395 protein-coding genes, 4 tRNA genes and 3 pseudogenes (1 of these 402 cut by a window edge) are annotated in these 461,373 nt (G+C 62.1%); 295 read left to right on the forward strand and 107 right to left on the reverse strand.

Annotated features, from left to right (window positions below):
- Window positions 1-968: 968 nt before the first annotated feature.
- Window positions 969-1,406, forward strand: coding sequence for a hypothetical protein (locus tag ADJ70_RS00225; protein WP_050342464.1), 438 nt, complete (start codon window positions 969-971; stop codon window positions 1,404-1,406).
- 154 nt (window positions 1,407-1,560) lie between these two features.
- Here the strand turns inward: ADJ70_RS00225 and ADJ70_RS00230 are convergent, their stop codons facing one another.
- Window positions 1,561-2,037: a flavodoxin gene (locus ADJ70_RS00230; RefSeq protein ID WP_050342466.1), complete on the reverse strand. Its 477-nt coding sequence runs from the start codon at window positions 2,035-2,037 to the stop codon at window positions 1,561-1,563.
- Between the two features lie 896 nt (window positions 2,038-2,933).
- Between ADJ70_RS00230 and ADJ70_RS00235 the strand changes: the two genes are divergently transcribed.
- Window positions 2,934-3,926, forward strand: coding sequence for a helix-turn-helix transcriptional regulator (locus tag ADJ70_RS00235; RefSeq protein ID WP_050342469.1), 993 nt, complete (start codon window positions 2,934-2,936; stop codon window positions 3,924-3,926).
- 118 nt (window positions 3,927-4,044) lie between these two features.
- Here the strand turns inward: ADJ70_RS00235 and ADJ70_RS00240 are convergent, their stop codons facing one another.
- Entirely contained in the window at window positions 4,045-4,644 is a 600-nt protein-coding gene (locus ADJ70_RS00240) for a TetR/AcrR family transcriptional regulator (RefSeq protein ID WP_050342471.1), read from the reverse strand.
- A gap of 177 nt (window positions 4,645-4,821) precedes the next feature.
- On the opposite strand from ADJ70_RS00240, the gene ADJ70_RS00245 reads away from it, so the two are divergent.
- The gene (locus ADJ70_RS00245; protein ID WP_050342472.1) at window positions 4,822-6,066 is read left to right on the forward strand and encodes an alpha-amylase family protein; all 1,245 of its coding nucleotides are present in this window, start codon (window positions 4,822-4,824) and stop codon (window positions 6,064-6,066) included.
- Between the two features lie 31 nt (window positions 6,067-6,097).
- Here the strand turns inward: ADJ70_RS00245 and ADJ70_RS00250 are convergent, their stop codons facing one another.
- The 3 genes from ADJ70_RS00250 to ADJ70_RS00260 all read right to left on the reverse strand — a co-directional run bounded on the left by ADJ70_RS00250 (window position 6,098) and on the right by ADJ70_RS00260 (window position 9,305).
- Window positions 6,098-6,634 (reverse strand): methylated-DNA--[protein]-cysteine S-methyltransferase, encoded by a 537-nt coding sequence (locus tag ADJ70_RS00250; protein ID WP_050342473.1) that lies wholly within the window; start codon window positions 6,632-6,634, stop codon window positions 6,098-6,100.
- A gap of 48 nt (window positions 6,635-6,682) precedes the next feature.
- Complete coding sequence (locus ADJ70_RS00255) at window positions 6,683-8,041, reverse strand: triacylglycerol lipase (protein WP_050342475.1); 1,359 nt, start codon at window positions 8,039-8,041, stop codon at window positions 6,683-6,685.
- Between the two features lie 88 nt (window positions 8,042-8,129).
- Window positions 8,130-9,305: an AAA family ATPase gene (locus ADJ70_RS00260; protein ID WP_050342476.1), complete on the reverse strand. Its 1,176-nt coding sequence runs from the start codon at window positions 9,303-9,305 to the stop codon at window positions 8,130-8,132.
- Between the two features lie 755 nt (window positions 9,306-10,060).
- Between ADJ70_RS00260 and ADJ70_RS00265 the strand changes: the two genes are divergently transcribed.
- Window positions 10,061-10,735, forward strand: a complete 675-nt coding sequence (locus tag ADJ70_RS00265) for a TIGR00266 family protein (protein WP_050342478.1) — start codon at window positions 10,061-10,063, stop codon at window positions 10,733-10,735.
- Between the two features lie 691 nt (window positions 10,736-11,426).
- On the opposite strand, the gene ADJ70_RS00270 is transcribed toward ADJ70_RS00265, so the two are convergent.
- The 3 genes from ADJ70_RS00270 to ADJ70_RS00280 all read right to left on the reverse strand — a co-directional run bounded on the left by ADJ70_RS00270 (window position 11,427) and on the right by ADJ70_RS00280 (window position 13,193).
- Window positions 11,427-11,720 carry a hypothetical protein gene (locus tag ADJ70_RS00270; RefSeq protein ID WP_050342480.1) on the reverse strand — a complete coding sequence of 98 codons (294 nt, stop codon included), beginning with the start codon at window positions 11,718-11,720 and terminating at the stop codon, window positions 11,427-11,429.
- An 85-nt stretch (window positions 11,721-11,805) separates the two neighbouring features.
- Window positions 11,806-11,967: a rubredoxin gene (rd, locus tag ADJ70_RS00275; protein WP_062393035.1), complete on the reverse strand. Its 162-nt coding sequence runs from the start codon at window positions 11,965-11,967 to the stop codon at window positions 11,806-11,808.
- A gap of 38 nt (window positions 11,968-12,005) precedes the next feature.
- Window positions 12,006-13,193: a flavodoxin domain-containing protein gene (locus ADJ70_RS00280; protein ID WP_050342482.1), complete on the reverse strand. Its 1,188-nt coding sequence runs from the start codon at window positions 13,191-13,193 to the stop codon at window positions 12,006-12,008.
- A gap of 265 nt (window positions 13,194-13,458) precedes the next feature.
- On the opposite strand from ADJ70_RS00280, the gene ADJ70_RS00285 reads away from it, so the two are divergent.
- Window positions 13,459-14,133: a Crp/Fnr family transcriptional regulator gene (locus ADJ70_RS00285; RefSeq protein ID WP_050342484.1), complete on the forward strand. Its 675-nt coding sequence runs from the start codon at window positions 13,459-13,461 to the stop codon at window positions 14,131-14,133.
- A 30-nt stretch (window positions 14,134-14,163) separates the two neighbouring features.
- Here the strand turns inward: ADJ70_RS00285 and ADJ70_RS14350 are convergent, their stop codons facing one another.
- Window positions 14,164-14,538 carry a hypothetical protein gene (locus ADJ70_RS14350; protein ID WP_157051313.1) on the reverse strand — a complete coding sequence of 125 codons (375 nt, stop codon included), beginning with the start codon at window positions 14,536-14,538 and terminating at the stop codon, window positions 14,164-14,166.
- A 36-nt stretch (window positions 14,539-14,574) separates the two neighbouring features.
- Between ADJ70_RS14350 and ADJ70_RS00295 the strand changes: the two genes are divergently transcribed.
- The 10 genes from ADJ70_RS00295 to ADJ70_RS00340 all read left to right on the forward strand — a co-directional run bounded on the left by ADJ70_RS00295 (window position 14,575) and on the right by ADJ70_RS00340 (window position 23,122).
- A complete protein-coding gene (locus ADJ70_RS00295; RefSeq protein ID WP_050342488.1) occupies window positions 14,575-14,907 on the forward strand; it encodes a PadR family transcriptional regulator in 333 nt (110 codons plus the stop codon).
- A 50-nt stretch (window positions 14,908-14,957) separates the two neighbouring features.
- A complete protein-coding gene (locus ADJ70_RS00300; RefSeq protein ID WP_050342490.1) occupies window positions 14,958-15,518 on the forward strand; it encodes a DUF2812 domain-containing protein in 561 nt (186 codons plus the stop codon).
- Between the two features lie 188 nt (window positions 15,519-15,706).
- Window positions 15,707-16,006, forward strand: coding sequence for a DUF2089 family protein (locus tag ADJ70_RS00305; protein WP_157051314.1), 300 nt, complete (start codon window positions 15,707-15,709; stop codon window positions 16,004-16,006).
- A 2-nt stretch (window positions 16,007-16,008) separates the two neighbouring features.
- Complete coding sequence (locus ADJ70_RS00310; protein WP_050342492.1) at window positions 16,009-16,305, forward strand: hypothetical protein; 297 nt, start codon at window positions 16,009-16,011, stop codon at window positions 16,303-16,305.
- A gap of 261 nt (window positions 16,306-16,566) precedes the next feature.
- The gene (locus tag ADJ70_RS00315; protein WP_050342493.1) at window positions 16,567-17,526 is read left to right on the forward strand and encodes a 3-hydroxyacyl-CoA dehydrogenase; all 960 of its coding nucleotides are present in this window, start codon (window positions 16,567-16,569) and stop codon (window positions 17,524-17,526) included.
- Window positions 17,527-18,013: 487 nt separating this feature from the next.
- The gene (locus ADJ70_RS00320; protein WP_050344645.1) at window positions 18,014-18,277 is read left to right on the forward strand and encodes a hypothetical protein; all 264 of its coding nucleotides are present in this window, start codon (window positions 18,014-18,016) and stop codon (window positions 18,275-18,277) included.
- Between the two features lie 120 nt (window positions 18,278-18,397).
- A complete protein-coding gene (locus ADJ70_RS00325) occupies window positions 18,398-19,171 on the forward strand; it encodes a hypothetical protein (RefSeq protein WP_050342495.1) in 774 nt (257 codons plus the stop codon).
- Window positions 19,172-19,643: 472 nt separating this feature from the next.
- Window positions 19,644-20,573: an ATP-binding protein gene (locus tag ADJ70_RS00330; RefSeq protein WP_216597280.1), complete on the forward strand. Its 930-nt coding sequence runs from the start codon at window positions 19,644-19,646 to the stop codon at window positions 20,571-20,573.
- Window positions 20,574-21,344: 771 nt separating this feature from the next.
- Window positions 21,345-22,160, forward strand: a complete 816-nt coding sequence (locus tag ADJ70_RS14850) for a tyrosine-protein phosphatase (RefSeq protein ID WP_050342497.1) — start codon at window positions 21,345-21,347, stop codon at window positions 22,158-22,160.
- Between the two features lie 416 nt (window positions 22,161-22,576).
- Complete coding sequence (locus ADJ70_RS00340) at window positions 22,577-23,122, forward strand: hypothetical protein (RefSeq protein WP_050344648.1); 546 nt, start codon at window positions 22,577-22,579, stop codon at window positions 23,120-23,122.
- A gap of 176 nt (window positions 23,123-23,298) precedes the next feature.
- Here ADJ70_RS00340 and ADJ70_RS00345 read toward each other — a convergent pair whose 3' ends face one another.
- From ADJ70_RS00345 to ADJ70_RS00375, 6 genes are all read right to left on the reverse strand, one after another.
- On the reverse strand, window positions 23,299-24,759 hold the full coding sequence (locus ADJ70_RS00345; protein ID WP_050342499.1) for a glycoside hydrolase family 32 protein: 1,461 nt from the start codon (window positions 24,757-24,759) through the stop codon (window positions 23,299-23,301).
- Window positions 24,760-25,072: 313 nt separating this feature from the next.
- The gene (locus ADJ70_RS00350) at window positions 25,073-26,590 is read right to left on the reverse strand and encodes a glycoside hydrolase family 32 protein (RefSeq protein WP_050342500.1); all 1,518 of its coding nucleotides are present in this window, start codon (window positions 26,588-26,590) and stop codon (window positions 25,073-25,075) included.
- Window positions 26,591-26,658: 68 nt separating this feature from the next.
- Window positions 26,659-27,609, reverse strand: coding sequence for a PfkB family carbohydrate kinase (locus ADJ70_RS00355; RefSeq protein WP_050342502.1), 951 nt, complete (start codon window positions 27,607-27,609; stop codon window positions 26,659-26,661).
- A 125-nt stretch (window positions 27,610-27,734) separates the two neighbouring features.
- A complete protein-coding gene (locus tag ADJ70_RS00360) occupies window positions 27,735-29,693 on the reverse strand; it encodes a PTS beta-glucoside transporter subunit IIBCA (protein ID WP_050342504.1) in 1,959 nt (652 codons plus the stop codon).
- A gap of 333 nt (window positions 29,694-30,026) precedes the next feature.
- A complete protein-coding gene (locus ADJ70_RS00370) occupies window positions 30,027-31,010 on the reverse strand; it encodes a LacI family DNA-binding transcriptional regulator (RefSeq protein ID WP_050342508.1) in 984 nt (327 codons plus the stop codon).
- A gap of 76 nt (window positions 31,011-31,086) precedes the next feature.
- On the reverse strand, window positions 31,087-33,006 hold the full coding sequence (locus ADJ70_RS00375) for a glycoside hydrolase family 2 protein (RefSeq protein WP_083443691.1): 1,920 nt from the start codon (window positions 33,004-33,006) through the stop codon (window positions 31,087-31,089).
- A 163-nt stretch (window positions 33,007-33,169) separates the two neighbouring features.
- On the opposite strand from ADJ70_RS00375, the gene ADJ70_RS00380 reads away from it, so the two are divergent.
- A tRNA-Met gene (locus ADJ70_RS00380) sits at window positions 33,170-33,246 on the forward strand.
- 112 nt (window positions 33,247-33,358) lie between these two features.
- Here ADJ70_RS00380 and ADJ70_RS00385 read toward each other — a convergent pair.
- Window positions 33,359-34,315 (reverse strand): Abi family protein, encoded by a 957-nt coding sequence (locus tag ADJ70_RS00385; RefSeq protein ID WP_216597282.1) that lies wholly within the window; start codon window positions 34,313-34,315, stop codon window positions 33,359-33,361.
- Window positions 34,316-34,456: 141 nt separating this feature from the next.
- A complete protein-coding gene (locus ADJ70_RS00390; RefSeq protein ID WP_157051316.1) occupies window positions 34,457-35,116 on the reverse strand; it encodes a site-specific integrase in 660 nt (219 codons plus the stop codon).
- Window positions 35,117-35,311: 195 nt separating this feature from the next.
- Between ADJ70_RS00390 and ADJ70_RS00395 the strand changes: the two genes are divergently transcribed.
- Both ADJ70_RS00395 and ADJ70_RS00400 read left to right on the forward strand, forming a co-directional pair.
- Window positions 35,312-36,733: a phage tail domain-containing protein gene (locus ADJ70_RS00395; RefSeq protein ID WP_157051317.1), complete on the forward strand. Its 1,422-nt coding sequence runs from the start codon at window positions 35,312-35,314 to the stop codon at window positions 36,731-36,733.
- Between the two features lie 8 nt (window positions 36,734-36,741).
- Complete coding sequence (locus tag ADJ70_RS00400) at window positions 36,742-37,140, forward strand: hypothetical protein (RefSeq protein WP_157051318.1); 399 nt, start codon at window positions 36,742-36,744, stop codon at window positions 37,138-37,140.
- On the opposite strand, the gene ADJ70_RS00405 is transcribed toward ADJ70_RS00400, so the two are convergent.
- Together ADJ70_RS00405 and ADJ70_RS00410 are read right to left on the reverse strand one after the other, a co-directional pair.
- Window positions 37,124-37,528, reverse strand: a complete 405-nt coding sequence (locus ADJ70_RS00405; protein ID WP_216597283.1) for a type II toxin-antitoxin system death-on-curing family toxin — start codon at window positions 37,526-37,528, stop codon at window positions 37,124-37,126. The genes ADJ70_RS00400 and ADJ70_RS00405 overlap by 17 nt on opposite strands.
- Window positions 37,525-37,743, reverse strand: coding sequence for a type II toxin-antitoxin system Phd/YefM family antitoxin (locus ADJ70_RS00410; RefSeq protein ID WP_050342518.1), 219 nt, complete (start codon window positions 37,741-37,743; stop codon window positions 37,525-37,527). The genes ADJ70_RS00405 and ADJ70_RS00410 overlap by 4 nt, the downstream gene beginning before the upstream one ends.
- 87 nt (window positions 37,744-37,830) lie before the next feature.
- On the opposite strand from ADJ70_RS00410, the gene ADJ70_RS00415 reads away from it, so the two are divergent.
- Entirely contained in the window at window positions 37,831-38,724 is an 894-nt protein-coding gene (locus tag ADJ70_RS00415; RefSeq protein WP_083443693.1) for an N-acetylmuramoyl-L-alanine amidase, read from the forward strand.
- 428 nt (window positions 38,725-39,152) lie between these two features.
- Here the strand turns inward: ADJ70_RS00415 and ADJ70_RS00420 are convergent, their stop codons facing one another.
- Window positions 39,153-40,139 (reverse strand): ORF6N domain-containing protein, encoded by a 987-nt coding sequence (locus ADJ70_RS00420; protein WP_050342522.1) that lies wholly within the window; start codon window positions 40,137-40,139, stop codon window positions 39,153-39,155.
- 493 nt (window positions 40,140-40,632) lie between these two features.
- Here ADJ70_RS00420 and ADJ70_RS00425 point away from each other — a divergent pair, with 493 nt between their 5' ends.
- The 7 genes from ADJ70_RS00425 (at window position 40,633) to ADJ70_RS00455 (ending at window position 49,935) form a co-directional block, all read left to right on the forward strand.
- Window positions 40,633-42,423 carry an ABC transporter ATP-binding protein gene (locus ADJ70_RS00425; protein ID WP_050342524.1) on the forward strand — a complete coding sequence of 597 codons (1,791 nt, stop codon included), beginning with the start codon at window positions 40,633-40,635 and terminating at the stop codon, window positions 42,421-42,423.
- Window positions 42,399-44,186 (forward strand): ABC transporter ATP-binding protein, encoded by a 1,788-nt coding sequence (locus ADJ70_RS00430; protein ID WP_083443694.1) that lies wholly within the window; start codon window positions 42,399-42,401, stop codon window positions 44,184-44,186. Before ADJ70_RS00425 ends, ADJ70_RS00430 begins: the two co-directional genes overlap by 25 nt.
- A 14-nt stretch (window positions 44,187-44,200) precedes the next feature.
- Entirely contained in the window at window positions 44,201-44,983 is a 783-nt protein-coding gene (locus tag ADJ70_RS00435) for an energy-coupling factor transporter transmembrane component T (protein WP_062393038.1), read from the forward strand.
- Window positions 44,980-46,455, forward strand: a complete 1,476-nt coding sequence (locus ADJ70_RS00440) for an ABC transporter ATP-binding protein (RefSeq protein ID WP_050342528.1) — start codon at window positions 44,980-44,982, stop codon at window positions 46,453-46,455. Before ADJ70_RS00435 ends, ADJ70_RS00440 begins: the two co-directional genes overlap by 4 nt.
- Window positions 46,456-46,515: 60 nt before the next feature.
- On the forward strand, window positions 46,516-47,154 hold the full coding sequence (locus tag ADJ70_RS00445; protein ID WP_050342530.1) for an MptD family putative ECF transporter S component: 639 nt from the start codon (window positions 46,516-46,518) through the stop codon (window positions 47,152-47,154).
- A gap of 155 nt (window positions 47,155-47,309) precedes the next feature.
- Window positions 47,310-47,954 carry a TetR/AcrR family transcriptional regulator gene (locus ADJ70_RS00450; protein WP_050342532.1) on the forward strand — a complete coding sequence of 215 codons (645 nt, stop codon included), beginning with the start codon at window positions 47,310-47,312 and terminating at the stop codon, window positions 47,952-47,954.
- A 364-nt stretch (window positions 47,955-48,318) separates the two neighbouring features.
- Entirely contained in the window at window positions 48,319-49,935 is a 1,617-nt protein-coding gene (locus tag ADJ70_RS00455; RefSeq protein WP_050340583.1) for a transposase, read from the forward strand.
- A gap of 281 nt (window positions 49,936-50,216) precedes the next feature.
- Here the strand turns inward: ADJ70_RS00455 and ADJ70_RS14355 are convergent, their stop codons facing one another.
- Window positions 50,217-50,363, reverse strand: a complete 147-nt coding sequence (locus tag ADJ70_RS14355; protein WP_172674410.1) for a hypothetical protein — start codon at window positions 50,361-50,363, stop codon at window positions 50,217-50,219.
- On the opposite strand from ADJ70_RS14355, the gene ADJ70_RS14855 reads away from it, so the two are divergent.
- Complete coding sequence (locus ADJ70_RS14855; protein WP_050342534.1) at window positions 50,362-50,571, forward strand: hypothetical protein; 210 nt, start codon at window positions 50,362-50,364, stop codon at window positions 50,569-50,571. The two genes, ADJ70_RS14355 and ADJ70_RS14855, sit on opposite strands and share 2 nt — an antisense overlap.
- Before the next feature lie 476 nt (window positions 50,572-51,047).
- On the opposite strand, the gene ADJ70_RS14360 is transcribed toward ADJ70_RS14855, so the two are convergent.
- The 7 genes and pseudogenes from ADJ70_RS14360 to ADJ70_RS15025 form a co-directional block, all read right to left on the reverse strand.
- The gene (locus ADJ70_RS14360; RefSeq protein ID WP_172674411.1) at window positions 51,048-51,557 is read right to left on the reverse strand and encodes a nucleotidyl transferase AbiEii/AbiGii toxin family protein; all 510 of its coding nucleotides are present in this window, start codon (window positions 51,555-51,557) and stop codon (window positions 51,048-51,050) included.
- Complete coding sequence (locus ADJ70_RS00470) at window positions 51,554-51,967, reverse strand: nucleotidyl transferase AbiEii/AbiGii toxin family protein (RefSeq protein WP_253273283.1); 414 nt, start codon at window positions 51,965-51,967, stop codon at window positions 51,554-51,556. Before ADJ70_RS00470 ends, ADJ70_RS14360 begins: the two co-directional genes overlap by 4 nt.
- Entirely contained in the window at window positions 51,964-52,749 is a 786-nt protein-coding gene (locus tag ADJ70_RS15175) for a type IV toxin-antitoxin system AbiEi family antitoxin domain-containing protein (protein ID WP_050342538.1), read from the reverse strand. The genes ADJ70_RS00470 and ADJ70_RS15175 overlap by 4 nt, the downstream gene beginning before the upstream one ends.
- A 363-nt stretch (window positions 52,750-53,112) precedes the next feature.
- Window positions 53,113-53,196 (reverse strand): annotated as a pseudogene (locus ADJ70_RS15590) (hypothetical protein); the annotation flags it as partial.
- A complete protein-coding gene (locus tag ADJ70_RS14860) occupies window positions 53,193-53,381 on the reverse strand; it encodes a hypothetical protein (protein ID WP_172674413.1) in 189 nt (62 codons plus the stop codon). The gene ADJ70_RS14860 and the pseudogene ADJ70_RS15590, both read right to left, overlap by 4 nt.
- Before the next feature lie 92 nt (window positions 53,382-53,473).
- Window positions 53,474-53,749, reverse strand: coding sequence for a hypothetical protein (locus tag ADJ70_RS15020; RefSeq protein ID WP_216597284.1), 276 nt, complete (start codon window positions 53,747-53,749; stop codon window positions 53,474-53,476).
- 187 nt (window positions 53,750-53,936) lie between these two features.
- Window positions 53,937-54,101, reverse strand: coding sequence for a hypothetical protein (locus ADJ70_RS15025; protein WP_216597285.1), 165 nt, complete (start codon window positions 54,099-54,101; stop codon window positions 53,937-53,939).
- 250 nt (window positions 54,102-54,351) lie between these two features.
- Here ADJ70_RS15025 and ADJ70_RS15465 point away from each other — a divergent pair, with 250 nt between their 5' ends.
- From ADJ70_RS15465 to ADJ70_RS15180, 3 genes are all read left to right on the forward strand, one after another.
- Complete coding sequence (locus ADJ70_RS15465) at window positions 54,352-54,483, forward strand: hypothetical protein (RefSeq protein WP_256381296.1); 132 nt, start codon at window positions 54,352-54,354, stop codon at window positions 54,481-54,483.
- A gap of 133 nt (window positions 54,484-54,616) precedes the next feature.
- Window positions 54,617-56,233, forward strand: a complete 1,617-nt coding sequence (locus ADJ70_RS00490; protein ID WP_050340583.1) for a transposase — start codon at window positions 54,617-54,619, stop codon at window positions 56,231-56,233.
- 24 nt (window positions 56,234-56,257) lie between these two features.
- Window positions 56,258-57,589, forward strand: coding sequence for an ATP-binding protein (locus ADJ70_RS15180; protein ID WP_256381309.1), 1,332 nt, complete (start codon window positions 56,258-56,260; stop codon window positions 57,587-57,589).
- A gap of 345 nt (window positions 57,590-57,934) precedes the next feature.
- On the opposite strand, the gene ADJ70_RS00505 is transcribed toward ADJ70_RS15180, so the two are convergent.
- From ADJ70_RS00505 to ADJ70_RS14870, 7 genes are all read right to left on the reverse strand, one after another.
- Entirely contained in the window at window positions 57,935-58,870 is a 936-nt protein-coding gene (locus ADJ70_RS00505) for an ORF6N domain-containing protein (protein ID WP_083443700.1), read from the reverse strand.
- Window positions 58,871-58,974: 104 nt separating this feature from the next.
- Window positions 58,975-59,877: a site-specific integrase gene (locus tag ADJ70_RS00510; protein ID WP_216597286.1), complete on the reverse strand. Its 903-nt coding sequence runs from the start codon at window positions 59,875-59,877 to the stop codon at window positions 58,975-58,977.
- Window positions 59,878-59,980: 103 nt separating this feature from the next.
- On the reverse strand, window positions 59,981-60,292 hold the full coding sequence (locus tag ADJ70_RS00515) for a DUF3784 domain-containing protein (RefSeq protein WP_157051322.1): 312 nt from the start codon (window positions 60,290-60,292) through the stop codon (window positions 59,981-59,983).
- A 508-nt stretch (window positions 60,293-60,800) separates the two neighbouring features.
- Window positions 60,801-62,417: a transposase gene (locus ADJ70_RS00520; RefSeq protein WP_050340583.1), complete on the reverse strand. Its 1,617-nt coding sequence runs from the start codon at window positions 62,415-62,417 to the stop codon at window positions 60,801-60,803.
- 313 nt (window positions 62,418-62,730) lie between these two features.
- Window positions 62,731-64,020, reverse strand: a complete 1,290-nt coding sequence (locus tag ADJ70_RS00525) for a prolyl oligopeptidase family serine peptidase (RefSeq protein WP_050342548.1) — start codon at window positions 64,018-64,020, stop codon at window positions 62,731-62,733.
- A gap of 69 nt (window positions 64,021-64,089) precedes the next feature.
- The gene (locus ADJ70_RS14865) at window positions 64,090-64,635 is read right to left on the reverse strand and encodes an FGGY-family carbohydrate kinase (protein ID WP_050342550.1); all 546 of its coding nucleotides are present in this window, start codon (window positions 64,633-64,635) and stop codon (window positions 64,090-64,092) included.
- Window positions 64,636-64,643: 8 nt separating this feature from the next.
- Entirely contained in the window at window positions 64,644-64,940 is a 297-nt protein-coding gene (locus tag ADJ70_RS14870; RefSeq protein WP_050342554.1) for a hypothetical protein, read from the reverse strand.
- 300 nt (window positions 64,941-65,240) lie between these two features.
- Between ADJ70_RS14870 and ADJ70_RS00540 the strand changes: the two genes are divergently transcribed.
- The 3 genes from ADJ70_RS00540 to ADJ70_RS00550 all read left to right on the forward strand — a co-directional run bounded on the left by ADJ70_RS00540 (window position 65,241) and on the right by ADJ70_RS00550 (window position 66,257).
- A complete protein-coding gene (locus tag ADJ70_RS00540; RefSeq protein WP_050342556.1) occupies window positions 65,241-65,426 on the forward strand; it encodes a hypothetical protein in 186 nt (61 codons plus the stop codon).
- A gap of 33 nt (window positions 65,427-65,459) precedes the next feature.
- Window positions 65,460-65,936, forward strand: a complete 477-nt coding sequence (locus ADJ70_RS00545) for an AAA family ATPase (protein ID WP_050342558.1) — start codon at window positions 65,460-65,462, stop codon at window positions 65,934-65,936.
- A 63-nt stretch (window positions 65,937-65,999) separates the two neighbouring features.
- Complete coding sequence (locus ADJ70_RS00550; protein WP_050342560.1) at window positions 66,000-66,257, forward strand: DUF4143 domain-containing protein; 258 nt, start codon at window positions 66,000-66,002, stop codon at window positions 66,255-66,257.
- Here ADJ70_RS00550 and ADJ70_RS00555 read toward each other — a convergent pair.
- Window positions 66,254-66,670, reverse strand: a complete 417-nt coding sequence (locus tag ADJ70_RS00555; protein ID WP_050342562.1) for a YjdF family protein — start codon at window positions 66,668-66,670, stop codon at window positions 66,254-66,256. The genes ADJ70_RS00550 and ADJ70_RS00555 overlap by 4 nt on opposite strands.
- 859 nt (window positions 66,671-67,529) lie before the next feature.
- Here ADJ70_RS00555 and ADJ70_RS00560 point away from each other — a divergent pair.
- From ADJ70_RS00560 to ADJ70_RS00570, 3 genes are read left to right on the forward strand one after another with little or no spacing between them, the layout of a single operon-like run.
- A complete protein-coding gene (locus ADJ70_RS00560) occupies window positions 67,530-68,090 on the forward strand; it encodes a type IV toxin-antitoxin system AbiEi family antitoxin domain-containing protein (RefSeq protein WP_050344655.1) in 561 nt (186 codons plus the stop codon).
- Window positions 68,091-68,110: 20 nt separating this feature from the next.
- Window positions 68,111-68,506, forward strand: a complete 396-nt coding sequence (locus ADJ70_RS00565) for a nucleotidyl transferase AbiEii/AbiGii toxin family protein (RefSeq protein WP_050342564.1) — start codon at window positions 68,111-68,113, stop codon at window positions 68,504-68,506.
- Complete coding sequence (locus ADJ70_RS00570; protein ID WP_083443704.1) at window positions 68,428-68,994, forward strand: nucleotidyl transferase AbiEii/AbiGii toxin family protein; 567 nt, start codon at window positions 68,428-68,430, stop codon at window positions 68,992-68,994. The genes ADJ70_RS00565 and ADJ70_RS00570 overlap by 79 nt, the downstream gene beginning before the upstream one ends.
- 652 nt (window positions 68,995-69,646) lie before the next feature.
- On the opposite strand, the gene ADJ70_RS00575 is transcribed toward ADJ70_RS00570, so the two are convergent.
- The gene (locus tag ADJ70_RS00575; protein ID WP_157051323.1) at window positions 69,647-70,267 is read right to left on the reverse strand and encodes an ATP-binding protein; all 621 of its coding nucleotides are present in this window, start codon (window positions 70,265-70,267) and stop codon (window positions 69,647-69,649) included.
- Window positions 70,268-71,103: 836 nt separating this feature from the next.
- Entirely contained in the window at window positions 71,104-72,474 is a 1,371-nt protein-coding gene (locus ADJ70_RS00585) for an RNA-binding domain-containing protein (RefSeq protein WP_050342572.1), read from the reverse strand.
- A gap of 855 nt (window positions 72,475-73,329) precedes the next feature.
- On the opposite strand from ADJ70_RS00585, the gene ADJ70_RS00590 reads away from it, so the two are divergent.
- From ADJ70_RS00590 to ADJ70_RS00610, 5 genes are read left to right on the forward strand one after another with little or no spacing between them, the layout of a single operon-like run.
- Complete coding sequence (locus ADJ70_RS00590; RefSeq protein ID WP_050342575.1) at window positions 73,330-73,584, forward strand: hypothetical protein; 255 nt, start codon at window positions 73,330-73,332, stop codon at window positions 73,582-73,584.
- A gap of 35 nt (window positions 73,585-73,619) precedes the next feature.
- Window positions 73,620-73,805 carry a hypothetical protein gene (locus tag ADJ70_RS00595; protein WP_050342577.1) on the forward strand — a complete coding sequence of 62 codons (186 nt, stop codon included), beginning with the start codon at window positions 73,620-73,622 and terminating at the stop codon, window positions 73,803-73,805.
- Window positions 73,798-74,376, forward strand: a complete 579-nt coding sequence (locus ADJ70_RS00600) for a hypothetical protein (RefSeq protein WP_157051324.1) — start codon at window positions 73,798-73,800, stop codon at window positions 74,374-74,376. The genes ADJ70_RS00595 and ADJ70_RS00600 overlap by 8 nt, the downstream gene beginning before the upstream one ends.
- 27 nt (window positions 74,377-74,403) lie before the next feature.
- Window positions 74,404-75,132 carry an MFS transporter gene (locus ADJ70_RS00605; protein WP_050342581.1) on the forward strand — a complete coding sequence of 243 codons (729 nt, stop codon included), beginning with the start codon at window positions 74,404-74,406 and terminating at the stop codon, window positions 75,130-75,132.
- Window positions 75,133-75,135: 3 nt separating this feature from the next.
- A complete protein-coding gene (locus ADJ70_RS00610) occupies window positions 75,136-76,053 on the forward strand; it encodes a ribokinase (protein WP_050342585.1) in 918 nt (305 codons plus the stop codon).
- A 154-nt stretch (window positions 76,054-76,207) separates the two neighbouring features.
- On the opposite strand, the gene ADJ70_RS00615 is transcribed toward ADJ70_RS00610, so the two are convergent.
- A complete protein-coding gene (locus tag ADJ70_RS00615) occupies window positions 76,208-77,281 on the reverse strand; it encodes an IS5 family transposase (RefSeq protein WP_050340811.1) in 1,074 nt (357 codons plus the stop codon).
- A 628-nt stretch (window positions 77,282-77,909) separates the two neighbouring features.
- Here ADJ70_RS00615 and ADJ70_RS00620 point away from each other — a divergent pair.
- The 5 genes from ADJ70_RS00620 (at window position 77,910) to ADJ70_RS00645 (ending at window position 83,230) form a co-directional block, all read left to right on the forward strand.
- On the forward strand, window positions 77,910-78,743 hold the full coding sequence (locus ADJ70_RS00620; protein WP_050342587.1) for an alpha/beta fold hydrolase: 834 nt from the start codon (window positions 77,910-77,912) through the stop codon (window positions 78,741-78,743).
- 583 nt (window positions 78,744-79,326) lie between these two features.
- Window positions 79,327-80,226 carry an IS5 family transposase gene (locus tag ADJ70_RS00625; protein WP_216597288.1) on the forward strand — a complete coding sequence of 300 codons (900 nt, stop codon included), beginning with the start codon at window positions 79,327-79,329 and terminating at the stop codon, window positions 80,224-80,226.
- Window positions 80,227-81,073: 847 nt separating this feature from the next.
- Window positions 81,074-81,946, forward strand: coding sequence for a hypothetical protein (locus ADJ70_RS00635; RefSeq protein ID WP_157051325.1), 873 nt, complete (start codon window positions 81,074-81,076; stop codon window positions 81,944-81,946).
- A gap of 535 nt (window positions 81,947-82,481) precedes the next feature.
- Window positions 82,482-82,775: a hypothetical protein gene (locus ADJ70_RS00640; RefSeq protein ID WP_050342598.1), complete on the forward strand. Its 294-nt coding sequence runs from the start codon at window positions 82,482-82,484 to the stop codon at window positions 82,773-82,775.
- A 137-nt stretch (window positions 82,776-82,912) separates the two neighbouring features.
- Window positions 82,913-83,230: a hypothetical protein gene (locus ADJ70_RS00645; RefSeq protein WP_050342601.1), complete on the forward strand. Its 318-nt coding sequence runs from the start codon at window positions 82,913-82,915 to the stop codon at window positions 83,228-83,230.
- A gap of 250 nt (window positions 83,231-83,480) precedes the next feature.
- On the opposite strand, the gene ADJ70_RS00650 is transcribed toward ADJ70_RS00645, so the two are convergent.
- Window positions 83,481-83,975, reverse strand: a complete 495-nt coding sequence (locus ADJ70_RS00650; protein WP_050342602.1) for a helix-turn-helix domain-containing protein — start codon at window positions 83,973-83,975, stop codon at window positions 83,481-83,483.
- Window positions 83,976-84,386: 411 nt separating this feature from the next.
- Between ADJ70_RS00650 and ADJ70_RS00655 the strand changes: the two genes are divergently transcribed.
- From ADJ70_RS00655 to ADJ70_RS00710, 11 genes are all read left to right on the forward strand, one after another.
- Window positions 84,387-84,629 carry a hypothetical protein gene (locus ADJ70_RS00655; protein ID WP_050342604.1) on the forward strand — a complete coding sequence of 81 codons (243 nt, stop codon included), beginning with the start codon at window positions 84,387-84,389 and terminating at the stop codon, window positions 84,627-84,629.
- 1,123 nt (window positions 84,630-85,752) lie between these two features.
- Entirely contained in the window at window positions 85,753-85,980 is a 228-nt protein-coding gene (locus tag ADJ70_RS00660; protein WP_050342606.1) for a hypothetical protein, read from the forward strand.
- Window positions 85,981-86,361: 381 nt separating this feature from the next.
- The gene (locus ADJ70_RS00665) at window positions 86,362-86,568 is read left to right on the forward strand and encodes a hypothetical protein (RefSeq protein WP_050342608.1); all 207 of its coding nucleotides are present in this window, start codon (window positions 86,362-86,364) and stop codon (window positions 86,566-86,568) included.
- A complete protein-coding gene (locus ADJ70_RS00670; RefSeq protein WP_050342611.1) occupies window positions 86,568-87,476 on the forward strand; it encodes a GIY-YIG nuclease family protein in 909 nt (302 codons plus the stop codon). Before ADJ70_RS00665 ends, ADJ70_RS00670 begins: the two co-directional genes overlap by 1 nt.
- A 7-nt stretch (window positions 87,477-87,483) precedes the next feature.
- A complete protein-coding gene (locus tag ADJ70_RS00675; protein ID WP_050342612.1) occupies window positions 87,484-90,057 on the forward strand; it encodes a type I restriction-modification system subunit M in 2,574 nt (857 codons plus the stop codon).
- Complete coding sequence (locus ADJ70_RS15185; RefSeq protein ID WP_050342613.1) at window positions 90,054-91,262, forward strand: restriction endonuclease subunit S; 1,209 nt, start codon at window positions 90,054-90,056, stop codon at window positions 91,260-91,262. Before ADJ70_RS00675 ends, ADJ70_RS15185 begins: the two co-directional genes overlap by 4 nt.
- Window positions 91,263-91,289: 27 nt before the next feature.
- Window positions 91,290-91,475, forward strand: a complete 186-nt coding sequence (locus tag ADJ70_RS00685; RefSeq protein ID WP_050342615.1) for an antitoxin VbhA family protein — start codon at window positions 91,290-91,292, stop codon at window positions 91,473-91,475.
- Window positions 91,468-92,124: a Fic family protein gene (locus ADJ70_RS00690; RefSeq protein WP_083443706.1), complete on the forward strand. Its 657-nt coding sequence runs from the start codon at window positions 91,468-91,470 to the stop codon at window positions 92,122-92,124. Before ADJ70_RS00685 ends, ADJ70_RS00690 begins: the two co-directional genes overlap by 8 nt.
- 559 nt (window positions 92,125-92,683) lie before the next feature.
- On the forward strand, window positions 92,684-93,310 hold the full coding sequence (locus ADJ70_RS13890; protein ID WP_083444065.1) for a restriction endonuclease subunit S: 627 nt from the start codon (window positions 92,684-92,686) through the stop codon (window positions 93,308-93,310).
- 11 nt (window positions 93,311-93,321) lie between these two features.
- Window positions 93,322-94,803, forward strand: coding sequence for an ATP-binding protein (locus tag ADJ70_RS00705; RefSeq protein ID WP_050342621.1), 1,482 nt, complete (start codon window positions 93,322-93,324; stop codon window positions 94,801-94,803).
- Window positions 94,803-97,958 carry a type I restriction endonuclease subunit R gene (locus tag ADJ70_RS00710; protein WP_050342622.1) on the forward strand — a complete coding sequence of 1,052 codons (3,156 nt, stop codon included), beginning with the start codon at window positions 94,803-94,805 and terminating at the stop codon, window positions 97,956-97,958. Before ADJ70_RS00705 ends, ADJ70_RS00710 begins: the two co-directional genes overlap by 1 nt.
- Window positions 97,959-98,511: 553 nt before the next feature.
- Here the strand turns inward: ADJ70_RS00710 and ADJ70_RS00715 are convergent.
- The 5 genes from ADJ70_RS00715 to ADJ70_RS00735 form a co-directional block, all read right to left on the reverse strand.
- Window positions 98,512-99,444: a site-specific integrase gene (locus ADJ70_RS00715; protein WP_050342624.1), complete on the reverse strand. Its 933-nt coding sequence runs from the start codon at window positions 99,442-99,444 to the stop codon at window positions 98,512-98,514.
- Between the two features lie 798 nt (window positions 99,445-100,242).
- Window positions 100,243-101,700 (reverse strand): ATP-binding protein, encoded by a 1,458-nt coding sequence (locus ADJ70_RS00720; RefSeq protein WP_157051327.1) that lies wholly within the window; start codon window positions 101,698-101,700, stop codon window positions 100,243-100,245.
- Between the two features lie 351 nt (window positions 101,701-102,051).
- Window positions 102,052-102,723 carry a response regulator transcription factor gene (locus ADJ70_RS00725; RefSeq protein ID WP_050342628.1) on the reverse strand — a complete coding sequence of 224 codons (672 nt, stop codon included), beginning with the start codon at window positions 102,721-102,723 and terminating at the stop codon, window positions 102,052-102,054.
- A 199-nt stretch (window positions 102,724-102,922) separates the two neighbouring features.
- The gene (locus tag ADJ70_RS00730; protein WP_050342631.1) at window positions 102,923-104,005 is read right to left on the reverse strand and encodes a hypothetical protein; all 1,083 of its coding nucleotides are present in this window, start codon (window positions 104,003-104,005) and stop codon (window positions 102,923-102,925) included.
- Window positions 103,998-104,729 (reverse strand): ABC transporter ATP-binding protein, encoded by a 732-nt coding sequence (locus tag ADJ70_RS00735; protein ID WP_083443707.1) that lies wholly within the window; start codon window positions 104,727-104,729, stop codon window positions 103,998-104,000. Before ADJ70_RS00735 ends, ADJ70_RS00730 begins: the two co-directional genes overlap by 8 nt.
- Before the next feature lie 477 nt (window positions 104,730-105,206).
- Between ADJ70_RS00735 and ADJ70_RS00745 the strand changes: the two genes are divergently transcribed.
- The 5 genes from ADJ70_RS00745 to ADJ70_RS00765 all read left to right on the forward strand — a co-directional run bounded on the left by ADJ70_RS00745 (window position 105,207) and on the right by ADJ70_RS00765 (window position 109,257).
- Window positions 105,207-105,956: an alpha/beta hydrolase gene (locus tag ADJ70_RS00745; protein ID WP_216597290.1), complete on the forward strand. Its 750-nt coding sequence runs from the start codon at window positions 105,207-105,209 to the stop codon at window positions 105,954-105,956.
- Between the two features lie 173 nt (window positions 105,957-106,129).
- Window positions 106,130-106,606 (forward strand): hypothetical protein, encoded by a 477-nt coding sequence (locus tag ADJ70_RS00750; RefSeq protein ID WP_050342634.1) that lies wholly within the window; start codon window positions 106,130-106,132, stop codon window positions 106,604-106,606.
- Window positions 106,603-107,826: an ABC transporter permease gene (locus ADJ70_RS00755; protein WP_050342635.1), complete on the forward strand. Its 1,224-nt coding sequence runs from the start codon at window positions 106,603-106,605 to the stop codon at window positions 107,824-107,826. The genes ADJ70_RS00750 and ADJ70_RS00755 overlap by 4 nt, the downstream gene beginning before the upstream one ends.
- The gene (locus ADJ70_RS00760) at window positions 107,826-108,491 is read left to right on the forward strand and encodes an ABC transporter ATP-binding protein (protein ID WP_050342636.1); all 666 of its coding nucleotides are present in this window, start codon (window positions 107,826-107,828) and stop codon (window positions 108,489-108,491) included. The genes ADJ70_RS00755 and ADJ70_RS00760 overlap by 1 nt, the downstream gene beginning before the upstream one ends.
- A gap of 151 nt (window positions 108,492-108,642) precedes the next feature.
- Complete coding sequence (locus ADJ70_RS00765) at window positions 108,643-109,257, forward strand: hypothetical protein (protein WP_050342637.1); 615 nt, start codon at window positions 108,643-108,645, stop codon at window positions 109,255-109,257.
- 1,491 nt (window positions 109,258-110,748) lie between these two features.
- Here ADJ70_RS00765 and ADJ70_RS00770 read toward each other — a convergent pair.
- Together ADJ70_RS00770 and ADJ70_RS00775 are read right to left on the reverse strand one after the other, a co-directional pair.
- Window positions 110,749-112,215, reverse strand: coding sequence for a transposase (locus tag ADJ70_RS00770; RefSeq protein WP_050342640.1), 1,467 nt, complete (start codon window positions 112,213-112,215; stop codon window positions 110,749-110,751).
- A 490-nt stretch (window positions 112,216-112,705) separates the two neighbouring features.
- On the reverse strand, window positions 112,706-113,944 hold the full coding sequence (locus ADJ70_RS00775; RefSeq protein WP_050342642.1) for an ATP-binding protein: 1,239 nt from the start codon (window positions 113,942-113,944) through the stop codon (window positions 112,706-112,708).
- A 42-nt stretch (window positions 113,945-113,986) separates the two neighbouring features.
- Here ADJ70_RS00775 and ADJ70_RS00780 point away from each other — a divergent pair, with 42 nt between their 5' ends.
- Window positions 113,987-114,349, forward strand: a complete 363-nt coding sequence (locus tag ADJ70_RS00780) for a hypothetical protein (RefSeq protein ID WP_172674415.1) — start codon at window positions 113,987-113,989, stop codon at window positions 114,347-114,349.
- Here the strand turns inward: ADJ70_RS00780 and ADJ70_RS00785 are convergent.
- The 9 genes from ADJ70_RS00785 to ADJ70_RS00830 form a co-directional block, all read right to left on the reverse strand.
- Window positions 114,327-114,587, reverse strand: coding sequence for a hypothetical protein (locus tag ADJ70_RS00785; protein WP_050342647.1), 261 nt, complete (start codon window positions 114,585-114,587; stop codon window positions 114,327-114,329). The genes ADJ70_RS00780 and ADJ70_RS00785 overlap by 23 nt on opposite strands.
- Window positions 114,588-114,742: 155 nt before the next feature.
- A complete protein-coding gene (locus ADJ70_RS14875) occupies window positions 114,743-115,582 on the reverse strand; it encodes an IS5/IS1182 family transposase (RefSeq protein ID WP_050342652.1) in 840 nt (279 codons plus the stop codon).
- A gap of 543 nt (window positions 115,583-116,125) precedes the next feature.
- On the reverse strand, window positions 116,126-117,250 hold the full coding sequence (locus tag ADJ70_RS00795; protein WP_083443708.1) for a YhcG family protein: 1,125 nt from the start codon (window positions 117,248-117,250) through the stop codon (window positions 116,126-116,128).
- Window positions 117,251-117,406: 156 nt separating this feature from the next.
- Window positions 117,407-117,793: a hypothetical protein gene (locus tag ADJ70_RS00800; protein ID WP_050342654.1), complete on the reverse strand. Its 387-nt coding sequence runs from the start codon at window positions 117,791-117,793 to the stop codon at window positions 117,407-117,409.
- Window positions 117,794-118,961: 1,168 nt separating this feature from the next.
- Entirely contained in the window at window positions 118,962-119,141 is a 180-nt protein-coding gene (locus tag ADJ70_RS14380; protein WP_157051330.1) for a hypothetical protein, read from the reverse strand.
- 1,119 nt (window positions 119,142-120,260) lie between these two features.
- Window positions 120,261-121,262 carry an aspartate--ammonia ligase gene (gene asnA / locus ADJ70_RS00815; protein ID WP_050342659.1) on the reverse strand — a complete coding sequence of 334 codons (1,002 nt, stop codon included), beginning with the start codon at window positions 121,260-121,262 and terminating at the stop codon, window positions 120,261-120,263.
- 447 nt (window positions 121,263-121,709) lie between these two features.
- A complete protein-coding gene (locus tag ADJ70_RS00820; RefSeq protein ID WP_083443709.1) occupies window positions 121,710-122,753 on the reverse strand; it encodes a class I SAM-dependent methyltransferase in 1,044 nt (347 codons plus the stop codon).
- Window positions 122,750-123,271, reverse strand: a complete 522-nt coding sequence (locus ADJ70_RS00825) for an SRPBCC family protein (protein ID WP_050342661.1) — start codon at window positions 123,269-123,271, stop codon at window positions 122,750-122,752. The genes ADJ70_RS00820 and ADJ70_RS00825 overlap by 4 nt, the downstream gene beginning before the upstream one ends.
- Complete coding sequence (locus tag ADJ70_RS00830) at window positions 123,246-123,902, reverse strand: TetR/AcrR family transcriptional regulator (RefSeq protein WP_050342663.1); 657 nt, start codon at window positions 123,900-123,902, stop codon at window positions 123,246-123,248. Before ADJ70_RS00830 ends, ADJ70_RS00825 begins: the two co-directional genes overlap by 26 nt.
- A gap of 353 nt (window positions 123,903-124,255) precedes the next feature.
- Here ADJ70_RS00830 and ADJ70_RS00835 point away from each other — a divergent pair, with 353 nt between their 5' ends.
- From ADJ70_RS00835 to ADJ70_RS00935, 21 genes are all read left to right on the forward strand, one after another.
- The gene (locus ADJ70_RS00835; RefSeq protein ID WP_050342664.1) at window positions 124,256-125,206 is read left to right on the forward strand and encodes a hypothetical protein; all 951 of its coding nucleotides are present in this window, start codon (window positions 124,256-124,258) and stop codon (window positions 125,204-125,206) included.
- Between the two features lie 1,000 nt (window positions 125,207-126,206).
- Complete coding sequence (locus ADJ70_RS00840; protein WP_172674416.1) at window positions 126,207-126,641, forward strand: MarR family winged helix-turn-helix transcriptional regulator; 435 nt, start codon at window positions 126,207-126,209, stop codon at window positions 126,639-126,641.
- Window positions 126,638-127,603: a beta-ketoacyl-ACP synthase III gene (locus ADJ70_RS00845; RefSeq protein WP_050342671.1), complete on the forward strand. Its 966-nt coding sequence runs from the start codon at window positions 126,638-126,640 to the stop codon at window positions 127,601-127,603. Before ADJ70_RS00840 ends, ADJ70_RS00845 begins: the two co-directional genes overlap by 4 nt.
- Before the next feature lie 102 nt (window positions 127,604-127,705).
- Window positions 127,706-127,942, forward strand: a complete 237-nt coding sequence (locus ADJ70_RS00850) for a phosphopantetheine-binding protein (RefSeq protein ID WP_050342672.1) — start codon at window positions 127,706-127,708, stop codon at window positions 127,940-127,942.
- A 3-nt stretch (window positions 127,943-127,945) separates the two neighbouring features.
- Complete coding sequence (fabK, locus tag ADJ70_RS00855) at window positions 127,946-128,890, forward strand: enoyl-[acyl-carrier-protein] reductase FabK (RefSeq protein WP_050342673.1); 945 nt, start codon at window positions 127,946-127,948, stop codon at window positions 128,888-128,890.
- Window positions 128,878-129,801: an ACP S-malonyltransferase gene (locus ADJ70_RS00860; protein WP_050342675.1), complete on the forward strand. Its 924-nt coding sequence runs from the start codon at window positions 128,878-128,880 to the stop codon at window positions 129,799-129,801. Before fabK ends, ADJ70_RS00860 begins: the two co-directional genes overlap by 13 nt.
- Window positions 129,802-129,803: 2 nt before the next feature.
- Window positions 129,804-130,577 carry a 3-oxoacyl-[acyl-carrier-protein] reductase gene (fabG, locus tag ADJ70_RS00865; protein WP_050342677.1) on the forward strand — a complete coding sequence of 258 codons (774 nt, stop codon included), beginning with the start codon at window positions 129,804-129,806 and terminating at the stop codon, window positions 130,575-130,577.
- Window positions 130,578-130,657: 80 nt separating this feature from the next.
- Complete coding sequence (gene fabF / locus ADJ70_RS00870) at window positions 130,658-131,902, forward strand: beta-ketoacyl-ACP synthase II (protein ID WP_050342679.1); 1,245 nt, start codon at window positions 130,658-130,660, stop codon at window positions 131,900-131,902.
- Between the two features lie 15 nt (window positions 131,903-131,917).
- A complete protein-coding gene (accB, locus tag ADJ70_RS00875) occupies window positions 131,918-132,406 on the forward strand; it encodes an acetyl-CoA carboxylase biotin carboxyl carrier protein (RefSeq protein ID WP_050342680.1) in 489 nt (162 codons plus the stop codon).
- A 15-nt stretch (window positions 132,407-132,421) separates the two neighbouring features.
- Window positions 132,422-132,865, forward strand: a complete 444-nt coding sequence (locus ADJ70_RS00880) for a 3-hydroxyacyl-ACP dehydratase FabZ family protein (RefSeq protein WP_050342681.1) — start codon at window positions 132,422-132,424, stop codon at window positions 132,863-132,865.
- Window positions 132,865-134,199, forward strand: a complete 1,335-nt coding sequence (locus ADJ70_RS00885; protein ID WP_050342682.1) for an acetyl/propionyl/methylcrotonyl-CoA carboxylase subunit alpha — start codon at window positions 132,865-132,867, stop codon at window positions 134,197-134,199. Before ADJ70_RS00880 ends, ADJ70_RS00885 begins: the two co-directional genes overlap by 1 nt.
- Window positions 134,192-135,991 (forward strand): acetyl-CoA carboxylase carboxyl transferase subunit, encoded by a 1,800-nt coding sequence (locus ADJ70_RS00890; protein ID WP_050342684.1) that lies wholly within the window; start codon window positions 134,192-134,194, stop codon window positions 135,989-135,991. Before ADJ70_RS00885 ends, ADJ70_RS00890 begins: the two co-directional genes overlap by 8 nt.
- Window positions 135,985-136,851: a DegV family protein gene (locus ADJ70_RS00895; RefSeq protein WP_050342686.1), complete on the forward strand. Its 867-nt coding sequence runs from the start codon at window positions 135,985-135,987 to the stop codon at window positions 136,849-136,851. The genes ADJ70_RS00890 and ADJ70_RS00895 overlap by 7 nt, the downstream gene beginning before the upstream one ends.
- Before the next feature lie 6 nt (window positions 136,852-136,857).
- Window positions 136,858-137,805: a biotin--[acetyl-CoA-carboxylase] ligase gene (locus tag ADJ70_RS00900; protein WP_050342687.1), complete on the forward strand. Its 948-nt coding sequence runs from the start codon at window positions 136,858-136,860 to the stop codon at window positions 137,803-137,805.
- 141 nt (window positions 137,806-137,946) lie between these two features.
- Complete coding sequence (locus ADJ70_RS00905; RefSeq protein ID WP_050342689.1) at window positions 137,947-138,285, forward strand: PadR family transcriptional regulator; 339 nt, start codon at window positions 137,947-137,949, stop codon at window positions 138,283-138,285.
- Window positions 138,285-138,839, forward strand: a complete 555-nt coding sequence (locus tag ADJ70_RS00910; protein ID WP_050342691.1) for a permease prefix domain 1-containing protein — start codon at window positions 138,285-138,287, stop codon at window positions 138,837-138,839. The genes ADJ70_RS00905 and ADJ70_RS00910 overlap by 1 nt, the downstream gene beginning before the upstream one ends.
- Window positions 138,836-139,645: a DUF4097 family beta strand repeat-containing protein gene (locus ADJ70_RS00915; RefSeq protein ID WP_050342693.1), complete on the forward strand. Its 810-nt coding sequence runs from the start codon at window positions 138,836-138,838 to the stop codon at window positions 139,643-139,645. The genes ADJ70_RS00910 and ADJ70_RS00915 overlap by 4 nt, the downstream gene beginning before the upstream one ends.
- Window positions 139,638-140,381: a DNA alkylation repair protein gene (locus tag ADJ70_RS00920; RefSeq protein WP_083443710.1), complete on the forward strand. Its 744-nt coding sequence runs from the start codon at window positions 139,638-139,640 to the stop codon at window positions 140,379-140,381. Before ADJ70_RS00915 ends, ADJ70_RS00920 begins: the two co-directional genes overlap by 8 nt.
- 70 nt (window positions 140,382-140,451) lie before the next feature.
- Window positions 140,452-142,200, forward strand: a complete 1,749-nt coding sequence (locus ADJ70_RS00925) for a TerB N-terminal domain-containing protein (protein ID WP_050342695.1) — start codon at window positions 140,452-140,454, stop codon at window positions 142,198-142,200.
- Window positions 142,201-142,292: 92 nt separating this feature from the next.
- Window positions 142,293-143,645 (forward strand): ATP-binding protein, encoded by a 1,353-nt coding sequence (locus ADJ70_RS00930; protein WP_050344662.1) that lies wholly within the window; start codon window positions 142,293-142,295, stop codon window positions 143,643-143,645.
- 18 nt (window positions 143,646-143,663) lie between these two features.
- The gene (locus ADJ70_RS00935) at window positions 143,664-146,069 is read left to right on the forward strand and encodes a DEAD/DEAH box helicase (protein ID WP_050342697.1); all 2,406 of its coding nucleotides are present in this window, start codon (window positions 143,664-143,666) and stop codon (window positions 146,067-146,069) included.
- Here ADJ70_RS00935 and ADJ70_RS00940 read toward each other — a convergent pair.
- Complete coding sequence (locus tag ADJ70_RS00940) at window positions 146,056-146,889, reverse strand: class I SAM-dependent methyltransferase (RefSeq protein WP_050342699.1); 834 nt, start codon at window positions 146,887-146,889, stop codon at window positions 146,056-146,058. The two genes, ADJ70_RS00935 and ADJ70_RS00940, sit on opposite strands and share 14 nt — an antisense overlap.
- Before the next feature lie 619 nt (window positions 146,890-147,508).
- Here ADJ70_RS00940 and ADJ70_RS00945 point away from each other — a divergent pair.
- The 12 genes from ADJ70_RS00945 to ADJ70_RS01000 all read left to right on the forward strand — a co-directional run bounded on the left by ADJ70_RS00945 (window position 147,509) and on the right by ADJ70_RS01000 (window position 164,259).
- The gene (locus ADJ70_RS00945) at window positions 147,509-149,380 is read left to right on the forward strand and encodes an elongator complex protein 3 (protein WP_371256203.1); all 1,872 of its coding nucleotides are present in this window, start codon (window positions 147,509-147,511) and stop codon (window positions 149,378-149,380) included.
- A gap of 138 nt (window positions 149,381-149,518) precedes the next feature.
- Complete coding sequence (locus ADJ70_RS00950; RefSeq protein WP_050342702.1) at window positions 149,519-150,604, forward strand: Gfo/Idh/MocA family protein; 1,086 nt, start codon at window positions 149,519-149,521, stop codon at window positions 150,602-150,604.
- A 1,241-nt stretch (window positions 150,605-151,845) separates the two neighbouring features.
- Window positions 151,846-152,370, forward strand: coding sequence for a hypothetical protein (locus tag ADJ70_RS00955; protein WP_050342703.1), 525 nt, complete (start codon window positions 151,846-151,848; stop codon window positions 152,368-152,370).
- Between the two features lie 212 nt (window positions 152,371-152,582).
- The gene (locus tag ADJ70_RS00960) at window positions 152,583-152,909 is read left to right on the forward strand and encodes a hypothetical protein (protein ID WP_050342706.1); all 327 of its coding nucleotides are present in this window, start codon (window positions 152,583-152,585) and stop codon (window positions 152,907-152,909) included.
- Window positions 152,906-153,427, forward strand: coding sequence for a hypothetical protein (locus ADJ70_RS00965; RefSeq protein ID WP_157051331.1), 522 nt, complete (start codon window positions 152,906-152,908; stop codon window positions 153,425-153,427). Before ADJ70_RS00960 ends, ADJ70_RS00965 begins: the two co-directional genes overlap by 4 nt.
- Window positions 153,428-153,611: 184 nt before the next feature.
- Entirely contained in the window at window positions 153,612-157,310 is a 3,699-nt protein-coding gene (gene cydC, locus ADJ70_RS00970; protein WP_050342710.1) for a thiol reductant ABC exporter subunit CydC, read from the forward strand.
- A 192-nt stretch (window positions 157,311-157,502) separates the two neighbouring features.
- On the forward strand, window positions 157,503-158,486 hold the full coding sequence (gene efeU, locus ADJ70_RS00975; protein WP_216597291.1) for an iron uptake transporter permease EfeU: 984 nt from the start codon (window positions 157,503-157,505) through the stop codon (window positions 158,484-158,486).
- Between the two features lie 62 nt (window positions 158,487-158,548).
- Window positions 158,549-159,874, forward strand: coding sequence for an iron uptake system protein EfeO (gene efeO / locus ADJ70_RS00980; RefSeq protein WP_050342714.1), 1,326 nt, complete (start codon window positions 158,549-158,551; stop codon window positions 159,872-159,874).
- Between the two features lie 148 nt (window positions 159,875-160,022).
- Entirely contained in the window at window positions 160,023-161,420 is a 1,398-nt protein-coding gene (locus ADJ70_RS00985; protein WP_050342716.1) for a Dyp-type peroxidase, read from the forward strand.
- A 164-nt stretch (window positions 161,421-161,584) separates the two neighbouring features.
- Complete coding sequence (locus tag ADJ70_RS00990) at window positions 161,585-162,217, forward strand: FMN-binding protein (protein ID WP_050342718.1); 633 nt, start codon at window positions 161,585-161,587, stop codon at window positions 162,215-162,217.
- Between the two features lie 11 nt (window positions 162,218-162,228).
- Window positions 162,229-163,335, forward strand: coding sequence for a 4Fe-4S binding protein (locus ADJ70_RS00995; protein ID WP_050342720.1), 1,107 nt, complete (start codon window positions 162,229-162,231; stop codon window positions 163,333-163,335).
- 6 nt (window positions 163,336-163,341) lie between these two features.
- A complete protein-coding gene (locus ADJ70_RS01000; protein ID WP_050342722.1) occupies window positions 163,342-164,259 on the forward strand; it encodes an FAD:protein FMN transferase in 918 nt (305 codons plus the stop codon).
- 31 nt (window positions 164,260-164,290) lie between these two features.
- Here ADJ70_RS01000 and hemH read toward each other — a convergent pair whose 3' ends face one another.
- The 3 genes from hemH to ADJ70_RS01015 all read right to left on the reverse strand — a co-directional run bounded on the left by hemH (window position 164,291) and on the right by ADJ70_RS01015 (window position 168,979).
- Window positions 164,291-165,376 carry a ferrochelatase gene (hemH, locus tag ADJ70_RS01005; RefSeq protein WP_050342724.1) on the reverse strand — a complete coding sequence of 362 codons (1,086 nt, stop codon included), beginning with the start codon at window positions 165,374-165,376 and terminating at the stop codon, window positions 164,291-164,293.
- 1,787 nt (window positions 165,377-167,163) lie between these two features.
- Window positions 167,164-168,009 (reverse strand): LuxR C-terminal-related transcriptional regulator, encoded by an 846-nt coding sequence (locus ADJ70_RS01010; protein WP_172674417.1) that lies wholly within the window; start codon window positions 168,007-168,009, stop codon window positions 167,164-167,166.
- Entirely contained in the window at window positions 167,984-168,979 is a 996-nt protein-coding gene (locus ADJ70_RS01015) for a hypothetical protein (RefSeq protein ID WP_172674418.1), read from the reverse strand. The genes ADJ70_RS01010 and ADJ70_RS01015 overlap by 26 nt, the downstream gene beginning before the upstream one ends.
- Window positions 168,980-169,531: 552 nt before the next feature.
- Between ADJ70_RS01015 and ADJ70_RS01020 the strand changes: the two genes are divergently transcribed.
- The 6 genes from ADJ70_RS01020 to ADJ70_RS01045 all read left to right on the forward strand — a co-directional run bounded on the left by ADJ70_RS01020 (window position 169,532) and on the right by ADJ70_RS01045 (window position 176,055).
- Entirely contained in the window at window positions 169,532-169,819 is a 288-nt protein-coding gene (locus ADJ70_RS01020; RefSeq protein ID WP_050342731.1) for a FeoA family protein, read from the forward strand.
- 168 nt (window positions 169,820-169,987) lie between these two features.
- Complete coding sequence (locus ADJ70_RS01025; RefSeq protein ID WP_050342732.1) at window positions 169,988-170,224, forward strand: FeoA family protein; 237 nt, start codon at window positions 169,988-169,990, stop codon at window positions 170,222-170,224.
- A 23-nt stretch (window positions 170,225-170,247) separates the two neighbouring features.
- Window positions 170,248-172,926: a ferrous iron transporter B gene (locus ADJ70_RS01030; protein ID WP_050342734.1), complete on the forward strand. Its 2,679-nt coding sequence runs from the start codon at window positions 170,248-170,250 to the stop codon at window positions 172,924-172,926.
- 137 nt (window positions 172,927-173,063) lie between these two features.
- The gene (locus tag ADJ70_RS01035) at window positions 173,064-173,369 is read left to right on the forward strand and encodes a hypothetical protein (protein ID WP_050342740.1); all 306 of its coding nucleotides are present in this window, start codon (window positions 173,064-173,066) and stop codon (window positions 173,367-173,369) included.
- A gap of 14 nt (window positions 173,370-173,383) precedes the next feature.
- Window positions 173,384-175,492 carry a heavy metal translocating P-type ATPase gene (locus tag ADJ70_RS01040; RefSeq protein WP_050342742.1) on the forward strand — a complete coding sequence of 703 codons (2,109 nt, stop codon included), beginning with the start codon at window positions 173,384-173,386 and terminating at the stop codon, window positions 175,490-175,492.
- A gap of 233 nt (window positions 175,493-175,725) precedes the next feature.
- Window positions 175,726-176,055, forward strand: a complete 330-nt coding sequence (locus ADJ70_RS01045) for a hypothetical protein (protein WP_050342743.1) — start codon at window positions 175,726-175,728, stop codon at window positions 176,053-176,055.
- A gap of 104 nt (window positions 176,056-176,159) precedes the next feature.
- Here the strand turns inward: ADJ70_RS01045 and ADJ70_RS01050 are convergent, their stop codons facing one another.
- From ADJ70_RS01050 to ADJ70_RS01060, 3 genes are all read right to left on the reverse strand, one after another.
- Complete coding sequence (locus tag ADJ70_RS01050) at window positions 176,160-176,960, reverse strand: ABC transporter ATP-binding protein (protein ID WP_050342745.1); 801 nt, start codon at window positions 176,958-176,960, stop codon at window positions 176,160-176,162.
- Entirely contained in the window at window positions 176,960-177,916 is a 957-nt protein-coding gene (locus ADJ70_RS01055; RefSeq protein ID WP_050342749.1) for an ABC transporter permease, read from the reverse strand. Before ADJ70_RS01055 ends, ADJ70_RS01050 begins: the two co-directional genes overlap by 1 nt.
- Before the next feature lie 127 nt (window positions 177,917-178,043).
- Entirely contained in the window at window positions 178,044-179,036 is a 993-nt protein-coding gene (locus ADJ70_RS01060; RefSeq protein WP_050342751.1) for an ABC transporter substrate-binding protein, read from the reverse strand.
- Between the two features lie 471 nt (window positions 179,037-179,507).
- On the opposite strand from ADJ70_RS01060, the gene nifJ reads away from it, so the two are divergent.
- Window positions 179,508-183,086, forward strand: a complete 3,579-nt coding sequence (gene nifJ / locus ADJ70_RS01065; protein WP_050342753.1) for a pyruvate:ferredoxin (flavodoxin) oxidoreductase — start codon at window positions 179,508-179,510, stop codon at window positions 183,084-183,086.
- Window positions 183,087-183,770: 684 nt separating this feature from the next.
- On the opposite strand, the gene ADJ70_RS01070 is transcribed toward nifJ, so the two are convergent.
- Complete coding sequence (locus ADJ70_RS01070; protein WP_050342755.1) at window positions 183,771-184,748, reverse strand: NAD(P)-dependent oxidoreductase; 978 nt, start codon at window positions 184,746-184,748, stop codon at window positions 183,771-183,773.
- A gap of 172 nt (window positions 184,749-184,920) precedes the next feature.
- On the opposite strand from ADJ70_RS01070, the gene ADJ70_RS01075 reads away from it, so the two are divergent.
- Window positions 184,921-187,545, forward strand: a complete 2,625-nt coding sequence (locus tag ADJ70_RS01075) for an ATP-dependent helicase (protein ID WP_083443715.1) — start codon at window positions 184,921-184,923, stop codon at window positions 187,543-187,545.
- A gap of 8 nt (window positions 187,546-187,553) precedes the next feature.
- Window positions 187,554-188,360: a hypothetical protein gene (locus ADJ70_RS01080; RefSeq protein ID WP_157051334.1), complete on the forward strand. Its 807-nt coding sequence runs from the start codon at window positions 187,554-187,556 to the stop codon at window positions 188,358-188,360.
- A gap of 109 nt (window positions 188,361-188,469) precedes the next feature.
- On the opposite strand, the gene ADJ70_RS01085 is transcribed toward ADJ70_RS01080, so the two are convergent.
- Both ADJ70_RS01085 and ADJ70_RS01090 read right to left on the reverse strand, forming a co-directional pair.
- Window positions 188,470-188,667 (reverse strand): hypothetical protein, encoded by a 198-nt coding sequence (locus tag ADJ70_RS01085; RefSeq protein ID WP_050342757.1) that lies wholly within the window; start codon window positions 188,665-188,667, stop codon window positions 188,470-188,472.
- A gap of 28 nt (window positions 188,668-188,695) precedes the next feature.
- A complete protein-coding gene (locus ADJ70_RS01090) occupies window positions 188,696-189,727 on the reverse strand; it encodes an SPFH domain-containing protein (RefSeq protein ID WP_050342759.1) in 1,032 nt (343 codons plus the stop codon).
- Between the two features lie 168 nt (window positions 189,728-189,895).
- Between ADJ70_RS01090 and ADJ70_RS01095 the strand changes: the two genes are divergently transcribed.
- The 3 genes from ADJ70_RS01095 to ADJ70_RS01105 all read left to right on the forward strand — a co-directional run bounded on the left by ADJ70_RS01095 (window position 189,896) and on the right by ADJ70_RS01105 (window position 192,042).
- Complete coding sequence (locus tag ADJ70_RS01095; RefSeq protein WP_253273207.1) at window positions 189,896-190,699, forward strand: mechanosensitive ion channel family protein; 804 nt, start codon at window positions 189,896-189,898, stop codon at window positions 190,697-190,699.
- Window positions 190,700-190,831: 132 nt separating this feature from the next.
- The gene (locus ADJ70_RS01100) at window positions 190,832-191,320 is read left to right on the forward strand and encodes an S-ribosylhomocysteine lyase (RefSeq protein WP_050342765.1); all 489 of its coding nucleotides are present in this window, start codon (window positions 190,832-190,834) and stop codon (window positions 191,318-191,320) included.
- Window positions 191,317-192,042 (forward strand): 5'-methylthioadenosine/adenosylhomocysteine nucleosidase, encoded by a 726-nt coding sequence (locus ADJ70_RS01105; RefSeq protein WP_050342767.1) that lies wholly within the window; start codon window positions 191,317-191,319, stop codon window positions 192,040-192,042. Before ADJ70_RS01100 ends, ADJ70_RS01105 begins: the two co-directional genes overlap by 4 nt.
- A gap of 60 nt (window positions 192,043-192,102) precedes the next feature.
- Here ADJ70_RS01105 and ADJ70_RS01110 read toward each other — a convergent pair whose 3' ends face one another.
- Window positions 192,103-192,966: a DegV family protein gene (locus tag ADJ70_RS01110; RefSeq protein WP_050342770.1), complete on the reverse strand. Its 864-nt coding sequence runs from the start codon at window positions 192,964-192,966 to the stop codon at window positions 192,103-192,105.
- Between the two features lie 233 nt (window positions 192,967-193,199).
- Here ADJ70_RS01110 and nhaA point away from each other — a divergent pair, with 233 nt between their 5' ends.
- Entirely contained in the window at window positions 193,200-194,918 is a 1,719-nt protein-coding gene (gene nhaA, locus ADJ70_RS01115) for a Na+/H+ antiporter NhaA (RefSeq protein ID WP_253273208.1), read from the forward strand.
- Between the two features lie 489 nt (window positions 194,919-195,407).
- Here nhaA and ADJ70_RS01120 read toward each other — a convergent pair whose 3' ends face one another.
- Complete coding sequence (locus tag ADJ70_RS01120; RefSeq protein WP_216597292.1) at window positions 195,408-195,701, reverse strand: hypothetical protein; 294 nt, start codon at window positions 195,699-195,701, stop codon at window positions 195,408-195,410.
- A gap of 473 nt (window positions 195,702-196,174) precedes the next feature.
- On the opposite strand from ADJ70_RS01120, the gene ADJ70_RS01125 reads away from it, so the two are divergent.
- The 30 genes and pseudogenes from ADJ70_RS01125 to ADJ70_RS01265 all read left to right on the forward strand — a co-directional run bounded on the left by ADJ70_RS01125 (window position 196,175) and on the right by ADJ70_RS01265 (window position 229,661).
- Window positions 196,175-197,476: an aminotransferase class I/II-fold pyridoxal phosphate-dependent enzyme gene (locus ADJ70_RS01125; protein ID WP_083443716.1), complete on the forward strand. Its 1,302-nt coding sequence runs from the start codon at window positions 196,175-196,177 to the stop codon at window positions 197,474-197,476.
- Between the two features lie 192 nt (window positions 197,477-197,668).
- Entirely contained in the window at window positions 197,669-198,700 is a 1,032-nt protein-coding gene (locus ADJ70_RS01130) for a lipopolysaccharide assembly protein LapB (RefSeq protein WP_050342772.1), read from the forward strand.
- 95 nt (window positions 198,701-198,795) lie between these two features.
- Complete coding sequence (locus ADJ70_RS01135; protein WP_050342774.1) at window positions 198,796-199,107, forward strand: STAS domain-containing protein; 312 nt, start codon at window positions 198,796-198,798, stop codon at window positions 199,105-199,107.
- Window positions 199,108-199,228: 121 nt separating this feature from the next.
- Entirely contained in the window at window positions 199,229-200,098 is an 870-nt protein-coding gene (locus ADJ70_RS01140) for a twin-arginine translocase TatA/TatE family subunit (RefSeq protein WP_050342776.1), read from the forward strand.
- A 2-nt stretch (window positions 200,099-200,100) separates the two neighbouring features.
- Window positions 200,101-200,871, forward strand: a pseudogene (gene tatC, locus ADJ70_RS15190) (twin-arginine translocase subunit TatC); the annotation flags it as partial.
- Between the two features lie 414 nt (window positions 200,872-201,285).
- Window positions 201,286-202,932, forward strand: coding sequence for a BspA family leucine-rich repeat surface protein (locus ADJ70_RS15195; protein ID WP_253273285.1), 1,647 nt, complete (start codon window positions 201,286-201,288; stop codon window positions 202,930-202,932).
- Between the two features lie 334 nt (window positions 202,933-203,266).
- Window positions 203,267-205,933 carry a DNA topoisomerase I gene (locus ADJ70_RS01150; RefSeq protein WP_050342778.1) on the forward strand — a complete coding sequence of 889 codons (2,667 nt, stop codon included), beginning with the start codon at window positions 203,267-203,269 and terminating at the stop codon, window positions 205,931-205,933.
- Complete coding sequence (tmk, locus tag ADJ70_RS01155; protein ID WP_050342780.1) at window positions 205,930-206,598, forward strand: dTMP kinase; 669 nt, start codon at window positions 205,930-205,932, stop codon at window positions 206,596-206,598. Before ADJ70_RS01150 ends, tmk begins: the two co-directional genes overlap by 4 nt.
- A gap of 27 nt (window positions 206,599-206,625) precedes the next feature.
- Complete coding sequence (locus ADJ70_RS01160) at window positions 206,626-207,792, forward strand: ATP-binding protein (RefSeq protein ID WP_050344671.1); 1,167 nt, start codon at window positions 206,626-206,628, stop codon at window positions 207,790-207,792.
- Complete coding sequence (locus tag ADJ70_RS01165; RefSeq protein ID WP_050342782.1) at window positions 207,771-209,333, forward strand: regulatory iron-sulfur-containing complex subunit RicT; 1,563 nt, start codon at window positions 207,771-207,773, stop codon at window positions 209,331-209,333. Before ADJ70_RS01160 ends, ADJ70_RS01165 begins: the two co-directional genes overlap by 22 nt.
- A gap of 61 nt (window positions 209,334-209,394) precedes the next feature.
- Complete coding sequence (locus ADJ70_RS01170) at window positions 209,395-209,832, forward strand: 6-carboxytetrahydropterin synthase (RefSeq protein WP_050342783.1); 438 nt, start codon at window positions 209,395-209,397, stop codon at window positions 209,830-209,832.
- Between the two features lie 362 nt (window positions 209,833-210,194).
- Window positions 210,195-211,235, forward strand: coding sequence for a glycoside hydrolase family 5 protein (locus tag ADJ70_RS01175; RefSeq protein ID WP_050342785.1), 1,041 nt, complete (start codon window positions 210,195-210,197; stop codon window positions 211,233-211,235).
- Entirely contained in the window at window positions 211,232-212,179 is a 948-nt protein-coding gene (gene rsmI / locus ADJ70_RS01180) for a 16S rRNA (cytidine(1402)-2'-O)-methyltransferase (protein WP_253273209.1), read from the forward strand. The genes ADJ70_RS01175 and rsmI overlap by 4 nt, the downstream gene beginning before the upstream one ends.
- A 25-nt stretch (window positions 212,180-212,204) precedes the next feature.
- A complete protein-coding gene (locus ADJ70_RS01185; RefSeq protein ID WP_050342787.1) occupies window positions 212,205-212,816 on the forward strand; it encodes a hypothetical protein in 612 nt (203 codons plus the stop codon).
- 153 nt (window positions 212,817-212,969) lie between these two features.
- Entirely contained in the window at window positions 212,970-213,206 is a 237-nt protein-coding gene (locus tag ADJ70_RS01190; RefSeq protein WP_050342789.1) for a hypothetical protein, read from the forward strand.
- A gap of 25 nt (window positions 213,207-213,231) precedes the next feature.
- Window positions 213,232-213,843 carry a hypothetical protein gene (locus ADJ70_RS01195; protein WP_050342791.1) on the forward strand — a complete coding sequence of 204 codons (612 nt, stop codon included), beginning with the start codon at window positions 213,232-213,234 and terminating at the stop codon, window positions 213,841-213,843.
- Between the two features lie 93 nt (window positions 213,844-213,936).
- Complete coding sequence (gene metG / locus ADJ70_RS01200; protein ID WP_050342793.1) at window positions 213,937-215,577, forward strand: methionine--tRNA ligase; 1,641 nt, start codon at window positions 213,937-213,939, stop codon at window positions 215,575-215,577.
- A 6-nt stretch (window positions 215,578-215,583) separates the two neighbouring features.
- Window positions 215,584-216,516 (forward strand): 16S rRNA (adenine(1518)-N(6)/adenine(1519)-N(6))-dimethyltransferase RsmA, encoded by a 933-nt coding sequence (gene rsmA, locus ADJ70_RS01205; RefSeq protein WP_050342795.1) that lies wholly within the window; start codon window positions 215,584-215,586, stop codon window positions 216,514-216,516.
- Between the two features lie 603 nt (window positions 216,517-217,119).
- On the forward strand, window positions 217,120-218,109 hold the full coding sequence (locus ADJ70_RS01210; RefSeq protein WP_050342797.1) for a TatD family hydrolase: 990 nt from the start codon (window positions 217,120-217,122) through the stop codon (window positions 218,107-218,109).
- 436 nt (window positions 218,110-218,545) lie between these two features.
- Window positions 218,546-219,325: a ComF family protein gene (locus ADJ70_RS01215; RefSeq protein WP_083443720.1), complete on the forward strand. Its 780-nt coding sequence runs from the start codon at window positions 218,546-218,548 to the stop codon at window positions 219,323-219,325.
- Between the two features lie 591 nt (window positions 219,326-219,916).
- Window positions 219,917-220,912, forward strand: a complete 996-nt coding sequence (locus ADJ70_RS01220) for an ABC transporter substrate-binding protein (RefSeq protein ID WP_050342799.1) — start codon at window positions 219,917-219,919, stop codon at window positions 220,910-220,912.
- 200 nt (window positions 220,913-221,112) lie between these two features.
- The gene (hpf, locus tag ADJ70_RS01225; protein WP_050342801.1) at window positions 221,113-221,709 is read left to right on the forward strand and encodes a ribosome hibernation-promoting factor, HPF/YfiA family; all 597 of its coding nucleotides are present in this window, start codon (window positions 221,113-221,115) and stop codon (window positions 221,707-221,709) included.
- A gap of 15 nt (window positions 221,710-221,724) precedes the next feature.
- A complete protein-coding gene (locus tag ADJ70_RS01230) occupies window positions 221,725-222,756 on the forward strand; it encodes a DegV family protein (RefSeq protein ID WP_083443722.1) in 1,032 nt (343 codons plus the stop codon).
- An 87-nt stretch (window positions 222,757-222,843) separates the two neighbouring features.
- Window positions 222,844-223,833, forward strand: a complete 990-nt coding sequence (locus ADJ70_RS01235) for an NAD(P)-dependent oxidoreductase (protein WP_050342803.1) — start codon at window positions 222,844-222,846, stop codon at window positions 223,831-223,833.
- A gap of 81 nt (window positions 223,834-223,914) precedes the next feature.
- Window positions 223,915-224,691: an NYN domain-containing protein gene (locus ADJ70_RS01240; RefSeq protein ID WP_050342805.1), complete on the forward strand. Its 777-nt coding sequence runs from the start codon at window positions 223,915-223,917 to the stop codon at window positions 224,689-224,691.
- 8 nt (window positions 224,692-224,699) lie between these two features.
- Window positions 224,700-225,290, forward strand: a complete 591-nt coding sequence (locus ADJ70_RS01245; protein WP_050342807.1) for a hypothetical protein — start codon at window positions 224,700-224,702, stop codon at window positions 225,288-225,290.
- 182 nt (window positions 225,291-225,472) lie between these two features.
- Window positions 225,473-226,597 (forward strand): hypothetical protein, encoded by a 1,125-nt coding sequence (locus tag ADJ70_RS01250; RefSeq protein WP_050342809.1) that lies wholly within the window; start codon window positions 225,473-225,475, stop codon window positions 226,595-226,597.
- Between the two features lie 21 nt (window positions 226,598-226,618).
- On the forward strand, window positions 226,619-227,824 hold the full coding sequence (locus ADJ70_RS01255; RefSeq protein WP_050342810.1) for a purine-nucleoside phosphorylase: 1,206 nt from the start codon (window positions 226,619-226,621) through the stop codon (window positions 227,822-227,824).
- 436 nt (window positions 227,825-228,260) lie between these two features.
- The gene (locus ADJ70_RS01260; protein ID WP_050342812.1) at window positions 228,261-229,385 is read left to right on the forward strand and encodes a hypothetical protein; all 1,125 of its coding nucleotides are present in this window, start codon (window positions 228,261-228,263) and stop codon (window positions 229,383-229,385) included.
- Window positions 229,386-229,585: 200 nt separating this feature from the next.
- Window positions 229,586-229,661 (forward strand) — tRNA-Thr (locus ADJ70_RS01265).
- A gap of 108 nt (window positions 229,662-229,769) precedes the next feature.
- Here the strand turns inward: ADJ70_RS01265 and ADJ70_RS15595 are convergent.
- Window positions 229,770-229,934 carry a DNA-binding protein gene (locus tag ADJ70_RS15595; protein WP_371256204.1) on the reverse strand — a complete coding sequence of 55 codons (165 nt, stop codon included), beginning with the start codon at window positions 229,932-229,934 and terminating at the stop codon, window positions 229,770-229,772.
- A gap of 810 nt (window positions 229,935-230,744) precedes the next feature.
- Between ADJ70_RS15595 and ADJ70_RS01270 the strand changes: the two genes are divergently transcribed.
- Both ADJ70_RS01270 and ADJ70_RS01275 read left to right on the forward strand, forming a co-directional pair.
- Window positions 230,745-233,081, forward strand: coding sequence for a Spy0128 family protein (locus ADJ70_RS01270; protein ID WP_172674419.1), 2,337 nt, complete (start codon window positions 230,745-230,747; stop codon window positions 233,079-233,081).
- A 302-nt stretch (window positions 233,082-233,383) separates the two neighbouring features.
- The gene (locus ADJ70_RS01275; protein ID WP_050342815.1) at window positions 233,384-234,388 is read left to right on the forward strand and encodes a DUF4236 domain-containing protein; all 1,005 of its coding nucleotides are present in this window, start codon (window positions 233,384-233,386) and stop codon (window positions 234,386-234,388) included.
- Between the two features lie 214 nt (window positions 234,389-234,602).
- Here ADJ70_RS01275 and ADJ70_RS01280 read toward each other — a convergent pair.
- Window positions 234,603-234,678: transfer RNA gene (locus tag ADJ70_RS01280), tRNA-Gly, on the reverse strand.
- Between the two features lie 448 nt (window positions 234,679-235,126).
- On the opposite strand from ADJ70_RS01280, the gene ADJ70_RS01285 reads away from it, so the two are divergent.
- From ADJ70_RS01285 to ADJ70_RS01335, 11 genes are all read left to right on the forward strand, one after another.
- Complete coding sequence (locus ADJ70_RS01285) at window positions 235,127-237,469, forward strand: Spy0128 family protein (protein ID WP_083443725.1); 2,343 nt, start codon at window positions 235,127-235,129, stop codon at window positions 237,467-237,469.
- A gap of 155 nt (window positions 237,470-237,624) precedes the next feature.
- Window positions 237,625-239,058 carry an isopeptide-forming domain-containing fimbrial protein gene (locus tag ADJ70_RS01290; RefSeq protein ID WP_050342817.1) on the forward strand — a complete coding sequence of 478 codons (1,434 nt, stop codon included), beginning with the start codon at window positions 237,625-237,627 and terminating at the stop codon, window positions 239,056-239,058.
- Window positions 239,059-239,072: 14 nt separating this feature from the next.
- Complete coding sequence (locus ADJ70_RS01295) at window positions 239,073-240,035, forward strand: class C sortase (protein WP_216597294.1); 963 nt, start codon at window positions 239,073-239,075, stop codon at window positions 240,033-240,035.
- 70 nt (window positions 240,036-240,105) lie between these two features.
- A complete protein-coding gene (locus ADJ70_RS01300) occupies window positions 240,106-241,155 on the forward strand; it encodes a class C sortase (protein ID WP_050342819.1) in 1,050 nt (349 codons plus the stop codon).
- A 974-nt stretch (window positions 241,156-242,129) separates the two neighbouring features.
- Window positions 242,130-242,921 (forward strand): PD-(D/E)XK nuclease family transposase, encoded by a 792-nt coding sequence (locus ADJ70_RS01305; protein ID WP_050342821.1) that lies wholly within the window; start codon window positions 242,130-242,132, stop codon window positions 242,919-242,921.
- A gap of 88 nt (window positions 242,922-243,009) precedes the next feature.
- Entirely contained in the window at window positions 243,010-243,312 is a 303-nt protein-coding gene (locus tag ADJ70_RS01310) for a hypothetical protein (protein WP_157051335.1), read from the forward strand.
- Between the two features lie 191 nt (window positions 243,313-243,503).
- Window positions 243,504-244,169 carry a TetR/AcrR family transcriptional regulator gene (locus tag ADJ70_RS01315; protein WP_050342825.1) on the forward strand — a complete coding sequence of 222 codons (666 nt, stop codon included), beginning with the start codon at window positions 243,504-243,506 and terminating at the stop codon, window positions 244,167-244,169.
- Between the two features lie 214 nt (window positions 244,170-244,383).
- The gene (locus ADJ70_RS01320; RefSeq protein WP_050342827.1) at window positions 244,384-245,136 is read left to right on the forward strand and encodes an ABC transporter ATP-binding protein; all 753 of its coding nucleotides are present in this window, start codon (window positions 244,384-244,386) and stop codon (window positions 245,134-245,136) included.
- Between the two features lie 9 nt (window positions 245,137-245,145).
- Complete coding sequence (locus ADJ70_RS01325) at window positions 245,146-247,662, forward strand: FtsX-like permease family protein (protein WP_157051336.1); 2,517 nt, start codon at window positions 245,146-245,148, stop codon at window positions 247,660-247,662.
- A gap of 241 nt (window positions 247,663-247,903) precedes the next feature.
- Entirely contained in the window at window positions 247,904-249,670 is a 1,767-nt protein-coding gene (gene thrS / locus ADJ70_RS01330) for a threonine--tRNA ligase (protein ID WP_050342831.1), read from the forward strand.
- A 20-nt stretch (window positions 249,671-249,690) separates the two neighbouring features.
- Window positions 249,691-250,404: a PLP-dependent transferase gene (locus tag ADJ70_RS01335; RefSeq protein ID WP_050342833.1), complete on the forward strand. Its 714-nt coding sequence runs from the start codon at window positions 249,691-249,693 to the stop codon at window positions 250,402-250,404.
- Window positions 250,405-251,988: 1,584 nt separating this feature from the next.
- On the opposite strand, the gene ADJ70_RS01340 is transcribed toward ADJ70_RS01335, so the two are convergent.
- Window positions 251,989-253,881 (reverse strand): PTS mannitol transporter subunit IICBA, encoded by a 1,893-nt coding sequence (locus ADJ70_RS01340; RefSeq protein ID WP_050342835.1) that lies wholly within the window; start codon window positions 253,879-253,881, stop codon window positions 251,989-251,991.
- A gap of 323 nt (window positions 253,882-254,204) precedes the next feature.
- Here ADJ70_RS01340 and ADJ70_RS01345 point away from each other — a divergent pair, with 323 nt between their 5' ends.
- From ADJ70_RS01345 to ADJ70_RS01375, 7 genes are all read left to right on the forward strand, one after another.
- Window positions 254,205-255,473: a zinc-binding dehydrogenase gene (locus ADJ70_RS01345; RefSeq protein ID WP_050342837.1), complete on the forward strand. Its 1,269-nt coding sequence runs from the start codon at window positions 254,205-254,207 to the stop codon at window positions 255,471-255,473.
- A gap of 87 nt (window positions 255,474-255,560) precedes the next feature.
- On the forward strand, window positions 255,561-256,319 hold the full coding sequence (locus ADJ70_RS01350) for a DeoR/GlpR family DNA-binding transcription regulator (protein ID WP_050342839.1): 759 nt from the start codon (window positions 255,561-255,563) through the stop codon (window positions 256,317-256,319).
- A 92-nt stretch (window positions 256,320-256,411) separates the two neighbouring features.
- Window positions 256,412-257,083 (forward strand): hypothetical protein, encoded by a 672-nt coding sequence (locus ADJ70_RS01355; RefSeq protein ID WP_050342841.1) that lies wholly within the window; start codon window positions 256,412-256,414, stop codon window positions 257,081-257,083.
- A gap of 193 nt (window positions 257,084-257,276) precedes the next feature.
- Window positions 257,277-258,053: a hypothetical protein gene (locus tag ADJ70_RS01360; protein ID WP_172674420.1), complete on the forward strand. Its 777-nt coding sequence runs from the start codon at window positions 257,277-257,279 to the stop codon at window positions 258,051-258,053.
- A gap of 236 nt (window positions 258,054-258,289) precedes the next feature.
- The gene (locus ADJ70_RS01365) at window positions 258,290-258,922 is read left to right on the forward strand and encodes a hypothetical protein (protein ID WP_157051338.1); all 633 of its coding nucleotides are present in this window, start codon (window positions 258,290-258,292) and stop codon (window positions 258,920-258,922) included.
- A 245-nt stretch (window positions 258,923-259,167) separates the two neighbouring features.
- Entirely contained in the window at window positions 259,168-259,665 is a 498-nt protein-coding gene (locus ADJ70_RS01370) for a hypothetical protein (RefSeq protein WP_050342847.1), read from the forward strand.
- 13 nt (window positions 259,666-259,678) lie between these two features.
- Window positions 259,679-260,272 carry a DUF177 domain-containing protein gene (locus ADJ70_RS01375; RefSeq protein WP_050342848.1) on the forward strand — a complete coding sequence of 198 codons (594 nt, stop codon included), beginning with the start codon at window positions 259,679-259,681 and terminating at the stop codon, window positions 260,270-260,272.
- Window positions 260,273-260,783: 511 nt separating this feature from the next.
- Here the strand turns inward: ADJ70_RS01375 and ADJ70_RS01380 are convergent.
- Window positions 260,784-261,824: an A24 family peptidase gene (locus ADJ70_RS01380; RefSeq protein WP_050342849.1), complete on the reverse strand. Its 1,041-nt coding sequence runs from the start codon at window positions 261,822-261,824 to the stop codon at window positions 260,784-260,786.
- Between the two features lie 1,253 nt (window positions 261,825-263,077).
- On the opposite strand from ADJ70_RS01380, the gene ADJ70_RS14385 reads away from it, so the two are divergent.
- From ADJ70_RS14385 to ADJ70_RS01530, 31 genes are all read left to right on the forward strand, one after another.
- On the forward strand, window positions 263,078-263,230 hold the full coding sequence (locus tag ADJ70_RS14385; protein WP_157051339.1) for a hypothetical protein: 153 nt from the start codon (window positions 263,078-263,080) through the stop codon (window positions 263,228-263,230).
- Between the two features lie 325 nt (window positions 263,231-263,555).
- Window positions 263,556-263,711, forward strand: coding sequence for a Flp family type IVb pilin (locus tag ADJ70_RS14390; protein WP_157051340.1), 156 nt, complete (start codon window positions 263,556-263,558; stop codon window positions 263,709-263,711).
- 78 nt (window positions 263,712-263,789) lie between these two features.
- The gene (locus ADJ70_RS01390) at window positions 263,790-263,954 is read left to right on the forward strand and encodes a Flp family type IVb pilin (RefSeq protein WP_062393048.1); all 165 of its coding nucleotides are present in this window, start codon (window positions 263,790-263,792) and stop codon (window positions 263,952-263,954) included.
- Between the two features lie 61 nt (window positions 263,955-264,015).
- Window positions 264,016-264,180, forward strand: a complete 165-nt coding sequence (locus ADJ70_RS01395) for a Flp family type IVb pilin (protein ID WP_062393048.1) — start codon at window positions 264,016-264,018, stop codon at window positions 264,178-264,180.
- Window positions 264,181-264,241: 61 nt separating this feature from the next.
- A complete protein-coding gene (locus ADJ70_RS01400; protein ID WP_062393048.1) occupies window positions 264,242-264,406 on the forward strand; it encodes a Flp family type IVb pilin in 165 nt (54 codons plus the stop codon).
- Window positions 264,407-264,467: 61 nt separating this feature from the next.
- Complete coding sequence (locus ADJ70_RS01405; protein WP_062393048.1) at window positions 264,468-264,632, forward strand: Flp family type IVb pilin; 165 nt, start codon at window positions 264,468-264,470, stop codon at window positions 264,630-264,632.
- Window positions 264,633-264,693: 61 nt separating this feature from the next.
- On the forward strand, window positions 264,694-264,858 hold the full coding sequence (locus tag ADJ70_RS01410; RefSeq protein WP_062393050.1) for a Flp family type IVb pilin: 165 nt from the start codon (window positions 264,694-264,696) through the stop codon (window positions 264,856-264,858).
- 55 nt (window positions 264,859-264,913) lie between these two features.
- Window positions 264,914-265,078, forward strand: coding sequence for a Flp family type IVb pilin (locus ADJ70_RS01415; protein ID WP_062393048.1), 165 nt, complete (start codon window positions 264,914-264,916; stop codon window positions 265,076-265,078).
- Window positions 265,079-265,139: 61 nt separating this feature from the next.
- Window positions 265,140-265,304: a Flp family type IVb pilin gene (locus ADJ70_RS01420; protein WP_062393048.1), complete on the forward strand. Its 165-nt coding sequence runs from the start codon at window positions 265,140-265,142 to the stop codon at window positions 265,302-265,304.
- Window positions 265,305-265,365: 61 nt separating this feature from the next.
- On the forward strand, window positions 265,366-265,530 hold the full coding sequence (locus tag ADJ70_RS01425; RefSeq protein ID WP_062393048.1) for a Flp family type IVb pilin: 165 nt from the start codon (window positions 265,366-265,368) through the stop codon (window positions 265,528-265,530).
- 61 nt (window positions 265,531-265,591) lie between these two features.
- On the forward strand, window positions 265,592-265,756 hold the full coding sequence (locus tag ADJ70_RS01430; RefSeq protein ID WP_062393048.1) for a Flp family type IVb pilin: 165 nt from the start codon (window positions 265,592-265,594) through the stop codon (window positions 265,754-265,756).
- A 61-nt stretch (window positions 265,757-265,817) separates the two neighbouring features.
- On the forward strand, window positions 265,818-265,982 hold the full coding sequence (locus ADJ70_RS01435) for a Flp family type IVb pilin (protein ID WP_062393048.1): 165 nt from the start codon (window positions 265,818-265,820) through the stop codon (window positions 265,980-265,982).
- Window positions 265,983-266,043: 61 nt separating this feature from the next.
- A complete protein-coding gene (locus ADJ70_RS01440) occupies window positions 266,044-266,208 on the forward strand; it encodes a Flp family type IVb pilin (RefSeq protein WP_062393050.1) in 165 nt (54 codons plus the stop codon).
- 55 nt (window positions 266,209-266,263) lie between these two features.
- Window positions 266,264-266,428, forward strand: coding sequence for a Flp family type IVb pilin (locus ADJ70_RS13910; RefSeq protein ID WP_216597295.1), 165 nt, complete (start codon window positions 266,264-266,266; stop codon window positions 266,426-266,428).
- Between the two features lie 150 nt (window positions 266,429-266,578).
- Complete coding sequence (gene cpaB / locus ADJ70_RS01445; protein ID WP_172674421.1) at window positions 266,579-267,370, forward strand: Flp pilus assembly protein CpaB; 792 nt, start codon at window positions 266,579-266,581, stop codon at window positions 267,368-267,370.
- 22 nt (window positions 267,371-267,392) lie between these two features.
- Entirely contained in the window at window positions 267,393-268,670 is a 1,278-nt protein-coding gene (locus ADJ70_RS01450; RefSeq protein WP_050342853.1) for an AAA family ATPase, read from the forward strand.
- Window positions 268,671-270,110, forward strand: coding sequence for a CpaF family protein (locus ADJ70_RS13915; protein WP_083443728.1), 1,440 nt, complete (start codon window positions 268,671-268,673; stop codon window positions 270,108-270,110).
- Between the two features lie 21 nt (window positions 270,111-270,131).
- A complete protein-coding gene (locus tag ADJ70_RS01465; protein WP_050342857.1) occupies window positions 270,132-271,091 on the forward strand; it encodes a type II secretion system F family protein in 960 nt (319 codons plus the stop codon).
- A 26-nt stretch (window positions 271,092-271,117) separates the two neighbouring features.
- Complete coding sequence (locus ADJ70_RS01470; RefSeq protein WP_050342859.1) at window positions 271,118-272,023, forward strand: type II secretion system F family protein; 906 nt, start codon at window positions 271,118-271,120, stop codon at window positions 272,021-272,023.
- 12 nt (window positions 272,024-272,035) lie between these two features.
- Complete coding sequence (locus ADJ70_RS15600; protein ID WP_371256205.1) at window positions 272,036-272,389, forward strand: DUF192 domain-containing protein; 354 nt, start codon at window positions 272,036-272,038, stop codon at window positions 272,387-272,389.
- Between the two features lie 179 nt (window positions 272,390-272,568).
- Window positions 272,569-275,037 carry a hypothetical protein gene (locus tag ADJ70_RS01480; RefSeq protein WP_050342862.1) on the forward strand — a complete coding sequence of 823 codons (2,469 nt, stop codon included), beginning with the start codon at window positions 272,569-272,571 and terminating at the stop codon, window positions 275,035-275,037.
- A 293-nt stretch (window positions 275,038-275,330) separates the two neighbouring features.
- The gene (locus ADJ70_RS01485; protein ID WP_050342870.1) at window positions 275,331-275,870 is read left to right on the forward strand and encodes a TadE/TadG family type IV pilus assembly protein; all 540 of its coding nucleotides are present in this window, start codon (window positions 275,331-275,333) and stop codon (window positions 275,868-275,870) included.
- Window positions 275,871-275,941: 71 nt separating this feature from the next.
- The gene (locus tag ADJ70_RS01490) at window positions 275,942-276,523 is read left to right on the forward strand and encodes a TadE family protein (RefSeq protein WP_062393059.1); all 582 of its coding nucleotides are present in this window, start codon (window positions 275,942-275,944) and stop codon (window positions 276,521-276,523) included.
- A 26-nt stretch (window positions 276,524-276,549) separates the two neighbouring features.
- Window positions 276,550-277,167, forward strand: coding sequence for a Tad domain-containing protein (locus ADJ70_RS01495; RefSeq protein ID WP_172674423.1), 618 nt, complete (start codon window positions 276,550-276,552; stop codon window positions 277,165-277,167).
- Between the two features lie 21 nt (window positions 277,168-277,188).
- A complete protein-coding gene (locus ADJ70_RS01500; RefSeq protein ID WP_050342875.1) occupies window positions 277,189-278,391 on the forward strand; it encodes a hypothetical protein in 1,203 nt (400 codons plus the stop codon).
- A 169-nt stretch (window positions 278,392-278,560) separates the two neighbouring features.
- Window positions 278,561-280,840, forward strand: a complete 2,280-nt coding sequence (locus ADJ70_RS13925; RefSeq protein ID WP_172674424.1) for a Spy0128 family protein — start codon at window positions 278,561-278,563, stop codon at window positions 280,838-280,840.
- 347 nt (window positions 280,841-281,187) lie between these two features.
- Window positions 281,188-282,099, forward strand: a complete 912-nt coding sequence (locus ADJ70_RS01510; RefSeq protein ID WP_172674425.1) for a hypothetical protein — start codon at window positions 281,188-281,190, stop codon at window positions 282,097-282,099.
- Window positions 282,100-282,769: 670 nt separating this feature from the next.
- Window positions 282,770-283,051 (forward strand): hypothetical protein, encoded by a 282-nt coding sequence (locus tag ADJ70_RS01515; RefSeq protein ID WP_050342880.1) that lies wholly within the window; start codon window positions 282,770-282,772, stop codon window positions 283,049-283,051.
- Window positions 283,051-283,890: a hypothetical protein gene (locus tag ADJ70_RS01520; RefSeq protein WP_050342882.1), complete on the forward strand. Its 840-nt coding sequence runs from the start codon at window positions 283,051-283,053 to the stop codon at window positions 283,888-283,890. Before ADJ70_RS01515 ends, ADJ70_RS01520 begins: the two co-directional genes overlap by 1 nt.
- Before the next feature lie 127 nt (window positions 283,891-284,017).
- On the forward strand, window positions 284,018-284,281 hold the full coding sequence (locus tag ADJ70_RS01525; protein WP_050342884.1) for a hypothetical protein: 264 nt from the start codon (window positions 284,018-284,020) through the stop codon (window positions 284,279-284,281).
- Between the two features lie 208 nt (window positions 284,282-284,489).
- Window positions 284,490-290,021 carry a BspA family leucine-rich repeat surface protein gene (locus ADJ70_RS01530; protein WP_050342886.1) on the forward strand — a complete coding sequence of 1,844 codons (5,532 nt, stop codon included), beginning with the start codon at window positions 284,490-284,492 and terminating at the stop codon, window positions 290,019-290,021.
- 1,042 nt (window positions 290,022-291,063) lie between these two features.
- Here ADJ70_RS01530 and ADJ70_RS01535 read toward each other — a convergent pair.
- Window positions 291,064-291,858 carry a hypothetical protein gene (locus ADJ70_RS01535; protein ID WP_050342888.1) on the reverse strand — a complete coding sequence of 265 codons (795 nt, stop codon included), beginning with the start codon at window positions 291,856-291,858 and terminating at the stop codon, window positions 291,064-291,066.
- A 961-nt stretch (window positions 291,859-292,819) separates the two neighbouring features.
- On the reverse strand, window positions 292,820-293,332 hold the full coding sequence (locus ADJ70_RS01540; protein WP_050342890.1) for a YhfC family glutamic-type intramembrane protease: 513 nt from the start codon (window positions 293,330-293,332) through the stop codon (window positions 292,820-292,822).
- 456 nt (window positions 293,333-293,788) lie between these two features.
- Here ADJ70_RS01540 and ADJ70_RS13930 point away from each other — a divergent pair, with 456 nt between their 5' ends.
- The 5 genes from ADJ70_RS13930 (at window position 293,789) to ADJ70_RS01565 (ending at window position 297,808) form a co-directional block, all read left to right on the forward strand.
- Entirely contained in the window at window positions 293,789-294,121 is a 333-nt protein-coding gene (locus tag ADJ70_RS13930) for an AbrB/MazE/SpoVT family DNA-binding domain-containing protein (RefSeq protein ID WP_216597296.1), read from the forward strand.
- A 2-nt stretch (window positions 294,122-294,123) separates the two neighbouring features.
- Window positions 294,124-295,791, forward strand: a complete 1,668-nt coding sequence (locus ADJ70_RS01550; protein WP_050342894.1) for an AarF/ABC1/UbiB kinase family protein — start codon at window positions 294,124-294,126, stop codon at window positions 295,789-295,791.
- A gap of 200 nt (window positions 295,792-295,991) precedes the next feature.
- On the forward strand, window positions 295,992-296,714 hold the full coding sequence (locus tag ADJ70_RS01555; protein WP_050342896.1) for an ABC transporter ATP-binding protein: 723 nt from the start codon (window positions 295,992-295,994) through the stop codon (window positions 296,712-296,714).
- Window positions 296,707-297,360, forward strand: coding sequence for an ABC-2 transporter permease (locus tag ADJ70_RS01560; RefSeq protein WP_050342898.1), 654 nt, complete (start codon window positions 296,707-296,709; stop codon window positions 297,358-297,360). Before ADJ70_RS01555 ends, ADJ70_RS01560 begins: the two co-directional genes overlap by 8 nt.
- A gap of 10 nt (window positions 297,361-297,370) precedes the next feature.
- Window positions 297,371-297,808 (forward strand): helix-turn-helix domain-containing protein, encoded by a 438-nt coding sequence (locus ADJ70_RS01565; RefSeq protein ID WP_083443732.1) that lies wholly within the window; start codon window positions 297,371-297,373, stop codon window positions 297,806-297,808.
- Between the two features lie 25 nt (window positions 297,809-297,833).
- Here ADJ70_RS01565 and ADJ70_RS01570 read toward each other — a convergent pair whose 3' ends face one another.
- The gene (locus ADJ70_RS01570; protein ID WP_050342900.1) at window positions 297,834-298,175 is read right to left on the reverse strand and encodes a hypothetical protein; all 342 of its coding nucleotides are present in this window, start codon (window positions 298,173-298,175) and stop codon (window positions 297,834-297,836) included.
- A 512-nt stretch (window positions 298,176-298,687) separates the two neighbouring features.
- On the opposite strand from ADJ70_RS01570, the gene ADJ70_RS01585 reads away from it, so the two are divergent.
- From ADJ70_RS01585 to ADJ70_RS14880, 6 genes are all read left to right on the forward strand, one after another.
- Window positions 298,688-299,080 (forward strand): GntR family transcriptional regulator, encoded by a 393-nt coding sequence (locus ADJ70_RS01585; RefSeq protein ID WP_050342905.1) that lies wholly within the window; start codon window positions 298,688-298,690, stop codon window positions 299,078-299,080.
- The gene (locus ADJ70_RS01590) at window positions 299,077-300,447 is read left to right on the forward strand and encodes a hypothetical protein (protein WP_050342906.1); all 1,371 of its coding nucleotides are present in this window, start codon (window positions 299,077-299,079) and stop codon (window positions 300,445-300,447) included. Before ADJ70_RS01585 ends, ADJ70_RS01590 begins: the two co-directional genes overlap by 4 nt.
- 415 nt (window positions 300,448-300,862) lie before the next feature.
- Window positions 300,863-301,030: a hypothetical protein gene (locus ADJ70_RS14395; RefSeq protein ID WP_157051344.1), complete on the forward strand. Its 168-nt coding sequence runs from the start codon at window positions 300,863-300,865 to the stop codon at window positions 301,028-301,030.
- A 96-nt stretch (window positions 301,031-301,126) separates the two neighbouring features.
- The gene (locus tag ADJ70_RS01600; protein ID WP_157051345.1) at window positions 301,127-301,834 is read left to right on the forward strand and encodes a helix-turn-helix domain-containing protein; all 708 of its coding nucleotides are present in this window, start codon (window positions 301,127-301,129) and stop codon (window positions 301,832-301,834) included.
- Window positions 301,821-302,549: a hypothetical protein gene (locus ADJ70_RS01605; RefSeq protein WP_050342909.1), complete on the forward strand. Its 729-nt coding sequence runs from the start codon at window positions 301,821-301,823 to the stop codon at window positions 302,547-302,549. The genes ADJ70_RS01600 and ADJ70_RS01605 overlap by 14 nt, the downstream gene beginning before the upstream one ends.
- A gap of 18 nt (window positions 302,550-302,567) precedes the next feature.
- Window positions 302,568-302,927, forward strand: coding sequence for a hypothetical protein (locus ADJ70_RS14880; protein ID WP_050342912.1), 360 nt, complete (start codon window positions 302,568-302,570; stop codon window positions 302,925-302,927).
- On the opposite strand, the gene ADJ70_RS13935 is transcribed toward ADJ70_RS14880, so the two are convergent.
- Complete coding sequence (locus tag ADJ70_RS13935; protein WP_083443733.1) at window positions 302,811-303,218, reverse strand: type II toxin-antitoxin system VapC family toxin; 408 nt, start codon at window positions 303,216-303,218, stop codon at window positions 302,811-302,813. The two genes, ADJ70_RS14880 and ADJ70_RS13935, sit on opposite strands and share 117 nt — an antisense overlap.
- On the reverse strand, window positions 303,188-303,481 hold the full coding sequence (locus tag ADJ70_RS01615) for an antitoxin (protein WP_216597297.1): 294 nt from the start codon (window positions 303,479-303,481) through the stop codon (window positions 303,188-303,190). The genes ADJ70_RS13935 and ADJ70_RS01615 overlap by 31 nt, the downstream gene beginning before the upstream one ends.
- Window positions 303,482-305,288: 1,807 nt before the next feature.
- Between ADJ70_RS01615 and xylB the strand changes: the two genes are divergently transcribed.
- The 3 genes from xylB (at window position 305,289) to ADJ70_RS01630 (ending at window position 308,558) form a co-directional block, all read left to right on the forward strand.
- Window positions 305,289-306,764 carry a xylulokinase gene (gene xylB, locus ADJ70_RS01620; protein ID WP_050342914.1) on the forward strand — a complete coding sequence of 492 codons (1,476 nt, stop codon included), beginning with the start codon at window positions 305,289-305,291 and terminating at the stop codon, window positions 306,762-306,764.
- A gap of 61 nt (window positions 306,765-306,825) precedes the next feature.
- Window positions 306,826-307,677, forward strand: a complete 852-nt coding sequence (locus ADJ70_RS01625; RefSeq protein ID WP_050342915.1) for an NAD(+) diphosphatase — start codon at window positions 306,826-306,828, stop codon at window positions 307,675-307,677.
- A 215-nt stretch (window positions 307,678-307,892) separates the two neighbouring features.
- Complete coding sequence (locus ADJ70_RS01630; protein ID WP_050342916.1) at window positions 307,893-308,558, forward strand: phosphoribosylanthranilate isomerase; 666 nt, start codon at window positions 307,893-307,895, stop codon at window positions 308,556-308,558.
- 391 nt (window positions 308,559-308,949) lie between these two features.
- On the opposite strand, the gene ADJ70_RS14400 is transcribed toward ADJ70_RS01630, so the two are convergent.
- Window positions 308,950-309,243, reverse strand: a complete 294-nt coding sequence (locus tag ADJ70_RS14400) for a hypothetical protein (RefSeq protein WP_172674426.1) — start codon at window positions 309,241-309,243, stop codon at window positions 308,950-308,952.
- 311 nt (window positions 309,244-309,554) lie between these two features.
- Here ADJ70_RS14400 and ADJ70_RS01640 point away from each other — a divergent pair, with 311 nt between their 5' ends.
- The 13 genes from ADJ70_RS01640 to leuC all read left to right on the forward strand — a co-directional run bounded on the left by ADJ70_RS01640 (window position 309,555) and on the right by leuC (window position 327,842).
- Window positions 309,555-310,445, forward strand: a complete 891-nt coding sequence (locus ADJ70_RS01640; RefSeq protein ID WP_050342920.1) for a hypothetical protein — start codon at window positions 309,555-309,557, stop codon at window positions 310,443-310,445.
- A 191-nt stretch (window positions 310,446-310,636) separates the two neighbouring features.
- The gene (locus ADJ70_RS01645; protein WP_050342922.1) at window positions 310,637-311,494 is read left to right on the forward strand and encodes a hypothetical protein; all 858 of its coding nucleotides are present in this window, start codon (window positions 310,637-310,639) and stop codon (window positions 311,492-311,494) included.
- Between the two features lie 191 nt (window positions 311,495-311,685).
- Window positions 311,686-314,823 carry a S8 family serine peptidase gene (locus ADJ70_RS01650; protein ID WP_050342924.1) on the forward strand — a complete coding sequence of 1,046 codons (3,138 nt, stop codon included), beginning with the start codon at window positions 311,686-311,688 and terminating at the stop codon, window positions 314,821-314,823.
- Window positions 314,824-315,077: 254 nt separating this feature from the next.
- On the forward strand, window positions 315,078-315,212 hold the full coding sequence (locus tag ADJ70_RS15470) for a hypothetical protein (RefSeq protein WP_256381301.1): 135 nt from the start codon (window positions 315,078-315,080) through the stop codon (window positions 315,210-315,212).
- Between the two features lie 171 nt (window positions 315,213-315,383).
- Entirely contained in the window at window positions 315,384-316,919 is a 1,536-nt protein-coding gene (locus ADJ70_RS01655; protein ID WP_050342926.1) for a 2-isopropylmalate synthase, read from the forward strand.
- Window positions 316,920-316,990: 71 nt separating this feature from the next.
- Complete coding sequence (ilvB, locus tag ADJ70_RS01660) at window positions 316,991-318,682, forward strand: biosynthetic-type acetolactate synthase large subunit (RefSeq protein WP_050342928.1); 1,692 nt, start codon at window positions 316,991-316,993, stop codon at window positions 318,680-318,682.
- Between the two features lie 3 nt (window positions 318,683-318,685).
- The gene (gene ilvN, locus ADJ70_RS01665; protein WP_050342930.1) at window positions 318,686-319,192 is read left to right on the forward strand and encodes an acetolactate synthase small subunit; all 507 of its coding nucleotides are present in this window, start codon (window positions 318,686-318,688) and stop codon (window positions 319,190-319,192) included.
- Window positions 319,193-319,270: 78 nt separating this feature from the next.
- Complete coding sequence (gene ilvC / locus ADJ70_RS01670) at window positions 319,271-320,290, forward strand: ketol-acid reductoisomerase (protein ID WP_050342932.1); 1,020 nt, start codon at window positions 319,271-319,273, stop codon at window positions 320,288-320,290.
- A gap of 191 nt (window positions 320,291-320,481) precedes the next feature.
- Window positions 320,482-322,185: a biosynthetic-type acetolactate synthase large subunit gene (gene ilvB / locus ADJ70_RS01675; protein ID WP_050342934.1), complete on the forward strand. Its 1,704-nt coding sequence runs from the start codon at window positions 320,482-320,484 to the stop codon at window positions 322,183-322,185.
- A 65-nt stretch (window positions 322,186-322,250) separates the two neighbouring features.
- Window positions 322,251-323,450: a threonine ammonia-lyase gene (gene ilvA / locus ADJ70_RS01680; protein ID WP_050344681.1), complete on the forward strand. Its 1,200-nt coding sequence runs from the start codon at window positions 322,251-322,253 to the stop codon at window positions 323,448-323,450.
- A gap of 84 nt (window positions 323,451-323,534) precedes the next feature.
- Window positions 323,535-325,190 (forward strand): dihydroxy-acid dehydratase, encoded by a 1,656-nt coding sequence (gene ilvD / locus ADJ70_RS01685; protein ID WP_050342935.1) that lies wholly within the window; start codon window positions 323,535-323,537, stop codon window positions 325,188-325,190.
- Between the two features lie 10 nt (window positions 325,191-325,200).
- Window positions 325,201-326,580 carry an ATP-binding protein gene (locus ADJ70_RS01690; RefSeq protein WP_216597298.1) on the forward strand — a complete coding sequence of 460 codons (1,380 nt, stop codon included), beginning with the start codon at window positions 325,201-325,203 and terminating at the stop codon, window positions 326,578-326,580.
- Entirely contained in the window at window positions 326,577-327,842 is a 1,266-nt protein-coding gene (gene leuC / locus ADJ70_RS01695) for a 3-isopropylmalate dehydratase large subunit (RefSeq protein WP_050342936.1), read from the forward strand. Before ADJ70_RS01690 ends, leuC begins: the two co-directional genes overlap by 4 nt.
- A 420-nt stretch (window positions 327,843-328,262) precedes the next feature.
- Here leuC and ADJ70_RS15535 read toward each other — a convergent pair whose 3' ends face one another.
- Window positions 328,263-329,981, reverse strand: coding sequence for a tetratricopeptide repeat protein (locus tag ADJ70_RS15535; RefSeq protein WP_216597299.1), 1,719 nt, complete (start codon window positions 329,979-329,981; stop codon window positions 328,263-328,265).
- Between the two features lie 422 nt (window positions 329,982-330,403).
- Here ADJ70_RS15535 and ADJ70_RS01705 point away from each other — a divergent pair, with 422 nt between their 5' ends.
- From ADJ70_RS01705 to leuB, 4 genes are all read left to right on the forward strand, one after another.
- Window positions 330,404-331,189 carry a PD-(D/E)XK nuclease family transposase gene (locus ADJ70_RS01705; protein WP_050342937.1) on the forward strand — a complete coding sequence of 262 codons (786 nt, stop codon included), beginning with the start codon at window positions 330,404-330,406 and terminating at the stop codon, window positions 331,187-331,189.
- Window positions 331,190-331,743: 554 nt separating this feature from the next.
- Window positions 331,744-331,998, forward strand: a complete 255-nt coding sequence (locus ADJ70_RS01710; RefSeq protein WP_157051347.1) for a hypothetical protein — start codon at window positions 331,744-331,746, stop codon at window positions 331,996-331,998.
- A gap of 194 nt (window positions 331,999-332,192) precedes the next feature.
- Entirely contained in the window at window positions 332,193-332,705 is a 513-nt protein-coding gene (locus tag ADJ70_RS01715; RefSeq protein ID WP_050342939.1) for a 3-isopropylmalate dehydratase small subunit, read from the forward strand.
- A gap of 68 nt (window positions 332,706-332,773) precedes the next feature.
- A complete protein-coding gene (gene leuB, locus ADJ70_RS01720; protein WP_371256206.1) occupies window positions 332,774-333,907 on the forward strand; it encodes a 3-isopropylmalate dehydrogenase in 1,134 nt (377 codons plus the stop codon).
- A gap of 175 nt (window positions 333,908-334,082) precedes the next feature.
- On the opposite strand, the gene ADJ70_RS01725 is transcribed toward leuB, so the two are convergent.
- Complete coding sequence (locus ADJ70_RS01725) at window positions 334,083-334,880, reverse strand: DUF4013 domain-containing protein (RefSeq protein WP_050342943.1); 798 nt, start codon at window positions 334,878-334,880, stop codon at window positions 334,083-334,085.
- Between the two features lie 282 nt (window positions 334,881-335,162).
- On the opposite strand from ADJ70_RS01725, the gene ADJ70_RS01730 reads away from it, so the two are divergent.
- From ADJ70_RS01730 to ADJ70_RS01780, 11 genes are all read left to right on the forward strand, one after another.
- Window positions 335,163-335,558 (forward strand): hypothetical protein, encoded by a 396-nt coding sequence (locus tag ADJ70_RS01730; protein ID WP_050342945.1) that lies wholly within the window; start codon window positions 335,163-335,165, stop codon window positions 335,556-335,558.
- Window positions 335,559-335,759: 201 nt separating this feature from the next.
- Window positions 335,760-336,521 (forward strand): DUF969 domain-containing protein, encoded by a 762-nt coding sequence (locus tag ADJ70_RS01735; RefSeq protein ID WP_050342947.1) that lies wholly within the window; start codon window positions 335,760-335,762, stop codon window positions 336,519-336,521.
- Window positions 336,522-337,490, forward strand: coding sequence for a DUF979 domain-containing protein (locus ADJ70_RS01740; RefSeq protein WP_050342949.1), 969 nt, complete (start codon window positions 336,522-336,524; stop codon window positions 337,488-337,490).
- A 61-nt stretch (window positions 337,491-337,551) separates the two neighbouring features.
- Complete coding sequence (gene pcp, locus ADJ70_RS01745) at window positions 337,552-338,202, forward strand: pyroglutamyl-peptidase I (protein ID WP_050342952.1); 651 nt, start codon at window positions 337,552-337,554, stop codon at window positions 338,200-338,202.
- 788 nt (window positions 338,203-338,990) lie between these two features.
- On the forward strand, window positions 338,991-339,572 hold the full coding sequence (locus ADJ70_RS01750) for a DJ-1 family glyoxalase III (RefSeq protein ID WP_050342954.1): 582 nt from the start codon (window positions 338,991-338,993) through the stop codon (window positions 339,570-339,572).
- Between the two features lie 27 nt (window positions 339,573-339,599).
- Window positions 339,600-340,982 (forward strand): DNA repair protein, encoded by a 1,383-nt coding sequence (locus ADJ70_RS01755; RefSeq protein ID WP_253273210.1) that lies wholly within the window; start codon window positions 339,600-339,602, stop codon window positions 340,980-340,982.
- The gene (locus tag ADJ70_RS01760; RefSeq protein ID WP_157051348.1) at window positions 340,966-341,469 is read left to right on the forward strand and encodes a hypothetical protein; all 504 of its coding nucleotides are present in this window, start codon (window positions 340,966-340,968) and stop codon (window positions 341,467-341,469) included. Before ADJ70_RS01755 ends, ADJ70_RS01760 begins: the two co-directional genes overlap by 17 nt.
- Before the next feature lie 232 nt (window positions 341,470-341,701).
- On the forward strand, window positions 341,702-341,998 hold the full coding sequence (locus ADJ70_RS01765; RefSeq protein WP_050342957.1) for a hypothetical protein: 297 nt from the start codon (window positions 341,702-341,704) through the stop codon (window positions 341,996-341,998).
- An 80-nt stretch (window positions 341,999-342,078) separates the two neighbouring features.
- Window positions 342,079-342,780, forward strand: coding sequence for an ABC transporter ATP-binding protein (locus ADJ70_RS01770; protein ID WP_050342959.1), 702 nt, complete (start codon window positions 342,079-342,081; stop codon window positions 342,778-342,780).
- Entirely contained in the window at window positions 342,743-346,720 is a 3,978-nt protein-coding gene (locus ADJ70_RS01775; RefSeq protein ID WP_050342961.1) for an FtsX-like permease family protein, read from the forward strand. The genes ADJ70_RS01770 and ADJ70_RS01775 overlap by 38 nt, the downstream gene beginning before the upstream one ends.
- Window positions 346,721-347,750: 1,030 nt before the next feature.
- Complete coding sequence (locus ADJ70_RS01780; RefSeq protein ID WP_050342962.1) at window positions 347,751-349,073, forward strand: ATP-binding protein; 1,323 nt, start codon at window positions 347,751-347,753, stop codon at window positions 349,071-349,073.
- A gap of 111 nt (window positions 349,074-349,184) precedes the next feature.
- Here the strand turns inward: ADJ70_RS01780 and ADJ70_RS01785 are convergent, their stop codons facing one another.
- From ADJ70_RS01785 to glgB, 3 genes are all read right to left on the reverse strand, one after another.
- Window positions 349,185-349,988, reverse strand: coding sequence for an alpha/beta fold hydrolase (locus ADJ70_RS01785; RefSeq protein ID WP_050342964.1), 804 nt, complete (start codon window positions 349,986-349,988; stop codon window positions 349,185-349,187).
- A gap of 110 nt (window positions 349,989-350,098) precedes the next feature.
- Entirely contained in the window at window positions 350,099-352,117 is a 2,019-nt protein-coding gene (locus ADJ70_RS01790; protein WP_050342966.1) for a class I tRNA ligase family protein, read from the reverse strand.
- 94 nt (window positions 352,118-352,211) lie between these two features.
- A complete protein-coding gene (glgB, locus tag ADJ70_RS01795) occupies window positions 352,212-354,035 on the reverse strand; it encodes a 1,4-alpha-glucan branching protein GlgB (RefSeq protein ID WP_050344686.1) in 1,824 nt (607 codons plus the stop codon).
- A 95-nt stretch (window positions 354,036-354,130) separates the two neighbouring features.
- Here glgB and ADJ70_RS01800 point away from each other — a divergent pair, with 95 nt between their 5' ends.
- Window positions 354,131-354,661, forward strand: a complete 531-nt coding sequence (locus ADJ70_RS01800; protein ID WP_050342967.1) for a DUF3267 domain-containing protein — start codon at window positions 354,131-354,133, stop codon at window positions 354,659-354,661.
- A 47-nt stretch (window positions 354,662-354,708) separates the two neighbouring features.
- Here the strand turns inward: ADJ70_RS01800 and ADJ70_RS01805 are convergent, their stop codons facing one another.
- Complete coding sequence (locus ADJ70_RS01805; protein WP_083443737.1) at window positions 354,709-355,227, reverse strand: YbhB/YbcL family Raf kinase inhibitor-like protein; 519 nt, start codon at window positions 355,225-355,227, stop codon at window positions 354,709-354,711.
- A 162-nt stretch (window positions 355,228-355,389) separates the two neighbouring features.
- Here ADJ70_RS01805 and ADJ70_RS01810 point away from each other — a divergent pair, with 162 nt between their 5' ends.
- Both ADJ70_RS01810 and queA read left to right on the forward strand, forming a co-directional pair.
- Window positions 355,390-356,031: an epoxyqueuosine reductase QueH gene (locus ADJ70_RS01810; RefSeq protein WP_050342969.1), complete on the forward strand. Its 642-nt coding sequence runs from the start codon at window positions 355,390-355,392 to the stop codon at window positions 356,029-356,031.
- 44 nt (window positions 356,032-356,075) lie between these two features.
- A complete protein-coding gene (gene queA / locus ADJ70_RS01815; protein ID WP_050342970.1) occupies window positions 356,076-357,239 on the forward strand; it encodes a tRNA preQ1(34) S-adenosylmethionine ribosyltransferase-isomerase QueA in 1,164 nt (387 codons plus the stop codon).
- A gap of 148 nt (window positions 357,240-357,387) precedes the next feature.
- Here queA and ADJ70_RS01820 read toward each other — a convergent pair whose 3' ends face one another.
- Window positions 357,388-358,593, reverse strand: coding sequence for a hypothetical protein (locus ADJ70_RS01820; protein WP_050342972.1), 1,206 nt, complete (start codon window positions 358,591-358,593; stop codon window positions 357,388-357,390).
- A gap of 243 nt (window positions 358,594-358,836) precedes the next feature.
- Between ADJ70_RS01820 and ADJ70_RS01825 the strand changes: the two genes are divergently transcribed.
- The gene (locus tag ADJ70_RS01825; protein ID WP_050342974.1) at window positions 358,837-359,118 is read left to right on the forward strand and encodes an HPr family phosphocarrier protein; all 282 of its coding nucleotides are present in this window, start codon (window positions 358,837-358,839) and stop codon (window positions 359,116-359,118) included.
- Between the two features lie 279 nt (window positions 359,119-359,397).
- The gene (gene tgt, locus ADJ70_RS01830) at window positions 359,398-360,540 is read left to right on the forward strand and encodes a tRNA guanosine(34) transglycosylase Tgt (RefSeq protein ID WP_050342976.1); all 1,143 of its coding nucleotides are present in this window, start codon (window positions 359,398-359,400) and stop codon (window positions 360,538-360,540) included.
- A gap of 103 nt (window positions 360,541-360,643) precedes the next feature.
- Here tgt and ADJ70_RS01835 read toward each other — a convergent pair whose 3' ends face one another.
- Entirely contained in the window at window positions 360,644-361,117 is a 474-nt protein-coding gene (locus ADJ70_RS01835) for a hypothetical protein (RefSeq protein WP_050342977.1), read from the reverse strand.
- A 384-nt stretch (window positions 361,118-361,501) separates the two neighbouring features.
- Between ADJ70_RS01835 and secD the strand changes: the two genes are divergently transcribed.
- From secD to ADJ70_RS01865, 6 genes are all read left to right on the forward strand, one after another.
- A complete protein-coding gene (gene secD, locus ADJ70_RS01840) occupies window positions 361,502-363,055 on the forward strand; it encodes a protein translocase subunit SecD (RefSeq protein ID WP_083443738.1) in 1,554 nt (517 codons plus the stop codon).
- Complete coding sequence (gene secF / locus ADJ70_RS01845) at window positions 363,048-364,019, forward strand: protein translocase subunit SecF (RefSeq protein ID WP_050342979.1); 972 nt, start codon at window positions 363,048-363,050, stop codon at window positions 364,017-364,019. The genes secD and secF overlap by 8 nt, the downstream gene beginning before the upstream one ends.
- Window positions 364,019-367,486 (forward strand): single-stranded-DNA-specific exonuclease RecJ, encoded by a 3,468-nt coding sequence (gene recJ, locus ADJ70_RS01850; protein WP_050342981.1) that lies wholly within the window; start codon window positions 364,019-364,021, stop codon window positions 367,484-367,486. Before secF ends, recJ begins: the two co-directional genes overlap by 1 nt.
- Window positions 367,487-367,488: 2 nt before the next feature.
- Window positions 367,489-369,822 (forward strand): bifunctional (p)ppGpp synthetase/guanosine-3',5'-bis(diphosphate) 3'-pyrophosphohydrolase, encoded by a 2,334-nt coding sequence (locus ADJ70_RS01855; RefSeq protein WP_050344691.1) that lies wholly within the window; start codon window positions 367,489-367,491, stop codon window positions 369,820-369,822.
- Window positions 369,823-369,834: 12 nt separating this feature from the next.
- Window positions 369,835-370,596 carry an MBL fold metallo-hydrolase gene (locus ADJ70_RS01860; RefSeq protein ID WP_050342983.1) on the forward strand — a complete coding sequence of 254 codons (762 nt, stop codon included), beginning with the start codon at window positions 369,835-369,837 and terminating at the stop codon, window positions 370,594-370,596.
- A gap of 321 nt (window positions 370,597-370,917) precedes the next feature.
- Window positions 370,918-371,004: transfer RNA gene (locus ADJ70_RS01865), tRNA-Leu, on the forward strand.
- Between the two features lie 293 nt (window positions 371,005-371,297).
- On the opposite strand, the gene ADJ70_RS01870 is transcribed toward ADJ70_RS01865, so the two are convergent.
- Window positions 371,298-372,854: an NAD(P)/FAD-dependent oxidoreductase gene (locus ADJ70_RS01870; RefSeq protein ID WP_050342985.1), complete on the reverse strand. Its 1,557-nt coding sequence runs from the start codon at window positions 372,852-372,854 to the stop codon at window positions 371,298-371,300.
- 161 nt (window positions 372,855-373,015) lie between these two features.
- On the opposite strand from ADJ70_RS01870, the gene ADJ70_RS01875 reads away from it, so the two are divergent.
- The 7 genes from ADJ70_RS01875 to ADJ70_RS01905 all read left to right on the forward strand — a co-directional run bounded on the left by ADJ70_RS01875 (window position 373,016) and on the right by ADJ70_RS01905 (window position 382,485).
- Window positions 373,016-374,542 carry a glycosyltransferase family 39 protein gene (locus tag ADJ70_RS01875; RefSeq protein ID WP_050342987.1) on the forward strand — a complete coding sequence of 509 codons (1,527 nt, stop codon included), beginning with the start codon at window positions 373,016-373,018 and terminating at the stop codon, window positions 374,540-374,542.
- 59 nt (window positions 374,543-374,601) lie between these two features.
- Window positions 374,602-376,140 carry a glycosyltransferase family 39 protein gene (locus ADJ70_RS01880; protein WP_050342990.1) on the forward strand — a complete coding sequence of 513 codons (1,539 nt, stop codon included), beginning with the start codon at window positions 374,602-374,604 and terminating at the stop codon, window positions 376,138-376,140.
- A 469-nt stretch (window positions 376,141-376,609) separates the two neighbouring features.
- Window positions 376,610-377,179, forward strand: coding sequence for a translation initiation factor IF-3 (gene infC / locus ADJ70_RS01885; RefSeq protein ID WP_157051350.1), 570 nt, complete (start codon window positions 376,610-376,612; stop codon window positions 377,177-377,179).
- Between the two features lie 2 nt (window positions 377,180-377,181).
- Window positions 377,182-377,382, forward strand: a complete 201-nt coding sequence (gene rpmI, locus ADJ70_RS01890) for a 50S ribosomal protein L35 (RefSeq protein ID WP_050342992.1) — start codon at window positions 377,182-377,184, stop codon at window positions 377,380-377,382.
- 56 nt (window positions 377,383-377,438) lie between these two features.
- Window positions 377,439-377,804 carry a 50S ribosomal protein L20 gene (gene rplT / locus ADJ70_RS01895; RefSeq protein ID WP_050342995.1) on the forward strand — a complete coding sequence of 122 codons (366 nt, stop codon included), beginning with the start codon at window positions 377,439-377,441 and terminating at the stop codon, window positions 377,802-377,804.
- A gap of 248 nt (window positions 377,805-378,052) precedes the next feature.
- Window positions 378,053-380,893 (forward strand): vWA domain-containing protein, encoded by a 2,841-nt coding sequence (locus tag ADJ70_RS01900; RefSeq protein ID WP_050342996.1) that lies wholly within the window; start codon window positions 378,053-378,055, stop codon window positions 380,891-380,893.
- Between the two features lie 242 nt (window positions 380,894-381,135).
- Entirely contained in the window at window positions 381,136-382,485 is a 1,350-nt protein-coding gene (locus tag ADJ70_RS01905) for a VWA domain-containing protein (RefSeq protein WP_050342998.1), read from the forward strand.
- Window positions 382,486-383,008: 523 nt separating this feature from the next.
- Here ADJ70_RS01905 and ADJ70_RS01910 read toward each other — a convergent pair.
- Window positions 383,009-384,205 carry an MraY family glycosyltransferase gene (locus ADJ70_RS01910; RefSeq protein WP_050343000.1) on the reverse strand — a complete coding sequence of 399 codons (1,197 nt, stop codon included), beginning with the start codon at window positions 384,203-384,205 and terminating at the stop codon, window positions 383,009-383,011.
- Between the two features lie 538 nt (window positions 384,206-384,743).
- On the opposite strand from ADJ70_RS01910, the gene rho reads away from it, so the two are divergent.
- The 9 genes from rho to ADJ70_RS01955 all read left to right on the forward strand — a co-directional run bounded on the left by rho (window position 384,744) and on the right by ADJ70_RS01955 (window position 394,324).
- Window positions 384,744-386,750, forward strand: coding sequence for a transcription termination factor Rho (gene rho, locus ADJ70_RS13945; RefSeq protein ID WP_083443739.1), 2,007 nt, complete (start codon window positions 384,744-384,746; stop codon window positions 386,748-386,750).
- Window positions 386,751-387,037: 287 nt separating this feature from the next.
- On the forward strand, window positions 387,038-387,610 hold the full coding sequence (locus ADJ70_RS01920; RefSeq protein ID WP_050343001.1) for a hypothetical protein: 573 nt from the start codon (window positions 387,038-387,040) through the stop codon (window positions 387,608-387,610).
- A gap of 333 nt (window positions 387,611-387,943) precedes the next feature.
- Window positions 387,944-388,669: a hypothetical protein gene (locus ADJ70_RS14405; RefSeq protein WP_157051351.1), complete on the forward strand. Its 726-nt coding sequence runs from the start codon at window positions 387,944-387,946 to the stop codon at window positions 388,667-388,669.
- A gap of 64 nt (window positions 388,670-388,733) precedes the next feature.
- Window positions 388,734-389,144 carry a VanZ family protein gene (locus tag ADJ70_RS15605; RefSeq protein ID WP_371256207.1) on the forward strand — a complete coding sequence of 137 codons (411 nt, stop codon included), beginning with the start codon at window positions 388,734-388,736 and terminating at the stop codon, window positions 389,142-389,144.
- Between the two features lie 139 nt (window positions 389,145-389,283).
- Window positions 389,284-390,489 carry an ABC transporter substrate-binding protein gene (locus ADJ70_RS01935; RefSeq protein ID WP_050343008.1) on the forward strand — a complete coding sequence of 402 codons (1,206 nt, stop codon included), beginning with the start codon at window positions 389,284-389,286 and terminating at the stop codon, window positions 390,487-390,489.
- Between the two features lie 125 nt (window positions 390,490-390,614).
- On the forward strand, window positions 390,615-391,490 hold the full coding sequence (locus ADJ70_RS01940; RefSeq protein WP_050343010.1) for a branched-chain amino acid ABC transporter permease: 876 nt from the start codon (window positions 390,615-390,617) through the stop codon (window positions 391,488-391,490).
- A 10-nt stretch (window positions 391,491-391,500) separates the two neighbouring features.
- Entirely contained in the window at window positions 391,501-392,637 is a 1,137-nt protein-coding gene (locus ADJ70_RS01945; protein ID WP_083443742.1) for a branched-chain amino acid ABC transporter permease, read from the forward strand.
- Window positions 392,638-392,800: 163 nt separating this feature from the next.
- Window positions 392,801-393,613: an ABC transporter ATP-binding protein gene (locus ADJ70_RS01950; protein ID WP_050344695.1), complete on the forward strand. Its 813-nt coding sequence runs from the start codon at window positions 392,801-392,803 to the stop codon at window positions 393,611-393,613.
- Window positions 393,614-394,324 carry an ABC transporter ATP-binding protein gene (locus tag ADJ70_RS01955; RefSeq protein ID WP_050343012.1) on the forward strand — a complete coding sequence of 237 codons (711 nt, stop codon included), beginning with the start codon at window positions 393,614-393,616 and terminating at the stop codon, window positions 394,322-394,324.
- A 384-nt stretch (window positions 394,325-394,708) separates the two neighbouring features.
- Here ADJ70_RS01955 and ADJ70_RS14410 read toward each other — a convergent pair whose 3' ends face one another.
- The 6 genes from ADJ70_RS14410 to thrC form a co-directional block, all read right to left on the reverse strand.
- A complete protein-coding gene (locus ADJ70_RS14410) occupies window positions 394,709-395,296 on the reverse strand; it encodes a hypothetical protein (RefSeq protein WP_050343014.1) in 588 nt (195 codons plus the stop codon).
- Window positions 395,283-395,708 (reverse strand): Eco57I restriction-modification methylase domain-containing protein, encoded by a 426-nt coding sequence (locus ADJ70_RS14415; RefSeq protein ID WP_172674427.1) that lies wholly within the window; start codon window positions 395,706-395,708, stop codon window positions 395,283-395,285. The genes ADJ70_RS14410 and ADJ70_RS14415 overlap by 14 nt, the downstream gene beginning before the upstream one ends.
- A complete protein-coding gene (locus tag ADJ70_RS01970) occupies window positions 395,677-396,621 on the reverse strand; it encodes a YhcG family protein (RefSeq protein ID WP_050343017.1) in 945 nt (314 codons plus the stop codon). The genes ADJ70_RS14415 and ADJ70_RS01970 overlap by 32 nt, the downstream gene beginning before the upstream one ends.
- Complete coding sequence (locus ADJ70_RS01975) at window positions 396,621-396,848, reverse strand: hypothetical protein (protein WP_050343019.1); 228 nt, start codon at window positions 396,846-396,848, stop codon at window positions 396,621-396,623. The genes ADJ70_RS01970 and ADJ70_RS01975 overlap by 1 nt, the downstream gene beginning before the upstream one ends.
- Before the next feature lie 717 nt (window positions 396,849-397,565).
- Entirely contained in the window at window positions 397,566-398,513 is a 948-nt protein-coding gene (gene thrB / locus ADJ70_RS01980) for a homoserine kinase (protein WP_050343021.1), read from the reverse strand.
- Window positions 398,510-399,994: a threonine synthase gene (gene thrC, locus ADJ70_RS01985; protein WP_157051353.1), complete on the reverse strand. Its 1,485-nt coding sequence runs from the start codon at window positions 399,992-399,994 to the stop codon at window positions 398,510-398,512. The genes thrB and thrC overlap by 4 nt, the downstream gene beginning before the upstream one ends.
- A 103-nt stretch (window positions 399,995-400,097) precedes the next feature.
- On the opposite strand from thrC, the gene ADJ70_RS01990 reads away from it, so the two are divergent.
- The 12 genes from ADJ70_RS01990 to ADJ70_RS02045 all read left to right on the forward strand — a co-directional run bounded on the left by ADJ70_RS01990 (window position 400,098) and on the right by ADJ70_RS02045 (window position 412,503).
- Complete coding sequence (locus ADJ70_RS01990) at window positions 400,098-401,228, forward strand: homoserine dehydrogenase (RefSeq protein WP_050343025.1); 1,131 nt, start codon at window positions 400,098-400,100, stop codon at window positions 401,226-401,228.
- 4 nt (window positions 401,229-401,232) lie between these two features.
- Window positions 401,233-402,606 carry an aspartate kinase gene (locus ADJ70_RS01995; protein WP_050343027.1) on the forward strand — a complete coding sequence of 458 codons (1,374 nt, stop codon included), beginning with the start codon at window positions 401,233-401,235 and terminating at the stop codon, window positions 402,604-402,606.
- Window positions 402,607-402,632: 26 nt separating this feature from the next.
- The gene (locus ADJ70_RS02000) at window positions 402,633-403,646 is read left to right on the forward strand and encodes an aspartate-semialdehyde dehydrogenase (RefSeq protein WP_050343028.1); all 1,014 of its coding nucleotides are present in this window, start codon (window positions 402,633-402,635) and stop codon (window positions 403,644-403,646) included.
- Window positions 403,647-403,752: 106 nt separating this feature from the next.
- Window positions 403,753-404,577 (forward strand): TIGR02452 family protein, encoded by an 825-nt coding sequence (locus ADJ70_RS02005; protein WP_050343029.1) that lies wholly within the window; start codon window positions 403,753-403,755, stop codon window positions 404,575-404,577.
- A 111-nt stretch (window positions 404,578-404,688) separates the two neighbouring features.
- Complete coding sequence (locus ADJ70_RS02010; RefSeq protein WP_050343031.1) at window positions 404,689-405,588, forward strand: SPFH domain-containing protein; 900 nt, start codon at window positions 404,689-404,691, stop codon at window positions 405,586-405,588.
- A 1,107-nt stretch (window positions 405,589-406,695) separates the two neighbouring features.
- Complete coding sequence (locus tag ADJ70_RS02015; protein WP_050343033.1) at window positions 406,696-407,211, forward strand: hypothetical protein; 516 nt, start codon at window positions 406,696-406,698, stop codon at window positions 407,209-407,211.
- A gap of 108 nt (window positions 407,212-407,319) precedes the next feature.
- Window positions 407,320-407,658, forward strand: a complete 339-nt coding sequence (locus tag ADJ70_RS02020; protein ID WP_050343035.1) for a hypothetical protein — start codon at window positions 407,320-407,322, stop codon at window positions 407,656-407,658.
- Between the two features lie 130 nt (window positions 407,659-407,788).
- Window positions 407,789-408,106 carry an Asp-tRNA(Asn)/Glu-tRNA(Gln) amidotransferase subunit GatC gene (gene gatC / locus ADJ70_RS02025; protein WP_050343036.1) on the forward strand — a complete coding sequence of 106 codons (318 nt, stop codon included), beginning with the start codon at window positions 407,789-407,791 and terminating at the stop codon, window positions 408,104-408,106.
- Window positions 408,106-409,620 (forward strand): Asp-tRNA(Asn)/Glu-tRNA(Gln) amidotransferase subunit GatA, encoded by a 1,515-nt coding sequence (gene gatA / locus ADJ70_RS02030; RefSeq protein WP_050343038.1) that lies wholly within the window; start codon window positions 408,106-408,108, stop codon window positions 409,618-409,620. Before gatC ends, gatA begins: the two co-directional genes overlap by 1 nt.
- Complete coding sequence (gatB, locus tag ADJ70_RS02035) at window positions 409,617-411,161, forward strand: Asp-tRNA(Asn)/Glu-tRNA(Gln) amidotransferase subunit GatB (RefSeq protein ID WP_050343040.1); 1,545 nt, start codon at window positions 409,617-409,619, stop codon at window positions 411,159-411,161. Before gatA ends, gatB begins: the two co-directional genes overlap by 4 nt.
- Before the next feature lie 440 nt (window positions 411,162-411,601).
- The gene (locus ADJ70_RS02040; protein ID WP_050343042.1) at window positions 411,602-411,862 is read left to right on the forward strand and encodes a hypothetical protein; all 261 of its coding nucleotides are present in this window, start codon (window positions 411,602-411,604) and stop codon (window positions 411,860-411,862) included.
- 449 nt (window positions 411,863-412,311) lie between these two features.
- Window positions 412,312-412,503, forward strand: coding sequence for a hypothetical protein (locus ADJ70_RS02045; RefSeq protein ID WP_050343043.1), 192 nt, complete (start codon window positions 412,312-412,314; stop codon window positions 412,501-412,503).
- Here the strand turns inward: ADJ70_RS02045 and ADJ70_RS02050 are convergent.
- From ADJ70_RS02050 to ADJ70_RS02070, 5 genes are all read right to left on the reverse strand, one after another.
- On the reverse strand, window positions 412,482-412,949 hold the full coding sequence (locus tag ADJ70_RS02050; protein WP_050343045.1) for a hypothetical protein: 468 nt from the start codon (window positions 412,947-412,949) through the stop codon (window positions 412,482-412,484). The genes ADJ70_RS02045 and ADJ70_RS02050 overlap by 22 nt on opposite strands.
- 57 nt (window positions 412,950-413,006) lie before the next feature.
- Window positions 413,007-413,207: a helix-turn-helix transcriptional regulator gene (locus ADJ70_RS02055; RefSeq protein ID WP_050343047.1), complete on the reverse strand. Its 201-nt coding sequence runs from the start codon at window positions 413,205-413,207 to the stop codon at window positions 413,007-413,009.
- A 209-nt stretch (window positions 413,208-413,416) separates the two neighbouring features.
- Complete coding sequence (locus ADJ70_RS02060; protein ID WP_157051354.1) at window positions 413,417-414,529, reverse strand: endonuclease/exonuclease/phosphatase family protein; 1,113 nt, start codon at window positions 414,527-414,529, stop codon at window positions 413,417-413,419.
- Between the two features lie 1,154 nt (window positions 414,530-415,683).
- Window positions 415,684-416,004, reverse strand: coding sequence for a type II toxin-antitoxin system PemK/MazF family toxin (locus ADJ70_RS02065; protein WP_050343051.1), 321 nt, complete (start codon window positions 416,002-416,004; stop codon window positions 415,684-415,686).
- Complete coding sequence (locus ADJ70_RS02070) at window positions 415,991-416,248, reverse strand: type II toxin-antitoxin system RelB/DinJ family antitoxin (protein WP_050343053.1); 258 nt, start codon at window positions 416,246-416,248, stop codon at window positions 415,991-415,993. The genes ADJ70_RS02065 and ADJ70_RS02070 overlap by 14 nt, the downstream gene beginning before the upstream one ends.
- Window positions 416,249-416,791: 543 nt before the next feature.
- On the opposite strand from ADJ70_RS02070, the gene ADJ70_RS02075 reads away from it, so the two are divergent.
- Together ADJ70_RS02075 and ADJ70_RS02080 are read left to right on the forward strand one after the other, a co-directional pair.
- Complete coding sequence (locus tag ADJ70_RS02075) at window positions 416,792-417,277, forward strand: AAA family ATPase (RefSeq protein ID WP_050343055.1); 486 nt, start codon at window positions 416,792-416,794, stop codon at window positions 417,275-417,277.
- 21 nt (window positions 417,278-417,298) lie between these two features.
- A complete protein-coding gene (locus ADJ70_RS02080; RefSeq protein ID WP_172674428.1) occupies window positions 417,299-418,783 on the forward strand; it encodes an RNA-binding domain-containing protein in 1,485 nt (494 codons plus the stop codon).
- Window positions 418,784-419,427: 644 nt separating this feature from the next.
- On the opposite strand, the gene ADJ70_RS02085 is transcribed toward ADJ70_RS02080, so the two are convergent.
- The gene (locus ADJ70_RS02085) at window positions 419,428-420,096 is read right to left on the reverse strand and encodes a 2'-5' RNA ligase family protein (protein WP_050343059.1); all 669 of its coding nucleotides are present in this window, start codon (window positions 420,094-420,096) and stop codon (window positions 419,428-419,430) included.
- 154 nt (window positions 420,097-420,250) lie between these two features.
- Here ADJ70_RS02085 and ADJ70_RS02090 point away from each other — a divergent pair, with 154 nt between their 5' ends.
- Window positions 420,251-421,561, forward strand: coding sequence for an Mbeg1-like protein (locus ADJ70_RS02090; RefSeq protein ID WP_062393066.1), 1,311 nt, complete (start codon window positions 420,251-420,253; stop codon window positions 421,559-421,561).
- A gap of 24 nt (window positions 421,562-421,585) precedes the next feature.
- On the opposite strand, the gene ADJ70_RS02095 is transcribed toward ADJ70_RS02090, so the two are convergent.
- A complete protein-coding gene (locus tag ADJ70_RS02095) occupies window positions 421,586-421,948 on the reverse strand; it encodes a phage holin family protein (RefSeq protein WP_050343063.1) in 363 nt (120 codons plus the stop codon).
- A 201-nt stretch (window positions 421,949-422,149) separates the two neighbouring features.
- Here ADJ70_RS02095 and ADJ70_RS02100 point away from each other — a divergent pair, with 201 nt between their 5' ends.
- Complete coding sequence (locus tag ADJ70_RS02100; protein WP_050343064.1) at window positions 422,150-425,518, forward strand: PD-(D/E)XK nuclease family protein; 3,369 nt, start codon at window positions 422,150-422,152, stop codon at window positions 425,516-425,518.
- Entirely contained in the window at window positions 425,506-428,949 is a 3,444-nt protein-coding gene (locus tag ADJ70_RS02105) for an exodeoxyribonuclease V subunit beta (protein ID WP_050343066.1), read from the forward strand. Before ADJ70_RS02100 ends, ADJ70_RS02105 begins: the two co-directional genes overlap by 13 nt.
- Window positions 428,950-429,622: 673 nt before the next feature.
- On the opposite strand, the gene ADJ70_RS02110 is transcribed toward ADJ70_RS02105, so the two are convergent.
- The gene (locus ADJ70_RS02110) at window positions 429,623-430,876 is read right to left on the reverse strand and encodes an ATP-binding protein (protein ID WP_050343069.1); all 1,254 of its coding nucleotides are present in this window, start codon (window positions 430,874-430,876) and stop codon (window positions 429,623-429,625) included.
- Window positions 430,877-431,078: 202 nt separating this feature from the next.
- Between ADJ70_RS02110 and ADJ70_RS02115 the strand changes: the two genes are divergently transcribed.
- Both ADJ70_RS02115 and ADJ70_RS02120 read left to right on the forward strand, forming a co-directional pair.
- Entirely contained in the window at window positions 431,079-431,357 is a 279-nt protein-coding gene (locus ADJ70_RS02115) for a type II toxin-antitoxin system RelB/DinJ family antitoxin (RefSeq protein ID WP_050343071.1), read from the forward strand.
- Complete coding sequence (locus tag ADJ70_RS02120; protein WP_050343073.1) at window positions 431,350-431,688, forward strand: type II toxin-antitoxin system PemK/MazF family toxin; 339 nt, start codon at window positions 431,350-431,352, stop codon at window positions 431,686-431,688. Before ADJ70_RS02115 ends, ADJ70_RS02120 begins: the two co-directional genes overlap by 8 nt.
- Window positions 431,689-431,771: 83 nt before the next feature.
- On the opposite strand, the gene ADJ70_RS02125 is transcribed toward ADJ70_RS02120, so the two are convergent.
- Window positions 431,772-432,521, reverse strand: a complete 750-nt coding sequence (locus tag ADJ70_RS02125; RefSeq protein ID WP_050343075.1) for a DeoR/GlpR family DNA-binding transcription regulator — start codon at window positions 432,519-432,521, stop codon at window positions 431,772-431,774.
- A 395-nt stretch (window positions 432,522-432,916) separates the two neighbouring features.
- Here ADJ70_RS02125 and ADJ70_RS02130 point away from each other — a divergent pair, with 395 nt between their 5' ends.
- From ADJ70_RS02130 to ADJ70_RS02145, 4 genes are all read left to right on the forward strand, one after another.
- The gene (locus ADJ70_RS02130; protein ID WP_050343077.1) at window positions 432,917-433,819 is read left to right on the forward strand and encodes a helix-turn-helix transcriptional regulator; all 903 of its coding nucleotides are present in this window, start codon (window positions 432,917-432,919) and stop codon (window positions 433,817-433,819) included.
- Window positions 433,816-434,604, forward strand: coding sequence for an ABC transporter ATP-binding protein (locus ADJ70_RS02135; protein ID WP_050343079.1), 789 nt, complete (start codon window positions 433,816-433,818; stop codon window positions 434,602-434,604). The genes ADJ70_RS02130 and ADJ70_RS02135 overlap by 4 nt, the downstream gene beginning before the upstream one ends.
- Window positions 434,604-435,338, forward strand: coding sequence for a hypothetical protein (locus ADJ70_RS02140; protein WP_157051356.1), 735 nt, complete (start codon window positions 434,604-434,606; stop codon window positions 435,336-435,338). Before ADJ70_RS02135 ends, ADJ70_RS02140 begins: the two co-directional genes overlap by 1 nt.
- A gap of 933 nt (window positions 435,339-436,271) precedes the next feature.
- A complete protein-coding gene (locus tag ADJ70_RS02145) occupies window positions 436,272-438,053 on the forward strand; it encodes an IS1634 family transposase (RefSeq protein WP_050343084.1) in 1,782 nt (593 codons plus the stop codon).
- A gap of 750 nt (window positions 438,054-438,803) precedes the next feature.
- Here the strand turns inward: ADJ70_RS02145 and ADJ70_RS02155 are convergent.
- On the reverse strand, window positions 438,804-439,187 hold the full coding sequence (locus tag ADJ70_RS02155) for a kinase/pyrophosphorylase (protein WP_050343088.1): 384 nt from the start codon (window positions 439,185-439,187) through the stop codon (window positions 438,804-438,806).
- A 55-nt stretch (window positions 439,188-439,242) separates the two neighbouring features.
- Window positions 439,243-440,151, reverse strand: coding sequence for a glycyl-radical enzyme activating protein (locus ADJ70_RS02160; RefSeq protein ID WP_050343090.1), 909 nt, complete (start codon window positions 440,149-440,151; stop codon window positions 439,243-439,245).
- Window positions 440,152-440,397: 246 nt separating this feature from the next.
- Between ADJ70_RS02160 and ADJ70_RS02165 the strand changes: the two genes are divergently transcribed.
- The 3 genes from ADJ70_RS02165 to ADJ70_RS02175 all read left to right on the forward strand — a co-directional run bounded on the left by ADJ70_RS02165 (window position 440,398) and on the right by ADJ70_RS02175 (window position 445,618).
- Window positions 440,398-442,815 carry a glycyl radical protein gene (locus ADJ70_RS02165; RefSeq protein ID WP_050343092.1) on the forward strand — a complete coding sequence of 806 codons (2,418 nt, stop codon included), beginning with the start codon at window positions 440,398-440,400 and terminating at the stop codon, window positions 442,813-442,815.
- A gap of 71 nt (window positions 442,816-442,886) precedes the next feature.
- The gene (locus ADJ70_RS02170) at window positions 442,887-443,552 is read left to right on the forward strand and encodes a transaldolase family protein (protein ID WP_050343093.1); all 666 of its coding nucleotides are present in this window, start codon (window positions 442,887-442,889) and stop codon (window positions 443,550-443,552) included.
- A gap of 575 nt (window positions 443,553-444,127) precedes the next feature.
- The gene (locus ADJ70_RS02175) at window positions 444,128-445,618 is read left to right on the forward strand and encodes an RNA-binding domain-containing protein (protein ID WP_050343095.1); all 1,491 of its coding nucleotides are present in this window, start codon (window positions 444,128-444,130) and stop codon (window positions 445,616-445,618) included.
- A gap of 900 nt (window positions 445,619-446,518) precedes the next feature.
- On the opposite strand, the gene ADJ70_RS02180 is transcribed toward ADJ70_RS02175, so the two are convergent.
- Window positions 446,519-448,483 (reverse strand): hypothetical protein, encoded by a 1,965-nt coding sequence (locus tag ADJ70_RS02180; RefSeq protein ID WP_050343100.1) that lies wholly within the window; start codon window positions 448,481-448,483, stop codon window positions 446,519-446,521.
- Window positions 448,480-448,647, reverse strand: coding sequence for a hypothetical protein (locus tag ADJ70_RS14430; protein ID WP_157051359.1), 168 nt, complete (start codon window positions 448,645-448,647; stop codon window positions 448,480-448,482). Before ADJ70_RS14430 ends, ADJ70_RS02180 begins: the two co-directional genes overlap by 4 nt.
- 1,179 nt (window positions 448,648-449,826) lie before the next feature.
- Here ADJ70_RS14430 and ADJ70_RS15210 point away from each other — a divergent pair.
- The 10 genes and pseudogenes from ADJ70_RS15210 to ADJ70_RS02225 all read left to right on the forward strand — a co-directional run.
- Window positions 449,827-450,111: pseudogene (locus ADJ70_RS15210) on the forward strand (AAA family ATPase); the annotation flags it as partial.
- Between the two features lie 39 nt (window positions 450,112-450,150).
- Entirely contained in the window at window positions 450,151-451,065 is a 915-nt protein-coding gene (locus ADJ70_RS15215) for a DUF4143 domain-containing protein (RefSeq protein WP_371256208.1), read from the forward strand.
- A gap of 531 nt (window positions 451,066-451,596) precedes the next feature.
- A complete protein-coding gene (gene dnaE / locus ADJ70_RS02190; protein WP_050343102.1) occupies window positions 451,597-455,502 on the forward strand; it encodes a DNA polymerase III subunit alpha in 3,906 nt (1,301 codons plus the stop codon).
- A gap of 140 nt (window positions 455,503-455,642) precedes the next feature.
- Window positions 455,643-457,517 (forward strand): nitrilase-related carbon-nitrogen hydrolase, encoded by a 1,875-nt coding sequence (locus tag ADJ70_RS02195; RefSeq protein WP_050343104.1) that lies wholly within the window; start codon window positions 455,643-455,645, stop codon window positions 457,515-457,517.
- Between the two features lie 69 nt (window positions 457,518-457,586).
- Window positions 457,587-458,240: a crossover junction endodeoxyribonuclease RuvC gene (gene ruvC / locus ADJ70_RS02200; RefSeq protein WP_050343106.1), complete on the forward strand. Its 654-nt coding sequence runs from the start codon at window positions 457,587-457,589 to the stop codon at window positions 458,238-458,240.
- Window positions 458,237-458,869 carry a Holliday junction branch migration protein RuvA gene (ruvA, locus tag ADJ70_RS02205; protein WP_050343108.1) on the forward strand — a complete coding sequence of 211 codons (633 nt, stop codon included), beginning with the start codon at window positions 458,237-458,239 and terminating at the stop codon, window positions 458,867-458,869. The genes ruvC and ruvA overlap by 4 nt, the downstream gene beginning before the upstream one ends.
- Window positions 458,869-459,933 carry a Holliday junction branch migration DNA helicase RuvB gene (gene ruvB / locus ADJ70_RS02210; protein WP_050343110.1) on the forward strand — a complete coding sequence of 355 codons (1,065 nt, stop codon included), beginning with the start codon at window positions 458,869-458,871 and terminating at the stop codon, window positions 459,931-459,933. Before ruvA ends, ruvB begins: the two co-directional genes overlap by 1 nt.
- Before the next feature lie 137 nt (window positions 459,934-460,070).
- Window positions 460,071-460,481: a hypothetical protein gene (locus ADJ70_RS02215; RefSeq protein WP_050344696.1), complete on the forward strand. Its 411-nt coding sequence runs from the start codon at window positions 460,071-460,073 to the stop codon at window positions 460,479-460,481.
- 182 nt (window positions 460,482-460,663) lie between these two features.
- Window positions 460,664-460,867 (forward strand): cold-shock protein, encoded by a 204-nt coding sequence (locus ADJ70_RS02220; RefSeq protein ID WP_050343112.1) that lies wholly within the window; start codon window positions 460,664-460,666, stop codon window positions 460,865-460,867.
- Between the two features lie 194 nt (window positions 460,868-461,061).
- A protein-coding gene (locus ADJ70_RS02225) for a Sapep family Mn(2+)-dependent dipeptidase (protein ID WP_050343114.1) crosses the window boundary here: on the forward strand, window positions 461,062-461,373 show its beginning. It continues 1,116 nt past the right edge of the window; only the first 312 of its 1,428 coding nucleotides appear in the window; its start codon is at window positions 461,062-461,064; its stop codon lies off the right edge, out of view.

Below are 461,373 nucleotides of genomic sequence, written 5' to 3' on the forward strand. Positions count from 1 at the left end.
GCAGCTGCGCTCCTGGTCTGGGGCTGCGGCGGGACGGCTGGGGGCCTGACATGGCGACTAAGCGCAAGGCTCTGGTTGACGGCGAAGGGGATGACGAGGGGAGCGCGTCCGATGCTGAGCCGGGGGCGGATGACTGTGCCTTGCAGCGTGAGGGCGGCTGGCATGCGGGCGGCGAGGTCTTAGGGACGTCAAACCCGGGCGACTGCCCCTATGGCCCTGGCGATTGCCCAAGCATCGAAGTGGTTGGGTCCGAAACGGGCTGGAGGCGGCGACCGTGCGCCCGGCGTAGACCCCCGCACGGCCTGTCCGGGCGCGGTTTCGAGGACGACCGAGTGCGTCCCCAGGGAAGCGTTGCGTTTCCGTGACGCCGCAGTCGCAGAGTGCGCTTTTCCGTCACGTCGCGGCGCCCGGGAGGTGTGGGGCAACCCCCCGCCAGGCTGCGGGGCACTATGGAGAATGCCTCAACTGGGCAGATGCGCTCGAGCAACCCCCCGCCGGGCTGCGGGGCGGGTTGCGCGGGGGTCCGCAGATCTCGGTTCGGCGTCGGACCTCACGGAAAGGCGCATTCTGCGCGTCGGACCTCACGTAAAACCGCACTCTGGGGGTGTCGCCCTCACGGAGAAGTGCACTCTGTACGCCGGACCTCACGTAAAACCGCATTCTGCGCGTCGGACCTCACGGAAAGGCGCAGTGTGCGTGGCTGCCCGCACACAGAGTGCGCTTTTTGGTGAGACGCGCAGACAGAATGCGCTTTTCCGTGAGGCGGCGCCGCGTTTGCCCAGGTGAGGAAAAGCGCACTCTACGGAAAGGCGCATTCTGGCTGCATGCCCTCACGGAAAACCGCATTCTGGGGGGTGTCACCTTCGCGGAAAGGTGCGCCCCGCGCCGGCGACGCCATCGCGACGTGACCAAAGGGCGTATCCTGGATGGACGGGCGACGCTTTGAAAAACGAGGGAAGGGTATCGGGATGTGCGAGGAGTGCTACGTTGACGAGAGCCGGGCGACCCCGCTGCTGAGGCCACGGGACTGCCTGGAGAGCCACACACAGTACGTCTGCGGGACCTGCGGCAGGTGCATCTGTATCGAGCATGACCCCAGGCGCGGGCTGCGGCGGTGGAACTTCCCCTTCAGGTCATTGGAGATCGCGAAGCTGTACCTGCGCGCCGCGGACTACAGCATGAAGAGGCCGTGTGGCATCTACGAGATGGAAGGCGCGGGCGGCAGGCTCTCGTACAAGATCTTCGCGGACGGCGAGGACCTCAGGCTCTATCTGGGGAGGAACAAAGGGAAGGCGTGTAAGGGGATGGCCCCCGCCCTCATCGTCGGCGAGTACAGGGAGTACGCGGGCACGCAGGTGCGGAGGCTGTCCCCCGACGAGGTCGAGAGGTACCTGTCGGAGCGCTAGGCCCGCCTCGGGGAGGCGGGAGGCCCGGCTGCCGGGCGCCGCCGTCCGCCTCCCGGGGGCGAGACGGCCCCCGGCGGCCCCGGCCTGCCTCGCCGTCGAGACCCGACGGTCTCGACGGCGGTCTGCCATGTCGGCTCACAATGTCTATTCGCGGCTACGTCGCAAGGCTGCGGGCGTTCGCCTCCAGCCACCCCTGCAGTTCATCGAAGCTGTATCCGCCCTTCAGGGCAATGCCCTCCCTCACGTCGGAGGTGGCGCATTCCCTCCTGTAGTCTTCGAGCATGTGACCGAATCCTCCGCCACCGTGCGTGCAGAATGGGATGATCGTCTTCCCGCTCAAGTCCACCGATCTCAAAAATGAAAGAACGGGAGGCGCAAAAGTCCTAAGCCAATTAGGGGAACCTATGAAGATCGTCTCCGCGTCGCCGACGCTCTCCACCCCTCGACGTAGCGGTGGGCAGTATCCCTTTTCAATCTGAGCCCTGACTTCCTTCACCGCCGTGTTGTACGAAAAGGAGTACGGCTCTTCGGGTTCGATCTCTCTCAAGTCCCCGTCCGTAATGAGTGCGATGTCCTCGGCCAGTCCCTTCGTTATACCTGAATACGAGTAATACACGATCAGAGGATTCATGCGGGGAGTCTCCTATCGGTCGATTAGCGCTATGTCGTGCCCACCTGCCTCTTGTACCCTAGGCTCCCGAATGGAATGATCACTCGAGTGGAATCCCCACATACGGGGGTGCCTTGAGGCGATAGGGGCTCTCCGACACGGATGATGGCAGGGCAAGACATCCAAGACAAGGCGTTTCGTTGCGTCTGGATGCGAGGTCGCCCCGGAAAGCTGACGTCAGCTCCGGATGGGGTAGACTCGTACGTTGCATGATCCATGAGGCGTTCCCGCCACATGTGCCGGAGATGGAAGCAGCCCTCCTGTTGGGTGCTCGTGGAGTGCGCTTGCACGCTGTGGCGTCAGTAACCTGCCTCCTGGGTTGTTCCTTCTCCTTACGACGCGCATGCAAAGAAGGGGAGGCCATGCAAGGATCCCATGTGTCCGCTACCCTTACCGTCTGCCATGATGGGCAGTTCTGGGTGGGGGCGTCCACCAAGGCCCAGCAAGCACCGTCTTGTCAGCTCGAGGCCACGAAGGAGGACCGCAAGGCATCGGCAAGAGAGAGACGCGAGGAGGACAGGCGGGGATGGCTTGGGCGGCGGACCCAAAAGCGCAAGCGAAGGTATCGCGGACACCGAGCGACTCCGAAGGCTCCCAAGCGAGCGCCCCATCCATGAGGCGGAGTACCCCACCCATGGGGCGCTAACCGAGGCCCCATGCCTCATGCCCTATGGCTGCAACGTTTTCTGTAGCAGTGCCTCTGACCTGCGGGGCGCAACCGTTGGGCGCATTGCAAGTTCCGCAAAATGCAGCCGTGGATTGGTGGGATTTTGCTCCTCGCTACCGTAATGTAGTCATTGCCGGGGTACGCAAGACAGCCCCATTCGCACCAGTCTCTGACGATGAAAGGACACAGGATGAGCTTTCGTGACAACCTCCAACACCTGCGTGCCACGCGTAACATGACCCAAGAACAACTCGCCATGCTCATGGGTGTGAGCCGCCAATCCGTGACAAAGTGGGAGGCCGAAAAGGCCTATCCCGAGATGGACAAGCTACTCAAGCTGCGTGACATCTTTGGGTGCACGCTTGACGAGCTCGTGCAAGGCGACCTTACCACCCGACCGAAGGAGCCCGGCTTGGGTATTGCGGAGGGACCCGCCCAGGACGTGTGCGGCTATGAAGAGCACATGCGCCAGCACGCACGGAACATGGCCGTGGGCATTCCGCTCATCATCCTGGGGATGGCCGGGGCCGCCTTCTTCGGGGAACTGGGTCACAACATGCTCCCTATCGACAACGACGCGCTCTCCGGTCTGGTATTCCTTGCCCTCACCCTCGTCGGGCTCTGTTTCATCATCCCGGCGGGCCTCAGGCACGACGCGTTCGCCAAGGCGCACCCGTACGTAGAGGACTTCTACACCGCAACCCAGAGGGAGGCAGCCAACCGACTCTTTTCCCGCGGCATCGTTGGGGGCATCGTGGCCATCTTCGTGGGCCTCATGCTTGCTGTCGGCCTCGACGACAGCGTCTTCTGGACTGGAAGCGCCTTTCTCGCCTGCGTGGCGGTGGGCGTCGCGTTGCTTGTCTACGCGTCACTCATGCATGACCGCATCAACGTGGACGAGTACAACAATGCCGCTTTGGAGAACCTCTCCGATGACGAGATTCGCGAGCTGGGCGCGGGTGACGCCGACGCGCTCGTGATACAAAAGCATCGTAGCGCCCGACTTGGGGCCACCTGTGGCATCATCATGCTCGTTGTCACGGCGATTGCCCTGTCGCTCCTGTTCCTCTCTCCCTACCTTGGGACGGCCAGCGCCGCAGCGTCGTCGTTCTTCTGGCTCCCATGGCTCATCGGTGGCCTGGCCTGTGGCATTGTCAGCCTCATCTACAACATGAGGGGTTAGGCCTGCGCTGGGCTCCGCAAGCGAACGGTCCTCTCGTTGGACCGTCCGGAGAGCCTCGGGCGGCGTCTCGGCGCACTCGGCCGTCTCGCCGTCCTGAGCCCTCCGCCCCGCCCCCGCCCTACGAGAAGATACCGTGCATGAACTGGCGCACCGTCGCCTTGGCCTGCTCGTCGTCCAACCGTCCCTTGCCTTGGTGCCAGAATGCGACGTCGGCGTTGAGCATCGCGACGAAGTGGGCCGCACAGGAAAGCTCCCGGCCGCGAACGCCCCCGTGGAACGTGGCAATGCCGCGAAATAAGCGGGTGACGATGGCGTACTGTTCGTGCGCGTACGGCTTTGCCATCCTGGCCACCGCAGAGTCGGGCGGCGCAAAGGACAAAGACAGCCTGAGGAGGTAGAACTCGCTGTCCTCCTGCGCGGCGGAGTAGTAGAGGCGTGCCACGCGCAGCAGGGCAGGCCGCACGTCGCGCCCGTACTCATGCGGGTGCGGCTCGTAGGCGCAGGCCGCGCCCAGAGCGCGGTTGAACGCGGCATAGCGCTCCTCAAGCACGGCCGAGAGCAGCCCCTCCTTGCTGTGGAAGAAGTAGTACAGCGTCGGCTTGGTGACGCCTGCCGCCTCAGCGACCTGCGCGACGCCGACGCCGTCATAGCCCCGTCGCGAGAACAGCCCCAGGGCGCAACGTAGGATGGCATCTCTGCTGTTGGTTTCATTTCCCATGGGAGCAGTATATATCGAGAGGGGCGTCGATATATCGAGAGGGGTGTTGCTCGCGTCGTGTCGGCGACCGACCGGTCGGCGAAAGCCTGCGGCGGCACCAATCCCGAATCTTGACTCCCATATACCGTGCGGTATACTATCTACCGAACGGTATAGACCGAAGTCTGGGAGGCTGTTATGGACAATGGCATCGACATGGGTATCGTGTGGTGGCAGGTGTACCCGCTGGGATTCTGCGGAGCTTCCGTGCGTCCCACCTCGGAGGGGGAGCGCACGCTGACACCCCGGCTCGACCGACTGGGTGCATGGCTGGACTACGCCGTCGACATGGGTGTAGGTGGGCTGATGCTCAACCCGCTGTTCGCCTCTGAGACCCATGGGTATGATACGACCGACTACTTTCGCATCGACCCACGCCTCGGCGACGACGCAAGCTTCGACCGCCTCGTCGCCGCCTGCCATGAGCGGGGGCTGCGCGTGATGCTCGACGGCGTGTTCAACCACGTGGGACGCAGCCACCCGCTATTCCAGGACGCCCTCGCCGGACGGGGGAACGAGGACCTGTTCTCCATTACGCGCCGACCCGACGGATCTGCCGACTACGCGACGTTCGAGGGCTTCCGAGAGCTTCCGGCGCTCAACCACGACTCTGGGCGGGTCGCTGGCCTCGTGCGAGACGTCATGCTCCATTGGATGCGACGCGGCGTCTCGGCGTGGCGTCTCGACGCGGCGTACGCCGTGCCGCCCGCCTTCTGGGCGTGCGTCCTGCCCGAGCTGCGGAACACGTTTCCCGATGCCTGGTTCGTGGGGGAGGTGATCCACGGCGACTACGCAAGTATCGTGCGGCAGTCCGGGATGGATGCGGTGACGCAGTACGAGCTGTGGAAGGCCGTCTGGAGCTCGCTCAAGGACGGCAACTTCTTTGAACTCGACTGGTGCCTCAAGCGACACAATGGCCTCATGAGGACCTTCGTGCCGCTCACCTTCATAGGCAACCATGACGTCACGCGCATAGCCAGCATGGTCGGCAGTGAGCTGGCCGCCTTGGGGGCGACCATCCTGCTCACCGTGGGCGGCGTCCCATCCGTCTACTATGGCGACGAGCAGGCGCTGCGCGGCACCAAGAGGAAGGGGTTGGGCGGCGACGATGCGGTGCGTCCCACCTTCCCCGCCTCCCCAGCCTGGATGACGGCGGAGGGGGAGCGGACATACCGCCTATATCATGACCTCATCGACCTGCGCAGGAGGAATCCCTGGCTCGCCCGCGCCACCACACGTCCCACCCGCCTCGCAAATCGCAGCTACTCCTACGATGCGAGTGGCCGTGGGGGAGAGGCCCTGCATGTGGACCTGCGTCTTGACCCGACGCCGCATGCGACGATCAGCTTGCGCGGCAAGGTCATCCTCGAGGTGGGCCACTGAGGCGGGTGGCAGGCAGCTTTCTGGGGATACCCTAAAGCGCCGTGCCCCTCTTCGGGCGCCAGAACCCGTCTCTCATGGCCCCCTCGTGCTCCAGCAGCCTCACCTTCGTGTCGATGCCGCCACCGAAGCCGGTGAGGCTGCCGTTCGACCCTATCACGCGGTGACACGGCACAATGAGGCAGAGCGGGTTGCGGCCGACCGCCCCGCCCACGGCCCGTGCCGACTGTCGCCTGCCGGTCTCGGCCTCAAGGCGCTTGGCGATTGCTCCGTAGGTGGTCGTCTGCCCGTAGGGTATGTCGAGCATGGCCTCGCGTACGCGCAGCTGGAACTCGGTGGCTCGTGCCGTGAGCGTCAGCTCGCGCGGGTCGGGCGTCTCACCCGCAAAGTAGCGATCGAGCCACCTCCGTACCCGGTCGAACACAGCCAGGCTGTCGCTGCGCTCCATGCTCTCGTTTACTCCGTAGCCGAAGTAACGGCCGTTGTTAAACCAGCAGCCCGTGACGCCCGTGCCGTCGCTCGCGAGTGTGAGCGTGCCTATGGTCGGCGTGCGATATTCCGTGAGGTACATCGCGACTTCCTTTCGCTGGTGTCGCAGGTCGCGCCGCCTTTGGCTCGCCTACAGCCCGCGCGTCTTCAGGTCGGCGACGAGCTGCACGTAGAACTCGCGCACGTCGAACCCCGGGATATTCTCTCTGTTGAGGTCGACCACGTCGCCGTGACTGATGCCCCGCCTTCCCTCGACCGTCAGGAAGCGATACGAGTCGCCCCAGGCAAACGATCTTTCGCCCACGAGCCCGTCGTTCGGGCCGTCGAAGCATTTGGCCAAAAGATAGGTGAGGTTGAGCGGGAACGTGCCCGAGGCGGCCCCGTTCAGCCTCGAGCCGACGCTCGCGCACCACACCCCCTCGACCGTCTGAGGCAGTTCTCTGTTCAGGAGGGTCGTGCCTGACGCGGTGAGGTCGCCCACCGCTGCGATGAAGTTGGGAGCCGGATCTCCCAGGGCGTGGGCTGCGGCATTGTAGCTTCGTGCGATCGCTTGCTGCTGCTCGTTTGACATGACGTTAAGCAGGTAGTCCGCGAACTCGCAGCCCCTGTGGGGCGTGTTGATGGTGGTGAGGGACGCTACGTGGGCCTTTACCTGCGGGTCGGCGAGCGCGACGCGGCAGTCTAGGCCTCCCTTGGAGTGCCCTATGAGGTTGACCTTCTCGGTGCCCGTCTGCTCGCAGACCTCGCGAATGCGCAGCGAGAGCTCCCGTGCGCTCTCGTGGACGGGAAGTGCGGAGGAATGCTCGCCGTAGAAGAGACGCGCGCCGTTGCGCTCGAGCTCAGCGGGGATGCGGCCCCAGTAGTTCACGAGCTTAAAGTCGCGGAAGAACACGCCATGCACGAGCAGGATGGGGTATCTCGTGGCGCACACGCGTTGCTGGCGGCGGCCCTCATTGAGACGCTCCCTCTCGTACTCGAAGCGTGCCTCCGCGTCGAGCGTCGAGATGATCTTCAGGAGGAAGTGCAGGTGCACGAGGGGCACCATCCCAAATATGCCACCAAGGACGCGCAGGCGCAGGCCGAGCTGAACGCTTCTTGCATAGGCTCGGACCATGCCGCACCAGAACACGAGCGTCTCGGTCGCAAGGGCGACGCCGAGACACATCACCCAGAAGGCGGGTTCCTGGGGCACGTTCGGCACACCGCCGGGCGCAGGCCAGCACAGGGCGAGACAGCCCGCCACGATGAGGAGCGCGGTGGAGGCGAGAAAGACGATGAGCAGCTCGCAGGCATTGCGGCAGGACCTGATGCGGGGTTGTCGCGTCCTCTCCCCATAGGGCGCGGGGCGTATGCAGATGGCCAGCACCCAGCATCCCAAGATGGCGAGGGCAGGTGCGGGCGCGATCGTCGGTACGCAAACGCAGGCCACCAGCGCGCACACGACGAGTGCGTTGACAACGCGGAATATCCAAGCAACGGTCCTGTTCATGTTCCCTATTATACGACCCTTCGCGCTTTCTGGCTGACGGTACGGGCTCGCAAGATCATGCCGTCAGCCGCATCCTGCACCATTCGTGTTAGACTTCCCGCAGCGGGTTTCGGCGTACGCTCGGCGCGGTGGCCTGCCGGTTGAAGATGGGTTCCGAGAGCCTCTCAAAGATAGCCTTCTCTATCTTGTTCTTCATCGTTCTCATGTTGTCGTAGCGTGAGGCGTGCGCGACGAACCACGAGAGTATGCCGCTGTTCTCGATGAGCGAGCGGTCCTCGCCGTCGAGCCTGTCGACCACCCTCTGGTAGTGACGCGTTGCGATAGTTGCCTTGTTCTCGTCTGACAGATTGGAGAAGGCGACGCAGGCGCTGATGCGCGAGAACATGGCGGAGCCCATCGCACGACGGGCGTCGCGCTCGGACTTGAAGTTGGTGGTGAGCAGGAACAGGCCGCCCCTCATGTCGACGTCGTAGTTGGTGTCTATGTACCTGCCCTCGTCGAACAGCTGATAGAACATGTTGTAGAGGGTTGGGCCGACCTTGTCGAACTCGTCGATGAGCACGACGTTCGACTCCCGGCCGAGCAGGTCACGCGCGAGGCTCGCCTTGGAGTGCTCGGCACCGAAGAGGTACTCGTACGCCTCTTGCGTCTGCATCATGGAGAACTGGATCCTCATGAGCTTTCCGCCGAGCGCCTTGCTAAGACAGCGGGCCGTCTCGGTCTTGCCGACGCCGGAGGGTCCGTACAGCAGGACGACGGATGGTCTTCCGTTGCCCATGACGGACAGCCTGTACAGAGACGCCACGAGGACCCGCTTGCTCTCCTCCTGTCCGAGCACCTCTTCGCAGACATTGTCGTAGATGGCCTCGAGGGCGCCTTTCTCGACCTGCTCGTATCGGTATGAGATCTGCTCGACGCTGTCCTTGCCTTGGGCCGAGACAAGGGACTCCAAGGCCCTCCTCGGCGGGTTCTGGACGAAGAGCGTCCCAACCTCGTATGTCTCCTCGAGTATAGTGGCAAAGTTTGCGATGACGTGGCTCAGGACGGAGCCGAAGTCATCGGCGTGGACGACGCAGTTGTCCACGTAGTCTGGGACACTGATCCTCGGTTCATGGGAGGCCAGGTCACTCGCCCTGATCTTGGCGTTGTAGCTCCTGATGGCGTCGAGATATCCGACCGTGCGGTCTCCCTCCCTGACGCGCGAGCCTACCAGCTCGTCGAAGCCCGTCCGTGGCCCAAAGTAGATGATTGCCCTATCTGCCATGTGCCTCTACCTCCGCGAGCTTGATCCCGGGCATGTCCATCAGCCCTCTTTCCGCCCTGTTCCGCCATGAGGGTGGGGGGAGATGCGTTCAGGCGGACCTTGGCCCGTTTCCCGCCGGACCTCTATCGCCCCTTCGCCGGACCTGTTGTCGGTGCAGACGCCTTCGACGCTATCGGCATCCGAGTCGCGTCTCTCCATTCTTGCCATTGCCTGCATTGTAGCGTGTTGCTAGCTGAGAGGTCCGTCACGCACGTCCCCTGAGGGGGCGGTGCAGGCAGTTCCCCTCTCGAAGTGTCCTCTCGAAGTGTAACGTGCGCACCCTCCGCCGACCCCGCCCGCGCGAAGTGAGTGAATCACTCACTTCATATACCTGAAGTGAGCGGATTACACACTTCGATATTTTATTCAGTAAGTCTTCTACCTGCGTATATGTAAATTCGACTGTATGAGCGTACGCAGGTTTTGGCCCAAAAATCACTCACTTCGCGATGACGATGTGAGTGAATCACTCACATCACGATCCGTGTGAGGGGCGAGACGGGCGCCGGGGCAAGACGGGCGCCGGGGCGAGATGAGCGCTGGCTTCCGCCCGGTCTTCAGCTCCCACCTAGGCTACGGCTCCGAGGGTCGTTGCGCGCGCGGGAATGGGTCACTTTGAGGGTGGAAGAGGGGCCCGTATCCCGTATCATAGGTATCTATGTTTCTCCGCGTCGTCGGTAGGCGCCTTCTTGCTGGCCCACCAAGAAAGGACAGTCATGCAATACAACATCATCGGAGGGTCATTTCCCGTCGTGACCTGTAGTCTCGCTGACGGAGAGTCCATGGTCACCGAGAAGGGATCCATGGTGTGGATGACCCCGAACATGCAGATGGCGACCTCGGGCGGCGGCCTGGGCAAGATGTTCTCCAAGGCGTTTTCCGGGGAGAGCATGTTCCAGAACATCTACACCGCCCGAGGGGCCGGCATGATCGCGTTCGGCTCGAGCTTCCCGGGCAAGATCGTCGCGGTCCAGATTCAACCTGGCCATAGCTGGGTCCTGCAGAAGAGCGCCTTCCTCGCCTCGGAGATGGGTGTCGAGCTGAGCATCTTCTTCAACAAGAAACTGGGTGCCGGCTTCTTTGGGGGCGAGGGCTTCATCATGCAGAGGCTGAGCGGCAGCGGCGTCGCCTTCGCCGAGATAGACGGTGACCTCGTGGAGTACGTGCTCGAGGCAGGTCAGCAGATGATAGTCGATACGGGCTACGTGGCAGGCTTCGAGGAGAGCGTCTCCATCGATATCCAGTCGGTCCGGGGCGTGAAGAACGTGGTCTTCGGCGGTGAGGGACTTTTCAACACCGTGCTCTCGGGTCCTGGGCGCATCTGGCTGCAGACCATGCCCATCTCCGGCGTCGCGGGCGCCATCATCCCGTACCTGCCTGCGAAGAGTTAGGGAAGCGCTGATGCGCGGCTCTTCGGGGAGCCATTGGATGGTAGGGGTTGGTCTACAGTGTTGGCTACCTCGAGACACACGAGATTAGACCTTCCTCTGCCCCAATTGAAATGTGCTAGCTGGGCTATCGGTGAGCCTAGGCTTGGCACTGATAGGAGGTGCATTGTGTCTGTGGGCACAATGGCATCCCTGTTTGTCGGGATAGCAGTTTCCCTGTTAGTAGGCTTGATGGGTGTGTATATATTGGTGACGGGAAACCCGAGTCTGTTACATGGCCATCACCGCGCAAAGACGAGACCTGACGATCTTTTGAGGCTGGCACATTGGTGTGGACTTGGCATGACAGCTGCTGGAGTGGGGTTTGCCCTGCTTACGGTGGGCACGGCGGCCGTCTATGGAGACTCGCTTCCGGCATGGGCGGGGAATGCTGTCATCCTGGCCCCTGCTATCACACTTTGCACGACGGGAATGATAACAATATTTGCCTCAATTATTCACTATAACGGGTCACTCTTTTCATAGGGTACGTCAATGTTGTCGGCAGAGGGGTTCTAGAAGCAAGTATGCGGCGGCACGTCCAGGTAAGTTATCGCATATAAGGGCAGGATATTATGTTCAGAGACGCGCTCAGAAGGATGTTCGCCTGCAGGGACTGGGACTGCGAAAACCAGCCAATCCCAGTCAGTCAGAACTAGTCAGTCAGAATAAACCGCCGTCGACCCCGACGGTACCGAGGGCAGACGATCTCGGACCTCCTGCCGTGGCCGGGGCAATGCTCGACGGCCTTGCGCCTCTGCTCCTCCACGAACCTCGGCTCCCGGTTCGTCTTTGCAACGGAACCCTCGCCGGTAGCCTCATACTCCTCCCGCCAGTTGCCTGGCGTATGCCCACCGGGGTAGCCAGGCTCGCCCATCGTGTCCGAGTAGCCATAATCGAGCCTGACGAGGGTCTCCATGGCGTTCCTTCCCCGCTCGGCGCCGTGCATACGACTTCCTTCCTGGCCCCGTCCCGGTCCAAGATTCCCACTGCAGTCCCGTATATGGTTGTTTTTGCCCGACGTTAACGCACCTTTACGCTTCTTCCTCAAAGTCAGACTTGGCAGCGCCGCAGAGGGGACACACCCAGTCATCAGGGAGCGCCTCAAAGGGCGTGCCTGCCGCGATGCCGCTGTCGGGGTCGCCCACTGCAGGGTCATACACATAGCCGCAGGGGCCGCACACATACTTTTTCATACCTCAATACCTCGTCGTTTTTCTAATTTTGTTGTTTTCTATGACAGCAAAGCCTTTGCTAGGGCGGGCACGGTGGCGAAGTCCGCCTCCTCCGGATTCCATTGGGAGCGCACATGCTCTTCAATGACGGTGAAGCCTGCCTCCCGCAGCTTCTCCTGCAGCAGCTTTACGCTCTCGCCGCTCCAGCCGTAGCAGCCAAAGGCTGCGGCCTTTTTATTCTTGAACTTGAGCTGCTTCAAAAACTCCAACCAGCCCGCCACGGAGGACAAATAGCTGTTGGAGACCGTGGGACTGCCCACGGCGATGGCACGGGACTTAAAAACCTCGGTCATGAGCTCGTTTTTATCCGTTTTGGCGAGGCTGAAGACCTTTACCACTGTCTCCGGGTTCTGTTTGTGGAGCTCTGCGGCGATGGCGTGGGCGAGCTTTGCTGTGCCCTCCCACATGGTGTCATAGACGACAGTGATCTGATCCTCCTGATAGGCCGCTGCCCACTCCTCGTACTTGTTCACGATCTGCAGCGGTTCCTCCCGCCAAATGGCTCCGTGAGAGGGGGCGATCATCTCGATGGGTAGACTGAGCTTACCGATCTCTTCCAGTTTCTTGACGAGGATGGGGGAGAAGGGATTGAGGATGTTGGTGAAATACTTCATAGCTTCTCTGTAAAGGAGGCATTGATCCGCCTTGTCGTTAAATAGCTCTTCCACCGCATAGTGCTGACCGAAGGCATCGTTGGAGAAGAGGATGTTGTCGCCGGTAAGGTACGTCGCCATGGAGTCTGGCCAGTGGAGCATTCGCATCTCCACGAAGACAAGACGCTTCCCGTTGCCGATATCTACGCTGTCGCCGGTTTTTACCACGTTGAAGTTCCAGCCCCGCTTGCCGTACTGTCCCTCGATGCTCTTGACGGCATTGGCAGTGCAGTAGATGGGCGTGTCGGGAATTTTCTCCATCAGCGCGACGAGAGCTCCGGAGTGGTCACACTCACCGTGGTTGGCCACGATAAGGTCGATCTTATGGAGATCGATCTCCTTTTCCAGATTCTCCACGAACTCAAAGCGGTGGGGTAGCCAGACCGTGTCGATGAGGGCGGTCTTTTCCTCCTCGATGAGATAGGCGTTTTGGCTTGAGCCGTTTTTGATGGAGTAATCCTCACCGTGGAACCACTCCAGCTCCCAATCGATATAACCCACCCAACTGACGTTAGCTTTTACATGCTTTCTCATGGTGTCCCCTTAGTTCAGTGTTGGCAGCAGGGCAATTTTGAAGCGGTCGTCCATGTTCACGATCTTGCCTTTCTGGTAGGGCAGCAGATCTTTCAGGGCGAATGCCTCGTCGCCTTATAGTTGGCTCCTCATGTGCAAGATCCCCTTTGTCCTCTCCACCTTTGCCAGTATAGAGATACTCTGCAAGAAGATCTGTATCTCAGGATACAAGGAAGTGATTTTTCGCTGTATACTTAGCGGTCACTACTGAAGGGGGGTGCGTTCCATGGACTTTCACATCCTAGAAAGCAGCTGGCTGTTTCAGGGCTTGTCAGCAGAGCGGATCAAAGAGCTGTTCCAAGGGATCCCCTCTATTATCCAACGTTATGAGAAAGATGAGACCATCTTCCAGCCCCTTGAAACGGCGGATCGAGTGGGCGTAGTTCTGAAAGGGAGCGTACAGTCCTATAAGTTGTTTCCCAATGGCAGCCAGGTCAATGTCACGGTCCGCCAAGCCGGCGATATCATCGGTTCCGCTGCAGCACTCTCGGTTCAAAAAAAGTATCCCTCTGGTGTAGTGGCCTTGGAGCATACGGAGATCCTGATGCTTTCGCGCGACGATTTTCTTCGTCTGCTGAAGCGGGATCCGCATCTGGTGGAAAACGCCCTCTTTGAGATCTCTACCATCACCTACATGTTGCAGCAGCGGTTGGAGCTGCTGTCCTATCATGGGATCGATCAGAAGATCGCATTCTGTCTGCTGACGCAGTCTGCGCAGAGCGGTGAAGCTGTCATTCCGATCCCCGGCTCCATGACCAAATGGGCGCTGATGATGAACGTCTCCCGTCCCTCGCTGCATCGGGAGCTGAAGCGGCTGGAAGAACAGGGACTGCTTTGCCATACGCCGGCACTGATCAAGATTCTGGATCCGCCGGCGCTGGGGAAGCTCTTGAGAAGATGAGCTCCAAGCGAAAACCGCCTGGAGTTTCCCTCAGACGACCTGTATGGTGTAATGGCCTTTTCCCTTCGTGGTACGGTGTAGCCCCTGCGTGGACAACATGCCGTCCATCACATTTTTGGCGTAGCGGGCGAAAAACTCCCGGATGTTGGAAAACAGCTCGCCATGCTCCTCCGAGGCACCCAGCTTTGTCTGCGCTTCTGTGAGCCGGTTGGCCAGGTCTTCGCTTTCCTGCGTCAGGATATGCAGCGGATCGGTGGATGGTCGGGGATGGCCGCAAGCGTCGCTGCACACCTGTGGTTGATGCAGGCCGACGTTAACAGTGTCGCCAAGGCGCCAGAAATTCTCGAAAAAGTAGTTGACAACTACTACGGGTACCGATATATTATTCCTAACGATATAACGCAAGACGATATAGCGGAAGACGTAAGGAAGGAGACATAGATGCCAAAGAGGGAAGACAGCGGGGCACTGACAGAGCCGACGTTTTATATTCTGCTGTCCCTACACAAGCCCACGCATGGATACGCGATCATGCAGGACGTGCGGGAGCTGACTGGCGGAAGGGTGAGCATCGGGGCGGGGACGCTCTACGGTGCCATAAACTCGCTCACCGAGAAGGGTTGGATACGAGCCGCAGGGGACCGTGCGTCTGACCGCAGGAAGGAGTACGTGATTACCGAGGGTGGGAGACAGGCCTTTGCACGCGAGGTCGAGCGCCTAGAGAGCCTCGTCGCCGACGCGAAGCCTGTCATCGAGCGCTCATTGCACGCATAGAGCATCAACTAAAAGTATCACATAGACTAAATTCACAAAGGGAGACTGACATGAGCACGAGCACAACCATCAAGAGGGCATTCACCGACTTCTCGAAGGAGGAGGCCTGGCTTAACGAGATGAGCCATGAGGGTAAGGCTCTCGTCGACTACCGGGGCGGTAGGTACACCTTCGTCGACGATGAGCCGGGCACGTGGCAGTATGCGATCGAGATCCTTGGTCAGGGTGGCAAGGCCGGCAAGGAGTATCTCTCCTTCCTCGAGGAGACAGGCATCGAGACGGTAGCCGTCTACGCGAACCGCGCCTACCTGCGCAAGAGGGATGATGGGACTGACTTCGAGCTCCATAGCGACCTCGAGTCCCGCCTCGAGCAGGCCAGGAGGGGGAGTGTGCCTTGGATAGCCATCCCGGTGTCGCAAGTCGGCCTCGCGTTCATCCTTGTCCTCAACGCCTTCGTGGTGGACTCGGAGGCATCGAACCTCGCCAGGGGCATCGTCCTCGCGTGCGCCACCCTGCTTGCCTTCGCAGCCATAATCGAGTACCTCGTCTTCGGCAAGCCGTATCGCGAGCGCGTCCGCCAGCTCGAGCGGGAGCGCTCGATCAGGGAGTAGCGGGCGTGGCCTCAAAAAGCCATCTTGATCACTGGGCGGATCCTGCGACAGGCGGGGTCCGCCCTCACCCCTTAAGATGGGTGCTCAACGATGCTGACCCTCACCCATATGTAAAATTATATTTAATAGTATTGCATTATATTAAAATCAGAGTTATACTCCAACTAAAGAAAAGGAAGGAGGTGGTGATGATGGATATCGCCCATACGTGGACTGAACGCTTGGGCGACGAGGATCTGGAGTTCGCGCGGCAGTTCATTATGGCCTCGGGCTCTCTGAAGGAGATGGCGTCAAGGTACGGCGTCTCGTACCCCACAATCAGGCTGCGCCTTGACAGGCTGATCCAGAAGATCGAGAGTGTGCGGGAAGACGATGACGCCTTCGTGTCGCTCGTAAAGGGCATGGCCATCGACGACCGCATGGACTTCGAGACCGCACGGCAGATCATAGACGCCCACAGGCAGCTGATGGGCGAAAAGGAGGGATAGGAATGAGTGTGGACGGCGATGTCGCCAGGATGTCCATCGTGTGTATCGGTTTGGCGCTTGGTACGCTCGAGTGGTTCATCGTCAGGAGGACGAGCTTCAACAAGTGGGTCGTGCCGGCGGTGTACTGGGTGGGAGCGCTGATATGGTCATCTGCGACTGGACCTACGCCGGTGCTCTTCCCGAGCCTGGCGATAGGTCTCTCCATGGCGGGCTGTGCCATCGAGGACGAGATAATCAACGGATACCTACAACGGAAAGGTACCTCCGGCGTCGATAAGGCGAGGCTTCGGGACCTGTAGCGAGGATGTGGCTACGCTCGGAAGTGGGGGTCAGTGCCATCGCGCTGGCCCCCATCCTTTTGGACTTGCCACCGCCCTTCTTGCGGTATGCCGCCCGCGACAGGCACCAAGTACGATGGCGCTCCGCAAGCGTGGTCGGGCCTCCGTCGGGCGTCCCTGCGCTCCATGAGGCTGTTAGGGGGTATCATTTCCCACGTTGGGTTTATCGGCCCCACGCCGATCCCACGGAATGACATCGACCCTATGGAAGGGGGAGCGTGCATGAGTTTCAAGAAGATTGCAGTTGCAGGTGGTGGTGTGCTCGGTAGCCAGATTGCCTTTCAGTCAGCGTACTGCGGCCTCGATGTTACCATCTGGCTCCGTATGGAGTCCTCCATCGGTCGCTCGCGGCCCAAGATAGACCGTCTGCGCCAGATCTATCTCGATACCCTCGAGGCCCTGAAGACGGACCCGGCCGCCTACGCATACGGCCTGATCGCGCGCGAGGACATCTCGCCTGAGGCCCTCGACGCCTGCAAGGAGCGCGTCGAGCAGGCGTATGCGTCCCTCAGACTCACGACCAATTGGGACGAGGCGTTCTCTGACGCTGATCTTGTGATCGAGGCCGTGGCCGAGACCCCGGACGCAAAGACAGCATTCTATAAGGAACTTGCCAGGCACATCCCAGAGCGGACCGTGATTGTCACCAACAGCTCGACTCTGTTGCCCAGCAGCTTCGCCGAGACAACCGGTCGGCCTGACAAGTTCCTCGCGCTGCACTTTGCGAACGAGATCTGGCGCAACCCCACGGGCGAGGTCATGGGCCATGCTGGTACGGATCCCACACACTTCGAGGAGATCGTTGAGTTCGCCTCCCAGATTCGCATGGTTCCCATCCGCGTCCTCAAGGAGCAGCCAGGCTACATCCTCAACTCGCTGCTCGTGCCCCTGATCGCTGCGGCCCTGAGGCTCTGGGCCACTGGTGTCGGCACGCCTGAGGACATCGACAAGGACTGGACCATCTCGACCGGCGCCCCATACGGGCCGTTTCGCCTGCTCGACATCATCGGCCTCGTGACGCCGCTCAACATCATCTCGAGGAGTCCCCAGGCAAAGGACGAGTCGTCTGTTGAACATAAGATCGTACAGATGCTCCAAGCCAAGATGGACAGGGGGGAGACCGGCGTCAACGCCGGCAAGGGTTTCTATGACTACGGTGGGGGTGAGCCAGCGGCAAAGTAGGTTCCTCCTTCCGTGTGTCGAGGAAAGCCACTCTTGCGAGGCTCGTCTATAGGGTTGTGCGGTAGGCCTATGTGGGCTGGTGCTGCGATGGGGTTTGTCGCCACTGGACCCTTCATAATTTATTGCTGGTGCCGAGCGGACCTTTCCCTCGCGCATGAGAGGCATCGAGATCGTGTCGTACGACGCGCGGATCGCCGGGACCTTCCCCTCGTGCATGGGAGGGCTGACTTTTGGGGGTCTCTCTGTGGCAGGGGACGGTCCGGATCACGCCCACGTCGCTCGACACCCTCTTCATATGGAGTCACTGTGGCGGCGTGTATCTTGATGATGCAGGTAAATGTGAGGCCCGCCGTTGTGCGGACGTGTTCGTGCAAGCCGATATGCCGAGGAACGGGGGAGGGTATACCATAAGAGGGTCGACGAGGCGTTCCGTAGGGATGCCTCGTTTAGGGCGTACGCCGCGTCTTGGCAGGGGGGTCTGATCGCGATGACAGAGGTGGGAGCAGGGGTGTACGCGGGACTGCGCTGTGCGGACTGCGCGTTTTCCGAGTTCGTGCTCAATGAGGAGTCTGGTATGTTCGTGGGAACCTGCTCGCGTGGGTATACGCTGGCAGACCCTCACGTGCACGTGTCGCCGGACAGGTTCTTTGCAAAAAATCCCAGGGCGCTGGTCCCGGTGACGGACCCCTACGGCAGGGAGTACCTGCGGACGAGAAATATCTGTACGAGGTTCGCACCCAGAGAGGGCTAGCGGCGGCAGGCTCTGCCTGCGTCTGTAGCCTGCGTGTCGGGTGGCATTCGCTTCCGGATGGCGGGAGCGTGGGCCCGCACTTTAACGTGGAGGACGATGGCGTCTGGAGGAGGGTGCGCTTTGGGTACGGGTGACGGGGTCGCGCCTCCCGAGGGCTGGGGCCTCGAGGTGTGGCGTCATGGGGACGCCTGCGGCGAGGGGGACTGGGGCCCGGGCGAAGACGGCCCGCCGCTGGCGGGCATCGGCCCCGGCCACCTGCGCCTCACCTTCTACTACGGCGGCCGGGTCCACGAGGGGACGCGCGGCAGCCTGTACGAGTGGATCTCGGCGTCCCTGCGCGCCGCAGGGGCGGCTGCGGCGGGTCTCTGGCGCTACGAGCTGCGCTACGGGAGTGGCACGCGGATCGACGCCTTCGGGCTCTGGGGGACCATGTGGAAGAGCATGGGTCCCGGCCGCGCTGCCGCCCTCGCCCGGGCCTCCTCCCTCGGTTGGGAGGGAGGGGAGGAGGCGTCCGTCCGCGTCAAGGGCAGGGAGCTGCGCTGCGGCATCTCCCGGGAGAGGTTCGCGGCGCTCTCGGGGAGGGGCGTCGAGTACCTTGGTCCCGTTGGCATGGACTGGTCCGGCGAGCTCGCCGCCGACCTGCTCTTCGCCCTGTCGGACACGTGGTCCCCGCAGTTGTGGCGCTACGTGCGGGGCAGGGACCGGCTCTGCGGCCAGGTGTGCGAGAGGGGCGGGATCGCCGTGGGGCGCTCCGGTGACGACACGGGGCTTGCGGCCTACCTCACCGTTTGGGAGGAGGGCCCCATGCACGGCCTGCTGCTTCGCGCCGCAGAGGTCGCCCCCCGGCTCAGGCCCGGCTCACCTCGTGAGAGATGGAACGAGATGTTCCCTTAGCAGGCGCCTGCATTACCTGAGCACCCGATTTGCGATCCGCTCGCCATGCGAAAAGACCTGCCATGGCTGAGAATAGGGATGCAGTCTGAGTCGAGCGATATCCATGTCAGCATAGCCATGGCCTACCATAGTTTGCAGATGGGGTACGCTATACATGGCAATTATGGTAATTGATACTTTGCAAATAGGGTAATGCTTCCACCACACGCTGGGGATGCGAATCATCCTGTTGGGGGTCGGTATGATCAAACGTGGCGTTGCAGGATTCGTCCTTGACAACGCTTCGTGGTTTCCCGTGGTCTCGGTCACGGGGCCTCGATAGAGCGGGAAGTCAACGCTCGTCAGGAGCCTCTTTTCCGACTACGCATACGTGAATCTCGAGGACCGCCCCACTTACGAACGCGTGATGGCAGGTCCGTCCGACTTCATTCACGAGTGACCCCCTAGGATGATCATCGACGAGGCGCAACGCGTGCCAGAGCTCTTTAATGCCATACAGGTGGTTTCCGACGAGCGTGGCACGGTAGGCCAGTACATCCTCTTGGGATCTCAGAACTACCTCCTGCTGAGGCGTATCACTCAATCCCTTGCGGGGCGCATCGGGCTGGTACGGCTCATGCCACTCTCGTATCGCGAGGTAGCTCTGGCACCAAACGAGGTGACGCCAGATGGGTTCATGCTGCGTGGAGGGTATCCGCGCCTCTACGACGTTGATATTCCTAGTTACGTTTATTTCGAGAACTATATCTCAACCTATGTTGAACGAGATGTGTCGGAGTACGTCGATGCGCGTAGCAAGGGGCCTTTTCGCAGGCTCCTGATGCTGTGCGCACAGTCATGCGGATCGCTTCTAAACGTATCGCGCATCGCGAGCGACCTGGGTGTCGCGCGAGCGACTGTCGACTCATGGCTTTCGATACTCGAGGCAAGCTACACCATCTTCAGGCTACAGCCGTATCATGCCAACCTCAGGAAGCGTCTTACAAGAACGCCCAAGATCTACTTTTGTGACACTGGCCTCCTATGTCACCTGTTGGGCGTCGAGACCTCCGAGCAGCTGCGAGACAGCGAGATGCGCGGCGCCATCTTCGAGAACCTCATAGTCACAGAGACGGCAAAGCGGCATCTCAACGCGGGACGGACTCCTCGGCTCTTCTTCTACAGGGATGACTCGAAGATTGAGGCTGACCTGGTCGATGACAGCGATCTCGCAGGTAGGGAGCTTATAGAGATTAAGTCGCAGGTCGGGTTTCGCAAGGACTTCCTGCGACATCTACCGGTGGTTGGCAGGGACCTGGGCATAGCCGAAAGGCGGCGGTACGTTGTCACGCGGGGGGCAGACTCGTTTTCCGTCGGTGGCATGAAGGTGTGGGCGGCTCGCGATTGGCTCATGAGACCGTAGTTCGTGACGCCGGAGTCAAGCGGAAGGCCTCCTGGCAGGTGTGAGCTTACCAGGCTACAGGGTGCCGGTTGCAGGGGCTTTTCGATACGGATTGGCATGCGCCACCAAAGGCCGCATCCATTGAGATGGTGCTTTCGTGACCCCTATTGGGCGTCATGGCCTCGCGCTATGTGCCTCCGGAGGGACGCGTGGGACACGGGCGCCGGGCCTGCGGGGCTCGACCGCGCACTCGGCGACACCGAGTGCGCGATGCGCGTGCCACCCGGCGCCACCGAGTGGCACAGCATTTCACGACAACTGTACATATGCCGACTTCCGCGCCACTCGGCGCCACCGAGTGCGCAGTCTGCCTGCCACTCGCCGCCGTCGAGTGGCGCCCGTGAGTCAGCGCGGCTCGAGGGTCATCAAAGAGATGGGCGGCACCGGATGGTACGCGGCTCGGGACCATCGGGAGGGAGGCGGCACCGGACGGCAGTGTGGCGGCCGCAGGTCCCTCACGCACCGCGATTCCCGACGCGATCCGTCGTTGCGCGGGACTGTGCCGGGCAGGGCCGCCCACAAGGCTGCGTCCGCCGTCGACGTCCAAGGGCGTTCGGCCCACCCGTGAAAGGCGGCCACCGAGCGCGAGGGTGTGTATGGGGCCGCGATGAGGTAGGATTGCGGTGGGGTGGGAGACGCGAGACCCCATCGATTGTGTTGCGAAGAAGAGCTGCGTCGTGTCACGGGCCGGAGCCAGGGCCCAGTGGCGTAGGTGTTTGGAAAGGGGCTGCGATGTTGTCCTGGTTGAGGGACCTCTTTGGTATAAAGCGCGCCGAGCTTCCCGGTGATGATCCCGTGCGGTCCCGCGTACCCCTCGCCGAGAGTCGCATCCTCGTCGTGCCCTCTGGCTATAACGTGCGCGAGCTGGGTGGCTACCCCACGCCGTATGGCCAGACGCTCTATCATCGCTTCCTGCGCTCCGGTGACACCGATGAGCTCAACGGTGCTGACATAGCCGCCCTGCGTGACTACGGCGTCTCGATGGACGTCGACCTTCGCAGCCAGTGGGAAGTCACCCATTCCCCCGATCGTCTGGCCAAAGACCGGGGTGTCCGCAGCCTGCATGCGCAGCTGCACTCCTATGACATGCATGCACACGACCTCAAGTTGCCTGATGACACCGAGGGCTACATGGCCAACGGTTACCTCTCCATGCTTGAGAACCGCAAGGTCGTGCGCAAGATCTTCTCGTTTATGGCCAAGGCTGCCGATGACGAGTGCGTCCTCTTTCACTGCGCGGCTGGCATGGACCGCACAGGTGTTACGTCCATGCTGGTGCTGGGGCTCTGTGAGGCGAGCAGGGAGGATATCCTGCGCGACTACCTCTATTCCTTCGCCGATGCCGACAGGGTAGAGGAGCTGCTCGAGGGGAAGGATTCCGCCCGCAGTGACTTTGATGGCCCCATGGGGGCCGATATGCTCATGCACACCATGTCCGCCGTGTATCAGGCGCTGCTCGATGGCTGTGGCTCAGTGAGGGGCTACCTGCTCTCCTGCGGCCTTGGCGAGGATGAGCTCGACCGTGTGCGCCACCACCTGGTGGGTTAGGTCGCAGGTCTGTGGGCCCTCACTCTCACAGTTGGCACAGGAGCGCCTCTCACTAAACGCCCGATGTCTGCAAGGCGCCAAGAGCGTACAGCGTACTGAGAAGCCTACTTGGGGGAGGTGAGTGTTGCCCACGTCGCGCCAGTGGCATAAGTGCCTTGGCGGGCATTTCGAGCGTCATCGAGACTACCGCTCAGGGGCAAAAACATGCCGTTGGCCCCGCCGATTGACCGTGTACGGAAAAGCTGGCCCCGTGTACCTGTACACCCCTTTGGAGACAGCTTCAGCTCGACTACCCTCATAGTGTGGAGAAGAAGCATGAGGGCAGTGCGACACAGCGGTCCGTCGCGAGGAGGCGCTTGCGCATATGGGTTGGAGGTCTAGGTATGTGGTGCAGGGCATGCGGCGAGGGGGCAGCCATGAGTGACCTCGTCTTCATCGTGCCGGCACTGGGCATACCCGCTCTCGTCTCGGCGCTAGAGTGGACGCTCCTGAATGACATCGTCGAGCGCCACCATAGCCATCATGATACCTATCGTGTCTCCAATACGCTGACGCACACCCTCGTTATGGTCATGGTGTTCATGGGTTTCCTTGGCGTGGTTCTCGGATGGCTCTGCAACGTCGGCGTGTTCAGGGCGAACAGCCACGTCCTCCTCGCGTTCTTCCTGTCCTTCTTGGGCGTGTCTCTCCTGATCTGGACCTGGTTGCATCGCTACAAGGTCGTGACCTACGACGATTGCATGCACATCACACCGCCGATCGGGACAAGGAGGACGATCAGATACGACGAGATCGAGAGCATGGAGTGGCACCGCTCAAAGTCGCTTCTGGGCTACGAGAACCTGCGTGTGCGTGTCAAGGGGAGCTATTGGTGCGTGACCCTCTGGGGCATGCTTGACCTCGAGCAGATCCTCATGCGCATCAACCGTTACGATGCCATCGACAGCGAAGGCGTGTACTGATCCTTAGAGAGACGCCAGGTCGGTCGGACGCGCCTATCGGCCAGGCGACGCCGGCTTAGATAGGGCCCCGCAGATTGGCGGGCCCTATCAAAAATCCGCCAACTGGGCAAACGTCCCCGAGATAGTACCCCGCAGATTGGCGGGTACTATCGAGCGCCCGCAGGGGCCGCCGGCCGCTATCGGGTCGGCTTGATAAGGGGGTACACGAAAGACGAGCGAGCACGAAACGAGCTTCTGATGGTGAGCTTGTCGCTTATGGGGAACCAGCGCGTGGAGAAGACCTCGGCGCCACCATTGGCGTAGACCTCGATGGTCGAGCCGTCCACGATCATGCGCAGATCGTCGAGAGACGCAAGCCTGATGCCGCGAGTCCGTCGACCAGCCGAGGCCAGCTCTCCTGCCTCGGTCTGAGCAAAGCGAATGCCGAAGCTGCCGTTCTCGGCGAAGACCTCCAAGACGTCATTGAGCCAGATCTGCGCATCGCCGTCCTCAATCTGCTCGAGGACGACGTCTGCCGCGAGGCTGTCAAGCACGAGGCTCTCGCCGCAGGGCAGCACGCGAGCCTCTCCACGGTAGTTGTCAAGCTCAGCAACCGGATGCTGGCGCAAGAGCCCGTCCTGACCAAGAGAGATCTCGCGCGGGAGCGTCATTGTATGCGCCCGGTCCATGCCTTCGGGCACGCTTGTGTAACTGTGGTCGAAGGTGCCCATCCAGCCAATAGAGATCGTGCGACCCCCCTCGTCCGTGAAGATCTGGGGTGCGTAGAAGTCAAAGCCATGATCCCACTCGGTGAAGTTGTCGAGCGGGACGGCGTCGATGTCGATGATCTTCTTGTGCGCGGGAAGCGGGAAGTACCCCGCCTGCCAGAGATTCTGCCAACGATAGCTCTCGGAGGGAAGCCCCTGGGGGCAGACTGCCAGAAACTCCCTGTCTCCCATGCGTATGACGTTGGGACACTCCCACATGTAGCCAAAGACCAGGTGTGCCACCGCCGTGTTCTTGGGCAGAATGGTGCGGCGCAGCTGCCAGCTTTCCCCCTTGTCGTGGGAGTCGTAGACGAGCACACTGCCAAAGTCGCCTCGAGCATCGGGATTGTCTGTGTCGGCGGGCCCCCGCTGGCGGGCGCCCAGCAGCATGTGCAGGCAGCCGTCCTGTTCCCAAACCGTCGGGTCGCGCACATGCAGGGTACAGCTTGTGGGGTAATCCGCATTAGTGAGAAGTGCCTTCTTGGGCGAGAAGTGCAGGCCGTTCTCGCTCGTGGTCATGATCTGGTTGGCCTCTCGCCCCCAGTCCACGCGCTCGTCGTCGAAGGTGTCGACGACGTTGCCTGTGTAGAACACGCGCATGAGGTCACCGCCGTCAGGCGCACCGCCCTTGTCCACCCAGGTACAGCCCGAGAAGACGCCGCTGCGGTCGAGCTGGATGTCGGGCGCGAGTGCCACCCCCAGATCCTCCCAGCTGATGAGGTCGTCGCTCACCACATGACCCCAGTACTTGAGCTCGTCCGTCGGCCAGTTGGGCGCGTATTGGTAGTACGCGTGGTAGCGTCCGCGAAACTGGCAGAGGCCGTTGGGGTCGTTGAGCCAGCCCTGTCTTGGCTCGATGTGAAACGACGGGTTCCAGAATTGCTTGGACATCGTTCTCCTCAGAAACGCACTCGATGCTGGGTTTTAGGTAATGGTTCAGAGAAATGCCGTTGAGATTATAGGGCGGGCATGCAGGTCGTAGGACGTGGTTGGAAAAATATGCACCTCACTCATGGGAGACACACGGCGGCATACTTTGTGATCCCGTATGAATGAGAGGTGCCTGCTGGCGAGTCATGACGCGGCCGATGGGACAGTGCAGCCCAAGGCGTGGGCACACCCAGCTTGAACGCCCCGGGATGTACGAACCAGAGCTCCGGGGCGTTCGGTCCAGATAGCCTTGCAACGCCTGCGTGCCATGGTTTTAGCTGTCGATGCCTGCAAAGTGGCAAGAGCCCATCTCCCAGCCCTGGTGTCTGCCCTTGAGACTGGAGCTGACACGCAGCTCGTCCACGCTCTCGGGATACCACCGAGTTGTCATCGTGACCTCGCCGCCGTTCACGTAGATCTCGACGATGGAGGTGTCCACGATGACGCGCAGGTTCCTGATGCGGCCTGCCGTAAGCGCCGAGAGGGGAAGGCGTCTGACGCTTCGGTAGGCGCCGGCGGGGCTCGTGAAGGCCAGCTCGCACAGGTTGCCGATGACGGAAAGCTCGAGGTCGTCGTTCAGGCGCAGCACAGCGTCTCCGGATTCGATCTGCGTGACGCAGATGTCGGCGGTGCCCGCGAAGCGCGCGCCTACGGCTCCCGTGAGGTCGAACACGTCGTAGGAAGATGAGCCGACCGTCCCCGTGAGGCCTGCGACGTCACTGGTGAACTCAACCAGCTCGCCGCGAAGCGCGTCGATCTCGGTTACGGGCCACTGACAGACACGCCCATCCTCGTTGAGTGTGAGCTCGCGCGGCAGGGTGAGCGTGTGGGTCCACTCGCGAGTGGGGTTGTCGTACTGGGTCTCGATGTCGGGCAGGCTCGCCCACCCGACCAAGATGGTGCGCCCCCGCTCGTCCTCGAAGACCTGGGGGGCGTAGAAGTCGAAGCCAAAGTCAAGCTCGACGAACCCCGCCTCGTCGATGCAGGGGTAGGGACCGTCCGCGTCCATGAGGCCAGGGTCCTTCGCCATGAGGTCGATGAGCCTGCCGTCGAGGGCGACGTAGCCCGAGTTGTGTATGTTCTGGAGGCTCGTCGGCCGCTTGCCCACGCCCTGAGGGCACACAAAGAGGAACTCGCGCCTGCCGAGCGTGGCGAGATTGGGGCATTCCCACATGTAGCCAAAGGGCTGCCGTCCGAGGTTGGTCGCGGAGCCCTCGAGTCTCCAGCTGAGGCCGTCGGGGCTTTTGTAGAGAAGGATGCAGCCCCGATCGCCCTGAGCGCGTGCGCCGAGCAGCATGTGCCAGCAGCCGCCCTGCTTCCAGACCTTGGGGTCCCTCACATGGCAGGAGCAGTAGGCGGGGTAGCCCTCATTGCCTAAAACCAGGCGCTTCTCACCAAAGGTGGAGCCGTCGCTCACGACGAGGGTCTCGTTGGCGAGACGACCCGAGTAGTCGTAGTCGTGCTCGCCCGGCAGCAGCTGGTTTCCGGTGTAGTAGCACCACATCCTACCGTCGTGGACGGTGGCCGAGCCCGAGTACGAGCCGTTTTTGTCAAGCTCCCGGTCGGGCATGATGGGCGAACCCAGCCACTTCCAGCTGACGAAGTCTCTCGTGGTCCAATGGCCCCACCCATGGGCGGCGTCGGGCCAGAGCCTGCGGTGCTGGTGGAAGTAGTGGTAGGTGTCATCGAGCTGGCAGAGGCCATTGGGGTCGGTTATGTCGCCGGTCTCGGTCTGGAGGTGGAACCTGAGGCGCCAGTTGTGCTTGGGGCTCCACGTGCGCTTGATTGCCATCTTGCTCCTTTTGCGCGTCGCGGTCGCGAGAGGGCCGCTCTGCCGTGGTCGGTTGACGTCTAGAACAGCTAGGACAGGACCTTCTCGACCTCGTCGAGGGTGGGCATGGCGGGGATGGCACCGCGCCTCCGCACGCAGAGGGATGCCACGGCATTGCCAAAGCGGGCGAAGCTCCTGGCGTCGTCGAGGGTCACGTTCTCGGGCCTGATGTCGGCGTCCACGAAGGCGCAGAGGAAGCCTCCCCAGAAGGAGTCACCCGCCCCGGTCGTGTCGACAGCATCCACCTTGAAGCTGGGCACGGTCGCGCTGCCGTCCTTGGTCGCCACGAGGGCGCCCTCGTCGTCGAGCGTCACGCAGATCACCTGTGCGCCCTGACCAAGGAGGATGCGGGCGGCCTCGGTGGGGTCGGAGCGGCCGGTGAGCAGCTCGGTCTCCTCGCAGCTGATCTTTATGAGGTCCATGTACGTGACGATGGAGCGCATCTGCTCAGAGGCCACCTCGGCGCTCGTCCAGAGGGAGTCGCGGTAGTTGGGGTCATAGGACATGACGGCGCCTGCGGCCTTGGCCACGTCGAGCGCGGCGATGGTGGCGCTGCGTGCCGGCTCGTCGGTGAGCGAGAGTGATCCCACGTGAAAGACGCGGCTGTTCTCGATGACATCGCGCCTGAGCTCCTCGGGGCGCAGCTGCGTGTCTGCGCCGGGCTTGCGGGCGAAGGAGAAGGTCCTCTCGCCCTCCTCGCTGAGCGCGACGAAGGCGAGTGTGGTGAAGCAGTTGGGGTCGAGCACGAGGCCGTCGCAGTTGACGTCGTTGGCGACGAGAGTGGCGTTCAGGAACTCGCCGTGCATGTCGCGCCCCACCTTACCGATGAAGGCGGTGGACTTGCCGAGGCGCTCGAGGGCCACGAGGACGTTTGCGGGCGCGCCGCCGGGGTTGCGCTCGAAGAGCTTCTGGCCCGCAGCTGAGGTACCCGCGTCGGTGAAGTCGATGAGAAGCTCGCCGAGGGCTGTGACAGAGAACATGGTGCTCCTTTCCGCAGCGCCGACGCCTGCATCGGCGCTGCCGTATCAGAGAAATGCGGGAGCGATCGCAACTGCGACCGCCCCCGCAGGTGTGCTGACCAAGGTTGCCGGTCAGGGGGACGGACCTACTTCTTGATGTCGATGAGGGTATCGCCAACCTTGACGGTGCCGGTGTGACCCTCGACGGAGGAGAAGTCATCGGTGTTGGTGATGATGACCATGGTCGTTGCCGGGAGGTTGGCCTCCTTGATGGCGCCCAGGTCGACATCCATCAGGAGGTCACCCTTCTTGACACTCTCTCCCGCCTGGCACTTGGCGGTGAAGGGGCCTCCCTTGAGGTTGACGGTGTCGATGCCAATGTGGATCAGGATCTCGACGCCGCCCTCAGAGAGCAGGCCAATGGCATGACCGGTCTCGGCGACCATGGTGATGGACCCGTCTGCGGGTGCGAATACCTTGCCCTCGGTGGGCTCGACGGCCGCGCCCTTGCCCATGGCCTCGGAGGCGAAGACGGGATCGGAGACGGCGGTCATCGAGATGGCCTCGCCTGCCATGGGCGAGACAATGGCTTCGGGACCAGTGGCTGCGACTGCTTTGGCGCTGGGGGCCGCAGTGGTGCTGGTGCTGGTCTCAGGCTTGGGGGTGGGAGCGGCAACCTTCTTCTTGGGCTTGTCCTCGTCCTTGTAGATGGCGCTCGTGAGGCCAAAGGCCACGCCGAAGGCGACGACGAACATGATGATGTACTGGACGGGCTGCTTGACGCAGAGCAGGAGGCCGAAGATGCCCGTTACGCCCGTACCGGTGGCAGCGAGCTGGGTCAGGTAGCAGACGAAGGCACCGCAGGCGGCACCGGCCATGCCGCACACGAAGGGCTTGACCTTGGGGAGGTTGACGCCAAAGATTGCCGGCTCGGTGATGCCCAGTAGGCAGGAGATGCCAGAGGGGACCGCGAGGCTCTTGGTCTTAACGGTCTTGGTCTTGAGTGCGACGGCCAGGCAGGCACCGCCCTGCGCTATGTTGGCGGCGGACGCGATGGGCAGCCAACGTGTCACATTCCCAGGCTGGGCGAGCATGGAGACGTCGATGGCGGTGTACATCTGGTGCAGGCCCGTGACGACGGAGGGCGAGTAGATGAGGCCGATGATGATGTAGCCGATGCCTAGGGGCACCTTGAGCAGGAAGTACAGCAGGCCGAGGATGGCGTTCTCGAGCCAGACGAAGATGGGGCCTATGAAGAGGATCGTGATGTAGGCAGCGACCGAGACGGACACGAGCGGCGTCACGAAGAGGTCGAACATCTCGGGTACGGCCTTGTGCAGGCGCTTCTCGAAGAAGCAGAGGATCCAGACGCCCACGAGTATGGGGATGACGTGTCCCTGGTAGCCTATCCAGTCGATGCTGTAAAGGCCTGGTATCACCTGGAGCGTGATCATCGTGCCGTCGGAGAGGGCCTTGGAGGCGCTGTAGGCGCTGATGAAGTCGGAGCTGATGAGCAGGGCACCGAGCGACGCGCCAAGGTAGGGGTTGCCCCCAAAGACCGTGGCTGCCGAGAAGCCGAGTAGGATCTGCAGGTTTGCCAGGGCGCAGGCGTTGACGAGCGCCGCGATGCGCCACCATACGCTGGTGGTGTCCAGATCAAAGAGACCCGCGCCGTCGGGGGCGGGTGTGCCCATGAACTGGATGGCACCCATGATGCCCATGAGCATGCCGGATGCGACGATGGCGGGGATGATGGGTACGAAGACGTCAGAGAGTACCTTGATGGCCTTCATGAAGCCGTTCTGCTGCTGTGCGGCTGCCTCCTTGACGTCGGCCTTGCTCGCGGCGGAGATGTTGCCCTGCTTGCAGAGCTCCTCGTAGACCTTGTTGACAGTGCCTGTCCCGTAGATGACTTGGAGCTGACCAGAAGCCTTAAAGTTGCCCTTGGCGCCAACGGCGTCATCGACCTTCTCCTGGTCGACCTTGGAGTCGTCTGCGATGACCAAGCGCAGGCGTGTGGCGCAGTGCGCTGCCGAAACGATGTTGCCCGGGCCGCCGACCGCCTCCAGAATCTCCTTAGCGGCTTGTGCGTGATCAAGTGCCATTGAGTCCCCCTTGTCTGAACGCTACATATGGAATCGTTCTCACACGCTCTTATCGAAGGATTCCATAGTTGGTGGCAAACTCAGCTTGCAGCCATGGAATCGTTCTCATATATTCAAGAATACTTCACAACTGAGAGGATGTGGGTCCTAAAGGAGCGGGGCATAGCTGAACGGCGGCATATAGGCGGCGAATGGCGATGGATCGTCTTGCGTCGGAGGGGGACGAAGGATGCGTTCCCGAAAGACGAGAGGCGGATCGGGCTTGGCAGGCCATGAGCATGGTGCCGTAGGGGTTGGCCCCGCAGTCGGCTAAACCGAGCTTCACGGGTGTCCCTAGCGGATCGACCCCCGTGCGAGGACCTCGTAGCCCAGGCGTATCTCGCACGGGATGCGCGTCGTCTTGCCCATGGCGTCGACGAGCATGCGCGCGGCCTCCTTGCCGGCCGTCTTGTAGTGGTGGTGTACGGTCGTGAGCGTGGGCGTGACCACGAGCGTGAGCTCAGAGTCGCCCGTGCCCGTCACCTGCACGTCGTCAGGTATGCTCCTGCCGTATTCGCGCAGGCAGCTCATGGCGCCGAAGGCAATGGAGTCGCTCGCGCAGATGATGGTGTCCACGTCGGGATGCGACTCGATCAGTCGCTCACAGCTGAGGTAGCCCGACTCCACCGTGAAGTCTGCGATGAGCTGTGCGCTTGCGGACACCTCGAGGCCGTACTCCTCGCAGGCATCAAGGAAGCCCCTGTGTCTGGCTCTTCCTGCGGCTAGGTCCCGCTCCGTGACGCCGATGTAGGCGGGCTTTGTGGCGTGGTCGAGGGCCAGCGCCGTGATGTCGCGTATCGAGTGATAGTCATCGTTGTAGACGCAGGATCTCCCCTCGATGTCTTGGCCGAGGACCACGAGCGGTACTCGCAGCTCGTCCATGGCGCGCTCGTGCGCGGACGTGAGTACCGTGCCCACGAGGATGACGCCGTCCACGTGGTTCTTCTCGGCAAAGAGGCGCAGGTAATCGACCTCGAGCTTCTCATCATTGTCGGTGTTGGCCAGCAGTATCTGGTACTGGGAGTCGTTGAGCTGAGAGGTCAGACCCTCCACCATCCGCGAGATCGAGGCGGAGTTTATCTTGGGAATGATGACGCCCACGAGATTGGTCTTGCCGGTGCGCAGCTGCTTGGCCTGACGTGAGGGTATGTAGCCGGTCTCCTTGATGACGCGGGCGATGGCGCGGCGCTTCTCGCTCGAGACGTAGCCGTCGTTGAGGTAGCGCGACACGGTGGCGCGAGACACTCCCGCCATCTTGGCCACTGTCGTGATGTCCATGTGCCACCTCGCCTTCTGTTGTGTGACTCGAGAACCCTGTGATTAACTTACTTGCACAAGGTGGGCAAAACCGCACTCATTTTTTGGGTGTGCGGTCGCTGTGGCGCGGTGAGTGCGCTGTTGGCTCTGAAGGGTATGCGGGACATGCTCGCGGGTCTGCCTTAGGGACAGGGAGTTTGCTCACCCGGCGGTCATAGCTGAGAAGCCCGTTGGTCTCTTCCTCGATGTCCGTGAGCTGGGTGAAGACGAACCCTGCAAGCCCCCTTGGCTCGAGCGCGTCTGCCTGGGCGAGCTGCCTGGAGACTGCCTGTCGAAATGCTGCTGTGTCCTCGAAGACATCATAGCCGTAGGAGGTCTCCAGTGAGCAGTGCCCCTCCACGCGAAGACTGAGCCCACCGAACTCGTTGAGGATGAAGGCACGGTCATCCTTATGTGGATAGACCTGGAGGCTCCTGAAGTAGTTGTGGATGGCCACGAAGTTGCCCGCCCCCTGGTCGTACCAGCCGCTTGCCGCGATGACGGGACGCGTGGGGTCGAGCTCTCTGGTGCGCTGCGCCTGGCCAAAGGAGTCAAACTGCCCCCAGCTCTCGTTGAAGAGCGTCCAGGCAATGACGCTGGGATGGGCGGCGAGGCGACGCACGGTCAGGTCGCGGGTGTGCTGCCACTCCCTACGATAGGAGTTGTCGTCGGCTGCGAGCTTGCGCCAGTGGGAGGGCGTGTCGTCCCGAAAGCGCGACCATGAGCGCCTAAAGAGCGTGGGCGTGTTGATCGAGCGCCACTTGTCGTAGCTGCCGCCACCTGTGGGCATGTCCTGTATGACAAGCATGCCCATGCGGTCGCAGAGCCAGTACCAGAGCTCCCCCTCGACCTTCACATGCTTGCGGAGCAAGTTGAAGCCCAGGTCATGGGCAGTCTGGACGTCGGATCGCAGGGCGTCGAGCGAAGGCGGGGTCATAAGCCCGTCGGGCCAGTAGCCCTGGTCGAGCAGCCCCCTCAGGAAGATGGGCCTGTGGTTGAGCATGACGCGGGGCGTGCCTTGGGCGTCTGGCTCGACCGCGACCGAGCGAAAGGCGCAGTAACTCGTGACCTCATCCTCCCCATAGCCGAGCGTGAGGTCATAGAGGCGAGGGTTGTCCGGTTCCCAGAGCTGGGGGGCTTGGACGCGCAGCCTGACCGTCGCCTCGTGCTTTTTGGCGACGGGTCCCATCGCCGACCGGCCGCTCTTAAGCGAGAGGACCAGGCGTCTGCCAGGGTGGCTGACTTGGGCCGTGACCGAGATGGTGCCATCGTCCGGGTTGGCACTCACCTGCAGTTGTCGGACGTGGTCTTTGGGGACGTCCTCGATCCAGACACTCTGCCAGATGCCGGACTGAGCCGTATACCACATGTTGGCCCGCACGAGTCGCTGCTTGCCGCGAAGCTGCGTGCCCGTGTCGCTCGGGTCGAAGACGCAGACGGCCAGGGCGTTCTCTCCGTCCTTGACGGCGGACGTTACGTCTATGTCAAAGGGCAGGTAGCAACCCCTGTGCTCGGCGAGCCTCTTGCCGTTCAGATAGACCGCGCAGGCCCAGTCCACGCCCTCGAAGTGCAGGATGCGCCTGCGCCCCGGCAGGGGTCGGCTTGCATCGAAGCAGAGTCGGTACCAAAGGAGCTCATTTGGCTTGAGCTGGCGGCCGACGTGCGAGAGCTGGGCCTCTGGCGAGAAGGGCACGAGGATCTTGCCATTCCAGGAGATGGGCATCGCGGCGTTGCGCCAGGAGCTACGTGCTTCTTGGGCCGAGCCGAGCGAGACGAAGGCGTAGTCCCACCAGCCGTTGAGCGTCTGCCAAGATGTGCGGGCAAGCTGCGGGCGCGGGTGTTCTGGCCAGGGGACGGTGCCGTCGCCAGGAGTGGCGGCAAGGAGACTCTCTCCCCAGATCGTGGTCAGGGGGAAGAGGGGAGCGCCTATGCCCTCCTTGGGCTGGCTCTTGAGCGCACGTCTGAGATCGAGGTCCATGGACTCTCCTAAGTGGGTTTGCGAATGCAGAACAGGATAGTGCGCAAAGACGACCATGGGCCTTGCGAATTGTGAAGAAACACATATGAGAACATCGGTCATTTGACTTTGGTCGGTCTGGGGCATATAGTAATCGTCCTGCGCAGTTGATGCGCCCAGACTCTGCGGGGTGGAGCAGTCTGGTAGCTCGCCGGGCTCATAACCCGGAGGTCGGTGGTTCAAATCCGCCCCCCGCGACCAAATTTTCGTCCTCTGCCTGGTAAAACGGGTGGGGGATTTTCTTTGTCGATAGCTTGCCGAAAAACCGCGAGGGGCCCATATTTATCTGCTATTGGCCTACAGGTTTGCCCGCCTACTCTTTGGCATCCTCGATGTTGTGCGCATACGGCTTCCAGAGCGGGCACTCCTGCCAGCCTTTGGTGAAGCCCATGCGGCGGAGCTCACCGAAACTAAGGCGGCCCAAAAGTTTGAAGAGACGCTCACGCCAGAACGTCTCGGGCGCGATGTGCTCCAGCAGATAGCTCAGGATTGTGAGGATGCCAAACATGTTGTCCGACCTCACGCTGAAGGGCTCGTGCCATTCCGGATGCTTCGACCGCTTGGGAATGATTGGTCTGGTGCCGATGCCCCTGTTCCAGAGACGGCCATGGTGCGCGCATATGTTACGCACCGTGTTTATGGTCACGAGCCAAGATTCCAGCACGCGCGAGCTCACGCCCAAGTCGTTTGCGAGCTTGTTCCTGATTTCAGCTGGTGCGCCGTTGAAGAGCCTGAGCATGGTGCCGAAGTCCATCAGGTTGACGAGTATCCAGTAGGGAGGAAGCTCGTGCTCGTCGCTATAGGCCTCTTTGAAGTGGAGGGCGAAGGGCTCACGTGAGCGTCTGAGCTCATCCTTGCAGCGCGCTATGAACTTGTTATACTTGCCCTGCTTGAGCCTTGGCAGGTTGTTAGCGTCGAGGAATCCGAAGGCGCCGGTCTCTCTAGCAAGTTCGTATGCGAGCTGTGTGCGGAAGTAGACCTCCACGCGCTCTATGGCATCGAGTACGACAAGCCTGAACTGTCGGTCGAAGATGTAGAGGCGCCAGATCTGGTCGAATGACGTTCCCTCGATGAAGCGCTCGTCCTGCATGCCATCCTTGTCGCCTTTTGGCTGGCGCTTGAAGATGTACCAGTATCCGCTCAAGCGGTAGTAACCGATGTCAGCGAGGTGCCTGATAAGATCGTCACGGTCGGCCACGAGACCACGCTCGTTGATGAGAAGGTCTGCCTGCTGCTCGAAGGACAGCCAAGGTTTCGTGTACGTTCCCACGGTGCTCATGCACCTCCAGACAAAGAAGACCCGCCAGTGTGCATGCTCGGAAGCAGAGGCCAGGCGGGTTTACTGACCACAGTGTATCACATCCATCGTGAGACGGCGCGGAAGAGCCAGCGCACGAAGCGCCAGACGAGCCTAAAGACGCCCGTGTCTAGCCTCCTTCTCCTCTGCGGCGGCGAGCATAGCCTTGAGCTGGTCCACCGAGAAGCTGAGCGCGGGCTCGCGTCGCTTTGGCGTGCCGATGACGCTGTCCATGATGGCGTTGCCGTAGCCGCTCATCTCGGCGCCGAAGCTCTCCTCGACCTTGCTCACGGCGGCGCGCTTGGCCTCGGGGTCCACGTCGGCATAGATGTCCAGGGTCATGGACACGCTCGCGTGCCCCAGGTAGCTCGCCACGGTCCTCACGTCGCAGCCGCCCGCGATCATCATGGTGGCGAAGGTGTGTCTGAGGTCGTGGAAGGTGCACTTGAAGCCGTTCATCTTGCAGAAGGCGGCAAAGTCCTTGCCGAGCTGCGTGGGGTTGTAGGGGCGGCTCTTCTCCTCCTGCGTGCCCAGTATGTAGGGGTCGCCGAAGGGGAGCGCGAACTCGTTGGCGATGCGCACGGCGTCCGCCCGCACGAGGCGCAGCATGTCGAAGGTGCGCCTGGTGAGGGGAATCGTCCTCAGCGAGCTCGAGGTCTTGGGCTCCTTCACGTAGAAGCCGCCCGGACCGTTTCCCAGGGCGTGGCTCACGGTTATGGTGCCGTCGTCCGAGCGGTCGGACCACCTGAGCGCGCAGACCTCGCCGCGCCTCATGCCCGTGGTGAGCGCGAGCTCTGTTGGGCCGTGGGCTTGGGTTGTGGGTGGCCTTGGGATCGCAATAGTGTACACAAATGGGAGGATCGGGCCTCTCCGCGCCGGATTGGGTCATTTGTGTACACTGTTGCGACGCGAGTCGCGATACGAATCGCGACGCGAGCTGTGCCAGGTGGCACGAGCGCCTCAGCCGTCATGGCGTGTCGGCGGCGCCTCCTCGCTGGCCCCTCTCGCTTGGTCGGGAAGACAGGCTCTGCGCGAGTGGCGCCGCTGCCAGGTTGGCATCTTGGCCGAGGCGTCAACCCACACGAACCCCCGAAGAGTCTCTTACTATCGACAGTTCCTAAGACGAGCGGCGCCGAATCGTTCGAGGTCGGCGGAACGTGGGAGACCTGGCCGACGATCACGCTTGTAGCTGAGGCCGGGAGTGCGGTCTCCGTGGGCGACGGGAGCTCTTCCGTCGCTGTGGAAGGCACCTTCGCCGCCGGCGATGTGGTGGTCATCGACATGGAGCGGCAGGCAGTGACCGTGAACGGGGCCGATGCCACGGCGCGGGTCTCGCTCGAATCTGACTTCTTCGCGCTGGTACCCGGTGGAAAATGCCTTGGTCTTCTCGGGTTGTTCTTTTCACTCCGTGAGCTGGGTCGAGAGGTGGGCCTGATGGCAGTCCCGACCCTCTACCTCTTCGACCGGTGGGACGAGCGGCTGGGGGTGCTGCCGACCCTGGGCTTCATGACGCATACTGAGGGGCTGGGAGGCGAGGACACGCTGGAGTTCGGCTGCCTGGTGGCGCCTGAGAAGGGCGACCGGCTGGTGTGGCGGGACCCCGACACCGGGGCCTGGCGCGAGCACGAGGTTGTGAGGACCGACGAGGAGACGGCGGGCATTGCGCACGTCTATGCCGAGAGTTCATTGTGCGAGCTGCTGCGCGATTTCGTGGAAGAGGAGCAGCTGGTAGCCAAGACTGTCTCGCAGGCCATGGCGGTGGTCGCTCACACGCGATGGTCACTGGGCACGGTGAGTTGCGATGATTCCACCAAGCGCGGGGCGCTGCTCTGCCACTCGAACGCCTTGGCAGCCTTGCGCAGGGTCGAGTCCGTCTGGGACGGGGAGCTGGAGTGCTCGTATGAGGTCTCGGACGGCCGGATTTCCAAGCGGACTGTCTCCTTGCGTATGTCTGCGACGACCGAGGGCGTGGGGTTCCAGCACCTCTCGGGCATGACGACCGCGAAGCAGTGCTTCGTCTCGCGCACGGACCTGGAGTCCGTCTACGCCACCTTCTTCGACACGTCGGCGCTCACGGCGGGCTACCAGATGTTCTACGGCTGTCAGAAGTTGGTCGGGGGAACCGATAGGACCGTGGTGGGGAACTTGACCGCCTACTCCATCTGCAAGCTCGGGGAGGGCGGCGTGCTGACGGACCCCGGCAACGACACGAGGCAGTGGTTCTGGGGGACGGTCTACGCGGACGGGTACCTGGAGATCTCGGCGAGCTCGGACGTTACGTGGTCGCGCGGGGTCGCGGGGCGCGGGCGGACCGCGCCTAGGCCAAGTACCAGCTGGCCTCAGGGCTGCCGTGGTCGGACGAGAAGGACCGCCTCACCAAGGTCAAGGTGAAGGCCGACATGGCGACGGCGGGGTTCACAGAGCTCAACATGAACTACTGGTTCTATGCGTATGGGGACGTGACAAGCTTCGAGGGGCTGGGGAACCTGAGGCTCGTCTCGCGGATGCGGCATGCGTTCTCGTCGTGCACGGCTGTGACGGAGCTCGACCTAACGGGCTTCGACCCCTCCTCGCTCACGGACCTCTTCTACGCCTTCGCGGGGTGCTCGGCGCTCACGACGATCTACGTGGATGCGGACTGGGCCCTGCCCTCCGGCTGCACTGGGAACCAGTGCTTCTACAGCTGCAAGAGCCTCGTGGGCGGGAACGGCACGGCCCGGGCTAGCGGAAAGACCGGGATGGCCTACTGCGTGGTGGACAAGGACGGGCAGGCGGGGTACCTCACGGCGAAGGCCTAGGAGACAGCCTTCTCGACCTACTCGACGAGCTGCTCGTAGGACATGCTGCCGTCGGCGACCGCTGGCATCGCCCGCAGGAAGTCGTCGTGGCGGGCTTGAAGTGGTGGCCGCAGAGGCGCAGGGATGCTCCCAGAAGGGCGGCCCCCGTGCGCTTGTTGCCGTCGGTGAAGGGGTGGTTGCGGATCACGCCGTAGTACAGGCGACAGACCTTGGCGACGTCGCCCTCGTAGAGGTCCCGGCCACCGAAGGTCTGCCAGGGCTGAGCCAGGGCCGAGTCGAGCAGGCCCTCGTCGCGCACGCCGGGAAGGCCGCCGAAGCGCGCGATGGCCACGTCGTGGATGGCGATGACCTGGTCCTTTGCGACGAGCGGGTCCTGCGGGGCGTTCACTTGGCCAGCTCCCGGAAGACGTCGGCGTACTCGTCCATGAAGTCGACGGCCACGTCCACGGCGTCTGTCTGGGCGGCCCCCGCTGCCGGCTGGATGACAACCCAGGGCCTATTGTTCTTGAGCACGGTGACGGGACGGCCCGTGCGGTTGACCTCGGCCGTGACCTTGGAGAAGTTGTTCTTGGCCTCCGCGAGGCCCATCGTGACGGCAGGCATGGGCGTCCCTTTCCGAGAGTTCTTGTAACTAGCCAGAATTATAGCCATATATGTGGCCTTCTCAAGCGTTTGTGACGGGGTTGGAGGATGAATGCATTGGATGGCGTCGCAGGGAGGGCTTTCTCGTATGGAGTCGGTATTGGTGGCGCTCATTGGAGGCGCGGTGACGCCGGCTGGCGTGGTGGCGTCGAACTTGCCATGGCGGCCAGGTGGAGTGGCAGGCAGTGCGCGGACTACTTCGCTGGGACGACTCGGCAGGCGTCCTCGAACTACTGCATCGGGGTCGACGGCGACGTGGTCATGAGCATGGACGAGGACGACCGGGCCTGGACGTCGAGCAGCGCTTGGAACGACAGGCGGGCCATCACCATCGAGTGCGGGAACATCGATAACTCCACGGGAGAGATGAGCCAGAAGACATGGGACACCTTGGTCGGACTTTGCGCGGACATCTGCACGCGGTACGGGTTTCGGCTCAACTACACGGGCGACCGGAACGGGAGCCTGACCGAGCACCGCATGTTCGCCTCGACCGCCTGCCTGGGGGCGCGGCTGCATGCCCGCATGGGGAAGCTAGCGAGTGAGGTTAACGCGCGGCTGGACGGCGGCTCCACGAAATCGGACAGCAAGTCCGGGAGCTCCGACGTGTACCTCGTGAAGGTGACCTGCGACGCGCTGAACATCCGCAAGGGGCCCGGAACGGGCTATGCCGTCGTCGGCTGTATCCGCAGCCGGGGGACGTACACCATCGTGGGGACCTCCGGCAACTGGGGCCGCCTGAAGTCCGGCGCGGGCTGGATCTGCCTAGACTACACCTCTCGGGCGGGATCCGCGAAGGCCTCTTCCGCCAAGGCCGCGGACATCGATGCCATGGCTCGCGCCGTGATCCGGGGCGACTACGGCAGCGGCGAGGAGCGCAGGTGCCGTCTGGGCGAGAAATACGCAGCGGTGCAGCGGCGCGTGAACGAGCTGCTGAAATGAGAGGCCGTCTGCATGAGGAGCTGGCTTGGGGCTTGGCTGACATTCTGGCCCTTGTGTTCTGCCTGCTTGTCGCTCCGCTGGCGCTGCTGCTTTGGCTCATGTATGGCCGTCATTGACGACAGCGGGGTACGCAGCGCCCCGCTGCCTGCCCTTGCAGGTGCGTGACCGTCGCACGGGTTTTCAATGCCGCGTGTCCTTTGCGCGGTGTTGGAAACCCCTCCGGCTTGCCCGTAGGTCCGGCGGCCCAAACCTCGCACGAGTTTCCAACAGCGCGGCGCGGCTGCGGCTTGAGGCAGGGACCTCTGCCGCGCCGCGCCGTTGGAAACTCTTGGTGGCTGCCTTGGTGGTATGAAGCAGCGTCGTGACCCACTTGGGATGCGGCGCTGCTCTTATCCATGCTGGTTTGTTAATCGCATCTCTCGGCCACGCTATCCTTCGGCTGCTTGTCCTTCGGTCCCCTCCTTGACGTCCGCGTTCTCTTCCCCTGGGTCCAGTCTTACCAGGATTGTTTGCACGGTCTCCGAGTCTTCGATCCTCGTGATGCCGAATACCTTCTTGCCCGCGTCCTTGAGGGATGCACCGACAAGGTAGGTCTCCGTGCCGTCTAGGATGATGAGGCGGTCGTGGAAGGACTCCGTGCGCCTGACCGTAAGTTCGGGGTACTGGGCGTTGAAGGTCTCGATGTCTTTGGCAGTGAGCTTGGCTTTGGGGTGGGTCCAGAGCGTTACGGAGACGCCGTCGTTTTTCTTTGCCAGGATGTTGAGGGTGCCTGCGTCGGTGTAGCCGTCTACGAGGAGGACGCCCTTCTTGGCACGCTGGACGAGAGAGACCAAGAGTTCGAAGGCGTCCCAGACCTGGCCCTCGAAGAATACCTTCTGCCTGGGGGCCTCGTGCGATTCCATGTAGTCGAAGACGCGCTCGAAGCGCTCGTCGGTCTTCTGCTGGTACTCGATCTGGCGTCGCTCGACGTTGCGGACCTGCTCGAACATGTGGGCGTTGTCGGCGATGAAGTGGCGCATCTCGACGAAGGCGCGCATGATCTGCACGCTCACGCGCACCGCAGCTTCGCTTCTGAGCACTGCCGAGAGCATCGAGACGCCCTGCTCGGTGTAGGCGTATGGCATGTAGCGTCGCCCGCCGCGTCCGTCTCCGTTGTTTGAGGTGCCAATTTGGCACCTCAAAGATTCGAATTCATCGTGACCCAATTTGAACCTGAAATCTTCGGGGAAACGCGCCGAGTTGCGCGAGGCGGCACGATTGAGCGCCTTGGTCTCCACTCCGTAGAGCTCTGCGAGGTCGCTGTCGAGCATGACCTGCCTGCCGCGCACGGTGTGGATCATGCTGCGGGTCCGGGCGTCGACCACGGGGACGATGGCGTCTCGCCCCTCGCCCGACCCGGTCTTCTCGTCTGCCATGTCCTCCCTTTCCTCCGCTTGAGGTCACATCCTGTGCCTTCAAGGTTCTACCAAGTTCCAAATGGTTCGGACTTGTCGGTTGCCTATGCTCGCATCAACCTGAGCGCCGCCTTGGCGATGAGCCTGATAGCTTTGACCAGCACCCTAAGCACCCGCACGGCCGTCCTCCTTGAGACTGCTCCACCTGAGCGTACACCTTGCTGCAGCGCATGTCGGTGGCGAGTTCGAGCGGGTTTTATCCCTCGGCGGCAACTGAGGCCTCAAACATACGTTTTTGCATGTCCGAATCACGTCGCTTCTCGCCAGCCTTCCGTGCGGGATGCTTACTATCATCTGTGAAGATTCCCAGAGTGGGGCCTTTGGCGGCCATGAAGCCGTCGTTGTTCCCCTCGTCTCTAGCGGCTTGCAATGCCTGAGTCCAATTTTTATCGGAAACAGTGTTCCCTATGGTGTATTATCAACGGAAACGTTGTTACCGATATGAGGAGTGGACATGGACAAGAAGGGCACGGTGCGGCGATTGTTCGTGCTCATGGGCGGCTATCGCTGGCTCGAGATTGTCAGCATGGCAACCGTGGCGGCCTCTGCGGCCATGAACCTGCTCGCTTACGTGCGCGTATACTACGTGGGAGAAGCTGTGCTCACGACAGCCGGTGACCTTTCCTCAATCGACCGGCAAGCGATAGCGGCCCTCGGTTGGGACGCGGTGCTGTTTATCATGGCGGCATTCGGGATATACGGCATCGGCCTGCTCTTCTCGCATCTGACGGCGTTCAACACGGTTGCCCGTCTGCGCGACCGCATCGTGTGCCACTTGGGGCGGGTCCCCTTGGGCTACCACGTGGCAAATCCCTCGGGCAAGCTGCGCAAGATAATCGAGAAGAACACCGATAACATCGAAAACACCATCGCGCACACCATGCCCGACTTCGTTAATGCCATTGCACTGCCGGTCGCGTATATCGCGTGCATGTTCGCCTTCGACTGGCGTCTTTCGCTCGCCTGCCTAGCGCCCCTGGTCGCAGGGTTCTTCGTGCTGGCGTGGATGCTGAACGACTCGAGCAAGTCCTTCTACGCCAAGCAGCAGAAGTCGGCAGAGGACATGGCGAGCGCCACCACCGAGTACGTACGCGGCATCGCCGTGGTGAAGGTGTTCGGCCAAACGGCGGAGTCGTTCAAGCGCTATCACGACTCGGTGGAAGAGCACCGATCATGGATGCTCAAATACGCGCTCTCCATGCGCCTGCCGGACAGCCTCTACACCGTCACCATCAACGCGGGGTTCCTGTTTCTCATCCCAACCGCCATCGTCCTGCACGACAGCGCGAAAGGCGGTGCGGCGGCAACCACAGCAGCGGCGACCTTCATCTTCTTCTGCGTGCTCATCCCCATGACTGTGACCATGCTTACGCGCATCATGAACGCGGCGTCGAACCTCATGGTTTCCAGCGCGTCGCTCGACGCCGTGGACGACATTCTCACCCAGCCCGTGCTGGAACGCCCTCTTGCCCCGAAGGAGCCTGAGTGCTTCGACATAGCCTTGGATCACGTCTCATTCCGCTACAAGCCCGACTCTCCTCTCGCGCTCGACGATGTGACGCTGCGCATTCCCGCCGGCGCCGTGTGCGCCCTCGTGGGGCAATCGGGAGGGGGTAAGACCACCGTGGCCAATCTGATCGCGCGCTTCTGGGATGTTCAGGAAGGAACCGTGCGCATCGGGGGAGACGATGTGCGCGAGATGGACTACGCCTGGCTGGCTGCGCACACGAGCATCGTCTTTCAGGACACGCGGCTGTTCAAGGCCTCCATCGCGGACAACGTGGCGTATGCGAAGCCTACCGCTTCGCGGGAAGAGGTGCTGCGGGCCCTCCATCTGGCGCAATGCGACGATATCCTCCAAAAATTCCCCAACGGGGCCGACGCTGTCGTAGGCGCGCGAGGCGTGTACCTGTCCGGTGGGGAGATGCAGCGCATCGCTCTGGCACGCGCCATGCTCAAAGATGCCCCCATCGTGCTGCTCGACGAGGCGACCGCTTATTCCGACGCCGAAAACGAGCATCTTATCCAGCAGGCGCTGTCCAAGCTGCTGCGCGGAAAGACCGTGCTCATGGTTGCCCACCGCCTCTCTACCGTGGTCGACGCCGACCAGATATGCGTGGTGGAGAACGGACGCATCGTCGAGAGGGGCGTGCACGACGAGCTTATAGCGCAGGCTGGTTTTTATGCTCGCATGTACAAGGAGTACGAGCGGAGCGTGGAATGGAAGATCGGAGGGGCCGCATGATGGGCAATCCGCTGCAGAAAGCTTTGCGCGTAAGCGACGAGGGCAATGCCAACCTGCTGCGGGCGAGCGCGTGGATGTGCGCTTTCAGGCTCGCCGCCTTCCTTCCCGTCATACTACTCGCGATGATAGCGAACGAGATGGTCGTTCGGAGCGCGGGCGCAAACGCCCAGGACGTACCGCTTCTGCCCTATCTGGGGGCAGCGGCGGCGTTGGTCGTCGTCATGTTCTTGGCGTATTGGGTATCGTACAAAAGTAAATACCTGAGTGCGGGAGACGAGGATGCCCGCATGCGCATCGCGCTTGCCGAAAGAATCCGTCGGCTCCCCATGTCCTATCTGGGGAAGCGCGACCTCTCCGACTTCACCTCCGCAGTCATGGACGACGTCGACACCGTGCAGGGCGTGCTCGCGACTTCGTTTGTCGAGCTGGTGAGCGGCCTGCTGTTCGCTCTGGCAAGCATCGTCTGCCTGCTTGTCGTCGACTGGCGCATGACGCTTGCGCTTGCCGCATGTCTCCCGCTTGCCGCCCTGTTCATGGCCCTGTCCCGTTTGATCTCCGAGGGACAGAACAGGCGCAACCGCGCAAGGCGCCTGCAGATGAGCGAGGCGATGCAGGAGTATCTGGAAAACATGCAGGAGCTGCACGCTCTCAACCTGATGAATGGCTACCAAGGCAAGATTCGCCGTGCGTCCAGAAAACTGGTGCCCGGGCTGGTCCTATACGAGCTGCTGGCCGGTCTGGGGATCTCGTTCGGTGAGAATTTCCTGCGCTGCGGCATGGGCGTGGTGATCGTCTACGGTGCAGCGCGGATGGCATCGGGGGATTTGGGCACGTTCGAGTTTCTCCTCTTCCTGTTCGCCTCGGTGCGCCTGTACGAACCGCTCTGCGTCGCCATCGAGCGGCTGGGCGCCATCATTCATGCGCTCGTGGCATCCCAGCGTATCGGCGAGATACTGGACCATCCCGTTCAGGAGGGGGACGGCGACGTCCACCCGAGGGCGTATGATCTCGAATTCGACCACGTGACATTCGCCTATGGCGAGGACGACGTCATCCACGACGCGTCTTTTACCGCCCCGCAGGGACAGACAACCGCACTCGTGGGGCCTTCGGGCTGCGGGAAGTCGACGCTATGCAGACTCGCCGCGCGCTTCTGGGATGTGGATAGGGGCACGGTGCGCATGGGTGGCATCGACATAGGCGGCATCGACCCCGAGACGCTCCTGCGCAGCTACGCGTTCGTGTTTCAAGACGTGGTGCTGTTCGATGACACGATAGCGAACAACATCCGCATCGGACGCGCGGGGGCAACCGACGAGGAGGTGCGTGAGGCCGCGCGGGCCGCATGCTGCGACGAGTTCGTAGAAAAGCTCCCGCACGGCTACGAGACCATCGTGGGCGAAAACGGTCGCACGCTCTCGGGAGGGCAGCGACAGCGCATATCCATCGCCCGCGCCCTGCTGAAGGATGCGCCGATCGTGCTACTCGACGAGGCGACCGCGTCCGTCGACCCTGAGAACGAGACACATATCCAGCAGGCTCTGGGGGCGCTCGTGAAAAACAAGACCGTGCTCGTTGTGGCCCATCGGCTGCGCTCGATCGCCGGCTGCGACCACATCGTCGTGCTTCAGGAGGGTACCGTCGTCGAAGAGGGCGTCCACGAGCAGCTGATGGGCGCGAAGGGGCTGTACAGCCGCCTGTTCGCGCTGCAAACAAAAAGCGCTTCGTGGTCGGCGGGGCGAGACGGGAACGACGTGCGATGAGCGGGCGGGCATGCATGCCAAAGACAGGGCTTCTACCGCATGTCGAGCATTCGCGAACACCAGGCCTTGATACGTGTATCGGAGAGCTTTTCGACAGGGAGCCGCCCCGCCTGGATGCCCGCGTGAAAGTCGCCGCGTTGCTGGCCGTGAACGTGGCTGCGGTACTCAACCGCAGCTTCTCGGTCGAGATCGCTGTCATGGCGTGCATCGTGGCGGCTCTTCTGTACAGCAGGCTCAACCGCACGGCCATACGCTGCGCCGCCACCTACGCGGCGGCGGTGATCATCATGGCGTTTGCGGGCGGCGAGAACGGCATCGCCTCGGTCTTGCTGGTCGTCGCCATGGTCATCCGCAAGACCACGCCCATCTTCGGGTTCGGCTACTGCCTGGTCGCCACCACCAAGATAAGCGAGCTGTTGGTGGTCATGCAGAAGCTCCGTCTTCCCAACAGCATCACCATCCCGTTCTCGGTCGTCTTGAGCTACTTCCCCTCGCTGGCTTCGGAATGGCGCAATGTGACAGGGGCGATGAAGATGCGCGGCTTCGGTGTGTCGCCCAAAAACGTCGCGTTCCATCTTGTGCGCACGATGGAGTATGTCATGGTGCCCATAATCGTGCGCAGCGCGACCGTCGCCGAGGAAATCTCTGCCGCCGCCATAACGCGCGGCATCGAGGCGCAGGATGTGCGCACCACGGTCTACCCCATGGAGATCGATCTTGCGGATGCCATATGCCTTGTGGCATGCACATGCCTGGTGGCGGCAGCGGTGGCAAGCCGCGTGGGAGCAATCGCATGATAGAGATCTCGAATCTCGGTTTCTCCTACGAGGGCGGCAACGGCGCATGCCTGCAGGATGTCAGCCTCTCCGTGAAAAGCGGTGAAGTCGTCGTGGTCACGGGGAAGAGCGGCTCGGGAAAGACCACCCTCATCCGCGCCTTGAACGGGCTCATTCCCCACTACTACGAAGGGTACATGACCGGTTCGGTGAGTGTAGGCGGCCAGGCGCTCTCCAGCCTTCCCATGCCTGCGATCGCGCGCATGGTGGGGAGCGTGTTCCAAAATCCTCGAAGTCAGTTCTTCAATACCGACACGGTAACCGAGATCGCGTTCGGGTTGGAGAACCTCGGCATGCCGACTGAAGAGATACGCCGGCGCGTCGAACGTGCGGTGGTCGACCTGGACATAGAGACCCTGATGGGAAAGAGCGTGTTCGAGCTTTCCGGTGGCGAGAAGCAGATCGTGGCCATCGCCGCCGCCTACGCGCTCGGCCCCGACGTGTTCGTGATGGACGAGCCGAGCGCCAATCTCGACTTCGATGCAACCAGGCGCCTCGGGCGGCTTGTGGAACGGCTGAAAGAGTGTGGCAAGACCGTGGTGGTCTCCGAGCATCGCGTGTACTACCTAAAAGACGCCGTGGACCGCTGCGTGTACCTTCAAGATGGGCGAGTGAGCCATGAGTTCAGCCGAGACGGATACCTGGCGCTTTCGTCTGGCGACCAAGCGGCACTGGGGCTGCGCAGTCTCGACCTGAGCCTCGTGGAGGCGCAGGTGGCGACAGCCCAGCCGGAGCACGACAGCCAAACGGGGGCTCCCCTGCGCGTAGAAGGGCTTCGCGGCGGATACCGAAGGCGAGAGACGTTGCGCGGCGTAGACATCGAGGTGCTGGCAGGCAGAACCGTCTGCCTGCTGGGGAAGAACGGCGCAGGAAAATCCACGTTGGCAAGCATGCTCTGCGGCCTTGTGCGCGAGCGCGCGGGCCTCGTGTCGGTAGGCCGCGAGCTTTCGTTCAGGCGGCGCGCGGGTCGATTCTTCCTCATCATGCAGGACGCAGGGAGCCAGCTTTTCAGCGATACCGTTGCAGGTGAGCTTGCGATGTCCGACGCGAAGGGCAGCCTGACCGTTAAGGCCACCGCCGCTTTGCTTGAAGAGCTGGGGCTGGGTGGCACGCTCTCCAGGCATCCGCTCTCGCTTTCGGGAGGCGAGAAGCAACGCCTCGCCATCGCCACGGCGATCGTGGCGGAGCCCGACGTGGTGATACTCGACGAACCGACAAGCGGGCTCGACTTCGCCAACATGCAGCGGATCGCCCAGGCGATACGGCGCCTGGCGCGCAGAGGAACGCGCGTCTTGATCATAACGCATGACTACGAGTTCATCTGCCGTATGGCCGACGATATCGCGATGCTGGAATCCGGCCGGGTGACCTGCACGTATCCGCTTGACACAGAGCATGCGGCGCTCCTGCGCGCGTGGTTTTCGATCGGGTGAGCAAAGGGTGAGCCGAGAGGGCAAGACCCACAGGCTCCCTTTGACCGAAAGGAAGGAAGAATGAAAGAGAACAAAGATGCGGGAATGCCGGCGCAGGCCGTGAGAACGGGCGGCACAGGCAAGAAGATGTCGACCAAAGACTACGTCACCGTGGGCATCTTCGCCCTCTTGCATACGGCGGTGCTGTTCATCGTGGGCGCGATAGGTGGTCTGTCCGCCGTCGGATTCCCGCTGTTCGGCCTTGTCGGCTTCGTCCCCGGTGGCATCATCTTCGTCTACATCGTGACAAAGGTTCCCAAACGCGGGGCCGTGTTCGGCCTCGGCGCCATCTCGGCGCTAGTTAACTTCCTCATAGGGGCATACGGGCCCGTTCCGTTGTTCGTTCTAATGGCCGGCATTGTGGGCGAGGTGGTCGTGTCGGCAGGCAGGTACAAGAGTTTTCCCCTCATCGTCGCAGGATACGTCCTGTTCGCGTTGCTTATCTGGTTCGGCTTCATGTCGCCGATCGCATTCTCCATGGAAGGCTACATGGATTCAGCGGTCAAGAGCTACGGCGTCGACTACATGGCGACGCTCGCCGGATGCGTGCAGGGGCCGCTTCTGATGGCGTTCGGCGCCGCGACGACGGTGGGCGCCGTGGCAGGAACCCTCTTAGGGCGCAGGCTGTTCGCCAAGCACTTCTCGCGCATCGTTGGCTAGCGCGGCCACCGTCGGTCAAGGCAAGGGGCCTTCGCACGGGGCGCGGGCGCGTGCTGGAGCGGCCGCAGGCAAAGCAACAAAGCAGGGACATCATGCCTACCCTATAATAACGAGGTCGGATCTAATTCGATCCCTAGGTGAAAGAGGGGTGTCGCGTGGCGAAACGTGCCGAAGGCACAACGGAAAAGCTTCTTGCAAGCGCGCGGAGGGAGTTTTCCCGGCATGGGTTCGCGAATGCGTCGCTGCGCACCATCGCCCTCGATTCGGGAGTGACCACGCATACCGTGTACACGCGTTTCGACAACAAAGAAGGACTGTTCGCCGCGTTGGTTGGGCCGGCGGCAGGCAAGTTCATGGAAACCCTCATGGCGGGCTACGATAGGTATTTCGACATGGGGAACGAGTCAATCCGAGAACGCGAGCTGTTCTCGCACTCCGTATATGAGGAACTAGTCGACTTGATGTTCGACAACCGCGACGCGTTCATGCTGCTACTGGATGCCTCGGCGGGCACCGCGTTCGAGCACTACGTGGAAAAGGTCGCCGAACAGCCTTGCCGGCGCATCTACGCCCAGTCCGACGTTTTGGGGATGCCGCTTGACGACGACCAGCGGCTGCTTGTCCACGTGCTCACGCGCGGCTTCTTCGACGGCATGTTCGAGACACTGCGACACGGCCTGGACCGCCGGTCCGCCCAGGCGTTCGTCTCCGAGCTCATCTCATTCTATGAAGGCGGCCTGGCGAAGGCGAGCTTGGGACAGGCAGCAGGTTTCGGCGGGCTCGTGAAGGAGCTGGGATGACGGCGGACAAAGACGTCGCGTGTCTCGCCGACGATCACCAGGCATCGGCATCCGGATGGGAAACGACTTTTCCTCGGCATGAAAGATGAGCGCCCTTCGGCGCATGTCCTCGGGCCCGTGGTTCGCGGTAAGTTTCTGCCGTCGTTGCAAGAGGCGTTCGCGCCGCATTCATGGAAGGGGTCGCCATGGCGGAATATACCATCAGCTCTGATTATCCCTAGTTCTTTCTGATTGTAGAACTACCGCCTGATCAAACCAAAGAAAATCGAGAAAATCGCAGGTCGAGGCCCCAAGGGGCCTCTCTTGTGCTATATTATATGTAGTGCTACTTACTACTTCCTGTGTGGCACGGGAGGCGACCGGGATGCCGTTCATAAAGGTGCAGAAGCTGGTCAGGGACGAGTCCGGCGCAATCAGGAGCGGGTCCGCCGCCGTGGTCGACACGTCGTACGTGCGCGGCGCCAAGTACCACTCGGCGCAGGCGGTGCGCGAGAGGCTGGGCAAGGTCGTCTGGCTCGCGGACGACAGGCGCTCGGGCGTGTTCGCGTCACCGACGCGCGGCCTGGTGGAGTACGACGCGGACGCCGACGGATTCGCGCCGGTGGCCAAGGGCGACGAGCGGCTGGCGAACACGGGCGCGTTCCCCGAGCCGCCGCGGCACCTGGAGCTCGGCCCCGAGCACCTGCTGCTGTCGTTCCTGGGCGCCGATGGGGTCGCGGGGTGCCTCAGGGAGGCGCTCCCCGACGACCGGTCCTACCAGCGCGCCCTCGCCCACGTCACGCACGGCGTGGTGCGGGACGGGAGCCGCGAGACCTGCGACAACATGGTGGCCAGGTCCTTCGCGGCTCTGGCGCTGCCGGGCGTGCCGCCCGCGTCGCTGAGATCGGACACGGCGTTCTTCTCGGCGATGGGCGCCGACGGGGCGAAGGTCGCGTTCTTCAGGGCGTTCGCCAGGCTCATGAGGAGGACGAAGCCCGGCTTCGGCCGCGCATGCTACGTGGACTCCACCCCGCTCCCGAACGACGCGGTCGACAACCCGCTCAACGCCCTCTGCAGCCACGGGCTGAGGGGCGCGGCGGTCCAGATGCGCCTCGCGCTCGTGCTCGACGAGACGACGGGGCTGCCCGTCTGGTACGAGGTCGTGCCCGGCAACGTACTTGACCTCTCGACCATAAAGACCGTGATGGGCGACGTCCTCGCCACGCTCGGCATCGAGGTCGTAACCGCGGTCCTCGACGCGGGCTACGCGTCGCGCGAGCTGCTCGAGGCCTTCTCCGAGGGCGAGAGGGACGTGCTGGTCAGGATGCCGGCGAGGAGGGGGTACCCGTACCGCGAGCTCTGGCGGGGCGTCCGCTCTCTGATCGGCAAGGGCAAGTACGCGATCACGCGCTCCGGCCACCTCTACTTCGCCAGGAGGCGCGACGTCGAGGTGCAGGGCGTGAGGCTGCACTGCTACGTCTACGTGGACCAGACCAACGCCACGCCGCGCTTCGCCAGGTGGCTGGACAAGAACCAGGAGAGGTTCGACGGGATGTCGCTCGCCGAGAAGGACTGGGAGACCGTGCGGCAGGGCTACTTCGTGCTGATGTCCACCAAGGTCGCGACGCCCCGCGAGATCCTGGACGAGTACTTCTGCCGCACCGAGATCGAGGGCGTCTTCAAGACCAGCAAGGACTACCTGGGCCTGCTGCCGCTGCGCAAGTGGAGCGACCTCACCGTGCGCGGCAAGATCCTCGCCGACATCATCGGCACCATCGTGGTGCTCAGGATGCGCAAGGCGCTCGCCGGGGCCGACGTCTCCCTCACCGAGGTATGGGGCAAGGCCAGGTCGCTGTCCTGCTACACCAACGCCGACGGCAGGGTCGTGGTCGAGACGCCGTCGAGGCAGGTCCGCGAGTACTACAAGGCGCTCGGGGTGAAGGTGCCCTCGTCAATCGACGTCAGGGAATTCGACCGTGACGTCCTCGGCCTGGAGCTGTAGTTCTACAATTAGCGTCATCTAGGGATTATGGTTCGCGCTGTTAAGGATGGGCGTGCACGCGCGGTCCGTCACGGCGAGGGGGTTCGGCTTCGCGTGGGCAGCGGACTGACTTTCGAGCGCTGCGTAATACGCGGTGGCTGTGCCCGTGATGATGCCCGGGTGCGCTCCTAGTCGTTGCGTCACTGCCCTCCTGTGATGTGTGGGCTGCGGCGCCCGCTATGTCATTGCGTCTGGCGTCTGGTCGGGAGGGGAGCGCATCCGTCGGCGCTCATGTCGCGCATCTAGAAGGACGTGCCCGGTATAGAGAGCTCGGCGAGCCTCACGCTGCCGAGGTAGCGGCAGATGATGCGCGTCTCGGCGCGGTAGCCCCGCACCGTGGAGGGCTCGATGGTGCCGGAGTCCTCCTTGTGGCGCATGAACGAGGCCATGAAGTTCCTGAGGGAGACGTTGGAGGACGACGCCCCCTCCCAAGAGCTCGAGCTCAACGATGAGGGCGTCGCGTGCGCGCTCCGCCTCGTGCGACCTCTCGTCGACGTTCGTTCCCATGACTATCTGCCCCCTCGTGTTGGGGCCCGCCCCTTGGCGCGCCTTGCGGGGCGGATGGCGCCTGCGGGCAAGCGACAGTGCAAGGGATGAAAGCGAAACGCGGATGCGCCTTGAGTTTCCCAAAGGATCGCCTGCGGCCCTTCGGGAAAGCTTTCGCGGCCCTTGCGCGGAAGCGTCCGTGGGCGAGTCTTCGCTCCCAAGGCGGGGTGGGGTAGCGTGCGGAGGCAGCTCGTGGGAATGGGGCGATGTGGTTGCTGCGGGGTTTGGTGTGCCTGTGCGCTGGAGCGTGTGGTGGAGGTGTGGTGTTCTCAGGGTCGCGTTGACTCCGCTGGGTGACGGCGTGGTTGTGCGGGTGACGCACGATGCACAGCTGTCATGCCCGTGAAGTGCGCGGGGTGCTTTGCGCCGTGGTGGCGTTGCTCGTCTGTGGCATGGAGGCCTCAGTGCCTGTTCGTCATCGTGTCTGGCGGTGGCCTAGAGGGCCACTGCTCTGCCGCGTCGATCCTCTCGACGAGGAGGTTGGCCCAGGCGACTGCCTTGGGCCTTGAGGATCGGGGCAGGTTGTTCTATCGGGGCATCTTCCTGAGGTTCTCGAGTTTCCAGAGCGCCTCGGGATTGGCGGCGGCGGCCTTGGCCATCGACTCGTCTTGGAAGACGAGCTCCGGGCGATAGTCTCCGGCTGCCAGCCGTTCCAGGTACTCGCGCTCTCTATCCGTCTTGGGAAGGATCCAGTCAGCGACGAAGCGCTTGGCGTCCTCCATGAGGGCCTCAAGCGTCGGGTGCTCTATCGACGAGCGGAGCATGGGGTAGAGCTGGTCTGCGAGCTCGGAAAGTCTGTCCGCGAAGCGCTGCTCCCTTCCCTCGAAAGGCTTTGGAAAGCACGCGGAGAGCGAGGCGTAGTACAGGGCCAGCCGGTGGACCCTCTCCTGCTCGCCGGGTTCGAGTGTCTCGTAGACGCCCTTCAGGTTGGAGATGTCGTAGAGGTCGCGGACCTTCACACGGTCGAAGAACGCCTTCACCTTGCCGGCCGCGAGCTCGGCGTCCGCGAGCGTGCGCACCATAGCGCCCGGCCTCACGGGCGTCTCTCGCAACACGGCTGCAGGATGGGAGAGCGGTTCATGTAGATGCAGTCGACCTTGACGTGGCCGACGCCCCAGTCGCCACGGTAGCGCAAGAGGAAGGTACGTCCAGCATGCCCGCCGGGGTGTGCCTCTACCGCATAGCCCTGTGCCTGTGCGACGGCCTCTATGCCGTCCTCGACGTGCGGCCTGTCGGCGAGCATGCCCTTGCGTGAGACGCTGCCGATGTAGGAGACGTCGATGTCGACCGAGAGCCTCGGTACGTCGAGCATGAAGAGGTTGATGGCGGTGTCGCCGTGCAGCGCCAGCTTGCCTTTGAGGGCGGGGTGGCGTTCCATCTCGTCCAGGAGGTCGAGCAGGCGCTCGACCTTGTCCACGGTCCTCGGCTCGAACTCGCCAGTGCTCATGATGTCCACGACAGGACCTCCTCCTCGCTTTCGGGCAGGTACAACCTCCAGCGACGGCTCCAGCCCCTGTTCTCCTGTGATTTCGGATCCAACTTGGATGGGCCGCGCCGAAGTCGCCCTTCGAGCGCTGAGAGCGTCTCGTCGGCTATGCCCCAGTCGCCCCGCTTCGCTTCGAGGAGCCAGCCCGCCCGGGCGACGGCGGCGGCAGGTGCGCTGCCAAGGATCTCGGTCAGGGCTTCTAGGTCGAGGTAGGGAAAGGCCGAGCAGGAGCGCAACGCCTCCTCTGCGCCGCCGGCTCTTTTGGGGTACATCAGGCAATCGATGAGCGTCTGCTCGCGCGTGGTCACCCTGACCGCACCGTAGGACCTCGAGCGCATGGTCTGCACACGCGGATCGCCGCCGGCACCGAAGGGGACGTAGCGGACGCCCCCGTACTCAAATGGCGAGCGCACTGTTGCGGACCTGAACGAGCACTCGAAGCCGACATTGTGCGCGACGCCGTGAGCCACGAGCGCCGAGTGATACGAGACGATCGCCTCGGGGTCGACGGTCTTGGCCACGAGGAACGGGTCGGGCGCCTCGCCGAGGAACTTGCCGGTCTTGGAGACATAGGCGCCCCGGCGCACCCGCTCGACCTCGCCCGACCTGAGGGCGCGTCGCAGAAGCGTCCGCGCGGTCTCCCTCGTGGCGATGGCGTAAAGGTCGCCCGTCGTGAACGCCTGATGCGATGCTATGTACTCTTTGAACTTCATGCAGACGAAGTATAGTGGAAACAGGTACAAATTGTAACCATTTCCATATGATATTAACTGCAAATCTGAGAATCCCATCCAATCCCATCCACCGAGACATGGCGCGGAAGAGCCGGTGCGCGAAGCTCCTGGCGAGCCTAAGGATGTCCACGGGAAGCCTCCTTCCCCTCTGCGGAGGCGAGCATGGCCCTGAGCTGCTCCGCCGAGAAGGTGGGGCCGCCGGCACCAGCGCTCGATGTGGCAGCGGGGGCTGGGGAAGTCGCAGAGCGAGCCGAGGTCCACGTCGAAAGAGTCGGCCACCCTGTCCACGGCTGCCCGCTTGGCCTTTGGGTCGACGTCGGCGTGGATGTCCGGGGTCATCGACGCGCTCGCGTGCCCTAGGCAGCTCGCCGCGGTCCTCACGTCGCGCCCGCCCGCTATCATCATGGTGGCGAGGGTGTGCCTGAGGTCGTGGAACGCGCAGCTAAGGCCGTTCACCCTGCGGAGGGCCGAGAGGTCCTTGCCGAGCCGAGCTGGGTTGCAGGGCAGGCCCCCCGCGTTCCCGGTGTGCAGGGGTCGCCGCGCGCCACTCCCGTCTCGTACGCCACGCGCTCGGTGTCGCGGCGCTTGGCGGAGAGCGTTGTCTCCAGGTGCTTGGTGAGCGCGTATCCGTCGCCGCCCATGTCGCGCATCCAGGAGGACACGCCCTCTGCAGAGAGGCCCGCTAGGCGAACGTTTCGGGTACAGGGGTCGATCTGGCGCGCCCCGGCAGTTGCTACGCCCTCCGCCGCACGCGCAGGACGTCTCCTTTCGGGAAGTTGTTGGGATTCCAGGTGTAGTCGCCGTCTCTCTCGCAGAGCGCGACGTACGGACTGTGCTCGAGCCTTCTGCCACCTTGTGAGAGGGGGACGGGACGCTCGGCGAAGCCCATGACCGGGAGAGCCTTGCGGCCGTTCACCGTTTCCATCCAAACTTCGTCGCCCAGCTCGATCTCGGCCGCGCGCACCTCAACCGCGTTCAGGTACTCGCCAAGCCGTTCGTCCTTAGGCATCGAGGTCGAACGTTCGGGGCATCTCGTCGAAGTCGGATTGGTCCTGCTCGGCGAAAGCAAGTCGTAGGGCTCCTCGCGCCAACAATCTCTCAGCCGTCGATGACGTGGGCGCCGTTGTCGCCCTGGTCGCCTAATTGCTCGACCCGGTCGATTCCCAAGCATAGGCCGCTCCCGAAGAAGTTGCCCATCACCTGGCAGATCCGTGCCCATCCGTAGCAGTCTCCGCTCGGTGGGCGGTAGCCCTGTAGCTCGCAGTACCTGAGCAGTGGTGCGACCGTGTCCTTGCCGCGTTCCAGTGCAGGTAGACGCCGATCTCATGCTCCTTCGTGGTGATGACTGCCCTGTTTCCCATGATTGGCCCCCTAAGCTTGTGGGGCGCCCCTTTGGCGCTCCCCGTGGCCCGGGCGGTGCCGGTGGCACGTGCGGCTGCAAGGGAGGAAGCAAAATCCGGAGGGCATGAGTTTTCGCTCATAGACATGATGTGCGTAGCGAAGAGTTTTGTCGGCCTACTTGGACTCCGAAGTACGAATAGGTGGAGATAAAAGCGAGGCCAATACCTCATCGGGTTTAAACTATGGATGACTAACGACAAGGAGACGCCGATGCAGCAGCCCCTCGCGACGAACGACGTCGCCCTCTTCTCCACCTCCAAGGAGAACCAGTACTTCGACCGCAAAAGCGCCCGCAAGGATGACAAGGAGATTGCCAAGCATATTAGCCCTAGTTCTTTCTGATTGTAGAACTACCGCCTGATCAAACCAAAGAAAATCGAGAAAATCGCAGGTCGAGGCCCCAAGGGGCCTCTCTTGTGCTATATTATATGTAGTGCTACTTACTACTTCCTGTGTGGCACGGGAGGCGACCGGGATGCCGTTCATAAAGGTGCAGAAGCTGGTCAGGGACGAGTCCGGCGCAATCAGGAGCGGGTCCGCCGCCGTGGTCGACACGTCGTACGTGCGCGGCGCCAAGTACCACTCGGCGCAGGCGGTGCGCGAGAGGCTGGGCAAGGTCGTCTGGCTCGCGGACGACAGGCGCTCGGGCGTGTTCGCGTCACCGACGCGCGGCCTGGTGGAGTACGACGCGGACGCCGACGGATTCGCGCCGGTGGCCAAGGGCGACGAGCGGCTGGCGAACACGGGCGCGTTCCCCGAGCCGCCGCGGCACCTGGAGCTCGGCCCCGAGCACCTGCTGCTGTCGTTCCTGGGCGCCGATGGGGTCGCGGGGTGCCTCAGGGAGGCGCTCCCCGACGACCGGTCCTACCAGCGCGCCCTCGCCCACGTCACGCACGGCGTGGTGCGGGACGGGAGCCGCGAGACCTGCGACAACATGGTGGCCAGGTCCTTCGCGGCTCTGGCGCTGCCGGGCGTGCCGCCCGCGTCGCTGAGATCGGACACGGCGTTCTTCTCGGCGATGGGCGCCGACGGGGCGAAGGTCGCGTTCTTCAGGGCGTTCGCCAGGCTCATGAGGAGGACGAAGCCCGGCTTCGGCCGCGCATGCTACGTGGACTCCACCCCGCTCCCGAACGACGCGGTCGACAACCCGCTCAACGCCCTCTGCAGCCACGGGCTGAGGGGCGCGGCGGTCCAGATGCGCCTCGCGCTCGTGCTCGACGAGACGACGGGGCTGCCCGTCTGGTACGAGGTCGTGCCCGGCAACGTACTTGACCTCTCGACCATAAAGACCGTGATGGGCGACGTCCTCGCCACGCTCGGCATCGAGGTCGTAACCGCGGTCCTCGACGCGGGCTACGCGTCGCGCGAGCTGCTCGAGGCCTTCTCCGAGGGCGAGAGGGACGTGCTGGTCAGGATGCCGGCGAGGAGGGGGTACCCGTACCGCGAGCTCTGGCGGGGCGTCCGCTCTCTGATCGGCAAGGGCAAGTACGCGATCACGCGCTCCGGCCACCTCTACTTCGCCAGGAGGCGCGACGTCGAGGTGCAGGGCGTGAGGCTGCACTGCTACGTCTACGTGGACCAGACCAACGCCACGCCGCGCTTCGCCAGGTGGCTGGACAAGAACCAGGAGAGGTTCGACGGGATGTCGCTCGCCGAGAAGGACTGGGAGACCGTGCGGCAGGGCTACTTCGTGCTGATGTCCACCAAGGTCGCGACGCCCCGCGAGATCCTGGACGAGTACTTCTGCCGCACCGAGATCGAGGGCGTCTTCAAGACCAGCAAGGACTACCTGGGCCTGCTGCCGCTGCGCAAGTGGAGCGACCTCACCGTGCGCGGCAAGATCCTCGCCGACATCATCGGCACCATCGTGGTGCTCAGGATGCGCAAGGCGCTCGCCGGGGCCGACGTCTCCCTCACCGAGGTATGGGGCAAGGCCAGGTCGCTGTCCTGCTACACCAACGCCGACGGCAGGGTCGTGGTCGAGACGCCGTCGAGGCAGGTCCGCGAGTACTACAAGGCGCTCGGGGTGAAGGTGCCCTCGTCAATCGACGTCAGGGAATTCGACCGTGACGTCCTCGGCCTGGAGCTGTAGTTCTACAATTAGCGTCATCTAGGGATTAGTGCCTTCGCTAACGCGTCGGGCGGTAAGCTCGTCATCGGCATCGAGGACGGCGGCGATGTCACGGGCTTCAGGAGAAACGGCGCCCGTAACATCGAGGACTTCGAGAGGGCGCCGCTCGCTACCTGCTCCCCGAGCCCCATCGTCCGCGCTGAGCGCGTCTCCGTGACCAATTCGGCCGGCGAGGATGACATAGTGCTCGTCTTGGATATCGAGGCGTCCTCGAGCCACGTCATCTCCCGCTTGAGCGACGGCGAGGTCTTCCTGCGGCAGAATGACAGGAGCGTTAGGCTGACCCGCGGGCAGGTCCTGGCCCTCGAGTACGATAAGGGCCAGCGCGCCTTCGAGGACGAGCTCATCGAGGACTCCTCGATAGAGGACGTCGACCACGAGGTCCTGGATAGGTATAAGGGAGTCCTTGGGACCGACCTTCCTGACGAGCAGGTGCTTAGATCCAGGCGCTTCATGCGTGACGGCAAGCTGACCGTCGCGGGCGCACTGCTCTTCGCAGGTGATCCGTCTGCGATGATGCCCCAGGCGCGCGTGCGCGTGCTGCGCTACGATGGCACGAGGGCCGAGACCGGTAAGCGCCTCAACATCACGAAAGAGCGCGTGTTCTGCGGCCCTCTTCCCAGGGTCATCGAGGGCGCATACTCGCTTATCTCCGGTATGCTGCGAGAGTTCCAGTTCCTGGCGTCGGATGGCAAGTTCCGAACGGTCCCAGAGTACCCTGAGTTTGCGTGGTTCGAGGGACTTGTGAACGCCGTCACGCACCGCGACTACGCCTATCGCGGCGACTACGTGCGCGTCTCGGTCTTCGACGACCGCTTGGAGATTGTGAGTCCGGGTGCGCTGCCCAACATCGTGACGCTCGACAACATGATGACGACGCGCTACTCGCGTAATCCGCGCATAGCGCGTACCCTCGTCGAGTTCGGCTGGGTTCGCGAGCTCAACGAGGGCGTGCCGCGCATCTACAGCGAGATGCAGAGCATGCTGCTCAAGGACCCCACCTACTCCGAGCCGGGCGGCGCCAAGGTCCAGCTGACGCTCGAGAACAACATCGTCGCGCGTACGGTGAGACGCCATGAGGCCCTCGAGGACAGGTTGACCGAAGGGGTGGTCTCCGCGCTCGACGAGTACGAGCTGGCGGCGGTGCGCCTCGCCTTCACGAATGGGAGGGTCACGGCCAAGGAGCTCGCTGAGCGCATTGGCCGCAGCCAGAGAACCGCCACCAGAGTGCTTAAGGGCATTGCCGGGCCAGGGGGCCTGCTTGAGTGGCACGGCTCCTCGATCAACGACCCCCGTCAGTTCTATGCGCTGAGGTAGAATCCTCCTTGTCGTACCTTGTCGTACCTTGTCGTACCTTGTCGAAGCCCCGAAGAACCCCTTGGACCTATTCCGCGTAGCCCGTTTACCTGCGACGCGTTGAGTCTGGTTCCGAAGTTTCCATCGCGTCATAGCCCTGCCGTGACTTTGTCGGAGCATGTCGGACCTGTCGGACCTCGCGGTCCCGTCTCTACAGCAGTCCGTCCAGCTTCTCCATCTGGGTACGCTTGCCGTCCTCAAGGTTGTCGGTGTAGGCGCGTAGTGTCATGGCGGGGTCCGCGTGGCCGAGCAGCGTCGAGACCGTCTGTCACATTCTGTGACCTTAGAGCTAGAGATCTCATTTTTCTATTTGTCAAGCGCGGCGACAATCGAGCCAACGACGGCGGAGTCCTCAAGCTTGGCGACCGCGAAGCTCTTCTTGCCTGCGTCCTTCAGCGACGCCCCCACCAGGTAGCCCTCGATACCGTCTAGGATGAGGAAGCGGTCATGGAACGAGGCCGTGTGCCTGATCTCGAGCGTGGAGTACTGCGCGTTGAAGGTCTCGATGTCACACTTGGTGAGGCTGGTCTTTGGGTGCGTCCACACGGTGACGGAGACGCCTTGCCTCTTCTTAGCGAGGATGTTGAGCGTCCCCGTGTCCACGTAGCCGTCAATCAGGACGATTTTTCGCTTGGCTCTCTGCACGAGGGAAACCAGCAGCTCGAACGTATCGTAGACCTGTCCCTCGAAGAAGACCTTCTGGCTCGGCGCCTCGTGAGTCTCCATGTAGTCGAAGACACGCTCGAAGCGCTCGTCGGTGCTCTTCTGATATTTGAGCTGTCTGAGCTCAACCGTGCGGATCTGCTCGAACATATGGGCGTTGTCTGCGATGAAGTGTCGCATCTCTACGAAGGCGCGCATGATGCGGACGCTTGCATCAATTGCGACCCTGCTGCGGAGCACGCCCGAGAGCATCGCCACGCCTTGCTCGGTGTACACATAAGGCATGTAACGGCGACCGCCAGCTGCGAATTTCTGCAGGTCATCGCTTGAGATGCCAATTTGGCACCTCAAGTTTTCGTACTCGTCGTCAGTGAGCCTGAAGCGGAAGTCCTCGGGAAAGCGGTCCTCATTGCGCTTGGCGGCGCGGTTGAGGGCGCCGGTCTCGACCTCGTACAGTTCGGCAAGGTCGCTGTCGAGCATTACCTGCTGGCCTCGCACGGTGTAGATCATGTCCCTGATCTGCGCATCGTTGGAGGCGATGATTGCAGATTCATTCCTAGCGGGTTCTTTTGCAGCCATGGCCGTAGTCTTCCTCCTCGAACCGATGATGCAATTCTATCAAGCGTGCTCACATCCAGCGCGAGACGGCGCGGAAGAGCCAGCGCACGAAGCGCCAGACGAGCCTAAAGATGCTCATGGCCTGCCTCCTTCTCCTCTGCGGCTGCGAGCATGGCCTTGAGCTGGTCCACCGAGAACGTGAGCGCGACGGCGCTTACGCTCGGCGCCGTGGCGGGACTCGGGAAGTCGTAGAGCGAGTCGAGGTCCACGTCGAACGAGTCCGCCACCTTGTCCACAGCCGCACGCTTCGCATCCGGGTCCACGTCGGCATAGATGTCCAGGGTCATGGATACGCTGGCATGCCCCAGGTAGCTCGCAACGGTCCTCACGTCGCAGCCGCCAGCAATCATCATGGTGGCGAAGGTGTGCCTGAGGTCGTGGAAGGTGCAGGAAAAGCCGTTCATCTTGCAGAAGGCGGCGAAGTCCTTCCCGAGCTGCGTGGGGTTGTAGGGCCGACTCTTCTCCTCCTGCGTTCCCAGAATATACGGATCGCCCAGCGACACGCCCATCTCGCGCGCCACGCGCTCCGCGTCGCGGCGCCTAGCGGAGAGCATCGTGTTCAGGTGCTTGGTGAGGGGGATTGTCCTGACGGAGCTCCCGGTCTTGGGCTCCTTCACGTAGAAGCCGCCCGGACCGTTTCCCAGGGCGTGGCTCACGGTTATGGTGCCGTCGTCGGAGAGGTCCGACCACCTGAGGGCGCAGACCTCGCCGCGCCTCATGCCCGTGGTGAGGGCGATCTCCACCGTGAAGCCCAAGGGCTGCGGCTCCGCCTGCATGGCGAGGCGCAGCATCCGCGTGCGCTCCTCACGCGAGAGGGCGTTGATGGGCGTCTTCACGCGCTTGGGCGGCTTGCAGAAGTCGTAGGGGTTCTTCGCTATGAGGTCCTGCGCCACGGCCCACTTGAGCGCCTGCTTGAATAGGCGGAAGGCCTTAGAGCAGCTCTTGGGCGCGTAGCTGTCCGCGCTCATGTCGTGCATCCATCCGGAGACGTCCGGAGTACTTCTTCTTTTCCTAAGGACCAAAGCCAACGAAAGCAACGGTATCGGTAACAGCATCGCGGGTAACTTGCCGCTACTTTTTGCACTTCGTGTTTGCGAGGTAGACCATTGCGACGCTGTCAACTGCGATGACGGCGGTTGACACGCACACGAGCACTATGGGGGCCGCCCCTCCCAGCAGTGCCAAGACGAAAATGACGAGCGTGGCCACGAGCATCCCTCCACCCATGACCCGGAGCAGCTTCCGCTCGTTCACCGTCTCCTTCTCCGCCTCGGTGGCAGTGTTGTAGCCCGCGATAAGGTTTGCTCCGTGACCGGACAGAAAGGCGACGGTCATGGCGGCGCACACCGCGAATATGACCCACAGCACGATACGTGCGAGCATATCATCCACCTCGAACTCTTCTGCTTGACCCTTTGTCCATTGTATGCCTGACAGCTCCTTGTCCCTTATTCGAGCAGCATGCCCTTCTCCATGCGTCCTCGTTGGCTATCGTCGGCACCCTGCGGGCGGCTTTGGCCGCTGTGGCTCGACTGTCCCTCATGTTGCCCCACGTCATATCCTGCGCAAAACCTGCGCCTTGAGCTGCCTCTCGGCGTCCCAGACCTCGGCCCTGTCCTCGTAGACGCTCCTCTCAAACCTCGGCATCCATGCGCTCGTTCTTCGCGGTGCCGGGGAATATCGCTCGGGCGTTCCTCATCTGTCACCTGCAAGCCCTGTGGGGTGAATGACCATGGGCTCCTCGTCCACTTGCTAGAGGGCATAGCATGTCCCTGAGGAGGCAGAGGAGCAGGCAACTCGTGAAAGGGCATCGAGGCGTGCTTGAGCGGTCGGTCCTTGTCCTTCTGGCCGTTATGGCAGACGTAATCCCTAGATGACGCTAATTGTAGAACTACAGCTCCAGGCCGAGGACGTCACGGTCGAATTCCCTGACGTCGATTGACGAGGGCACCTTCACCCCGAGCGCCTTGTAGTACTCGCGGACCTGCCTCGACGGCGTCTCGACCACGACCCTGCCGTCGGCGTTGGTGTAGCAGGACAGCGACCTGGCCTTGCCCCATACCTCGGTGAGGGAGACGTCGGCCCCGGCGAGCGCCTTGCGCATCCTGAGCACCACGATGGTGCCGATGATGTCGGCGAGGATCTTGCCGCGCACGGTGAGGTCGCTCCACTTGCGCAGCGGCAGCAGGCCCAGGTAGTCCTTGCTGGTCTTGAAGACGCCCTCGATCTCGGTGCGGCAGAAGTACTCGTCCAGGATCTCGCGGGGCGTCGCGACCTTGGTGGACATCAGCACGAAGTAGCCCTGCCGCACGGTCTCCCAGTCCTTCTCGGCGAGCGACATCCCGTCGAACCTCTCCTGGTTCTTGTCCAGCCACCTGGCGAAGCGCGGCGTGGCGTTGGTCTGGTCCACGTAGACGTAGCAGTGCAGCCTCACGCCCTGCACCTCGACGTCGCGCCTCCTGGCGAAGTAGAGGTGGCCGGAGCGCGTGATCGCGTACTTGCCCTTGCCGATCAGAGAGCGGACGCCCCGCCAGAGCTCGCGGTACGGGTACCCCCTCCTCGCCGGCATCCTGACCAGCACGTCCCTCTCGCCCTCGGAGAAGGCCTCGAGCAGCTCGCGCGACGCGTAGCCCGCGTCGAGGACCGCGGTTACGACCTCGATGCCGAGCGTGGCGAGGACGTCGCCCATCACGGTCTTTATGGTCGAGAGGTCAAGTACGTTGCCGGGCACGACCTCGTACCAGACGGGCAGCCCCGTCGTCTCGTCGAGCACGAGCGCGAGGCGCATCTGGACCGCCGCGCCCCTCAGCCCGTGGCTGCAGAGGGCGTTGAGCGGGTTGTCGACCGCGTCGTTCGGGAGCGGGGTGGAGTCCACGTAGCATGCGCGGCCGAAGCCGGGCTTCGTCCTCCTCATGAGCCTGGCGAACGCCCTGAAGAACGCGACCTTCGCCCCGTCGGCGCCCATCGCCGAGAAGAACGCCGTGTCCGATCTCAGCGACGCGGGCGGCACGCCCGGCAGCGCCAGAGCCGCGAAGGACCTGGCCACCATGTTGTCGCAGGTCTCGCGGCTCCCGTCCCGCACCACGCCGTGCGTGACGTGGGCGAGGGCGCGCTGGTAGGACCGGTCGTCGGGGAGCGCCTCCCTGAGGCACCCCGCGACCCCATCGGCGCCCAGGAACGACAGCAGCAGGTGCTCGGGGCCGAGCTCCAGGTGCCGCGGCGGCTCGGGGAACGCGCCCGTGTTCGCCAGCCGCTCGTCGCCCTTGGCCACCGGCGCGAATCCGTCGGCGTCCGCGTCGTACTCCACCAGGCCGCGCGTCGGTGACGCGAACACGCCCGAGCGCCTGTCGTCCGCGAGCCAGACGACCTTGCCCAGCCTCTCGCGCACCGCCTGCGCCGAGTGGTACTTGGCGCCGCGCACGTACGACGTGTCGACCACGGCGGCGGACCCGCTCCTGATTGCGCCGGACTCGTCCCTGACCAGCTTCTGCACCTTTATGAACGGCATCCCGGTCGCCTCCCGTGCCACACAGGAAGTAGTAAGTAGCACTACATATAATATAGCACAAGAGAGGCCCCTTGGGGCCTCGACCTGCGATTTTCTCGATTTTCTTTGGTTTGATCAGGCGGTAGTTCTACAATCAGAAAGAACTAGGGGTAATTGTCCACGGAGTGCGGAAGCGGCGCAGAGAGAAGGGCACTCCGAAGCATATGGAGTGATGCGATCAGAAAAGAGCGGCTCGGCTCACCAGGAGCCGGGTCGCCTGCGTACGGGAGCGCGTTTTCTGAGTCTACGTCAGCCGATGGAGACCGACCCACTGCTAGAGGGTGACGGGGGCACCGCCCACCAGCACGTTCGTGCCGTCGAGCTCCGTCTTCACCGTATCGTGATAGGCAGGAATCCAGGCGAAGTGGCCGATGTAGCGCTGGGGCTGGCCGAACTTGTCGTGGTAGCGCCCAGTCTCGTCCTTGATGTGGTCGAAGCAGGTGATATGTACGTCTGTGGCACCGAGCTCCTTGAGTCTCCTATAGTTTGCCAAGGTATGGACATCTGCCGTCACGATCGGGTCGTCAGCAGACTGCACGAACCAGAGGGGCGTCTTGGCAATCGACTTCATCTCGCCGTCTGTTGCCAGGGATGCGACCCAGGGAGCACAGATGGGGACGCCTGCGGCAAAGAATCCCGGATAGTCTGCCACCAGTCTCATGGTCATAAATCCGCCGTTCGAGAGTCCACCCACATAGATGCGCTTGTGGTCGATGTCGGGACGCGCTTCTATGAACTCATCGATCAGGGTCTTCAGCGCCTTCGTGTAGATGGACTTGTTGTCATCTGCAATTTCTCCCGAGCCTGAGTCCATCCAGTAGGTCGGGCTCGAAAGGGCAAGGATGTAGGCGGCACCGCCGAGCTTTTCCTGGATGTCGGGGGAGGAGAGCGCCGTCACGCGGTTGCCCATAACGGTACGGTAGGGCTCCTGCCCTTCTCCTGCACCATGGAGCCAGACGAGGAGCGGCACCTTCTCGACAGGAGGAAGCGGCGTGAACGGACGGGTTGCACGTGCAGCATTGACTGTAATGAGATCGGGCGTGAAGAAACCGTAGTTCATATCAATATCATCGAAGATGCCGGAGCCCGTGAGGTCCCAGCCAGTAAGATCGGGGCAGACGTCTCCTGTGTCGATATCGAATACCATGCCTGTGAGCGGGGCCTCTCCGGGCCCTTCACTCGGGATCTCCTTCGTCTGCGTGATGCGGAAGCTCATCGGGCGGATGTAGCCACGGGTGAGCGCTCCATCGATCCTTTTCGTGAGGAGCTCTTCGGGGAGCTTGAGCGCGATAGAGGAGCCCTCGGTCTGCGGGTTGCCTTCGCCGTCAGAGGCATAGGCAGCAAGCACGGGAATGTAGCCCTTCGAAGGGAAGGCGCACTCGTCCGTATGGTGCTCCTTTGCGAGCACGACCTCGCTGGTCTTTGCATCATTGCGCTCCACATAGACGCTGAAGCCCTGCCTGTCTACGAATTTTGTGTGTACCTTCTCGGGGAGCTCGAGGATGAGCTTCGAGACATAGGGCCCCATATCGGTGGCCGAGGTGAAGGTCTTGTATCCAGCCATGCATATTCCCTTTCCTGTGCGGCAGGGCCAGCTTCCCACTGGCCCTGCGCTGTGTGTCCGTTGCGTGTTCTACCCAGATAGGTCAGCTATATGGCAGCGGACCTGTCGAAAGGCCACCTGCCTGCCAGAGCGTTTGCTCTGCCTCACTGTGTCTGCCATCTGGGGCGTATAGGTCTCATGTCCGTACCACTCATGAATTGCGTTTGTGGTCCAGAGACCAGCTGCATGGCCTGCAGCGAAGGCGGCTCCTGCGGCAGAGAGCTCGGCGAGCTTTGAGGCCTCGACCGAGGTGTCTGCCATGTCTGCCTGAAACTGCATGAGGTAAGCATTCTTTGTGACGCCGCCATCTGCCCTGAGCGTCTCGAGGGCAAGACCCGTATCTGCCCTGAGTGCATTGAGCGCATCTGCTATCTGGTGGGGGATGCACCCGGTACAGGCCTTTACGATCTCTGCCCTGCCGGTGAGCGTCGTGACGCCTGCGAGCATGTCCGTGGCGCCACTATCCCACCGGGGTGCACCGAGGCTCGTGAAGGCCGGCACGAAGTAGCTCCGATCATTCTGGTTTGCCTCTTGGATCAGGCCTTCAAGCTCGTCCGGGCTTTCGATCAGATGCACCACATTCTTCAGCCAGGTGACGACGGCCCCGTGTATCTGAGGTTTCCTTCGAGCACATAGGGGAGCCCGCCTTCGAGGCTCCAGGCAATGCTCGAGACAAGGCCATGCGTGCTCCGGATGGGGGCATCCCCTGCCATGAGCATGACAGAGGAGCCGGTACCGTAGGTTGCCTTCACCTGTCTTGGCGCGAGGCAGTCCCGAGCAGCAAGCGCTGCCCGGGAGTCTCCGAGCATCGCATGGAGCGGGATGGGATTTGAGAGCGTGCCGTTGAAGCCCGAGACGCCGAAGAGGGCATCGGATGGCAATGCCTTAGGGAGTGCTGCACGGGGAATGCCGAAGAGATATGACCGGTGCACTCACTGTTGGGTGTGCCGGTCACTTAACGTGCGAATAATCAATAGTTGTTCAAGCAGCATAGGATAATGCTGGAGATTGATATGCGTTCGGGGGGCTCCTCATGCTGATGGGCAACGCGAAGCGCGGAGCCTTCTACTGTATTCTTGACCTTATCGTCTCTCTCGGTTCCGCACCCCAGGTCATGTTTTTGCTCATTGTATTGAGTAAAATCACGCATCATCATTCGAAATAAAAGGAGGCGAGCCTTGATGTTCCAGCGCAAGATCGTGGAGATCATCGCCGCGAGGATGTGGGAGGACGATAACCGCCCCATCCAGGTCGTGGCCGGTCCCCGCCAAACTGGCAAGTCAACGGCAATCGCACAGGCGCTCGAGAAAGTGGACAAGCCCGCCCACTCGGCGAGCGCTGATGACGTCATCGCCCCCGACGTGTAATGGCTGCGGACGGAGTGGCAACAGGCGCGCAACTTGCAGCGCGATTCGGACAGACCAGCCATTCTCGTGCTCGACGAGGCGCAGAAGGTGCGCGGATGGCCCAACGCGGTGAAGGGGCTCCGGGACGCCGATCAACGCGAGGGGCGCCCTCTGAAGGTCGTGCTGTCTGGCTCGTCGAGCCTGCTCCTGCGCAAGGGGCTTGAGGACTCGCTGAAGGGACGCTTCGAGGTGCTGCGCTCCACGCATTGGGGCCTTGCCGAGTGCCGGGAGGCGTTCGGGTTCACACTCGACGACTTCCTGTTCTTTGGGGGCTTCCCAGGCGCTGTGCGCCTTGTGGTCGACGAGAGGCGCTGGCGGGCGTACATGCGGGACTCGATCATCGAGCCCACGATATCCAACGACGTGCTCGAGCAGGAGGACGTGCGCGAGCCGGCGCTCTTGCGTGCGCTTTTCGACCTGGGGGCGCGCTTCTCTGGCCAGGAGCTCTCCTACAACAAGATGCTCGGCTAGCTGCAGGATGCTGGCAACACGACGACGCTGGCGCACTACCTGACCCTGCTCGACAAGGCGGGCGTGCTCTGCGGCCTCAAGAAGTACCACCCGAAGGCCATCGAGCGCAGGAAGTCCTCGCCGAGGCTCATGGTCTACGACACGGCGCTCATGACGGTGGTTTCCGGCCGCTCGAGGGAGCTGCTGTTGGGCGACTCGGAGCTTCGCGGCCACCTCGTAAAGAGCGCCGTCGGGGCCCGCCTGCTCGCCCTGGGGCTGGACCTTGGCTTCGACGTGCAGTGGTGGCGCGAGGGGAACGACGAGGTCGATTTTGTGCTCTAGTGGCCGCGACGCTTCTCGCGACGCTTTGCCTGCCTGAGGTCGAACTTGCGCCGTTCCTCGGCCTCGCGGAGCTCCTTTCCCTCACGCTTGCGCTCGGACTTGGCCGCCTCAAGCTGCGCCTGCAGCGCCCGTTGCGACCTGGTGCCGATGCCAGACTCCCTTACCTGCCTGCGGGCTGCCCGCTGCCTGCGCTTCGGGCTCTCGGCGACGCGGTGTGCCTCCGCCGCCACGGGTGGGCTGAACTTGAGGTCGCAGAAGTGCCCGAGCACGAAGTCTAGGACCTCGGGGTCGCTCGGCTCGGCGCCGAAGGTGACCTTCGCCACCGCGAGCTCGCCGCCCTCGACCCTCTCGAAGATGCCCACCCAGAAGGGTGCGTCGAACAGCACGGTCAGCGTGATGCTGGATTGCTCCATGGTCTTCCTCCTTTGTATGTCGTCTCGCGAAGAACGGACAACCCAAGGAGGGAGGGTTACTTACCCCGCAGATGCGGGACGGCCGGGCTACCTACCGGCTCTGGCGCGTACGAGCGCGCGTTGCGTTTCTATCTTCACGGGCGCCAGTCGCTCGGACAGACGCCAATGCACATTATAGCAGGCGGCGGGCCCTATCGGCGCGTCTCCCCGAGGTTCTCGAGCTTCCAGAGCGCCTCCGGGTTGGCTGCGGCGGCGCCTGCCATCGCATCGTCTCGGAAGACGAGCTCCGGGCGGTGGCCCCCGTAGTTCCGCAGTATAGAGGATGCTTCGTGAGTTCGTGTGGGTGGTTGCGTCACCGCCCCGGTGGCGTGGGCCTCAGGTCCGAGCGCGCTGACGTCACGGGGCCATGGGGCCGTCGTCGTGGGACCCGTGGCCCCGCTCGGTCGCGCGAGCAGCCGTGAGGGCAAAAGAGTGTACACAGATCGACGAAAATGACCTCTCGGAGCCGTTTTGGGGCATTTGTGTACACTGTTGCGCCGTTGTGGGCAGACGTGGGAACGCAGGAGTGTACACAGATCGGCGAAAACGGCCTCTCGGTGTCGTTCTGGGGCACTTGTGTACACTGTTGCGACGCGAGGGTCGTGCGAGTTGCGACGCGAGCCGCGTCGGGTGGCACGAGTGCCCCAACCACCATGGCGTGCTGGCGACGCCCCCTCGGTGGCCACCTCTCGCCTGGTAGGGAAAACAGATCCTGCGCCAGTGGCGCCGCCGCTAGCTTGGTGTCTTCGTCGAGACGTCAACCCACACAAACCCCCGAAGAGCTTTTTTCAGTGTAAACGGACTATAGGGGGTGATGGGCATGCAGGCTATCGTCGATCTGGCGCAGGAGAGCGGCGGGATGATGACGACGACGCAAGTGGTTGAGGCCGGCATCCCTCGCGCGCGTATCTCGGACATGGTGAAGGCCGGAAAGCTCGAGCGCGTCCAGCGCGGCGTGTACTACCTGGCGGATACCTGGAAGGACGAGTTCCTCGCGGCGCAGCTCCGCTTCTTTAAGGGAGCTTTATCAGACGGGACGGTGCTCTTTCTGCACGGCTACACCGACCGCACCCCCCTCCAACTCACCATAACCTTCCCGTGCTCGTGTCGGGCCACCAAGGCGCGGGAGGCGGGCATCGAGGTGAGGACATGCGCCGATGGGGTCCTCGACCTGGGACGTACAAGCGTCAGGACGAGCTATGGCAACGAGGTGCGGGCGTACGACCTGAAGCGGACGCTCTGCGATGTCGTCTGCGGCCAGCGCATCGTGGACGTGCAGGTGGTCAGCCCGGCCATGAGGCAATACGCTCGCAGCGGCAGCAAGGATGTCCAGAGGCTGCTTGGCTACGCCCATGCGCTCGAAGTGAAGAAGAAGATCTGAAGCGATCTGGAGGTGCTGCTGTGAGGACAAAGAACGCGATACAGCTCAAGGCTATCATCCGCAACCGGGCGAAGGTCGAGGGCGTCCTTTCGCAGCTGGTGATGCAGAGCTACCTGTTCGAGAGGCTGCTGGAACGCATCTCCCTCTCGACGTGGCGAGACAACATCGTCATCAAGGGTGGAGTGCTCATCAGCTCGCTTGTCGGCGTGGGCAAGCGCAGCACGAAGGACCTGGGCACCACCGTGCGCGGCTTCCCGCTCTCTCCTGAGAACGTCGAAAAGACGTTCCGGGAGATCGTGGACGTGAAGGCTGACAATGACTTCTCTCTTTCGAGTTCGTGCGCACTGAGGACATACGCGAGACCGACGACTACCCTGGCATCAGGGTCCACCTGCTGGCGAACTACGAGAAGATGAGCTCGCTGGTGACCGTGGACGTGACCACGGGCGACAAGATCACGCCAGAGTCAGTCGAGTACAGCTACCCGCTGCTGTTCGACGACCGCAGCATCGCCATCATGTCGTACCTGCTCGCCACTACGCTTGCCGAGAAGCTCGAGATCGCCATCAGCAGGAGCGTGGCCAACACACGGCCGCGCGACTACTATGACCTGCACACGCTGTGGCTCACAAGGAGGGACGAAGCCAAACCCGACGTACTGAGGGATGCCGTGGCGGCCGCTGCGGAGAGGCGCGGGTCGCACGCAGCAATGGGCAACTACCGTGAGGTGATGGCCCAGGTGGCCTCCGATGACGGGACGCTCGGCCTCTGGGCTGCTTACGCCCGCAGGTATCCGTACGTTGGCGACATGACGCTCGGGGAGGCGTGTGGGACGGTCGTGCGACGGTGGTCGAGCGGGAGGAGCGCGACGCGGGCGGCGCGTCCTCGTGCCGCGCGACCGTAAGGGGTCAGTCAGGAAGCTGCTCGATACCCTAGGTGTGCCACTCGAGGCGAGGTTCCCCATCCCCGCCCCGGCGCATACCTAATGATGAGGGAAGCTGTGTATAACAAAGAGAACAACGAAGAGAGGTGGCCTGCTGCTCGCGAAGGAGCCGTCCCAGCTTATACTGCCACTCGGCCCCGATCGTACCAATACGGTACGCTCGATGCCGTCTGGCAGTGCATGGCGCACTGCCCAGTACGTTCACCGGCGAGTGGCAGTGTGAGTGGCACTGCCACTCGGCCATGAGCGTTCCGTTCGCACTGCCACTCGACCCCGATCGTACCAATACGGTACGCTCGGTGCCGCTTGGCAGTGAGTACTACACTGCCACTTGCCCCTGAGCGTTCCACCTCGTACGTTCACCACCGAGTGGCAGTGTGAGTAGCACTGCCACTCGGCCCCAAGCGTTCCGTCCGCATTGTCAAATACCCCTGGAGGTCCTTCACGACGATCGCAAGCAAGCGACGGTATCTTGGCAGCGTTGGCTTGCCCTGCATATCCCCATGGCCTGGCTCGGAGCCAGCCTGCCCTCTGCATTTGCTATACCTATGGAGAAAACCTCTGTTAGGCCACCGTCGGCATGACGATAGCTCGCGTCTTTGCCTCGATATCTTCAGCAGGCTAACGCGTCGAAGAAAGACGTGGAGATGCCTGGCATGATGTCGCAAGAGGGGGTGCCGACTTGGGTGCCGACTGTGTCGGCCTCGACGTAGTTCATGTTGTAGAGCGTGACCGTGAACCAGTTCTCTCCCGTCTCGAGCCTAGGCATGAACTCCGGTCTGTAGGCGTCCTCGGAGGCGGTGGCCGTGCAGATCTCGCGAAGCCCGGAGCCTCGGCGCTCCATGAGGCTCATGCGGTTGAAGACATCGGCGATGATGGGGTTGCGTCGCTCGCTTCTCACGCGGTTTTTTATGATGTCGTCGGACAGGGGTGCGCCAATCTTCCCGCCGAGTGAGCGCACCTTCATGCAATCGTTGTACATGTCCACGTGCACCTCGCTGCCGAGTTCGAGGTACGAGCGGTGGATGAGTGCGTTCACGAGTGTCTCCTCAACTGCTCTCTCGCTGTGGCTACGCCGCTCAATTCTGCTGTTGGGGGTCTTTTCCCACGACTCGGCCGTGTGGCGCTTGACGAATGCCTGGGTCTCGCGGAGCAGGGCGAGCAGGCTGCCCTCGTACTCCGCCGTGTCCGCGAAGTCGTTCTCGTGCTCGCCGGTGAAGCGCGTGCAGAACACGCGTGAGCACCGCACGAGCAGCTGCTCGCAGACCAGCCGCTCGTGAGCGTGTCGTCCTCGATCACGAGGCCAAACGACTTGAGATCAACATCGTCTAACTCGCTGCGCATGCGATTGACATAGGTCGACTTCAAAACGGTGAAGGCCGCCCTACCCGTCGGTATGCCCGAATCGAGCCCGTCCCAGGTGCGGTTCGCGCCCCTCAAGATCAGCTCGTTGAGGATTTCGGGCGGAGCTATGACGCTCTGGTTGCCCACGCGCACTCTGCCTGACGCCGCGTCGCATTCTGCGCGGGTGAAGGTATGGGCTTCTCGCCATGTTCTTCATCTTCACTATGGAATGCGAGAACGGCATGTGCATTAAAATGGAGCAGGAGTACAGGGCGCTAAAGCGTGTATGCGAGTGTCTGCGCCTTTTGGAGCCGTGTTGCCCATCGAAGCTATAGAGGGGCATATTCGCGTGCGGCACGAATGGATGGAGGCATCGGACCCGTTCTACGACTACCGAGACACGGGTGGCTTCAGGCGGATCTACGAGGTTCACCGCAGGAGCATTTACTCTGCGATGAGGGAGAGGTTCACGTTCTCTTTGACGATCCGATTAGCTCCGATACGGCCGCAGAGAAGTCGCAGGACATGGTCGAGGCGGGCGTCACCATGTACGCATGGGAGTGCCGAATGAAGTGGTGCGGCTAGGGCGAGGGCGCACGAGCCTATAAGTACGATGAGTTCTGACGCCTGACCCTTATTGACAGCCTCGGGGCCATTTGGGTGAAATAGTGACAAAACACCTTCTTTACCTGGCCCTTCTTATTAACAGCCTTATTGACTCCATTGTCAGTGAGAGTGTCGGATGGCCTTGTAGACGCGCCCCTTGCGGCCGCCTGTCTTCTCAAGCAGCCCCTCTTCGACCATGGAGTTGAGTAACCTTCTGGCTGTGTAGTCCTTCTCGCCAACAAGCTCGGATGTGGCGGCGGTGGTGATCCCGTTATGCCCGCGTGCGTAGCGAAGTATGGCGGTCCTCGCGTCCCCTTGTCTGCGGGCATCGACGGTTGCCGGCGTATTCCCTGCGGCAATGCCCTCCGAGCGCATGAAGGAGACATGCACACCGTGCCTAGACTGGGTAACCGAGAAGGGCACGTTCGCCTCGTCGCAGGCGGCCTTGATGCGCTGCAGTCCGGTTCCGTAGATCTCGATGTCGCCGGAACGGTAGAGCGTCGTGGCAATGAGTCTGTTCCTAGGCTTGGAAGTGCTCTCCTCGCCTGTGAGGTAGTCCTCGGGGTTGAAGCCGACGGGGAAGAGGCCCGGGCTGTAGATGTAGACGTGATCCCAGAAGACGTCTATCTGGATGGCGGAGTCGTCCTCGTACTGGCGGTGCGCAAAGGCGTTGAATAGCGCTTCACGCACGGCGTCCATCGGGATCTCGGGCACTTCGCGCCTGTGCAGTGAGGAGCCGTCTATGACGAAGGCACGCCGGATGTTGTTCAGGATGTAGAGCTCAGCTGCGTCGACCATGGAGAAGAGCGTGCCGGTGACTTGCTGGTTGTCGAGGATGTGGACGCGCTTGCTGTCGGCGAAGACGCCCATCTTCAGCATGATGTCCTTTGACGGGACGAAGCAGACGGCAGCGGCGTTGGTGAGCATGCCGTCCTCGCAGAGCAGGCCGAGGCGCGAGAGGACGTCTGTGGGCTCGGTGTAGCTGAACGGTATGCGCTTTGCCTCCACGCCACGCTCGACGTAGCGGCGCAGCGCCTTCTCGTCGACGGCGGAGACCGGGGTGTCCGAGTTGCGGCTGTCCCACGGGTTGGAGCGGTTCTCGCTCTCGCGCATCATCTCGGCCAGCTTGGCGTGGCTCATGACGATGTCCTCATCCGCCCGACGGATGCGGTAGCGCCCGTCGCACGCGTAGGGCGTCTCGAAGCCGGAGAACTCGACGCGCACGTACGCCTTGCCCTCAAGGGTTTCCAGGCGCTCGATCTGCGGGTAGATACGCGGCTCGATGAGCTCGCCGACCTTCTGACTGATGTCACGCAGGGTCTTCTCGGAGACGTCCTGTCCCACGACCTCACCATCGGAGGGGCGTACGCCAAAGTAGAGCGTGCCGTGGCCGTGCTTGTTGAGGATGGAGGCGATGGACTCCATGCCCTCGCGCATCTCGGACGTGCTGCGTTTGTACTCGACGCACTCGGTCTCCATGCCGAGGTTCATGGGTGGCCTCCCTCCTAGCAATCGTGCTTGCTGTAATAGTCATTATACGTGCCAAGAGCCTGTTCGTGAGGATACGCCTGGCGAGGTTGGCACAAATACTGAGTGGCTGTTGCGGCCCTGAGATTGCCTCTGGTGGATGCTGTCGGGTCTCTGGTGCTGGCAAAGACTGCCGAGAGGCGGCCTCTGGTGACGTGAGGCGGCTGTTCAGACAACGGCTGCATTGGGACCTTTGCCGCCCGTATTGGCCAATAGACCGGGTGTGCGCGGGCAAGCAGGATAACGGAGCAGACCGGGTGACCACGTGTGGGGTGTGCACCGCTGATCGGGCGTGACGCACACTGACTCTCGCTAGCCATAATCACCCTCGCCGATTGCGACGCGTGGCCGTACGAGTTGAAGGTTACGCAGACGCTTGCCGCCGTTTGCTATGACGTGTGGTTTCGGTGTCTAGGTGGTCGAAGGAACGTCCGACGACGGTCCACTCGTCGCCTAGGTCCGGCGACTTGGACACGAGGGCTGCCAGCATCCTCGTCTCGGGACCCGTCACGACACCTCCACACGCTCGTCAACTTTCGTGCAGAATGATACCGCCCCGCCGCCAGGAAAGCTACGTTTCCCCCAGACGTCTCTCTGTGCTACCCACTAAAAACCACGAGGGGCCTGTCTAAGGTCACAGATTGTGAGTTCAAGATGTAGGCTTGGTATTCTCTCCGACGGCCTGCAAAGGTGCCAGATTGGCACCTTTGCAGGCAAAGACCCTTTGTAAGCTTGCCAATTTGACTTCTCGAGGCTACTCAGGATGTGGAGCGTATGCCGCAACCAGTTCCTGTGTGCGTAGTTCCAAGAGTAGGTTTGGTGACACTTCCCAGCGCTCGGCACCAGCTGAGTTGCGACCGGCCCATCAAGGGGCTTCCCACGAAGGGCGTCATCTTCTATGATCGGACAACACAAGGCGGCATCGAGGAGCCGCTTCCGGATGGCAGGGGGGCGAAGACGATTTTTTCTGATAAAACGATGATCACAATGCGTGAGATGAGTCCGAGCGACGGTTCTTTGGCTGTGGGCAGTGCCATCTTGGGTAGCAGTGACAGTGGCGGCATCAAGAGGTAGGAGACTTACGTCGTCCGGGAAGAAGGTGAATAGCGATGGCGAACATCGACATGCGGCTCCCCGAGAGTGACACGTCACTTCTTGCCGGGATGATCGGAAAGGCCCTCGGTGAGTTCGTCTATGGTGAGCGCTTCGAGAGCGTTCCGGAAGAGGCTCGTAAGTGGCATCGCGTGAACCGTGAGGTCGTGAGCCCTTGGGAGAGGGGTGAAAGTTGTGGATAGCACGGCTATGGGCATATCCACACCGCTTGGGGTTGTTGGGCTCTGGCTCGACGGTAGGCCCTATGCCCACGACGGCCTCTGGGAGGTCGTTGACCGCTCCGACTATGCGACTTGGCATCCCGTGGACGGCAACGTGCGCATTGCTCATTGGCATGAGCCAGACGGGGCCGCCCACACGCTCGCATGCAGGCTCGACCCCTCGCATGGCTGTGAGGGCGGCTTCGCAAGCGGCGAGAGGCTGGAGGCCACCGAGATAGACGACGGTCGCTCGCGGTTGGTGATCGCCGTGGAGTACGACTTCGAGGACTACGCGCAGGGACATGGCGAGTACGAGTACGACTACCAGGCGACCGCTGCCGACCTGGCCGCGACGGTGGAGCTTCCCGCCGACGCCAAGCCCCAGTGGATCGTCTTCGGTGTGTCATGGGTGGAGGAGGTGGATGACGAGAACGGCACGAACCCTTGGCTTGTGGGCGACCCTAACGGCGACCGGCTTCGCATGCCCATGGGCTCCTGCACGAGGAACGGCTCCGGTATGGCAGCGGGGCCGTCGACTGGTTCTTGCCGATAGAGCCCTTGGGAGCGTCAAGACGACATCTTGGCGATCTTCGATGGCTGTGAGATCGTGGAGCACACTAACGCTGAGGAAAGCTATGGCCGTCTCTGTGACGAGGAGATCGTAGTCGATGTCGCTAACCCTCGCTGCGGCGAGGCCATATGGATGGGGTTCGGTAACGAGTACGCAGTGGGTATCGATGGGTGGCACGTGCACTACGACTCCTGCGAGGTCGATTACCGACAGCTCAAGGACGATATCGCCGCGATTCTCTCGGGCGAGATGTGCTTCCTCGCTGCCTTTGCCGGAGACGGGGGTTTTGGCCTTAGCTCGGGAAGGGTCATGGAGAAGATCGGTCGTACGCCCTCAATCTTTCTGGCTGGCAGCCTTCAGTGCATTGGGTTTCTGGTCTCCTCCCTTCTCATTGAGGCCGGAATGGTACCGTTCACCTTGGGAATCTGCCTCTTCTACGCAGGCCAGGGCCTCATGTTCTCACCCATCACGACCATGGTGCTTGGCACCTTGAGTGCTTCGCAAGCTGGCCGCGGCATTGGCACGAACGATCTTGTCATGAACGTCAGCGGCTCGATTGGCATTACCATATTCGGCTCCATCATGGGCACCACGGCGCTTTCCGGCCTCAGCCTTATCGGTGCAGCTGGCAAGACGGCGACCTATTCCAACCTCCTGCTCATATATGCTGCCACCATGATGTTGGGCATCATTGCCTTCGCCTGTTTCCGCAAAGCCATCAACCCAAAGGAGCGATAGCCTATGAAAAAGGTCATTGTCTTTGGAAGCCTCAACATGGACCTGACGATTGAGGCCGATCGGGTTCCCTACGGCGGCGAGACGCTGCCCGGGAGGAACTTCCTCTCCAATCCGGGTGGCAAGGGGGCGAATCAGGCCGTGGCTGTGTCCAAGGCGGGGGTTAGGACCCATCTTGTCGGAAGCGTGGGCGCTGACGTCTTTGGCGATCTACTCCTTGCCCGGGTCGCCTCGTACGGTGTCCAGTGTGACGAGGTCATCCTTCGTGAGGGTGTGGGGACGGGCATCGCCATGATCTGTCGCGTCGACGGGGATAACCGGATTCTTCTTTCAGCAGGCGCGAACCACTCGCTTAGCGCTGCAGACGTCAAGGAGGCCCTTGACAGGCTTGCGGAGCCGGGTGATGTCTTCCTGACGCAGATGGAGTGTGACTACGCTACCACCTGCGCAGCCATCCAGGACGCCCACGGGCGCGGCATGTACGTGGTTGTGAACGTCGCCCCGCCCCGGGATCTCCCGCAGGACGTATGGTCTTGCATAGATCTCGTCTGCGTTAACGAGACCGAGTGCGCGGCCATCTGCGGCGTGCTCCCCGAAGACGATGGGACGCTCAGGCAGGCACTGGACCTTCTCATCAAGAGGGGCGTGGGATGTGCGGTCGTGACGCTGGGAGCAGGCGGCTCTGCTGCGCGTGAGGGAACACGACTTTACCGTGCCCCCGCCGCCCGCGTCAACGCGGTGGACACGACGGCATCGGGAGATACCTACCTCGGCGTGCTTTGCGCGGCATATGTTAACGGGATGCCGATGGAGGACGCCATGAGGAGGGCAAGCGCGGCAGCCGGTATCACCGCATCCCGCGTCGGGGCACAGCGGGCCATTCCAACGGCCGCCGAAGTCGACGCCTTTATGCGCGAGGCCTAGGAAAGCGATGATAAAGTCGCCGATCCCGTCCCTTCGGGACCAGCATGGGTGATTTTTGACGTGAGGAGGGCTCCAACGCCCCCAAGCGGGCTACGCCGGTCTCCGGGGGCCATGCCGCAGCCTCCCAGACCATGGCGGGACGGCCAGCGGTAGGCTATGCCGCGGCCGGCGCCCCACCCTCCGCCCTCCGTCGCCGCTCCTCGAGCCTCTCGCGTTGCAGGGCTATCCTCTCCGCCGACAGCGCGAGGGGCGGCCCGCAGAGCCGCCGTCCCCGCCTCGCGATCATGCAGCCGGCTGCGGCGACGGCGGCGAAGGCCTGGTTGGACACCTTGGCGAGCCCCTTATAGCGCGTCTTCCGCAGCCCGAATATGTCCTTGACCCAGTGGAAGACGTGCTCGACGACACTGCGGGCGGCCGACTTGGCGGCCTCTGCGACCAGGTCGTCCTCGCCGACCTGCGAGCGCCTCTTGGCGACGATCCACTCGACGCCGGAGAGGGAGGGGTCGCCGGCGACCTCCGGCCTCCTCCCGACGCCGACGTAGCCGGCGTCGGCCCAGACGCGCTCGTCACCCTCGCGCACGAGGTCGGGGACCTGGTCGAGGTCGTGGACGTTCGCGGCGTCCATGCGCACCGAGTGCGGCACGCCCGTCTCGGCGTCCACGCCCACCCCGAGCTTGTACCCGAAGTGCCAGTTCTGCCCCTTCTTGGCCTGGTGGGCGTCGGGATCCCGCGCGCCGTCGGCGTTCCTCGTCGACGACGGGCTCTCGATGAAGGTGGCGTCCACGATGGTGCCCCGGCTCACGGCGAGCCCTCCGTCCGCGGCGGACCCGAAGGCCGAGGAGACCATGGCCTCGCCGACCCCGCAGCGCTCGAGCAGGTGGCGAAACTTGCACAGGGTCGTGGCGTCGGGGACCTCGAAGGGCGCCACGCCGACGAAGGAGCGCATCGTCGCGGAGTCCCAGACCTGGTCCTCGCACTCGCGGTCGGAGAGGCCGAAGCAGACCTGCACCATGTACATGCGCAGCAGCACGAGGTCGTCGACCCTCGGCCTGCCCATCGCGGGGCCGGCCCCCCTCGCCCCGGCGTCGGCCCCGCGGGCCTCCCTCACGAGGGCGAGCCAGGCGTCCCAGGGGCAGGACTTGGAGAGGCGGTCGAGGAACCGGGAGCGCCTGGTCTCGCGCTTCCGTCCCATGCCCATCTCGACGTCAGAGAATGTGAGCTGTGCCATGCGGATACCCCCAACCTAGTCGCCAACGACCTCGAATTATATCATATCCGCAGGTAGGAGGTATGGATGGACAGCGATCCGCCCCTGTCCCGGGCTTCTCGGCGGGACTTTATCATCGCTTTCCTAGCGATCATCCTCTAGTGTTTCAGCCAAGCTGTGATGCTCATGATGCAGGCTGTCATGCTAGGGGCAGTTCGCCTTCCTGACAGTCTCAGGTTCACGTGCGCCCCAGACGAGGGGTCCGTCGTGCTTTCGATGACGGCGGGCCCCTTTTGAGTCGGCCTTTGCGCGGTTCCCTGATGGGGGCGATGCGGGAGTGGCTTGCACGCGGGTGCTGTGCGTTAAGGCATGCGACAGCGCCGCGTCGCTTTGGTAGCGTGCTGCAAGATTCGGTGTGCCAGCAGCCTCTATGGGCGATATTGGAGCCCGTGCCCGAGACGACGGCTCTTCCTGTCCCATGGCCGCGCGGAGGTTCCTTTCCCTCAACATTATGCACAGCGCTTTCAGATTTACCGCCTGGCGGCGAGAAATGCCACCGGGTGCTAAACGAGGTCGCTGCAGTGCCCCGGCGAACCTATCATTTTCCCGATGGGCGCTTTGCCCGCAGCTGTCGAGCAGGGAGGTATCCATGTCAAAGGACCGAGCAGAGAGCAAGTTCCTTACCGTGGGCCCGGACATTCAGGTCCACTACTGGGACAAGGGCGAGGGAGACGCCATCGTCTTCATCCCGGGCCTTACTTTCTCGGGCGAGATCTTCAGGCATCAGCTCGAACACTTCTCGGACCGCCACCGCGTGATCGCCGTCGACCCGCGCGGCCAGGGCCTCTCCACCAAGACCGTTTACGGTAACGACTACGTCACTCACGGTGCGGACGTCAGGAGGCTCGTGGACGCCCTCAGCCTCGAGAACGTGACGCTCGTGGGTTGGTCCACCGGCAACCTGGAGGTCTGGAGCTACCTGGAGCAGGCAGGCTACGACAAGGTCGCCGGCGTCGTCACGATCGACATGAGCCCGCTGCCGCTCTGTGAGGATCCGGCCTGGTGGACCGAGGGCACGCCTGCTGAGCTCTCCGAGGTGGCCACGCGCGTCCTCATCCACCCCGAGAGCGCGGAGGCCTTCTGGGATGAGTACCTCACGCAGGTCATGATGCAGCGTGAGCTCGACGAGGACGAGCACGAGTACCTGATGGACATGAGCCGCCGCACGCCCCACTGGGTGGCCCGCCAGCTCTTCTGTGACGCCATCCTCAGCGACTACCTCGAGGTCGCCAGGACGGCCGCCAAGACCGTGCCCACGCTCATGTACGTCGCCGAGCACTGGGCCGACGTGGCCGAGCCCTTCTGCCACGCGCAGTTCCCCGAGACGTCCACCTGCGTCATGGGCGGCCACCTCATGGCCTACGAGTACCCGGAGAGGTTCAACGCCCGCCTCGAGGAGTTCCTCGAAAGCGAGCGGCGGTAGCCACGAGTGGTTCGGGCACCTTACCCCTGACCGTTTCCCTTCCCTCATCTCAAGCAGCCCTCTCATGAGGTCGGCAGCCTTACGTTCCCGTGCCGTCGACCTTGGGGGGGTGCGGCACAGGGACGCTTTCGCGCAGCTAGGCCCAGGCCGAGGCCTGCGGACCCCGGCGCGACCCCCCCGCAGCTTGGCGGGGGGTTGCCCGAGCACATTTGCCCAGTTGAGCCACTTCCCATAGTGCCCCGCAGGCTGGCGGGGGGTTGTCCCCGCGTCCTGGTGCACTCGAAACCTTTGTTGGGCATTACAGCATGGCTACGAAGTATCGGTCCGAGATGCCGTTCGGGGTTCTCGGGGGACTGGTCACCTAGGGAAACACTGATTTATTCAAGGCGTAACGCGCCGCAGGGGCCGCCCGGGCAGGCGCGAGAGGGTACCCTGTGGTATAATATCCGCAGGTAAGGGGCATCTTTCTCATCAGTTTGGGGTGGTCCTCACGCGGCGCCGGGGGAGCTTCGCGGACCTCGAGGCATCCGGCCAGAGGCGGCGCACGAGGCGCGAGAGGTTCCTGGAGCAGATGGAGGCGATCGTGCCCTGGAGGGAGTGGGTCGCGCTCATCGAGTCCCACTACCCGGACGGGAGGCGCGGCAGGAGGCCCGTCGGCCGCGGGCGCATGCCCGGGACGTGCCTCCTGCAGGTCTGGTTCCACCTCTCCGACGAGGCGTGCGAGGACGCCGTCCTGGACTCGAGGGCCACGCGGCGCTTCGTCGGCATCGACATGATGTCCGAGCAGGTGCCGGACGCGACGACCCTCCCCGAGTTCCGCCACCTGCTCGAGGGGGAGGGGCTCGGGGAGGGGATGCTCGCCGAGCTCGTCTCCATCCTGGACGAGCGCGGCATCATCATGCGCGGGGGGTCCATCGTCGACGCCACCTTCGTCGAGTCCCCCTCCTCGACGAAGAACCGGGAGCGCTCGCGCGACCCGGAGGCCCACCAGGCTAAGAAGGGCAACAACTGGCACTTCGGGTACAAGGCGCACGCGGGCGTCGACGCGGGGACTGGCCTCGCGCACACGGTGGAGGTCACCGCCGCGAACGTGTCGGACGTGGCCGTGGCGCCGTCGCTGCTGCGCCCCGACGACGAGTTCTGCTACGCCGGCGCGGGCCACGCGGGCGCGCGGGGGCGCCAGCAGGCCCCCGGCCACCCGGACCCCTCGGAGGTCACCTGGAGGATCGCGAGGCGCCGCTCGAGGGTCCCGGGGCGCGACCACCCGGAGGTCTCGTGGGAGCGAGGGATAGAGAGCTCCCTCTCCCGTGTGCGCTCGAAGGTCGAGCACCCCTTCCACGTCATCAAGGACCTCTTCGGGCTCAGGAGGACGAGGTACCGAGGGCTCGAGAAGAACCGCAACCAGCTCTGCGTCGCCTTCGCGCTCGCGGACCTCGCCCTGCTCGCGCAGGCGGGAAGGACCCTGGCCCCGACCTGCGCGTAGGGGGCCGGGGCCCCGGGCGACGCCCCGGAGGGGGCGCGGGCCCGACGCGGGCCGGCGGGCGGGCCGGCCCGAGGCGCCGACGCGCCGCCCGCAGGTCCCCCGGTGGATGAAATCAACCCATCGGCCTATATAATCAGTGCTTCCCTAGCCCGTGCTACCTACCAGAATTCTCAAAGAGTTATAAAGAACTGCGGTATCTATACCACAGGATACCCATGGGTACCTGCTTTGGTGGTCCTCCACGGCATGCCATGCCTTGAATGAAATCAGTGTTTCTCTTAGAATCGGCTCGCCTCGGCAGAGGCCGGTGCTAAGAAGGCACGGTTCTCAGGGGGGGCGTAAGCGCTTGCGCAGCGCCAATGCAAACACTAAGGAGTGCCAGAACCAACGTTCGGATGCCCTGCTGGGGGCACTGCGAGTTTGGCCTGGGAATCTCATGAAGGGGATGCGTATGTTTTGTCTGAATTGCGGAAGAGAGGCCAAGGAGGGGCAGGCCTTCTGCGGAAACTGCGGCAGCAAGCTGCCCGTTGCTTCGGATTCAGTCTCCTCGACTTTCCCCACTCCCGAAGCGCCTGCGACCGTTCCGGTGACGTCGGCACCTTCCTTCGCGTCTCCGTCCCAGGGTGTCTCCTTGCCCTCCGGTCCCGCTGCGCCTGCGGCGAGGCCGGTCCCCACGGCCACCACACCTTTCTCGGCGCCCGCAGCCGCGCCTGGCCCAACGCCTGCGCCCACGCCCACCGTCTCGCCCATGTCCGCATCCACCGGTGTTTCGACCTCGACTCAGACGCCTGTCTCTGCTCAGACTCCTTTTCCGGATCCCACTCCGACCCCAACATTTGGTGCACCCGTGAACCCATCGTCCCAGCCCCAGAGCTTCGCGCCTCAGACTTCCATCGCTGCCGCCCAGCGGGACGCCTCCACGCTGCAGTCCGCCTTTCAGCCCCAGCAGGTGAGTGGGGGCGGCTGGGCAGAGGGTTCCTCGCATGTCCAGGTGCAGGCCACCAGCCTCGTCAATGGGGCCAAGGCTACCTGGTCGACACCCTATGCCATCGTCTCTCTTGTGGGTAAAGTCATCGCGGTCATCGCCCTGCTGATGCCCTGCGTCAGCTCTCCGCTCCTCACGGCCCAGCTGTCATCGGGTGGTTCCTCGCTCTTCTCGATCCTCTCCAACTACACTCAGGCATCTGAGCTGCAGGATATTGCCAGGGGCGAGTGGAGCATGTGGTCCCTCAATGGTCTCGCGAATTCCGTCAATAGTCTTGTGAGCTCTCTAAACAAGGCCTGGGAAGCCTATGGAAGCAGCCTTGGCTCGGGCTATGCCAGCGGCGGGTCAAACCTAGAGCCCCTTGCTAGCTTGATCACCACCTTGGCTACCATCGTCACGATTGTGTGGGCCCTCATGATCGTGGCCCTTGTCTTCACCATCGTGAGACCCTTCGTCAAGAACGGCAGGCCTGCGGCGCACGAGCGGAGGAGCGGCATCGACACGGCTATCCTTGTCGTGGTGGGTTTGCTCTGCCTTGCGTGGTGTGGCATCGTGACGAGCGTGAACGGCATCATAATGTCCACCCTCTCGTCCACCCTCTCATCGTACAACCTTCCGACGGTTACTCTGCCGAACTTCCTTGAGGTGCCCCTGTGGCCTTGGGTTGCCGCCATCGCCTCTCTGCTCATGGCGTTCTGGCCGCGCCTGAGCAGGCGTATGGGTCTTAGCGCATAGGTAGTCTGTCCGTTGCGTTAGCCGAGTGGCCTCTCCCATACGGGGGCGGTTCGGCCTTGGACGCACGAGTCGGTCGTGCGGGTGGGCGTCCGCGCGGATCCCGCAGGGTCGGCTTGCCCCCAGAGGCAAAGAGTGTACACAGATTGGCTAAAGTAGCCTCTTGGAGCTGTTTCGGACCATTTGTGTACACTGTTGTAACGTTGTGGACAGACGTGGGGACGCAAGAGTGTACACAAGTCGGCGAGAATGGCCTCTCGACACCGTTTTTGGCCATTCGTGTTCACTGTTGCTACGAGTTGCGCTGTGAGCTGCGCCGCGAGTTGCGACGCGAGCTGCGTCGGGTGGCACAAGGACTCACGAGCGCCTCAACCGCCATGGCGCGCCGGCGGCGCCCCCTCGGTGGTCGCCTCTCCCCTGGTCGGAAAAACAGGCTCTGCGCGAGTGGTGCCGCCGCTAGGTTTGCGTCTTCGCCGAGACAGCAACCCATGCAAACCCCCGAGGAGCCGTTTGTATTCTCCCCAGAAGGAGTCGGCACATGGCATCCAAGGAGGACATCTCAGGGATGCCTCTCTCCGTCAAGGCTGTGTTCTTGCGGCCTGATGAGCTGCATACGGGGGCGTTGGGCGTCAAGAGCCTCATCTTTTGCGACAACCGTCTCGGGCTAAGCCATCCGGAGGTGCGCATACTCGGAGGTGTGCGCACTCGTCCACGAGGGTCCCGCGCGAGGCCGGGCGGACGTTCTGGGTGTGGTGAGCATCTTCACGTGCGGCCTGCGGAGGGAGCTTGGTCACTCAGCCGCTGCCGGCGCGTCGTCAACGAGAGCCTCTGAGACTTGGGCTTGGACATCCTTGTTGATGCTGTTGTGGACGAGGGTTGCGTTGTGGCGTCGGACAAGCTGCGTCTGTCGCGTACCGCGATAACCCCTCAGACGAAGGCTGGATTCACTGGGTGTAGCTCACCGGTATAGTGCAGTGTCGCGCACTCCCAGGCGCTGCAAGAGCTCCATACGTACGGCTTCCCCTGCGCTACTTCACAAAGAAGGGCATAGGCGAGTTCGATCTGGTCACTGAGAGGAAAGATGGGGCAATCATCGCGCTCGAGATCAAGTCGGGGAGGGGCTACAAGGCGCATGCCGCGATAGACGATGCCCTCAAAATCGAACACTATCACATCGACGAGGCCTACGTTCTGGCCGAATGTCATGTGGGACGTGATGACACGCTGCTTTATCTCCCAGTCTACTCGATCGGGCTTATGAGGAACAGTTGGGCGGGCAGAGGGTAGACGACCTCAAACCGGATATATTTCGCTCGACGGGTAGAGCGCCTCATAACCCGGGGGCAGGTGGTTCAGATCCGCCCCCCGCGATAAAACAGGTTTCTGGATTGATAATTGTAAGCCAGGGCATTCTCTTACAAGCGGGTTTTGACCGGCTATGGGCGAGAATGCGAGACGTGTGGCGCCATCATGTGTCCTGTATGGGGCAGTCCTCGGCGGAAGCGATGGGTAGCCCCTCCCTTGACTCGATCAGTGCCTACTGCCTTGCTAAAAGTCTCAACTTGAATTCTCTGATCTTTGCGGCGTATCTGCTCGTCATGATGACGCCTATGATTACCGTCCCAAACTCTATCCCCAGGCACAACCCGCCGCCAAAGTCATCTGCCTTGTTCGTTAGAACCAGAACTAGGTAGACGGTGGCCGAAGCCAGTCCCGCGAGGAACAACCAATGCATCCTCCGTGTGATTTTCAGCTTTTCTTCTCCACTGTACTCTGCGACCTGCAATGCCGTTTCCCTCAGCTCTTCGTTCATGTGCTCACCTTTCCTTTCGCCGTTTAGGATTTCGCGCAGGTCGACTTCGTAGAAGTCAGCCAGCTCAACCAATATGTCAAGATCCGGCATGTTTCGTCCGGTCTCCCAGCGAGAAACCGTCCTGCGCGCCACGCCCATTCGCTCTGCCAACTGTTCTTGAGTTACATTGCTTTGCCTCCGGAGCTCCTGAAGAAAACTTCCTACCTTCACCATATCCATTCCTAAATGCCCTCCCTTCTGATTCCAACGTACAGCTTGCCCTCCAGACCGACAAGGACATGAAGTGAGCAAATGCTCCGTTTGCATTGATGAGACACGACGTGTCCCGAAGCTCTGATCAACTTAGAAACAAGTCACCTGAAGAGCCCATAGAGGTGCACCCAGACGTTGAGGTTGTGCATCTCGTCTCAGACGGTGGCGAGCTGGATCTCTTCGAGTGGGACGCAGTACGCCCCGTCCGTGCCGATAGTTCGTCACAATCCGTCCTTTGATAGGCTGAGACAGCTTGCTTATCTCGCGCAGGTCTCGCTGCCGTTATCGTCGGGCGCCGGATTGTCTTTCTGGCACACGACTTCGCCTGCCCGTACTATACTTTGATATTTTGTTAGGTTCGCTGATAAAGGAGGAAGCATGGCGGAGAAGCCAGAGTGGGTCAAGAGCTTCGCCAGGCCTAGGGGTACCGAGATCAAGCACATACGGGGGCACTGGTACCTCTATGAGAGGGGCAGTATCTACGACCCCAAGATCAAGAGGAGTAGGAAGAAGTCGGGACGATGCCTCGGCAAGATCACGCCCGAGGGACTTGTCGCCAGCGTCAGCCGCAAGGAGAGGGCCGAGCGTGCGCGGGTGGCAGGCTTCACGGCTGCTGGGTGAGGCACGGATCCGGTAGGGGTTGGGCACGCGGGTGCAAGTCATCTCGGACGTCGTGGAAGTGGGCGTCCCGATCCTGGCTGGTGGGCCGTGTCGGTTCAGGTTGGAGCTGGGGTACTCTGCGAGAGGCTTGGGGTGGGCCCGTCAGACCGCTCATTCCTCAAGAGAAGGGTCGGCAAGCCAGACTCGCGAGCGAGAGGCGGTATCCACACGTGGTTTGGACGCTTTGTCCTCGCCTGCTTCTTCTCCTCTCATCTTAGGAGGCTTCGTGAGTTCGTGTGGGTAGGTGGTTGCGTCACTGTCCCGGTGGCGTGGGCCTCAGGTCCGAGCGCCCTGGCATCACGGGGGCCATGGGGCCGTCGGTGTCGTGGGGCCCGTGGCCCCGCCCGGTCGCGCGAGCCCAGTCTTGTCGCCCGCCGCTCAGGTGCGGGCACCTGCGGGCTCGGCTTGCCCCCAGGGGCAAAGAAGTGTACATAGATTGGCTAAAATGGACTCTTGGAGCTGTTTTGGACCATTTGTGTACACTGTTGCGCCGTTGTGGACAGACGTGGGGACGCAGGAGTGTACACAGATTGGCAAAAACGGCCTCTCGGCGCCGTTTTGGGGCATTTGTGTACACTGTTGCGCCGCGAGGATCGTGCGAGCTGCGATGCGAGTTGCGACGCGCACTGTGTCGGGTGGCACGAGTGGCTCAAACGCCATGGTATGCCGGCGGCGCCCCCCGGTGGTCGCCTCCCCCTTGGTCGGGAAAACAGGCTCTATGCGACAGGCTCTGCGCGAGCGCCGCCGCTAGCTTGGCGTCTTTGCCGAGGCAGCAACCCATGCAAACCCCCGAGGAACCGTTTGTGTTCTGCCTAGTAGTGGAGGCCCTGGTGCCGCCTCAGGGCGCACGCACGCCTTGCGCGGCCCGGTCGTGCGCCCGGCCGCGAGGGCCTTCCCGGGGGCGAGCCGCCGCCCGCAGGGCAAGGTGACCGGCCAGCCCCGTCACCGGGCGCCGCGGGCTATGCCGCCCGTATGGCGGTGCGTGTCGCGTCAATCTCATCTCGCCGCGTTCGAGAGGGGGGCGTCGAAGCGCCCTCCGGCAAGGGTTCCCCAAGGGCCGTCGGATGACGTCAGCTGCCGAGAAATGGCCAGGTTCTCCAAGAGCCGAGAGGAGCACCACGCCTGGTCCGGTCGGTACGCGACCGAGGCCCACGACCCCCCGCCCAGGACGGGGAGGGCCGAGCGCGAGCACGTGGCCTCGTGGTTCGGGGCGAACCCCACGATCGGGTCGGGGGCGCACTCCCGGCAGTCGGGCAACAGCAGCGCCAAGGTCCGCTACGACCGGCCGCAGGGCGCCGCGCCGCTGCCCTAGGTGGCGGAGATGGTCGACGCCGGCGGCGAGGCCGTCGGGAGGGCCTCTCGCGTCGCTGCAGCCCGTGGCGACCGGCGCAGGGCCTGCCGGGCCGTGGGGGAGGAGATCCCCTGGGATACGGTGAGCTTGCGCCACCCGCGCCGAGCCCCCCTTCGTCCGTCGCGTCCCGGGAGTCCACAGAGGCGTTGGTGGGGGGCGGTCATCTCAGGCGGTGAGGGAGTAGGGCCTTCCTTTGTGCCCTGCCGGGCGGGCGGCGTAAGGCTGCGGTTGTCTCGAGTCAACAAGTTTTCCCCAAAATTTCAGCTGCTTCCAAGAATGAGCAGTCTGTTAAAATTTGTTGCGCATGTAATGCGGCTCACAGTCTCATCGGGGAAGCGGTCTATGAAGCACTCGGAGTTTGTCGATTTGGGAACCAGTCCGGCGGAGGCCCAGGCACTCCTTATGGATTTCGAGAGCGTGGCCGTCGCCATGCGCATGCCGCGCACACTGCGTGACTCGCCGCCAAAGGGGTCCGTCACGCCCGATGGCATGAGCATCACGTCTGCGGGAATGTGCCTGATTGACCGGCTGCCCAGAGAGGTGTGTTGATGATCAAGCTCACTACCATGACCGTCCAGCTCATTGACTGCAGGCCTGACGGCATACGCATCTGCCACGTGGAGGGCGAGTCCCTCATCACGGTCGTCGTCCCACGGGATTTGCTCTCCAAGGCGAAACAGCTGCCTGATATCCCCAAGCGCGGCATCTACTACCTCCTTGATGAGGGGCACGGTGTCATCAGTCGCGTCTACGCAGGGCAGACGACGCAGGGGCTGCGGCGGCTTGACGCGCACAAGTCTGCCAAGGACTTCTGGAACACGTCAGTCATGTTTTTGGATGACGAGGTGAACATTGACCGAGACGTTCTCGATGCCCTCGAGGCGAATGCCATCGACTATGTACGCAAGCACGGCTCCTACGAGACCGACAACTCAGACACGCCCCAGCCTTACGTGAGTCCCTACAAGGAGCAGACCGTCCAGAGCCTGCATCGGAGCATCCTCTTCAGGATGGCGGCCCTCGGCTATGACCTCAACCGCATCGAGGACGTCCCCCCTCGCCCAAGAGCCAACTGTGCCAGGCGGCATGATGGGCCAGGCTACGACCTCAACCGCATCGAGGATGTCCACTCTTCCGAGGACAAGCTCTTCCACACGAGGAAAAAAGGCGTTGTTGCCACGGGACGCTACGACGAGCGCGCTGACACATTTGTCGTGTTGGCTGGCTCGCAGGTGGATCTCTCCCGGCCCGTGCTCAAGAGCTCCATTGCCGCAGACAGAAGGTGCGAGCTCTTTGGCGATGCGGAAGGAATCTGCCTTCTGGGGAACAATCAGAGCTTCAACAGCCCGAGCGCGGCGGCGGTGTTCGTGCTGGGTGGTAGCCAGAACGGCTGGATCGAGTGGATAAACGACCAGGGCCAGACCCTCGACTACGTTTACCGCAGAAAGAAGGACTGAGAGGCACATGAACAAGCAGCAGCTCGCGGCCAAGATCTGGGCGTCGGCCAACCAGATGCGCTCAAAGATCGAGGCCTCAGAGTACAAGGACTATATCCTCGGTTTCATCTTCTACAAGTTCCTCTCCGACAAGGAGGAGCGATTCCTGGCCGAGAATGACTTCGACGCGGATGCGATGTCATGCGTCACCGAGGATGACGCCGAGGTGCTGTCTTTTGTGCGAGATAATCTTGGTTACTTTATCGCTGCTGGCGACCTGTACTCTTCTTGGCTCGATAAGGGCAGCGACTTCGACGTGTCCGATGTGCGCGACGCGCTTTCGACTTTTGAGCGGCTCGTGAGGCCGTCGTACAAGAACGTTTTCGATAGGGTTTTCGAGACGCTGGAGACCGGTCTCTCCAAGCTGGGCGAGACGTCCGGCGCCCAGACCAAGGCCATCAGTGCCCTCCTGCAGCTCATCCGCAGTATTCCCATGGACGGGCGGCAGGGCTACGACGTGCTCGGTTACATCTACGAGTATCTGATCAGCAACTTCGCGGCCAATGCCGGCAAGAAGGCTGGCGAGTTCTATACGCCGCACGAGGTCTCGGTGCTCATCTCTCAGATCGTGGCGTCAAACCTACGGGATCGCGTGGAGATACGCATCTACGATCCCACCTCCGGCTCGGGCTCGCTGCTCATCAACATCGGCGAGGCCGTGGCGCGGCGCTTGGGCAGCCGCGACTCCATCCGCTACTATGCCCAGGAACTAAAGGAGAACACCTACAACCTGACCCGCATGAACCTCGTGATGCGCGGCATCTCGCCTGACAACATCGTGTGTCGCTGTGGTGACACTCTGGAAGACGACTGGCCATGGTTCGAGGAGGGGCATCCGGAGACCTACGAGCCGCTCTTCGTGGACGCGGTGGTGTCAAACCCACCCTACTCCCAGCGCTGGGATCCAGACGGCAAGGAGAACGACCCGCGCTTTGATGGCTACGGCATCGCCCCCACGTCTAAGGCCGACTACGCCTTCCTGCTGCATGACCTCCATCACCTGAAGCCCGACGGAGTGATGTGCATCGTCCTGCCGCATGGCGTGCTCTTCCGTGGGGGCGAGGAAGAGAGGATTCGCCGTGCGCTCGTGGAGAACGAGAACATCGATGCCGTCATCGGGCTTCCCGCCAATATCTTTTTCGGCACGGGCATTCCCACGATCGTGATGGTGCTAAAGAAGCGCCGTCCGACCGATGACATCCTGATAATCGACGCCTCCAAGGGCTTCGTGAAGGAGGGGAAGAGCAACCGGCTTCGCGCCTGCGACATCCGTCGCATCGTGGACGCCTACGAGCGGCGGCGAGACATTGAGCGCTTCTGCCGCGCGGTGCCCAAGCAGGAGGTGCGCGACAACGGATATAACCTAAACATCCCGCGCTACGTTGACTCCTCCGAGCCAGCTGAGACCTGGGACATCTATGCGACGATGTTTGGTGGGCTTCCGATCTCTGAGGTCGAAGCTCTCAAGCTTTATTGGGATGCGCTTCCCAACTTGTGCGAGCGGCTCTTCGAGCCGGCGGGTGGTTCAACGCTCAGACTCCGCGTGGATGACATCGAGGCGGCCGTGCACGACAGCACCGCTGTGCGCGCCTACCTTGACGCCTACGAACGGCGCTTCTCGGACTTCGAGATGTGGCTCTTCGATAAGCTCGTGGATGAGGCCTTGCTCGTGGACCGAGCAAGCGAGGAGGACGTCCTGGCTGCGGAGGTCTTCGGACGCCTTGAGGGTGTGCCCCTCGTGGATCCCTACGATGCCTACCAGGTGCTCGACGACGCCTGGCGACAAGTGTCTGAGGATCTGGAGGTGCTGCAAACCGAGGAGTTCGATGCCGCCAAACGGGTCGACCCCAATATGGTCGTGAAGAAGAAGAGGGGTAGGGACGTTGAGGTGCAGGAGGGTTGGCGCGGCCACGTGCTGCCCTTCGAGCTGGTGCAGCAGGAGCTGCTCGCAAACGACCTCGCCGACATCCGTCGCATGGACGAACGCTCCTTGGCCATCGACGCAGAGCTTTCCGAGGCGCTGGAGGGCCTCTCGGAGGATGATAAGGCGGCGCTGGGAGGCGCCGTGAGCGACAACGGGGATGCCTTCGTGGCCGGAAGACTCAAGGCCTGCGCGCGTGAGCTGCACGCCGACGGCGACTCGGAGGAACTCGCGCGTATCGTGGAGAAGGCCTCCAAGCTGTTCGACGAGCAGAAGCGCTTGAAGAGGCAGTCGAAGCAACAGGCCATCGCGCTTGAGGCAAAGACCAAGGAGGTAATTGAAGGGCTGTCCGACGAAGCTGTACGGAACCTTCTTGACGCGAAGTGGAACAGGCCGATCGTGGACGGGCTCGCCGCGCTGCCCCGCGCTAGCGTGGATGCCTTGGTTGAGAGGGTCCGCTCCCTCGCCGATAAGTATAGCACCACGTTTTCGCAGGTGGAGAAGCAGATCCACGACGAGGAGCGAAAGCTCTGCGACATGCTGGGGGAGCTCACTGGTGATGAGTTCGATATGGCCGGCATACGCGAGCTGCGTGCCCTTCTGGGGGGCGACGGCCGATGAGCGCTAACGTGCCTGAACTCCGCTTCTCGGGTTTTGCTGACCCTTGGGAACAGCGTAAGCTGGGGGAGCTGGGTGTAACTTATGGTGGCCTGACCGGTAAATCGAAGGAAGACTTCGGTCATGGTGATGCAAGGTTCGTTCCGTATACGAACGTTTTCGACAATCCCATTGCCGACTCGACGAGGCTTGGCGAGGTAGAAATTGATGTGAGTCAGAATCGCGTTCTGCATGGTGATACTCTTTTTACGGTATCTTCCGAGACACCCAATGAAGTTGGCATGTCGTCCGTCTGGCTCTCCGACCTCGACAACCTGTACCTGAACAGCTTCTGTTTTGGGTATCGGCAGGATGGTAGTTTTGATCCGTATTACCTTGCCTACATGCTGCGATCGCAGTCAGTTCGTGAGAACATCGAACTGCTCGCCCAGGGTATCTCGCGCTTCAACATCTCCAAAGGCAAGGTGATGGAGGTTGAAGTTCCTGTGCCGATGATGGCCGAGCAGCGCGCCGTCGGCGCCCTCTTCTCCCGCCTCGACTCCCTCATCGCCCTTCATCAGCGTAAGCATAATCAACTTAGTGTTCTCAAGAGCTTACTTTTGGAGAGGATGTTTCCCAAACCAGGGTCCGATGTGCCTGAACTCCGCTTCTCGGGTTTTGCTGACCCTTGGGAACAGCGTAAGCTGGGGGAGTTCGGTTCCGTTGAGATGTGTAAACGCATCTACAAGGAGCAGACATCGGAATCCGGTGAAGTGCCATTCTTCAAAATCGGTACATTTGGTAGTGAACCAGACGCATTTATCTCAAATAAACTGTATGAGAGCTATAGGGATGAGTATCCATATCCGGAGCCGGGGACGCCACTCATCTCTGCCGCCGGTAGTATTGGCAGGACAGTTGTCTATCAGGGAGAGCGTGCTTATTACCAAGATTCGAACATAGTATGGCTCGACCACGACGACAATCTGGACAACTCGTTCTTGGACGTATTTTATAGCCAAGTTGACTGGAAACTTGAGGGCAGCACGATTAAGCGACTCTACAACAAGGATATCCTAAACGCCGAGGTATGCGTCCCTTCGCTCCCCGAGCAGCGCGCCGTCGGCGCCCTCTTCTCCCGCCTCGACTCCCTCATCGCCCTTCATCAGCGTAAGCTGGAAAAGCTTAGGGCACTCAAGCAATCTCTTCTCCAGAAGATGTTCGTCTAAGCAAAAGCCCGACCGAGGAGGTCTTCAATGGACCGCAAGCGCGTGATTGACGAGTCGATACACTCCGGAGAGATGGAGGGCGCCTACGTGTCGGCCGAGTTTCGCGAGGACGCCGACGAGTACGTGAGGGGGCACATCCCTATAGAGGAGCTTATGCGCAGGACGAAGCGCCGCTGGGAGCCCGACCGGGAGGGCAAGGGGCCCCATGTCTGACGGGTTCGTCGATCCCTACATCGACCTGCGGACGGGCGTGCTGCGAAATCTGGTGGGAGCGGGGACGTGGGACGAACTGCGCAACGCAGAGGGCGAGCTCGTCGCGATGCGCATGAGCGAGTTCTTGAGGGAGCTCCCCTTGGAGCCGACGGGCACGCTCGATGACCTGAGGTGCATTCACCGCTGGTTGTTTCGGGACGTGTACGACTGGGCGGGGGAGGTCAGGACCATCGAGATTCGCAAGGCGGGCGAGGGGGCGCAGTTCTTCCTGCCTTCCGCGAACATACCGATGGGCATCGCATGGGCGCGCAGCGAGCTGGAGAAGGACGACTTCCTTGTGGGCCTGGCTTCTAGGCGGTTCCCTAGCCGCATGGCCTACCACTATGACAACTACAACTTCGTGCACCCCTTTCGCGAGGGCAACGGGCGAACGCAACGGCTGCTCTGGACCCTCATCTGCCATCATGCGGGTTACGATCTCGACTGGAGGGACGTTACCGGTGCGGAGAATGACGAGGCGAGCCGTCTGGCGGCCGAGGACCGTGACATGGGCGCCCTCGTGTCCATCTTTGCTAGGATCGCTGCGCCGTGCGACCCCTCGGTGCCCATCAATGCCGGCCTGGTGCAGGCTGGCCATCTTGGTGGGTAGGGAGTCATGCAGACCGCGAGGTGGCGCAAGCTCGGTAAGTCCGGGACATCCGGGTGGTCTTCCTCCGGAAGACGCCTACATGAGGAGTCTCCATGCCCCGCCAGTCATCGCTGTGATTTGGCGACGAGGTGCCTGTCCCTGCTGTTGCCATCTCCTATGGGCCGGGGTTGCGTCCGCTGCGCAATCGTGGTGAGACGGCCGCAAGGATGCGCGGTGAAGGTCCCCAAGATGGGCGGTAGACGCACTCCTTCTTCCGTCAGTGGGGTATCCATACAAGCGTTGCTCGACCTTGGAGGGGCGACCTTCTCAGGCGCCTCAACTCGAATGACTTTGCATGTAGCTTTACGCGTCACTACTATAAATGCAGTCTTGTGTTCCCCGTGGGGGTAGCCGTGACGCTCAGCGCCCCGTACGGACGCTCATGTGTCATGGGTAGGGCCATGATTCGCGGCAGCGCCCCGTTGGTGGGAAGGGGAACAAAGAGGCTGATTGTATCGCAGCTGGAAATTGTGATATGAGAGGGGCTTGGTGGTTATGCTCACGTGTGTTGCGCTGCCCTATGGCCTGTTTGCGGTGGGAGGACATCGTGACCCATCCTCGTAGAACACACGCTTGGGAACAGCGTAAGCTGGGGGAGCTGGGTGTAACTTATGGTGGCCTGACCGGTAAATCGAAGGAAGACTTCGGTCATGGTGATGCAAGGTTCGTTCCGTATACGAACGTTTTCGACAATCCCATTGCCGACTCGACGAGGCTTGGCGAGGTAGAAATTGATGTGAGTCAGAATCGCGTTCTGCATGGTGATACTCTTTTTACGGTATCTTCCGAGACACCCAATGAAGTTGGCATGTCGTCCGTCTGGCTCTCCGACCTCGACAACCTGTACCTGAACAGCTTCTGTTTTGGGTATCGGCAGGATGGTAGTTTTGATCCGTATTACCTTGCCTACATGCTGCGATCGCAGTCAGTTCGTGAGAACATCGAACTGCTCGCCCAGGGTATCTCGCGCTTCAACATCTCCAAAGGCAAGGTGATGGAGGTTGAAGTTCCTGTGCCGATGATGGCCGAGCAGCGCGCCGTCGGCGCCCTCTTCTCCCGCCTCGACTCCCTCATCGCCCTTCATCAGCGTAAGCCGGACGCGCTCAAGACTGTCATAAAGTCACTACTCGATAATATACTCGTGTGAGGGGGTCGGGAATGGAGAACCAGGATATCGAGTACAAGGCGGTCTGGCGCGATGAGTACCTGCAGTGGCTCTGTGGGTTTGCCAATGCCCGTGGCGGCACCATCTACGTAGGCATTGCCGATGACGGTGAGGTGGTGGGGGTCAAGAACGCTGACCGTCTGCTTGAGGATATCCCCAACAAGGCCATCGCCGCACTCGGGATCATCCCCTATGTGCAGCTTCATAGAGAAAACGGCAGGGAGTTTCTCGAGATAAGCATCGAGCCGCAGGATTTTCCCATCAACTGCAAGGGACGCTACTACCTGCGGTCCGGCGCCACGAACCAGCTTTTGCGAGGCGTCGGCCTCGACACCTTCCTTCTGCGCAGACGGGGACGGACCTGGGACAGCGTGCCCGTGCCGAACGTGCGGGTACAGGACCTGAGTCGAAAGGCCATGGACTCCTTTTTGGGAGAGGCGCGAGGCGGGGGCCGCATGCCCGATGACGTTGCAGGCGATGACGCAGAGTCGCTGCTGCAGAGCCTGCACCTGCTGGAGGGTGGCCGGTGCACCAACGCTGCAGTGCTGCTGTTCCATCCAGATCCCATGGCTGTGTTTTCCAGCTGCTTCGTGAAAGTCGGCTACTTCAACGGGTCGGAAATCCTCTTTCAGGATGAGGTGGGGGGACCCATCATAGGGCAGGTCGACAAGACGCTCGATCTGCTCTATGCCAAGTACTTGCGGGCGAGGATCGACTATGATGGGGCGCATCGCGTGGAGCGGTTTCCGTTTCCGCGCGCGGCGGTACGCGAGGCCGTGGTCAACGCTGTCGTTCACAGAAACTATGCCTCGACCTCACCGATACAGATTCGCGTCTGTGATGACTGCCTGCAGATCGGCAACGCATGCATACTCCCGGAAGGCTGGACGGTGGACGACCTATTGGGCTTTCATGAGTCAGAGCCACACAACCCCAAGATCGCGCACGTCTTCTTCTTGGCTGGCCTCATCGAGAGATGGGGTCGTGGCGTGCAGCGGATCTTCAGCGCCTGCAAGATCGATGGCGTCGAGTCACCCCTGTACCGCATGGTGGGGAACAGCCTGCAGATAGTGTTCACCGCCCCTGCGGATCGTGTGATGAGGATTGGCGTGCAACAGTCAGATCCTGGCGATGTTGCGACTCATGTTCACGCAGATGACAGGGACGGTGCCGTACTGACGCGACTTGGCGCGACTTGGCGCGACTTGGCGCGACTTGGCGCGACGTACCCGGATTTTGGCCATCGCCTCATGGAGGCGTGGGACGCGCTTTCCGCAAGGGACCGGGGCATTCTCGGGCAGCTCGCGACTGACGGCCCAACTCGGACGGCCGACTTGTCTGACAGCTTGGGAGTCTCGTTGCGAACCGTGCAGAGGACGATGAAGAAGCTTGCGGTGATCGGTCTGGTCTCCTTGCAGGGAAAGGCGAACGAGAGTCGCTATTACCTGAATATCGATAGCGGGAAGGGCGAGTGATGGCTGACATCTTTACCTCTGAGGCTGAGTTCGAGGCGGCTGTGGTCTCTTGTCTCCAAGACCACGGCTGGAAGGGCGGCGTGCTGCGCCAACCCACCGAGCAGGGCCTCTTGGACAACTGGGCGCACATCCTCTACGAGAACAACAAGGGGGACAGGCGGCTGAACGGATGCCCACTCACCCAGGGCGAGATGCAGCAGATCCTGGAGCAGGTCGCGAAGCTGCGTACGCCCATGAGGCTCAACGGCTTTATCAACGGGGGGACCATCTCCATCACCCGCGACAACCCCGATGACGTAGCGCACTTCAATCGCGAGGTGAGCCTGTACATATACGACCGTCGCGACATCGCCAGCGGCAGGAGCGTCTACCAGATCGCCGAGCAGCCCATCTTCAAGGCGAGTTCCGCCCGACTCAACGATCGCCGTGGTGACCTGACCCTTCTCATTAACGGTATGCCGCTCATCCACATCGAGCTCAAGCGCAGCGGCGTGCCCGTCTCCCAGGCATGCAACCAGATAGAGAAGTACGCCCACGAGGGCGTGTTCACCGGGCTCTTCTCGCTCGTGCAAATCTTCGTGGCCATGGAGCCCGCCGAGACGGTGTACTTTGCCAACCCCGGCAAAGACGGCGACTTCTCGCTCTACCGCTTCCACTGGGCCGACTTCAACAACGAGCCCATAAATGAGTGGCAACGCGTCATTGCCACGCTGCTCTTCATACCCATGGCGCACCAGCTCATAGGCTTCTACTCCGTGGCCGACGAGAGGGATGCGACGCTCAAGGTGATGCGCAGCTACCAGTACTATGCCGCCGCTGCCATATCAGACCGCGTACGGCGCGCAAGCTGGGATAAGCGTGGGGCGCGCGGCGGCTACGTCTGGCACACCACGGGCAGTGGCAAGACGATGACGAGCTTCAAGTCGGCCCAGCTCATCGCTGACTCAAAGGACGCCAACAAGGTGGTGTTTCTGGTGGATCGCATCGAGCTGGGCACCCAATCGCTCGACGAGTATCGCAACTTCGCCAATGACTCGACCACGGTTCAGGCCACGCAGGACACCGATGTGCTGCGCTCCCGCCTCAAGAGCGATAACCCGGCAGATACGCTGATTGTGACCTCCATCCAGAAGATGAGCAACATCCACGAGCACGACGGTGGCATGACCGCAGCCGACTTGGAGCGTGTGCGCGAGAAGCACATCGTCTTCATCGTGGACGAATGCCATCGCTCGACCTTCGGAGACATGATGCAGACTGTCCGTCGTACGTTTCCCACGGCCATGCTTTTTGGCTTCACGGGTACGCCCATCCAGGACGAGAACCAGAAGAAGATGAACACGACCATGGACGTGTTCGGTGACGAGCTGCACCGCTACAGTATCGCCGACGGTATCCGTGACCACAACGTGCTCGCCTTTGACCCATACATGGTGTGTACGTATAAGGACAAGGACGTGAGGCGGGAGGTCGCCCTGGAGAAGGCGCGCGCGGATAGCCAGGCCACGGCGCTCGCCGATCCCAAGAAAAAGAAGGTCTACCTGCACTTCATGAATGAGGTGCCCATGGCAGGTGCGCGCAGGCCCAGCGGCGGTTGCGACAAGGGCGTAGAGGACTACGTCCCAGAGAGTCAGTACTCCGGACCGGACGGCGAGGGCAGCCCTGAGCACTTTCGCATGGTGCTCGCCGACATCGTGGACAACTGGGCGACCCTCTCGCAGGGCGGAAAGTTCCACGCGATACTTGCTACGGCGAGCATTCCCCAGGCTATCACCTACTATCGGATGTTTCGCGACGAGGCACCGCAGCTCAAGGTGACCGCACTCTTTGACCCCAACATCGGAAATGACAACCCCGACAACCCCGCGGGCACCATCTTCAAGGAGGAGGGCCTGGTAGAGATCCTCGATGGTTACGCCAAGCTCTATCCGGGCAAGGACTACACCATCCCCACGCACGCTCGGTTCAAGAAGGACGTTGCGGCGAGGTTGGCCCACAAGAGGCCCTACGTCGGCATAGAGCGCCATCCCGACAAGAGACTCGACTTGCTGATCGTGGTGAACCAGATGCTCACGGGCTTTGACTCCAAGTGGGTGAGCACGCTCTACCTGGACAAGGTCCTGGAGTATGAGGGCCTGATCCAGGCGTTTAGCCGCACGAATCGGCTCTTTGGCCCCGACAAGCCCTTTGGCATCATCAAGTACTACCGCTACCCGCACATCATGAAACGCAATGTAGACGATGCGGTACGCCTGTACTCGGGTGATCGTCCCTTCGGCCTGTTCGTGGATAAGCTGGAGGCTAACTTGGAGCATATCAACCAGTGCTACGCTGACATCAGTGCACTGTTCTCTGCCTACGGGGTGGAGGGCTTCGCGCGCCTGCCGGACCCAAATGCTGCGCGTGCCCAATTCGCAAAGCTGTTCAAGCAGCTCTCGGACTACATCGAGGCGGCTAAGGTGCAGGGCTTCTCGTGGGACAAGGACTCGTATGCGTTCGAGTGCGAGGACGGGGCGGTGACCGTCAAGACGGCGCTAGACCAACAGGTCTACCTGGTGCTTGCCCTGCGTTATAAGGAACTCTTTCAGGAAGACGATGGTGGAGATGGACCAACCGACGTACCCTTCGAGATCGACGGCTACCTGACCGAGATTGACACCGGGCGCATTGACGCTGACTACATGAACGAGAACTTTGCCAAGTGGCTGAAGCAGATCGACGAGGGCGAGGAGGCTCAGGCGACACTCAGTCTTCTGCATGGTTCGTTCGCTACGCTCACACAGGAGCAGCAGCGCTTCGCCGAGCTGGTGATTCATGCGGCGCAGCGCGGCGAGCTCGAGGTCATTCCTGGCAAGACCTTCCTCGACTACATCAATGACTTCCAGCAACAGGGAAGGAACTCACAGGTGGAGGCCCTGGTCGCCGCTACGGGCGTGAATGCGGACAAGTTGCGTGACCTGATGGCGCGTCATCCCAGCGCAGACACCATCAACGAGTACGGGAGGTTCAAGGCGCTTGTGGCCACGTGCGACAAGAAGAGGGCCGCGGCCCATTTCGCCGAGAAGGGAAAAGGGCCGGTCCGGCCATCTCAGGTGAACATGAAGCTCGACAAGCTCCTGCGTGAGTTTGTGATACAGGGCGGGATCGACGTGTAGGATAACACGCTTGGGAACAGCGTAAGCTGGGGGAGCTGGCGACCAAGGTTACCCAGAAGAACGGTGATATGGCCGTTACAGAGACCCTCACCAACTCTGCCGAGTCTGGGGTTGTGAGCCAGATTGACTTCTTCGATCATGACATTGCAAAGGAGGAGAGTATAGGCGGTTACTTCGTCGTGCAGCCCGAGGACTTCGTCTATAACCCGAGAATATCGGTGACGGCGCCAGTGGGTCCCATCAATAGGAATCGCTTGGGTAGAGCTGGCGTTATGTCGCCTCTTTATACGGTGTTCCGTCCCGGAGATGATATCGACAACGCATATCTTGAGCACTATTTTGAGACCTCTGGTTGGCATGACTATATGCAGCTGAATGGCAATTCTGGCACCCGCTCAGACAGGTTCTCGATCTCTGACTCAGTCTTCTTCAAGATGCCGGTACCATGTCCCACTCGTGCAGAGCAGGAAGCTATTGCGAATGCGCTGGAGAGCACCGACTCCCTCATCGCCCTTCATCAGCGAGAGTCGCCCTCAGTGACTTACGCTGATGATCAGATAAGGCTGGTGAGCGAGCGCATCACCAAGTCAACGTCCTTGTTTTCCAGCTCTTGGATTATGTGCAGGTATGTCTTCTCTGTCGTGTTCATGCTGGCGTGTCCCAACCGTTTGGCTACACTCGCAATCGATACGCCCGCGAACAGCAGCAACGAGGCGTGGGTGTGCCTAAGTCCGTGGATGGGGATCACGGGGACGCCCGCCTCCTTGCAGAGTCTTGCGAGCACGTTGTTCGCCGTCGAGTTATACACTTTCTTGCCCTGCTTTACGAACATTGGCTCACTTTCGGGGAGGTCCTTGATGAGCACCGAGAACTGCACGATCAGCTGCCAGTCGATCTGTACCTTTCGCACTGACGACCTGTTCTTGGTCGGAACGAAGCCGCCGCCGTTCTTGTAGTCCCACGTCTTGCTCACCGAGAGTGTCTGTTTGGTGAAGTCAAAGTCCACAGGGGTGATCGCCAGTGCTTCAGAGAACCGCAGTCCTGTCTTGGCCACGAGCAGGATGAACCACTCCCAACTGATCTTCTGGCCGAGATTGAGGCCTGCGAGTAGCTTGTGCAGCTCGAACTGGTTGAGATAGCGGCTCTTCTTCGGTCGCGGGGCCTTGCCCTTGATGATGGCCTTCCTCGTCGGGTCCCGGGGGACAAGCCCCTCGTCAACGGCGTCCAGCACCGCGCCCTTGAGCAGGTGACAGAAGTCCATGGTCGTCTGGCGTTCGTGCTCCTTCGCGTACTCGTTGAGTATACGCTGGTAGGCGAGTCGGTCTAGGTTCTCCAACGTGAGGTCAGGCGCCAGCCTCTCGATCCAGCCGAGTGCAAGCTTGTACTTGTTGAGTGTCACCTGCCTCACCGCGTCCTCCTTGTAGACGGCTATCCATTCTTTGTAGTACGTATGAAACAGATCGCTACTCGTCAACTCGTTCAGCATCGTTTCCTTCTCCCCTTCGCTATGGAGGGCGACTCCTATGTTAAGGATGAAGCGAATGCGTATATGGAAACATTAAGTTTTGCGCAGGGACACTTGTGCGGATGAGGGGCGATGATGCAGTCGAGGAGGGAGATGGCGGTGCCCTGCTCGCGTAGGAGGGCCGACTCGACCGCCTTCCCTATCTCCCATGCGGCTGCGCTTGACGTGGCTTGCGTCGGTGTACGAAGCCCGCCGCTCCAACGGTCCGATCGCGCTGCTCGCCGGGCGACCCCCATGTTCTCCGTATTGGCTGACATAGGGGTAGAGAGTTGCCGTGCCGTATCAGAGTAAGGTTAACCACAGCCTTGGTTCAATAAGAACCGCGACCAGGCGGGGCCACGGCTTCCATGACATTGACGGTCTCATGGCTCCCGTGATGCCAAGGTACTCGGCCCTGAGGCCCGCGCTGCCGGGGCGACGACGCGACCACTCACCCACACGAGCTCACGAGGTCTCAGAAATGAGCCGGGTGGGTGCATGCTACTCATGGCTGTCTTCTTTCCGTGCGCCGTATGTGCCCCGCTTGCGCAGGACTTCATCGGTGCCGCCGGCGCACCATGGTGGTTGAGGCGCTCGTGCCACCAGACGCAGCTCGTGCCACAACAGTGTACACAAACGCTCCAAACTGGCACCGAGAGCCCATTTTCGCCGATCTGTGTACGTTCCTTTGTCCCCGGTCCTCAAATATGATGATGGCTAAGAGCATTTCCGTTCCCATTGACGATGGCGCCATCTTCCAGGTGAAAAGCATTTCAGAGATTATGGATTGAGCCCGGCATACAGCTCGTCGAGCGTGACGAGGCAAAGGTCCGCCCTGTCTGCCGCAGCCCTTCTTGTCGCAGCGCTCGTCTCCCTCTTGGTGAACAGGACGAAGTGACGTCTGCTGAAGCCTTTGAGGAGTGTCGAGCGGTGCTCGAGCGTCTTGATGGCTGCGGTCTCGTTGAAGGAGTTGCGCCACCTGCACTCGCCGACAAGGAGCTCCCGCTCCACCCTGTTCATGGCGACGATGTCGATGTCCGTCTCCTCGTGCGCGTCGGGGTCGGTGCCCCACCACTGCCCGAACTCGAGTGCGGAGAACGGGAGTCTCCCGGCGATGCTCTCTCGTTGGACCCACTGCAGGCAGACGTCCTTGAACTGCTTGCCGACGTACGTCGAGAGCGCCTGTCCCGAGCTGGCGTAGGCGGACGCCGCTGCACCCGCACCCTTCTCGATCGTCCCAAGATACCTGCTTACGAATCGGTACCAGTAGGCAAAGAGGGGATCCTTCAGGCGATAGGCCGAGTTCTTCGAGGTGGGGCCGTTCCCGAGAGGCGAGACCTTCTCGATGATCCCGAGGACGGAAAGTGTCTTCAGGTACTTGCCGACGGAGTTCGGGTTCACACCCGCCCGTTTTGCGATCCTCGATGGGGTGGAGTTGCCGGATCCCACGGCATCGAGGATCGAGTTGTATCGTGCCGGCTCATGGAGCTCTTGGCGCAGCAGCATGAGGGGCTCCTCATAAAGTAAGCCGAGCCTGTCGAAGAACAGCTCCCGCACGTTCTCCTCGTAGGTCCTGGAGAGGTCGACCTGAGAGAGATAGTAGGGAGTCCCGCCGAAGGTCGCATAGTATATGACAAGCTCCTCGGGGGGCACGCCTGGGAGCATGCGGGCGGCATCGAGGTAGTCAAAGGGGTTGAGCCTCATCTGCATCGTCCGCCGACCGTAGAGCGGGCTCTTGCTGCCGAGCACCCTGCTCTCCATAAAGCCCTCGTTGCTCCCGCAGAGGATCAGCTTCGTATCTGTCTGCTTGAGGCCGTGGTCAATCGTTGTCTGCAAGGCCGACGGAAGCGACGGGTTGGCCTCGGCCGCGTAGGGGAACTCGTCGAAGACGATGACGAGCGGTGTGTCGGGGGGTTCCTTCCCGACCCTCTCGACGACGAACCTCAAGGCGTCGTTCCAGGACGCGAAGGCGGGGAGCGTTGCGGGCAGCGAGAACGCCGCGTAGGTGGCGGCGCTAAGGAGCTCAAGGTTCTGGTGCGACGTCTTCTGCTGGGCAGTGAAGTAGAGCACCCTCTTGTCCTTGACAAACTCGTCGATGAGGGTGGTCTTGCCCACGCGCCGCCGCCCGTAGATGACCGCCATCTGGAAGCCATCCCTCTTGTACATGCGCTCGAGCGCCGTGAGCTCCCCTTCGCGTGCGACGAACATAGTCCCCTTCCGGTCATTCTTCTCTAGCATATCCGTACCCTTGAGTACCGTACTCAAGGGTATCGTACCCAAGAGTACGGATACCTGTCCTCAAGAGCGAAACAGTCATCCAAAAGTTTGCCCCCATACAGACTGTGAGCTGCTGTGAAGCGGACAAGGAGGTTGCCGCAGCAAGCTCGGGTGGTGTTTGGGCTGAGGCGGTCGGGGCCGTACCCTGACGGCTATGGCGAGAGCGCCGCGCAGGCACGGATGTACGCAAAGTCGCCCTTGCCGCCCGCACCCCATTCAGGGACCTCTTCAAAATCGGCTCACGCGTCTCCATCTTGGGGAGGATGCCATCGTGATCGCCGTCCCCTCCCCCCAAAACCATGGCTCACGCGCCTACATCTTGGCCCTGACCCATGCGACGGCCACCTGCACGCGGTCTCGCAGGCCCGTCTTGGCCAGGATCCTGCTCACGTACCTGCGTACGCTCGCTGGCTCCACGACGAGTCGCTCGGCTATCTCGGCGTTCGAGAAACCGTCGGCGACGAGGGAGGCGACCTCGGCCTCGCGCGGGGTGAGCGACGAGAAGCTCCCCTTGTGCATAGGCGCACTGCCCCTTGGGGACGCCAGTGGGGAGGAGGGAAAGCATCTTCCCAGTACCTTGCGCGTGATCCTTGGCGTGAGCACGGCGTCGCCGGAGGCGACGGCACGTACCGCGTCGGCGAGCTCTGCTGAGGTGACGTCCTTGAGCAGGAACCCCGACGCGCCGGCGGACAGTCCGCCGAGCGCGTAGTCATCTTGGTCATAGGTCGTGAGCACAAGCACCTTGACGCCTGGATGCGCCCGCGTAATGATGCGGGTGGCGTCGATGCCGTCCATCATGGGCATCCGCACGTCCATGAGCACCACGTCCGGCATCTCGTCGCCCGAAGCGGCGGCGAGCGCGTCCACCGCCTCGCGGCCGTTTTCCGCCTGCGCGACGATGCGGATGCCTTCGGCGCCCTTGAGCATCAGCGCGAGTCCAAGCCTCTCGTAGCGCTGGTCGTCGACGACCATCACCGATATCATAACCGTCCCCCTTCGACCGGACTGGCGCCGGCGGATGTGGACGCGGGGATGTTCGCCCTCAGCGTCTAACTGCCCTCGGAGGGTCCGGCAAAGAACGTTCCTCCCGCGCCACGTACGCGACGTTCGAGGCGCGTGAGGCCCGTGCCGGCGGTTGCGGGGGTGAGGTGCGCGTCATCCTCAGGATCCGAGGTGACCCCTATCAGCGACCTCCAGGCAATGAGGCGCACCGTGTCCCCACAAGCCCAAAGAGCACGAGGACGTCGGCGTAGTTGAGCTCTGCGGGCAGGCCGAGTCGGGAGAGGACCTCTTCGAGGTAACGGGCGGCACAGAGCAGCGCCGACCCGCCGCCGAGTGCGGCAGCCAAAGGGACGACCGCGTGGGAGTCGCGCTCTATCTCCTCGATTGCCTCGCGAGCGGCTAGGTGACCCACGGCGTCCCCGAGCGTACGCGGTATCAGTCCCGCAGCGCGGGTGGCGAGACGGACCCCTTCGACCCCAGCGGCGAACACGGCGAGCGTCGCGAGAATGCCGGCGCTTACGATGCCGTTCACGATGGCCCCCACCCCGTTGCCGCCCAAGAGCGCGCCCAGGACAAAGATAACCAGGGAGAGTCCAAGAAGGAGGCCCGAAAGCACTCGTCTTGCCGCCGTTCCCGCGCGGGAGCGGCCCGTATCAGCTCCCGTCTTGCGCAGGAAGTCGACGGGGGCTACCCTCCCGGTTCGGAGGGCAGGCAGGATCGCTCCCGCCATGCAGGTCGGCCAAGACACGGCAAACGCGAGAGGTGCAGCCAGCGCTCCCACGTCGAAGGCTGGTGGCTCAAACGATCCGAGGCCACCCGAGAAGCCCTCGGCAGCCAGCGCGTCGAACGCGGGCACGAGCGCAGACGAGAGGGGAAGGGAGGCAAGCGAGCCTGCGGCCGACCCGATGGCGGAGGCTAGGCCAGCTACGGAGAGCGCTGAGACGCGTACCTGGATGGGCGTGGCACCCGCGAGGCGCCACTGGGCGAAGGTGGAGTGGCAGCGCCTCACGGTGGCCGACCCGATCGCCGTGAGTGCAAACAGGGCGATGAGTGCGACCTCGGCGTAGATGGTGACGGACACGACCTGAAACCCGGTGAGGTCGAGCCGAGCTGCACGGGTGGCCTCGGCGAACGCGGGACCCGACGTCCAGACGGCCTGTGACACGCAAATGCCGACGAGGGTCGAGGTCATTGTGACGACACAGACGAGTGGGACCCAGCCGACGAGGTCCTCGGCAAAGATCCGGATTGCATACCTATGCATGGTCTGCCTCGCTTTCGTGCTCCTTCATGCCGTCAAGTATCTCTTTGGGGGCCATGCTGCCTGCGACGTGCGTGATGCGCCCGTCGCGCATGAAGATGATCACGTCGGCGGCCGATGCGACGTTGGGGTCGTGCGTGACCACGACGACCGCGCAGCCGGTAGATGCCATCTCCTTGAGCGTCGCGAGCACGACGTGAGAGCTGCCGGTGTCGAGTGCGCCGGTTGGCTCGTCGGCGAAGAGGACCTTTGGCGAGAGCATCAGGGCGCGGATGAGTGCGCAGCGTTGCCTCTCTCCGCCTGAGAGTTCCTGCGCTCTCGCCGCGTGATGCCCAGAGAGCCCAAAGCGGTTGAGCAGCGCTGCAAGCTGCGCGGGGTCGCCTCTGTGACCAGCTGGCGAGAGCGGCAGGAGGGCATTCTCCTTGACGGTCAGGTACGGGACGAGGTTGTAGTCCTGGAACACGAAGCCGACGCGCTCACGCAAAAAGCGCGTGCGCTGCCCATCGGGGAGCGCGTACACGTCCTGCCCAAATGCCAGCATCTGCCCTGTGTCTGGGACGTCCAGTCCCGAGAGGGCGTAGAGAAGCGAGGTCTTCCCCGCCCCCGAGGGCCCGACGACCGCAGTCATACCGGGACCGATGGAGATTGAGCAGTTGTCGAGTATGGGAGGGGCGCCCTTGGTGAGCGAGGCCTTGCTCAGGCCGTAGGCTTCGATGATGCGTTCCATGTAGACCCCTTTCGTTCGACTTGCTGCGGTGTTGCGCATCTTTGTGCAGTGGTTCGCCGAAGATGAAAGCACGAAGCGCGGGTCATTTCCAGGCCATGCGGGGCTTTGCCATCTGGAGCGGACAAGGCCCTAAGGCTGCCGCTCGGTCCCGGTACCTGTACGGTGGTAGGCTTATCATGGTGGAGAGGGTCCCTCGCCCTCTGAGGCTGCCCTAGGATTACCGTGCCGCTATCGTGTGCTAAGGTTGGAATGCAGCTCACCGAAGGGGAAGGGGGCGTGAGGCATGGATATGGTTGCCAAATGCGTTGGAGCTTGTTCAGGGGAGGTGCCAGTTCGTCCTCTACCAGGCTACTATCAGTGCTCTGATCCCCATCCTCTCCGCGATGAATTTCGCCGCCGTGCGCACCGGGCGGGACGAGGGCATCAGTCCCCTGAGCGGCGCCGTTTCGACGCTCCGTGCCGGTGTGGGGTTGCGCAATGAGCGGATCCTTGCGGGCGTGCCAAGGCCGTGACCCTCAGGGGGTATGCGGGCTGGAATCTGCCGAGCTGAGGCGTCTGGTCGTGTACGTGCACGGAAGGGGTGGCTCCGCCAAGGAGGCGGAGCACTACAGGGCCCTTTTCCCCGAAAGTGATGTGATTGGCTTCGACTACAGGTCGCAGAGCCCATGGGAGGCGCATGAGGAGTTCCCTCGATTCTTTGGCGAGAGACGCGGCCGCTACGGGTCGCTTGTCCTGGTCGCCCACAGCATGGGGGCGTTTCTTGCGTTGTCCTCCCTTGGTAAGAGACACGTCGACGAGGTGTATCTCGTCTCTCCCATCGTGGACATGGAGAAGCTGATACGCGACATGATGGCGCGCGCGGGCGTCACCGAGGAGGAGCTTTCGAAGAGGCTGGAGATCGAGACGGGCTTTGGCGAGAGGCTGTCCTGGAAGTACCTCCGTTACGTGAGGGACAACCCAATACGGTGGGGCGTCCCGACCCACATCCTGTGCGGCGAGGGGGACGACCTGACGCCCGTCGAGACTACGTCGGCCTTCGCAGGGCAGATTGGCGCGGACCTGAGCGTCATGAGAGGCGGGGAGCACTGGTTTCATACCCGCGAGCAGCTACGGTTTCTCGACGCTTGGCTGGGGCGGCTCAAGCGGGCGGGTCTCGGGTCCGGTGAGTGCGCAGCTTCTTGCTCGACGCGATCCACGTTCCCATCGACGCCGCGTCCCCGCCCATGAACCGATGGACAGGTCGCCCTCAAGCTCGGCAAGGCATGACGTGAGCCATGCGCTTGGCGTACGCGAACGCATCGCGAGATTGAAGTCTTTACACGAACTACCCATAATCCAAGTCTCGCAATGGTAACATTGGCAAGTGGAACGCTAGATTCGACCGTTCTAGAGATGGGGAGATGTCATGGAGTGCACGCCGTAGCCTCGTGAGCCACTTTGTCGAGAAATCCCTGTTAAGACCCAAAAGCCGTCTCGAGTTGGGTGCCCTATACGTGGGGTGCTTTCTGCTGGCAAGCTTCCTCGCATGCGTGGAGCGTCAGGCGGCAGGCTCAGATGTGTTACTGAGATACTTCGAGTTCATGTTGCATAATAAACGTGCCTTCGTTCTGGGGTTCTCTGTGGTGGCGTTGGTGTTTCACTACCACCTGCTGGCAAGCTCTGGAACAGAGATCAGATGCCGGGTGCTGGTAGGGGACAGGCTGACGCTGATACGACTCAGGTACATCATCGAATGCCTGGCATTGCTCGGCATCTGCTGTGCTCTCTCGATCGCACTGCATCTCCTGCTGGGCTTCGAGATCGTTGACAACCTCTGTTTGTTCGCCGTCCTATCCATGTACATCCTCGCGAGCGCGGGTCTTATGGGGGCAAGATGAAGGCCTTTCATTTTTTCTTGACTCGTATATTCCTAAGGAAGCCAATTTTCGCCATAGGCACGCTGACTCTGTTGTTTCTGGCTAACTACATAGTGTTCTCGACGGCTCGTACCGTGTTTTCCGCACGTGAGGGCTACGAGCAGATGGCGCGCATTAACGCGGAGGGAACATTCATGGCGAGCTTGGATCCGGATGCGACGGTAGATGTCGACAGCAGCTCAAAAGAATCGATCCAGAGCGTCTACGATGTCCTGGACGACCGATATGAGTACGCTTTCTACACTGACGGCTACATCACGGACCTAGCTAACAGCCATGGGGTCGAAGTCCCGGTGGGTTACATGAATCAGCGATATAACGAGCTCAACGGCTTTTCCGTCGCGAAGGGAGACGGGCTGACGTTTGATTACAGCCTGGACCAAGGCGAGGCGATTCCCGTTTTGGTGGGCAGGGGGCTCGCCGACGACTATCCGCTTGGCTCGCAGTTCACCATGCATGACCCCGCATTGGGCCGAGAGTTGACGGTGAGGGTCGTTGGCATCATCGCCGAGAACTCGTCGCATTCGATCCTTTATGCGCCTGATTTGAAGCAGTACCACAACTTTTCGGTGGTTATCCCGGTGAACAGAGCTTTCATTGAGCAGGCCGACGCCTTTCTTAAGCTCAACGGGCTCATGGATCTCATTTTAGTTAATACCGATCGTACGGGCGTGTCCGAGCTGGGCGCATATGTCAACAGAACGATTGGGGTCAAGTTCAACTACTATAGTCGACAGGACAACATTGAGTTTTACAACCAGTACCTTGTCTCCTCGACGAGTTCCCTGCTTGTTGTCTCTGGCGCGCTCCTTGTCCTGACCATCGTCCTATCCGTCTGGGGCTCTCTGGCAAGCGTGCGTGTGATGGTGCGCGACTTCACGATCAACGTGCTGGTGGGGCTAAGCTACTCCAAGGTCCGGCGGCTCCTCTTCTCATACTACGCGGGCCTTTCGCTCCTTACCCTGCTTGCCGTTCTTGCCATGGCCGCCTATTCGAGGTACGATGCCTGGCAAGGTAAGAGTGCATTTCTTATGACCTATGGCTGCGCGGGGTTGATCGGGATGGACTGGCTGGCCTTGCTTGTCGCACTACTGCTCGATCTCTTTCTGGTCACGGTGGTTGTGCAGACGATTTCCTGGAGACTGAGACGGGTTCCCATCTCGGTGGGGGTTTTGCAGTGATGGATAACGTCATCGACCTCAAGCTAGAGCACAAGACATATAGGAAGGGCTCGTCATCCGTAACCCTTCTTGAGAACTTCTCGCTCACGGTCGCTGAGGGCGAAAAGCTTGCGATAGTCGGGGAGTCTGGCGTTGGCAAGAGCTCGCTATTGAACATCCTTGGCCTGATTGACAGACACTACGCAGGTTCCTACACCCTGCTCGGCAGATCCGCCCGAGAGCTGTCAGATCGCGAGTCGGCTGCGTGGAGGAACCAAAGGATCGGATTCGTCCTACAGGAGTCGGCGCTCATCAGCTCCTTGAGCATTGCGGACAATATCAAGTTGCCCCTGCTCTACGCGCGGCCGCCCGGCAGCGGCCGGTCAGGTAGGTTTGAGGAGGTGGTGGACACTCTTGACATCGGTCCCATTCTGCGCAAGAAACCGCTCGAATGCTCCGGCGGGGAAAGGGCGAGGGCCGTCTTTGCGCGGGCTGTCATCATGAGCCCCCAAGTAATTCTTGCTGACGAGCCTACCGCCTCCCTTGACGCAAAGAACAGGTCAAGGATCATCGGTCTTCTGTTTGGCCTGAATCGTGACCTTGGGTCTACGGTCGTCACCGTTACGCATGATGCCGACGTGGCCAGCCAGCACGATAGGGTCGTCGCACTTCAGAGAAAGGCATAGGGCACGAATCTCTGCGTTATGGTATTTTCGGAGCCACTCGGGTTGGGCCTGCTTGTTCCGGGAATTAGCTTGGGTAAAAGGACGGACGGGTGTTGTGTCCGGCATGCGAGAATAAGGCCCGCGTCAAAGCGTGTGAGAAAAGGATCCGAAGATGGGATGGTGGAACCCGAAGGCAAAGATCCCCATCGAAAGCGAGGAGTTCGGCAAGATTGTCCGGGACCTCGTCTTCGAGTGCCCCAGCTCGCACCGCCACGAGGTGTCGGACGGGAAGCGCCCAGACGGCAAGAAGAGCAAGAGTAGGTTCTATCAGTCGGTGAGTGCCCGCAACACATCGTTCCACGCGAGGGGGATCAGTGGTGACCTGTTCCTGACGATTCTTGGAGAGATCACAGGTCCCCTCAAGAGGAAGGACAGGTACATCAAGGTTGAGAACGGCCAGACCGTCGAAGAGGTAGCCGCATCGGCGGTAAAGCGCCTAGGGTCTGATGCCATGAAGAGGGACCTCCTGGTCTTCGCTCCGCGATCCGACATGCCCGATACCGAGGCGATCTTCTATTACATCAGAAACGCCTTCGCCCACGGCTCCTTCGAGGTGCAAGATGTCGACTGTAGGAGGATGTACCTGCTTGAGAGCGACAAGAAGGGCAAGCCGCTGGCGATGATGCGCTTAAGCGAGCAGACGCTGCTGCGCTATGCCCAGCTCGCCCACCTGAGCGTTAAAGAGATAAAGAATCTCCGTCAAGGGAAGCGCAAGAGGCCGGAGTAGCGATTCACTTGTCGAGCGCGTTGCCTCGACAAGGAGAGGGACCCTTCCCATCCCACTCGCCGGCCGTCTCTGTGGGCTCGCGCCAAGCCGTGGGGGCTCCATGCTCCATTGCAAGGCTGTCTGGGGCATTGCGGGGCTGCTCCGCAGGCTGGTCTTCGGCCGCCTATAGCAGCCGCCTTCCGCTGTGACCCCCCGATCTTAGCTCGTCCCACTTCGTCGCTCTCGCCATGTCCCTGCACATCTTCCGTTTGGAGCACTCCATGCTCCCGTCCCCACGTCCTGCGGCTCCATCCCACCACTCTCGTCCGGCGGGTGGGATGGTCATCTCGGGTTACGGCAGTCTGTCCCGGCGTCTCTTGCAGTCCAAGCTTTCGTACAGGTTCGTTCACCGTACTCGCAACAGCTTCACCAGTGTATCGTCTATACCTAACTCTCTGTTAGACCACCGTCGGCATGACGACGCCCCGCGTCTCCGCCACGATGTTGTCAGCGAGAAAACATGTCGAGGGGAGACGCGGGGATGCCTGGCATGACACCGCGAGGGGCGAGGGGGCCGGGCGCGTGCCCCAGGTGCGGCGGGACGCGCCTCGTGCGCGAGGGGCGCGACGGGGGCGGGTCGCAGGGGCGGTCCCGCGGGTCCTGCGGCCGCGCCCCCTCGCGCAGGGCCATGGGCCCGCCCGGGTGCCCCGGGCCCGAGGGGGGCGTCCGGGCGAGCCGCGCCGGGCACGCGTGCGCGGGCGGGACGCCCGGGGAGCGCGCGGGGGCCTGCGGGGTGTGCCCGGGCACGTCCCGGCTCGTGCGCACGGGGCCCAGCGAGGCCGTGGGCCGCGCCCCTGCGCCGCCCGGGAGGGGACGGCCGTCTCCTGCCAGGTCGACGGCACGCGCCCCGGCGAGTCGCCGGCCGGCAGGCGGCCCGGGTCGGCGGCGGCGTTGCCCCGGGAGCCGCGGCGCTCGGCGGCGCCGTGCGCGAGCGCGGCATATCGAACCTCAAGGTGTGCGTGGTCTGCGGGGGGCGACCTCGGCGACGAGTTCTGCGAGGTCGCGGACCGGGGCCGGCCGACCGACGAGGCGTACGGCCTCGGCCCTGGGGGCCGTGGGCGAGGGAACGTCCGTCTCGACCGACGGCCTCCGTGGGTACGCCCGGGTGCCCCCCCGCGCTTGCGTGTCGCGCCACGACGCGACGCCCGCGCGGGAGGCCGTGCGCGGCGAGCTCGGCATGGCGGACGCCATGCACGCGAGGCCCGAGGGCTTCCTGGCGCGCCTCGGGGGGTCCCGCCGGGGAGGCCCGGCCACCACCCCGGCTGGTTCCTGTGGGACGAGCAGACGAGGGGGCCGGGCGCCGACAGGGCGGACACCCTGTCGGGCCAGGCGGCGACGGGGAGCTACGACAACACGCGGTTCGCCCTCGCGAGGGAGCCGCAGCCCCTCTGGTCCTACTGGGAGGATAAGCTGGCCATGCCGACGGTGGTCTAACCACAGCTTCCCTCATCATTAGGTATGCGCTGGGGCGGGAATGGGGAACCTCGCCTCGAGCGGCACACCTAGGGTATCAAACAGCCTCCTGACTGACCCCTTGCAGTTGCAGCATCCCCATCTCCCGGCCCGGAGGTGCGCCTTGACCAGGCGGGCGTCGAGCAGCGCCTCGTCGACGGTACGGCCGGGGAGCCGCCCCCCGACCAGGTCGGCGAGCTCCCTGCGCACGAGCGACGCGACGAGGCACACGAAGGCGAGACCCTGCGCGCGGCAGTAGTCGCGCTGGCAGAGGCCCCGGAGGCCCATGCCGTTCTTGAGCCAGTCGTAGTAGGTCTCGATCGCCCATCGTCTCTTGTAGTGGTCCCAGACCTGCTCGGCGGTCGCGTCCGCCAGGCTCGTCTGCAGCACGCACACACCGAAGAAGGGCTCGGCGGAGGCGAAGCCGTCCTCGGTGTAGCCCTTGCGGCCCTGCGCGAGATAGCGCAGGTAGTTTGCCCTCTCGACCGCTGCCTGGTCGCGGTCGCGCAGCACGAGGACGCGCCGCCCGCCGCCCGCGTCGTGCTCCTTCCACTCGACCACCGTCGCCTTGCGCCCGCGCGCCCAGCCGAGCCGCTCGCGCAGGTCCATCTCGGCCACGGCGTCCTTGCATGCCCTGAGCCCCTTGTGCAGCGGCATGATGTAGTCGTTGTTCCCGCTCGACAGCAGCTCGACGTTGGCCGCGCTGTGGAAGCCGGAGTCGACGAGCCACAGCACGCCGTCGAGCGGCACGTCGGCGACCAGGTCGGCGAGCGACGCCTCGCCGGGCAGCCCGCCCTCGACGATGCGGCAGGCGAGCGGCGAGCCACCGAGGGCGTCGTAGGCCATGAGCAGGTTCATCTGGTCGCAGTGGGTGGCGCCGAACCGATACCCCTTGCCGGCCAGGTCGTCGGGGAGCGACCCCGAGCCGACCACGTGGCCGTCGACGGCGACCAGGCGCGAGCTCGCCTCCGCGAGCGCCCGCTCGAACGCGAGCACCGGCCCCTGCCTGCGACCGAGCGCGTCGAGCAGCTCGCCCACGGCCCGCTCCCCCAGGGCGACGGAGGGCAGGGCCAGCGAGAGCGCCGACTGCTCCCAGACCCTCCTGGCGTCCCTCGCCGGCGTGACGCCACGCACGCAGAACATGCAGGCCAGCGCCCATATCCGATCCGCGTCGTCGGCGTGGAAGTGCTCCCCGAGCAGCCCGCGCACCGGTGCCGAGGCCGACAGCGCCACCGCCCAGTCGCCGAACTCCAGGGTGGTGATCTCCGAGCCGGACGCGCGGCCGGAGTTGGGCACGTACCCGCGGCCCTCCTCTATCTTGCCCACGCAGCGGCCCATCCTCGTCCTCCTCCCGCCCTCGGTCACCGAGCGATACTCGTAGACGTAGTAGTGGCCGCTGATGGCCTTGACCATCGTGCCCCTGGGCTTCATCGCCCTGATGTGCTCCGGGACCGAGTACGCGCCCATTCCCGCCCCCCTCTCCTACATACCTATAACATACCTAATCCTACCACGAAAGGTGGCCTCCGGGCAACGTGCCCGGAGGCCTCTACAGAGCCTCTGCCTGCGCAGGCGCTCTCCCTCGCGGTACGGTTGAGCGTCCTGGGAGGGAACCTCATACCTAATGATGAGGGAAGCTGTGTCTAACAGAGAGTTAGCCAATCTGCGTACACTTCTTTGCCTCCACGTCTGTCCACAACGGTGCAGCAGTGTACACGAATGCCCCAAAACGGCTCCGAGAGGCCATTTTAGCCAATCTGTGTACACTCCTTTGTCTCCACGGCTGCTTGCGCGACCAGGCGAGGCCACGGGTCCTACGACGTCGATGGCCCCATGGCCCCCGTGATGCCAAGGCGCTCGGACCTAAGGCCCGCGCTGCCGGGACGGTGACGCAACCACCTGCCCACACGAACTCACGAAGCCTCTCTATAAAGCTCGTTATAGGTGCATCGATGCCTTAGCCAAGATCATCGCCTTGAGCGATGAATTCCATAAGGTTCAGGTGCCGCACCCCATCTCGCGTTTGAGGCAATGGGTCCAAGGTGAACAGGTAGCGGGGGTACGAGTCGCGTATCTTCTCGAATGGGCGATACTCTCTATCCTCGGTACTGCGCTCTGCGATAGTCATCGCAATCTGAATGTAGCGATACTCCCCGAAGCTCCTTCGTGCTATGAAATCGCACTCTAATTCACCGATGCGCCCGACGCTGAGCACGTACCCGAGGCTTCTAAGGTACAGGTACGTGATGTTTTCCAGGGCGGGGCCATAGCTTATCCTCGCATCGGTGTTCGTTGCGAAGTAAAATCCTAGGTCGGCAAGGTAGTACTTTTCGTCACGCGAGAGCGATCTACGTGACTTCAGATCGAATCTCGAGCAACGGTAGAGAATCTTTGCGTCGACGAGAATCTGTATATATCTGTTTAGGGTCTCGCGCTTGATCGGTACCTTCTCCACGTCGTTGAAGTGCGTAAGCAAGTTCTTGAGGCTCGTAGGTGACCCGAAGTTATTGATGAGGTAATCGCGGACGGCGTTGAAGACCGAGACGTTTTTGATCTTGTTCGAGCGTTTCACGTCCTTCTCGAAAATCTCCTGTATCACGTTGCGGATATAGATGCGCCTCTCGTCCTCCGCGTCATACTCGACGGCCTTTGGGAAGCCCCCGAGCGCCAGATACTCGGAGAATTCGAGTGAGAGCTTCTGGTTGACGGGCTTGCCGAGGAACCGTTTCATACCAAGGTATTCGGCGAAATCGAGCGTGAACACGTCGAACTCGAGATAGCGGCCGGTCAGCTTTGTGGCGAGCTCTCCCGAGAGGAGGTAGGAGTTGGAGCCGGTGATGAAGATGGACCATCCGCCATCGGTCCGATAGCCGTTGATGAGATCTTCAAAGCCCTCGACGTTTTGTATCTCGTCGATAAAGAGGTATTTCGTGCCCCCCGCCCGGGCTGGCGTGGAGGAGTCTATAAGGGCTTCGAGCTTATCGGGCGTTTTCACGCTCCTATTACCTCGAGCGTCTAGGTCGATGAAGACGATGGCGGATTCGGGCACCCCGGATTCGACAAGCTCGTCTGCAATAGAGCGCATCAGGCATGACTTGCCGCAGCGGCGTACGCCCATGATCACTTTGATCATCCCCTCGTCGTGATAGAAGCCACGAATGGCCTTAAGGTATTTCTCACGACGGTATACCTGCACGATGGGCTCCTTTCAACCGGGCTCATCATAGCAGTTATGGGTGTGGTTTACTGGGATTTGCAGAAAACCGCACCAATAAATTCAGCTTTAAAGCTGCCAGCAGCTATTCCCACTCAATTGTTGATATTCAGCAAAGAACGCATCGATTGCGTCGTCCCCATCCCCAGCCGTCGACACCCGAACCTCGTGCCCGACTTTGCAAGAGAGCTCGCAGCAGCCTTGGGGATCGCGTGTATCGAGGCCGTTGAGAAGTTCTGCGACGCCACGAAACAGAAGTATCTCCTGAACGGCGTGCGACAAGAGGAGAATATCAGAAACTCGACCGGTGTCGTCGGTCGTGACATTATCAGGGATAGAGTGGTTCTGAGTTCCCGGCACTTCCTTAGCCCACAACTGGCAGCCTGATGGTGTCCGGGCACCTGATCCCGAAGGTCCCGTGCGCCTCGCTCGTCTTCCTCACGGGCTCGGTGGTGACCAGCTGCCCGTCGCGCCCTATCGCGTGCCGCTCGCGCGGGATCCCCGGCATCGACTCGACCGCGGGCGAGGTCCTGCGCGAGGCCAGCACGTCCGACATCATCCTGGTCGCCGCAGTGGCCACGAGGCACATGAGCAGGTGCCTGCGGAAGGTCTCCTCGCTCCGCACGCAGACGGGCAGGGCTCTGCCTCCCTGCCTGGCGATCTCGAAGACCTTCTCGACGCGGCCTCGGGCGTGGCAGGGGGGGAGCAGCCTCCCCTTAGGGAGACACAGAATAAGTGTTTAGCCCCTGCTAGGACCCCTGGCAATCGGTCGATTTTTGGTCATATTCGGACCCCTGCGGCCTCCCCGGGCGTCCCGGGCCCCTCCGGGCGCCCTCGCGGCACACCTGTCCCCTCGGCCGCCGTCAGGCGGCCGCCACGGAGGCCCCCAGGAACTCCCCCTGCCTCCCGGCCCTGGCGCACACGGGCAGGTTGGCGCTGGCGAGCAGGGCGGGGATGCGCACTCGCCCTCTTCGCGATGCCGCGGTAGCGGACCCTCGCGTAGCCGAAGGCCCGCCTGGCGATCTGGCAGGGGCGCTTGCCCTCGCGCGCACGGAGGCCTCGGCTCCGCCCCTCCCCGCGCCCGTCCCACCGGGCCCGCCGTGCGGCCCCGGGCCTGGAGGGGCCCATCGCGACGCGCCAGTCGATCCCGGAGAGGTGCGGGTCCGAGCGGACCTCCTCGCGCCTGGCGACGCCCCGGTAGCCCGCGTCGGCGTAGCAGAACTCGTCGTCGTCCCGCACGAGCCCGTGCGCCTCGCAGACGTCGGGCACGTTGGCGGCCGCGAGGGTCGCGCTGTGGACGTAGCCGCTGCCGGCGTCCTCGCCCGAGTGGCACTTCATGCCGAAGTGCCACTGGTTGCCCTTCTTGGTCTGGTGCATCTCGGGGTCGCGCGAGCCCGACGCGTTCTCGGGCGGGCTGGGCGCCTCTATGGTCGTGGCGTCGGGCACGCCGTCCCAGCACCCCACGAGGTCGCGGACCGAGGGCGAGTCGTAGCAGGCGTCCTCGCAGGCGACGTCGGACAGGTCCGGCCGGCACCGCGCGAGGCGCGTCCCGGGCAGCGTCTCGGCGGGCCAGGGCTGCCTGCCCGCGCCCGTCCCCGGCGGCTCGACCAGGGCCAGCAACCTCGGCCCGGGGCACCACGGGGCCCGTCTGGCCGGGGAACTCGGCCCGCCTCGTGCGCCTGGCCCTGCCCTCCCACTCGACCTGCGTGAGGCTCGCCTGCCTGCCCGGTGCCATCCCCGGCCCTCCCGCCGCCCGTCCGTCCCGACCGTTCCATCATGGCGCAAAAAGGCCTGCCAACTGCGGATATGCCACACTCTCCCATGTTTTTCGCCCGCCCGGGAGGCGACCCAAACCCATCCGTCAGCCTGATTTATTCCGCGTGTCCTTAGCCATCCTCCTGGTGCCGGCGAGCACGAACACGCCCCCGACCTGCGGCCCGGCGCGGACGGAGCGGGCACGGTCAGGCGCGGCCACGGGCACGAGAGGCTCTGGCGCTCCGTCGCTCCTTGTCTTGGCCGACCTGCCGGCCGGCGAGGCGAGCGCCGAGCCGGTCGTCCATGGGCGGGGGCGGGACCTGTCGGACACAGGCCCGACGACCGAGGGGCCCGTCGTGGACACCCTCCTCCCGGATGGGGCAGATAAGACGCGTTAGCTGCTGGACGCTATGCTAGGATCTCAGGATCTGTCGCGTCCTGCTGGCTACCGGCTCTCTGCATGCCCCTTTGCTCGGCGAAGAACTCCTTCTGGCGCTCTATCTCCTCTCGGAGCTGCTCCTGCGTCGGCAGGTAGGTGAGGTACTTGGCGGCGAAGAGCTGGTCGGACCCGTTGAGCACCGAGAAGTGGGCCACGTCCTTGTCCGTCTCGGTGCAGAGCACGATGCCGAGCGTCGGGTTGTCATCGGGGACCTTCCTGAGTTCGTCGTACATGCGCACGTACATGTCCATCTGACCGATGTCCTGGTGGGTGAGCCGACCCGTCTTGAGGTCGATGAGGACGAAGCACTTGAGGATGTAGTTGTAGAAGACGAGGTCGATGTAGAAGTCGTCAAGCTCGGTGCGGATGTGCTGCTGGCGTGCCACGAAGGCGTAGCCCTTACCCATCTCCAGCAGGAACCTCTGCAGGTTGGTGATGATGGCGCCCTCAAGCTCTGATTCCTGGAAGTCCGCGTTGGGCGCGAGACCTAGGAACTCCGCTACGACGGGGTTCTTGATGAACTCCAGCTTGTCATGTTGCAGGGGTGCCGTGAGTTCCCTCATCTCGGCCTCGACTGCGGGCTTCTTGTCGTCCTGCGACTGCAGCAGGCGGTGGTAGTACTGGGTGGAGATGTTTCTCTCCAGGACTCGCACGCTCCAGCCCTGCTTGACGGCCTCTCGCTCGTACCACGCACGCGCGGCGGGGTCGGATACGCGGGAGAGAGCTCGGTAGTGTGACCAGCTCAATTCGTCACACAGCGTGTGACCTTTTGGGAACGCGAGGTAGAGCTGCCTCATGTACTTGAGGTTGGTTTCCGTGAATCCACGTCCGAAGTCCTGGGTGAGGCGGCGGGAGAGCTCCTTGACGAGCGCCCTGCCGTAGGCGGCCCGCTCCTTGCCGCCCTGCTCCTCCACGATGCGCTGGCCGATCTCCCAGTATGCGTGTACCATGGCGGAGTTCACGGCATGGTAGGCCTGGCCGCGCGCCCGTTCCAGGACCTGCGTGATGCCTTCGTAGAAGCCCGACGGCAGTCGTATGTCGTCGGCTGCCGGCCTCTCTAGCCCCTTGCTCTCGTTTCCGCTCCTTTTTAGCATCTGCCCCTCCCTCTCTTGTGGTCTGAAATTGTATCAAGAGGCCCAGGCTTGATGCCGCCGACCATAATCTCAAGGCGGCGCCTTTCCGGCTTGCTGGGGAAACGTCGTATGCCGTGGCGTTTCCTCGGCGGGCGACTTCGCTCAGCTCTGCTGGGCTCACGCCTGGGTGAGCATGGCCTCGAACTGGTCGATGTGAAAGTGGGGGGCGACCGGCTGCAAGTCGGGCTCGTTGCCGAAGAGGTCGCACTCGATGGGGGACGCTGCCATGTCCACGTCGAGGCAGTCCTGCTCCGTTGAGACGGCGGCCCTCTTGGCGTCGGGGCCCACATCGGCGTAGATGTTGAGTGCCTTGCTCACGCTCGCGTGCCCGAGGCAGCTCACTGCGGCGCGCATGGTCCTGGGCGCTTGGAGGATGCGCGCCACGAGCGGGATGGTGCGGGCCGGGCTCGACGTCTTGGGCTCCTTCTCGTAGAGGGCGCCCCTGTCGTTCCCCCGTGCGTGGCTGACGGTGATGGTGCAGTCGCCCAGCATAGCGTCCAGCAACTAGCGTGCCTCGTCTGCCCCATCCGAAAGGAGGGTGTCAACGACGGGCCCCTCGGTCGTCGGGCCTGTGTCCGACAGGTCCCGCCCCCGCCCGTGGACGACCGGCTCGGCGCTCGCCTCCCGAGGTGACGCAGGACCCCCCGGGCTCGTCCCCGCTCGAGACCCGGATGCCGCGAAGCATTCGGTGGGCCGTCCCCGAGAGGAGGTCCCGGCCAGGTCCGGCTGGGAGCCGTACCCGGGCGCGGACACGGGCACGAGGCGGCCCGGGACGTACGGCAGGTGGAGTCTCGCCTTCGCGGGGGTGCGCTCCGAGACGACGCCAAACACGGCCCGCGTCAGGTCGCCCCTCGGGCGTCTGCCGCCCGGGAATCCGGCGTGGTCGGGGCCCTCGCGCGTCTTGCCCGCGAGGGGGTCGCCTCGCGGGCCGGCGGTTAGCTGAGGCAAGGAGAGAGCGTCCCGAGCCTCCCGTGCCCGTGGCCTCGCCCGACCGTGCCCCTGCCGCCCGCGACGGATCGCAGGTCGGGGGCGGTATTCGCGCGCGTCCCGGGTGTCCGGCCCCTCGTCGTGGGACGGCGCGTCGCGCGATTTGGCCCCGGGGTCGGGGTCGCGCCGCTCGCGGCAGTTGGCCATCTTGTGGGGCTCGGTCTGGGCGTCTGCCAGGATGTTGCGCGTTGCCGGTCGCGACCGTCGCGAGCCTCGGGTGGCCTACGGCCTCCGCCGCCTCCCCGGCGCGGTCCGCAGGCAGGTCGCTCGCCCTGGACCCGGCGGAGTGGCCCGGGTCGGCGGGGCGCTGACACGCGAGGTCCGCCACGAACGCGCGGTCAGCGCCGTCGATCTCGCGCGGCCTACCGCCGTGGGCGCCATCCGACAGAGCGCGCTCGACGCCGCTCTCGAGGTGCCTCGCCGCGCACGGGCGCACGCCGTCGGACGTGCGCCCGACCTTCTCGGCGATGGGCCCGGCGTCTCGCCGGAGTCGCACGGCAGCAGGATCCGGGCCCTGGCGGCGACCTGGGTCGTGCGCATGCGGGCCAGCCGCTCGGGCCTCTCCCTGTCTCTCGCGCCCAGCGCGACCGCCGTCCTCGACCCTGCCAAATCGTGCCTCCCGTCCCCGCCCTCCGTCAACGGGAGCATGCCGCACCTGCAGTCCAGTTACTTCGTGGATATTATACTAGTGGACATCGAGCGCCCGCTCGATGTCATTGTCGCAGGACGCGAGATAGGGCGAGAGCCGTGCTGTGGAGAGCCACCGCTCGGGCCAAGCGCCTGTCTTAGCGGCCTCGCCCTGCTCGGCAATGCCTTCGATGGCTCGGTTCTCCCACCCGCGCACGTGAGCTCTCTCTATAGACATAAGTTTAGACCCGGTGACTTGAACTAGCGGTCATCCTGGGTTCATCACCTGCCAGTATATCCGTGGTCTTCGGGGGTTTGTGTGGGTTGCTGCCTCGGCGAAGACGCCAACCTAGCGGCGGCGCAGCTCGCGCAGAAGCTGTTTTTCCGACCAAGGGGGAGGCGGCCACCGAGGGGGCGCTGGTGGTACGCCATGGTGGTTGGGGCACTCGTGCCGCCCGACGCGACTCGCGTCGCAACTAGCGGCGCAACAGTGTACACAAGTGCCCCAAAACAGAGCCGAGAGGCCGTTTTCGCCAATCTGTGTACACTCCTGCGTCCCCTCACCTGTCTACAACGGCGCAACAGTGTACACAAGTGCCCCAAAACGAATCCGAGAGGCCAGTTTCGCCGATCTGTGTACACTCTTGCGTCACTGCCCTGGCGGTGACGCCCACCACGCCGCCAGGGCAGTGACGCAACCACCCACCCACACGAACTCACGAAGCCCCATATCCGTTCCCCACTTTTGGCTGCTACATTATGACCAAGGACCTCTCCTGCCAATCGCGCAGGGTGCCGGACCCGTTTCCGATTCGATCAAGGGGTGCTCGCTGGTCGCGGTGAGCCTGGTGTGGAGATCAGCTTATCTCGTCTGACATGAAGACCGCGCAGGGCCCTCGCTGAGGCGGGTCACGACGCGCGCATCCAGCGCCGCCTCGACGGCAAGAGGCCGATGCGCGGTGCGAAAGTGCCTAAAGCGGAAGCACCTCTTCGTGCCTGTGCCCAAGCTGCTTTCGCGACGGCTGTCCGCATCGGCTGCCGACACCCCAGGACTGCGTTGTTGCAGGCTTTCTTGAAGCCGTCCCTAACGGGGGCGAGCTGGACATGTCGGGCATGGAGATGCGCCGTCTCGGCGAGCGATGGAAGCTGCCCACGGCGACGTGGACCTCCCCAGCAAGCTTCGCGACGCTCAGGGCCTCGTGGTCCTTGGTCGGGAAGAGCCTCTCGGGCCGCCTCCCTCAGCGTACCGCTTGACCTTCGCGCGTCCCTTTAGATGAATGAGGTGGTTGATATGCTCATTTATTGGATAAGTGACACGAAACGCGCGTCCGGGCGAAAGACCCATTCGAGACGGGCGTCATAGCAGCTGCACGCCTGAGGCTTGGCATGTCCGTACCGTCTCGCCATCCCAGACGGAGGCCTGCACCTCGCCTACGTGGGCCTTGCCCAAGAGCAGCATGCAAAGCCTGCTCTGGCCGATGCCCCCGCCGATGGTGTAGGGCAGCTCGCCCTCAAGGAGCATCTTGTGGAAGGGCAGTTTTCGGCGATCGTCGCACCCCGCGATAGTCAACTGTTGGTCCAGTGACGTGGGGCTCACGCGGATGCCCATGCTGCTTGCCTCCAGGGCGCAGCCGAGCACATCATCCCAAAAGAGTAGGTCGCCATTAAGGTCCCAGTCATCGTAGTCGGGGGAGCGGCTGTCGTGCGGGCGGCCGGAGCGTAGCGCCCTGCCGATGCCGATGATGAAGGTGGTGTGGTGGTCGGCCACAAAGCACCTCTCGCGTTCTTGGGGCGCAAGCTCGGGGTAGAGGTCCTCCAGCTCCTGCGCGCTCACAAAGGTGACCCTACGATCCAGCTCTACGTCGAGCTGGGGATAGTGCCACTTGAGCTCGTCGAGCGTGTCGCAGATGGCCGTGACAATGCGGCTGACCACATCTTGCAGGTATTCGAGGGTGCGGTCCTCTTCGCAAATGACCTTCTCCCAGTCCCACTGGTCAACGTAGATGGAGTGCAGGTTATCGAGGGTTTCGTCTCGGCGGATGGCATTCATGTCACATACGAGACCCTTGCCCATGTTGAAGTCGTAGCGTCGGAGTGCGTAGCGCTTCCATTTCGCGAGTGACTGCACGACCTCCGCGTTCTTGCCCGTCGCCAGCACGTCAAAGCTCACGGGGCGCTCGATGCCGCTGAGATTGTCATTCATGCCCGTGGTTGGATCCACGACGAGGGGTGCCGTCACGCGCACGAGGTGAAGCGCCGTGCAGAGCTTTGCGAGGAAGATGTACTTGATGCGCTCTACGGCGCGCTGGGTGTCATAGAGTGACAGCCGCGATTCGTAGCCTTCGGGGATGATGGTCATGAACTCTCCTCGCTATGGGGTGGTTTTGTGTCAGAAACTCTACAGGAGTCTCATTACAGAGGGATACTAGCACAGCTGCTGACCCATCGGCCAAATGTCACGATTCGGGAGGCTGGGTCGTAAGGTTACAAGGAGCGCCTTTGGTAGCTCGCGATCGCCCAGAGTGCGTCTTTCCGTAAGTCGTGGGTCTCAAACTGCGCTTTTCCGTGAGGTGGCGGTTGCAGACTGCGTCTTTCCGTGAGGTGGCTCGACGTTTGCGCAGGTGAGGAAAAGCGCATTCTACGCAAAAGCGCACTCTGGTGGCTGGGGCTCACGCAAAAGCGCATTCTGGCTCCGCCCCTCACGCAAAAGCGCACTCTGCGATCCCCAGGTCCCACAGACTGCGCTTTTCCGTTACGTTGCGGCGTCCGGAAAGTGTGGAGCAACCGCCCGCCAGATTGCGGGGCACTATGGAAAATAGCTCAACTGGGCAAATGCGCTCGAGCAACCGCCCGCCAGACTGTGGGGCGGGTTGCGCCAAGGTCCGCAAAGATCGGTTTGGAGTTTGACCTCACGCAAAGGCGCAGTCTGACCGCAGCCCCCCAGTCCCTCACGCAAAGGCGCACTCTGGCCACACGCCCTCGATGCTGCCCCGCTCGACTGCGCTGGACTCCGGCCTTGCAGCTTCAGATGAATGAGGATGGCGCGCCTCTTGTCATCACATACCCGCATGGCGATTCTCGTCCACAGCCTCAGCTTCCCTTTGAGGACCCTTCGCGCCTCCGTGTAGAACACACGCTCCTCGACCAGCGGCATCCCGAGTTCGTCCGCGAACGCCCGCGCGTCGTTCACGTAGAAGAGGATCTGCGCGGACGCGTTGCCCGTTCGTTTCACGTACCTGTTGGCGTACCTGACGCCCACCTCGTTGGTGGCGTCAAAGACCAGCTCGCTGCCGGGCAGGCGCTCTGCGAGGTCCCTCAGGAACCCTGTGACCTGCTCCTCTCGGAAGTACTGAAATACGCCCGAGGCGATCAAAAGCGACGGGACCTTTCTGTCCACCCGTCCCGTCCAGCCAAGTTCGAACATGTCGCCCGCGATGATGACCTCGCTCGGGAGCGGGTCGATGAGCGACCGTCTCAGCTCGATCGTCTTTGGTAGGTCGATCTCGTAGAACGTGACCGCAGGCAGGCTGAGTCTCTGTGCCATCGTCTCTAGGCCTGCGCCGAGGTTGATGACGTTGCAGCCGCCAGGATATCTTGCCGCAAACGAACGCACCAGCTCGTCGAGGACGTGGTAGCGGGCAACCGAGGCGAGCATCGTGTACTCGGAGGAGTGCTTCCGTATCCTCTCGAGGGTCTCGACAGGAATCCGGTCTCGCAGCTTGAGGGCCGTCGCGTCACGAAAGTACTCGGGGAAGCGCTCCGTCGCGTATATCCTCGCCACCATCGGAATGTACGTCGTGTCAGCCACACCCTGCAGCTTGACGTGTCGGGATGCCCGCGCGTCGCTCATGCCCTCTTCCTCCTTAGCTCGTCTGGGGAGATGCGCTCGGGATATCTCCCCTCCTCGAGGATCTCCTTGAGGTAGCGGTTGTCCAGGATCATGTCGTCTCGGATCAGCTGCCAGTTCGCCTTCTTTCTGAAGAAGACATTGAATACGAGAAAGTTGATCACGGGGCCTATGATCGGCGTCTTTACGCCAAAGGACTCGGTGTGCGAGAAGCGGCAGCCGGTCTCCGTCCGCTCTCCTTCGAAGGTGATGAAGGCAGTCTTTCTGTCGCTCCTAAACACGAAGCGGAAGTGGTCACGATCTCGCACGCTCTGGGTGATGGTTCCCGTGACGTCGTAGTCGAGGCCCATCACGATCTCGCGAAACCTCACTCTGCTGCCGACGGTGACGCCTCCGTCGTACAGCTCGCACTCCAGGTGATACGGACTCCACCTGACGAACTCCTCCTCGAAGTTGTCTGCCCAGTCGCACAGGCGCTCGAAGGGAGCGTCTATATCAATGCGCTCGGTCAAGGTATGCATGGACCACCCCTTTGTATCTCTGCCTCTCGTCCTCGGGGGCGCCAAGGGCGCCTGCGCAGAAGTCGACCATGCGGTCCATGAGAGGGGAGGGGTCATCGTTGCCCCCTCGGGCGTAGCTGAGGTCGTAGACCATCTCGCCGATGCCACCCGCGACGAAGACGGCGGCTTGGTGGATGTCCTCCTCGTTGGTTCCGCGCCAGCCCTTCGCTCGTATGAACAGCTCCCACACCTCGACAAAGCGCTGCGTCAAATCCTCTCTCAGCTTAAGAGAGAACAGCAGGTTCTCGGCGGATGAGACGGCCTCGTTCCCGTGTCCGCCACGTGTGAGTGTGGCAAGGAACAAGGGGGCGACGCCCATCATGAGCTTGTCGGGGTCGTCCTCCCACCGCGCGACGACCTCATCGATGGCCTGCAGGTACCGCTCGGAATGCCGTCGCAGCACCGCCTGGTAGATCTCCTCCTTCGACTTGAAGTAGTAGTAGAACACGCTCGGGGAGGCGGTTCTGTTGCCCACCTCGTCGAGGATGTTCCTTACGGAGGTCGCGGCATAACCCTTGGAGAGAAACAGCCTGCTCGCCGCGTCGATCAGCTCGCCGCGACGGATCGTGGGGTCCTGTCTTCTCCTGGGCATGGAACTCCCTCTGACGGAAAGTTCATAGAATGATGTTCTACCTACAGATAATAGAGCAGTATTCTACGAATGTCAACGTTCAACGTCGAATGGCTACGCCCGTGCGTGGTCGCGGTCAGTCTCATACTTGTCAGATGAGGGCGGTGAGTCCGGTGTCTTGTCAAGCGGGTTGCGGCGTCGGCTTCTCGTGGCCGGGCGCAGGCGATTCGCAGGGATGCGTCGTAGCCGGCTGGCATGTCCTGCCGTTGGCGCCGGCAGCCCGCTTCAGCTGAAGGCAGCTTGACTTTCCCGGGGGAGGGGATAGCATTTATGCAGCCCCATGACCCCATTCTGAAAGACTGAAAGGAGAGCACATGAGAGAGCATGCGAGAAGGTGGCTTCTCTGCGCCGTGCTTGCGTTCGCCGCGCTCGTGGCGCTGCCCCAGGCAGCGCTCGCGGAGGCGAAACCGGTGTGGCGCCTGTACAACCAGTACAACGGCGACCACATGTGGACGTTGGACAAAGCGGAGTACGACAAGCTGGTCAAGGTGGGCTGGACCGGGGAGGGTAGGGCGTGGCAAGCGCAGGCTCGAGCCTACTCATCCTATCAGGGATGGGTGATGAGACTTTACAACCCCTGGAGCGGCGAGCACCTCTTTACCATGGATGATGAAGAGTACGATCGCCTCGGTAAAGCGGGCTGGAGGCAGGAGGGCACTGTGTTCGAGTCTGCCGAGGCGGGGACTCCCGTGTGGCGCCTCTACAACAAGTGGCTCACAGCAGGCACCCACCTCTACACCACCAACAAGGCCGAGTACGACCGCCTCGTCAAGCTCGGCTGGACTGGGGAGGGCATACGGCTCTGCGCGGAGCTGCCCGAGTCCCAGCTCAAGCAGTTTACCAGCTACTACATTGGTCCTAACTCCCTTGTCGGTGGCGACGACGGCTCACGCTCGGGTACGCTCTCGACGGGCGTGTCAGCGTCCATCAGGGGCGATACGCTGACCCTGACTCCCAAGGGTGACAGGGCCCTGCTGGTCAAACAGCCCTATTGCGATTTTCACCGCAATGGGCACCCCTATGGATCCGAGAACAGGACGATCATCAACAGCGCGGGGGAACTCAACGGTGGGAAGCTCAGCTTCAGGCTCACGGAGTCGACGGTGTATATCGTGAGGCATCCAGTTGACCCAGGATTTTGGTTCGAGGTAGTTGGCGGTAGGGAGAAGCTCGAGAAGGTGGATATCAAGGGTATTTCCTGGCCCCACGATGAACTTATTGTTGACGCGCAGGGCAACGTCGTCTCGCTGTGCCTGATGTCCTGAGCAAGCGGTAAGGCTGCGGTTACGGGCATCCCTCGCCCTCTGTAGCCGAGTGGCAATTCCCATATCAAGCGGGGTCCCGTGGAGCTTGCGGTGGCGGCGCGTCCCTTGAGGGGGCGCGCCGTCGCGCGCCCTTGGCCGACGGCCACCGATGGGACATCGTCCGGGGGCGTCGCGGCCCTCGCGTGCCCGGCTGTCCCGCCGCCCGCGACCCGCTCGTCTCCGGCGGGGGCCCGAGGCGCTGTGGCGCACCCGGGCCCCAGGGGAGGGCGGCCGGCCGCACCCTGCCCGCTTTCCCAGGAGGTAGAGCGGTGCCGGGGCGCGCTCAAGTTCTGCTCCTTTCTACATCCCCTCGATCAGCGCCTCTCCTCACCTGGACAATCGCAGCGCCACCTTACGGAAAAGTACAGTTTGGAGTTGCGTCTCACGGAAAAGTGCATTCTGCAACCCCAGCACGCCAACAGTCACCCAGAGTGCGTCTTTTCGTGAGAGTCCGCGCCAGAGTGCGTCTTTCCGTAGAATGCGTCTTTTCTTATCTGGGCAAACGCAGTGTCACCTCACGGAAAGACGCACTCTGCTTCTGCGACCTCACCAAAAAGCGCATTCCGCAACCGCAGCGTTATGAAAAAGCGCACTTTGACTCACTCGTTCAGGCCACGCGTCACCAAAAGGCACATTTTGCGACCTTCGTACCGCCCGGACCACGTTTCTCCGTGACGCGCGGGGCGGCGAAGGGAAGGCGGTTGCGTCGCGTGCCCCCTCCAACTGACCCTCGCATATGTGGAGAAGAGATGCAGGGGCGAGGCGGTGAGCGTGCCTCAAATTTCCTTAGTTAATCTAACTAGTGAGCAAGAGAATTCGACCTGTGACGTACGGGAGGGTTGCCATGCAAGCGCAACATGCCAGACAGCCCCTCCGCCGGAGTACCTGCGCGAATGTCGCACCTACCCCTTACGGCGCCATGAAGGATGAGGACGCGTTCGCGAGTGAGGTGAGCAGTCTCTTGTTCAAGGTATACCGTTCAGCGGGTTCCATAGAGGCGAGCGTGCTGAGTCGACAGCACGACACCGACATCTCCCTGAGCGACTCTCGAGTGATCATTACGGTGGGCAGGTTGGCCTTCAGGACGGGATCGCGCATCAACGTGAGCGAGCTGGCCTGCGCCTGTGACGTCACGGTACCTTCAGCTACCTCGTCAGTCAACCGTCTGGTCACAAAGGGGCTGCTGAGAAAGGAGCCCGACGAGCGGGATGGGCGCTGCGTGAACATCATGCTCACGCGTACTGGGGAGAAGATCTATCGCATTCACGTGTTATTTCATTTGAACATGGCGAGCAGGCTAGCCGAGGGTCTGAGTCCGTCGGAGCGCGAGGCGCTCCTTGCGGGCATTCATCGGCTTGCAGACTTCTACCACGATGTCGAGATGGAGCGCGTATGAGCTTTAGAGTGATAGGAACCGGCAGTTCCCTACCTAAGAGAGTCGTTACCAACGATGACCTCTCTCAGTTCCTCGACACGTCGGACGAGTGGATCTACTCGCGTACGGGCATCAAACAGCGCCACGTGTGCACGACTGAGGGACTCGACGACCTCGCCATAGAGGCCTCGAGAAAGGCCGTCGAGGTGGCGGGCATAGATGGCAGCGAGATCGATCTCGTCGTGGGTTCCACGACCTCTCCCGATCACGTGGTTCCTGCTATCGCCTGCGTCGCTGCCGACGCCATCGGTGCAAAGCACTGTGCGGCTTTCGATCTCTTCATAGGCTGTTCGGGCTTTGTCCAGGGACTTGACGTGGTAGACGGGTTCTTTGCCCGTGGCAGGGCAAAGAAGGCCTTGGTCGTTGCTGCCGAGAAGGTGACGAGCCTCGTCGACTGGTCGGACCGGGCGACCTGCGTCCTGTTTGGTGACGGAGCGGGTGCGGTGGTGCTCGAGGCGACGGACGAGGACCCGCTCCCCATGCATGCGTGGGCGACGCTCGACTTCGCCCTCACCTTGCCCGGCGTCAGGAGTACGAGTCCCTATGACCAACGTATAGGGGCATACGGCAAGGCGCTCACCATGAACGGGCGCGAGGTCTTTCGCTTTGCCGTGAGGGCCATCATCGAGGAGGTAAACAGTCTTGTCGCCGAGGCGGGCATCGACGTCTCTGACATCGATCACTTCGTGTTCCACCAAGCAAACGAGCGCATCTTGGCCTCCGCTATCAAGCACCTTGGGCTCGATGACGCAAAGGTGGTCCGCAGGCTAGAGGACACGGGCAACATCTCGAGCGCGTGCATCCCGTTGGCGCTCGATACCCTGAACAGGAATGGGGGGCTCAAGCGGGGGGAGCTCATCTGTATGATCGGCTTCGGTGCCGGCCTTTCGGTGGGGTCCTGCCTCACCAGGTGGGAGCCGTAGCCACCACAGTTCGTGACAGCGCCGCGCAAGCGGCTGTCAATAGGAGGAGTCGCTCAGGCGACATAAAGCGCCGCTCACGCGGCAGATACACAAGGAGGAGCCATGGCCGAAAGCACGTTCGATAAGATCTGCGAAATCCTCAAGGAGCAGGACGGCGTTACCGAGAAGCTAACCCCCGAGACCACCTTCGAGGAGGCCGGCATTGACTCGCTCGCAACCGTCGAGGTAGTCATGGCCTGTGAGGAGGAGTTCGACATCGAGATCGACGCCGAGGCTAACCCCAAGACCATCGGTGAGTTCGTCGACATGGTCGACAAGCTGATCGCGGAGAAGGCGTAAGTGATGATACAGACCCCCATCTGCGACGCACTGGGCATCGAGAAGCCAGTCTTCCAGGGTGGCATGGCGTGGATAGCCGATGCGAGCCTTGCCTCGGCCGTGTCAGAGGCGGGAGGGCTGGGCATCATCTCGGCCATGAACGCTAACGCCGAGTGGCTACGTGACCAGATTCACGAGCTGCGTGAGCGGACCGACAAACCCTTTGGCGTGAACATCATGCTCATGAGTCCCTTTGTGGACGAGGTTGCGCGCCTTGTCGCCGACGAGAGGGTCCCCGTTGTGGTGACCGGTGCTGGGGACCCGCGCAAGTACATGAGTTCTTGGATTGACGCGGGTATCAAGGTCATTCCCGTTGTGGCGTCGGTCGCGCTGGCCCGCATGGTCGAGCGCGCCGGTGCGACTGCCGTCGTCGCCGAGGGAGGCGAGTCTGGCGGACACGTGGGTGACTCCACTACGATGACCCTCGTCCCCCAGGTCGTCGATGCCATCAGCATTCCCGTCGTGGCCGCAGGCGGCATCGCCGACGGCCGTGGCGTCGCCGCTGCCTTTATGCTCGGGGCGGTAGGAGTGCAGGTGGGTACGCGCTTCCTCGTTGCTGACGAGTGTACGGTGAGCGAAGAGTACAAGGAGCGTGTCCTCAAAGCCGGAGACATCTCCACCATGGTCACGGGCAGGTCGGGAGGACATCCGGTGCGCTGCCTCAAGACCCCCTTCACACGTCGCTTCGCGAAGGCCGAAAGCGCAGGCGCCAGCCAAGACGAGCTCAACGCCATGGGTGCGGGATCACTGCGCAAGGCGGCCCGTGAGGGCGACTACGAGAACGGCAGCTTCATGTGCGGTCAGATCGCTGGTCTCGTGAAGAGGCGCCAGTCTGCCGCAGAGATCGTCGATGACCTGGTCGGCGGTGCCGAGAAGGTGCTTAAGGGGGCGACCACATGGGTAAGATAGCCCTCCTCTTTGCGGGGCAGGGAGCCCAGCACCCCGGCATGGGTAAGGAGCTCGTACATGCGCAGCCTGTTGCCAAGCAGACCTTCGACGAGCTCGAGTCTGCCATGCCGGGTCTCTCCAAGCTTTGCTTCGAGGGCACTAAGGAGGAGCTCACCCGTACCGAGAACACGCAACCTGCGATCTTCGCGACCGATCTTGCGGCCGCACGCTCGCTCGTCGCACGCGGCATCAACCCAGACGGCGTCGCGGGCTTCTCGCTGGGCGAGGTCGCGGCGCTGACCTTTGCCTGCGCCTTTTCTGACATGGACGGCTTTGCGTTGGTGCGCTACCGTGGTGAGCTCATGGCCGAGGCGTGCGCGGCAAAACCTGGCGGCATGCGTGCCGTCGTGAAGCTGACCGCAGCTGAGGTCGAAAGGCTTGCCAAGGAGGCCGGAGCCTGGCCCGTCAACTACAACAGTCCCCAGCAGACCGTTGTCGCGGGGAGTGACGAGGCGCTTGCCAAGCTTGACGTGCTTGTCAAGGAGGCTAAGGGACGCTCCCTCAAGGTCGCTGTCGCCGGCGCCTTCCATAGCCCGTACATGGAGAGCGCCAGTGCGGGCCTTGCGAAGTGGCTCGAGAACAAGCCACCACGTCCCTGCATCGTCGATGTCTGGGCAAATAAGACCGCAGAGCCGTATCCCAAGGATCCCTCCAAGATAGCTGAGATCTTGGCTGCCCAGCCCTCGAGTCCCGTCCTGTGGACCAAGACCCTAGAGAACATGCAGGCAGCCGGCTTCGATAGCTTCGTCGAGGTAGGTCCGGGCACTACGCTCACGGGCCTCGTCAAGCGCACCCTCAAGGGGGTCACGGCGCTCTCGATCGAGACGCCCGAGCAGCTCGAGGCAGCGCTTGGCGTGCTGAGAAAGGACTGACTATGGCTGAGTTGAAAACCGGCACCCTTGATCGCGACGCGAGTCGTAAGGTCGCCCTTGTGACGGGTGCGTCACGTGGCATAGGTCGCTCGACGGCCCTGCGTCTTGCGACAGATGGCTACGACGTGGCCGTCATCTATGTGGGGAGCGCAGAGCCCTTCGAAGAGGTTGTCGAGGAGCTGCGCTCCGCTGGTGCGTGTGCTAAGGCATACGAGTGCGACGTCTCCTCCTCAAAGGAGGTCGACGCCTGCGTGGGTCAGGTGCTCGATGACTTTGGTCACGTCTGGACCCTCGTTAACAACGCCGGTATCACCCGTGACGGCATTATGGCCCGCATGAAGGACAGCGACTTCGACAGTGTCATAGCCGTCAACCTCAAGGGCGCCTTCAACATGGTTCGCGCCCTCACGCGTACCTTCATGCGTCAGCGCGGGGGCCGTATCATCAACATGAGCTCCGTCGTGGGCATCATGGGAAACGCCGGTCAGGTCAACTACTCGGCCTCCAAGGCCGGCCTCATCGGCCTCACGAAGTCTGTCGCACGCGAGCTTGCGAGCAGGAACGTCACCTGCAACGCCATAGCCCCGGGATTTGTCGAGACGGCCATGACGGCGGGTCTTTCGGACGCGACGCGCAAGTCCTATGAGGGGCAGATCCCTCTGGGGCGCATGTGCGTGCCCGAGGACATCGCGGCCGCGATCTCCTTCTTGGCGAGTGACGAGGCCTCTCTCATTACGGGTGTAGTCTTGCCCGTCGATGGGGGCATGGCCATGTAGGGACCTGTGGCCAGCACGGGCGCTTTGCCGTGCTGGCCATGTTGCAAGAGCGGGGCAAGCCTGATAAGGAGCGTACACATATGGAACGCAGGGTCGCAGTAACGGGGTTGGGTGCCGTATCGCCTGTCGGCAATACGCTCGCTCAAACCTGGGAGGCACTCAAGGCCGGTGTCTCGGGCGTCGGCGAAATCACGAAGTTTGATACGACTGACTATAAGGTCAAGGTGGCTGCCGAGGTCAAGGACTTCGATCCTACGCCGCTTCTGAGTGCGCCTGAGGTCAGACGTAATGACCTCTTTACACAGTATGCCATCGTGGCGGCCCATGAGGCCATGGTCGATTCTGGCCTCGACGTAGAGGAGAGCATCGATCGCGAGCGCCTGGGCGTCTATGTTGGCTCGGGCATCGGGGGCATCAACACGATGCTCGCAAATGCCGACAAGCTCATTGAGGGAGGGCCTCGCAAGGTCTCGCCGTTTTTGATTCCCTCGATGATCGCGAACATGGCCGCCGGCCAGATATCCATCCGCAATCGGGCACTCGGTCCTACCCTCCCTGTGGTCACGGCCTGCGCCACATCGAGCAACGCTATCGGAGAGGCATTCCGTGCCATCGGGCATGGCTACGCAGACGCCATCATCGCCGGTGGTGCCGAGGCTGGGATCGCCCCTCTCGCTGTCGCGGGCTTCAGTAGCGCCAAGGCCCTCACCAAGAATCCCGATCCCAAGACAGCGTGCCGTCCCTTCGACGCGATGCGCGACGGCTTCGTGATGGGTGAGGGTGCGGCCATCGTGGTGCTCGAGGAGCTCGAGCATGCCCAGGCGCGAGGCGCCCACATCTTTGCCGAGGTCATGGGCTACGGCAATACCTCGGATGCCTATCACATCACGAGTCCCGACCCAAAGGCCAGTGGCATCACCCGTGCCATCAGGCAGGCCATCGCCGAGGCAGGACTCGACGCCACCGAGGGTCTCTACATCAATGCGCACGGTACCTCGACCAAGCTCAATGACACGTCCGAGACGCTGAGCTTCAAGCGGGCACTGGGCGAGGAGGCCGCACGTGCGGCACACATCTCCTCCACGAAATCGATGACGGGCCACATGCTGGGCGCCGCCGGCGCGATAGAGGCCATCGCATGCATCAAGGCTCTTGAGGAGGGCGTCATCGCCCCCACGATTAACTACGTGCACCCCGATCCCGACTGCGACCTCGACTATACGCCCAATGAGGCGGCCTCCTTCGACGGCCTCTGGGCTCTCTCGACATCACTCGGCTTTGGCGGGCACAACGCCGCCCTGGCATTCAGGGCCTACGGAAAGTAGAGGTGAGTCGTTCACATGGAATTCGATAAGGTCAAAGAGTTGGCTACGCTACTTGAGAACAGCTCCCTCACCAAGCTGCGGCTTGAGGAGGATGGTACCGTCCTCGAGCTCGAGGCCGAGCCCCCGCAACAACTGGTGAGTGTGGCGGCTCCAGCTGTCGCCGCCCCCGTCACGGCGGCGCCCGCGCCATCCGCGCCGCCTGCCCCCGCCCCAGCTGCGCCTGCGCCGTCGTCGGGCGACAGTGATGACGCACCTTACGACATGAGCAAGCTCACGCTCGTGAAGGCTCCTATGGTGGGTGTCTTCTATGCGGCACCGTCCCCGGGCGCCGATCCCTTCGTGCATGTGGGTTCCAAGGTCAAGAAGGGTGACACCCTCTGCGTCATGGAGGCGATGAAGCTCATGAACGAGGTCGTGGCCGAGGTCGACGGGGAGGTGGTTGACGTCTGCGTCGAGGACGGTGACCTTGTGGAGTTTGGTGGTACCCTCATGAAGATCTACTAGGACAAGGGGCCTCACATGAACAGAACCGAGCTTGAGAAGATCCTTCCGCATCGTCCGCCGATGTTGCTCCTCGATGAGTCCGAGGTGGTGGATGGTGAGGCCCACGGCAGGCTGGCCATCCATGGGGACGAGTTCTTCCTCCAAGGCCACTTTCCCAATAACCCCATCGTTCCGGGCGTCATGCAGTGCGAGATGCTCGCCCAGAACTGCTGTGTTCTCATTGCGGGCAAGATGGAAGGCACTGGTAAGACGCCACTCTACACCGGCCTTGACAAGGTGCGCTTCAAGAGTTCCATCCGCCCGGGGGACACCATCGACCTCGTCTGCCGCCTGACACGCGAGCGCGCTCCCTTCTACTTCGCGGAGGGCGAGGCATCTGTCAACGGTCGCCTCTGCTGTAAGGCGAGCATGTCGTTCGCCTTGGTGGACGCCACGGAAACGAAAGGTGGCGAGCGCTAGTGTTTGAGAAGATCCTCGTTGCCAATCGTGGCGAGATCGCCGTGCGCGTCATTCGCGCCTGTAAGGAGATGGGCGTGCAGACCGTCGCGGTCTTTTCTACCGCAGACGCCGGGTCCTATCACGTGCAGGTCGCCGACGAGGCCTGGTGTATCGGGGGACCCCGCCCCGCAGACAGCTATCTCAACATGGATGCCATTATCACGGTGGCCGTCGAGTCTGGCGCGACGGCGATACACCCCGGCTACGGATTCCTCTCTGAGTCCGCTGAGTTCGCGCGCAAGTGCAGGGACTGCGGCGTCGTCTTCGTAGGTCCCTCGCCTGAGGTCATCGAATGCATGGGTGATAAGGACGAGGCCCGTCGCACGGCTAAGGCGGCGGGTGTCCCCATCGTGGAGGGTTCCGATCTTCTGAGCGATGCCGACGAGGCCGAGCGTGAGGCTAAGCGCATCGGCTTCCCGTTGCTCATCAAGGCCCGTGCCGGCGGCGGTGGCCGTGGTATCCGAAAGGTGGAGTCCCTAGAGAAGGTGCGCAGCTCCTTCCAGGAGGCTTCGAGCGAGGCCTCTTCCGCCTTCGGTGACGGTGGCTGCTACATGGAGCGTTTCATCTCGCCCGCCCACCACGTTGAGGTGCAGATCTTGGGCGACGCCCACGGTAACGTGGTCTCGCTCGGCGAGCGCGAGTGCTCCGTGCAGCGTCGCAACCAGAAGCTCCTCGAGGAGAGTCCCAGTCCCTCGATCACACAGGCGGTGCGCGAGCATATGCACCGGGCGGCTCGTGACCTCGCGCGCTCCGTGAACTACCTGGGCGTGGGCACGATCGAGTACCTCTACTCGGACAGTGACGAGACCTTCGCCTTCATGGAGATGAACACCCGTCTTCAGGTGGAGCATCCGGTGACCGAGTTTGTCTCGGGGCTTGATCTTGTGAAGTGGCAGCTGCGCGTGGCCGCCGAAAACGAGCTTGCCTTCACCCAGGACGATATCCACATACGCGGTCATGCCATCGAGTGCCGCCTCAACGCTGAGACACCCGACTTCTTGCCCTCCTGCGGTACCGTCGAGACCCTGCACATACCCGGTGGACCGTGGGTACGTTTTGACACGGCCCTCTATCAGGGTGTCACCGTACCACCGTACTACGACTCGATGCTCGGTAAGCTCATCGTGTTCGCTCCGACGCGCGAGGAGTGCGTGCGCAAGGCTCGCTCGGCCCTCGGCGAGTTCGTGGTGGAGGGCATCTCGGACAACTCCGAGTTGCAGCTGGACATACTCTCGAACGACGCGTTCATCTCGGGCATGTACCACACCAACCTCATGGAGCATCTGTATGAGTAGCAACAAGAAGAGCAAGAGCGCCAACGCCCTCGAGGGACCGGTCACGGAGGTCGAGGTTGAGGTACCGGTGCGTCAGGTGCTGGTGCGCTGTCCGGGCTGTCGTCATGCGACGAGCCAGGAGTCCATCTCCGAGAACCTCGAGGTCTGCCCGCGCTGCGGCCATCACTTTAGGATAGGCGCCCGCAAGCGCCTCGGCATGACTGTTGACGCCGGGAGCTTCCAAGAGATCGACGCCGCCCTCACGGCCCGGGACTTTCTTGGCTTTCCGGGCTACACAGAGAAGCTCGAGCAGGCGCGCGCCAGGTCATCGGAACCCGAGGGCGTCATTTGCGGTACGGCGACCATCGGCGGCTATCGCTGCGCCATCTTCGTGATGAACGGCGAGTTCATGATGGGTTCTATGGGTAGCGTCGTGGGCGAGAAGATCTGTCGCCTCTTCGAGCTGGCAACCGAGAGGCGCTTGCCCGTCGTGGGCTTCACCGTGTCGGGTGGCGCGCGCATGCAGGAGGGGACGACCTCCCTCATGCAGATGGCCAAGACCACGGGTGCCGTCCGTCGCCATAGTGACGCAGGGTTGCTCTATATCGCCGTGCTCACCGATCCCACCTCGGGCGGGGTCACGGCAAGCTTTGCCATGGAGGCCGACATCTGCCTGGCAGAGCCCGATGCCCTCGTTGCCTTCGCCGGTCCCCGTGTCATCGAGCAGACCCTGCACAAGCGCCTGCCTGCGGGCTTTCAGCGCTCGGAGTTCCAGCTTGAGCATGGTTTCGTTGACCGCATCGCTCAGCGCAGCGACCTGCCAGCAGAGCTTTCGCTGCTGCTTGCCCTCCACGGCGTCGAGCGGGTCGAGGGGGAGGGACCCTTCCTTCCCGTGATTCGCCTTGAGGGTAAGCGGGACGAGCGCCAGACCTCCTCGAGCTTCCTCGGCAACATTAAGGCCGCTGTGGGCGCCATCTCGGGGAACAAGCAGGTTGACCCCAAAAAGATCAAGGAGGCCGAAAAGGAGAAGGGCGCCTATGAACTTCTCGGCATCGTCCGTTCGGGTGAGCGCCCCACCGTGTTGCCCATTGCCGAGCAGGTCTTCGATGACTTCGTGGAACTGCACGGCGATCGCTACTTTGGTGATGACGGGGCTGTCGTGGGCGGCATCGCACGCTTGCGCGGACAGGTCGTGACCGTGATCGGTACCGAACGTGGGCGTGACACCAAGGAGCGGGTGCGTCGCAACTTTGGCTCGGCCAACCCAGAGGGCTATCGCAAGGCCCAGCGTCTCATGCACCAGGCCGAGAAGTTCGGCCGTCCTGTCATTTGCCTCGTTGACACCTCCGGGGCATTTTGCGGGATGGGGGCTGAGGAGCGGGGGCAGGGCGAGGCAGTGGCCCAGAGTCTCGTTGTGATGAGTGGCCTCAAGGTTTCCATTATCTCGGTGATCATGGGCGAGGGTGGCTCGGGCGGCGCGCTTGGGCTCGCACTTGCCAATCGCGTGCTCATGCTCTCGGGGGCAGTGTACTCCGTCGTGAGTCCCGAGGGCTGTGCGTCGATACTCTGGAAGACAGCCGATCGCGCGTCCGAGGCGGCCGATGCCCTCAAGATCCGCGCGACGGACCTCTGTGAGCTAGGCGTGGCCGACGGTATCATAGAGGATTATGACATCGGCAGCGAGGCGTTCGCCGATCGCCTTGCGGGGCGTCTCGTCGAGGAGCTGGAGCCACTCGAGAGGATGACCGCCGACGAGCTCGTCGATGCGAGGTACGAAAGGTTCCGTCGCATGGGAAAGGACGCGCTATGCTGACCATCGTTACCGAATCAAGCTCCGGGCTCACGAGGGACGAGGCCGAGGAGCTGGGCGTCACGCTCATCCCCACCTACTACAGCGTGGATGGAGTCACCCACAGGGAGCTCTACACCAACGAGTGCGGGAACTACCGGGAGTTTTTGCGTCCCGAGCTCACGATGCACACGGAGCCCGCCTTCCCGCAGGTCTACGTCGAGGCCTTCTCGAAGGCCTTTGCCCAAGGCAACGACGTGCTCTGCATCACGATATCATCGCGGCTCTCGGCGGGGTATCGCAGTGCGCTCAACGCCGAGAAGTTCTTCTATGGCGAGGAGATCGTCGACGAAGACACGCCTGGCGAGCGCCACGACGAGCTGCGCGTCATCGACTCGTACGCCGCTGGCTCCGCTCTCGAGCTCTTGGTCAGGACGGCCCGCGCTGCGGCGTATCGGGGGCTGAGCTTCGAGGAGATCGTGGCTGCGGTCGAGGCCAGGCGTGATCATATACACACGCTGTTCTCGGTACCCGACATGGCGGTCCTGCGTCGTAGTGGTCGCCTTACCAACACCCGTCGCTCCGTGACGGCAACGCTTGACCGCTTTCCGGTCTTTGAGCTTAAGCGCGGTGCCATCGCGACAGCTTGGGTGGCTCGCGGCACTGCGGGTATGGCAAAGACCATGCTGCTGCGTGTGCCTGCAGACGTAAAGCACCTGATGGTCGCCTATTACGGAGAAGATACCAAGGCCCTGCATCGCCTCGTTGACAGCATACATAGGCAGCGTCCCGATGCGTACGTCACCGTGAAGGATGGGGGTCCCGCACTCACCACGAACCTTGGTATCGGCGCGGTGTCGCTCATCTGGGACGACGGCGAATAGGCGTCTGTGGCGACCCGCTGCCCGCATGCGCTCATTCACCTTGCGAGGGTCGGCTCCACCAACGACTACGCGAAGGAGCACTACCGTCTCGGCGCGGGGCGCGATGTCCAAGCCGATGATCTGGCAGGTCCCCTGCTCGCGGCAGCGCGCTCTGCCGCAGCGGGGGGCCTGCCGCTTCCCGTTGATGTCGTCGTCGCAGACGAGCAGACGGCGGGGCGCGGACGGCTGGATCGCACGTGGCAGAGCAGGTCAGGCGAGACCCTCGTCGCGAGCCTCGTCGCCGCCGTTCCCGCTCGTATGCTCGTGGAGCTGGGTGGCGGGTGGCTTACGAGCGCCTGTGGGCTCGCCTGTTTGGATGGCCTGCGCGCCGTGCTGAGGCAGAGTGGTCTCGATGGCACCGTCGAGCCCCCCAACATCGAGTTGCCCGGGCCGTCCTTGGCGCTCAGACTCAAGTGGCCCAACGACCTCTTCTGCGGTGGTAAGAAGCTTGGAGGTATTCTCTGCGAGCTGGTGCCGGGTGCGTTGGCCCCCAACGGGGAGGACTTTGCCTGTGTCGTTTTGGGCATTGGCATAAACCTGCTTACACCGGCCGAGCGCCTGCCGCTTGCGACGGCGACCTCACTCGCGGTGGAGTTGGGGCCGGCCGCAGGGGCGCTGCCTGCCTTCGCGTGCCTGCGCGAGGACCTGCTCACCTCCATCGCGCGGGGTCTGGGCCAGCTGTTGGGTGAGCTTGTTGCGCATCCCGCCAAGACGACGGAGGCCCTCCTGCTCCGCCTGCGCGAGGAGAGCTGTACCCTTGGCAAACGCGTCGAGGTCAACTGTGGGGGCGACCGTCGTGTCACGGGGGTCGCACTCGACATCCTTCCAGACACCGCACTGCTCGTGAGGACCGATGCGGGCGAGGAGCTGCCCATCACCGCCGGGGACGTCGGTGTGCTGCCGATGGGTCCGTGACGTCAGCACGCGTTCTTACGTGGCGAGATCGTCGCTCGTACGCGCTGATCTCTTCCCCATCATCCTTTACATACTACGACAGCCATAGTATGATGAGCTCACGATATACCACGACAGACGTAGCTTAGACGGGAGGCAGAGATGGCGGGTATCAGCAGCGACGTCATCCGTGGGTACATCGACACGATGATACTCAGCCTGCTGTTGAAAGAGCCCTCGTATGGCTACGAGATATCCAAGCTCATCCGGCAGACGTCAGACGAGAAGTACGTCATCAAGGAGACGACGCTGTACTCCGCGTTCGCTCGGATGGAGAGAAACGACCTCGTGGAGTCGTTTTCTCAAGACGCCGCCAACGGGAAACGTCGCACCTACTACCGCATCACCGAGGCAGGCAGGAGCCACTATCGCTCGAAGTGCGAGGAATGGGAGCTCACAAAGGACGTCATAGAGCGATTCACGAAGGGGGAGAGCACCTGATGGATACCATCCTAGGCTACCTGGAGTCCATGTTCGCCACGCTGCCGGACACACCGGAGCTGCTCCGGGCGAAACGCGAGCTGGGACAGATGATGGAGGACAAGTACAGTGAGCTCATCGCGAAGGGCGCCAGCGAGAACGAGGCGATAGGCACCGTGATCTCCGAGTTCGGCAACCTAGACGAGGTCGCCCAGGCGCTTGGCATCGAGGATGCCATCAGTTCCTCCTCAGCCACAAAGCCAACGGGGCGGGCGCTCAGCTCCGACGAGGCCAAGACCCACCTCGCTGACTGCGGGAGGGCGCAGCACCCGGCAGTCTACCGTGAGTCTCCGCGTCCTGATAACCAGGTCGCCCAGGACATTCTGTCCCTCTTTTGGCCGACGGTTACCTGTATATATCTCATCTGGAGCTTTCTGACGTTCAGGTGGTACATCAGCTGGATCATCTGGCCCATAGCGGCAGTGATCGAGCGTGTGGTCCGCATGGCTCTTGGGAGCACGTCGTCCTCGAAGGTGCGAGAAAAGGATCGTGAGGTAGGGGGCGCATCGTCATGAGAAGTGGAAACTGGAAGAGAGTCTATCTGGGCGTGTTGGTGCTTGTGACGCTGGCCTGCATCATCGTGGGCAGCCTTCGCTTTGTGGAAGCGCATTCGTTCGGTGAGCCTCTGCCTGGCATGCCGGGCACGGAAAGAGGGAACAATGTGAGCTCGGTGGACGAGGACATCACAGAGACGTTCAATGGCGTTACCTTTGATGCGTCCCTTACGAACGTTACTATCGAGAGTGGTGGCTCCGCGCACATCAACTATAGCAACGGGGGCGGGCGCGACGAACGCTTCGACTATGCGGTCAAAGACGGTGTGCTCCACGTCAGCCAGACGACAGAGACGTCCCTGCGCGAACTCAAACGCACGGCGTCCACGATCACCATTACCATTCCTGAAACGGTACAGCTACGTGACCTCAGCGGCGTGACTGCGCTTGGGGACGTTCGCATCCTGGACGTGAACGTACGTCATGCGGATGTCAGCACGAACATGGGGAACCTGAGTGCCACGAGGCTCGGCTGTGTGTCCTGTTCTCTGCGTAGCGACATGGGTACGGTGAGCGCGAGCGACGTGAGCTTTGGAGATTCAATGGAACTCTCCGCAAACATGGGGAACGTCGAGCTGAGCGGGGTGGAGAACTTGCGTGAACTGAGGCTTGAGCTTTCGACCTCCATGGGTGGCATCATGGTCAACGGGCAGAGATCCCGGGCGGATACGCTCACCCAGGGCACAGGCACAAGGCGGTTGGTGGCCAAGGCGGACATGGGTGATGTCAGGATCAGTAGTCGGGAGGGGGACCTCGACCATGGCTAAGGCGGCGAAAGGCGGCGTGGTGGCAGCTCGGACGAGGGATGGGATCGTGGGTGAGCTATTTTGCCTGCAGGATGAGGCCTATGGGAACTTCCAGGCCCGCCTTATGCCGACGGTCGAGCGAGACCGTGTGATCGGTGTGCGCATGCCCGCGCTTCGCAAGCTGGCGAGGTCCCTCTCGCGTGAGTGCTCAACCAAGGCGTTTCTCAGGGAGCTGCCGCATCACTACTTTGAGGAAAATCAGCTCCATGCCCTCATCCTGAATGACGAGACCGACTTTGAGCGCTGCCTTGTGGAGGTTGAGCGCTTCTTGCCTCATATTGACAACTGGGCCACCTGCGACGCTCTCTCGCCCAAGGCCTTCTCCAGGGAGGCAGAGCGGCTCTTGCCATACATTGACAGCTGGATCGATACGGGCGAGGCCTACACCCAGCGCTTTGCTTTGGGCCTGCTCATGCGGCATTTCCTGGACGAGCGCTTTGATCCTGTGCAGTTTAGAAGGGTTGCTGACCTGAGGTCCGAGGAGTACTACGTGCGCATGATGGTTGCCTGGTACTTTGCGACGGCGCTTGCCAAGCAGTGGGAGGCTGCGCTACCCTACGTAGAGGCGCATCGGCTTCCGGATTGGGTACACAACAAGACGATCCAGAAGGCGTGCGAGAGTTTTCGCGTGAGTGACGAGCACAAAGCGCGGCTGCGCTCCCTGAGGCTGGGCCGAAAGGTTCGTAACGGCAGCTGATTTGTGCGCCGAGGTGACTCTGGCTGGTGTATACTTACGAACATGCGTACGCTCACGATAAGGGAGGCGCGTGTCTCGGGCAGAGAAGATAATCCGTCAGGTGATCGAGGAGCTGAGCCCCAGGCAGGGGGAGGTTGTCAGCGGTGGCACCTACGAGGACGAGCCCATTCTAAGAACGGGCCGTCAGCTGTTGGAGGCGCAGCTGGCCACAAATCGACAGACTCAGCGCTTGGATCGGCCCCGTTCGCCACAGCAGGAGAGGGAGGCGTCCTTGTCCTCATCAAAAAGGGTTCCATCGCAGATCAAGGCGATGCGCGCGCTCGCCAAGGGCCGTGGGCGGCAGCGCGGTTACTACCAGGGAGGCGCAGAGCTCTTCTTCAAGCAGGCGGTCCTCATGGAGGACTATACCGATGACTGTCCCTTTACGGGCAATTTCGTGAGCTACTATCCAACCTACGAGAGCATGCCCGACCAGGTGCTGCGCGGTTACTTCTATTGGCGCACGCGCTTTCGCAAGGGACGGACACCCCGCGCGCCACTGGCATTTCTCTTCGTCCATATATACGAGCTTCTCTGCGGCGTCGGGGTAACGCCGGGGGAAGATGGCCTACGAGAGCTGACACGGATCTATCACGCCTACCACGAGGATCTGGGGTGTCGTGCCCTTGAGTCCTACCTGCCGCACTGGATGAGGGACTACGCCATCTATCATGGCCTCGACCTTTCGTCCTGCGAGTCGGCAGACCTCATGCCCAGTTCCTGGGGACACGCCCTGCGGGCTGTGAGCGTGCTGCGTCAGGCGCAAGAGGCGCTTCTCTCACAGAAGTCCCCGGCGCTATGGGACGATGCGACGCCGGAACTGCCGCCCGTGAGTGAGTTTATATCCGCCCTCGAGGAGGTCTCGGCCTACCACATCGCGAAGTCTCGGGCCATGCGACTCCATGCGAGCGAGCTTGAGGAGATCCTGTGCGCCATCTTCGCTCATCTCGTTGACCACTGCAGGCGCCGCCGCAAGACGAGCTTCGTGGATGGGCTCTTTGGCCTCGAGTATAGCTATCCTTACCTGATGTTCTCGTCTGCCGTATTCTGGGAGCGCGAGCCTCATCCAGACGTGACGGTCAAGTTGCCGACGGGGGAGACCTACCTGTGCAAGGACTCTCGCTGGTGGGTGGCAAGTCCCTGCGACGAGCGACTGCCGAGCCGTGGGTTAGGGCTCATCCTGCACACGGCAGATCGCCTTCTGCGCGAGCATGCGGGCGACCTGCCCTCGCTCAAACCGCGCAAGGCCCCCAAGTACCTGCTCAAGATCGTAGACGAGGAAGTTACGGCCTGCCTAGAGAGGCGCGAGGCCATCAAAGCCGCGCAGGTGCACATCGACCGCAGCAAGCTGGGCGGCATACGGGTGGCGGCGGGACGCACGCGCGAGGCGCTGCTCGTAGACGAGGAACGCGAGGAGCGCGAGGAGCTGGCACCACACATGAGGTCGCAACTGGCGCCCACCAATGTCGTGGCGACCGTCGGGGAGGGGCAGAAGTCGCCTTCGCCAGAGCTAGGCCTCACGCCGGGGCCAAGCGACGGCGCCTCTTGCCCAGGGGCCGTTGTCCTCACCACCGTACAGAGGCAGATTCTACGCGGGCTTCTTGACGGTAGCCTGGACGTGGGCGCCCTCGAGCAGACGGGAATCATGGTGTCGCTTGAGACTGATATGATAAACGAGCGGTTCCTCGACCTGGTGGGTGATACCGTGATCGAGGTAGACGAAGACGCTCCGCACCTCGTTGAGGATTACGTCGAGGACGTGAGGGAGGTCCTTCTGTGAGCAAGGCAAAAAGAAGCGGGGCCTCGCCTCGCGCGGGCGCAACAAAGGCTGCCCCCGACGCGTCACCGGCCACCGCAGCGGCTTGTCCACGCGTGCCCAAGCGCATCGCGACCGTGATCGTGAACTCGCTCAAGGGTGGGGTCGTGCCGCGCGTGGGTCTGCCCTACATAACGGTGGGTCGTGAGGCCGAGATCGCGGCCCTCCTTCGCGACCTCGAGATCGTGGCAGATGGTGGTGCGTCCTGCCGTTTTGTGGTGGGGCGCTACGGGAGTGGCAAGAGCTTCCTTCTGCAGACGATACGCAACCACGCGATGGGCAGAAACTTCGTGGTCGCAGATGCCGACCTCTCGCCGGAGCGACGCCTGCAGGGCTCGAAGGGACAGGGCCTCGCCACCTATCGCGAGCTCATCGGCAATCTCTCCACAAAGACACGGCCCGAGGGCGGGGCGCTTTCGCTGGTGCTGGACCGCTGGATCTCGGGCGTGCAGTCTGAGGTCGCGGCGGCAGGCACGTCACCGGCCGACGCATCCTTTGCCGACGAGGTCGAGCGGCGCATCCATGCGGTGATCCTCGAGCTGCAAGAGATGGTCCACGGCTTCGACTTCGCCAAGCTCCTCTCGGCGTACTTTCGCGCCCATATAGAGGCGGATGACGAGACCAAGGCGTCAGTCATCAAGTGGTTTCGCGCGGAGTACCGCACCAAGGCCGAGGCCCGAAGCGAGCTGGGTGTGAGCGTCATCATCACCGATGCCGACTGGTACGACTACCTCAAGCTCTTCGCGCGCTTCCTGCGTGGCGCGGGCTACGAGGGCCTGGTCGTGCTCGTGGACGAGCTCGTGAACCTGTACAAGATCCCCAACGCGATCAGCCGCCAGTACAACTATGAGAAGATACTGACAATGTACAATGACACGCTCCAGGGCAAGGCCTCCTACCTGGGCATCATCATGAGTGGTACGCCGCAGTGCGTCGAGGACCGCAGGCGTGGGCTCTATTCGTACGAGGCGCTGCGAAGCCGCCTCACGCAGGGGCGCTTTGGGCGTGAGGGTATGGTGGACCTCCTCGCTCCCGTGATTCGCCTGACCCCCCTCACGCCCGAGGAGTTGCTGATCCTCGTCGAGAAGCTCGCGGACATCCATGCGGGACTCTTTGGCTATGAGCGCAGGCTTATGGAGGATGACCTCGCACGCTTCTTGGAGATCGAGCTCTCGCGCGTGGGAGCAGACACGCTCGTGACGCCGCGAGAGGTGATCCGCGACTTCATCGAGATGCTCGATATCATGCTGCAGGATCCCGGCGTGACGGTTGAGGGGCTTTTGGGCTCGGACAGCTTCGTGCACGCGACGGCGAGTGAGGGTGCGGGTGAGGTCGCGGCAGGTGGCTCAGGTGGCGGTCCCACCGACGCTTCCGACGTCGCGCCTGGCTATGCCGAGTTCACGATCTAGCGCAAGACGGGCAGTGACATGGCCAACCCCCGCGTCTTCGACAGGTATGCGCCGTTCGTGCGCGACTTCGTGTACGAGCACGACTGGGAGTCATTGCGAGCCATTCAGGTCGCGGCAGCAGACGCGATCTTCAACACCGATGCCAACGTGCTCCTTAGTTCCTCGACCGCCTCGGGCAAGACCGAGGCCGCGTTCTTTCCCATCCTCACAAGCCTCTGGGAGGATCCGCCGGCCACGGTGGGCTGCATCTATGTGGGACCTCTGAAAGCCCTGATAAACGATCAGTTCTACCGCCTTGTGGACCTCTGTGAGGAGGGGGGTATCGCCGTTTGGCACTGGCATGGCGACGTCTCGGCCTCGCACAAGGCGCGCCTCATGAAGCGTCCCTCTGGCATCCTGCAGATCACGCCCGAGTCCCTTGAGGCTATGCTACTTCACCGCCACGCGGCCATTCCCAAGCTCTTTGGGGACCTGCGCTTCGTCGTGGTGGACGAGGTGCACTCGCTGCTGCGCGGCGATCGTGGGGCGCAGACGCTCTGTTTGATCGAGCGGCTCTCTCGTATGGCCGGCGTGCGGCCCAGACGCATCGGCCTCTCCGCGACGATCGGCGACACCGAGGCGACAGCGCGCATCCTCGGTGCGGGATCGATGCACGACACTGTGGTGCCGCAGGTCAAGGAGGCAGGTCAGACATGGCGCCTTTCGATGGAGCACTTCTATAGCTACGGGCCTCAGGCAGCCGAGCGGGTTACGGAGAAGCGCTCGCACGGGATGGGCGTGACAGGTGCGTCCATACACGTTGACGCCATCGTCGAGCGCATCGATGGGGACGGCGAGCCACCTCTCGCCGATATCGCGAGGCGTCCGGCTGTGGTGTCGACCACGCTCGTCTCACCCTCGCAGGGGGAGCTTGTCGCAGACATCACGGACAGCGCGCCCCAGGACGCAGACCCTGGTCTCGCCTACGTCTTCGAGCATACGCGTGGCCGCAAGTGCCTGGTCTTCTCTAACTCGCGCGAGGAGTGCGAGGAGGTCACGTCCACCCTGCGCTCCTACTGCGAGAGGAGCGGTGAGCCAGACCGCTTCCTTGTCCACCACGGCAACCTGTCATCGAGCCTTCGCAAGTCTGCCGAGGAGCTGATGCGCGACGAGGAGGTGGCGCTCACCACCTGCACGACGGCGACCCTCGAGCTTGGCATCGATATCGGGCGGCTCGAGCGTGCCTTCCAGATGGACGCACCCTTTACCGTCTCGGCCTTCCTGCAGCGCATGGGTCGTACGGGCCGACGTGGCCAGCCTCCCGAGATGTGGTTCGTGATGCGCGAGGATCCCAGCGAGCCCCGCGCGCTCCTGCCCGAGACCCTTCCCTGGAAGTTGCTCCAGGGCATCGCGCTCATCCAACTCTATCGAGAGGAGCGCTGGGTCGAGCCGCCGCGCGAGGGGCGCAGGCATTACAGCCTGCTCTATCACCAGACCATGGCTACGCTGGCCTCCTGCGGAGAGCAGAGTCCTGCGGTGCTGGCGGGGCGCGTCCTCTCGCTTGCGCCCTTTGCCAACGTGAGCCAGGATGACTACCGAGTGCTACTTCGCCACCTCATCGATACCGAGCAGATCGAGAGGACCGAGACCGGTGGCCTCATCGTCGGACTCGCGGGCGAGCGCGTGTGCAACAACTTCCGCTTCTACGGCGTCTTTGTCGAGAGCGAGGAGTACCGGGTGCGCTGCGAGAGCCAGGAGCTGGGCACAGTGGTGCAACCGCCGCCCGCAGGCGAGAAGCTCGCCATCGCCGGTCACGTCTGGATCGTCGAGGAGGTCGACCACCGTCACCGCTTGGTCTATGTGACACAGGTCAAGGGCAAGGTGCCCGCGTACTTTGGCGAGTGTCCTGGCGACATACACACGAGGATTCTCGAGCGCATGCGTGGCGTGCTCGCAGAGCAGCGTGATTACCCCTACCTCGGGCCAAATGCGCGCGCAAGGCTCGCCGCCGCCCGCTCCCAGGCCGTGGCCGCAAACATCACGCAAAAGACCCTCATCAATGTGGGCGGAGATACCTGGGCACTCTTCCCGTGGCTTGGGACGTACGCGTTTCTCGCCCTGGAGCGCGTGATCAAGCTCAAGCTGGCATCGCGTTTGGGCATCAAGGGCGTCGACGTGAGCCGTCCTTACTTCATCCAGTTCAGGATGGCCGCGACACCCAAGGAGTTCCTCTCTGCGCTCGAGGGCGTCTTCCTGGCAGAGCTGGACCCCATGAGCCTACTTTTTCCCGGCGAACTTCCCACCTTTGACAAGTACGACGAGTTTCTGCCTCCCGAACTCGTGCGAAAGGGCTTTGCCGAGGGTACGCTCGATATCGAGGGCGCCCGCGAGCGAGTGCTCGGCTGGAGCGGGGATGCGAGCTTCAGCAGGCTCAGCTCCTCGTGAGCACAAGATAGGAGTTGAGGTCACCCGCCTTGCCGTCTGCGCAAAATCGTGCGGTGAGCTCTGCTGTGCCTTGGGCAGCCCGCACCAGCCGGTCAATCTCTTCCTCGTCGAAGTGGTGGCAGTAGCGCCAGGTGTCGGGCCTGCCCTGCCAACCAAGCAGGTAGTCACCCTTGTCCAGCTCTTTCTCGCTCAGGCCGAGCGACCTAAGCCCTGCGCGGGTCGACTCACGGGCACGTCTGGCGATCCGCCTGTCGGACATGGGGCGCCAGAGCGAGACGCAGCACAAGCCGCCAGTCCGGGTGTAAGAGAGCAGCTCCTGCAGGAGCCTTCGACGTGCCTCGGTAGTGGGCACATGGTGGAAAAAGCCAAAGCAGGCAACGAGGTCCGCCGCGCCCCCTTCGAGCCGCACCCCGAGGTCTTCCTCAAGTACTCCGAGGTCTTCCCCGGGCGCCTCGAGGTCTCCCTCAAGCTTTTTGTCAAGAAGTGTGCCCACGACATCGAGGTCCTGGAGCGTCACGTCCCAGCCCTCGGGCAGCCGCACGCCTCTTGCAAGCATGGGGCAGCTGTCGATGCCGTGGTAGGAGACCCTCACGCCCGGTAACCTCTCGGCCAGGTAACGCGCGAGGCGCAAATTGCCAGAGGCCACATCTAAGACACGCACGCCTCCGTATCGCGGGAGCGCGCCCGTCGTATGCCCAATGCAAAGACAGCGCTCCCAGCCAGGCCAGGCTGTCTGCCTCGTCTGATCAAAGGAGCGGGCGTTGTCGCGGTAGAAGCTTTCGTTCAGGCGGTTCATGCGACGTGCGACCTCTGGTGTCATGTTTCGTACGTCCTTCTCCTGCCGTTCCCGTATCCCATCTCTGTCCCATTCTGTCCGTCGTGACGCCACCGTAGCCCGCCCCCACCGTAGCCCGCCCCCACCGTAGCCCGCCCCCACCGTAGCCCGTGCGCGTGACGGGGCGGCTGGTACGGACGTCGCTTTGACGTGCGTGGCGATAAGACCCGTCACGATCGTAGCGCTAATCACTCGTCCATCGCCCGGACCGTGCCGCTATCGCCCAGACCGTGCCGCTATCGCCCAGACCGCGCCACTCGGCGCCACCGAGTGTACGATAAACATGCCACTCGCCGTCATCGAGTGGCACAAGATCTTCCGGCAACTGCGCATATGTCGATCCACGTGCCACTCGACGCTACTGAGTGCGCGATGCGCGTGCCACTCGATGGTACCGAGTGCGACACTGTGGATATGCGGGGACAGGGCAGCCATCATATCCCACGCGGATGCGGCGTCCTCGCGTGTAGTTGTCACTCAAATTATACAGGATAATCTCAGGATGCTGCTCTATAGGCTCGACAAGCCCCAAAACCTGCCGTCCCCTGGTCGGCAGCTCTAAGCTCTATAATGGCAGACCATGGAAGAGCTACTCTTGGACATAGTGACGCACCTGCGCGAGCTGCCCGAGGGCGTGGACCCAAAGGCTGCGGTCAAGCTTGAGGGCATCGTGCGCGAGCACAACCGTGGCATCCTTGGCAACGCCCGCCACCTCTCGAAGCGCCGTCTGCTGCCCTTCTACCTGCACGTCAAGCAGGAGGATCCCGAGCGCTGGCGAGCCTGGGGCATCGACGCCGCGCTCGAGCGGCGCCTGCTGGGTGTCCTTCGCGTGAAGCCGCGCCGCACGGCGTCGGGTGTCGCGACCATCACGGTCATCACGCGTCCCCATCCCTGCTCGGGCGACTGCGTGTACTGTCCTTGTGACCTGCGCATGCCTAAGAGCTACCTTTGGAGCGAGCCTGCCTGCCGACGTGCCGAGAAGAACTACTTTGACCCCTATCTCCAGGTCTCGACGCGCCTGCGCGCACTCGACCAGATGGGTCACGCCACGGACAAGGTCGAGCTCATCGTGCTGGGCGGCACATGGACCGACTACTCCCACCCGTACCAGATATGGTTCGTGCGAGAGCTCTTTCGTGCGCTCAACGAGTGGCCCGCACCCTGGGACAGGCTCCGCGAGCGATATGCGTTCTATCGCGACCTGGGCATCTCGAACTCGGCCGACGAGATTGCGCGCCTCGTGGCTGCAGAGCAAGCGAGGGTCGAGGCGGGCGAGGAGAGTTACAACGAGGGCTTCGCGCGTCTCTATGGTGGGGGCGAGGCGTGTGCTGCGGCCGGTGAGTCTGGCGCCATGTCTGGCACGGGAGCTCGCTCGCCTTTCTGGGAGGCGTCTCGTCACATGGCGGCGAGCCTGGGCGAGCTTGCGGTCGAGCAGCGGCGCAACGAGACGGCGGCCCATCGTGTGGTGGGTCTTGTGATCGAGACGAGACCTGATACGATAGACCCCGCCAAGCTCAGGCTCATGCGAAGGCTTGGCTGTACGAAGATCCAGCTTGGCATCCAGTCCACGCGCCAGGAGCTGCTTGACGCCAACCGGCGTCTCATGGACGTCTCTCAGATCAGACGTGCGTTCTCGCTCATCAGGCTCTTTGGCTTCAAGATCCACGCGCACTTCATGGTGAACCTCCTCGGTTCGACGCCCGAGGACGACAAGGCTGACTTTCGAGCCTTCGTTAGCGACCCAGGCTTTTTGCCCGATGAGATAAAGCTCTATCCCTGCTCGCTCGTCGCGGGCACGCGGCTCGTCAGCGAGTACGAGCGAGGGCGCTGGCGTCCCTACACCGAGGGCGAGCTTCTGGACGTGCTCGTGGCCGACACGCTGGTGACGCCCCCTTATGTCCGCATCTCCCGCATGATCCGTGACATCAGCGCCGAGGACATCCTCGTGGGTAACAAGAAGGCGAACCTGCGACAGATGGTTGAGGGCGAAATCGCCCGTCTGGGCCTTGCGGGGGACGTCCGTGACATACGCTTTCGCGAGATCGCGCATAAGTCGCTTGATCTAGAGGCCCTGCACATCCACGACTATGGCTATCGTACGGCCACCACGCACGAGCATTTCCTCGAGTGGGTCACACCAAAAGACCGCATAGCGGGCTTTTTGCGCCTCTCGCTTCCGTGTTGGGACGAGCTCGCCTCGGGTGTGCTCGATGTTCACGCAGACGAGCTTCCTGTGCGTCCAAACGAGGCGATGATCCGAGAGGTTCACGTCTACGGCCAGGTCGCTCACCTGGGCAGGGCGGACTCGTCCTCGCAGCACAGGGGTCTTGGTCGCGAGCTCGTGGAGCGTGCCTGCAACGTCGCTCGCGCCGCAGGCTACGGCTGCGTCAACGTGATCAGCTCTGTGGGCACGCGTGAGTACTACCGTCGCCTAGGCTTTGCGGACGTAGGCCTCTACCAGCGTCGGGAGCTTTGAGCTTTTTAGGGGGCGTAGGGCCACGGCCAGCTGCGGGTGGCGAGCCTAAAGGGGGCTCGGTCCCCTCTGCTACACTGGTGTCCGAGGCCCAGCTACAAGGGGGCTCGCTCGCTAGCGGAGAAGGCGGAGGGGGAAGGCATGTCAGACATACGTATCGCCACCATAGGGTCCAGCGCCATTACCGAGCGCTTTATCGATGCGCTTGCAAAGGTCGATGGCGTCAGCTATGTTGCCGCCTACTCGCGTGATCTTACCAGGGCGCGGGCATTTGGCGAGCCACACGGTGCCACGTGCTTCTTTGACAGCCTAGGAGAGCTCGTCTCGAGTGACGCCGTCGATGCCGTCTACGTTGCCTCTCCCAATGGCCTTCACGCTGCACAGGCCCTGCGCTGCGTTAAGGCAGGCAAGCACGTGTTGGTCGAGAAGGCCTTCGCCGCCAACGAACGGCTTGCCCGCGAGCTGTTTGACGCGGCGCATGCCTCGGGCGTCGTCGCCCTCGAGGCCATGCGCAATCTTCATACCGAGGGCTTCGCGGCGATCGAGCGCAATCTCGGGCGCTTGGGTGCGCTCAGGCAGGCCACACTGCGCTTTGGCAAGGTGACCTCCCGCATCAAGCGTCTCAATGCGGGCGAGTACGTGAGCCAGTTCGATCCCGCGCTGGCTTCTGGGGCACTCGTGGACATTGGCGTCTATGTGGTCGAGCCGGCGATTGCCCTCTTTGGTAGGCCCGATCGCGTGAGGGCGTCACTTGTGACAATACCGGTTCCTTGGGGCGGAGACGAACCATATGTGACTGTTGACCTTGCAGGCTGTATCGTCTTGGAGTATGCGGATAAGGTCGTGGAGCTTGCCTATAGCAAGGTGGGCGACGACCTGCTTGCGTCCCAGGCCATGGGGGATGCGGGCACGCTCATCTGGGATGCCACCAACTGCCCGCGCAAGGTCACGTTCATCGCTCACGAGGACGTGGGCATGGCGTACGCGACGGTGGGTGGCGCAAAGGAAGAGATTCCCGTCAGCGTCCCCGAAAACGACATGGTCTGCGAGATCGAGCTCTTCCGCGATGCGGTTGGGGGAGTTACCGGCGCGCTTGAGCGCGTCGGGCGCTTCGAGCAGGTCACCATCGATTCCCTGGCCGTCATGGATGAGGTCCGCGCCCAGGCGGGCGTGCGCTACCCCCATGACGAGGAGGGCTCGGCTGCGGGTGTGCTCGCGCCCATGTGAGGACAGGGCGCTCGAGCGAGGATGGGGCGCTCGGCGGGCGCGGGCGTCGACTCAATGAGCCGAGAGGCACCCTGGCCCCATCCCTCACGCAAAGCCGCACTCTGCCACCTGCGCCTCACGGAAAAGCGCACTCTGCCCCCTGCGCCTCACGGAAAAGCGCATTCTGCGATCTCCAGATCGCACAGACTGCGCCTTTCCGTCACGCTGCGGCGCCCGAGAGGTGTGGGGCAACCACCCGCCAGGCTGCGGGGCACTATGGAGAATGGCTCAACTGGGCAAATGCGCTCGAGCAACCCCCCGCCAGCCTGCGGGGCGGCTTGCGCGAGGGTCCGCAGATCTCGGTTTGAGCTTGACCTCACGGAAAGGCGCACTCTGCCCGACCTGCGGACCCCAGAATGCGCTTTTCCGTCACGACGCGACCGCAGAATGCGTCTTTCCGTGAGGGTGCCGGCACAGAGTGCGCTTTTTCGTAGAATGCGCCTTTTCTCACCTGGGCAAACGTGGCGCCGCCTCACGGAAAAGCGCACTCTGCAACCTACGCCTCACGGAAAAGCGCAGTCTGCAACCTACGCCTCACGAAAAGGCACACTCTGCGATTCCCAGATCGCACAGACTGCGCCTTTCCGTCACGTCGCGGCGCCCGAGAGGTGTGGGGCAACCCCCCCGCCAGGCTGTGGGGCACTATGGAAAATGGCTCAACTGGGCAAATGCGCTCGAGCAACCCCCCGCCAGGCTGCGGGGCGGCTTGCGCGAGGGTCCGCAGATCTCGGTTTGGGCTTGACCTCACGGAAAAGCGCACTCTGCGGGCGCCAGGACAGGACCAAGACAGGGCCAGGACAGGGCCAAGGAGGTCGAAATCTTTGAGTTCGGGTAGACGAGCGGCTATTCTAAGGTTGCTTTGCGTGACTGCTCTCTGGTTGCACAAACTAATGTCGTGGTAACGAAAGCTTAAAGCTCGATCCTGGGAGCGGATCCCATCAGGCCGCCGTATGTCGAGCCCTTGCGCGCAGTGTCAACGAAACCTACAATATATACAATTTCAGTTAAATATTAAAGCAGGGAGGCTGCGTGATGAGGTGCGCGGGAGGGACTCGGTTGGTGTCCCTGTCAGCTACGGTTGTTGCGGTGGCCGTTAGTATGGCATTAAGCCGGATATACGCTGGGATTACCGTTCAGGCCTCAGTGCTCCGGCTAGCCTCCTTCGCCCCTTGCCCCCTCGCCGGTGTGGGGAGGTTTGTCTCATGAGGGGCCTGTCTATGGTGAACTCCTACCTCACACTGCTCTTGGTATACGAGTGCGTGCGGTGTAATTTCTCGATACTTGGGCTGATCCCCCTCCTCGTGGTCAACGCGGTGTTGTCTTTTGTGCTCGCCGCGCACATCAACAGTCGCAGGAAGCACTGTACCGTGCCGGTCGAGGCTGAGCTTGTCCAGAGCGAGCGCCGCGAGGCGCTCCGTCCCCCCCATCGTCCTGTTGCGATGATTCACTGGACGCATGATGTCTGGCGTTACCGTTGGGGCGACGATGTTTGCTTCGCGGAGGACACCATCCCTCCTCTCATGTCCTTATTCGGGCCGCTCGTGGGCATCAGGCGCTCGGGCACCATCTGGGTGGACCCGTACCGTTCGCCGTACGCAACGTACGGGGGCGTCCTGTCTCCAGACTGGAGGTACCACCTGCGCTTCTACTATGCTACGGCCGTCCTCTGCCTGCTGTGTGCGGTCGCGCTGTGTATGGTCGCGCTGGCTGGCAGCGCACTCAGGTGAGCTCATGTAGCCGCGCAGGGTGGTACGAGTAGGGTCTCGGTGAGGTCAGTTCCGTGCCCCGCAGGCACGGGGGAGCCGAGTGCCGGACTTCCTACACCTCTTGACAATGAACGGGTACGACATGCGCCTTATGCCGGGCCCTTGCGTGCTCTGTGGGCGAGGTCTACAATACCTATAGCTTCAGTCAAGCATTCAAGCAAGGAGGCAGTGCGGTGAGGCGTGCGAGAGGGGCCCTGTTGGTGTCCCTGTCGGTTGCGGTTGTTGTGGTGCTTGGCATGGTCTTTAGCCGTGTTCGTGTCAAGATCACAGGCCAGACGTTGTTCCCTGGCGTGCTACAAGGCAACGCAGGTGACAAGCCTAGCGTCTTGCGTGAAGATGATACCAGGAGGTTTACCAACAGCCTGAATGGTCTGGGTGCTGCTGTAGCATCCCCCTCTAATCTGGGGTGGAACCTTGCAATGAGTGGTCCCACGCCAGTGTCCCAGTGGGTCTCCCTTGTCTTTGGCACTCTCTCTGGCATGGGGTGGGCCGCCTCATGAGGTTCCTGTCCATGGTGCACTCCTACTCCACCCTGCTCTTGGTGTACTGGTGTGTGCGGTATAATTTCTCAGTGCCTGGGCTGATCCCCATCCTCGTGGTCAATGCGGTGTTGTCTTTTGTGCTCGCCGCGCACATCAGCAGTCGCAAGAGGCGCTGCACCGTGCCGGTTGAGGGCGAGCTCGTTCTTAGCGAGGTCCGTGAGATACCCGACTCTCCCTCGTATGGTCGTGGGGGGAAGATTCAGTGGGTGCACGACGTCTGGCGGTACCGTTGGGGTGATGACGTCTGCTTCGTTGAGGACACCATCCCCCCTCTCGTGGGTTGGTTCGGTCCGCTCGTGGGCATCAGGCGCTCGGGCACCATCTGGGTTGACCCGTCCCGTTTGCCGTACACGTTATATAGGGGTGCCTTAACTCCGGACTGGATATATCACCTGCGCTTCTACTATGCTACGGCCGCCCTCTGCCTGCTGCTTGCGGCCATCACGGCCGTGACGTGCGTGGGCCGACTCACGTAGGGACTCGCTGAGGCAAGCCCCGCGTCCTGCACCCCGGGAAGCGGGGCGCCCCGCCAGACCGGCCGTGACCGACGGGCGCAGAAGAGTTATGATGAGCTTACTCAGCCGATGCCCATGGACGTCGATGTCCCTGGCCATCGCTGTCCATGGCTGTCAGCTCCGACCTAACCTCCTGGAGGACACTGTGTTCAACAAGCGTCTCCTAGCTCTTGTTCCCACTGCGACGAGGAGGTCCATTGTCGCGGCTATCCTTCGCCTGCTCTCGCTTGGCTGTCAGGTGGCGGTGCTTGTGTGGCTTGCCGATATCCTCATGGACGCGCAGGCGAGTCTGAGCGCGGACATTGCGGTACCCTCCGCCTGCATCGTCCTGCAGCTCGCCTTTGGCGCATGTGCCGAGGCAGCGGGAAGACGTGCTGGTGCCGCCGCCGTTACGACGCTCACCAAGGAGGTCTTCGAGAAGCTTATCGGGTCGGGGACCACCCTTCCCTCTCGGATGAGTGAGGGAGAGGCGAGCCAGCTTGTTGGTGAGGGTGCGCAGCGCCTGCGCCCCTACTTCCAGGACTACCTTCCACAACTCGTCTTTGCCCTGCTTGCCCCCCTTGGCCTGCTTGTGCTGCTCCTTGCGGTCAGTCCTCTCGCAGGTGTGCTCATGCTTGCGTTCGTCGTGCTCATGCCTGCCTCGATCATGATGCTTATGGGTAGGGCGAAGCGCTTCATGGGTGCCTACTGGGACGATTACGTTGATCTTTCCAGCGCGTTTCTCGATGCCATCCGGGGACTCGTAACGCTCAAGGGCTTTAGGGCGGATGCGGGCTGGCAGGGGCGTCTTGCCCGGCTGGCAAAGGAGTTTCGCCAAGCAACGATGAGGCTGCTCAGGGTGCAAATGGGAAATGTCTTGCTCATGGACCTCTTCACCTATGGCGGCATCGCCACAGGCGTCGTCGTGGCGACGCTGCAGTGTGCGGCTGGGGACATATCACCATCGGCTGCCCTTGCGATCGTGTTCATCTCGAGCTTCTTCTTTCTGCCGATGCGCCGTCTTGGCTCGCTCTTCCACACGGGCATGAACGCCAATGCCGTCTGCGAGCGGATCTTCGCGCTTCTCGATGCCGAGGACCAATTTGCCACAGACGAGCAGGTTGATCTTGGAGGTCCAGGCATCGCGTGCTCCAATCTGGGCTTCTCGTACGACGGCAAGGTGAAAGCCCTTGACGGCGTGGACTTTGACGTGCCGGCCCATACCCTCATCGGCGTGACCGGCCCAAGTGGTTCGGGTAAGTCCACCCTCATTCGCGCCATTGCGGGCGGGTGCGTGGGCTATGAGGGCAGCATCCGCGTCTGCTGCGTCGAGCTCTCGAGAATTTCCTGTGAGTCGCTCTTCTCCGTCGTGAGCGTCGTCTCGCAGCAAAGCCACGTCTTCAAGGGAAGCTTTCGGTCGAACCTGCTGCTCGGTAAGGAGGATGCCAAGGACTCGGAGCTCTGGGGCGCGCTGCGAAACGCCCAGCTCGATGCCTTCGTGCTCTCGTCCGGCGGCCTCGACGCACAGGTTGCGGAGGGGGGAGCCAACCTCTCGGGTGGCCAGCGGCAGCGCCTGTGCTTTGCCCGCGCCCTCTTACGAGATACGCCCATCTACGTCTTCGACGAGGTTACGTCCAACATCGACGCCTCGAGCGAGCGCAAGCTCCTGGATGGGATATCCCTGCTCTCGGTGACTCACACTGTGATCATGGTCACCCATCGCCTGAGCGCACTTGCCCTTGCGGACGAGATCTACGTTATGGACGAGGGACGCGTCGCCGAGAGGGGCACCCACCCGGTGCTCATGGCCCGAGGCGGCCTGTATCGGCGGCTCTGGGATCGGCTTGCCGATCTCGAGACATTTGCAGCGCAGGCGGGCGTCGAGTACGACGAGGATCGCTACGTGCCGACCGACGCGGAGCTGCGTGTTGCGAAGGTCGTGGCTACGCACTCCATACCCCTCATGGGAGCCCAGGCCATGCAGGCCGCTCTCGAGGCACTGAGCTATCGCGCCTACTCAAGCGCGCCCGTGGCTGGCTTACCCAAGGGGCATCCTGCATGGATTCCCCTGCCTGACTTCGGGGAGCCGAAGGCTCCTGCGGATCAGGTGGCCGTGGGGACAGGGGGAAACAATGGGTCGGAAGAGGACCGCAGACAGGACTCTGGGCTGTCTGAGGAAAAGGACGACAATCCGTCGCGTCGCAGCCGACTCAAGACCATCCTGTCCATGCTTCGCCTTACGCGGGGCATGGGCAAGGAAGTCTTGCTTGCAGCCCTGCTAGGTACCTTGGGTGACCTCTGCGTCGTCGCTCAGCTCGCGCTCGCAGGCTGGGCCGTCTGGGTGTTGGCTCCCGCTTCGGCAGGGCCAGGCGCGATGTCCTGCCTTGTGGCCATCTGCACGCTCGCCCTTGTCCGGGCGGCCCTGCACTACGGGGAGCGGCTCCTCACCCACGACCAGACCTTCCGGACGCTTGCTCTCGTGAGGGACAGGGTCTTCGGTGCGCTCAGGCGCCTCGCCCCGGCACGCCTCGTCGCCCGGGACGCGGGCGACCTCGTCTTACTGCTTACCTCCGACGTCGAGTCGCTCGAGGGCCTCTACTCCCGCACGCTCACCCCGACCGCCTCTGTCATCCTCTGCTCGGCGCTCACCATCGCGGCCGTGGGAAGTCTGGCCTGGCAGCTGGGACTCGTCGCGCTTGTGGGGATCGCCTTGCTGGGCATCGCCCTGCCCCTTGTCGCGGGTTCCCTCACGCGCGGGCGTGCGGAGAGGCTCAGCGCGTACTCGGTGCTCATGAGCTCGTTTGTGCTCGACAGCCTCGACGGCATCTTCGACCTCGTCCAGTGTGGTCGGGCGCGCGCCTATGCTAAGGAGCTGGAGACCCACGCGGGCTCGCTTGAGGCGGGGGAGAGACCCCTTGGCCGCGCGGTCGCACTCCTCGCTGCTCTCGCCGGGATTCTCGTGACGCTCGTGAGCTGCGCCATGACGGTGGCTGCTGTGGCGCTCATCTCAAGGGGCGCCATGAGCCCGGGCGTAGGAGCGGCCTGCGTGCTTGCGGTCATGGCCGACGCCCTGATCGTTGCGGACGTCAGTCGCCTTGGCTTCTCGCTCCAACGGACGCTCGAGTCCGCCAACCGCATTATCGACGTGATGGAGGAGGAGCCTGCGGTCGAGGATGTCCCGTCAGGTCCTGGCTCGCATGGGAACCTGGTTAAGGGCGCTGTGCCTGTCGAGGCGAGGGACGTCTCTTTCTCCTATGGGAAGAGGGAGGTGCTCCACGGCCTGTCCCTCCGGGTCAGGACTAATGCCCTGTTCAGGCTCACGGGTCCCTCAGGTGCTGGCAAGTCGACCTTGCTCAGGCTCATCATGCGCTACTGGGACGTGGGTGCGGGGTCCATCACCGTCGGCGGCAGGGACGTGCGCTCGATCGCCTCGGATGAGCTGCGTACAAGCGCCTGCCAGATGACCCAGGACAGCTACCTGCTGGATGCGACCCTGCGTGAGAACCTCCTCATCGCCCGTCTTCGGGCGAGCGACGAGGAGCTTGGGCGCGCCATCGACGCCTCCGCGCTTCGAGAGGTTGTCGATCGTTTGCCTCAGGGACTCGACACGCCCGTCGGCATGCACGGGACGGCGCTTTCCGATGGGGAGCGGCAACGCGTGGGGCTCTGTCGCGCGCTCGTCTCGGGTGCCCCCCTCATGCTGCTCGACGAGCCTACGAGCAGGCTCGATAGTCTGAACGAGGCCGCAGTCCTCTCTGCCCTGAGGGCGGCGGCAGGGGGCAGGACCATCGTCTTGGTGAGCCATCGCCGTGTCGCCGCAGCCATCGCGGACGAGACATTCGTGCTTCAGGCGAAAGGACGATAGGGCTTTCAACAACAGTGAGCGTGGCATGTCAGCATGACACGCCTCTCACGAATGCCCCAGCAAGTTTACTCTTGCAAACGCATCCGAAAAGGGCTATAAAGTTACCCACACCTAAGCCGAATCGGATAGTTATATGTGACAATTTTAATAGCAATTAAGCTCGTGTAGTGCATATGCGAAGGGTCGTGTTCCGTGGAGATATTTGTCGCAAACTTCTTGATTGCCCTGAGGGAGGGCGTCGAGGCCGCTCTGGTGGTAGGCATCCTCATCGCCTATATCTACAAGGTTGGTCGCAAGGACATCATGCCTAAGCTCTGGCTGGGTGTCGCGCTCGCCACAGTGGTTCCCCTGGGCCTTGGCGTCTGGTGGACCTGGGGACCCTACACCATTACCTTCCAGACCCAGGAGATTCTGGGAGGGTCGCTCTCCATCGTCGCCATGGTCTTCGTCACCTGGATGATCTTCTGGATGGGAAAGAACTCCCGCAAGCTCGCTCAGAGCGTGCGGACCCAGGCTGAGGAGGCGCTCGACGCGGGCAATGTCATGGGTCTCGTCTGGCTTGCCATCATATCGGTGGGTCGCGAGGGGGCCGAGACTGCCGTCTTCGTCTGGGCGACGGTCAAGTCCTCGGGCGAGCAGGGCATCGTGGGGCCGGCAGCCGGTGTGCTGCTCGGCCTGGTCGCTGCCATCGTCGTGGGCTACCTCATATACAAGGGCTCCGTCCTCATCAACATCCACAAATTCTTTGCTGTGACCGGCTACCTACTCATTTTGGTCGCGGCCGGTATCATAATGTATGGTATCAAGGACCTTCAGGAGGCCGGCGTGATCCCGGGATACGCCGTCTATCTCTACAATTACACCGATGTGATCACGGACGTCGCGGGCACCTGGTGGTTCGTGCTCCTGCGGGCCTTCTTCAACCTCGACATCCTCTTTGCGCCCACCAGTGCACAGCTTGCGGCGTGGATCGCTTATCTCCAGGTGGTGCTTCCCCTCTTTACGCTGCAGGTGTGGGGTGTTACCTTCCCGAATAGTGGTGGCTCGCGGGGCAAATGGGACGATATACCCCAGATCCGCAAGGCGAGCACGGCTCCGCAGGACAGCGAGGAGGCCTCTGCATCCCAGGTTGCCGAGACGAGCGCGGTGTCGCAGGAAGAGGACAGGTCGACCTAGCCAACCGATGGCTCAGGGTGTCGACATGTAGGCAATGGACGTGGGAAGAAAGGATAGCTTCTATGATCAAACTGAACTCAGGTTCCTGGTGGAGGAAGGCCACGGCAGTCGCGCTTGCCGGCGCCTTGGTCGCGATGCCTCTTGCCGGTTGCCAGTCCAACTCGCCGAGTGGCTCAGGTGGCTCCGGTACCTCCCAGACAGCGAGTGACAAGTCCTCCAACAACATTGATGTCACGATCACCGATGACTCCTGCAAACTCACGGCCAACTCTGCCCAGTCCGGCACCGTGACCTTCACCGTCACGAACAAGGGGACTGCCGTCAACGAGTTCGAGATCCTCGCCGAGGACAAGCTGCAGATCAAGACCGAGCGCGAGAACATCACCCCTGGCACCACCGTCACCGTGACCGCCCAGCTCGAGCCTGGTACCTACTATACCGCGTCCAAGACCAACATGGTCGGCGCGCTCGTCGATGCCACGAAGTTCGAGGTCACCGACTCTGGCAAGGAGGTCAAGATCTCTGATGACGAGCAGCAACTGCGCGAGGCTGCCCAGACCAACTACACCTCCTACGTCAAGGACCAGTCTGGCCAGCTTCTCGAGGCTACCAAGGCCTTCGCCGAGGCATACAAGAAGGGCGACTACGATACCTGCCGCAATACCTATGCGATCGCGCGCCTGCACTACGAGCGCATCGAGCCCACGGCCGAGGCCTTCGGTGACATCGACCCCTACCTCGACGAGCGTCGCGCCGATGCGGGCGATGACGGTTACGTGACCGACTTCTCCAGCTACAAGCCGGGGACCAACCTCCACGAGGCAAAGTACTGGACCGGCTGGCACGCCATCGAGCTTGACCTGTGGACCAAGGACTCGGGCTACACGAACGAGTTCCGCGCGGCTCTGGCCGACACGCTCGTAAGCGACACCCAGAGCCTCTACGACCTCGTGTACTCCAATGACTTCAGGGTCTCGCTCGACGAGATCTCCAACGGCGCCATCTCGCTTCTGGAGGAGGTCGCGACCACCAAGATCACCGGCGAGGAGGAGGCCTTCTCCCATACCGACCTCTATGACTTCCAGGCCAACATCGAGGGTGCCAAGGTCGCCTATGGGGACGTCCGCGACCTCGTCAAGATGAAGAGCCCCGACACGGTGGATGCGATCGACAAGGCGTTCCAGCAGATGGAGTCCGAGCTTGCCAAGTACAACACCGGCACGGCCGAGAAACCCGTCTATCCCTCCTACACCGAGATCGACGCAAACGCCGGCGAGAACCAGACGGATGACAAGCTCTCGAGTGGCGCCCGTTCCCTGTCCAACCAGATCAACGCCCTGCGCGAGTCCGTCGCGCAGCTGACGTCCATCGTACTAAAGGAGTCGTAAGCGTCACGGCGCCTAGACTCATCTTAGTGCGGGCAAACTCCCTCGGGCTGGCGGCCATACGGCCGTTGGCCTGAGGGTTACAGCATACGTTCGAGCGCACGGAGGCGTCATGATTCGCCTCCTCGTGTGTCAAAAGAGAGGAATGCCCATGTCTGATAGCTTGGAGGAGGGACGCGAGCGGGACGAGGACGGCATCACCAGGCGTGGTGCCCTCAAGGGACTCGGGGCGTTCGCGGCCGGAGCGGTTGCCACGGTGGCACTCTCGGGCTGTAGCAGTTCGAGCGCGAACGGTGGCGCAACGGTCGAGGGAACGACGTCAAGCCTCATCGAGACAGACGTTCCCGTCGCCGCCAACGACTGGACCGACAATGGAGCCTATGTGCGCAACGTCCAGCGCATGAGCCAAAAGATGCGTGGCGTCGACCATCAGCCCGGAGTGACGTCGGCCCAGCAGAACCTGCAGGCCGTTGCCCTCGACATGACGAGTACCGCTACCCGTGATGACTTGATCAAGCTCCTCAAGACCTGGACCACCTATGCCGAGAACCTCTGTGGCGGCTATCCTGTCAACGGACCCAACTCCGACAAGAACGCCTCGCCGCTCGACTCCGGGGAGGTGTACGACCTCGGCGCCAGCAACCTCACCATCACCTTCGGCTTTGGGGCGTCGCTGTTCCAGACCGCCGACGGAAAGGACCGCTATGGTCTTGCCTCCATCAAGCCCCAGAAGCTTGATCTGACCATGCCGCATTTCTCGGGCGACCAGTTGCAGAGCGACGAGTGTGGGGGAGACCTCTTCCTGCTCATTGGCTCCGAGGATCCCAAGGTCGCCTTCCATGCCGCGCGAAACCTCATCCGCGCCGCCTACGGCACGGCCACCATACGCTGGAACAAGGTGGGCTACTACCACACGATCTCGCCCGAGGGCTACGCGCATGCGGACCGTGACCTCTTTGGCTTCAGGGATGGGACAACCGCCCCGAGCGCGGAGGATGAGGACTACATGAACCGGGACGTCTGGATCCAGGATGGCGACGACCCCAACAGCGCTCTCTATAAGGGCGGCACCTACATGATGTGGCGCTCCTTCGACATGAAGATCGAGGCGTGGGACCAGCAGACCTTGGCCGAGCAGGAGCGCATCATCGGTCGCACCAAGCTCGAGGGCATACCGCTTTCGGGTGGCGAGGACGAGACGGCCGAACCCGATCCCAGCGCCACGGATGAGGATGGCAACCCGCTCATCGATCCCAAGAGCCATGTGGGGCTCTTCTCGTCCTTACGGCACTCGTCTGGTCACACGATGTTTCGCTGGGGCTGGAACTTCTCGAATGGCTTCAACGCCGTTGGGCAGCTCAAGGCGGGCATGCACACCGGCGGCATGGTGAGGGACCCCGAGGAGGACTTCTACGCGTTCATGCGACTCTGGCGTGACTGCGACCTCACCGAGTACATGTCGTTTACGAGTTCGGCTGTCTGGCTCATGCTTCCGGGCCTCCAGAAGGACCAGACCTACATTGGCCAGCAGATCTTCGAGGCCGTCTAGGGGCGGCAGGGATAGGTGTGGGTACCATGCCCTCGGGCACGGTACCTGCTGCGATCCGCAAACCACAGAGCAGGCGGGGCCTTGCATCGTGAGGGTGTCCAAGAGGGCTGCCCTGCGCAAGCGAGGCGTTCCGTCGTCCTTGCACGTGTTGAAGGAGCGTGTCCATGGAACATGGGCCTAACAAAAACCTGCTGGTTCGATCGGCTGTCGTGGCGGGGACGACCCTTGCGCTCGCGGGGTTCAGCACCTACACGGCCCTCTCTGCCGCACGGGCACAGGAGGCGGCTCAGAGCCAGCGCAACTCGGGCGAGCGAGGAGCGCTGCTCAAGGACGGTACGTTCACGGGCGCTGCTCGTTCGTTCGGAGGCGTCATGCACGTCTCGGTCGTCGTCTCGAACGGCTACATCACAAGCATCGAGGTGACTGGTACGGGAGACAACAGCCCCTACTTCGATCGCGCAAAGGAGAAGGTCATCCCTGCGATCGTCGACCGGCAGAGCGTGAGCGTGGATACCGTGAGCGGCGCGACGTTCTCGAGCAAGGGGATCATGAACGCAATCAACAATGCCCTCGTGTCGGCGGGGGCCATGGAGGGGCAGACTGCGAGGACCAACTTGACGACCTCAAGCTCGTCGAAGCCCCACTCGACCGCCGAGCTCAAGAAGCTTGCGCAGCAACGGGCTCCAGAGGCACCTCCCTGGTGGGAGGTCACCGTCGATGATCTGCTGGGTACCAACGATGACGGTACGGGTGGATATAACTACACGATTCGTCAGGGTTCGGGCGGTACCAACTAGGGGGCCATCGCATGAGCGATATCGCAGACGCCACGACGCCCGCGCAGCGCGATGCCAGGTCTGCGGCAGGCGACGCGGGAGATGTCAAGGCAAACAGGGCCGAAGATGGGACCGCCCGCAGGTCAGGGCAACAGGTAAGTCCCCGTAAGCGCCGCCATAGCTTCGTGAGGTGGACACGCCTTGGTGTTCAGCTGGTCTTTCTCCTCCTCTCGCCGCAGGCGTTCTCGACTGCCTTCTCGGCAGCGCGCTCTATCATGGTGAGCCTGGGCAAGGGCGAGGCCATTGAGATGACGGGCTTTACGATTACGCTCGTGGCCCTCCTCGTCCACACGATTGTGTTCGGTCGTTTCTTCTGCGGCTATGCCTGCGCCTTCGGCACCTTGGGAGATGTGCTCTTTCAGCTTGGAGATGCTATCCGGCGCAAGCTGCGCCTGAGGTCACTCAGGGTCCCCGACAAGGTGGAGGATGTCCTGCGACTCCTCAAGTACCTTGTCCTTGCGGCCCTGCTCGCAGGGTCCTTTCTTGGTGCGGGTTCGATCATCAGCTCCGCCTCCCCCTGGACTGCCTTCGGGCACCTTACGAGCCTCTCGCTCGGGAGCATGGGGATCGCGGGCGGCATCATCCTTCTCGTGCTGATGGTGCCCATGCTTCTCAAGGAGCGCGTGTTTTGCGAGTTTCTTTGCCCGCTTGGCGCACTCTTCTCGCTCATGCCCATCATCCCCAGGTCAAATCGCCATCGCAATCCCCATGACCTCGCTGGCAGCGCCGGCTGCAAGCGTGCCTGCCCCGTGCGCATCTATCCGCCCGGCGAGGGCCGGTGGATGGGGGAATGCATCCAGTGCGATCGCTGCGAGTGCGTGGCCAGGCCCGGGTGCGTGACGCTTGGTCCCGCCCTGCAGCGTGCCGAGGAGGCCCTGCGCCACCAAGGATTCGCATGTGAGGCCAGAGCCGCGTGCGCGAGCGGGTCCCAGCGGCCGGCTGCGCCTCGGCCCTCCTCCTACCTCTTTTGGCACGACTATCGCACGCTGAGGGTCGCCGCCCTCGCCCTGGTGCTGCTCGGCCTCTTGTGGCTTGGGGGCACCCTCAACTACCTGCCCGCGTCGCCTCTCGTCTCCTGACGACTGATGGCTGGCGCCCGCCCACCGCTCATAGAGGGCGCGGGGGAGTTCTTTGACACCCTCGTGCGCATTAGGGCTGACTGTGACCAGCGTCTCATCGATGCCTGCCTGGCGCGCTGTGCCTTCTTTCACGGCACGCTCTCGCGCTTCGACGACACGAGCGATGTCGGACGCATCAACGCCGCAGCCGGCAGGCGCGTACGCGTCGCTCCCACGACGGCACGGCTCGTCTCTCTTGCGCTGGAGTACTCCCGTCTTACGGGGGGTCTCTTTGACATCACGTTGGGCGTGGTGCTCGAGCTCTGGGACTTCAAGGAGGGTCGGATTCCCACGAGCTCATCGCTCGAGGAGGCCCTCCGTCATGTGAGCAGCGAGCACGTCCATGTTGTGGGGACCCAGGTCTGGCTCGACGACCCCCTTGCCAAGATCGACCTTGGCGGGATCGCGAAGGGTTACGTCGCCGATGACCTTGCTGTGGGTCTGAGGGCTGCCGGCTGCGAGCATGCCGTCCTCAACCTGGGAGGAAACGTTCTGTGCGTGGGGTCGCGTCCTGACGGCAGTGCCTGGCGGGCTGGTGTCGCGCGCCCCGGTGAGCCCTTTGGGGACCCCATGGCCCTCTGCCGGCTCAAGGACCAGGGCCTCGTCACGAGCAGTCTCTGTGAGCGGGCGTTCTCTTGCGCAGGGAGACGCTACGGCCACATCCTCGATCCGCGCTCAGGACACCCCGTCGCAACCGATGTCGCAAGCGTGACACTGCGGACCGAGCATTCGGTGGACGGGGAGACCTTGGGCAAGAAGCCCTTCTTCTTGGGCATGGCCGAGGCGCTTTCGTACCTCGACTCGCTGGAGGGCGTGGATGCCCTCCTCGTTGGCATGGACGGTAGCGTGGCGCAGACCTCGGCGGGCGCCTTCGAGCTGCTCTGACGCCCGTGAGGCTCTTGCCACTGGCGAGGCGCTAGCTGTGGGCGAGGCGCCCCAGCGCCCCGTCTATGGCCGACTTCACGATGGCCGCGTGCTCGTCCGTGGCGTTCAGACACCCTACCCAGATGAGCCTGCCACTGGAGTTCATGCCGCGCTCGACTGAGCCGCCCGTGCGCTCTACCACGGGCTTTGAGCCCTCACCTTCAAGTGCGGGCACAATCTCGTGGGCGATGTCATAGATGGTCTCGAGGCAGTCAACGGCAAAGCCCGGACAGCAAAAGTAGACGCGCGAGCTTTCGTCTCGCCAGCCAGCGAGCACGTCTTTTGCGAGAGGAGACGCCCAGGACTTCTCATGCGGCCCGAAGACGCTCTGGTAGCAGACGTATATGCTCGCAGGATCGATGCCAAGCTCCCGTGCCACGAGGTCGGCTGTGGCTCTCGTCTGGGACCGGTAGCTGTCACCCGCCCGCTCGTCCTTGAGGGGAATGGCGTGAAACGAGAGCACCAGGTGCTCATCGCTGGCGTTCGTGAAGCCGGCCTCCGTGATGTGCCGTGCGACCTCGCGGATGTAGAGCGGGTTGTCAAAGTAGTGGTCTATCACCTGGTAGGGAACGTTCCAGCCAAGCTCGCGTAGGGCGCGACTAAAGGAGTCCACGACCGACTGGGTGATGCAGTAGGCGCTCTGTGGGTAGAGCGGCAGGAGTATGAGCTGGTCGCAGCCCTGCTCATGGAGCTGCCAGAGCCTAGAGGCGATGGAGGGCTCGCCGTAGCTCATGGCGCTCATCACGCTGACGCTGGGCAACTCGCCTGCGCGATCACCCTCGAACAAGGCCTGCACCTTGCGACAGAGCAGCTCCTGGTTGGTGACGAGAGGGGAGCCCTTCTCTGTCCAGACGAACTGGTAGCGCCTCGAGGACGTGAACTTGCGCTTCGGGAGTATGAGCTTGAACACCAAAAGGTGCCAGAGGAAGAAGGGAAGCTGCCGTATGCGCGGATCCATGAGGTAGGCACCAAGGTATGCCTCGATGTCATCGGGGGCAGGTGAGGCGGGGGATCCGGTGTTGGCGACGATGACGCCTATGCTTCGCGTCGTGCTGTGGGGTGCCGTGTCGTGGGCCATGGTCGTGTCTCTCACGTGTCGGGGTTGGCGCGCTGCCAGACAAGGATAGCCTCTTGGGGCTCCAGGGGTGTTCTGAGTCCAACCTACCTCACGATCTCGTCACGGCCGCTCGTAACTTCTCACGAGCAGGACAGATGCCCAAGGAGACACGGAACAAATCAGCCTGACTCCCCGGCACTTCCTGAGCCCGCTGGACACAGGCCCGAGCCGTCGCCTGCCCTGAGGACCTGCGCCCGGCTGCGGGGGAGGGCCGTGCGCGCGACCTCGCGGAGGGGCGCATCCCGGCCCAACGCCTCACGGAGAGGCGCGGCCCGCGGCTCCCACGTCGCGCAGACTGCGCTTTTCCGTGAGGGGCGGGGGCCAGAGTGCGCTTTTCCGTAGAATGTGCTTTTCCTCACCTGGGCAAACGCGGCGCTGCCTCACGGAAAAGCGCACTCTGCAACCTGCGCCTCACGGAAAAGCGCACTCTGGCCCGCGCCCGCAGAGCACGCCTCACGGAAAAGCGCACTTTGGCCGCGCCCCCGGGGCGCACCTCACCAAAAGACGCACTCTGGCTGAGGCGTCACCTCCAGAATGCGTCTTTACGTGAGGCGTCTTACGAGAAGACGTACTCTGGCCGTTCTGGAGCTCGCAAAATGCGTCTTTCCGTGACGTCAAGCCCCAGAATGCGCTTTTCCGTAGAGTGCGCTTTTCCTCACCTGGGCAAACGCGGCGTCGGCTCACGGAAAAGCGCACTCTGCAACCTGCGGCTCACGGAGAAGCGCATTCTGCCCAAGCTTCTCACCAAAAGGTGCATTCTGGCCTGATCGACTCACGCAAAGCCGCATTCTGCGATTCCCAGATCGCGCAGACTGCGCCTTTCGGTCACGTCGCCGCCCGGGGGGCGCGGGGCGCAACCTCCCGCCAGCCTGCGGGGCACTATGGAGAATGCCTCAACTGGGCAAACGCGCTCGAGCAACCCCCCGCCAGCCTGCGGGGGGGTTGCGCCAGGGCCCGCAAGCCTCGGCCTGGGGCCTGGCCGCACGGAAAGGCGCAGTCTGGGCAGAGGGCCTCGCTGATGGAGCGCCCCGGGCCAGGCCGGGACACCATCAGGCTGCCAGTTGTGGGCTAAGGAGGTGCCGGGAACTCAGGATCATCCTGACTAGTCGAGAAACCGTCCTGTCCGTAAAGAGACTCCCCCGCGAAGGGTCGTCTCCGGGTAAGGGTAAGGTCCAGGTCACACCCCGGCCGGGGTGTCTTGACGTCGGCGCAACGGCTGCGGGTTCGGAGTCCGTCCCGGCCAGCACTGCCACTCGCCCCTGAGTGTTCCGCCCAGTACGTTCACCGCCGAGTGGCAGTGTGAGACGCACTATCCAGCACGCTCACCGCCGAGTGGCAGTGTGAGTCGCACTGCCACTCGCCCTTAAGCGTACCGGTCGCACTGCCACTCGGTCCTGATCGTACCGATACGGTACGCTCGATGCCGTCTGGCAGTGAGGAACGCACTGCCACTCACCCCTGAACGTGCCGCCCAGTACGCTCACCACCGAGTGGCAGTGTACGGAGCGCTGTCCCGTACGTTCACCGCCGAGTGGCAGTGTGAGACGCACTACCCGGCACGTTCACCACCGAGCGGCAGTGTGAGACGCACTGCCGCTCGCCCCCGAGCGTACCGGACGCACTGCCACTCGGCCCTGATCGTACCGATACGGTACGCTCGATGCCGTCTGGCAGTGAGAAACGCACTGCCACTCGCCCCTGAACGCGCCGCCTCGCACGTTCATCACCGCCCGGCAGTGTACGGCGTGCTACCTCATGCCGGCCTCTCTCCTGAGGAGCTCCAGGAGTTGCCCCCTGCCGTGCAGGCCCAGCTTCCCGAGGCCCCGCGCCCTATAGGAGTAGACGGTGGGGAGGGCAACGTGAAGGTGGGACGCTATGCCCGGCGCGGGGACCCCCTCCGCCGTCAGGACGCTGACGCTCGCTTCCAGCTGCGTGAGGCCGCGTCCCAGCAGGTAGAGCCTGGGGCGCTCGTCACAGGCGAGCATCGCGTCTGACAGCGCCGCGTCGCGTCCGCCGCGCGCCGCAAGAGGCACGAGGGCACCTACCGTCCCGAGGACCAGGTAGCCTGCAAGGGCGCTCGCAGGGCCAGTTGGGCTGTTGCCCAGGGCGCGCGTGCCCGCGAGGGTACAGAGGGATCCGAGCGCTATGGCCGCCTCCGCGTCGCGAGTCCCCGCGCCGTGGGCGTCTCGCCCGGCCGTCCCGCGCGCCCGATGGAGCGAGAAGACCCCGGTCGCCATCATGGCGCATGTGACCAGTGAAAAGACGGTCACCCCACGATCCCCAAGACAGAGGGAGACGACGAGGGTAGTACACGGCACGAGCGCGAGGGCCACGACACGGCGTATGCCAGATGCTAGCGGTCGCCCTAAGCTGGCAATTGGCGCGACTCGGCGCAAGGGGCGCACCCGAGCGACGAGCTCGGGCAGTGACTTGACCTTGAGCTTTCGGTAAGCCCTGCCGCGATAGGAGCTGACGGTGGGCTCTGACACGTGGAGCGTACCGGCAATGGCGCTTGCAGGCCAGCCCGAGAGCGTCATGAGAATGACCTGTCTCTCACGGCCACTGAGACTATCCGCCCCCCGCAAGCCCGACAAGCATCTTCTCATAGACCTGGGGTGCGAACGGAAGTTTGGGTCTTGCTGCCTCCCTGTCCGTACGTGGCTGCGCACTGCGCCGCGATGCTCGTCTGCCCACCACAAGTGCGATGACAAGCAAAGCAAGCGATGCTGCGAGCAGCGTCAGATGGTAGGCTGGGCCCACGTAGATAAACCCCGCCTGAGTACCCTCGGTCAGCATTCGCACGATAGCGCCGAGCGCATGTCCCGCTAGCAGGCTCCCCCATGGAAGCCAGCGACCCTTCAGGGACTCCGATAATGGCGAGGGCACGAGTAAGGTCACCAGTATCATCCACAGAAAGCGACACAGCATGACAGCTACCACGATGACGATACGAGCATCCTTTGGAACGGTACCTCCCGTGGTAGCGTCCATCGATGAGAGGGCCAAGGCAAAGCCCGAGGCAAGACCTAGCACGAGTACCGAAGTGGAAATCTGGCACGAATGGGCCACAAGGTGGCGTGACGTCCCGCTCGAAGGCGACAGCAGAACAGCCAGCATGAGGAGCAACAGGCACAGTGTGCCCCATCCTAGCTCAAGACAGCGCATCCACGGCGTCACGGAGACATAGTTCCACTCTGACAGTACACCACGCAGGTACAGGCAGGCCAATTCGAACACGATGAACGCGACGGAAAAGACGAGACACAGCAGGTGGGCCACCAAGGCGTTGCGGCCTCTTGCCGCCCATCCACCCGTGCGGTCCCAAGCCACGAGGAGGATGCCGATGGCAAGCACAAGCGTCGGCGCAAAGAATCCCGTAACGCCCACGGGAGGTATCGCGACGTACACCGTCGTCGTAGCGAGGCGGGGAAACGCGCCGGCGAGCGCTCCTGCTGCGATGGCGCATGGGCAGAGGAGGGTCGTCCAAGGGTGGGAGCCCTCGCGAGGCCTGTGCGAATCGTCACTGCCGCCCGATCGACCTTGAGACATCATTTTCCCCGACATATCTCCCCCTTACCTGCCGATTACAGGGTTCCTTATACGCACAGCATAGGGTGGGAGTGGGCGTTGGTCTGCCATCAAAACCTATGCAATCAGCAGACGATGGTTTCTACCAGCACAAACAAGGCCCGATGCTTCTGTGGCACCTCGTGTGGCAGCCTGTCTGCCGCCGTCGTGCGACACGTGTGCAAACAGACGGACAGGTGGCGTGACGCACGGTTTTTGCGTATGTGTGCAGGTTGGCACACGCGAGTCGTCGCGCGTGGCTATGCCGATACTCCTCAGGCTCCGCTCAGGCGGGTCCCGATGTTTGGCTGGTCACCGTAGATAATCGTCAATTGGTCCTTCGTAGACTCACACCATCTGCCAGGAGTCGCGAAGAGCCAAAAATGTCCACTAAGTTCGCTAAAACTACCATTGGTCTTGCGCGCCATCAGAAGTCAGCCGTATACTACTACTCACCAAAATACACGATTGGTTCGGCCTTCCGTAGAGCTGGGCCTCTCGGAGAGTACCTACTGGGCACCTGAATCGATGGGAGAAGGAGAGACTGGTATGGAAGCTGTCATTGACGATCGAGCTTACGTGGCCACAGAGGATGAGGGTACAGCCCCGGTGAGGGGCGCGCAGTTGCCGCTTGCAATGGTGAGCGAGGGACAGACCGCAACCGTCCTCAAGGTGCGTGGTAGTCAGGACCTACGCCAGCACCTCTCCGAGATGGGCTTTGTCCCTGGAGCCGAGATTGAGGTCGTGTCGCGCGTGGACGGGGACGTCCTCGTGAGCGTCAAGGGCGCGACCTTTGGCATTGGACGCGAGATGGCGATGCGCGTCGTGACCGCCTAGCCTCGTGACCACCTCATATCGCACCTTGCCACGCCCCAGTAAAAGACTGGCGGCATGACACCGCCCTTGCGTTGCGTGTGGGCTATCCTGCGCTGCGCAGGGATGTCATGGCAATAGGAGGTGCAGTCCTGTTTCGTCGCTGCGGCGGCATGGAGAAGGAAGGCATGGATGGCAACCCTGAAGGATGTGAAGGTCGGACAGAGCGCCACGGTGGCGCGGCTCAGCGGTACCGGCGCAATCAAGCGCAGGATCATGGACATGGGTCTCACCAAGGGCACTCAGGTGCTCGTGCACAAGGTCGCCCCGCTCGGCGACCCCATAGAGGTCACGGTGCGTGGCTATGAGTTGTCGCTGCGCAAGGACGAGGCCGAGTGTATCGAGGTCACGGATGTTGCGAGGGCCTAGGCCCCTGCGCGAAAGGGTATCCCATGACAACTGAGAAACAGAAGCTGAACATAGCCCTTGCCGGCAATCCTAACTGCGGCAAGACGACGCTGTTCAATGAGCTCACCGGCTCGAACGGCTATGTGGGCAATTGGCCGGGCGTCACGGTCGAGAAGAAGATGGCAACCTGGAAGGCTGACAAGAATGTCACGTTTGTTGACCTGCCGGGCATCTATTCGCTCTCGCCCTACTCGCCAGAGGAGGTCGTCTCGCGCGACTACGTGGTGAACGACCGCCCCGACGCCGTGATCAACCTCATCGACGTCACAAATCTTGAGCGGAGCCTCTACCTTACGACCCAGATCCTGGAGGCGGGCTGTCCCGTGGTCGTGGGGCTCAATATGTGCGATCTCCTCAAGGAGCGCGGTGACGTTGTAGACACAAAGAAGCTGTCCCAGATGTTGGGCGTGCCCGTGCTCGAGGTCTCGGCACTGCGCAACACCAACCTCGACGAGCTCGTTAAGTCGGGCATCGAGGCAGCCAAAAAGGGCGATGTCCCCGGCGGCGTGAGCTGCTTCTCATCTGCGGTCGAGGCTGCCCTCGATGCCATCTCCGCCGCGATCAAGGACAAGTGCAAACCCGAGCTTGTGCGCTGGTACTCCATCAAGCTGTTCGAGCGCGATGCGGACGCCATCAAGGCCCTGGGGCTCTCGTCCGACGAGCTTGCCTCACTCGAGGGCCATATCGCCTCAGTCGAGAAAGAGCGCGACGACGACTCTGAGTCCATCATCACCTCCGATCGCTATGACTGGATCGCCACGGTCATGGACGCCTGCGTGAAGAAGGCCCCCAAGACGCTCACGCGCTCGCAGCAGATAGACCGTGTGGTCACCAACCGCGTGCTGGGGCTTCCCATCTTTGTGGGCGTCATGATCCTTGTGTACTGGGTGGCCTTGGTGCTGGTAGGCAAACCGGCAACCGACTGGGTCACCGACAACCTCTTTGGCGACGGCTTCTTCGTGAATGCCCAGTCAGCCCAGCAGTTTGAGGAGGCCGATGACGCCTGGAAGGACAATCACTACAAAGACCAGATCAGCGGCTACATTGCAGCTGCGGAAGACGCAGGCGTAAGTGTCGATGGCGTCCAGGATGCCGTTGACGCGAAGGAACCAACCGACGAGGACAAGGAGACGATCTCCACCTTCGAGGATGCCGCCAGCCAGGCGGGTGTCGTCGCGACTGACGTCCCTGCCACGGACGAGGATGGCAACTTCCTCGATACCGATGGCAACGTCATCTCTCAGGTGGATGCAGACGGCAACCCCGTGCTTGAGGGCGGCCAGCAGCTCCAGGTCGTTGACAAGGTAACGATCGATGACTTCAAGACTGCGCTTGACAGCCCCGAGCCTGACCAGCATGACTACGATGGCTTCGTGGACTCCATCCCGCACGTCGTCTCGGGCTGGCTCACAGGCGCGGGTGCCTCTGACATGGTGCAGTCGCTCGTGGGCGATGGCATCATCAATGGCGTGGGAGCCGTACTGAGCTTCATCCCACAGATCTTCTGTCTCTTCGTTGCCCTCTGCTTCCTTGAGGATTGTGGCTACATGAGCCGCGTTGCCTTTGTTATGGATCGCGTCTTTCGTCGCTTCGGTCTCTCGGGCAAGTCGTTCATCCCCATGATTATCTCATCGGGCTGCGGCGTGCCCGGCGTGCTCGCGACCAAGACCATCGAGAACGAGCGCGATCGCCGCATGACGGCCATGCTCACCACCATGATTCCCTGCTCGGCCAAGTTGCCGATCATCGCGCTTGTGATGGGCGTGCTCGTGGGCGCCGACAACAGTGCCTGGTGGGTGGCTCCCCTGTTCTACTTCATGGGTATCGTTGCCATCATCGTCTCGGCTGTCATGCTCAAGAAGACCAGGCCCTTCGCGGGCGCCCCGGTACCCTTCGTGATGGAGCTGCCCGACTATCACCTTCCCTCCCTCCGCTCCTGGCTCCTGCACGTGTGGGAACGCGTCAGTTCCTACGCCAAGAAGGCTGGCACGATCATCTTCGCGGCTGCCGTGGGCATCTGGTTTCTCTCCAACTTTGGCATCGCCGGCTGGGAGGGCGGATCGGGCGCCTTTGGCTTCTTGCAGGGTATGGAGGGCGTGCCTGACGGCTACATGGACTACTCCATCCTCGCGGGAATAGGCGGAGCGCTCAGCTGGATCTTCATGCCACTCGGCTTTGGGAACTGGCAGGCCACGTCCTCGTCGATCTCGGCCCTGATAGCCAAAGAGAACCTGGTTTCGACCTTTGGTGTGCTCTACGGCCTGGGTGACGCGACCGAGAAGTCCGTCAGCATGTGGCGGGGCTTTGCCGGCATGTTCACTGTGGAGGGTACGCTTCATGTCGGTGCGATGTGCGCCTTTGTGGCCTTCAACATGCTCTGCGCCCCGTGCTTCGCCGCCATGGGCACCATCCGCCGACAGATGGAGTCCGCCAGGTGGACGGCCTTCGCCATCGGTTACGAATGTGTCTTTGGTTGGGTTGTGGGACTGCTCATCAACCAGTTCTACGAGCTGATCGTCTTTGGCAGCTTTGGCTTCTGGACCGTGGTGGCCTTCGTGCTTTGCGCAGCGATGCTTTTCCAGCTCTTCCGTCCCACTCCCAAGTGGAAGGAGAAGGATGACAAGATCCTGGACAGCCTAGCCGGTGCTGGAGATACGGTGTGAGTGCGCCGCACTATCCGTGTGTCGGTCTTGGCCTGCGCTAGCCTGCTAGGTGTCGCCCCGTGCGGGCGGCACCTATCGCAGGTGTGACAAAACTGAGGGGTGCGGGGGTACCTCTCACAAGAGAAAGAGGTTCTGACATGGGCTTTCATCATCAGGCCTGTATTGCCGCCGCAGGGGCGGCAGCCACTGCGGCCGTCGTGAGGCTTGCGCAAAGGGGCGTGCTCCATAGAGGTGCCGTCTCTGTGGCTGCCTGTGGCATCAAGCTTGCCGATGTCGTACGTGCCGAGACGCAGTCCATCATCGATGACGCCAGTGACGTCACTGCCGAGGCCCGCCGCAGGGTGAGGATCGATGCGGCGGTCAAGGAGCGTCTCGCCAAGGAGGAAGGTCGCATCCGCGAAGAGGTGACGGCCGAAATCGACAAGGCTGGTGCTGACGCTTAGGGAGTGGCTCTGCCATGCTGTATGCCATAGTCTCTGACATACCGGGGCGTCTGCGCCTTCGCTGCTCTACGGGAACGCTCGATGACAAGGAGGCATACGGCATCTCGCATGCGCTGTTGCGCCTTGATGGCGTCAGCCATGCGGAGGTGCACGTTGCTAACGCATCCGTACTTGTCGTCTTCGAGCCGAGCTGCCGCCAACGGGTGCTCGATGCGATCGGCATGCTCGATGTGCTTGCTCTTCCACGCGAAGATGGGAGCATTGAGCCCTTCGCTGGCCAGGTAGAGCTTGCCGCCGAGAAGAACCGCTTCATCCTACGGGTCGTGAGGCACGTCGTCTCTCGTTATGCCCGCAAGTGGCTGCTGCCGATGCCCCTGCGCGTTGCTTGGACCGTTCTTATGGGGCTGAGCTACATCGTCAATGGGTTCGGGTATCTGACAAAGGGTAGGCTTACGGTAGAGGTGCTCGATGCCATGGCCATCGGAGCGTCTCTCGCACGAGGGCGCTATTGGGATGCGGATGCCGTGATGTTTTTGCTGGGGCTCTCCAACATCCTCGAGGATCACGTTCAGAGTCGTGCTCATCTCGCCCTCAAGGAGGGCCTGATCACGCGGCCGCAGACGGCCTGGGCTGTCATCGATGGCCAGGACACGCAGGTGTCGATGTCTGAGGTGCGCGAGGGGATGCTATTGCGCATGGGCATGGGCTCGGTCCTTCCGGTGGACGCGACCGTCATCGCCGGTGAGGGGAGCCTCGACGAGGCGTCGCTGACGGGTGAGGCGCGTCTTGTGCACAAGGGCGTGGGCTCGACGGTCTATGCCGGGACGGCGCTCGAGGAAGGCGAGCTCACTGTTCGTGTGACCGCAGCTCCGGGAGAAGCTCGCATCGACAGCATTGCCACTCTCGTCGAGCAGTCAGCGAGTCTCAAGGCCAGTGTGCAGGGCAAGGCAGAGAGGCTCGCGGATTCGCTCGTGCCCCTCAACCTGCTTGCGTTCTTTGCCATCATGGCTATCACGCGCAACGTCGAGAAGGCCATGATCGTCCTCATGGTTGACTACTCCTGTGCGATCAAGCTCTCTACCCCGGTGGCCGTGATGAGCGCGATGGGGGAGGCCTCCGACCTGAGCGTCATCGTGAAGGGCGGCAAGTACCTGGAGGCACTTGCCGCTGCCGACACAGTCGTCTTCGACAAGACGGGAACGCTCACCCATGCGTCTCCCCAGGTCGAGAAGGTGCTTGCCTTCGGTGAGATGGACGAGGCCAGCGTCTTGCGCTATGCCGCTTGCATCGAGGAACACTTCCCGCACAGCATGGCACGCGCCATCGTGCGAGAGGCGCGCCGCCGCCACCTCTCGCATGAGCGTGAGCTGCATGCCAAGGTGCACTACGTGGTCGCCCACGGCATATCGACCCATGTGGGTGGCGACAGGATGATCATTGGGAGCGCCCACTTTGTCTTCGAGGACGAGGGCGTGGAAAAGCCCGACGACTTGGATGAGCGCATTGCACGGGAGGCTCCCAGCTCCTCCGTCGTATATCTTGCGCGTGAGCGGCAGCTCGTCGGAGCTATCTGCATTGCTGACCCGCTGCGCGACGAGGCAAGGGAGGTCATCTCGCGCCTGCGCGGCCTTGGCGTGAGGCGGGTCATCATGCTTACGGGAGACTCCAAGGCTGCCGCTGCCCATGTGGCGAGCGAGCTGGAGCTTGATGACTACCACGCGCAGGTCCTGCCCGAGGACAAGAGCTCCCATATCGATGCGCTCAAGGCCCACGGGCATACCGTCATCATGGTGGGAGATGGCATTAACGACTCGCCCGCCCTCGCCTCGGCCGATGTGTCGGTGGCACTCTCGGATGCAAGCGATATTGCCCGGGCGGTGGCGGACGTTGCCGTGATGGATAACTCGCTTGAGTCCCTGGTCATGATGAGGGTCCTGTCACAACGGCTTATGCGGCGCATCGGCTGGGACTACCGCTTTATCGTAGGCTTCAACTCCCTCCTCATCGTGGGCGGCGTGATGGGCCTCGTGCCTGTGACCACAGCCGCTTATCTGCATAACGGAACGACGCTTGCGGTCGTGGCGCTCAACACGAGAAGACTGCTCAGGAAGAGCGAGACCTAAGACAGGGTGTGTCTTGTGGAGGGTTGGCGAGGCGTCTGACCTGGCTCGAGGATCCGGCGTGCTGTGTTTTTACGGAGGGCACTGTACTAGCGCAGATCCAACGAATAGTACGTTGACACTTGACCTTAAGATATATTTATATTATTATAGATCGCAGGGTGGATTCGCTCGTGTGATGTGCCGCAAATGAACGCAGAACAAATGCAAACCAAACGTAGCCCAAAGGAGTTCACATGAAGCAGAAACTGGGTGTTGCTCTAAGCGTTCTGTTCATCTCAAGCGCATGCTTTGCGATGGGCATGATGGGTGCTTGGGTCGATCCAATCCTAATGCGACAAGACGTGACAAGGGTAGGATCGCAGGGTGCCTCGAAGCTCGCAGGTACTCCTGCGGAGGTGGCGAGCGGATATTCCACGGTGCAGATGGGCACGCACGACGCGAGTCGTGCAGCTGATGTCTCCTCGATCGAGAATGGCCTTGACCCATGGTTGCCCATCGTCGTGGCGCTGTCTGCAGGCGTCATCGTCATCCGGTTATCCTGCATGCGTCAGGATGCGAGCTAACATTACGCGAGAAGATAGTCAAATGGCGAGCAAAGGATGACCAAAGGGCGAGCGCGCCCATGGCCGGCACCTGACGCTCGCGGTCGCGCCGCGCACATGCCACCCTATGCCTCAGATAGCAGCATGCGGTCGTTCGTAAGCTCGCCGCCCGACACCTCCTCGAACTTCTGGAGCAGGTCGGCAACGGTGAGCCTCTGCTTCTCCTCATGAGCGACGTCGTATATGATCTGTCCCTCATGCATCATGATCAGCCGGCTGCCGAGCCGGATGGCGTCATTCATGTTGTGTGTGACCATGAGTGTGGTGAGGTGGTGCTCATCCACCACCTGTTGTGTGAGCGAGAGGACCTTCTTGGCCGTCTTGGGATCGAGCGCCGCCGTGTGCTCGTCAAGTAGGAGCAGCTTGGGCTTCTGAAGCGTTGCCATGAGCAGGGTGAGTGCCTGGCGCTGCCCGCCAGAGAGCAGGCCCACCTTTGACTCAAGACGATCCTCAAGACCGAGGTCAAGGGAGGCGAGCCTCTTGGCGTACCCTGCGCGCTCCTCTTTTCCTATACCCCAGGAGAGTCCCCGGTGCTCGCCCCGGCGCTTGGCAAGGGCGAGGTTCTCGTCGATCTGCATGTCGGCGGCTGTGCCGCGCATGGGATCCTGGAAGACGCGGCCCAGGTAGCGTGAGCGCCTGTGCTCTGGAAGTTGGCTGATGTCGATGCCGTCGAGCTCTATCGTGCCGGCGTCAAGCGGGTAGACGCCGGCGATCATATTGAGCATCGTGGACTTTCCCGCGCCGTTGCCACCGATGATGGTCACGAACTCGCCATCCTCAAGAGTGAGGTTGACAGTGGTGAGTGCGGGCTTCTCGCTCGCGGTTCCCCTGTTGAAGGTCTTGGAGACCCTGCTCAGCGTGAGCATCAGCGCTCGCCTCCCTTCGCGGTATCGTCAGGCAGGGCGCTCGCGGCGTTGTCCCTCTTGTAAGAGCGCCTGAGCTGGTGGCGCTCAAGCACCACGGGCGTGGCCAACGCCAGCGCGACGATGGCGGCCGAGAGCAGCTTCATGTCGTTGGCGTCAAGGCCCATCTGCAAGACGACGGCGCGGACGATAAAGTAGACCACCGATCCCACGACGACCGAGACGAGGCGGCTGCCAAAGGCCGTGAGCTTGCCAGGGGTAAGCCTGCCGAGTACCTCCCCGATAACGATGGCGGCGAGGCCAATGACGATGGCGCCCGTGCCCATGCCGATATCGGCGTACTTCTGGCTCTGGCAGATGAGGGCGCCCGACATGCCGACGAGGCCATTGGAGAGCGCCAGCGCGATCACCTTGGTCACGCGAACGTCTATGCCCAAGGCACGGCACATGTCCTCGTTATTGCCCGTCGCACGCAGCGCGCTTCCGATCTCGGTACCAAAGAACCAGTACATGGCGACGATGATCACGAGTGCGAGAACGATGCCGATGGCGAGCGTCGCGATGGTCTGCGTGAGGTTGAGAAGCGAGGCGACGCGCGTGAAGATGGTGTCCGCGTTCAGAAGCGGTGTGTTCGACTTGCCCATGATACGCAAGTTGACGGACCAGAGCGATATCTGGGTGAGGATTCCCGCAAGGATGGCGGGGATGTCAAACAGCACATGGAGCAGTCCCGTCACGAGCCCCGCGACGATCCCCGCAAGGGTTCCGAGCAGGATGGCGACGATGGGGTCAAGACCTAAGCCAACAGAGGCCACAGCCGCGACGCTACCACCCAAGGCGAAGCTGCCGTCGACGGTCAGATCTGCGATATCGAGCATCCTGAAGGTGACGAAGACCCCAAGTACCATGATGCCCCAGAGAATTCCCTGGGAGGCGGCTCCCAAGAGGGCAAGCTGCATGAGATTCCTCCAATGGACGGCAGACTCTACGAACGTGCGGTAGGCGGTGTGCGGCGTGTGCCAAAACGCCCCCGGCACACGCTACACAAAAGGCCCCCTGCACGTCAAGGCACGGGGCTCAGGGTGATTAGCTGTTGAGGACCGAGAGGTCGATACCAAGCTTTTTTGCCGTCTCCTCGTTGGTCTTGAGCGTGCACTTGCTGGCGTCAAGATGCTCGATAGCCATGTCAGCGGGCTTGGACTCACCTTTCAGGATCTTTACGGCCATCTGACCCGCTAGCTTGCCGAGCTCCTCGTAGTTTATGCCATAGGTGGCCAGGCCCCCGTTGTCGACCATGCCCTCCTCGCCACAGATGGTGGGAAGCTTGTTATCGTTGGCGATCATGGTGACGGTGGTCATGCCTGCAGCGATGGTGTTGTCAGTGGGAGTGTAGACGACATCCACCTTGCCGACCATGGACTCGACGACCTGCTGGATCTCGTTTGAGCTCGAGACGGAGTAGCGGACGAGCTTCAAGCCGTGGTTGGCGGCCGCCTGATCGGCAAGCTTGACCTGTACGTCCGAGTTGGACTCGGCGGTGCAATAGAGCACGCCCACGGTCTTGGCCTGGGGAAGGAGCTTTACGAGCAGGTCGAACTGGTCCGCGACGGGGGTGAGGTCAGAGGAGCCGGTGACGTTCTTGCCGGGCTTGTCGTTGCTCTGGACAAGGCCAGCCGACGCGAAGTCGGTGATGGCGGTGCCGACGATGGGGATCTCGTCGGTGGCGCCGGCGACGGCCTGGGCGGCGGGTGTCGCGATCGCGAGGATGAGGTCATTACCATCGTTCACGAGCTTGTGGGCGATCGTCTGACAGGCAGACTGATCGTTCTGGGCGTTTTGCTGATCGATGTTGTAGGTGATGCCGGCTTCGTCGAGCGCATCGACAAAGCCCTTGTTGGAGGCGTCGAGCGCGGGGTGCTCGGTGAGCTGCAGCACGCCTATCTTGCGGGAGCCTCCCCCCTGCCCCTGTGAGCCGGAGCCGCCGCCGGTGCAGGCGGAAAGGCCTGCGGGGACGATGCTGAGGGCCGACAGGCCACCCAAAAGCTTGAGGATGGCGCGGCGAGTGAGCGTAGCGTTCATGGCGTGGACTCCTTGTACTATACGAGGCTGCAAGACGAATTTCCTGATTGTAGTACCATATAGTTCCACCATATAGTTTCGCCGGCTTGTGAGGGGGGAGGGCCTCCAACTGCTTACAGAATTGTAACTACGGTTCAGGATGATGCCCGTCTAACGTGTGCCGGTCAGGACAGATGCGGGACCGCAGGGCAAGAGGGGCTCCCGCCATATTTGCGGCAGCTTGTCAAAGCAGAGGTCGTGCCGGTAGGGGACCTGTCGCGAAATACGACCGTCGGCACACAAATGTGCTACCGGCTACCGGTTATCTCAAGAGGGGAGGTTTGTTACGAGTAGATTGCGCTATACTTACCATGTAGGGAGTGCGTCGAGGACGTGCTGGCCGTAGGGGGAATGGACCTGCACTGGATTGCCCATCAAGTGGTTCCATCAGATCGGCTGGCGGACTGCGCCACGTTTCAAAGGAGAGGAAAAATGAAGAGAAAATTCAAGTCGATGGATGGCAACGAGGCCGCCGCGTGGGTCTCGTATGCCTACACCGAGGTAGCGGGAATCTACCCGATCACGCCATCAAGCCCGATGGCCGATCACGTGGATCAGTGGGCGGCGCATGGGCTCAAGAACATCTTCGGCACGCCCGTCAAGGTCGTCGAGATGCAGTCTGAGGGTGGTGCCTCCGGGACCGTCCATGGCTCGTTGGGCTCTGGTGCCCTCACGTCGACCTACACGGCCTCGCAGGGGCTGCTGCTCATGATTCCCAACATGTACAAGATAGCCGCCGAGGGTCTTCCCGGTGTCTTCCACGTGTCCGCGCGTACGGTGGCGACCCAGGCCCTCAACATCTTTGGCGATCACTCCGACGTCATGGCCTGCCGCCAGACCGGCTTCGCCATGTTGGCGGAGGGCAACGTCCAAGAGGTCATGGATCTCTCGCCTGTCGCACACCTCTCGGCCATCAGCGGTGGCGTGCCCTTCATCAACTTCTTCGACGGCTTTCGGACTTCCCACGAGATCCAGAAGGTTGCCGTCTGGGACTTCGACGATCTCGGCGACATGTGCGACATGGACGCTGTGCAGGCGTTCCGTGACCACGCACTCAACCCCGAGCACCCCCACGCCCGTGGCTCACACGAGAATGGCGACATCTTCTTCCAGCACCGCGAGGCCTGTAACTCGATGTACGATAAGCTTCCCGCCATCGTCGAGAGCTACATGGACAAGATCAACGCCAAGTTGGGCAGTAGCTACCACCTGTTCGACTACTATGGGGCTAAGGATGCCGATCGCGTCGTCATCTGCATGGGTTCCTTCTGCGATACGCTTGAGGAGGCCATCGACTACCTGAACGCCCATGGCGAGAAGGTCGGCTTGGTGAAGGTCCGCCTGTACCGTCCCTTCTCCGTTGAGCATTTCGTGAAGGCACTTCCCCAGACGGTCAAGAAGATCGCCGTCCTCGACCGCACCAAGGAGCCCGGCTCCATCGGCGAGCCGCTGTACCAGGATGTCGTGAACGCCCTCTTTGAGGTCGGACGCCCGGACATCAAGGTCGTCGGCGGTCGCTACGGTCTCGGTTCCAAGGACACCACGCCCGCTGATGCCTTCGCAGTCTATACCGAGCTCAAGAAGGACAATCCCAAGCGCGAGTTCACCATCGGCATCGTGGACGACGTCACGAACCTCTCGCTTCCGCGCGACGAGAACGCTCCCAACACCTCCGCCCCCGGCACTATCGAGTGCAAGTTCTGGGGCCTTGGTGGCGACGGCACCGTGGGTGCGAACAAGAACTCCATCAAGATCATCGGCGACCACACCGACAAGTATGTGCAGGCGTACTTCCAGTACGACTCAAAGAAGACCGGTGGCGTCACGGTCAGTCACCTGCGCTTTGGTGACTCGCCCATCCGCTCCCCCTACTACGTCACGCGGGCGGATTTCGTGGCCTGCCACAATCCGTCCTACATAACCAAGGGCTTCAAGATGGTGCGCGACGTCAAGCCCGGTGGCTCCTTCCTCGTGAACTGCCAGTGGAGTGACGAGGAGTTCGCTAACCACTTCCCTGCGGTCGCTAAGCGCTATGTTGCCCAGAACAACATCAACGTCTACCTTATCGATGCCATTGACCTCGCCGAGAAGGTCGGCATGGGCAAGCGCACGAACACCGTGCTTCAGTCCGCGTTCTTCGCCCTGGCCAAGGTGCTTCCCGCCGAGGAGGCCCTCTCGTACATGAAGAAGGCGGCCGAGAAGTCCTACGCCAAGAAGGGTCAGGCCGTCGTCGAGTCCAACTGGAAGGCCATCGACGCGGGTGCCACCGCCTTCCACAAGCTCGAGATTCCTGCCGACTGGGCCAACGCCACCGATGACACCAAGCCTGTCGTGCTCGAGGGTCGTGAGGCGCTTGTTAAGCAGGTCAGGGAGCTGCTTGGTCCCATCAATCTGATGGATGGCGACAGCCTGCCGGTCTCGGCCTTCAAGAACAACCCCGATGGCCAGTGGGAGCTTGGTGCCTCTGCCTACGAGAAGCGTGGTACCGCCGTCATCGTCCCGCATTGGGACGAGACCAAGTGCATCCAGTGCAACCAGTGCAGCTATGTGTGCCCGCACGCCACGATTCGCCCGATTGCAATGGACGCCAAGGAGGCTGCTGCCGCCCCTGAGAACATGCGCATGGTGGATCTCAAGCTTCCCAAGAACAGCGGATACAAGTTTACCATCGCCGTGTCTCCGCTCGATTGCATGGGCTGCACCAACTGCGCTTACATCTGCCCCGTTGACGCTTTGACCATGGTACCGCAGGCCGAGGAGGCCGATCAGGCCGAGGTCTGGGACTACGCCGTCAACAAGGTCGGAGAGAAGAAGGAGCTGCAGTCCGATAAGACGGTCAAGGGCTCGCAGTTCTATAAGCCGCTGCTCGAGTTCTCGGGCTCCTGCGCCGGTTGCGCCGAGACGAGCTATGCGCGCCTCGTGACTCAGCTCTTTGGCAACCGCATGTACATCTCCAACGCTACCGGCTGCTCCTCCATCTGGGGTAACCCCGCTGTGACCGCGCCGTACACCTGCAACGCAGAGGGCCACGGTCCTGCGTGGAACAACTCCCTGTTCGAGGACAACGCCGAGCATGGTTATGGCCTTGCCGTTGGCTATGAGGCCGTTCAAAACAAGCTTGTTGCCGAGACCGAGGCGCTCATGGCCTCCGATGGCGTAAGCGAGGACTTCAAGGCGGCTGCGCAAGCCTGGATAGACTCCAGGGGCAAGGCGGGCGACTCCGAGGTTACCGCTGAGGCGTACTCTCGCCAGCTTGAGCAGCTTGGAACGCCCGAGGCCAAGAGGATCCTGGCTGACAAGCCTTACATGAGCAAGAAGTCCTTCTGGATCTTTGGAGGCGACGGCTGGGCCTACGACATCGGTTTCGGTGGCCTGGATCACGTCCTCGCCTCTGGCGATGACGTCAACGTCTTCGTCTTTGACACCGAGGTCTACTCCAATACGGGAGGCCAGGCATCCAAGGCCTCTCGTCTGGGACAGGTCGCGCAGTTTGCCGCCGCAGGCAAGAAGGTCAAGCAGAAGTCCCTGGGCGAGATCGCGATGTCCTACGGTTACGTGTACGTGGCGCAGGTTGCCATGGGTGCCAACCCCATGCAGACGCTTAAGGCCATCGCCGAGGCAGAGGCCTATCCCGGACCGTCGCTGATCATCGGCTACAGCCCCTGCGAGATGCACTCCATTAAGAAGGGCGGCATGCAGCACTGCCAGCTCGAGATGAAGCGGGCCGTCGACTGCGGCTACTGGAACCTCTACCGCTTTAACCCTGCTGCGCCCAAGGGCAAGAGGTTCATACTTGACTCGAAGGCGCCAAAGGGCGGCTACCAGGAGTTCCTGATGAACGAGGCTCGCTACGCCAGTCTGAAGAGCGCCTTCCCCGATCGTGCGGATGTGCTCTTTGCCGAGAACGAGCAGGCTGCTATGGAGCGCTACGAGCATCTTCTCAAGCTCAAGGAGCTTTACTCCGAGGCAGCGCCGCTCGGCAGCAAGGTGGGTACTGCTCCTGCAGCATAGGGGTAGTACTAGTGCTGTCCGGTAGCGTCAGGCGCAGCGGCGCCTAACGGGCACATGGTAACGATGCCTGACGGGTGCTTGTGTGGTCCAAGGGAGGCAGGTCTCGCAGAACGCGGGGCCTGCCTTTGTCGTTATCCTGAAGCTGAGAGCCTCCCCGGGAGCCTTCCTGAGAACCTCTCCGGGAGCCTCCAAGATTGAGGTCGCACTGCCACTCGGTACGCTCGACACCGAGTGGCAGTGTGGGATGCGCCGCCCGGTACGTTCACCGCCGAGTGGCAGTGGGGTCTACACTGCCACTCGCACTTGAACGTACCATCCCGTACGTTCACCACCGAGTGGCAGTGTGGGATGCGCCGCCCGGTACGTTCACCGCCGAGTGGCAGTGTGAGACGCACTGCCACTCGGCCCTGATCGTACCGGACGCACTGCCACTCGCCCTTGGGCGTACTAATACGGTACGCTCGACACCGAGTGGCAGTGGGGTCTACACTGCCACTCGCACTTGAACGTACCATCCCGTACGTTCACCACCGAGTGGCAGTGAACAGCGCGTTGCCCGGTACGCTCGATGCCGAGTGGCAGTGTGGGATGCGCCGCCCGGTACGTTCACCGCCGAGTGGCAGTGAGGACGCGCCTCCCGCCTCGCGCCTCTTGCGTCGATCCGCCGAAGTTACTGTCGGCGCTCTAGGCCCGTACGAGGTTCGTGGGTTCGCGTCCCTCTATGAGTAGCTCTATCACGGCGTCGAGCCCAAGGCGGATAAGTGCGCTGTTGGCCTCGCGCGAGACGTAGGCCGCGTGTGGGGTGACCAGGCAGTGTGGGTGACCCGTCAGGCGGGTATCTGGCTCTCTCTCGTTTGCGAGCACGTCGAGAGCCGCCGCGCGTATCGCGCCTGCGTCTAAGGCGTCTATCAGCGCAGCTTCGTCCACCACGGGGCCGCGCGAGGTGTTGACGAGAAACGCGGTCGGCTTCATGAGCGCGAGCTCGTCCGCGCCGATGAGGCCTCGCGTCTCGGGAAGGAGCGGGCAGTGCAGGCTCACCACATCGGAGGCTCCAAGTAGCTCGGCGAGGGTCGCGGCCTTCTTGCAGCCTACTGCGGCCAGCTCATCTGCACTCTTGGTAGGAGCCCAGACGAGAACGCGCATGCCCAGAGCGCGTGCGAGCGGCACCACCCTCCTCGCGATGTTACCAAAGAACACGAGCCCCATGATCTGGCCCTGTGGGCGACGCATCTCGTAGCCAAGGTGGGGGTTCCACGTGCCCGCCAGTACAGTACGGTTGGAGAAGGTCGTCTGGCGCATGAGGTCAAGGGTTAGGGCCATCGTGTGAAGGGCGACATCCTCGGCGCAGTAGCCCGGGCAGTTGCTCACGAGCACGCCTCGCTTTGCGAGGCCTTTGACGTCCACGTGGTTGAGCCCTATGGAGAGGCTCGCGACAAGCCTCGTACCGGCGTTTGCGATGATATCAACTTCGTCCTTGAGCACAGGCATGAGCTCACCTAAGATAGCCTCATAGCCCACGATTTCATCTGCCCGTGGGCTGGTCAGGGGCTCGTGTGCGATACCGGTGAGCAAGAGCGTATCCAAGAGACCCCTCTGCGCGAGGTAGTCTCTCGCGATCTCTGTCGAGCCGTCAATCGTGTAGAGCAAGACCCTGTGTGCCATGCCCCGCCTCCTCTCGTCTGCCCCTGCGCCCCCATGATACGCCGCTTGGGCGCTGCACGGAGCCTCGCTGAGCGGAGCTTCTAATCATCGTGCGGAGTTGCGTCCCTCCATCGACCACCGTTATGTCTACGGTCTACACTCGACAGGACAGATCGAGTACGCAAGGAGTCGCATGCCCAGCTACAATGAGTTCGTATCCAACTTGTTTACCATGGAGCCGATCGCTCCTGCCGCCACCCCGGCGTCACGGCCCGTGACGCACCATGGGGCACAGCAGCCCTTGGCAGGGGAGCAGCCTGATGAGCGGTCCGTCTCGGCAGGGGCTACGATCGACCTCGACAGCCTGAATCCTGCCCAGCGCGAGGCGGTGCAGACGACCTCTGGTCCGCTTCTGGTGCTCGCCGGGGCCGGTTCGGGCAAGACCCGCGTGCTGACCTATCGCATCGCACACATGATCGCAGATGAGGGCGTGCATCCCTGGCAGGTGCTTGCCATCACCTTTACCAACAAGGCGGCAGCCGAGATGCGCGAGCGCTTGGGTGCGCTACTTCCTGGCGGTACGCGTGGCATGTGGGTCTGCACCTTCCACGCCATGTGCGTGAGGATGCTGCGTGAGGACGGCGAGCGCGTGGGCTATCCCCCAAACTTCACGATCTATGATGATGATGACTCAAGGCGCTTGGTCAAGACCATCATGGGCGATCTTGACATCGATCCTAAGCAGAGCCCGCTGCCAGCCATCCGCTCCATGATCAGCCAGGCCAAAAACGCGCTCGTGTTCCCAGACGAGTTCGACGCCCAGGCCTCGTCTGCCCAGCAGCATGCCGCCGCCCGGGTCTACCGCGTGCTGCAGCGTCGCCTTGAGCGTGCCAACGCCATGGACTTCGATGACCTACTCACCAAACTGTTCGAGCTCCTCTCCAAGTACCCGGAGGTGCTCGATCGCTACCAGGAGCGCTTTCGCCAGATAAGCGTCGACGAGTACCAGGATACCAATGCCGTTCAGTACGCGATCGCCAACCTGCTTGCGCGCAAGCACCGCAACCTCATGGTCGTGGGTGACGATGACCAGTCCATCTACAGTTGGCGTGGTGCCGACATCAAGAACATCCTGAGCTTTCGCAAGGACTACCCAGACGCCACGGTCGTGAAGCTTGAGCAGAACTATCGCTCGTTTGGCCACATCCTCAATGCCGCGAACGCCGTGGTGCGGCACAACTCGCGCCGCGAGAGAAAGCGCCTGTTTACCGACCGTGGAGATGGCGAGCAGATCAAGCTCTTCCAGGCGGCAGACGAGCGCGACGAAGGGCGCTGGATCGGCGCCGAGATCGAGAAGCTGCATGACGCAGGCACGAGCTACGACGATGTCGCCGTGTTCTATCGTACGAACGCCCAGTCCCGTACGCTTGAGGACATGTTCCTGCGTGCGGGTGTGCCCTACAGAATAGTCGGTGGCACGCGCTTCTTCGATCGTGCGGAGATACGCGATGTGGTCGCCTACCTCAAGCTGGTCGTGAACCCAGGCGACGACGTGAGTGCCCTGCGCGTGGTCAACACGCCCAGACGCGGTGTCGGCACGACGAGCGTGCGTGCCGTCCAGGCCTACGCGGCCGAGATGGGTCTGTCCTTTCTCGAGGCGGCGGCGTCCTGTGCGCGCGAGCCAGGGATCGTCGGCCCAAAGGCACGACGCGGTCTTGCCGAGTTCACGGATGTCATCGAGTCGGCGCGGCGCTACGCAGGAGAGCTCTCCCGTGTGATCGAGGCCATCGTGGACAAGGCCGGCATCATCCGCGTCTACGAGGCGGAGCAGAGCGTCGATGCAGACGGTCGCATCGAGAACGTACGTGAGTTCTTCTCCGTGGCGCAGGAGTTCGACGAGACTCACGACGACGCAACCGAGACCCTAGAGAGCCTCAGGCAACTTCGCGCTGCCGGTATGCTGGGCGTGGGGGGAGGTGGCGATGGGGCTACAGATGTGGCTGTGCTCGAGGTAGCTGGTGAGCGGGTGGACGAGGCGGAAGTCGAGCCTTCCGGGGGCTCTGAGGTCGCAGCTGGGGCCGTTGCCGCAACCGCAGCCGGAGCTCCTGACGTGGCCGCAGAGAAGCTGCCCGCCTTCCTTGAGTGGCTTGCCCTGCGCTCCGACCTCGACTCCCTGGACGGCCAGACGAGCGCCGTCACGATGATGACCGTGCACTCCGCCAAGGGCCTGGAGTTTCCCGTCGTCTTCGTCTCGGGTATGGAGGAGGGCATCTTTCCGCATCACGGGGACAGGCAGGAGGACCCCGCACGCATCGAGGAGGAGCGCAGGCTTGCCTATGTGGCCATCACGCGAGCACGGGAGAGGCTCTACCTCACCTATGCTTCGACGCGTCACCTCTTTGGCACGGTGCAGAACAACCCGCGCAGCCGCTTTTTGGACGAGATACCCGAGAAGGACGTGCATGCCATCGGTGTCGGCTCGTCCGACTTCTCGGGCGTGGGGTGGGAAAAGCGGGGAGACCGCCATGGCACCTACGGCTCGGGCCGTGGCTCGGAGGTCTACGGTGGCAGGGTGTTTGGCTCGCATACGCGCTCCACGGGCGTACGGAGCGCTCACTCTCGTCCGTCTCCTGCCAAGAGGGACGAGAGTGGGACAAAGGAGAACTTCGCGGTGGGAGACAGGGTGTCACACAAGACTTTCGGCCCAGGGGTCGTGAGAGCCGCATCGGGCGACACGATAGAGGTCCTCTTCTCGCGCACGGGCAAGGTGAAGAGGCTCCTAAAGAGCTTTGCGCCCATCGTCAAGATCGAGGGGTAGGGAGAAGTATGGATAGAAGATCATCGCACTCGACATTCGGGTTTCCGAGGGGAAGGGCAGCGCACGCCGCCGTGACGACTGCCTTCGTGCTCGTCTGGGCCATCGTGATGGGTGCGCTCGGCAAGGACGATCCGCTCATGCAGCCGCCGCAACGGGAGGGGGTGGGTCTCCAGCTGATCCCGGTCGATCTCAGGGTGAGCGTAGTCTCCCTGCTGCTCTGGGTTATCGCGCTGCTTGCGCTGTCGTATGTGGTGGGCAAGCGACCTCGGCTGCTCATCTTGAGTTGGCAGGCGCTCGCCGTCCCCGTCATCTGCGCGCTCGTGCTCACCTTGGAGCCCTGGGAGTCGCTGAGATGGCAAGCTGTCGAGTTCTTCTTGGGTCCCAACGGACGTCCGGCTCCGGCGCTGGTCTCTCTGCTGATCATGCTGTTGTATGACATTGCCCGGTTCCTGCTCAAGCCACTCTGCGTGATGGTCGGGCTCTGGCTCACCACCTGCGTCGGCGATGGTGAGCGTCCCCGTCCGGCGTCCCTTGCCTGGGGCAGGCTGCTTGGCGTCAGCATCGGCTGCGGAATCCTGTCGTTCGTGCTCACCGGCCTGCTCGAGATGGTCATCCCCATCTCCTTGAAAGCCGTTCAGTCCATGATCGTGCAGGCCATGTCCAACGGCAGTGACATTCCCGTGCGCCTTGCCATCTGGCAGGACATGCTGGTACAGCTCGTGTCCGTGCTTGCTGTCGTGCCCGCCCTCTGCGTCTCGCCGCTCAAGGCAAAGACAGAGGAGGCAGAGGAGCCTGAGGAGGCGTACTTGGAGTAGCGCGCCTCGGTGCCTCGGTACCTCAGGTCCTCAGGAGCGTGGGGTCACAAGACCCTGAGGGGCCGGGCGCAGGCGGCACGTCGCGCCAGCTGCGCCCGGCCCTGTGACCTCAGTCGGCGTGTTTATCTCCCTGCTTGGGAGATGTTCTCTCGTGCCGTTTGGACAGACGTCCAGCCCTGCGTAGGGCGTCTCGTAGGATGAACTCCACCTGGGCGTTGGCGCTGCGCATCTCATCCTTGGCCCAAAGCTCGACGGCCTCCCAGATCGCGGGGTCTATGCGCAGCGGGTACTGCTTTCGTGCGGCCATGTCCGCCTACCCCCGTCATCGGGATCTCTTATTGATAGAGCGAGCTGGTGTTGAGGACGGGCTGCGCCTCTGACTCGCCGCAGAGCACCACCATGAGGTTTGAGGCCATCACGGCCTTACGGTCTTCGTCAAACTCTACGATGCCGTCGTCGGAGAGCTGCGAGAGGGCCATGTCCACCATGCTCACGGCGCCCTCGACTATCTTCTTGCGTGCCGCGATAACGGCGTCGGCCTGCTGGCGGCGCAGCATCACCTGGGCGATCTCGGGCGCGTAGGCCAGGTGGGTGAGACGGGCATCCTCAATGGCGACGCCAGCGACCGAGAGCTTGCGCGTGAGCTCGAGCTTCAGCGCCTCCGAGACCTCCTCGATGTTGGAGCGTAGCGTGATCGTGGTCGATGAGTCGTCGTCATCCTCCAGGTGGTCGTAGGCGTAGATGCTTGCCACGTGGCGCAGCGCGGTCTCCACCTGCATGGACACGTAGCCCTCGTAGTCGTCCACGTCAAAGATGGCTTTAGCGGTGTCTGCGACGCGCCACACGACGACGGTCGCTATCTCTATGGGGTTGCCCATCTTGTCGTTGACCTTGATGCGCTCGCCCTCGTGTGTGCGGGCGCGCAGCGAGATCTTGGACACATGCGAGCGTCCGCTTGCGGTCGGCAGCCCCGTGAGCGCCGACTTCGTCAGTAGTGCGCCTGCGGGATCGTCCGGAGCGCTCGTCCTGCCAAGGGAGCGGGCGTAGAAGGGGTTCGCCCAGTGAAGCCCATCATCGCGTACCGTCCCCACGTACTTGCCAAAGAGCACGCAGACGCGTGCCTGGCCCGGTTGCAGGGTAAAGAAGCCGTTACTGACAATAATAGCGACAACGAGGAGCAACACACTTCCAAAAAGGGTCAAAAGGGATACCGCAAACAGGCCCACCTCTGCCTCGTTTGACAGGCTTATGGTCGAGCTGACCATGAGCTCTATGGACACTGCGTAGAGCAGTACGTCCACGATGATCATCATCCATCCGGACTTGGCGTGTGCCTTCTTCTCGGTGCAGCTCGTCTGTGTGCTCATCTTGATCTCCTTCTTTGCGAGGGGCCGCCTCCCCTGTGGAGCGCTGCCCTCATGAGCGGCGCGTCTCTTGCGTCACTAGAATCATTATGATATCAAAATGATTTGCGGTCAAGAGTCTGTCGAAGACGTGATGGGCGACTTTCTGCGCTATGCTGACACGGGAGGGGGATGGGTAGACACATGGAAGAGCTTTCCGATACAACAGTTATGGGACTGGGGCTTCCCGACTTCGTTGCTAAGTCGATTTTCGTTGCGGTAGTCATCATAGCCACACTGCTCGTCCAGTACGTGCTTGTGCGAGCCATACGAAAGGCGCTCGACAACTCGAACATCCCCTCGGCGTCCATCTTCATCAACATCGTGCGTGCCATCTTATGGCTTGTCGCCCTGCTCTCGCTCATGCAGCCTATCTTTGGTATCAACCCCACGGGCCTCGTCGCGGCCCTGGGCGTTGGCTCCGTCATCATCTCCCTCGGCCTGCAAGCGACGGTTGCAAACATCGTGTCGGGCCTTGGCCTCATGCTAGGCAAGGTCGTCGAGCCCGGCGATGAGGTCTCAATCAGCGGCTTCTCGGGCGTGGTCACCGACGTCACCTGGCGCCATACCATCGTTCGCGCACGTGATGGCACAGAGCAAGTCATCCCTAACTCGGTGCTCAACACCTCGGCGCTCACTCAGCGTACGCGCTGGGACGTGGGAGACTGCGAGGTCAGCTTTGTGGTGCAAACTGGCGCCGACCTCGATGAGGTCGAGCGCGAGGTCATCGGACGTGGGGAGGCCGTGCTTGGCGACAGGCTCGACAAGAGCATTAAGAGCAGCGTCACGTTTGGCGAGATGGACGCAGCGGGCATCACAGGACATGCACACTTTCACCTCAAGGACGGCTGTGCCATGGGTGAGGCTAGAGACAAGGTCGTCCGCTCGATCGCAGCGAGTCCTTGGCTGGCCGGTGCGACGCCTGCAGAACCCTAGCTCCTGCCGCCGCATTGCCGGTGGCTCTCGCCTTGGTCTATTCCAGACACCACCGCCGGCAGCCTGCTGCGTTGGGTGGCCTGTCGTGCCGAGCCGCGTGGCAGCGGATCAGTCCCACGAAGAGGAGGCCCCATGGAGAAGATAGCGAGCTTTACGGTCGATCACCTGCTGTTGGAGCCAGGCGTGTACGTGAGTCGCGTCGACTCCTGGCAGGGGATCGACGTCACTACCCTTGACCTGCGGATGGTCGCTCCAAACCGCGAGCCACCGATGGACACCGCTGCCGTCCACGCCATCGAGCATCTGGGGGCGACCTTCCTGCGCAACGATGCCAGCTGGAAGGAGCGCATCGTCTACTTTGGTCCCATGGGTTGCCGCACGGGCTTCTACCTCGTGCTCTTCGGCCTCGTGACACCTAGGGAGGCCCTCCCCTTGATCGTGCGCCTCTTTGAGCTCATCGCGTCCTTCGAGGGCGAGGTCCCGGGTGCCCAGCCCAAGGAGTGTGGCAACTGGCATGACAGTGACCTTGCGCAGGCCAGATGGTGGGCTAAGCGCTACCTAAAGAACACCCTTCGCGGTATCGACGACGCGCACTTGAGCTATCCAGGGCAGCAGGCATGAGGCTGGGCATCGTCGGCGCGATGGACAGCGAGCTGGCCCATCTGAAAGGCAAGCTTGCTGACGTGCAGGTCAGCCGTTGGACGAACATGGACTTCTTTGCCGGGACGCTCGGCAGGACCTGCGCAGTCATCGTCAGGTGTGGTGTGGGCAAGGTCAACGCCGCACTCTGTGTGCAGGCGCTCGCCGATCACTTCGCTGTGACCCACGTAATCAACACAGGCGTCGCTGGTTCGCTCGACGGTGCCATCGACATCGCCGACATCGTGGTCTCGACCGATGCGGTCCAGCATGACATGGACGTCACGTCCTTGGGCTACGCGCCGGGACAGATACCGGACCTTGACGTGCTGGCGTTTCCTGCCGACCCCGCACTTCGGGCGCTTGCGCTCGAGGCCGTCAAGGTTGCCGCGCCCGCTGCGCGCGCCTTCGAGGGACGTATCGCCTCAGGAGACCAGTTCGTGCACTCCCCAAGCCAAAGGGAGCGCATCGCCTCGCTCTTCAAGGCCTGCTGCGCCGAGATGGAAGGTGCCGCCTTCGCCCAAGCCTGCTACCTCAACAGCTTGCCCTTCGTGATCATTCGAGCCATCAGCGATAAGGCTGATGGCTCCTCGAACATTGATTATCCGAGCTTCGAGAAGGCTGCCGCCGAGCGCTGTGCTCGCATCGTCGAGCAGATGGCAGTCCTGCTGGGGAATGCCACCCACAGAAGAGGGGACGGCTGAGGTTAGCCGCCTAGTTGAGGTTAGCCGCCCTTGGTTTTGCCTCGGCCTGAGTCCTTGCCCTCACGCTCCCTGCACGCCCATGCCCACGAGCTCGGGGCCCGTGTGCACGATGAGGTCGGGTGGCAGGCTAGACGAGAGGAACTCGAGTATCTCTGCCCTCACCTGACTGCGCAGCCTCGTCTCGAGCAGGCTGCGGACCTTGGACGTCGCCTTGGTGCAGCAAAGGGCAAGGCGCACGCGGTCGAAACCGTTGGCCTTCTCGGCCACGACCCCCACGATCGTGTCGAGAGCCTTCCCCCAGCCCCGCACCTTCTTGGCTATGGTGTAGTAGCCCTCCTTGCTGCAGGTCAGGATGGGCTTGATGTTGAGGATGCTCCCGAGTCGGTAGATGGCGCTGTTGATGCGTCCGCCCTTGTAGAGGTACTCGAGCGACTTCACGGCAAAGAAGACGTCGGTTCTCTCGACGCTCTGTGTCAAGCGCTCCTCAAGCTGTTCGAAGGGTACACCCGCCTCCACGTACTCGACTGCGCGCCTCACGACCATGCCGGCTGCTATGCCTATCGACTTGGAGTCTACGACCAGCACAGGGAAGCCCTCCATCTCGTTGGCGACCATGCGTGCGGTCTGGTTGGTTGCCGAGAGTGCGCTCGCTATCGTGACAACGACGGCCTTCGTGTAGCCGTCGTCCCTAGCTTGCTCCAAGACCTTGCGCATCTCGTGGGGGGATGGGAGCGACGTCGTGGGGATCTCTTCGCCAAAGCGACGCACGACCTCATCCGAACTGATGTCGATGCCGCTCGAGAACGTCGAGCCATCGGAGTAGATGATGCGCAGGGGCATGATGCGTATGTCGTGCTCCTTACGGAAGTCCTCGTCGGTGTCTGTGCCCGAGTCGGTGATGATGGCGATGCGCTGCTTGTTCATAAGTCCCTCCGCAATGCCTCGATGGTGTACGCGTCGACCAGTGTATGCCTGAGATGGTGAGGACGCTACCCCATCCTACCCCCGTTTACACAAGCCTAATGTGTTCAAGCTGGATTTGGGCGGCGCTGCTCAAAAGTCCAAGGTGGTGTCACGTATGCTGAGATACGGGGACGAGGTGGGCGGTGGTTTCGGTAGGGTGCGCCCTCGGCGCGCGGTGACGTGAGGTGACGAGCATGTCAGGCAAGGGCTCCATGAGGGAGAAGCTGGCGCTGGGGCTAAGGAAGGCGCAGGCGCTTGGCTCGGGCGCGACCGGTGGCGCCGAGGCGAGTGCCAAGACCAAGCGGGGGAAGAAGGCCAAGAAGAAGGCCAAGGCTGCCAAGTCCAAAGGTCAGGTCGAGGAGCTCGCTGGGACCAAGGACCGCGATGATGGCAAGGACCAGTCCGGAACAACGGAGGACCAGGGTGGGCTCGAGGCACACGGTGGCCCCGGTGTTCCTCAGGCTTCCCTCGAGCGTAGCGAGGACCAAGATAGTCCTGAAAGGTCATCCGAGAGGCCACAGCGCCCCAGCATCATCCGTGAGCCTAAGGTCCTGCGCCGCTTGGCCCGACGCTCGGCTCTCGAGAGTGTGACCTCCAACGGCACGGTCGCCGCCGCAGTCATGGTCGTGGCGGCGCTCTTGGCCGTGGTTGTTGCCAACTCCGCCGCCTATGAGCCGCTTCACGAGTTCCTCGAGCTGCCGCTGACGCTGGGAGTGGGCTCTCTCTCTGCATCCATCACGCTTGAGGGCTTCGTGAACGACTTCCTCATGGCCATCTTTTTTCTGCTTGTCGGCATAGAGCTCAAGTACGAGATGACCGTGGGGCAGCTTAGGAAGCCGAGACAGGCGGCCCTGCCCATGCTGGCAGCCGTGGGGGGTGTCTGTGTGCCCGCCCTCATCTACCTGACCCTCAATTATGGGGGCGCCGTGCACGGTTGGGCCACGCCCATCGCGACCGACATCGCCTTCGCCCTGGGCGTGATGTCGCTCCTTGGTGATCGCGTCGCGCCCGCGACCAAGGTCTTCTTCCAGACCCTCGCCATCGCCGACGACCTCGTGGCTATCGTGGTGCTCGCCTTGTTCTACGGGCAGACGCCCGACATTGCCTGGGTGGCCGCATCGCTGATAGTGGTCACGGTGCTCGCGGGCATGGCGCGTGCGCGGGTCTATGCTGCGAGGCCCTACCTGGCCGTGGGGATCGTGTTGTGGCTGTGCATGTACAACTCGGGTGTCCATGCGACGCTTGCGGGCGTCATTCTCGCCTTCTGCCTGCCCGCCCGCTCTGACGTACGCCTTGGGGGGCTGCGTGGGTGGCTGGGCGACCAGGCACGCATCCTCGATGACCGTTACAGCGACAAGCACCATGTCCTGGGCCAGCACGACTTCATGGCCTCCGCGACCTACATCGAGCGGATCATGCATCATGTGACGCCGCCGTTGCAGCGCGTTGAGCGCAGCATCTCGGTCTCAGTGAACTACCTGATACTTCCGATCTTCGCCTTTGTGAACGCCCAGGTGCGCCTCGTTGGAATGGACCTGTCGGCACTCTTGGCCGACAGGGTCGCCCTTGGCGTGTTCTTTGGGGCCGTTCTCGGCAAGCCTGTCGGCATCATCCTCACGACCTGGGTGCTCGTCAGGGTGGGTTTCGCGAGGCTCCCGAAGCGCGTGACCTGGAACCAGGTCGTTGCCGTCGGCATTATGGGCGGCATGGGCTTTACGATGTCCATCCTCATCGCAGGTCTCGCCTTCCCCAGTCCGACCGAGGTCATGGCGGCAAAGTGCGCGATCCTCTCGGCGTCGTTCATGGCGGGGTTGTTGGGCATTTTCCACATGCGGGTGGCATACCCGCTCGTCAGGTCCCTCCGCAGGCGGCGGCGAAGGATGACAGACCAACGAACGGGGCACGTGGCGTAGGGGTGCCTGTTGTGCCCCACGTACGTGCGTCTGCGGAAGCTTGGGCATGGGGGTCGCTGGAGCACGCGCTCGCCGCACGTGTGCGCTCGTTGCCGGGTTGGGACAGGGTCTCGTACGCCGGTTGATCGCCAGGCCAAGGGTCCTCAGGCCAATCTGGAGAAGCGGGAGCTCTGGTCCCGCTGTGTTGGGGTCCCGCTGTGTTGACGTTGCCCGGCCATGCCAGCATTCCCTCGAGCGTACCACTCGACGCCACCGAGTGGCACGCGCGTCGTGCACTCGACGCCACCGAGTGGCGCAGAGATTGGAGAATGCCCAGTTGCCGGAGAATTTCGTGCCACTCGACGCCACCGAGTGGCACGCGCGTCGCGCACTCGACGCCACCGAGTGGCGCGGTGAGGTTGCATCCAGCTGAGGTTGCATCCAGCTGAGGCTGCGTCCAGCCCCCTGTCATACCGAGCGGGTTCGCCGGATTACTGCGTGTCGTCGGGCCTAGTACACGGTACCGTAGCTGTAGCCCCAACCGTGCGCCGTGATGATCGAGTTCATCTGGTCGCAGAGGCGGCGCCTGGTGTAGCGACCTCCCGGCAGCAGATCGACGACCTCACGTAGGTCGCCACAGATGCCCTCGATGTCGGCGCGTACGAGGACGTCGATCTTCGATACGAGGCGCTTCGGGTCATCCTCAAAGAGTCCGTCTACCAAGTGTTGCAACTCACCGTACTCGGGTGCGCCCGTGTCACCTGGCAGGACTGTCTGGTATTGGGAATGTTCGTTGTCTCTCATAGGCATCATGCGAGAGATGGTAGCGTATGTCAGGACAGCGTGGAGGACTTCACGCAAACCCCCGCCAAGGAACGCGCTCTTGGCAAATGCCCCCGGCGAGCACTCCCGGCACGTGGCCCTCACGAAAGTGCCCCGCAGATTCTGGGGCACTTTGATCCGAACGCCAACTGGGCAAACGTTCTTGACAAGTGCCCCGCAGATTCTGGGGCACGTTGCGCAGGACTCCTCTGGGGCACGTTGCGCAGGACTCCTCTGGGATCACCTGCGTTGGCCTGGCTCACCAAAGCCTCCAAATTACCTCACACCGCAGATCTGTGTCACGGCTATGCCTCGCGCAGGGAGTATACTGCCTTATGGCTCTCAGCTGCAGGAGCGTGTTGAGCCATGGACGGGTCAGGGGTAAAGCAGCGGTAGTCGAGGACCGCAGGTGACACGAGTGTGGTCTATCGCTGGGTATATGAAAGGAAACCAATATGTCAAAGACGATGAGGCGCAACGCGTATGAGCTGATGTCGGACGAGGAGCTGGAGCGCGCGATCGCAACGTTGGAGCGTCAGGTGGATGACATCCGCGCCGAGCGACTCTCGCTCGACATGGCCCGAGGCAAGCCCAGCCCCGCTCAGACCGCCCTCTCCAGACCCATGCTCGACCTCGTGAACTCTACGGCGTCGCTCAGCGACGGAGATGCGATAGTGGACAACTACGGTACACCGGAGGGCCTGCCTTCCGCTCGCGCCCTCGCGGCCGAGATCCTGGGCGTCAAGGCCGAGAACGTCGTGGTCTCTGGCTCCTCGAGCCTAAATCTCATGCATGATCTTGTGGCTCACGCATTCACGAACGGTGTCGCGGGCGCAGAGCCCTTCTACCGGCAGGGTGATGTCATATGGCTCTGCCCGTCTCCGGGCTATGATCGCCACTTCAAGATAACCGAGGACCTCGGCATCAAGAACGTCGTCGTCCCAATGCGCGAGGACGGCCCCGACATGGACCTGGTGCAGCGTCTCGTTGAGGACGATCCCAAGGTCAAGGGCATCTGGTGTGTTCCCAAGTATGCCAACCCCACGGGTGTCACCTACTCTGACGAGGTAGTTCGTCGCTTTGCTGCCCTAAGGCCGGCGGCTTGCGACTTTCGTATCTACTGGGACAACGCCTACGCCGTGCATTGCTTTGGCGAGAAGGACGACGTGCTCCTTAACGTCTTTGACGCTCTTGCGGAGGCGGATGCCGACAACCTGGTGTACGAGTTTGGCTCCACGGCCAAGATGACCTTCCCGAGTTCGGGCATCGCGTTTGTCGCGGCGGGCGACGAGGACATCAAGAGGGTCCGCGCCGCATTCGCCGTCGAGCGTGTGAGCTCCGAGAAGTTCTCTCAGCTCGCTCACCCGCGCTTTCTCAAGAATCTCGCGGGCGTCAAGGCTCACATGGCCAAGCATGCCAAGATCGTGGGGCCGCGCTTCGCCCTCGTGGAGCAGAAGCTCACGGATGGCCTTGCACAGTTGGGCGTCGCGCACTGGTCACACCCGCATGGCGGCTACTTCGTCTCGTTCGAGGGGCAGGAGGGCTCGGCTAAGCGAACCGTCGCTCTGATGGCGGAGCTTGGCGTCAAGCTCACGTCGGCAGGCGCCACCTATCCGTATGGCAAGGATCCCGCCGACTCCAACATCCGCATCGCGCCGACCTACCCCTCCCTCGACGACCTCCGTAAGGCCCTTGACGTCTTTGTGGTCGCGGTCAAGCTCGTCTCGGCCCAGCTTGCCCGGGAGAGCCGCGCCTGAACAGGGTATCCGCGAGTCCAGCCATGCTGACTGGCGATGCGGCTGTGAGGAGCATTTGCGCACATTGCCTCTTGTTGACGTGTATTCTGTAGAATCAATATCCTGTGTACCGGTATACTGGCACGCACGGATAGGCAGGCGTTGGAACTCTCGTCGCAATTGACACGTGAGCACGCCAGGAGGGTTTGATTGATGGCTAGCAGGAGGAACAGGCGCGCGGGTGGAGCGGCCAAGGCCAAGCGGACTGCGGGTAGTGAGGCTGCCGACAAGAGGACGGACAACAGTTCCGATCTCTCGGGCAATCCTAATCGCAAGCGCCTTGCCAGGGCAAAGGTGGTCAAAGGTGGCAAAGACGGCAAGAAGCGATCTGTCTTCAAGCCGACCATCGTTGACAGGATGGGCGGTAAGAAGCGCACGAAAGAGATAGCCGTTGCCGTCTTCGCCGTCATCATCGGCGTCTCGATGATGCTGCCGTCTCTCGCATACATCTTTACCGGCCACGGCCCATCGGGTCAAGGCTCGAACTCCTCTCAGTCGAGCGACTCTACCAACTCGTCCGAGAGTGCCGGTGATGACGGAGGTTCGACGGACAGTGGCAACACTGACTCTTCGAACGAGGGGGCAAAAAACGACATAGCCAGCATTGATGACAGGTACCAAAAGCCCATCTCCTCGCTGGAGGACAAGCTCGCGAGCGCGACCGATGACACCAGCAAGCTTCCCACACTCCTGGGTTTGGGTGATGACTACCTGCAGTGGGCCCTCGCAGCAAGTAGGCAGGCTAGTGACGATGCCGGTAAGGCCCACGTCAGTGAGCTTTACGGTAAGGCCATCGACTACTACAAACAGTATCTTGCCATCAACGACTCGGGTGCGGTCAAGGTGAAAATCTCCCAATGTCAGCTCTACAGCGGCGATACCGATGCGGCCGTACAGACGCTTGAGGCGCTCACGCAGGCCTCGCCCGACTACGGTCCCGCCTGGGTGTATCTTGGTGTTACCTATGTCCAGAAGGGTGATAACACCAAGGCGATCAACGCCTTGAAGCGGGCGGAGGCGGCAGATCCCAATGACGAGTACGGGGCCAAGACGCTTGCGCAGAAATACGAGGAGTATCTCGCCTCACGATCGAATCCCTCGGGCTCGACGACGGGTGCCACAGGTTCGGGTTCTTCGGGAGGAATGTCTCTCGTGGACAGACTCAACTCGGGAATGAAGCTCTAGGGGTGCGGTAGCCAGGGGCGCGGTGGTGTCCAGCGGGGGTGGTGACCTCACGGGCGGTGTCGGCGAGCGTCGCATCTCACGGAAACGGAGTGAACATGAGCATTGCAATCACAACGAGCGAGGGCGTCGGCGCCACGCGTGTTGCCTGTGCTGGTGAGGTGGACGTGTCTAACGCCTCCGAGCTCAGGGATGCCCTCAATCAGGCGCTCGAAGGGGCGCCTCAGACCCTTGAGGTCGATCTGTCCGCGGTTTCCTACATCGACTCCACGGGCATCGGCGTCCTTGTGGGTGTCGCGCATCACGCGAAGGATGAGTCCGTCGTCTTCAAGGTACTGCGCCCGCAGAGGAACGTCGAGCGCATCATGGGCATCCTGGGCGTGGACGCAGAGCTTGGGGTTGAGCGGTAGGAGACGTGACTTGTGTGCGGCCGTCACCGTGCAGCCGCTATGACATACGACAAGGACGAGCCGTCGTGGCGCAATGCTGGAGACACAGCCAGCTTTCGCCGGCGGCAGGAGAGGTGTTCACGTGTTTGGCATCGGGGAGACGGAGCTGGTCATCATCGTCACCTTCGCGTTTTTGCTCTTTGGTCCGGACAAGCTTCCGGGTATGGGCAGGACGATCGGTCGTGTGCTCAGGCAGTTCCGTGACGCTCAGGAGGGCTTTACGAAGGTTGTTCAGAGTGAGGTCCTAGATCCCTTGAACGAGGCGATGGGCGATGCGGGTGCACAGAACGGTACCAAGCGTACCGCAGCCCTTGAGGAGGATGCGGACCGCAAGAGCAAGAGTACGGGCAAGAGCGTGCCCACAAAGGGTGGGGGCAAAACGTTTGCCGAGCGCAAGGCACAGGCAAAGACGAAGGACAGGAAGGCTGTCGGGACGGGGGGCGAGCAAAGGGGAGGCGTTGATGCTAGTGCGCTTTACCAGAATACGAAGGAGAAGCATCCCTCCTCACGGAAGGGGTCTAAGGAGTCTGGGGGCAGCGCGCCTATGACTGTCGGTGACGTCGGCGCGCCAGCGTCTGTCGCTGTCCGGCCGACCACGACGGTCTCGACCTCCAAGCGTCTGTGTCTGCTTATGGGGACGTTCGGGCGCCCGCAGGCAGTCTCTGTGCCCAAGCGCCCTTCGGCGGCGTCAACGCTCACGTCAGCGCGCCTTTGTCTGCTGACGGTTGCGATGCCACCGCACCATCTGACAACGACGCCGCCCAGTCAGCTGGCGCTAGCGTCCACGCGTCGTCGCCCGCAGGTGGCGTCCACGTGCCTGACGCCCCCAACGTCCAGGCGCCGGCGCCTGCTGGCGGCCATGGCGCCGGCCCGCTGTCTGGCGGTGGCTTCACCGGAGCGCCTGCACCCGCCAACAATCCCGATGTCGTCCACGACGGGTGAGGGAGAGTAACCATGCCCATTGGACCAGCACGCATGCCCCTGATGGATCACCTTGGCGAGCTGAGGCGCCGTCTTGCGATCGTTGCCGTGTCGCTCCTCGTCACGTCTGTCGTGGTCTATGTTGCCACACCCACTCTCATAGACATCATGCTCGACCCTATCAGGGATGTGTTCGAGTCAAACGAGCTGACGGTCCTCAGCGTACTCGGCGGCTTCACGATTCGCTTCAAGGTGGCCTTCTTCTTCAGTCTCATCATTTGCACACCAGTCATCGTCTGGGAGGTCATGGGCTTCTTTCTGCCCGCCCTCAAGCCCAGCGAGCGCAGGTGGGTGATACCTACGGTGGCCGCGATGATCCTACTCTTCTTTTTGGGCATGGGTTTTTGCTATCTGGTGATCCAGAAGCCTACCATTGGATGGATGGTAGCCCAGAGCCGTGCCATCGCAGATGTCATTCCAGAAGCCGAGGACTTCCTCAACATCATGATGCTCCTGGAGATTGGCTTCGGCTTTGCCTTCCAGCTGCCGCTCATCGTCTTCTACCTCTCCATCCTGCACGTGGTCCCCTACAAGACCTTCCGCTCGCAGTGGCGCTACGTCTACATCGTGCTGCTTGTGATCTCGAGCGTTGTCACGCCTGATGCCTCGCCGGTGACCATGATCCTGATGTTCGCCGCGCTCATTGCCCTCTATGAGATCGCACTTTTGATCGCGCGCTTTGTGCTCATTGCGCGGGACGGCAAGGAGTCACTCAAGTGGAGCCGGGAGGAGTACCAGGAATATGGGGACTCGATCCGACCCCATGAGGGAGATAAAGGAGGGACCGTAGACGCGCGCGCAGCTCAAGACTCTGACGCCCGGAGAGGCCGGGGGATCGCTTTGGGTCATCCAGGCCTTACGGTCCTGCGCTTGGTGGCCCTCGCCGCCTGCCTGGTGTTCGCGATCATGCTGGCTACGGCGCCGCCCCGTGAGGCGCCGAGGGTCGGTACCATCGGCACCGGCTGCTCCTACGAACTCGACACATGGTCTGGCACGCTCACCATCTACCCCACGGACGGCGCGTCGGGGGAGATGGCTCGCGTCCGTGACGCGCTGTCTGACGATGGCGACCTCTTGGACGCCATCAGATCGGTAACCGTCAAGGAGGGCGTCGTGGCGCCCGCAGACTCAAGTTACCTCTTCGGGAGCCTGCGCGCGATGGAGTCTCTTGACCTCTCGGGTCTCGACACCTCGCGGGCCACCGACATGAAAGGTATGTTCCAGAGCTGCGGGTCTCTCCGATCCCTGGACCTCTCGGGCCTCGACACCTCGCGGGTCACCGACATGGAGGATATGTTCTCCATCTGTTTGTCGATCTCCTCCCTCGACCTCTCGCCGCTCGACACCTCGCAGGTCACAAACATGAAAGACATGTTCTCCAACTGCTTTTCGCTTCGATCCCTCGACCTCTCACCGCTCGACACCTCGCGAGTCACCGACATGTGGGGCATGTTCCAGGGCTGTTCGTCGCTTCGATCCCTCGACCTCTCGCCGCTCGACACCTCGCAGGTCCAGTACATGGGGTACATGTTCTCCAACTGCTCGTCGCTCTCGTCCCTCGACCTCTCGCCGCTCAAAACCTCGCGAGTCACCGACATGGGAGGTATGTTCTGGGGCTGCTCGTCGCTCTCGTCCCTCGACCTCTCGCCGCTCGATACCTCGAGGGTTACGGACATGAGCAGCCCTATCGGGTTCGGCATGTTTGAGGACTGCTCGTCGCTCTCCTCCCTCGACCTCTCGCCGCTCGACACCTCGCAAGTCACAAAAATGAGTGGCATGTTCAGGGGCTGCTCGTCGCTCTCGTCCCTCGACCTCTCGCCACTCAAAACTTCGCAGGTCACGGATATGAGTGGCATGTTCAAGGGCTGCTCGTCGCTTCGATCCCTCGACCTCTCGCCGCTCGACACCTCGCAGGTCACGGACATGTGGGGCATGTTCGCCGACTGCTCGTCGCTTCGATCCCTCGACCTCTCGCCGCTCAAAACCTCGCAGGTCCAGTCTATGGGGGGCATGTTTGATGGCTGCTCGTCGCTTCGATCCCTCGACCTCTCGCCGCTCGACACCTCGCAGGTCCAGCATATGGGGTACATGTTCGCCGACTGCTCGTCGCTCGCGTCCTTGGACCTCTCGCCGCTCAAAACCTTGCGGGTCGAGAGCATGTGGTACATGTTCTCCGGCTGCTCATCGCTCCGATCCCTCGACCTCTCGCCGCTCGACACCTCGCAGGTCAAAAACATGAAAGACATGTTCTCCGGCTGCGCATCACTCCGATCCCTCGATCTCTCGTCGCTCAAAACCTCGCGGGTCATGGACATGAGTGACATGTTTGATGGCTGCTCGTCGCTCCGATCCCTCGACCTCTCCCGCCTTGACACCTCGAAGGTCACACGCATGGACTTCATGTTCTCCGGCTGCTCCTCGCTCGCGTCCCTCGACCTCTCCCGCCTTGACACCTCGAAGGTCACACGCATGGACTTCATGTTCTCCGGCTGCTCCGCGCTCGCGTCCCTCGACCTCTCGGGCTGGGACACCTCAGAGGTCACCGGCATGTGGGGGATGTTCTTTGGCTGCTCCTCGCTCTCCTCGCTGGCGGTCGGGGAGGGGTGCGGGGGCGTCCTCTCGGCCGACAGGCACACGGCGCTCCCCGCGGGCGTGGGCAGCAGGGGGTGGTACTCCGAGAGGGACAAGAGGTGGCTCACACTGGGCGAGCTCTCGTCCTCTCGCCAGGGGGTGGCCGACACCTACACGGCCCCCGAGGCCTGGAGGTCGCTGGTGTCGCCGCAGGCGGCCCAAACGTCGCCGTAGGGACAGCCGGGTTGGGGTCACCCCGGCCCCGGCCGGCGAGGTGATGCCACTCGCGGGTGAGGCACGCGAGGGTTCCGATCACGTCGGGTTCCCCGGGGTCCTCGGCGGCAGGCGTCCGTCAGGCGGCGGTCCGCACGAGGGTGCAGGCAGGTTACGTGTCGCTCGCTGGCGACAGTACATGTGTGGACAGCTGGCGGCAAGCTACGTGCAGTCAGCTAGCGACCAGAGGGGGTCTCGGGCCGCAGGTTCGGCGCAATCTGCTATAGTCTCCAACCCATGGGTGGGACCTTATGCCGCGCCCACCCGACCAAGAGGCACGAAGGGAGCGTGAGCCTTGAAGCTCGTTGTCACAGAGAAGAATGACGCCGCACAGCAGATCGCCCGGCTCCTCTCGAGCGTTGGCAAGCCCAAGGCCGAGAAGGTCTATGACACGCCCATCTACCGCTTCACGCACGATGGGGAAGAGTGGGTCACCATAGGGCTTCGTGGACACATCATGGCACCGGACTTCCCGCGCGAGCTGCGCTACAGCAAGGCCGAGGGCTGGTTTGCCGTGAGCGAGGATGGCGAGCTGCTCTCTGCCGCCGTACCCGACGCCTTGGCAAAGCCCCCCTATGACAGCAAACGCAAGCCCTTTCTCGCCGACGGCATCGACATCAAGGGCTGGAAGGTCCCAAGTCTTCCCTACCTGGTCTGGGCCCCCATCGAGAAGCTCCCCGCCGAGAAGGGCATCATCCGTGCCCTCAAGAACCTGGCCAAGAAGGCTGACTCCATCGTCATCGGCACGGACTTCGATCGTGAGGGCGAGCTCATCGGCTCGGACGCCCTGCGCCAGATGCTCGAGGTCGCGCCTGATGCCCCCGTCTCTCGTGCGCGCTACTCGGCCTTCACGAAGGCCGAGATAGACCATGCCTTTGCGAACCTCGTCGAGCTTGACCAGGATCTTGCCGATGCGGGAGAAAGCCGCCAGTACATTGACCTCATCTGGGGCGCCGTGCTCACGCGCTACCTCACGATGGCCCGCTTCGGCGGCTTTGGCAATGTCCGCTCGGCAGGTCGCGTGCAGACGCCCACGCTGGCCCTCGTCGTCGAGCGCGAGCGTGAGCGCGAGGCGTTCGTGCCCGAGGACTACTGGGTACTCTCGGGCATGCTGGCTCCCAAGGGTGTGCAGGACGAGGAGCAGCGCTTCAGGGCCACGCACGCGACGGCCCGCTTCAAGGACAAGGCAGCGGCAGACGCCGCGTACGCCCGCGTCAAGGACGCCCGCACGGCCACGGTCAGCGACATCGAGAGGAGGCGCTTCACGACCAGGCCTCCTGCGCCCTTCAACACGACCTCGCTCCAGGCTGCCTCTTCCTCTGTCGGCCTCACGCCGGCACGTACGATGCGCGTCGCCGAGTCCTTGTACATGGACGGCCTCATCTCGTACCCACGCGTGGACAACACGGTGTATCCTCCCTCACTCGACCTGCGCGCCTGCGTGCAGAGCCTTACAGGCGTGCCGCAGTACGCCCCCTACTGCAGGGAGCTCCTGTCCGCAGGCAAGCTCGTTGCCACGCGCGGCAAGCAGGAGACGACCGACCATCCCCCCATCTATCCCACGGCTGCGGCCGACCCCGACAAGCTCGACGCGGCCGCGTGGAAGCTTTACAACCTGGTCGCCCGCCGCTTTCTTGCGACGCTCTCGAAGGCGTCGGTGAGCGAGTCCACGAAGCTCTCCCTCGACGTGGCCGGCGAGCCCTTCAACGCATCAGGCGTCGTTGTCGTGGAGGAGGGCTTCAGGGCCATCTATCCCTTTGGCCAGAAGAAGGACAAGGTCCTGCCAGCGCTCGCTGTGGGGGATGACTGTGACGTCCACTCGATGGAGCTCGACGCCAAGCAGACCGAACCGCCCGCCCGCTACAGCCAGGGGCGACTCATCCAAGAGATGGAGAAGCGCGGCCTCGGGACCAAGTCGACCCGTGCCTCCATCATCCAGCGCCTCTTTGACGTCAAGTACCTCAAGGGCGACCCCGTGGAGCCAAGCCAGCTCGGCATGGCCGTCATCAAGGCGCTCACCGCCTACGCGCCGCACGTCACGAGCCCCGACATGACCTCGGAGCTCGAGGCTGACATGACCAAGGTTGCCGAGGGGACAGACAGCCAGGAGCAGGTCGTCATGCACTCTCGCGCGCTCCTCTCGGGCATGGTCGATGCCCTGATCGAGCACAAGGACGACCTAGGCGAGGCCATCGCCGATGCGGTCACGGCGGATGCCAAGGTGGGAAGCTGTCCTAGCTGTGGCAAGGACCTCGTGATGAAGCGCTCTGCCAAGACGCGCGGCAGCTTCATTGGCTGCATGGGCTGGCCCGACTGCGACGTCACCTACCCCGTGCCGTCCAACGTGAAGGTGGAGCCAATCGAGGGAGAGGCGGGTGTGTGCCCTACGTGTGGGGCGCCTCGCATCAAGTGCAAGCCGTTTCGCTCCAAGGCCTACGAGCTGTGCGTGAACCCCATGTGCGAGACCAACCGTGAGCCAGACGTGATCGTGGGGGAGTGCTCGAAGTGCAAGGGGGAGGGCCGTCATGGCGATCTTGTCGCCCACAAGAGTGAAAAAACGGCCAAGCGCTTCATTCGCTGCACCAACTACGACGAGTGCAAGGTGAGCTATCCTCTGCCACAGCGCGGTGAGATCCACGCCACGGGCGAGACCTGCCCCGACTGCGGGGCTCCCATCGTCGAGATCGTGACGGCCCGTGGCCCGTGGCGCATCTGCGTCAATATGGACTGTCCCAGCAAAGAGAAGAAGACCGCATCGGGCCGGAAGGCCGCGTCGGGGCGCACGGGTACGTCGGGCAAGAAGGCCGCGCCGAGCCGGAAGGCCGCGTCGGCTAAAACGGGCACATCAGGCCGCAGTTCTCGCGCTACCGCAAACAGGCGCAAGACGGGTACGGGCGCGCACAAACCTGGCACAAAGAGGGCAGCCAAGCGCTCCGGCTCTGCAGAGGACTCAAAGTCATGAGCAAGCGTCGTGGCAGCTTCATCACCTTCGAGGGCATCGATGGCTCCGGCAAGACGACGCAGGCCAGGCGGGTGGCTGACCTGCTTGGGGCGGCGGGTCTTGACGTCGTGCTGTTCCGTGACCCGGGAGGGACCGTCGTCGGCGAGCAGATACGCGCCATCCTCCTCGATTCCACTTATGCGACGATGTCCGATGCCTGCGAGCTTCTCCTCTATGAGGCATCTCGCGCCCAGCTCGTGAGCGAGGCCATACGTCCGGCCCTCGAGAGGGCCTCCGTCGTCGTCTGCGACCGCTACTTCGATTCGACCTATGCCTACCAGCATGGTGGGCGTGGCCTCGACGAGGATCTCGTGAGACGCTGCAACGAGCTTGGAAGCTGCGGTGTCGTTCCCGATCTGACGCTCGTGCTCGACCTTGACGTCTCGACCGCGCTCATGCGCACGGAAGGGCGCGACCCAGATCGTCTCGAGGCCGAGGGCCTGCACTTTCAGGAGCGTATTCGCGAGAGCTACCTCAGGCTTGCCAAATGTGAGCCTGCCCGCGTGCGCGTCGTGGATGGTGACGCGGGTGAGGACGAGGTGTTCTCGCACGTGGTGACTCAGCTCGTTGAGGCCTGTCCTCAGTTTTGTTCTGCTTTGGGCGAGGATGCGAGGCCATCCTCATGAGGAGGGCGGGGAGGGGGTGTGCGCGAGATGTGTGCAACAGCGGCTGATTGCGTGGCCTCGACCGTATCTCCGCAGGCACTTCAGGTCCTTGATCAGCAACCCCGCGTGAGGGATTATCTTGCCAAGGCGTATGGGGAGGGCAGGATCAGCCATGCCTACCTCTTCGTGGGAGCCCCCGGCTCTGGCATGCACGACGCTGCCCGTGCCTTGGCGCAGCTCATCGTCTGTCCCCACGGTGGTGATGCGAGCTGCGACGAGTGCATACGCGTGGCACACCGGACTCATCCCGACGTCCGCTACCTCAAGCCCGAGAGCGCCACCGGCTATCTCGTGTCGCAAGTGCGCGAGCTCATCGATGACGCGGCGCTTGCCCCCGTGCGCGCCAAGGGCAAGCTGTACATCTTAGACGACGCGGGGCTCTTGCGTGACGCCTCAGCAAATGCCCTGCTCAAGACCATAGAGGAGCCGCCTCGGGGAGTCCACTTCGTCCTCATGGCGCGCTCTGCGGCAGCCGTTCTGCCTACGATCGTCTCGCGTTGTCAGCAGCTGCCGTTTCGTGTCGTCTCGCCCGGCGTCGCCGAGAGGGCCGTCGAGCTCGCCTCGGGCTCCTGCGGAGGGGACGCCCGCATTGCGCTTGCGGTGACAGGCTCGCCGGGACGTGCGGCGGAGTTTCTGGCCTCCCCCGACAGGCAGCAGGCACGTCGAGAAGTCGTTCGCGCCCTCGATGAGCTTGCGCGTGACGACATGTGGGATGTCCTCATCTCCGCGCGTCGGATAGTCGATGCCGTGCGGGTTCCGCTTGACGAGTACAAGCTCTCCCAGCAGGCCTCGCTCAAGGAGCGCGCAGACTACCTTGCCCCACCGGCGATGAGGCGGATCGAGGCTGCCAACAAGCGCGAGCTCACGGCACGACAGCGTTCGGGTATGATGGAGGCGCTTGCTGTCGCAGAGTCGCTCCTGCGTGACGTGCTCATTCGTCGCGAGGGGGTGGATGAGTCCCTCGTGAACGAGGACGCGGCGGACGTCGTGGACCGCATGGCGCAGGCATCGACAAGCGAGGCCGTGATCAGGGCCCTTGGCTGCGTCTCTGGGGCGGCCTGCGACCTCGCCCACAACGTAACACCTCAGCTGGTCATGGAGACCATGCTCCTCTCTGTCAAGGAGGCTCTTGCATGCCCACCGTCATACCGGTGAAGTTCAAATACGTGGCACACGACCTGTGGTTCGATCCTGCAGATACGGGTGCTGGAGAGGGAGACTACGCCATCTGCGCGACCGAACGCGGACAGGAGATAGGCCTTTGCACCATGGATGCCATGGAGGTGGACGAGGAGCGCCTCAGGCAGCGGATAGATAAGGCGAGCCTGAGTAGCGTGGTGCGCATCGCATCGGAGTCCGACCTCGATCGTGCCGACAAGCTCGCCCGGCAGGGTGAGGATGCGCTTCCGACCTTTCGTGATTCTGTGTACAAGCTGAATCTTGACATGAAGCCCATAGGCGTCGAGTACCTCTTCGACGGTGGTCGCGTCGTGTGTTACTTCTCGGCGGAGGATCGTGTTGACTTTCGCCAGCTCGTGCGTGTGCTCAGCCGTGAACTGCGCAAACGCATCGACATGCGCCAGATCGGGGTGCGCGAGGAGGCCGCCCTTGTGGGTGGTTTCGCACACTGTGGGCAGGAGCTCTGCTGCGCGCGGCTAGGTTGCAGGCTGGAGCCCGTCTCCATTCGAATGGCCAAGGAGCAGGACCTGCCGCTCAACACATCCAAGATCTCGGGTGCCTGCGGGCGACTCATGTGCTGTTTGCGCTACGAGTTCGATGCGTACAAGGACTTCAAGCAGCGCGCGCCCAAGCGTAACGCCGTGATAGAGACGCCGCTCGGCAAGGCGAAGATCGTCGAGTATGACACGCCCAAGGAGCAGATATGCCTGCGTCTTGAGAATGGAAAACAGGTGCGCATCCCCCTCGCGGAGATGCAGACCTCCGAAGCGGCGGTCAAGAAGAGCGAGGAGCTGCACTGCCCCTGCCGCCCGGATATGGTGCCGCGCTCGGCGCTCGAGAGGCTCCAATCGCCCGAGGTGCAGATGGCACTCGCGGAGCTCGATCGGGTCCATGGTGTGGTTCCCAAGGCTGCCTTCGATTCGGCCGACATATTCGTGGAGAGCAAGCCACGTCGTCGTAGCCGGAGGAGCCGCAGGCAAGATGGTAGCATGAGTGGCGCCCAAGGTGCCGACGGCGCCCGCTCAACCTTCCATCCCCGGGGCGCAAAATCTGCGCCCACCCCGCGCGAGGGTGACGAACCGTCCGCGCGGACCCAAAATCGCTCGAAGCGTCGGCGCAAGAAAGGTGGCGTCGGTGGAGTTTCTGGCGGCAGTCCAACCAAGGAGCGGGTGCAGGAGACGCCGGTTAAGTCCGACGCAAGGCACCGTCGCCGCCACCATGAGGATGGTGATGTCAGCGACGGAGCAGTGTGGCCGGCTACGACCTTGGTGAGGTCTGATGGCGCAGGCATGCCGCAGGACCGTCCCGTCCGTCGCCGCCCAGGAGATCGTGGGGGACAGCAGGCAAAGGTCCAGACTCGAGGCCAAGACGGACAGCGCACACAGGCTCAGGGCACGGGAACGCACGAGGGCACCAGTAAGCCCAAGAGGCGTCGTCGCAGTGGTCGAGGGCGTGGCAGTGGCGGTGGTGGTCTTGGCACCCAAGGCCCAGGCTCAGATCCCAGTTCCGCCACATGAGCGAGTTCGTGTCGCCTTGCGGATCCTTGGCCCTACGGGGTGCTGCAGAGAGGACAGATCAATGTACGAGCTTTCCACCGAGCATTGCTTTGATAGCGCCCACTTCCTGACCGACTATCACGGCGCGTGCGAGAACCTGCATGGGCACCGGTGGCGTGTGACGGCATATGTTGCGGCAGACGAGCTGGTCACAAGCGGTACCGAGAGGGGCATGGTCATGGACTTCGCCCGGTTCAAGCGCATCGTCCGCGAGGAGTGCGATGCGCTCGACCATAGCTTCCTCGTCGAGGAGGGGTCGCTCAGGCCCGAGACGATCGCTGCACTCGAAGGTGAGGGGTTTGTACTCACGTTGCTGCCCTTCAGGACGACGGCCGAGAACCTCGCTCGTTACCTGGCCGAGCGTCTTATCGCACGGGGCCTGCCCATACGTCGCGTCGATTGCGACGAGACCCCCAACAACCGCGCGAGCTATGTGCCGCCCAGCTGTGCCTTCGAGTGAGCAACCCCCTTAGGTTCCCATGGCGTGCGGCAACGTTGCCGCTGCACGTAACGCCCCGCTTCTTCAGTTGGGCCATTCCTGCTCCAGTCTTCTTGCTTTTGCGAGGCATCCGTCCTGTCCCATGCGTTAGTATGTACACACATACGCGTCTCTTTTGACCGACGGTCGAACGTACGGAAGGGGATCTGCACAGGCGAGTGAACCCACAGGCATGCCTGCAGGTGTGATATGTACGAGCAGTGCCTGTCATCAGTCCGTCCCTTGTCTGGGCCCGTCACCTGTCGGCTAGGTTGCGCAGGTCTGTCGGATCAGGGGACGCGTCATGTAAGGGGTTGGGCACTTTGGAAGAGGAAGAGGCACACATGGCGGCACGCGTACTTCATGGCGTGAATCTCGCTGGCTGGCTGACGCTCGAGCCGTGGGTTACCCCCCGGCTCTTCGCGGACTCCGGAGCGCTCGACGAGGACGCCCTCATCGCCTCTATCGGCACCAAGCGCTATCGCGAGCTTATCAGCGAGCATCGCAGAACCTTTCTCTCCCAGAAGGACTTCACCTCGATAGCGTCTCGTGGCTTCAACGCCGTGCGTCTCGCCGTTCCCTGGTACGTCTTTGGTGATGCGGGGCCTGACAGCGGTCCCTTTGTGGGCTGTCTCGAGTACGTAGACGAGGCCTTCTTGTGGGCAGAGGACATCGACCTCAAGATCGTGCTCGCGCTTGCCGTCATTCCTGGGTCGAAGGCCGCCGGCACGGACTTCGCGCATGACCGCGAGGATTTCTCGCGCCGCCGCGAGGCCATGCTTGTCGTTCTGGGCGCACTCGCAAAGCGCTATTCTTCACGCATGGCCCTTGCGGGCATAGAGGTCGCCGATGGCGTCGTCGCCCAGACGCGCCGGGGGTTCACGCTTAGTGATGGTGTGCCCCTGCATCAGGTGCGCAACTACTACCGCGAGGCGTACGAGAGCATTCGCACCAATGCGCCGGACGTCACGGTCATCCTGCCTGACGCGGGCATGCCTGGTTCTTGGCGCAGGTTCATGCCACCAAGGCGCTATGAGAACGTCTGGCTCGATAGTCACCTCTACCACTACCGCGACCATATTGACTCCGTTGGTCCCACGGGTATTCGCATGTTGTCGAACGCGTCTCGCGAGTCGATGAGGCTTGCGAGGAAAAGCGGCCTTCCCGTGATGGTGGGCAAGTGGTCGGCATCGCTTCCGTTTCCGGACTCCGTCACGACGCCCGAAGGCAGGATCGCGCTCGAGCGCGTCTACATCTCAGAGCAGCTCGCGATCTTCAAGAGCTGCCCTGCCTGGTTCTTTAACACATGGAAGACGGACAAGCATCTCGACGGCTGGGACGCCCGTGTCGCGCTCTCATCCTTCGAGCGGGCGATGCTCACGTGAGCCAAGGGGTAGTCGAGGGCGAACCCGTCACCTTCGTGCGTCAGCCGCAGGGAGAAGGGACCCTCTTCGTCGTGGGGACGCCCATCGGCAACCTCGATGACATCTCGGTGCGCGCCCTACATACACTTCGTGAGGTTGATCTCATCCTATGCGAGGACACGCGGGTGACGGGCAGGCTGCTGTCCCATTTTGGCATCCGCGCGGCGCTCAGGCGGGCGGACGAGCACAGTTTGGCGGAGCGCATCGCTCCCGCGCTTAGCCGCATCGAGCGGGGGGAGAAGGTAGCGTTTGTCTCTGATGCGGGTATGCCGGGTGTGTCCGATCCCGGCCAGCGCCTGGTGGATGCCGTCCTCGATGCGGGGCTTGCCGTCGAGGTCATTCCCGGTCCCTCTGCCGTCACCTGCGCACTTGTGGCCTCGGGGCTTCCCATGGAGCACTTCTTCTTTGAGGGCTTCCTTCCGCGCAAGAGAGGTGCGCTGCTCACTCGGCTCGAGGAGCTCGCGGCGGTGCCTGGTGCGCTCGTCATCTATGAGTCACCACATCGCGTGCCCGCGACGCTCGCGGCTATCGCCGACGTGCTCCCAGAGCGCCAGGTCGCCCTTGCGCGAGAGCTCACCAAGCTCCACGAGGAGGTCGTGCGAGGTCCCGTACGCGAGGTGGCAGACGAACTTATCGCTCGGGAGGACCTCAAGGGCGAGTGCGTCATCGTGATCGCGGCGCCGAGCGCGGATGAGCTCACGTCCCTGCGCCGGAAGCGACAGGCCGACGTTCCCCTTAACGAGGCCGTGCGCGAGGGGCTTGTAGCAGGCGAGCCCAAGAGCGCACTTGCCAAGCGCCTCTCCAAGGCCTATGGTGTGTCCCGTGCCAAGGTATACGGTCTGGCTCTCCGCACGAGCGGAGGATGCTGCGGCCAGGAAAAGTCCGCCGCGTCGACGGGAACCTGACGGGTCCACAAGAAAGGGAGGACGCATGGACAACGATGCCGATATCGCAAAGATGAGCTCTACCTTCACGAGGATAGGCACCAGTAGCCTTCTGCTGGCGCAATTCACTCGCGTTGCGGGGCCGCTCGGATTCCTACGGACAGCTCTCCTCGTTGTAAGCGGGGTCTTTCTCATCGCGGCTGCTGTTCTGTTTTTCAGGTTTCCTAACCAAGCTACGTATGGGGACATGAATCCATCCTCCGGCTCTGGTGGTGTCTACGACTTACAGAATCCTCAATATAACCCGTACACTCAGCGTTCCCTCTATCCCTCCACTCACCTTGACGAGAGATGCGACGCTATGGGGTGGATGCAACGCATCAGCCTCGTCATCATGGTGGGGTCGCTCATCGTGGTATCCCTGGTGATGCAGGTCCTGCCGACGTCGCCTGAGGAGCAGTACCCGATAATGAAGGCTGCGATGGCCATCGCAGCGATCGGTAGCCTGCTCATGGCTCCGTGCGCGTTTCGTCGAGTCCTCCATGCGCGACGCCTGGGTCTGCAGCCGGCGGTAACCGAATACTTGTCCTCGCTGATCGGCATGCTGGGCCTGCTCGTCGCCGGGATCGCTTTTCTCTCCTTCTCCATCTACCTGTGACCGTAAGCTAAGCCCCACCGCAGGAAGTACTGGCACTGGTGTAGAATCCTGACTTCCGCAGCAAATTTCAAACCATGTGATTTGACAAGAGGATGGGTCCTCGAGCAGGGACAACGAAAGAAAACCCGATCTCTATACTGCGGAACTACAGGGATGATACTGCGGAACTACGAAGATGAGCTCACGTCCCTGCGCCGGAAGCGACAGGCCGACGTTCCCCTTAACGAGGCCGTGCGCGAGGGGCTTGTAGCAGGCGAGCCCAAGAGCGCGCTTGCCAAGCGCCTCTCCAAGGCCTATGGTGTGTCCCGTGCCAAGGTATACGGTCTGGCTCTCCGCACGAGCGGAGGATGCTGCGGCCAGGAAAAGTCCGCCGCGTCGACGGGAACCTGACGGGTCCACAAGAAAGGGAGGACGCATGGACAACGATGCCGATATCGCAAAGTTGAGCCTTATCTTCGCGAGGATAGGTGTCGGTAGCATTCTGGTGGCACAATACAGCCACATGACCGAGCCATCCGGGCCCCTATGGCTGCTTTTCTTCGCTGTGAGCATGAGCACCTTCCTCGCGTCCGTTATCCTCTTTTTCAGGTCTCGCAGCCAGGGCACGTATGGGAATGTGAACCCAGCCCCCGGCTTTAGTGGCAGCTACGATCTCCAAGAGACGCGACGTCGCCTGCATACTCAGCGCCTCCTCCATCCCTCCACTCACCTTGACGAGGGATGCGACGCTATGGGGTGGGTGCAACGCATCTGCCTCGTCATCATGGTGGGGTCGCTCATCGTGGTATTCTGGGTGGTGCGGATCCTGCCGACGTCGCCTGAGGAGCAGTACCCGATAATGAAGGCTGCGATGGCCATCGCAGCGATCGGTAGCCTGCTCATGGCGCCGTGTTCGTTGCGCCAAATCTTCCAGGCGCGCCGCGTGGGCCAGCAGCTGGCGGTAACCGAATACCTGTCCTCGCTGCTCGGCATGCTGTGCCTGCTCACCATCGGGATCTTTTTTCTCTTCTGCTCCATCTACCTGTGAGCGTAAGCTAAGCCCCGCCGCAGGAAGTACTGGCACTGGTGTAGAATCGAACGCTGCACCCTGCAATCAATTCCGTTATCAGGAGAGCGGCACATGGCAGACATCACCTTGACTGGCCCGGGCGGCTGCAACGGCAGGCCCAGCTTCTACATCACCACACCCATCTACTACGTCAACGCAAAGCCACACCTGGGGACCGCGTACACCACAGTTCTCTGTGACGTGCAGGCGCGCTACCGTCGCGCCAAGGGTTTCGACGTCAAGTTTCTCACGGGTATGGACGAGCATGGCCAGAAGGTCGAGGAGGCTGCGCGCGAGCACGGCATGGGACCAAAGGAGTGGTGCGACAGTCAGGTGCCGGCCTTCGAGGAGCTCTGGCGGACGCTCGAGATATCCAACGATGACTTTATCCGCACCACCGAGCCTCGCCAGCTGCGTGCCGTCAGCTACCTCTGGGAGCGCATGAGGGAGTCTGGCTATATCTACAAGGGCTCCTACGACGGCTGGTACTGCGTTCCCGACGAGACCTACTTCACCGAGAACCAGGTGCACAAGGCCGACGAGGAACGCCACAGCGAGGGCCAGCACCTCTGCCCCGACTGTGGCCGACCCCTTACGCGCGTGCAGGAGGAGTCCTGGTTTTTCAGACTTTCCGCCTTCCAGGACCGGCTGCTTGGACTCTACGAGGAGCACCCCGACTTCGTGATGCCCAGCTTTAGGATGCACGAGGTCAAGAGCTTTGTGGAGGGGGGCCTTCAGGACCTCTCCGTGAGCCGCACGAGCTTTGACTGGGGCATACGCCTGCCCTTTGATGAGGGCCACGTGACCTACGTGTGGTTCGACGCGCTGCTCAACTACATGACGGCCGTGGGCTATGGTCAGCCGGGAGAGGGTGCCGCAGCTGAGCTCGCGCGGCGCTGGCCTGCCCAGTACCACGTCGTGGGCAAGGACATCATCCGCTTCCACTGCGTCATCTGGCCCGCCATGCTCATGGCTATGGGCGAGGCCCTGCCGGAGCACGTCTTTGCCCACGGCTTCCTGATGGTTAGGAACGATGAGACCGGTCAGGGCGAGAAGATGAGCAAGTCGCGTGGGAACGCCATCGCCCCCCAGGAGGTCATCGACCTTCTGGGCGTGGAGGGCTACCGCTACTACTTCATGTGTGACGTCATACCTGGCGAGGACGGTGCCATCAGCCTCTCTCGCATGGAGCAGGTCTATAACGCGGACCTCGCCAACAGCTGGGGTAACCTCGTGAGTCGTGCCCTTAACATGAGCTCCAAGTACTTTGGTGGCATGACGCCTGCGGATGACCCCACCTGGGCGTCCCGCCAGAGTCCGTTGCGCGATATCGCCTGTGGCATAGAGGCCCGCTATAGCGAGCACATGGAGAGCTTCGAGTATGTGGCTGCCAAGGACGTGATCATGGAGCTCGTGCATGCGGCGAACCATTACGTCGAGGACTCGGCTCCCTGGACGCTGGCCAAGGACCCCTCGCGCTCAGGCGAGCTTGCCGACGTTATACGCAACCTGCTTGAGTCGATACGCATCTCGGCGCATCTGCTTGCGCCCTTCATGCCACAGACGTCTGTCGAGGTTCTGCGCCGCATGGGCGCTACAGGCGAGCTGGACTGTGACGATCTGGCCACCGCCTGCGAATGGGGCCAGCTTGCCGGTGGCGTCGAGGTCACCAAGGGAGACGCCCTCTTCCCGCGCCTCGCTGCCAAGGGGTAGGGGAGCGTGCCTGGGGCAGGGGAGGCTCCGTACTCCTATCTGGCGAATGTCCGTGAGACACGGGCGACGCTTGCGCGCTTCGGGCTTGTCACCAAGCATCGGCTGGGACAGAACTTCCTGGTAAGCGATGCGGTGGTGGGGAAGATCCTGGACCTGGCCGAACTGGTGGGGGATGATGTCGTCCTCGAGGTGGGTCCGGGCATCGGCACGCTTACGGTTGCACTGCTCGCTCGTGCTCGTGAGGTCATTGCCATCGAGGCCGATCGCGCGCTTGAGCCGGTGCTTGCCACGACCTGTGCGCAGGACGCCGAGCGACTCACCCTGTTGTGGGGAGATGCGCTCAGGCTCGTCCCTCTCGTTCCTTCGGCCACCGCGGCACCCATCGGCTCCCCGTCCCCCCCTTCGTCCCTTTCGGGAGTGGGTTTCGTGCCCAACAAGCTTGTCTCGAACTTGCCCTACCAGGTGGCGGCAACTCTCATCCTCAAGCTGCTTCAGGAGCTTCCGAGCGTGGGGCGGCTTGTGGTCATGGTTCAGGCGGAGGTAGCCGATCGCATCTGTGCGGGTCCCGGGTCACGGGTCTATGGTGCCTATACGGCAAAACTTGCGCTCTGGGGCCAGGTCACGGGTCATTTCGAGGTCGGACGGGGCAGCTTCTTGCCGCCCCCGCACGTGGACTCCACTGTCGTGCGCATAGACCGCGCGCCCATGGCGGACCCCAAGACGGGGCTGGACCTCACGCCCTCGCAGCTCGACTGGGTCGCTCATGTCATTGATGCGTCCTTTGCCCAGCGCAGGAAGACGATTCGCAATTCCTTGTCAGCAGGCGGCTTCGAGCGGTCCCGGCTCGACGAGGCTTTTGCGCGCTCTGACATCGCGCCAACCACCCGCGCGGAGTCCCTCTCGCCCTCGGACTTTGTGCGCCTCGCAGACGCGTTGTGACGCCACCCGTGAGCCCAACCTCCCATAATGCGCTTTTCCGTGACCCCGGCCTCACAGAATGCGCTTTTCCGTGACCCCGGCCTCCCAGAGTGCGCTTTTCCGTGAGGAGGTACCCCCAGAATGCGCTTTTTCGTGAGGGGTCACACGCAGAATGCGCTTTTCCGTAGAGTGCGCTTTTCCTCACCTGCGCAAACGTCGAGACACCTCACGGAAAACCGCATTCTGAGTCCGCACCCTCACGGAAAACCGCATTCTGAGTCCGCACCCTCACGGAAAGGCGCACTCTATGGTCGACGCGGGTTGCAGAATGCGACTTTGGTGACAACGCTTGGGCAAACTGCGCTTTTCCGTGAGCCCAACCTCCCAGAATGCGCTTTTCCGTGAGCCCAACCTCCCAGAATGCGCTTTTCCGTAGAATGCGCTTTTCCTCACCTGCGCAAACGCTGTGACGATTTACCGAAAACCGCATTTTGTCTCATCGACCTCACGGAAAAGCGCACTATGGACAAATGGGCGGGTAGCCGTGCGGTCGCTGGATCGCCCCTCGCTAACGTTTATCTTCTTACATCGCGGCTGGTGTGAGAGGTGGAGAGGTGTTGTTCGATGGCAGGTTTCGTGTTTCGCTCCAAAAAGGGCAAGGATATCGAAGTTCCCGTACCGCCAGCACCGCTTGCGGACACTCACGGACATCTGACCTGCTTTCGTACGCTTGACGTCGCAGACGCGCTCGCTCATGCCGCCCTCGCAGGCCTGCGCCTCCTTGTGGTGCCCATTGACATCGTTGATGACTTTGGCGAGAGGTGGAGGACTGCAGGGGATTTGCTCGCATGGCTGGACACGCAGGTTGAGCGCGCGCATACGTCGCTTGACGATACGGCTGGAGAGGGCCTGGAGCCTCCGACCTTCAACGGTTGGGGAGTTCCGGAACTTCTCGACAACGTGCACATCGTGGCGGGGGCGCATCCCTACGGTGCGGACTGCTTGGACGAGGCAGCGCTCACTCGCCTTGGCGACCTCCTTGCCAGTCCGCGCTGTGTGGGTGTGGGCGAGATCGGACTCGACTTCGGTCCCCACAACAAGCTTGGTGCCGATGTTCAGGAGAGGGCCTTTCGTCGCCAGCTTCGGTTTGCTCATGAGCGGCAGCTCCCCGTTGAGCTGCATCTTCGCGATGGCGAGGACGATACGGCGGCGCACGATCTCGCGATTCGCGTGCTCAGAGAGGAGGGAGTGCCCGAGCGAGGCTGTGACTTGCATTGCTTCACCCAGTCTCTTGAGGTCATGGCACCGTTTGTGGAGCTTGGCTGTCACATCGCCTTTGGTGGTGCCGTTACCTTCAGGCGCTCGGACGATATCAGGTCCGCAGCTTGCGCATGTCCGAAGAACCTACTGCTCTCTGAGACGGACTCTCCCTACATGGCGCCGGTGCCCCTGCGTGGCTGGGAGTGCGAGCCGGCGATGGTCGCCTTCTCCGCAGCGCTTCTTGCCGACGTGCGCAAGGCTACACTGGACGCACCGCGCGAGGAGACCTACCGCGCCCTCTGGGAGAACGCCTGTACGCTCTTTGGGCTTTCTCCCATGTGCGCAGCAGGGTAGCGTCGCTGCGCTGGGTACTGCTGCGCGGGGTGGCGCAGCTCACGCTGCTGTGCACTCGTACGGCGTCCTGTGAGTCAGGTGGGCCTTGCGCTCATTTGAAGGGTTGGACGAGATCACCAAAGGCGTGCTTGTTCGACCTTAGTTGCCGTTGGTGGCCCGCACGGTGCAACGCCTCCTGATTGTGCGCCACTCGACGTCACCGAATGGCACGCAGGACGCGCACTCGACGCCACCGAGTGGCACAGAGGCCGAAGAATGCCCAGTTGTCAGGAGATTTCGTGCCACTCGACGTCACCGAATGGCACGCAGGACGCGCACTCGACGCCACCGAGTGGCAACAGCCTGACAGCTACCACCACCCATGCCACAGTGTCCTGCTGTGGTGCTATGCTATAGACGATGCTTCGAGCTACGGGAGAGCGCTCAGGGGAAACTCATGTCACAGGTGGACGCGCACATCGAGGATGTCACCCATGACTCTCGTGACCGGATGGCGGGTGCGTTCGAGGACATGGAACAACGTGTTGCCGAACTGCTTTGGCCGACCCGCTGTATTGGGTGTGACAGGCCGGGAGAGCTTCTTTGTGCCGAGTGCCGATCGCGGCTCCCTTGGATCGAGCAACGCTGGGCCTGTCCGGACTGTGGGGCACCCTTTGGGAGTCTCGCCTGTACGGAGTGTGAACATGACTGGGAATCGCGCACGATCGTTTGCGCGCTTCCCTTTGGTGGAACGATTTCTCGTCTCATCACGATCTTCAAGGATCATCACGAGCGGCGCCTTGCTTCGGTGTTGGCTGCGGCGATGGCAACCTCACTCGACGAGGCGGCCGCCTGGCCTGCCCAAGATGGCCGTTCACGCTTTGAGCCCGAGGAACTCGACGCGATCTGCTTCGTTCCGGCAACCGCTGGAGCCTACGCCCGGCGGGGCTTCGACCACATGGAGCTTGTGTCCCAAGAGCTTGCGGCGCTCACGGGCATCCCCCTCGCGGACGTCTTGGCGCGAGCCTCGGCCCGTGACCAGCGCCAGCTTGACAGATGGGAGCGCAGGGAGAACATCAGAGGTACGATCGGTCCCGTCACAGACGTCTCTGGACTCAGGTTCCTTCTGGTCGATGACGTCATCACCACGGGCGCAAGCATGCGAGAAGCCACACGTGCGCTTCTGGATCGTGGGGCCGCCGAGGTGAGCTGTTGTGCCTTCGCACGTGTCTGGTAGTGTTCCCTCTTCCTCACTTCCCCTGTCATCACGATTACCCGGGCAGCACTCTCGGTCGGCGTTCGTTCGGTGCCTGTCTGGCACAGCTTCATCCGGGTGCTGCCCCGTCCGATGCGCGCCCACTCCAAGAGGCAGCCAAACGACTGGCCAGCCACGATCTCTTGGTGTCCTCACCGATGTAACCACTCCGCTCGCAGGGCGTGACGCTCAAACTAAGTGATGTGCGAGGTATGGTGTGGCGTATCACAGATAGTCCATAAAAGAAGGCTGGTATAATCTCAGGCGTTTTACCCAGGTCTGTGGTTGCGGGATTCGGCCCCTGCCTTTTCTAGGCGGTCGGTTGATACCCTAGTCCATGACAGACGAGGTCAAAGGGATCCACGTAAGCCGGACGTGAGCGTGCCGGCGAGCATGGCTCGTCCTAGGAGTAAGTCGCACCGCCCGACGATAAGCAAGGACGTGGGGTCCTGCGGGCGAGAGAGCCCACGGTGGGGGGCCGTAGCCCCGAAGCCAAAGCCCCGGTGCGCGAGTGTGGGGGAAAATACCAGGTCAGCTGGGTAAGACATGAGTTGTACAACCATGGGAGAGAAGATGATTACGAGCAGGAAGAAGATACTTGCGCTTGCCAGCATGTTGACGCTCACGGCGGCACTGTTCCTCAGCGGATGTAACCTTCCGGCCTCCCCTGGGGGCGAACCCTCGAACGACACATCATCCCGGACTCAGGTCCAGCAGACGGTGCAGGACAGCGCCCTCGTTAACGCTGGTACGCTTACCGTAGGCGTTAACCTCGATGCCGCTATGGCGCCGCTGTGCTACGAGCAGGATGGGGATGCCCGTGGCCTCGACGCAGACCTTGCGTCCGCACTCGCGGGCCAGATGGGGCTTAAGGTCAAGTTTGTGAACGTCTCGAGTCCGGCAAGCTCGCTTGGCACCGTCTGTGATGTCGTTATGGGCCAACGGGCAAGCACCGAGGGTGTCTACACGTTGGCCGGCACATACGCAGAGTCTGCGTCGGCCTTCTTCCACAAGGGTGATACCGGCATCGCCAAGGTTGACGACCTGTCCTCAAAGCGTCTTGGCCTTCAGGGTGGATCGGTGTCTGAGGCTGCGCTCGACCGCACGGGCCTCACGGTCGAGAAAAAGGGTTACGGAAAGGTCAACGATGCCTTTGCAGCCCTTGAGAGTGGAGACGTCGACTATGTGCTCTGCGAGGCCTATGCAGGGGCCTACCTCGCTCACTCCGCCTACGAGGACGTACGCTTCGTGGGCACGCTGAATCGTCCCGAGGCTGAGGGCATCGCCTGCTCGAACTCAAACACAGAGCTGTCCTCGGCCGTATCGAGTGCCCTCGATACCCTCAAGGGTAACGGTGTCTATAGCCTGATCCGAAGCCGTTGGCTGGGAGACTTCGACTCGATCGAGGCGGAGACCGACCAGGTCAAGAACATTCCCACAAAGCAAGAGGGGACAGCGGGTGCCACGACAACGGGTTCCAGCACCGCTGGCACGGCCGCTGGCTCCAACGCGGCGGGCTCCAACGCCGCTGGTACCACGACAACGGGCTCCAATGCTGCAGGTACCTAGTGTTTTGCAGCAAGCGTAGGGCCTGCGGTCCACTCGGGGCGAGAGGCGCGTGCGTGTGGCTACGTAGCTACAGAAGCCCGACCTCCCGAGTGGTTCGGCAGTGCCCTTTTGGCGATTGGGGAAACCAGCCGTGAGTGTTTGGGTAAGAGATGGATACGAGATGCCCGTATGGGGCCTCACATCTGACACAGGAGGAATCGATGGTTGACATCAAGATCTCGGGACGCAAGGTCTCGGTCTCAGACGGCATGCGCGATCGTGTGACCGAGAAGATAGGAGATGCGCTCAAGGTCTTTGACATCCAGCCCATGAACTGTGATGTCGTCCTGCGCATGGGGAGGAACCGCACTAAACCCGAGCGCACGACCTGCGAGGTGACCGTGTTCGTGCGCCACAACGTGGTGCGTGTCGAGGCGAACGCAGAGGACATGTACACCGCGATCGACGAGGCGGCATCCAAGGTTTCGAGGCAGCTACGCAAGTACAAGACGCGCGTCGTCGACAGAAGGCAACGCAGCGTCCGCTCCATTCGCACGAACGGAGCGACCGAGACGCCCAAGGACCTCAGCTCCCTCATCGAGTCTCCGGAGGACGATGACAACCAGCTCGTACGAGAGAAGGTCATCGAACTCACGCCCATGACCGAGGAGGAGGCACTGATCCAGACGGATCTTCTTGGCCATGACTTCTACGTCTTCATGAACTCGACGACGGGCCTCATCAATGTCATCTACCATCGAAACAACGGTGGCTATGGCATCATCAAGCCCAAGGACGAGACCAATGGCAGAGCCTAAGCGGGAGACGGGCATATGTCCAATGACTTCAGTAAGACCGTCGGCGGCCTTGATGGTGTGATCGGGGCGCAGGGCGACGGTCGAGACCTTCATCAGAGGCGCGGCGTGCGCATCATCGTAGACTCCACGGCTGACTATGCCCCCGAGGTCGCCGAGCGGCTGGGGGTCGAGGTGATCCCCTTCACCTACGTCACGCCCGAGGGCGAGCAGGTCGATGACCTCTGGAAGACGAGCGATTCTCACGCGTTCTACGAGCGGATGCGGCAGAATCCGGACATGCGTCTCACGACCTGTGCCGTCACGCCGGGTCGCTACTTCGAGGTGTTCGAAAAGGCCGCCAAGGCTGGCCTACCCACCATCTACATGGGTCTTCCTGCGGGTCTCTCGTCGTCCATCGACTCGGCGCGCCAGGCGGCGGACATGATCCGGGAGCGTTACCCCGGCTTTGAGCTTTACGTCCTCGATAATCGCTGTGATTCGGCTGCGGGCGAGCTGCTTGCCATCGAGGCCGCGCATCAGGCATCCATGGGACTCTCGGCCAAGGAGCTCTATGCTTGGGCGAGGGATGCGCGCTACTTCGTCCACGGCTACTTTACGCTGGAGAGCTTTGACGCCCTTGCTGCCGGTGGGCGTATCCCGCCGGCTGCCGCGAGCGTGGGCAGCAAACTCGACATCAAGCCCGAGCTATCCTACGACCTCAACGGTGCCCTGACGCTCCGGGGCATGTGTCGAGGGCGCAAGAAGGCGCTCCGGGCCATCATGCAGGACTTTCGCGAGAACTACGCCCATGACACGTCGCTGCCGCTGAGCATCGTCTCATCCGATGCCGAGAGGGACGCTGACTGGCTCGAGAAGGAGGTTCGCAAGGAGAAGGGATGTGAGGACGTGACCATCATCAGGAGTCAGGTCTCTCCCATCTTGGGCTGCCACGTGGGTCCTGGCATGGTCGCGCTCTGCTTTTGGGGTACCGACCGTCGCGAGAAGCTCTCTCTTACCGATCGTATCACGCGCAGGGTCAAGCGGGCGGGGGCCAGTGGTGCGCGGTAGTGCTCGACATGTGATCTCAACAAGAAGTGCTCAGGTCGCTGTGACGTGGGTACCAGAAAGGCTATAAGAAAGGCTATAGTGACGCGTATGGCAAGCACCGCGATTCGTAAGGTCTCCTTCATCGGCACTGGTATCATGGGTGCCCCCATCGCAGGGCATCTCATGGATGCTGGCTATGAGCTGACGGTTTACACCCGCAGCGGCGAGAAGGCCAAGGGCCTTATCGACAGGGGCGCTCGCTGGGCCCCCGATGTCGAGTCTGCCGCTCTCGGGGCTGACGTGGTCTTCACCATGCTGGGCTATCCGGAGGACGTCGAGGACGTCTACCTTGCCACGGATGGCCTCATACGCAGTACGAAAAAGGGTGCTTGGATGGTCGACCTCACCACCAGCTCGCCCGGACTTGCCCGTGACATCCACGATGCCGCCGAGGTCGAGGACAAGCATGCCTTCGACTGTCCCGTTACAGGTGGCGAGCAGGGAGCGATCGACGGCACGCTGACGCTCATGGCAGGTGTCCGTAAGGATGACGCCACGGTGCTCCAACCCCTGCTCGAGAGCTTCTCGTCTAAGATCTACTATTTGGGTGGCGCGGGTAGGGGGCAGATCGCCAAGCTCTGCAACCAGGTGTCTCTTGGTGCCGCGATGATGGGCTACGCCGATGCCCTTGCGCTTGCTGGTAGGGCGGGTATGGACAAGGCGCAGGTGCTCGACATTATCTCGCATGGCCTCGGGGGATCGGTTGCGCTCTCGCAGTTGGGGCCCAAGTCCGTGGCAGGAGACTACAAGCCTGGTTTTCTTGCGGAGCACCTGCGCAAGGACCTCGGGCTCGCAATCTTCGAGGCAGACGACCTCGACATCGCCCTGCCGAGCGCCGAGGCGGCCTATGGGCTCTACGATATCCTCTGCCAGGTCGGTGGCTCGAGGCTGGGCACGCAGGCCGTCACGCTGCTCTATGCAGATGATGACACCGGTACCGCTGCCGGACTCGACTGGTCGAAGCTCGATGTGCCCGACTACGACCACGATGAGTACGACCATGGAGGTCACGAACATCACCATCACCACCATCGCTAGACGACGCGCGGACAGCGTGGCCTCGCAGGTCCTGTACCTCGGGCCCAAGGAGGTTTGCGCCGCGAAAGGAACCCATGCACCATGAACGAGAACACCCAGAGTTCGCTCGCAGTCCTCATTGACTACGAGAACCTTGCGCTTGGAACGGGCAAGAGAAAGCGCAACGGCCATCAGGAGGCGGGACCCAGGCCGGACGTCAAGCGCATCTTGGAGCGGCTCGTCGACAAGGGTAGGATTGCCGCCAAGCGCGCCTACTGCGACTGGCAGCGCTTCGATAATGCCATAACCCCCCTACACGAACTGGGCATCGAGCTCATTGAGATACCAGATCGGGCCTTTACGGGCAAGAATTCAGCCGACATCCGCTTGGCGGTCGACGCGGTGGAGATGTGCCTCACAAAGGAGCATATCGATACCTTCGCGATCCTCTCTGGTGACTCGGACTTCTCACCGCTTGTCGCCAAGCTCAAGGAGTTTGGCAAGATGGTCATCGGCGTCGGCATGAAGGAGTCAACGAGCAGCCTGCTCACCGAGGTCTGCGACGAGTTTCTCTTCTACGAGGACATCGCAAGTTCAGGCGGCGTGCCTGACTTCGCGGCTAAGGTGAGCAAGGACAAGCACGACTGCTATCAGTTGCTCTTCGAGACGATCGACGCACTTCAGGGCGAGAGTGACAGCGCCATCCTCGCCTCGCGCCTCAAGGACACCATGAAGCGCAAGCGACCGCAGTTCACCGAGCGCGGCTACGGCTACCGCTCGTTCTCGAACCTGCTGCGAGAGGCGGCCAAGCTCGGTTTCATAGAGATCCACCAGGACTCGCGCAGCGGTACGGTCATGGTGGACGGCTTTAGCGAATAGGGGAGATCATGGCGGATAGCGATGTGGAGGCTGTGCGCCTCAAGGAGCTGGTTGGCGAGCTGGGCGGAGCAAACCGTCGGCGGCGCCAGGATGCTGCGCACGAGATCGCCCGGCTGGCAAAGAAGGACGTTGATCAGCTCTTTGACTATGCCGGAGACATCATCGACGGGCTCGATCGCCCCGAGGCCCAGACGCGCTGGGAGCTGCTCGACGCTCTCTCAGAGATGGCGCGGGTTGATCCGGGCTGCGTCGAGGAGGCTTTCGGCGGTGCCGAGGCGTCCCTCTTCGACGAGGACTCATCGATCGCGCGACTCGCCGCCTTCCGCTTCCTGACCAGCTATGGAGCAACGTCTGGCAAGCGCTCGGATCAGGTCTGGAAGATCCTCGAGGAGGCGATCCAGTGCTACCACGGCGATCCCGAGTACCGTGACATGCTCGGCTGCCTGCTCGAGATGGCCAAGGGCACGATCTCAGACCAAACGGCTCAAGTCATGCGCTCTAGAGTTGACTTCGACGCCAGGCACGGGAGAGGCTACATCAAGGCCTTCTCGGCCGAGATCGTCGAGGCGATAGACAACCGCTTGTTAGGTGCTGGATAAGTGCTGAGGATACGGCGTTTTCATGCGCGATCGCCGAAGTGCCCTTTATGCTCCGGTGGCTGAACTACCATTTAGCACGTTTTACATGATCGGGCATGCCGTCACGTGAGCGCGTGTGCATGGAGCGTGTCCGCAGGATGATATGCCCCGGATATGGGCAGGGCAGCACGGGAGGTTATATCGTGGCAGACAAGAAGGACGATAAAAAGCAGGACGATAAGAAGCGTGACGATGAGGTCAAGGCGACCGATGGGGCGGATGTGACCGACAAGAGCGAGACGTCAAAGGACGAGTCGGCAGACAAGGATAAGACGGACACGTCCGCAGACAAAACCGAGGAGATCAAGAGCGACTCCAAAGACGAGTCGGCGAACAAGGTCAAGGACTTTGGGACGTCCGCGCGCTCTGGCTCTAGGAGCTGGAAGGAGGAGCACGATTCCAGACGGGCGGCTCGGTCCTCGCGACGGGGCCTCTCCACGCCGGTCTGGATCGCTATCACCGTGGCGGCCCTTGTCGTGGGCGTCGCCTGCGGCCACTTCCTGCTTGCGGGCGTCGCGGGTGGAACCGTCTTGGGAGATTCTGTAGCCGGCAAGACCTCCCTCACCGAGGCCGACCTCGACAAGCCGATGGGTAGCTACAACTATGCCGGATCGAGTTATTCCATAACGGCCCGCGAGGTCATCGAGTCTTCCTCCTCTCTTGACGCTGCGAAGAAGGATGACCAGACATACAAGGTTCCTTCGGCGGACAGCGTCATCTCCGTCGCGCGCAACCAGATCTTTTCGAAGATCTGCGATGCCAAGAACATTACCGTGAGTGACGAGGAGATCAGTGAGTTTGCCCAGAAGATGGTGGGTACCTCCGACTTCTCGACCATCGCCTCCAAGTACGGTATAGGAGAGGATTCAATCAAGACCCAGATCACTGCAGCGGCGAGGCTCTCAAAGCTTCGCAGCGAGACCGTGAAGGCCAAGCTCCCCGTCCAGCCGACCGCGCCGACCGCTCCGTCTGACGGCAACAATAACGCCGAGAATGGAGACTACGCCACCTACATCATCGGACTTGCGGGCGATGAGTGGGACAGTTCGACCGGTTCTTGGAAGAGCAGCGACAGTGCCTACGCCACCGCGCTGGCAGATTACAAGATCACGAACGAGTCCGCATCCTATGCGGCAGCCCAGGCAGCCTACTACGTGGCAACCCAGAAGTATCAGGCTGAGGCCAATGCGTATAGCAGCGAGTGGAACGGCTACCTAAACGAGGAGCTCTGCAAGGCCAACCTCACCCTATCTACCTTGGTTTCCTAGGGCTAGGGCGGGGCGCAGACGATGCGCGTGCTGGTGAGCGATTGCCTGCGCGGAGTTGCCTGTCGCTTTGACGGGAGTTCTAAGCCGTCTCGCTCTGTCAAAAGGCTCTGTGAGAAGGTCGAGGTCGTGGGTGTCTGTCCAGAGATCGCCGCCGGACTGAGTGTGCCGCGTCCCCCTGCGGAGCAGGTGGGCGACCGTGTGAGACTCATCGATGGCAGCGATGTGACCGAGGACTTCAGGCGCGGGGCAGAGCTCTCGCTCGATCGGGCACGCTCGAGGGGCGCCCTCAAGAAGGGGGCGCCCCTCGCCGTCCTCAAGGGAAGAAGCCCATCGTGTGGTGTTGGTCTCGTCTACGATGGGAGTCATTCGGGAAGGCTCATCAAGGGAGACGGCGTGTTCGTGCGCCTTCTCAAGAAGGAGGGGGTTTGTGTGGTGAGCGAGGATGTCGTCAAGGCCTGTGAGCCGTCGGTGGAGCATCCCGTTGCCTTGGTCCTGGGATCGGGGCTTGGGCACCTGGCAAAGCTCGTGAGGCCCGTACGCCGCATCGACTATCATGACATCGATGGCTTTCCCGCAGATGCGACACCCGTGCGCGACCACCGCTTCGAGCTGACCATTGGCACCATCGACGAGGTGCCTGTGGCGGTCTATCCGGGACGCATCCATCTCTACCAGGGCTACAGCGCGGCCGAGGTGACATCCCTCGTGCGTCATGCCAGACATCTGGGCTGTCGTGACATCGTCTTTGCCTGCGCGACGGGTGCAGTGACGGGAAATGCCCATGTCGGTCTTGGCATCCTGACCGATCAGATCAACCTCACCGGACGAAATCCGCTCATCGAGTGGGACGGCATCCGTGACGTCGAGACGCCGTTCGTGGGCATGGTGGACGCCTATACGCCCTACCTGCGCACACTTGCGCGTGGCGTTGCCGATGACTTGGGCATCGCGGTGGACGAGGGCGTCTACGCAGGAGTCCTGGGGCCCTGCTTCGAGACGCCGGCCGAGATCGGGATGATGCGGGCGCTGGGCGTCTCGTACGTGGGCATGTCCACTGTGAACGAGGTCATCATGGCCCATGCCCTGGGGATGAACGTGCTGGGACTCACGCTCGCGACCAATGAGTCGGGGGATCCCGATACCTCTCACGAGTCCGTGCTCGAAGTTGCCGGACGCTATGCGAGTGACTTTGAGCGTCTGGTGCGTGGCGTGCTGCACCTGCTCTAGGAAGGGCGAAGCCAAAGAGAGATACCCCGTCGCTCGCAAGCAGGGCCGTTCCAGCGTTCCGGCCGCACTGCCACTCGGCCCCGAGCGTTCCAACATGGTACGCTCACCCCCGAGTGGCAGTGTACGGAGCGCTGCCCGGTACGCTCACCGCCGAGTGGCAGTGTACGGCGCACTGCCACTCGGCCCCGAGCGTTCCAACACGGTACGCTCGACATCGAGTGGCAGTGTACGGCGCACTGCCACTCGCCCCTGAACGTTCCATCCTGTACGTTCATCTCCGACTGGCAGTGTGAGACGCACTGTCGAGCACCCCTGGAGGTCCTTTTGGTCTGTTCCGCGCGCCTCCCGGGTCCACATTAGGATTGGCCCGCCAGTTCCTTGCCCCTTGCTATACTGAGAGAGATTATGTGAGGCACGTTACGGGTGGGAGGTCCCCATGCCTAGGTGCGACGGCATCGTAGCGCGTATGCGCCTGGCCTGTGCCCTTGGCGTCGCTGCGCTTTGCGCAGCCATCCTTTGCGTTGGCTGTGGCTGGCGCGAGAGTGTGGGCAGTGGCGTCGAGGAGGGTTCGCCAAAGTCGACGGTCGGGACTGCGCCAGTCGCCGACGGGGATGGTAGTTCGGCAGACGACAGCTCGGCCGAAGATGGATCGACCGATGACCCCACCGCCTATGAGCCACAGGGTTTTTTACTGCAGGAGGACTGGAGCGACAGACACGGCTATAGCCACACCAGGCACCGCTACACCCATGATGGGGCCGAGCAGGTGGATGCCTACGGTCTCAGGCTCTGGACTCAATTCTGGGTGGAGTATCCACAGCTTTCGGGGGACTTCGAGCATCTGGACGAGATCAATCGCACCATCAAGGACTGCGCGATGGAGACGGCGCGCGATCTGTACTTCAACCCGACGCCTGCCATGATCGAGGCCGTCAGGTTGGCCGCGGCAGAGCTCAAGGATGGAAGCCGTGCGTCTGCGCATGCAGCCATGCCCGACAGCGAGTGTACTGCCATGATAGGGAGCGTCGTCTCATATGCGATCACCTACAACAACGATACCTTCATCAGCATCTGCTTTGCCGACAACTACACTGTGGGCATCCCCACCAACTTGTGTTGCCGTCTTCGTACGGTCAACATAAACCTTCAGACAGGGGAGAGTTACTCGCTGGGTGACATCTTGACGCCCAACCAGGATATCGCAGATAGCTTTGTCGACGGTTATACCAAACATATCAATCGCTTGTATGAGGAAACGGAAGCATACGGGGACATTAGAGGCAAAGACAAGCGCCCAGCGCCTGAGGATGCGATCGGTGGTCTGAGCCGTGAGGAGTTTAAGAGGGCGCTTTTGGGACAGGACGATGGTGCGGGACGTCTCTCGGTGGTCTTCTTTGTGACAAAGATGGGCAGGGTGCATTTGGGCTTCAATTTCCAGGGGAACATGAATGAGTATTCCTACGGCAAATGGTGGGAGATGATGCTCACGAGCAAGCAGGTTGCCGCCACTAAGAAGGACTCAAGCCTCTGGGACCTCTTGCCAGCGCGTACGACAAGCTAGCGCGGAGCTTTCGCAGTACGAGGCCATCCTGAGCGACCGGATACCCCTGAGCGAGAGTCCTTCAGCTTCCGGAGTACTCAGCGACAGGTTCTTGACAACGTCGCCTGACAGATTTGCCCTTGAAATTGCCCCATGGGTTCGTCTACAATCTATGGCTGCGCCTGCGGGGTTTGCATGCCGCTGGGGCGCACAGCCTAGAGGCCAGCTTAGCTCAGTCGGTAGAGCACCGCTCTCGTAAAGCGGGGGTCATCAGTTCGAGTCTGATAGCTGGCTCCACGAAAAAGCACAGGTCATCCAGGGTATTTGGGTGATCTGTTTTCCTTTCTTGACAGGCCGCCGAGAAGCCCTAGAACACAATGCGAAATGGGACGCAACAGCGCCTTCTCAGGCGTTGATTCGTGCTGGCAGCCCTTCGTTTGTCTCGCTCGGGTTGTAAGGCATGGCCTTCACGTCCAGTCTGTAGCCTAGGGCCCTTACCGCCTTCTGTACTGCTGCGAAGGACGGGTTGCCCGTGGGGGAGAGCGCCTTGTAGAGTCCGTCGCGCGTGATTCCCGTCTTGCGCGCGAGCTGGGTACACCACTTCTGGAGAGTCTTGGTCGCTGGTAGTTGCCGCCGTCAGATATGCCGACAGCGACCGCTTTGTCGAACGCGCTGATCATGTTGTATTCGTCGCAACGCCCTCTAAGTGCGCACGTACCCACGTTTTCGCGAAGTGAGTGATCCACTCACTTCCCTTTCGCGAAGTGAGTGATTTTCTCGCCAAAATCGGCAGACGTCGAGAGGACAAAATTACATACATGCAGGTAGAAGCCCTATTGAAGGAAAACTAGAAGTGAGTGATCCACTCACTTCGTCCCCATGATGTGAGTGATTCACTCACTTCGCGGCACGCGCGGGCGGGCGGGACAAGACGGCGCAGGCGGGCGGGACAAGATAAAGCGCTCAAGATCGCCCCTCTCGTCACATACGTCACATACGATAAAACCTCATGCTACCTCTTGGCCTGTATGACGGCATGTGGAACCAGGACCTGAGGCACGAGCCTGCGGGTCGTCACCTCGCCATGCGCATCACTATGGCACCTACCCTACCTAGAAAAACGCGGACACCGCGGTAGTCTGGCCGCTGTCTGTCCGACGCGCGCGACCAAGACCGCCATCAAAGTCATCCACCTTGCGTCTGTCGCGTAGTGTCACGAGTTGACGGCAAGCGTATTGGGGTGGATCTGAGCAAGCGCAATGCTATATGATGGGGCAAGAAAGAGTACGCCGTGCATCGGGTACAGGGACGCAGGCGCCTTGAGTGAGTAGATATGGGACGGTGTATGGCTTTATGCGCAGACAGAGATGGGGCAGAGAGATGACGGCAAACCTAGCGACGAGTTGCCACACGAGAGGACTAAGAACGCTGGTGGGGTCGCTCCTGGCGCTTATGACATTCCTTGTCCTCTTGCCAACCAGGGTCCAGGCCACTACACCGGTGGAGCATGTCGACGATCTGCTTGGCTCAATCGGCGGTACCGTCTACATCAACGAGAACATCGATTGGAACCACATCGGCCAGTATTATGGCAACGACGGCCAGTGGCACAACATACCTGATCTCAGGCCCGCCGACCCCGCTAAGGAGGGGGATGCCGTCGACCTGCAGAACGGCTGGAAGATCAAGTGGTGCCCCCCGTATAATACGGACTACACGAGTGGCTACAAGACAGGTGTGTACATGGTGTTTCGCGCCCCTGACAACGGCAAGCTGGACTCAACGGGTTCCGACTGGGGTGGCTTCAAGCTGCGCTTCAACAGGATCGGCTATACGACCTCAGGCGAGGACATCGACTCGATCATCGAGTTCACGGCAGTGCATGCGCGGCAGTCGGACAACACGGCGCTCAATGAGCCTAAGCTCATATGCCCCTTCCACATCGGCGATAAGTACGGCGCTGCGGTGGCTGCGGTCTCGACCAAAGACAAGGAGTGCATCAGCATAAAGTCAACCTTCACGACTACCCTGGTCAAGACCGGCACCGAGACCCAGATCGACCCAAGCAACGAATTCGACACCGTCTACGCGGACATCGATCAGTCCTTCCACTACCAGGACGGCGGGACTAAGCGCGATCCTACCTATAACTCTCCCTGGAGGGAGGCCGTAGGGTTGGCTGATGGCTATAAGTCTGCCCTCTTGGGACCGGTTGGGGTGACGACCGTCAAGGTGGACGAAGAAAACGGGGTTACGTGGTTCAGGTCGTCCCAGAACGATGACGCAAATGCGGCGAACAACATCTCCACGGTCGTGGCAAAGGCGGGACCTAAGTTCGTCACCGGATGGGTGGGTGACGGATGCGAGACGAGCATAGGATATGCGTCCTTCGTCCGCGTATATCCCGAGTGGCCAGATCCAAAAAAGTCACCGGAGACCCAGGTCAGGAAGCGTGGGGAGATAGCCTCGTTTGACATCACCCAAGCGTTTCCTTATGTGTCCGAGAAGAACAAGGCGACGTCCATCGTCGTGACCGACACGCTCGATTCGGCCCTCGATGCGTCGCACGCGACCGTCCAGGTCTTCAAGGGTGGCGTGGACGTCACGGACAACTGGACGATCAACGTCTCCGGCCAGGTTGTGACCGCAACGGCAAAGAACACCGGGCACGGCTTTGCTGAGGGTGAGCATACGTTCAGGATCACCGCCCCCGTCTCCCAGACGGCCGCGCTCGACACCTATGAGACAGAAAAGAACCAAGACGGCACGTTCAGGAAGGTCCCAAACCAGGCGTCCGTTGCCATCAACGGGACAGCCAAGACGACCAACACGACGCACGTCTTGGTGCCCTACGAGGCGAGTGGGTCGGTCCAGATCAGTGCCAAGAAGTCCCTCAAGGGCAAGCAGCTTGAGGACCAGCAGTTCACGTTTCGGCTGACGGATGGCCAGGGCGCAGTGGTAGGCGAGAAGAAAAACGATGGGAACGGTGATGTCACATTCGACACCATCGACTTCGACCAAGATGACATCGGAAAGACGTACACGTACACCATCACCGAGCTCGACGACGCGAAGCAGGGCTATACGTATGACGCCCATACAGAGACGGTCAAGGTGAAGGTGGAAGACGCTGGGGAAGGCAAGCTCAACGTAGTCACTGAGTATGACGCCGATGGGGCGCAGTTCGAGAACAACTACGCCCCGAACGTCGGGTTTGCCATCCTCAAGCATGATGAGAACGACCAGCCGCTCGGAGGCGCGAAGTTCACGCTCTACCTAGACGATGGCGACAACAAGTTCACCAGCATGGATTCTCCTGCCACGATATATGAGGACCAGACATTGCAGAGGCGTATCGAGGGTGCCGTTATGACTACGGATGGTCAAGGGAAGGCACTCTGCTACGGCTTGGATTGGGGCAAGACGTACTGGCTCAAGGAGACGACTGCGCCTGCGGGCTATACCCTCGACCCCGACGCCCACAGGGTCGTTGTCGGGGAGGATGGGTCCATCAGCCTGGTTGATGAACAAGGGGTCTCTGCTAAGCTTCCTGTCAAGGATGGCGTCTCGACTATGACGATCAAGGACACGCGGGTCGCTTCGCTTCCGAGCACGGCGGGCACAGGCATAACGCCCATTCTGTTTGTCGGGTTTGCCTTGGTTCTCGTCGGAGGCGGCTCGATCCTTCATGTTGTCAGGCGCAGGAGGTATCTGTAGGGAGGCGAGAGTCCCTCACCTGAGGTCACCAAATCGCGCGAGATCTTGCTGCGCAACGCGAGGCGGCCATGCGCGTTGATCGCCTACTCACCATCGTTCCCTCATCAGGTATAATCAGCCCGTGATCCGCAGAGAGGACCATGCGTGGCAGCCTGCGGGGGCCGGTGCCGCGCGTGTCAGCGAGGTCTCGTGAGGCTTCGCACAACGGGCGTTCGCGTCGCCCTAAGGACGGGTGTGCTCGCGTGCCCACGATGGGTTCCAGAGCGGCTCGCCCGAGCGTCCGCATGCGAAGGGAGTGGGGAATGGGATTTCGATTCTTCAAGTCAAAGAGCATCGCCAAGGGCCTGCGCATCGGCATATCGAAGAGGGGACTCAGCGCAAATATAGGAGGTAGGGGTCACTCAATCTCGCTTGGCTCCCAGGGTGTCTATCTGAACCTATCGATCCCAGGAACCGGCATCTCCTACAGGACAAAGCTCAAAGGCCCGGGCTCGGGCGCGTCAAGCAAGTCAGGCGGGGCCGCGCGTGAGATGCCCAAAGGAGTGCAGGTCATCCTCAGGGAGGACGGGACGTACGAGTACAGCGACCAGTCAGGCGAGCCCATACGCGACCAGACCCTCGTTCGCAGGATCAGCGCCCTGCCTGAGGTCAAGGCCAAGAAGGAGGAACTCTCCGCTCAGTACAGGCAGGACCAGCAGGATAAGGCCAAGCAGCTGAACTCGCAGATGGACTCGTTCGTCAACATCGCCTCCCTCTCCCCCAAAGTGCGCCGGAGCCTGTCGCAAGACACGAGCTCCAAAGATGACCCAGAGACGATCATGAGAGGCATCGACGAGTGTATAGACTCAATGACGCTTCCTGTCGAGATTGCCGTGAGCTACGAGCTCAGGGGCAGCGAACTGTGGGTTGACCTCGATCTACCCGAGCTGGAGGATCTTCCCGACAAGGAATACGTGACGCTTGCGAGTGGCGCCCTCAGGCAGAAGAATCGGACACAAGAAGCGCTGAGGGGCGACTACGCGAAGTGCGTCTATGGGGTGAGCATCTTCGTCGCGGCGTCGCTCTTCGATTCCTCACCTGGAATCGAGCGGATCGTGGTCTCGGGTCGTACGCAGCGACGTGACAGGGAGGGCAGGATATGCGACGAGTACATCATCTCGGTGAAGTACACGCGCCCGGCCTTCGAGACCACCGACCTCACGTCGATAGATCCAGAGGCCTTCTTCCTCAGCTTCGAGAATCGCTGCCTGACAACGAAGACGAAGCTTTTCAAGGCTATACGACCCTTCGACCCACATGAGGGATAGCGAGTCCAATCGACCCATGAGGCCCAGTACTCTGCCGGGTTTTGTCAGATTATTTTGAGATAGACTGATCGGTGAGCGGTAGGTCAGAGGTGCCTCAAGATGGTGTTCGTGTGTGGAGAAACCCAACCATTTTCAGTGAACCACTCTAGAGTCTTACCCCTAGAGGCCGTCTGTGATAAGGCCATCGCCAATGCAGCGATGGCCTTCGATCTCGTGGAGCGGCGGACGGGACTCGAACCCGCAACAGGCAGCTTGGAAGGCTGCTGCTCTACCAGTTGAACTACCGCCGCAGATGCCAAGACAACTTTTACCGGTCTGAAGGTCCTTTTTCGGAGCTGTCCTACACCCGTACGCTCACGTATCCGGACCATGTCTCGGACTGTCAAAGTTGACGACTAAACCATCTATTTATGGTATCAATGCTCCTCTGCTCTGTCAAGTACCATCCGGCGTTCGCGGTGAGCGTCTCGGGGTCGCCCACGCTGACAATTTAGTATATGATACATGTTAGCAGGCTTTCCTAGTGGCGACATGTGCACCTAACTATGGTACAGTCGAATGCGCTTTGTCGTAGAGTGGCAGGTCTGCTGCGTGATCAACAGGTGGGAGGATCGCTTTGCCAGGAGAGCGCTTGAGGAAGACGTAGGGATGAGCTGGCTCTCCGATGCATAGGGGCACCCCTTGTGATGCAGTCGGTGTATTTGGTATGAGAACGTGAAAGGAACGATCGTGGCCGCAATGTTGAAGCGACTCCCCAGATGTCCAAGCAAACATGTCCTGCTCAGCTTCCTGCTTATTGTTGGGGCGCTTGTCTGTTGCCTCATACCAGGCGTGGCGCGTGCCGACACGGTGACAAAGGTCGATAACCTACTTGACCACATTGGCGGTGATGTCTATATCACAAAGGAGCCAAGCGCCAAGCCAGGTGCCGAGCAGGGCCAGTACTGGTCGGAGGGTCAATGGAAGAACGTTAGCGATGTCCCGAAGGACGGTAGTTCGCGTGCTATGGAGAATGGATGGCAAATATACTGGTGGAAAGGCAAGTGGGGTGGATGCTACGCAGTCTGGCGCTATACGACCGGACCGGACACCCTGTCGGAGAACGCCAAAGCATTTCCTGGCTTTAAATTTAGATTCAATGACATAGGCTACACGAGCACGGGGGAACGAATTGACTGGATTATTGAGTTTACGCAGGTAAATGCATGGAAATGGAACAGGCATCATGTGGGTTGGTTTACCCCGTTTGAGATAACGACTAATTTTGGCATCCAGTTGGCTGCTGAGGCTTATGAAGGAGATCTAAAGGCAAAACCGCAGATACCACCAGACCGTGTTGGGGTTGAGAGTACATATAGGACTCGCGTCGTGAAGCACGGCACAGAAGATCTCATTGATCCAAACAGTGAGGTTGACACGCTGTACTGGGACATCGATCAGCCGGCTGACTGGAACGAAGTAACCAACGCTACAAATTACACAAGTGATTGGCGCGAGAGCATATGGAAGGTGAGCGGCTACAAGGACGAGGCGCTCATACGTAAGGATGCAATCCCAAACTGGCTTGAGGTCAAGCCGGACGGGAGGGGCTTTCTCTCGAAGCAGAATGATGGTACGCAAAACGCACGGGATAGTCGTAGCGAAGTCGTCATGAAGTCAGCTCCGGAGTTTATGACCAAATGGCGTGGGTGGTCCTGCTCAACAGCTATGGGCTTTGACACGGTCGTACGGGCCTACCCAAAGTGGTCCGATCCGGTGAAGGATCCCCCGACGCAGGTCAAGAACCGCGGTGAGGTCGCGGAGTTCAACGTCAAGCAGACCTTCCCCTTTGTGGTGGAGGCCAACAAGGCGAAGTCCATTGTGATGACCGACACGCTCGACCCGGCCCTTGACGCCTCGAAGGCAGAGGTCAAGGTCTACAAGGGTGGCACTGACGTCACGAGCAACTGGACGATCAGCGTCTCTGGCCAGACCGTGACCGCGACGGCAAAGAACACGGGGCACGGCCATGTTGAGGGCGAGCACACGTTCAAGATACGCGTGCCGGTCTCAGAGACCGCCGATCTCTCCTCCTACGAGCAGCAGGACGACCAGGGCAACAAGTTCTGGAAGGTCCCGAACCAGGCGTCCATCGCCATAAACGAAGAGTCCAAGCCAACCAACACGGTGCACGTCCTTGTGCCCTATGAGGCAACGGGTTCTGCCCAGCTCAAGGCCACGAAGCGGCTTGATGGAGGCCAGCTCAAGGACGGGCAGTTCACGTTCCGCCTGAAGGACGAGCAGGGCAGCGAGCTCGACGTCAAGACGAACGACGCCGACGGCAACGTCACGTTCAGGGCGCTCGACTACACGCTGGCCGACGTCGGAAAGACCTTCACCTACACCATCACCGAGGACGGTGGCGCAGAGTCGGGCTATACCTATGACACGCATTCCGAGACCGTGACCGTCAAGGTGGAGGACGCGGGCCAGGGCAAGCTTAACGTGGTCGTGACCTATGATGCGGACGGTGCGGCGTTCGTGAACAGTTATGCCCCAAAGGTTCCGCTTGCCGTCCTCAAACAGAACAGCGACTCTCATGCTCCCTTGGGAGGTGCTCAGTTTACCCTCTACCTAGATGACGGCGACGGGTCCTTTACGAGTGCGGATCAACCTGCCGTGACCTACAGCGACGAGGCTCTGCAACATCCCATCGCAGGCTCGGTGGTGACTACGGGTCTCTTGGATGGAAAGGCTATCTACTACGGACTTGAGAGGGAAAAGACGTACTGGCTCAAGGAGACGGGCGCGCCGCTCGGCTTCAATCTCGACTCGCAGGCCCATGAGATCATCGTCGGGTCGGATGGGGTCATCAGCACCCGCGACAGCAACGGGGTTGTTGCGCCGCTTTCGACCCCCGACGGCGTCTCGACCATAACGATCGTGGATGTCCCCATCCCCATCCTTCCCGGCACGGCAGGCGCGGGTATTACGGGTATCCTGCTCGTGGGTGCGATCTTGGCTCTTGGGGGAGGTGGTCGTGCTCTCTATATCAAGAAACGCAATGGATACATGTATAGGCATAATGGATACTATAGGTAGTCGGGCATTGCCCCGGCGTCACGTAAGGAGGTGGTGCCATAGGACGCAGAGTCCGTAACAGGGGACTTACCCTGGTCGGTTCGCCGAGACAGGCACGTGCGGGCTGTTCAGGTAAGTGCAGTGCGACAACAATAACAGAGCGAAAGGAATCACACATGAACGGAAAACCGATGGCAATACGCAGCAGGTTGGGTACCCTGCTTGCGTCCATTGCCCTGGCGGCGTCTTTGGCGCCCACGGTGGCTCTCGCTGACCCGACTAGCCCCACGGATGTCGCGGACAGCAAGGTGACCATTACCGACCTAGTAGACGGTGATGTGGTCAGTGCGTACCAGATAGCTGATGCCGATATTGATGCAACAGGCAACCTGACATACAAGATGGCCAACAATTTGCCTGCAGACTACAACGAGATTGGCAAGTTCGGGGCGATCGCATCGGACGGCACCACTTTCGTGCAGAACTCTGAGATACAGAAGGTGGCATCGGCGGTAGCAAAGTCGTTCTCCGATGCGAGCGTCGCTGCGAAGGCGACCGCGACCGCAGCAAATAAGTCGGCTGATCTCACCCTTGGCAGTGGCTACTACCTGATTCGTGTCACGAGCACGAGCGGCACGGCGCGGGTCTACCAGAACATGATCATCGACGTGAGTCCCGTGGTCAAGGACGGAAAGTATGAACCTCATGCTGACCAGTCCCTTGCAGTCAAGAAGACCGATGTGGGTCTCACGAAGACGGTCGTGAACGAGCAAGACAAAAAGACTGATGGATATAGCGTGGGCGACTCTGTGCCCTTCACGGTAAAGACCGCCATCCCCAGTTACCCGGCAGACTCCAAGGACGCCACGTTCGTGATCACCGATACGCCCACGAATGGCCTTGAGATTGACCCTACGTCCATCATGATCAACGGAACGCCTGCGGCGAGTGGTTCTGACTACACGATTACGGCCGCTGCGACCGGCTACACTATCACCTTTAAGAAGGACTATGTCCTCTCACGTTTCGGCCTACCTATCGTGGTGACATATAAGGCAAAGGTTACCTCAGATGCTTTCTCGAAGGCTGGAAGCGTGACGGGGAACACCGCAAAGGTGACGTTCAATCCGAACCCCTATACAAGTGACACTGCCGAGCCGAGTGACAAGACTGAGGTCAAGACCTATGGCTATGTGTTCAAGAAGGTTGATCCACAGGGCCAGCCATTGCCTAAGGCCGTCTTCACTCTCACGCTCGCGAATGGCACGGTGCTCACCTCGGAGTCTGACCAGCAGGGCTACGTGTACTTTAGTGGCCTTGCAGCCGGTAGCTATACCGTCTCCGAGACCGGCGTTCCCGCAGGGTATCAGAAGGCTCCCGACCAGAAATTTGAGCTCAATGAGGGCGCTTGCAAGGGGGATAATCCTGCGACGGCGGACGTAGAGGACAACTATCTCGTTTCAACCGTTGACGTCATGGATCCCATTCAGGCTGCGTTGCCCGCCGCAGGTGGTCCCGGCACTTTGATCATCACCGCCGCCGGTGTCATCCTGCTTGCGGTTGGTGGCGTTGTGCTCGTCCGCACCCAGGGTAAGAAGAACGCCGAGTAGATGTAACGGTTCTCTTGGACTTTGGAAGCGAGGATAGGCGCATTCGCGCCATGTTGGTGGGAGGGGGCCTGTACCCTCCCACCTCCTTCTATCACAGGGAGAGGAAAAGGCGTTCCCGTATTCAGGTAGCGATCGCCGTTTTCGTCTTACTTGCGGGCATTTTTCTTATCTGCTATCCGTTTGTAAGTAACGTTCTGAATCAGCTCGAGCAGGACAAGGTCAGCGTCACTCAGCAGCAGGTGGTAGAACAGCTTGAGCCAGAGGACCTGTCTGCCCAGAAGCAAGCTGCCCTCGATTACAATGCGCGCCTCTTTGCAGGTAGCGTCAGGGTGGTCGATCCGTTTGACACGGGAGATTACGTACCAGGTAACGCTGAGTATGAGCAGATGCTCAACTTGGCGGGAGACGGTGTGATGGGACGGTTGGTGATCCCCAAGATAGAGGTTGACCTCCCCATCTATCACTACACGAACGACGCGGCGCTAGGCCATGGCGTCGGTCATGTCGTGCAGACCTCCCTGCCCATAGGTGGAGCGTCATCGCATTGCGTCCTCGCGGGGCACACGGGTCTTCCGACAGCGCGAATCTTTGAGCAGCTTGACAGGCTCACCGTTGGTGACTGGTTTGTCATACAGGTCCTTGGCGAGAATCACGCATACAGGGTGATCAAGACTGAGGTCGTTCTGCCCGAGGAGGTATCCAGCCTTGCCATCGAGCCTGACAGGGATCTTGTCACGCTGGTCACCTGCACTCCCTATGGGGTGAACTCGCATCGTTTGCTCGTGCACGCGGAGCGCTGCGAGGTTCCGAGCGAGTGGGATAATGGGAGCGAGACCGTCGTGCGCTCGGTGAGTCCCCTCGCTACTCCTGGGCTACCCATTTGGGTCTGGTCGCTCGCCGGCGCTGGGGTCGCCCTCGTGATCGTGGTTGTGGCCCTCATTGTTCAGTGGAGGAGACGACGTGGTTATGGGCGCTAATGCGAGGCGGAATATGACAGCGGGCGCTAATGCGAGGCGAGGCTCGGTGCGTGTTGTTGTAGGATCTATTATGTTTCTGGTCGGTGCGCTTATCTTCATTTTGCCTGGGCTTACGACCTTGCAATCTCAAGAGAAATACGATCGCGAGCTGACGCGCTTCTATGCCGATGTCTCTTCTGATACCAAAGCTCCCGCCGACGCCAGTGCCCCCGTTGCAACCGGCGGCACTCCTCCTGCCGATACCAGTGCCCCCGCGACCGGCGGCACTCCTCCTGCCGATACCAGTGCCCCCGCTGCGACCGACGGCACTCACCCCGCTGATGGAGGGACATCCTTTGATGCGGCCTACCAGTTCCTGTTGGCCTACAACGAGAGGGTCATCGCTGGGACTGCTGGTGTCGTGAATGATCCGTGGGGTATCGGGAGCAATGAGGATGCGTTCAAAGGTGTGGGTCTCGATAATGCGGTCGTGGGTGTGCTGCGCGTGCCGCGCTTGAATGTCGAGGCCCCCCTGCTCCTCGGGGCGTCGAACGACCATTTGGCTCGCGGGGCATGCATCATCTCTGGAACCTCTGCCCCTTTGGGGCAGGAGAGCTCGAACGTCGCGATAGCGGGACATCGGGGAGATATCTTCAGAGATATTGAGGACATACAGCTGGGAGACACTCTCACCATCGAGACAAGGTGGGGCACCTTAGAGTATCGAGCGGTGGAGTTTCGCGCCATCGCTCCGGATGACACCGCCGCCGTGGGAGTACAGCCACATCGCGACCTGGTGACGCTCCTCTCCTGTCATCCCTATGGCATCAGTGACCAGCGCTACCTTGCAATTTTCGAGCGCTCTTACGCCGATGAGGGGACGACGACGCCCTCTAACTTTAACTTTAACGCCGTTGACACCTTCAGTCCCATGGCGGCGCTTTCCAAGGCGCTCATGCACTGCGACTCGCCCCAGCTGTATGTGGAGCGTTGGCTTAGGGTGGTAGGTTCCGTTCTTCTCGTGCTTGTTCCCCTTGGCTCTTGCGTGCATCTGGTGCTGCCCATGTTCCAAGAGGGTGGTGTCTTTCGGGGACGGGGGAGGCATATGAGAAATCGCACGTATGGTAAAGGGCGAGGTTGATCCTTGCATAGTACAGCGGCGGCGATGGAATGCAAGGTTGTGTCCCTCTCCGCTGCTTCGTCCTTTGGGACTGCGGTAGGAATCCTAGACCCGAGACCTGCTGAGCCATCTTACGGAAAAGCACATTCCACAACCCATCGGTTGGACAGACTGCGCTTTTCCGTGAGGGGTCACACGCAGAATGCGCTTTTCCGTGACCCGCAGGAGCCAGAATGCGCTTTTCCGTGAGGAGGCTCGACGTTTGCCCAGGTGAGGAAAAGCACATTCTACGGAAAAGCGCATTCTGGCTACAGTCCTTCACCAAAAAGTGCACTTTGTGATTGTGACATCACGCAAAGGTGCACTCTGGCTACGTCCCTTACGAAAAAGTGCGCTCTGTATGTGCGCTGGGGCATAGAATGCGTCTTTACGTAAGTGGTGGGTCTCAGAATGCGCTTTTCCGTGAGGGGTCACACGCAGAATGCGCTTTTCCGTGAGGTGGCTCGACGTTTGCCCAGGTAAGGAAAAGCGCATTTTATGGAAAAGCGCATTCTACGATTGCTGTGACACCAAAAAGCGCATTCTGTGCGTCTCTTACGGCAAGTCGCACGTTTCGCAATCATTCCGCTGTCAAACTTACTGTCATGCCTTCATGCGTGCAGCTTGGCAGGCATGACTTCCTAGAATCGTATGTCCCACGCTTCTCGCCCACGGTCGTGAAGATGGATGCGCGCAGGGAGAGTCTGGGATGCTGGGGCAAGTACCACACTGGTTTCTCCCTATGATCAAGGCGTAGTCGCGAGGCCTTTCGTAGCGTGCCATAGGTGGTGTACCGTCAGGTCATTGGCCCAACTGACGTGTCTGTAGGCACTTTGTTTGATTAAAGGTTTGGAGAGTGACTTCACACGTTTGAGTTTGTAAGAACATAAGTTCTTATGCTGTGCTATGATAAAGGGTAAGACACGGCGGGGGACGAGTGGAGGGGCGGTGGCCGGATGGCGCAGGCGAGACGGGACATGGGCGGGCTGAGGCCCATAGACGACCTGATGTTTCGGGTGATGGCGAGGGACAAGGCCTTCTGCGGGGAGCTCCTGAGGGTGCTGCTCCAGGACAAGGGGCTCACGGTCGTGGAGTGCGAGCCGCAGTCCACCGTCACGAACCCCCACGGCCGCTCCGTGGTCCTCGACGCCCTCTGCGAGCTCTCGGGCGGCAGGTTCGTGGACGTGGAGGTGCAGCGCACCGACAGGGACGACCTCCAGAGGAGGGCGCGCTACCACGCCTCGCTCGTGACGGCGGACAGGACGAGGCCGGGCGGGCGCTTCGCCGACGTCCCGGACGTCTGCGTCGCGTTCGTCTGCGAGTTCGACCCCCTCGGGGAGGGCAGGTCGCTGTATCATGTGGACAGGGTCGTGAGGGAGAGCGGGCGGACGCTCGAGAACGGCCTCTCGGAGGTGTACGTGAACGCCCTGGCGAGGGACGGCACGGACGTCTCCGCCCTCATGAGGGTGTTCACGGAGGCCGAGGCGTACGACGAGGGGCGCTTCCCGGAGACGTCCAGGGTGAAGAGAAGGCTCAGGGAGACGGAGGAGGGGCGAAAGGACATGGGCAGCGTCATAGAGGAGATCCGCGCGGAGTGCATCGCGGAGGGCAAGGCCGAGGGGAGGCTCGAGATGCTCGAGGCGCTCGGCCGGCTCGTGCGCGACGGGCTCGTGAGCGTGCAGGACGCCGCCGCATCGGCGGGGGTGGACGCCGACGAGATCAGGCGCACGCTCGCTGCGGAGGGGTGAGGCCGGCCGCAGGGGGTGACGCGCCCCGCCCGCCGGCGGCCGGAGGCTGTCGGGGCCCGCACGAGCGCGCCGTGTGGCCCCCGCCCTCATGAGGGTGCTCACGGAGGTGGAGGCGTACGACGAGGGGCGCTTCCCGGAGACCTCGAGGGTGAAGAGAAGGCTCAGGGAGACGGAGGAGGGGCGAAAGGACATGGGCAGCGTCATAGAGGAGATTCGAGAGGAGATCCGCGCGGAGTGCATCGCGGAGGGCGAGGCGAGAGGCGAGGCGAGAGGGACGCTCAAGACGCTCGTCCGGCTCGTGCGCGACGGGCTCGTGAGCGTGCAGGACGCCGCCGCATCGGCGGGGGTGGACGCCGACGAGATCAGGCGCACGCTCGCTGCGGAGGGATGAGGCCGGCCGCAGGGGGTGACGTGTCCCGCCCGCCGACGGCTGTCGGGACCTCGGTAGGGCCCGTCCGGCTCGTGCGCGCCGGGCTCGTGGACGCGCGCCGCTGCGGCCTTGCTGGAGATAGACCCTGACGAGGCCGAGCGCATGCTTGTGTAGGGGCCGGCGCGCACCGCGTCCACCTCTGGGAGGGGCGCATGAGACGGACAAAGGAAGAGAGTGCCGACACGAGGCGCGCCCTCATCGCTGCGGCGACGCTGGAGTTTGCCGAGCGCGGCTACCAGGGAGCGTCGCTGCGCAGCATCTGCGCGGCGGCCCACGTGACGACGGGCGCCCTCTACTTCCTATTTGCGGGCAAGGGGGAGCTCTTTGAGCGCACGGTCGGTCCTACCTTCGACCAGGTGGAGCTGTCCTTGCGCGCCCACTACCGGCGTGAGCGCGCCCACTTGGGGGATGGTCAGCTGCGTGACCTTCCGGAGGGCGAGGACCTCGCCGCCGGGCTCGACATATACGACATCTGCGCGAGACGACCCCAGGTCGTCGATGCCGTGCTCGCGAACCGCGAGCACCCCTACGTTCGGGGGAGGTTGGCTGTGCTGACCCAGATGGCATCCGAGCAGGCCTACCTCACGCTGGGCGAGGATGCGCTCAAGAATACGAGTATGCACGGAATGGATGGGCATACCATCGAGTGGCTCGCGCAACTGCAGATCGACTCCGTTCTGGGCATTCTGTCAGAGCACCTCTCTCGTCAGGAGTTCATGACGAGGCTGAGTACTGTGGTGCGTTTCCTGCGAGGGGGAGCCATCGCCGTCGTGATGGGTGAAGACTTGACTGACCTCCTGACAGGCGCTGTCATGTGATTGCTCACGTTGAGAGGCGGTTGACGTGCGCGCGCATGTGGGTGTATCCTTTTCCCGAAGGGAGGAGTTAGTCATGGTTATTATGAGTCCGCCACGGCGGGTATATGCTTCATGGGTAGTCAGAAGGGCCATCGGCCCTTTTTTCATAACGATAGGATAACAACGTTACGTTTAATGGAGGCATTCCAGAAGGGGTGCCTGAGAGGAGCAATGTATGAGAGACGCAACGAAAAGGTGCTGTCAGAATCAGGACGGGGCCGTGCGCGGGCACTTCGTGAGCGTGCAGGACGTCTGCAAGAGCTATGGCTCAGGCGAAGGCAAGGCGCAGGTACTCAAGGACCTCTCGCTTGAGGTCGCGCAGGGGGAGTTGTGCGCCATCTTGGGAGCCTCAGGTTCCGGCAAGTCGACGCTTCTCAACGTCGTTGGCGGGCTTGACGAGGTGGACTCGGGTCAGATCTGCGTGGGCGGGTGCGACGTCACGGCGCTTGGACCATCGCAGCTTCTGGAGTACAGGCGGGACTTCCTAGGCTTTGTCTTTCAGTTCTATAATCTGGTGCCCAACCTCACCGTACGAGAGAACATCCAGGTCACAAGCTATCTGTCGGCAAACCCGCTTGATATGCAAGAACTCATCGGGACCCTGGGGCTCTCAGCGCACGCCGACAAGTTCCCCTCGCAGCTCTCGGGTGGGCAGCAGCAGCGCTGTGCCATCGGACGTGCCCTGGTCAAGAAGCCGCAGCTGCTGCTCTGCGACGAGCCGACAGGCGCCCTCGACTCTGCGACATCGCTCGAGATACTGGGTCTGCTCGAGCAGGTCAACAGGAGCTTTGGTACGACGATGCTCATCGTGACCCACAACGAGGGCATCACGGCCATGTGCGATCAGGTGGTGCGCATAAAGGACGGCAGCGTTGTGTCGAGTGTGGGCAACGCGCACAAGCTGCCCGCGTCTGAGATCGAACTGTAGGTGGTCGCGATGCAAAGACTGCTGCTCAGAAGGACCCTTCGCGACCTTCGCTCCAACCTCATCCGCTACCTGGCCCTTCTTGCTGTGGTTGCGGCGTGCATGGTCATCGTCACGTCTATCGGGGTCTCTGCCCAAAGTGTCATCAGAGGTGTGAGTCAGACGGCCCTGGCCACGAACGTCGAGGACGGAGAGTTCTCTACCCTCGTGCCGCTTACGGACGCGCAGCTGGCCAAGATTCACGACAGGGGCGTCTCTCTGGAGGCGGAACCCTACCTTGACTTCATGCGTACGGACGGCTCAACGCTGCGCGTCATGGCGACGCGCGACTCCATCAACAGGGTCACTCCCAACTCGGGAAGGTTGCCCCAGGCAGATGACGAGGTCCTGATCGAGCAACACTACGCGAGGGCACATGGCCTTAGCCTGGGCGATACGCTCGATGTGGGCGAGAGGCGCCTTGCGATCGTGGGGATCGGCTCCAGTTCCGACTACGACATGTGTGTGGCAAACATGTCGGACGCTTCTGTCGACCACGATGCCTTCGGCACGGCGTTCGTCACGTCGCCCACCTACGCGCGACTGCTCGAGGGGGGTGGGGCCGCAAAGGCCGAGACCTGCCTCTATGCCTACACCCTGCCCGCCGGACACTCCTCGCAAGAGCTCAGGGAGCTTTTGAAGAACGAGGACTTCGACGTCGCCATAGATCAGGTGAGCGACCCATACTTCCAGGAGTACGTGGGCCGCAAGTTGGCAGATAGGCGCAACGTGGAGGATGCGCTGGGTAGGCTTACGGACGGGGCACGGAGCCTGCAAGACGCCCTCGGCGCGTCCGGCCTCGCGACGCGTGCGCAGACGCGACCTTTGGCACAGGCGGCCCAGGGCCTTGCCGATGGCGTCGACGCGTTTCACGACAAGGTGGAAGGTGTCCTCGACGAGCACCTCTCGCTGAAAATAGATAACCTGACCAGCTTCGTCGAGCAGGCGGACAACCCGCGTATCAAGGCGTCCGCCTCCGACGTTCAGATCAACATCGCCGTCAGCCAGCTGGCTGGTGTCATCGTCGTGGCGCTCATCGCGTACGTCGTCTCCGTCTTTGTGGTACATTCCATCGAGTGCGAGTCCACGATCATCGGCACGCTCTATGCCCTGGGCGTGAGCCGACGCCAACTCGTGCTGAGCTACGCCATGCTGCCGGTCCTCGTGTGCCTCGCCGGCGGAGCCATGGGTACGGTCTGGGGATCCTCTCCGTGGATGGTGCATGCGCTTGCCACAAACACGCTCACGTATTACTCGCTGCCTCCCATCTCCTTCGAGGTGGGGCCATGGGATGTCGCCTTTGGCGTCGTTATGCCTGCGGTGATGGCACTCGTCGTCAACGGGGTGCTCATCAGGCAAAAGCTCTCCCGTCCCGTGCTCTTGCTGCTGCGCAACGAGCCTGACGCAGGCAGGGTCTCCACGGCGCGCATCCGCGATTGGGGCAGTCGCGGCTTTGTGCGGACGTTTAGCCTGCGGCAGCTCCTGCGTGAGAGGCGCAGCGTGTCCGCCGTGCTCGCAGGCATGTTCGTGTGTCTGCTCATTCTCTTTCTCGCCCTCGATGCGGACGCCTTCTGCGAGAACAGCGCCCAGGCGGCAGAGCGGGACACGTCCTTTGGGTATCTCTACACCGTCAGGTATCCACCCGCTACGGTGCCCGAGGGGGCCCACGAGGCATACCTGAGGAGTCTCTCCGTGAGCAAGCTCGGCTACACGCTCGACGTCTCGCTCCTGGGGCTAAGGGACGACAACCCCTTCTTCCCAAGGATCGCAGCCTCGGGCGAGGGGGAGCTGTCGATCTCGTCGGCGATGGCGTCCAAGCTTAACCTTTCCGTAGGCGACAGCGTCGTTCTCACCGACCAGACGCAGGATCGTCCCTATGCATTCACCGTGCGCGAGGTGGTGCGAGACGACGCGAGTCTCCGCTGCTTCATGCGCATCGAGGACATGCGAGCGCTCTTCGGCGAGGACGGCGACTGCTACAACGCGCTCCTTAGTGACCATGCGCTCAACATAGAGGCAGGACGCCTCGACGGCACGCTCACGAGGGAGAGGGTCATCGAGAGCACGGTCGTCTGGCACGAGATGATAGGGCCGATGGTGATCTTGCTCGTCACCCTGTCGTCCGTCATCTTCATCGTCGTCACGTACCTCATGGTCAAGGTGACGATCGACCGCGCCGCACGCCCCATCGCCCTCATGAAGGTCTTCGGTTACCGCAGGGGGGAGTTGCGCAGGCTCTACCTTGACGGCAATCTCGTCGTCGTGGCGGCAGGGCTTCTTGTGCTCGTGCCTCTCTGCAAGCTGCTCATCGACCTTGCCTACCCCTATCTTGTGGCAAACGTGGGCGGAGGCCTTGACGTCACGTGGCCGCCCTCGTGGTATGCCGTCGCCTATGTCGGTGCGCTCGTCTGCTACCTGGTGGTCGAGGCGCTCCTGATGCGCCGCGTCAACAGGATAGCGCCCACCGAGGCACTCCAGACGCGTGAGTAGCAAGAGAAGGGCCTGGCAAGGCGGCCGCATGCCATCGCGTGGGCATGCGGCCTTGTCACGTCATCGAGGCCGCCCACGGGAAGACGCAGAGACGTCGGTTTCTCGTGAGCGGCCCGTCCCATTGAGGTGCGGTGGTGTAGACTGAGCGGGTCTGCGTGACGTCCTGTCCACCTGCCTTGGGCAGGCCAGCCCCATCACGCCCGGTCGTCCCGTCTTCTGTCAGAGGAGAGGTAGTTCAACCATGAAGGCACTGTTCAACGACGGTCACGTCGACGAGATCCCCAAGGATGAGGAGCTCCACGTCATCCGTCACTCCGCCGCCCACATCCTAGCCCAGGCCGTCAAGCGGCTGTATCCCGAGGCCGACTTTGCTTACGGCCCTGCCACCGACAACGGCTTCTACTATGACATCGAACTTCCCGAGGGCACGAAGCTCTCGGAGGAGGACTTTCCCGCGATCGAGGCCGAGATGCGCAAGATCGTGAGGGAGAACCTCAAGTTCGAGACCTACGAGCTCCCGCGTGAGCAGGCTATCGCCCACATGGCCGAGCGTGGCGAGAAGTACAAGGTCGAGCACATAGACGACCTGCCAGAGGACGCCCGCATCACCTTCTACAGGCAGGGCGAGTACGTTGACATGTGCGTGGGGCCGCACATCCTCTACACCAAGGCCCTCAAGGCCTTCAAGCTCACGGGCGTCTCGGGCGCCTACTGGAAGGGCGACAAGAACAACAAGATGCTCACGCGCGTGTATGGCACCGCCTTCCGCAACAAGGAGGAGCTGGCCGAGCACGAACGCCTGCTCGCCGAGGCCGCCAGGCGCGATCACCGCAGGATAGGCCGGGAGATGGAGCTCTTCATGACGAGCGACGCAGGTCCGGGCTTTCCCTTCTGGTTGCCCAACGGCATGCGTGTCAAGAACGCCCTCATGCGCTATTGGCAAAAGATGCAGGATGACTATGGCTACGAGCAGGTGCAGACGCCCGTCATCCTCTCGCGTTCCCTCTGGGAGACCTCCGGTCACTGGGATCACTACAAGGACAACATGTACACGACCCAGATAGACGACGAGGACTTTGCCGTCAAGCCCATGAACTGCCCCGGCGCCTGTCTCATCTACAAGAGTCGTCCACGCAGCTACCGTGACCTGCCACTCAAGCTCGCCGAGGCCGGCCTCGACCATCGCCACGAGCTCAAGGGGACGCTGCACGGCCTCTTTCGCGTGCGTGCGTTCACGCAGGATGACGCCCACCTCTTCATCACGCCCGAGCAGATCTGTGAGCAGGTCATCGACACCGCGCGCCTGATCACCACCTACTACGAGCAGTTTGGCTTTCCCTACAGGGTCGAGCTTTCCACCCGTCCCGAAGACTCCATGGGCTCGAGCGAGGATTGGTCCCTTGCCGAGGCCGGTCTCAAGGAGGCGCTTGAGACCATGGACACCGACTACACGCTGAACCCCGGCGATGGCGCGTTCTATGGTCCCAAGATAGACTTTCACCTTAAGGACTGCCTGGGGCGCACCTGGCAGTGCGGTACCATCCAACTTGACTTCCAGCTGCCCGAGCGCTTCGAGCTCGAGTACACCGCCGCAGACGGCAGCAAGCGGCGTCCCATTCTCATCCACCGCGCGGGCTTCGGAAGCTTCGAGCGCTTTATCGGCATGCTCATCGAGCAGTACGCGGGCAAGTTTCCCACCTGGCTCTCTCCCTGTCAGGTCAAGGTCCTGCCTGTCTCCGAGAAGAGTCGCGACTACGCGCGTAAGGTGGGAGAGAGGCTTCGCGAGGCCGGCCTGCGCGTCAAGGTGGACGAGCGCGACGAGAAGATAGGCTACAAGATCCGTGAGGCCCGCTCCATCGATCGCGTTCCCTACATGCTGATCCTCGGCGAGCGGGAGGTTGAGGCGGGCAACGTCTCTGTGCGCGACCGCAGTGGCGAGACGACCCAGCACGAGCTCGACGAGTTCATCGCTTCCATCAAGGACGAGGTCGCGGAGCGTCGCGGCTGACGCCAGGGTAGGTCGCGGCCATGTCTGACGCCCTCGAGAGACTCTGTGCCGATCAGTCCAAGCGGCTGGGCGCTGCCCTCACGCGCCTTGTAGATGCGGAAGCTGCCGACGAGCTCGTCTCTGGCCTTGCCCAGAGACGAGCCGCTGTTTGGATTGAGAGTCTGGGCGATATGCCCATCGGCTTTGCTGACCTGCGGGCGCAGGCGGCAGACGCCCACGGGCGGGGTCTTCCTCTTGTGGTGGAAAACTCCCTCGCCACGTCGTTTGGCTGTTCCGCCTGCCGCCTCGGCGCGGATGTTGTCGTGGAGCGCTTTACACGCGCCTGGCCCGAGGGAACGGGGCGCTGCGTTGCCCTGTCCGCCTCAAAGGCGTGTCCGTCTGACCTTCGCGTAGCGCTTGCGGTGCTGCCGTCTGCGGTCTTTGATGACACGGCCGTGGCCTCGCTTGTCGCAGCCCTTGTGGCCTTTCCCGCCCGCCGCCGCAGGGAGGATGACGCCGCCCAGGTGGTCGCGGCCTACCTCTCGTGCCATCCGCTTGTCGTGGCTGTGAGCTACCCGGGACTCAAGGCGAACCCGAGCTTCAGAGCTGCCGCGTCCCAGCTCACGGGAGGCTTCGGGCCGGTTGTGGACTATCGCGTACGGGGCGCTGCCGCCTGGGAGCGCGTCCGCTGTGACGCTGGCGACCCGAAGGCGCAGGTCGTCTCGCTCGAGGGGCGGCTCTCACAGCTGTCATGATGATGCTCGCCGCAGCCCGGGTGATCGCGGTCTTGGGGACGTAACCGCGACCTCGCTCACGACCGCACGCTCGCCTACGATCACGGTCTCGCTTACAGGAGCGGGATGCGTGGATCAGGAGCAGCTGCCTGCGGTCAGGGAGCCAGACTCCTGATGGGAATCACGTAGATATCCTCCTCTACCTCACGCGCATAGAGAAATGTCACCGTAAGCACTCCCACGAAGGCGGGGGAGCGGATGCGCGCTTTGGGATTGTCACCGACAATCTTATCGTGCCTGCGCTTGAGGGAGGCAATGGCGCCAGGAGCCTTTTTGTCGCCTGTCTTTGCTTCGTGCGCGGCCCGACGTCCATCGACGAGCTCTATGAATATGCGTGCGATCCTCCTTACATCAACCGTGAGGGTGCCACCCCCAGAGTGCGCTTTTCCGTGAGGGCGGCGTCACGCGGGCGCCCAGAATGTACTTTTCCGTGAGGCTCCAGCTCCAGAATGCGCTTTTCCGTGAGGTGGCTCGACGTTTGCCCAGGTGAGGAAAAGCGCATTCTACGGAAAAGCGCATTCTGTGCAGACGCCCTCACGAAAAAGCGCACTCTGACCCACCACCCTCACGGAAAAGCGCACTCTGCATCCGCAGGGTCACGGAAAAGCGCACTCTCCAACCGACGTCTCACGGAAAAGCGCACTCTCCAACCGACGTCTCACGGAAAAGCACATCCTACCCTCGCGTCGGTGGCCAAACTGCGCCTTTCCGTGAGGGCCCACAGTCAGACTGCGCCTTTTCGTGAGGCACCACGGCTATAATGCGCTTCTTCGTGAGGCACCAACTCCAGAATGCGCTTTTCCGTGAGACGGCGCCACGTTTGCGCAGGTGAGGAAAAGCGCACTCTACGGAAAAGCGCATTCTGCGCAGGCGACCTCACGAAAAAGCGCACTCTGCATCCGCAGGGTCACGGAAAAGCGCATTCTCCAACCGACGCCTCACGGATAAGCGCATCCTGCCCTCGCGCCGGTGGCCAAAGTGCGCCTTTCCGTGAGGGCGTTACGGAAAGGCGCAACCTGCGATCCCTAAACCACCCAAAGTGCGCTTTTCCGTGAGGGCCCACAGTCAGACTGCGCCTTTTCGTGAGGCACCAACTCCAGAATGCGCTTTTCCGTGAGACGGCGCCACGTTTGCGCAGGTGAGGAAAAGCGCACTCTACGGAAAAGCGCATTCTGTGCAGACGCCCTCACGAAAAAGCACACTCTGACCCACCACTTTCACGGAGAAGCACATTCTGCGTGCGCGACTCACGAAAAAGCACATTCTGCGTGCGCGACTCACGAAAAAGCGCATTCTGCGTGCGCGATGTGACGAAAAAGCACATTCTGGATGGGCGACGCGATTACGGCGACGCGACGAAGAGGCGCACTCTGCGCAATTCGACTCCCTCGACCAGAGGCGCACAATCGACAACGAAGACCAAAGCTGGGGCGGTGGCCCAGGTGGTGCCGCCGCCCCACGCAGCCGCCCCACGCAGCCGCCCCTCGCTGCCGCCCTACGCAGCCGCCCCTCGCTGCCGCCCCGTGCCGGCCGGTTCCCTACGCTTTAGCCCAGCACGCTCAGCAGCCAGTCGACGTCCGTGGTGGTCCTCATCTTCTCGATGACCGACTCGTCCTCGAGCGCCTTGGCGACGTTTGCGAGTACCTGTAGGTGTTCGTCGCCGGTACCGGCAATGCCAAAGACCAGGTACGCCTTCTCGTCACCCCACAGGACACCCCCTGGGTACTGATGCAGCGTGACGCAGGTCTTTTTGACGCTGCCCTTAGCCTCGTTGGTCCCATGTGGGATAGCGACGCCCATGCCCATATAGACGCTCTGCTCGCGGTCACGCTCGAGCATCGCATCGACGTAGGAGGGGTCAACGGCGCCATGCTCGACAAGCAACTGGCCGGAGGCCCGTATGGCCTTCTCGCGGGTGACGGAGGGGCAATCGAGCTTGATGCCGTCGCGGTCGATGGCGACCGCACGCTCGCGGCTCTCGATCTTCTCGGTGGCCTTCTCGACGTCGGTCTCTCCGACGCCCGATTCGGCCTCGGTTGCGACGAGCGCATCATAGAGGCCGTCCAACGCCGGATCAGAGAGGAAGTTGTTGATGATGATGAACTGTGCATCTGGGGCGCTCTTCTGCGCACGTCCGGCGAGGCTCTTCTGGACCACGACGATGTCTGTGTCAGCAGGTACCTCGTCCACACTGGCGTGAGTCACGACGATGTCCGGACGGTCGAGCTTGATGCGGTTGTGGAAGCGGGTGGCACCCATGGCCGAGGACCCCATGCCCGCGTCGCAGGCGAAGACAACGTGTTGGCCGAACTTTTTGTCGACGTTTGTAGCAACCGCCTGTCCGCCCTTGAGTGCGCCCATCTCGTCTTTAGCCTCATCGAGGCTCTTGATCTCGGCGCGGGCGACGATGGGAGACGCGATGGCAAAGGAGACGCCCGCCGCAAGCGCGATACCTACGAGGGTCGTGATGATAGAGCCCTGGGGCGTCATGCTGAGGATGGCGATGACGGAGCCAGGAGACGCAGGGGCAACCAAGCCACCGCCCGCGAGGGAGAACCAGAGTATCGCAGCGGCGTTGCCAACGATGGGGGCGATGATCACCGTGGGGTTCATGAGTACGTAGGGAAAATAGATCTCGTGGATCCCGCCCAAAAAGTGGATGATGACGGCACCGGGCGCAGACTGGCGGGTCGTCTCGTCCTTGCAGAAGAAGCAGTAGGCCAAAAGCACGCCAAGGCCTGGACCTGGGTTCGCCTCAAGGAGGAACATGAGTGACCTGCCCGTGTTGGCAACCTGCTCAAGACCTATGGGCGTGAAGATTCCGTGGTTTATGGCGTTATTGAGGAAGAGCACCTTGGCGGGCTCGATGAAGATGGCGAGCAGTGGCATCAGGCTGTACTGCATGAGAACCTGGACACCTGCCTGCAGCACGGCGAGGATGCCGAGCATGAGGGGGCCTATGACCAGATACGCCACGATCGCGAGCACGAGGCCGCCGATGCCGAGCGAGAAGTTGTCGATGAGCATCTCGAAGCCCGCAGGCGTGTGCCCTTCGATCAGCTGGTCGAACTTCTTGATCAACCAGCCGGCGGCGGGTCCGACGAGCATCGAGGCCATGAGCATCGTTGTGACCGTCGTCTCGCCCGTTACGGGATCAACCGTGATGCCCGAGACGATGGCGCCCATGACGGCGATGGTGGCGATGATGCGCCCGCGCTTACCCGCGATCAGGTAGCCGCCCTGTGAGGCGATGAGGATGGGGATGAGGTAGGTGAGCATGGGGCTTGCGATGGCAGCCAAGGTCTTGTTGGGAAACCATCCGGTTGGTATGAACATTGCGGTCATGAAGCCCCACGCGATGAATGCTCCGATGTTGGGCATGACCATCGAGCTGAGAAACTTGCCGAACTTGGACACCGACTCCCGTGCGTTGGCCATCTCTCTCCCTTTCCGACATGTCCGGCGCAGGTGCGCCAAGACCCTTGTCTTCTCCGCGATGACGAAAAAGACAAATGACAGTAACTATTGAAACAACAATACATTTTGTTGTAATAAAAATCTATCTTGTTCTGTGAACGGTAGAATTTTCTCCATAAACGGGTGTTCACCAACGATGATGCTAAAAAATATGTCTCAAAATAGAGCTTGACAATATTCCCACTATTGTTATAGTAACAGCCAAGAGGTGTTGAACCAATAGTCTACGCTACTGACGGGCAGCACGCAGCCAGGTCGCGCGGACGCACGAGAAGGGACATGGGATGAGGGCAAGGGCAGCACGACTCCACGCGGCACACGACATTCGCATCGACGAGTTCGAGCTTCCGGACATCAAGGACGATGAGATGCTCGTGCGGGTCATCTCGGACTCGATGTGCATGTCAACCTATAAGATGGCGATCTTGGGCACCGAGCACAAGCGCGTCCACGCCGATGTGGCCGAGCACCCAGCCATCACGGGCCACGAGCTTGCGGGCGACATCGTTACGGTCGGCGCGAAGTATGCCGATCTGTACGAGCCTGGTCAGAAGTTCACGATTCAGCCCGCCCTCAACTACAAGGGCTCGATGGACTCACCCGGCTACTCCTACGAGTTCTGCGGCGGAGACGCCACCTACTGCATCCTGCCACAGGAGGTCTTTGCTACGGGCTGCTTTTTGGTCTATCACGGGGAGGCCTACTATCAGGCGTCCCTTGCCGAGCCCATGAGCTGCTCGATCGGGGCCTTCCATGCCGCCTACCACACCCAGATGGGTGTCTACACCCACGACATGGGCATCCGTGAGGGTGGCAAGCTCTGCATCAACGCAGGTGCGGGCCCGATGGGCCTTGGTGCCCTTACCTATGCCCTCCACTGTGATCGCAGGCCTGGCCTTGTCGTTGTGGCAGACATCAACCAGGAACGCCTCGCTCGTGCCGAGCATCTCTTTCCGCCAGAGGAAATCAGGCGTGACGAGGGTATCGAGCTGCACTTTGTCAACACGGGTACGGTCGATGACCCTGTGGCGGCACTGCGCGAGATCACAGGGGGCGCGGGCTTTGACGACGTGCTCTGCTATGCGCCCGTCGCGGCCGTGGTCACTCAGTCGAGCCTGATCTTGGGCCGTGACGGCTGCCTCAACTTCTTCGCAGGCCCCACGGACAAGAACTTCCAGGCTCCCATCAACTTCTACGAGGTGCACTACGGCTCTCAGCATGTCATCGGGACTACGGGCGGCAACACGCAGGACGAGATGGAGTCGCTCGAGCTCACTGCTGCCGGTCGCCTTGATCCCGCCGTTATGGTGACCCATATTGGTGGCCTTGACGCGGTGCCCGAGACGACGCTCAAGCTTCCCAAGATCCCCGGTGGCAAGAAGCTCATCTATACTCACATAGAGATGCCGCTCATCGCCCTCTCGGAGCTGCGGACGAGGGCGGACGAAGACGGACGCTATGGTACACTTGCCGATATCGTTGATGTCCACAAGGGACTCTGGTCGCCCGAGGCGGAGCGCTACCTGCTTGCCAACTGGGAGTCGGTGGAGTAGGCGAGAGTGACAAAGCCCGAGGGGCCTTCGGCCGTCCCATGCTCGGCCCGAGCCCAGGGGTGTGGGGAAGAGGAGGCAGCGCAGGGCATGGACATGGGCGAGAGGCGCTCGGGCATCGTCGAGCTCATCAATCAGGAGGGCTATGTGTCCTTCTCGAGGCTCAAGTCGGCCTTTCCCGACGTGAGCGAGATGACGCTGCGTACCGACCTCAAGAAGCTCGACGAGGAGCGTCTCATCGTACGCGTTCATGGCGGCGCCAAGTCCGTGAGCTTTGCCGTGGGGACAGACGACCTCTTGGCACGCAGGAGCCTGCGCCATGCCGCCGAGAAGGCCGCCATCGCCCAGAAGGCAGCAAGGCTCCTCAGGCCTGACACGACCGTTTTCATCGACTCGGGCAGCACGACGACGGCCCTCGCGCAGAAGCTGCCCGACATGCGCCTTCTGGTGTTCACGAACTCTCTTACAGTGGCCATTGAGCTCTCTCGCCTCAAGAAGGTGACGACGCAGCTCGTGGGCGGTCGGCTCAACACCTACTCGCTAAGCACCGTCGGGGGAAGTGCCATGGAGTTCGTGCGTGAGATAAGCTTCGAGCAGCTGTTTCTTGGCGTTACAGGCTATGGCGAGCACGGTGGGTTCACCTGTGGGTCGGATGATGAGGCTGCCCTCAAGCGCGCTTTGGTGGCAAGCGCGGAAGAGACGGTGGCCCTCGTCGACTCGAGCAAGGTTGGGAGAAACTCGACCTTTCCCATCTGTAGTATTAGCGACGTCGCGATGGTTGTGTCTGACGACGGGGTCTCAAGGGAGTTCCGGCAGGCCTGCGAGAATGCGGGCACGGAGCTGCTATAGGGATAGCAGGGCGGATGACGGAGGCGCAGCTTGCCCATCGGGCCTGCGCATGATAGAGTATCTTGTCTAAACACCCATCGCAAGGAGTAGTTATGAAGACGCACAACATGATCCGAAGGGCCTGTCAACTAGCGCTCGCCGCCCTGATCGTCATCGGAGTGAGTGTCGGCCTCTCCGCATGCAAAAACGATGAGCAGATGGCCCGCGATAGCGCCGAGGCCATGTTCAAGGCCTTCAAGAACCCCACCGAAGAGAGCATGCGTCCCTACATGTCGAACGCCAAGGCTCCCATCATCTCGCAGATCGAGTCATACAACATTGACGTCTACGAGTTCTTGGGTCATGTCTTCAGGCACTTTGACTACAGGATCGACAAGGTTACGGTTACGGGTGACACGGCAAGTATCGAGGCCTCGTTCAACAACGCCAGCCTCTCGAGTGCTTTTGCGGCCGCAAATACCGACTACCAGTCAACAGACACCGCGACGCTTGCGCAGATCTATCAGGATGGCAAGGAAGCGGGTCTTGAGAAGAGGCTCATGGAGCTCTTCTACAAGCGTCTGGATGAGGCGACCGACCTTACGCCGACGAAGGCGACCATCAAGTTGACCAAGGAAAACGGCAGCTGGAAGGTGGACGATGGTTCCGTCCAGGACTTTGCGAGCTCCATGTATGGGAGCATCAGCCTGTCCGGTGAGGTTGAGCCCGCATCGCAGTCGCAAGAGCAGCCCGCTTCTGAGGCGCAGGAGTCCGCCTCAGAATGAGGGGAACGAGTTCGATCACAAAGAGATCGTAACACTGGACATTGTGGTGTGCAGATGCCTACGCATGGGTCTATACTGCGGTCCAAGAGAGCCTGAAGTCGGATCCTCGCAGGCCGCAGTGGCAAAGGTCCAATGCCATGGCGTGTGGCCGGCACCCGTCTTCAGCATATGGCAGTAAGGAGTGATGATTGAGATGCAAGCTGTTATGATGCGAACCATGTTACGGAAGATCTGTCGGCTTACCCTTGCCGTAACGCTCGCTGCGGGAATGACCGTAGGCCTTGGTGCGTGTAGCAACCGGCAGGAAGCTCCCACGAACAACACCCAGGGCGAGCAGACGGCTGCTGCGCCTGCCAACGGCGCACAGCCGCAGCAAGAGGCCCCCGCGAATCCCAGTGCGCCGCAGGAGGCCCCCGCGAGCTCTAGTCCACAGCAATCTGCGGATACAAATCGCGACGAGCAGGATGTGCGCGCTGTTGTCACAAAGATGCTCGACGCTGTCAAGAATCCCAGCAGGGCGAGCATGGAGTCCTACCTGTCAAACCTAGACAGCAACACCAAGGCGCAGCTCGATACCTATGGTATCGACATGTACGATTTTACTGAGCATATCTTCAAGCACTTCGACTATACGATCGATGATGTTCAGGTCAACGGCGACACCGCAACCGTCAAGCTCACGTTCACAAATGCCGATCTGATGAAGGCTCTCATGTCTGGCAGCAAGGAGCTCCAGTCGCTCGACCAGGACACGCTTCAGCAGCTCAGCGAAGGTGGCGAGAAGGCAATCATGCAGAAATACATGGAGCTCTTCTATGCCAGCATCGATGATGAGAATAACCTCACCTCGACGGAGGCAGAGCTAAAGCTCGTCAAGTCGGGCGGTGTGTGGAAGGTTGATGAGGATTCTGCCAAAAACTTCTCACATTTGATGTCTGGAAACTTCAATCTGTCTGGCGGGGGAAGATGATCCGATAGTCTCAGATAAGTCGTGCGGCAATACCAATAGGGCCCATCGGTATCTTTGCAAGCGATCGTAACAAGGGCTGGGGTGGGAGCGCGCGGAATGAGCGAGTGACGGCCTTGGGAGCGACGTGCCCCCAAGGCTGTTTTGGTCGTCAAATGGCGTGGTGGCGTTCTATGTGGGATGTCAAGACCGTTCCATGGTAAGATATGATAGATACGTATTTGTTACAAGGAGTAATGATGAACACACGTAAGACAATTTTCAAGGTCTGTCGGCTGGCGCTTGCCGTTGCGCTTGCAATAGGGGCGACCGTGGGCCTCTCTGCATGCAAGAGTGACGAGCAGGAGATCCGTGCCAGTGTCGAGACGATGCTCAACGCCTTCAAGAATCCCACTAAGGAGAACCTAAGTCCCTACATGTCGGAGGCAGACAAAGACTCTGCAGCGCAGGAGCAGCTCAAGGAGTCTGGCATCGACTTCTACGAGTTCCTTGCGCATGCCCTCAAGCACTTTGACTATAAGATCAACGAGGTAAAGGTGGAGGGCAACACGGCGACCGTCAAGCTTGACATCACCAATACCAACATCAGGAACGCCATGGCGGCCGCTCGCTCGGATGTCAGCAATATGAATGATGAGGAATCCATGCAGCTCTATCAGAATGGCGACACGAATGCACTCATAAAGAAGCTCATGGAGTCCCTCTACAAGCATCTCGATGAGTCCACTGACCTCGTCACGACGAGTGTGGAGTTGAAGATGAACAAGGAGAACGGAACCTGGACGACGGATGAGGGTTCTCTCAACGAGTTCGTGGGGGCAGTATACGGGGTAGGAGCGCTTTTCGGGTCCGATACCTCAGCCTACATGTAGGTCGCGCATCGCATTCGCGCGACTTCTTTGACATGGTGACGAGCCGGTGGCGCGAGGGGCGATCGGCTCGTTGGCGGCCTTGGAAGCGACATGGCTTCCGGGGCCGTTTCTTTCTTGCTCTCTTGCTTGGCTACCTGCACGTGGCGGTGCGTTGCTGTCTCAATCTGCTACTATAAGTTCATTATAGCCTTGTACATGTAGTCAACCTGAGGCACGCAAGGTCGTAAGGTCGAAAGGAGTCCCGCATGCAACCGGGTGAGGAAATCGAAAGTCTGCTGGATGAGCTCGAGCAGGTCGTGAGCGAGGCCAAGGCACCCTTCACTGGTGGCATGCAGAAGAAGATAGTCGACTCTCGGGAGATCTACGAGATAATCGACGAGATTCGAAGCATGTTCCCCCAGGAGTTCTCTGACGCACGCCGCATCCTCAAGGAGGAGGATGAGATTCTTGGACGTGCTCAGCAGCAGGCCGACTCCATCATCGCTGACGCCCAGCAGCAGGCCATGATACTCTCGGGGGATCAGGAGGTGGTGCGGCTCGCCCAGCAGCAAGCCGAGGAGATTCGTGGTCAAGCCTCCCAGTACGAGAGGGACACGCGCTACAACGCCGAGGAGTATGCAGATACGGTGCTCCAGCACCTGGAGGATAACCTCAAGTCACTTACGAACTCCGTGACGCGCGTACGCGAGACGCTCGACGAGAACTCAGGTCCGCGTAATCAGTCCAATAACGTCACGTGGTAGGGGGTGGAGCGCGATGCGACGGGTGACGACCATTCTCGATGACAGACTTGCCGATGCGGGAAGTGCCCTCGTCGTTCAAGGCCACATCAACGAGAGTGGCTACCTCTTGGGCGGTCATACTTTCAGACTGCCCGATGGCCTTGACTATGACCTCGTGCTCACCAACGCAGGGAAGGGAATCCTTGTGACCGGCATCGTGAGCGGTCGCGTGCTTGGCACCTGTGATCGCTGCCTGGAGGAGGCCGTCTTGGACCTGACAGGTGAAGTAGAAGAGTACTACCTCTTCAAAGCTCAGGAGGCGACCGCTGATGGCAGCGATACCCTTGGGGATGACGATGAGATGGACTTCTCTTGGGTGGGCGAGGACCACACGATCGACTTGACGGATGCCATCTCGTCTGCTCTTCTCATGGAGACTCCCTATGTGGTCCTCTGTCGCGAGGATTGCAAGGGTCTCTGTCCGGTGTGTGGCGAGAATCTCAATCAGGTGGACTGCGGGCATGGTGCCCAGATCGAGCGTCGGCGCGAGGAGGAGCGAATGGCGTCGGGTCCGTTTTCGGGCCTGAGGAAGCTCAGGTTTGAAGACGCCGACCGCGAGGCCAAGTAAGGGCGTACGGCATACGGTGAGCGAGGACATCCGGTCGGGGAGTGCTGCTGGTGCGTGAACAGTTCTGGCAGTTCTAACCCGTGAGAATGTACTTTCTGGTCACTTTTGAAATGTGGAATGACCGCAGAATGCGTCTTTGCGTGAGGGGTCGCGTCCAGAATGCGTTTTTTGGTGACGTCGCAACCGTAGAATGCGCTTTTCCGTAGAGTGCATCTTTCCTTACCTGGGCAAACGTCAGGCCACCTCACGGAAAAACGCACTTTGCATGGGCACCCTCACGGAAAGGCGCACTCTGGAGGTTGGGTGTCACGGAAAAGCACACTCTGGTAGCGACTCCTCACGGAAAAGCACATTCTGTCTGTGCGCCTTTTGGTGAGGCGTCTCGACGTTTGCACAGGTGAGGAAAGACGCATTTTGCGGAAAGGTGCACTCGGATGGTACCTCCTCACGGAAAACGCATTCTACTTTGCCGCCGCAGGAGGGTTCACCTGGACTCATTTGTACAGCACAACTAGAAGAGCAGCGGCGCTCCTGGAATGTAGCTGTATATAAGTCCCACCAAGAGGGCGATCATGAGAAACGAGCACATGGGAAACCATACAAAGAAGCCGAAGGATCTCTTTGCAATCATGTAGGTAAAGTACACAAGTATAGTGATGCAGAGCGCTATATAAAAGTATGCAATTCCAGGAAAGCCTACGATAAAGGATGCGATCATTGCGAGTTTGAAGTCTCCCGCACCCACACCACGACTATTCCACCGTTTTCTTCCGATGAACATAGCTAAAGAAAACATGCCGAAGGTGAGGGCAAATGACGCGAATCCACCAAGCAAGCTCCATGGATCTGCTATGGCGCAAACGATGCGGAAGACGATTCCGAGTGCGGCTATGGTCAGTACAATCTCGTTTGGGATGATGCGGATGAGGATATCGACCCACGAAGAGATCAAAGCTATGCTCACAAACAGGCAGAACACGATGGCAAGGGTTACGCGTATTACTAGGGGAATCGTCTCGTTAAGAGCGAGGATGCCTCCACCGATGCCGCACAGGAGTGGGTGCAGGATAGGCAACAGTATCCGGGCGAGCTTGCGTGAGCGATCGTCCGCGCAATGTAGGGACAACTCCTTGCTGCGCTTGCCCTCTTTCTGCGCATCTTTCTGCTCGCCGTCGCCCTTGCCCTCATCGGCCTGGCGGCCTCGCTCGCCCTTGCCCTCCTCCGGCTCGCCGTCGCCCTTGCCCTCATCGGCCTGGCGGCCTCGCTCGCCCTTGCCCTCCTCCGGCTCGCCGTCGCCCTTGCCCTCATCGGCCTGGCGGCCTCGCTCGCCCTTGCCCTCCTCCGGCTCGCCGTCGCCCTTGCCCTCATCGGCCTGGCGGCCTCGCTCGCCCTTGCCCTCCTCCGGCTCGCCGTCGCCCTTGCCCTCAGCCGCCTTGCGCCTTTGCTCGCGCTTGTAGTCAACAACCTTCCATGAGATCTTGTTTAGAAAGACACCGAGGACAATGCCATATATGCAGGCGAGAGAGAAGATGCTGAGCATTGCTATGGACATAATCGAGAAAACCTTCCGCTAAAAATTTTTCGAGGCTCGTCACTCGTCACAGATGGTTTGTGTGCTGAGCGCATTGCTCCGTACTATTGGTATCTTATTCCCTTTTTGCGGCTGAGAATCTGATCAACCAAGAAAAATTAAGCCTAAATCAAGCTGTCAGAGCCTGAAGCGCTCATAGTCCCTGAGAGTATGAGAGTAATCCCAATAAGGAGGTGCAGCTTCGAGTATGGACAGAGGTAAAGATGATACCCCATACCACAGTAAGAGAGGTAAGAGAGCGTGCCGCTGTTGCTTGGCTGAAGCCAGTTGGGTGGACGTGTGGCGGGCTGCAAGCGGGCTCGACTCGGCGCGTTCGGAATGATTTAGTTCAGTGCTAATACCAAGAGATCCTCGTCCCTTTGAGGCACCCCAAGTCAATCGAGCCGGGAGGGAGTGGGTCTGGCAGTGACGGTTAAGGTGGAGTGGGCACATCTTCGTGCTGGCGAAACCGTTTCCTGCGATAATTATGACGATCTCGGCGCCGTGTACCGACAGTCCTGACACAACGTAACGATGGACGTCGTCTTCTTCATAATGTCCGGCTTTGGCGTAATGCTTGGTAGCGCGAGGAGGGACCCCAAGGGCATCGCTCTAACTGGTGATGTCCGAGAAGCGTTCATCTTCGGTCGGTGTCATGTCAAGAGAACCCTGCTACTTTCGATGGACTTGACGCTTTTTCAGTCGATAATCGGGCATATAGTGGGCTCTTCGAGGGTCTATGTAGGTTAACGCTCTGATGAAGACGTCAACCTGGCGACGGCGCCACTCATGTAGAGCCTGTCTTCTCGACCAAGGGAGAGGCGGCCACCGAGGGGGCGCCGCCGGCACACCATGGCGGTTGAGCCACTCGTGCCACCCGACGCAGTTCGTGTCGCAACTCGCATCGCAGCTCACGGCGCAACAGTGTACACGAATGACCCAAAACGGCTCCGAGAGGCCATTTTAGCCGATCTGTGTACACTTCTGCGTTCCCACGGTCGCTTTCGCGACCGGACGGGGATACGGGTCCCACGACATCGACGGCCCCATGACACTCGTGATGCTAGGGCGCTCGGACCTGAGATCCACCCCACCGGGGCGGTGGCGAAACCACCCACACGAGCTCACGAAGCTTCATATAGTGCTTGCTCACTCGCTGAATAGCGTCTGCTGGCTCCCCTCATCTCTCTTCTGCATCGGTCTCGTGAGCCCCGGCCAATACGATCCATAAAGGGATGTCTAATCACTCCGAGGGCTATGGTCATTGGAGCGGCTGCCTGAATCGTGCTTTCCGCTACTTCCGGCCCCTCCTTGGCTACATTGAGGATGTCAACCTGCTCTTTGACGATCTCTGCTACGGGCAGCCTATCGCAGGGTACTCCACGTGACGGTGGAGGGTAAAGGCAATCAGCTCAGGGTACGCCTGTAGCAGAGATTTACGTTAGAGTTCGAGAGAGGCCCTGATGCGAGCTCCTAAAAAGTTCAAGTGGTGTAGAGGAAGTGTGAAACATTGGTAGCTAAGATTAAGGCGGAGTTTTGAATCCTTTGAGATAATGCGAGGTAGATAGATGTGTCTAAGGAAAATATAAGTTGACTAAATAAAAAAATTAGATTCTGAATATGGCTGTAGCTAGGTTTGGATACAATACAAATAGAGCAAAAGAGAACCAAAGATATTGGTACAATATCAACGCGTGAGAGTATGGAGGAGAGATGATCAGAAAGCTGGTCAACGAGGAGAGCGGACAGGGTCTGGTCGAGTACGCGATGATCCTTGTATTAGTCTCTGTCGTAGCGATTGCAAGCGTAACAGGTCTAAGTAATAACCTGCATAATATCTACAATAACTCAATTAATCAATTGCCGTAGAAGTGATGCTTACATCAGCAAAGCAGCTGGTGTTGCATAGTCGTGTCTAACATGAAGAGGTATTTGGGAGGAGGAAGCATGAAGGACATGGTATCTTGGCTCAGCAACGAGGAGAGCGGACAGGGCCTGGTCGAGTACGCGCTGATCCTGGCGCTCATCGCGATCGTCGTCATCATTGCGCTGACGTTCCTCGGCAACAACGTCAACAACAAGTTCAACAACGTCACCAACGCCCTCCACTAGGCGTAGGCTGGCCGCCGCCGGGGCCCGCCCCCGGCGACGCACGAAGACACGAGGAGGAAGCATGAAGGACATGGTATCTTGGCTCAGCAACGAGGAGAGCGGACAGGGCCTGGTCGAGTACGCGCTGATCCTGGCGCTCATCGCGATCGTCGTCATCATTGCGCTGACGTTCCTCGGCAACAACGTCAACAACAAGTTCAACAACGTCACCAACGCCCTCCACTAGGCGTAGGCTGGCCGCCGCCGGGGCCCGCCCCCGGCGACGCACGAAGACACGAGGAGGAAGCATGAAGGACATGGTATCTTGGCTCAGCAACGAGGAGAGCGGACAGGGCCTGGTCGAGTACGCGCTGATCCTGGCGCTCATCGCGATCGTCGTCATCATTGCGCTGACGTTCCTCGGCAACAACGTCAACAACAAGTTCAACAACGTCACCAACGCCCTCCACTAGGCGTAGGCTGGCCGCCGCCGGGGCCCGCCCCCGGCGACGCACGAAGACACGAGGAGGAAGCATGAAGGACATGGTATCTTGGCTCAGCAACGAGGAGAGCGGACAGGGCCTGGTCGAGTACGCGCTGATCCTGGCGCTCATCGCGATCGTCGTCATCATTGCGCTGACGTTCCTCGGCAACAACGTCAACAACAAGTTCAACAACGTCACCAACGCCCTCCACTAGGCGTAGGCTGGCCGCCGCCGGGGCCCGCCCCCGGCGACGCACGAAGACACGAGGAGGAAGCATGAAGGACATGGTATCTTGGCTCAGCAACGAGGAGAGCGGACAGGGCCTGGTCGAGTACGCGCTGATCCTGGCGCTCATCGCGATCGTCGTCATCATTGCGCTGACGTTCCTCGGCAACAACGTCAACAACAAGTTCAACAACGTCACCAACGCCCTCAACTAGGCGTAGGCTGGCCGCCGCCGGGGCCCCGGTGCCACACGAGACACGAGGAGGAAGCATGAAGGACATGGTATCTTGGCTCAGCAACGAGGAGAGCGGACAGGGCCTGGTCGAGTACGCGCTGATCCTGGCGCTCATCGCGATCGTCGTCATCATTGCGCTGACGTTCCTCGGCAACAACGTCAACAACAAGTTCAACAACGTCACCAACGCCCTCCACTAGGCGTAGGCTGGCCGCCGCCGGGGCCCGCCCCCGGCGACGCACGAAGACACGAGGAGGAAGCATGAAGGACATGGTATCTTGGCTCAGCAACGAGGAGAGCGGACAGGGCCTGGTCGAGTACGCGCTGATCCTGGCGCTCATCGCGATCGTCGTCATCATTGCGCTGACGTTCCTCGGCAACAACGTCAACAACAAGTTCAACAACGTCACCAACGCCCTCCACTAGGCGTAGGCTGGCCGCCGCCGGGGCCCGCCCCCGGCGACGCACGAAGACACGAGGAGGAAGCATGAAGGACATGGTATCTTGGCTCAGCAACGAGGAGAGCGGACAGGGCCTGGTCGAGTACGCGCTGATCCTGGCGCTCATCGCGATCGTCGTCATCATTGCGCTGACGTTCCTCGGCAACAACGTCAACAACAAGTTCAACAACGTCACCAACGCCCTCCACTAGGCGTAGGCTGGCCGCCGCCGGGGCCCGCCCCCGGCGACGCACGAAGACACGAGGAGGAAGCATGAAGGACATGGTATCTTGGCTCAGCAACGAGGAGAGCGGACAGGGCCTGGTCGAGTACGCGCTGATCCTGGCGCTCATCGCGATCGTCGTCATCATTGCGCTGACGTTCCTCGGCAACAACGTCAACAACAAGTTCAACAACGTCACCAACGCCCTCCACTAGGCGTAGGCTGGCCGCCGCCGGGGCCCGCCCCCGGCGACGCACGAAGACACGAGGAGGAAGCATGAAGGACATGGTATCTTGGCTCAGCAACGAGGAGAGCGGACAGGGCCTGGTCGAGTACGCGCTGATCCTGGCGCTCATCGCGATCGTCGTCATCATTGCGCTGACGTTCCTCGGCAACAACGTCAACAACAAGTTCAACAACGTCACCAACGCCCTCCACTAGGCGTAGGCTGGCCGCCGCCGGGGCCCGCCCCCGGCGACGCACGAAGACACGAGGAGGAAGCATGAAGGACATGGTATCTTGGCTCAGCAACGAGGAGAGCGGACAGGGCCTGGTCGAGTACGCGCTGATCCTGGCGCTCATCGCGATCGTCGTCATCATTGCGCTGACGTTCCTCGGCAACAACGTCAACAACAAGTTCAACAACGTCACCAACGCCCTCAACTAGGCGTAGGCTGGCCGCCGCCGGGGCCCCGGTGCCACACGAGACACGAGGAGGAAGCATGAAGGACATGGTATCTTGGCTCAGCAACGAGGAGAGCGGACAGGGCCTGGTCGAGTACGCGCTGATCCTAGTACTCGTCTCGATCGTCGTCATCACGGCGCTGACGTTCCTCGGCAACAACGTCAACAACAAGTTCAACAACGTCGCCAATGCTATCAAGTAGTTCTTGTAGTACAATAGACTGGCAATGATCAATTCGGCCGGACAGTCTTTAACGGCTGTTCGGCCATGTTTCTGTATGAGATAGGATTCTAGTATGAACTTGCCATTTACATCGTCTGGGTCGTATGAGGATGGGGCATCGAGGATGCGCGTGATCGCTATAGTGGCAGGTGTGCTCCTTGTAGCTATATTAGGGTATATTGTGATATCTGGTAAACTGTTTAGCGGAGGTGGGGCACCTGCCAAACAGACAATTGTTGTCGCAAAACAGGAGATTCCAGCTTATACCGCCATTACACCCGACATGGTTACTACGATCGATGTAACCTCCGGGAATTATCTTATCAATACCGCAGACAAACCGGAAACGGTCGTGGGCACAATTGCCCAGTCGCCTATTGGAGCGGGGCAGATAGTATACAAGAATCAGATCTCACGAATAGATCTCATTGCTGGTGGCAATCCGTTGTTTATGACCTTGAAGGATGGGCAGCGCGCAATGAGCTTGGATGTCAATGAGGTCACGGGCGTCTCTAACCTCCTGAGGGTAGGTAACAGGGTAGACATCATTGCGGTCTACAGCGGAAAAGAGGGTAGTGGCGGAAGCACTCACGGACTCGCTTCGACAGTCCTGCAGAATGTGCCTATCTTGGCGATAGGGAAGCAATATGAGAGTACCCCAGGTACGCCTGCCCCTAAGGCGAATAAGGATGGGTCAAGCGATTCGAGTAACACAAGCTCTAGTGACCAGAGTTCCTCCTCTAGTTCTGATAAGAGCGAATACTCGACTGTAACATTCCAGCTCTCCTCGCTGCAGGATGGCGAGAAGCTCGCACTAGCTATGAATCTTGATGGTGTAAAGATTTATCTGGCGCTTCGTTCTCAAAACGATAACGAGATTGTTCAGTTGCCGACTATCAACTCGACCGAGGTCTTCAGCTAAAGAGAAGGGGTAGGTAAGATCGATGGCAATCAATGTCTTCCTCTTTGGACAAAGTTCCGAACGTGAGGGAATCCTCATGTCCTCCTTTAAAGCAGAGGACGGGTTTAGGGTTGTTGGTGGTACAGAAAAAGAAGGCGATGTTATAGGCGCCATTGATTCTCTGCGGGTGAGGATCCTTGCGCTCTATGTCGATGGATCGGATGCGGTGTTTCGTGTTGCACAGCAAGTGTACGCGCTGCGTCCAAAGGTCATTGTCATTGCCATAGTGAAGCAAGGCCTTAACGAGGATCAGTTGCGAGGGTTGCTATCCTGTGGAATCAGTGGATCCTTCCTAGAGGATAGTCCGCATGCGGCGATAGTAGATGGTATACGTCGCTCCGTGTCCATTGAGACGGGACGTATCGATGCGATAACAGGGTCGAGTGCAATCGCAGATACCAAGTATATTTCGTTTGTGTCTGCAAAGGGCGGCATCGGATGCACTACGTTCATGTCAAGCCTGGCGGTTGATCTCGCTCGCCAAGGGAACAAGGTGCTCGTGATAGACCTTGATCTACAATATGGCGATGGGGGTATCTTCTTTGGGATCGACTCGCGCATGAACTTGGGTGAGTTACTTCAGGAGCGCGTCAGTCCGACCATTGATGATATCCGCCAATACGTTGCTATTCACGATTCGGGCGTGAACATCCTCTGCAGTCCGTGCAGTCCAGAGATCGCGGAGAAGATCGGAAGCTCGCAGGTCGATAGACTTTTGTCGGCCGTACGTAGCTACTATGACTTTGTCCTCATCGATACGGGTACAATTTTTGATGACATTATGATTACGGTCTGTGAGCAGTCCACTTATGTCGTGGTCTGTGCAAGGCCAGACATCTCGGTCCTGAGGCATACGAAGAGGCTCTTCTCCCTGCTGCATTCGCTTAATCAGTCAGATAAGATTCGTCTCTTGGTTACCTTCTATGATCCGAGGGGAAGAATCAAGATTCCTGACGTCGAAAAGGTCTTTGGGACGCGGGTATGGGCCAGTATGCCATATGACTATCAGCTTGCCTCGGCGGCAATCAATAGGGGTGTACCGGTTTCCCTTGCTGCACCAAGGTCAGGAATCGCGCAGGCTAGTGGCATGTTGGCGAGCCAGCTTTCCGGCTCGCAACAAAGGCCGGTGAGCGGAGCTGGTATGAATGCAATGCCAATGAATGCCATGCCTGCTGGTATGCCTATGCCTGGTCAGCAAAAGCAGCCAAAAGAGCGTAAGCCACTGTTTAACATATCCTTTGGTAAGAAGAAGGGACAGTAAATGAGTCTTGAGGAGCGTCTAAATCGCGCACGTGGTGCACGAGGCACCTCTTCGGTGACAGTGCAGACTGCTGTCCCGACACAGCAGTCACAAGGAACGAGTGGGGGAGAGTCTCGTTCCGTCGCACGCCCTCAAGCTGCAGCGCGGCGTGTTGCTGCTAGCTCAGCAGGTATGCTTGCGCCAGTAGCTACGACAAGTCGCTATGGTGATCTAAGAAGGAGCCTCCAGGCAAAAGTCATCGAGGAGATCAACACCACTATTGGAGATGCTGCAGACCATGAGGCTGAGCTCGATGATCTCATTCGGCAGGTCGTTTTTGATGAGGCCGCCGAGGTCCCGCGCTCCGATAGAGAGGTCCTCATACAGGAGATCCATAATGAGGTCATCGGTCTTGGTCCGCTTGAGGATCTGATGAAAGATCCCAAGATTACAGAAATTATGGTCAACGGTGCGAAGGATGTCTATATTGAGCGAGATGGACGCATCGCAAAGACAAATGTGACCTTCGAAAACGATGATCATGTTCTGAGGATTCTCGATCGTATCGTCTCTCGAATAGGCAGGCATGTCGATGAGGCGAGTCCTCTGGTTGACGCACGTCTGGAGGATGGCTCGCGTGTCAACGCCGTCATTCGCCCCGTTGCCATCAAGGGTCCGTCCATCACGATTCGACGCTTTAGCTCTGCACCTCTTCAGATTGCCGACCTCATGGAGCACGGATCCCTCTCATACTCAATGTCCTCGTTTCTTGAGGCGTGTATTCTAGGGAAGGCTAATGTCATCGTGTCCGGAGGTACTGGCTCCGGTAAGACGACGCTCCTTAATATTTTATCTGCGTTTATTCCTGACGAAGAGCGAATTGTAACCATTGAGGATGCTGCCGAGCTTCAGCTCGAGCAAAACGATGTCGTTACGCTTGAGGCTCGTCCTGCAAACTCGGAGGGGAAGGGGCGCATCTCCATCCGAGATCTCGTGAGGAACTCTCTACGTATGCGTCCTGATCGCATTATCGTGGGCGAGGTTCGTTCTGCCGAGACGCTCGACATGCTTCAGGCTATGAACACAGGCCATGAGGGTTCGCTTACCACGGTACATGCCAACTCTCCGCGCGATGCCATGTCGCGTCTTGAGACTATGGTTCTTATGGGTGGTATTGAGCTTCCTGTCAAGGCGATTCGAGATCAGATTAGTTCAGCCCTTGACATTGTTGTTCAACAGGCAAGGTTCAGAGACGGCTCTCGTAAGATTGTAAGCATTAGTGAGGTAGTTGGTATGGAGGGCAGTACCATTACCTTACAGGACATCTTTGTTTATCAGCAGGAAGGTCTTGATGCTAAGGGACGGGTAAAGGGAGCTTTTAAGGCTACGGGGATTCGTCCACATATTCTCAAGAAATTCAATGAGATGGGTGTCTTCGTGCGTGATGAGTGGTTCTCGTAGGGAGAAAAGCGAGTATACGTTATGGCTATTATTGTTATTCTTTTGGTTTTGGGCGTTTTACTTTGCGTTATCCTCGCATCTCAGTCTAACAATGGGGGCGAGTTGGGTAAGCGCCTGCAGGAGATTGAGCATCTCGAAGCAGCCGACAGCCAGTCTACGCGCGATCAGGCTCGCAGGGGGCGTCGGGGTTCTGCCGGGCCTGATAATGATGCCATGCGTCAGTTTCTCGCGAAAATTTATGTCCCTGCGCGACTTCGTACCGGGATACAGCGGGCGGGCGTTGATTTGCGACCAGAGGAGTTTGCTCTGATGTGGATCAGTGCCACGATGGTGCCGTCGTTTCTTGCGTATCTCTTTACGAACAATATCATCGCTGTTCTTGCGCTCGCGATGCTTGGCGCGATTGCGCCACCCTTCTATCTTCACTTTATGACAAATAGGAGGATGGACACCTTCTCAACCCAACTGGGTGACGCGCTTCAACTCATCTCTAATGGTTTGAAGGCGGGGTTTTCATTTGAGCAGGCTCTCGTCTCTGTACGTACGGATATGGTTCCGCCTATCTCAATAGAGTTTGGTCGGGCCATAAATGAGATGAACTATGGTATGTCCTTGGAGGATGCGCTCACTGGGGTGACGACACGTATGGACAGCAGCGATATGAAGCTTCTGACTTCTGCCGTCATGATTCAGCGAAAGACAGGCGGTAACCTTGCTTATATCTTGGATAACCTTGCCTTGACCATTCGTGAACGCGTTAAGCTTAAGAACAAGATCAAGACGCTTACTGCCCAAGGTAGGATGTCTGGATATGTTCTTGGGAGTGTACCAATAGTTCTCTTCTTCGTGATATCTGGAATAAATCCTGAGTATATGTCAGTTTTTTATACAACGACTGTTGGTATTGTCATAGTCGTCGTTGCGTTATTGCTTGAGGTCCTAGCTTTTGTGATCATTAACAACATGACAAAACTTGTCTAGGTCGTTTGGCCTGAGGGGCTCTATTCATGAATTTCAGAATATTTATTCTATTTACTGTTCCTGTAATCTATTTGTTCTTATTTGTGACCTTGATGCAGCGACTCGGGTCGGGGGATAAGGTTGCAGCACGACTGAAGTCCATTGAGGAGCTGGACATCCTAGGAATTGGCATTCCGGAGGAGGAAATTGATTCACCCTCCTTTTTCGATCGCGTTGTTAAGCCAAGGCTAGTGGGTGTCTCACAGGCTATTAGTTCGAATATTCCAATTGACGAGGAAACCCAGGGCGCGCTTGCCATGGATTTAAAGCTTGCCGGTATAAACATGAGCTCTCAGACCTATATAGGCATGACTATACTATGCGCCCTAGTTTTAATGGTTCCGCTTGGAATACTTTTTCAACTTATAGGCATTATCCTTGCTGCGTTCGGTACCTTTGTCGTTGCCCGTGTTATGCTGCAGGCTAAAATTAAACAGAGACGTAAGACAATAGAGAATTCTCTGCCGGATACACTTGATCTTCTCAGTTCCTGCGTGTCCGCAGGCTTGGGCTTCGATCAAGGCTTGTTGCATGTTATCAAACGTACCGATGGGCCTTTGACGGACGAGCTTTCCCAGGCGCAGCGCGAGATCGCCATGGGTGTTCCACGTGCTGAGGCGCTCGGGCGTTTAGCAAAGCGTTGTGACTCCCAGCCCATCACATCCTTCGTTGGTGCGATCCTCCAGGCTGAGAGGCTTGGTGTACCTATTGCCAACATTCTTGAGACTCAGGCAGAGTCAGTCCGTGACTACCATAGACAGCAGATCGAGGAAGAGAGTGCTAAGCTTCCTATTAAGATGCTTTTCCCTCTTGTCTTCCTTATCTTTCCCATCATTATCATGGTGCTGCTTGGTCCGGCTATCCTCAAGATCATGAACAGTGGGGCGCTCTAGGCGATGAGCATGATGAGCTTAAGGCGAGCAACGCTTGGCACAAGATCCCTTGTGATCGAGACTGCAGATACGTTTTTAACGCGCTTTAAGGGTCTGATGGGTAGGCGTGAGCTTGCGCCTACACATGCCCTTTTTTTAAAGGGTTGCTCGAGTGTTCATATGTTCTTCATGAAGTTTTCCCTTGACATCGCCTATTTAGACAAGGATTTTCGCTTGCTGTATGTAGAGACGCTCCGACCCTGGCAAATTGGGAGCCTTGTGAAAGGCTGTGCTCATGTGCTTGAGCTAAACGCAGAAGAGCTATCTCCAAGCTGGCGTCCCAGAGAGCTGCTGAGTTTGGGCGATACGGCATTCGATGAGCGCTAAGCCAGATACAAAGGCCATAGACGCAAGTATTGCGAACATTCTGAGGATTGACTGAATATAAGCTGTTTTAAGAAAACAAACAGGTATGATTCTCTTAATCGCTTGGTAGGGTAATTTGATTGGTGCCGCCTATTGCCCTATACTGTGGGATATGCAGTTAATACGAATGGAGCGTTGTTATGGCTAATTCTGCTTTCAGGCTTGTCGATGATGACTTCGATTTCGAAGATCTGGATGAGATCGACGATATCGATCTTAATGGTTTGGCCAATCCGGAGGATGATGGTGCTACCGCTGGTGCTCCAGAGGCGAGTACAGGTGAGGCTGGCTACGGTGGCAACGTCGACTATGCAAACAATACAGGTTATGCAAACAATACAGGTTATGCAAACAATACAGGTTATGTAGACGCAGGCTATGCTGGCGACGCTGGCATGGGGGGCGAGGGCGATGCGAACGTCCCCATGCCCACCATGAGTGACAACATGGAGGGCACCCATAGCTTCTTTTTGGAGCCTAATCCCGGTTTCGATACGAGCATGTTCGCGGATCCCGCCGCACCGGCTGCTCCGGTACCCGCCCAGGCCGACGAGAATCTTCAGGCCGAGGTCCTTGGGGATGGGACTCTTGAGAACCTTGACGGTGTCCTCGAAAAGAGCCTCTTCAATGGCTATAGTCGCAAGAGCGTAAAGGAGTATGTTGATTCCCTCAACAACAATTCGAAGATGATACGTACCAGCTTTGAGAAGCAAATCAGTGACCTGTCAAAGGAGCGCGCGGATCTTTCGAACGAGTGCAACGTCCTTAGGGCCCAGATCGATGAGATCGAGGGCAAGAAGCGTGAGCTCGAGGATCACATTGCGGCGACCGAGCGCGAGGACAGGGAACAGGACGACCGCATCAATGACCTGATGTCCACAGTGGACGAGTCGAGACGGCAGGCCGAGGAGGCCCTTGCCCGCGTCGAGCAAATGAAGGGCGAACGCGCGGCGCGCGAGAAGGCACTCAGCGAGAACGAGGCAGAGCTCGATAAGCTGCGCAAGGATGTGCAGTCAAAGACCGAGGAGATCAATTCTCTCGACCGTGAGCTTGGCTCGTTCAAGGACAGGGTCAAGTATTATTCAGGTCAGCTCGACTCCTATCGCAACGAGGTGAACGAGTACAAGCAGAAGCTTCTCGACTTCACCCAGAAGCTCTCCGAGCACGAGAAGGTTGTCAGCGACGCGAACGCTCTGCGCTCCCAGGTCGCTGAGCTCCAGGAGAGCGTCAAGGGCTACGAGGAAAGCACGACCGAGCTCAATGCTCGGCTCAAGGAACTCTACCAGAGCAACGAGGCCTACCAGCAGAAGAATGAGGCACTTGAGGGACAGGTGCAGACCCTCTCAAGGAAGAACGATACACTCCAGGGTCGCGTCTCCGATCTGCAGCAGCGCAACTCGAGCCTCAGTAGTCTTGTCAAGAAGCTGTCTGATGATAACTCGCTTGCTTTAAAGCGTATCTCCAGCCTCGAGCAGCGCAACAACGGCTTCGTCTCCCAGATTGACAAGCTTAGGGCCGACAGCGAGGCCACTGTCTCGCGCTTGAGCGAACTTGAGGAGCAAAATGATAGCTATGTAGCCCAGCTCGACAAGCTCAGGAGCGTGCAGCGTGAGTCTGAGGCGATCATAAACAAGCTCAGGTACCAGAACGAGGATTATGTCACGCAGATAGGAACCCTAAAGGACAAGACTGCCGAGTTCGAGTCCCGTGCCTCCGAGCTCCAGGAACGCAATGATGGCTATGCCACCCAGATCAGCAAGCTTCAGGATGCCCGTGATTCATCTGAGGCTCGCATACGTGAGCTCCAGGAGCAGAACAAGGATTTTGCTTCGCAGATCGGGTCCCTCAAGAGCAAGAATGCCACCTCAGAGGCTCGCTTGATCGATCTCCAGGAGCAGAACGAGGCTTCTGCGGCCCGCCTGAGCAGGCTCCAGGAGCAGAACGAGGCTTCTGCGGCTCGCCTGAGCAGGCTCCAGGAGCAGAACGAGGCCTCGACGGCTCGTGTCACAAGGCTCAAGCAGAAGAACGATGACTACGTCTCGCAGATCGGGTCGCTAGAAGACAAGAACGCTGCCTCAGAGGCCCGCGTCTTCGAACTAGAGCAGAAGACCGATGACTATGAGTCTCAGATCGACGAGCTCAAGGATCAGAATGAGGCTTCCAACCTGCAGGTCGCGGAACTACAGCAGACCAACAAGGGCTTGCGAGAGCGTATTGCGGCCGTTATCGAGCAGGTGGGGGATGCAAAGAAGAAGCTTGAGGTGAGCGAGTCCGAGCTTGGCAAGACACTGAGCTACGCCGCCTCGCTCGAGCAGCAATGCAGTGAGCTCATCGAGCATCTCAACAAGATGAAGGAGAAGTGCGACCTTCTGACCTCCAAGAACAAGGCTTTGCTTGATCTTGCGGACAAGTACCGCAGCCAGGTTGAGCAACACAGGAGTGCTCTTCAGCGCATCGAGCAGTACGGTTATGAGGTCAACAAGTTCCAGCACTCCACGAGGGTCCTGTTTGACGCCGTGGGAGTCCAGCTTGATGATGGCACGGATGAGTTTGGATCCACTCCTTACGAAGCCCAAGATGATGCGGACGAGGATTTTGGTGAATTTTAAGAAGGCGGACTAAAGCAGGTACTATAGTTTTAGAACTGCTCGACACGTAGCATAATCGAGGCAAAGAGGGTCGCGTCTTTAGTATGAGGAAGACGCGACCTTCTTTATGAGTTGCAGTTCACTTTGCTCAAGCGGGCATACTTGACGACCCAAGAGAGAGGTGAGAGTATATCTGCTACGCAGAACTATGGAGTGTTACTGAAGTATGGTGAATTTATCTGAATACAAACATAGCATTTAGGCTATACTACTTTCAAAGGCTTTTTGGTGGTTTGGGGAGAGAGGTGGTTCTGATGAGGCGTTTGAGATTTCTCAGGAGTGTAATCGCAGAAGAGGATGGCCAAGAGATCGTTGAGTTCGCGCTCATCGTAACGTTGCTTATCGTGCTCTTGGCAGTGCCAATTGATATATTTCGCTATGTCAATACACGTATGATCCTAAACGATGCCGCAACCGACGCCGTCTCGTCTTTGAACAATGATTCGATTGAGCACAATACCTGTGAGAGTGATGTCCTCAAAAGCGTGCAGAAGTCGTATGGCTCAAGGCTTACAGATGTTAAGGTTGACAAAATTAATGTGCAAAGCATTGAGACAAAAGATCCGTATACCTACCACGTCTTTAATAGCGACAAGCAGAACAAGACCCAGTACTCCGATCAATTCGATCCGAGGGACTCAAACTACTACTATAAAGAGGTCTCATTGACGCTCAGCTGTACTGAGAATGCAATCACGCCGTTTGGGGGCATGTTCTTTGGTGGTAGTATGAGTTGGACGATCAAGAGCGATCCCGTGACCTGCAACGTCTACACAGCGGGATATAAGAAATAGAGCGTTGATGCTATTGGAGTAATTTATCAGAGTCTTAATGGGTATTTGATCTAGATGGATGGGTGTATACAATGATTGAGATACTGAGAAGACGATGGGCTGACACAGCCAAAAGACGCACGTCAGGTCAGGCCTTGGTGGAATTTGTGCTCGTGTTTCCGCTCTTTATTACGATTCTATTTGCGATCATTGACTTTGGGTGGATGGCGTATCAAAAGGCTGCCTTCGATTACAGTCGTATACACACAAGTTGGGATTACGCAGGCCTCGATGTAGGCAACCCATCGTCAACTACCTTTAACTGGAGCTATGAGAAGACTGGTCCGACTGAGTCTTCTAACACATACGACGATACCAGGGTGCAAACTGCCGTAATGGAGTCTATAAAGAAGGCGCCCTCTATAGGCTTTGACACGCATGAGTTGACGGTTACGAATGCTAAAGTGACGATATCAAATGTCCCAAGCGAGTCTACTGTTCCAGACAGGAAGGGTGGCGCCACGAAGGCAACAAGGGTTACGCGCCAGGCAAGACTCGAGGCTACAGTCAAATACAACGTCAAGCCCATCATCGGCCTGCTCATTCAGCCGGTGGAAGTGACTGAAAATATCGATGTAACGCATGTGGTGGGCGACCAGACAAGGACGTACTGATGTCTACTCCAAGGGGGGGTGATGGCATGTTCAAGCAAGTCCACGTATTGCGCTCGACTGCGATAGGGGCCGATGGTGCGCCTGAAGATGGTGAGAGTGGCAACATACTCGTTATGTTCGCGTGTTCCCTCATCGTCTTGATCTTCTTCATTGGCTTGACCGTTGATGTGAGCATGATTCTGTGGCAAAAGGGTCAACTGGTCAATGATGCCCAGCTGATCAAGAACAATAGGTTTGTGTATCAGGATTCGGTGCGATATGCAGACAACCCAGGAGAGGAGTTTGAAAAGAGGGCACTTAAGACTCTTCAGCTCAATGGGTATGAGGGTGATGGCAAAATTTACTTCTATGAGTATTCTCAAAAAAAGGAGGAACGCAAGGTCAAAGTTCGTGTCGAGTTAAATAAGAAGGCTAATACGTACTTCTTCCAAGTCTTTGGAGTTAAGTCCATACCCATCTCTACCTCAATTGACTTTGAGGATACCTATGGTGATTATAGGGAGAAACCATCAGATCCGACAAAGCCTGAGAACAGGGTATGGCATCCAAAAAAATCCGCGTCCGAATATAACGGTACGTATGAATTTAATTCTACATCTGCATCTACCGGGCGCACCTCAGAGCACCTGCCAAGTGACTTTTGATAGACAGGAACTAGCTTTACTATGGTCAACATCGATATCAACATACCTGTGGATAGGCGAACGGCCATCGCTGCGGGCGCTGGACTCGTCGCGGTGGTAGGCGGTCTTGCCTACTGCGCTCTTCGACCGAGCATAAAGGTCGTCTGTGCGGAGTCCATAGCTCCCGCGATGCGGGCTGTGGGTGACAAGTGTCCTTTTGCGCTCTCGATAATTCCGGTGGCGGACGGCGACTGCACTGCGGATAAGGTCTCTTCCCTTGCCTCGTCCCGGGGCGCCGACGTTATCATCTGGAAGAACAACGCCCCCTTCGAAGACTTGGATGGTTCAAGTCTGGGAAACTTGCAGTCGATTGCGACTGATATCTCGGCCGGGTTGAGCTATGCCGTGAACACACAAGCAGAGGTAAAGTCACTGGCGATTTGCGCAGATGCGCCTGTGGCCGTCTTCAACGACGAACTGGTCAAGGTGATGGACGGTGAGTTGCTCGGCGAACTTATGCAGTTTGTTCTGATGTGTCGCGATTTGCGTGATAGATATCCCGCTGGTGTATTTGGGATAGAGGACAGCGAGGCCGACTCATGGGGACTTGCGGCCTGTATTGACTATTTTGCGGCAGCTGTGCCTGATATTGACTTGACAACCATACAGGTTACGGATGGTGCAGCTGGGGACGGTGATGAGCAAGGTGCAGGTCCGTTCAGCGAGTTTCCTCTGAGGCATTATTTCATACAGCCGGAGGATAAGGCCGCTCAGAGTCCTGCTGCACTTGAGTCAGGTTTTAAGGAGGGCGCATATCCTGTTGCCCTGATGCGCTTCTCATCCTACGCCTCGCTCAAGACTTCCGGTATCTCCTGTGATGCGGTGCGGTTGTGGGGAACGTACGATATAACACGACCCGTTTTGTATCCTGCCTACAGTGTTTCTGTCCCGAGTGCTGTCTCTGACGCTGCGGCTAACTTCATTAAATGGCTCTTAGGAGCGAAGGGTCAAGGTGCGCTCTGTGGAAGCGTGAGTTATGTTCCGGGGGGGCGAAGTTCAGAGGGTATTAGTCTGGCAAATGACCTGTTTGGTTCTGTGTTGAGTACGGGCGAGGAACAATCAGCTGAGGCGGATGACTCAGATCAATCATCTCTGATTTACGCCTCTCCCTCGTGGATGTCCAAGATTAGTGCGACCTCACGTGAACGATATATGGAAGCTGCAAGAAAGGCTATTACTAGCTGATGAGGATGCGTAGGTCAAAGGGTGGAAGTTGGAAGGTATTGAAGTGAACGAGAGAGGTGGTACAATGCTGCATTCCGTGATGAGTGCGAGTGCTCGAGGGAGAAGGAGGGTCCTGCGACTATGTGTCGTAGTGCTTGCCCTCGTCTGCGCGACTATGGTGAGCGCTCTTGTGGCGCCTACAAAGGCGGAGGCAAAGCGCCTGAATGTGAAGCTCGAAATTACTAACCTTGATGAGCACCCAGAGATAAAGGATACGACGTTTCATTATGTGTGCTCTTTTTTCCGTTGGAATGACTGGGTCACTTCTGGCTGGCGTCTGTCTGATTCGACCGGCAATTGGACATGGTCGAATTATAAGCAGGATAATAATCCGGATAAGGAATGGGTGGCTGGTCCAAATGATCGACCTGATGGCTACTGGCATAACCTTGATCTAAAGCCCGGGCAAACCCAGAGCGTAGATGCTAGAGATGCGAGTTGCTTTTATTTTTATCCCGTAATCAGTCCCTTTTCCCCAAGGACTGATCCGGCTTTATCTCTTGTAGATCTTCAACCCGCAGGCAATACGTGGTGGATTTCCTATAATGATAGAGGCTATGGTCCGAGGTCAATTGTTCCATTTAATTTTGGAGGTTTTCCATCCGACAATGATGGAACTATCATACTCAGAATGCGTTATACGCCGGGGTTGCCCAAACCACCGGCTCCCAAGTTTAATTTGGCTTTGAAGAATCAAAAACAAATAGATTGGCTCGGGGACAACAAACCGAATAGTGATACAACCTACAAAGGTATCAATGATTACCGTCTCTATCTCACAAGTAAAACGGTTGATAATACCGATTATGGTACTGAGAAGAAAAAGAATATCATATTTGCAATTGATATCTCTCAATCTATGCGATACGAGTTTAATGGTGTGGACAAGGGCCAAGATACAAGATGGCAGTCGGTGAAGTCTGCTGTCGACAGATTAATTAATGGTCTTGGTGATGATGCGAACAATAGGTTCTCAATAGTCACGTTTTCGAGTGATGACTGGTATTCTGCAAGGTTTCACGGCGAGGGAACCTATATTCGTAAGTATGGTAATACTAGTTTAATGACTGCAGCTCAGGCGAGAAGTGTGGCAGCCGGTTTAACGCATGCTCAATCTGGTGGTACAGATTATTCTTCCGCTTTTAGAAGGATCGATGAATGTTGCCAAAATCCAAATGATGGATGGGAGAACATAGTCCTCTTTATTACCGATGGTGAGCCTACATCTGTGCCAAAAGATGAGTTGAGGAATCTCATGGGCGCCACCGCACAGGCAGTTATTGCGACTGCTTATACGCGGGAGGCGGCAAAGGAACATTTAGGTCAGGTAAAGAGCTTCTTCTCTATCTTTGTCGGTACGAACCAGGGCACTGCCGCAGTGCTTAGTATGATTACGCAGGCTACAAATATTGCGCAAAATGAGAAGGGGTCTGTTCAGGCATCGAATGACAAAGAGATGCAGGATCTCATTAATCTTTTGACACGAAGAATTAAGAAACCGGATATTGGTGTTGCGATAAAGGATCAGCTTTCTCAATATGTTGATTTCTATCCAGGTTCTCAAAAGGTAGTTGCTACGGAGAAGGGTGGTAGTCCGAGGACGCTTAGTTTGTCGGAGTATAGCTTTGAGTATGACGGTGTTACGAAGACCGTTACAGCGAAGATCAACAAGCCCGCAACAAAGGACACAACCTACGTTCTTTCGTTTGATGTTCATTCCAACCAAACTGCTCTTGATGAATGGCGTAGTAATCCGGGGTACCCTGATACGGGAGATTTAGAGACCGACTATGCAGATAATAAATCAAGTTCTGGCAAGGAAGGCTTCTTTAGTAATGCAAAGGCGGTAGGCCAGATTACTTTTGATCTTGGTGCGGGTGAACAGTCGGTAGATTATCCCTTCCCCAAACCAGTAGTACAGGTATTCGATAACAACAATAAGGGTGGTATAATTAAGGGTCATGTCACGCTCTTTAACCAGCAACTTGATGCCGGTAAGTTTACTTTTGGCCTTTATGACTGTGATGACTCGGCTGATCACAATATTAAAGAAAGGCATAAGTTTATAGATGCCGGTGGCCTACCTGTAGATGTGAAGAACCAGTCTACCGATAAAGATAATGGATGGTTCAGCTTCCCAACGATTAATTATAAAGAGGAGGGTACGTATTGGTATAAGATCAAACAGGAATCGATTCCGGGCGATCTTGATGGCGACCAAATAAGTGCCTCTACTAAAATAAAGTATGATACCCATGAGGCTCTCGTTAAAGTTATGGTAACTAAGGAGGATGGGAGTTTCGTAGCTCGGGTTGAGTATGATCCCAAGGATTATCCGGACGATGCTTCAGAGGAAGATAAGGCTGCTTACTTCTATAACACCTACGGAGTCCAAGGTACATATCAGTAATGTGTTGTATATAAGCTTGTAGTACCATAAAGGTCTCTCGTTCAGTTTGGGCGAGGGGCCTTTTTTGGAAGCTTTGTAATTGAGGCTGTATCCACCATGTGGGGGTGTTTGTGTGTATGCTGCTGGTAGCTCGAAAGATGCATGACCTGGCTGTGAGGTCGCGTAGCAAGGGGGATGACATCCGTCACCCTCGTATCGGTCGGTCGAGTCTTGTGGTGACACTCTGTCCCCTCATTTTGGTGTGTGCTTTGGGACTGTGCTTGATGCCCCGCCCGGCCCATGCAGACACCCTCTCGGATCTACAGGCGAGGGTCGAGGCCAGCACGCGTGCCCTCAACGAGGCCACAGTGAAACTCGAGCAGGCACAGCGTGAGGTGGACGAGGGCCAGCATAAACTCGACGAGCTCAATGCCCGCCTCCAAGACTCGAGGGCTCGCTTCTCTAAGAGCATGAGTGTTAGTTACAAGCTGCAGCAGGACTCTATGGGCCTGCTTGACCTTTTGGTCTCGTCGGATAGCCTTGAGGATGTCATCGAGTATGTGCAGTACTCCAATGCGATCTCGTACAGGAGCGAGCGAGAGATATCGGAGTTGCTGGAGGCGTCCAAGGAGCTTGCGGCCGCACAGAGCGATCTCGAGGCGAGGCGAGATGACGCCACGAAGGCGCGGCAGGACGCGGAGAACGCCCTCAACGAGGCGGAGGCCGCTCGAACGGCCGAGCAAAACGCCTACATGGCTAAGCAGGCGGCCTTGGCCGAGCAGGAGAAGGCCGCGCTCGAGGAGGCTGCGCGAGCCGGTACTGACGCCACGTTCCAGACCGAGAACGGAAACGACTCCCTCGTGAGGACTCCCACGTCCGGTGCTGTCCCAGCTATCTTTGGCGTGAACTGGAACATGGGCAGGGAGGAGTTTATATCTCACTGGGCCGCGCGCATCGATGCCTTTCTGAGCGGCTTCCCACTTGCGGGCCATGGTCGTACCTTTGCGGAGGCTGCCTATGACCATGGCGTCGATCCTCGGCTCTCGCCAGCGATATCCAATGTAGAGAGTACCCGGGGCACGTATTGCTTTCTTCCCTATAACGCCTGGGGGTGGGGACACATGAGCTGGCCTGATTGGGATACGGCGATCCGCGCGCACATTGCGGGCCTTGCGGCTGGCTACGCACCCTATCTGACGGTTGCGACTGCAAATAAGTACTGTCCGCCCAACGCGGCCTACTGGTATGCGACCGTACTCTGGGGCATAGAGCACATCTAGCCCTGGATTCCCGTCTTCCTATTACGTGGCCTAGCCTCTGGCACGGCATCTTGCGATGATCGGTTGCGTCTGGGGCCGGAAGCCCCGCGTGTTGTTGTCTCGCCCATCGTCATAGCCTATGATTATGGCGATGGGCGAGGGGGATGGGGGGCGGTATGGCCCTGATAAGGCAGACCGACAGGCGCACGGGCGTCGTCTACGTGTACGAGGCCGAGGCGAGGTGGGACCCAAAGAGGAAGCAGTCGCGCTACGGCAGACGCAGGCTGGTGGGCCACGTGGACCCAAAGACCGGGGAGGTTGTGCCCAACAGGCCGGCACGCGCGCCCGCGTCGTCCCCCGGGTCGCGCCGCGAGCTCCTCGGAGCGTGCGCGCTGCTCGACGCCGTGGCCGATGAGTCGGGGGTCACTGCGGCGCTCAGGCGCGCGCTGCCCCGCAGCTGGAGGCGGGCGCTCACGGTGGCCTACTACATGGTCTGCGAGGGGCCCCGCCCCGCTCTCGAGGCTGTCCAGGTTCTGCGCCGCGCACGTGACGCCCGACGGCGCGCCGATCGTCCCCCCGGCGACCCTCGGAGCTGTTCGCGTCGACCGGCGGGCGGGAGCGCGACGCGTTCTGCTCGGCCCTCGCCGAGCGGCACGGGCGGGGCGATCGGCTCCTCTGCGGCACGACGTCGATGTCGTCGTGCTTTGAGGCCCTCGCCCGGGTCAGGTGGGGCCGCGACGAGGAAGACGTTCCGCTGCCGCAGGCCGACCTGGCGATGCTCGTCGGCGGGGAGGGCGGGGTGCCGCTGTGCTACCGCAGGGTGGCGGGCACCATGGCGGACGTGCCTGCAGTGGGGGCGCTGATCCGCGACATGGGGCCGTCCCTCGCCGGCGAGGTGCGCCTCGTGATGGACCGCAGGTTCTGGTCGGCCGCCAACGTCAACGCGATGATGGAGGGCACCTCAAGTTCCTGATGGGCGTGCCGACGTCGCTGGGGCTGTACGCGGACGCGGTCGACGGTCATGGGACCGAGCCCAGGACCAGGAGGAACCTCGACCCCTCCACCGGGCTCTACGGCATGCGGCTCGCCCACGGGTGGGGCTACGGGGAGGCCCGGCCGCGCGGGGGCGACGTCGCCGGGGCGAGGCGCCGCGGCTACACCTGCCTGTTCTTCGACGCCCCCAGGGCTGCCGAGGCGGAGCGGCGGCTCGCGGGCCTGCTGCGCGAGCTGGCCTCAGAGCTGGCGGCGGGCAACCGCGTCGAGTCACACGAGCGTTACTACGACCGGTACTTCGAGGTGAGGAGCGGGAGGCCCGTCGGCAGGGACGCGGCCATCGCGGCGGCCGCGGCCCGCGCGGGGTACTTTGCGCTGTTCTCCAACGAGGCCATGGGACCCTTCGAGGCGCTTGCCATCTACCGTGACGGGGACGCCATCGAGAGGCGCCTCGGCGACGCCAGGTCCCTGCTCGGCTCTCGCACGCCGCCCGCGCCTGCCGAGGACACGCTCGCGGGGAGGCTGTTCGTGGCGTTCGTCGCGCTCGTGCTCGCCGCCTGGCTGCGCCGCCGCATGCGCGAGACGGGGCTCGACGACGACCACACCCTGGAGGGCCTGCTCGACGAGGTTGAGGCCATCGAGCGGCACGCGCGCGAAGGCCACAGGCCTAGGGTGCTGGGGGTCACCCCAGGCAGAGGGCCGTGCTCGAGCGCCTGGGCTACGATCCTCCCGCCGCGCCATGAGTCTTTGGGAATGTGGGAGCCTTGGGCCATCTGTCACCTGCCTTGTCGACGCGAAAGGGATAGACGCGCCAGTTGATGTAGCCCTGCATGCTGCCCATGGGCATCCCCGCGAAGCGCCGGAGACATCCCTTGGGCCATGAGCAGAGGCTGTTGACGGGCGCGCCATCTTCTTCCAGTACTCGGGATCACGGACGTCGTGACTTATGGGGCTCGGAAGCAGCTCCAGCATCCCCCACCAGGCCGTTGCGGGCGCGCCTCCTGTCACGCGCGATAGTGGCGCCTCTGGCTACGTGGCGCTCGGTGATGGCCGCCTCCAGCTGGCGGATCTCCGAGTCTTCGGCCTCGGCGACACAGGGGTGACCGAGCGCCACGTGCGGGAGGGCCACCGCCCCCACGTGTGCGAGGTCACCGGGAGGCAGCGTGACATCTTCGACAGATTGGGCTACGGGTTGTCGGCCACGTCATAACCCTCCGGGAATTTGGGTTGTTTGAGGCTGGTACGAGCTCGCTATGTTGCCATCTGCCGGTAGTCGGTCATTTCATTACCGCTGACAGGAAAAACCAGCGATTCTCTAGATTACATAGCGTACAGTCAGATACGTGCTGAAGCTGAGACGCGTGGGCGTGAACGTGCCTGCAGACCTTGAGGCAGGTCTCCCACGGACGGAGGAAGAGATGGGTACGATGCAGCTGGCAGTCAAGAGAATGTTTCTGTGGGAGGCCTCTAAGTTACGACGTCTTCCTCTCCTGCCTGCGGTGCTGACAGCCGTCTGTCTGACGCTCGCCCTTGCGCTGAGTGCAACCCCCGCGCGGGCCGAGGTGAAGACGGGTACCATCGGCAAGGGTTGCTCCTACACGCTTGATGACTCCGGCAAGCTCACCATCTACCCCACGGACGGCGTGTCGGGGGAGATGGCCGATCCCTACAGCGCTGTCAACTATCGGGACGTCAGGTCGGTAGTCATCGAGAGGGGCGTCTCGGCGCCCGAGGACTCCTATGACCTTTTCAGGGGCTTGGGGCTGATGGAGTCCATTGACCTCTCCGGTCTCGACACCTCGAGGGTCACGGACATGGGGTGGATGTTCTACGGCTGCTCCTCCCTCGTCTCCGTAGACCTCTCCGGCTGGGACACATCACAGGTCACGAACATGTCACGCATGTTCCGCAGATGTTCGTCGCTCAAGGCGCTCGACCTCTCCGGTTGGGACACCTCGAGCGTCGTGCGCATGGATGAAATGTTCTCCCGCTGCTCCTCGCTCGCCTCCCTCGACCTCTCCGGTTGGGACACCTCGAGCGTCGTGCGCATGGATGAAATGTTCTTCGACTGCTCCTCGCTCGCCTCCCTCGACCTCTCGCACCTCGACATGTCGCGGGTGACGGACATGCACGCCATGTTCTCCCGCTGCTCGTCGCTCGCCTCCCTCGACCTCTCGCACCTCGACACCTCAAATGTCATGGACATGAGCGACATGTTCTGGAGCTGCTCCTCGCTCGCCTCCCTCGACCTCTCGCACCTCGACACCTCGAGGGTCACGGACATGGGGTGGATGTTCTACGGCTGCTCCTCGCTCTCGTCCATAGCGGTGGGAAAGGGTGCGGGGAGGATGCTGTCGAGTGATTCATCGGGCTTTCCTGCAGGCAGGGACGGCAAAGGATGGTTCTCTGCGCGCGACCGCAGGTGGCTCACGGTTGATGAGATCTCGTCCGGCCGCCAGGGCATCGCGGACACGTACACGACCTACGAGACGGGCGGCGGCCGGACCCCCAAGCAGGGGGGCTCCCGCTACAGGCTCGGGAGCGTCGTGATGGGGCTCAACGGCAACGCGTTCGACGTCCTCACGTGCGAGAAGACCGTGGACGTGCAGGCGAGCAACACCACGTTCACGCTCAGGGCGACCCCCCTCAGGTACAACGCGGACGTGGCGGGCTATCGCCTCTACCAGAGGGTCGGGACCAAGAAGGGCGGAGGTGGCGTTGGAGGCGGCGGTGGCTCCTCGTGGGGGCCGGCGCCCGGCGACGACCTCTCCGGCGTGCTTGGGGGTGAGACATACGAGATCGCGACGGCAGACGCCAGCGGCGACTTCGGGACGCTATCCTACTCCAAGTTCATGGACCCGGCAGGCAGGAACAGCAAGCTCTACGTCCGCATGGTGGACGCCGCCGGCAAGACGCTACACGAGGAGCAGGTTTTCATCTCGGTCAAGAACTCATTGGCGAAGAAGGCCAGTTCCATCTCCCTCGTCCCTGGCGAGCTGGAGTTCGATTTCGGGGACAAGTTCCCCTTCCTGAGGGGCATGAAGTTCCCCGTCGCGAAGGGCCCGTTGACGTTCAAGCTCACGGGGGACGGCAAGTATCAGATCGGGGTCAACTTCGACATAAACGACAAGAAGAACGACAAGCTCCTTCGCGCCCTCAGCAGTGGTAAGCCCGACCAGTCACAGCTTGGGAAGCGGACGCAGTCAGGAGAGGGCGGCTCCAAGGGCGACACGCTCACGCCCAAGTTCAAGTTCGTCGGCTATGCCGAGATGGACGCGAACGCCCGGACCGCCGAGGGCGTGGTCACGCTGTCGGCGGGCTTCGAGCACAAGGGCGCGCAGACGCAGTATCACTTCGCGGTCGTGGGGTTCTCGACGTCCGGTGAGATAGGCGGAGGGGTCAAGCTCAAACTCAGGATTCTGAACGACGGCAGGACCCGGATCATCGACGACGGGCTGAACTGGCAGCTCAAGCCGAAGCTGAAGGGCGAGCTGTACGCGGGTGCCGGCCTCGCGAACGTGGCGAGCGTGGGCGTGTGGGGCAGCCTGGGTCTCGAGGGCACCATGACCATGCTCCCGCTCGCGCGGCAGGGACTCGACGAGCTCTTTGCGGAGGGGAAGGCCGGCGTCAAGGGTGAGGCCTTCAGTAAGGACATATTCCGCGTGACGGTCCTAGACGGGAAGACCTACCTGTACAAGCGGGACATGGACAGCTCGGGGAAGCCCAGGCTCACGCTGCTCTCGGAGTCGTTCGACGCCGCCGTGACCCAGGCGCTCACGGACGTCGACTCCAACAGGGCGTACCCGCCCGTCTCGCGCGAGCGCGTGGACGCGGGCGCCCCGTGGCTGGGCGGCACGCCGTCCGGCGAGGGTGGGCACGCCGGCGCGAGGCTGCTCGCGTCCAAGGTCTACCCGCAGACCGACGTGCAGCTGTGCGAGGTGGAGGGAGGGGCGCTCGCGGTGTACGTCGCGGACGACCCGTCCCGCGCCTCGGGCGACCGGAGCCGCCTCGTGTGGACGCGCTATGACGAGGCGTCTGACTCCTGGTCGGAGCCGCGCCCCGTGTGGGACGACGGCACGGCGGACTTCACGCCCAGCCTCGCGCCCGACGGCAGGGGCGGCGCGCACGTGGCGTGGTCCAACGCCAGGGGCGCCATCGCCGACGGCGCGACGCTCGCCGACGTCGCCAGGCGGCTCGACGTCGCGTACGCCGCGTTCGACGCCCGGACGGGCGCCTTCGGCCCGGGCGAGTTCGTGACGGACTCCGACGCCTCCCTCGAGGCGAGCCCCGAGGTCACGGACGCGGGGGGCGGCCCCGCCATAGCCTGGCGCACGAACCGCGCCGACGACGTGCTCGGCATGGGGGGCGGACACGAGGTCCTCTTGGCCGCGAGGTCCGGCGGCGCGTGGTCGCGCCAGGTCGTCGCGCGATGCGACGGGTGCGTGACGGGGCTCGCCGCGGGCGCGCTCGACGGCAGGCCGACGGTGGCGTGGGCGACCGACGAGGACGGCGCTACGGCGACGACGGGCGACTCCAGGGTGTACGCGTCTGCGGGCGGCGGCGAGCCCGTCTGCGTCGCCGACGCAAATGCAGCGAACCCGCAGTTCGCGACCGCTGGCGGCGCCGGGGCGCTCGCCTGGTGGCACGACGGCGACCTCTGCTTCGCGACCTCGCTCGGTGGCGAGGCCGCCACGGCCGAGGGCGTCCTGCCCACGAGCCTGTACAGGCTCACCGGCGACCTCGCGGGCGACGCGCTCGCGAGCTTCGCCGTGGCGGGCGACGGCACGTGCGACGTCTGGGGCGTGAGGCGCACGTCCGACGGCTGGGGCGACAGGGTCAGGCTCACGGGCCTGGGCGAGTCGGTCTCGTTCTGGGACGCGGCCATGGTCGGGGGCGACCCGCTCCTTGCCCTCTCCACCGTCAGGTACGCCGACGCGACCGGCCCCACCCCTCCCGAGACGGGAGAGGCGAGGCTCTGGAGCACGCGCGGCAGCAGGGCACGGTTCGCCACGCTCGACGACGTGTCCTTCGACGAGTCCGAGGCGCGACCGGGCGAGGCGCTCCCGCTCACGGTGGGCGTCACGAACGGTGGCGGCGCGACGCTGGACTCCTGCACCGTCGAGGTGAGGGACGAGGGCGGCAAGGTCGTCGCGACCGAGGAGGTGGGCCTTGGCCTCGCGCCCGGCGCGAGTGGTGAGGCCAAGGTGAGCGTGACCCTGCCCGACAAGCTCGACCGGGCGCTCACGTACAGGGTGAGCGTCGCGCCTGCGGAGCCCGGCTCCGAGGGGCGGGAGATTTCCGTCGGCGCGGCCCACCTCTCCGTCAGGGCCGTCGCGTCGATGGACGGGGGCGCCGAGACCGTGACGGCGACCGTCACGAACCGAGGGCTCGTCGCGTCCGCCGCCGGCAGGGCAATCTTCTATAACCCCGAGCTGGGAGGCGAGCTGGGGACCTTCGATCTTCCTGCCATAGCCCCCGGGGGAAGCGCCGTGCTCTCCTGCGCCGCGCCGTCGGGCAAGACCTTCCTGGACGATGGCTCGGTGGGCGTGGGGGTGCGCCTCGAGGTGGGTGACGGGTCGGCCGACTACGGTGACTCGAGGGGTCTTGCGGGCACCTGGGGCGACGGCATCGACCGGAGCCTGCTGGACAAGCCCGACCCGGACAAGCCGAAGCCGGATCCCGACAAGCCGAAGCCCGACCCGGACAAGCCGAAGCCCGACCCGGACAAGCCGAAGCCCGACCCGGACAAGCCGAAGCCGGATCCCGACAAACCGAAGCCCGACCCGGACAAGCCGAAGCCGGAGGAGCGCGACGTCTCCAAGGCGTCCGTGGACGCGATACCGGACCAGGCGTGGACGGGCTCCGCGGTGGAGCCCAGGCCGACGGTCAGGCTCGGCGGCAGGACCCTCTCCGAGGGCACCGACTACGTGCTCTCCTTCAGGGACAACACGGACCCGGGCACCGCGACCGTCACGATAGAGGGCAGGGGCTCCTACACGGGCGCGAGGGACGTCACGTTCAGGATCGTGAGGAGGGACGAGCCGAAGCCCGACCCGGGCAAGCCACAGCCGAGCCCGGACGGGCCCAAGCCGGAGGAGCGCGACGTCTCGCGGGCGTCCGTGGACGCGATCCCCGACCAGACCTTCACTGGCTCCCCCCTGGAGCCGAGGCCCGCGGTCAGGCTCGGCGGAAGGACCCTCTCCGAGGGGACGGACTACGCGCTCTCCTTCGGGGGCAACGAGGGCATCGGCACCGCCACGGTGACCGTCACCGGGAAGGGGGCCTACACGGGCGCCAAGTCCGTCACCTTCAGGATAGGATTCTCGGACGTTCCGGCCGGGCACTGGGCCCTCGCGGAGGGCGCCGGCGGGGAGAGCTACCTCGCGGCGGTCGTCAGGATGGGGCTCATGACGGGCTACGGGGACCCCGCCACGGGAAGGCTCACGGGCCGCTTCGGCCCGGAGGACGGCGTGACCCGGGCGCAGGTGGTGACCGTCCTCTACAGGCGCGCGAACCCCGGCTCCACGGACACGACGACGGGTGCGCACGCGGAGAACGCGACCTCGCTGTCCGACAACGAGTCGGGCCAGTACTACACCGCCGCCGTGAACTGGGCGGTCCGGACGGGGGTCGTCACGGGCTACACGGCGGGCCCCGACGCGGGCAGGTTCGTCCCCGACAGGGAGATCAGCCGCGAGGAGCTGGCAACGATGGTCCACCGCTTCGCCGCCCTCGAGGGCGCCAGCGACTCGGTCCCCGACTCCGCCTACGGGGGCGCCCCGGACGCCGGGGACGTCTCGGGCTGGGCGAGCGGGCACGTGGCCTGGTGCTACGCCCACCAGGTGCTGACGGGTCACGCCGACACCGGGCTGCTCGAGCCGCAAGGCACGGCCACCCGCGCCCAGATGGCCAAGATGGCCGTCCAGACGATAAAGGCCATGGGGAGGTAGCGCCGCCGGACGTCGGACGCTCCCACTGGGGCCGCGCCCGGGGGTGACCCCGGCGCGGCCCTCTGCGCGCGGCGGCGCCAGCGGGCGGCATGGCAGGAGTGCCGTTCGGCGCCGGGCGCGCGAGGTTCTCGGCGACTGCGGTCTGCCGTCCTGAGCGCCACGGTCCCTCACTGCGCGCTTTCGGGTAACCCTGACTTTTCGGCACTTCCTTAGCCCACTGGGCGCAAGCCCGAACCGTCGTCCGCCCTAAGGACCTGCGTCTGGCTACAGAGGCCCCTAGGCCGCCGCTTGCGTGCGGTGGGCATCTCCGGTGTCCTGCGGCATGAGGCTCTCACCTATCCCACGGGAGGCGGGGACTCGACACCCACTCGGCGGGGGCCGTCCCGCAGGTAACCCAGGTGAGGGGCACGCGGCCCAAGGGAGCGTGGGTGTGAGGTAGAAAGTCAGTTGCCGGCGCATTGGCCAAGGTCGGCTGACCGGAATTGGCGATTATCGCCTGACTGGATGTGGCTAAGACCGCCCGACCCTAACAGAAAGACGCATTCTGGCGGCAGGCCATCACGGAAAAGCGCACTCTGCGTGCGGCATGCGACGGAAAAGCGCACTCTGGCTGCGAGTCCTCACGGAAAGACGCACTCTGCGATCGTGGGGGGTACAGAATGCGTCTTTTCGTGAGACGGTGAGTATAGAATGCGCTTTTCCGTGAGGCAGGCCGACGTTTGCGCAGGTGAGGAAAAGCGCACTCTACGGAAAAGCGCATTCTGGCTCCTGCGTCTCACGGAAAAGCGCTGTTTGCGGTAGCGCTGGATCCAAAGTCGCATTCTGCAACCCTCGCCGACCATAGAGTGCGCTTTTACGTGAGGTCCAACGCACAGAGTGCGCTTTTCCGTGAGGCGGTGCCATGTTTGCGCAGGTGAGGAAAAGCGCACTCTACGGAAAAGCGCATTCTGCACCAGCGGTGTCACGTAAAAGCGCATTCTGCAGCCGCCGCCTCACGGAAAAGCACAGTATGCGTGAGGGGAACAGGGGGGCCTCCACGTACCTACGGCAACTGCGTGGCACAAGCAATAGCAGCGACAAAGCATAGCACCGCGATGGCGCAGGTAATGCAGATGGATCCTTTGCCCCCTCCCTTTACGTTGCCTGTCACTACACCTATAAGGGCGACAAGTACGGAGAAGCTGCCCACGGTTGTCAGATTGAGCGTGAGCACAGTTTTCAGATCTGCCTGCATTGCCTGAGCGTTGACGTTCACGAGGGTGAAGATGCCTGCCAGGATGGCCATGATTGCCATCACGTTGCCGTACATCCTTCTCTCGACGGACTTGATCTCGTCAGCTGTGCTTTCGACCTGCTTAATCTCTTCACGGTAGACGTCCTCGTAGCGGCCCATCCCGCGAAACTCCATCTCGTCTTGGAAGGTGCCTTTGTATGCATTATCTACAGGTTTCTCCACACGTTCGAATGCGATCTGCGCAATCGGTCGTGTGCTGCACAGGGTGATCGTGTCTGCGCTCACGTTTGTCACCCTATAGTAGACTACCGTCCGGTGGCCGGGAAAATAGAGCGGTGCGTCTAAGGTAAGACCCTCACGGATGCGCGAGTTCTTTAGCAGTACGCGAGCAGCTATGGTGTGGGGAAGTTTCACGCCCTCAACACATTCCACGAACGCAGAGTCACCGTGCTGCAGCTTGCAACTTGCACGGCTCAATCCGTCTGAAAACACAAATCTCTTGGTCCTCAGGTCGCAGGTGATTGTTCCAACATTGTTCTTGTCGGCGTTAACGAGCACATCTCGCTCGATTAGCTCCCGTATCTCCCCGTCGCTCAATAACATGGCATAGCCTCCAGTTACAGACATATCTTGTATTGTAGCCCTGTTCGGTCGGCCAGACACGACATGAAGTTTTCTGCGCAGCATAACAAGGAGAGAAGCTGATGGGCCGAGCCTCGGCTGAACAGGAACTTCGAAATACCTGCGTCGCCTGTAGAGCTGCAGTTGTCTTCACGTCTGTGGAAGGCAGTTCTGCTATCGAAGGGCTTCGCCACACCTCCACGGTCGATCGTTCCGCCCCCTCGGCTAGCCGGGCGATCACGGGTCCCAGCGGCCCAGGAGGTAGGTGGCGCCCAGGCGAACGCGCGGGATCAACAGCATGCGTATCTCCGTGGAAACGAGGTGCCAGTAGAACACGCTCACGATCTTGAAGTGTAGGCATTGTTGTTCGGGGCCATGGAGAACCACATCGACTGGGCGGGCGACGTCGCGTGGCTCACGGACGGGGTGGTGACCAGCTGCCTCACGGAAAAGCACAGTTTTGGTGGCTTGAGGATCGCAGAGTGCGCTTTTCCGTGAGGACCCGCAGCCAGAATGCGCTTTTCCGTCGCATGCCGCACACAGAATGCGCTTTTCCGTAGAGTGCGCCTTTCCTCACCTGCGCAAACGTCGGCCTGCCTCACGGAAAAGCACATTCTGTACCCACCGCCTCACGGAAAGACGCATTCTGTACCCACCGCCTCACGGAAAGACGCATTCTGTACCCACCACGATCGCAGAGTGCGCTTTTCCGTGAGGACCCGCAGCCAGAATGCGCTTTTCCGTCGCATGCCGCACACAGAATGCACTTTTCCGTAGAGTGCGCCTTTCCTCACCTGCGCAAACGTCGGCCTTCCTCACGGAAAAGCGCATTCTGTACCTACCGCCTCACGGAAAAGCGCACTCTGGCCCGACGCAACCGCAGGACCAAGGCCTGCGTGCCCGTCGTCTGCCTGCCGAGATCGGGTTGGAGCTGGGCGGGCGGCTACGCTGACATGCCCACGAGGAGCTGGCCAGACGGGCTAAAACCGATCGACCCTAACGGCACCATAGGGCCATGGCGTCCGACAGGCCACAGGCCCACGACCATCATGGCCTCGATCCCCCCATGGCCGATGTTGTATCTGATGGCGCAGGGCAGGTCGTGATCCACCTTCCCAGACCGCAGCAGGAGCATGAACCCGCAGCTGCGCCCCAGCTCCTCGAACACGCCTGCGGCAAGGGCGGCGTACGGGACAAAGGCGACCGGCGTGGATCTCAGGCCCGGAAACGTGGCGAACGCCAGCGCATGGGCAAGCTGCTCGAGAAGGCCCGCAAAGACAACGAACACCAGCACGTCGACGAGAACCGCCTTGAACTGGACGTGCAGTCGCCTTCTCGCAACGACAAGCGCCCCTATTGGCGCGCCGAACGAGATCACAGCCGCGACGACCATCGCGAAGGGTCGCAGGCGGGGATGGCGCGTTCCCGACGGCCGCCACGCTCCTCCCATATGCATGCGGACTCTCCCACCCTCCCGGGAGTATACCAATGGGCGACAAAGCGGCACATGTAGGGGACGCAGCGTTCTGGGGGTAAGTCCGCAGGCTTAGAGCACCTGAGAGCTCCGTATCACAGGCCGTCCATGTGGGAGGGCCTCTATCCGTTGCCAACCATTCGCGATGGCAATACGTTCGACAAGATCACGACGCTGCTCACGGGGGCTGAGACGGTTCAAGTGAGGTTGGCCTGAGGGTTCCCAACCCTTCCATCACAAGAACTCAAGATTATACTGACTGATCAGAATAATCAGAAAGATACGGGTATAATGAGAGTACGGCAACATACGATGACACGGGAGGTAGCCACGATGTACGCAACACATCATCACCGCCATGGGGCGGGACCGCAGGGCGGCAGGGATCGTCGCGGCAACGGATACTTTGGACCACGCGGCCCCCATGGGAATCACATCATGGGCACCGTCACGGTTGACGGGCGCGGTCAGCTCGTCGTTCCCCGTGAGGCGCGTGACGCGCTCAACATCCAGGCGGGGGACCGTTTCGTCGTCTTTGGAAACGAGCGCCGCAGGTCGTTGCACCTCGTGAGTGCCGACTACTTTGACAGCTTTGCCGACATGCTCCTGTCCCGCTCGAGCCGCCTGGAGAGGCTTGCGCGCGATCTCCGTGGCATGTCTTGGGGCGAGGGTCCCGAGGAAGACGAGGGCGCAGGCGAGGGCGCAGGTGCCAGGTCAACCGATGGCGATGCGTCCCGGTCGACTCCGGACGCGGGCAGGCCGAAGGAGTAGCCATGGACAGGGGCCGCTACGGACGCGTCGTGCGTCTCTTCACACGCTTTGGCCTGGAGCTCTGGTGGCTCGATGCGGGCAGGCGCCTGCGCTCGGCGGGCAGGCAGAGAAGGCTCGAGCACAGGACCTACGCGCGTCAGGCGAGGCGGTTCAGAGAAGTTGCCGAGGGGCTCGGCGGTCTCATCATCAAGCTTGGCCAGTACCTGAGCGTTCGCGTTGACATGCTGCCGCGAGAGTACACCGAGGAGCTCAGTGCGCTCCAGGACAACGTGCCGCCGGTGCCGTTCGAGGACATTGCCGATGTGTTCGAAAAGAGCGTCGGGGCAACGGTTGGCGAGGCCTTCGCGACATTCGAGCGAGAGCCCTTGGCTGCCGCCTCGCTCGGACAGGTGCATGAGGCCACGCTCGTCTCTGGCCAGCGCGTGGCCGTCAAGATACTGCGCCCGCATATCGCCGAGACGATCGAGACGGACCTTGCCGCCCTCAAGACAATCTTTGGGATGGCGCAACGTTATACGAGGCTGGGTGACACCATCGACTTCGATCAGCTCTATGGCGAGTTCGAGCGCACGGTCTCAGCCGAGCTCGACCTCATGCGCGAGGGCAGAAGCGCCGAGGCAGTGAGGGAAAAGCTACACGACTTCCCGAACGCCGCCGTGCCGGACATCCACTGGGAGACCTCGTCGTCCGAGGTCTTGACCATGGAGTACATGGAGGGTGTCAGCATCTCCGACATCGGCGCCCTGGATGCCATGGGCATCGACCGAGCCCAGCTCGCGACGGACCTCATTGACGTCTTTGCCGAGATGATCCTCTACGACGGCCTCTTTCACGCGGACCCGCACCCCGGCAACGTCCACGTGCAAGCTGACGGCACGATCGTGCTGCTCGACTTTGGGATGATGGGTACGATCACCGATGACATGCGCAAGGGCTTCATGGGAGTGGTCACGGCTATCTTCTCGCGGGATGCGGCTTCCCTGGTCGATAGGCTGGGAGATCTTGGCTTCATACGCCCTGGCACAGATACCGAGGGCTTCACCAAGGCCGTCTTGGCGCTGCTCGGACACCTTGATGTGGGCGATCCCGACAAGGCCATATCTACGCTCGAGAACTACAGTGACGAGCTGCGCGACTTCATGTACGAGCAGCCGTTCCAGCTGCCCGCCAACGTGGCATTTTTAGGCAAGGCGGTGGCGACCGTCGCGGGCATCTGCCAGAGGCTCAACCCTGACATCGACTTTGTCAGCGAGCTCACTCCCCTCGCACAGGACCTGGTGGGTGGCGAGGGAAGGGCCGATGGCCCGTCTGGCCTGCTATCCCAGCTCAAGGACATGGGCGAGGCCGCCATCCCGGCCTTAGGGCAGCTTCCCGGTCTCATCGAGAGGGCGTCTTCGGGCAGGCTCGTCGTCAGGCTCTCGAGGACCCAGGTGTCGGCCCTGACGGACGGGCAGCGCTCTGACACCGACCGCATGACAAGAGCGATACTGGGTGCGGCACTCTTCGTACCCGGTGCGCTCTGCGGAATGGCCGTGGGCTGGTCGCCTTTGGCCGTCGCGCTGTTTGTGATGGGCCTTGTGCTCATGGTATACCAGGCGTGCCCCGCAAGACGCAAGGGGGCGCGGGGACGTCGGGGCCATTCCTCATGGTTAAGGCGTAGCGACGCGTAGGTCACCATGCGCCCTGGGAGCACAAGCCCGGCGGCCCTGCCACGGGTATCACCGGGACTGGGATTCCCGTCTCAGTCCCCGTGTGGGCGACGCAACCAAAGCTAACGAAAATAGCCGATACCTGCCACGTGTTGTTGGTGGAACTGGGTGCAACCAAACGATACCGTATTCATAGAAATCATACTCTCTAAGGAGCGGCTATGAACATCGTTACCGTCCGGGGCCTGACCAAGGCGTATCCCGGCTTCACGCTCGACGCGGTCTCGTTCTCGCTTGCCGAGGGGCGAATCGCCGGCTTCATCGGCCGCAACGGCGCAGGCAAGACGACGTCCATCAAGTCGATGCTGAACCTGACCCATCCCGATCGCGGAGAGATCGACTACTTCGGGCTGCCGCTCGCGGGCAACGAGGCGCAGATCAAGAAGCGCATAGGGTACTCCACGGGTACCATCAGCTGGTATCCGCGCAAGAGGATCCGCGACATCAAGAGCGTCATGAAGCTCTTCTACGACACGTGGGACGACGCGAAGTACGAGGGCTACCTACGTACGTTTGCGCTCGACGAGGGCAAGACCCCGCACGAGCTCTCCGAGGGCATGAAGGTGAAGTGCAACCTCCTGTTCGCCCTCTCCCACGGCGCGGAGGCCCTCATCCTGGACGAGCCGACCAGCGGCCTCGACCCGTTCTCCCGCGACGAGCTCCTGGGGCTCTTCGACCAGATCAAGCATATGGGCGTGGCCGTCTTCTTCTCCACGCACATCATCTCCGACATCGAGCGGTGCGCCGACGACATCGTGTACATCTCCAAGGGGAGGATCGTGGCCTGCGTGCCCAAGGAGGAGTTCGCCGACCGCTATCAGAAGCCGGGCGAGACGCTCGAGGAGTCCTTCCTTCGCCTGGAGGGGGGGATGCGCAATGCGTAGCCTGCTGATCAAGGAGATGAGGCTCTCCGCCTCGGTGCTCTCGTACGCCTTCATCGTGTTCGGCCTGATGTTCCTCCTCCCCGGATACCCAATCCTGTGCGGCGTGTTCTTCTCGTGCCTCGGCATCTTTCAGAGCTTCCAGAACGCGCGAGAGGCGAATGACCTGGTGTTCTCGGCGCTGCTTCCCGTTCCCAAGCAGGATGTGGCACGGGGCAAGCTGTATTTCTCGTGCGCCGTCGAGCTCTGCACGCTGCTGCTCATGGCGATTGCGATGGCCACTCGCATGACCGTGCTCGCAGACTCGCCGGTATACCTCAAGAACGCCCTCATGAACGCGAACCCCTTCGCGCTCGGTATGGCGTTCCTGATGTTCGGGCTGTTCAACCTCATCTTCATCGCGGGCTTCTTCAAGACGTCGTATAAGTTCGGGAAGCCCTTCGTGACCTTTACTGTCGTTGCGTTCGCGGTGATCGCGGCCGCCGAGGTCCTGCACCACGTTCCCGGGCTGGGGGCGCTGAACGCCTTCGGCCTCTCTCACCTGCCCCTGCAGCTCGGCTTGCTCGCGATGGGCGTGATGTGCTATATCGTTCTCACCGGGATCGCGCTGGGACGCTCCGCCGCGCGCTTCGAGAGGACAGACCTGTAGGGAGGCTTGCGTGCTCAAGGACAACCTGCTCATGCTGCGAGGCATCCACGGTTTCTCGCAGGAGGAGATCGCGGAGAGGGTCGGCATCTCCCGCCAGGCATACGCGAAGTGGGAGAGCGGCGCCACCATCCCCGACGTCGAGAAGTGTGCCCGGCTGGCGCGGGAGTACGGCACCACGGTGGACGCTCTGCTGAGGACCGAGGAGATGGACGACGGCCGCGTGTTGCCTCCCGCGCCAAAGGGCAAGAACATATGGGGCTCCGTGTGCGTGAACGAGCGTGGCCAGATCGTCATCCCGAAGGCGGCGCGCGACCACTTCGGCCTTCGCGCGGGCCAGAGGCTCATCCTCGGGAGCGATGACGACGAGGGGTTCGTCCTGATCCCGGCCGAGATCTTCGAGCGGAAGATCGAGCTCATGAGCCAGATCCTGTCCCCTGCCGGCGAGTGAGGCGCGAGGGGGGAAACGCCGTCTGTCAGAGGGTCCCTGCCACCCGCCCCGCGCCTGCGCTTCTCCCGTCTCTGCTCGAGGTGCTCCCGCCTCTCCCGCTCGCGCCGCTTGCGAGCATCGCCTTGCGCTGCTGGGTTGGCGCCTCACGGGCGGGGCCCGTCTGCCTCTGAAACGTGGTGCCCTCGCCGGCGATCCCGCGCCGCAGGGTGCGGGAAGACACGCCAAGCCGCCCCGCCGCGTCGCCGACCCCGCAGCCATCCGCCGGCAGCGACTCGGCCGGGGCGCCGCACGCGCGGGCGGAGGCAGAGTCGTCCACGACGGGCCCCTCAAGGCGGCGTGCCAGCTCAGGCTCGAAGTAGGGCCACATGGCGTCGTCGTGGCTGACGAAGGGAGGGGCGAGGTCGGCATCCGAGAGGGTGACGGCATTCGTCTCTGCCCTGGCCGCCGAAGCCGGCGTTGTTGATGAGGACGTCGGCCTGCCAGTCCCTCTCCCTGCAGGTGTCGTAGACCCTTTGGACGTTCTCGGTCTTGGAGAGATCGGCGGCTGATGGTGTGCGCCGTGACGCCATGTCTGGTTGCCGCCTCCGACACCTGCCCGTCGAGCTTTGTCTGGCTCCTTCCGACGAGGATGAGGTTACCGCCCCTGGACGCGTGTGTCTTTGCGAAGAAGGTGCCGAGCCCGCCGTACGATTCCAAGATGAGTGCCGAGTTTGCATGGTCACATGATCGCGATTGGGTGGTCGCATGCCCGTGACTGGTGGTCGCTTACGGCGTGGGTAATCACTACGGCGCCTTCTCTCCCTCCCTGCTTGTATTTTTGCCTATACTGTATTAGTATACTTAATACAGATACTACAGGGATTATCGGAGGCTTGCGCTATGCTCCTGCAACTGGACTTCTCGATCGCGACACCCATTTATCAGCAGATCCGTGACCAGATCGTGCGGGGCATCGCCGAGGGCGAATTCGCACCTGACGAGCGCCTGCCGACCGTGCGCGCCCTTGCGTCGGAGTGCGGCGTCAACGTCATGACCGTTAGCAAGGCCTACCAGCTCCTCAAGCAGGAGGGACACGTGCGCGGCGACCGGAGGGGTGGCACCTTCGTGCGTGAGCCCAATGGCAGCTCAGGCCCCAACCCCGGCACCGTGGAGGCGCTACGCCTGCGCCTGGCGGAACTCGTCGCCAGCGGTATGTCGGGTGAGGACGTGCTTGCGCTTTGCGGGCGCCTGCTGGACGACGTTTCATCCCAGAGAGATAGGAGATTGCGATGAGTACCGTTTCCGTGATGTGGTTGTCCTGCAGTTGGATTCCCCTTCTCGCATGGTGGGTGCTCAGGAACAGCGCACGGTTCAAGAAGAATATCGTCATCGGCGTGACGCTCCCGCATGAGGCGCGCGACGACGGCCAGGTTGTGGCCATCCTCACCAACTACCGCCGCCAACAACTAGCCTGCACCATCGTGCTCGTGGCCGTCGCACTCGCATGTGCGGCGGCGGGGACGCTTCGTGCATGGGCAGGTCCGCTCATAGTGTGCTGGACGCTCTGGATCCTCGCCGCCTGCGTCGTCCCAGAGACCGTCTTCGCGCTCGCGAACCACAAGCTCGCCGGCCTCAAGGACGAGCGCGGGTGGCGCCGCGAGGAGATGGGCAGAGGCCGGCATGTGACAGTTGCTGACATCGGCGCGGCCGCCCAGCCGTACACGCGGGTCTCAGGCATATGGTTCGTTCTCATCTGTGCTGTAAGCCTGGTTCCCGCTCTGCTCGACCGTAACAATGTAGTGGTCTACCTGCTGTTCGCCGCGTGCGTGCTCATGGTGTGGGTGACCTTCCGCTGGTGCTACCGCGACCGCAGCGAGGTAGTGGACGACAACACCACCCTCACGCAGACGCTCACACGCATCCGCCGGCGCGCCTGGGCGAGGGTGTACCTCGTCATGGCAGCATCCTTCGCGCTCATGAGCTGGGCGCAGCTTCTCTTTCGGGGTTCAGCCGATTTATACCTTATCGGCATGATGCTTCCCTGCGCGGTCCTTGGAATCGTAGCGTTTGCGACCGAGATGCGCATGCGTGGCCTACAGGAGCGCCTCACGAAGGCCAGTGGCGAAGGCCTCTACGTGGACGAGGATGATCGCTGGATCTTTGGTATCTTCTACTACAACCCGGACGATGCCAAGCTCATGGTGAACGAGCGCGTGGGCGTCAACACGTCAATAAATCTGGCACGGCCAGCGGGCAAGGCAATTATGGCTGCCCTTGCACTCCTGCTGCTCTGTCTGCCTGTGGCGGGGGCGCTCATGGCGGACGATTTTGGCACGCCCGTCACACTCGAGCTCTCTGGCCAGGCAATCCATGCGCGCCACTCACTGACGAGCTACGAAATTGACATGGACGACGTGGTGTCCATAGAGCTGATCGACCAGCTTCCCCAGATGACGCGCACCCTCGGCGGCGCTGCGGAGACCTTCCTCGAAGGTGACTTTTCGAGCGAGCGGTACGGGACGCTCAAAGTGTGTCTAGACCCCGAGGTCGGTCCATGGCTCCTCGTCCGCACGGGAGACGGCAGAACCTACCTCTTGGGAGCGAGTGACGCAACGCAAACCAAGGCCGTCTTAGAGGAGGCCGGCGTGGACCGGCGGTAGGCGTCAAGAGGTTGAATGCGCAGGCGACTACGGCGTCCCCGACCTGTGGCCCGGCGTGGGCGGCAGGGGCACGGTCAGGCGCGACCACGGGCACGGGAGGCTCTGATGCCCTATCGCTCCTCGCCTCGACCGACCTGCCGGCCGGCGAGGCGACCCCTCCTCGCGAGCGAGACGCACGAGGGTCCCGACTACGCCGGGTTCCCCGGGATCCCACGCGGCAGGTACCCCAAGGGCGACCTGATACGGATCGTGCCCGGCGACGTCTCGGCGCGCACCCCCGCGAAGGCGAGGCGCTACCTGCCGTACGTCCCGGGCCGCCTCGGGCTCGTGTCCGCGCCCAAGCTGCGGCTTCCGGCCGGATCTGGTCGAGGGCCTCTTCTCGAGGAAGGCCCGCCGGACGCTGCGCGGCATCCGGGTGTTCAGTAAGGATGAGTCCGAGGAGAGGATCCTGCGCCACCTTGAGGAGGCGGACGCCGAGCCGGTCGCCTGCAGGCGGAGGTGGGGCCTGTCGGACATGGGCCCGACGACCGAGGAGCTCGTCGTGGACGCCCTCCTTTCGGATGGAGCAGACAAGGCAGGTTAGTTGCTGGACGCTATCCTAGCGGGCCTGGATTAGCTTTCGCAACGCAGCAGTTCCCTTGGGCTAGGTTTGCATATGTAGTAACATGCGGTATCATATATGCAAATGGAAAGAGCACATGACATAGCATCCGGTTACACGGCCTCGCAGGCGGCGAGGTTTCTCGGCGTCGGTAGGCACGAGGTCGCGAGACTCGTGCGCAACGGCACCCTCCACGCGCAGAAGACCGACTCGGGCGAGCTCGTCGTCGATCCCAACAGCGTGCATGCCCATGAGGCGCTCTTCCCGTTCAAGGGAAGGCCATGGAGCCCGCAGACCGCCTGGGCCGCGCTGCTGGCACTCGGCGGAGACGACGTTTCGTGGCTCGAGTACCACAAGAGGAGGCGCCTTTTCCTGAAGCTCAAGGACATCGGCGCGGAGGAGCTCGTCTGGCTCGCCCGCAACAGGATGGATGCGAGAGGGTATCTCGTATCGCCCTCCTTTGAGGATGACGTGAGGGAGGCGCTTGTCGCCACGGGGATGGCCTCTTCCTTCGTCGTCGGGCTCGGCTTGGCCCCGACGACCCCGGTGCTGGACGGCTATTCGATTGGAAGAACAGCAGAGGAGTTCGAGCACGACTTCTTCCTCGTGGAGGACACCTCCGGGCCGTGCATCGTGAGATATGCGAAGGACCTGCCGGCATCGTTGGAGGACATGACCGAGATGCCCGAGCCCGTCGTTGCCGCAGACCTGGCGATGTCGGTCGACGCGCGCGAGCGAAGGTGTGGGCTCGGTTACCTGGAAGGACTTCTTGATGGGATGCGCTGAGCTGAAGATCTCCAAGCTCATGAAGCCGTGGGACATCGTCATAGAGCTAGGGGAAAACCTGCCGGAGGGATCGTGGATGCTCATCGGCGGGCTCATGACGCAGGCCCACGCGATGATCGCCGGATACCAGTCCCGCTCGACCGTAGATGTTGACGTCCTTGTCGACGTCATGGCATCGACCTCGAACATCTCTGCGGTGGTGAGGCAGCTCGGGAACATGGGATTTGCCCTCAAGGAGCCCGGTCTGCGCGGCACCGCCTTCCACCGTATGACCTGCGGAGCGCGTATCGTAGACATCTTGGTGGCCGACCACTTGCCCTCCGGCAAGGCGAGATCCGCCAAGGTGAACCGGTGGCCGATGATGGAGATCGCAGGCGGCGCGCAGGCGATCGAGCGGGGCATGGATCTTGCGCTCGCGCATGAGGACGGGTCCATCCGGATACGCACCCCCGACCTCCTGGGCGCGCTGGTCCTGAAGAGCGCGGCCTACTGCGCGGACAGGCGAGGCAGGCACCGTCACCTCGACGATATCGCCCTGCTTGCCAGCTTGGTCACCGACCACAAGGGCTATATCGAGCGCCTGCACGGCTCGGACAGGAAGCGGCTGAGGGCCGTGGCGGAGGCACTGTCCGATCCCAACGCCAGCTCGTGGATGCGTCTCAATCCCAAGAACCGCAAGGCGGGACAGTTCACCCTCACCGTGCTTTCTGGGTAACCGAAAAGGCTGGCAACTATGCGATGGATTCAAGCAGAGGAGCAAGGCGTCGGTGCTATCTTCAGGCTTGTGCAAGACGCGATCTTGCGCGTCTATCCCAGCTATTACCCGAAGAACCAAAATATCGTTGTGATACGGGGCGAGGACGATCGCTCGGAGAGCGTTTTGGCAGCTTGTTTTGGTGCGGTGCGTAGTTTTCTTGACACGCGAGAGAAAGAAACCTCGTATGGCGGCGATTCCAGACGCCTTGCCCGGGTGAGCTTAGGGTTCGGCCTCGTCCCATACCTCTACCGTAAGGCCTGGCACGCGCTGAAACTTGCGCGCGTTGCGAGTGACGAGCACAGCCCCATTGGCAAGGGCCGTGGCAGCGATGAGTAGGTCGTTCGGTCCGACCGTCTTGCCCCTTGAAGCAAGTGTGGCGCGTATGCGGCCATAATGCTCGGCACAGCGCGAGTCAAAGGGAGCAATCTTGAACGGGGACAAAAACGGGCGACTATCATCCGTTCCTTTGTGGGGCCCCTTTGCTCGTTCGACGCCATAGCAAAGCTCCGCCTCCACAATCGCTGGGACTGCGAGCATGCGTGAGTCTGAGCGCATGAAGACTCGATAGGCGTGCGGCAGCCGTCCGTGCAAAAATTCTACGATGATGTTTGTATCGAGCAGGTACATGTGCCTTGGACCTCCTCGAATGTCTCGCCAACGAACCAGTCGCAGGCGTCGTCAAGGGATGGATCGAGAATGGAATCGTCTGTGTCAGGAAAACCCGAGACGCTTCCATAGAGGTCGAACCAGCCATCAGGCCAGACCGAGGAACACCGGTCTGCCTCGATAATCCGTGCCGTGAGCTTGGAGACCGAGATACCCTCTGCCGCAGCCCGCTGCTTGAGACTATCGAGAACCCCGTCGTCCACATAGAGCGAAATCTGTGCCATAACCGTTCTCCTCATCTCGCAAGTACAATAGACAAGTTGAACACAGCAAATGCCGAGATGAACGCTGCGGTGCCACGGTACTTTGCGGTGCCCCATACTCAGATGCTGCTGCTTTTCCCGTCGCTCGACAGCAAGGCAGGCGCCGTACTCAAGCGCAAAGAGGATCGCGGCAATGCTGCATAGACAGCTCTGGCATGCTGGACTGCAGATGTGGACGGGACGATCCGTTCGAGATGAACGTAGAAGGAGCGGTACGTGCTGGGGGACGCGGGGCACATCAGTTTGACCAGCCGAGAAACCGTCCTGTAGGAAAAAAGATCGTCTAGCCTGCAGAGAGATCCCCCTCGCGGAAGGCAGTTCTTGGTAAGACCCAAGGAACGTTCGGTCGAGGGGCGCCCCAACGTCGACGCGGCTCCTGCGGGGCAAAAGGTCGCTTCGGTCCACATTGCTGCTCACCTCTGAACGCTTGTCCGTACACTCACCGCTGAGTGGCAATGCATGCTGTTCCGAGAAAGCCCCTTGGTGCTCCGTTCGCGCAGCCAGCTACCCCAGACCGTCTTCCGTGATGGCCGAAGGCGGAATCCCAACAGGCAAATTCGGCCCACAGCCAGAATGCGCTTTTCCGTGAGGTACCACAGCCAGAATGCGCTTTTCCGTGAGGGCGTTACGGAAAGGCGTACCCTGCGATCCCTAAACCACCCAAAGTGCGCTTTTCCGTGAGGCACCAACTCCAGAATGCGCTTTTCCGTGAGGGCCCACAGCCAGAATGCGCTTTTCCGTGAGGCGACGCCGCGTTTGCCCAGGTGAGGAAAAGCGCATTCTACGAAAAAGCGCACTCTGTGCAGACGCCCTCACGAAAAAGCGCACTCTGACCCACCACCCTCACGAAAAAGCGCACTCTGCATCCGCAGGGTCACGGAAAAGCACATTCTGCAACCGACGTCTCACGGAAAAGTGCACTCTCCAACCGGCGTCTCACGGAAAAGCGCATCCTGCCCTCGCGCCGGTGGCCAAACTGCACCTTTCCGTGAGGGCGTTACGGAAAGGCGCACCCTGCGATCCCTAAACCACCCAGAGTGCGCTTTTCCGTGAGGCACCAACTCCAGAGTGCGCTTTTCCGTGAGGGCCCACAGCCAGAATGCGCTTTTCCGTGAGGCGACGCCGCGTTTGCCCAGGTGAGGAAAAGCGCATTCTACGAAAAAGCGCACTCTGCATCCGCAGGGTCACGGAAAAACACATTCTGCAACCGGCGTCTCACCGAAAAGCGCATCCTGCCCTCACGCCGGTGGCCAAACTGCGCCTTTCCGTGAGGGCGTTACGGAAAGGCGCACCCTACGATCCCAAACCACCCAGAATGCACTTTTCCGTGAAGACCGCACGCTCAGAATGTACTTTTCCGTGAGGTACCACGGCTAGAATGCGCTTCTTCGTGAGGGTCCAGGCCCAGAATGCGCTTTTCCGTGAGGTGACGCCGCGTTTGCCCAGGTGAGGAAAAGCGCACTCTACGGAAAAGCGCATTCTGTGCAGACGCCCTCACGGAAAAGCGCACTCTGACCCATCACCCTCACGGAAAAGCGCACTTTGCCCACCAACGTACACACAGACTGCGTTTTTTCGTGAGCCGCTACGCCAGACCGACGGCCGCTCCGCCAGATCGACGACCGCTCCGCCAGACCGGCCGCCCCACCGTAGCCCCGCGCTCCATCACATGTGGACCTCCTCCCGCAGGGTGGCTTCCCTCTCCCGTGTGACCTATCATATAAGGGATATTATCAGAATAGTCATTGTATTTTCAGGAAAGGTAGTCATGTACTTTATAGGAATAGATATTGGCACGTCAGCAACCAAACTCCTTCTTATGGACGAGAAGGGCAGTGTCCTCAGACTCGTACAGAAAACGTATCCCACCTGCTTCCTCGAGCCGGGCTGGAGCGAGCAGAGTCCAGAGAGCTGGTGGAAGGCCGTGTGCGCGGGCATCCCCGAGCTGCTCGATGGCTTTGACGCAGGCGAGGTCAAGGGCATGGGAGCCTGCGGCCAGATGCACGGGCTCGTCACCCTGGACAAGAGCGACAGGATCATTCGCCCGGCCATACTCTGGAACGACAGCCGCACACGCTACCAGGTTGACTACCTCAACCACGACGTGGGCCGCGCCACCCTCGCAAGGCACACGGGAAACGTCGCCTACACCGGCTTCACCGCACCGAAGCTCCTGTGGATGCGCGAGGAGGAGCCCGAGAACTTCGGCCGCGTGGCTAGGATGATGCTCCCCAAGGACTACGTTAACTACCGTCTTACCGGTGTGCACTCCACGGACTTCTCCGATGCGTCGGGCACTCTGCTTTTGGACGTGGAGCACAAGCGCTGGAGCAAGACCATGCTTTCCATCTGTGGGTTGCGCGAGCGCCAGGTGCCCGAGCTCTTCGAGAGCTCCGAGGTCATAGGGGAGGTCATGCCCGATGTCGCGGATGCGTTGGGTCTTCCCCACGGCGTGAAGGTCTGTGCCGGCGCAGGCGACAACGCGGCTGCCGCCGTGGGCACGGGGTCGGTGGGCGCCGGCCACTGCAACATCGTGATGGGTACGGCTGGCACCATTCTCATCCCCACGGAAGGTTACCTCTGTGACAAGGAGAACCAGCTGCACGCCTTCTGTTCCGCAGACGGCGGTTGGAACCTCATGGGCTGCATCCTCTCTGCCGCAGGCTGCGCAAGGTGGTGGGTCGAGGACGTCGTTGGCACAGGGGACTACCCCTCGGAGGAAGAGCGCATCCAAGAGTCCAATCTCGGCCAGAACGGCGTCTACTTCCTGCCCTACCTTATGGGCGAGAGGACACCGCACAACGACCCGCGAGCTCGAGGCGCCTTCGTGGGTATGCGCATGGATACGACGCGCGCCGACATGACGCAGGCCGTCCTGGAGGGCGTCGCCTTTGCCTTGCGTGACTGCCTGCAGGTGGCGCGTGCGGAGGAGGTGGACGTGAACGCCTCGACCATCTGCGGTGGCGGTACCCACAGCCGTCTGTGGAACTCCATCGTGGCGGACATCCTGGGCATCCCCTTGATCATCACCCAGACCGAGCAGGCTCCCGCCTTTGGCGCGGCCATGCTCGCGAGCGTGGCGTGCGGTGTCTATCCCAGCGTCAAGGACTGCTCAAGGAGGCTCGTCCACCTCAAGGAGACGGTCTGGCCTGATAGGAGAATCATCGCCTCCTATCAGGGCCACTACTTTACCTGGCATCAGATGTACCCCGCCCTCAAGGGTATCTACCAGCAGATGCTGTAGCGAGGGCTGCCGTCGTCGGCCTTGGCGATGGACGCGTGTGCAGGGGAGGGAGAGGCCCAAGATGATCCAAGACATCGGTGATCACAGCTTTGACAACGGATATCGGGCGATCGAGCCAGATGCCCTGTCCTATGCGCTCGCATATCGCAAGGGGCAGGCGCTCGTGGGGTGGCGATCGGGCGATCTCGTGTTGCCACGCGTGGGTGACTGGGACGTGCCTGTGCGGGACCTCTTTTGCCGCTACCTGTTCGCTGTCGATGGGAACGCGTTCTTCCTCGTGGAGAACGACCTTCTTGCCACGCCCGAGGGCTTTGGCTTCGAGCCGCTTGTTGTCTTTCGGCGGGCCTCTCCGCGCTGGCTTGCCTTTGCGGGTGTCACGGGACACCAGCTCTTTGGCTGGTACGGTCTCAACCGCTTTTGCGGACGTTGTGGCTGCGAGTTGGGACATGTGTCCAACCGTCGCGAGCTTGCCTGCTCTGCCTGCGGAAATGTCGTCTACCCCCGCATCAACCCCGCAGTCATCGTGGGCGTGAGGCACGAGGACAGGCTGCTGCTCACCAGGTATGCGCGGGGCTACCGCCGCCTTGCCCTCGTCGCCGGCTTTGTCGAGGTGGGGGAGAGCCTCGAGGAGACGGTGCGTCGCGAGGTGATGGAGGAGGTGGGGCTTCACGTAGGGAAGCTGCGCTACTACAAGAGCCAACCCTGGTCCTTCTCGGATGCGCTGCTCTCGGGATACTTCTGCGACGTGGAGGGCGACTCGACGATTCGCGTCGACGGCAGGGAGCTTTCCTCTGGTCGCTGGCTCGGGCGAGAGGAGCTTCTTCGAAAGCTGGGCGAGCAGCGCGACCGCGACAGCTCGAGCCTCACGAACGAGATGATCCTCGCCTTCGCCCAGGGAGTCGAGCCACGCTAGATGCGTCCGGCGGCACGAGGCGCGCTGCTGGGTGGTCTCGGTCGTGCCCTGCGTGTTGATCGCAGCGCCAGCCCCCCGGCGTGCCTTGGGTCCACGATAGACGGTGACGTTTTCGCAAGAAGGCTTTGGGCTTATTGGGGCTACGAGCCGTAGGCGAAATCTGCAGTCAAGATGCTATCCTTCCTACAGGAGACCCATGGAGAGAGGAGGCGGGCATGCTTGGGCGCAGGACCACGACGATCATCACTCACGACATCCTGTATGGCCAGGATCCCCGTGCGCGCGTCATGCTGAGCGGCATGTTTCGAGACGAGGACATCAGGGCGGTGAACGAGGCGAGGCCCGACCTCTGTGGCTTCACGGTCAACTGGCCAAGCTCGCGCCGTCACGTTGACCGCGACCGCCTGCGGCGGCTCGTGTCACTGCTCGATCCGACCATCCCTGCTGTGGGCGTCTTCTTTGATCAGCCCCTGGGCTTTGTCTCTGAGGTCGCTGACGAGATGCTCGACGTCATACAGCTCCAGGGCACTGAGGGCAACGCCTACATGACCTTCCTGCGCGAGCTTGCGGACCTGCCCATCATCCAGGCCATCCGCATGAGTGGTCCCAGTGACGTCGAGCGTGCCAACAAGAGTACGGCGGACTTGGTGCTGCTTTGTGCGGGCTGGGGCACAGGTGTCCCCTTTGACTGGGAGCTTGCCAGGCAGGTCAAGAGGCCCTACATCCTGGCAGGAGGCCTTTCGGTCCATACCATACCAGACGCGATGGAGCGTCTGAGCCCCTGGGGCATCGACATGAACACGGCCCTCGAGACGAATCGTGTCAAGGACCCGCACAAGATAGCCGCAGCCGTTGCTGCCGTGAGGTCTGCCAGTGCGTAGCGCATACACGAAGTCAGACCTCCTGGACATGAAGACGGACTCCTCGAGGGTTTGTGTGGGTTGATGCCTTGGGAAGACGCCAACCGAGCGGCGGCGCCACTCGCGCAACCCCGACGCCACTCGCGCCGCAACAGTGTACACAAATGCCCCAAAATGGCGCCGAGAGGCTATTTTCGTCGATCTGTGTACACTCCTGCGTCCTCATGGCCGCCCGCGCGACCGGGCGGGGCCACGGGTCCCACGACATCGACGGCCCCATGGCCCCGTGATGTCAGAGAGCTCGGACCTGAGGCTCACGCCACCGGGACGGTGACGCAACTACCTATCCATACGAGCTCACGAAGCCTCCAGAGAAGGATTCGGTATGCGAGAATTCTTCTTTAACGATGCGTCAAAGGTTCTGGATGATCCCAAGGTCGTGCAGGCGCTGGCCGCGCTGTACGAGTACAAGGGCAAGCAGGTACTCTACCTCCAGGCACGACCTGGCGTGCTCGAATCGCTCTGCGAGTTCGCGAAAGTTCAGGGTACCGACGCGTCGAACCAGATAGAGGGCATCTCGACGTCGAAGAAGCGCCTGGGAAATTGTGGCAAACCACGCACGGCCGAAGAATCGCAACGAGCAGGAGATCGCGGGATACCGCGACGTACTTGCCCTCATGGGACTGCGGTGGGAGTCCTGGTCCAAGACTCCCACCGCAGTCCCAAATGCGCAGTTCTTATTGAACCAAAACACCTGACGCGGCCAGCGCCGGGCCCCTCGCTCTGCCGAGTCCCTCGCTCCGCCGGGCCCCTCGCTCCGCCGGGCCCCTCGCTCCGCCGGGCCCCTCGCTCCGCCGGGTCCCTCCGCGGGCATGAGCGGCCGCATGGCTCGGCCGGCGGGGCGCCCCCGCAGGCCGCGGGTAGGGCCACCTTGTGTTCCCCTGACGCATCCTTGTGGTAAGCTTGAGACGGCGGGTGCCCGCCCGCCACAGGCCGCGTCGGGGGAGGTCGGTCGCCATGCCGGGCAGCGTCGCTTCTGCTTCCGAGAGTCCGTCCGCGAGGCGGGGGAGGCGCCGCGCCGTCGCTCTCGCCGTCGCGCTGCTGGCGGTGTCCGCCGCGGTCGCGTGGGGGGTCTGGGGCGCGTGGCGCGGCCCGGACGCGCAGGGCGAGGGGGCGCCTGCGGGCGCGCGGCAGGGGGGCGAGGTCCCGGAGGCCCCAAGGGGCGCGGCGCAGGGACCGGCGGACGGCGCGGCGCAGGCGCCGGACCCGGGCGTCGAAGCCCCGCGGCCGGACGCGGCGCAGGCGCCGGCGGGCGGCGCGGAGGAGTGGCCCGGGCAGTCGAGGGGCTTCGTGGGGCCCAACGGCGAGGGGTCCCACACCCCCGACGAGTGGCCGACGCTCGAGGAGTACAACAGGGCCTGGGCCGAGCTGGGGGCGAGCGAGAACGAGCTGCCCTCCGTCGTGGAGGGCGACTACGTGCGCGGCGTGCTCATGATCTGCTTCGACCGGGGCATCGGCGAGCTCGCGGCCCACGAGATCGTGTGGGCGCGCGGCGGCGTGTGGGGCTACGACTTCTTCTGGCTCCGCGACGACGGCCCGGCATATGCGGTGTGCTACTTCCCCGACGCGCTCGATCGGGAGGCGCTCGAGGCCCTCGCCGCAGAGCTCAGGTCCTGCCCCGGCGTCGTGAGCGTGGACCTCGACGGGATGTGTTACCTTGAGGAGGATGAGTCCGCGGAGCTGGCATACCTGCCGCAGCAATACTACCTCAGGACGTCGCGGTTCATAGGCGCGTGGAACACGGTCAAGTGCAATGGAAGGGCGACGATCGCGGTCCTGGACTCGGGCTGCTACCTCGCCCCGGCCTCGCCGGGGGCTGTGACGGGGCTGCGGCCAGCCCTGTCCTGATGCGGCGAGCGCCGGGCCCCTCGCTCTGCCGGGTCCCTCCGCGGGCGTGAGCGGCCGCATGGCTCGGCCGGCGGGGTGCCCCTGGAGGCTGCGGGGAGGGCCACCTTGTGTTCCCCTGACGCATCCTTGTGGTAGGCTTGAGGCGGCGGGCGCCCGCCCGCCGCAGGCCGCGTCGGGGGAGGTCGGTCGCCATGCCGGGCAGCGTCGCTTCCACTACTGAGAGTCCGTCCGCGGGGCGGGGGAGGCGCCGCGCCGTCGCTCTCGCCGTCGCGCTGCTGGCGGTGTCCGCCGCGGTCGCGTGGGGGGTCTGGGGCGCGTGGCGCGGACCGGACGCGCAGGGCGAGGGGGCGCCTGCGGGCGCGCGGCAGGGGGGCGAGGTCCCGAAGGCCTCAGGGACTCCGGGCGCGGCGCAGGCGCCGGACCCGGGCGGCGAGGTCCCGCAGCCGGGCGCGGGGCGGGAGCCGGCGGGCGGCGCGGAGGAGTGGCCCGGGCAGTCGAGGGGCTTCGTGGGGCCCAACGGCGAGGGGTCCCACACCCCCGACGAGTGGCCGACGCTCGAGGAGTACAACAGGGCCTGGGCCGAGCTGGGGGCGAGCGAGAACGAGATACCCATGACGGGCGAGGAATACACCCGCGGCGTGCTCATGGTCTGCTTCGACCGGGGCATCGGCGAGCTCGCGGCCCACGAGATCGTGTGGGCGCGCGGCGGCGTGTGGGGCTACGACTTCTTCTGGCTCCGCGACGACGGCCCGGCATACGCGGTGTGCTACTTCCCCGACGCGCCCGACCAGGAGGCGCTCGAGGCCCTCGCCGCAGAGCTCAGGGCCTGCCCCGGCGTCGTGAGCGTGGACCTCGACTGGGTGGGGTGTGATGAGGAGGATGAGTCCGCAGGGCTGGCATACCTGCCGCAGCAGCACAACCTCAGGACGTCGCGATCCGCGAACGCGTGGAACACAGCCAAGCGCGACGGGAGGGCGGCGATCGCGGCCCTGGGCTCGGGCTTCGACCTCGCCGGGGCTGTGACGGGGCCCCGGCCAGCCCTGTCCTGACGCGGCGAGCGCCGGGCCCCTCGCTCTGCCGGGTCCCTCTGCGGGCGTGAGCGGCCGCATGGCTCGGCCGGCGGGGCGCCCCCACAGGCTGCGGTGAGGGCCACCTTGTGTTCCCCTGACGCATCCTTGTGGTAAGCTTGAGACGGCGGGTGCCCGCCCGCCGCAGGCCGCGTCGGGGGAGGTCGGTCGCCATGCCGGGCAACGTCGCTTCCACTACTGAGAGTCCGTCCGCGGGGCGGGGGAGGCGTCGCGCCGTCGCTCTCGCCGTCGCGCTGCTGGCGGTGTCCGCCGCAGTCGCGTGGGGGGTCTGGGGCGCGTGGCGCGGCTCGGACGCGCAGGGCGAGGGGGCGCCTGCGGGCGCGCGGCAGGGGGGCGAGGTCCCGAAGGCCTCAGGGACTCCGGGCGCGGCGCAGGGGCCGGCAAACGGCACGGCGCAGGCGCCGGACCCGGGCGGCGAGGTCCCGCAGCCGGGCGCGGGGCAGGCGCCGGCGGGCGGCGCGGAGGAGTGGCCCGGGCAGTCGAGGGGCTTCGTGGGGCCCAACGGCGAGGGGTCCCACACCCCCGACGAGTGGCCGACGCTCGAGGAGTACAACAGGGCCTGGGCCGAGCTGGGGGCGAGCGAGAACGAGCTGCCCTCCGTTGTGGAGGGCGACTACGTGCGCGGCGTGCTCATGATCTGCTTCGACCGGGGCATCGGCGAGCTCGCGGCCCACGAGATCGTGTGGGCGCGCGGCGGCGTGTGGGGCTACGACTTCTTCTGGCTCCGCGACGACGGCCCGGCATACGCGGTGTGCTACTTCCCCGACGCGTCCGACCAGGAGGCGCTCGAGGCCCTCGCCGCAGAGCTCAGGGCCTGCCCCGGCGTCGTGAGCGTGGACCTCGACGGGATGTGTTACCTTGAGGAGGATGAGTCTGCGGAGCTGGCATACCTGCCGCAGCAATACTACCTCAGGACGTCGCGGTTCATAGGCGCGTGGAACACGGTCAAGTGCAATGGAAGGGCGACGATCGCGGTTCTGGACTCGGGCTGCGACATTGGCCACCCCGATCTTGTCGGCAACCTCCTGCCGGGCATTGACGTCACAAAGGGGAAAGACTCCCCGCCCGCTCCCAGTTTCAGTGACAAGGATGGACATGGCACTAAGGTGGCAGGGGTGGCCTCTGCCGTTGCCGGTGACTTTACCGGCATCGACGGGGCGTCGTACAACGCCAAGGTGCTGCCGATACGCATCAAGGACGATGTCGGTGATATCAAATGGGATTACATATGCAGTGCACTCAGGTACATCGATAATCACCAGCAGCAAGTCCAGGTCGTGAATATGAGCTTCAGTTCTCCAAATAGTTCCGTAGAGGCGCAGCGTTTGGTGAGCGACTTGCGCGCGAAGGGGACCGTGCTCGTCGCGGCTGCGGGAAACCAGTATATGAGCGGGGGGCCGCTTCACATATACAGGTATCCCGCATGCTTCGATGACGTTATCAGCGTCGGGTCGATAGACGCGTCGGACACGATCGCCCCCGACTCGAACCACAACCCCCGCGTCGACCTCTGCGCTCCAGGCGTGGGCGTGTACACGACGTCAAGCCCGCTCGCGACGGGTGTTCAGTACGCCATGGTTTCGGGCACCTCCTTCGCCACCCCACAGGTTTCCGCCGCAGCGGCGCTCCTCAAGGTCGAGCACCCGTCCTGGGGCCCCAACCTCATCGAGCGGGCGCTGGAGGCCACCGCGCGCGACCTTGGTAATGTGGGGCGTGACGACACCTACGGCCATGGCGCGCTCAACGCGGAGGCGGCGGTCGCCTGGCTGCCCCCTGCCGACAGCAGCGTTCCCGAGCTGTGGCTCGACCGCGGTGACGTGGAGCTGGGCCCTGACGGCGCGCACGGCTATGACAGCTCGGGCTCCGAGCTGCGCTCCGCCTCTCAGTCTGTCATCGTGCGTCAGGCGGATGGCCCGGCCACGGCCCATTCCATAAGGGTAGTGAGCGAGGGGGCGTGGGACGTGACCCTGGACGGCGTGCGCTTCGATGGCGACCGCCCTCTGCTCGACCTCTCGCCGTCGGCGTCGGTCCGCGTCAGGCTGCGCGGGTCCTCCGAGGCCATCGGGCGCTCGGCCACGGCGGCGACCGTGCGCGTGCCGCAGGGCGCCTCTGCGGTCTTCCAGTCGTTCTCGGAGGGCAGCCTGCGCGCCGAGTCAGCGGGCAGGGGCGCTGTTGTGGGCGGGTCGGCGCAGGAGGCCTCGGGCTCGATCACCTTCGTGAGCGGCACCGTGGAGGCCGTCGCCCGGGGTGGGGGCCTGAACATGGCCGCAGCCATAGGGGGCGGCAGCGACCAGACCAATGGTCCCATCGTCATCGACGGCGGCACCGTCAAGGCCTCGATCGAGGAGGGCATCACCATCACCTCGGCGATAGGGTGCTGCTCTGCCGGGCGGAGCAAGGGCCCGGCGCCCATAACCATACGCGGCGGGAAGGTGGAGGCGCGCGGCAACTGGGGTTCTAGCGGGATCGGGGGGCACAACTACGGCGGTTTCGGGGAGGGGAGCTCCGTCGAGGTGTCGGGAGGCGAGCTCACGGTCACGGGCGGCTTCCAGGCTGACGGCATCGCGGCGGAGTCGGTGAGCTTCTCGGGCGACGCGAAGGTGAGTGTGACTGGGACGCGCTACGCCGCAGGCGTCGCGGCCAAGGAGCTGCGCGTCAGCGGCGGCTCGGTGGACGTCATGGCCGGCGGACTGCTCTCTACGGGCGTGGACGCCGACAAGACGCAGGTGACGGGGGGCATGCTCGTGGTGAGGCCGCTCGACGGGCAGACGAACATGGGCCTGCATGGCGCCCTCGACGTCTCCGGCGGCAGGGTCTCGGTCAAGGCCCAGGTGCCGGGCTCCTCAGGGTGGCCCGGGTGCGCTGCGCCCGCCATCTGGGGAGGGCCGGTAAGCATCCGGGGCGGCACCGTGGACGCCTACGGGGGTCACGGTGCGGCCGGCATCGGCGGGGGCTGGTCCGGCGGCCTCGCCGACACGGCGGGCGTGGCGGTGACCATCACGGGAGGGGCCGTCAACGCCGTGCCCGGCGAGCCCTGCAAGGACGGCATAGGAAACGGGGTAGGGGCTACGGCCGACCCGATCTGGCCCACCGACGGCACGGAGCGGGTCTGGCCCTGCGCCATTGAGCACGTGGGCGATCTCTCCACGCTCTCTGTCGACGGGAGGTCGGCTGCTGACCTGCACATCTTCGAGCGCAACGAGGATGGGGGCGTCCACCTCTATCTGAGGGCGGGCACCCACACGCTCTCCTGCGACGGCGCTACCAAGACGGTCCAGCTCGGTCCGTGAGAGGCGCGCCGGGCGGTAAGGCCCCAGCGCCTGCGTGCCGCCCGTCGGCCCCAGCTATCGCCAGCCAGGACCCCTCGGGCGCGAGGGGTCCTCTCGCAGGCGTGGCCCAGCCCGTGTCCCGCCCGCCCAATTTGCGCCAGACAATGTTACGTTCCTGCAAACGGTGGCGTTCCTCACGTGAGGAGCCGCAGGTTCGTGCGATAGTGGGGTCGAGCGTCCCGTATGAGGACGTTGGCGTTCGTGGAAAGAGGCAGATGTTCGATCTCGGGACCATAAAGGGCAAGGGAGTCACGCGCAGCGTATCGCTCGCGTCCTTGGTCATGTCCCTTGAGATTCCGGCTGCCGTCGCCGAGATTAGCTTGCCCCTTACGGGCCTCCTTCTAGCGTAGGCGTGCTGGCCTCAGGGTTTGGCGTATGCCGTCACCCCGCCACGCGCGCCTCTAGCCTCCGCCTCCAGGCAGTTTCGCCCCCGCTACGCTCGACTACGCCCTTCCCATATACGCAAGGTACTGGTTGGCAGCATGCCCCGTTCGGACACCACAGACCCAAGGAGCAGGACCATGACGAGAAAGATTGACATTTTTGACACGACGCTGCGCGACGGCGAGCAGTCTCCCGGCGCCTCGATGAACACCGAGGAGAAGCTCGTCATAGCCCAGGAGCTCCTGCGCATGCACGTGGATGTCATCGAGGCGGGGTTTCCCATCTCGAGTCCCGGTGACTTCCGCTCCGTTCAGGAGATCGGTCGGCTTGCGGGTGACGATGCCGTCGTCGTCGGCCTCACGCGAGCCGTCGACGAGGACATCGACCGCGCGGCCGAGGCACTCAAGACCGCGAGACGTCCCCGCATCCACACGGGCCTGGGCGTCTCTCCGCAGCATCTGCGCGAGAAGCTCATGATAGACGAGGACGAGTGCATAGAGCGGGCCATCCACTGCGTGAGCTACGCGAAGCGCTACGTGGAGGACGTCGAGTTCTATGCCGAGGACGCGGGTCGCTCTGACCAGCGCTTCCTCGAGCGCGTGATCCAGGCGGCCATCGAGGCCGGCGCTACCGTCGTCAACATCCCCGACACCACCGGCTATCAGATGCCCGAGGACTTTGGCGCGCGCATCAAGGGGCTTGCCGACAACGTTCGCGGCATCGAGAACGTCACCATCTCGGTTCACACCCACAACGACCTCGGCATGGCGACGGCACTGGCGCTCGCCGGCGTCAAGAACGGAGCCCGTCAGGTCGAGTGCACCATCAACGGCCTGGGCGAGCGGGCGGGCAACACGGCGCTCGAGGAGGTCGTCATGGCCATCCGGATGCATGGCGACGAGCTCGATGCCCATACCGGCGTCGTGACCAAGGAGCTCACCCGCGCCTCGCACCTCGTGAGCCGCATCACGGGCATGCAGGTCCAGGCTAACAAGGCCATCGTCGGCTCGAACGCCTTCGCCCACTCCTCGGGCATCCACCAGGACGGCGTCCTCAAGGCTCGCGACACCTACGAGATCATCGACCCCGCAGACGTGGGGGCTGCCGGCTCCGAGATCATCCTCTCGGCCCGCTCGGGCCACGCCGCCCTCAGGCACCGTCTGGGCGAGCTGGGCTACAGCTTCCCAGATGCCGAGTTCGATGAGGTCTACCAGCGCTTCCTCGAGATCGCAGACCAGAAGAAGGAGGTCTACGACGAGGACCTGGAGTCCATGGTCCAGGAGCGCCAGCGCGACATCCAGGCCATCTACACGCTAAACGCCCTCCAGGTATCTTGCGGGGACCCCCTGGTTCCCACCGCCACCGCCACCGTCACAGACGAGTCCGGCACGCGGCACGTGGCCTGCTCCACGGGCACCGGTCCGGTTGATGCCGCCTACAAGGCCATCGACCAGATCGTCGAGACCCACGGGGACCTCCAGGAGTTCGCGGTCAAGGCCGTCACGCGCGGCATCGACGCCATCGGCGAGGTCACCGTGCGTGTCCAGGCAAAGGACGGTAAGGTCTACACCGGGCGCGGCGCGGACAACGACATCATCGTGTCCTCGGCGAAGGCCTATGTCAACGCCATCAACCGCATGATTCAGACCGCTCGCTCCAAGGCGGGCGAGTAGCGCCATGGACGCGGGGACGTACACACGCGAGCGCAGGGGGATGCGCCTCGCATGGAGGAGGGGAGGTAGGCATGGAGAAGCTCAACGGCGCCCAGATCCTGGTGCGCTGCCTCATCAACCAGGGGGTTGACACGATCTTCGGCTATCCCGGAGGTACGGTCATCGACATCTACGACGTGCTCTATGACGTGCCCGACAAGATTCGCCACATCGAGACCACGCACGAGCAGCACGCCTGCCACGCGGCGGACGGCTATGCGCGCGCGACGGGCGGTTGCGGCGTCGTTCTGGCCACCTCGGGGCCCGGTGCCACGAACCTTGTGACGGGCATCGCCACGGCCTACCTCGACTCGATACCTCTCGTCGCCATCACCGGCAACGTCGCCAACAGCTGCATCGGCACGGACGCCTTCCAGGAGCTGGACATCACGGGTGTCACGCTGCCGATCACGAAGCACAACTACTTCGTGCGCGATGTGAGCCGCTTGCAGGAGATCGTTCGCGAGGCCTTCACGCTCGCGATGTCTGGCCGCAAGGGACCCGTGCTCGTGGACATCCCCAAGGATGTTCAGACCGCACTTTGCGACTTCGAGGAGCTTCCGCCCGTGCGGCCACCCGCAGCGGCAGGACCCAGCCACGATTCGCTCCAGGCGGCCGCAAAGGTCATCAACCAGGCGCAGCGTCCCTTCGTCTACTTTGGCGGCGGCGTCGTCTCCTCCGGCGCGGGAGAGGAGGTCATCAAGCTCGCGCGTCGCATCAATGCCCCCATGGGCTGTTCGCTCATGGGCATCTCGGGCATACCCACCGACACGCCGGGCTTCCTTGGCATGGAGGGCATGCATGGGCACTTCGCGAGCACCAAGGCCATGAACGCCTGCGATTGTCTCATTGCCCTTGGCTGCCGCTTCAACGACCGTTCCACCGGCGAGCGCAGCAAGTTCGAGCCGAGCGGCAAGGTCGTCCGCATTGACCTCGACTCCTCCGAGTTCTCCAAGACGATAGAGGACCGTGTCGACGTGAGAGGTGACGTCAGGCTCACGCTCGAGGCGCTGCTTCCGCTCGTGGAGCCCAACACACACGAGGAGTGGGCGCGCGAGGTCCGCGAGCTGCGCGCACAGGAGCGGGGGTATGCGGACTACCGCGACACGCTCACGCCCAAGCGCATCATGGATGCCATCAACGCACATCGCGAGGCCGACATGCCGGTCGTGACCGACGTGGGCCAGCACCAGATGTGGGCCGCCCAGTATCTCTCGTTCGAGAGGCCCCGCAGCTTCGTGACCACAGGCGGTCTTGGCACCATGGGTTTTGGTCTCGGGGCGTCCATAGGAGCGGCGCTCGCCACGGGCAAGCACGTGGTCATGGTCACCGGGGACGGCTCCTTTGCCATGAACATGGCCGAGCTTATCACCGCAGTCGACCACCACATCCCCGTCACGATCGTCCTTGTCAACAACGGTGTGCTGGGCATGGTCCGCCAGATGCAGTCACTCTTCATGCGTCAGCGCTACTCCAGCACGACGCTCGACCGTCGCGTCGACTACGTGGCGCTCACCAAGGCGACGGGCGCCGAGGCGCGCCGTGCGACCACGCCCGAGGAGCTCGACGCCGCGCTCGCGTGGGCCCTTGCCACAGATGGTCCCGCGCTCATCGAGTGTCCCATCGACAAGGACGAGTTCGTGACGCCGGTCCTGCAGATCGGGGCCTCCATGGATGAGCTCATTGTCAACATGGACGACGTCCAGGCCAGGATGGGGAGGTAAATCGTGAAGACCTACAGCATCGCCATCATGGTTCGCAACGAGTATGGCGTCCTCAACCGTGTGACCAGCATGTTTCGTCGTCGCCAGTTCAACATCACGGGCCTCACGGTCTCCGAGACCGAGACCGAGGCGCTCTCACGCATCACCGTGCAGTTTGAGGGGGAGGATCGTGCCAAGAGCCAGCTCGTGGCCCAGCTCGCGAAGCTCCCGGACGTGATCTCCTTCAAGGAGTTCGACCCGGAGGACTCCGTCAGCTGCGAGCTTCTACTGATCAAGGTGGCCAACGAGGACGAGAGTCGCACCCAGGTGCTCGATGCGGCCGACGCCTTCCATGCCAAGATCGTCGACTACAGCCGTGGCTCCATCGTATTTCGCATGGCGGGTCAGTCTCGCCGCATCGACAACTTCATAGACCTCATGCGAGATTTCAGAATTCTTGAGGTATGTCGAACGGGCGTGGTCTCGCTGGAGCGCGGAGGTGCCATCATGAGGAACGTGTCTAACATCTAGCGTCAGCCGCGCCGCCGCATGCCACGGCGGTGTCATCAGGGTGGATAGCAAGCGTACGGCCAGAGAAAGGAAGCAAGTATGGCATTCAGGATGTTCTATGAGCAGGACTGCGACGTATCCAAGCTTGACGGCAAGAAGGTTGCCATCATCGGCTATGGCTCCCAGGGGCACGCGCATGCCCTGAACCTCAAAGACTCTGGCGTCAACGTCAGGGTCGCCCTGCGCGAAGGCTCCGCGTCCAAGGCCAAGGCGGAGTCCCAGGGCCTTGAGGTCGTCTCCAACGCCGAGGCCGCCGCCTGGGCGGACATCATCATGATCCTCATCAACGACGAGTTCCAGGCCGCCATGTACAAGAAGGATATCGAGCCCCAGCTCGCTCCTGGAAAGACCTTGGCCTTTGCCCATGGCTTCAACATCCACTTTGGCTGCATCGAGGTCCGCAAGGACTGCAACGTCATCATGGTCGCCCCCAAGGCCCCCGGCCACACCGTGCGCTCCGAGTACCTTGCCGGTAAGGGCACACCCTGCCTCGTCTGTGCCCACCAGGACGCCACTGGCGATGCCTTTGACCTTGCCCTGGCTTACGGCGCCGCGATCGGCGGCGCGCGCGCGGCCCTTCTCGAGACCGACTTTCGCACCGAGACCGAGACCGACCTCTTTGGCGAGCAGAACGTCCTCTGCGGTGGCGTGACCGACCTCATGGAGGCGGGCTTCAACACGCTCGTCGAGGCGGGCTACGATCCCCGCAACGCCTATTTCGAGTGCATCCACGAGATGAAGCTCATCGTTGACCTCATCTACGAGAGCGGCTTTACGGGCATGCGCTACTCCATCTCCAACACCGCCGAGTACGGCGACTACACCGCCGGACCTAACGTCATCACCGAGGCGGCCAAGGAGGGCATGCGCCATAACCTCAGGCGCGTCCAGAACGGAGAGTTTGCCAAGGAGTTCCTGCTCGACATGTCTGACGAGAGCCATCAGGTCCACTTCAAGGCCCTGCGCCGCGCGGCCGCCGAGTCCCTTATGGAGAGGACGGGCAAGGAGATTCGCAAGATGTACGCCTGGAACGACGAGGACAAGCTCATCAACAACTAGGGGTACGGGTGCCCTGGGCGCCTGCCTGTAGCCCCGATGCCCAAGGCGTCGGGGCCGGGCGTCTCGCACGTGTGTATTCGCGCGGGGACACGGGTCAGGCGGCGTACGCAGGCGTGGGACATAGACGGTGGGAATATCCGTCAGGAGAGGGCCTGCGCCTTGCAAGGCATTGACACGAAAGGAGAGGGCATATGCAGCTCACGGGCGCACAGATACTTATCGAGTGTCTCAAGGAGCAGGGGGTCGACGTCGTCTTTGGCTACCCTGGCGGCACGATCCTGGACGTCTACGACGTTCTCTACCAGACGCCCGAGATCAAGCACTACCTCGTGAGCCATGAGCAGGGGGCAGCCCATGCTGCCGACGGCTACGCCCGCTCGACCGGCAAGGTCGGCGTGTGCCTCGCGACCTCTGGGCCCGGCTGCACCAACCTCACGACGGGCATCGCGACCGCCTACATGGACTCATCGCCCATCGTCGCCGTGACCTGTAACGTCTCCAAGAAGCTCTTGGGCAAGGACTCGTTCCAGGAGGTCGACAGTACGGGCATCACGAGGCCCATCACCAAGTGGAACCGCATCGTGAGCGACGTCCACGAGCTTGCAAGTGCCGTCAGGCAGGCCTTCCTCATTGCCCGAAGCGGCAGGCCCGGACCTGTCCTTCTCGACATCACCAAGGACGTGACGGGGGCGAGCTGCGACTTTGCGTCCCTTCCCGTAAAGGAGCACCGCATCTTCGAGCTTCCCAACCAGCTCTCCCGGCGCCTGATGGGCAGCCTCGACGTGCATGAGCCCGATGCTGGTAGCATGGACAGCTTCGTCGCGCTGCTCGAGAAGGCCGAGAGGCCCCTCGTCATCTGCGGCGGCGGCGTCGTGCGCAGTCGCGCCACCGCAGAGCTCAACGAGTTCGCGAACCGTGCGGATGCGCCGGTCGCCATCACGGTCATGGGTGGTGGTGGCTTCAGGGGCCGAGACCCCCTCACCACGGGTATGATAGGCATGCATGGCTCGCAGGCCTCCAACATGGCCGTCGACAACTGCGACCTGCTCATTGCCTTGGGCTGTCGCTTCTCGGATCGCGTCGCGCTCCAGCCCTCGACCTTCGCGAGTCAGGCCACGATAGTCCAGGTGGACATCGACAGCACCGAGATGGGCAAGAACGTCCGCTGCGACCTCTCGGTCCTTGGGGACGCCAAGCGCGTGCTGGAGCTTGTGAACGAGCGCCTCCCCCAGCAGTCGCACCTGGTGTGGAAGGAGTTCGTGTTCTCGTTTCCCACCGAGACCCAGTACGAGGGGGGCGGAGACCACCTCACGCCCAAGCAGGTCAACAGCACCATCGCCAGGATGTGCCCCAATGACACCATGGTCGCGACCGACGTGGGCCAGCACCAGATGTGGGCCATCCAGCACTTCCACTACGACTACCCAGGCCAGCTCCTTACCTCGGGCGGCTTCGGGGCGATGGGCTTCGGGTTGGGTGCGGCCATAGGCGCGCAGGTGGGCAACCCCGACAAGCGGGTGATCCTCGTGACGGGCGACGGGTCATTTCGCATGAACTGCAACGAGCTGGCGACCGTCGAGCACTACGGGCTGCCCATCATCACCATCGTCTACGACAACACGGTTCTCGGCATGGTGCATCAGTGGCAGACGCTCATCTATGACCAGCGCTACTCCCAGACCACGCTCGACCGCGGTCCCGACTGGGTGAAGCTCGCAGATGCCTACGGCCTCAAGGGCAGGCGCGTGAGCACCGAGGCCGAGCTCGAGGATGCGCTGGGCGAGGCACTCGGCTGCGGGCGCGGCTACGTGATCGACGCGGTGCTCGACCCCGACGAGATGGTCAGGCCGATGGTTCCCGCCGGACAGCACATCACTAGCTTCTTGGCCATCTAGCGGGGCCACGCACGGGTTGCCGCCTCGCTTGCAGGGGAGCTCAACCAACGGGAAGAGAGATGTCGATGCTGGCACTGGACAGGATCTATCACGCGGCGTACGTCCTCAAGGGGGTAGCGCGCAAAACCGACCTGATAGCGGCCCCCCACCTCGTGTCGGGTATGGAGGACCTCTACCTCAAGACCGAGAACCTGCAGGTGACGGGATCGTTCAAGCTGCGTGGTGCCTCCTATAAGATAAGCCAGCTGCCCAAGGGGGACTTGGAGCGGGGCATCATCGCCTGCAGTGCCGGCAACCATGCCCAGGGTGTGGCGCTGGCGGCGACCCGCATGGGCGTGCGCAGCATCGTCTGCATGCCCGACGGGGCACCCATCATGAAGGTCGAGAGCACCCGCAGGCTCGGCGCCGAGGTGCGTCTCGTCAAGGGCAGCTACGATGATGCCCACGACGAGGCGGTGCGCCTCCAGGAAAAGACGGGCGCCACCCTCATCCACCCCTACGACGACGAGGACGTGATCTGCGGCCAGGGCACCATCGGCCTAGAGATCATGGACCAGCTCGAGGGCGTCGACGCGGTGGTCGTGCCCGTTGGCGGAGGCGGCCTCATCTCGGGCGTCGCCTGTGCCGTCAAGAGCCTCAAGCCCTCCTGCCAGGTCTTTGGCGTGCAGGCGGCCGGCGCGTCAGCCATGGCCGAGTCGTTTTGCAGGGGCGACTGGTACGCGTCCGACACGGCGAGCACCTTCGCGGACGGCATCGCCGTCAAGAACCCCGGCGAGATCACCTTCCAGATGGTCAGGAAGTACGTGGATGACATCGTGACTGTCTCGGACGACGAGATCGCGGCGGCCATCCTGAACCTCATGGAGCGCCAGAAGGTCGTTGCCGAGGGGGCGGGTGCCGTCCCGGTCGCGGCGGCCATGTTCGACAAGCTGCCGCTCGCGGGAAAGCGCGTCGTCTGCGTCGTGAGTGGGGGCAACATCGACGTCAACATCCTCTCGCGCGTCATCAACCGGGGCCTTGCGATGAGCGGGCGCAAGGTGACGATGGAGATCAGGCTCACGGACAAGCCGGGCCAGCTCCAGCAGGTGAGCACCATCATCGCCGAGCTCGGCGCCAACGTGGTCTCGGTCGACTACGACCTTTCCGACCCCGACCTGCCGATCTCAAGTTGTACCCTGCGCGTGGGCATGGAGACTCGCGACCAGGCACAGATAGACCAGATCCGGGCAAAGCTCGTCGGAGAGGGCTTCGCGCTCGTGGGTTAGCCCGGCGTGTGCCCGTGCGCGCGGTGGCGTGGCGGTACGGGCGCATCAGGAAAGGATGGCGACTCTCGCCAGAAGGAGAAGGACATGAGGAGCGATTCTATCAAGTTTGGACCCGAGGCGGCGGCGCACCGCTCCCTCTACAACGCGCTCGGTTGGACCGACGAGGAGATCTCGCGCCCGCTCGTGGGCATCGTGAGCTCCTTCAATGAGGTCGTGCCCGGCCACATCAACATCGATAAGATAACTGATGCCGTCAAGATGGGCATCGCCATGGCCGGTGGCATGCCCGTGGTCTTTCCTGCCATCGCCGTTTGCGACGGCATCGCCATGGGTCACACCGGCATGAGGTACTCGCTTGTGACCCGCGACCTCATCGCCGACTCCACCGAGTGCATGGCGCTCGCGCATGGCTTTGACGCGCTGGTCATGATCCCCAACTGCGACAAGAACGTGCCCGGCCTGCTCATGGCCGCCGCCCGCCTTAACCTGCCCACGACCTTCGTCTCGGGAGGTCCGATGCTTGCCGGCCACATCGACGGGCACAAGACGAGCCTCTCGTCCATGTTCGAGGCCATGGGCGCCTACACGGCCGGCAAGATAGACGAGGCCAAGCTCCACGAGTTCGAGCGAAACGTCTGTCCTAGCTGCGGCTCCTGCTCGGGCATGTATACCGCCAACTCCATGAACTGCCTGACCGAGGTTATCGGCATGGGCCTTCCCGGCAACGGGACCGTGCCGGCCGTGTACTCCCGCCGCCTGCAGCTCGCCAAGCACGCCGGCATGGCCGTCATGGACATGCTCAAGCGGGGCATCACCGCCCGTGACATCATGTGCCCAGAGGCCTTCCGAAACGCCCTTACCGTGGACATGGCGCTCGGCTGCTCCACCAACACGATGCTCCACCTGCCGGCCATCGCGCGCGAGTGTGGCATCGAGCTGGACCTGGCCGCCGCAAACGCCATGAGCGAGAGGACCCCCAACCTCTGCCACCTGGCGCCTGCCGGCCCCACCTACATGGAGGACCTCGACGGGGCGGGGGGCGTCCCCGCCGTCATGGCCGAGCTCGACAAGGCGGGTCTCATCAACCGCGAGTGCATGACCGTCACGGGCAGGACCGTGGGCGAGAACATCGCCGGCGCCCGCGTCAGCGACAGCTCCGTCATCCGTCCCATCGACGATCCCTTCTCGCCGACGGGGGGCATTGCGGTGCTGCGCGGCAACCTCGCCCCCGAGGGATCGGTCGTCAAGCGTTCCGCCGTGGCCCCCAAGATGCTCGTCCACGAGGGTCCCGCCCGCGTCTTCGAGAGCGAGGAGGATGCCCAGAGCGCCATCAACGCGGGTCAGATCAGGCCTGGCGACGTCGTCGTGATCCGCTACGAGGGCCCCAAGGGCGGCCCCGGCATGCGCGAGATGCTCAATCCCACCTCCGCCATCCAGGGCATGGGCCTTGGCGAGAGCGTCGCGCTCATAACCGACGGGCGCTTCTCGGGGGCGACGCGTGGTGCCTGCATTGGTCACGTTTCGCCCGAGGCCGCCTCGGGCGGAGTCATCGGCGTTGTCGAGGAGGGTGACCTCATATCCATCGACATCCCGGCCTGCACGCTGGAGCTCAAGGTTCCCGACGACGAGCTCAGGCGTCGCCTGGCCGCCTTCACGCCCAAGTCCAAGGTCCTCTCGGGCTATCTGAAACGCTACGCGTCTTTAGTGTCGTCCGGAGCGACCGGCGCGGTCCTAAACTAAGGTATCGGGGGTGAGCGTGACATTGGCGGAGGGGCAGTCGCACGAGAAGGGCACAAGACCCATGGCGGGGTTCGCGCAGCCAGGCAGCTTGGCCCGCTCGGGCCACTCAGGCTGCTTGAGCCGGCAGGAGGCCTCTGAGCTCTCCTGGAGGCTCTCTGCGCTCGCCGTGTTTCGTAGGCTTCTGGCTGACCCCGTGCTCGCGGACGTTCGCGCGTGCATCGATGCCGTGGCGTCCGAGGCTGACTGGGAAGCGCGCGTCGCATGCTATGCAGATACGCTGCACAGACTCTATGAGTCGGGCGAGGCATCCCTTGGTTCCTATGTGCGAGATGTCACGCTCGCAGACGAGAATGCCTACCTCAGGTTTCTTGGCGCGGGAAAGGTGATTGCGCCCAGCCTCAAAGCGGCACTTGAGGCGGAGCTTTTGACCCTGAACGCCGTGGCGGCGCTTGTGCCCCAGGGCCTGCTCGGCGAGCTGCCTGATGGCGTGGACCTCGCGTCGCTGCCGCGCTTCGAGACAACGTTGATCGATCTGCCCGCCGCCTACGCCGAGCGCGTGGCCGGCCTCTGGCGACATGGCTATGGGATCTACGCCCGCTACCACGTGTTCGACGTGGACGAGGAAGGGGCCATCGCACCGGTGCGCTTCCCGGACCCCATACGCCTCTCTGACCTCGTTGACTACGAGCGCGAGCGTGCGCAGATCTGGGACAACAGCGTGGCGCTCCTCGACGGCAGGCCTGCGGCGAACATGCTGCTCACGGGTGACGCCGGCACCGGCAAGAGCTCCACGGTCAAGGCGGTCGTGAACGAGCTCGCGCCTAGGGGCCTGCGCATCCTGGAGGTTCGCAAGAGGCAGCTGCAGGCCATCCCGCAGATCCTCGAGGAGCTCACGCACAACCCTCTCAAGTTCATCATCTTCATCGATGACCTCTCGTTTTCGTGCGAGGACGACAACTTTGCCGCCCTCAAGGCGATCCTCGAGGGCTCCGTCTCGGCCAAGAGCGACAACGTGGTGATCTATGCCACGAGTAACCGCCGCCACCTTGTTAGGGAGTCGTTCTCGGAGCGCGAGGGAGACGACGTGCACCTCAACGACACGATGCAGGAGATCGTCTCGCTCAGTGACCGCTTTGGCATCCACGTCTCGTTCACGAAGCCTGACAAAGCAACCTACCTGGACATCGTGCGTAAGCTCGCGTCGGATGCGCAGCTTGGGATGGACTCCGCAGAGCTTGAGCTCCAAGCCGAACGCTTTGCCCTGCGCAGGGGAGGCCGCTCCGCCCGAGGTGCCCGGCAGTTCGTGGACGGCCTGCTCTCACGCGTGCCCGCGCACGCTGCGGCGCAATCACCCATATCGCGAACTCGACAACCGAAGGAGGAGACATGACACGTCCCATGACCATGGCAGAGAAGATCCTGGCAGACCACGCAGGCCTCGATGAGGTGGTGCCCGGTCAGCTCATCGAGTGTAAGCTCGACGGTGTCCTTGCCAACGACATCACTGCGCCCATCGCCATCAAGACCGTGCGCGACATCGGCGCGGGCGTGTGGGACAAGGACAAGATCTTTCTGGTTCCAGACCACTACGCGCCCAACAAGGACATCAAGAGCGCCGAGCAGACCAAGGTCACGCGCGACTTCGCACATGAGATGGGCATCACCCACTACTTTGAGCAGGGCTGCATGGGCATCGAACACGCCCTTTTGCCCGAGCTGGGCATCGTGGTGTCGGGTGACCTCGTGATAGGTGCCGATTCCCACACCTGCACCTACGGTGGCATCGGCGCCTTCTCTACGGGCGTTGGCTCCACGGACGCGGGCGTGGGCATGGCGACGGGTCGTGCCTGGTTCAAGGTGCCCGAGACCATCCTCTTTGACATCGAGGGCGAGCTTCCCGAGGGCGCCTGTGCCAAGGACATCATCCTCTTTGTGATCGGGCAGATAGGTGTCGACGGGGCGCTCTACTGCGCCATGGAGTTCGCGGGGTCTACGATCAGTGGCCTCTCCATAGAGGGGCGCCTGACCATTGCCAACATGGCCATCGAGGCAGGTGGCAAGGCAGGCCTCTTTGAGGTGGATGACAAGTGCCGTACCTATGTGGAGCGGCACGCCGAGCATCCCCTGCGCGAGTACCACTCCGACGCGGATGCCAGCTACGGAAGGGTCATGCACATCGATGCGGCGGACATCGTACCCATGGTCTCGTGGCCGCACCTGCCGAGCAACACCCATCCTGTGACCGAGAGCCGCCACATCGCGATAGACCAGTCGGTGATTGGCTCCTGCACGAACGGGCGCATCGAGGACATGCGCTTGGCTGCAGACGTACTGCGAGGACGTACCGTCGACCCCAAGGTGCGCTGCATCGTGATCCCCGCGACGCAGGGTGTGTGGCTGCAGTGCGTGCACGAGGGCCTCATGGACGTGTTCATTGACGCACACTGCGTGGTCTCGACACCCACTTGCGGACCCTGCCTGGGCGGCTACATGGGAATCCTCGCCGCCGGGGAGCGTTGCGTGAGTTCCACGAACCGAAACTTCGTGGGTCGGATGGGGGACCCGACCTCCGAGGTGTACCTGACCTCGCCGGCCGTTGCCGCCGCGTCCGCCGTTGCAGGCCACATCGCCCTGCCGTCAGACCTGAGCTAGTATAATATCCACGAAGCAATTGGGCTCTTCGGGGGTTAGTGTGGGTTGACGCCTCGGCGAACTGCGGCGCGACAGCGTACACAAGTGCCCCACTCTGCACCTGGCGACTCACGCAAAGACGCACTCTGGGGGTGTCACTCTCACGGAAAGGCGCATTTTGCGTGTGGGTCTCACCAAAAGGCGCATTCTGCATGCGGGCGGTGGTTGCGCCGAGAGCCCATCTTCGCCGATCTGTGTACACTCCTGCATACCCACGCCTGCCCGCAGCGGCGCAACAGTGTACACAAATGCCCCGAAACGGCTCCGAGAGTCCGTTTTCGCCGATCTGTGTACACTCCTGCATACCCACGGCCGCTCGCAGCGGCAGGCCGAGGAGCTCGACGAGTTCCGACTACGGCCCGTTTGCCTTTTCGCGAGTCCTTACTCCGACCCCATCAAGCGCAAAGCGTTCTGAGCCAATGGGTCTCCCTGTCCTGCGGCTAGCTCGTACCAATGGCGAGCCATTGGGATGTTCTTCTCAATACCCCAACCGAATTCATACATGTCACCGAGCTGTCGCTGAGCCCCCGCCTCGCCTTGCTCGGCTGCGAGCCGGAACAGACGGAGGGCCTCGGCGTAATCTTGTTCCACGCCGCAGCCTTTCTCGTACATCATGCCCAGCCTGTACTGCGCCCAAGGCTCGCCCTGCTCGGTCGCGAGCCGGTACCAGCGGCAGGCCTCGACGTCGTCCTGCGTGACCCCGCGGCCTTTCTCGTACATCATGCCCAGCCTGTACTGCGCCCAAGGCTCGCCCTGCTCGGCCGCGAGCCGGTACCAGCGGCAGGCCTCGACGTCGTCCTGCGTGACCCCGCGGCCTTTCTCGTACATCATGCCCAGCCTGTACTGCGCCCAAGGCTCGCCCTGCTCGGCCGCGAGCCAATACCAGCGGCAGGCCTCGACGTCGTCCTGCGTGACCCCGCGACCTTTCTCATACATGAAGCCGAGCCAGCTTTGCGCATCCGCCTCGCCCTGCTCGGCCGCGAGCCGGTACCAGCGGCAGGCCTCGGCGTCGTCCTGCTCCACACCACGGCCGCTCATGTACATGAATGCAATCCTGTACTGCGCCCAGGCATAGCCCTGTTCGGCCGCGAGCCGGTACCAGCGGCAGGCCTCGACGTCGTCCTGCGTGACCCCGCGGCCTTTCTCGTACATCATGCCCAGCCTGTACTGCGCCCAAGGCTCGCCCTGCTCGGCCGCGAGCCAATACCAGCGGCAGGCCTCGACGTCGTCCTGCGTGACCCCGCGGCCTTTCTCGTACATGAAGCCGAGCCAGCTTTGCGCATCCGCCTCGCCCTGCTCGGCCGCGAGCCGGTACCAGCGGCAGGCCTCGGCGTCGTCCTGCTCCACACCACGGCCGCTCATGTACATGAATGCAATCCTGTACTGCGCCCAGGCATAGCCCTGTTCGGCCGCGAGCCGGTACCAGCGGCAGGCCTCGGCGTCCATTTGCTCTATCCCGTGTCCCCCTGCGGACATAAGCCTTACAAAACTTCGCACCCCCGCCTCGCCCTGATCAGCCGCGAGCCGGAACAGGCGGAGGGCCTCGGCGTAATCTTGTTCCACCCCGCGGCCTTTCTCGTACATCATGCCCAGCCTGTACTGCGCCCAAGGCTCGCCCTGCTCGGCCGCGAGCCGGTACCAGCGGCAGGCCTCGACGTCGTCCTGCGTGACCCCGCGACCCTTCTTGTACATGGTACCCAGCCTGTACTGCGCCCAAGGCTCGCCCTGCTCGGCCGCGAGCCGGTACCAGCGGCAGGCCTCGACGTCGTCCTGCGTGACCCCGTAACCCTCCTTGTACATGGTACCCAGCCTGTACTGCGCCCAAGGCTCGCCCTGCTCGGCCGCGAGCCGGTACCAGCGGCAGGCTTCGTCATTGCTCTGTGTGACCCCGTGACCTAATGAGTACATGAGGCCGAGCCAGCTTTGTGCATCCGCCTCGCCTTGCTCGGCCGCGAGTCGGAACAGGCGGAGGGCCTCGGCGTAGTCCCCCTTCTTGTGCGCACGACTTCCCTCTCGGACGACACTCATGGCCTCGCCAGAGGACCGCCCCTCAGTGGAGGCGCTATCCTTCGGGGGGTTCTCAGCAAGCTTTTGATCCACGAAAGTCCTCTCTGTTGGTCCGGCGCTGATATATCGTCCGGCACTAACATACCTGTGTCCATCATGCTCCCAAGGCGAGAGGGATGCGCCACGCATCCTATTGTACGTCAGGATGACCAGGCCATCTCCTTGGTGCCAAGCTCATCTGGATGCTGAGTGCCCCGATCAGGTCCTTCCGTGCGTGGGCACGTCTCGACTTTACAGTCGAAAGCAGAGTCGTCATCTCAGCGCCCGCAGGATGTAGGTGGATGCCCTGGGCAGCTCAGGTTGAGGGTTATAACACCCCTCCCGATGGACGCGAAATGTCCCGTCTGGGGACGCGCAAGTGTGACAAACATATGTACTCATGAAATAACTAAAACATATGTTCCTTATTATGAGATAATGCTCTCACAGAGGAGAGGTTACGATGGGAGGGTCGCATGAAGGGGACGCAACGGGACGTGGATAGGCTGAGGCCCATAGACGATCCGATGTTTCGGGTGATGGCGCTGAGCAAGGCCTTCTGCGAGGAGGTGCTGAGGGTGCTGCTCGAGGACAAGGGACTTAAAGTGGTGAAGAGCACCCCGCAGGCCGCCGTCACGAACCTGCGGGGACGCTCGGTGGTGCTCGACGCCCTCTGTGAGCTCTCCGACGGCAGGCTCGTGAACGTGGAGGTGCAGCGCTCGGAGTACGAGGATCACCAGAGGCGGGTGCGCTACTACGCCTCCCTGGTGACGGCCGACAGGACGCCGCCGGGAGGGCGCTTCAGGGACGTTCCGGACGTCTGCGTGGTGCTCGTTGGCGAGTTCGACCCCTTTGGGGCTGCTCGTTCGCTGTATCATGTGGACAGGGTCGTGAGGGAGACCGGCAGGATCGTCGAGAACGGTCTTTGCGAGGTCTACGTGAACGCCTTGGCGAGGGACGGCAGTGACGTTGCCGCGCTCATGGAGGTGTTCACGGAGGCAGAGGCATACGACGAGACGCGCTTTCCGGCCACGTCTAGGGAGAAGCGCAGGCTCAGGCACACGGAGGAGGGGCGAGGGACGATGAGCAGGGTGGTTGAGGAGATCCGAGCTGAGAGCAAAGCCGAGGGCAGGCTTGAGGGCAGGGCCGAGGGGAGGACCGAGACGCTCGACAAGCTCGTGCGCGACGGCCTCGTGGACGTGCGCGCCGCAGCGGCGTCGCTGGGGCTCGACCCCGAAGAGGTCGAGCGCATGCTCGCGTAGTATAATATCCACTAAGTAATTGGATTGTAAGTGCGGTATGCTCCCGTTGACGGAGGGTGAGAGCGAGAGGCACGAACGAACAGGATCGAAGACGACGGTCGTGCTGGGTGCGAGGGACAGGGAGAGGCCCGGGTGGCTGGCCCGCATGCGCACGGCTCAGGTCTAGGCCGCCGTCAGGGTTCAGATTCCGCTGCTGTGCGACTCCGGCGAGACGCCGGCCCCGTCGCCGACCGCGCCCTCGTGGTGGGCCTCGCGTGCCAGCGGCCCGCCGACTTGGGCTACGCCGCCGAGCTCAGGGCGAGCGACCTGCCTTGGGCCCACGCCGGGAAGACGGCGGAGGCCGCAGGCCACCCGAGGCTCGCGATGGTCGCGACCGGCAGCGCGCGACATCCTGGCGGACGTCCGGATCAAGCCCAACAAGATGGCCCACTGCCGCGCGCGTCGCGACCCCAACTTCGAGACCAAGACGCGCGACGCGCCGCCGCCCCGCGAGCGGCTGTCCTTCCGCGAAGACGAGGCGCTATCCAGCCATCGTCTCGGTCCGCCTCGGGTTCGTGTCCGCGCCCAGGCACGGCTCCTGGCCGGACCTGGTCGAGGGCGTCTTCTCGAAGATGATCCGCCAGATGCCGTGCGGCATCCGGGTGTCCAGCAAGGACGAGCCCGAGGAGAGGATCCTGCGTCACCACAGGGAGGCGGACGTCGAGCCGGACGCCTGCAGACGGAGGTGGAGCCTGTCGGACATGGGCCCGACGGTCGAGGAGCTCGTCGTGGATACCCTCCTTTCGGATGGGGCAGGCAGGGCACGTTAGTTGCTGGACACTATACGAGGCGTGGGACTGACCGTACCCCTGCGGGTCCGATAGCCCTTGGTGCGGCCACAGCATGGACAGGCCCTGTGTTACGTTTTCGGTCCCGCCTGGGGTCACCGCCTGCGCGTTTTCAAAACCACTCTACAATAGCTCCTGTCTAGGAGTTTGTGGGGCGTATCGAAAGGGGAAGACCAATGAAGTTCGAGGGAACCGCGTTTCGCTATGGACGTGACATCGACACGGATGTGATCATCCCCGCACGCTACCTCAACACCTCCGACCCGGCCGAGCTCGCGAGGCACTGCCTAGAGGATCTGGACACGAGCTTCGTGGATCGCGTGAGGCCGGGGGACATCATCGTTGCGGAGGAGAACTTTGGTTGCGGCTCCTCCCGCGAGCATGCGCCGGTGGCCATCAAGGCGGCTGGCGTGAGCGTGGTCGTGGCCAAGAGCTTTGCGCGCATCTTCTATCGCAACGCCATTAACATAGGCCTTCCTATCCTGGAGTGCCCGGAGGCGGTCGATGCCGTGCGTGACGGTGACGTTATCTCTGTGGACGCCGATACGGGCGCCGTTGCGGACAAGACCACGGGCGAGTGTTTCTCGGCGCAGCCTTTCCCCCCCTTCATCCAAGAGATTATCAACGAAGGTGGGCTCGTGAATCGCGCCAAGCGGCAGGTGGCTGAGCGGAGACAGGATAAGCGGTAGGTCCGAACGGGGACAGGCGGGGCCAAAAAGGCCCACATTGGGGCAAGGAGGCCCAGACCATGGCAGCTATCAGCTATAAGATTTGCACCCTTCCGGGAGACGGCATAGGACCAGAGATCATGGACGAGGCCAAGCACCTGCTCGCCGCCATCGGCGAGGCCTATGACGTCAACTTCAACTGCGACGATCAGCTTATCGGCGGCTGTGCCATCGATGCGACGAGTGCTGCAGGGGCCAAGGTTAGTGCCCTTCCGCCAGAGACGCTCGAGGCGGCGCGGGAGGCAGACGCCGTGCTGCTCGCCGCTGTGGGCGGACCAAGGTGGGACGATCCGACGCCAGGTGCCGTCCGTCCGGAGCAGGGGTTGCTCGCCATCCGCAAGAACCTGGGACTCTATCTCAATTTACGCCCCGTCCGCGTCTTCGAGGCGCTGCGCGACGCATCACCCCTGCGCCCCGAGCGTCTCGACGACGTAGACCTGCTCATCGTCCGCGAGCTCACGGGCGGCCTCTACTTTGGCACGCACGAGCGCCGGCAGGGTGTCGAGGGCGCGGGCGTTGGCGGCTCTGTCGGCGATGTCGCTATCGACACCATGGAGTACCGCGAGTACGAGGTAGAGCGTGTTCTGCGCTGGGCCTACGAGGCGGCAGGTCGTCGTAACGGAGTCGTAACCTCGGTCGACAAGGCGAACGTTCTCGAGACGTCCCGTCTCTGGCGTGAGGTCAACCATCGCATGAACGCAAAGTTCGAGGGTGTCGAGGGCGAGGATATGCTCGTCGACAACTGTGCCATGCAGCTCGTGGTAAACCCTGCCCAGTTCGACGTCCTCGTGACCGAGAACACCTTTGGCGACATCCTTTCCGACGAGGCCTCCATGCTCACGGGTTCGCTCGGTATGCTGGCAAGCGCCTCTCTGGGTGACGGTACGGCGCTCTACGAGCCGAGCCACGGGTCTGCCCCGGACATCGCGGGCAAGGGCATCGCAAACCCCATTGCGCAGATACTTTCTGTCGAGCTCATGTTGCGCTATAGCTTCCAGATGGATGCTGCTGCCGATGCCGTCGCGGCCGCTGTCGAGGACGTGCTGGCGGCCGGCTGGCGCACCCACGATCTCGCCGACGAGGCGACCGATGCCGCCCACAGGCTCGGTACTGCAGCCATGGGTGACAAGATCATCGAGGCCTTTAGGCTACATGCGGGATAGCCTGCCGCGCACGCCCGCGCAGACACCCCAAGCGTGCACTCGACGCCACTGAGTGTACGACGCGTGTGCCACTCGACGCCACCGAGTGGCATGAAATCTCTCGCTAACTGCGCGTTTTCCGACAGTCGTGCCACTTGACGCCACCGGGTGCACGACGCGCTGCGGATGTCCGGTGTCACAAGTGAGGGTGCGCTGAACCAGCCTCGTTGAACTGTCTCATCCATAGTCCAACCATGGCGTAGTCGATCAGAGAGATGAGGGTGTAGACAATGGCCACGGGCAGACAGAACATCAAGAACAGGAAGATTCTGAAGACCATGTTGGAGATCCCAAGCGAGAGGAGAATCATGGCAGCCGCCACCTGGGAGAGGGCTATGAAAACGATGTTGCCGATAAACATGGCGATCATGGTCATGCCCGAGATATTGAGGTAACCGTTAAGGTCACGACCGATCATCCCAAGGATGTGGCCCGCTTGATAGCCTGCGGCAGGATTTCGGCAGATAGCCGCCCGAAGGCTGGCTATGACCATGAAGTTCACATAGAGTGAGACCACAGCAAGGACGGGCATGAAGATGGAAGACCTCGCGCTCAATATGACGAACACTGCCCAGAAGTGGAAAAGAGAGTTGATAATACCAAGTGCATCGATATTTGGGCTGAACGACGCATCGCTTACCATCCTCAGGACGAGGTAAAGAAACGACCCGAGTATAACGCACCAGCTAAGAGTTGCCGCAACGGTATGGCATCCGCTCCTGAAACACCGGACGATGTCGATGTTTTTTCGTTCCGGAGGCCCTTCGATCCCTTGAGCGATGAGGAGGGCCCACTCCGTCTCATATCCGATAATCCAGATCCATCCCACGACGGGAAGGAGCATGCAGACAGACAGCATCAGGATAGTTGTGATCCAGCCCTTGTCCTCGGTGAGCTGGGCCCAAACGTGAGAGAGGTACTTTGTTTCTTGCATGGCTCGGAGGCTCCTCTCTTCTCGGCAGTTGACTGGTAGCGTCGAACACATTGACGTAAGGGGTTCTTCTGAAAAGGATTGGATCCGGCTCAGAATCTGTGAACTATTCTGTCATCTTATGTTGTCTTTGGCCCGTCCGCAAGCTCCAGGTTGCGTCATCTGAGGTAGCTGCTGAGCGCAGGCCTGTATACAGCAGGGCAGGTGGCGTACGGCAGGACAGGTGATTTACAGTAGAATATGTGGTAGGGAAGCTTCTGGCCTGTGAACGTGAGGTGCTTCGATATGGAGAGGGACGCGAACAAGACGGGCTCGCACAAGACGGTGACCACCATCGTCTTGGTTGTCGTTGTGCTTTTGGTCGTCCATTTTGGCAGGATGCTGAAGGCGTACTACGACGGACCGAGTGTGGAGGAGGCGCTTAACTCCCCATTCATGCGGTTTGAGAGAGAATACCGCAATATGACGTACACCTTCCTCTACCAGGGCGTCGATGAGTTTGGCCAGACTCGCTACTACTTCCGCCATACGGATGGCTGTACGGAGTGTATGATCCTCACGTGTAAGTTCCGCTGGGTTGACCATATTGAGGGCCTCGACTTTCGTCCCGCTGGCTGGGATTATGTCTACACCTGTTACGTGCCCGAGGATATTACTACGGGTATTACTACTGATGGGTAATTACTAATCCGTATCACGAGGCCTTATGACGTGGTTCCACTCGCCGTGAAAGTCCTCCCTGGAGGCTACTGCGTTTCTTCCGGTCCAAACCAAGCCACGTCTTGTGCTTCCTGCGTACAACGTTCACAATCAGGAGGCGCCCTGTCTCTCGCGTCGGCATGGCCGGTCGCATCGGTCCGACGCGTCGTCTGCGGAGGTCATATGGAAGTGGAAGTCATCAAGTTGCTCGGCATCGTCATTGTGGTCGTGGGGTTTGCCCTCAAGTGGGACTCCATCCTCACCATCATGCTCGCTGCCGTCGTGACGGCGATCATTGCCGGCATGGATCCTGTGGTCTTTCTCCAGACGCTGGGAAAGGGCTTCGTGTCAAACCGAAACATGCTCATCAGCGTCGTCATATTCCTGCTGACGGGAACGCTTGAGAGAAATGGCCTCAAGAGCGCCGCGAGGGCTCTCATGGGTCGCATCAAGAGGGCGTCGGCAGGCCTGATCCTTGGCGCCTACGGGGTCTTTCGCGTCATCTTTGCCGCGTTCAACGTGGGCTTTGGTGGCGTCGCCGGTTTTGTGAAGCCCGTCGTCATGCCTATGGCCGAGGCTGCTGACGAGACGGGGGGCCACAGGATGTCAGAGAGCCATCGGGAGGCACTCAAGGGCATGGCCGCAGGCATGGAGAACGTTGCCTGGTTCTTTGGCCAGGTGCTCTTCGTGGGTACCTCTGGCATGCTCTTGGTCCAAAGCACGATGGCCGACCTTGGCTATGCGGTCGAGCTGCCAAGGCTTGCCGCCATCCAAATCCCCGTGGCGATCGTCGCCGTCGCCGTGACCACCGTGTACTACCTCATCCTCGATAAGCGGCTCATGGGTCGTGACGAGCGGGAGCTCGCACAGGAGCTGGCCGCCCAAGGCGGCGATGAGGTCTCTGGTAGGCCCAGCTCCCAGGCATCTGGGAAGGAGGTGGGCTAGATGAATCCCATCCAATTCTTCCAGAGCGCAGACGTGACGCTCTCCAACAAGCTGCTCGAACTTGTCTACGTCATTATCGGCCTCGTGTGCGTCTATGCAGGTCTGTGCAACCTCAGGGATGACAGTAACGAGAAGCGGGTTGGCACCTGTGTCTTCTGGTCCGTCTTAGGCCTGCTCTTTATCATTGGTCCTTGGGTGCCCAGCGAGGTTGCCGGCGCCCTCGTGGTCGTCATGGTGCTCCCGCCCATATTCAGGCAGGTGGGTGCTGGCATCGACAGACTCAAGCCGAGTGAAAAGGAGATGGGCGAGGGTTACGGGGAGCTGGGCTTTAGGATCTTCATACCCGCATTTGCGATAGGTGCCTTCTCCCTCGTCTTCGCGTTTCTCACCAAGATCAGCTCGCTCGTCGGCATCACCGTGGGCGTCTTTGTCGGCATGGCTACCCTTGTCGCCATGCGTCCCAAGAAGAACGGCGCGCGCGTCTTTCTTGAGGACTCGCGTCGCATGCTCGATATCGTCGGCCCTCTCATCATGCTGCCGACGCTTCTGGCCATCCTTGGCGCGACGTTCACTGCAGCCGGTGTCGGTGACGTCATCTCGCACATCGTTGGGGCCGTCATTCCGCAGGGCAACCTCGTCGTGGGCATTGTCGTCTACTGCCTTGGGATGGCGCTCTTCACGATGATCATGGGCAACGCCTTCGCGGCCATCACGGTCATGACCGTGGGCATTGGGGCGCCGTTCGTACTCTCGCTGGGAGCGGATCCTGCGATCGTGGGGTCGTTGGCCCTGACCTGTGGCTACTGCGGAACCCTCATGACTCCCATGGCGGCGAACTTCAATATCGTCCCTGTGGCCATCCTCGAGATGAGAGACGAGTATGGCGTCATCAAGAGGCAGATCGTTCCTGCCCTCATCATGCTGGTGTTCCAGATCTGCCTCATGGTCGTGCTTGTGGCCGTGCTGTGAGCGTGGCCTTGTGGGTTGACGATGCCGTCGCGAGAGCTGGCGGCAATGATGGGAGGATGCGATGAGTGCAAGGATGTTGGTGACGGGCTTTCAGCCCTTTGGGGGAGCGACCATGAACCCCGCGTGGGAGGCCGTGCGGCGACTTCCCGACACCATCGGTGGTGCTGAGGTGGTCAAGGTGGAGATCCCCGTGGTCTTTGGGCGCGCCTCGGCGGCGGTCGATGCCGCCATAGAGGCCAACAGACCCGATATCGTGCTTTGCGTTGGCCAGGCCGGCGGGCGTTGCAAGATCACGCCTGAGTTTGTGGGCATCAACTACATCGATGCGCGCATCCCTGACAACGAGGGTAACCAACCGCTCGCCAAGAGGGTCGTGGAGGATGGCCCCGACGCCTATTTCTCAACCCTGCCGGTCCGCGCCATGGCGCAGGCCATGAACGATGCCGGCGTGCCTGCGGCCGTCTCGTTCACGGCCGGGACCTACGTCTGCAACGACGTCATGTATGCCCTCCTGCATTCGCTCGCGACCAGGTTTCCAGGTACCCGTGGTGCCTTTTTGCACGTCCCCTATGCAACCGAGCAGGCGACGCAGCTTCCTGCAGACACGCCGAGCATGCCCATCGAGACTATGGCCAAGGGCCTTGAGGTCGCCCTCGCTGCGGCGCTCGAGCATATGGAGGACGTGGCGCTGAGCGTGGGCACGACGCACTGAGACCGCCGACGGTGTGCGTTGGCTGTCTCGTACCACCTCACCGAAAGACGCACTTTGGCTGTGTCGGCTCCGGAAAAGCGCACTCTGCGCCTCTCGACACAGCCAGAATGTGCTTTTCCGTGAGGGCGCGGTCCCAGAGTACGTCTTTCCGTAGAGTGCGCTTTTCCTCACCTGGGCAAACGTCGAGCAGCCTCACGCAAAAGCGCATTCTGTGCCGGCGCCCTCACGGAAAAGCGCACTCTGCTCCAACGATCTCACGCAAAACCGCATTCTGCGCAGGCGGCCTCACGCAAAAGCGCACTCTGCTCCAACGATCTCACGCAAAAGCGCATTCTGGCGGTTCTGAAGACCCCAGAGTGCGCCTTTCCGTGAGAGCTTCATACAGAATGCGCTTTTCCGTACGGCACGGGTTGCAGAATGCGCTTTTCCGTAGAGTGTGCTTTTCCTCACCTGGGCAAACGTCGAGCAGCCTCACGCAAAAGCGCATTCTGTGCCGGCGCCCTCACGGAAAAGCGCACTCTGCTCCAACGATCTCACGCAAAACCGCATTCTGCGCAGGCGGCCTCACGCAAAAGCGCACTCTGCTCCAACGATCTCACGCAAAAGCGCATTCTGGCGGTTCTGAAGACCCCAGAGTGCGCCTTTCCGTGAGGACTCCACACAGAACAGAATGCGTTTTTCGCAGTGTCTTGCACTTTGCGATTTCTTAGAACATCTGTCCTATAAATATGAGTATATTGGGGTATGCTAGGAACGTACGAAGTGACTTTGAGCAAGGAGGAGCGAACATGTTTAAGAAGACGAGTGACAAGCGGGTGGCGGCGTTCTTTGCTGAGGGACTTGAGGAGTGCGAGGGCCTTGTGGTCTGCGACCTGCTCTATCGCGCAGGTATCCGGACCGATAAGGTCTCCATCTCGGACAATCTGGCCGTCACGTCGAGCCATGAGGTCACCATCGTGTGCGACCGCACGATACATGACGACGATTTCTCGTTTGATGACTACGACCTGCTGTTCCTTCCAGGTGGTATGCCTGGCTCCAACAACCTGCGTGCCTGCGAGATGCTCTGCAACGCGCTGAGGTCGTTCGCTTCGGCGGGTAAGGACGTCGCGGCGGTGTGCGCCGCACCCTACATCCTGGCTGAGCTGGGGCTGCTCAAAGACAGGAGGGCCACGAGCAACCCCGGCTTTCAACATGTGCTCACAGAGCACGGGGCCAAGCTGAGCCAAGATCCCGTCGTCGTCGATGGTAACCTGATCACGAGCCAGGGTCTTGGCACCAGCATCGAGCTAGGGCTGACCCTCGTCGGGCGCTATCTGGGCGACGAGGCGGTCGAGTCGACCAAGGGCAAGATCGTCTATATGCGCTAGGCACAAACTGGAAGGGGGAGCCGAGCCTTGGCCGGCGGTGCTGCATCAGGGCAAAAGGTGGCGGCGGGATGCCCAGAGAGGAGCTACCTCGCCATAGACCTCAAGAGCTTCTACGCGAGCGTCGAGTGCGTGGAGCGGGGTCTCGACCCCCTTGCGGCGCGGCTCGTGGTCGCGGACCTCACGCGCAGCGAGAAGACGATCTGCCTCGCGGTCTCACCGGCGATGAAGGCACTTGGTGTGCGCAACCGCTGTCGCGTGTTCGAGATCCCCAGGGACATCGACCACGTGACGGCCCGACCGCGCATGGCGCTCTACATCGAGCGGTCGGCGGACATCTATGCCGTCTACCTGCGCTACGTGAGTCCCGAGGACATCCATGTCTACTCCATCGACGAGGCCTTTCTGGACGTGACGGGTTACCTCAGGTTCTATGGCTGCACGGCCCGCGAGCTTGGGGAGAGGATCCGCGAAGACGTGGTGAGAACGACGGGCATCCCTGCGGCCTGCGGCCTGGGCACGAACCTCTACCTTGCCAAGATCGCCCTCGACATCACGGCCAAGCATAGCCCCGACTTCTTTGGCGAGCTCGACGAGGGCTCCTACCGCAAGACGCTCTGGAACCACACTCCCATCACGGACTTCTGGCGCGTCGGCGCTGGCACGGCGCGCCGCCTTGCACGCATGGGCATCAACACCATGGGACAGGTTGCGGCCCATCCCAAAGAGCCGCTCTACCAGGCCTTTGGTGTGGACGCAGAGATCCTGATCGACCATGCCTGGGGTGTCGAGCCCGTGACCATAGCCGATATCAAGGCGTACCGCCCGCAGGGCAAAAGCCTGGCGAGCGGCCAGGTCATGTTTCATGATGTGAGCTTTGATGACGGGTTGCTCATCGCCAAGGAGATGGCAGACGCGCTCGTGCAGGAGCTTGTCGAGAGGCGTCTGGCGTGCCGTTCGCTGACGCTCATGGTGGGCTACAAGCTCTCGAGCGCACAGAGGCAGGCCCTAAGACAGGCAGGCGGGCCAGAGGAGCATGGGGGCCATGTCCGTTGGGGTGAGCTTGCCGACGGTGGTACGGCAACGCTACCCGAGCCCACATGTGCCCTCTCTGGGATATGGGAGGCGCTCGTTCCGCTCTTCAGACGTGTAGCCAAGAGGGGCCGCCTCATCCATCGGCTTAATCTGAGCTTGGGAGATGTGCGTTCTGAGGGGACGGTAGGCATCCAGGCCAGTCTCTTCACCAATGAGGCGACGTGCGCCCGCGAGAAGAGCCGCCAGGAGGTCGTGGGTGCCATCAAACGACGGTTTGGCAGGAATTCTCTGCTGAGGGGCATGGATCTTCTGCCTGGAGCCATGGCGCGGGAGCGCAACACACAGATTGGTGGGCATCGCAGTGGCGTCGAGGGTTAGCACTACTCCGAGAGACAAGGATATTAGCAGGTACCTTATCGGAGACCTCGAAGAGGACCATGGCAGGGACCTTGGTGAAGGCTGTGGTGAGGGCAGTGCCGTGCGGCGGGGTCCCCACGATGGGGCGGCATCTGGGCCTGATGACTTCTACCTGCGCCATCCTCGCATGGATCTGGGACTTCGAGCCAAGATCTTCATCCCCTTTGAGCCGCTCAGGGGGTTTCGGGAGGCGCTCCTCGAGCGTGAACGCCAGGCAGGCGCCATCGCGCGCGCTGACCTTCCGTCAGAGCGACAGGAGCGCATCTCAAGGGTCCTTGCTAACCTTGTGTCAGGCGACACGGTGAGCGTCACCCATTACATGGGTGATCACTATGGGATGACCCAGGGCCTGGTGGAAGGGCTCTTCGCAAGCGATGAGGAGCTCGTTGTCGCGGGAAGGCGCATTGGCTTTCGTGACATCAGCGCCATCGAGGTTCTGGATGGCTGAGGGCGGATCGTGCACCCATGCCTCACGCGATGCGAGTGTGCATGCTGCGCTTCTTTTGGGTGGATGTGCCTTCTCTGTATGTGGGCTGCGATAATCGAATGGTAGGGCAATTGGGAAAGTACGTGCAATTTGGAAAGTGTGTGGTCGGTGACGGGAGGAGTCGGCCACAAGCGAGATGGATGGGCAGACAAGTAGTCGTCTCTCGGTGCGGGGACGACGAGAGGGCGGGGGTATGGCTAAGCGCAGGTTTGTGGACAGGCGAGACTATCGTGAAGTCAAGGCGAACGCCCGTGGGTCGTGGCGTCTCTCCCTCATCGGTGCCGCGCTCGTCGTTATCAGCATCGTGCTTGCTGTTCCTGGTGGCAAGCGCATCGACATCCTGACCACGGTCTTCGCCATACTTTTCTTTATCGGCGGCGTAGCCCTGCTCTATGTTGGCTCCTCACTGAGGCGCGATGCCCTCAAGGCGCAGCTCCGGCACGACGAGACCAATGACCCCTGGGCCGACAAGAAAGCGGAGCGCGGATAGCCCAAGGTGCCGTGACCGTCGCAGCAGGGCGGGCATGAGTGCGGCAGGCGCGGCGAGACGGGACGTCAGCGGAGCGAACGATGGCCTTTGTTGAGTTCAGGGACGTGTGCAAGACGTACCATATGGGTGACGTTGAGGTTCGTGCCGTCGATGGTATGAGCTTCACCATTGAGCGGGGCGAGCTCGTCGTTATAGTCGGCCCCTCCGGCGCGGGCAAGACCACCGTTCTCAACATGCTTGGCGGCATGGACAGCTGCACGTCCGGCACGATAGAGCTTGACGGTTCGCTCGTGAGCTCCATGGGAGAGCGCGAGCTCACGCAGTATCGCCGCCACGACATAGGCTTCGTATTTCAGTTCTATAACCTTGTGCAGAACCTTACGGCGCTCGAGAACGTCGAGCTTGCAAGCCAGATCTGCACGGATCCGCTGCCGGCGGCGGAGGTGCTCGCCCAGGTGGGACTTGCCGATCGCATGGACAACTTCTCGGCGCAGCTCTCGGGTGGCGAGCAGCAGCGCGTGGCCATCGCCCGCGCCCTCGCGAAGAATCCCAAGCTCCTACTCTGTGACGAGCCGACGGGTGCTTTGGACTATCGTACGGGCAAGCAGATCCTTGGGCTTCTGCAGGACAGCTGTCGTGGGGCTGGGCGCACGGTGGCCATCGTGACGCACAACCAGGCGTTTACCCAGATCGCCGACCGCGTCATCCGCGTGCGCGAGGGGGATGCCAGCTCCGTGGAACTCAATGCTCATCCAGCGGATGCGGCGAGCGTCGAGTGGTGAGAAGATGAACGCCCGGGGCTACATACCTGTGGCGACGCCCACGCCGACAGGGCGCGAGGCGGATGGCGCCGCAGACTCGCCGCACGGCTCGGCCTTCGCGAAGGGCGTGCTCAGGAGCATCAGGGGGTCTCTCGGCCGCTTTCTTGCGATCATGGGCATTGTGGCCTTGGGCTGTGGCTTCTACGCGGGTCTGCAGATGTGCGGCCCCAACATGCGCCTCGCGGCCGACCGCTACTACGACGAGACCCAGCTCTGGGATCTGCGGGTGGTCTCGACCTTGGGCTTCAAGGACGCCGACGTCAAAAGGATAGCCTCGACGGAGGGGGTGTCTGCGGCCGTGGCCTCGCACACGGTGGACGTGATGGCGCGGCTGGGCAACGAGCAAGTGGCCGTCCGCATCTCGTCGCTGGGCAGCAAGACCGCAACAACGCTCACTGCTGCGGACGCAGGCGGGAGGCCAGGTGGCGGCCCGGTCGTGAACCGCCTCATCCTTAGGGAGGGGCGATGGCCCACGTCGGCCGAGGAGTGCGTCGTCTCTGCAGACGTAAGCGGCGCAAGTGTCAATGACAGGGTAGAGGTCCTCAGCGGCGGTGCCGACCATGATCGTGGTCTCAGGGTTCGCAAGCTCGTCGTCGTGGGCACGGTGAGCTCGTCAAACTACGTCTACACGGGCAACCTTGGCTCCACGAGTCTTGCCTCGGGAAAGATAGAGCAGTGCCTCTTTGTCACCGACGATGCCTTTGGCGAGGACACCCCCTATACCGATGTCTACCTTAAGGTGAGCGGCGCCGATAAGCTCCAGAGCAGCTCAGACGCCTACGAGGAGAAGGTCAGTGAGGTCAAAGGGCGCATGGAGGCGCGCTCGGGCGACCTCTCCCGTGCGCGTCAGGCTGATCTCAGGGCTCAGGCCCAGGTGACGCTCAACGAGAAGGTCAAGGAGTACCAGCAAAAGCGCGACGAGAGCTACGGGCGGCTTGCTGATGCCAAGGACCAGCTCGATGACGCGGAGCAGCGCATTGTAGACGGGCAAGGGAAGCTCGATGAGGGCCAGAGGGAGTACGACGAGGGCCTGGCCACCTACAGGGGAAAGAGGGCCGATGCCGAGAGGCGACTCTCTGACGCCCAGGCGCGAATCGACTCGGGTAGAGGTGAGCTCGACGCGCAGAGAGACAGGCTCGCTGCGGGCGAGCGGGCGTGGAGACAGGGTTATGACCAACTCTCCTCTCAGCTCGCATCCGCAGGTGTCACGGCCCCTTCCGCCCAGGGCTACGTGGATGAGCTTGACGCGAGGCTGACACAGGCAGAGGCGGCGAAGGCTCAGCTCGCGAGTCTACAAGGTCAGCTTGCCCAGGCGCGAGAGGCGACCGGCGAGGCCAACAGGAGGAGGGTCAACGAGGGCATCAACGAGCTGAGGCCCAAGATCTCTGAGCTCGAGGACAAGCGCGAGCGCGCGCAAGGCGCCCTCGACGTCCTCAGGGGCAGGCGAGGGGAGGCCCAGGCCCAGCTCAATGACCTTGACGTGAGGATCCGGGATACCCAGGCGAACATAGACCGCTTAGAGGCCGAGCGGGACAAGCTTGGGCCTGCCTTCTCACAGGAGCAGGCGCAGAGCTTGGCTGCCGCTAAGGCGGCACTCGGAAAGCTCAAGGACGGCCGCTTGAGCGCACAAGTGGACCTCAGCAAGCTTGATGCTGCCGTAGGTGAGGCCGAGGCGACCGTCAGGACCATCGACGAGGGCCTTGCCACTGCCAGGAGCTCCCTCGCACGGTTGCAGGAGGCCCAGGAACAGATCCAAGAGGCCGAGCAAGGCATCCCCCAGCTTGAGGCCGGCATTGGACAGATCCAGGGGAGGCTTCCCTCCGACGATGACATCGCTGCCCTCACGAGCGCCCGCGACAGCGCACAGAGGCTCGCAGACACCAGGGAGGTCCTCGACGAGGGTGCCTCGCAGCTCTCATCAGCCCAGAAGAGGCTTGACGCCTCTCAGGCAGAGCTCAGGCGTCAGAGAAAGGACGCCGCGCATCAGCTCGCCTCGGCCAAGGGCAGGCTCGAGGCTGCCGCAGGAGAGCTTCGGCGCTCGCGCGACCAGCTCGCCGAGGCGCGAGTCCAACACGACGAGGGTCTGGCCAGCTACACGGACAGCAAGGCCGAGGTGGACAAAAGATTCTCCAAGGCGTGGCAGGAAATTCAGGACGCCCAGAGGTCGATAGACGAGATCGCCCTTCCTGACGTCTACACCCTCGATCGCAGCCAGAGCGAGAGTGCGGCCACCTACCAGGCGGACACCAAGCGCATGGACAACATAGCCAACGTCTTTCCGCTCATGTTCTTCCTCGTGGCGGCGCTTGTCGCCCTCACCACGATGACGCGCATGGTGGATGACGAGCGCGTCCAGATAGGTACCTACAAGGCGCTCGGCTACGGCAAGACCAGGATCGCGGGCAGATACCTGCTGTATGCCCTGGTTGCCGCAGGTGTCGGCGCGACCTTGGGCGTCATCGTCCTCTCCCAGCTGCTGCCTTACATCATCATGTCGGCCTATTCGATCATCTATGCGGTGCCCCCGCTCGACCTTCCGCTTCCCGTCGATTGGGGGGTCGCCCTTTCGGCAGCTGGCCTCGGTGTGGGGGTGACGCTGCTTACCACCTGGGTGACCGTGTACTCGAGCCTGCGCGAGCCGCCCGCGACCCTCATGTTGCCCCGTGCTCCCAAGGCGGGCAGGCGCATACTCCTAGAGCACGTGACGCCCATCTGGAGACGTCTCAGCTTCTCGTGGAAGGTGACCGCTCGCAACCTCTTTCGCTACAAGCGACGGCTGCTCATGACGGTCATCGGAATCTCGGGCTGCGCGTCCCTTCTGCTCGTGGGCTTTGGCCTGCATGACTCCATATGGGACATCATCGACCTGCAGTACGGGCCTATCATCCACTATGACACGACCGTGGGCCTCTCGGACGCCTCCACGGAGCTCGACGTCTCTGCCGTCACAGACTATCTTGGCTCCGCAGGTGGCGCCAGCGACATCGTGCGCGTTCAGCGCGAGAGCATGCAGGCGACAGGCACGGGTCCCTCGACAAGCGCCACCTCGAAGACCCACGTGACGGTCATCGTACCCCAGGACTCCTTGCAGGCCCAAGAGGCCGTGACCTTCCGAGATCGCATGACGGGTGCCGTCGTGGCCTTCGACGACGACGCGGTGCTTGTAACGGAGAAGCTCGCGTCGCTCTATGGCATCAAGGCGGGAGATCAGCTCATGCTCTTCGACCAGGACGATGCGGGTAACGCCATAGGGACGGGCCACGCGCTTACCGTGACGGGCGTCACCGAGAACTACGTGGCGAACCTGGTGTACGTGGGGCGCGGTGCCTGGAGGTCCGTGAGTCCGGTGACGCCGGTATTCTCCACGATCTTCTGTAACGTCCCCGACGCCAGAGACGTGCGCGCCACCGTCTCTGCTCGCCTGCACGATATGACAGGTGTCTCGACCGTGACCTTCTCGGATGAGGTCATCAACCAGTACCGCCATGTGCTGAGCGTCGTCGACATGGTCGTCGTGGTACTCATCGTCTCGGCGGCTGCGCTCGCGTTCATCGTGCTCTACAACCTCACGAACATCAACGTGGAGGAGCGCTTGCGCGAGATCGCGGCCCTCAAGGTGTTAGGCTTCACGAAACGGGAGGTCTACGCCTACATCTTTCGCGAGATCATGCTGCTTGCCCTCATGGGCGATGTTGCTGGCATGCTTTTGGGCATCTGGCTCGAGCGCTTCGTGATAACGACTGCCGAGGTGGACTACGTGATGTTCGGTCGATCGATCCATGCCCTGAGCTTCGTGTACGCCTTTGCGCTGACGCTCGTGTTCTCCGCCCTCGTAATGCTCGTGATGAGGCGCAAGCTCGACCGCGTGGACATGGTGGAGTCCCTGAAGAGCGTGGACTAGCGCAAGACGGCCGGTCGCCCCTGGCTGGATGCGCCCCCGTCGGCTCCCACACACTCCTCCGTCGGCTTCCATACCCCCCTGGCCGGCCTACGTCCCTAGCTGGCCCACACCTCCCCGGGCAACCGCCCCCCAGATTCCCGGGTACCTAAGAAAAGGGCCCAACTGGGAAAACGCCTGTGAGAAACCTCCCCTCAGATTCCAGGGTACCTTCTTGAAGAATCGCTTCAGCCGGCTTGGGTGCTAGTATCCTACCATCTGCGGGACAGCTCAATGCGAGCTCTATATGGGGGGTCCACGCATGGGGCGTCGAGGACCCATACTTAGGATACGCACAATGTTCCTAGGGTAAAGTGTGGGAGACACCCACATTATTCGAGGCTTCGTGAGTTCGTGTGGGTAGAGATCACGTCACCACCGCCCTTCCCGGCAGCGTTGGTCTCAGGTCCGAGCACCTGAGCATCACGAGTGCCATGGGGCCGTCGACGTCGTGGGACCCGTGGTCCCGCCCGGTCGCGCGAGCGGCCGTGGGTATGCAAGAGTGTATACAGATCGGCGAAGATGGCCTCTCGGTGCCGTTTTGGGGCACTTGTGTACACTGTTGCGCCGTTGCGGGCAGTCGCCGGTGCAGACTGCGCTTTTACGTGAGGTGGCGGGTGCAGACTGCGCTTTTACGTGAGGCCGTCTGCGCAGAATGCGCCTTTGCGTGAGTTGGCTCCACGTTTGCGCAGGTGAGGAAAAGCGCACTCTACGGAAAAGCGCATTCTGGGGGCGGGCCCTCACGGAAAAGCGCATTCTACGAGCGGACCCTCACGGAAAGGCGCACTCTGCGCGACCGCTCGCATGCAGAATGCGCCTTTTGGTGAGGCCCACACGCAAAATGCGCTTTTCCGTGAGAGTGACACCCCAGAGTGCGCTTTTCCGTGAGTCGCCGGTTGCAGAGTGAGGCACTCGTGCACGCTGTTGCGACGCGATTCGCCGAGGCGTCAACCCACACGAACCCCCGAAGAGCCTAATATGTGAGTAGCTTTCCATGCCAAGCGACTTGGGGGTCAGTGTGCAGAGAAGCCTCTTGAGGGAACTCATCCGTTGGAAGAGCCGCCCCAACCGCAAACCCCTGATCGTGCAGGGGGCGCGTCAGACGGGCAAGACATGGCTCATGAACGAGTTTGCCAAGCAGGAGTTTCCCGACTTTGTGAGGATCGACTTCCTCTATGACGAGGCTGCGCGGTCACTGTTCTCCCAGAGCCTTGATCCGCACCAAATTGTGAGTCGCATCGAGCTGCGCACAGGCCACCATATTGACCCCGAGCGTACGCTCATCATCTTCGATGAGATACAGGAGGCGCCCCGGGGCCTTACGTCGCTCAAGTACTTTTGTGAACAGGCGCGAGAGTACCACATAGTCGCGGCAGGATCTTACATGGGTCTGTCCCTGCACCACGGGGACTCGTTCCCTGTGGGGAAGGTCGATCGGCTCACGCTGCGGCCCATGGGCTTCGTTGAGTTTGTGCGCGCGGTCTCGGGAGATCTGCTGGCTGATGAGCTCTTACGTGCCGACGTGGACCTTCTCACGGCGTCAGATGACCTGCTGGGGCAACGCCTTAAGGAGTATTTTGTGATTGGTGGAATGCCCGAGGTCGTCGACTCGTTCAGAAGGGATGGAGACGTGACGGAATGCCGTCGTCTGCAGCTGCAAGTGCTCAGTGACTATGATGGCGACTTTGGCAAGCATGTTCCAACGCGCATCTTGGAGCGTCTGCGCTTGGTGTGGAGGTCGCTTCCCGGGCAGCTCGCGCAAGAGAACAAGAAGTTCGTGTACGGTGTTGTCCGGGCGGGTGCCCGTGCGCGGGACTTCGAGGAGAGCCTTCAGTGGCTAAGGGACTATGGTGTCGTATACAGGGTCCCTCGCGTCTCCACGTTGCGATTTCCGCTCAGCGGCTACGAGAGTGTATCGGGATTCAAGCTGTTCTGCGTGGACGTGGGGCTCCTTGGTGCCCTAGCTGGCCTGGACCCTTCAGTTGCCCTTGGAGGGTCGAGCCTCTTTAGCGAGTTCAAGGGAGCGATGACCGAGCAGTATGTCGCACAGGAGCTGTCCGGTCTGGGGCTTTTGCCTGTCTACTGGTCATCGAGCACAGGAAGCGCCGAGGTTGACTTTGCCATCGACCATAGGGCTGGCGCACTGCCCATCGAGGTGAAGGCCCATGAAAACCTTCGCGCGAAGAGCCTGAGGGTCGCCTGCGAGAAGTTTGGACTTAGCCGTGCGGTCCGTACCTCACTCTCGCCCTATCGGGACGAGGGCTGGCTCGTGAACATACCGCTCTGGGCTCTGGGACAGGTCGAGAGACTTGCATAGTGGGATTGGCCTCGCCCTTCCCAGTCGCCCTCCCCAGCTGGCCTTTGGGCGCTGTGGGCACACGGCAAGGTCGGCGCCTCGGCGCTGGCCGCCTCGGCTTGGAACTCCTCGTCAAACGCCCTTCTCGGCGCGAGCGAGAAGGGCGAGCAGCTCCTTGGTCACGACCTCAGGTGCCTCCTTGGGAAGGCTGTGGCCCGCTTCGGGCACGATGACGAGGCGCACGTCGGCGGTGCCGCCGCTGCGAATGCCAGCTGCGATGGCCTCGGTCTCGCTCAAAAGGATGCAGTCGGCCTCACCCGCCATGATCGTGGTCGGGCAGGCGATGGTCGCAAGCGACGCAGCCTCTATCTGTGGCTCCTCAAGCATGAGCCCCAGGAGGTCCACGACGTCTTGCGCCTCGTCCGCCGTGGGGCACAGCAGCGCGGCGTCGATGGGGGAGCCTGCGGGAAGGTCCCGGATCCAGCTCGCCCAAGCGGCGTGCGCGCGGATGGTGCCTGCGATGTCCCATTCCTCTGTGTCGACGACGCCCTCCGGGGTGAGGTTCGCCCCTATCGAGAGTAGCGAGTGGGCCAGCTCAGGATGGTCCCGGGCGATGATCAGGGCCTCGATGGCGCCGTCCGAGAAGCCCACAAGCTGGGCCTGCGTCACGCCCAGCTCCCTCAGGCAGCAGAGGGCGTCCTTCGCCATGAGCTCGTAGCTCAGTCGTCTCGTGCCACGCGTAGACCTGCCCTGTGCGCGAGAGTCGAGGGCGACAACGGCGTATCCACGCTCGGCCACGGCGTCGATCATGGGTCCAAAGATGCCGTGCTCCTCGCCGTTGCCGTGTAGGAAGAGGACAGGCGGCCTTGCTGTGGCGTCTACGTCGCAGGGACGGTTGCCATAGACATAGGCCGCAATGTGTGCGCCATCATCCATCCTGATGTGACGCGTCTTAACGGGTGCCGTGTGCGGCCGCAGGTACGGGCTGGGGAAGTGCGGCTGTGGCGGCTCTGGGGCAGCTGCGCCGGCCGAAAGCCGAGCTGTCCTCACTGCAAGCCGCCCTTCGTGAAGAAGTCAAAGTGGGGAGGAAGCTCCCTGAGCGCGTGCTCCTCGGGCCGCTGGCCAATCACTGTCGCCAGCTCGCAGGGCATCTTGAGGGCGTGCTCCCACCCAAAGAAGAGCTTGCGCTCAAAGCCCAGGTAGTCGCAGATCCTCTCGCAGACAGAGGGTGTTGCCGCGTGCATCAAAAGCGTTGTCGTGCGCAACGCGCAGAAGGCGTTCGCAAGCGCGTGGGCGTAGGCGTCGTCATCCCCCTTGGCAGCCTTCGACTCGTCCGACCAACGCTTGTTGGCGCCTCGGCAGAGGCTCTCCGCCACGGCGAGCGCTCCGTGCGCGTCGAAGCCAAAGCAGGCTCGCTCGAAGTCGAGTGTCGCCTGCACGCAGGCATCCACCGCCCCCTCGTCGGGCCTCTGTGCGGGAAGGTGCCCCTCGCAGACGTTCTGCGCACCATAGAGACAACTGCGGGCCAGGCGGTTGAAGATGTTGGTCAGAAAGGCGCTCTCCTTGAGGGCGGGGTCCACGACGCGCGGGTCATCTTTGACCAGGACCTCCTCGCCGGTTTTCTTGTCCTTGTGACTCACGCTCGTGTCGTAGGGCTTTGGCGAGAAGCTCACGGCCTTTTGGTCGAGGCCAAGACTGAGCCAGTGACAGCGCAGCTGCTCGGCCGTGTAGTGGTCCAGCAGCTCCAGGGCCATGGGCGGCTTGATCGCACCGGAGCTCGAGGCCTTCTTGCTCATGAACAGCATGTGGTGGTTGGCGATGGGCGTGTCCTCAAAGAGGTCCCATCCGAGCGCCTCCCAGATCGCCGGCTGCGCGACACAGTAGAAGTAGATGTTGTCCTGGCCAATGAACTGGTAGACCTTGGCGTCATCTGCGCACCACCAGTCCTGCCAGTCACCACTCGAGTAGCGACCCTGCTCTGACGTGGCGAGTGCCGTCTGGGTGAAGCTGATGGGTGCCCAGAGCGACTCGGGCCAGCACCAGACGGTGAGACCTGCCACGCCCTCAAGCGCTGGCGCGGGTACGCCCCAGTCGATGTTGCCCGTGATGCGGAAGGGCAGAAGCGTCTTTCCCGTGCGGTAGCGCACGCCTGCGCCTTCGAGGACCTCGCGGGCCGTGTCACGGTCCTGCCAGCTGGAGAACGTCACGGAGAAGGACTGCTGCCCTTTGGCGGCCTCGCGCAGCGTGTGTGCTGGAAGTTGCTGCGCTGCGGCATCGAAGGCCGCACGATACTTCGTTTGGACATACATGACGGGGGCTGCGAGCGACTCTCGGACGGTCTTCGTGACGACGGGGCGAACCTGCGGGTCCACGTCCCACTCCTCCATGAGGCTCTCGAGCGCCCCCTTGAAGGCGGGCAGGTCAAAGTACCAGTTCTCCACCGGGCGAAGCTCCGGTGTCGTGCCTGTGAGCTGCGAGACGGGCGAGATGAGCTCCTCGGGGTCAAACTGGTGGCCAAGGTCGCACTCGTCAGCGTAGGCCTTCTCGCTCTTGCAGCCACGCACGGGGCAATGGCCCATGACCTGGCGTCCGTTCAAGAATTGGCCCGCCTGCGCGTCAAAGAACTGGCGGGTACTCATTCTGCGCAGGTGTCCGCGCTCGTAGAGGCGTGTGATGACCTCTGCCGTGAGCTTCTCGTGGATGCCTTTGGCAGGCTCGAGGCCTGACCCCGAGTACAGGTCGAGGCTGATGTCGTAGGCGTCAAGCGCCTCCCTTTGGGCGTCATGGTTCTCGCGCACGTAGTCAGAGATCGACCCGGCATAGCCCTCGTCCTTGACCCTTGTGCGAAAGCCCTCCATGATGGGTGAGCCGTAGCAGTCCGTGCCCGAGATAAAGAGGACGTTCTCTTGGCCGATGCGATCGCGCAGGAAGCGCGCGAAGAAGTCTGCGGACACGAAGACGCCGCCGATGTGCCCAACGTGCAGGCCCTTGTTGCCATAGGGCATGCCTGCGGTGACGATGGCGCGCCGGGGAAAGCGGGGGCGATTCGAGAGGTCGACTGACATGTGATCGTTCCTTCTGTCGAGAGTTGCGTACGAGCGCGTCGCGCGTCCTAACGCCGCCGATTATCCCACATTGCTGGACTCACGTCGCGTGACGCTACGATATCCCGAGAAGCAGGCCCGTAAAGGCGGGAAGCGTGCAGCTCAGGGTCCCTGTGTCCCCGTCGATCTTGACCAGTTCCGCACCCTCGGGCGTGGTTCCCCCAAAGCGCTGCCAGTCCGTGTCGAGCATGACCCAGACGTTGTGGGTGTCTGGGAGCTCGACCTCCCAGTCCTCTTGCGTCACACCAGAGAGGTTGAGGAGGGTGAGCAGGCGTCCCCCCCGGCTGTCTTTGCGCTCGAAGGCAAAGCAGACGCGCTCGTTGCTTGTGACGTCGCGCCACTCGAAGCCCTCCGGATCGTAGTCCCTCTCCCAAAGGGCGGGCTGGTCAAGGTAGGTGTGGTTGAGCGCCTCGCAAAAGCGCCAGAAGGCCTCGTGGTCGGGACATCCCCGAAGCGACCAGTCCTGCTCTCGCCTCTCGTCCCACTCGCGCAGCTGCGCTAGCTCGAAGCCCATGAAGCTGAGCTTCTTGCCGGGATGGGTCATCATGTAGAGGTAGAGCGAGCGGGCCTGTGGGAACTTTTGGTCGAGCTCTCCCCACATCTTCTGGACGATGGTTCCCTTGCCGTGGACCACCTCGTCGTGGCTGAGCGGCAACAGATAGCGCTCGTTGGGAAAGTACATCATCGAGAAGCTCAGCCTGCCGTAGTTGGGGCCTCGAAAGTAGGGGTCCATGTGCAGGAAGTCAAGGGTGTCGTGCATCCAGCCCATGTCCCACTTGTAGTCGAAGCCAAGCCCTCCCTCCTTGGTCGGCCTCGTCGTGCCCTTGAAGTTCGTGGAGTCCTCCGCGATGAGGATGCAGCTGGGGTTGAGTCTCTTGAGCCCGCTGTTCATGGACCTGACGAAGTCGACGGCGTTGCCGTTTACGCCACGGGCCTCGTCGCCCTGCCAGTAGATGATGCGGCTGATGGCGTCCATGCGCAGTCCGTCAAAGTGGTAGTCGCGCAGCCACATGTTGGCGCTCGACTGCATGAGGCTGCGGGTCTCGCCGCGAGAGTACATGAAGTTGTGGCTACCCCACTCCGAGACACCCACGTCCTCATGCGGGTATTCGAAGAGGGCTGTGCCGTCGTAGGTGGCGAGGCCGTAGGAGTCCGTGGCAAAGTGCACGGGCACGATGTCGAGAATGCAGCCGATGTTTGCCCGGTGCAGCGTGTCCACAAGATACATGAGCTGCTCTGGCGTCCCGTAGCGGCTGGTCGGCGCAAAGAAGCCCGTTGGCTGGTAGCCCCAGGAGCCGTCGAAGGGATACTCCGAGAGCGGCATGAACTCCACGTAGTTGTAACCGAGGTCATGCAAGTAGTCTACGAGGGGCTGGGCCAGCTCGTCGTAGCGATACCAGTCAGCGGGGTCATCGGAGGCTGCCTCGCCCGAGCGCTTGCGCCAAGAACCCAAGTTGAGCTCGTAGATGTTCATGGGCTTGTCGTAGCTGCTCGCACGCGCTCCCATCCAAGCCCCATCCTGCCAATCGTGGGTAGGCTCGCAGACGATGCTGCGGTGGGCGGGACGAAGCTCCATGCGCCTGCCAAAGGGGTCCGCATGGTCGACAGACGTGCCCGCATGGGAGATGCGGTACTCATAGGCGTCACCCTCTCGTGCGCCCGCAACCTCCACCTCCCAGAAGTTGCCATCGAGGGCCGCGTGCATCTCGTACTCGTGTGGCCCATCCCCTTGGCCTGCATCCTGACCGCTGAGAAGCAGCACTACGCCATCGGCCGCCGGGGCGAAGGTGCGAAACACGACGCCCCCCTCGCTCACGTGCGAACCCAGGTAGCCCTGCGCGTCGTACTCTCTGCCAACGTAGAAGTCGTAGCTCTCCATGGGCGTCATCCCTCCACCGGTACGCCTCGTGTCCCTCCTGTCACTATAGCATCGGCGTGTGTATGCGGTGCCGACGTGCGTGCTACACTCGCCGTATGAGAGAACTTTGCAAGATAGACGTCCTCCACGACGAGCGCCTACGCCAAGGCATCGCAGGCAGGGGCCTTGCCATGCTGGTGGCGGGTCTGCTCGCGGCGCTCCTTTTGGCTGCGCTGGGCGTGCGCGACGAGCTTGGACCGCTCGCATGGATAGCCCTGCTGCTGGTATCCCTTGGCCTTGCGCTTCCTGTGCACGAGCTCATCCACGCGGCGGCGTTCAGGCTGCTGGGCGGGCCATCCGTACGTGTGCGCTTTGGCTATGCCAAAGGCATGCTCTGGGCGTCGGCGGCAGGCGTGATCCTCTCGCGCAGGCGCTTCGTCGTAGTGCTCCTCGCGCCCGTCACCGTGTTGAGCCTCACGTTTCTTGCCTGTGGGGTCACTTTGGGTTGCCCGCTTTTGGGCTGGCTATGCTTTGCCGTGCACCTCTCGGGCTGCTCGGGTGACCTTGCGATGGTGTGCGCGATTTGCGCCAGAAGGGACTGCACCCACGTGCGCGACAGTGACTGTGGCATCGACTTGCTGGGCTGAGCGCGAGGTCGAGGGGGACGCCCGACCTCGCGCCGCCGATCTTACCCCTACACCCGTGCGGGGAGGTTGGTCCTCGCGCTTGCGATCACGTGTCCCTCCATCTGCCTGAGCAACTCGTTGAGCCAGAAGCCCTCGGCGAGGTCGAGCCGGCTGTCGAGGGCATACACGTGCAGGGTGTACACATGGTCCTTGTCAGGGGGCTGCGGTCCGTTGTAACGGCAGGTCACGAGGGGGTCGGTCTCGCCCGAAAGGGGGGAGGCCGATGAGTTCTTGCCCTGGACCATGCCGAAGGTGCCCACGTTCGAGGCGTCGGCCTCAAGGCTCAGGGTCGCAGATCCTGCTGGCACGGCGATGTTGGCCGCGATCCAATGGATCCACGCGAACCCACAGACGGGTATGGAGTCAAAGTCAACGAAGCTCAGGGCCAGCGTATGCGTTCCTGTGGGCAGGCCTGACACGCTGAAGGGAAACGAGCAGGTGGGGACACCCTTGTAGAGTTCGCTGGAGTACTTTGCGAAGCGGTCGGGTAGGTAGCCCTTCGAATCCAGTGTCACGTCGATTTGCATAGTGCTCTCCTCTCGTTGTGTCTCCTCGCTCACCATGGTGATGATAGGCCACACGGTCAGCCGTATGCCTTACAATCTATCCTGAGGAGTCACAATGGTCGGTCACACGGGCACAGGTACACAGATCGCCCGCGTAGCTGTGGGTTGGGAGGAAAGACGCACATGACAACGCCGCTTCTGCTGCACGCCTGCTGTGGCCCCTGCTCCCTAGAGCCCGTAAGGCTCCTTCGCGCCGAGGGATTCGAGCCCACCATCTGCTGGACGAACCCCAACATCCAGCCTCTTGAGGAGCATGACCGTCGCCTGCAGACGCTTCGGGCTTGGGCGGCCGATGTCGCCCAGCTTGAGGTCATCATCGCAGGAGATGACCGAAAGGCATGGGAGAGGGCCGTGGCACCTGCGGCATTCGATAGGCAGCGACGGTGCCGCGCCTGCTATGCGCTGCGCCTCGCAGAGGTCTGTCGCATCGCTCGGGAGCGGGGCTTCACGCACGTATCGACGACGCTTGCCGTCTCGCCCTACCAGCTCTTTGACATCTGCGAAGAGGAGTTTGTCAGGCTTGCGAGCGCCCATGGCCTCACGGCCGTCTGGCGCGACTTCAGGCCCCACTATCCCGACGCCATCCGCCAGGCCTGTGCGCTGTGCATGTATCGGCAGTGCTATTGCGGCTGTCGCTTCTCTGCGGCGGAGGCCGCCATCGAGCGCCATGAGGCTCGCGACGCGCGCAAAGAGAGGCGTGCCGCAGCGCGGCGGATGTCAACCTCCGCAGCATCCCTGTGCCCCGTCCTTGCCATGGTGCGCTAGAATGGGCAGCCGCTGACGCTGACGCCGATACGACAGGGGGCCGCATGCGCACCGACGACTTTGATTACCCGCTTCCCGACGAGCTCATTGCCCAAAGGCCGGCGGAGCCGCGTGACTCCTGCCGTCTGCTCGTTCTCCATCGCGAGAGTGGCAAGGTTGAGCATCGCCGCTTCACGGACCTCATCGACTACCTGGAGCCAGGTGACCTTCTCGTCGCAAACGAGACTCGCGTGCTGCCGGGACGCCTTCTGGGCCGCAAGCGAGGGACGGGCGGCGTCGCGCAGACGCTTCTTTTGAGGCGTCGAGAGGACCTCGATCCTGAGGGTCATGTCTGGGAGTGTCTCGTAAAGCCGGGCAAGCGTCTCAGGCAGGGGGCTGTCATCGAGTATCGCCAAGGCGGAGCTCATGCGCCTGTGACCGCAGAGCCGCTGCTCGAAGGTAGGATCATCGACTATCTGGAGGGCAGTCGCGGGGGGCGTCTCGTGCGCTTCGAGACGCGAGGCGCACTCTCGCTCGACGAGGCCATCCACCAAACCGGACTCGTGCCGCTTCCGCCCTACATCACGCAGTACGAGGGCGATCCCGAGAACTACCAAACCGTCTACGCCATGCGGGAGGAGCACTCGGCTGCGGCCCCGACGGCAGGGCTGCACTTCACGCCCACGCTCATCAAGACTATCCGGCAGAAGGGCGTCCTGTTCGGGACCGTCGAGCTCGAGGTGGGACTCGACACCTTCCGTCTGGTGGAGGAGGACGATCCCACCGAGCACGTGATGCATACGGAGCGCTACCGCGTGGGGCAGGACGTCGTCGATGCCGTGCACGCCGCCAAGGCGGCAGGACATCGCGTCATTGCCGTTGGTACGACTTCGGTCCGCTCGCTCGAGAGCGCCTTTGACCCGAGTCTGCCTGTGTCGACCCCTCCCGTCACGGCGCGTGGCTTCGAGAGGGCAGCTGGATCTGCGGCGTTCACCGGCACAGGCGACATCGTAGCGTGTCTCGACGCGACTACGGACCTCTACCTGATGCCGGGCTCGACCTTCCACGTGGTGGACGCCCTCGTCACGAACTTCCACGTGCCGCGCTCGACGCTTATGATGCTCGTCTCGGCCCTTGCCACAAGAGAGCAGATCATGGCCGCCTACCGGGCTGCCGTCGACGAGCGCTACCACTTCCTGAGCTTTGGCGACGCGATGCTCATCGTGTAGGGGCATCGGGTCGCTCGAGGGATCACCGGTCGCCTTCAGCGTGCCACCGGCCGTGAGTCACTCGTAGCGTGGCACCCCAGCCGCCGCCCGTCCTGAGCGTAGTGCCCTGCGGGCCGCCCTCGACGTGTCATCCCAGCCGCCAACACCTCTAACGGTGTGTCAGCAGCCAGACCACCACGGCGACGATGGCGATGAGCAGTGCGACGACCCCGAACACGAGGTAGCGCTGGCCACGCGTCTTGGCCCTGAGCGACTTCTCGCTCTCGGCGAGCTGACCCTCGTTACCCTTGAGCTGCTCGAGCTGTTGCTCGCCCTCCCTGATCGACTGCCTGAGCGCGATCGTCCTCTCGGGCGTGTTGTGGATGTCGTTGGCCTCGTCGAGGACATCTTGCGCCACGGCTATGCGCTTCTGGGCGGCTTGGGCGTCCTTCTCGGCCTGTGCCTGCTCGTCCTTCTTTGCCGCGATCCTATCGGAGAGCGCCTTCTCCTGATCCATGGCGGCATTATAGAGAGACTCGTACTCTTCGCGACGCCCTGTGGCCTCTCGCTTTGCCTCGTTTGCCTGTCGCTCGATGACCTCCAGTGACTGCTTCTGCGTCCAGAGGTGGGTTTGGGCGTTGTCCACCAGCCGTTGGCATTCGTCCGTGACGCGCGTCACCTCGCTGCGGGCCGTGCTGAGGTGCGTCTGCTCGGCGGTGAGCTCGCTCTGCATCTTCGAGAGGGCCGAGGCGGACGTGTCGGGATCTGCCTTCAGGTTGGCGAGTTCCGACTCGACTCGACGTATCCTGTCCTGCGCGTTGTCGACGGCCTTGTTGGCCGCCGCTATGCGCTGCTCGCGCCTCTTGGCGGCATCGGCGACCTGCTGGTCGGCCGTCTTGACCGCGCGCTTGGCATCGGAGAGCGAGCGGGCGGCATCGTCCGAGCGCCCCTTGGTGGACTCCATGAGCTCGCGATAGGGCCTGAGGCTTTCCTCGTGCTCGGCCCGCATGGCGCTGAGCTCGGACTCGAGCTTTGAGCAGTCCTGTCCGATGCGCTTGAGCCGGACGTTCGCGTCGTTCAGTGACCTGTTCGCGTCAGAGCTCTCGGCCTTTTGCTCGCTCACGATGCTGCCGTAGTGTCTCTCTATGTCCTCGCGGTGGCTGAGCTCCGCGCGGTCCTGCTCGAGTCTCTGGCTCAGTTCACGTACCTGCCCCTTGACGCTTGCATGCTGACGGGAAGCCTCTCGGACGCGCCTGATCGCATCGACGCCACCCTTCAGAGAACCTACCGCCGCAGCCATGGGGGATGGGTTCTTTTCTTGTGGCCCGTCAACTTTCTGGCCGTTCTGCGGATTGATTTTTGGCTCGTCGGCCATGGGTACCCCTTTCGTGCGTGCTGATGTCGCCAGAATCCAGAGAAAGACACCAGAACTATCCTATCATCAAGCAACTATGTTTCGATCGTGTGACCATCCGCAGAGCCGCCCGAATGTCACTTTGGCCGAATATGGCCTTTTCGGATGGACTATATGCCGTTATTTGGTGTACTCTTCATTCATCTGCTGGCTAGGGGGGCTCGCTCATCCGCGAGGGGCCCGACAGGACAAAGGAGAATTCCCATGGTTTCTAAGCAGGTCACTATCGTTAGCTCCACCGGTCTCCATGCTCGTCCGGCTTCCCAGTTCGTTCAGGTCGCCAAGGGATTTCAGTGCGCCGTCACCATTAAGGACGTCGAGAAGGGTTCTTCCCCCATCAACGCCAAGTCCATCATGATGATTCTGGCCGCTGGCCTGGGCACCGGCTCCAAGGTTGAGATCGCCTGCGACGGCGCCGATGAGCAGGACGCGCTGAACGCGCTTGTCACCATCAAGGATGGCGACGAGTCCCTGTTCTCCGAGTAGTAGGTTCGTCCTCGCCTGAGCTGCGGCTCAAGGCGTGGCCATAGGTCTTCGTGAGGGGCCACATCAGCTGCGGTTCTGGTGTGGCCCCTTCTTCGTGGGTCCGGTGTGCCACAGGAGCCAAACTTCCCTGAGTGATAGTGCCCCTCAGATTCTGGGGTACCTTGTTTTTTGACTCAACTGGGCAAACGTCCCCGACTCGGTACCCCGCAGATTCTGGGGCACTAAGCGACAACGCTAGGGGGGCTAGGGGGAGGCGCGAGGACAGAAAGGACACAGGCCGTGAGCGAGCGACAGTTCAGCTTTGACATCATCGCGGAGGATCCCGTGACCCACGCCCGCGCAGGCGTGTTCCACACGCCGCATGGTGACGTCCCCACCCCTATCTTCATGCCAGTGGGGACGAAGGCCACGGTGAAGGGCATCCTGCCCGACCAGCTCAAGGCCATCGGCACGAGGATCCTGCTTGCCAATACCTACCACCTCTCGCAGCGTCCCGGTGCCGACCTCATCGAGGACATGGGCGGCCTTCATACGTTCATGCGCTGGGACGGACCCATCCTCACAGACTCGGGTGGCTTTCAGATCTTTAGCCATGGAGAGTTCGTGCGGCTCGCGGATGAGGGTGTGACCTTCCGCACCGTGGACTACGACGGCTCCTACGTCCACTGGTCACCTGCGGACAACATGCGCATAGCGCAGCAGTTGGGTGCCGACATCGTGATGCAGCTCGACCAGTGCCCTCCCTACCCGGCCGAGAGGCGCTTCGTCGAGCGCGCCGTCGAGCTCTCGGGCCTGTGGGCCGAGCGCTGCCGTGCCGCGCACACCAGAGAGGATCAGGCCCTCTTTGGCATCGTCCAGGGTGGCGTGCACATGGACCTGCGCCTGAGGAGCCTTTCTCGCCTCGAGGCCTGCGGGGGCTTTCCCGGCTACGGCATCGGCGGCTACTCGGTGGGGGAGGACCACAGTACCATGTTCGAGACCCTCGCGCCCCTTGCAAGCGAGCACATGCCGCGCGAGAAACCCCGCTACCTCATGGGTGTGGGTAACCCCACGACGCTCGTGCATGGTGTCGAGTGCGGCATCGACATGTTCGACTGTGTGCTGCCCACGCGCACGGCGCGCATGGGGTGCGCCTTCTCAAGGGAGGGACGGCTCAAGCTCCGCCATGCCCGCTTCACGCATGATGCTGCCATCCTGGACGAGGGCTGCGACTGCCCGGCCTGCGCGGGCGGCTACACCCGCGCCTACCTCCACCACCTCGTCAAGCAGGGCGAGATGGTGGGCGCCATCCTGCTCAGCCTGCACAACCTGCGCTTTTTGCTCCACCTCATGGAGCGCGCCCGCGAGTCCATCATCGACGGCAGCTACGCTTCCTTCGTGAGGCGCTGGGATGCACTTCCCGCCGCCGACAAGGACTGGTAACGCCTGGCGACGCCCGCGCACAGGCGTCGCCCGCACAGGCGGCGGGATGGGGCGCCCTGCACCCTCAGAGTGCCCCGTGCCCCCAGACAGCCCTCGGATTTTCCTATCCTTCCTGCTTGGGGGCCGAGACATACTGTAGCTCGACGTTCGGTTCGGCAAAGGCGAGCACGTCTACGAAGTCGTTGTAGCCCATGAGGCAGAAGTGGCGCACCGTGCCCACCTCGTATCCGTAGGCACTCTCGCGGTGAATCCATTCCTGAAACTCCGAGTCGTGTACCTCGAACAGGAGGTCCCCCGCAGGCATTTCGACGTCGTCGCCGAGTGCCTCCAGGGAGCGAACCCAGTAGTGCAGGGAGTTGTGTCTGTCGCTCTCTTCGGCCCACCTGACCGACAACACCACGTCGATGTCGAAGACCACCACAACCCTGACGTTCGTACCGTCAAAGACAACCCTAAACTCATCCCCTCCCCACGCGATGCTCCACAGCTCGTAGGGGTCCTCTGGGACGGGCATCTCCATACCCTCGGGCTGCCACGGTTCCCATCGCTCGCGGGAGCGATCATAGGCGTCGGGCATGACAGGTCACCCCTTCCCTTCCTGTGAAGCGCCCATAGATCTGGAGGACGACGCGGGAGAAGGCCCCCTTCGTCCTGGGGGATGGGAGGGCGCTTCAGATCAACACGTGGCTCTCCCAGCGAGAGCACGTCCACAATGTCATTGTCCGACGCAAGGCAGAAGTGTCGAACGTCAAAATACAGCATCCTCGGTCCCTCCAGACTAAACCATCTGGGTGGTTCCGTCTCAAACGCCCGTGACCCGCCGCCCGCTACCCTGCCCGCGACCCGCCCGACTCCGCTGCCCTATGGTCTCTGTGTCCTTGCCGCAGTCCCTCCATGACTGCGCTATCATAGATAAGTTCAGTCACGAGGGGGACGCACGTCCCCATAACGGGAGAGTCACATGGCACGAGACAGCAAGCGCTCGGGCTCCAAGCTTGGCGTGGACCGGTGGAAGGAGTCCGAAGCAGGTACCTCTGGAGGCGACAAAGCCTCAAGAAAGCTGAGGGGTGAGGGAAGACGGCGGGCGGAAAAGGGTTCGCGCGCCCGGGGCAAGATGAGTCCCAAGGCTCGTCGCTACCTGTCGACCCTCGTCGTCCTCTTGGTGGTCCTGGTGGTCTCCGTTATCGGCTTCACGCCCGTGAGCGAGAGGATCACCCAGGGCCTCGATATCAGGGGCGGCGTTTCTGTGATCATGCGGGCGTCCACCTCCGACGGCTCGACGCCAAGCGCGAGCGACATGGCCACAGCCACCACCATCGTGCAGAGCCGCGTTAACGCCCTCGGCGCCTCCGAGACGTCTGTGCAGCAGCAGGGCACGAACTCCATCTTGATCCAGATACCGGGTGCCACTGATGCCGATGCGGTCATCTCGACCTTAGGCCAGACCGGCCACCTCGAGTTCGTCCGCCTCGACCAGATAGGCGATGCCGACGCGCTCATGAAGCTCTCGGCCGGCACGAGCAACGTCAAGCTCAAGGACGGTACCTACACTGCCTTCATGGACGGCTCCGTGATCTCGACCGTGGCAGTGGGGCAGAACACCACGAGCGCGACCGGGGGCTATGCGGTCAACCTCACCCTCAACCCCGAGGGCAGCAGGGTGTTCGCGGAGATCACCAAAGAGCTTGCCCCCACGGGTGGTCAGATCGCCATCGTGCTCGACGGCGTCATCTACTCCGCGCCCAGGGTCCAAAACGAGATCACGGGAGGGCAGGTCTCCATCACGGGCAACTTCAGCATCGACAAGGCCAAAGAGCTCAAGACGGTGCTTGACTCGGGCTCGCTTCCCGTCACGCTCACCTACTCCGAGAGTCGGGTCGTCGGCCCGACCCTCGGGCAGGACTCCCTCGCCCAGGGCGTCGTTGCCATCGGCGTCGGCATCGTGATCGTGGTTGCCTACCTATTCTTCTTCTACCATGGCCTTGGGCTTCTCACCCTCGGGTCGCTTGCTGCCTTCGCCATCCTCTACCTGGGACTCTTGGCACTTCTCTCGCACTTTGGCGCCTTCGCGCTCACGTTGCCGGGTCTTGCCGGCGTGGTGCTTACCACGGGCTCTGCCGCCGACTCCTCGATCTTGGTGTTGGAGCGCTTTCGCGAGGAGATCCGCATGGGTCGCTCCATCAGACAGGCGTCGGTCTCCGGCGCCAAGCACGGCATCATGACCTCGCTCGACGCCGATGCCGTCACGATGGTCACGGCGCTCGCCCTCTTCTTCGTCGCGGTGGGATCGGTCAAGGGCTTTGGACTCACGCTCGCCCTCGGCATCGTCTGCGACGTTATCACCATGTTCTGCTTCAAGGCGCCCGCCCTGCGCCTGCTCGCACTCGGACCCATAGAGCGGGCCCCTAGGTTCTGGGGCGTCAAGCAGGATCTCGATGAGGCGGCCCGCCTGCAAGAGGAGACCGCTGCCACAGGCGGCAGGGGTGCTGGGAAGGGGGGTGAGTCACGTGCGTAGTCACTTCTCGAAGGAGATTCCCTTCATGGCCCACCGCAGGCAGTTCTTGGGTCTCTCGGCCCTGCTCGTGGTGCTTGCCATCGTCGGGTTCGCGGTCCGTGGCCTGACCTTTGGCATCGAGTTCAAAGGTGGTACCGAGATAGACTTCCACGGTACGGGCTCCGTTACGATCGAGCAGATGAGGTCCGCCCTCGTCTCTGCCGGCGAGGCCGATCCGACCATCCAGACCTCGCTTGTCGAGGGCGTTGCCGGCTTCTTGGTGCGCTCTGATACCACCGATCCGAACACGGCCAACGAGCATGCCGAGACGGCGGCTGCGTCTTTGGGACTCACGTCAGAGAACTACACGGTGACCACGATCGGTCCCGACTGGGGCGCCGACGTCACGCGCTCGTCGGCCATGGCCTTTGGTGTGGCAATCCTGCTGATCATCGCCTATGTGTCCCTCAGATACGAGTGGAAGATGTCGATCACCGCCATCGTGGCCTTGCTCCACGACCTCCTCATCACGATGGGCGTCTATGCGTGGACGCAGACGCCCGTCACCCCCAACGTCGTCGCGGCGCTGCTCACGATCATGGGCTACTCGCTCTACGACACCGTGGTCGAGTTCAACCGCATGAACGAGAACGCCAAGCAACTCAGGGATGGCAAGCATCGCACCTACTACCAAATCGCGAACTTCTCGATCAACGAGGTCTTCGTGCGCACGATCAACACGACGCTCACCTCGGCCGTTCCTGTCATCGCCATGCTCACCCTGGGCGGGGCGACCCTCAAGGACTTCGCGTTCGCCATGCTCATCGGAGAGCTTTTGGGCACCTACTCGAGCTTTGCCGTTGCCAGCCCGCTTCTGGCCATCTGGAAAACGCGAGAGCCCAAGTGGGCCAAGCGTGAGGACAAATACGGTGGGCGGAGCGTCAAGAGCGTCCAGGACGAGCGGGGCCTCGGGGAGCCTAGCTAGTGGCGGGGCTCCTCGACAGCAGGCGTTGGGAGCTCCTTGGGGGCGATCCCAGCTCGGAGCGGGCCATCGTCGAGGCCTGCGGCGTCGTGCCCATCGTGGCGCGAACCCTCGTCTCGCGTGGCATACGTGACGTCGAGGAGGCACGACTCTTCCTGTCGCCCTCGATAGAGCGCGACTGGCTCGACCCCCTCCTCATCCCCGGCATGAGCGAGGTGGCCGACAGGGTCCAGGCGGCCATAGAGGGCGGCGAGACCATCGCGGTCTTTGGTGACTTCGACGTGGATGGCATGAGTGCGACCTGCCTTCTGACCCTTGGCGCGAGGAGGCTGGGAGGACACGTCCTTCCCTTCATACCCGATCGCTTCAAGGAGGGTTACGGGCTCTCCCGCACCTCGCTCGAGAGGATGCTGTCAGGCGACCGTCCCGATCTCATCGTGACCGTCGACAACGGCATCTCGGCCAGAGTCGAGGTGGACTGGCTGCTGTCCCAAGGAATCGACGTCGTGGTGACCGACCACCACGAGCCTGCCGAACTTGTGCCCGAGGGCGTTGCCGTCACCGACCCCAAGCTCGAGTCTGACTGCCCCTCTCGCGAACTCGCGGGTGCGGGCGTTGCCCTCAAGCTCCTCCAGGTTCTGGGGCGCAGGCTGGGTCAACCGGAGCTCTGGAGGCGCTACACCGAGATCGCCACCTTGGGCACCATCTCCGACATGATGCTCCTCAAGGGAGAGAACCGCGCCCTCGTCGCCGACGGCATCAGCCGCATGCGTACCACGGATCGGCCTGGCATCGTCGAGCTCGCGGCGACGGCCCGCACGGACCTCTCGCGGATCAGCTCTGACTCGCTGCCATTCTCGCTCATACCGCGCCTGAACGCCGCTGGCCGCATGGGCCAGACGAAGGTGGCCTTTGACCTTTTGATGGCGGATGACCCACTTGAGGCCCGGACGCTCGCGCTGCGGCTCGAGGAGATCAACACGAGCCGTCGCGAGACGGAGTCGAGCCTTGCGGCAGAGGCCCTAGCGCAGGTGGAGTCGGACTATCATGGGGAGCGAGTTATCGTCGTCGCCGGAAAGGGCTGGCATGAGGGCGTCAAGGGCATCGTCGCGAGTCGCGTCACCAGTCGCTACCACGTACCCTCGCTTCTCTTCTCGATAGCCGAGGACGGCATCGCCCGTGGGTCTGGGCGCTCGGTGGGCACGGTGGACCTCTTCAAGGCGGTCGAGAGCTGCTCGGACCTCCTGGTGCGCTTTGGCGGCCACTCAGGCGCCGTGGGCGTGACCTGCGAGGCAGACAAGCTGGACGCGCTTCGCGAGCGACTCTCTGAGGTCATGGACGAGCTGCCCCAGGAGCAGTTCGAGAGCAGGGGAGAGGTCGATGCCCTGGTCTCTCTCTCGGAGATGACGGTCGATAACCTCGATGCGCTCGATGCGCTCCAACCCTTTGGCCAGGCCAACAAGAAGCCGCTCTTTGCCGCGTGCGGCGTGAGCATGAAGAATCGCGGCAAGGTGGGGGTTGCCGGCAATCACCTGCGCTTCGTCGCCACAGATGGCCAGGGCTCGGTTGCCGCCATCATGTTTAGGGTTCCCCAGATAGACCGCGCAGCGGCCTGCGACGAGGTCGTCGACCTCGTCTTCGAGCCGGTCAACGAGTCCTGGCAGGGGCGCATCAAGCCAAAGCTCATGGTCAAGGACATCATCTACCGCGAGGAGGCCCCGGTGGAGGCTGCCGTCTCGAGCTTGACCGAGCAGATCTTCGCACGCGCTCAGGAATATCTTGCCGCCTCCGCCGACGTGCTTGGCTGTGGGCCTGTTGCGCTCGCCTGCGGCGCGACCCTCGTGGCCGACGGGTCATCCACCTCCTTGCGTGATGCTGCCCTGTGCGCGAACGCCTCGGGCCCACAGCACGCAGCCACTGCCTTACCAGGGTCTTTGCCGCCTGCGGTGGACAGGCGCGCAAACACGCCCTCTGGGCTTTCCTACGAGCAGCTTACCGATGAGCTCCGCCGTCGCATGATCGGCTCCTCGGCGCTCCTGCCCGCCCAGAGCGAGACGCTCGCTCGCCTGGCGTGTGGGCGCTCCTGTCTCTGTGTCATGGCCACGGGTAGGGGCAAGTCACTCATCTTTCACATCCATGCGGCCCGCGAGGCCATCGCACACGGCAGGGCGAGCGTCTTCGTATACCCGCTTAGGGCTCTCGTGGCCGACCAGGCCTTTCACTTGGGGGCCGTCTTGGGGGAGCTTGGGCTTGACGTTCGCGTGCTCACGGGCGAGACGCCTCACGAGGGGCGCGAGGAGGCGTTCTCTGCCCTCGCGAGCGGAAAGGTGAGCGTGCTTCTGACGACGCCTGAGTTTCTTGCCATTCACGTCGATCGCTTTGCCGTCTCTGGACGCATCGGCTTCGTGGTCATCGACGAGGCCCATCACGGTGACGTGACCTCTGCCCGGGCGCGGGATGCCTACGCGGGGCTCCCGCGCGTACTCGACGCGTTGGGTAACCCCACCGCTCTGGCGGTCACGGCCACGGCCGACTCCGCTGCGGCTCGTCAGATAGCAACGCTGCTCTCCATAGACGAGGACGATGTCATCGTGGACGCGTCGGTGCGTGAGAACCTTCACCTCATCGACCTTCGCGAGTCTCGCGATCGCAGCGTCGCCCTCGTGAGCATCGTCGCCACGGGCGAGAAGACCGTCATCTACGTCAACAGCCGCGAGCGCAGCCTGGGGCTTGCGCGCATGCTCAGGAAGGGCGTTCCGGACCTTGGCCACAGGATCTCCTTCTACAACGCAGGCATGCCTCGAGAGTTGCGCGGGCGCGTCGAGGACGCCTTCAGGGAGGGCCTGCTCACGACCATAGTCTCCACGAGCGCCTTTGGCGAGGGGGTGAACCTCCCCGACGTTCGCAACGTCGTGCTCTATCACATGCCCTTCGATGCGGTGGAGTTCAACCAGATGAGTGGGCGGGCAGGCAGGGACGGCGAGGACGCCGCCGTGTGGCTGCTCTTTGGATCGCGTGACGCCCACATAAACGAGCGCGTGCTCGCCAGTGCCGCGCCCCAGCGCGAGATCATGGCACAGCTCTACGTCTCGATCCGAGACCTCTGCGGCGACGCTGGCCAGACCGTCGCCGACGACAGCGACATCGTTGCGAGGGCACACGCAGCCGGAAGTCCTTGGGATTTCGATGAGCGTGAGGTGGCCTCGGCCATCGCGACCTTTAGCGAACTTGGCTTCATTCAGGTGGATGGGTACGGGCTGAGCAGGCGCATCACGATGGCCGTGAGACCGCAGCACAGCTCGCTCGAGCGCTCAAGTCGCTATCTTGCCGGATTAAGTCAGGTTGATGACTTCAGGACATTTAGAGATTGGGTACTCTCTAGTAGTCAGGAGGAACTTCTCGAGCGCATCAATCGTCCGATGGTGCCTGACTTCGGAACGGTCGTGGATAGAAACGGGGGACTCACATGAGCATGAGCGAGGCGCAAGACGCGCGTCCGACGGGTGCACAAGGGCAGATACCCCAGGCCGATAACTGGCGCGTGCTGAAGAGCATCTGCGCCGAGTACTTTGACAACAGGGCCATGGGCAAACTCGTCTCGGCCTACGAGTTTGCTTCTGAGTATCACAAGAACCAGCGACGACGATCGGGCGAGCCCTACATCAATCACCCCGTCGAGGTCGCTCTCATCTTGGCCAAGGACCTCAGGATGGACGAGGACCCCATCTGCGCCGCCCTACTGCATGACACGGTGGAGGACACGAGTGCCACCCTGCGAGACCTCAGGGATCGCTTTGGCACTGCGGTGGCCGAGCTGGTGGACGGCGTGACAAAGCTCACCTCCATCGAAGTCACATCCATAGACGAGAAGCAGGCGCTCAACCTGCGCAAGATGTTTCTTGCCATGTCAAAGGACATACGCGTCATAATCATCAAACTTGCGGATCGCCTGCACAACATGAGGACCCTGGCCGCCCTCAAGTCCGATCGTCGCATCTTCAAGGCACACGAGACGATGGACATCTATGCCCCGCTGGCCGACAGGCTTGGTATGAGCTCCATCAAGTGGGAGCTCGAGGACCTCGCCTTCTTCTATCTTGATCCCGAGGAATACGAGCGCATCGCTCGCATGGTGCAGGACTCCCGTGCCCAGCGCGAGCAGGAAACCTCCGAGGCCATCAAGATCCTCGACAGCACGCTTCGGGACGTGGGTCTTACGGGCTACCAGATCACTGGGCGCCCCAAGCATCTGTGGTCCATCTACCAGAAGATGACGCACAAGGGCAAGGAGTTCTCCGATATCTACGACCTCATCGCACTGCGCGTGCTTACCGACTCGGAAAGGAGCTGCTACTCCGTCCTCGGTGCCGCCCACTCCCTATGGCACCCGCTGACCATTTGCTTCAAGGACTACATCGCGACGCCAAAGGCTAACGGCTACCAGTCCTTGCACACGACGGTCATAGGCTTGGGGGCCCATCCCATCGAGATACAGATCCGTACCTACAAGATGCACGACACGGCCGAGTACGGCATAGCCGCCCATTGGCTCTACAAGAGGTCCGGAAATTCGGATGGGAAGATGAGTGACGATGACAAGAGCATCGACTCGCGGATAAACCAGATACGTAGGAGCCTGGACTGGATCGCTGACGAGGACATGGGGGAGGCACGTAAGTTTCTCCAGGATCTGCGCACGGATCTCTTCGAGGACGAGATCTTCGTCTTCACGCCCAAGGGGGAGGTCATGAGCCTGAGGCGCGGCTCCACGCCCCTCGACTTCGCCTATGCCGTGCACACTGAGGTGGGCAACCACTGCGTGGGCGCCTTGGTCAACGGTAAGGTCGTACCCTTCTCATATCACCTTAAAATCGGTGACCGCATCAAGGTGCTGACCAACAAGCAAGGCAAGCCCAGTCGGGACTGGCTGAATATCGTCACGACGCAGTCATCCAAGGCAAAGATACGCAAGTACTTCACCACCCTCTCCAAGACCGATGACGCCGAGCGGGGACGCAGCGAGCTTGCGCGCGAGCTTCGTAAGAAGGGTTATGGCATCTCGACGGCGCGCACCCAGGACGCGCTCGAGCAAGTTGCCGTCCAACTCGACTACCGACGGGCGGATGACCTGTTCGCGGCAATCGGCACGGGCAAGGTCTCGTGCCGGCAGACGACACATCGTGTCGTCGCCGTGCTCGAGGCGAACTCTTCCGAGCGGCAGGAAGAGCGCGAGCGCCGAGCGCGGCTGAGAAACGCCAAGAAGCAGGCCATCGCCGAGGACAAGCCCCTCATGACGCCTGCGGCATATGTCAGCTCGGACAAGGGCAGACGTCGCAGTTCCTGTGGCGTCGTGGTCAAGGGGGACCCCGATCTCCTCGCCCACCTGGCGCGCTGCTGCAATCCCGTTATGGGCGATGACATCGTGGGCTTCATCACGCGCGGGCGAGGCGTTTCGGTGCACCGCAACAACTGTCCCAACGTTCAGCGCCTGATGGAGCATCCCGAGCGCATGATTGACGTCGAGTGGGACACGACGGGGGCAACGGAGTTCCATGTCGAGATCGTGGTGGAGGCCTGCGACCGAATGGGTCTCATCGAGGAGGTGGGTGGCGCCATTCGCAGGGCGGGGGGAAACATCCTCTCAACGATGAGCGGGATTGTGAAGGGAGACGTGGCGCGCATGCGCTACCTGATAGCGATCTCTGACGCCTCGCTTTTGGACCCCTTGCTTGCCCTGGTGAGCAATGTCCCATCGGTCTTCGACTGTAGGCGCATCATGGCCGGGGAGGGCGCAAAAACTAACTGAGGAGGAACTGGCATGGCTGAGACAAGCGAGAGGGCCCATGAGGGCTATGAGGACCACGATGAACACGAGGGTCACGAGGGCTGCGACTGTGGGTGCGACCATCACGAGGGTGAGGCCCACGACGGGTGTCACGGGCAGGGCGACGGGCGCGACCAGGTTGCGATGTTTGTCGTCGGTCCCATCGAGACCAACTGCTACGTCTACATCTCTGAGGACGAGTGCATGGTCGTCGATCCGGGGAACTCTGGCGCAAAGATAGCCGAGCACCTCCCTGACGGCGTGAGGGTCAAGTACATCGCGGCGACGCATGGGCACGGTGACCACGTGGGCGGCGTGAAGGCGCTCAAGGAGGCCGTCGGCGGGAGCTACGTGATTCATCCGGCCGACGTCGAGCTGGCCAAGCACGCCGGCGAGCCCTGCGAGCTGGGTTATGCCTACGATGACAACGCCCCCGATCCCGATCTGACCTACACGGAAGGCGACGTCATCAAGGTGGGAGGCGCCGGCTTTCGCGTCATCGAGACGCCGGGTCACACACCGGGGAGCATCTGCTTGGTGGGGGAGGGGAGCGCGGAGGGCGTCTGCTTTGTGGGAGACACGGTGTTTCAGGGCTCCTGTGGACGCACCGATCTTGCAGGTGGCAGTCCTGAGGACATGAGAGCCTCTCTCGCTCGCGTCAAGCGCGAGATAGACCCCCATACCACCCTCTTTTGCGGCCACGGGGAGATCACGACGATGGAGGACGAGCTGGCGTCGAACCCCTACTTTCAGTAGGTCCAGTAGGGCCTCAACGTGCGAAGTGAGTGAATCACTCACTTCGCAACGACGTTGTGAGTGAATCACTCACTTCATAATCACGAAGTGAGTGATTTTTGAGGCGAAAACGGGTACCCCTCGGAACGGCGAATCGAGAGATACGCAGGTCAGAGACTTACTGAAAGAGAAATCGAAGTGAGTGAATCACTCACTTCATAATCCCGCAACGACGTTGTGAGTGAATCACTCACTTCGCAACGACCACTTCGCAACGACCGTGAAGGTCGTGATGAGGGCAACACTCGCTGCCCAGATTTGCTATAGTCAATGCCGTGCTGCGCCCGGATGGCGGAACTGGCAGACGCGACGGACTCAAAACCCGTTGCCAGCGATGGCATGTGGGTTCGATCCCCACTCCGGGCACCATTGCGATTGAAGGGCCGCATCAGAGAGGACTCTGATGCGGCCGTTTTCTTAGGTCTTGGGAGGCGGCCGGCGTCCGTGCATCCTCGACCTGTCATACCTATGACCCGCGCCCGGGCGATCACCGTCCGCCATGCCTATGACCCACGCCAGACCGCCCTTCGGCGCCTTCATGCCCGCGCACCCTCGACGCACCATGCCTAGCCGCCCTCGAAGGTCACTGCCCCCAACGTCACGGCATGCCATAAGCCCCAAAGGCTAGGCCCCAAGAGCCCCAAGGTTAGGCCTCGCGTGTGCTAGCTTGCGCTCTTGTCCTCGTGGTAGTCCGTCTCGGTGTTGACGTTCCATACGTTGCTGCGATCTGTCGTGCCACCAAGCAGGTCATCCACCGCATAGAACGCGGTCATCATCGAGTGGTCCATGTTGTTGTAGCGGTGCTGGCCGTTACGCCCCAGGCAGAAGAGGTTGGGGTGCGTGTCCAGCCAGGCAATGAGCTCGTCGATCTGCCCGTAGCTGTCAAAGTAGGCGGGGTAGGCCTTCTTTACGTGCTCGACGTGGCTGTCCAAGGGCTTGGACTGGGGAGAGAGCACGCCCATGCGCACGAGCTCGGCAGACGCGAAGCGCACGCGATCCTCGTCGCGCATGTTCCAAAAGTCGTCACCCTCGTCGCAGAAGTACTCAAGCCCGATCCAGATAGTCTCCGTGGGCCGTCTGACCATGTAGGGCGACCAGTTGTTGAAGATCTGGATGCGCCCGAGCTTCACGCTGGCATCCTGGACGTAAATCCAGTTGTCGGGCACAATGTTGCCGAGGGTGCGAATGTCCGTCTCGTTCTTGAGCTCGAGCCTGTCCACGAGAAGTCCCACGGTCACGAAGTCGCGGTAGGGGAGGCCTGCGGCAATCGCATGAACGTCTGTGGGGATGGTGTCGAAGGCGTCCGCGAGGTCTTTGAGGGGCATCGTGCTCATAACGGCGTCGGCCTTGTAGGTGCTACCGTCTTGGCAACTCACGGCCGTGATTCTGCCCTCATCGTCGGTGGAGAGGCCCGTCACACGAGCGCCCATGATGATGGTGCCGCCCATGGCGCGAACCTTGCGGGCGGCCTCCTCCCAGAGCTGCCCGGGACCGTACTTGGGGTAGGAGAAGCGCTCGATAAGCGAGGTCTCGCCCCCCTGCTCCTGCTTTTTTCCGGTCGCCTTGGCGATGGCGTCCTTGAGGACGGCGGCTATCGAGAGGCCCTTCACGCGCTGTGAGCCCCAGTCGGCGCTGATGTCACGTGGGTGGCGGCCCCAGAGCTTCTCGGTGTAGCCCTCGAAGAACATCGAATAGAGCGCGCGACCAAAGCGGTTTATGTAGAAGTTCTCTAAATTGTCCTCGGGAAGTCTTCTGACTCGCGCCCCAAGGTAGTTGAAGCCGACGTGCAATGTGGTCACAGGTCCCATGTTCCTGAGCGTCCGGGCGCTCAGGCTCACGGGATAGTCAAAGAACTTGTGGTCGTAGTAGATGCGAGACACGCGATGGCGAGAGAGCATCACACGATCGACCTTCTCGGGATCTGGCCCCCCATCGGCAAGCGGGCACACACGACCGAGGACCCTGTCGTCGAAGGCGAGGGAACCCTGCATGGGCATGAGCTTGGCCCACCAGGCATTGACGCGCTCCTCCTTGGAAAAGAAGCGGTGCCCGCCAATGTCCATGCGGTTGCCGTCGTGCTCGACGGTGCGCGATATGCCACCGATTGCCTGGGTCTCCTCAAGGACGGTAACCTCAAACTCTTCGGGCGCGCGGCTCAGAAGCTCATGCGCTGCGGTGATGCCCGCAGGACCGGCCCCGATGACGATGACTCTCTTCAAGAGTGCTCCAACTGACGGTACTTGTAATGGCTATCACTTAAGGTTACTATGCCTTAGGATAGGAGAAGTTCAAGACAGGGGTTTTTTGCAAAAAGCTCGAATCCGCCATAGACGTTGTTGCCGGGAGCGCCTGGCCTGTCACTCCCTTTGTGGGAGGACTCATGACGGCTAAGGCCAGGCACGCGCGACCAACATGGCCTGCGGGCGGGTCCGGCCTGCTCGCGTGGGCGCAGGTCGGCATCGTCGTGCTTGCGCTTGGGGGGCTTTTGTGCCTGAGCTGGGCGCGTGGGGTGGCCGATCTTGTGCCTGCGAGCGTCTGCTCGCTCGCGCTCGTCGTCGCGATCTGCGTCCCGGATCGTCTCTGGGCAGCTGCGGGCAGGTACTCGAGGATCTGCGCCATCGCATTTTGTGTCACCGTGCTCTTGCGCCTGTACTTCGTCGTGGCCACTCCCTATACCTATATGCAGCACGATACCTGGACCTTCGACGCGACGGCCGGGCACGTGGCCTACATCTTCCGGCTCGCCGACAACGGCCTGCGCCTGCTCGACGTGGACCCCACCTCGCTCTGGTCCTTCTACAACCCGCCGCTCTCCTACTACCTCGGGGCCGCCTGGGTCTGCGCGGGGCGCGCCTTCGGCCTCGCGGACGCGCAGGCGGCGGAGAGCCTGCAGTGGCTCTCGCTGGCCTACTCGGTCGGTGCGACCTATGTCGGCTACCTCGTGCTGAGGCAGGCCCGCCTCGAGGGTCGCGCCCTGGCGCTGGGCTTCTGCGCCTGGGCGCTCGTGCCCTTCTTCGTGCCGCTCTCCGGCAACGTGTCCTACGACGGCCTCCTCACGCTGCTCTCGCTCGCGACCCTCCTCCTGCTCATGCGCTGGTACGAGGACCCGACTCTCGCGCGGGCGCTTCGTGCCGGCGTCTGCCTCGGCCTCGCGCTCATGACCAAGACGACGGCCGCCCTGCTGCTTCTGCCCGCCCTGGTCACCTTTATCCTTCGCCTTGTACACCGTGAGGGCAGGCCTTCTGCGGCACGCCTCGTGCTGCAAATCGCAGCCGTGCTTGTCCCCGCCGCAGTGCTCGGGGGCTGGTGGCACGTCTACGCCTACCTGCGCTTTGGCATGCCCTTCGGCTACTTCCAGAAGGTGGACCCGACAGACCCCATGAACTGCTCGGCCTATAGCTTGGCCCAGAGGCTGCTGCCCTCATGGGAGGGCGACTTCGCCCCCTTCTACTACGTGGACGTCGCCGGTGACTACAGCATTCCCGTGATCCTGCTCAAGACGGCCACCTTTGACCTCGTGGGGAAGGTCGTCCCAAAAGGTCCGCTCTTTGCCATCGGTATTGTGCTCGACGCGTTAGGCGCCGCGCTTGTGCTCGGCGCGGTCTGCGGTCTTGTGTTTTGCTTGTCTGACCTGAGAAGTCACAGTCATGAGCAGGCTCTGCCCATTGCCCTCATGGCCTCGGTGCTGGTCGCTTACGCGATCGGTATACTGCAGCTTTCGTTCAGTCAACCCTTCTCGTGCTCGTCCAACTTCCGCTACATCGTGCCTGTGGCACTTGCCGGCGCCTTCTTCCTCTCGCGCCTTGGCCACCGTAGGCTGGCAGGGCGCGCCTGCTGGGTCTGTCTTGCCGCCTACGCGGTGGCGCAGGTGGCCTTTTGGGCGGGTATGGGCTTGACCTTCGGCTAGCATGGGTGCATGATTTCTTCGCAATGGCGTATCGTAACTGATCAACGAGGTGACTTCTGATGGGTGGTTTCTTGCGGCCTGAGCTTGTATGGCGAGAGGCACATGGCGTTGGCCTCGCGTGCGCGGCAGGCCTGCTTGCGCTGACCCTGCCGCTTGTTTCCTTGGCCGCGTACGAGGGTATGGGCACCACGCAGCTGGTTGTCACGGTCGTCGGAGTTCTTTTCCTGTTGTACCTGCTCGTGATGCTCATCCTGTACGCTCGCAGGCTCTGGGCGGGGACGGGCGGGTACTCCGTGGTCTGCGCGGTTGTCTTTGTGATCACGGTGCTCTTGCGCATCTACTATGTCATCATGACCAAGTACACGTTTCTGCAGCACGACAGCTGGGGCCTCGACGCGACGGCCGGGCACGTGGTATACATCTTCCGGCTCGCCGACAACGGTCTGCGCCTGCTCGACGTGGACCCCACCTCGCTCTGGTCCTTCTACAACCCGCCGCTCTCCTACTACCTCGGGGCCGCCTGGGTCTGCGCGGGGCGCGCCTTCGGTCTCGCGGACGCGCAGGCGGCGGAGAGCCTGCAGTGGCTCTCGCTGGCCTACTCGGTCGGTGCGACCTATGTCGGCTACCTCGTGCTGAGGCAGGCCCGCCTCGAGGGCCGCGCCCTGGCGCTGGGCTTCTGCGCCTGGGCGCTCGTGCCCTTCTTCGTGCCGCTCTCCGGCAACGTGTCCTACGACGGCCTCCTCACGCTGCTCTCGCTCATGACCCTCCTCCTGCTCATGCGCTGGTACGAGGACCCGACTCTCGCGCGGGCGCTTCGTGCCGGCGTCTGCCTCGGCCTCGCGCTCATGACCAAGACGACGGCCGCCCTGCTGCTTCTGCCCGCCTTGACTTCCCTGATCCTGCGACTCGTGAGTGCGCGCGGTTCGTATCGCATCGACATCCATGGCGCCATCGACCAGGTCGTGGCCGCGCTTGTCCCCGCTGCGGTGCTCGGGGGCTGGTGGCACGTCTACGCCTACCTGCGCTTTGGCATGCCCTTTGGCTACCTCCAGAAGGTGGACCCTGCAAGTCCCATGAACCGCTCGGCCTATAGCTTGACCCAAAGGCTGCTACCTTGGTGGAGTGGGGGCTTTGACCCCTTCCTGCACCTGATGAGTGAGTACAGCATTCCCCTTATTGCGCTCAAGGGCGCGACGTTCGATGAGTTCGCGCCGGATGAGCCCCACCTTGTTTGCGTGGGCATGGTGCTTCTGCTCATAGGCGCGCTCCTTACCATCGCCGTGTTCGTGGGCATCTTGCGCGCCACGATCAACCTACGATCGAAAACGTTTGGCGTCAAGGCGGGCACAATCTTCATGGGCGTCGTGTTTTTTAGCTACGTGCTGGGACTTGTCTACTTATCGCTGAGCGAGCCTTTCTCGTGCTCGTCTAACTTTCGCTACATTGTGCCTGTGGCGCTTCCTGCAGCCTACTTCGTGGCGCAGCTCGACAGGAAGGACGGCGGGAGAAAGGCAGTTTGGTCACTGCTTGGGACCTCACTGGTGCTGCAGGTGGTCTTCTGGGTGAGTGCGGGTGCGTACGGCCTGCTTGGGGTGTAGCTTTGAGCTTTTGTCCTCACCCTGCGCCGCGCCCGCAGCGTCCCTGCGGCTCCCTGCGCCGTAGACAGGATAGCTGACAGCATTCATCAGCTTCCTCAAGGCCCCCCTGCGCCGTACCCTTGGCCTCCCGCGCCGCACCCGCAGACCTCAGATCAAGGGCGCGTCTATCAAGTCGTGGTCGCTTTGCGTATTTCTGGACAGGAGGCAGGCAAGGGCAGACTTTGCCCTTGCGTGGCCGCTCTCGCATGTCTAAGATAAGAACGCATTTGGAAAGCGGGGTCGGTGTTGGGCCCCCACCTACATGGCGCCGCACGGTAGCCGTCTGGTCAGACAATAGAGTTCCCTTCTGCCTCGGTGGATCTTGTCTCCTAGACGCTATCTGCGTCGGGAGCTTTTTTATGCAAGGGATCCGGCGCGCGTCAGCACGCAAATGCGACGGGAACGTCGCGAGGAAGGGAAGGTGTAGAAGATAGCCAAGAACGATGGACCTCGCATCAACCGCGAGATTACTGCACGCACGTGCCGCCTCATTGGTGTCGATGGCTCTCAGCTGGGTCTCTTTGGCCTAAGCGACGCATTGCGTGTCGCGAGTGATCAGGGCCTCGACCTCGTGGAGATCGCCCCCAACGCGGATCCACCCGTCTGCAAGGTGATGGATTACCGCAAGTACAGGTACGAGCAGGACCGTAAGGCCAAGGCCGCCCGCAAGAAGCAGATCAGGGTCGAAGTCAAGGAGATGAAGTTTCGTCCCAAGATCGATGTGGGTGACTACACCACGAAGAAGAACCATGTCATGCGCTTCCTCAAGAGGGGCGCGCGGGTCAAGATCACCATCATGTTTCGCGGTCGCGAGATGGCCCATCCCGAGCAGGGCAGGATGGTGCTCGATAGGTTGGCCGAGGACCTCGCGCCCTATGCGACGGTCGAGCAGCAGCCTAAGATGGAGGGTCGCAATATGCACATGCTCGTCGCCCCCATCAAGGGAGCCTTTAGCGAGAAGGGGCCCAAGGGCGACACCGAGAGCGAGAAGGAGAGCTAAGCATGCCCAAGATGAAGACGCACAAAGGTTCGGCAAAGCGCTTCCGTCGGACCGGCACAGGCAAGATCATGCGCGCGAAGGCGTTCAAGAGCCACATCCTTACCAAGAAATCCCAGAAGCGCATTCGGGACTTTCGTAAGGAAGCCGAGCTCACCCCAGGAGACGCCAAGGTTGTCTCGCAGCGTATAGGAAGCAAGCACTAGAGCACGAGCTGCGCATGCGCACGCTCTTTTGAGAAACACCAAGGAGTTGATGAGATATGGCACGTGTCAAGCGCGCAGTTGCCGGTCGCAAGAAGCGCCAGACCCTAGTCGAGCGCTCCAAGGGGTATTATGGCGCCCGCTCCCGCACCTTCCGTGGCATGAAGGAGCAGGTCCAGCACTCTGGGCAGTATGCCTACCGTGACCGTCGCAACAAGAAGCGCGACATCCGCGCCCTGTGGATCCAGCGTATCAACGCTGCCGCCCGCATGAACGAGCTCTCGTACAGCAGGTTCATGCATGGCCTGAAGCTTGCGGGCGTCGAGCTCGACCGCAAGGTCCTCGCCCAGATCGCCTATGAGGACGACGCCGCGTTCGCCGATCTCGCTACGGTGGCCAAGAAGGCCCTCGACGAGGCCGAGTAAGCAGCTCGCCCTGCGATTATGTGGGCGCCCTAGGCGTCCGTGGTGAAGCCCCCGTGACACGAGTGTGTCACGGGGGCTTTTTGTATGGCGGGACATGGGGCTACCCTCGCGTCGGACGACGCGTGCATCATGACTTTATTTCAAAGCTGTTAATAAGTTTTTTGTAGATCCAAATAAGAATTCAGTAAGTATAATTATAGCTAGGTGGTTTTCCAGTCGGCGGATAGAGTTGGGAAAGGACGGTTCATATGAGACGCAAACGTGTCATTCGCAAGGCCTTCGCTACGTTGTCGGTGTTCCTCGCGCTTCTCTTGGCGTGTGGCATCGCTTTTCCCTCTCAAGCTCGTGCTGAGGAGGCAGAGATTGAGACTCGGCCAACTGTACACAACGCCGTCGTGCTCGTCCTAGATGACTCTGGGAGTATGTGGGGAAAACCGATTGATAAGCTTAGGGAAGCAGCGAAGAAGTTCAGCGAGAAAATACTCGAGGCAGACACGGGTGCAAAGATAGCGATAGTCTCCTTCTCGAACTCAACCAAGGTTCTTCCGTTTACAAATAACAGAATAAGCATTGATGTTTTTGTTGAGGAGCAGATGCATGGCCTTCGTAACGGAACATATGTCGCCCCTGGTCTCAGTGAGGCTAAAGCTCTGGCCCAATCATTTAGTGTTAGCGATACTGCATCGGATAAGTACGTCAAGAGTATCATAACCATGTCGGATGGAATTCCGCACGATGGTAGCTCCGCTACACGGTTAGCCCAGTCCATGTTTCCGGACTACAACATGTACTCGCTCGGTTTCTTTAAGGGTGGGGACAATGCCGAAGCCATCGAGTTCCTGAAGAGTATTCAGAATTCAGGCTACTTTGAGGCAAACGACCTGGACGCCCTGATCAAGAAGTTCATTGAGATCGCCGATGAGCTACTGAATCCTGTTGAGATAAGTCTTTCGCACGATTATACGAAAAAAGATGCTAAAGGTGAGCCTACTGATAAGCGTCTCTTCACCATAAGAGCTGAGATCAAGAATTCTAATAGTCAAAAGATGATAAGAAATTTAAAAGTCAATCTTAAGTTACCCGAAGGACTCACTTTGCAGGGGGGTAAGCTTGAGAAAACTTGGGATAAGCTTGTTGCTGGGCAGACTAAGGAATTGGAGTGGAAAGTTAAGGCCTCTGACACTGCATCTGGTGCATTGGTGTATTCAGTGACGGCAAGCGGAGTTAACATCGTTGGTCTCACGCAGTCGGATAAAATCACTTTAGACACCCAGAATGGAAAAGATAATCAGCTTGACTTTAACAAAGATATCTGGAGCTTTACAAATAAAAAGGATATCTTTGGAGGTAAATGCTACTTAACTAAGGTGGATAAAGAAGTTCTCCTAAATGGATTATCAGATAAATTGTCGCAAAAAATGATAGATGAGTTAAAAAGAGAAGGTAAGAAGGAAGAAATTGCAAAAACACCATCTGAAAGGGCTCGTATTGAAAACAAAATAGATCAGGAATCGAGTGGTAGCTGCTACGGCTTTGCCGTTAGCACCGTCCTCAATAAAATGGGTGTTGCTAGCCCACTGCAGAGGCAAGAAGGGGCCAAATGCCTGTACGATATGAACCCCTCAGAAGAGGTTCAATCATATATCAATTACTACCACCTTACACAGTATCTTGACTCAAGTATAATTGATATGGTTAATTTCTGTTACAGTTATTCTGGGACAAAAAAGGAAAAGTCTACTAAACCTATTGAAAGGATGCATAAACTGGTGGAGCGGGTTAAGGCTGTTGCACATGGAGGCAGTCCAGTTATCTTGACTTTTCAGTGGGATAGTCATACACATACTGTCGTTGCTGACAAATTTGAGTCGAAATCCGGAGGTTATTCCCTGATAAATAAATTCGGACCTTTTGCCGGGACTAAGAGCTATGATGGACGCATACGCTATTATGATAATGCAGATCCAGGAAAAAAAGGTCGTTATTTGTACTATTTATATATAGATACAAATACAGGAGAATTTGCATTGCCTGACTATGAAAAATTCTATGATAAAGATAATCCTTTTACACAGAATGTCGAGCTTATTCAAGCTATGAACGATCTGTCCCTTATAAACGGGAAGGATCTTAAAACATCAGCAGACAACAGGGAAGCTGTTCTATCCACCAAGGAAGAGACGGCTCGTCGCAAAGCTCGCATACAACGCAAAGATGGCGCTCATACACAAAGTGAAAGTGAAGATGGAACTTGGGACATATCTGAGGTTGCAGAGGGTAAGAGTGACCTGATGAGATTCTGGGATCGTGATGGGGTGGATTCGGGATCGCCTCTGAACATAGTCCTTCCCGACAACAAGGAAGACTACAGCGTCAGTTCCCCGGATGCGTATGATTACTCGCTCAAGTATCCCGACGCGTTCCTCTTGGTGCAGTCCGCTGGCGCCGAGTCCGCCTCCTTCGAGCGTGGCGGGACTGTCAAGCTTGCGCACAACACGGGCTCGTACAAGCTCACCTCCACGCTAGACAGCGCGACGGGAGACCTTTACACGTTTGGCGTCACGGGCACCGACGGTGGCGACGTCGAACTGCGAAAGACCGAGGGCGGTTATGTCATCAAGGCGGACTCCCTCAAAGGAGCTACGGCTGAGGCTAGCGGCGATGACGTGACGAAGAGCATCGCGCTTGACGGGGACGCCACCGAGGTCCAGATTAGCTCAGACGGCACCGACATCACTGCCTCGATCGACGAGGACGGCGACGGTATCTTCGAGAAGGCCATCGGTAGCAGCGCACAGGGTGCCAAGCAGGGTAAGGATGATAATAAGCAGAACAAGGGTGATGACGGGACTCCGGGACCCACAGACCAAGGATCAAAGGTGTCATCCACGTTTAATGGCAACGCGGGATCCGCGAGGGTGTCGGACGTCCAGCCTGAGAGGGGTGGTGGCGACCTGCCGAAGACGGGTGACTCTTCGCCGCTCTTCATGGTCCTTCCGCTCGCTGTCCTTGGTGCTCTTGCCACCGTGCTCGGCATCGTGCTCAGGCGCAGGCGTGGCGATGCCGACTCGGGTGGGGTCGATGGCTAATCCCCTCTCGCTTACAACTTGAGGTTCGCTGTCCTCACTGACGTACCATGTGCCCGCGCCCCGAAAGCCTTTTGCTCAAGGGACGCGGGCCGCTCTGTTCGTGGCAAGATAGGGGAGAGGCCAGAGGGAGGCTTGGACTTTGTGTTTCTCTCGTGCTTATTGCTGAGTCCTAATGACTAAGCTTCTATTCAGTTAATATAGTCAGTCGCGTGGTTGATATCGGTCGATAACGGAGGATCTCAGTGAAAGGTAAGCTCTTTGCTCTTCGCAAGATGTTTGGCGCTCTCTCGGTGTCCATCGTGCTCGCTTTGACGTGCGGTGCCGCACTTCCCTCACAGGCATGTGCCCAGGGACGTGACACAAAGGCTCAGCCCGGCGCGCACAACGTCGTCGTGCTCCTGTTGGATGACTCTGCGAGCATGGCACCACGCTCGAGGGAGAGCCTCAAGGAGGCCGCGAAGAGGATTGGCAAGGGGATTCTCGAGTCCGATGCGAAGGCAAGGGTCGCGATCGTTTGCTGTGGTCGCTCAAATGCTGTCCTTCCTTTCACAGGTAAGTTTGATGACGTGAAGTCTTTCGTCGACACGCGGATGAGTAGTGGTGGGAACGCTGGCGTGAACGCAGGTGCAGGCCTTCAGAGCGTCGATGCCACGGCAAGGCGTCTCGAGAGCGTCCCATCCGACGTATACGTCAAGAGCATCGTGACCATATCGAATGGCGCGTCTGTCACCGGTGACTCCGCCCAGCGACAGGCCCAGTCCATGACCTCGACGTATCGCATGTACTCTCTTGGCCTCTCGGGGAGCACTGCCAGTGCCGTTGAGTCTCTGAAACACATCCAGAATGCGGGCTACTTCGAGGAAAAGGACTTGAATGTACTGGAAAGGCACGTTGTGGAATGTGCCACAAAGTCGCTAACCTCTGCCGAGACCTCTGCGAATCACCAAGGAGGTCTGCCTGATCAGTCTGCCCTTGACAAGTTGACAGGAGACCATTCGGGCTTCATCGCCGCTTTGGGTCCGGTTAATACGGGCGGCAATGCCCCTGAGAATGGCAGTGGTGCTGGCGACCAGGGCAAGGGGAGCGGGGGAGATGCTGGCGATAACGCCTTGAAGGCCCCCTCGACACCAGACAAGGGTTCCGGCTCAGCAGATGCTTCCACGCCTGATGCCCCCACACCTGATGGAAACGGTTCCTCTGCCCCCGCAAGTCCAGGAGAGGGTACATCTGGGGCCGGGAATGGTGCGCCTAGAGGCAGAGGCACACTGTCTCAGATGAACTCGAGCGGCAACGGTGCTGCGGGCTCAAACGATGCGGAGGGCGAGGGCGTTCGCAACAGGTTTGTCAACAGCGGCGCTGGCAATCAAGGTGATGACGCTGACCGGGATCCTGACCCCACCCCTGCCTCCGATGGCATTACCGATCGCAAAAAGGCAACGGGTGGCAATTCAGACAAGAGCCTCCTGCCTCAGATGGATGACCCATCTTCCTCCATGCCTGCTGCCCTCCCGTTTTCCCTCGGCATACTGAGCATCGGATCAGGACTTCTCCTTCGTCGCAGGGACGAACACGAGGAAGCCGTCAATGGTTGAGTGAGTCTCCGGCCTGCTGTTGAACTTCTCGAGTTCGGGCGGTGAACCTTGTCCCACGCTGTGGATCAGGTTTCTGGGTGGGGGTTGGTGTGCGATGCGTCTATTGCAGGCGCGGTACGTTTACATCAGGCGACGCCTTCTCGGCTCCCTTTTCCTACGTCTTACCAAAAGGCGCATTCTGCGTAGACGGCCTCACGGAAAACCGCACTTTGCACCCGCCGCCTCACGGAAAAGCGCATTTTGCGTGTGGGTCTCACCAAAAGGCGCATTCTGTAAGCGAGCAGTCGCGCAGAGTGCGCCTTTCCGTGAGGGTCCGTGCGCAGAATGCGCTTTTCCGTAGAATGTGCTTTTCCTCACCTGCGCAAACGTCGGGCGGCCTCACGGAAAAGCGCACTCTGCAACCGTCACCTCACGTAAAAGCGCATTCTGCGTCGGCGACGCCACCTCGACGTGACGGAAAACCGCATTTTGCACTCGAAAGCGACCGACGATCTCCACGCCCGATACACACGTCTCGCGCCCCCTACGGCAGGTGACGCCTTCCGGCCCTCTCCTCCTCAAACTCCTCCTCTGCCTCCTCGAAGTCGGGGCTGTCCTGGTCTACGAGCTCGTCGTCGCCCGTCTTCGGATTAGTGTGGTGCAGGAGCACCGGCTTGAAGAGGTGGAGTTGGTTGGCGAGGATAGCCGACACCACGAGGAGCACGAAGAAGATGGCGATACGAGGCAGAATGGCTACCTGGGTCATTACGAAGGTGCCAAGGCACAAAAACGCCGTCCACCCATAGATGAGCAGCACGGCCTGTCTTTGATTAAATCCCTCGTCGATAAGACGATGATGAATGTGCCCACGGTCCGCCTGCCCTATGCTCACATGGGCGCGACTTCGCCTGACGATGGCCGAGAAGGTGTCGATGATGGGTACCGCTGCCACGACCAAGGGGACGATGATGGTGGTGAGGCCCGCCACGCGCGTGACCGAGAGTAGAGAGACTACGCCCAGCACGTAGCCCAGAAGCAGCGAGCCCGAGTCGCCCAGAAAAATCGAGGCGGGGTTGAAGTTGTAGAAGAGAAAGCCGATCGCTGCACCCACGAGGGCTATGGCCAAGGCGGCAGAATCGTGTCTGCCTGCAAGAACGGAGAGGATGAACATTGTCATCGCGGCGATACCTGCGATGCCGGTCGCCAGACCGTCCAAGCCATCGATGAGGTTGAAGATGTTGACATAGGCAACGAGGTAGATGACCGTGATGGGGTAGGCGAGCCAACCCAAGAACAGGGGACCCTCCGTGAAGGGGTTCACGATCGTCCCGATGACAAGCCCACCCGAGACGGCGATGCCTGCCGAGACGAGCTGGCCAAGAAGCTTCTGCCAGGGCGTGAGCTGGAAGACGTCATCGAGGGCTCCCGTGAGGAAGATGGTGACAAGGCCCAGGGCGATCCTGTGGTAGTCCATGCTAGAGAAGTGCGGAGCGGGGGCAAACACCGTCGGCCAGCCAAGAAAGATCGTGCCTAGATACTGTGTGAGGAAGGCCGCCACGATGCCCATGAACACGGCGATGCCGCCCATACGTGGAACCGTCTTCCTGTTGATGCGTCTAGCGCCCGGCCTGTCCACCGCCCCCAGTGTCCAGGCAACCCTCTTTGCGAGGGGCGTGACCAGAAGTGTTGTCACGAGCGCCGCAAAAAACAGGCAGAGGTGGATTAACCACGATCTTGGCATATGAGGGCACGTCCCCTTAGCATGTGATCTGTAAGCGTCTGACCCGAGCAGGTGCTGATGAAAAAATCACTACCCTCTAGTCTTGAACATTAATGAGTGCAAGTCAAGACTGGTATTGGTGTCTGGCTCACGTATAGTGGAGTTGTCGCCTCCCTGCGGCAACAACTGGGTGAACCGACAAGCGTTTTGAGGGAGCCTGCATATCGTTATCAGTACAGGTATCCTCCGTTGTTGAGGAAGCTGGAACTTGCGATGAGGGCACCCACCTGGAGAAGGTGGGTTCATTTCGCGGCTGCAGGGAGCGACTTTTGCGTCTTGCGCGGGCGCAGTCATTGGTATACTCTTGGAAATGTTGGGGCCGCAAGGGTACGGCCCTCAGGAAATCCTTTGCTTCTCGCACAGTACACAAGACATTCTCGCCGGCCCCTGAGGGGGCGCGAGCCGAGATGTCACGGTGTGCAGGAGAAGCGTCTCGAGCCTTGGGCGGACAGTGTTGAGATTTGCAGTTCGGCTTTCATAGAAGGTAGGGAAGGACTACATGGCAGAAGAAGGCACAAGCGAGATGCAGCAGTCGCGGGAGTTTGAGTCATCCGGACAGCCTGCCGGTCAGGACAGCACGCTATTTCCCGGGATCGTTGCTCCGGCGGCCGCTGGGAGCGAGGTCAGCGCGGCTCATCCGGCGCCAGCCGCAACCGATAGCGGTGTAAGCGAATCGGAAAAGAGCACCCCGGCCGAGGTCGAGGTAGCAAAGCCAGTGCCGAAGCGACGCCGTGGTCGCCCCCGTAAGGTCAAAAGCGAAGGCGAGCAGGTCGCCTTGGATGTCAACGCGATGACCAAAGTGACGCAGGAGGCGACGCAAGCATCTGCGGTCATCCATGAGCCGCCGGTAGCCACCCTTGCCGAGGCCGACGCGAACGTAGCCGAGGCAGCACCCAAGAGGCACCGCAAGAAGAGGGCGAGCTCTCCTACCTTTGAGCAGGACGATGGGGCACAGGCCAGCGAGGCTGGTGTTGACGCCCAGGACGTTTCCCGACAGGCTTCTCTGGAGGAGGGGCAGCCCCAGTCCCAGGACGAGAGGGGCGAGGGAGGACGTCAGAGGCGCGGCAGGCGTGAGCGCAAGGATGACACAGCTGCGAGCGGCGGTCCCGGCAATAACGCCAACGGTAGCGCAAACACCAACGCCAACACAAATGGCAACGGTAGCCAGCGTGGCAGCCGCCGCAACCGCCGAAACCGTCGTAACCAGCAGGAACAGAGCTTTGAGCCCAGCCTCTCTCGCGAGGAGCTCGCGTCCATGAGGGTGGCTGAGCTCAGGAGCAAGGCGGCCCAACTTGGTGTCGAGTATGTAGGCCTCAAGAAGGCGGCGCTCGTGGAGACCATCTATGAGGCCGCCGCACGTGCAGAGGGCTTCAGGCCGGTTGAGGGCGTGTTGGACGTCCAGAACGAGGGTTACGCCTTCCTGCGTACCGGCAACTACATGACGGGTGATGACGACGCCTTCGTGCACCAGCAGCTCATCCGCCAGTACGGGCTGCGACCCGGTGACAGGATCAAGGGATCGGTTGGTCCGGCCCGCTCCAACAACAGCAAGTATCCACCCCTTCAGAAGGTCGAGACGGTCAACGGTCGCCCTCTCGACGAGCTGAGGCAGCGTCCGCGCTTCCGTGACCTCACGCCCATCTTTCCCAACCAGCGTCTTGTCATGGAATGCGGCAAGGATTCCATAACGGGAAGAGCCATCGATCTCGTAGCCCCCATCGGTAAAGGTCAGCGCGGCCTTATCGTGAGCCCCCCGAAGGCTGGCAAGACCACCGTGCTCAAGCGGATCTGCCAGTCCATCGCCTCGAACAACCCCGAGGTGCACCTCCTCTGCCTGCTCGTCGACGAGCGCCCCGAGGAGGTCACCGACATGGAGCGCTCCATCAAGGGCGAGGTCGTCGCCTCGACCTTCGACATGCCCGCGTCAAACCACACGGCCGTCTCCGAGCTCGTCATCGAGCACGCGAAGCGTCTTGTGGAACTGGGGGAGGACGTCGTCGTGGTGCTCGACTCCATCACGCGCCTTGCTCGCGCCTACAATCTGGCCCAGCCTCCCAGCGGCCGTATCCTCTCTGGTGGCGTCGACTCAGCGGCGCTCTATCCGCCCAAGAAGTTCTTGGGCGCGGCGCGTAACATCGAGGGTGGAGGGTCTCTTACCATCATCGCCTCGGCGCTCGTCGACACCGGGTCCAAGATGGATGAGGTCATCTTCGAGGAGTTCAAGGGCACTGGCAACATGGAGCTCAAGCTCGATCGCGACCTTGCCGACCGGCGCATCTTCCCCGCCATCGATCCGGTCGCGTCGGGTACGCGAAACGAGGAGCTGCTCATCAGGTCCGAGATCCAGCCCTTCGTATGGGGCATACGCCGCGTGCTCGCCAACATGAACAACGTCGAGCGTGCTGCCTCGGTACTGGTCAAGGGCCTCAGGGCGACCAGTGACAACGAGGAGTTCCTTATTCGCTCCGCCAAGAAGGCACAGCAGAGCAACGAGTACATCGCCTGACGAGTACATCGCCTGAGCCCCCGCGCGGCCACATCCTTTCCGCATCCTTTCGGGCGCACCCGCCACTGGCGGCGTGCGCCTTGTCTCACTTGCTTTTGTCGGGGTCCGTGTTATCATACAAGGTAGCCCGTCTTGGATCTCATCCTTAAGGGCTGGACGGCACTTGCAGATAACACGTACCCCGCCGCCTTACGCAGACCTCCCATGGGAGTAGTGTAACCGTAGCTACGGAAGACGTCGCCTCTGTGCGTGCCCGTGAAGTGGCGGACATTGGAGGTGCGGCGCAGATGAGAGAACAAGGTTCGAGAGCGGATATCATTGCGAGGCGGCTGGGCGTCACAGCGCGAGGCACAGGCGACACAAGGGGCGGGGCTACGTCGCAGCTGTACGAGAAGGGCCAGCTTGGACTCCCGTCTTGGGCAGCGAAGGTAGGTGGCGGGCTGCGGGTCGGCACTGCCTTTGGGCCTGGCGGGCAGCGGGCATCAGCGGCCCGTGCCCGCGCGAGGTCGCGAATCATCGCTAGGCGGGTGCCTGAGGTCAACCAGGGAATCTATCCGGCCAAGCGCGTGGCCAGCGATCTCGATCACGAGGACATATGGGAGGCGGCCCTTGCCGCCATGGACGAGACGATTACGCTCAACTATCAGTCGTCCCGTCCCTTTGATGCGTCGGCGCCACGTCATGCGAGGCGGCCGGCCGGCAGGAGGGGGGCGAAGCACAGTGTCGGCTCAACGCTCTCCAGGACCCTGCCCATACGCTCCCATGAGGCGGACGCCAAGCCCCATGTGATGGATACCAGTGCCTATGTCAGGCTGCTCACCAACAACAGATCATCTATCGGCGTCCTGTCGGGCGCTTGATGCCTGACGGGACGCCTAACGTAGAGCTTACCGAGAGGTTCGCACGCCTCTTGGTCTTCGACAGGTCCGTTTGTGGACCTTGCATGGTGTATGCCGAGTATTTAGAAAAAAATTTAGAAACTGTACTATTTCTTATTTACATTCTTTCGAGAACGTGCTAGGGTAAAGCAAATGAGGGATAGGATCACTCATTTTTAGATGACGGTGCATGCAGATAAGACGAAGTAGGCCGTTGCAAGACAGAGCTACCACAGCCATCCGTCTTATGTTGTTGCCCGGCATGGGTGTTCCTATATGGAGTGCGGAAACGATTGGCAGCAATGGAGGTAGCAGATGAAGAAGGAACTAGTGAAAGGTATGGCGTTAGCCATAGGGGCCGCCAGCTTTGCATCGGCTCTGGCTCCCCGTATTACCATGGCCGAATCGACAGCGGGCCTCTCCTCTGAGGATATAAGCGCGCTGCTTCCGATCATCGCCGCAGCAGTTGCGGTTGTGGCCTACGTGTCGATCTCCACGGCAACCCACCACATCAAGAACAAGGCCAAGCAGCATGAGGCAGGCATGACGTCCATTGACCTCATGAGGCTTCAGAGGATGCTGGTCGCGGTGGATGAGGAGGACGCAGCTGTCGAGGAGGCGTACCAGGGAGCCCATGCGGCCCCCGTCGCGCGTCCGACCGTCTCTGCTCCCGTGTCTGCGGGCCCGGCGCTCGGCGCATCCACTCCTGTTGCCGCAGCCGCAAGCTCGTCTGTGGCCGCTGTACGTCCGTCTGTGACGGCCTCACCGGCGGCTGTCCCAGCCAGAGCTGTGACGCCTTCGGCTCCGTCCGGTCTGCCGGGCACGCCCGGCGGTACGCCCACCAACGGCGCGAGGCAGGCAAGGCAAGCGCCCGCCGTATCTCCTCAGATGGGAGGCGGGACCCGTCCTGCGGCAGCCGTGAGGACCAATGTGGGAACATCCTCTCAGGTACCTGCTCCCACCACACCGACCGCAGACCATCGCAGCGGCGGCGAGGACGTTCGCAAGCCCAAGCACATGGCCACTCGTGTGGCAGCATAGGAGGCTGCTGTATAGAGCTATCCTCGTGGCACTGTGGGTCTGTTTCATCTGGGCTCATTCGCTCATGAATGGCACGGACTCCGCCAACGAGAGCACGCGTTTCGTATTGTTCGCACTGCCCCTCCTCCAAAGGCTGGGGCTCTCAGACATCGCACTCGCGACCTTCGTCGTGAGGAAATGCGCACATGTTTCGGAGTACGCGATGCTGGGGGTCCTGGCCTTTTTTCTGTGCCGCAGCCAGCCCGGAGTGCGACCAGAAAGACGGCTCTGGCTGTCATCGCGTGTCGTCATGGTGATGACACCCATCGTGGACGAGACGATCCAGCTGTTCGTGCCAGGACGCGAGGGGTCTGTGAGAGACGTGTTCATCGATCTTGCGGGGGTTTGCATCGGATATGCCCTCGCGCGTGCGCTATGTGCGCTATGTGCGCTGCGCACACACGGCCAAAGGGGGCGTCGTGCGTCACGCGGGTAGGCGGGTAGCAATGAGAGTGTTACGAATACACTACATCTCAGCAGTAAACCAATACAGAACTGAAGGAAATGGATATGGTAATAGGATGTCAGTCACTGGTAGAAATGTGATCGGTGACCTATCTTTCAGGGAGGACGAGATGGCTCACACATTCAATAGGCGTACGTTTGTCAAGCTCGGCGGCATAGCTGCTGGCATAGGTGGCGCATCCATTCTTTCTGGATGTGGATCGTCGTCGGGCTCCGGAGCTGGCTCCGACACCATCAAGGTCGGTATCATGGGACCCTACACGGGCGACGTCGCCCAGTACGGTCTTGCCGTCCGCGCGGGCGCAGAGCTCTATGTCTCGAAGTTCAATGACGAGGGAGGCGCCAACGGCAAGAAGATCGAGCTCGACGCCCAAGACGAGAAGGGCAACGCCACCGAGGCAAAGAACGTCTACAACAAGATGGTCGAGGACGGTGTCGTCGGCATCATCGGTGACGTGACATCTGCGCCCTCGGTTGCGATCGCCCAGACCTCAGTCAATGACAACATGCCGATCGTCTCGGCCTCTGCGACGGCTGCGGACTTCATCACCTACGGACCCAACGCGTTTCGCGCCTGCATCACCGATCCCTACCAGGGCAAGCTCCTGGCAGACTTCGCAGCCGAGCGAGGCTACAAGGCGGTAGGCACCATCTATAACTCTGGCGGGGCCTACGAGAAGGGTGTCAATGACGCCTTTGTCGAGGAGGCCCAGGCAAACGGCATCACCATTACCACCCAGCAAGGGTATGCCGACGGTGACGTCGACTTCAAAGGGCAGCTCACGACCATCATCGCCACCAAGCCCGACGCGATTCTCTCGCCTAACTACTATAAGGACGACGGCAACATCGTGACCCAAGCCCGCCAGCTTGGCTACAAGGGACCCATCCTCGGGGCGGACGGCTGGTCCAACATCGTGGGCGGTGACGAGGAGTACGCCAGCGCCAACGACCTTGAGGGTTGCTTCTATGACTGCTCCTTTGTCGCCGAGAACCCCGACGAGAAGGTCCGGAAGTTCATCTCTGACTTCAAGGCGGCCCACAACGGCGAGACGCCCGGTAACTTCAGCGCGCTCGGCTATGATGCCGCCATGGTGCTCTGCCAGGCCATCAAGACCGTCGAGACCGAGGGCAAGGCGAAGGCGGGCACCGAGGACTACAAGCAGGCCATCATCGACGCCGTGAAGGCCGGGAGCGTCGAGGGCGTCACGGGGACCATCAGGTACGAGGGTTCGGGAGATCCCGTGAAGCCGACCCTGATCATCACCTTCGAAGGTGGATCACAAAAGGTATTCAGTTCTATAGAAGCGAAGTAGGAAGCGGCCCACAGCCACGAGCAGACAAGGCGCTGGGGCAGTCGCCTCTGGCGCCTTGAGCTTGTCTGTTGCGTTTCCTGCGCGTGTCGCGCCCGCATCGGCGTACGAGAGAGGAAGTGTTGTTCATGACGATTCTGACGCAGCTGCTGAACGGCCTGCAGCTCGGCAGTATCTATGCGCTCGTCGCCCTCGGCTATACGATGGTGTATGGCATCATCCTGCTGCTCAACTTCGCCCACGGCGACATCATCATGATCGGTGGCTACATCTCCTGGGTTGTGATGGCGCAGCTGGGACTTCACCCTGCCCTCGCCATCATCCTCTCGATTGTGGGCTGCACGCTGCTGGGCGTCTTGATCGACAAGGTCGCGTACGCACCCCTGCGCAGCGCCCCCAGGCTCTCTATCCTCATCACAGCCATCGGCGTCTCGTACTTCTTGGAGAACGGCGCACAGCTCATGTTTGGGGCCGACGCGAAGGTGGTGCCGCCGTATTTCGACCTTCGCCCGCTCGATCTCTTGGGCGTCAGCGTCTCACCCATATCGATCCTGACCGTCGTCGTGACGATTGCCGCAACGGCTGGTCTGGCCCTTCTGGTCCAGAAGACGAAGCTCGGCAAGGCCATGAGGGCCGTGTCGGAGGACATGGGCGCCGCTCGCCTCATGGGCATCAACGTGAATACCACGATCTCGTTCACCTTCGCGTTGGGCTCCGCGCTCGCAGGCATCGGCTCGGTGCTCTATGCCATGGCCTACACGCAGGTCTCGCCCACCATGGGTGTCATGCTGGGTACCAAAGCCTTCGTCGCCGCAGTGCTCGGCGGCATCGGGTCCATTCCCGGAGCGGTCATCGGCGGCTTTCTCGTTGGCTTCGCCGAGGTCTTTGTCTCGGCCATCGGTCTTTCGGTCTGGAAGGACGCCATCGTGTTCCTCCTGCTTATCGTCGTGCTCATCGTGCGGCCGACAGGCATCCTCGGTCGCACGATGAACGAGAAGGTGTAGGGAGAAGACCATGGAAAAGAGGGACGTGGACAAGAGGCAGGACTCGCTGGCTGGTGCCAGCGACACGGAAGGCGTCGGGCAAAGGGGGCTTCCCATGCCGGCGCGCTACGCGATCAACGCGCTCCTGACCTTAGGTGCCATCCTGCTCGGCCAGCTTTTGATCAGCAATGCTGTCATCACCCGCTATCAGACCGGCGTGCTCGAGCAGGTGGGCATCTACATCATCATGGCCGTCTCGCTCAATGTCGCGACTGGCTATCTGGGACAGCTGCCGCTCGGCCATGCCGGGTTCATGTCAATAGGAGGCTACTCCTGCTCCATCCTCATCATGCGCCTCATGCCCGTCCTTGGCGTCGGCATGAGAGACTTCGTGACCGCCACGCCTGCGGCTTGCGCCCTCTTCGTGGGCGGCGTCCTCTTTGGTGGCGTCATGGCCGCCGTCGCTGGCATCATCATAGGTGTGCCGGCGCTGCGCCTCAAGGGTGACTACCTGGCCATCATCACGCTCGGCTTTGCCGAGATCATCCGCGTCGTCATGCTCAACATTGACGGCGTCGTGGGCTTCGAGCTGACGGGTGGCGCCAAGGGCCTCACAGGCATCCCAAGCTACACGAGCTTCATGAACACCTTCGTCGTAGTGGCCATCTCGCTCTTCTTGATCCATACCATGATGAAGTCGCGTCACGGCAGGGCCATCCTCGCCATCCGTGACAACGAGATCGCGGCAGAGGCCTCGGGCGTCAACGTTACCTACTACAAGACGCTCGCCTTCGTGAGTTCGGCCTTCTTCGCGGGCGTGGGCGGCGCGCTCTACGCGGGCTGCATCGGGGTCATGGAGCCCGCCAAGTTCGGCTTCATGAAGTCAATCGAGATCCTGGTCATGGTGGTCTTGGGCGGTATGGGATCTATGCTCGGCTCCACCATCTCGGCCACGGTGCTTACCATACTGCCTGAGGCACTCCGCGCGTTTGCGGACTACCGTATGGTCGTCTACGCCATCGTCTTGATCCTGGTTATGATCTTTCGTCCGCAGGGTCTCTTGGGTGCCTATGACTTCTCTCTCTCGCGCTGGATAGAAAACGTCATGGGAGGCAGGCTCCCCTGGAAGGATGGGACTGCAGCCAAGGGGGTGAAAGGCGATGCCTAGCATGGGAGCCGCCACGACCGCCAAGCTCAAGCATGCCGCAAGAGAGGCACTTGACTCCGTCGCCAAGGGTGCGGCCAAAAGTGCGGTCGGCGACGAAACGGCCTCAGCAGACGCCACGGGGAGCATAGCCAGGCGGAGGAGGAAGCGTCCCATCCTCGTCCAGATGGAGACGGCCAATCTCATTCCCGAGCGTGATCTGGGTAGTATGCCGATACTGCAGGCAGAGCGCCTGGGCATCGACTTTGGCGGGCTGACGGCGGTGGACAACTTCTCCATCGCCCTCGGTCGCACGGAGATCTCGGGTATCATCGGTCCCAACGGTGCCGGTAAGACCACGATCTTCAATCTGCTTACCAACGTGTACAGGCCGACGCGCGGCACGGTTCTGCTCGATGGGTATGACACGGCCGGCAAGTCGATGGTGCAGGTCAACAAGATGGGCATCGCGCGCACCTTCCAGAACATCCGCCTCTTCGACCAGATGACGGTGGAGGAAAACGTGCTCGTGGGCCTCACGAACTCGATGTCGACGCACCTTCTGACGGACATGCTGCGTCTGCCGCAGCACTGGAGGCAGGAGCGGCAGTTCCACGAGCGGGCCCTCGAGCTGCTCGACATCTTTGGTATGCGCGAGCTCGCATCCGAGCGGGCAGGCAGGCTTCCCTACGGCGCCCAGCGCAGGCTCGAGATCCTGCGGGCCCTGGCGACCCATCCCAAGGTGCTGCTGCTCGACGAGCCCGCCGCCGGCATGAACCCCAACGAGACCGAGGAGCTCATGGGCAACATCCAGAAGATCCGCGACGAGTTTCAGATCGCGATCCTTCTGATAGAGCATGACATGAGTCTTGTGATGGGGATCTGTGAGGTCGTCGGTGTGCTCGACTACGGCAGGATCATCGCCAAGGGCACGCCCGAGGAGATCCAGAGGGATCCGAAGGTCATCGAGGCCTACCTGGGCAAGCAGGGGGTGAGCTAGATGGCAGCGCTGCTGAACGTCAGGGACCTGCATGTCTCGTACGGCGCCATCAAGGCTGTGCGCGGCATATCCTTCGAGATCAACGAGGGTGAAATCGTCACCTTGATCGGGGCGAACGGTGCGGGAAAGTCAACCACCCTGAATACGATCGCAGGCCTTAACAAGGCAAGTAGCGGGCAGGTTGAGTTTCAGGGGGAGGACCTCACGGGCACGAGGCCCCACAAGATAGTCCAGAGGGGCATTGCGCTCTGCCCCGAGGGCAGGCGCGTGTTCACGCAGCTCACGGTTGCCGAGAACCTCGATATGGGCGGCTACACCCGAACGGATGCGGAAAATGCCGAGACGCTCGAGATAGTCTACAAGCACTTTCCGCGCCTCAAGGAGAGGGCCGGACAGTCAGCGGGCACGATGTCAGGTGGCGAGCAGCAGATGCTTGCCATGGGACGTGCCCTCATGAGCAGGCCGAGACTGCTGATGCTCGACGAGCCCTCCATGGGCCTGGCCCCGATCCTGGTCGATGAGATCTTCTCGATCATCAAGGAGCTCAACCAACAGGGCACGACGATCCTGCTCGTGGAGCAAAACGCCTCGATGGCGCTCTCGATCGCCGACCGTGGCTACGTCCTCGAGACGGGCACGATCTCAAAGACGGGGACCGGTGGCGACTTGCTGCACGACGATGACGTGAGGAGGGCCTACTTGGGCGGGTAGGAGCCTGTCCTCCTTGGGCCGGTGGGGCCGGGCCCCAGGCGACCTGGCTGTGCTTCACGCCTGACCCGTCCTTTCGAGTGGAACGTTTCATAAGAACTGCGCAGTCCCTTTTGCTCAGTTCTTATTGAACCAAAACAGCGCAGACTGCGCTTTTCCGTCACGTTGCCGCCCGGGAGACGCGGGGCGCAACCCCCCCCGCCAGCCTGCGGGGCACTATGAAGAGTGGCCCAACTGGGCAAACGCGCTCGAGCAACCCCCCGCCAGGCTGCGGGGGGGGTTGCGCCAGGGTCCGCAGGCCTCGGCCTGGGGCCTGACTGCACGGAAAAGCGCAGTCTGGGCAGAGGGCCTCGCTGACGGCGCGCTCCGGGCCAGACCGGGACACCATCAGACTGCCGGTTGTGGGCTAAGGAGGTGTCGGGGACTCAGGGTAATGATGGTCTCGATGTCCTCGTTGAGGTTTCGGAAGCCCTCGATGCTCATGAGCGCCCGCATGGCGTCCTCGTTGCCCATGATGCGCCGCAGGGTGTCGTTCTCCACGTTCACGAGCGGCGCGCCCTCCCAGCGCCGGGCCAGGAGCGTCGTCGGGGTTCCGGCCATGGCGATGTCCAGGATGTCGGTCGCGCTCACCGGTTGCATGGTGCTCCCGTCGTAGGCCAGTACCGACAGGAAGTTGATGAACTCGCTCACCTTCTCCTCGGGCCCCGCATTCTCGTTCACCTTGCGGATCTCGTCGGGCATCTGGTAGGTGAGCATCACTACGCGGGGCAGCGCCTCGTAGGGGTTTGGTTTGCCGGGGTGCTCGGAGGGCCAGGTCTCCTTGGCTGACTGCTCGTCGGAGTAGGTCCAGTTGTAGATCTGCTCCTCGATGAACTCGCCGGAGTTGAGGGCCCGGAAGGGCGTGCCCGAGAGGTAGAGGTAGAACTGGGTCACGATGGGCAGGTCGCCCTCGTCCATCTCGTTACCCGTGTTCACGGCCGAGGTCGCGATGGCGCTCGCTGCCCTTGCCGTTCCTCATATTCGCGACGGTGCGGTCGCCGTCGTAGTCCCGCTTCCAGAGGAGGTAGGAGACACCGCCGGACGGGTCCACGCCGGGGAGGCGCTCGCCGGCGTCCCTGTAGCCCACGAGCTTCCTGATGCGCCGGTCGTGGGGCATCCCGGAGCGGTGTGCGCCAAGCCCACGCCTGCCAAAGAACCAGCGCGACGGGGTGATCATGACGAGGGGCTGGGGGTCGAGCCTCTTTGCCTGCCCGACGAACTTCTGGTAGGTGGGCATCGCGGAGGCGTCGTTGCCGCCGTCGCTCGGCTGGTGGGGCGGGTTGCCGATGATGACGTCGAACTTTATGCGGAAGACCTCACCCGGGCTCGCCAAGGTGGATGAACCCACAGACGTACCGCCCCAGCAACTTGTCGCGGTCGTAGTAGTGTACGTACATCTGCATCTGCCCAATGTCCTGGTGCATGAGCTTGCCAAGCTTCAGATCGAAGAGCACGAAACAGCGCAGGAGCCGGTTGTAGAACACGAGGTCTACCTTGAAGTGGTCCTCCTCGTAGGTGAGGCGCTGCTGCCTGCCCACGAAGGCGTATCCGCGCCCTAACTCAAGGAGGAACTCTTGCAGGTGGTCGATAATGCGCGTCTCCAGGTAGCTCTCCGAATAGCTCGTCTCCTCCTTGAGTCCGAGAAACTCCAGCACGTAGGGATCTGTGATCGCGTCGGCGGGGGTCTCCACGATCTGGCCGCCCACGGCCAGGCGTCGCACGCCGTCCTTGTCACGACTGAGCGCGAGGCGCTCGTACAGGCTGCTGTCGAGCTGCCGTTGCAGCTCCCTCACGCTCCAGCCGCCCCGCGTCGCCTCGATCTCGTAGAAGTGCCGCTTGCCCGCATCCTCGGTGCGCATGAGTCTGAGGTAGTGTGACCAGCTCAGGAAGAACTTCCTGTCAGTCGTCTTGTATGGGGGCTTGCTTCCGAATTGTTCAGACACCGTCTGAACAATCTCATCGTGCGCGTAGACACGGTAGAACTGGCGCATCTGCGCCACGTTTGTTCTGGAGAAGCCACGTCCGAACTCGGCTGTGAGGTGCTCTGAGACTAGCGTGAGCACTTGTCCGCCATACTCCGCCCGGGCATCGCTGGCTTGTTCCTCCTCGACTACGATGCGGCCGACCTCGAAATAGGCATAGACCATGGCGAGGTTTACGGAGCGGGCCGCCGCGCTCCTCGCGTTGCGCACGACCTTAGCGGCCTGGTCAAGGTAGCCGGTGCCGTCCGTCTTGTTGATGTGCTTGGGATCAGCCGACATCAGCCGCCTCTCTTTCGTGCCATGCGCTTCCCGGAGGCGAGCTCGTCGATCACGCACGAGCACAGGAAGGCGGAGAAGCTGACGTCTCTCAGCCTCGCGGCTTCGGAAGCTGCCTCCTTGAGGTTCCTGGGTACACGGAAGGTGTTTGCCGTCTGGTCGCCCTCGGCCAGGAACCCCTGGATCTGCGCCTCGCTGGCCCCGCCCTCGACGAGTCCGGAGCGCTTCATGGCCCTGCTCGGATACAATAGTTAGAATGTGATAAGGCTCTTCGGGGGTTTGTGTGGGTCGCTGCCTTGGCGAATCGCGTTGCAACAGTGTACACGAACGCCCCGAAACGGCCCCGAGAGGCCATTTTTGCCGATTTGTGTACACTCCTGCGTCGCCATGGCCGCTCGAACGATCCCGCAAGTCGCAACAGTGTACACAAGTGCCCCGAAACGGCCCCGAGAGGCCGTTTTAGCCGATCTGTGTACACTCCTGCGTCGCTGCCCACGGGAAGGCCAGTCGGGGAGGGTTCGACGGCGTGCTCGCGCGCAAGGCGCACGGCGGGCCGGGAAACGCCAGGACAGGCGGCAAGGCCGAGACGCTGCGGTGGGTGTCGGACGACCTGTTCCCCGAGGCGGGGGATCGTCCTGGTCCGGGACAACTCGAGCACGCATCCTGTGGGGTCGCCCTGCGAGACGTCCCCGCCAAGGGAGGCCGAGCGGCTGGCCTCCCGCCTCGAGGTCCGTCACACACTCAGGCACGTTTCGCGCCAGCTGACGGAGCAAGGTCATCCCGCGCGTGCTATTAGTCCCAAGCCCGCACGTGCCTGCATATGTCGGCAGCGACGCTCACGAAGCCCCCCGAGACCATCATCCAGCCGATAGTACCCGGAACGTCTCTGGGCCCACTCATGTAATCAGCGCCAGGCGGCCGCCTTGGGTGCTGGCGCCTTGTGACGCTCACGGGTGCTCGCGAAGGACGCGAACGCCTGCGGGGCTGCTGCTAAGGACGCGTACCCAGAGGCCATCAACATGGTTCTCGACCATGCCCTCTACGGATGCGGCGACATGTTCGGCCAGAGGGCGGCCATCGCAGACGGCAAGCATCGTCGAGCCCGAGCCGCTGATGAGAAACGCCGCTGCCCCTGCCGCGAGCGCGGTACGGCGCAGGGCCTCGTAGTCGGGGATCAGGCGTGCGCGAAAGGGCTCGTGGAGCCTGTCGCGCGAAGCTGCCGAGAAGAGCTCAAGGTCACCTTGCTCGAGGGCGTGTACAGCGGCCACGCAGTGCCCCACCTGCCACACCGTCGTCTTAAGCGAGACCTGCTCAGGCATGACCCTGCGCGCGTCAGCGGTGCGGACCTCGTAGGGAGGCGCGATCGCGACGAAGCTTACGTTTTGTGCGACGTCCAGGTGCACGGGGTGGGCGCGGCCCTGATCCACAAACGAGCTTACAAGACCGCCGAGGATGGCCGGTGCGACATTGTCGGGGTGTCCCTCAAGCTCGCAGGCGATGTCAAGCGCCTGCCGTGCATCAAGGCCAGCCCCGTTCAGCTCCTGGGCCGCCACGACGCCCGCGACGACGCAGGCAGAGCTCGACCCAAGGCCGCCCGAGAGGGGGATGGGGGAGTCTATCGTGATGTGCGGCGTGAGCGGCCTGCTGCAGAGCCTACGACAGGCCTCCAGGTAGCTCGTCCAGACGAGGTTGTCCTGCCCCCTGAAGCGCTCGGGGCAGCCATCTATGAGAAGCTCGTCCGCCGGCTCGAAGCAGAAGCGGGCCATGAGGTCGAGCGCGAGGCCCAAGCAGTCAAAGCCCACGCCCACGTTGGCCGAGGTCGCCGGGACCTCGACGGTGAGCGTGTCGCGGGCGAGCTGTGCGCTCGACGTGCTGGTCGCGCCTTGGCGACTCACCGAAAGATCCTTGCCGTCGCGCTCTCGACAAAGGACGCCATCGCCTCTTTGGCGCAGATCGAGTCATGCATGACAGGAGCACCCCTGAGCGTCGAGAGCTGTCTTGGCGCCGCGATACCTGTGAGCCTCTGGAGCTCGTCCATGCAGGCGAAGTCGTCCTTACCCTGCGTGTCGTGGCCGAGCGCCGCGAGCACGTCTGCGGGGAACTTGTACGGGTTGGCGGTCGAGAGACACACGCGCATCCTCCCGTTGTGTTCATGCCGGTCGAGTATGGTCTTTGCGACGGCGGTATGCGGGTCGATGAGGATGTGCTCCTCCTCCCAGGTCGTGCGGATGGTCCTTCGCGTCTCGTCGTCTGTCGCGAACTCGCCGTAGAAGGTCTCGCGCAGGCGCCCGAGAAGCTCGTCGCCTATGGAGTAGACGCCCTGCGTGGCTAGTTCGGCCATCCAGGCTCCCACGCGCTCGCTGTCCCCGTCCGTGAGGTAGTAGAGCATGCGCTCGAAGTTGGAAGAGACGAGAATGTCCATCGAGGGGGAGATCGTCTTCACGAAGTCGCGGCGACGGTCGTAGCTGCCCGTCTTGAGGAAGTCGGTGAGCACCTTGTTGGTGTTGGAGGCCACGATGAGCCGCCCGACGGGAAGGCCGAGTCGCTTGGCATAGTAGCCGGCGAGCACGTCGCCAAAGTTGCCCGTGGGTACACAGAAGTCGACGGCATCGCCCACGCTGATGGCGCCACTCCTCACGAGCTGGGCATACGCGTCGACATAGTAGACGACCTGAGGGACGAGACGACCAACATTGATGGAGTTGGCACTCGAGAGGGCGACGCCCCTCCCGTGGAGCCTCTCTGACAGCGCCGTGTCGGCAAAGATGCGCTTGACCTGCGTCTGGCAGTCGTCGAAGGTGCCCTCGACCCCGCACACGGCGACGTTGCGACCAAGTTGCGTGGTCATCTGCAGGTGCTGTATCTCGGATACCTTGCCCTCGGGGTAGAAGACCGTGACGCCCGTGCCCTCGACGTCCGCAAATCCCGCCAGAGCGGCCTTGCCGGTGTCCCCCGAGGTCGCGGTCACGATCATGATCCTGTGCTCGCTCTTGCCCCTCGCGACCGACATCAGGTGTGGCAGCAGCTGGAGTGCCACGTCCTTGAAGGCGCAGGTGGGACCATGGGAGAGCTCGAGCAGCCAGTCGCTGCCCAAGGGTGTGAGCGGCACCACGGCGGGCGTATCGAAGTTCTCGGCGTAGGCGTCTCTCACGCAGGAGCCGATCTCCTCGGTCGAGTAGTCGGGGATGAGCGTCGCAAGCACCTTTTGGGCCGTCTCGTGGTAGTCCTGGTTGACCATTGCGGCCATGTCGAGCGTCTCTTCGCCGAGCTGGTCGGATACGTAGAGTCCCCCGTCGGGTGCGATGCCTCTCAGTATCGCTTGCTTGCTCGTTAAAGGCTCGCCGCCGTTGCGTGTGCTGTGATAGAACGTTTTCACCTCTGCGCTCCTTGTCATTCTACAGTGGGCGTGTGTCAAGTATCATACCGTTGTTCCCTTGGGGGCGGCGCAGCCGTCACACACATGCAACGATTGGACTGACATGAAGATTGCCCTTCTCGGCCACGGCACCGTCGGCCAGGGAGTAGACCGCATCATCACAAATCGCGTACGAGGCGTTGAGGTGGCCCGCATACTCGAGTTGCCCGAGCGCCTCACGGACCCGCGCATGACCTCTCGCTTCGAGGATATCGTCGAGGACCCAGAGATAGAGCTCGTCGTGGAGTGCATGGGTGGCCTTGAGCCCGCGAGGAGCTTCATCGTGGACGCGCTCGGCGCCGGGAAGTCCGTCGTCACCTCCAACAAGGCCGTCGTCGCGGCACACTTCGAGGAGTTTGCGGCATGTGCCCAGTCTACGGGTGCGAGCCTGCTCATCGAGGCCACCTGCGGGGGCGGCATTCCCTGGATAGCCTCCATCGAGAAGGTCCGCCGCATCGACGAGGTGACGTCCTTCTCGGGCATCATGAACGGCACCACCAACTTCATCATCGACGCGATGGTCAGACAGGGAACGGACTTCGACGAGGCTCTCAAGAGGGCTCAGGAGCAGGGCTTTGCCGAGAGGGACCCCTCCGCTGACATCGACGGTATCGACGTCAAGAACAAGACCCTCATCGCGGCCTGCGTCGCCTTTGGCTGCGCCTGCACAAGCGAGTTTCCCGTGACGGGGCTTCGTACCATCACCAAGGCCGACATCGACCTCTTCGCCGCGCACGGCCGAACCGTGAAGCTCCTGGGGAGGGGCGTCCTGCGGGATGGGCGCTACGCTGTGGCCGTGGAGCCCGTGGCACTTTCGTCTGACACCCTCGAGGCACACGTACCCTCCAACTTCAACCTCGTGAGCCTTGTCGGGACCACGGTGGGCGAGCTGAAGTTCTATGGCCAGGGCGCCGGCATGCTGCCCACCGGCAACGCCATCGTGCAGGATGTGATTGACTATTGCGAGGGGAGACGCCCCCACTACGACTTCTCCGCTGACCTCAGCTACGACGCGTCTCTGCTTCGAGCAGACTATGTGCTCCGCACGAGGGCTACCATCGAGGGTGCGCGTCCCTTCGGTCCAGCTGCAGTCGTGGTTCACGACGTCACGGCAGAGGAGGCGCGTCGGCTCCTTGAGCGGGCGTGCGAGGAGGATGCGGCGAGCTTCATGGCGGCGCTCCCCAAGGAGGCGTAGGTGCATGATCAAGGTCGCAAAGTTCGGTGGCTCGAGCGTCGCTGATGCCGAGCAGTTCAGGAAGGTTAAGGCCATCGTCGAGAGTGACCCGGACCGCCGCTTCGTGGTGGTCTCGGCCGTAGGCAGGCGCTTCAGCGACGACAACAAGGTCACCGATTTGTTGCTCCTCGTAAACGCCCACATCAAGTACCACGTCGACTGCACGAGCCTCCTCAGAGAGATAGGGAGGCGCTATCTTGACATCACCGAGAAACTCGGACTTGCGTTTCCCGTGGCCGAGCGTTTCGACGAGCTCATCGATCAGGTCCAGAGCTGCTCGCCCGAGTACGTCGTCTCGCGCGGCGAGTGGTTCACCGCGCAGCTCATGGCAGAGTACCTTGGCAAGCCCTTCCTGGACGCCCGCGACGTCATTATCTTTCACCATGACGGCAAGATCGACCTCGAGCGCACGCAGGCTCGTATCCGCGAGGCCGTCCAGCGCCTGGGCGACTTCGTGCTGCCGGGCTTCTATGGCTCGACGGTCGACGGAACGGTCAAGCTCTTCGATCGCGGCGGTGGGGACATCTCGGGTGCCATCCTTGCCCGCTGCATCGATGCGAACCTCTACGAGAACTGGACTGACGTCTCGGGCTTCCTCTCGGCGGACCCCCGCATCGTGGACAATCCGCGCACCATCCACCGCATCACTTTCGACGAGATGCGCGAGCTCTCCTACCTGGGCGCCTCGGTGCTGCAGGAGGACTCGATCTTCCCGGTGCGCGAGGTGGGGATCCCCATCCAGATAAAGAACACGAACCAGCCCGAGAAGCGCGGCACCATGATACGCGAGACTGCCGCCGACGGTGCCCGTGAGCACCTGATCACGGGCATCGCCGGCAAGAGGGACTTCCTCGCCGTCCATGTGCAGAAGGCGCACATGTCCTCCAAGGTCGGCATCGTCCGCAGGGCGCTCACGGTCGTTGAGGACTATGGGGTCTCGGTCGAGCACATCCCGACGGGCGTCGACTCCTTTGGCATCGTGGTTAACGGTGCGGACGTCCAGGACAGCATCTATTCTATCGTGCATGACCTGCAGAAGGAGCTCAAGCCCGACAGCATCAACGTCGTGGACAGACTTGCGCTCATCTCGGTTGTCGGTCGCAACATGAGTCGGCGTGCGGGCACCTCGGGGCGCGTCTTCGGCGTGCTCGGCGAGGCGGGTATTAACATCCGCATGATCACCCAAAGCTCGCAGGAGATCTCTATCATACTGGGTGTCAACAACGCCGACTTCGAGCGGGCCATCACGTGCATCTACGACAAGTTCGTGGCGGGCGAGATGGTCGAGATCCCGCAGCAGGGCGAGGGACAGCCGACAGGCGCAAGACGTGCGACATAAGATGACATAAGATAAAGGAGCAGGACATGGCAGGCAAGGTGGTGGCGATACTCGGTGCGACGGGCGTCGTGGGAACGCAGATGATGAGGGTCCTGGAGGAGAGGGACTTTCCCGTGCGCGAACTCGTGTGCCTGGCAAGTGCCCGTTCGGTGGGCAAGGAGCTTGCCTTCAGAGGTGAGCGAGTGGTCGTGCGTGAGGCTCGGCCTGATGCCTTCGAGGGTGTCGACATCGTGCTCGGCGCGGCGGGCGATGCCCAGGCACAAGAGCTTCTCCCCGAGGCTGTGAGGCGCGGTGCCGTCTGCGTGGACAACAGCCATGCCTTTCGTCTTCGTAAGGACGTGCCTCTGGTCATCCCTGAGATTAACGCCGCCGACATAGCCAATCATCCCGCAGGCATCATCGCGAACCCCAACTGCGCCACGATCATCGGCCTTATGCCGGTGTGGCCGCTCCACCTGCGGGCGCAGCTCAAGCGGCTCGTCGTGAGCACCTACCAGGCGGCCTCAGGCGCTGGCAAGCCCGGCCTCGATGAGCTCGAGCGCGAGGTCAGGGCCCATGTGGACGGACGTGAGGTCGGCGCGACCGATCCCTTTGCCTACCCGCTCGCCTTCAATTTGATCCCGCAGATCGGGGGCTTTGACGAGGAGGGTTACAGCTCCGAGGAGATGAAGCTGCAAAACGAGGGACGCAAGATCATGCACCTGCCCGAGCTTCGCGTGAGTTGCACCTGCGTGCGCGTACCCATCGTTCGCTCGCACTCGGAGTCAATCACGATGGAGTTCGAGCGCCCGATCTCGCCCGACGAGGCGCGCCAGATCCTGTCAGGGGCGGCTGGCGTCAAGCTCGTGGACGATCCCGCGAGGCTTCGCTACCCCATGCCACTCGAGGCGAGCGGTCAGGACCTGGTGTTCGTGGGCCGCATCAGGCGAGATCTCTCCGCGCCGGAGGGAGCAAGCGCGCTCGTGCTCTTCTGTGCTGGCGACCAGATCCGCAAGGGTGCCGCCACGAACGCTGTCCAGATAGCGGAGCACCTGCTATAGGGTGGTATAGGGAGGTGCAGGGAGCGCTGGGGGGCACAGTTCGCGCGACAGGGAGCCCCGGCGCGTGACCTACCGCTACGCTTATACTCACGAGGAGGTTCTCATCATGGCATGTCACAGACGGAAGAGCGCGGCTGAGTGCAGGGCGTATGCAAAGTGGCGGGTGGACATGCTTGCCGAGCGGCACGCGGGCGCGCTGCGTCGCAGCATCGGTCTGACGCGTATCGTGGAGGGGAGCGCCCTGCCCGAGGTCGAGGCCCGCTGGGCGACGACCACCATAGAGATCGCGAGCACCGACACCGCGAGTGCCGCGATCGAGGCCTCTCGGCGGGGCGAGAGGGTCTGCCTTCTGGACTTTGCCTCCTACCTCAGCCCAGGCGGTGGCTTCCTTTCGGGTGCACAGGCCCAGGAGGAGGCTCTCTGTGCCCACTCATCGCTCTACCCGGCGCTTGACGCCCGATGGGATGACTTCTACGAGCCGAATCGCTCCGACCATAACGATGACCTCTATTACGATCGGGGGCTCTACGTTCCGGACGTCCTCCTCTTTTCAGGCGATGAGGACGTGGCGGCGAAGGTGGACGTAGCGGTGGTCGCGGCACCCTTTAAGGGTCGGGCCATGATGACCTGGGGCGTCAGCGAGCAGATCTGTGACAGGGTGATGGGCGAGCGCGCACGCTTTGCGATGGACCTCATGGCGACGGCGAGCGACGAGCCCGTGCAGACCGCGATCACGGGGGCCCTTGGCTGCGGTGCCTTCCGAAATGACCCAAAGGTGGCGAGCGAGGCCTTTCTCTCGTGGCTGGAGGAGCACCCGGGCGCGTTCGAGCGGGTCGTCTTTGCGATTCCCGGGGGGTCCAACCTTGCAGCCTTTGAGGAGGCATTTGCGGGCGTGACGTCTGTCCCCACAAGGACCTCACCTTCGGATTGACGAGGCCAAGCCGTGCGCTAGAATAGACGCTCGCGCGTCTTGGTCCGGCTGTGACTGTCCTGTCATCGGGTGCCAGGGCGCGCCCGTATGGTCCTATGAAGGGGAGGGGCAATGTTTGCATTCGTCGTCATCGTTCTCATCTGCGTCATCGTGCTCAGAGGTGGGCTCTACGTGGTCCCGCAGCAGCACTGTGCCGCGATCGAGCGGCTCGGCAGGTTCAGCGGAATCGCCAACGCCGGACTTCACTTCAAGATCCCCGGCATCGACAAGGTCAGGATCATCAGCATGATGACGCAGGACGAGCGCATGACCTTTGACGCCAAGACCAAGGACAACGTTACCATCGAGCTCGACGTCTCCATCCAGTTTCGCGTCGACGGCTCGCCTGCTGCAGACATTACCCAATCCGGCGTCTATCGATGCATCTATACCCTTACCGATCCCGTCGGCCAGATGAAGGACTACTTTGCGGATGCGCTGCGCTCCGAGATCCCCGCCCGCAGCCTCGAGGACGTGTTTATCGAGAAGGAGGCCATCGCGAGTTCCATCGACCACTCGGTTGCAGACAAGATGCTCGCCTATGGCTACACTGTTGTCGCGACGCTCATCACGGCCATCCGGCTTCCCAAGGAGGTCCAGGAGTCGATGAACCGCATCGTTGCCTCCAAGAACAACCTCGAGAGCGCGACCAACGACGCCAATGCCGCCCGCCAGAAGACGGTCATCGCGGCACAGGCTGAGGCAGAGGCCATGCGTGCTCGTGGCGAGGGCATTGCGCGGCAGCGGACGGCCATCGCCGAGGGTATCAAGGAGTCGCTTGACACCATCCGCGATAGCGGTGTCACCAGTGACGAGGCTAACAGTCTGTTTATGTTCTCGCAGTGGACCGAGATGATGGTCGATATCAGCAAGAACGACGCCTCGACTATCGTATTGCCGTCGGACTACGATCGGGACGTCTTTGCCCAGATGCTCACAGCCCAGAAGGCGAGCGAACACGAGAAGGGGTAGGGTAGAAGTGAGCGGTCCTCAGCTGCGCACATCGTAGCGCTCGCAGTTCTCGCGATGTGAGTGATTCACCCGCACCATGAACGCGATGTGAGTGATTCACTCACACCATGTACGCGAAGTGAGTGATTCACTCACATCATGAACGCGATGTGAGTGAATCACTCACTTCGATCTTTTATTCAGTAAGTCTTCTACCTGCGCATATGTAAGTTTACCTTGATGAACTGTAGTGCCTTGGGGCCGAAAAATCACTCACTTCAGGTTGATGAAGTGAGTGATTCACTCACTTCGCGAGGATTGGATCGTGCCCCTCGTGACTTCTTGACCAAATTGCGCTTTTCCGTGAGGGTCCGCAGCCAGAATGCGCTTTTCCGTGAGGGCGTGCACCCAGAATGCGTCTTTCCGTAGAATGCGCTTTTCCTCACCTGCGCAAACGTGGCGTCGCCTCACGGAAAAGCGCAGTCTGCGACCCGGTCCACCCGACGGCTCACGGAAAAGCGCATTCTGGGATCGTCACTCTCACGGAAAAGCACACTCTGCGCCAGCGGCGTGACCAAAAACCGCATTCTGGAGGGGAGACGTGACGGAAAAGCGCGCTCTGATCGCGCACCTCACCAAAAGACGCATTCTGCATGCGAACAGTCACGCACACTGCGCTTTTCCGTGAGGGCGTGCACACAGAATGCGCCTTTCCGTAGAATGCGCTTTTCCTCACCTGCGCAAACGCGGCGTCGCCTCACGGAAAAGCGCATTCTGTGACCCGGTCCACCCGACGGCTCACGGAAAAGCGCATTCTGCGCCCGACGCCTCACGGAAAAGCGCATTCTGTGACCCGGTCCACCCGACGCCTCACGGAAAAGCGCATTCTGTGACCCGGTCCACCCGACGCCTCACGGAAAAGCGCATTTTGCGATCATGGCGCAGCTACGCAAAGACGCACTCTGAGCTCGCTGTGCTGCGGTCGTATCTACTCCCGCCCGTACCTGTACAATGGGCGACGCACATGTCGCGACGATCTGCATATAGGGGAGCTGACATACGGTGTCAAAGCGCGCGTCACGTAAGTCATGTAAATCACGCAATAAGTCACGTAAATCTCGTAAGAGGTTGAAACACAAGACGAGAGATGAGTCTGCGGCGGCTACGGCCCCAGCGGCAGGGTCGAGGTCGGGCGGAGGCACCCCAACCGACGGCGGAGTCGAGGAGTATGTCGAGGTAAGGGGGCGTCCCACGCGTGCCTTCTGGGTCGTGCTCTGTGTATACGTTGTCGTGTGGGTGGGTTGCCTCATCAGCTTGGGCATGGACGCCAGTCGGCTCGACTCGCTGGGATGGGTCTTGGCAACCTATCTGCTTCACGTGTCGGCGACCTTTGCGCTTTCCGTTACCATCTCGGTGCAGCGCAGGTGGGGACCCGTGCGCTGGCTTGCTATCCTTGTGCTGGCGGGACTGTTTGCACTGCTTCCGTGGTTGGTCTCAATCATCGATCACGTCGGTGACTCCCATGAGGTCCTCTTGCCCACGCACGAGTATGTGGTGATCGGCCTCATGGTCTCCCTACTGGGCTTCTTGGCTGGTCTGATACTCCCGCGTCGTGCTAAGCTTAAGGATATTAAGCGACCATAGCAAGGCATCACTGGTGCGTGGGGCTAGAGGTGTCCGCCCCTTGGTGCTTTGGCGCTGGGGTGTTGTCGCCAGACACGTCAACGATGAGGATGCGAGGAGGAGTGGATCATGGACAGCAACGCAAGCCGTTCGAGCGAAGATGACACGACCAAGAGTGGCGGTGGCAAAGCCAAGAGCGACGATAGCAAGGCCAGTAGGCAGAGGCAACCGTTCTTCATCGGCTACAATGAGGAGTTTGACCGCAAGCTACGTGAGACAGCCAAGCAGTATCTCATCGAGAGCGATGTCCTGCAGGACACCCTGCTCAAGATATATAGGGGAGAGTTCGACAAGCTCAAGCCTAATAAGAAGAGCTCATCCGCAGGAACTCAGGGATCCGAGGCCAATGACAAAGAGACCGATGTCGAGAGGAACAACGCTGAGGAGACCTGCGGTGAAGGAGACTGATAGGCGCTTCGTTGCCAAGATGTAGCATTCGCGTTGGTCGCAGGGCTGACCTAGAATGGGCGCACAGAGAAGCGCCTTTCATAGGGTGGCAGCCGTGAAGCGGCGTGTGACCGCCCGTATCGGAGGAGACATGCCACTTTCCAAGGAGGACGTGGCCGGCATCGCCGACTACGCCCGCATCGCCCTGAGCGAGGAGGAGCTCGATGAGATGACCTCGTACATGAACGAGGCCGTCGCCCTGCTCGAGCCCATCTGTGAGTACGACCTCGACGGCGTCGAGCCCACCTTCCATCCCATTGGTGGGCTCTCCAACGTGATGGGCAACGACGTCGTGGATGACTCGACGCGCGCCCTGCCCATAGACAGCGCGCTGTTAAACGCCGCCTCGACGCAGGGGCGCTACTTCCGTGTGCCCTCCATCTTGGGTGATGAGGAGGGTGATCGCTGATGGTGTCTCTCGACGAGCTCTCTGCGAGGCAGATCGCGGCGGGAGTCGCGGCTGGCGACTTCTCGGCGCTCGAGGTGGCGAAGGCCTCGCTGTCCGCGCTCGACGCACGCGAGCCACAGCTGCACGCCTTCCTGCAAGTCTCGGCAGGGCTTGCGCTTGATACCGCCAGGGCGACCGACGAGCGCCTCGCAAGGGGAGAGGAGCCGGGTCCCCTTGCCGGCGTTCCTGTTGCGTTCAAGGATAACATGCACCTCGTGGGGACCTGCACGACCTGCGCGAGCCGCATGCTTGGGGGCTACGAGTCCGTCTTCACGGCGACCTGCGTGGGACGCCTGCTCGCTGCCGGGGCGACGCCTGTGGGCAAGACCAACATGGATGAATTTGCTTTCGGCTCCTCCACTGAGTCCTCCGCCTTCCACCCCACCAACAATCCCTGGGACCTTACGCGCGTGCCTGGCGGCTCGTCGGGGGGCTCCGCCGCCGCCGTCGCTGCCGGTGAGGTTGCACTCGCCTTGGGTTCTGACACGGGCGGCTCGATCCGTCAGCCAGCCTCGCTCTGCGGCGTCGTGGGCCTGAAGCCTACGTACGGCACCGTGAGTCGCTATGGCGTCGTTGCCTTTGGAAGCTCTCTTGACCAGGTGGGGCCTTTCGCGCGTCGCGTCGAGGACGTTGCCCTTGCCATGAACGCCCTCGTCGCGCCCGGCCCTGACCCGCTCGACTCCACGAGCCAGGACTGCCGGGCAGACTTCCTGGGGCGGCTCGATGATGCCGTCGAGGGTCGCAGGGTTGGCGTCGTCCCCGCGCTCCTCGAGGCAGAGGGCCTGACGGGTGAGGTCAAGGCCGGCATTGCCTTGGCCCGCAGGGTTCTGGAGGACCAGGGGGCCAAGGTTGTGGAGGTCGACCTTCCCAACATTGCCTCCGCGATCGCGGCCTACTACGTGATTGCGCCCTGCGAGGCCTTCTCCAACCTCGCGCGCTTTGACGGGGTGCGCTACGGACACCAGGAGGAGGGTTGCGCCACGCTCGCGCGGCAGACGGCACTCTCCCGCGCACGCGGCTTTGGCAGAGAGGCCATACGCCGCCAGATGCTGGGGGCCTACCTCCTCTCTAGCGGTACCTACGACAGGTACTACTACCCGGCCCAACAGGTGCGCACGCTCATCACTCAAGACTATGAGCGTGCCTATGAGCAGTGCGATGTCATCCTCATGCCCGCGACGCCACGCACCGCCTTTCGCTTTGGCGAGATCAGCGACCCCACCCAGATGTACGCCTCGGATATGTTCACTATTTCGAACAACATAGCCGGAAACGGCGGCATATCGGTGCCTCTGGGCCTGGGGCAGGAGTCGGGCCTGCCCATCTCGGCGCAGCTCCAAGGTCCGGCCTTCGGGGACGCGACGCTCCTCAGCTTTGCGCGTGCCATCGAGCGTGGCGTGGACGCGGGCCTTGGCCCGGGTAAGGGTGCCCCCGTCGCTCTTGGCTTTATCGGGAAGGGAGGCGAGCTCCTATGAGGACGCTGCAGGAGGTGCTCGCAGACTGGGAGGCCGTCATTGGTCTGGAGGTCCACACCGAGCTCACCACGCTTGACACCAAGATGTTCTGCAATTGCAGGCTCAGCCACGACGACGCGCCCAACTCCAACGTGTGCCCCGTCTGCCTGGGTTTGCCGGGAGCCCTGCCCGTGCCCAACCGCAGGGCCATCCAATCCATCGTAATGGCTGGTTTGGCCACGAACTGCGAGATCCAGCGCCACTCGATGTTCTACCGCAAGCACTACTTCTATCCCGACATGGCCAAGAACTTCCAGACCACGCAGGGTCCCATCGCCTTCTGCATGCACGGCCACCTTGACCTTACGGTGTCGGGTCCGGGTGCGAGGGAGCGCCCCATGCGGGAGTCTCTCGCCGCAGATGGCGTGACGCCCGTCTCGCGTGCGGCTGACGGCTCCTACGTAGTGCCCATCAGGATCCTGCGCATACACATGGAGGAGGACGCGGCCAAGATGGTCCACATTGGCGGCGAGGAGGGGCGCATCGCCGGCGCCTCTGAGTCGCTTATCGACTATAACCGCTGCGGCACGCCGCTCATCGAGCTTGTGACCGAGCCCGACCTGCGTACGCCCGAGGAGGCCCGCCTCTTCATGGAGAAGCTCCGCCAGACCTTCCTCGCGCTGGGCATCTCCGACTGCTCCTTGGAGTCGGGGTCCATGCGCTGCGATGGCAACGTCAGCCTGCGCAGGCGCGGCGAGACCGGGCTTGGCACCAAGACCGAGATGAAGAACATCAATTCCTTCAAGAGCCTGCACGATGCCTTGGAATACGAGATACGCCGCCAGGCCGAGGTGCTCGAGGAGGGTGGCGTCGTCTACCAGGAGACGCGTCACTGGGAGCCCGGCAGGAGGCGCACCGTCGTCATGCGCACCAAGGAGACGGCCGACGACTACCGGCTGTTCCCCGACCCAGACCTTGCGCCCTTCGACCTCTCTGACGAGTTCATAGAGGAGGCGCGCGAGCGCATCCCGGAGCTGCCGGACGCGAGACGCGAGCGTTACGAGGCGAGCTTTGGCCTGAGGCGCGATGATGCCGCCCAGATCGCGGGCGACCCGACCGTGGCAGCCCTCTTTGAGGAGGCCGTCACGACGGCGGGGGAGAAGGTCGCTCCCACGGTCGCGAACGTGGTCATCAACCTGCTGCCCGCCTTTGGCCACATCACGGCGGCGCAGGCCGCGTCTGTCTCGGCTCTGCTCGCGGCCGATGCGATCAGCTTCGCCCAGGCCCGTGAGGTCCTTGAGGCCGTGGACGGCACGGACGCGGACCCCGAGCGGGTCGTGGACGAGCGGGGGCTGCGTCAAAGCACGGACAGCGCTGCCCTCGAGCCGGTGGTGGATGAGGTCCTCGATCGTTGCGCGGACCAAGTCAGGCAGTACAGGGACGGCAACACGAAGGTCGTGGGCTTTCTTGTCGGCCAGTGCATGAAGGCCTCGAAGGCGGCCGGTGTCAAGGGCAACCCCAAGCTCTTCAACCAGCTGCTCACGGCCAGGCTCGAAGCCTAAGGTCGCACTCCAGTCGGTCGCTCCTATCCGGCCGGTCGCTCCTACCTATAGCAAAGCCTGATACCCGAAGGGAGTCGGGATGATGGATCATGTGCCCGCACATGCCTGGGGCGTGCGGCTTCGTGGTGCGCTTGTGCGCGTGGCGTGGCGTGGCCCTGCGTGCTCGCAGCGACGCCCTTCTACCTCGTGAGCAGGACGAACCCGGCGCTTGGCGGCATGCGGGCCGGTCTACCTCGCGGCGGGCTTTGTCATCGGGTCCTGCCTGGGACTTCGAGGGAAGGGGCGAGGGCGCCTGCGCGCAGTGGCCGCAGTGCTGGGCTTGGCGTCCATGGCGCTTGGCATCGTCCCCGAGTGGGTGCTGACTCCCATGGGCAGGAGGGGGGCGCATATACGGCATCTTCGGCAGCGAGTGGTTCTCGTACTTCCAGGAGTGTGAGCTGTTGACGCAGCCGCTGACAGCCATGCTCGCGTCCCTCTGCTGCGCCATTGTCTTGCGATGCTCCCTTGTGCTTGGGACCTGCGTCTTAGTGGGTCGCGAGGACGCCGGTGGGGGTCTTGCGCTTGCTGGCGGGATGGCGACGGGGTTTATCTCCAGCTACCTCAGCTACGAGGTCTTCGAGGCGACGGGGCGGATCCCCTACAGCGCAGCCCTTTTGGTTGCCTCGGAACTGGGTGTCCTGGTGATGGCGATGGTTGCTTAGATTGTCTCGATCGGTGCCTGTGGCTGGGGCGTGACTCAGGGAGGGGCGAGCGCAGAGGCGTCCTGTGAGGAGGGTGTCCTGCGAGCTGAGTCTTGCGAGGGCAGCTGGCAGAGGGAGGGCGGCACATCGCCGCTGATGGGTCTGGGCCTCGGTCTGGCAACGTGGTGCCTCCTCACACGCGTGGTGCCGCTCGGTCAGCTCCGCTCGTGGCCATACGAGGTCCTCGCTGCCCTTTCGATGTTCGTTCTTGCTGCTCTTGGTACGCGCCGCCTGCGACGCCCTCGGACCATGCCAGAGGAGGTCGCCTCGAGAGATCCCTTTGCCGTTCCCATGGGCTCGGACCCTCTTTCTGATGGGCCTTGCCCTTGCCCGTGGCACTGGGCTTGTGAGCGTGCTTTTGGGGAACTGTACTTCTCGCGTATGGATTGCGTGGACAAGGAGGTTTCATTATGAGCGATAGATATCGAAAGCCTGCGTATGCCGGCGCCACCTGTGGCGGTGGCGCTCAGGTGATGGGCCTCACGAAGCTCATACATGGTAGGGAGGTGCTGTCAGACGTCTTTGTCACGGTGTCAGCTGGCGTGACGGTCGGCCTCTTTGGGGCCAGGCCCCGCTTGGCCTATATCCGTCGTGACCAGTAGGCTCTGGAGAGGAGGCTTGCGGCCCCACAGGCAATCTCCGTCGCGATGAGGGTGTCGGCAACGGTCTCTTGGCCAAGCGCAAGTGCGACGAAGGTGGCGCAGAGCATGCCGACCATCAGGTAGAGAACCATGGGAAGGCCGCTCTTCGCCCTGATGGCCGCCAGGCGCTCGTCATGCTCCCGCGCGTAGTACTCGCGCAGGCAGTCAATCCTCCTCGCACGCATGAGCCTATGGATGCCGGTGGCCAATACCGCTGCGGCAGCACCTATGCACAGGCCATAGGTATAGTCTTGGGTGGCTCCCGTTACTGCACCATACGTCGCTCCCAGGATACCGATGAGGCAAAGTGAGGTGCCCAGTATGATCTGCCCGATCAGACGTGCCTTGAACCTCCTGAGCTCCTCTGTGAGCTGTTCGTTGGCGTTGTTTGTCTTGCTTGTTTCCATGATCGCTCCTCTGATGGGTTCGTGTTGTGGGTCTGTCGCCTGTTGGGCGGCCCTGCGCTAGTCGATGTCCGAGAAGTCAAAGATCTCCTCGATGGTGAGGCCAAAGTACTGGGCAATCTTGTGGGCGAGAGGAAGTGACGCCGTGTACTTGCCCGTCTCGATGGAGGTCACCGTCTGTCGCGTGACCCCAACCGCCATTGCCAGCTCGCTTTGAGAGACCTTTCGCTCTCGCCTAAGTTCTGGTATTCGCGTCCTCACATCAACCTCCTTCGTTCGGTGTGTAGTGGTATAGCAAGCTTGCTTTGCAAATATAGTAAAGCTCACTTTGCACTATATGTCAAGCGAACTTTGCAAACTTTTTTCGGATGTGAGACCGCTCGCCTCGACTGATCGCCTCGACTGCTCGCCTCGACCGCTCGCTTCCCTTGGCGAAAGTGCGCGGAGGAGAGAGGCCGCCCGAGCCCCTCCTAGCTTGCCTCGAGCGTGGCGAGCAGCGCCAGGTGATCCGAGCCTGCGACGCTGATGGTCTGGAGGTCTCCCACATAGAGCCCCGCGTCTCGGGAGTAGACGATGTGGTCTATCTCGATCAGGGGAGGGATCGTGGAGTTGGCGGGATAGGTCATGTGGAAGCCCTCTCCGGCCTGCTCGCCCGCGTCCACGAAGGACGAGCCCAGAAGCTCGCGGAAGCGAGCATGGTCCCAGGTCGCGTTGAAGTCTCCGAGGATGACGTAGGAATGCCTGTAGTTTGCAAGCTTGGCGATGGTGGTGAGTCCCTCGCTCCACAGTCCCTGACCACCCTTGTGCGGTGAGTTGGGGTGGGCCGAGACAAAGCGCACGGTCGTGCCACCTATGGAAAGGCTTCCCGCAGGCATCGCTGAGGTCTCGATGGGCAAGAGGCTCGTGTTCTGGTCGGACATCTGGGTCGCTGAGAAGAGCACGTTGATGCCACCGTTGTCAGAGCGGCCCGAGCTGCCGAGCGCGCTGTAGGGCAGCAGGTCGTGGATACCGGCGTCCGAGAGCTCCTGCAGAAAGCCCTGGCTCACCTCCTGCAGAGCCAGCAGCTCGACCTTCTGGGTCCGTACGACGTCCACGACCTTTGAGGCGCTGACGCGTCCGTTCAGGGTGTTGAGCGTCATGAGGCGAAGCACCCTGTCGTCCGTGTTAGGAGCAGTCCCCGACGAGGTGCTGGTGGCGCTCCTCGCGGTATCGCTCAGCGTGTGATGGGGGACAAAGTAGCCGACGTGCCACACGACGAGGGTCGCCAGGCAGAGGGCCGAGAGCACGGCGAGGATGCGTCTGTGCCAGAGTATCGAGAGCAGCACCACGACGAGCGTGGGTAGCACGGCAAAGGGCACAAAGGCAACGAGCTCGGGGATGACCCGGCCTGCCGAGCGACTGGACGGCACCATGCGTGCCGCCATGAGCACGAGCACGACCAGCATGCCCAGCCACATGAGCAGGCTGATGAGGCCATGGCGCGCGCGTCCTCTCCACCAGCGGCTGAGAGCGTTGCGGCGAACTGTTGATCCCTTGTCGGTGCGGTCCATGGCGTCCCTCCGAACGGCTTTGACGCCAGTCATTGTATCCGTATCTCGTCACTTCAAAACGTAAGCTCTGATTGGGACAATCCCAGCGCGGTCCCTCAGTCGCACCCTCCGTCGTCGGCCAGGCACCCCGGCGAAAGTGCCCCGCAGGCTCCGGGGTACCGAGTTTTGGGAATCAACTGGGCAAACCCCGGGCGAAAGTGCCCCGCAGATTCTGGGGCACCGAGCTCCGAGGCCCCTCTTGGTGTCGGCAACGGCCGCGCGGGGAGTACCGACGACAAGGCTAGGACCGGTGTTCGCGTCGGGTTCGGCTCTCGCGACACCGACAACCTCAAAACAACTTGACAGAACGCACTCATCGCGCCGCTCATGCCGCGCCGTCCGGACGAGTAGCCGGCGTTTCCCTGCGAGGCTTGCAAGGGGGAGGGGTGGAAGGCGGACGAGAGGAGGGGAAAAACAGGGACAGGAGGCGCGTGGAGCAAGGGCGGACAAGGCAAAGGCCGCGTAGCCAACCCCTTAGCCACGAATACTACCGAAGCCTCTTCTTATTCGGGATTCGGGGAAGATATGTCTCTCCGGGGGCTTGTGTGGGTTGCTGCCTCGGCGAAGACGCCAAGCTAGCGGCGGCGTCACTTACGCAGAGCATGTTTTCCTGACCAAGGGGGAGGCGGCCACCGAGGGGGCGCTGCCGGCACGCCATGACGGTTGGGGCGCTCGCGCCACCCGACGCGGCTCGCGTCGCAACTCGCATCGCAAAAGTGTACACAAACACTCCAAAACGGCTCCAAGGGGCCATTCTCGCCGATCTGTGTACACTCCTGACTGTCTCCACGTCCGATCACGCGACCGGACGGCGTCACGGGTCCTACGACGTCGACGGCCCCATGGCCCCACGCCGCCAGGGTGGCTCGGACCTGAGGCCCACGCCGCCAGGGCGGTGACGCACCCACCCACGCGAACTCACGAAGCCTCGAAGATATCCGAAGCTTGACTATTACGGTAACAAGTTGCATTTTTCGGAGAAGGCGAGCGGCTTGTCGCTGTAGTGGGCATGTTTAGGTGCAGGGGGCTTCGATTCCGGCAGAGAGACCGCCTGTAAGGTCGTTTGCGAGTGCGTCGTCGAGCTTGTCAACAATGCCCACGCGATGTGCTGCTGCTCGGAGAGCGGCGCATTAGCGATATCGATATCCCTAAAGGTCAAGCACGATTGAAAGCTGCCGGGAAACCTTGACCATGTCTTCTTTGGAGAGCGTCCCGATACGTGCGCCAAGTTCGCCCTTTCTGGCTGAGTAAATCTTCTCCGTCAGCACCCAGCTTTTCTTGCGCAAGCCGTTTTTCTCGGTTGGATCAATCACGACACGCGTAGATATATCACTTGAATCTTGCGAGGTCATCAAGCAGAGTACGATTGAATCAAACAGGTCGAGATCGTCATTTTGCACAATAAGCACCGGCCGGGGCTTTGATGCGTACGAACTCCCGCGTACCGTCCATAGTTCACCGCGTTTCATCGTAAGCTCTTCTGAAAGCGTTGTTGGTGAAGTTGAGCGCTTCTTCCTCAGTTGCAAAAGGCTCATAAAAAGCCTCGGGCCTCTTGCGCACATCGAAGGGAAAACCGCCGTCTGTGACGAAACGCTTCATGAACACCGTGAGCGCAACTGTGGGTGTAAGTCCTAGCTCTTCAGCCGTACTGTCAAATTCGCGCTTAAGTGTAGCGTCTACTCGGTTGCCAAGCGGTATGGTTGCCGTTGCCATGCTTGCCCCCTGTTATCATATGATAGCGATTGCTGTCGTTTGTCTACAGTATAGAACAATGGGCGAAGTGCAGCAACAATTACCGGATGCGCCCCTCTTTGTTAGACTACCGTTGACATGGCCAGCTTCTCCTCCCAGTAGGGATAGAGGGACAACCTGATGTCCAACAAGCGAAGGACGGACTTGTATCAAAGCTGGTCGAGAAGCTGACTGGTATCGACTTTTTTCACTGAGGAGACAGAAACGGGCAGGCTGTCGACAAGGCGACCATCAAGGTGGTACATTACCAGGTGGATGATGCCATACTCGGGCAACGGGAGTGCAAACACGTGATTGCCCTTTTGCTCTACCGGCTTTGCAGCATGGGCGGGAAGCGACCGGTCGTGCTGCTCTTCTACGGGCCATCCGAAGTAGGTAAAACTGAAAGTGCAAAGTGTTTGAGCGAGGCATTGAGCGGAAAGCTGGCCCGCGTGCAGATTTCAATGATGCAGACGACTGAGACACACGGCTACATCTTCGGCGGAGCACTCGAAGGGCAGCTTTGTGAGGGACCTGCTTGGCAGGGAATCCAACGTTGTTCTTCTCGACGAGTCCGAAAAGGTGAGCTATTCGCTCTACAACGTCTTCTACCAACTGTTCGACGAGGGGCTGTTTATCGACACGAACTACGAGGTCGACATCAGGGATGGAATATTCATTCTCACATCCAACTTTGCGACTGGGGCAGAGATCAAACAAAGTTTCGGCGCTGCAATATACTCACACATCGGCTCCTGCATCGTCTTTGACGACTTGTCATTAGAGGCAAAGCAAACAATGGCGGAGCGGCACGTAAGCGAGGTGTATCAATGCCTCGACGATGAGGAAAAGGAGAGCATTGATTCGACAGACCTTGCGGCGTGGTTCCAAGACGATGCGGAGCGATATGACAGCATGCGCATCATGAAGACGAAGATCGACCGAGTAGTGTTCGGCCACCTGACAGACAGGCTGTTATCGGACCTTGAGACGGAAGATGAGCCAGCCTGATTGGAGAGGACGGAGGATAGTGTGTTCGACCTCAACGAACTCAAGTCATACCGGGAGGGCAACCGCCTGGAGGTGAAGAAGGCGCTCGGGCGCGATGGGCAGGGCGAACTGCCACGCAACGTGTGGGAGACGCTTTCGGCCTTCGCCAACACCGCCGGTGGCGTCATCGTCCTTGGAGTGACCGAGCGTAAGGACGGCAGCTTCGTAGTGCACGGCATCCCGAAGGTTGGCAAGGTCCTCGACGACTTCTGGAATGCGGCACTTTCCGAGGACAAGGTTTCGGCACGGTTCATGAAGGACTCCGACGCCACACTAGAGACCGTCGAGGGCAAGGACATCATTGTCATTCGCGTGCCATGGGTGGACCGCCACATGCGCCCCATCTTCATCAACGATAGCATCTTCGGTGGCACCTTCCGCCGCACGCACACTGGCGACCACCTGTGCGGGCGCGAGGAAGTCCTCTCCATGCTGCGCGACTCTGACACATCGAGCCAGGACGCCGCCGTGGCCGAGAACGTGCAGCTCGACCATATCAGCCGCGAGACGGTCGAGCGCTACCGCCGGCGCTTCAACGAGCGCAACGAGGGCCACGTGTGGGGTCGCGTGGACGACACGACCTTCCTCACCAACATCGGGGCGTTACGGGCGGATGAGAGCAGCGAGCTCAGGCCCACGCGGGCGGGCTTGCTCATGTTCGGCGAGGACCGCTGGATCACCTACGAGTTCCCGCACTACTTCCTGGACTATCGCCAGGAGGCTGGGGCCGTCGAGCGTTGGGCGGACCGCTTCACCAGCCAGCCGGGCGACTGGACGGGCAACGTCTACGACTTCTACTTCCGCGTGTACAACAAGCTCAGGGCGGCGCTCAAGGTGCCCTTCCGCCTGGACGGCGTAGACCGCGTGGACGACACGCCCGCCCACGAGGCGCTGCGCGAGGCCATCGTGAACGCGCTCACGAACGCCAACTGGTTCGACCGACGCGGCGTGGTGTGCGTGTGGGACGACGAGGCCATCACCATCGCAAACCCCGGAGACTTCCGCATGCCCGTCGAAGAGGCGAAGAAGCCCGGCAGCACCGACCCGCGCAACGAGACCATGATGAGGATGTTCGCGATGGTGGAGATCGGCGAGCGCGCGGGCAGCGGCATGGACAAGATCTTCGGAGGCTGGGCATGGGCCGGGTACGCGGAGCCGAGCTACGAGGTCGCCTACGGCCCCGACCGCACCACGCTCACGCTTCCGCTCGCATCGACCGGCGATCGAACGCGAAAAGCGGTCGATTCGAGCGGCCGATTCCGTACGGAGGCGACCGAGACGGCGCGGGCGGCCATACTGGCGCTCTTTCCAGACAGGCGTACTGCGTTGAAGTCGGCTGAAATCGCCGAGCGAATCGGGCTGGGCAAGACGAGGACAAACGAGCTGCTGCGGGGCTTGGTTGGTGACGGTCTTATCGTCGCGGAGGGCTCGGCGCGCAACCGCGTTTACAGGCGAGCCGAGCAGTAGGGCGGACACTGGGTGCGCGGTGATCGTCGGGCACAACCACGGCAGTCATTGCATGTGCCTACGATCCCGATGCTGCACTCTCGCAGCCGCTCTTCCCGCCGGGAGACGCAGCAGGCTGCAGGCTCCCAGAGCCACAAGCGGGATACCCGTCACGAAGCCGAGGGGGCTGGGGTCGAGCAGAGTCTTGCCACACGAGCAGAAGACGAGGCCCACGCTGGCTATGGTATTGGAGGCACCATGGGCCAGGGCGCATGGCCACACGCTCCCCGAGCGGACCCGTAGCAAGGAGAGTTAGCAGGACATCGCGGTGCACGCGAGGGTTATCGTGAGGATCCCTGCGACGGGGAAGTCCGCGTAGCCCATCCCGTAGTTGTGCCCCATGACAATGGCGGGGATGTGTCACAGCCCCCGAATTCTGGGGCACCGAGCTCCCGCAGGGTAGTCCGACAGCTCGCGCTGGGTCCTGCGGAGGTCCTGCTGGGAGCAGACACCCCGGCGAAAGTGCCCCGCAGGCTCCGGGGTACCGAGTTTTGGGAATCAACTGGGCAAACCCCGGGCGAAAGTGCCCCGCAGATTCTGGGGCACCGAGGCTTGGGACCCCGAACTCCGAATCCCACTGGGTGAGCCGCGCTAGCCCGTACGCATCAGAGCGTCACCGTTTTGATGGGTGTGTAGGTGAGCGAGCCTCCCTTGGGGTGGTCGCTCCACATGAGGCTGGCGCTCGTGTGGCGGGTCGTAACGGACGCAGTCTCGCTTGTTAGGGTCGCGCAGAGCTCAGCAAGGTTCACGCCCTTTGGGACGCAGACGTTGCGTGCGAGCGTCACGTGCGGCCTGAACGTCTCGCCACCGTATGGCAGGCCACGCACCCGAAGCTCGTCTGCCACCAGCTCTTGGAGCAGCCCGAGCCCCTGGGGGCAGCCGCTATCTGTCGGTCCCACCCAGAGTATGGAGTTCCTGCGCTTCTCGAAGCAGGAGATATGACCGAGCGCAAGGTCGATGGGAAAGCTGCTGGGGTCAAGAGCCGGTCTTTCCGGGCGCTCCGCACCATCTGTGCCCTCGATAGGCGAGTCACCCGTCCCTTTGTCTGCCAGAGCATTCCGATACGCCGTGACCGCAACGTCCAGCGCCTCCCTCGCGAGGGTCTCCCGGTCCTCGTCGCAGGGTCCTATGAACGAGAGCGTCATGTGCAGGTTGCCCGGTGCTGTAAGCCTGCCCGTGGCGATATGTCCTTTGAGCGCGTTCTGCCTCTGGACGAGCCAGTCCCTCTCGGCCTCGGAGAAGGTCAGCGCTACGAAGAGGCGACGTTCACCCATGGCCAACCCCATTTCTTCCCATGCGGCCCGCCGACCCGTCATGCGCCCCGACACCTTGGTCGCGTGCGCATGTCCTGATTGCGTCACGGTGCCGTGCCGTGCGCGCCGCAGCTAGCCTATGATGATAGCAAAGAGGCTGCAGGAGAGGGACGCCATGTCCAATATGACCGACTACCTACGCTGGCGTGGGGACATTACGCTTGAGGAGCGCCCGCTCAACGACGTGGACGCTCTCGTTTTGGCCACCGTCTCCTACCTTGACTTTGACGACATCGTCCCACCCGACGTCTCAGGTGGCATAGCATTGGGTGACGCCTGCCAAGAGGTCCTCGCACGCACGGGTGACGACATCACGAGCGCAGTGCGCTCCATGGCATCCATCGACACGAGCTTCGTCGTGGCCCTCGCTCAAAGCGAGCGCTTCGGTTCCCTGTTCATGAGCCGCTACCTTGACCAGGTGGACGAGGCGACGAGCCTGCAGTTCTCAGCCGTCACGATCGGGCTTCCCGGCGGTGACCTGCTCATCTCCTTTCGGGGGACCGACAGCACGCTCGTCGGCTGGCGTGAGGACTTTATGCTTGCCTTCACCGTCACTGAGGCGCAGCGTAAGGCGAAGGTGTACCTGAAAGACGCGCTCGCTGGGTCGGATGCGGGCGCGAGGGTCGTGCTCGCCGGTCACTCCAAGGGAGGCTGCCTCGCGGAGTACGCGGCCGCGACCTGCCCAGAGGCACTGCTGTCCCGTATAGGCCGGGTCTACAGCTTCGATGGCCCGGGACTTGACCGGGCGGTGCTCTTGGACGATGCCTTTTCGCGTTTGGGCGAGAGGTTCTGCCACATTCTGCCGAGGTTCTCGGTGGTGGGCCAGCTTATGGATCGCCTTGAGGTGCCACGCCGCTACATCGAGTCAAGCGAGTGGGGCATCATGCAGCATGATCCCATGAGCTGGCAGGTGGGACCCGCCGACCTCGTTCAGGCGGATGGCCTGGCACCCGAGGCAAAGACCTTGGACGACGCGATCGCCTCATGGCTGTCGGGAGAGGATCTTGAGACGCGTGAGCTCTTCGTGAGGGAGCTCTTTGACATCCTGGGGGCTGGTGGTGCGACGACGATTGCCGAGGTTGTCACAAATGGTGGGGTGCAGCGGGTGATCGCCGCCGCCGCGCAGGCGAGCGAGGGGACCAAGCAGGTCATAGGTAGGCTCATTGACACGTCCATGCAGGCTACGAAGGAGAGCGTCGCGAGTGGGGTGGCCGATGGTGTGGAGGGCATCGCTCGCGTCGTCAAGCGTACGGGAGAAAACCTTGCCTCAAGGATCGGGGAGAGTCTCATGGTCCGTGAGGCCGCGACCAAGGTCGCCGAGATGGGCGAGATGCTTGGCGCAAGAGCGCTGCCCGGCCAGACTGAGCGCTCGGAGCAGGAGGGTCCAGCCGACGGGTCGGGCGGCGAGGAGGAGCAAGACGGATAGCTCGCGAGCGGGCATCCGTCGCCCTCAGTTCGCGCCGACGACGAGGCCCACCACCGTGGCGACGATCGAGACGATGATGGCGCCAAAGAACGCGGAGCCAAAGCTCTCGATCGAGATGCCCGCATGGAAGATCTCGCGCGAGAGATAGCTTGCCAACTCGAGCATGAGCGCATTGAGCACCAGGTAGAAGAGGCCGAGTGTTACGATTGTAATGGGAAAGGAGAGTATCACAAGGATGTGCTTGAGCGTTGCGTTCACGAGTGCGAGGGCAAGTGCGCACATGATAGGACCTGCGTAGTCCCCACCAACGGTGTCGATTCCCGGAACGAGCCAGACCGCCGACATGACCGCAATGGACGTGACCGCCCAACGACCGATGAACTCCATAAGCCACTCCTTTCATGTGCTCATGGCATCCTTATACCCAAAGGGGCACCAGGGGAACAATGGCTAGCATGGTCCTGTGTAGCTCAGGCCGTGTCTTCAGGTGGGTGAGCGGGGGGTTGCCACGCCCGCTCTGCGGAAGGGGGTCTGGCCCGTTGCGTGGGCGAGGGGCCACGGTAGGGGAGAGTTTGAGGAGAGGTCAGCATGTCCCTTAACATCCTTTGGACGGATGACGAGCGTCTGGCTGGCGCGGACGTCACGCGTGTGCTTACGTCGGCGCTCTCGTCGTGCGCCGGCGCGACGCTTTTCGTCCCGAGCTTCGCCCAGCAGCAGCTGGCAGCGTGTCAGGTCGCTCGTCACCCCGACCTTTCCCTGGGCGTCACCGTGACCACGCCTTTGGCGTGGGCCGAGGAGCGCTGGGGAATCTGGGGTGATGGCAGGGGTCTGGTCGACGAGGCGGCGCGTTGCCTCCTGACAAGAGAGGTGCTCTCCTCGGCTCCCGACGAGCTGCGCGGCGGCTTGGGTACCAATCCGGGGACCAGGCGCCTTGTGGGCGAGCTCGCCTCACGAGCCCTGCCCTGGATGCCCCCTGCGAAGGGTGGGGAGCTCGATGACGCACGCGTCTGCGAGCTTGGCCTTACGGATGGCGAGAAGGCAGCCCTTCGTCTGGTGGGTCGCTATGCCCAGAGGCTGCATGACCATGGCCTCATCGAGAGGAGCGAGCTTCTGTGCGGCGTCGCGGACGCACTGCGCGAGGCGGGCGTCGTTGTCGCGCCCGTGGTCGTCTCCGGCTTCACGTCCATGGACCGCGCCGAGAGGGAACTGCTGGCTGGGCTTGCTGGCCTATGCGAGGTGACGGTGGCGTTTGGCAGGAAGAACGCAGAGCTCCTTGCTGGCTGCGAGGAGCTTGCCGAGAGTCTGCGCGCCCTTGCCGACAGGGGTGCGCAACGGGAGGGCCCAGGCACGCGGCATGACGGGTTGCAAGGCGCGGTTCCGTCCGCCACCGCAGGTGTGCGGCAGGGTGGGGAGACGGGCTTGGTGCCGTCCGTCCTCGCGGACGCCACTCCCGCAGACGCCACCCCCTCGCTCGTCCGCGACCCTGAGCTCGAGGAGCTGCTGGGAAGGCTCTTCTTGGCCTCTGGGAAAAGGGTGGTCGCGAGAGGATCCGTCTCGCTCCTCGAGGCGGCAGGTCCCCACGCCGAGGCCGAGCTCGTCGCACGCAAGATAGACGAGCTCGCGTGCAAAGGGATCACGAGCGTCGTGGTCGTCGCGCCTGACGTGGAGCGTGCCTGGAGGGAGCTTGCCCCCAAGCTCGAGGCCCGAGGTGTCTCCGTCACAGCCGAGCTTCCCTGTGCCTTCCCGAAGACGGACGAGGGTCGTGCCTTCCTGGAGTTTGCGCAGGGCGTGGCCCAGCTCGCCACGCTCGCAGAGACCTGGCCCCCCTCACAGGCGAGTGCGGAGGGGGAGCTCGTCCGTCTTGGGGACATGGGCTGGTGGCCCCCTAGGGGCCTTGCGGACTTTCTGCTCTCGGGCATCTCCTGCGTTCCCACCACACAGGCCTATCGCCTTGACCGCAGATGGAGGCAGGACCGCCTACTCACGCCGACGGACGTCCTGAGGGACCTGCAGAGTCCCAAGATGACGAGCCTGCCCGTCGCCCAGGCGACGAGGGAGCTTCTCAAGGGAAGGCTCGCCTCGGCCGCATCGAAGCTCCTCGGGCCGCTTTTGGGGAGGACGGAGCCTGGTCTGCAGGACTTCGTCCAAGATGACCGGGGACGTAGGACCCAGGAGCTCGCCCGGGCAAGGGAGGCGCTCTTTGATGCCCGCGCCACGGCCGTGCTCGCACTGGTCCTCAAGGTCGCCGCCACGCTCAGGAGACTTGGCGCTGTGGTTGACCCCAAGCGGGGAGGCACGGTCACGCTTGCGGGACTCGTCGCCCAGGCGACAGACGCTCTCTCGGATGCGCTCGTCTCCCTGCGCCCGACGCTCGAGGTTGCGGGCGCTACCTGCAAGGTACGGATACTGAGTGCCCGGGCAGCGGCGCAACTCGAGCCCGCGAGCGTCGACGCCGTCGTCCTCATGGGGCAGAGCTCGGACGAGTCCTTGGTGGGAACGGGAGACGACGTCCTCTCCGCGCTGCTCGTCCTTTTGGGTGTCGAGAGGGACAGCGACCCCTTGCCTCAGCTGCGCTCTGCGTTTCTCTCTACGCTTGCCGCTGCGCGCAGCCGCGTGGTACTCGAGCGCAGCCTGCTCGACCGCTCGCTCAGGCAGCGCTGGCCCTCGGTCATGCTCACCGAGCTGAGGTCGTGCTACGAGGGCGGGGGTGCTGGGAAGGACGGCCTTCCTGTGGAGCGTCTGGATGAGGCAGAGGCGGACGCCAACTGCGCGCCCTCAGGCCGACCCTCGGTACGCGTGGGACAGGAGGCGCTTGGTCAGCCGGGAGCGGTCTCGCCCTCGCTCAGGGGCCTCGTCGTTGTCCCGCCCGAGGGTAGGGCGGAGCTTTTGGACGGGCGACCCCTCCTCTCGGCATCGCAGCTCGAGAGTTACCTGGAGTGTCCCTATAAATGGTTCAGCCTGCGGCGGCTCGGCCTTCAGAACTCGGACGCGGACCTCACCAGCTTGGAGATGGGGACCTTTGCCCATCGAGTGCTTGAGGTGACGCACCGCACGATGCTCGACCGGGCACGAGAGAGGCTGCTTCGGGAGCGTGGGCGAGCGGCGAACACCCAGCTTCCCCTCACCGAGCGCATCGAGGGGTCACGCGTGGGCGAGGGCGACAGTGAGGGCCTCGAGCGCGCGCGGCGGATCCTCTCCGACGAGTTCGACCTTCACCTCGAGCATCAGTACCTCAGGCAGGGTAAGGGATCGCGCGCCCAGGTCTGCGTACCCCATGACGACGAGGAGAGGGGCCAGCTCGAGCAGCTGCGCCAGGACCTGCTCTCGACGCTCGACTATGAGTCTGGCCTCTTTCTGGGCTTCGAGCCACGCCTCTTCGAGTGGAGCTTCGGCAGGGGTGAGGCACCGGTGGAATATGCCGGTGCCTACCTTGTGGGTACGGTCGACCGGGTGGACGTCGATGCCCACGGCCTCGCCATCGTCATCGACTACAAGCACCGTAGCCCGACGGTCTTTTCCAAGGAGTACGGTATCCCCACGCTCGCCTCCTTGGGGAGCTTCGTGCTGCCGCGTCGCGTCCAGTCGCTGGTTTACGGACAGGTGGTGCGCAGGCGGCACCCGGATCTCAGGGTGGTCGCTACGGTGTATCTCTCGAGCAAAGGGCGGCACGCCGTCTTCGGGGCGGTGTCGCGCAACGTGTCCGACCGCGTCTTTGGCAGCCACCCCTTGGACCCCAGGCAGCTTCCGCTTACGCAGGTGGACGATGCCTGTGACTTCGGGGTGGCAGGGTCTTCTCGCGGCATGGAAGCCCTGCTCGACGCGACCGAGGAGGCCATCGCCGAGAAGGTCGAGCAGCTCCTCGCGGGCCATGTCGAGGCCGATCCCATCGACGCCGCCGCGTGCCACTACTGTCCGGTCATGAACTGCGACATGAGGAGGTCGGGATGGGCGAGGTAGGGCTTGCGGGCCTGAGTCCCGAACAGCTGCGCATTGCCACGACCCTCAAGGGGGCGCTCTTCGTCGAGGCGGGAGCGGGCTCGGGCAAGACCTTCACCCTCACGAGGCGTGTTGCCCAGGCGCTCTGTCCTGGCTCCGGCGAGGGGGGCGCCCCCTTTCTGGACGACCTCTCCCAGGTGCTGGTCATCACCTTCACCAACGCCGCTGCGAGGGAGATACGGGAGCGCGTGCGCTCGACCTTGCGTGACGCCGGCATGCGCGAGGCGGCCCTCCAGGTCGACTCTGCCTGGATCAGCACGATCCATGGCATGTGCTCGCGCATCCTGAGGCGCCATGCCCTCGACCTGGGACTTGATCCCGCGTTTCGCATGGCCACAGAGAACGAGACCAGCCTGCTTCAAAACCGGGCACTCATCGAGGTCGTGGGAGCCGCGCACGCGTCCGGCGGCCGGGACGAGGACCAGGCCGTGCTCTTCGACTCCTTCGGGCTGGGTCGTGCGACGGGTGCCTCGCGCACGGGTGCCATGAGGGTCGTGGACAGGCTCTGCGCCGTGGCAAAAAGCGCGACGGGGGGCTTCGATGGCCTTAAGCTCGCTCAGACTGCCGACATCGGCCAGGCCATGGGCTCCCTTTTGGGCGCCTACGAGAGCCTGCATGCCCAGAGGCTCACGCCGTCTGCGGCGCAGCGGGTCGACCCGGCCCTCGATCTTGTGCACGACTTCGCCTCCCGGGCGCCTGGGCAGAAGGACGCCTCGGCAGCCCGCGAGCTGCTGTGCCAGGTCCGCTCCATCGGCTTTCCGCGTCCCTCGAAGGCGTACGCCGAGTTCGTCTTCGATTTGCGTCGCGTCTTTGAGGAGACCTGGGCGGACGTCGTCCTCTCTGAGAGCGTTCCGGCCCTGCGTGCCGCGCTCGCGCTCGCTCGCACGGTCGAAAAGCGCTACGGAAGGCTCAAGTCCGAGCGCTCGCTTCTTGACAACGATGACCTCATCGGCCTCGCCCTTGCTGCCGTGAGGGACAAAGCCGAGGTGGCGGCCGACTATGCCGGTAGGTTTCGCCTCGTGATGGTGGACGAGTTTCAGGACACTGATGCCCGCCAGCTCGAGCTCATAGGCCTCCTTGCCGGTGGCGGGTGGGGCCGGGTTGCGACCGTGGGCGACGCCCAGCAGTCCATCTACCGCTTCAGGGGTGCGGACGTGGGCGTGTTCAGGGAGCACGGACGCAGGGTCCCTGAGGCGGGCCACGTGCGCATGGCGACCAACTACCGCAGCCACGCCGACGTCCTGTCCTTTGTCGACGCGGTCTGCGGCGGCAGGAAAGGTGTGCTTGCCGACTTCATGCATCTTGAGGCTAGCCCGGGTCGTAGGGACGGCTACCGGGCCTCTGCGCTTGACCGTATCGACGTCGAGCTCGTCTGTAGCGACCATCGCTCGAGGGGCGTCGCGACGGGCGTCGTGGCAACGTGCATTGCCGAGAGGCTCAAGGCGTACGCGGACGCCGGCCAGAGCGCAGGCGACATGGCGCTTCTGCTCGGCACGACCACGCATGCCGCAGATTACATAGACGCCATCCGGGCGTGCGGCCTGGAGTGCGTCGTCACGGGCGGCTCCACCTTTACCTCTGCGCCCGAGGTGGGCGTGATGGCCGCGCTGCTGCATGCGCTCGCCAACCCCCATGACACCGAGCCGGGACTCTTCCCGCTCCTTGCCTCAGAGATGTTCGAGCTTGGTGCCGACGACTTCGTGCAGTTGGGGACAAGGCCGCAGCTTGTGCTTGACGCCCCGACCAAGCGTACGGTGGACCGAGGACTCGAGACGATGGGCTTCTATGGGGACGAGCCGCCCTCGGCCAGCCTCCGGCGGGCCCGCGACGTGCTCTGGCGCGCTCGCCAGAGGTTGAGGTCCCTGCCCGTGGCCGACGTCTGCTTGGAAGTCGTGAGGGAGTCAGGCTGGCTCGCGCGGCTCGAGGAGGAAGGGCAGGAGGGCCGCTCTCGCGAGGCCAACGTGCTCGCTGCCATCGACTACATCCGCGACCTCACCGACGAGCTCGGCCTCGGGCCGGCTCGTGCGGCGGGGGAGTTCGACACCTGGCTCGAGCTCTCCAAGATCCCACCCGCCGCCCTCGCCGGGGGTGGGCAGGACTCGGTGCGCGTCATGACCATCCACGCTTCCAAGGGGCTCGAGTTTCCCATCTGCGCGGTGGCCGAGTGCTGGAGCGACCCGAGGCCAGAGAGCGGCGTCGTGAGTGGGCGCGACAGTGGGGGAAAGACACGGGTCGTGCTCGTGCCACCGCTTGCGGACAAGGAGAGGATAGACCTCAGCCGCTCGGAACCGTGCGAGAGGCCCTCGAGCGTCTCGGAGGTCCTGGCGCAGCTTCGGTCGACCAACGCCCTGGAGGACGCGCAGGAGAGGACGCGTCTGCTGTATGTGGGGATGACCCGTGCGAGGGAGGCCCTCATCCTGGGCATTCAGGTGATCCAGTCGAAGTCGTCCGGCCTTGGGCCCGAGCTTTCCGCAGGCGTCGTGAACGCCCTCTTTGGCACGGAGCTGCCAGCTCCCGGTGAGCACGCCCTGAGCTTTGGCGAGGGGGGAGCTGGCCGCCTAAGGAGCGTGAGGGTGTCCACGCGCGAGGACTACGTGGAGATCGACGATGGGGCCGGTCCTCAGGTGCAGGAGGCGCAGGAGGAGCCCGAGAGAGCCCCCTCGCGGACCTTCACCCTCTTTGACGTGGAGCACTCAGACATCGAGGCGCGCGCAAGCCTCGCACCGGTGCGCGAGGGGATCTTCAGCTATTCCTCGGTGAGCGCACAACTGCGGGCGAGCGCGCGCGAAGCGCTCGAAAGGGAACTGGACACGGCTTGGGACGAGGCGCCCGCCACAAATGATGAGGACAGGGCCACGAACCTTGGGTCGGCCTTCCACGAGCTTGCCCAAGCCCTAGTCGAGTCTGGTGCGTATGAGCCCGGTGAGGCACGCCTCGGCGCGAGCGTGCGTCGCTGGGGGCTCTCGCCTCGGGCACAGGGGCGCCTCAGGGCCGCGCTCGGGCGCTGGTGCGGGTCTGAGCTTCGGGCCGAGGCTCGGTCGCACAGCCTCGTTCGTGCGGAGATCCCGTTCTTCATGAGAGTCGACTCCACCTATGGCGAGTACGTCGAGGGGTCCATCGACCTCCTCGCGACGGATGCGGGCTCACGCCATGCCCTGGTCGTGGACTACAAGACGGGGGACGCGGGCCTTTCTGAGGAAGAGCTCCGCGCCCATCACGAGATGCAGGCGAACTTCTATGCGAGCGTGCTCATGCAAGGCGGCCTCAAGGACGTCGAGTGCGCCTTCTGCTGCGTGGAGCGTGACGCGTCCGAGCTGGGGGGCAGGGCGGGCCAGCCACTCGTCGTGCGCTACCGCTTTGACGGGAAACACCCACCTCGCCTGGGATCGTGAGCGGGCCCTGGCGCAACCCCCCCGCAGCCTGGCGGGGGGTTGTGTGAGCACATTTGCCCAGTTGGGCCATTTTTCATAGTGCCCCGCAGGCTGGCGGGGGGGGTTGCGCCCCGCGCCTCCCGGGCGACGACGTGACGGAAAGGCGCAGTCTGCGGCTCCCGCGTCACGCAGACTGCGCTTTTCCGTGAGGCGTCGGGCCGGGATGCGCCCCTCCGCGAGGCCGCACGCGCGGCCCTCCCCTGTGGTCCTCCTATGAGAGGTGGTCGAAGCACCGGCGGGTTATAGGAACATGTGTTCCTGCTAGCATCGCACGACCAGCAGTAGCGTACTCGACAATGCGGCCACCACCAAGATGACGGAGGCATTTGTGATAGGGTGCCCGCTGCCAAAAAAGGACTTTCCTTACGATAACGCCGTCATCAAGCCGGCGAACAGAAATCTTGGGAATCCGGAGATGATCCGGGGAAGACCCGCCGACATAGCGAAGCTGAGGCGGGAGCTCGAACCGTGCGCACGACGGCACGGCAGCGAGTGGACCCACTCCACGTCAGGCTGCACCAGCCCGGTAAAGTTCAGGAAAACGGGGGCTGCGGGAAAAGCCTCATGTGCTTGCGACTCCAAACGGCAATGCGGCGAGGCCGGGCGCCTCAATCGGAATGACGGGCCTCGCCTCCTAACGCTCGAGGCTGTTGGGATCCAGCAAGAAGTCGAACAGTCCCATGGTTACGATGCCGTGCTCGTCGCGGCTCACGTTGACCACGTCCTTCACTACGACGATCTTCTTGAACGAGTCGTCGATGCCCAGTAGCGACGCCTTCTCCTGCTCGGCCTTCATCGCATCGGGGATGGCGAACGCGGACTGGACATAGTAGCGCCTGCCGGCGAGGTTTGCCACGAAGTCGACTTCGCGGGCAACGGGGCGCTGGACTCCCTCGGCGTCGTATTCTCGGCTCTTCACCACACCGACGTCCACAGAGAAGCCGCGGTAGCGCAGCTCGTTGTAGATGACATTCTCCATCAGGTGGTTCTCCTCACCCTGACGGAAGCCCACCCGGGCGTTTCTCAGTCCCACGTCCTCGAAGTAGTACTTGAGCGGTGCGCCGATGTACTTGCGCCCCTTCACGTCGTAGCGACTCGCGGCGCTCACCAAAAACGAATCTTCCAGGTAGCCAATGTAGGCCTTGACGGTGTTCAGGCTGATGTTGCTCTTCAGCACGCTCTTGAACGTCGCCTGGACCCTCGAGGCATTGGTAAGGGAGCCCGTAGACGACGCCAGCACGTTCAGCAGGTCTTCCAGCTCCTGTGTCTTGCGCAGGCCATTGCGCTCGATGATGTCGGCGATGTATGTCTCCTCAAAGAGGTTCTTGAGGTAGGCAGCCTTCTGCTCGGGTTTCGCCATGGTGGCCACCAGCGGCAAGCCCCCAAACTCCACGTAGTCAGCCCACGCCCGCGCCTCGCCGTCGTTGCGGCACTGCATGAACTCGCCGAAGGTGAGCGGCAGTACGTGCACCTCGTCGCCGCGTCCCCGGAACTCCGTGACGATGTCGGTCGATAGAAACTTTGAGTTACTACCTGTCACATACACGTCGACCCCCGGCATGCGCGAAAGCTCGTTGAGAACCTCCTCGAAGTCACCGAGTAGTTGAACCTCGTCGAGCAGCACGAGGCGCTCCCCACCGCCCTCAAGCCTAGGCATCGCCCACTCCAAAAACGCGTCGGGGTCGCGCAGGGGCCGAGAGCTGCGCAGGTCGAAGGCCAGCTCCACAATACGATCATCGGGCACGCTCTCTTCGCGCAGCAGGTCGCGGTACAGCTTGAACAGCAAGTAGGACTTGCCGGCCCGGCGCGCTCCCGTGACCACCTTCACCAGCCCGTTGCCGCGCCGTGTCGCCAGGTCGCGCAGGTACTTGTCCCTATCTATTTCCATATCCGCCTTCCTAATGACTATTAGGAACTTATGAGTACAAATTTGTCAATAAGATTATGTACCTCTTAGCCGGGTCTCACCGTTAAGAGTAGAAAGGGGAGGTGAAGGGTCCCCGTCGCGTGACTGACTTACTCCTCAAGTTATAGTTGAGAATAGTACCCTATTCGGGTACAACATGGGTATTAATAGGAGGAGGTTCCCGATGGCAACCGCAGCAGTGACGAGGCGCGCCGAGATAAAGACGCGCACGACCGACGAAGTGAAGAAGGGTGCCACCGAGGTGTACGCCCGCTGGGGCCTGAGCCTCAATGACGCCATCAACACGTTCCTCGTCAAATCCATCGAGGTCGGGGGCCTTCCCTTCGACCTGCGCCCGGAGGTGCCGTCCTACGATGCCATCGCCGCCGTGGCCTACCGCGCGCCGCTGAACGCCGAGGGTGTGGCTGTGCTGCCGGCGGGATGGGACGACGGCGATGAGTGAGCCGATTCCCCAGCCTTGGGAGGTCTGGCATGCTCGCTTTGACTTCTCCGAGGGCCATGGCTACAAGTACCGCCCGATCATCGTGCTTGCGACGAGGCTCGACGGGCTGCTCGTGGCCATGGTGACGGGCGTCGCCAACAAACTATCGCTTGAGCACGACCATCCCATACGTGAATGGGAGGCAGCTGGGCTTGACAAGCCGTCGATCGTCCGGCTCGATCGCATCGCCGAGATTCCCGCTGGCTACCTGGGCACGGCGGGCCGCATCGGATGCCTTACCAACGGGGACATCAACGCGATCAAGGCGATACTGGCCAAGATCACCCGATAGCGGCTTACCCCCAGCGCCTGCTTGACTCGATCCTCCACTGCTCTTCTCGATGGCATGAGTGGGGTGCTCCGAGGCCTCGTAATTCAGCTCGCCACACAGACATCGACGCCGTCGTGTGTCAATGCTTCCCTCCATTTGCTGGGAATACTCTCGTCAGTGATGAGCGACATGTGCTTTCCCGACAGCCGCATGGGGATGGCGCCGCGTCGGCCGAACTTCTCGGATTCGGTGAGCACGACGACTTGCTCTGCCGACTCCGCCATGGAGCATGCGGCGTCGCCGCGCATTTGGTCGGCGTTGGTGGGGCCCACGCCCTGAACCCAGCCGTCTGCGCCGATGAAGAGCTTCTCCACATAGAACTCCCGCGCGCAGGTACGTAAAAGTGGGCCTACCGTCACCTGGCTGTCGCGCTGATAGGTGCCGCCTAGAAGCGTGCAGCTCACATTGGCGCTGTCACGCACGTAGCCCGCTATGAAGGCGCTGTTGGTGACAATGGTCAGGCCCCTCCTCGTGTCCGCGAGCTCGCGCACGAGCAGTGCGCAGCAGCTGCCGCTCTCGACCATGATGGTTGAGTCGTCGCGCACGAGCCTTGCTGCCTCGTGCGCGATGCGGCGCTTCTCGTCGTAGTGATATGCCAGACGCCCACCCACGTCATTGAGGTTGGAGAGCGTGGCAAAGCCGTGTTGGCGAATCACGAGCCCTCTCTCCTGCAACGCATCCAAGTCCTTGCGAACCGTAACCTCCGAGACACCCAGAAGTTCGCTGAGTTCCGATACCTCCACTCGCTGCCGGGAAGTGAGTATGCTGAGAATACGGCTGTCACGCTTGGCCATCGTATGTGCCCCAAGTTTCTTTTGCAGTTAGTACCATTGTTTTTGCATGGTACTTCAATTTCATTCGCACTACAAGGACAAAGACCTACCCTCAGCAGAAGCAAGGCGATCCACGCTTGCTTTTCGTGGGCAGGCCCGTGATGCCTTCTCAGGCTGAGGCCGCCATCGCGGCACGGTCGGCCCAGGCGAAGGTCGGCGATCGACATGACGGGACCTAGCAACACGTAATTTCCACAGTCCTCTGTTTCCTGAGTTGCTAGTATCCTTTCCTAAAATCGCAGGTGATCCGTATTGTCAACTTGTGGTTGACGCATGAGCGGACAAAAAGCGCCCAGCGGTTGGTTGCGGCAACCGCGTGGAGGGGGTCAAGATCGACAGGAAAGGGGCAGGGGACCATGCAGGCTCTGTCTGACGATTCGATGGGCATACGCAACAACAAAGGCGCGGCGGGCCAAGGGGGGTGCGTGGACAGCGTGGGAGACAGCATTCAACGCCAGAGGGTTGCGCACGGCATGAGCCAGGCGGCCCTCGCCCAGAGCTTGGGCATCAGCCGTCAGTCCGTCGCGAAGTGGGAGGCAGGCAAGAGCCGTCCGGAGCTGGAGAAGATGATACGGCTCTGCAGCCTGTTTGGTTGCACGATGGATGAGCTGGTGTATGGGGCTAACCGTCACGTCGAGGCGCCTGCCGAGCGTGAGGTCCCAGTGCCCGTGACCGTCGCAGGCGGGCGCGAGACCCCCGACATGCCCGCCAAGGACGCCGCCGGATCCGAGGCGTCGACGCGGGCCGACGCGATGCGAGACTACGACCGCTACGTCTCGAGGCGCTGCGTGCTCATGGCGCTGGGGTGGGCAGTGCCCGTTATGGGCATGGGCGTCTCCTCCCTCTGCGTCGGGCTGGGCGCGTCGAGCTCGTTTGCGGTCACGCTGTGGATGGGGTCCGCCATCGCGGGCGGCATGCTGCTTCGCACGGCCCGCCTCGAGCGGCTCGAGATGATGGGGGCGCATCCTCGCGTTGACGACTTCCACACGCCGGAACAGAGGCGCGTCACGCGCAGGCTCCAGACGGGCGTCTACGCGGCTGCACTCGCCATGCTCTGCTCCGCCCTCGTCCTGTCGTATGCGAGCGAGTGGGTCTCGGGGTACTGGTGGCACCTCGCGGGGCTCTCGTGGCTTCTCCTCTCCCTGGCCGTCTTCCTTGGCGTGCGGGGCTACCAGCGAGGAGGTGCCTGCTCCACCGAGCGCTACAACAGGGGAAGCGAGTCACGCGCAAGCAGGCGTTCGGACAAGAAGGAGCGGTGAGGTTTGTCATGCGAGGGACCATGGCCGTGGGCGATAACGATGCGCGGGTGCTCGAGGTCAGGGACGTCACCAAGCGCTTTCGCGGCGCGCCTGCGCCCGCGCTTGACCACGTGAGCCTGAGCGTGGGGCGCGGCAGGATCTACGGCCTGGTGGGCAGGAACGGCGCGGGCAAGACCACGCTCATGCGCATCATATGCGGCCTGTCCCACCCCACGTCCGGGGCCGTCTCCATCTTTGGCCAGGAGGGCGAGAGGGGCCTCTGCCGCGCCCGCACCCACATGGGATGCCTCATCGAGGGGCCGGCCGTGTACGCGGGCCTCACGGCCTTCGAGAACATGGCCATGCGCGCCTACCAAAAGGGATGTTACGACAGGGCGGGGATCGTCCGCACCCTGGAGGCCGTGGGGCTTGCCGAGGCGCAGGGCAGGCGTGCCCGCGACCTCTCGCTCGGCACCCGCCAGCGCCTGGGCATAGCCATGGCCCTCGTGGGCGACCCCGCGCTCCTCGTCCTGGACGAGCCCACCAACGGCCTGGACCCGGTGGGCATGGCGGACATGAGGAGGCTGCTTCGCCTGCTCTGCGACCAGAGGGGCACGACCATGCTCATCTCGAGCCACATCCTGTCCGAGCTATACCAGATGGCGGACAGGTTCGTGCTGATGGACAAAGGGAGGATCGTGGAGGAGCGCACCCACGGGGAGCTGGCTCGGACGTGCGGCTCGGGAGAGTCGGCGGAGAGGTACTTTATCGGGAGGATCATGGGAGGTCAGGCGCGGTGGGCGTGATGGGGCGGCTCCTGAGAGCCGAGATGTACCGGCTTGTCCACGAGAGGCAGTTTCTGTTCGCCCTCCTGGTCATCCTCGGGTTGTACCAGTTTATGTATATGGGCGGAAGCTACTACGCCCTGCAGGGCTTCGACGCGCTGACGCGCTCCATGGTTGCCGTGAGGCTCGGCTGCGTCCTTCTGGTGGCCGCGATGTTTGGTGGGTCGTACCTTGCGGAGGACTTCGAGACCCGCACGTTTCAGTCCCATGTCGTCGACGGCGCCACGCGCGGACAGGCGCTCCTCGCCAGGCTCCTCGTGTTCTACGTGGCAGGGCTTCTCCTCGTGCTGGCGTTTCCCCTGGTTTACACGTTGTACTGCACGCTTGCAAACGGCGGATGGGGTGGGGGTGGGTGGGGCGCGCAGGGAGGCGACCCGCTGTCCTTTCTTGCGTACGTGGCTGCGGCGCTGGCCGTCGTGGCCGCCTGCGCCTCCGTCTCGGGACTCGCGGCGGTCCTGTCGAAGAGCGTGAGGACCACGGTTGCCTGCGCCGGGGGCGTTGTCGCCGCGCAGTGGCTTCTCACCATGTCGGGCCTCGAGGTTACGGCGCCGCTGCTATGGCTGCCCCTGCCGGCGCTCGACTGGGCGAACTCGGGCCAGCTTCCCACAGTCTGCGCACTGGTCGTCAGCGTGGCCTGGGCCTGTGTCCTGACGACAGCTGCGTTGCTCGTCGTGAGGTGCGGTGATCTTGCATGAGGGCTCATGCCCTATGCCGGAGGGGAGGGCCGTCATAAGGCATATGGCATGCGTAGTCTCGATGAAATTGAGGGCCTTGAGGATGTCGTGTTGCAGGGTGGCTTCGGGTTTGGCTGTGGCTGTGGCGATATTTTTGGAGCTTTTTGCGGGTAAGTGGTAAGTGGGGGAGCGGGGTAGTGGTCTTTTCAGATACCTCCGATGTGCACCACCGTCTCTTCGCTATCGTTTAATAGGCTGGCATTGTATGACTATATGGATAAAAAATATCCTAAAACTGTTCGGTACATCGCTCTTGATTTGTGCGGCTGTTGCGGTGCTTGTGGGAGTTGCTGCGGCTCTCAGGCTTCCGTACGATACTGGCAGCTTCCTTACACTAGACTTCATATCGAGTATCGGTTTGATTCCTTTTACTTTTGGTATGCTGGTGACTATGATTGTCGCATCGGACCACTTTAGCAAGCGTATCATAGGGGCTAGAGTTGCTATAGGAGCAAGCCGTGCCTGTATATTCAGGGAATTGTGGTTAGGTGGTCTTGTACTTTCTATTTTGCCAACCATACTTTGCGTGCTTACCTGTCACGCAATAATGATTGCGGGGGTCAGCGAGTCCCGTGGTGTCGAGGGTGAAGCCCAACTACTCTGTGATTTTGCTCCCTGTGTTCTGCCATTCGTGGCGCTTGTGTCCATGAGCATGGCTTCTATGCTTGTCGTGCGAGATGCGGGAAGAACTGCACTACTTGTATTGACCGAACAACTCGTGTTTAGCGTTTAGCACCACGAATCCTTAGGGTCACGAACGCGGCCCGCTTCCGTAAAAACCAGCCTTGAGCTGGTATTTTCATGCGCAGGGACTTGACTTGACAAGGGCGTCTCTGGTAGGATATATATATGGTGCTATGGTGTTATAGCGCTTTCACCCGACAGGAGGCGACGATGGCCTACTTCCTAAAGAGGACGAGGAACAAGAAGGGGCTCTATCTCCAGATCTACGAGAGCCACTGGGACCCCGGGCGGGGCCACACCGTCAACAGGTCCGTGAGGGCGGTGGGCTACGAGCACGAGCTCAGGGAGTCGGGGATCGCCGACCCGATCGCGCACCTCAGGTCCGAGGTCGACTCGATGAACGCCGAGCGCAGGGCCGAGAGGGAGAGGGGGAGGGTCCGCGAGATATCGGACGCCCCCTCCGAGAGGCACCTCGGCCACTTCGCCCTCAAGGCCATAGACGACTCGCTCGGCGTCAGGGGCGACCTCGCCTTCCTGCAGGTCCCGAGCGGCTTCCGCTTCTCGCTCGCGGACCTGCTCTCCTGCCTGGTCCTCGCCCGGGCGGTGGCGCCCTGCTCGAAGTCGAGGACCTTCCACGACGTGCTGCCGCAGATGGAGGGCGTCGAGGCGGGATTCACGCTCGACCAGCTCTACGACGGCCTCGCCTACCTGGGTGAGGAGTACGAGAAGGTGGTCGAGATCTACAACGCCCGCGTGGGCGGCCTCTTCGGTCGGGACACCACGACCTCCTACTTCGACCGCGCCAACTTCTGCTTCGAGATCGGCCGCGAGGACCAGCCCGGGAGGAAGGGCCCCTCCAAGGAGCACAGGCCCGAGCCCATCGTGGGGATGGGGCTCCTCCTCGACGCCGACTGCGTCCCCATCGCGATGAGCGTGTTCCCCGGCAACGAGAGCGAGAGGCCCCAGCTCAAGAGGTGCATCAGCCAGCTGAAGGAGAGAAACGCGATATCGGGGCGGACCGTGCGCGTCGCCGACAAGGGCCCCGACTGCGCGGACAACGTCGTCGACGCCGTGCTGTCAGGCGACGGCTACATCTTCTCGAAGTCGGTCAAGGCCCTCCCGGCGAGGGAGCGCGCCTGGGCGCTCTCGGACGAGGGCTGGCAGGACGTGCCCGACGGGCGGGGCGGCGTCGCCTTCAGCCACAAGGCGTCGACCGGCGACTTCGAGTACGGGGTCACGGACGCCGGCGGGAGGAGGAGGGTGGTGGCGCTGCCCGAGAGGCGCGTGGTCACCTACAGCCCCGCCCTCGCGAGGAAGCAGACCCGCGAGATCGACAGGCAGGTGGAGAAGGCCAGGGCCCTCAGGCTCGCGGCGGCGAGGAGGTCCGAGTACGGCGACAGCGCCAGGTACGTCACCTTCGAGCCCGTGGACGGCGAGGGCGAGGTCAGGGAGGACACCAGGGTCGTCGCGACCCTCAACCACGACGCGATCCGGAAGGCGAGGTCGGTCGCCGGGTACAACATGCTCGTGACCTCCGAGACCTCGATGCCGCCCCGCGAGGTGTACGGCACCTACCACCGGCTCTGGAGGATCGAGGAGAGCTTCAGGGTCATGAAGTCCGAGCTCGACGCCAGGCCCGTCTACCTGCAGAGGCAGAGCACGATCACCGGCCACTTCCTCGTCTGCTACCTAGCGGTGCTGCTCGTGAGGCTCCTGCAGGTCAAGGTGCTCGGGGGCCGGTACTCCTCAGAGGACGTGATGGGCCTCTGCCGCGGGCTCGACGTGTGCCAGGCCTCCGACAGGAGGTACGTCAACGTGTCCAGGCGCACCCCGATCATCGAGGAGCTGGCCGCCAGGACCGGCCTGCCCCTGCTGCACTTCAACCTCAGCAAGGGCGACGTCAAGGCGATCTCGTCCTGCACGCTCGGGATGCTCCGGGGCGAGGGTAAGGTCTCCCCGCCCAACGGGAGGCGTTGCAAGGGGGCCTCATAGCACCATAAATGGGAGCCAAATACCAAAGTCAGGTTTGCTCCCTGTGTTCTGCCATTCGTGGCGCTTGTGTCCATGAGCATGGCTTCTATGCTTGTCGTGCGAGATGCGGGAAGAACTGCACTACTTGTATTGACCGAACAACTCTCACTTGTTGCGATCATGATGACCATGGCCCAGGGGGATGCATGTAACTCATTATTTGAAATACACCCAATGATGTTCATGAGAATGCTGGCCGAGAGAACCCTACTGCCTGTAGACATTGCTATTGGGGAGTGTGCCTCAATGTGCTGGGCACTACTATTTTTATGTTTAGGGTGGATATCTTTTCGTAGGTGTGAGTTGCGCTAGAAGGTTCCATTTGGGAGGCCATCGTGCGCGTACATATCAACCAATCTGTCTGGCGCGCAGAGCAGGGTGTCGTCGCCCGCGGGGACTCGTCCCAGTGCTTGGCGCGCCGTTAACAGGGTCACCAGCTCCGACCTCTCATGCAGCTGCGAGGTCTCGAGGCAGACTGCGTCGAAGACGCTTAAGAGGCTTGACAAAGGGGGCCTCCTTGTCTGGAAGGGGAAGAACAAGGCAGATCCGTTCCAGTACTACGAGCTGCCTGACGGCCGTAAAGAGCTGTAGGGCTGAGGACGTCTCATCCGCACTCAGCCAAGGTCCCTGCATTCCCGCCTCTGCATGACATGAACTGATCGTTGCCACGCTATGACTCCTCTGGAAGTCAGGGGGGGGGTCGGAGAACCCCTACCCGAGGTCGAAGTACGTGGGCTGCACGCCATCATCGATGGTGAGCCCGGGTGTCTCCTGGGGCTGCTTGCCCAAAAGCTCTGCCATCACGTGCGACGTTGATCCCAGAAGATCGACGGAGGGGATGCGCAGGGTCTGTAGGGCAGTGCGCAGATCCTCGCGCATGCGCAGCGTGAGGATGGTATGAAAGACGGCGCAGGGTACAAGGTCATCCCCCTGCCCCTCGATGAAGTCAACGACTTGCTGCGCAGAGGAGGCGTGCTGCAACACCTTTATGGCCACGTCGCTGGTAGGAAACTGGGCCGACGCCGCCCGAACGAGGCGGGCGACGGTCTCGCCCGTCATGTCGGAAACAGCATAAACGGTGATCTGTCTAGGCATCTTGGATTCCTCTCTTATTCCTCTCTTGTGATGAATGCTTCTGGACGCACTGTGATCAGAAGAACGCCTCGACCCCCTCGTCGAGGTAGACCTGCCGATAGTCGGCTAGATCATCAGGGCGCAGGTTGGCCATGCCATGCAGGGCATAGGGCTTGTCGATGAGCGCATACTTGCCCTCTCCGAAGTTGTGGAAGGGCAGCAGCTGCACTCGGGTGCCGCCTACCTGCCTGATCCAACGAGCCATTGCTCGTGCCTCCTCAAGACCGTCGTTGAATCCTGGGATTACAGGTGTGCGAGGTGTGACGTCGGGATGGTGGTCAAGGGCCCAGGCGAGGTTCTGCAGCATGAGGTCATTCTTGGCACCTGTATGCTCCCGTAGCTTAGAGCTGTTCACATGCTTGAGGTCTATGAGCATGTGGTCAAGCATGGGGGCAATATGCTGGAAGGTGCCAGGTTCGACATATGCCTCGGTCTCCACGCAGGTGTCGATGCCCTGTGTGTGGAGACGCTCCAGAAGCTCCTCGCAGAAGTGCGGCCAAATGAGCGCCTCGCCGCCAGAGAGCGTCACCCCGCCGCCAGAGTCCTCATAGAACGGTCGGTCCTGCAGACATACGTCAAGCACCTCGTCTACGGTCTTCGTCTTGCCGGTACAGGTGAGGGCGTGGGTTGGGCAGGCGGCGACGGCGGCACGACCTCCCTCAGAGTCGCCGGCAAGCGCCCTCACGTCCACATGCCGCTTGCCGGCATACTCAGATGCCCGGGCTCCCGGTGCGGCCGCCAGGCAGGCGCCGCATCCCACACACGCGCTCTCCTTCCATTCCAGCTGAGGAGCGCGGGCCTGACTTTCGGGGTTGGCGCACCACGCGCACCGAAGAGGGCATCCCTTGAGGAATACCACCGTACGGATGCCCGGTCCATCGTTGAGGCTGAACTTCTGTATGTTGAAGACAGTCGCCGTCTGCATGGGTGTTTGTCCCTCTCCTCCTGGTTCTTGAGCGTTGTGACCGGTCAATCTATGAGTATCCTCTTACTGTTGTCTGCTAACGATGATATCATATATTACGAACGAAAGGTAAGATCTTTCAAAGAAAATGACTTGACAAAATACTAGTTTACTGATACGTTGGTTACATACGAAAGTAAATTAGATTCCGACAAGCAATACGGGCATACGGGATGTTTGTCTGATCCAAACGAAAGGAACCGTCCCATGGAGAACCGCGAGCACTTTGGAGCCCTTACCGACCGCATGCAGGCCTTTCGGGAGGAGGTGTTGGACGAGAAGCCCTTCGTCGATGCAGAGCGCGCCGTGCTCTGTACCCAGAGCTATCGCCAGACAAAGAGCCAACCGCCCGTCATGCGTCGTGCCCTATCGCTTGCGCACATCCTTGACCACATGAGCATCTACATAGAGGACAAGACCCTCATCGCTGGCAACCAGGCCACCAAAAACGGCAACGCCCCGGTCTTTCCCGAATACACGCTGGGCTTTGTGATGGACGAGCTGGACACGTTCGAGAAGCGCGACGGCGACGTCTTCTATATGACGGAGGCCGACAAGCAGGCCATACGCGATATCGCCCCCTTCTGGGGGAACAACAACCTGCGCGCTCGCGGTGAGGCGTTGCTGCCCGATGAGGTCTCCGTCTTCATGGAGACGGGCATCTTTGGCATGGAGGGCAAGCTGAACGCCGGCGACGCGCACTTGGCTATCAACCACGCCCGTATGCTCAGGGAGGGTCTGCGCGGCTACGAGGAGCGCACGCGTGCCGCCAAGGCCGCGCTCGACCTCGCTGACCCCGACTCGGTGGACAAGTATGTCTTCTACAAGGCTGTCCTCATCGTGATCGATGCCGTGCGCCGCTGGGCAGGCCGCTACGCGACGCTCGCTGCCGAGCAGGCCGCTGCGTGCGGTGACCCGGTGCGCAAGGCTGAGCTCGAGCGCATGGCCGCTGCCTGCACGCGTGTGCCCTATGAGCCGGCCAAGACCTTCTATGAGGCCGTGCAGGCCGTCTGGTTCAGCCAGGTGCTACTGCAAATAGAGTCCAATGGCCACTCCCTCTCCTTCGGCCGCTTTGACCAGTATATGGATCCATACTACGAGGCTGACCTCGCAGCTAGGCGCATCAGCGAGGACGAGGCCACCGAGCTGCTCGCTAACCTGTGGATCAAGACGCTCACCGTGCAGAAGATACGCAGTCAGGCTCACACCTACAGTTCCGCAGGGAGCCCCATGTATCAGAACGTCACCATCGGTGGTCAGACGCCCGATACCCACGAGGACGCCGTGAACCCGCTCTCTTGGCTGGTGCTGCGCTCTGTCGCGCAGACCCGCCTCACCCAGCCCAACCTTACCGTGCGCTATCACGCCAAGCTCAACCCAGACTTCTTCGCCGAGTGCATTGAGGTCATGCGGCTGGGCTTTGGCATGCCCGCCCTCAACAATGATGAGATCATCATCCCGAGCTTCCTGGCATGGGGGGTCTCCGAGCACGATGCCTACAACTACAGCGCCATCGGCTGTGTGGAGACCGCTGTCCCCGGCCGCTGGGGCTACCGTTGCACCGGTATGAGCTACATCAACTTCCCACGCCTGCTACTCACTGCGATGAACGGAGGCGTGGACCTCACCTCCGGCAAACGTCTTGTGGAGGGCCACGGGAACTTTCTTGAGTGGGAAAGCTTCGACGACCTCATGGCAGCCTGGAAGGCCAGCCTGCGCGAGATGACCAAGTGGTCCGTGGTGGTGGAGAACGCCATCGACAAGGCCTCCGAGCGCGACGTGCCCGACGTGCTCTGCTCTGCCCTCACTGACGACTGCATCGCCCGTGGCAAGACCATCAAGGAAGGTGGCGCGGTCTACGACTTCATCAGTGGTTTGCAGGTGGGTATCGCGAACATGTCCGACAGCCTCGCCGCTATCAAGAAGCTTGTCTACGAGGAAGGCAAGATCTCGCGCCAAGAGCTGTGGGACGCCCTGCTCTCTGACTTTGCCGGTGAGGAGGGCGAGCGCATCCGTCAGATGCTCATCGATGACGCGCCTAAATATGGAAATGACGACGACTACGTAGACTCTCTGGCTGTTGAGTGCTACGAGCCCTACATCGACGAGGTGGCCAAGTACCACAACACGCGCTTTGGGCGCGGGCCCATCGGCGGCATCCGCTACGCTGGCACCAGCTCGATCAGCGCGAACGTGGGCCAAGGTATGGGAACCATGGCAACCCCAGACGGCCGTCACGCGCACGAGCCGCTCGCGGAGGGCTGCAGCCCTGCGCACAACTGTGACAAGCAGGGCCCGACGGCTGTGTTTAAGACTGTCACCAAGCTGCCTACTGACAAGATTACCGGTGGCGTCCTGCTCAACCAGAAGGTGACCCCCACCATGTTGGCAAGCGAGCAGAACAGACAGAAGCTGCAAATGATGATGCGCACCTTCTTCAACCGCCTCCATGGCTACCATGTGCAGTTCAACGTCGTGGATCGAGCTACGCTGCTTGACGCCCAGGCTCATCCCGAGGCGCACAAGGATCTCATCGTTCGCGTTGCAGGGTACAGCGCGTTCTTCAATGTGCTCTCCAAGGCGACGCAGGATGACATCATCGACCGTACCGAACAGGTGCTGTAAGTAAGACGCGGGCAGAGGCACCAGGCAAAGGGGACGCAAGGGACCCTCACCTCAAAAGAAAGGGAATCACCATGGAGTTCTTCATTGATAGCGCCGATATCGAGGCCATTCGGGAGCTTGCCGCGTTTCTTCCCATTGATGGCGTCACCACCAACCCCACCATCCTCACTAAGAGCGGAAAGGACCCTGAGCAGGTGTTTGCAGAGCTCTGCGAGGTCCTCACCGAGGACCAGAAGATCATTGCCCAGGTCGTCTCGCCCGACTATGACAGCATCCTTGCTGAGGCGCAAAAGATTGCCTCTATCCGCGGCGGCAAGAACATCGTAGTGAAGATTCCCGTCACCCATGAGGGCCTGCGTGCCATCCCGGCTGCCAAGGCCATGGGCATCAAGGTGTTGGCCACCGGCATCTACTCGCCCGACCAGGCATTCTGGGCTGCCAAGGCTGGTGCCGACTACCTGGCACCTTACGTCAACCGCATGTGCAACTACGGCGATGGTGTGGGCCAGGTCATCGAGCTCGTCCAAACCCTGGCACAGTATGGCCTTGCGGCAAAGGTCTGTGCGGCAAGCTTCAAGAACGTCGACCAGGTGCACCAGCTGCTGGCTGCGGGCGTGCCAGCCATCACAGTGAACCCTGACACCATCCGAGATATGGTGGACCACCCCGGCACTGCCATCGCCATGGACGAGTTCTGTGCCAACTGGCAGAAGGCGTACGGAAGGACCACACTATAGGTCTGGCCACCGCCTTGACGGCGTGGGCCTCAGGTCCAAGTCGCCCTGGCATCACGGGGGCCATGGGGTCGTCGATATCGTGGGACCCGTGGCCCCGCCCGGTCGCGCGAGCGGCCGTGGGGATAGTCAGGAGTGTACACAAATCGGCCAAAATGGCCCCTCGGCGCCGTTTCGGGGCATTTGTGTACACTGTTGGGCCGTGGATTTGGGTTGTGGGTGGCCTTGGGATCGCAATAGTGTACACAGATGGGAGGATCGGGCCCCTCGGCGCCGTTTTGGGGCATTTGTGTACACTGTTGCGACGCGAGTCGCGATACGAATTGCGACGCGAGTTGCGTCAGGTGGCACGAGCGCCTCGACCGCCACGGCGTGCCGGCGGCGCCCCCTCGCTGGCCCCTCCCGCTTGGTCGGGAAGACAGGCTCTGCACGAGTGGCGCTGCCGTTAGCGGCGTCTTCGCCGAGGCGTTAATCCACACAAACCCCTGAAGAGCCCGATGTTGCTCCGCATTCGGAAAAGCGCAGTTCCAAGATGATGCCACGGCAGATAGAATGTACGGTGACAAGGAGGAAATCCCGTGGACCTGAGCAATCTTGACAGATATAAGGAAAGCAATCGCCTTGAAGCCAAGGCGGCACAAGGAGGACTTCCAAGGAGCATCTGGGAGACAATCTCGGCGTTCGCCAATACGAACGGTGGCATGATCGTGCTCGGAGCCAAGGAGCGCAAGGAAGGTACACTCGAGGTCTCCGGGCTATCGAATGCGGACAAGATACTCGACGACTTCTGGAACGCGGCCCACAGCTCCGACAAGCTGTATCCCTGCGTTCTCGCAGACAGGGATGTGCGCATCGAGGGCGTCGAGGGCGCGCAGCTCATAGTTATCGATGTCCCGCGCGCGGACAGGCACCTGCGGCCGGTCTACGTCAACGGAAACCCCATGACCGGGACGTACCGGCGGGACCATAAGGGCGATTATCGATGTGCTGCGAGCGAGATTCATGCCATGTACCGCGATGCTTCTGAAGAATCAATCGACTCGCAGATTCGCGAGAATCTGTCTGTGGATGACCTGTCCGCAGAGTCTATCGCCTCGTACCGGACAAGTTATGGCATTCACCATGATTCGCACGCTTGGACGGAGCTGCCCACGGACGAGTTCTTGTGCCGCATTGGTGCGGCGAAGATCGACGCTGGCGGCGCGATCCATCCCACGAGCGCCGGGCTGCTCATGTTCGGCGAGGAGTGGCGCATCATGGCGGAGTTCCCCCATTTCTTTCTCGACTACAGGCAGGAGCTTGATCCCGACGAACGCTGGCAGATGCGCATAACATCGCAGGACGACAGCTGGTCGGGGAACGTCTTCGACTTCTATCGGCGCGTGTACAACAACATGAGGCAGGCGCTTCAGGTGCCCTTCCGGCTCGACGAGAACAGCCTGCGCGTCGATGAGACGGACGCGCACGACGCCCTGCGCGAGGCGCTGGCGAACTGCCTCACCAATGCCGACTACCACGAACGGCGCGGAGTCGTCATCCTCTGGAAAGAGGACGAGCTTCGCCTCTCCAATCCCGGAGGCTTCCGCATCGACATCGAAGCGGCCTACATCGGCGGCAACTCTGACCCTCGCAATGAGACCATGATGAAGATGTTCTCGCTCATCAACGTAGGCGAACGTGCTGGTGGAGGTATCCCGGACATGGTGAGGAAGTGGACGAAGGTCGGCTACGAGCGGCCGATACTCTCCGAGGAGGTAAACCCAGAGCGTTCCACAATCGTCCTTCCGCTAAGGAAAACGAAGGCTGCGGAAGACGGTCGGACCGAAAAGGCGCAACTTCAAGGGCATAGACAAGTACATCTGACCAAGAATCAACAAATGGCGCTCGATCTTGCCCAATCGCAAGGTCGTGTCACAACGGCGATATTAGCGCAAGAAGCTGGAATATCAAAACAAACTGCTTCAAGGACACTTAAGTATCTCTCAGACTCGGAGCTGCTTTCTTGGCACGGAACAAGTAAGCGAGATCCGTCTCAGTACTACGATACTCCCAAACTTGTTTGGGAGTAATTTGGGAGTAGCTTGGGAGTACGGGTGACCTCGAAGAGCCAGGAACCATTGACGAGGCCAGACAAGCCTGTCGTTATAAACTCAGATGTCAAAGTCTTCGAGGCTTTGCATGGGCCGGTCCTGCGGGACTGGCCCTTGTACCATATCCACGACCTAATCGCATGGTAAGCGTAGCGTGCCCCCATCGATGGGGTGCAAGGACGGGAGGCGCGGGACCAAACCTCCCGCTAGGCTGCGGGGCAATATGGAAAGTTGTTCAACTGGGCAAATGCGCTCGAGCAACCCCCCGCCAGGCTGCGGGGGGGGTTGCGCCGGGACCCGCAGGCCTCGGCCTGGGGCCCGGCTGCACGGAAAAGCGCAGTCTGGGCAGAGGGCCTCGTTGACGGAGCGCCTTGGGCCAGACCGGGGCACCATGAGGCTGCCAGTTGTGGGCTAAGGAGGTGCCGGGAACTCAGGATTATGGCTAAAACCGACCGACCCTAGCATGCTCACGCTTGTTGTGCGCGACGGTGCCGAGCGTCCGATGACAAGCTATGCCCAAGTGGGCGTCAGCGTGCGCTCATGGCATACAGGAGATCCTGTGGACGAGGCCGTCGCCTTGGATCCGTTCATCTGCCAAGGTCGCTACCTAAGGTCGTGTCGCCACAAGATGTGGGGTAAGGGTGAGGCGCAGCGAATCTGGATGGCCGCGACGAGAGACGGGGCCGCTCACGATAGCGCGTGGCGAGGCGCTCCGCGTCGCGTCCCCGTGGTCCCTGTTGACCTCCGGACTACCATCGCTTGGGGACACAACGTTTCCCATCTCCCGTGCTCACTTGCCCAGCACCGGAAGGTTGGGTTGAGTATTTCGCTCAGGTATGCGCGGCCAAGCCCATGGATGCCGCAAAGGTCGTGGCGCTCTTACGCGTCCTGCGGCGCGGCCCGTGACGTCCCCGGTGCCGGCGGCTCCCACGAGCCGAGCTCCACCTCGGGTTCGCCCGTCGCAAGGACGTCGATGCACTCGACCTCGGTGTAGACGCTGTAGGCGACGATCGGGGCGCCGTCCGCGTCCGGTACCGCTTCCTCGAGGTACCAGCGCCTGAGGTAGGCGTCGCCCACGACGCAGAGGTTGCCGATCGGGCTCTCGGGTGGCCCGTCGGGCGTCCTCGCCCCACTGAATTCCCTGAAGCGGTGGCCCTCGTAGGTGCTGAGCAGCGCAAGGAGGCGCCCGGCCGCAAAGCGGACGCGTGCCATCGGTCCGCGCGCATCGCGGCTCCCCTTCGCGCCATGCGCGCCTCCTGGCAGCCGGTAGTAGAGGGAGAGGCCGCCCTCGTCGAGCCTCCAGCCCTCGCAGCTCCCGAACGCATGCCTCGGCAGCTCGACGCCGGGCGGTTGCCAGACGAGGCGCTCCGGGCTGCCGTAGCGCCCCTCGAAGTCGTGCTGGCTCATCGCGCCGCGCGGCGGCCCCAAGGGCATGGGGGCGCCCCTGACGAAGCCGACGGTCCGCCCCTCGCCGTCGAGGAGCTCGGCGTCGGGGACGCTGCTGTAGACCCCGCTGACGAGCCAGCCTGAGGTGACGAGCGTCACCTCGCCAAGGTCCGGCTGGTTCTGGGTGTGGGCGTGCATGTCGTTCTCCACGAGCCACTCGCTCAGGGACGACCTCGCGATCACCCAGGTGGCTATGCCCGGGCCCGGCGCGGGGGCGCCGCGGGAGGCGGCGTAGCGCAGGCCGTCCGCCCTGGCCACGCGCAGGGCCTCGAACCCCCTCAGGTCGAACGTGGCCCGCAGGTCCCCGAGGCCGAAGGTCGCCGTGGCCCCCAGGCCCGCGTCGTGCGTGACGTCGACGAGGCCCCAGTCTTCTGCCTGTCCGGGGAGCCCGGCGCCCCTAGGGACCCACTCCTCGGCGGGGATGGCACACCTTCCGTAGTCGCAGCCCCTGGCATCGATGCCTGCGCGCTCGACGTCGGGGGCACCCGAGGCGAAGGCCTCGATGACGACGCTGTCGGTGGGGACGTAGCAGACGGCCGCGTCGCCGGGCGCCTCGCCCCCAGTCGCCTCCCGGTACCACCGCTCGAGGTCGAGCCCCCTCGTGACGTAGGGGTCACCCAGGACGCGCCCGTACAGAGTCCGTATGGCCCTGTAGGTGAACAGGCGCCTCTTGCCCCATCCCGCCCCGCTCACCCTGAGCGCGCGCAGGGCCTCGGCGGGAAAGCGCAGGGTCATGCGCGTCGAGCGGTCCTCGAAGACCAGGCGCAGCTCCAGCCCGCGCGCGTCGATGCGCCAGCCCTCCATGTAGTAGCACTCCTCGCTCCTGAGGGCCCTCCCACCCGCCTCGAGCGGGGACCACTCGCCCCACCCGTACCGGTCGAGGTACTCCCACCACCCCATCGGCCCCCTCGGTGCCCCCGAGGGGGGAAGGGGCGCGCCGGCGAGCGAGGCGGTCAGCCGGGGGAGGCCGTCCCAGCCGCTGAGCCTAGCCCTCGGCGGGCAGTCGCTGTCCACGACGAGGCTCACGAGCCAGCCCCTGGTGGCGATGGCGAGCTCCGAGGTCTCCTCGGCCCGGTGGCCGCTGCTGTCCGCCACCCACCTCCCGAGGGGCGAGCCTACGACCGCCCAGGCCGCTATGCCCGAGCCCGGGCTTGGGGCGCCGTGTGAGGCGGCGTGGCGCAGGCCGTCCACCCTGGCCACGCGCAGGCAGTCGCAGCCGGAGAGGTCGAGGGTCAGGCGGGCGTCGCCGTAACCGAGGATCACCAGGCCTTGGCCCCGCCTGCCGGCGGACACCTCGACGAGCTCCCAGTCTGCGGCCGTGCCGGGGACCGTGATGCCGGGCGGGTCCCACGGGACCCATGCCTCTGTGGCGCCCTGCTCCCTAGGCGACTCGCTCACGCACCGTCCCCCTTGCTGACGTACCGGATCTTCTGATAGGTGGTCTTTGGCTTACCGTGCACATCCGGTACTTTCTTCTGAATCTCAAGCGTAGGGTGATCTCCGCTAAGGTCGCTACTGTGCTCGCGGGCTATGACAGTACGATCGTCGGAAAGCTTGCCCATGAATTGGCTCCTCGGGGGTTTGTGTGGGTTGACGCCTCGGCGAAGACGCCAACCTCGCGGCGGCACCGCTCGCGTAGAGTCTACCTTCCCGACCAAGGGAGAGGTGCCCACCGAGAGGGGGCGCCGCCGGCACGCCATGGCGGTTGGGGCGCTCGTGCCACCCGACGCAGCTCGCGTCGTAAAGCTCGCGTCGTAAAGCTCGCGTCGCAACAGTGTACACAAACGCTCCGAAACGGCTCCAAGGGGCCATTTTGGCCAATCTGTGTACACTCCTGCGTCCCCGCGCCTGTCCGCAACTGCTCCACGGCCCAACAGTGTACACAAACGCCCCAAAACGGCACCGAGAGGCCATTTCCACCGATCTGTGTACACTCCTGCGTCGTCGCGCCTGTCCGCAACAACGCAACAGCCCAACAGTGTACACAAATGCCCCAATCCGGCACGGAGAGGCCCGATCCTCCCATTTGTGTACACTATTGCGATTCCAAGGCCACTCATAACCCAAGCCCACAGCCCAACAGTGTACACAAACGCCCCAAAACGGCGTCGAGGGGCCGTTTTGGCCAATCTGTGTACACTCCTGCGTTCCCACAACCGCACGCGTGACCGGGCGGGGCCACTGGTCCCACGACGTCGACGGCCCCATGGCCCCGTGATGCCAGGGCGCTTGGACCTGAGGCCCACGCCGCCAAGGCGGTGGCGCAACCATCCACCTATACGAACTCACGAAGCCTCTTATAGGGTGTGCATTATGTGTCATGGTCAACTAACGAGTGATATCGATCGCTTGATTTGGCGCAAAGAGAATGGGGCCGAGCGGAAGCCCGACCACATGAAGCAACCCGCACCGATGGCGCCACATGGCTTCAAGCTCCCGGTACGGCGGGTCACCCTCGCTGACGAGAACTGCGCGTAAAAAACTTCTAATCAAATATATGTGCAATACAGATAGGAGTAATAACCTCGAAAACGTGAAGTTGAAAGAACTTACTAAAAGCGATATCGTGAAAACAAGCAGTACAATGGCGGCATCGGTTGCTGCGATGAAAGTGGGGACTGATGTTCAAGCGGAAGATCTACGACGAGCTGCTCGCCTAGAAGTCGACGAGCCAGGGGTCAACGGCGCTCCTCGTCGAGGGCGCGCGCCGCGTTGGGAAGTCGACGGTCGTCGAAAAGTTCGCCAAGGCGGAGTACGAGATGTACCTGCTGATCGACTTCACGAAGGTGACCGACGACTGCAGGCAGACGTTCCTCGATACGCGCTCGGACATGGGCAGCTTCTTCCTGTACCTGTCCGCGGAGTTCGGCGTCGAGCTCAGGGAGCGCAGGTCCCTCGTCATTTTCGACGAGGTGCAGGCCTTCCCCCAGGCGCGCGAGTTCATAAAGCACCTCGTGGCAGACGGCCGCTACGACTACGTCGAGACAGGCTCCCTCGTCTCGATAAAGGAGAATGTCCGCAACACCCTGATTCCCTCGGAGGAGGAGTCGCGCAAGATGGGCCCGATGGACTTCGAGGAGTTCCTGTGGGCCTTGGGAGAGGGCGCCCTCGCCGCCATGATCAGGCGCTCCTTCGAGAGCCGACAGAACCTGCCGGAGACGCTCCACCGCAAGGCCGAGAGGCTCTGGAGGGAGTACATGCTCGTGGGAGGGATGCCCCAGTCCGTGGCGGCGTATGCGGACGGGCGCGACCTGATGGCCGCCGACCGCGCGAAGGGGCTCATCCTCGGTCTGTACCGCAACGACATCGAGAAGCGCGGTGGCCTCGCCGCGAAGAGGATCAAGGCGGTCTTCGACGCCATCCCCGGCCAGCTAGCCAAGCACGAGAAGAAGGTCGTGTACGCGCAGATCGAGGGGGACTCGCGTGCCAGGGACTTCGCGACGGCCTTCGCGTGGCTGAAGGAGGCCGCGACGGTCAGCCTGTGCACCTTGAGCGCCGACCCCTCCGTCGGCCTGGCCCTCAGCGAGGACGAGGCCTCCGTCAAGTGCTACATGGTAGACACGGGCCTTCTCGCCAGCATGGCCTTTGACTCGAGTGGCAGCGTCATGCCCGAGGCGTACAGGCAGGTGCTCACGGGTTCGATCGAGGTGAGTGAGGGCATGCTCATGGAGAACGCAGTCGCGCAGCAGCTGCGCGCCAACGGCCATCCGCTCCACTTCTACTCGAAATCCTCCACGGTCAAGGAGGAGCGCATGGAGATAGACTTCCTGACCATCCGCCCGTATCCCGGCGCCGCCATGAAGCCGCGGGTGAGCCCCATCGAGATCAAGTCGGGGAAGCGCTACTCGCCCGTCTCCCTCAACAAGTTCAAGGCGAAGTTTGCACGGCGCGTCGGCACCGAGTACGTCCTCCACGCCAAGATTCTGAAGGTCGAAGGCGATCGGGTGTTCCTCCCTCTCTACATGTCGATCTGCATATAGAGGTCTCACCCTCAACGCGCGCTCTCAGGCTCCCGATGATCCACGCTGCGGCGGGGCAATTGAGTCGCCCCTTTCGCAGAGGCTCCGCGGAATCCGCATGGCGCGACCTGGAATACCCGCCAAAGTTTGCATCATCTCGACCGATGCCGAGAGATAGGCATGGCGGGTTCACTACCGACAATGTACCACACGTGACGGTGTCTCCCTTGGTCGATTTCACATGGGAATGGCTGGGATTGTCGTGGATGTCGAGAGGGGAGGATGTAACCCCGCCCCCGACGGTCACGGCAAACACACGCTTCGTGCGCCTGCCTGGTGCCTGTGACATCCGCCAGAAGAGGACGCCACCAGAAGGGAGATGTGAAAGACCCTCGCCTTTCTTGGCCCATGTACCTGCGTGTTTGGTAGACATGCAGCTCAGCGCCGCAAATGAGGGACGCATCGGGACGCCTCGATGGGCTATCCTAGGGCCTGACGTACAGAGCCGTTCGCCAGATTCTTGTGGCTGCGGCAGTGTGAGTAGGGAAGCACATGGCATTCGTTCACCTTCACAACCACTCCGACTTCTCCATCCTCGACGGAGCGGCGCGCATCCCTGATATCGTGAGGCGCGCCGTCGAGCTCAAGATGCCCGCCGTCGCCCTCACGGATCACGGCTACCTCTTTGGCGTTCCCAACCTCGACCTAGAGTGCCGCAAGTACAACGAGGCCGCCTGCGCCATGAAGCAGTGGGAGCATGACCTGGAGTGCTTCGAGAAGGGCTGGGAGCTTGAGGAGCCCGCGCCGGACGCGAAGGACGCAGAGGCCTGCGATCGCGCCCACGCTCAGTGGGAGAGCGATCGCAGGGTCTGGGAGGCGACGCACGATCTCGCTGCCGTCAGGGAGAACCGGCCACCCCTCAAGGTGAAGCCCATCTTTGGCTGCGAGTGCTACTTCATCAAGGATGAGTGTATCGAGCGGGGCACCAAGCAGCGCCGCTTCCACCTGATCCTGCTTGCCAAGAGCGGGCGCGGCTACGCGAACCTCCTCAGATGCATGTCCAAGGCCGCCGGTCACGAGATGTATTACTACAAGCCCCGCGTGACGCTCGACATGCTCAGGGAGTACCACGAGGGCCTCATCTGCCAGAGCGCCTGCGTCCAGGGCATCATCTCGCAGTGCGTGCTCGACGGCGACTTCGACGGCGCGCGCGAGTGGGCGAGCAGCTTCCGGTCAATCTTTGGCGAGGACTTCTACATCGAGATCCAAGACCATGCCCAGGAGTACCGGGGTGGCTGGAACGATCGCAAGCTCGCCGAACACCTCGTCGGGATGGCCCGTGAGCTGAACATCAAGGTCGTCGCCACCAATGACTTCCACTACCTCGTCCGCGAGGACGCCCCTACCCAGGATGTTCTGTCGTGCATCGGCAAGGCGACGACCCTCTCGGACGAGACTCGCCAGCATATGGTGGGCTCAGAGTTCTACATGAAGAGTGAGCAGGAGATGCGCGAGCTCTTCTCCTGGGTACCCGAGGCCTGCGACAACACCCTCGAGATCGCGTCCAAGTGTGACTTCGAGCTGGACTGGTCGAGCATGTACCTGCCCGAGTTCCCAGGGCTCAAGCCCGGCGAGACCGCCGAGGAGCGCTTTCGCGTCGAGTGCGAGCGCGGCCTTGCCAAGCGCTACGGCGCCGACTGGAGAGACGTCGTCATCGGTGGCATCAACGTCCAGGAACGCTTTGAGTACGAGTACCGGATCATCTGCGACAAGGGCTTTGCCAACTACTTCCTCATCGTCCAGGACTACGTCCAGTGGGCCAAGGACAGGGGCATTGGCGTGGGGCCGGGGCGTGGCTCGGCGGCAGGTGCCATCGTCGCCTACGCCATGAACATCACGAGCTTTGACCCGCTTGAGAATGGCCTCATGTTCGAGCGCTTCCTCTCGCCCCAGCGCTCGGAGATGCCCGACATAGACATGGACTTCGACGACGAGCACCTCCAGGACGTCCTTACCCACGTCCGCGAGCTCTACGGCGAGGATCACGTCTGCAAGGTCATCACCTACTCCACGATCAAGGCCAAGCAGGCCATCAATGACGCGGCGCGCGTGCTCGGCCAGCCCGTCTATGTGGGTCAGAGGCTCTCAAAGATGCTCTCCGGGGACCCGGGCCTCGAGCTTGCGAACGCCCTGCACAAGAACGAGCGGAAGCCCGACCAGTATTCCCCCGACTTCGAGCAGGCCTACAAGGACGACGAGGTCGCCCACGGCATCATTGACGCGGCCCTCTCGATAGAGGGCATGACCCGCGGCGAGGGCGTCCATGCCTGCGCGACGCTCATCACTCCCACTCCCGTCACCGACCACGTGCCCACGAAGCTCGACACCAAGGGCAACGTCACGATCACCCAGTACGAGGGTCACTCGGTTGCGGACATGGGCCTACTCAAGATGGACTTCTTGGGCCTGCGCACCCTCACGGTCATCAGCAAGGCGCTCGAGAACATCCAGGCGTCCCATCCTGACCTCACAGACCTCGACGCCCTGCCCGATAGCGTCAGGGCCTGCGTCAAGCCAGGTGCCACCAGCCTGGACCTCGATGTCGACAAGGTTGACTTCACCGATCCCAAGATCTACGAGCTTCTGGGCTCGGGCCGCACCGCCGGTGTCTTTCAGGTCGAGTCGCCGGGCATGACGGCCACGATCAAGAACATGCAGCCCAAGGAGTACAAGCAGATAGTCGCCTTGATCGCCCTCTACCGCCCTGGCCCCTTGGGCTCGGGCATGGTCACGAGCTACATCAATCGCATGAACGGCAGGGAGGACGTCGTCTTCTACGACGACCGCCTCTCCGAGATCCTGGACGAGACCTATGGCACCATCGTCTACCAGGAGCAGGTCATGCAGATCTCGGTCAAGATGAGCGGCTTCTCGGCTGGTGAGTCCGACTCACGCATCAGGAAGCCCGTGGCGAAGAAGAAGGTCAAGCTCCTCACCTCGACCGTCTTTCACTGGGACAACGGCAAGGACGAGACGACCTACGACCACTGGATGAACGGTGCCGTCGACAACGGCTACACCCGGGAGGTCGCCCAGCGGATCTGGGACGACGTCTTGGAGTTTGCCTCCTATGCCTTCAACAAGTCGCATTCGGCCGGCTACGCCATACTCGTCATGCAGACGGCTTGGCTCAAGGCCCACTTCCCCCTCGAGTACATGGCGTCGGTGCTCACGTCCTACATGGGGAAGACCGACAAGATCGTCCACTACGTCACGTCCTGCCGCCGCGAGGGCATCGACGTCCTGCCGCCCGACATCAACGAGTCGGGCAGGGACTTCACGGCGACCTCGGAGGGCGTCCGCTTTGGATTCGCGGGCATCCGCGGCGTGGGTGAGGGTGTGGCCGAGGCCATCATGTCCGAGCGCGAGGCGAGAGGTCCCTTCAGGGACCTCCATGACTTCGTGGACCGCGTGGACGCAGGGCAGGCCAACCGTCGCGTCGTCGAGGCCCTCATCAAGGCGGGCGCCTTCGATTCGACGGGCTACCCAAGAAGGCAGCTCATGACGTTCACCGACAAGAGCGATCCCGCTAACATCGTCGATGCGGCGACGAAGCGCCAGAAGGACCGTGCGGCTGGTCAGAGCTCGCTTTTCGACCTCTTTGGCGCGGTGGAGGGCTCGGGCTTTGACGATCAGGTGCCAGACCCTGACCCCGCAGCCGAGTGGGACCGCCACACGAAGCTCGCGCAGGAGCATGAGGTCCTGGGACTCTACGTCTCGGACCACCCGCTGGCCCCCTTCGAGTACGCGCTCTCGAAGGCCCGTGACTACACGGTCCTGGAGCTTTCCGAGTCAGACGAGAGCGTCGACCCCGAGAGCGGCGCGACGATCACGCGCTTCAAGGTGCCCGAGGGGCAGTCCATCAGGCTTGCCGGCATGGTGCCTACAGGTGGCGTCGCCAAGAAGGTCACCAAGAAGGGTGACCAGATGGCCGTCGTCACACTTGAGGACATGGAGGGCGAGATATCCGTCGTCGTCTTTCCCAAGACCTACAAGGAGTGCGCGGCAGTGCTTGAGGGCGAGGTGGACAGTCAGACGGGAGAGCGTGTCGGGGACGTCTTCATCAGGGTCACGGGCAAGCTCGAGCGTGGCGATCGTGGTGATCAGGTGATCGCCAGCTCGGTCGAGGCGATGGAGCTCTCCGAGAGGACCAACAGGCCCAAGGTGGTAGAGGTCTTCGTGAGTCCGCAGCGGCTGCTCTCCCAGGGATGCCTCGAGACGTTGCAGTCCATCCTTGTCCGCTACGACGGCTTGGACAAGGTCGCGCTCCTCGTCGAGAGCGCGACCGGGGACTTGGTGCGCCTGGCGCTTCCCACGAGGGTGGACGCCCGCAACAACGTGCTACTCGCCGAGGTTAAGGATCTCGTGGAGGGGGAGGGTCACGTCCGGCTCGTCTAGGGCGAAGGGCACGTGCGCCCGGCCAGACGCCAGGTGTCATGCGTGGGTCGGTGGCTTCTTTCGTCGTGCCATGGGGCGCACAGTGACGTATGCTTGTGGACGAATTCTCACATCCGTCATCATGCTGGGGGGAATGGTCAATGAGAATTGGCATTGCACAGATAGACAGCCGACCGGGTGACTTCGATAAGACCTGCGAGCGTATGCTGGCCTACTCTAAGGTAGCGGCCGAGCGCGACGTGGACCTCCTTATCTTTCCGTCCTTGGCCCTCACGGGAATCGAGGGCGTGCGCCAGGCAGACCAGCTGCCCTTCCTGCACGACCTGCTCGCATGCCTCGGGTCGCTTGCAGAAGGCATCGCCTGTCCTTGCCTCATGGCAATCCTTGTGAGCTACGATGATGTGGTTGCCATGGAGGCGATCCTGCTCAAGGATGGCAAGGTCATGCTGATCAATCTGGCAGGAAGCTTCTTTGGGGCGGCGATGGAGGCGGCTCCCCCGCAGGGATCGCTGCCCGAGCAGGGAGTTCCCATCCTCAGCCTCGGGGGGGAGCAGCTTGCCGTAGCCCTCACCTTTGACGACCTTGATCGTCTTCGGAGCGGACAATCGGGTGCAACCGTCATCGTCTACCTCGACGACCAGGGATTTCATGTCGATGATCCCTCGACGGCGCTTGGCGCTGGCCTCACGGAGGGACGATTCTCTGAGGACGCCAAGGCGAGCGGCGCATGGTTCGTAGGCGTGGGTGCCCTGGGACTCTATGGGGAATCCGTGTATTGTGGGTCGAGCTTCGTGCTCTCGCCGGCAGGCGAACTTGTGGCGGCCGCCCCCGACTTCGAGGAGGGCTTTGTGAGCTGCGAGGTGGGTGCGGACGTTTCGGTTGCGAAGGACGCGGTCCTCTCGCCCGAGGTTTACGATCAGACGTTCCAGCTTTGGCAGGCCCTTACGCTGGGGGTTCGCGATATCGTAGAGAAGCACAGGTGCGTCGAGCATGCGGTCCTACCCCTTGACGGCACCCTGAGCTCGGAGCTTTTGGCCATGCTTGCATCCGATGCCTTGGGACCGACCAAGGTGCACGCCCTGATCGCGACTGACGATGCCGAGGGGGCCGCTCGCGCACGGGAGCTTGCGGGCAGGCTTCGTCTCGATTTGCGTGAGGCACATGCCACGCTCTGGGACGCGGCGGGCGGCTCTGTGCTGCTGGGCCGCGCGAGGGCCGCCGCCCAGCTTGCCGTCTGGGCCGATGAGTTGGGTGCTTGCGTGCTCTCGCCAAGGGACAAGACCGATCTTGCCCTCGGCCTTTGGGCTGACGTTCCCAGCTCTGCCGCTGCCATGCCCTTGGGGGACGTCTATCGCTCCGACATCGTCGACCTCGCCCGCCTGCGTAACACCATCTCGCCCATTATGGGGTCCGTCGCGCTCTCTAGGCTCGACCTTCCCACTGTGCCAGGCATCACACTGCCCTCCGGTTCGGTGGAGGAGTGCGTGTATGCAGTAGACTCAATCCTTCTCGAGCATGTGGAGGGGCGCCACGGTGTCAAGGACGTCGTCGAGGTTACGGGGCGCGATCCGAACCTCGTGAGGGAGGTCTTGCTGAGGCTCAATGACACGGAGGCGACCCGCGTCGGCGTCCCCACCGTGATCGTCACGAGCTCTGCCCCGCTCACAAACGCAACCCAACCGCTGGGGCTTGTGTGGCGTGCGGATGGCTCCAGAGAGGAGCAGGAGCTGCAGCGTACCCTTCTGCAGCTTGCGGAGAAGGTCCTCTCGATCCCCGACAACCTTCGGCCTGCCGCCCTTGAGCCGAAGGCGGAGGCGCATGCGCAGGCAGATGAGGCGGTGCGCCAGCTGAAAGATGCGCTCTCCTTTCTCAACGACTTCACGCAAGGAGGTGGCATGGACATCAAGGACAGCGAGAGCCTTCAGGACTGGCTCAAGTCCCTCCGCTCGGGAGGTAAGCCGGACAAGCCCTTTGGCAACATGCTCATCTGGGGATCTCCTTTTTCGGAGAATTGACCACAGCTTGTGCTATAATAGAACGTAAGTTCTTTAACCATGGGTCCGTGTGTGTCGCGAGGAGCGTCTATGATCATCCTTGGCATTGACCCTGGCTTGGCAAACACCGGCTGGGGTGTAATCGAGACGCGAGGATCTGTGTGCCGAACACGCGCCTATGGGTGCGTGAGCAGCGGATCAAGAGATTCGCTCGATCGGCGCCTGGGTCGTATCTTTGAGGAGGTCTCCAAGATAGTGCAAGACTACAGTCCTGCGCAGCTTGCCATAGAGAAGGTGTTCTTTGGGGAGAACTCACGCTCCGCCATCGCGACGGCCCAGGCGAGGGGGGCTGCGATCGTCGCCTGCGCCGAGGCTGGCATGGAGCTGGGGGAGTATACGCCGATGCAGGTGAAGCAGGCTGTCGTGGGCACGGGCGGGGCGGATAAGCGGCAGGTCATCTATATGGTGCGCAGCATCCTTGCCCTTGAGCGCGACCCCAGGCCCGACCACTGCGCCGATGCGCTTGCCGTTGCCATCTGCCACGCCAACCTCTCTCGGACGAGGCGCATCACCCAGGACGCCGCCTCGGTCCAGATACAAGAGCAGGAGTGGGCCCAGAGGAGCTACGATCGCGCTCTTGCGCGCGAGGCGACTGCGGCGGCGAGCGCCGCCCACCTCCCCCAGGGCAAGCGGGACCGCCGGGCACTTACCCATGCGCGCCAGAGCAGGAGGAACAGCCGATGATCGCTCAGCTTACGGGTTCTGTGGTCGAACGGTTTTCCGATCAGGTCGTCTTGGACGTGGGAGGCGTGGGCTTTCTTCTGGGCGTCTCCGCCACGACTGCGGCGCAGCTTCCGGAGCAGGGCAGTTCTGATGTCACGCTCTACACGCGCCTGCTTCTGAGGGAGAGCGCGATGGAGCTCTATGGCTTTTCCTCCCGCGACGAGCGTGCGGTCTTCGATAGGCTGGTTGCGGTCTCGGGCGTGGGTCCCAAGCTCGCGCTCGCGATCCTCTCTGTCTTCACGCCCGCTACCCTCGCGACGATTGTCAGGCTCAAGGACGCGAGCCGTCTGTCCCAGGTCCCGGGTGTCGGCAGGAAGAAGGTGCAGCACCTACTCGTCGAGCTTCAGGATGTGTTTGCCCAGGATGGCGAGCTGAGGGACCTTGTGGGTGCGGACGAGCCGTCGCCAGCCGCGCCAGGTCCGTCCGAGACGGACGAGTCCATCGTGCGGGAGGCAAGCTCGGCGCTTCTCTCCATGGGCTTCACGTCCCAAGAGATCGAACGTGCCCTCGAGGGCCGTACGCGTGCTGATGCAGATACGCTCGAGAAGACCCTCTCCTATGCGCTCAGGCGCTTAGGGGGTGGTTCGTGATGTGGGAGGCTCCCGACAAGGACCTCTTTGCCGATGACGCGTGCCTCGAGGCGAGGGGCCGCAGCGTGACCGGCGAGCTTACGGCAGACGACATCGACGTCGAGCGCAGCCTGAGGCCCCGGACCTTGGAGGAGTACTGCGGCCAGGAGCGCGTCCGTGACAACCTCCGCGTGCTCATCGTGGCTGCCAAGGACAGGGGGGAGGTCCTCGATCACGTGCTCTTCTCAGGACCTCCCGGCCTCGGGAAGACGACCCTCGCAGGCGTGGTCGCCAACGAGATGGGCGCCCGCCTCAAGACCAGCTCCGGTCCCGCGATCGCCCGCACGGGAGACCTTGCCGCCATACTCACGAACCTCGAGGAGGGCGACGTCCTCTTTGTTGACGAGATCCATCGCCTCAACCATCAGGTCGAGGAGGTGCTCTATCCGGCGATGGAGGACTTCGCCCTCGACATCGTCATCGGGAAGGGTCCGGCGGCCCGGTCTATCAGGCTCGATCTGCCCCGCTTCACGCTCGTTGGCGCAACCACGCGCACCGGACTTCTCACGGGGCCGTTGCGTGACCGCTTTGGCATCTCGTACCGCCTCGACTACTATACGACAGACGAGCTCACCCGCATTGTCCTGCGCTCTGCCAGACTGCTTGGCGTGGTCATTGACGATCGGGGTGCGGCGGAGATAGCCAGCAGGTCACGTGGGACTCCTCGGCTTGCGAATCGCCTGCTCAAGCGTGTTCGTGACTATGCTCAGGTCAAGGCAGACGGTACGATAGACTGGGACGTCGCCGCCCAGGCGCTCTCGTTCTTCGAAATCGACGAGCTGGGCCTTGACTGGATGGACACCAAGATCCTAGGGACCCTCACCCAGACCTTCCGGGGTCGTCCCGTGGGTCTGACAACCATCTCCTCCTCCGTAGGGGAGGACCCGTCCACCATCGAGGACGTCTATGAGCCCTATCTGCTCCAGCGAGGGCTCATCGTGCGCACCCCGCAGGGGAGGCAGGCGACAGAGCTTGCCTTCGAGCACCTGGGGATCACCCCTCCTGCGGGCAAGACGATGGGGTAGTATGGGATTGGCTGGGGCCGTATGGCAGGTCGTGGCACAGGGTCTTGGGGCTGGCCGAGGTCTGGAGTCGGATCTTGGAGCGGTTGGGCACGGTGGGAGCGCGGGCCTTTATCGGGCGCGTGACGTTTGGGGGACGAATGCTGCAGCATGACTATCTGCTCGAGATGATCGCTCAGTTCGTGGAGGCCATCGCCCGGTCGTTGCGGATGGCTCTCCTGAAGGGCGACAGACAGGCCGCAGTCGAGGTCGAGGAAGCTGTCGCGGGGCTTCTCGACCTCGATCCGCAGCTTGCCATACAGCTCTCTCCAGACTCGCTCGTCACCATGATGGTGCTCTCGGGCGTGGGCGACTCGGTTGCGGGCTATGTCGCCTACTCGCTGCGTGGGCTCTCAGATGCCTATGCCGCCATGGGCGAGGACGCGCTCTCTGAGCTCAGGCTCAAGCAGGCAGAGGCGATGGAGCAGTCCTTTGATATCGAACCGGGAAGTGTTCCCTCCGAGTTTCGCACGCTTGAGGATGAGCTCAGACAGAAAGGCAAGCGTGGCTGATCAGCTGGGATAGGAAAGGTAACCCTCAGGTGGGCCAGGACAAGTCTGAGTGCTGCTCATTGAGATTGTGGGCACGGGTGCCCTGCTGTTAGGCTAGAATAGCAGGCGTGGTGTAATCGCCACATTGTATCGCGCTCAGGCGCAGCGTTTAAGCCCCGAGGGGCAAGAAAGAAAGGCACGACATGGCACAGGGTACGGTCAAATGGTTCAACCCCGACAAGGGCTACGGCTTCATCTCTCGCGATGATGGCGATGACCTCTTCGTTCACTACAGCGAGATCCAGATGGACGGCTTCAAGACGCTGGACGAGGGCCAGGCTGTCGAGTTCGACATCACGCAGGGGCAGAACGGCAAGCTCCAGGCCTCTAACGTGAGGAAGATGTAACTCGGCCCATCTCTAACACGCGGTGCTCTGAGGGGAGGTCGCAGCTGCGGCCTCCCCTCCCTATCTGCAGCGTCCGTATGCCGATCCTGCGAGCTGGGCGCAGGGTGATGAGGCACAGGGTCAGCCGAGGGGCGAGGTTCCTGCGTGATGACAGCACCCAGGCGCGACAAGACGATGCAAGAATTGGAGCGGCTATGCCTGACGAAAAGCTCAAGGAGCGTGTGGAGGACTACGTAGGCGAGGTCTGGGAGGATGTCGTTGCTGACATCCGCTCGCTCGTGCGGATCCGTTCCGTGGAGGACCTCTCGCACGCGACACAGAAAGATCCCTGGGGACCTGCGAGTCACGAGGCGCTGAGGCGCGCCCTTTCCATTGCCTCCCGCCTGGGTCTTGACGCACACGACTGCGAGGGGTACCTCGGCTACGCGGATGTCACCGGCAGCTCCGAGGACTACCTCGCTACGATAGCCCACTGCGACGTCGTGCCCGAGGGGCTTGGCTGGACC

It is taken from the genome of Olsenella sp. oral taxon 807 (assembly GCF_001189515.2).
GTDB lineage: Bacteria > Actinomycetota > Coriobacteriia > Coriobacteriales > Atopobiaceae > Olsenella_F.

Bases quoted from the DNA above. Each gene is read 5' to 3' on its own strand.
- ADJ70_RS01110 (WP_050342770.1), bottom strand. From the start codon at position 192,966: ATGAACAAGCAGCGCATCGCCATCATCACCGACTCGGGCACAGACACC.
- ADJ70_RS01240 (WP_050342805.1), top strand. From the start codon at position 223,915: ATGAACGAGAACACCCAGAGTTCGCTCGCAGTCCTCATTGACTACGAG.
- ADJ70_RS00735 (WP_083443707.1), bottom strand. From the start codon at position 104,729: ATGGAACGCATCATCGAAGCCTACGGCCTGAGCAAGGCCTCGCTCACC.
- ADJ70_RS01465 (WP_050342857.1), top strand. From the start codon at position 270,132: ATGGCTATTATTGTTATTCTTTTGGTTTTGGGCGTTTTACTTTGCGTT.
- ADJ70_RS00990 (WP_050342718.1), top strand. From the start codon at position 161,585: ATGGAACATGGGCCTAACAAAAACCTGCTGGTTCGATCGGCTGTCGTG.
- ADJ70_RS00515 (WP_157051322.1), bottom strand. From the start codon at position 60,292: ATGCTCGCACGTATCGTGCTGTGGGTCATATTCGCGGTGTGCGCCGCC.
- ADJ70_RS00455 (WP_050340583.1), top strand. From the start codon at position 48,319: ATGCCGTTCATAAAGGTGCAGAAGCTGGTCAGGGACGAGTCCGGCGCA.
- ADJ70_RS01880 (WP_050342990.1), top strand. From the start codon at position 374,602: ATGGGTGGTTTCTTGCGGCCTGAGCTTGTATGGCGAGAGGCACATGGC.
- ADJ70_RS02215 (WP_050344696.1), top strand. From the start codon at position 460,071: ATGCTGCAGCATGACTATCTGCTCGAGATGATCGCTCAGTTCGTGGAG.
- ilvA (WP_050344681.1), top strand. From the start codon at position 322,251: ATGCTGGCACTGGACAGGATCTATCACGCGGCGTACGTCCTCAAGGGG.
- ADJ70_RS00420 (WP_050342522.1), bottom strand. From the start codon at position 40,139: ATGGCAGACGAGAAGACCGGGTCGGGCGAGGGGCGAGACGCCATCGTC.
- ADJ70_RS01705 (WP_050342937.1), top strand. From the start codon at position 330,404: ATGAAGGGGACGCAACGGGACGTGGATAGGCTGAGGCCCATAGACGAT.
- ADJ70_RS00725 (WP_050342628.1), bottom strand. From the start codon at position 102,723: ATGATATCGGTGATGGTCGTCGACGACCAGCGCTACGAGAGGCTTGGA.
- fabK (WP_050342673.1), top strand. From the start codon at position 127,946: ATGATACAGACCCCCATCTGCGACGCACTGGGCATCGAGAAGCCAGTC.
- ADJ70_RS01585 (WP_050342905.1), top strand. From the start codon at position 298,688: ATGCTCCTGCAACTGGACTTCTCGATCGCGACACCCATTTATCAGCAG.
- ADJ70_RS15600 (WP_371256205.1), top strand. From the start codon at position 272,036: ATGAGCTTAAGGCGAGCAACGCTTGGCACAAGATCCCTTGTGATCGAG.
- ADJ70_RS00395 (WP_157051317.1), top strand. From the start codon at position 35,312: ATGGCGTGTCGGCGGCGCCTCCTCGCTGGCCCCTCTCGCTTGGTCGGG.
- ADJ70_RS02115 (WP_050343071.1), top strand. From the start codon at position 431,079: ATGGCAACCGCAGCAGTGACGAGGCGCGCCGAGATAAAGACGCGCACG.
- ADJ70_RS00340 (WP_050344648.1), top strand. From the start codon at position 22,577: ATGAGTGACCTCGTCTTCATCGTGCCGGCACTGGGCATACCCGCTCTC.
- ADJ70_RS01275 (WP_050342815.1), top strand. From the start codon at position 233,384: ATGGGATTTCGATTCTTCAAGTCAAAGAGCATCGCCAAGGGCCTGCGC.
- ADJ70_RS00830 (WP_050342663.1), bottom strand. From the start codon at position 123,902: ATGCCCAGGAGAAGACAGGACCCCACGATCCGTCGCGGCGAGCTGATC.
- ADJ70_RS01765 (WP_050342957.1), top strand. From the start codon at position 341,702: ATGGCTAAGCGCAGGTTTGTGGACAGGCGAGACTATCGTGAAGTCAAG.
- ADJ70_RS01125 (WP_083443716.1), top strand. From the start codon at position 196,175: ATGTCAAAGACGATGAGGCGCAACGCGTATGAGCTGATGTCGGACGAG.
- secD (WP_083443738.1), top strand. From the start codon at position 361,502: ATGGCACGAGACAGCAAGCGCTCGGGCTCCAAGCTTGGCGTGGACCGG.
- ADJ70_RS02100 (WP_050343064.1), top strand. From the start codon at position 422,150: ATGTCCCTTAACATCCTTTGGACGGATGACGAGCGTCTGGCTGGCGCG.
- ADJ70_RS00235 (WP_050342469.1), top strand. From the start codon at position 2,934: ATGAGCTTTCGTGACAACCTCCAACACCTGCGTGCCACGCGTAACATG.
- ADJ70_RS01045 (WP_050342743.1), top strand. From the start codon at position 175,726: ATGAAGCAGAAACTGGGTGTTGCTCTAAGCGTTCTGTTCATCTCAAGC.
- ADJ70_RS00825 (WP_050342661.1), bottom strand. From the start codon at position 123,271: ATGCATACCTTGACCGAGCGCATTGATATAGACGCTCCCTTCGAGCGC.
- ADJ70_RS14405 (WP_157051351.1), top strand. From the start codon at position 387,944: ATGAAGAAGGAACTAGTGAAAGGTATGGCGTTAGCCATAGGGGCCGCC.
- ADJ70_RS02000 (WP_050343028.1), top strand. From the start codon at position 402,633: ATGGCAGGCAAGGTGGTGGCGATACTCGGTGCGACGGGCGTCGTGGGA.
- ADJ70_RS00765 (WP_050342637.1), top strand. From the start codon at position 108,643: ATGGGATGGTGGAACCCGAAGGCAAAGATCCCCATCGAAAGCGAGGAG.
- ADJ70_RS02155 (WP_050343088.1), bottom strand. From the start codon at position 439,187: ATGCCTAGACAGATCACCGTTTATGCTGTTTCCGACATGACGGGCGAG.
- ADJ70_RS00415 (WP_083443693.1), top strand. From the start codon at position 37,831: ATGAATGCATTGGATGGCGTCGCAGGGAGGGCTTTCTCGTATGGAGTC.
- ADJ70_RS01360 (WP_172674420.1), top strand. From the start codon at position 257,277: ATGCAAGCTGTTATGATGCGAACCATGTTACGGAAGATCTGTCGGCTT.
- ADJ70_RS01260 (WP_050342812.1), top strand. From the start codon at position 228,261: ATGCCTAGGTGCGACGGCATCGTAGCGCGTATGCGCCTGGCCTGTGCC.
- ADJ70_RS00350 (WP_050342500.1), bottom strand. From the start codon at position 26,590: ATGGCAATCAAGCGCACGTGGAGCCCCAAGCACAACTGGCGCCTCAGG.
- pcp (WP_050342952.1), top strand. From the start codon at position 337,552: ATGAGTGCAAGGATGTTGGTGACGGGCTTTCAGCCCTTTGGGGGAGCG.
- ADJ70_RS01500 (WP_050342875.1), top strand. From the start codon at position 277,189: ATGGTCAACATCGATATCAACATACCTGTGGATAGGCGAACGGCCATC.
- ADJ70_RS00585 (WP_050342572.1), bottom strand. From the start codon at position 72,474: ATGAACCTCGGCATGGAGACCGAGTGCGTCGAGTACAAACGCAGCACG.
- ADJ70_RS00745 (WP_216597290.1), top strand. From the start codon at position 105,207: ATGAGCGGATCCTTGCGGGCGTGCCAAGGCCGTGACCCTCAGGGGGTA.
- ADJ70_RS01605 (WP_050342909.1), top strand. From the start codon at position 301,821: ATGGGATGCGCTGAGCTGAAGATCTCCAAGCTCATGAAGCCGTGGGAC.
- ADJ70_RS02050 (WP_050343045.1), bottom strand. From the start codon at position 412,949: ATGGAAACAAGCAAGACAAACAACGCCAACGAACAGCTCACAGAGGAG.
- ADJ70_RS01290 (WP_050342817.1), top strand. From the start codon at position 237,625: ATGAACGGAAAACCGATGGCAATACGCAGCAGGTTGGGTACCCTGCTT.
- ADJ70_RS15195 (WP_253273285.1), top strand. From the start codon at position 201,286: ATGGAGTCTCTTGACCTCTCGGGTCTCGACACCTCGCGGGCCACCGAC.
- ADJ70_RS01090 (WP_050342759.1), bottom strand. From the start codon at position 189,727: ATGAGCACACAGACGAGCTGCACCGAGAAGAAGGCACACGCCAAGTCC.
- ADJ70_RS02195 (WP_050343104.1), top strand. From the start codon at position 455,643: ATGAGAATTGGCATTGCACAGATAGACAGCCGACCGGGTGACTTCGAT.
- ADJ70_RS15025 (WP_216597285.1), bottom strand. From the start codon at position 54,101: ATGGGAAACAGGGCAGTCATCACCACGAAGGAGCATGAGATCGGCGTC.
- ADJ70_RS01520 (WP_050342882.1), top strand. From the start codon at position 283,051: ATGGGCGTGCCGACGTCGCTGGGGCTGTACGCGGACGCGGTCGACGGT.
- ADJ70_RS01640 (WP_050342920.1), top strand. From the start codon at position 309,555: ATGCCGGGCAGCGTCGCTTCTGCTTCCGAGAGTCCGTCCGCGAGGCGG.
- fabF (WP_050342679.1), top strand. From the start codon at position 130,658: ATGGAACGCAGGGTCGCAGTAACGGGGTTGGGTGCCGTATCGCCTGTC.
- ADJ70_RS01730 (WP_050342945.1), top strand. From the start codon at position 335,163: ATGGAGAGGGACGCGAACAAGACGGGCTCGCACAAGACGGTGACCACC.
- ADJ70_RS00345 (WP_050342499.1), bottom strand. From the start codon at position 24,759: ATGTCCAAGCAATTCTGGAACCCGTCGTTTCACATCGAGCCAAGACAG.
- ADJ70_RS01025 (WP_050342732.1), top strand. From the start codon at position 169,988: ATGGCAACCCTGAAGGATGTGAAGGTCGGACAGAGCGCCACGGTGGCG.
- ADJ70_RS02160 (WP_050343090.1), bottom strand. From the start codon at position 440,151: ATGCAGACGGCGACTGTCTTCAACATACAGAAGTTCAGCCTCAACGAT.
- ADJ70_RS14880 (WP_050342912.1), top strand. From the start codon at position 302,568: ATGCGATGGATTCAAGCAGAGGAGCAAGGCGTCGGTGCTATCTTCAGG.
- ruvB (WP_050343110.1), top strand. From the start codon at position 458,869: ATGTGGGAGGCTCCCGACAAGGACCTCTTTGCCGATGACGCGTGCCTC.
- gatA (WP_050343038.1), top strand. From the start codon at position 408,106: ATGGTGTCTCTCGACGAGCTCTCTGCGAGGCAGATCGCGGCGGGAGTC.
- ADJ70_RS00755 (WP_050342635.1), top strand. From the start codon at position 106,603: ATGAAGGCCTTTCATTTTTTCTTGACTCGTATATTCCTAAGGAAGCCA.
- ADJ70_RS01095 (WP_253273207.1), top strand. From the start codon at position 189,896: ATGGGTAGACACATGGAAGAGCTTTCCGATACAACAGTTATGGGACTG.
- ADJ70_RS01515 (WP_050342880.1), top strand. From the start codon at position 282,770: ATGTCGTCGTGCTTTGAGGCCCTCGCCCGGGTCAGGTGGGGCCGCGAC.
- ADJ70_RS01030 (WP_050342734.1), top strand. From the start codon at position 170,248: ATGACAACTGAGAAACAGAAGCTGAACATAGCCCTTGCCGGCAATCCT.
- ADJ70_RS00880 (WP_050342681.1), top strand. From the start codon at position 132,422: ATGAACAGAACCGAGCTTGAGAAGATCCTTCCGCATCGTCCGCCGATG.
- ADJ70_RS13930 (WP_216597296.1), top strand. From the start codon at position 293,789: ATGGGCACCGTCACGGTTGACGGGCGCGGTCAGCTCGTCGTTCCCCGT.
- ADJ70_RS01245 (WP_050342807.1), top strand. From the start codon at position 224,700: ATGGCGGATAGCGATGTGGAGGCTGTGCGCCTCAAGGAGCTGGTTGGC.
- ADJ70_RS00770 (WP_050342640.1), bottom strand. From the start codon at position 112,215: ATGGGCGCGTACTCGGTCCCGGAGCACATCAGGGCGATGAAGCCCAGG.
- ADJ70_RS15185 (WP_050342613.1), top strand. From the start codon at position 90,054: ATGAGCGCTAACGTGCCTGAACTCCGCTTCTCGGGTTTTGCTGACCCT.
- ADJ70_RS00910 (WP_050342691.1), top strand. From the start codon at position 138,285: ATGGATACCATCCTAGGCTACCTGGAGTCCATGTTCGCCACGCTGCCG.
- ADJ70_RS00795 (WP_083443708.1), bottom strand. From the start codon at position 117,250: ATGCTAAAAAGGAGCGGAAACGAGAGCAAGGGGCTAGAGAGGCCGGCA.
- ADJ70_RS00560 (WP_050344655.1), top strand. From the start codon at position 67,530: ATGCAGGCTATCGTCGATCTGGCGCAGGAGAGCGGCGGGATGATGACG.
- ADJ70_RS01800 (WP_050342967.1), top strand. From the start codon at position 354,131: ATGAGAGAACTTTGCAAGATAGACGTCCTCCACGACGAGCGCCTACGC.
- ADJ70_RS14860 (WP_172674413.1), bottom strand. From the start codon at position 53,381: ATGGGCGGCGACGGATACGCGCTCACCAAGCACCTGGAGACAACGCTC.
- ADJ70_RS01380 (WP_050342849.1), bottom strand. From the start codon at position 261,824: ATGTCCATAGCAATGCTCAGCATCTTCTCTCTCGCCTGCATATATGGC.
- ilvB (WP_050342934.1), top strand. From the start codon at position 320,482: ATGCAGCTCACGGGCGCACAGATACTTATCGAGTGTCTCAAGGAGCAG.
- ADJ70_RS01320 (WP_050342827.1), top strand. From the start codon at position 244,384: ATGAGAGACGCAACGAAAAGGTGCTGTCAGAATCAGGACGGGGCCGTG.
- gatC (WP_050343036.1), top strand. From the start codon at position 407,789: ATGCCACTTTCCAAGGAGGACGTGGCCGGCATCGCCGACTACGCCCGC.
- ADJ70_RS01935 (WP_050343008.1), top strand. From the start codon at position 389,284: ATGGCTCACACATTCAATAGGCGTACGTTTGTCAAGCTCGGCGGCATA.
- ADJ70_RS01495 (WP_172674423.1), top strand. From the start codon at position 276,550: ATGTTCAAGCAAGTCCACGTATTGCGCTCGACTGCGATAGGGGCCGAT.
- ADJ70_RS00540 (WP_050342556.1), top strand. From the start codon at position 65,241: ATGTTCCAGCGCAAGATCGTGGAGATCATCGCCGCGAGGATGTGGGAG.
- ADJ70_RS01370 (WP_050342847.1), top strand. From the start codon at position 259,168: ATGCAACCGGGTGAGGAAATCGAAAGTCTGCTGGATGAGCTCGAGCAG.
- ADJ70_RS00835 (WP_050342664.1), top strand. From the start codon at position 124,256: ATGAGAGAGCATGCGAGAAGGTGGCTTCTCTGCGCCGTGCTTGCGTTC.
- ADJ70_RS14355 (WP_172674410.1), bottom strand. From the start codon at position 50,363: ATGGCCTCGTTCATGCGCCACAAGGAGGACTCCGGCACCATCGAGCCC.
- ADJ70_RS01135 (WP_050342774.1), top strand. From the start codon at position 198,796: ATGAGCATTGCAATCACAACGAGCGAGGGCGTCGGCGCCACGCGTGTT.
- ADJ70_RS00730 (WP_050342631.1), bottom strand. From the start codon at position 104,005: ATGCATAGGTATGCAATCCGGATCTTTGCCGAGGACCTCGTCGGCTGG.
- ADJ70_RS01420 (WP_062393048.1), top strand. From the start codon at position 265,140: ATGAAGGACATGGTATCTTGGCTCAGCAACGAGGAGAGCGGACAGGGC.
- ADJ70_RS00620 (WP_050342587.1), top strand. From the start codon at position 77,910: ATGTCAAAGGACCGAGCAGAGAGCAAGTTCCTTACCGTGGGCCCGGAC.
- ADJ70_RS01785 (WP_050342964.1), bottom strand. From the start codon at position 349,988: ATGGATGATGGCGCACACATTGCGGCCTATGTCTATGGCAACCGTCCC.
- ADJ70_RS01470 (WP_050342859.1), top strand. From the start codon at position 271,118: ATGAATTTCAGAATATTTATTCTATTTACTGTTCCTGTAATCTATTTG.
- ADJ70_RS00615 (WP_050340811.1), bottom strand. From the start codon at position 77,281: ATGGCACAGCTCACATTCTCTGACGTCGAGATGGGCATGGGACGGAAG.
- ADJ70_RS14385 (WP_157051339.1), top strand. From the start codon at position 263,078: ATGTCTAATCACTCCGAGGGCTATGGTCATTGGAGCGGCTGCCTGAAT.
- ADJ70_RS01285 (WP_083443725.1), top strand. From the start codon at position 235,127: ATGTTGAAGCGACTCCCCAGATGTCCAAGCAAACATGTCCTGCTCAGC.
- ADJ70_RS01035 (WP_050342740.1), top strand. From the start codon at position 173,064: ATGGGCTTTCATCATCAGGCCTGTATTGCCGCCGCAGGGGCGGCAGCC.
- ADJ70_RS01085 (WP_050342757.1), bottom strand. From the start codon at position 188,667: ATGGCCGCACGAAAGCAGTACCCGCTGCGCATAGACCCCGCGATCTGG.
- ADJ70_RS00660 (WP_050342606.1), top strand. From the start codon at position 85,753: ATGGCCAGGTTCTCCAAGAGCCGAGAGGAGCACCACGCCTGGTCCGGT.
- ADJ70_RS00950 (WP_050342702.1), top strand. From the start codon at position 149,519: ATGTCAGACATACGTATCGCCACCATAGGGTCCAGCGCCATTACCGAG.
- ADJ70_RS00390 (WP_157051316.1), bottom strand. From the start codon at position 35,116: ATGAGGCGCGGCGAGGTCTGCGCGCTCAGGTGGTCCGACCGCTCGGAC.
- ADJ70_RS00965 (WP_157051331.1), top strand. From the start codon at position 152,906: ATGAGGTTCCTGTCCATGGTGCACTCCTACTCCACCCTGCTCTTGGTG.
- ADJ70_RS00705 (WP_050342621.1), top strand. From the start codon at position 93,322: ATGGAGAACCAGGATATCGAGTACAAGGCGGTCTGGCGCGATGAGTAC.
- ilvD (WP_050342935.1), top strand. From the start codon at position 323,535: ATGAGGAGCGATTCTATCAAGTTTGGACCCGAGGCGGCGGCGCACCGC.
- ADJ70_RS00370 (WP_050342508.1), bottom strand. From the start codon at position 31,010: ATGGACATCACGACAGTGGCCAAGATGGCGGGAGTGTCTCGCGCCACC.
- ADJ70_RS01195 (WP_050342791.1), top strand. From the start codon at position 213,232: ATGGACAACGATGCCGATATCGCAAAGTTGAGCCTTATCTTCGCGAGG.
- ADJ70_RS01000 (WP_050342722.1), top strand. From the start codon at position 163,342: ATGGCTGGCGCCCGCCCACCGCTCATAGAGGGCGCGGGGGAGTTCTTT.
- accB (WP_050342680.1), top strand. From the start codon at position 131,918: ATGGAATTCGATAAGGTCAAAGAGTTGGCTACGCTACTTGAGAACAGC.
- ADJ70_RS02010 (WP_050343031.1), top strand. From the start codon at position 404,689: ATGTTTGCATTCGTCGTCATCGTTCTCATCTGCGTCATCGTGCTCAGA.
- ADJ70_RS00895 (WP_050342686.1), top strand. From the start codon at position 135,985: ATGCTGACCATCGTTACCGAATCAAGCTCCGGGCTCACGAGGGACGAG.
- ADJ70_RS00820 (WP_083443709.1), bottom strand. From the start codon at position 122,753: ATGAGCGACGCGCGGGCATCCCGACACGTCAAGCTGCAGGGTGTGGCT.
- ADJ70_RS14380 (WP_157051330.1), bottom strand. From the start codon at position 119,141: ATGTCTATAGAGAGAGCTCACGTGCGCGGGTGGGAGAACCGAGCCATC.
- ADJ70_RS00940 (WP_050342699.1), bottom strand. From the start codon at position 146,889: ATGACACCAGAGGTCGCACGTCGCATGAACCGCCTGAACGAAAGCTTC.
- ADJ70_RS01255 (WP_050342810.1), top strand. From the start codon at position 226,619: ATGCGCGTGCTGGTGAGCGATTGCCTGCGCGGAGTTGCCTGTCGCTTT.
- ADJ70_RS01040 (WP_050342742.1), top strand. From the start codon at position 173,384: ATGCTGTATGCCATAGTCTCTGACATACCGGGGCGTCTGCGCCTTCGC.
- ADJ70_RS15215 (WP_371256208.1), top strand. From the start codon at position 450,151: ATGGACTTCGAGGAGTTCCTGTGGGCCTTGGGAGAGGGCGCCCTCGCC.
- ADJ70_RS00490 (WP_050340583.1), top strand. From the start codon at position 54,617: ATGCCGTTCATAAAGGTGCAGAAGCTGGTCAGGGACGAGTCCGGCGCA.
- ADJ70_RS01820 (WP_050342972.1), bottom strand. From the start codon at position 358,593: ATGGCCGACGAGCCAAAAATCAATCCGCAGAACGGCCAGAAAGTTGAC.
- ADJ70_RS01215 (WP_083443720.1), top strand. From the start codon at position 218,546: ATGTCACAGGTGGACGCGCACATCGAGGATGTCACCCATGACTCTCGT.
- nhaA (WP_253273208.1), top strand. From the start codon at position 193,200: ATGTCAGGCAAGGGCTCCATGAGGGAGAAGCTGGCGCTGGGGCTAAGG.
- hemH (WP_050342724.1), bottom strand. From the start codon at position 165,376: ATGGCCCACGACACGGCACCCCACAGCACGACGCGAAGCATAGGCGTC.
- ADJ70_RS00425 (WP_050342524.1), top strand. From the start codon at position 40,633: ATGGACAAGAAGGGCACGGTGCGGCGATTGTTCGTGCTCATGGGCGGC.
- ADJ70_RS00555 (WP_050342562.1), bottom strand. From the start codon at position 66,670: ATGGAGCAATCCAGCATCACGCTGACCGTGCTGTTCGACGCACCCTTC.
- ADJ70_RS14430 (WP_157051359.1), bottom strand. From the start codon at position 448,647: ATGGGCAAGCTTTCCGACGATCGTACTGTCATAGCCCGCGAGCACAGT.
- ADJ70_RS00435 (WP_062393038.1), top strand. From the start codon at position 44,201: ATGCCAAAGACAGGGCTTCTACCGCATGTCGAGCATTCGCGAACACCA.
- ADJ70_RS01105 (WP_050342767.1), top strand. From the start codon at position 191,317: ATGAGGCTGGGCATCGTCGGCGCGATGGACAGCGAGCTGGCCCATCTG.
- ADJ70_RS00375 (WP_083443691.1), bottom strand. From the start codon at position 33,006: ATGGACCTCGATCTCAGACGTGCGCTCAAGAGCCAGCCCAAGGAGGGC.
- rd (WP_062393035.1), bottom strand. From the start codon at position 11,967: ATGAAAAAGTATGTGTGCGGCCCCTGCGGCTATGTGTATGACCCTGCA.
- tmk (WP_050342780.1), top strand. From the start codon at position 205,930: ATGAGCAAGCGTCGTGGCAGCTTCATCACCTTCGAGGGCATCGATGGC.
- ADJ70_RS01645 (WP_050342922.1), top strand. From the start codon at position 310,637: ATGCCGGGCAGCGTCGCTTCCACTACTGAGAGTCCGTCCGCGGGGCGG.
- ADJ70_RS01305 (WP_050342821.1), top strand. From the start codon at position 242,130: ATGGCGCAGGCGAGACGGGACATGGGCGGGCTGAGGCCCATAGACGAC.
- ADJ70_RS02110 (WP_050343069.1), bottom strand. From the start codon at position 430,876: ATGGAAATAGATAGGGACAAGTACCTGCGCGACCTGGCGACACGGCGC.
- ADJ70_RS01975 (WP_050343019.1), bottom strand. From the start codon at position 396,848: ATGAAGCGCTCCGGACTCGTCGAGGGCGGGGCCAGCGAGGCGCAGATC.
- ADJ70_RS01540 (WP_050342890.1), bottom strand. From the start codon at position 293,332: ATGCATATGGGAGGAGCGTGGCGGCCGTCGGGAACGCGCCATCCCCGC.
- ADJ70_RS01160 (WP_050344671.1), top strand. From the start codon at position 206,626: ATGTGTGCAACAGCGGCTGATTGCGTGGCCTCGACCGTATCTCCGCAG.
- ADJ70_RS00955 (WP_050342703.1), top strand. From the start codon at position 151,846: ATGAGGGGCCTGTCTATGGTGAACTCCTACCTCACACTGCTCTTGGTA.
- ADJ70_RS00445 (WP_050342530.1), top strand. From the start codon at position 46,516: ATGAAAGAGAACAAAGATGCGGGAATGCCGGCGCAGGCCGTGAGAACG.
- ADJ70_RS01435 (WP_062393048.1), top strand. From the start codon at position 265,818: ATGAAGGACATGGTATCTTGGCTCAGCAACGAGGAGAGCGGACAGGGC.
- ADJ70_RS00710 (WP_050342622.1), top strand. From the start codon at position 94,803: ATGGCTGACATCTTTACCTCTGAGGCTGAGTTCGAGGCGGCTGTGGTC.
- ADJ70_RS13935 (WP_083443733.1), bottom strand. From the start codon at position 303,218: ATGTACCTGCTCGATACAAACATCATCGTAGAATTTTTGCACGGACGG.
- ilvB (WP_050342928.1), top strand. From the start codon at position 316,991: ATGGAGAAGCTCAACGGCGCCCAGATCCTGGTGCGCTGCCTCATCAAC.
- ADJ70_RS00505 (WP_083443700.1), bottom strand. From the start codon at position 58,870: ATGGCTGCAAAAGAACCCGCTAGGAATGAATCTGCAATCATCGCCTCC.
- ADJ70_RS14390 (WP_157051340.1), top strand. From the start codon at position 263,556: ATGATCAGAAAGCTGGTCAACGAGGAGAGCGGACAGGGTCTGGTCGAG.
- ADJ70_RS00655 (WP_050342604.1), top strand. From the start codon at position 84,387: ATGGCGGAGAAGCCAGAGTGGGTCAAGAGCTTCGCCAGGCCTAGGGGT.
- ADJ70_RS01400 (WP_062393048.1), top strand. From the start codon at position 264,242: ATGAAGGACATGGTATCTTGGCTCAGCAACGAGGAGAGCGGACAGGGC.
- ADJ70_RS01365 (WP_157051338.1), top strand. From the start codon at position 258,290: ATGAACACACGTAAGACAATTTTCAAGGTCTGTCGGCTGGCGCTTGCC.
- ADJ70_RS01535 (WP_050342888.1), bottom strand. From the start codon at position 291,858: ATGTTATTGAGCGACGGGGAGATACGGGAGCTAATCGAGCGAGATGTG.
- ADJ70_RS01175 (WP_050342785.1), top strand. From the start codon at position 210,195: ATGGCGGCACGCGTACTTCATGGCGTGAATCTCGCTGGCTGGCTGACG.
- ADJ70_RS01805 (WP_083443737.1), bottom strand. From the start codon at position 355,227: ATGCAAATCGACGTGACACTGGATTCGAAGGGCTACCTACCCGACCGC.
- ADJ70_RS01600 (WP_157051345.1), top strand. From the start codon at position 301,127: ATGCAAATGGAAAGAGCACATGACATAGCATCCGGTTACACGGCCTCG.
- ADJ70_RS01220 (WP_050342799.1), top strand. From the start codon at position 219,917: ATGATTACGAGCAGGAAGAAGATACTTGCGCTTGCCAGCATGTTGACG.
- ADJ70_RS00225 (WP_050342464.1), top strand. From the start codon at position 969: ATGTGCGAGGAGTGCTACGTTGACGAGAGCCGGGCGACCCCGCTGCTG.
- ADJ70_RS01630 (WP_050342916.1), top strand. From the start codon at position 307,893: ATGCTTGGGCGCAGGACCACGACGATCATCACTCACGACATCCTGTAT.
- ADJ70_RS15470 (WP_256381301.1), top strand. From the start codon at position 315,078: ATGTTCGATCTCGGGACCATAAAGGGCAAGGGAGTCACGCGCAGCGTA.
- ADJ70_RS02045 (WP_050343043.1), top strand. From the start codon at position 412,312: ATGAGCGATAGATATCGAAAGCCTGCGTATGCCGGCGCCACCTGTGGC.
- ADJ70_RS01395 (WP_062393048.1), top strand. From the start codon at position 264,016: ATGAAGGACATGGTATCTTGGCTCAGCAACGAGGAGAGCGGACAGGGC.
- ADJ70_RS01270 (WP_172674419.1), top strand. From the start codon at position 230,745: ATGACGGCAAACCTAGCGACGAGTTGCCACACGAGAGGACTAAGAACG.
- ADJ70_RS00715 (WP_050342624.1), bottom strand. From the start codon at position 99,444: ATGCTGAACGAGTTGACGAGTAGCGATCTGTTTCATACGTACTACAAA.
- ADJ70_RS01790 (WP_050342966.1), bottom strand. From the start codon at position 352,117: ATGTCAGTCGACCTCTCGAATCGCCCCCGCTTTCCCCGGCGCGCCATC.
- ADJ70_RS01340 (WP_050342835.1), bottom strand. From the start codon at position 253,881: ATGGCCAACGCACGGGAGTCGGTGTCCAAGTTCGGCAAGTTTCTCAGC.
- ADJ70_RS01555 (WP_050342896.1), top strand. From the start codon at position 295,992: ATGAACATCGTTACCGTCCGGGGCCTGACCAAGGCGTATCCCGGCTTC.
- ADJ70_RS01590 (WP_050342906.1), top strand. From the start codon at position 299,077: ATGAGTACCGTTTCCGTGATGTGGTTGTCCTGCAGTTGGATTCCCCTT.
- ADJ70_RS00905 (WP_050342689.1), top strand. From the start codon at position 137,947: ATGGCGGGTATCAGCAGCGACGTCATCCGTGGGTACATCGACACGATG.
- ADJ70_RS00985 (WP_050342716.1), top strand. From the start codon at position 160,023: ATGTCTGATAGCTTGGAGGAGGGACGCGAGCGGGACGAGGACGGCATC.
- ADJ70_RS00470 (WP_253273283.1), bottom strand. From the start codon at position 51,967: ATGAGCACTGGCGAGTTCGAGCCGAGGACCGTGGACAAGGTCGAGCGC.
- ADJ70_RS02220 (WP_050343112.1), top strand. From the start codon at position 460,664: ATGGCACAGGGTACGGTCAAATGGTTCAACCCCGACAAGGGCTACGGC.
- ADJ70_RS00685 (WP_050342615.1), top strand. From the start codon at position 91,290: ATGGACCGCAAGCGCGTGATTGACGAGTCGATACACTCCGGAGAGATG.
- ADJ70_RS02130 (WP_050343077.1), top strand. From the start codon at position 432,917: ATGCAGGCTCTGTCTGACGATTCGATGGGCATACGCAACAACAAAGGC.
- ADJ70_RS01355 (WP_050342841.1), top strand. From the start codon at position 256,412: ATGAAGACGCACAACATGATCCGAAGGGCCTGTCAACTAGCGCTCGCC.
- ADJ70_RS00400 (WP_157051318.1), top strand. From the start codon at position 36,742: ATGGCGACGGCGGGGTTCACAGAGCTCAACATGAACTACTGGTTCTAT.
- ADJ70_RS00920 (WP_083443710.1), top strand. From the start codon at position 139,638: ATGGCTAAGGCGGCGAAAGGCGGCGTGGTGGCAGCTCGGACGAGGGAT.
- metG (WP_050342793.1), top strand. From the start codon at position 213,937: ATGGCAGACATCACCTTGACTGGCCCGGGCGGCTGCAACGGCAGGCCC.
- ADJ70_RS01770 (WP_050342959.1), top strand. From the start codon at position 342,079: ATGGCCTTTGTTGAGTTCAGGGACGTGTGCAAGACGTACCATATGGGT.
- ADJ70_RS00280 (WP_050342482.1), bottom strand. From the start codon at position 13,193: ATGAGAAAGCATGTAAAAGCTAACGTCAGTTGGGTGGGTTATATCGAT.
- ADJ70_RS01345 (WP_050342837.1), top strand. From the start codon at position 254,205: ATGAGGGCAAGGGCAGCACGACTCCACGCGGCACACGACATTCGCATC.
- ADJ70_RS00245 (WP_050342472.1), top strand. From the start codon at position 4,822: ATGGACAATGGCATCGACATGGGTATCGTGTGGTGGCAGGTGTACCCG.
- ADJ70_RS01080 (WP_157051334.1), top strand. From the start codon at position 187,554: ATGGATAGAAGATCATCGCACTCGACATTCGGGTTTCCGAGGGGAAGG.
- ADJ70_RS02085 (WP_050343059.1), bottom strand. From the start codon at position 420,096: ATGGGTGAACGTCGCCTCTTCGTAGCGCTGACCTTCTCCGAGGCCGAG.
- ADJ70_RS02145 (WP_050343084.1), top strand. From the start codon at position 436,272: ATGGCCTACTTCCTAAAGAGGACGAGGAACAAGAAGGGGCTCTATCTC.
- ADJ70_RS00595 (WP_050342577.1), top strand. From the start codon at position 73,620: ATGGCGAACATCGACATGCGGCTCCCCGAGAGTGACACGTCACTTCTT.
- rpmI (WP_050342992.1), top strand. From the start codon at position 377,182: ATGCCCAAGATGAAGACGCACAAAGGTTCGGCAAAGCGCTTCCGTCGG.
- ADJ70_RS00720 (WP_157051327.1), bottom strand. From the start codon at position 101,700: ATGCTAGAGAAGAATGACCGGAAGGGGACTATGTTCGTCGCACGCGAA.
- xylB (WP_050342914.1), top strand. From the start codon at position 305,289: ATGTACTTTATAGGAATAGATATTGGCACGTCAGCAACCAAACTCCTT.
- ADJ70_RS01020 (WP_050342731.1), top strand. From the start codon at position 169,532: ATGGAAGCTGTCATTGACGATCGAGCTTACGTGGCCACAGAGGATGAG.
- ADJ70_RS00915 (WP_050342693.1), top strand. From the start codon at position 138,836: ATGAGAAGTGGAAACTGGAAGAGAGTCTATCTGGGCGTGTTGGTGCTT.
- ADJ70_RS01900 (WP_050342996.1), top strand. From the start codon at position 378,053: ATGAGACGCAAACGTGTCATTCGCAAGGCCTTCGCTACGTTGTCGGTG.
- ADJ70_RS01940 (WP_050343010.1), top strand. From the start codon at position 390,615: ATGACGATTCTGACGCAGCTGCTGAACGGCCTGCAGCTCGGCAGTATC.
- ADJ70_RS00690 (WP_083443706.1), top strand. From the start codon at position 91,468: ATGTCTGACGGGTTCGTCGATCCCTACATCGACCTGCGGACGGGCGTG.
- ADJ70_RS00300 (WP_050342490.1), top strand. From the start codon at position 14,958: ATGAGCACGAGCACAACCATCAAGAGGGCATTCACCGACTTCTCGAAG.
- ADJ70_RS00935 (WP_050342697.1), top strand. From the start codon at position 143,664: ATGGCCAACCCCCGCGTCTTCGACAGGTATGCGCCGTTCGTGCGCGAC.
- ADJ70_RS01375 (WP_050342848.1), top strand. From the start codon at position 259,679: ATGCGACGGGTGACGACCATTCTCGATGACAGACTTGCCGATGCGGGA.
- ADJ70_RS01995 (WP_050343027.1), top strand. From the start codon at position 401,233: ATGATCAAGGTCGCAAAGTTCGGTGGCTCGAGCGTCGCTGATGCCGAG.
- ADJ70_RS02070 (WP_050343053.1), bottom strand. From the start codon at position 416,248: ATGGCAACGGCAACCATACCGCTTGGCAACCGAGTAGACGCTACACTT.
- ADJ70_RS01190 (WP_050342789.1), top strand. From the start codon at position 212,970: ATGATACTGCGGAACTACGAAGATGAGCTCACGTCCCTGCGCCGGAAG.
- hpf (WP_050342801.1), top strand. From the start codon at position 221,113: ATGGTTGACATCAAGATCTCGGGACGCAAGGTCTCGGTCTCAGACGGC.
- ADJ70_RS01550 (WP_050342894.1), top strand. From the start codon at position 294,124: ATGGACAGGGGCCGCTACGGACGCGTCGTGCGTCTCTTCACACGCTTT.
- ADJ70_RS01440 (WP_062393050.1), top strand. From the start codon at position 266,044: ATGAAGGACATGGTATCTTGGCTCAGCAACGAGGAGAGCGGACAGGGC.
- ADJ70_RS01750 (WP_050342954.1), top strand. From the start codon at position 338,991: ATGTTTAAGAAGACGAGTGACAAGCGGGTGGCGGCGTTCTTTGCTGAG.
- ADJ70_RS01235 (WP_050342803.1), top strand. From the start codon at position 222,844: ATGGCAAGCACCGCGATTCGTAAGGTCTCCTTCATCGGCACTGGTATC.
- ADJ70_RS00860 (WP_050342675.1), top strand. From the start codon at position 128,878: ATGGGTAAGATAGCCCTCCTCTTTGCGGGGCAGGGAGCCCAGCACCCC.
- ADJ70_RS00995 (WP_050342720.1), top strand. From the start codon at position 162,229: ATGAGCGATATCGCAGACGCCACGACGCCCGCGCAGCGCGATGCCAGG.
- ADJ70_RS00845 (WP_050342671.1), top strand. From the start codon at position 126,638: ATGAGCTTTAGAGTGATAGGAACCGGCAGTTCCCTACCTAAGAGAGTC.
- ADJ70_RS02005 (WP_050343029.1), top strand. From the start codon at position 403,753: ATGGCATGTCACAGACGGAAGAGCGCGGCTGAGTGCAGGGCGTATGCA.
- ADJ70_RS01410 (WP_062393050.1), top strand. From the start codon at position 264,694: ATGAAGGACATGGTATCTTGGCTCAGCAACGAGGAGAGCGGACAGGGC.
- rho (WP_083443739.1), top strand. From the start codon at position 384,744: ATGGCAGAAGAAGGCACAAGCGAGATGCAGCAGTCGCGGGAGTTTGAG.
- ADJ70_RS01350 (WP_050342839.1), top strand. From the start codon at position 255,561: ATGGACATGGGCGAGAGGCGCTCGGGCATCGTCGAGCTCATCAATCAG.
- ADJ70_RS00520 (WP_050340583.1), bottom strand. From the start codon at position 62,417: ATGCCGTTCATAAAGGTGCAGAAGCTGGTCAGGGACGAGTCCGGCGCA.
- ADJ70_RS15605 (WP_371256207.1), top strand. From the start codon at position 388,734: ATGAATGGCACGGACTCCGCCAACGAGAGCACGCGTTTCGTATTGTTC.
- ADJ70_RS01875 (WP_050342987.1), top strand. From the start codon at position 373,016: ATGACGGCTAAGGCCAGGCACGCGCGACCAACATGGCCTGCGGGCGGG.
- ADJ70_RS01050 (WP_050342745.1), bottom strand. From the start codon at position 176,960: ATGCTCACGCTGAGCAGGGTCTCCAAGACCTTCAACAGGGGAACCGCG.
- ADJ70_RS01405 (WP_062393048.1), top strand. From the start codon at position 264,468: ATGAAGGACATGGTATCTTGGCTCAGCAACGAGGAGAGCGGACAGGGC.
- ADJ70_RS15020 (WP_216597284.1), bottom strand. From the start codon at position 53,749: ATGCCTAAGGACGAACGGCTTGGCGAGTACCTGAACGCGGTTGAGGTG.
- ADJ70_RS00650 (WP_050342602.1), bottom strand. From the start codon at position 83,975: ATGGATATGGTGAAGGTAGGAAGTTTTCTTCAGGAGCTCCGGAGGCAA.
- ADJ70_RS02170 (WP_050343093.1), top strand. From the start codon at position 442,887: ATGGAGTTCTTCATTGATAGCGCCGATATCGAGGCCATTCGGGAGCTT.
- ADJ70_RS00260 (WP_050342476.1), bottom strand. From the start codon at position 9,305: ATGGCAGATAGGGCAATCATCTACTTTGGGCCACGGACGGGCTTCGAC.
- ADJ70_RS00850 (WP_050342672.1), top strand. From the start codon at position 127,706: ATGGCCGAAAGCACGTTCGATAAGATCTGCGAAATCCTCAAGGAGCAG.
- ADJ70_RS02125 (WP_050343075.1), bottom strand. From the start codon at position 432,521: ATGGCCAAGCGTGACAGCCGTATTCTCAGCATACTCACTTCCCGGCAG.
- ADJ70_RS00265 (WP_050342478.1), top strand. From the start codon at position 10,061: ATGCAATACAACATCATCGGAGGGTCATTTCCCGTCGTGACCTGTAGT.
- ADJ70_RS02140 (WP_157051356.1), top strand. From the start codon at position 434,604: ATGGGGCGGCTCCTGAGAGCCGAGATGTACCGGCTTGTCCACGAGAGG.
- ADJ70_RS00295 (WP_050342488.1), top strand. From the start codon at position 14,575: ATGCCAAAGAGGGAAGACAGCGGGGCACTGACAGAGCCGACGTTTTAT.
- ADJ70_RS00760 (WP_050342636.1), top strand. From the start codon at position 107,826: ATGGATAACGTCATCGACCTCAAGCTAGAGCACAAGACATATAGGAAG.
- ADJ70_RS00240 (WP_050342471.1), bottom strand. From the start codon at position 4,644: ATGGGAAATGAAACCAACAGCAGAGATGCCATCCTACGTTGCGCCCTG.
- ADJ70_RS00270 (WP_050342480.1), bottom strand. From the start codon at position 11,720: ATGCACGGCGCCGAGCGGGGAAGGAACGCCATGGAGACCCTCGTCAGG.
- ADJ70_RS01560 (WP_050342898.1), top strand. From the start codon at position 296,707: ATGCGTAGCCTGCTGATCAAGGAGATGAGGCTCTCCGCCTCGGTGCTC.
- ADJ70_RS00310 (WP_050342492.1), top strand. From the start codon at position 16,009: ATGAGTGTGGACGGCGATGTCGCCAGGATGTCCATCGTGTGTATCGGT.
- ADJ70_RS00285 (WP_050342484.1), top strand. From the start codon at position 13,459: ATGGACTTTCACATCCTAGAAAGCAGCTGGCTGTTTCAGGGCTTGTCA.
- ADJ70_RS01390 (WP_062393048.1), top strand. From the start codon at position 263,790: ATGAAGGACATGGTATCTTGGCTCAGCAACGAGGAGAGCGGACAGGGC.
- ADJ70_RS02105 (WP_050343066.1), top strand. From the start codon at position 425,506: ATGGGCGAGGTAGGGCTTGCGGGCCTGAGTCCCGAACAGCTGCGCATT.
- ADJ70_RS15465 (WP_256381296.1), top strand. From the start codon at position 54,352: ATGCAGCAGCCCCTCGCGACGAACGACGTCGCCCTCTTCTCCACCTCC.
- ADJ70_RS01780 (WP_050342962.1), top strand. From the start codon at position 347,751: ATGCCAAGCGACTTGGGGGTCAGTGTGCAGAGAAGCCTCTTGAGGGAA.
- ADJ70_RS01415 (WP_062393048.1), top strand. From the start codon at position 264,914: ATGAAGGACATGGTATCTTGGCTCAGCAACGAGGAGAGCGGACAGGGC.
- ADJ70_RS01955 (WP_050343012.1), top strand. From the start codon at position 393,614: ATGGCAGCGCTGCTGAACGTCAGGGACCTGCATGTCTCGTACGGCGCC.
- ADJ70_RS00675 (WP_050342612.1), top strand. From the start codon at position 87,484: ATGAACAAGCAGCAGCTCGCGGCCAAGATCTGGGCGTCGGCCAACCAG.
- asnA (WP_050342659.1), bottom strand. From the start codon at position 121,262: ATGACCATCATCCCCGAAGGCTACGAATCGCGGCTGTCACTCTATGAC.
- ADJ70_RS14850 (WP_050342497.1), top strand. From the start codon at position 21,345: ATGTTGTCCTGGTTGAGGGACCTCTTTGGTATAAAGCGCGCCGAGCTT.
- ADJ70_RS00525 (WP_050342548.1), bottom strand. From the start codon at position 64,020: ATGGCTGGATACAAGACCTTCACCTCGGCCACCGATATGGGGCCCTAT.
- ADJ70_RS13915 (WP_083443728.1), top strand. From the start codon at position 268,671: ATGAGTCTTGAGGAGCGTCTAAATCGCGCACGTGGTGCACGAGGCACC.
- ADJ70_RS01335 (WP_050342833.1), top strand. From the start codon at position 249,691: ATGTCTGACGCCCTCGAGAGACTCTGTGCCGATCAGTCCAAGCGGCTG.
- ADJ70_RS00230 (WP_050342466.1), bottom strand. From the start codon at position 2,037: ATGAATCCTCTGATCGTGTATTACTCGTATTCAGGTATAACGAAGGGA.
- ADJ70_RS01530 (WP_050342886.1), top strand. From the start codon at position 284,490: ATGGGTACGATGCAGCTGGCAGTCAAGAGAATGTTTCTGTGGGAGGCC.
- ADJ70_RS01315 (WP_050342825.1), top strand. From the start codon at position 243,504: ATGAGACGGACAAAGGAAGAGAGTGCCGACACGAGGCGCGCCCTCATC.
- ADJ70_RS00610 (WP_050342585.1), top strand. From the start codon at position 75,136: ATGAAAAAGGTCATTGTCTTTGGAAGCCTCAACATGGACCTGACGATT.
- dnaE (WP_050343102.1), top strand. From the start codon at position 451,597: ATGGCATTCGTTCACCTTCACAACCACTCCGACTTCTCCATCCTCGAC.
- ADJ70_RS01450 (WP_050342853.1), top strand. From the start codon at position 267,393: ATGGCAATCAATGTCTTCCTCTTTGGACAAAGTTCCGAACGTGAGGGA.
- ADJ70_RS01860 (WP_050342983.1), top strand. From the start codon at position 369,835: ATGGCTGAGACAAGCGAGAGGGCCCATGAGGGCTATGAGGACCACGAT.
- ADJ70_RS01130 (WP_050342772.1), top strand. From the start codon at position 197,669: ATGGCTAGCAGGAGGAACAGGCGCGCGGGTGGAGCGGCCAAGGCCAAG.
- ADJ70_RS01325 (WP_157051336.1), top strand. From the start codon at position 245,146: ATGCAAAGACTGCTGCTCAGAAGGACCCTTCGCGACCTTCGCTCCAAC.
- ADJ70_RS01740 (WP_050342949.1), top strand. From the start codon at position 336,522: ATGAATCCCATCCAATTCTTCCAGAGCGCAGACGTGACGCTCTCCAAC.
- thrS (WP_050342831.1), top strand. From the start codon at position 247,904: ATGAAGGCACTGTTCAACGACGGTCACGTCGACGAGATCCCCAAGGAT.
- ADJ70_RS00670 (WP_050342611.1), top strand. From the start codon at position 86,568: ATGATCAAGCTCACTACCATGACCGTCCAGCTCATTGACTGCAGGCCT.
- ADJ70_RS01810 (WP_050342969.1), top strand. From the start codon at position 355,390: ATGACAACGCCGCTTCTGCTGCACGCCTGCTGTGGCCCCTGCTCCCTA.
- ADJ70_RS01060 (WP_050342751.1), bottom strand. From the start codon at position 179,036: ATGAACGCTACGCTCACTCGCCGCGCCATCCTCAAGCTTTTGGGTGGC.
- ADJ70_RS00665 (WP_050342608.1), top strand. From the start codon at position 86,362: ATGAAGCACTCGGAGTTTGTCGATTTGGGAACCAGTCCGGCGGAGGCC.
- ADJ70_RS01615 (WP_216597297.1), bottom strand. From the start codon at position 303,481: ATGGCACAGATTTCGCTCTATGTGGACGACGGGGTTCTCGATAGTCTC.
- rplT (WP_050342995.1), top strand. From the start codon at position 377,439: ATGGCACGTGTCAAGCGCGCAGTTGCCGGTCGCAAGAAGCGCCAGACC.
- ADJ70_RS00640 (WP_050342598.1), top strand. From the start codon at position 82,482: ATGGCATCCAAGGAGGACATCTCAGGGATGCCTCTCTCCGTCAAGGCT.
- ADJ70_RS02020 (WP_050343035.1), top strand. From the start codon at position 407,320: ATGGACAGCAACGCAAGCCGTTCGAGCGAAGATGACACGACCAAGAGT.
- ADJ70_RS01300 (WP_050342819.1), top strand. From the start codon at position 240,106: ATGTTTCTGGTCGGTGCGCTTATCTTCATTTTGCCTGGGCTTACGACC.
- ADJ70_RS01485 (WP_050342870.1), top strand. From the start codon at position 275,331: ATGAGGCGTTTGAGATTTCTCAGGAGTGTAATCGCAGAAGAGGATGGC.
- ADJ70_RS01310 (WP_157051335.1), top strand. From the start codon at position 243,010: ATGAGGGTGCTCACGGAGGTGGAGGCGTACGACGAGGGGCGCTTCCCG.
- ADJ70_RS01625 (WP_050342915.1), top strand. From the start codon at position 306,826: ATGATCCAAGACATCGGTGATCACAGCTTTGACAACGGATATCGGGCG.
- ADJ70_RS01015 (WP_172674418.1), bottom strand. From the start codon at position 168,979: ATGTCGGGGAAAATGATGTCTCAAGGTCGATCGGGCGGCAGTGACGAT.
- nifJ (WP_050342753.1), top strand. From the start codon at position 179,508: ATGAAGAGAAAATTCAAGTCGATGGATGGCAACGAGGCCGCCGCGTGG.
- ADJ70_RS00510 (WP_216597286.1), bottom strand. From the start codon at position 59,877: ATGAGCGCGGACAGCTACGCGCCCAAGAGCTGCTCTAAGGCCTTCCGC.
- ADJ70_RS01570 (WP_050342900.1), bottom strand. From the start codon at position 298,175: ATGTGGCCCTACTTCGAGCCTGAGCTGGCACGCCGCCTTGAGGGGCCC.
- ADJ70_RS01430 (WP_062393048.1), top strand. From the start codon at position 265,592: ATGAAGGACATGGTATCTTGGCTCAGCAACGAGGAGAGCGGACAGGGC.
- ADJ70_RS13890 (WP_083444065.1), top strand. From the start codon at position 92,684: ATGGCCTGTTTGCGGTGGGAGGACATCGTGACCCATCCTCGTAGAACA.
- ADJ70_RS14855 (WP_050342534.1), top strand. From the start codon at position 50,362: ATGAAGTTCCTGAGGGAGACGTTGGAGGACGACGCCCCCTCCCAAGAG.
- ADJ70_RS13910 (WP_216597295.1), top strand. From the start codon at position 266,264: ATGAAGGACATGGTATCTTGGCTCAGCAACGAGGAGAGCGGACAGGGC.
- ADJ70_RS02165 (WP_050343092.1), top strand. From the start codon at position 440,398: ATGGAGAACCGCGAGCACTTTGGAGCCCTTACCGACCGCATGCAGGCC.
- ADJ70_RS01650 (WP_050342924.1), top strand. From the start codon at position 311,686: ATGCCGGGCAACGTCGCTTCCACTACTGAGAGTCCGTCCGCGGGGCGG.
- glgB (WP_050344686.1), bottom strand. From the start codon at position 354,035: ATGGAGAGCTACGACTTCTACGTTGGCAGAGAGTACGACGCGCAGGGC.
- gatB (WP_050343040.1), top strand. From the start codon at position 409,617: ATGAGGACGCTGCAGGAGGTGCTCGCAGACTGGGAGGCCGTCATTGGT.
- ADJ70_RS01525 (WP_050342884.1), top strand. From the start codon at position 284,018: ATGGGGCTCGGAAGCAGCTCCAGCATCCCCCACCAGGCCGTTGCGGGC.
- ADJ70_RS02060 (WP_157051354.1), bottom strand. From the start codon at position 414,529: ATGACTGGCGTCAAAGCCGTTCGGAGGGACGCCATGGACCGCACCGAC.
- ADJ70_RS01170 (WP_050342783.1), top strand. From the start codon at position 209,395: ATGTACGAGCTTTCCACCGAGCATTGCTTTGATAGCGCCCACTTCCTG.
- fabG (WP_050342677.1), top strand. From the start codon at position 129,804: ATGGCTGAGTTGAAAACCGGCACCCTTGATCGCGACGCGAGTCGTAAG.
- ADJ70_RS01735 (WP_050342947.1), top strand. From the start codon at position 335,760: ATGGAAGTGGAAGTCATCAAGTTGCTCGGCATCGTCATTGTGGTCGTG.
- ilvC (WP_050342932.1), top strand. From the start codon at position 319,271: ATGGCATTCAGGATGTTCTATGAGCAGGACTGCGACGTATCCAAGCTT.
- ADJ70_RS01165 (WP_050342782.1), top strand. From the start codon at position 207,771: ATGCCCACCGTCATACCGGTGAAGTTCAAATACGTGGCACACGACCTG.
- ADJ70_RS01945 (WP_083443742.1), top strand. From the start codon at position 391,501: ATGGAAAAGAGGGACGTGGACAAGAGGCAGGACTCGCTGGCTGGTGCC.
- ADJ70_RS01075 (WP_083443715.1), top strand. From the start codon at position 184,921: ATGCCCAGCTACAATGAGTTCGTATCCAACTTGTTTACCATGGAGCCG.
- ADJ70_RS01120 (WP_216597292.1), bottom strand. From the start codon at position 195,701: ATGAGAGACAACGAACATTCCCAATACCAGACAGTCCTGCCAGGTGAC.
- ADJ70_RS01855 (WP_050344691.1), top strand. From the start codon at position 367,489: ATGAGCGAGGCGCAAGACGCGCGTCCGACGGGTGCACAAGGGCAGATA.
- ADJ70_RS01210 (WP_050342797.1), top strand. From the start codon at position 217,120: ATGGCAGGTTTCGTGTTTCGCTCCAAAAAGGGCAAGGATATCGAAGTT.
- ADJ70_RS00315 (WP_050342493.1), top strand. From the start codon at position 16,567: ATGAGTTTCAAGAAGATTGCAGTTGCAGGTGGTGGTGTGCTCGGTAGC.
- ADJ70_RS01775 (WP_050342961.1), top strand. From the start codon at position 342,743: ATGCTCATCCAGCGGATGCGGCGAGCGTCGAGTGGTGAGAAGATGAAC.
- ADJ70_RS01070 (WP_050342755.1), bottom strand. From the start codon at position 184,748: ATGGCACACAGGGTCTTGCTCTACACGATTGACGGCTCGACAGAGATC.
- ADJ70_RS01950 (WP_050344695.1), top strand. From the start codon at position 392,801: ATGGAGACGGCCAATCTCATTCCCGAGCGTGATCTGGGTAGTATGCCG.
- ADJ70_RS01490 (WP_062393059.1), top strand. From the start codon at position 275,942: ATGATTGAGATACTGAGAAGACGATGGGCTGACACAGCCAAAAGACGC.
- ADJ70_RS01835 (WP_050342977.1), bottom strand. From the start codon at position 361,117: ATGCCCGACGCCTATGATCGCTCCCGCGAGCGATGGGAACCGTGGCAG.
- efeO (WP_050342714.1), top strand. From the start codon at position 158,549: ATGATCAAACTGAACTCAGGTTCCTGGTGGAGGAAGGCCACGGCAGTC.
- ADJ70_RS00320 (WP_050344645.1), top strand. From the start codon at position 18,014: ATGACAGAGGTGGGAGCAGGGGTGTACGCGGGACTGCGCTGTGCGGAC.
- ADJ70_RS01920 (WP_050343001.1), top strand. From the start codon at position 387,038: ATGAGAGAACAAGGTTCGAGAGCGGATATCATTGCGAGGCGGCTGGGC.
- queA (WP_050342970.1), top strand. From the start codon at position 356,076: ATGCGCACCGACGACTTTGATTACCCGCTTCCCGACGAGCTCATTGCC.
- ADJ70_RS02120 (WP_050343073.1), top strand. From the start codon at position 431,350: ATGAGTGAGCCGATTCCCCAGCCTTGGGAGGTCTGGCATGCTCGCTTT.
- ADJ70_RS00440 (WP_050342528.1), top strand. From the start codon at position 44,980: ATGATAGAGATCTCGAATCTCGGTTTCTCCTACGAGGGCGGCAACGGC.
- ADJ70_RS01100 (WP_050342765.1), top strand. From the start codon at position 190,832: ATGGAGAAGATAGCGAGCTTTACGGTCGATCACCTGCTGTTGGAGCCA.
- leuC (WP_050342936.1), top strand. From the start codon at position 326,577: ATGACACGTCCCATGACCATGGCAGAGAAGATCCTGGCAGACCACGCA.
- ruvA (WP_050343108.1), top strand. From the start codon at position 458,237: ATGATCGCTCAGCTTACGGGTTCTGTGGTCGAACGGTTTTCCGATCAG.
- ADJ70_RS01480 (WP_050342862.1), top strand. From the start codon at position 272,569: ATGGCTAATTCTGCTTTCAGGCTTGTCGATGATGACTTCGATTTCGAA.
- ADJ70_RS01185 (WP_050342787.1), top strand. From the start codon at position 212,205: ATGGACAACGATGCCGATATCGCAAAGATGAGCTCTACCTTCACGAGG.
- ADJ70_RS02095 (WP_050343063.1), bottom strand. From the start codon at position 421,948: ATGGAGTTCATCGGTCGTTGGGCGGTCACGTCCATTGCGGTCATGTCG.
- ADJ70_RS01910 (WP_050343000.1), bottom strand. From the start codon at position 384,205: ATGCCAAGATCGTGGTTAATCCACCTCTGCCTGTTTTTTGCGGCGCTC.
- ADJ70_RS01725 (WP_050342943.1), bottom strand. From the start codon at position 334,880: ATGCAAGAAACAAAGTACCTCTCTCACGTTTGGGCCCAGCTCACCGAG.
- ADJ70_RS01970 (WP_050343017.1), bottom strand. From the start codon at position 396,621: ATGTCGGCTGATCCCAAGCACATCAACAAGACGGACGGCACCGGCTAC.
- ADJ70_RS00255 (WP_050342475.1), bottom strand. From the start codon at position 8,041: ATGAACAGGACCGTTGCTTGGATATTCCGCGTTGTCAACGCACTCGTC.
- ADJ70_RS01825 (WP_050342974.1), top strand. From the start codon at position 358,837: ATGGTTTCTAAGCAGGTCACTATCGTTAGCTCCACCGGTCTCCATGCT.
- ADJ70_RS01990 (WP_050343025.1), top strand. From the start codon at position 400,098: ATGAAGATTGCCCTTCTCGGCCACGGCACCGTCGGCCAGGGAGTAGAC.
- ADJ70_RS02065 (WP_050343051.1), bottom strand. From the start codon at position 416,004: ATGAAACGCGGTGAACTATGGACGGTACGCGGGAGTTCGTACGCATCA.
- ADJ70_RS00410 (WP_050342518.1), bottom strand. From the start codon at position 37,743: ATGCCTGCCGTCACGATGGGCCTCGCGGAGGCCAAGAACAACTTCTCC.
- ruvC (WP_050343106.1), top strand. From the start codon at position 457,587: ATGATCATCCTTGGCATTGACCCTGGCTTGGCAAACACCGGCTGGGGT.
- ADJ70_RS01715 (WP_050342939.1), top strand. From the start codon at position 332,193: ATGAAGTTCGAGGGAACCGCGTTTCGCTATGGACGTGACATCGACACG.
- ADJ70_RS01655 (WP_050342926.1), top strand. From the start codon at position 315,384: ATGACGAGAAAGATTGACATTTTTGACACGACGCTGCGCGACGGCGAG.
- ADJ70_RS00430 (WP_083443694.1), top strand. From the start codon at position 42,399: ATGGAAGATCGGAGGGGCCGCATGATGGGCAATCCGCTGCAGAAAGCT.
- ADJ70_RS00750 (WP_050342634.1), top strand. From the start codon at position 106,130: ATGTCATGGAGTGCACGCCGTAGCCTCGTGAGCCACTTTGTCGAGAAA.
- ADJ70_RS00250 (WP_050342473.1), bottom strand. From the start codon at position 6,634: ATGTACCTCACGGAATATCGCACGCCGACCATAGGCACGCTCACACTC.
- ADJ70_RS01230 (WP_083443722.1), top strand. From the start codon at position 221,725: ATGTCCAATGACTTCAGTAAGACCGTCGGCGGCCTTGATGGTGTGATC.
- ADJ70_RS01055 (WP_050342749.1), bottom strand. From the start codon at position 177,916: ATGCAGCTTGCCCTCTTGGGAGCCGCCTCCCAGGGAATTCTCTGGGGC.
- ADJ70_RS02090 (WP_062393066.1), top strand. From the start codon at position 420,251: ATGTCCAATATGACCGACTACCTACGCTGGCGTGGGGACATTACGCTT.
- ADJ70_RS01425 (WP_062393048.1), top strand. From the start codon at position 265,366: ATGAAGGACATGGTATCTTGGCTCAGCAACGAGGAGAGCGGACAGGGC.
- ADJ70_RS00355 (WP_050342502.1), bottom strand. From the start codon at position 27,609: ATGTTCTCTGTCACAGCCCTCGGCGAGCTTCTCATCGACTTCACCGAC.
- ADJ70_RS00305 (WP_157051314.1), top strand. From the start codon at position 15,707: ATGATGGATATCGCCCATACGTGGACTGAACGCTTGGGCGACGAGGAT.
- ADJ70_RS00360 (WP_050342504.1), bottom strand. From the start codon at position 29,693: ATGGCACTTGATCACGCACAAGCCGCTAAGGAGATTCTGGAGGCGGTC.
- ADJ70_RS00890 (WP_050342684.1), top strand. From the start codon at position 134,192: ATGAGTAGCAACAAGAAGAGCAAGAGCGCCAACGCCCTCGAGGGACCG.